General features: G+C 60.0%; 354 protein-coding genes, 13 tRNA genes, 1 other RNA gene and 1 pseudogene (2 of these 369 only partly in view). 251 read left to right on the top strand and 118 right to left on the bottom strand.

Translation table 11 applies throughout. From position 1 onward, the window contains the following. The 4 genes from RM6536_RS05625 to RM6536_RS05640 form a co-directional block, all read left to right on the top strand. Positions 1 to 1,672: the 3' portion of a DEAD/DEAH box helicase gene (locus RM6536_RS05625; RefSeq protein ID WP_060824382.1), read on the top strand. It extends 527 nt beyond the left edge of the window; only the last 1,672 of its 2,199 coding nucleotides appear in the window; the start codon falls outside the window, past its left edge; it ends in the stop codon at positions 1,670 to 1,672. A gap of 285 nt (positions 1,673 to 1,957) precedes the next feature. Then, positions 1,958 to 2,029 (top strand) — tRNA-Thr (locus RM6536_RS05630). Positions 2,030 to 2,067: 38 nt separating this feature from the next. Continuing rightward, positions 2,068 to 2,141: transfer RNA gene (locus tag RM6536_RS05635), tRNA-Met, on the top strand. Position 2,142: 1 nt separating this feature from the next. Next, positions 2,143 to 2,214 (top strand) — tRNA-Thr (locus RM6536_RS05640). Positions 2,215 to 2,371: 157 nt separating this feature from the next. Here RM6536_RS05640 and RM6536_RS05645 read toward each other — a convergent pair. Further along, a complete protein-coding gene (locus tag RM6536_RS05645; protein ID WP_060824383.1) occupies positions 2,372 to 3,373 on the bottom strand; it encodes an LLM class flavin-dependent oxidoreductase in 1,002 nt (333 codons plus the stop codon). A 201-nt stretch (positions 3,374 to 3,574) separates the two neighbouring features. On the opposite strand from RM6536_RS05645, the gene RM6536_RS05650 reads away from it, so the two are divergent. The 3 genes from RM6536_RS05650 to RM6536_RS05660 all read left to right on the top strand — a co-directional run bounded on the left by RM6536_RS05650 (position 3,575) and on the right by RM6536_RS05660 (position 5,812). Continuing rightward, positions 3,575 to 4,027, top strand: coding sequence for a MaoC family dehydratase N-terminal domain-containing protein (locus RM6536_RS05650; RefSeq protein WP_005504824.1), 453 nt, complete (start codon positions 3,575 to 3,577; stop codon positions 4,025 to 4,027). Further along, positions 4,027 to 4,488, top strand: a complete 462-nt coding sequence (locus tag RM6536_RS05655) for a MaoC family dehydratase (protein WP_060824384.1) — start codon at positions 4,027 to 4,029, stop codon at positions 4,486 to 4,488. Before RM6536_RS05650 ends, RM6536_RS05655 begins: the two co-directional genes overlap by 1 nt. 217 nt (positions 4,489 to 4,705) lie before the next feature. Next, positions 4,706 to 5,812 (top strand): UDP-N-acetylmuramate dehydrogenase, encoded by a 1,107-nt coding sequence (locus RM6536_RS05660; RefSeq protein WP_060824385.1) that lies wholly within the window; start codon positions 4,706 to 4,708, stop codon positions 5,810 to 5,812. A 104-nt stretch (positions 5,813 to 5,916) separates the two neighbouring features. Here the strand turns inward: RM6536_RS05660 and RM6536_RS05665 are convergent, their stop codons facing one another. Continuing rightward, positions 5,917 to 6,876: a hypothetical protein gene (locus RM6536_RS05665; RefSeq protein ID WP_060824386.1), complete on the bottom strand. Its 960-nt coding sequence runs from the start codon at positions 6,874 to 6,876 to the stop codon at positions 5,917 to 5,919. A gap of 132 nt (positions 6,877 to 7,008) precedes the next feature. Further along, positions 7,009 to 8,436, bottom strand: a complete 1,428-nt coding sequence (locus tag RM6536_RS05670; RefSeq protein WP_060824387.1) for an MFS transporter — start codon at positions 8,434 to 8,436, stop codon at positions 7,009 to 7,011. A 308-nt stretch (positions 8,437 to 8,744) separates the two neighbouring features. Between RM6536_RS05670 and RM6536_RS05675 the strand changes: the two genes are divergently transcribed. Next, positions 8,745 to 9,041 carry a PGPGW domain-containing protein gene (locus tag RM6536_RS05675; protein ID WP_231917938.1) on the top strand — a complete coding sequence of 99 codons (297 nt, stop codon included), beginning with the start codon at positions 8,745 to 8,747 and terminating at the stop codon, positions 9,039 to 9,041. Between the two features lie 126 nt (positions 9,042 to 9,167). On the opposite strand, the gene asd is transcribed toward RM6536_RS05675, so the two are convergent. The 7 genes from asd to RM6536_RS05710 all read right to left on the bottom strand — a co-directional run bounded on the left by asd (position 9,168) and on the right by RM6536_RS05710 (position 17,630). After that, positions 9,168 to 10,307 (bottom strand): aspartate-semialdehyde dehydrogenase, encoded by a 1,140-nt coding sequence (gene asd / locus RM6536_RS05680; protein ID WP_060824389.1) that lies wholly within the window; start codon positions 10,305 to 10,307, stop codon positions 9,168 to 9,170. Positions 10,308 to 10,402: 95 nt separating this feature from the next. Beyond that, positions 10,403 to 11,053 (bottom strand): dihydrofolate reductase, encoded by a 651-nt coding sequence (locus tag RM6536_RS05685; RefSeq protein ID WP_060824390.1) that lies wholly within the window; start codon positions 11,051 to 11,053, stop codon positions 10,403 to 10,405. Between the two features lie 22 nt (positions 11,054 to 11,075). Beyond that, positions 11,076 to 11,957, bottom strand: coding sequence for a thymidylate synthase (locus tag RM6536_RS05690; RefSeq protein WP_049353805.1), 882 nt, complete (start codon positions 11,955 to 11,957; stop codon positions 11,076 to 11,078). Positions 11,958 to 12,110: 153 nt separating this feature from the next. Beyond that, positions 12,111 to 13,118, bottom strand: coding sequence for an NUDIX hydrolase (locus RM6536_RS05695; protein WP_060824391.1), 1,008 nt, complete (start codon positions 13,116 to 13,118; stop codon positions 12,111 to 12,113). Between the two features lie 250 nt (positions 13,119 to 13,368). Beyond that, the gene (locus RM6536_RS05700) at positions 13,369 to 15,642 is read right to left on the bottom strand and encodes an RNA degradosome polyphosphate kinase (protein WP_081094657.1); all 2,274 of its coding nucleotides are present in this window, start codon (positions 15,640 to 15,642) and stop codon (positions 13,369 to 13,371) included. A 66-nt stretch (positions 15,643 to 15,708) separates the two neighbouring features. Further along, a complete protein-coding gene (mshD, locus tag RM6536_RS05705) occupies positions 15,709 to 16,773 on the bottom strand; it encodes a mycothiol synthase (RefSeq protein ID WP_060824392.1) in 1,065 nt (354 codons plus the stop codon). A 179-nt stretch (positions 16,774 to 16,952) separates the two neighbouring features. Beyond that, positions 16,953 to 17,630, bottom strand: a complete 678-nt coding sequence (locus tag RM6536_RS05710) for a winged helix-turn-helix transcriptional regulator (RefSeq protein WP_081094658.1) — start codon at positions 17,628 to 17,630, stop codon at positions 16,953 to 16,955. Between the two features lie 663 nt (positions 17,631 to 18,293). Between RM6536_RS05710 and RM6536_RS05715 the strand changes: the two genes are divergently transcribed. Together RM6536_RS05715 and RM6536_RS05720 are read left to right on the top strand one after the other, a co-directional pair. After that, a complete protein-coding gene (locus tag RM6536_RS05715) occupies positions 18,294 to 18,983 on the top strand; it encodes an FABP family protein (RefSeq protein ID WP_060824393.1) in 690 nt (229 codons plus the stop codon). 65 nt (positions 18,984 to 19,048) lie between these two features. Further along, positions 19,049 to 20,284 (top strand): YgfZ/GcvT domain-containing protein, encoded by a 1,236-nt coding sequence (locus RM6536_RS05720; protein WP_060824394.1) that lies wholly within the window; start codon positions 19,049 to 19,051, stop codon positions 20,282 to 20,284. Positions 20,285 to 20,403: 119 nt separating this feature from the next. Here RM6536_RS05720 and RM6536_RS05725 read toward each other — a convergent pair whose 3' ends face one another. Both RM6536_RS05725 and RM6536_RS05730 read right to left on the bottom strand, forming a co-directional pair. After that, positions 20,404 to 21,435: a 6-phosphofructokinase gene (locus RM6536_RS05725; RefSeq protein WP_049347329.1), complete on the bottom strand. Its 1,032-nt coding sequence runs from the start codon at positions 21,433 to 21,435 to the stop codon at positions 20,404 to 20,406. A 477-nt stretch (positions 21,436 to 21,912) separates the two neighbouring features. Next, positions 21,913 to 23,115 (bottom strand): pyridoxal phosphate-dependent aminotransferase, encoded by a 1,203-nt coding sequence (locus RM6536_RS05730; RefSeq protein WP_060824395.1) that lies wholly within the window; start codon positions 23,113 to 23,115, stop codon positions 21,913 to 21,915. 355 nt (positions 23,116 to 23,470) lie between these two features. On the opposite strand from RM6536_RS05730, the gene RM6536_RS05735 reads away from it, so the two are divergent. From RM6536_RS05735 to RM6536_RS05790, 12 genes are all read left to right on the top strand, one after another. Next, a tRNA-Trp gene (locus RM6536_RS05735) sits at positions 23,471 to 23,543 on the top strand. A gap of 77 nt (positions 23,544 to 23,620) precedes the next feature. Then, positions 23,621 to 23,899 carry a preprotein translocase subunit SecE gene (gene secE, locus RM6536_RS05740; protein ID WP_049327538.1) on the top strand — a complete coding sequence of 93 codons (279 nt, stop codon included), beginning with the start codon at positions 23,621 to 23,623 and terminating at the stop codon, positions 23,897 to 23,899. A gap of 104 nt (positions 23,900 to 24,003) precedes the next feature. Next, the gene (gene nusG / locus RM6536_RS05745; protein ID WP_049338063.1) at positions 24,004 to 24,750 is read left to right on the top strand and encodes a transcription termination/antitermination protein NusG; all 747 of its coding nucleotides are present in this window, start codon (positions 24,004 to 24,006) and stop codon (positions 24,748 to 24,750) included. A 264-nt stretch (positions 24,751 to 25,014) separates the two neighbouring features. Beyond that, positions 25,015 to 25,443 carry a 50S ribosomal protein L11 gene (gene rplK, locus RM6536_RS05750; RefSeq protein WP_005504870.1) on the top strand — a complete coding sequence of 143 codons (429 nt, stop codon included), beginning with the start codon at positions 25,015 to 25,017 and terminating at the stop codon, positions 25,441 to 25,443. 137 nt (positions 25,444 to 25,580) lie between these two features. Next, positions 25,581 to 26,276, top strand: coding sequence for a 50S ribosomal protein L1 (gene rplA / locus RM6536_RS05755; protein WP_060824396.1), 696 nt, complete (start codon positions 25,581 to 25,583; stop codon positions 26,274 to 26,276). A 265-nt stretch (positions 26,277 to 26,541) separates the two neighbouring features. Further along, entirely contained in the window at positions 26,542 to 27,516 is a 975-nt protein-coding gene (locus tag RM6536_RS05760; RefSeq protein ID WP_060824397.1) for a TDT family transporter, read from the top strand. Between the two features lie 101 nt (positions 27,517 to 27,617). Then, a complete protein-coding gene (locus RM6536_RS05765; RefSeq protein ID WP_060824398.1) occupies positions 27,618 to 28,745 on the top strand; it encodes an ABC transporter ATP-binding protein in 1,128 nt (375 codons plus the stop codon). A gap of 410 nt (positions 28,746 to 29,155) precedes the next feature. Beyond that, the gene (gene rplJ, locus RM6536_RS05770) at positions 29,156 to 29,686 is read left to right on the top strand and encodes a 50S ribosomal protein L10 (protein WP_060824399.1); all 531 of its coding nucleotides are present in this window, start codon (positions 29,156 to 29,158) and stop codon (positions 29,684 to 29,686) included. Between the two features lie 155 nt (positions 29,687 to 29,841). Further along, positions 29,842 to 30,219, top strand: a complete 378-nt coding sequence (gene rplL, locus RM6536_RS05775) for a 50S ribosomal protein L7/L12 (protein WP_060824400.1) — start codon at positions 29,842 to 29,844, stop codon at positions 30,217 to 30,219. Positions 30,220 to 30,546: 327 nt separating this feature from the next. Continuing rightward, a complete protein-coding gene (locus RM6536_RS05780) occupies positions 30,547 to 32,088 on the top strand; it encodes a glycoside hydrolase family 32 protein (RefSeq protein ID WP_060824401.1) in 1,542 nt (513 codons plus the stop codon). A 239-nt stretch (positions 32,089 to 32,327) separates the two neighbouring features. Beyond that, positions 32,328 to 34,295: a PTS beta-glucoside transporter subunit IIBCA gene (locus RM6536_RS05785; protein ID WP_060824402.1), complete on the top strand. Its 1,968-nt coding sequence runs from the start codon at positions 32,328 to 32,330 to the stop codon at positions 34,293 to 34,295. A gap of 274 nt (positions 34,296 to 34,569) precedes the next feature. Then, complete coding sequence (locus RM6536_RS05790) at positions 34,570 to 35,223, top strand: GNAT family N-acetyltransferase (RefSeq protein WP_060824403.1); 654 nt, start codon at positions 34,570 to 34,572, stop codon at positions 35,221 to 35,223. 106 nt (positions 35,224 to 35,329) lie between these two features. On the opposite strand, the gene RM6536_RS05795 is transcribed toward RM6536_RS05790, so the two are convergent. From RM6536_RS05795 to moaA, 5 genes are all read right to left on the bottom strand, one after another. Next, positions 35,330 to 36,406, bottom strand: coding sequence for a LacI family DNA-binding transcriptional regulator (locus RM6536_RS05795; RefSeq protein WP_060824404.1), 1,077 nt, complete (start codon positions 36,404 to 36,406; stop codon positions 35,330 to 35,332). 135 nt (positions 36,407 to 36,541) lie between these two features. After that, positions 36,542 to 37,855, bottom strand: coding sequence for a molybdopterin molybdotransferase MoeA (locus tag RM6536_RS05800; RefSeq protein ID WP_060824405.1), 1,314 nt, complete (start codon positions 37,853 to 37,855; stop codon positions 36,542 to 36,544). A 144-nt stretch (positions 37,856 to 37,999) separates the two neighbouring features. Continuing rightward, the gene (gene mobA, locus RM6536_RS05805) at positions 38,000 to 38,743 is read right to left on the bottom strand and encodes a molybdenum cofactor guanylyltransferase (protein WP_060824406.1); all 744 of its coding nucleotides are present in this window, start codon (positions 38,741 to 38,743) and stop codon (positions 38,000 to 38,002) included. Next, positions 38,743 to 39,009, bottom strand: a complete 267-nt coding sequence (locus RM6536_RS05810; protein WP_060824407.1) for a MoaD/ThiS family protein — start codon at positions 39,007 to 39,009, stop codon at positions 38,743 to 38,745. The genes mobA and RM6536_RS05810 overlap by 1 nt, the downstream gene beginning before the upstream one ends. A gap of 102 nt (positions 39,010 to 39,111) precedes the next feature. Further along, positions 39,112 to 40,323, bottom strand: coding sequence for a GTP 3',8-cyclase MoaA (gene moaA, locus RM6536_RS05815; protein WP_060824408.1), 1,212 nt, complete (start codon positions 40,321 to 40,323; stop codon positions 39,112 to 39,114). Between the two features lie 232 nt (positions 40,324 to 40,555). On the opposite strand from moaA, the gene modA reads away from it, so the two are divergent. The 22 genes from modA (at position 40,556) to tuf (ending at position 76,796) form a co-directional block, all read left to right on the top strand. Beyond that, positions 40,556 to 41,362: a molybdate ABC transporter substrate-binding protein gene (gene modA, locus RM6536_RS05820; protein ID WP_060824409.1), complete on the top strand. Its 807-nt coding sequence runs from the start codon at positions 40,556 to 40,558 to the stop codon at positions 41,360 to 41,362. A gap of 37 nt (positions 41,363 to 41,399) precedes the next feature. After that, entirely contained in the window at positions 41,400 to 42,272 is an 873-nt protein-coding gene (locus RM6536_RS05825; protein ID WP_060824410.1) for an ABC transporter permease, read from the top strand. Between the two features lie 124 nt (positions 42,273 to 42,396). Beyond that, on the top strand, positions 42,397 to 43,776 hold the full coding sequence (locus RM6536_RS05830) for a molybdopterin molybdotransferase MoeA (protein WP_060824411.1): 1,380 nt from the start codon (positions 42,397 to 42,399) through the stop codon (positions 43,774 to 43,776). 107 nt (positions 43,777 to 43,883) lie between these two features. Then, a complete protein-coding gene (moaC, locus tag RM6536_RS05835) occupies positions 43,884 to 44,384 on the top strand; it encodes a cyclic pyranopterin monophosphate synthase MoaC (RefSeq protein WP_044150196.1) in 501 nt (166 codons plus the stop codon). 50 nt (positions 44,385 to 44,434) lie between these two features. Beyond that, the gene (locus RM6536_RS05840) at positions 44,435 to 44,953 is read left to right on the top strand and encodes a MogA/MoaB family molybdenum cofactor biosynthesis protein (protein WP_060824412.1); all 519 of its coding nucleotides are present in this window, start codon (positions 44,435 to 44,437) and stop codon (positions 44,951 to 44,953) included. Beyond that, a complete protein-coding gene (locus RM6536_RS05845; RefSeq protein ID WP_049331883.1) occupies positions 44,943 to 45,449 on the top strand; it encodes a molybdenum cofactor biosynthesis protein MoaE in 507 nt (168 codons plus the stop codon). The genes RM6536_RS05840 and RM6536_RS05845 overlap by 11 nt, the downstream gene beginning before the upstream one ends. A 120-nt stretch (positions 45,450 to 45,569) precedes the next feature. Then, a complete protein-coding gene (locus RM6536_RS05850; protein ID WP_060824413.1) occupies positions 45,570 to 46,763 on the top strand; it encodes a ThiF family adenylyltransferase in 1,194 nt (397 codons plus the stop codon). A 78-nt stretch (positions 46,764 to 46,841) separates the two neighbouring features. After that, positions 46,842 to 50,561, top strand: a complete 3,720-nt coding sequence (locus RM6536_RS05855; protein ID WP_060824414.1) for a nitrate reductase subunit alpha — start codon at positions 46,842 to 46,844, stop codon at positions 50,559 to 50,561. Beyond that, on the top strand, positions 50,561 to 52,174 hold the full coding sequence (narH, locus tag RM6536_RS05860) for a nitrate reductase subunit beta (protein WP_005504921.1): 1,614 nt from the start codon (positions 50,561 to 50,563) through the stop codon (positions 52,172 to 52,174). Before RM6536_RS05855 ends, narH begins: the two co-directional genes overlap by 1 nt. A 3-nt stretch (positions 52,175 to 52,177) precedes the next feature. Next, positions 52,178 to 52,918 carry a nitrate reductase molybdenum cofactor assembly chaperone gene (gene narJ, locus RM6536_RS05865; protein WP_060824415.1) on the top strand — a complete coding sequence of 247 codons (741 nt, stop codon included), beginning with the start codon at positions 52,178 to 52,180 and terminating at the stop codon, positions 52,916 to 52,918. A gap of 26 nt (positions 52,919 to 52,944) precedes the next feature. Beyond that, positions 52,945 to 53,778: a respiratory nitrate reductase subunit gamma gene (narI, locus tag RM6536_RS05870; RefSeq protein WP_060824416.1), complete on the top strand. Its 834-nt coding sequence runs from the start codon at positions 52,945 to 52,947 to the stop codon at positions 53,776 to 53,778. A gap of 30 nt (positions 53,779 to 53,808) precedes the next feature. Next, positions 53,809 to 55,029 (top strand): MFS transporter, encoded by a 1,221-nt coding sequence (locus RM6536_RS05875; RefSeq protein ID WP_060824417.1) that lies wholly within the window; start codon positions 53,809 to 53,811, stop codon positions 55,027 to 55,029. Positions 55,030 to 55,313: 284 nt separating this feature from the next. Beyond that, positions 55,314 to 58,154, top strand: coding sequence for an aminomethyl-transferring glycine dehydrogenase (gene gcvP, locus RM6536_RS05880; RefSeq protein ID WP_060824418.1), 2,841 nt, complete (start codon positions 55,314 to 55,316; stop codon positions 58,152 to 58,154). Between the two features lie 162 nt (positions 58,155 to 58,316). Beyond that, entirely contained in the window at positions 58,317 to 59,435 is a 1,119-nt protein-coding gene (gcvT, locus tag RM6536_RS05885) for a glycine cleavage system aminomethyltransferase GcvT (RefSeq protein WP_060824419.1), read from the top strand. Positions 59,436 to 59,750: 315 nt separating this feature from the next. Continuing rightward, positions 59,751 to 61,247: an L-serine ammonia-lyase gene (locus RM6536_RS05890; RefSeq protein ID WP_053088799.1), complete on the top strand. Its 1,497-nt coding sequence runs from the start codon at positions 59,751 to 59,753 to the stop codon at positions 61,245 to 61,247. Positions 61,248 to 61,596: 349 nt separating this feature from the next. Beyond that, positions 61,597 to 65,103 (top strand): DNA-directed RNA polymerase subunit beta, encoded by a 3,507-nt coding sequence (gene rpoB / locus RM6536_RS05895; protein ID WP_049331898.1) that lies wholly within the window; start codon positions 61,597 to 61,599, stop codon positions 65,101 to 65,103. A gap of 110 nt (positions 65,104 to 65,213) precedes the next feature. Continuing rightward, positions 65,214 to 69,125 (top strand): DNA-directed RNA polymerase subunit beta', encoded by a 3,912-nt coding sequence (locus tag RM6536_RS05900; protein ID WP_060824420.1) that lies wholly within the window; start codon positions 65,214 to 65,216, stop codon positions 69,123 to 69,125. 607 nt (positions 69,126 to 69,732) lie between these two features. Beyond that, the gene (locus RM6536_RS05905; protein ID WP_060824421.1) at positions 69,733 to 71,769 is read left to right on the top strand and encodes a neutral/alkaline non-lysosomal ceramidase N-terminal domain-containing protein; all 2,037 of its coding nucleotides are present in this window, start codon (positions 69,733 to 69,735) and stop codon (positions 71,767 to 71,769) included. A 604-nt stretch (positions 71,770 to 72,373) separates the two neighbouring features. Beyond that, the gene (gene rpsL, locus RM6536_RS05910) at positions 72,374 to 72,748 is read left to right on the top strand and encodes a 30S ribosomal protein S12 (RefSeq protein ID WP_005504939.1); all 375 of its coding nucleotides are present in this window, start codon (positions 72,374 to 72,376) and stop codon (positions 72,746 to 72,748) included. Beyond that, positions 72,748 to 73,218, top strand: a complete 471-nt coding sequence (gene rpsG, locus RM6536_RS05915; protein WP_005504941.1) for a 30S ribosomal protein S7 — start codon at positions 72,748 to 72,750, stop codon at positions 73,216 to 73,218. The genes rpsL and rpsG overlap by 1 nt, the downstream gene beginning before the upstream one ends. A 72-nt stretch (positions 73,219 to 73,290) precedes the next feature. Then, entirely contained in the window at positions 73,291 to 75,405 is a 2,115-nt protein-coding gene (gene fusA / locus RM6536_RS05920) for an elongation factor G (protein ID WP_060824422.1), read from the top strand. A 200-nt stretch (positions 75,406 to 75,605) separates the two neighbouring features. Continuing rightward, complete coding sequence (gene tuf, locus RM6536_RS05925; RefSeq protein WP_005508397.1) at positions 75,606 to 76,796, top strand: elongation factor Tu; 1,191 nt, start codon at positions 75,606 to 75,608, stop codon at positions 76,794 to 76,796. A gap of 533 nt (positions 76,797 to 77,329) precedes the next feature. Here the strand turns inward: tuf and RM6536_RS05930 are convergent. After that, positions 77,330 to 80,764, bottom strand: a complete 3,435-nt coding sequence (locus tag RM6536_RS05930; protein WP_060824423.1) for a hypothetical protein — start codon at positions 80,762 to 80,764, stop codon at positions 77,330 to 77,332. 486 nt (positions 80,765 to 81,250) lie between these two features. On the opposite strand from RM6536_RS05930, the gene rpsJ reads away from it, so the two are divergent. From rpsJ to glmM, 37 genes are all read left to right on the top strand, one after another. Further along, complete coding sequence (gene rpsJ, locus RM6536_RS05935; protein WP_004005287.1) at positions 81,251 to 81,559, top strand: 30S ribosomal protein S10; 309 nt, start codon at positions 81,251 to 81,253, stop codon at positions 81,557 to 81,559. Positions 81,560 to 81,572: 13 nt separating this feature from the next. Then, positions 81,573 to 82,229, top strand: a complete 657-nt coding sequence (gene rplC / locus RM6536_RS05940; protein WP_005504955.1) for a 50S ribosomal protein L3 — start codon at positions 81,573 to 81,575, stop codon at positions 82,227 to 82,229. Between the two features lie 6 nt (positions 82,230 to 82,235). Then, a complete protein-coding gene (gene rplD / locus RM6536_RS05945) occupies positions 82,236 to 82,853 on the top strand; it encodes a 50S ribosomal protein L4 (protein WP_005504957.1) in 618 nt (205 codons plus the stop codon). Further along, complete coding sequence (gene rplW, locus RM6536_RS05950; RefSeq protein WP_005504959.1) at positions 82,853 to 83,155, top strand: 50S ribosomal protein L23; 303 nt, start codon at positions 82,853 to 82,855, stop codon at positions 83,153 to 83,155. The genes rplD and rplW overlap by 1 nt, the downstream gene beginning before the upstream one ends. Before the next feature lie 40 nt (positions 83,156 to 83,195). Further along, a complete protein-coding gene (rplB, locus tag RM6536_RS05955) occupies positions 83,196 to 84,032 on the top strand; it encodes a 50S ribosomal protein L2 (RefSeq protein ID WP_060824424.1) in 837 nt (278 codons plus the stop codon). Positions 84,033 to 84,044: 12 nt separating this feature from the next. Next, complete coding sequence (gene rpsS, locus RM6536_RS05960) at positions 84,045 to 84,326, top strand: 30S ribosomal protein S19 (protein WP_004005282.1); 282 nt, start codon at positions 84,045 to 84,047, stop codon at positions 84,324 to 84,326. Positions 84,327 to 84,386: 60 nt separating this feature from the next. Continuing rightward, the gene (rplV, locus tag RM6536_RS05965; protein WP_005504964.1) at positions 84,387 to 84,752 is read left to right on the top strand and encodes a 50S ribosomal protein L22; all 366 of its coding nucleotides are present in this window, start codon (positions 84,387 to 84,389) and stop codon (positions 84,750 to 84,752) included. Further along, the gene (gene rpsC / locus RM6536_RS05970) at positions 84,753 to 85,550 is read left to right on the top strand and encodes a 30S ribosomal protein S3 (protein WP_049331911.1); all 798 of its coding nucleotides are present in this window, start codon (positions 84,753 to 84,755) and stop codon (positions 85,548 to 85,550) included. It begins immediately after the preceding gene. After that, positions 85,551 to 85,970 (top strand): 50S ribosomal protein L16, encoded by a 420-nt coding sequence (rplP, locus tag RM6536_RS05975; protein ID WP_005504968.1) that lies wholly within the window; start codon positions 85,551 to 85,553, stop codon positions 85,968 to 85,970. It begins immediately after the preceding gene. Between the two features lie 5 nt (positions 85,971 to 85,975). Then, entirely contained in the window at positions 85,976 to 86,215 is a 240-nt protein-coding gene (gene rpmC, locus RM6536_RS05980) for a 50S ribosomal protein L29 (protein WP_005504969.1), read from the top strand. Beyond that, complete coding sequence (rpsQ, locus tag RM6536_RS05985; protein ID WP_060824425.1) at positions 86,212 to 86,484, top strand: 30S ribosomal protein S17; 273 nt, start codon at positions 86,212 to 86,214, stop codon at positions 86,482 to 86,484. The genes rpmC and rpsQ overlap by 4 nt, the downstream gene beginning before the upstream one ends. A gap of 467 nt (positions 86,485 to 86,951) precedes the next feature. Then, positions 86,952 to 89,744, top strand: coding sequence for a YncE family protein (locus tag RM6536_RS05990; protein ID WP_060824426.1), 2,793 nt, complete (start codon positions 86,952 to 86,954; stop codon positions 89,742 to 89,744). Between the two features lie 941 nt (positions 89,745 to 90,685). After that, a complete protein-coding gene (locus tag RM6536_RS05995; RefSeq protein ID WP_060824427.1) occupies positions 90,686 to 91,876 on the top strand; it encodes a YncE family protein in 1,191 nt (396 codons plus the stop codon). 661 nt (positions 91,877 to 92,537) lie between these two features. Then, complete coding sequence (rplN, locus tag RM6536_RS06000; protein ID WP_005504986.1) at positions 92,538 to 92,909, top strand: 50S ribosomal protein L14; 372 nt, start codon at positions 92,538 to 92,540, stop codon at positions 92,907 to 92,909. Between the two features lie 3 nt (positions 92,910 to 92,912). After that, the gene (rplX, locus tag RM6536_RS06005) at positions 92,913 to 93,248 is read left to right on the top strand and encodes a 50S ribosomal protein L24 (RefSeq protein WP_060824428.1); all 336 of its coding nucleotides are present in this window, start codon (positions 92,913 to 92,915) and stop codon (positions 93,246 to 93,248) included. Then, positions 93,248 to 93,808, top strand: coding sequence for a 50S ribosomal protein L5 (rplE, locus tag RM6536_RS06010; RefSeq protein WP_005505001.1), 561 nt, complete (start codon positions 93,248 to 93,250; stop codon positions 93,806 to 93,808). Before rplX ends, rplE begins: the two co-directional genes overlap by 1 nt. A 73-nt stretch (positions 93,809 to 93,881) precedes the next feature. After that, the gene (gene rpsH / locus RM6536_RS06015) at positions 93,882 to 94,280 is read left to right on the top strand and encodes a 30S ribosomal protein S8 (protein WP_049331925.1); all 399 of its coding nucleotides are present in this window, start codon (positions 93,882 to 93,884) and stop codon (positions 94,278 to 94,280) included. Positions 94,281 to 94,307: 27 nt separating this feature from the next. Beyond that, a complete protein-coding gene (gene rplF / locus RM6536_RS06020; RefSeq protein WP_005505004.1) occupies positions 94,308 to 94,844 on the top strand; it encodes a 50S ribosomal protein L6 in 537 nt (178 codons plus the stop codon). 2 nt (positions 94,845 to 94,846) lie between these two features. Continuing rightward, positions 94,847 to 95,206: a 50S ribosomal protein L18 gene (rplR, locus tag RM6536_RS06025; protein WP_005505006.1), complete on the top strand. Its 360-nt coding sequence runs from the start codon at positions 94,847 to 94,849 to the stop codon at positions 95,204 to 95,206. A gap of 29 nt (positions 95,207 to 95,235) precedes the next feature. Further along, positions 95,236 to 95,880, top strand: coding sequence for a 30S ribosomal protein S5 (gene rpsE / locus RM6536_RS06030; protein WP_171840195.1), 645 nt, complete (start codon positions 95,236 to 95,238; stop codon positions 95,878 to 95,880). A 2-nt stretch (positions 95,881 to 95,882) separates the two neighbouring features. Further along, positions 95,883 to 96,089, top strand: a complete 207-nt coding sequence (rpmD, locus tag RM6536_RS06035; protein ID WP_004005265.1) for a 50S ribosomal protein L30 — start codon at positions 95,883 to 95,885, stop codon at positions 96,087 to 96,089. A gap of 2 nt (positions 96,090 to 96,091) precedes the next feature. Beyond that, positions 96,092 to 96,538 (top strand): 50S ribosomal protein L15, encoded by a 447-nt coding sequence (gene rplO / locus RM6536_RS06040; protein WP_005505008.1) that lies wholly within the window; start codon positions 96,092 to 96,094, stop codon positions 96,536 to 96,538. 281 nt (positions 96,539 to 96,819) lie between these two features. After that, positions 96,820 to 98,127 carry a preprotein translocase subunit SecY gene (gene secY / locus RM6536_RS06045; protein WP_060824429.1) on the top strand — a complete coding sequence of 436 codons (1,308 nt, stop codon included), beginning with the start codon at positions 96,820 to 96,822 and terminating at the stop codon, positions 98,125 to 98,127. Then, complete coding sequence (locus RM6536_RS06050; protein ID WP_060824430.1) at positions 98,124 to 98,687, top strand: adenylate kinase; 564 nt, start codon at positions 98,124 to 98,126, stop codon at positions 98,685 to 98,687. Before secY ends, RM6536_RS06050 begins: the two co-directional genes overlap by 4 nt. A gap of 120 nt (positions 98,688 to 98,807) precedes the next feature. Further along, positions 98,808 to 99,647, top strand: a complete 840-nt coding sequence (gene map / locus RM6536_RS06055) for a type I methionyl aminopeptidase (protein ID WP_060824431.1) — start codon at positions 98,808 to 98,810, stop codon at positions 99,645 to 99,647. A 124-nt stretch (positions 99,648 to 99,771) separates the two neighbouring features. Then, entirely contained in the window at positions 99,772 to 100,986 is a 1,215-nt protein-coding gene (rlmN, locus tag RM6536_RS06060) for a 23S rRNA (adenine(2503)-C(2))-methyltransferase RlmN (protein ID WP_060824432.1), read from the top strand. Positions 100,987 to 101,272: 286 nt separating this feature from the next. Beyond that, on the top strand, positions 101,273 to 101,494 hold the full coding sequence (gene infA / locus RM6536_RS06065) for a translation initiation factor IF-1 (RefSeq protein WP_005505018.1): 222 nt from the start codon (positions 101,273 to 101,275) through the stop codon (positions 101,492 to 101,494). 124 nt (positions 101,495 to 101,618) lie between these two features. Beyond that, positions 101,619 to 101,732, top strand: a complete 114-nt coding sequence (rpmJ, locus tag RM6536_RS06070; protein WP_004005257.1) for a 50S ribosomal protein L36 — start codon at positions 101,619 to 101,621, stop codon at positions 101,730 to 101,732. A 179-nt stretch (positions 101,733 to 101,911) separates the two neighbouring features. After that, positions 101,912 to 102,280 carry a 30S ribosomal protein S13 gene (gene rpsM / locus RM6536_RS06075; protein ID WP_005505026.1) on the top strand — a complete coding sequence of 123 codons (369 nt, stop codon included), beginning with the start codon at positions 101,912 to 101,914 and terminating at the stop codon, positions 102,278 to 102,280. A gap of 68 nt (positions 102,281 to 102,348) precedes the next feature. Continuing rightward, positions 102,349 to 102,756 (top strand): 30S ribosomal protein S11, encoded by a 408-nt coding sequence (gene rpsK, locus RM6536_RS06080; RefSeq protein ID WP_005505028.1) that lies wholly within the window; start codon positions 102,349 to 102,351, stop codon positions 102,754 to 102,756. A 138-nt stretch (positions 102,757 to 102,894) separates the two neighbouring features. Continuing rightward, on the top strand, positions 102,895 to 103,887 hold the full coding sequence (locus RM6536_RS06085) for a DNA-directed RNA polymerase subunit alpha (protein ID WP_005505031.1): 993 nt from the start codon (positions 102,895 to 102,897) through the stop codon (positions 103,885 to 103,887). Between the two features lie 105 nt (positions 103,888 to 103,992). Then, a complete protein-coding gene (rplQ, locus tag RM6536_RS06090) occupies positions 103,993 to 104,655 on the top strand; it encodes a 50S ribosomal protein L17 (protein ID WP_060824433.1) in 663 nt (220 codons plus the stop codon). 174 nt (positions 104,656 to 104,829) lie between these two features. After that, a complete protein-coding gene (gene truA, locus RM6536_RS06095; protein ID WP_060824434.1) occupies positions 104,830 to 105,795 on the top strand; it encodes a tRNA pseudouridine(38-40) synthase TruA in 966 nt (321 codons plus the stop codon). 364 nt (positions 105,796 to 106,159) lie between these two features. Further along, on the top strand, positions 106,160 to 106,603 hold the full coding sequence (gene rplM / locus RM6536_RS06100; protein WP_005505035.1) for a 50S ribosomal protein L13: 444 nt from the start codon (positions 106,160 to 106,162) through the stop codon (positions 106,601 to 106,603). A gap of 32 nt (positions 106,604 to 106,635) precedes the next feature. Continuing rightward, the gene (gene rpsI, locus RM6536_RS06105; RefSeq protein WP_060824435.1) at positions 106,636 to 107,127 is read left to right on the top strand and encodes a 30S ribosomal protein S9; all 492 of its coding nucleotides are present in this window, start codon (positions 106,636 to 106,638) and stop codon (positions 107,125 to 107,127) included. A gap of 178 nt (positions 107,128 to 107,305) precedes the next feature. Then, positions 107,306 to 108,373: a polyphosphate kinase 2 gene (ppk2, locus tag RM6536_RS06110; protein ID WP_060824436.1), complete on the top strand. Its 1,068-nt coding sequence runs from the start codon at positions 107,306 to 107,308 to the stop codon at positions 108,371 to 108,373. A 242-nt stretch (positions 108,374 to 108,615) separates the two neighbouring features. Beyond that, entirely contained in the window at positions 108,616 to 109,974 is a 1,359-nt protein-coding gene (gene glmM, locus RM6536_RS06115; RefSeq protein ID WP_060824437.1) for a phosphoglucosamine mutase, read from the top strand. A gap of 167 nt (positions 109,975 to 110,141) precedes the next feature. On the opposite strand, the gene mscL is transcribed toward glmM, so the two are convergent. From mscL to coaA, 3 genes are all read right to left on the bottom strand, one after another. Then, on the bottom strand, positions 110,142 to 110,525 hold the full coding sequence (gene mscL / locus RM6536_RS06120) for a large conductance mechanosensitive channel protein MscL (protein ID WP_060824895.1): 384 nt from the start codon (positions 110,523 to 110,525) through the stop codon (positions 110,142 to 110,144). Positions 110,526 to 110,818: 293 nt separating this feature from the next. Beyond that, positions 110,819 to 111,733 carry a M15 family metallopeptidase gene (locus RM6536_RS06125; protein ID WP_060824438.1) on the bottom strand — a complete coding sequence of 305 codons (915 nt, stop codon included), beginning with the start codon at positions 111,731 to 111,733 and terminating at the stop codon, positions 110,819 to 110,821. Between the two features lie 179 nt (positions 111,734 to 111,912). After that, a complete protein-coding gene (coaA, locus tag RM6536_RS06130) occupies positions 111,913 to 112,869 on the bottom strand; it encodes a type I pantothenate kinase (protein WP_060824439.1) in 957 nt (318 codons plus the stop codon). A gap of 183 nt (positions 112,870 to 113,052) precedes the next feature. Between coaA and glmS the strand changes: the two genes are divergently transcribed. The 3 genes from glmS to RM6536_RS06145 all read left to right on the top strand — a co-directional run bounded on the left by glmS (position 113,053) and on the right by RM6536_RS06145 (position 117,330). After that, positions 113,053 to 114,936: a glutamine--fructose-6-phosphate transaminase (isomerizing) gene (gene glmS, locus RM6536_RS06135; protein ID WP_049338090.1), complete on the top strand. Its 1,884-nt coding sequence runs from the start codon at positions 113,053 to 113,055 to the stop codon at positions 114,934 to 114,936. A 277-nt stretch (positions 114,937 to 115,213) separates the two neighbouring features. Then, on the top strand, positions 115,214 to 115,657 hold the full coding sequence (locus RM6536_RS06140; RefSeq protein ID WP_060824440.1) for a holo-ACP synthase: 444 nt from the start codon (positions 115,214 to 115,216) through the stop codon (positions 115,655 to 115,657). An 86-nt stretch (positions 115,658 to 115,743) separates the two neighbouring features. Beyond that, entirely contained in the window at positions 115,744 to 117,330 is a 1,587-nt protein-coding gene (locus tag RM6536_RS06145; RefSeq protein ID WP_060824441.1) for a bifunctional ADP-dependent NAD(P)H-hydrate dehydratase/NAD(P)H-hydrate epimerase, read from the top strand. Between the two features lie 241 nt (positions 117,331 to 117,571). Here RM6536_RS06145 and RM6536_RS06150 read toward each other — a convergent pair whose 3' ends face one another. From RM6536_RS06150 to RM6536_RS06160, 3 genes are all read right to left on the bottom strand, one after another. After that, a complete protein-coding gene (locus tag RM6536_RS06150) occupies positions 117,572 to 119,053 on the bottom strand; it encodes a sugar transferase (RefSeq protein WP_060824442.1) in 1,482 nt (493 codons plus the stop codon). 502 nt (positions 119,054 to 119,555) lie between these two features. Beyond that, a complete protein-coding gene (locus RM6536_RS06155; protein WP_060824443.1) occupies positions 119,556 to 120,338 on the bottom strand; it encodes a phosphatase in 783 nt (260 codons plus the stop codon). A 27-nt stretch (positions 120,339 to 120,365) separates the two neighbouring features. Continuing rightward, positions 120,366 to 121,628, bottom strand: a complete 1,263-nt coding sequence (locus RM6536_RS06160) for a glycosyltransferase (protein WP_060824444.1) — start codon at positions 121,626 to 121,628, stop codon at positions 120,366 to 120,368. A 144-nt stretch (positions 121,629 to 121,772) separates the two neighbouring features. On the opposite strand from RM6536_RS06160, the gene alr reads away from it, so the two are divergent. The 5 genes from alr to tsaD all read left to right on the top strand — a co-directional run bounded on the left by alr (position 121,773) and on the right by tsaD (position 126,306). Further along, complete coding sequence (gene alr, locus RM6536_RS06165; RefSeq protein ID WP_060824445.1) at positions 121,773 to 123,101, top strand: alanine racemase; 1,329 nt, start codon at positions 121,773 to 121,775, stop codon at positions 123,099 to 123,101. After that, entirely contained in the window at positions 123,101 to 123,706 is a 606-nt protein-coding gene (tsaE, locus tag RM6536_RS06170) for a tRNA (adenosine(37)-N6)-threonylcarbamoyltransferase complex ATPase subunit type 1 TsaE (protein WP_060824446.1), read from the top strand. Before alr ends, tsaE begins: the two co-directional genes overlap by 1 nt. Before the next feature lie 23 nt (positions 123,707 to 123,729). Continuing rightward, complete coding sequence (tsaB, locus tag RM6536_RS06175; RefSeq protein WP_060824447.1) at positions 123,730 to 124,536, top strand: tRNA (adenosine(37)-N6)-threonylcarbamoyltransferase complex dimerization subunit type 1 TsaB; 807 nt, start codon at positions 123,730 to 123,732, stop codon at positions 124,534 to 124,536. Next, the gene (gene rimI, locus RM6536_RS06180) at positions 124,537 to 125,061 is read left to right on the top strand and encodes a ribosomal protein S18-alanine N-acetyltransferase (protein ID WP_060824448.1); all 525 of its coding nucleotides are present in this window, start codon (positions 124,537 to 124,539) and stop codon (positions 125,059 to 125,061) included. A gap of 144 nt (positions 125,062 to 125,205) precedes the next feature. Further along, the gene (gene tsaD / locus RM6536_RS06185) at positions 125,206 to 126,306 is read left to right on the top strand and encodes a tRNA (adenosine(37)-N6)-threonylcarbamoyltransferase complex transferase subunit TsaD (RefSeq protein WP_060824449.1); all 1,101 of its coding nucleotides are present in this window, start codon (positions 125,206 to 125,208) and stop codon (positions 126,304 to 126,306) included. Between the two features lie 156 nt (positions 126,307 to 126,462). Here tsaD and RM6536_RS06190 read toward each other — a convergent pair whose 3' ends face one another. Then, positions 126,463 to 127,611 carry a glutamate--cysteine ligase gene (locus RM6536_RS06190; protein ID WP_060824450.1) on the bottom strand — a complete coding sequence of 383 codons (1,149 nt, stop codon included), beginning with the start codon at positions 127,609 to 127,611 and terminating at the stop codon, positions 126,463 to 126,465. 349 nt (positions 127,612 to 127,960) lie between these two features. Then, the gene (locus RM6536_RS06195; RefSeq protein ID WP_419865833.1) at positions 127,961 to 129,436 is read right to left on the bottom strand and encodes a THUMP-like domain-containing protein; all 1,476 of its coding nucleotides are present in this window, start codon (positions 129,434 to 129,436) and stop codon (positions 127,961 to 127,963) included. A gap of 226 nt (positions 129,437 to 129,662) precedes the next feature. Here RM6536_RS06195 and groES point away from each other — a divergent pair, with 226 nt between their 5' ends. From groES to RM6536_RS09205, 6 genes are all read left to right on the top strand, one after another. Next, complete coding sequence (groES, locus tag RM6536_RS06200; RefSeq protein ID WP_005505066.1) at positions 129,663 to 129,950, top strand: co-chaperone GroES; 288 nt, start codon at positions 129,663 to 129,665, stop codon at positions 129,948 to 129,950. Positions 129,951 to 130,056: 106 nt separating this feature from the next. Continuing rightward, the gene (groL, locus tag RM6536_RS06205) at positions 130,057 to 131,643 is read left to right on the top strand and encodes a chaperonin GroEL (RefSeq protein ID WP_060824452.1); all 1,587 of its coding nucleotides are present in this window, start codon (positions 130,057 to 130,059) and stop codon (positions 131,641 to 131,643) included. Positions 131,644 to 131,952: 309 nt separating this feature from the next. Next, positions 131,953 to 133,470, top strand: a complete 1,518-nt coding sequence (gene guaB, locus RM6536_RS06210; protein ID WP_060824453.1) for an IMP dehydrogenase — start codon at positions 131,953 to 131,955, stop codon at positions 133,468 to 133,470. Between the two features lie 145 nt (positions 133,471 to 133,615). Beyond that, positions 133,616 to 134,746 (top strand): GuaB3 family IMP dehydrogenase-related protein, encoded by a 1,131-nt coding sequence (locus tag RM6536_RS06215; protein WP_049356381.1) that lies wholly within the window; start codon positions 133,616 to 133,618, stop codon positions 134,744 to 134,746. Between the two features lie 219 nt (positions 134,747 to 134,965). Further along, positions 134,966 to 136,558 carry a glutamine-hydrolyzing GMP synthase gene (guaA, locus tag RM6536_RS06220; protein WP_060824454.1) on the top strand — a complete coding sequence of 531 codons (1,593 nt, stop codon included), beginning with the start codon at positions 134,966 to 134,968 and terminating at the stop codon, positions 136,556 to 136,558. Between the two features lie 1,873 nt (positions 136,559 to 138,431). Further along, positions 138,432 to 138,677, top strand: coding sequence for an EspF repeat-containing protein (locus RM6536_RS09205; RefSeq protein ID WP_145974243.1), 246 nt, complete (start codon positions 138,432 to 138,434; stop codon positions 138,675 to 138,677). A gap of 325 nt (positions 138,678 to 139,002) precedes the next feature. Here the strand turns inward: RM6536_RS09205 and RM6536_RS06230 are convergent, their stop codons facing one another. The 3 genes from RM6536_RS06230 to RM6536_RS06240 all read right to left on the bottom strand — a co-directional run bounded on the left by RM6536_RS06230 (position 139,003) and on the right by RM6536_RS06240 (position 143,708). Then, positions 139,003 to 140,808, bottom strand: coding sequence for a glycoside hydrolase family 13 protein (locus RM6536_RS06230; RefSeq protein WP_060824456.1), 1,806 nt, complete (start codon positions 140,806 to 140,808; stop codon positions 139,003 to 139,005). 125 nt (positions 140,809 to 140,933) lie between these two features. Further along, positions 140,934 to 142,748 (bottom strand): glycoside hydrolase family 13 protein, encoded by a 1,815-nt coding sequence (locus RM6536_RS06235; protein ID WP_060824457.1) that lies wholly within the window; start codon positions 142,746 to 142,748, stop codon positions 140,934 to 140,936. Between the two features lie 81 nt (positions 142,749 to 142,829). Further along, positions 142,830 to 143,708: an endonuclease/exonuclease/phosphatase family protein gene (locus tag RM6536_RS06240; protein WP_060824458.1), complete on the bottom strand. Its 879-nt coding sequence runs from the start codon at positions 143,706 to 143,708 to the stop codon at positions 142,830 to 142,832. 431 nt (positions 143,709 to 144,139) lie between these two features. On the opposite strand from RM6536_RS06240, the gene RM6536_RS06245 reads away from it, so the two are divergent. The 5 genes from RM6536_RS06245 (at position 144,140) to RM6536_RS06265 (ending at position 151,798) form a co-directional block, all read left to right on the top strand. After that, positions 144,140 to 145,777, top strand: a complete 1,638-nt coding sequence (locus RM6536_RS06245) for an alpha-glucoside-specific PTS transporter subunit IIBC (protein WP_060824459.1) — start codon at positions 144,140 to 144,142, stop codon at positions 145,775 to 145,777. Between the two features lie 254 nt (positions 145,778 to 146,031). Beyond that, complete coding sequence (locus tag RM6536_RS06250; protein WP_255402013.1) at positions 146,032 to 146,832, top strand: MurR/RpiR family transcriptional regulator; 801 nt, start codon at positions 146,032 to 146,034, stop codon at positions 146,830 to 146,832. A gap of 87 nt (positions 146,833 to 146,919) precedes the next feature. After that, a complete protein-coding gene (locus RM6536_RS06255; protein WP_049341819.1) occupies positions 146,920 to 147,378 on the top strand; it encodes a hypothetical protein in 459 nt (152 codons plus the stop codon). 123 nt (positions 147,379 to 147,501) lie between these two features. Then, positions 147,502 to 151,503: a DEAD/DEAH box helicase gene (locus RM6536_RS06260; protein WP_060824460.1), complete on the top strand. Its 4,002-nt coding sequence runs from the start codon at positions 147,502 to 147,504 to the stop codon at positions 151,501 to 151,503. Continuing rightward, positions 151,496 to 151,798, top strand: a complete 303-nt coding sequence (locus RM6536_RS06265; protein ID WP_141744676.1) for a hypothetical protein — start codon at positions 151,496 to 151,498, stop codon at positions 151,796 to 151,798. The genes RM6536_RS06260 and RM6536_RS06265 overlap by 8 nt, the downstream gene beginning before the upstream one ends. Positions 151,799 to 151,890: 92 nt before the next feature. Here the strand turns inward: RM6536_RS06265 and RM6536_RS06270 are convergent, their stop codons facing one another. Next, positions 151,891 to 152,076, bottom strand: a complete 186-nt coding sequence (locus RM6536_RS06270) for an FmdB family zinc ribbon protein (RefSeq protein WP_005508445.1) — start codon at positions 152,074 to 152,076, stop codon at positions 151,891 to 151,893. Positions 152,077 to 152,306: 230 nt separating this feature from the next. Further along, positions 152,307 to 152,975, bottom strand: coding sequence for a 5-formyltetrahydrofolate cyclo-ligase (locus RM6536_RS06275; protein WP_231917941.1), 669 nt, complete (start codon positions 152,973 to 152,975; stop codon positions 152,307 to 152,309). Positions 152,976 to 153,324: 349 nt separating this feature from the next. Between RM6536_RS06275 and galU the strand changes: the two genes are divergently transcribed. The 7 genes from galU (at position 153,325) to RM6536_RS06310 (ending at position 161,358) form a co-directional block, all read left to right on the top strand. Next, positions 153,325 to 154,233 (top strand): UTP--glucose-1-phosphate uridylyltransferase GalU, encoded by a 909-nt coding sequence (gene galU / locus RM6536_RS06280; RefSeq protein WP_060824461.1) that lies wholly within the window; start codon positions 153,325 to 153,327, stop codon positions 154,231 to 154,233. A 302-nt stretch (positions 154,234 to 154,535) separates the two neighbouring features. Then, the gene (locus RM6536_RS06285) at positions 154,536 to 156,170 is read left to right on the top strand and encodes a hypothetical protein (protein WP_060824462.1); all 1,635 of its coding nucleotides are present in this window, start codon (positions 154,536 to 154,538) and stop codon (positions 156,168 to 156,170) included. A gap of 468 nt (positions 156,171 to 156,638) precedes the next feature. After that, a complete protein-coding gene (locus tag RM6536_RS06290; protein ID WP_060824463.1) occupies positions 156,639 to 157,139 on the top strand; it encodes a DedA family protein in 501 nt (166 codons plus the stop codon). Between the two features lie 96 nt (positions 157,140 to 157,235). Continuing rightward, positions 157,236 to 158,414, top strand: coding sequence for a LysR substrate-binding domain-containing protein (locus tag RM6536_RS06295; protein WP_060824464.1), 1,179 nt, complete (start codon positions 157,236 to 157,238; stop codon positions 158,412 to 158,414). A gap of 26 nt (positions 158,415 to 158,440) precedes the next feature. After that, a complete protein-coding gene (locus RM6536_RS06300; RefSeq protein ID WP_005508451.1) occupies positions 158,441 to 158,950 on the top strand; it encodes an NUDIX domain-containing protein in 510 nt (169 codons plus the stop codon). Further along, entirely contained in the window at positions 158,950 to 160,128 is a 1,179-nt protein-coding gene (locus tag RM6536_RS06305; RefSeq protein WP_060824465.1) for a glycine betaine ABC transporter substrate-binding protein, read from the top strand. Before RM6536_RS06300 ends, RM6536_RS06305 begins: the two co-directional genes overlap by 1 nt. Before the next feature lie 6 nt (positions 160,129 to 160,134). Continuing rightward, complete coding sequence (locus RM6536_RS06310) at positions 160,135 to 161,358, top strand: pyridoxal phosphate-dependent aminotransferase (RefSeq protein WP_060824466.1); 1,224 nt, start codon at positions 160,135 to 160,137, stop codon at positions 161,356 to 161,358. A 150-nt stretch (positions 161,359 to 161,508) separates the two neighbouring features. Here RM6536_RS06310 and RM6536_RS06315 read toward each other — a convergent pair whose 3' ends face one another. Beyond that, positions 161,509 to 161,778: an exodeoxyribonuclease VII small subunit gene (locus tag RM6536_RS06315; RefSeq protein ID WP_060824467.1), complete on the bottom strand. Its 270-nt coding sequence runs from the start codon at positions 161,776 to 161,778 to the stop codon at positions 161,509 to 161,511. 66 nt (positions 161,779 to 161,844) lie between these two features. Further along, positions 161,845 to 163,146: an exodeoxyribonuclease VII large subunit gene (gene xseA, locus RM6536_RS06320; RefSeq protein ID WP_060824468.1), complete on the bottom strand. Its 1,302-nt coding sequence runs from the start codon at positions 163,144 to 163,146 to the stop codon at positions 161,845 to 161,847. Positions 163,147 to 163,301: 155 nt separating this feature from the next. Here xseA and RM6536_RS06325 point away from each other — a divergent pair, with 155 nt between their 5' ends. The 10 genes from RM6536_RS06325 (at position 163,302) to RM6536_RS06370 (ending at position 175,930) form a co-directional block, all read left to right on the top strand. Then, positions 163,302 to 164,525: a hypothetical protein gene (locus tag RM6536_RS06325; protein WP_060824469.1), complete on the top strand. Its 1,224-nt coding sequence runs from the start codon at positions 163,302 to 163,304 to the stop codon at positions 164,523 to 164,525. A gap of 27 nt (positions 164,526 to 164,552) precedes the next feature. Next, on the top strand, positions 164,553 to 165,638 hold the full coding sequence (locus tag RM6536_RS06330) for a 4-hydroxy-3-methylbut-2-enyl diphosphate reductase (protein WP_060824470.1): 1,086 nt from the start codon (positions 164,553 to 164,555) through the stop codon (positions 165,636 to 165,638). 222 nt (positions 165,639 to 165,860) lie between these two features. Continuing rightward, positions 165,861 to 167,006 (top strand): low temperature requirement protein A, encoded by a 1,146-nt coding sequence (locus RM6536_RS06335; protein ID WP_060824471.1) that lies wholly within the window; start codon positions 165,861 to 165,863, stop codon positions 167,004 to 167,006. 836 nt (positions 167,007 to 167,842) lie between these two features. Next, positions 167,843 to 168,796, top strand: coding sequence for an ABC transporter ATP-binding protein (locus RM6536_RS06340; protein ID WP_049356412.1), 954 nt, complete (start codon positions 167,843 to 167,845; stop codon positions 168,794 to 168,796). A 69-nt stretch (positions 168,797 to 168,865) separates the two neighbouring features. Beyond that, positions 168,866 to 169,624: an ABC transporter permease gene (locus RM6536_RS06345; RefSeq protein ID WP_060824472.1), complete on the top strand. Its 759-nt coding sequence runs from the start codon at positions 168,866 to 168,868 to the stop codon at positions 169,622 to 169,624. A 164-nt stretch (positions 169,625 to 169,788) separates the two neighbouring features. Further along, on the top strand, positions 169,789 to 171,057 hold the full coding sequence (locus RM6536_RS06350) for a sensor histidine kinase (protein WP_060824473.1): 1,269 nt from the start codon (positions 169,789 to 169,791) through the stop codon (positions 171,055 to 171,057). A gap of 143 nt (positions 171,058 to 171,200) precedes the next feature. Continuing rightward, positions 171,201 to 171,833 (top strand): response regulator, encoded by a 633-nt coding sequence (locus RM6536_RS06355; RefSeq protein ID WP_060824474.1) that lies wholly within the window; start codon positions 171,201 to 171,203, stop codon positions 171,831 to 171,833. 227 nt (positions 171,834 to 172,060) lie between these two features. After that, positions 172,061 to 173,146 carry a redox-regulated ATPase YchF gene (gene ychF, locus RM6536_RS06360; protein ID WP_060824475.1) on the top strand — a complete coding sequence of 362 codons (1,086 nt, stop codon included), beginning with the start codon at positions 172,061 to 172,063 and terminating at the stop codon, positions 173,144 to 173,146. A 190-nt stretch (positions 173,147 to 173,336) separates the two neighbouring features. Next, a complete protein-coding gene (locus RM6536_RS06365) occupies positions 173,337 to 174,764 on the top strand; it encodes a HEPN domain-containing protein (protein ID WP_060824476.1) in 1,428 nt (475 codons plus the stop codon). Between the two features lie 41 nt (positions 174,765 to 174,805). Then, positions 174,806 to 175,930 (top strand): hypothetical protein, encoded by a 1,125-nt coding sequence (locus RM6536_RS06370; protein WP_231917942.1) that lies wholly within the window; start codon positions 174,806 to 174,808, stop codon positions 175,928 to 175,930. 181 nt (positions 175,931 to 176,111) lie between these two features. Here the strand turns inward: RM6536_RS06370 and RM6536_RS06375 are convergent, their stop codons facing one another. Beyond that, positions 176,112 to 176,324 (bottom strand): TOBE domain-containing protein, encoded by a 213-nt coding sequence (locus RM6536_RS06375; RefSeq protein WP_005505155.1) that lies wholly within the window; start codon positions 176,322 to 176,324, stop codon positions 176,112 to 176,114. 362 nt (positions 176,325 to 176,686) lie between these two features. Between RM6536_RS06375 and RM6536_RS06380 the strand changes: the two genes are divergently transcribed. Continuing rightward, a complete protein-coding gene (locus tag RM6536_RS06380; protein ID WP_060824477.1) occupies positions 176,687 to 177,055 on the top strand; it encodes a zinc ribbon domain-containing protein YjdM in 369 nt (122 codons plus the stop codon). Between the two features lie 147 nt (positions 177,056 to 177,202). Here the strand turns inward: RM6536_RS06380 and RM6536_RS06385 are convergent, their stop codons facing one another. From RM6536_RS06385 to RM6536_RS06400, 4 genes are all read right to left on the bottom strand, one after another. Further along, positions 177,203 to 177,460, bottom strand: a complete 258-nt coding sequence (locus RM6536_RS06385; RefSeq protein ID WP_049358631.1) for a GlsB/YeaQ/YmgE family stress response membrane protein — start codon at positions 177,458 to 177,460, stop codon at positions 177,203 to 177,205. A gap of 199 nt (positions 177,461 to 177,659) precedes the next feature. After that, complete coding sequence (locus tag RM6536_RS06390) at positions 177,660 to 178,052, bottom strand: hypothetical protein (RefSeq protein ID WP_060824478.1); 393 nt, start codon at positions 178,050 to 178,052, stop codon at positions 177,660 to 177,662. A 513-nt stretch (positions 178,053 to 178,565) separates the two neighbouring features. After that, the gene (locus RM6536_RS06395) at positions 178,566 to 179,333 is read right to left on the bottom strand and encodes an LppP/LprE family lipoprotein (protein ID WP_060824479.1); all 768 of its coding nucleotides are present in this window, start codon (positions 179,331 to 179,333) and stop codon (positions 178,566 to 178,568) included. 193 nt (positions 179,334 to 179,526) lie between these two features. Continuing rightward, positions 179,527 to 180,408, bottom strand: a complete 882-nt coding sequence (locus tag RM6536_RS06400; RefSeq protein WP_145974244.1) for a hypothetical protein — start codon at positions 180,406 to 180,408, stop codon at positions 179,527 to 179,529. Positions 180,409 to 180,581: 173 nt separating this feature from the next. Between RM6536_RS06400 and tpx the strand changes: the two genes are divergently transcribed. Continuing rightward, a complete protein-coding gene (gene tpx, locus RM6536_RS06405) occupies positions 180,582 to 181,082 on the top strand; it encodes a thiol peroxidase (RefSeq protein WP_060824481.1) in 501 nt (166 codons plus the stop codon). Positions 181,083 to 181,329: 247 nt separating this feature from the next. Here tpx and RM6536_RS06410 read toward each other — a convergent pair whose 3' ends face one another. From RM6536_RS06410 to RM6536_RS06420, 3 genes are all read right to left on the bottom strand, one after another. After that, a complete protein-coding gene (locus RM6536_RS06410; protein ID WP_060824482.1) occupies positions 181,330 to 182,319 on the bottom strand; it encodes an AzlC family ABC transporter permease in 990 nt (329 codons plus the stop codon). Positions 182,320 to 182,328: 9 nt separating this feature from the next. Next, positions 182,329 to 182,664: a branched-chain amino acid transporter permease gene (locus RM6536_RS06415; protein WP_060824483.1), complete on the bottom strand. Its 336-nt coding sequence runs from the start codon at positions 182,662 to 182,664 to the stop codon at positions 182,329 to 182,331. A 536-nt stretch (positions 182,665 to 183,200) separates the two neighbouring features. Continuing rightward, a complete protein-coding gene (locus RM6536_RS06420) occupies positions 183,201 to 184,058 on the bottom strand; it encodes an AzlC family ABC transporter permease (protein WP_231917943.1) in 858 nt (285 codons plus the stop codon). 225 nt (positions 184,059 to 184,283) lie between these two features. Here RM6536_RS06420 and RM6536_RS06425 point away from each other — a divergent pair, with 225 nt between their 5' ends. Continuing rightward, entirely contained in the window at positions 184,284 to 184,781 is a 498-nt protein-coding gene (locus RM6536_RS06425) for an OsmC family protein (RefSeq protein ID WP_171840179.1), read from the top strand. Between the two features lie 310 nt (positions 184,782 to 185,091). Beyond that, positions 185,092 to 186,585, top strand: a complete 1,494-nt coding sequence (locus RM6536_RS06430) for an amino acid permease (RefSeq protein ID WP_060824484.1) — start codon at positions 185,092 to 185,094, stop codon at positions 186,583 to 186,585. A 138-nt stretch (positions 186,586 to 186,723) separates the two neighbouring features. On the opposite strand, the gene RM6536_RS06435 is transcribed toward RM6536_RS06430, so the two are convergent. Then, complete coding sequence (locus tag RM6536_RS06435; RefSeq protein ID WP_060824485.1) at positions 186,724 to 188,409, bottom strand: hypothetical protein; 1,686 nt, start codon at positions 188,407 to 188,409, stop codon at positions 186,724 to 186,726. A gap of 251 nt (positions 188,410 to 188,660) precedes the next feature. Between RM6536_RS06435 and RM6536_RS06440 the strand changes: the two genes are divergently transcribed. The 3 genes from RM6536_RS06440 (at position 188,661) to RM6536_RS06450 (ending at position 190,710) form a co-directional block, all read left to right on the top strand. Next, positions 188,661 to 189,209 carry an NUDIX hydrolase gene (locus RM6536_RS06440; protein ID WP_081094660.1) on the top strand — a complete coding sequence of 183 codons (549 nt, stop codon included), beginning with the start codon at positions 188,661 to 188,663 and terminating at the stop codon, positions 189,207 to 189,209. A gap of 166 nt (positions 189,210 to 189,375) precedes the next feature. Beyond that, entirely contained in the window at positions 189,376 to 189,963 is a 588-nt protein-coding gene (locus RM6536_RS06445) for a TIGR00730 family Rossman fold protein (protein ID WP_060824486.1), read from the top strand. A 42-nt stretch (positions 189,964 to 190,005) separates the two neighbouring features. Continuing rightward, complete coding sequence (locus RM6536_RS06450; RefSeq protein WP_060824487.1) at positions 190,006 to 190,710, top strand: pyroglutamyl-peptidase I; 705 nt, start codon at positions 190,006 to 190,008, stop codon at positions 190,708 to 190,710. Positions 190,711 to 190,847: 137 nt separating this feature from the next. On the opposite strand, the gene pgi is transcribed toward RM6536_RS06450, so the two are convergent. Beyond that, positions 190,848 to 192,524, bottom strand: coding sequence for a glucose-6-phosphate isomerase (gene pgi / locus RM6536_RS06455; RefSeq protein WP_060824488.1), 1,677 nt, complete (start codon positions 192,522 to 192,524; stop codon positions 190,848 to 190,850). 129 nt (positions 192,525 to 192,653) lie between these two features. Here pgi and RM6536_RS06460 point away from each other — a divergent pair, with 129 nt between their 5' ends. The 5 genes from RM6536_RS06460 (at position 192,654) to dapC (ending at position 199,629) form a co-directional block, all read left to right on the top strand. Continuing rightward, entirely contained in the window at positions 192,654 to 193,586 is a 933-nt protein-coding gene (locus RM6536_RS06460) for an NAD(+) diphosphatase (protein ID WP_060824489.1), read from the top strand. A 209-nt stretch (positions 193,587 to 193,795) separates the two neighbouring features. Further along, entirely contained in the window at positions 193,796 to 195,706 is a 1,911-nt protein-coding gene (gene typA / locus RM6536_RS06465; RefSeq protein WP_060824490.1) for a translational GTPase TypA, read from the top strand. A 372-nt stretch (positions 195,707 to 196,078) separates the two neighbouring features. Next, a complete protein-coding gene (locus RM6536_RS06470; protein WP_060824491.1) occupies positions 196,079 to 197,428 on the top strand; it encodes a PIG-L family deacetylase in 1,350 nt (449 codons plus the stop codon). A 530-nt stretch (positions 197,429 to 197,958) separates the two neighbouring features. Next, on the top strand, positions 197,959 to 198,279 hold the full coding sequence (gene fdxA, locus RM6536_RS06475) for a ferredoxin (RefSeq protein ID WP_060824492.1): 321 nt from the start codon (positions 197,959 to 197,961) through the stop codon (positions 198,277 to 198,279). A gap of 210 nt (positions 198,280 to 198,489) precedes the next feature. Beyond that, on the top strand, positions 198,490 to 199,629 hold the full coding sequence (dapC, locus tag RM6536_RS06480; protein ID WP_060824493.1) for a succinyldiaminopimelate transaminase: 1,140 nt from the start codon (positions 198,490 to 198,492) through the stop codon (positions 199,627 to 199,629). A gap of 119 nt (positions 199,630 to 199,748) precedes the next feature. Here the strand turns inward: dapC and RM6536_RS06485 are convergent, their stop codons facing one another. From RM6536_RS06485 to dapD, 7 genes are all read right to left on the bottom strand, one after another. Next, a complete protein-coding gene (locus tag RM6536_RS06485) occupies positions 199,749 to 200,687 on the bottom strand; it encodes an amino acid ABC transporter permease (RefSeq protein WP_060824494.1) in 939 nt (312 codons plus the stop codon). Next, positions 200,684 to 201,367, bottom strand: coding sequence for an amino acid ABC transporter permease (locus RM6536_RS06490; RefSeq protein ID WP_060824495.1), 684 nt, complete (start codon positions 201,365 to 201,367; stop codon positions 200,684 to 200,686). Before RM6536_RS06490 ends, RM6536_RS06485 begins: the two co-directional genes overlap by 4 nt. A 20-nt stretch (positions 201,368 to 201,387) precedes the next feature. Next, complete coding sequence (locus RM6536_RS06495; RefSeq protein WP_049337285.1) at positions 201,388 to 202,218, bottom strand: glutamate ABC transporter substrate-binding protein; 831 nt, start codon at positions 202,216 to 202,218, stop codon at positions 201,388 to 201,390. Positions 202,219 to 202,233: 15 nt separating this feature from the next. Further along, on the bottom strand, positions 202,234 to 202,998 hold the full coding sequence (locus RM6536_RS06500; RefSeq protein WP_049337287.1) for an amino acid ABC transporter ATP-binding protein: 765 nt from the start codon (positions 202,996 to 202,998) through the stop codon (positions 202,234 to 202,236). A gap of 375 nt (positions 202,999 to 203,373) precedes the next feature. Further along, on the bottom strand, positions 203,374 to 204,387 hold the full coding sequence (galE, locus tag RM6536_RS06505; protein ID WP_049346894.1) for a UDP-glucose 4-epimerase GalE: 1,014 nt from the start codon (positions 204,385 to 204,387) through the stop codon (positions 203,374 to 203,376). Between the two features lie 225 nt (positions 204,388 to 204,612). After that, positions 204,613 to 205,497 (bottom strand): DUF4253 domain-containing protein, encoded by an 885-nt coding sequence (locus RM6536_RS06510; RefSeq protein ID WP_060824496.1) that lies wholly within the window; start codon positions 205,495 to 205,497, stop codon positions 204,613 to 204,615. Between the two features lie 281 nt (positions 205,498 to 205,778). After that, positions 205,779 to 206,744, bottom strand: coding sequence for a 2,3,4,5-tetrahydropyridine-2,6-dicarboxylate N-succinyltransferase (gene dapD, locus RM6536_RS06515; protein ID WP_060824497.1), 966 nt, complete (start codon positions 206,742 to 206,744; stop codon positions 205,779 to 205,781). A 101-nt stretch (positions 206,745 to 206,845) separates the two neighbouring features. On the opposite strand from dapD, the gene dapE reads away from it, so the two are divergent. The 4 genes from dapE (at position 206,846) to RM6536_RS06535 (ending at position 210,556) form a co-directional block, all read left to right on the top strand. Beyond that, on the top strand, positions 206,846 to 208,024 hold the full coding sequence (dapE, locus tag RM6536_RS06520; protein ID WP_060824498.1) for a succinyl-diaminopimelate desuccinylase: 1,179 nt from the start codon (positions 206,846 to 206,848) through the stop codon (positions 208,022 to 208,024). An 89-nt stretch (positions 208,025 to 208,113) separates the two neighbouring features. Next, positions 208,114 to 208,515 carry a hypothetical protein gene (locus tag RM6536_RS06525; protein WP_060824499.1) on the top strand — a complete coding sequence of 134 codons (402 nt, stop codon included), beginning with the start codon at positions 208,114 to 208,116 and terminating at the stop codon, positions 208,513 to 208,515. Between the two features lie 5 nt (positions 208,516 to 208,520). Then, a complete protein-coding gene (locus tag RM6536_RS06530; RefSeq protein WP_060824500.1) occupies positions 208,521 to 209,900 on the top strand; it encodes a hypothetical protein in 1,380 nt (459 codons plus the stop codon). A 278-nt stretch (positions 209,901 to 210,178) separates the two neighbouring features. Further along, positions 210,179 to 210,556, top strand: a complete 378-nt coding sequence (locus RM6536_RS06535; RefSeq protein WP_060824501.1) for a twin-arginine translocase TatA/TatE family subunit — start codon at positions 210,179 to 210,181, stop codon at positions 210,554 to 210,556. A gap of 122 nt (positions 210,557 to 210,678) precedes the next feature. Here the strand turns inward: RM6536_RS06535 and RM6536_RS06540 are convergent, their stop codons facing one another. From RM6536_RS06540 to RM6536_RS06550, 3 genes are read right to left on the bottom strand one after another with little or no spacing between them, the layout of a single operon-like run. After that, a complete protein-coding gene (locus RM6536_RS06540) occupies positions 210,679 to 211,881 on the bottom strand; it encodes a P-loop NTPase (protein ID WP_060824502.1) in 1,203 nt (400 codons plus the stop codon). Then, positions 211,871 to 212,821 carry a DUF1003 domain-containing protein gene (locus RM6536_RS06545; RefSeq protein ID WP_060824503.1) on the bottom strand — a complete coding sequence of 317 codons (951 nt, stop codon included), beginning with the start codon at positions 212,819 to 212,821 and terminating at the stop codon, positions 211,871 to 211,873. Before RM6536_RS06545 ends, RM6536_RS06540 begins: the two co-directional genes overlap by 11 nt. After that, the gene (locus RM6536_RS06550; protein ID WP_060824504.1) at positions 212,814 to 214,142 is read right to left on the bottom strand and encodes a magnesium transporter MgtE N-terminal domain-containing protein; all 1,329 of its coding nucleotides are present in this window, start codon (positions 214,140 to 214,142) and stop codon (positions 212,814 to 212,816) included. Before RM6536_RS06550 ends, RM6536_RS06545 begins: the two co-directional genes overlap by 8 nt. 130 nt (positions 214,143 to 214,272) lie before the next feature. On the opposite strand from RM6536_RS06550, the gene RM6536_RS06555 reads away from it, so the two are divergent. Then, complete coding sequence (locus RM6536_RS06555; RefSeq protein WP_060824505.1) at positions 214,273 to 215,265, top strand: hypothetical protein; 993 nt, start codon at positions 214,273 to 214,275, stop codon at positions 215,263 to 215,265. 165 nt (positions 215,266 to 215,430) lie between these two features. On the opposite strand, the gene RM6536_RS06560 is transcribed toward RM6536_RS06555, so the two are convergent. Beyond that, positions 215,431 to 216,960, bottom strand: a complete 1,530-nt coding sequence (locus tag RM6536_RS06560) for an aminopeptidase P family protein (protein ID WP_060824506.1) — start codon at positions 216,958 to 216,960, stop codon at positions 215,431 to 215,433. A gap of 216 nt (positions 216,961 to 217,176) precedes the next feature. On the opposite strand from RM6536_RS06560, the gene RM6536_RS06565 reads away from it, so the two are divergent. Further along, positions 217,177 to 218,151 carry a PHP domain-containing protein gene (locus tag RM6536_RS06565; protein WP_060824507.1) on the top strand — a complete coding sequence of 325 codons (975 nt, stop codon included), beginning with the start codon at positions 217,177 to 217,179 and terminating at the stop codon, positions 218,149 to 218,151. A gap of 187 nt (positions 218,152 to 218,338) precedes the next feature. Then, positions 218,339 to 219,166, top strand: coding sequence for an S-layer homology domain-containing protein (locus tag RM6536_RS06570; RefSeq protein ID WP_231917944.1), 828 nt, complete (start codon positions 218,339 to 218,341; stop codon positions 219,164 to 219,166). A 53-nt stretch (positions 219,167 to 219,219) separates the two neighbouring features. Here RM6536_RS06570 and RM6536_RS06575 read toward each other — a convergent pair whose 3' ends face one another. Further along, positions 219,220 to 220,884, bottom strand: coding sequence for a hypothetical protein (locus tag RM6536_RS06575; RefSeq protein WP_060824508.1), 1,665 nt, complete (start codon positions 220,882 to 220,884; stop codon positions 219,220 to 219,222). 221 nt (positions 220,885 to 221,105) lie between these two features. Here RM6536_RS06575 and RM6536_RS09030 point away from each other — a divergent pair, with 221 nt between their 5' ends. Beyond that, positions 221,106 to 221,705, top strand: coding sequence for a hypothetical protein (locus tag RM6536_RS09030; protein WP_231917945.1), 600 nt, complete (start codon positions 221,106 to 221,108; stop codon positions 221,703 to 221,705). Between the two features lie 47 nt (positions 221,706 to 221,752). Here RM6536_RS09030 and RM6536_RS06580 read toward each other — a convergent pair whose 3' ends face one another. From RM6536_RS06580 to RM6536_RS06600, 5 genes are all read right to left on the bottom strand, one after another. Continuing rightward, complete coding sequence (locus tag RM6536_RS06580) at positions 221,753 to 222,577, bottom strand: S-layer homology domain-containing protein (protein ID WP_231917946.1); 825 nt, start codon at positions 222,575 to 222,577, stop codon at positions 221,753 to 221,755. A gap of 202 nt (positions 222,578 to 222,779) precedes the next feature. Next, on the bottom strand, positions 222,780 to 224,051 hold the full coding sequence (locus RM6536_RS06585; RefSeq protein WP_060824510.1) for a DNA-methyltransferase: 1,272 nt from the start codon (positions 224,049 to 224,051) through the stop codon (positions 222,780 to 222,782). 8 nt (positions 224,052 to 224,059) lie between these two features. Continuing rightward, positions 224,060 to 225,817 (bottom strand): DEAD/DEAH box helicase, encoded by a 1,758-nt coding sequence (locus RM6536_RS06590; protein WP_060824511.1) that lies wholly within the window; start codon positions 225,815 to 225,817, stop codon positions 224,060 to 224,062. 505 nt (positions 225,818 to 226,322) lie between these two features. Then, a complete protein-coding gene (locus RM6536_RS06595; protein ID WP_060824512.1) occupies positions 226,323 to 226,550 on the bottom strand; it encodes a DUF3107 domain-containing protein in 228 nt (75 codons plus the stop codon). Positions 226,551 to 226,752: 202 nt separating this feature from the next. Beyond that, positions 226,753 to 228,015 (bottom strand): glutamyl-tRNA reductase, encoded by a 1,263-nt coding sequence (locus RM6536_RS06600; protein ID WP_060824513.1) that lies wholly within the window; start codon positions 228,013 to 228,015, stop codon positions 226,753 to 226,755. 378 nt (positions 228,016 to 228,393) lie between these two features. Between RM6536_RS06600 and hemE the strand changes: the two genes are divergently transcribed. The 7 genes from hemE (at position 228,394) to hemB (ending at position 236,912) form a co-directional block, all read left to right on the top strand. Then, positions 228,394 to 229,584 carry a uroporphyrinogen decarboxylase gene (gene hemE, locus RM6536_RS06605; protein WP_060824514.1) on the top strand — a complete coding sequence of 397 codons (1,191 nt, stop codon included), beginning with the start codon at positions 228,394 to 228,396 and terminating at the stop codon, positions 229,582 to 229,584. A gap of 119 nt (positions 229,585 to 229,703) precedes the next feature. After that, complete coding sequence (hemG, locus tag RM6536_RS06610) at positions 229,704 to 231,287, top strand: protoporphyrinogen oxidase (protein ID WP_060824515.1); 1,584 nt, start codon at positions 229,704 to 229,706, stop codon at positions 231,285 to 231,287. Between the two features lie 134 nt (positions 231,288 to 231,421). Continuing rightward, positions 231,422 to 232,246, top strand: coding sequence for a hydrogen peroxide-dependent heme synthase (gene hemQ / locus RM6536_RS06615; protein ID WP_060824516.1), 825 nt, complete (start codon positions 231,422 to 231,424; stop codon positions 232,244 to 232,246). Further along, a complete protein-coding gene (locus RM6536_RS06620; RefSeq protein ID WP_060824517.1) occupies positions 232,243 to 233,697 on the top strand; it encodes a ferrochelatase in 1,455 nt (484 codons plus the stop codon). Before hemQ ends, RM6536_RS06620 begins: the two co-directional genes overlap by 4 nt. A gap of 109 nt (positions 233,698 to 233,806) precedes the next feature. After that, the gene (locus RM6536_RS06625; protein ID WP_060824518.1) at positions 233,807 to 234,958 is read left to right on the top strand and encodes a hydroxymethylbilane synthase; all 1,152 of its coding nucleotides are present in this window, start codon (positions 233,807 to 233,809) and stop codon (positions 234,956 to 234,958) included. 5 nt (positions 234,959 to 234,963) lie between these two features. After that, positions 234,964 to 235,854, top strand: coding sequence for a uroporphyrinogen-III synthase (locus tag RM6536_RS06630; RefSeq protein WP_060824519.1), 891 nt, complete (start codon positions 234,964 to 234,966; stop codon positions 235,852 to 235,854). Positions 235,855 to 235,910: 56 nt separating this feature from the next. Further along, positions 235,911 to 236,912 (top strand): porphobilinogen synthase, encoded by a 1,002-nt coding sequence (gene hemB / locus RM6536_RS06635; protein WP_060824520.1) that lies wholly within the window; start codon positions 235,911 to 235,913, stop codon positions 236,910 to 236,912. Between the two features lie 65 nt (positions 236,913 to 236,977). On the opposite strand, the gene RM6536_RS06640 is transcribed toward hemB, so the two are convergent. The 5 genes from RM6536_RS06640 to RM6536_RS06660 form a co-directional block, all read right to left on the bottom strand. Further along, on the bottom strand, positions 236,978 to 238,063 hold the full coding sequence (locus RM6536_RS06640) for a transcriptional regulator (RefSeq protein ID WP_231917947.1): 1,086 nt from the start codon (positions 238,061 to 238,063) through the stop codon (positions 236,978 to 236,980). Positions 238,064 to 238,305: 242 nt separating this feature from the next. Continuing rightward, a complete protein-coding gene (locus RM6536_RS06645; RefSeq protein ID WP_060824522.1) occupies positions 238,306 to 239,487 on the bottom strand; it encodes a hypothetical protein in 1,182 nt (393 codons plus the stop codon). Positions 239,488 to 239,518: 31 nt separating this feature from the next. Continuing rightward, entirely contained in the window at positions 239,519 to 240,868 is a 1,350-nt protein-coding gene (gene hemL, locus RM6536_RS06650) for a glutamate-1-semialdehyde 2,1-aminomutase (RefSeq protein WP_060824523.1), read from the bottom strand. Positions 240,869 to 241,077: 209 nt separating this feature from the next. After that, positions 241,078 to 242,445 (bottom strand): threonine/serine ThrE exporter family protein, encoded by a 1,368-nt coding sequence (locus RM6536_RS06655; protein WP_060824524.1) that lies wholly within the window; start codon positions 242,443 to 242,445, stop codon positions 241,078 to 241,080. A 163-nt stretch (positions 242,446 to 242,608) separates the two neighbouring features. Then, positions 242,609 to 243,304 carry a 3'-5' exonuclease gene (locus tag RM6536_RS06660; RefSeq protein ID WP_049337874.1) on the bottom strand — a complete coding sequence of 232 codons (696 nt, stop codon included), beginning with the start codon at positions 243,302 to 243,304 and terminating at the stop codon, positions 242,609 to 242,611. A 172-nt stretch (positions 243,305 to 243,476) separates the two neighbouring features. Between RM6536_RS06660 and RM6536_RS06665 the strand changes: the two genes are divergently transcribed. Both RM6536_RS06665 and RM6536_RS06670 read left to right on the top strand, forming a co-directional pair. Then, positions 243,477 to 247,316 (top strand): UrvD/REP family ATP-dependent DNA helicase, encoded by a 3,840-nt coding sequence (locus RM6536_RS06665; RefSeq protein ID WP_060824525.1) that lies wholly within the window; start codon positions 243,477 to 243,479, stop codon positions 247,314 to 247,316. A 79-nt stretch (positions 247,317 to 247,395) separates the two neighbouring features. Beyond that, the gene (locus RM6536_RS06670) at positions 247,396 to 252,150 is read left to right on the top strand and encodes an ATP-dependent DNA helicase (RefSeq protein WP_060824526.1); all 4,755 of its coding nucleotides are present in this window, start codon (positions 247,396 to 247,398) and stop codon (positions 252,148 to 252,150) included. Between the two features lie 1,011 nt (positions 252,151 to 253,161). On the opposite strand, the gene RM6536_RS06675 is transcribed toward RM6536_RS06670, so the two are convergent. Then, the gene (locus tag RM6536_RS06675; protein ID WP_060824527.1) at positions 253,162 to 254,163 is read right to left on the bottom strand and encodes a phosphotransferase; all 1,002 of its coding nucleotides are present in this window, start codon (positions 254,161 to 254,163) and stop codon (positions 253,162 to 253,164) included. A 342-nt stretch (positions 254,164 to 254,505) separates the two neighbouring features. Between RM6536_RS06675 and RM6536_RS06680 the strand changes: the two genes are divergently transcribed. Together RM6536_RS06680 and RM6536_RS06685 are read left to right on the top strand one after the other, a co-directional pair. Continuing rightward, a complete protein-coding gene (locus tag RM6536_RS06680; protein ID WP_060824528.1) occupies positions 254,506 to 256,440 on the top strand; it encodes an ATP-dependent helicase in 1,935 nt (644 codons plus the stop codon). Then, on the top strand, positions 256,424 to 257,062 hold the full coding sequence (locus RM6536_RS06685) for a M48 family metallopeptidase (protein ID WP_060824529.1): 639 nt from the start codon (positions 256,424 to 256,426) through the stop codon (positions 257,060 to 257,062). The genes RM6536_RS06680 and RM6536_RS06685 overlap by 17 nt, the downstream gene beginning before the upstream one ends. Positions 257,063 to 257,178: 116 nt before the next feature. Here the strand turns inward: RM6536_RS06685 and RM6536_RS06690 are convergent, their stop codons facing one another. Further along, entirely contained in the window at positions 257,179 to 258,642 is a 1,464-nt protein-coding gene (locus RM6536_RS06690) for a zinc-dependent metalloprotease (RefSeq protein WP_060824530.1), read from the bottom strand. A 313-nt stretch (positions 258,643 to 258,955) separates the two neighbouring features. Between RM6536_RS06690 and RM6536_RS06695 the strand changes: the two genes are divergently transcribed. The 6 genes from RM6536_RS06695 to RM6536_RS06720 all read left to right on the top strand — a co-directional run bounded on the left by RM6536_RS06695 (position 258,956) and on the right by RM6536_RS06720 (position 271,022). Next, entirely contained in the window at positions 258,956 to 260,179 is a 1,224-nt protein-coding gene (locus RM6536_RS06695) for a PDZ domain-containing protein (protein WP_060824531.1), read from the top strand. 207 nt (positions 260,180 to 260,386) lie between these two features. Further along, positions 260,387 to 263,503 carry a UPF0182 family protein gene (locus RM6536_RS06700; protein ID WP_060824532.1) on the top strand — a complete coding sequence of 1,039 codons (3,117 nt, stop codon included), beginning with the start codon at positions 260,387 to 260,389 and terminating at the stop codon, positions 263,501 to 263,503. A 350-nt stretch (positions 263,504 to 263,853) separates the two neighbouring features. Continuing rightward, a tRNA-Met gene (locus RM6536_RS06705) sits at positions 263,854 to 263,930 on the top strand. Positions 263,931 to 264,578: 648 nt separating this feature from the next. After that, positions 264,579 to 265,814 carry an IS256 family transposase gene (locus RM6536_RS06710; RefSeq protein WP_005505322.1) on the top strand — a complete coding sequence of 412 codons (1,236 nt, stop codon included), beginning with the start codon at positions 264,579 to 264,581 and terminating at the stop codon, positions 265,812 to 265,814. A 98-nt stretch (positions 265,815 to 265,912) separates the two neighbouring features. Continuing rightward, the gene (locus tag RM6536_RS06715) at positions 265,913 to 266,506 is read left to right on the top strand and encodes a protoglobin domain-containing protein (protein ID WP_005505324.1); all 594 of its coding nucleotides are present in this window, start codon (positions 265,913 to 265,915) and stop codon (positions 266,504 to 266,506) included. 2,041 nt (positions 266,507 to 268,547) lie between these two features. Then, positions 268,548 to 271,022, top strand: coding sequence for an S-layer homology domain-containing protein (locus RM6536_RS06720; RefSeq protein ID WP_060824533.1), 2,475 nt, complete (start codon positions 268,548 to 268,550; stop codon positions 271,020 to 271,022). A gap of 105 nt (positions 271,023 to 271,127) precedes the next feature. Here RM6536_RS06720 and RM6536_RS06725 read toward each other — a convergent pair whose 3' ends face one another. From RM6536_RS06725 to RM6536_RS09100, 4 genes are all read right to left on the bottom strand, one after another. Next, entirely contained in the window at positions 271,128 to 271,892 is a 765-nt protein-coding gene (locus RM6536_RS06725) for a PspA/IM30 family protein (protein ID WP_049342210.1), read from the bottom strand. A gap of 282 nt (positions 271,893 to 272,174) precedes the next feature. Further along, on the bottom strand, positions 272,175 to 274,241 hold the full coding sequence (locus RM6536_RS06730) for a TPM domain-containing protein (protein WP_060824534.1): 2,067 nt from the start codon (positions 274,239 to 274,241) through the stop codon (positions 272,175 to 272,177). A gap of 280 nt (positions 274,242 to 274,521) precedes the next feature. Then, a complete protein-coding gene (locus RM6536_RS06735; RefSeq protein WP_060824535.1) occupies positions 274,522 to 276,843 on the bottom strand; it encodes a hypothetical protein in 2,322 nt (773 codons plus the stop codon). Between the two features lie 332 nt (positions 276,844 to 277,175). After that, positions 277,176 to 277,343, bottom strand: coding sequence for a hypothetical protein (locus tag RM6536_RS09100; protein WP_171840180.1), 168 nt, complete (start codon positions 277,341 to 277,343; stop codon positions 277,176 to 277,178). 393 nt (positions 277,344 to 277,736) lie between these two features. On the opposite strand from RM6536_RS09100, the gene RM6536_RS06740 reads away from it, so the two are divergent. After that, positions 277,737 to 279,050, top strand: a complete 1,314-nt coding sequence (locus RM6536_RS06740; protein WP_060824536.1) for a S1C family serine protease — start codon at positions 277,737 to 277,739, stop codon at positions 279,048 to 279,050. Between the two features lie 171 nt (positions 279,051 to 279,221). Here RM6536_RS06740 and RM6536_RS06745 read toward each other — a convergent pair whose 3' ends face one another. Together RM6536_RS06745 and RM6536_RS06750 are read right to left on the bottom strand one after the other, a co-directional pair. Continuing rightward, positions 279,222 to 279,869: a uracil-DNA glycosylase family protein gene (locus RM6536_RS06745; RefSeq protein WP_060824537.1), complete on the bottom strand. Its 648-nt coding sequence runs from the start codon at positions 279,867 to 279,869 to the stop codon at positions 279,222 to 279,224. 1 nt (position 279,870) lies between these two features. Further along, positions 279,871 to 280,338 carry a tRNA (cytidine(34)-2'-O)-methyltransferase gene (locus RM6536_RS06750; protein ID WP_060824538.1) on the bottom strand — a complete coding sequence of 156 codons (468 nt, stop codon included), beginning with the start codon at positions 280,336 to 280,338 and terminating at the stop codon, positions 279,871 to 279,873. Between the two features lie 182 nt (positions 280,339 to 280,520). Between RM6536_RS06750 and RM6536_RS06755 the strand changes: the two genes are divergently transcribed. The 10 genes from RM6536_RS06755 to secA all read left to right on the top strand — a co-directional run bounded on the left by RM6536_RS06755 (position 280,521) and on the right by secA (position 294,451). Further along, entirely contained in the window at positions 280,521 to 281,768 is a 1,248-nt protein-coding gene (locus RM6536_RS06755; RefSeq protein ID WP_060824539.1) for a cysteine desulfurase family protein, read from the top strand. 191 nt (positions 281,769 to 281,959) lie between these two features. Then, positions 281,960 to 283,183, top strand: coding sequence for a tRNA 2-thiouridine(34) synthase MnmA (gene mnmA, locus RM6536_RS06760; protein WP_060824540.1), 1,224 nt, complete (start codon positions 281,960 to 281,962; stop codon positions 283,181 to 283,183). Positions 283,184 to 283,306: 123 nt separating this feature from the next. Beyond that, positions 283,307 to 283,696, top strand: coding sequence for a chorismate mutase (locus tag RM6536_RS06765; RefSeq protein ID WP_060824541.1), 390 nt, complete (start codon positions 283,307 to 283,309; stop codon positions 283,694 to 283,696). 131 nt (positions 283,697 to 283,827) lie between these two features. After that, entirely contained in the window at positions 283,828 to 285,126 is a 1,299-nt protein-coding gene (locus tag RM6536_RS06770; protein ID WP_060824542.1) for a methionine synthase, read from the top strand. Between the two features lie 55 nt (positions 285,127 to 285,181). Next, on the top strand, positions 285,182 to 285,883 hold the full coding sequence (mtrA, locus tag RM6536_RS06775) for an MtrAB system response regulator MtrA (RefSeq protein ID WP_081094662.1): 702 nt from the start codon (positions 285,182 to 285,184) through the stop codon (positions 285,881 to 285,883). Positions 285,884 to 285,917: 34 nt separating this feature from the next. Then, complete coding sequence (mtrB, locus tag RM6536_RS06780) at positions 285,918 to 287,669, top strand: MtrAB system histidine kinase MtrB (RefSeq protein WP_060824543.1); 1,752 nt, start codon at positions 285,918 to 285,920, stop codon at positions 287,667 to 287,669. Positions 287,670 to 287,916: 247 nt separating this feature from the next. Further along, positions 287,917 to 289,623, top strand: coding sequence for an LpqB family beta-propeller domain-containing protein (locus tag RM6536_RS06785; protein ID WP_060824544.1), 1,707 nt, complete (start codon positions 287,917 to 287,919; stop codon positions 289,621 to 289,623). A gap of 41 nt (positions 289,624 to 289,664) precedes the next feature. After that, complete coding sequence (locus tag RM6536_RS06790) at positions 289,665 to 290,600, top strand: ComF family protein (RefSeq protein ID WP_081094663.1); 936 nt, start codon at positions 289,665 to 289,667, stop codon at positions 290,598 to 290,600. A gap of 209 nt (positions 290,601 to 290,809) precedes the next feature. Beyond that, positions 290,810 to 291,451 (top strand): ribosome hibernation-promoting factor, HPF/YfiA family, encoded by a 642-nt coding sequence (gene hpf, locus RM6536_RS06795; protein ID WP_231917948.1) that lies wholly within the window; start codon positions 290,810 to 290,812, stop codon positions 291,449 to 291,451. Positions 291,452 to 291,835: 384 nt separating this feature from the next. After that, positions 291,836 to 294,451 (top strand): preprotein translocase subunit SecA, encoded by a 2,616-nt coding sequence (gene secA, locus RM6536_RS06800; protein ID WP_060824546.1) that lies wholly within the window; start codon positions 291,836 to 291,838, stop codon positions 294,449 to 294,451. A 105-nt stretch (positions 294,452 to 294,556) separates the two neighbouring features. Here secA and RM6536_RS06805 read toward each other — a convergent pair whose 3' ends face one another. Together RM6536_RS06805 and RM6536_RS06810 are read right to left on the bottom strand one after the other, a co-directional pair. Beyond that, positions 294,557 to 295,246, bottom strand: coding sequence for an Rv3235 family protein (locus tag RM6536_RS06805; RefSeq protein WP_060824547.1), 690 nt, complete (start codon positions 295,244 to 295,246; stop codon positions 294,557 to 294,559). A gap of 165 nt (positions 295,247 to 295,411) precedes the next feature. Then, positions 295,412 to 296,452 (bottom strand): LysM peptidoglycan-binding domain-containing protein, encoded by a 1,041-nt coding sequence (locus RM6536_RS06810; RefSeq protein ID WP_060824548.1) that lies wholly within the window; start codon positions 296,450 to 296,452, stop codon positions 295,412 to 295,414. Positions 296,453 to 296,660: 208 nt separating this feature from the next. Here RM6536_RS06810 and RM6536_RS06815 point away from each other — a divergent pair, with 208 nt between their 5' ends. Further along, positions 296,661 to 297,329 carry a hypothetical protein gene (locus RM6536_RS06815; protein ID WP_060824549.1) on the top strand — a complete coding sequence of 223 codons (669 nt, stop codon included), beginning with the start codon at positions 296,661 to 296,663 and terminating at the stop codon, positions 297,327 to 297,329. A 189-nt stretch (positions 297,330 to 297,518) separates the two neighbouring features. Here RM6536_RS06815 and RM6536_RS06820 read toward each other — a convergent pair whose 3' ends face one another. Continuing rightward, positions 297,519 to 297,752, bottom strand: coding sequence for a helix-turn-helix domain-containing protein (locus RM6536_RS06820; RefSeq protein WP_005505378.1), 234 nt, complete (start codon positions 297,750 to 297,752; stop codon positions 297,519 to 297,521). A gap of 360 nt (positions 297,753 to 298,112) precedes the next feature. Between RM6536_RS06820 and RM6536_RS06825 the strand changes: the two genes are divergently transcribed. The 3 genes from RM6536_RS06825 (at position 298,113) to RM6536_RS06835 (ending at position 302,431) form a co-directional block, all read left to right on the top strand. Beyond that, complete coding sequence (locus RM6536_RS06825; protein ID WP_060824904.1) at positions 298,113 to 298,805, top strand: SAF domain-containing protein; 693 nt, start codon at positions 298,113 to 298,115, stop codon at positions 298,803 to 298,805. Then, positions 298,802 to 300,475, top strand: a complete 1,674-nt coding sequence (locus RM6536_RS06830; protein ID WP_060824550.1) for an AAA family ATPase — start codon at positions 298,802 to 298,804, stop codon at positions 300,473 to 300,475. The genes RM6536_RS06825 and RM6536_RS06830 overlap by 4 nt, the downstream gene beginning before the upstream one ends. 381 nt (positions 300,476 to 300,856) lie before the next feature. Beyond that, positions 300,857 to 302,431: a sensor histidine kinase gene (locus tag RM6536_RS06835; RefSeq protein WP_060824551.1), complete on the top strand. Its 1,575-nt coding sequence runs from the start codon at positions 300,857 to 300,859 to the stop codon at positions 302,429 to 302,431. A gap of 155 nt (positions 302,432 to 302,586) precedes the next feature. On the opposite strand, the gene RM6536_RS06840 is transcribed toward RM6536_RS06835, so the two are convergent. Further along, entirely contained in the window at positions 302,587 to 302,835 is a 249-nt protein-coding gene (locus RM6536_RS06840) for a WhiB family transcriptional regulator (RefSeq protein ID WP_005505386.1), read from the bottom strand. A 461-nt stretch (positions 302,836 to 303,296) separates the two neighbouring features. Between RM6536_RS06840 and RM6536_RS06845 the strand changes: the two genes are divergently transcribed. Next, a complete protein-coding gene (locus tag RM6536_RS06845) occupies positions 303,297 to 303,737 on the top strand; it encodes a hypothetical protein (RefSeq protein WP_049362128.1) in 441 nt (146 codons plus the stop codon). A gap of 65 nt (positions 303,738 to 303,802) precedes the next feature. Here RM6536_RS06845 and RM6536_RS06850 read toward each other — a convergent pair whose 3' ends face one another. Then, positions 303,803 to 308,335, bottom strand: coding sequence for an FtsK/SpoIIIE domain-containing protein (locus tag RM6536_RS06850; RefSeq protein WP_231917949.1), 4,533 nt, complete (start codon positions 308,333 to 308,335; stop codon positions 303,803 to 303,805). Between the two features lie 621 nt (positions 308,336 to 308,956). Here RM6536_RS06850 and glf point away from each other — a divergent pair. From glf to RM6536_RS06950, 20 genes and pseudogenes are all read left to right on the top strand, one after another. After that, positions 308,957 to 310,144, top strand: coding sequence for a UDP-galactopyranose mutase (glf, locus tag RM6536_RS06855; RefSeq protein WP_060824553.1), 1,188 nt, complete (start codon positions 308,957 to 308,959; stop codon positions 310,142 to 310,144). Positions 310,145 to 310,146: 2 nt separating this feature from the next. After that, on the top strand, positions 310,147 to 312,153 hold the full coding sequence (locus tag RM6536_RS06860) for a glycosyltransferase (RefSeq protein WP_060824554.1): 2,007 nt from the start codon (positions 310,147 to 310,149) through the stop codon (positions 312,151 to 312,153). Further along, positions 312,150 to 313,031 carry an ABC transporter permease gene (locus RM6536_RS06865; RefSeq protein WP_049352622.1) on the top strand — a complete coding sequence of 294 codons (882 nt, stop codon included), beginning with the start codon at positions 312,150 to 312,152 and terminating at the stop codon, positions 313,029 to 313,031. The genes RM6536_RS06860 and RM6536_RS06865 overlap by 4 nt, the downstream gene beginning before the upstream one ends. A 4-nt stretch (positions 313,032 to 313,035) precedes the next feature. Then, entirely contained in the window at positions 313,036 to 313,809 is a 774-nt protein-coding gene (locus tag RM6536_RS06870; RefSeq protein WP_049337844.1) for an ABC transporter ATP-binding protein, read from the top strand. Between the two features lie 440 nt (positions 313,810 to 314,249). Beyond that, entirely contained in the window at positions 314,250 to 315,512 is a 1,263-nt protein-coding gene (locus RM6536_RS06875; RefSeq protein ID WP_060824555.1) for a CpaF family protein, read from the top strand. Beyond that, positions 315,512 to 316,366, top strand: a complete 855-nt coding sequence (locus tag RM6536_RS06880) for a type II secretion system F family protein (protein ID WP_049345774.1) — start codon at positions 315,512 to 315,514, stop codon at positions 316,364 to 316,366. The genes RM6536_RS06875 and RM6536_RS06880 overlap by 1 nt, the downstream gene beginning before the upstream one ends. Next, complete coding sequence (locus RM6536_RS06885) at positions 316,363 to 317,295, top strand: type II secretion system F family protein (protein ID WP_049345773.1); 933 nt, start codon at positions 316,363 to 316,365, stop codon at positions 317,293 to 317,295. Before RM6536_RS06880 ends, RM6536_RS06885 begins: the two co-directional genes overlap by 4 nt. Positions 317,296 to 317,403: 108 nt before the next feature. Next, on the top strand, positions 317,404 to 317,631 hold the full coding sequence (locus tag RM6536_RS06890; protein ID WP_005505403.1) for a hypothetical protein: 228 nt from the start codon (positions 317,404 to 317,406) through the stop codon (positions 317,629 to 317,631). Then, positions 317,631 to 318,086 (top strand): TadE family protein, encoded by a 456-nt coding sequence (locus RM6536_RS06895; protein WP_049349496.1) that lies wholly within the window; start codon positions 317,631 to 317,633, stop codon positions 318,084 to 318,086. The genes RM6536_RS06890 and RM6536_RS06895 overlap by 1 nt, the downstream gene beginning before the upstream one ends. A gap of 37 nt (positions 318,087 to 318,123) precedes the next feature. Then, positions 318,124 to 318,573, top strand: a complete 450-nt coding sequence (locus RM6536_RS06900; RefSeq protein WP_231917950.1) for a pilus assembly protein TadE — start codon at positions 318,124 to 318,126, stop codon at positions 318,571 to 318,573. Continuing rightward, a complete protein-coding gene (locus tag RM6536_RS06905) occupies positions 318,536 to 319,162 on the top strand; it encodes a pilus assembly protein TadG-related protein (RefSeq protein ID WP_060824556.1) in 627 nt (208 codons plus the stop codon). Before RM6536_RS06900 ends, RM6536_RS06905 begins: the two co-directional genes overlap by 38 nt. A gap of 251 nt (positions 319,163 to 319,413) precedes the next feature. Further along, on the top strand, positions 319,414 to 320,541 hold the full coding sequence (gene prfB / locus RM6536_RS06910) for a peptide chain release factor 2 (RefSeq protein WP_060824557.1): 1,128 nt from the start codon (positions 319,414 to 319,416) through the stop codon (positions 320,539 to 320,541). Between the two features lie 19 nt (positions 320,542 to 320,560). Beyond that, positions 320,561 to 321,055 carry an SsrA-binding protein SmpB gene (gene smpB, locus RM6536_RS06915; RefSeq protein WP_060824558.1) on the top strand — a complete coding sequence of 165 codons (495 nt, stop codon included), beginning with the start codon at positions 320,561 to 320,563 and terminating at the stop codon, positions 321,053 to 321,055. A gap of 130 nt (positions 321,056 to 321,185) precedes the next feature. After that, entirely contained in the window at positions 321,186 to 321,653 is a 468-nt protein-coding gene (locus tag RM6536_RS06920; protein ID WP_060824559.1) for a DUF4190 domain-containing protein, read from the top strand. 238 nt (positions 321,654 to 321,891) lie between these two features. Next, positions 321,892 to 322,788, top strand: coding sequence for a DUF4190 domain-containing protein (locus RM6536_RS06925; protein ID WP_060824560.1), 897 nt, complete (start codon positions 321,892 to 321,894; stop codon positions 322,786 to 322,788). A gap of 290 nt (positions 322,789 to 323,078) precedes the next feature. Continuing rightward, positions 323,079 to 323,451: a transfer-messenger RNA gene (gene ssrA / locus RM6536_RS06930) on the top strand. Between the two features lie 693 nt (positions 323,452 to 324,144). After that, the gene (locus tag RM6536_RS08965; RefSeq protein ID WP_197664995.1) at positions 324,145 to 324,507 is read left to right on the top strand and encodes a hypothetical protein; all 363 of its coding nucleotides are present in this window, start codon (positions 324,145 to 324,147) and stop codon (positions 324,505 to 324,507) included. 167 nt (positions 324,508 to 324,674) lie between these two features. Continuing rightward, the gene (locus tag RM6536_RS06940; protein WP_049333302.1) at positions 324,675 to 325,124 is read left to right on the top strand and encodes an 8-oxo-dGTP diphosphatase; all 450 of its coding nucleotides are present in this window, start codon (positions 324,675 to 324,677) and stop codon (positions 325,122 to 325,124) included. 687 nt (positions 325,125 to 325,811) lie between these two features. Next, positions 325,812 to 325,940: pseudogene (locus RM6536_RS09210) on the top strand (phage portal protein); the annotation flags it as partial. Between the two features lie 307 nt (positions 325,941 to 326,247). Then, entirely contained in the window at positions 326,248 to 326,859 is a 612-nt protein-coding gene (locus RM6536_RS06950; RefSeq protein WP_060824562.1) for a hypothetical protein, read from the top strand. 120 nt (positions 326,860 to 326,979) lie between these two features. On the opposite strand, the gene RM6536_RS06955 is transcribed toward RM6536_RS06950, so the two are convergent. The 8 genes from RM6536_RS06955 to RM6536_RS06985 all read right to left on the bottom strand — a co-directional run bounded on the left by RM6536_RS06955 (position 326,980) and on the right by RM6536_RS06985 (position 336,928). Further along, positions 326,980 to 327,921, bottom strand: a complete 942-nt coding sequence (locus RM6536_RS06955) for an inositol monophosphatase family protein (protein WP_060824563.1) — start codon at positions 327,919 to 327,921, stop codon at positions 326,980 to 326,982. 69 nt (positions 327,922 to 327,990) lie between these two features. Continuing rightward, a complete protein-coding gene (rsgA, locus tag RM6536_RS06960) occupies positions 327,991 to 329,118 on the bottom strand; it encodes a ribosome small subunit-dependent GTPase A (RefSeq protein ID WP_060824564.1) in 1,128 nt (375 codons plus the stop codon). Next, positions 329,119 to 330,615 carry a 3-phosphoshikimate 1-carboxyvinyltransferase gene (gene aroA, locus RM6536_RS06965; protein ID WP_060824565.1) on the bottom strand — a complete coding sequence of 499 codons (1,497 nt, stop codon included), beginning with the start codon at positions 330,613 to 330,615 and terminating at the stop codon, positions 329,119 to 329,121. It abuts the gene before it with no gap. 233 nt (positions 330,616 to 330,848) lie between these two features. After that, on the bottom strand, positions 330,849 to 331,154 hold the full coding sequence (gene rsrA / locus RM6536_RS06970; protein WP_060824566.1) for a mycothiol system anti-sigma-R factor: 306 nt from the start codon (positions 331,152 to 331,154) through the stop codon (positions 330,849 to 330,851). A gap of 91 nt (positions 331,155 to 331,245) precedes the next feature. Continuing rightward, on the bottom strand, positions 331,246 to 331,962 hold the full coding sequence (locus RM6536_RS06975) for a sigma-70 family RNA polymerase sigma factor (protein WP_060824567.1): 717 nt from the start codon (positions 331,960 to 331,962) through the stop codon (positions 331,246 to 331,248). Between the two features lie 157 nt (positions 331,963 to 332,119). Further along, complete coding sequence (locus RM6536_RS09215; protein ID WP_095343185.1) at positions 332,120 to 332,194, bottom strand: 50S ribosomal protein bL37; 75 nt, start codon at positions 332,192 to 332,194, stop codon at positions 332,120 to 332,122. A 230-nt stretch (positions 332,195 to 332,424) separates the two neighbouring features. Continuing rightward, positions 332,425 to 333,024: a GDSL-type esterase/lipase family protein gene (locus RM6536_RS06980; protein WP_005505446.1), complete on the bottom strand. Its 600-nt coding sequence runs from the start codon at positions 333,022 to 333,024 to the stop codon at positions 332,425 to 332,427. Between the two features lie 220 nt (positions 333,025 to 333,244). Continuing rightward, entirely contained in the window at positions 333,245 to 336,928 is a 3,684-nt protein-coding gene (locus tag RM6536_RS06985) for a multifunctional oxoglutarate decarboxylase/oxoglutarate dehydrogenase thiamine pyrophosphate-binding subunit/dihydrolipoyllysine-residue succinyltransferase subunit (RefSeq protein WP_060824906.1), read from the bottom strand. Positions 336,929 to 337,336: 408 nt separating this feature from the next. Here RM6536_RS06985 and RM6536_RS06990 point away from each other — a divergent pair, with 408 nt between their 5' ends. The 6 genes from RM6536_RS06990 (at position 337,337) to RM6536_RS07015 (ending at position 343,128) form a co-directional block, all read left to right on the top strand. Beyond that, positions 337,337 to 337,525 (top strand): hypothetical protein, encoded by a 189-nt coding sequence (locus RM6536_RS06990; RefSeq protein WP_145974245.1) that lies wholly within the window; start codon positions 337,337 to 337,339, stop codon positions 337,523 to 337,525. Next, a complete protein-coding gene (locus RM6536_RS06995) occupies positions 337,516 to 338,850 on the top strand; it encodes a hemolysin family protein (protein ID WP_060824569.1) in 1,335 nt (444 codons plus the stop codon). Before RM6536_RS06990 ends, RM6536_RS06995 begins: the two co-directional genes overlap by 10 nt. Next, entirely contained in the window at positions 338,847 to 339,929 is a 1,083-nt protein-coding gene (locus tag RM6536_RS07000) for a hemolysin family protein (protein ID WP_060824570.1), read from the top strand. The genes RM6536_RS06995 and RM6536_RS07000 overlap by 4 nt, the downstream gene beginning before the upstream one ends. Positions 339,930 to 340,303: 374 nt before the next feature. Next, the gene (locus RM6536_RS07005) at positions 340,304 to 341,311 is read left to right on the top strand and encodes a metal ABC transporter solute-binding protein, Zn/Mn family (RefSeq protein WP_060824571.1); all 1,008 of its coding nucleotides are present in this window, start codon (positions 340,304 to 340,306) and stop codon (positions 341,309 to 341,311) included. Next, positions 341,312 to 342,211 (top strand): metal ABC transporter ATP-binding protein, encoded by a 900-nt coding sequence (locus tag RM6536_RS07010; RefSeq protein WP_049327709.1) that lies wholly within the window; start codon positions 341,312 to 341,314, stop codon positions 342,209 to 342,211. Beyond that, the gene (locus RM6536_RS07015; RefSeq protein ID WP_060824572.1) at positions 342,208 to 343,128 is read left to right on the top strand and encodes a metal ABC transporter permease; all 921 of its coding nucleotides are present in this window, start codon (positions 342,208 to 342,210) and stop codon (positions 343,126 to 343,128) included. The genes RM6536_RS07010 and RM6536_RS07015 overlap by 4 nt, the downstream gene beginning before the upstream one ends. Before the next feature lie 265 nt (positions 343,129 to 343,393). Here RM6536_RS07015 and RM6536_RS07020 read toward each other — a convergent pair whose 3' ends face one another. Next, positions 343,394 to 343,858: a Fur family transcriptional regulator gene (locus RM6536_RS07020; protein WP_060824573.1), complete on the bottom strand. Its 465-nt coding sequence runs from the start codon at positions 343,856 to 343,858 to the stop codon at positions 343,394 to 343,396. 157 nt (positions 343,859 to 344,015) lie between these two features. On the opposite strand from RM6536_RS07020, the gene RM6536_RS07025 reads away from it, so the two are divergent. Beyond that, on the top strand, positions 344,016 to 344,693 hold the full coding sequence (locus RM6536_RS07025; RefSeq protein WP_060824574.1) for an MBL fold metallo-hydrolase: 678 nt from the start codon (positions 344,016 to 344,018) through the stop codon (positions 344,691 to 344,693). A gap of 55 nt (positions 344,694 to 344,748) precedes the next feature. Further along, the gene (locus RM6536_RS07030; RefSeq protein WP_060824575.1) at positions 344,749 to 345,177 is read left to right on the top strand and encodes an HIT family protein; all 429 of its coding nucleotides are present in this window, start codon (positions 344,749 to 344,751) and stop codon (positions 345,175 to 345,177) included. A 126-nt stretch (positions 345,178 to 345,303) separates the two neighbouring features. Here the strand turns inward: RM6536_RS07030 and budA are convergent, their stop codons facing one another. The 5 genes from budA to lipB all read right to left on the bottom strand — a co-directional run bounded on the left by budA (position 345,304) and on the right by lipB (position 351,339). Next, the gene (gene budA, locus RM6536_RS07035; RefSeq protein ID WP_005508614.1) at positions 345,304 to 346,053 is read right to left on the bottom strand and encodes an acetolactate decarboxylase; all 750 of its coding nucleotides are present in this window, start codon (positions 346,051 to 346,053) and stop codon (positions 345,304 to 345,306) included. Between the two features lie 595 nt (positions 346,054 to 346,648). Then, on the bottom strand, positions 346,649 to 348,073 hold the full coding sequence (glnA, locus tag RM6536_RS07040) for a type I glutamate--ammonia ligase (RefSeq protein WP_060824576.1): 1,425 nt from the start codon (positions 348,071 to 348,073) through the stop codon (positions 346,649 to 346,651). Positions 348,074 to 348,422: 349 nt separating this feature from the next. Then, on the bottom strand, positions 348,423 to 349,139 hold the full coding sequence (locus RM6536_RS07045) for a DUF4191 domain-containing protein (protein WP_060824577.1): 717 nt from the start codon (positions 349,137 to 349,139) through the stop codon (positions 348,423 to 348,425). A gap of 209 nt (positions 349,140 to 349,348) precedes the next feature. Then, positions 349,349 to 350,356 (bottom strand): lipoyl synthase, encoded by a 1,008-nt coding sequence (gene lipA / locus RM6536_RS07050; protein WP_005505472.1) that lies wholly within the window; start codon positions 350,354 to 350,356, stop codon positions 349,349 to 349,351. 164 nt (positions 350,357 to 350,520) lie between these two features. Continuing rightward, positions 350,521 to 351,339: a lipoyl(octanoyl) transferase LipB gene (gene lipB / locus RM6536_RS07055; protein WP_331709095.1), complete on the bottom strand. Its 819-nt coding sequence runs from the start codon at positions 351,337 to 351,339 to the stop codon at positions 350,521 to 350,523. Positions 351,340 to 351,418: 79 nt separating this feature from the next. Here lipB and RM6536_RS07060 point away from each other — a divergent pair, with 79 nt between their 5' ends. After that, a complete protein-coding gene (locus tag RM6536_RS07060) occupies positions 351,419 to 353,080 on the top strand; it encodes a hypothetical protein (protein WP_060824579.1) in 1,662 nt (553 codons plus the stop codon). Between the two features lie 210 nt (positions 353,081 to 353,290). Here the strand turns inward: RM6536_RS07060 and sucB are convergent, their stop codons facing one another. The 3 genes from sucB to RM6536_RS07075 all read right to left on the bottom strand — a co-directional run bounded on the left by sucB (position 353,291) and on the right by RM6536_RS07075 (position 358,465). Beyond that, a complete protein-coding gene (sucB, locus tag RM6536_RS07065; protein ID WP_060824580.1) occupies positions 353,291 to 354,949 on the bottom strand; it encodes a 2-oxoglutarate dehydrogenase, E2 component, dihydrolipoamide succinyltransferase in 1,659 nt (552 codons plus the stop codon). A 191-nt stretch (positions 354,950 to 355,140) separates the two neighbouring features. Next, on the bottom strand, positions 355,141 to 356,526 hold the full coding sequence (gene lpdA / locus RM6536_RS07070; RefSeq protein ID WP_060824581.1) for a dihydrolipoyl dehydrogenase: 1,386 nt from the start codon (positions 356,524 to 356,526) through the stop codon (positions 355,141 to 355,143). 442 nt (positions 356,527 to 356,968) lie between these two features. Beyond that, on the bottom strand, positions 356,969 to 358,465 hold the full coding sequence (locus RM6536_RS07075) for a leucyl aminopeptidase (protein WP_060824582.1): 1,497 nt from the start codon (positions 358,463 to 358,465) through the stop codon (positions 356,969 to 356,971). Between the two features lie 432 nt (positions 358,466 to 358,897). Between RM6536_RS07075 and RM6536_RS07080 the strand changes: the two genes are divergently transcribed. The 3 genes from RM6536_RS07080 to RM6536_RS07090 all read left to right on the top strand — a co-directional run bounded on the left by RM6536_RS07080 (position 358,898) and on the right by RM6536_RS07090 (position 363,687). After that, complete coding sequence (locus RM6536_RS07080; RefSeq protein WP_060824583.1) at positions 358,898 to 359,803, top strand: PAC2 family protein; 906 nt, start codon at positions 358,898 to 358,900, stop codon at positions 359,801 to 359,803. Between the two features lie 262 nt (positions 359,804 to 360,065). Further along, positions 360,066 to 361,931: a hypothetical protein gene (locus tag RM6536_RS07085; RefSeq protein WP_060824584.1), complete on the top strand. Its 1,866-nt coding sequence runs from the start codon at positions 360,066 to 360,068 to the stop codon at positions 361,929 to 361,931. 388 nt (positions 361,932 to 362,319) lie between these two features. Further along, a complete protein-coding gene (locus tag RM6536_RS07090; RefSeq protein ID WP_060824585.1) occupies positions 362,320 to 363,687 on the top strand; it encodes an RNA polymerase sigma factor in 1,368 nt (455 codons plus the stop codon). A gap of 445 nt (positions 363,688 to 364,132) precedes the next feature. On the opposite strand, the gene RM6536_RS07095 is transcribed toward RM6536_RS07090, so the two are convergent. After that, entirely contained in the window at positions 364,133 to 365,278 is a 1,146-nt protein-coding gene (locus RM6536_RS07095) for an ADP-ribosylglycohydrolase family protein (protein WP_060824586.1), read from the bottom strand. Positions 365,279 to 365,505: 227 nt separating this feature from the next. Here RM6536_RS07095 and RM6536_RS07100 point away from each other — a divergent pair, with 227 nt between their 5' ends. Genes RM6536_RS07100 through RM6536_RS07110 form a run of 3 tightly spaced genes read left to right on the top strand, consistent with a single transcriptional unit; the run spans position 365,506 to position 371,647 of the window. Continuing rightward, a complete protein-coding gene (locus tag RM6536_RS07100) occupies positions 365,506 to 366,741 on the top strand; it encodes an exonuclease SbcCD subunit D (RefSeq protein WP_231917951.1) in 1,236 nt (411 codons plus the stop codon). After that, positions 366,738 to 369,995: an AAA family ATPase gene (locus RM6536_RS07105; RefSeq protein ID WP_060824588.1), complete on the top strand. Its 3,258-nt coding sequence runs from the start codon at positions 366,738 to 366,740 to the stop codon at positions 369,993 to 369,995. Before RM6536_RS07100 ends, RM6536_RS07105 begins: the two co-directional genes overlap by 4 nt. Before the next feature lie 59 nt (positions 369,996 to 370,054). Then, on the top strand, positions 370,055 to 371,647 hold the full coding sequence (locus RM6536_RS07110; protein ID WP_231917952.1) for an MFS transporter: 1,593 nt from the start codon (positions 370,055 to 370,057) through the stop codon (positions 371,645 to 371,647). A 179-nt stretch (positions 371,648 to 371,826) separates the two neighbouring features. Here the strand turns inward: RM6536_RS07110 and RM6536_RS07115 are convergent, their stop codons facing one another. From RM6536_RS07115 to bcp, 8 genes are all read right to left on the bottom strand, one after another. Continuing rightward, the gene (locus RM6536_RS07115; protein ID WP_049333239.1) at positions 371,827 to 372,474 is read right to left on the bottom strand and encodes an MBL fold metallo-hydrolase; all 648 of its coding nucleotides are present in this window, start codon (positions 372,472 to 372,474) and stop codon (positions 371,827 to 371,829) included. Positions 372,475 to 372,483: 9 nt separating this feature from the next. Continuing rightward, the gene (locus tag RM6536_RS07120; RefSeq protein WP_060824590.1) at positions 372,484 to 373,575 is read right to left on the bottom strand and encodes an S-(hydroxymethyl)mycothiol dehydrogenase; all 1,092 of its coding nucleotides are present in this window, start codon (positions 373,573 to 373,575) and stop codon (positions 372,484 to 372,486) included. Between the two features lie 196 nt (positions 373,576 to 373,771). Next, positions 373,772 to 374,845, bottom strand: coding sequence for an alpha/beta hydrolase (locus tag RM6536_RS07125; RefSeq protein WP_060824591.1), 1,074 nt, complete (start codon positions 374,843 to 374,845; stop codon positions 373,772 to 373,774). 83 nt (positions 374,846 to 374,928) lie between these two features. Next, positions 374,929 to 376,284, bottom strand: coding sequence for a YihY/virulence factor BrkB family protein (locus RM6536_RS07130; RefSeq protein WP_060824592.1), 1,356 nt, complete (start codon positions 376,282 to 376,284; stop codon positions 374,929 to 374,931). Between the two features lie 275 nt (positions 376,285 to 376,559). Next, entirely contained in the window at positions 376,560 to 378,041 is a 1,482-nt protein-coding gene (locus RM6536_RS07135; protein WP_060824593.1) for a malate:quinone oxidoreductase, read from the bottom strand. A 210-nt stretch (positions 378,042 to 378,251) separates the two neighbouring features. Beyond that, positions 378,252 to 380,414, bottom strand: a complete 2,163-nt coding sequence (locus RM6536_RS07140; protein WP_060824594.1) for an ABC transporter substrate-binding protein — start codon at positions 380,412 to 380,414, stop codon at positions 378,252 to 378,254. A 168-nt stretch (positions 380,415 to 380,582) separates the two neighbouring features. After that, positions 380,583 to 380,664 (bottom strand) — tRNA-Leu (locus RM6536_RS07145). A gap of 186 nt (positions 380,665 to 380,850) precedes the next feature. Next, positions 380,851 to 381,327 (bottom strand): thioredoxin-dependent thiol peroxidase, encoded by a 477-nt coding sequence (gene bcp / locus RM6536_RS07150; RefSeq protein ID WP_060824595.1) that lies wholly within the window; start codon positions 381,325 to 381,327, stop codon positions 380,851 to 380,853. Between the two features lie 182 nt (positions 381,328 to 381,509). Between bcp and RM6536_RS07155 the strand changes: the two genes are divergently transcribed. Continuing rightward, positions 381,510 to 381,582, top strand: a tRNA-Lys gene (locus RM6536_RS07155). Between the two features lie 594 nt (positions 381,583 to 382,176). On the opposite strand, the gene RM6536_RS07160 is transcribed toward RM6536_RS07155, so the two are convergent. Next, positions 382,177 to 382,716 carry a hypothetical protein gene (locus tag RM6536_RS07160; protein WP_060824596.1) on the bottom strand — a complete coding sequence of 180 codons (540 nt, stop codon included), beginning with the start codon at positions 382,714 to 382,716 and terminating at the stop codon, positions 382,177 to 382,179. Between the two features lie 461 nt (positions 382,717 to 383,177). Between RM6536_RS07160 and RM6536_RS07165 the strand changes: the two genes are divergently transcribed. The 7 genes from RM6536_RS07165 to RM6536_RS07195 all read left to right on the top strand — a co-directional run bounded on the left by RM6536_RS07165 (position 383,178) and on the right by RM6536_RS07195 (position 393,078). Beyond that, complete coding sequence (locus RM6536_RS07165) at positions 383,178 to 384,980, top strand: acetolactate synthase large subunit (RefSeq protein WP_060824597.1); 1,803 nt, start codon at positions 383,178 to 383,180, stop codon at positions 384,978 to 384,980. Next, on the top strand, positions 384,980 to 385,480 hold the full coding sequence (gene ilvN, locus RM6536_RS07170) for an acetolactate synthase small subunit (RefSeq protein ID WP_060824598.1): 501 nt from the start codon (positions 384,980 to 384,982) through the stop codon (positions 385,478 to 385,480). The genes RM6536_RS07165 and ilvN overlap by 1 nt, the downstream gene beginning before the upstream one ends. Positions 385,481 to 385,719: 239 nt before the next feature. Then, a complete protein-coding gene (gene ilvC / locus RM6536_RS07175; protein ID WP_060824599.1) occupies positions 385,720 to 386,748 on the top strand; it encodes a ketol-acid reductoisomerase in 1,029 nt (342 codons plus the stop codon). A gap of 213 nt (positions 386,749 to 386,961) precedes the next feature. Further along, positions 386,962 to 387,034 (top strand) — tRNA-Lys (locus RM6536_RS07180). 599 nt (positions 387,035 to 387,633) lie between these two features. Beyond that, positions 387,634 to 389,178, top strand: coding sequence for a methionine--tRNA ligase (gene metG / locus RM6536_RS07185; RefSeq protein ID WP_060824600.1), 1,545 nt, complete (start codon positions 387,634 to 387,636; stop codon positions 389,176 to 389,178). A 375-nt stretch (positions 389,179 to 389,553) separates the two neighbouring features. After that, positions 389,554 to 390,321, top strand: coding sequence for an ABC transporter ATP-binding protein (locus RM6536_RS07190; protein WP_012903286.1), 768 nt, complete (start codon positions 389,554 to 389,556; stop codon positions 390,319 to 390,321). A 3-nt stretch (positions 390,322 to 390,324) separates the two neighbouring features. Then, the gene (locus RM6536_RS07195) at positions 390,325 to 393,078 is read left to right on the top strand and encodes an ABC transporter permease (protein ID WP_060824601.1); all 2,754 of its coding nucleotides are present in this window, start codon (positions 390,325 to 390,327) and stop codon (positions 393,076 to 393,078) included. Positions 393,079 to 393,223: 145 nt separating this feature from the next. Here the strand turns inward: RM6536_RS07195 and RM6536_RS07200 are convergent, their stop codons facing one another. Together RM6536_RS07200 and RM6536_RS07205 are read right to left on the bottom strand one after the other, a co-directional pair. Then, positions 393,224 to 394,084 (bottom strand): response regulator, encoded by an 861-nt coding sequence (locus tag RM6536_RS07200; protein WP_081094665.1) that lies wholly within the window; start codon positions 394,082 to 394,084, stop codon positions 393,224 to 393,226. Between the two features lie 58 nt (positions 394,085 to 394,142). Then, positions 394,143 to 395,594, bottom strand: coding sequence for a histidine kinase (locus tag RM6536_RS07205; protein ID WP_171840181.1), 1,452 nt, complete (start codon positions 395,592 to 395,594; stop codon positions 394,143 to 394,145). A gap of 589 nt (positions 395,595 to 396,183) precedes the next feature. On the opposite strand from RM6536_RS07205, the gene RM6536_RS07210 reads away from it, so the two are divergent. The 25 genes from RM6536_RS07210 (at position 396,184) to RM6536_RS07330 (ending at position 427,256) form a co-directional block, all read left to right on the top strand. After that, positions 396,184 to 397,611 (top strand): hypothetical protein, encoded by a 1,428-nt coding sequence (locus tag RM6536_RS07210; protein ID WP_060824602.1) that lies wholly within the window; start codon positions 396,184 to 396,186, stop codon positions 397,609 to 397,611. Positions 397,612 to 397,877: 266 nt separating this feature from the next. Further along, positions 397,878 to 398,933, top strand: a complete 1,056-nt coding sequence (locus RM6536_RS07215) for a 3-isopropylmalate dehydrogenase (protein WP_060824603.1) — start codon at positions 397,878 to 397,880, stop codon at positions 398,931 to 398,933. A gap of 428 nt (positions 398,934 to 399,361) precedes the next feature. Further along, positions 399,362 to 400,459, top strand: coding sequence for a branched-chain amino acid aminotransferase (locus tag RM6536_RS07220; protein ID WP_060824604.1), 1,098 nt, complete (start codon positions 399,362 to 399,364; stop codon positions 400,457 to 400,459). A 222-nt stretch (positions 400,460 to 400,681) separates the two neighbouring features. Then, positions 400,682 to 401,434 carry a fumarylacetoacetate hydrolase family protein gene (locus tag RM6536_RS07225; RefSeq protein WP_005507404.1) on the top strand — a complete coding sequence of 251 codons (753 nt, stop codon included), beginning with the start codon at positions 400,682 to 400,684 and terminating at the stop codon, positions 401,432 to 401,434. A gap of 57 nt (positions 401,435 to 401,491) precedes the next feature. Then, positions 401,492 to 403,003 (top strand): glutamate--tRNA ligase, encoded by a 1,512-nt coding sequence (gltX, locus tag RM6536_RS07230; protein ID WP_060824605.1) that lies wholly within the window; start codon positions 401,492 to 401,494, stop codon positions 403,001 to 403,003. A 2-nt stretch (positions 403,004 to 403,005) separates the two neighbouring features. Next, the gene (locus tag RM6536_RS07235) at positions 403,006 to 403,440 is read left to right on the top strand and encodes a hypothetical protein (protein WP_060824606.1); all 435 of its coding nucleotides are present in this window, start codon (positions 403,006 to 403,008) and stop codon (positions 403,438 to 403,440) included. A 342-nt stretch (positions 403,441 to 403,782) separates the two neighbouring features. Then, positions 403,783 to 403,858: transfer RNA gene (locus RM6536_RS07240), tRNA-Gly, on the top strand. A 550-nt stretch (positions 403,859 to 404,408) separates the two neighbouring features. Next, positions 404,409 to 404,480: transfer RNA gene (locus tag RM6536_RS07245), tRNA-Gln, on the top strand. A gap of 22 nt (positions 404,481 to 404,502) precedes the next feature. Next, positions 404,503 to 404,575 (top strand) — tRNA-Glu (locus tag RM6536_RS07250). Positions 404,576 to 404,773: 198 nt separating this feature from the next. Then, a tRNA-Val gene (locus tag RM6536_RS07255) sits at positions 404,774 to 404,848 on the top strand. A 107-nt stretch (positions 404,849 to 404,955) separates the two neighbouring features. After that, positions 404,956 to 405,804 (top strand): PD-(D/E)XK nuclease family protein, encoded by an 849-nt coding sequence (locus tag RM6536_RS07260; RefSeq protein ID WP_060824607.1) that lies wholly within the window; start codon positions 404,956 to 404,958, stop codon positions 405,802 to 405,804. Between the two features lie 322 nt (positions 405,805 to 406,126). Then, the gene (gene def, locus RM6536_RS07265; protein WP_044150322.1) at positions 406,127 to 406,723 is read left to right on the top strand and encodes a peptide deformylase; all 597 of its coding nucleotides are present in this window, start codon (positions 406,127 to 406,129) and stop codon (positions 406,721 to 406,723) included. Positions 406,724 to 406,729: 6 nt separating this feature from the next. Further along, a complete protein-coding gene (fmt, locus tag RM6536_RS07270; protein ID WP_060824608.1) occupies positions 406,730 to 407,698 on the top strand; it encodes a methionyl-tRNA formyltransferase in 969 nt (322 codons plus the stop codon). Next, a complete protein-coding gene (locus tag RM6536_RS07275) occupies positions 407,695 to 409,722 on the top strand; it encodes an RsmB/NOP family class I SAM-dependent RNA methyltransferase (RefSeq protein WP_060824609.1) in 2,028 nt (675 codons plus the stop codon). Before fmt ends, RM6536_RS07275 begins: the two co-directional genes overlap by 4 nt. Positions 409,723 to 409,785: 63 nt before the next feature. After that, positions 409,786 to 410,481 carry a ribulose-phosphate 3-epimerase gene (rpe, locus tag RM6536_RS07280; protein WP_060824610.1) on the top strand — a complete coding sequence of 232 codons (696 nt, stop codon included), beginning with the start codon at positions 409,786 to 409,788 and terminating at the stop codon, positions 410,479 to 410,481. Positions 410,482 to 410,839: 358 nt separating this feature from the next. Next, complete coding sequence (locus RM6536_RS07285) at positions 410,840 to 411,913, top strand: iron-siderophore ABC transporter substrate-binding protein (RefSeq protein WP_060824611.1); 1,074 nt, start codon at positions 410,840 to 410,842, stop codon at positions 411,911 to 411,913. A gap of 113 nt (positions 411,914 to 412,026) precedes the next feature. Then, entirely contained in the window at positions 412,027 to 414,111 is a 2,085-nt protein-coding gene (locus RM6536_RS07290; RefSeq protein WP_060824612.1) for a hypothetical protein, read from the top strand. A gap of 213 nt (positions 414,112 to 414,324) precedes the next feature. Next, positions 414,325 to 415,353, top strand: coding sequence for a hypothetical protein (locus RM6536_RS07295; RefSeq protein ID WP_060824613.1), 1,029 nt, complete (start codon positions 414,325 to 414,327; stop codon positions 415,351 to 415,353). A gap of 140 nt (positions 415,354 to 415,493) precedes the next feature. Then, positions 415,494 to 416,561 (top strand): FecCD family ABC transporter permease, encoded by a 1,068-nt coding sequence (locus tag RM6536_RS07300; protein WP_081094666.1) that lies wholly within the window; start codon positions 415,494 to 415,496, stop codon positions 416,559 to 416,561. Continuing rightward, positions 416,561 to 417,667, top strand: coding sequence for a FecCD family ABC transporter permease (locus RM6536_RS07305; protein WP_060824614.1), 1,107 nt, complete (start codon positions 416,561 to 416,563; stop codon positions 417,665 to 417,667). Before RM6536_RS07300 ends, RM6536_RS07305 begins: the two co-directional genes overlap by 1 nt. Further along, positions 417,667 to 418,509: an ABC transporter ATP-binding protein gene (locus RM6536_RS07310; RefSeq protein WP_060824615.1), complete on the top strand. Its 843-nt coding sequence runs from the start codon at positions 417,667 to 417,669 to the stop codon at positions 418,507 to 418,509. The genes RM6536_RS07305 and RM6536_RS07310 overlap by 1 nt, the downstream gene beginning before the upstream one ends. Positions 418,510 to 419,037: 528 nt before the next feature. Next, positions 419,038 to 420,426 (top strand): enterochelin esterase domain-containing protein, encoded by a 1,389-nt coding sequence (locus RM6536_RS07315; RefSeq protein ID WP_060824616.1) that lies wholly within the window; start codon positions 419,038 to 419,040, stop codon positions 420,424 to 420,426. Between the two features lie 251 nt (positions 420,427 to 420,677). Next, on the top strand, positions 420,678 to 422,378 hold the full coding sequence (locus RM6536_RS07320) for a (2,3-dihydroxybenzoyl)adenylate synthase (protein ID WP_060824617.1): 1,701 nt from the start codon (positions 420,678 to 420,680) through the stop codon (positions 422,376 to 422,378). Between the two features lie 54 nt (positions 422,379 to 422,432). Further along, positions 422,433 to 422,660, top strand: coding sequence for a phosphopantetheine-binding protein (locus RM6536_RS07325; RefSeq protein ID WP_060824618.1), 228 nt, complete (start codon positions 422,433 to 422,435; stop codon positions 422,658 to 422,660). A 285-nt stretch (positions 422,661 to 422,945) separates the two neighbouring features. Next, on the top strand, positions 422,946 to 427,256 hold the full coding sequence (locus RM6536_RS07330; protein WP_171840182.1) for a non-ribosomal peptide synthetase: 4,311 nt from the start codon (positions 422,946 to 422,948) through the stop codon (positions 427,254 to 427,256). A 73-nt stretch (positions 427,257 to 427,329) separates the two neighbouring features. Here the strand turns inward: RM6536_RS07330 and RM6536_RS07335 are convergent, their stop codons facing one another. Both RM6536_RS07335 and aceE read right to left on the bottom strand, forming a co-directional pair. Next, positions 427,330 to 428,202 carry a hypothetical protein gene (locus tag RM6536_RS07335; protein ID WP_060824619.1) on the bottom strand — a complete coding sequence of 291 codons (873 nt, stop codon included), beginning with the start codon at positions 428,200 to 428,202 and terminating at the stop codon, positions 427,330 to 427,332. 615 nt (positions 428,203 to 428,817) lie between these two features. Next, entirely contained in the window at positions 428,818 to 431,550 is a 2,733-nt protein-coding gene (gene aceE / locus RM6536_RS07340) for a pyruvate dehydrogenase (acetyl-transferring), homodimeric type (protein ID WP_060824620.1), read from the bottom strand. 475 nt (positions 431,551 to 432,025) lie between these two features. On the opposite strand from aceE, the gene RM6536_RS07345 reads away from it, so the two are divergent. Together RM6536_RS07345 and gndA are read left to right on the top strand one after the other, a co-directional pair. After that, positions 432,026 to 432,098 (top strand) — tRNA-Val (locus tag RM6536_RS07345). Between the two features lie 185 nt (positions 432,099 to 432,283). Beyond that, positions 432,284 to 433,756 (top strand): NADP-dependent phosphogluconate dehydrogenase, encoded by a 1,473-nt coding sequence (gndA, locus tag RM6536_RS07350; protein WP_060824621.1) that lies wholly within the window; start codon positions 432,284 to 432,286, stop codon positions 433,754 to 433,756. Between the two features lie 186 nt (positions 433,757 to 433,942). Here the strand turns inward: gndA and epsC are convergent, their stop codons facing one another. The 7 genes from epsC to RM6536_RS07385 all read right to left on the bottom strand — a co-directional run bounded on the left by epsC (position 433,943) and on the right by RM6536_RS07385 (position 441,426). Then, complete coding sequence (gene epsC / locus RM6536_RS07355) at positions 433,943 to 434,527, bottom strand: serine O-acetyltransferase EpsC (RefSeq protein ID WP_060824622.1); 585 nt, start codon at positions 434,525 to 434,527, stop codon at positions 433,943 to 433,945. A gap of 257 nt (positions 434,528 to 434,784) precedes the next feature. Continuing rightward, positions 434,785 to 435,720, bottom strand: a complete 936-nt coding sequence (gene cysK, locus RM6536_RS07360) for a cysteine synthase A (RefSeq protein WP_060824623.1) — start codon at positions 435,718 to 435,720, stop codon at positions 434,785 to 434,787. Positions 435,721 to 436,121: 401 nt separating this feature from the next. Continuing rightward, complete coding sequence (locus RM6536_RS07365; protein WP_060824624.1) at positions 436,122 to 436,898, bottom strand: DUF6318 family protein; 777 nt, start codon at positions 436,896 to 436,898, stop codon at positions 436,122 to 436,124. 117 nt (positions 436,899 to 437,015) lie between these two features. Then, complete coding sequence (locus RM6536_RS07370; protein ID WP_060824625.1) at positions 437,016 to 437,960, bottom strand: DUF6318 family protein; 945 nt, start codon at positions 437,958 to 437,960, stop codon at positions 437,016 to 437,018. A 103-nt stretch (positions 437,961 to 438,063) separates the two neighbouring features. Further along, complete coding sequence (locus tag RM6536_RS07375; RefSeq protein WP_060824626.1) at positions 438,064 to 438,918, bottom strand: DUF6318 family protein; 855 nt, start codon at positions 438,916 to 438,918, stop codon at positions 438,064 to 438,066. 271 nt (positions 438,919 to 439,189) lie between these two features. Continuing rightward, complete coding sequence (locus RM6536_RS07380) at positions 439,190 to 440,332, bottom strand: DUF6318 family protein (RefSeq protein WP_060824627.1); 1,143 nt, start codon at positions 440,330 to 440,332, stop codon at positions 439,190 to 439,192. Positions 440,333 to 440,601: 269 nt separating this feature from the next. Continuing rightward, positions 440,602 to 441,426, bottom strand: a complete 825-nt coding sequence (locus RM6536_RS07385; protein WP_231917953.1) for a DUF6318 family protein — start codon at positions 441,424 to 441,426, stop codon at positions 440,602 to 440,604. Positions 441,427 to 442,068: 642 nt separating this feature from the next. Between RM6536_RS07385 and RM6536_RS07390 the strand changes: the two genes are divergently transcribed. Both RM6536_RS07390 and RM6536_RS07395 read left to right on the top strand, forming a co-directional pair. Then, positions 442,069 to 443,991: a dynamin family protein gene (locus RM6536_RS07390; protein ID WP_060824629.1), complete on the top strand. Its 1,923-nt coding sequence runs from the start codon at positions 442,069 to 442,071 to the stop codon at positions 443,989 to 443,991. A 72-nt stretch (positions 443,992 to 444,063) separates the two neighbouring features. Continuing rightward, positions 444,064 to 445,944: a GTPase gene (locus RM6536_RS07395; protein WP_060824630.1), complete on the top strand. Its 1,881-nt coding sequence runs from the start codon at positions 444,064 to 444,066 to the stop codon at positions 445,942 to 445,944. A gap of 101 nt (positions 445,945 to 446,045) precedes the next feature. On the opposite strand, the gene RM6536_RS07400 is transcribed toward RM6536_RS07395, so the two are convergent. Beyond that, positions 446,046 to 446,942: an IclR family transcriptional regulator gene (locus RM6536_RS07400; protein WP_419865834.1), complete on the bottom strand. Its 897-nt coding sequence runs from the start codon at positions 446,940 to 446,942 to the stop codon at positions 446,046 to 446,048. A 410-nt stretch (positions 446,943 to 447,352) separates the two neighbouring features. Here RM6536_RS07400 and leuC point away from each other — a divergent pair, with 410 nt between their 5' ends. After that, positions 447,353 to 448,795 carry a 3-isopropylmalate dehydratase large subunit gene (gene leuC / locus RM6536_RS07405; protein ID WP_060824632.1) on the top strand — a complete coding sequence of 481 codons (1,443 nt, stop codon included), beginning with the start codon at positions 447,353 to 447,355 and terminating at the stop codon, positions 448,793 to 448,795. Positions 448,796 to 448,821: 26 nt separating this feature from the next. Then, positions 448,822 to 449,415, top strand: a complete 594-nt coding sequence (gene leuD / locus RM6536_RS07410; RefSeq protein WP_060824633.1) for a 3-isopropylmalate dehydratase small subunit — start codon at positions 448,822 to 448,824, stop codon at positions 449,413 to 449,415. A gap of 189 nt (positions 449,416 to 449,604) precedes the next feature. Here leuD and RM6536_RS07415 read toward each other — a convergent pair whose 3' ends face one another. Further along, positions 449,605 to 451,053 (bottom strand): hypothetical protein, encoded by a 1,449-nt coding sequence (locus RM6536_RS07415; RefSeq protein WP_060824634.1) that lies wholly within the window; start codon positions 451,051 to 451,053, stop codon positions 449,605 to 449,607. 699 nt (positions 451,054 to 451,752) lie between these two features. Here RM6536_RS07415 and murA point away from each other — a divergent pair. The 7 genes from murA to RM6536_RS07450 all read left to right on the top strand — a co-directional run. Continuing rightward, positions 451,753 to 453,186: a UDP-N-acetylglucosamine 1-carboxyvinyltransferase gene (murA, locus tag RM6536_RS07420; protein ID WP_060824635.1), complete on the top strand. Its 1,434-nt coding sequence runs from the start codon at positions 451,753 to 451,755 to the stop codon at positions 453,184 to 453,186. Further along, the gene (locus RM6536_RS07425; protein ID WP_060824636.1) at positions 453,186 to 454,043 is read left to right on the top strand and encodes a lysophospholipid acyltransferase family protein; all 858 of its coding nucleotides are present in this window, start codon (positions 453,186 to 453,188) and stop codon (positions 454,041 to 454,043) included. The genes murA and RM6536_RS07425 overlap by 1 nt, the downstream gene beginning before the upstream one ends. A 110-nt stretch (positions 454,044 to 454,153) precedes the next feature. Next, positions 454,154 to 455,272: an NAD(P)H-dependent glycerol-3-phosphate dehydrogenase gene (locus RM6536_RS07430; protein WP_060824637.1), complete on the top strand. Its 1,119-nt coding sequence runs from the start codon at positions 454,154 to 454,156 to the stop codon at positions 455,270 to 455,272. A 226-nt stretch (positions 455,273 to 455,498) separates the two neighbouring features. Then, complete coding sequence (locus RM6536_RS07435) at positions 455,499 to 456,617, top strand: D-alanine--D-alanine ligase family protein (RefSeq protein WP_060824638.1); 1,119 nt, start codon at positions 455,499 to 455,501, stop codon at positions 456,615 to 456,617. 635 nt (positions 456,618 to 457,252) lie between these two features. Then, entirely contained in the window at positions 457,253 to 458,872 is a 1,620-nt protein-coding gene (locus RM6536_RS07440) for a hypothetical protein (RefSeq protein ID WP_269453484.1), read from the top strand. A 78-nt stretch (positions 458,873 to 458,950) separates the two neighbouring features. Next, positions 458,951 to 460,318, top strand: a complete 1,368-nt coding sequence (locus tag RM6536_RS07445; protein ID WP_060824640.1) for a thiamine-phosphate kinase — start codon at positions 458,951 to 458,953, stop codon at positions 460,316 to 460,318. A 248-nt stretch (positions 460,319 to 460,566) separates the two neighbouring features. Continuing rightward, positions 460,567 to 461,373, top strand: the 5' portion of a protein-coding gene (locus tag RM6536_RS07450; protein ID WP_060824641.1) for a Dak phosphatase. Its footprint extends 516 nt past the window's final position; 807 of the gene's 1,323 nt are visible here — the first part of the coding sequence; it begins with the start codon at positions 460,567 to 460,569; its stop codon lies beyond the right edge, outside the window.

The following is a 461,373-nucleotide window of genomic DNA, read 5'->3' on the forward strand; positions in this document are numbered from 1 at the left end:
CTACGGCCCGCAGCTGGCCGGTCTGCGCCGCGGTGCGCAGGTCGTCGTCGGTACCCCCGGCCGCGTGATTGACCACCTGGAAAAGGGCTCTCTGGACCTGTCCAACCTGCAGTATCTGGTACTCGATGAGGCAGACGAAATGCTGCGCATGGGCTTTGCCGAAGACGTGGAAAAGATCCTCGAAGGTACCCCCGACAACAAGCAGGTTGCGCTCTTCTCCGCAACCATGCCCAACTCGATCCGCAAGATCGCTCAGCAGTACCTGAACGACCCCGTTGAGGTCCGTGTCAAGGCTAAGACCACCACCAGCGCAAACATCAGCCAGCGCTACATGCAGGTCATGCACTCCCACAAGCTGGACGCAATGACCCGCGTGCTCGAGGTTGAAAACTACGACGGCATCATCGTCTTCGTGCGCACCAAGAAGGAAACCGAGGAAGTTGCCGACAAGCTGAAGGCACGCGGTTTCGCGGCAGCAGCGATTAACGGTGACATCCCCCAGCAGCTGCGTGAGCGCACCGTTGACGCCCTGCGTGACGGCCGCATCGACATCCTCGTGGCAACCGACGTGGCGGCACGCGGCCTGGACGTTGAGCGCATCTCCCTGGTCGTCAACTACGACATCCCCCACGACACCGAGTCCTACGTGCACCGCATCGGTCGTACCGGCCGTGCAGGTCGCGAAGGTGCCGCAATCCTCTTCGTCACCCCGCGTGAGAAGTACATGCTGCGTCAGATTGAGAAGGCAACCCGCCAGAAGGTCGAGCCGATGCACATGCCCACCGCAGAGGCAGTGAACGAGACCCGTAAGCAGCGCTTCGCACAGCAGATTACCGAGACTATCGAGTCTGAGGACCTGAGCTTCTTCCGCCAGATTATCGAGGACTACGAGAACGAGCACGACACCACCGCTGAGGATATTGCAGCTGCACTGGCTGTTATTGCTCAGCAGGGTCGCCCCTTCTTCCTCGATGAGAGCGAAGATATCGCCAACAAGTCCCGCCCCTTCTCTGACGATGATTCGGATCGCGGCGGCCGCAAGGCAAAGCGCGCGCACAACGACGAGGGTATGGTCAACTACAAGTTGAACGTTGGCCGTTCCTCCCGCGTGACCGCAGGCGCTATTGTGGGTGCACTGGCTAACGAGGGTGGCATTAAGGGCTCCCAGATTGGCTCCATCGACATTCGCCAGCACTTCACCATTGTTGGCCTGCCCGAGGACCTGCCCCGCGACTTCTTCGATCGCCTGCGCGACACCAAGATTGCTGGCGAGTTCATCAACATCCGCAAGGACAATGGTCCCAAGGGTGGCGGCGGTGGCCGCAGCTTCGGCGGTGGCCGTCGTGAGGGCGGTTTCCGCGACTTCGATCGCCGTGAGGGTGGTCGTCGTGAGGGTGGCTACCGCGGTAACCGTGACGGTGGCCGTGACTTCGGCGGTGACCGCGACTTCAAGCGTCGTGACTTCGGTGGCAAGCGCAATGACCGTGACTTTGGCGGCCGCGACTTCGGCGGCCGTGATAACCGCCGCGAGGGTGGCTACCGTGGCAACCGTGACGGTGGCCGTAACTTTGGCGGTCGCGACTTCGGCGGCCGTGATAACCGTCGTGAGGGCGGCTACCGCGGTAACCGTGATGGTGGTCGTGACTTCGGCGGCCGCGGCAAGCGCTACTAAGATTTCGGCTAAGCCCGGATCTGCGGTGCGAGGGGCTTGCTGAGGCTATCGGCTAGCAGCCTTGTCATCCGCAGATGATTCAAAGACCGGCAGGGGAGTGATGAGCTCTCCTGCCGGTCTTTGTGTATCTGTGTGTTGATGTGTTTGCATCAGCTATTGCCGTGGCTCCTGATCAACGCTGGGCTCTCGGGCGGCAGCGTGGAGAACAACCAAGCATAAATGTGGCATATGCCATAGCTTCTCCGCTTGCGAGCATTCGTGAAGACCTGTATAGTTTTACCTGTTGCCCCGATAGCTCAGTGGTAGAGCGCCATCTTGGTAAGATGGAGGTCCCGGGATCGATTCCCGGTCGGGGCTCTCTCATTAATTCATGCGAGAGCACGTATTAATGATGTGGCGGTGTAGCTCAGCTGGTTAGAGCGCACGACTCATAATCGTGAGGTCGACGGATCGAGCCCGTCCACCGCTACGCCCCGATAGCTCAGTGGTAGAGCGCCATCTTGGTAAGATGGAGGTCCCGGGATCGATTCCCGGTCGGGGCTCAGATAAGCCTGTCTCTTCGGAGGCAGGCTTTTTTGTTTGCCTATTGTGTGTGCCTCAAGTCCGGTCTGCAGGTGCCCGGCGCGCGGCTCGACGCCGGGTAGAGCGAAGCCCCCGAGAAAAACTCGGGGGCTTCGTCTTTAGGCTCTAATCAAAGCGTTAGGAGGCGCGGCGCACCACCGGCAGCTGGGACAGCAGCTCGTAGGAGCGCAGGCGGTCCTCGTGCTCCCACGCCTCGGTCATGACGATGAGCTCGTCAGCGCCCGTGCGCGCCACCAGGTCCTCAATACGAGCCTGCGCGGTGGCGGGGGAACCTACGATTGCCTCGGCGGTCATGCGGTCAATGTGCATCTTCTCCGCGTCGGTCCAGACGGCGTCCATATCTTCCACGGGAGGTGCGAACGACAGATTGCCGCGCACCACGCCCAGGAAATGCTGCTGCTGGGTCGTGTACAGGTAACGTGCTCGCTCGTCGGTATCGGCGAGCATTGCGGTCGCACCCACCATGACGTAGGGCTGCTCCAGATGCTCCGAGGGCTTGAAGTTCGCGCGGTAGGTGTCCACCGCCTCCTGCAGCATTGCGGGTGCAAAATGCGAAGCGAACGCGTAGGGAAGACCCAGCTGTGCGGCAAGCTGCGCACCGAACAGGGAAGAACCCAGAATGTACATAGGCACCTTCGAACCCTGACCGGGAGTGGCGTGCACGCGGTGCATGGGGGAGGGATCACCCAGGAAGCGCTGCAGCTGCTGCACCTCGGCGGGGAAGCTCATGGCGGCAGAATCGTCGCGGCGTAGAGCGGCGGCGGTCATCGGGTCAGTGCCGGGCGCACGGCCCACACCCAGGTCAATACGACCGGGATGGAACGCGTTGAGGGTACCGAACTGCTCCGCTACCACGTAAGGTGCGTGGTTGGGGAGCATAATGCCTCCCGAACCCACGCGAATACGCTCGGTTGCGGCGGCAATCTCCGCCATGACCACGACGGTCGCCGAGGACAGCAGGGAACCGGCATTGTGGTGCTCAGCGACCCAGAAACGCTCGTAGCCGTAGGACTCAGCCGCGCGGGCGGCATCGATGGTGTTGAGCATGGTCTGGTGCTGACGCTGATCGGGGCGGTGCGGCATCAGGTCAAGCACCGAAATTTTTACGTTGGAAGACACAACTTTTCCTTCTTGATTGATTGCGGGTACCCATTCAGTCTACGCCTGCTCAGGCTGTAGGGGTAGGGGCGCGCCGGGCGCCTTCGCTAGAAGGTAAACAATGCTAAGAAATACTGCGTGCATCCATGCTGGCTGTTTGCTGATGCGTCCACTCTGCGCGTTCGAGCTGAACACTGTGCATAAGAACGGTAGACTGAAACCATGAGCATTAACCCTGAGATTGTGGGCAGGGTCTACCCGTCCGAGAACACCTACGTTGTCGGCCGTGAAAAGATCCGCGAATTTGCCCGAGCAGTTCACGCAGAAAACCCCCTCCACCACGACGTTGAGGCAGCCCGCGCGGCAGGGTACGCAGATGTGATTGCCCCGCCGACCTTCGCCATTATCCTGGCGCAGGCAGCTGACGCGGCACTCATCAACGACGATTCCGCCGGTATTGATTTCTCCCGCGTGGTGCACGCCGACCAGCGCTTCACCCACCACCGCCCCATCGTTGCCGGTGATGAGCTGCGTACCGAAGTTCACGTGGACTCCGTGCGCGTGATGGGCGCCGGCGCAATGCTGACCACCCGCGAAGAAATCGTTGACGCGCAGGGCGAGCCGGTCACCACCTGCATCTCTTCCCTGCTGGTTCGTGCTGAGGAGGAGAACTAATGGTGCGTTTCGAAGATCTTGAAAAGGGCCGGGACATCGGTTCGCGTACCGTGGAGCTCTCCCGCGCTTCGCTGGTGCGTTACGCTGGCGCATCCGGTGACTTCAACCCGATTCACTGGAACGAGCGTTTCGCTCAGTCTGTGGGTCTGTCCGGCGTGATCGCTCACGGCATGCTGACCATGGGCACCGCCGTGCAGCTCGTGAGCGACTGGGCGGGTGACCCCGGCGCAATCGTGGACTACCAGACTCGATTCACCAAGCCCGTTCCCGTGGCGGATGCGCCCGGCGGCGAAAACCCCGACACCCCCACGAACGCCCTGACCATCAGCGGTAAGGTGGGTGCCCTGAATGAGGAAGAGCGCACCGCCCGCATTGACCTGACCGTCACCGCTCGTGATGAGGAGGGCAAGGAGCAGAAGGTTCTGATGAAGAGCCAGGCTGTGGTTCGTTTCTCGGCATAGATTTTCTGTGTGTAGATAATGTGTGAAAGCCCTGGCGCTACCCGATGCGGTGGTGCCGGGGCTTTTGTGCGCTCGGCTGCATGTGTGGTAGTGGGGCGGTGGCGCTTTTTCTTTGTGGGAGGCGCACCGGAAAATGAAGGCAAAATCACCATAAGGTTTTCGTGACTTTAACGTGTGGTGGGTATTGACCCCGCACAACGACCGGTATTCTTAACCTATGACTGAAAAGCTGTTGAGCGAACTGACCACCGCCCAGGTAGGCGGCCCCGCTAAGACCTACGTCCGCGCCACCTCCGAAGCAGAAATTATCGAAGCAGTCTCCGCTGCAGACGCCGCAGGCGAACCCGTCCTCATCGTGGGCGGCGGCTCCAACCTGCTGGTTTCCGACGAAGGCTTCAACGGAACCGTCGTGCACATCGCCTCCGAAGGCGTAGAGGTTCTGCCCATCCCCGCATGCGGCGGCGCGAACGTGCGCGTGCATGCAGGCACCATCTGGGACGACTTTGTGAAGCTCAGCATCGAGAATGAATGGGTCGGCCCCGCGGCTCTCTCCGGCATTCCCGGCACCGTGGGTGCAACCCCCGTGCAGAACGTCGGCGCATACGGCGTTGAGGTGGGCGAGTTCATCGCCTCCGTACGCACCTGGGACCGCGAAAAGAACACTCAGAAGACCTTCGCGAGCGCAGACCTGCGCTTCGGCTACCGCGACTCGGTACTCAAGCGCGCAACCGTCAACGGCTCGCCCCGCTACGTGGTGCTGACCGTTGATTTCCAGTTCACCCTCGGTAGCCTGTCCTCCCCGATTCGTTACGCTGAGCTGGCGAGGAGCCTGGGTGTTGAGCCCGGTCAGCGCGCCGAATCCGCCCTGGTGCGCCAGAAGGTGCTGGAGCTGCGCGGCTCCAAGGGCATGGTGCTCAACCCCGAGGACCGTGACACTTTCTCTACCGGTTCCTTCTTCACCAACCCGATTGTTCCGCGTTCTACCCTGGAGTCTCTGCCCGAGGGCGCCCCGAACTTCCCGGTGGTCGTGAAGACTTCCCCGTTCACCGCGGGTGTCGAGGACCCCGATCACGTGAAGCTCTCGGCTGCTTGGCTGATTCAGCATGCAGGTTTCGATAAGGGCTTCGGTCTGGAGGGTGAGTCCCGCGAGATCGCTCAGGGTCGTGCGAGCCTGTCGACCAAACACACCCTGGCGATTACGAACCGCGGTGGCGCATCCGCTGAGGATATCTTCGCTATTGCCCGCGCTGTGCGCGACGGCGTGCGTGAACGTTTTGGCGTGACCCTGGTTCCTGAGCCTGTCGTGGTCAACGGCGAAATCTAAGCACCCTCCCAACTGCGAGGGCAGATACAACAAACGCTTCGGGCGGTCTCTTCATCGGGAGACCGCCCGAAGCGTTGTGTTGACCGTTGTATTGACCCGCTGAGCTAGTGGCGAGGCGAGGAGAGGCGCGCCTGCCCCGGCAGGTACGGCCTGCGCTTGGGCGCTGTGCGCGTTGCTGCCAGGGGAGCGGCGGGTAGGTGCTCCATCAACACCTGAACCGCTAGGGGAAGCTTCTGCGGCGGGCTGGGGGCGTGGAAAATCGGCTTATGGCGCGTGGGCCGGTACGGGTAGTATTCCGCGTCCTCGCTGTGGGACCAGACAAGGTTGCCGAACTCGCCGGGAACGGGGGAGAGCACGTTGGCGTAGTAGGCGCGTGCCTGCAGGTCGGTGCGCTCGGAGGCGCCGGTAGATACGCTGCCGGGCACGCGGTCCTGCTCGATGATGAGGGCGCGGACCATGCCGCCTACGGTGCTGACCGCGTTCACATGTAGGGCGAGTAGGTCCCCGTCCTTGTGGTCTACCTGTACCTGCCCGTCCGCGAGGATTCGGGCGCCCATCGTGATACTGCTGGCGATTCCTTCGCAGAGGGCGTGGATAAGCGCCATGCGTGCCGGGTAGAGGTCTGCGATGTCCCAGCCGATGAGGGCGGGCGCGGCGGAATTGCCTGCGTATTCCTCGCAGGATTCGTAGGAGGCGACATCCACGTAGCCGCGGGCGATGGGCTCGCGGTCGTAGGGGCGGCCGTCGCGCTGCTCCCAGAAGCTGAGGGCGGTTGCGGTAAAGACAGCCTGGCCGTCGCGTACGGCGACGCTGAGCGTAAAGTCCTGCGGGTAGCCGTTTTTGGTGCGCGGGCGCAGGGTAATCGCGCGGGTGTATTCGTTGAATTCCTCGGGCCAGTCCAGGTAGTAGCTCATTTTTGCCCCGTCGCCACGGTGCACGGTGAGTTCGCCCGGCAGCAGCATGGCTTCGGGCACGCCGCCGGCGCGTTCGGCAGCGTAGTGTTCGCTCACGGGCCAGGGGCTGAACTCTGTGCGGTAGAGGTTGGAGAGGAAGGAATCGAGCATAGAACGTATCCTCTCATAGTTTGAGGTTGTGGTGCATGGTTAGAGGGCTTAAATGACAAATGAGCTGTCCCTCCTGGTTGCTCAGAAAGAGTGTTCAGAAGGGACAGCTCATTGTGTAGGGTGGGCGGCTCGTTAGAGGGATTCGCCGCGGCGTTCAGGCAACAGGAACACGGTGGTTGCCGCTACCAGGAACGCGGTGGAGAAGAGCGTAAAGAGCAACGGGGTTCCACCGAATGCGACCAGCGGCGGCACAATGAGCGGTGCCGCGATGGAGGCGATACGACCGATACCGGCGGCGGCACCGGTGCCGGTTCCGCGCAGGTGGGTCGGGAAGATCTCCGGGCTCAGGGCGTAGAGAGCACCCCACGCGCCGAGGTTGAAGAAGGAGAGCATGCAGCCAGCGAGGATGATGAACACCTCGGCGTGCGCCATACCGTAGCCGGCAGCCGCCAGTGCAGAGCCGAGCAGGAAGGTCGCCAGAGTTGCGCGTCGACCCCACTTTTCGATGAGGTAGGCGGCGACCGCGTAGCCGGGCAGCTGGGCGAGGGTCATGATGAGCGTGAACGCGAAGGACTTCACGAGGCTGAAGCCCTGGGCGTTCAGCAGCGCCGGAATCCAGATGAACGCGCCGTAGTAGGAGAGGTTAATGCAGAACCAGATGACGCACAGGGCGATGGTCTTGCGGCGCTGACCGGCAGCCCAGATCGAGTGGATCTTCGCGGATTCTGCGTTGTCGGTGCTTTCTGCCGCGCCGTGTGCGGAAGCGTCTTCGGTCTGCTTCTTGTTGGTTCGGGAGAAGAGCGCGGGGGATGCCTCGAAACGTTCAACAATCTGGCGAGCCTGATCGTGCTTGCCGACCGACTCCAGGAAGCGCACCGACTCCGGGGTTCCCATACGGATCACGAGCGAGTAGATGGCGGGAATCAGACCGATGGCAAGCGCCCAGCGCCAGCCGTTCGCCTGCGGAACGATGAAGGTACCGATGAGAGCGGCGAGAATCCAGCCCAGAGCCCAGAAAGCCTCCAGGGCGACCACGACGCGGCCGCGAATAGCGCGCGGTGAGAACTCAGAAATCAGGGTGGATGCCACGGGAAGTTCCGCGCCCAGGCCCAGACCGACCAGGAAACGGAAGACGAGCAGCACTCCCAGGGAGGTTGCCAGGGCGGAGGCGCCGGTCGCCAGACCGTACACCAGCAGGGTGAGGGCGAAGATGTAGCGGCGGCCGAGCTTATCGGCGAGTAGACCGCCGAAGGTTGCGCCGAGCGCCATGCCTACGAATCCGATGGATCCGAGCCAGGAGGCTTCGGTGGGGCTGAGCTGCCATTCCTTGATGAGCGCCGCCATGACGAAGGAGATGAGGCCGACGTCCATGGCGTCCAGCGCCCAGCCGAGACCCGAGATGCCCAGGAGCTTGCCGTGGGCGCGGGTGAAGGGCAGGTTTTCGAGGCGTTCGTTGAGAGTCGATGCGGCGTTGCGTTCAGTAGCGGGCGCAGAGGCGCCAGCGGGTGCAGCAGCGTTGGTGCGGGGTGAGCCCGTTGATACGGGACGTGAGGAGGACACGGTGGTGGGTCGCTTCCTTAGTGTTTAGGCATGATGCCGGGCGAATTGTTCCCTTACAGTGTATAAAGGTACTTTCGACTTGAACACTATTGAAACGAAAAAATTTTGAAGATGACGGAAAAATCTCAACATGAAGAAATCTTTCACAGCCGCCATTCAGCAGTGAATGCTATTCTCTAACCACCGCCGCCCGGTGAAACTCACCTACGGCACGTTTGGAAGGACCACCCCTGAAAACCATTGAAGATGAAGTCAAAGAAAGCGAGACCAGCCGCTTTCACCGCTGGCTCGAAGCCCGCAAGGAGCGCATGCACGCGCATCCGGTCATGCGTCATCTCTACAAGCCCCTCGTCATCGGCGTGGGCGCCTTCTGCTTTATCGCCGGGCTGATTATGCTCGTCACCCCCGGCCCCGGCTGGCTGTTCATCTTTATCGGCCTGGGCATTTGGGGTACCGAATTCACCTGGGCACGCCGCGCCAATATTTTCATGAAGCACGTGGTGCTCACCGCCTGGTACCGCTACCGCGCCTGGCGACAGCAGCGTAAGCAACGCAAAGCCGCGCGCAAGGCAGAACGTAAGGCTGCCGCCGCAAACCAGCGCTAACCCGGATTTCACCAACCTAGCTTGCGCTAACCCTGTCCGCGCAAGCTATGCGCAGACACAAAAAGCCCTCGCTCCCATCCGATAAGAATGGTAGCGAGGGCTTTTGTTATAGCTTGTCAGTGAGCTTTAGAGCTTGCCAATAGCAATCTGCAGCATGCGGCGAATCGGCTCAGCAGCACCCCAGAGCAGCTGGTCACCCACGGTGAACGCGCTAATGTACTCGGGGCCCATCGCGAGCTTACGCACGCGACCAACCGGAATCTCCAGAGAGCCGGAAGCAGCCACGGGGGTCAGCTGCTCCATGGAAGCCTCACGCTCGTTCGGCACGAAGCGAACCCAGGGGTTGTCCTCGGCGATGATGCGCTCAATCTCCTCGAGCGGCAGGTCCTTCTTGAGCTTGATGGTCAGCGCCTGAGAGTGCGAGCGCATCGCAGCGATACGGACGCACAGACCGTCCATGGTGATCTTCTCGTCCTCGGAGCGGCCCAGGATCTTGTTGGTCTCGACCTCAGCCTTCCACTCCTCGCGGGACTGGCCGTTACCCAGGTCAGAGTCAATCCAGGGAATCAGGGAGCCGGAGAGCGGCACACCGAACTGGGTGGAATCCAGCTCACCGGAACGCTGCTTCGCGAGAACCTTGCGGTCGATGTCCAGAATTGCGGATGCGGGGTCGTTCAGCTCCTCGGAGACCTCGTTGCCCAGGTCGCGGAACTGCGCGAGCACCTCGCGCATATGGCGGGCACCGCCGCCGGACGCTGCCTGGTAAGTCATGGAGGTTGCCCACTCGACCAGGTCGTTCTTGAAGAGACCGCCCAGACCCATCAGCAGGCAGGAGACGGTGCAGTTACCGCCGACGAAGTCCTTCACACCGGATGCCAGGCCGCGGTCGATGACGTCGCGGTTGATGGGGTCCAGCACGATGATGGAGTCATCGTTCATGCGCAGGGTGGAAGCTGCGTCAATCCACAGGCCGTCCCAGCCAGCCGCACGCAGCTTCGGGTGCACAGCCTCGGTGTAGCCACCGCCCTGAGCGGTCACAATAATCGAGTGCTTACGCAGCTCGTCAATGTCGTATGCGTCCTTCAGCTCGGACGGCTCAATCACGCCGTCGAAGGTGGGCGCTGCGCCACCAACATTAGAGGTAGTGAAGAAGACGGGGGTAATGCCCTCGAAGTCGCCTTCCTCAACCATGCGCTTCATGAGGACGGAGCCCACCATGCCGCGCCAGCCAACAAAACCTACAGAGTCACCGGGATTAAAGTTCATGGTTCCCAGTGTACTCTCAGGTTGGCGGGTGCGGACTAACACCGTACAAAAAATTTGATATTCGGAACGGCCCGGTACCGGCACGTGTGTGAGAGCTACAGACGCTCGAGCCGCTGGAACGAGAAGTACATGGGGTTCTTCGTGCCTGACTCATCGAGCAGGTAGCCCTTCTCGCTCTTCTCCCAGGCACTCTCGGAGGTGACCCGCCAGTACCCGTTCGGGGAGCTGCCCTCGCAGTTACCCGCAGAATCTGCAAGCTGCAGTTCGGGCGCTCGCGTATCGCCGGTGATTTCGTTGCCTTCCTGGCAGTAGAAGAGGGTACGCTCCACCGTCTCTACCCGACCAAAGGAGGGCAGGTCGGTGCGGGAGAGCGCCTCCGCATACACGGAGCCGCCGCCAATAATCCAAGCATCAACTGCGGCGGTATCTGCGGGGATATCTTCGACCGCTGCACCCGCGGCGTCACGCGCCGCGTACAGCGCCGCATCCAGCGAGGGAACCCACAGCGCGCCATCGTGTTCTTGCGCCTCGGTGACCGAACGGCTAATCACAATATTCGTACGGCCCGGTAGCGGGCGAAAACGCGGCGGGAACGACTCCCAGGTGCGGCGACCCATAATCACCGGAGCACCCAGCGTCGCCTTCTTGAAGTGCGCCAAATCCTCCGGAGCGTACCAGGGCATATCCCCGTTACGACCGATGATGCCGGCATCAGTTTGAGCCCAAATAGCGCCCAGACGATACATTATGCCTCCTTACAACCTGCAGCTAGACCGCAATCGGCGCGGCAATACCGGGGTGGTGTTTATAATCCACCAGCTCAAAGTCTTCATACTCGTAATCGAAAATAGAAGGCTTCTTGGTCTTAATAACCAGCTTCGGGTAGGGGTACGGTTCGCGCGGCGGGTAGGGGTTACCCTCCGGGTCGGTGCCGTAGCCCAGCTGCTTTTTCACCTGCTCCAGGTGGTTCGAGTAGATGTGGCAGTCGCCGCCGGTCCACACGAACTCGCCCGGCTCCATGCCCACCTCCTGCGCAATCAGGTAGGTCAGCAGAGCGTACGAAGCGATGTTGAAGGGCACGCCCAGGAACATGTCCGCGCTACGCTGGTACAGCTGGCAGGACAGCTCCTTCACACCGTCCTGGCGCTCATGTACATAGAACTGGAAGAGCGCGTGGCAGGGCGGAAGCGCCATGTTATCCACCTCGGCCGGGTTCCACGCCGAAACAATGTGGCGGCGCGAGCTCGGGTTGTTCTTCAACGAATCGATAACCTTCGCAATCTGGTCAATCGTGCCACCGTCGGGGGTCGGCCACGAACGCCACTGCACGCCGTACACCGGGCCCAAATCGCCGTTCTCATCAGCCCACTCATCCCAAATGGTCACGCCGCGCTCCTGCAACCAGCGCACATTCGAAGAACCGCGCAAGAACCACAGCAACTCAATGGCAACGGACTTAAAATGCACGCGCTTGGTAGTAATCAGCGGGAACGACTCACGCAGGTCAAAACGCATCTGACGACCAAACACACCGAAGGTGCCGGTGCCGGTACGGTCGGAACGCTGCGCATCCGCCGCGATGGCGTCCTTGTTCTCCTCGAGGATTTCGCGCAGAAGATCTTCGTAAGGGGTGGGGATTGCGTGAGTCATAAGAAAAACCTTGAATCCTGTCAGTAGACGTGAGAGACGGCAAAGAATCAACCGCCCCTCTATTGTAAAACCCTCGAACGGGCGCAGGTAGAGCAAACGCGCTGAGCATAAAGCCCAGCGCGCTCGCCGTTAGAAGATCAAAGTATATGGGTGCTAGTCCAGAGCCGCGCGTACTCGCTCCACCGAGACAATACGCGGGTTATCGCCCTCAGTCACCTGCAGAACCAGGGCATCGCCAGGCTCCAGGTACGGGTCCTCGGTCGGAAGAACCTCCGCGGAATCCTCAAACAGGTACTCACGCAGAACATCCATCACCCGGGGCAGCACCGGGCGGTGAGTGCACAGCAACGAGGAAGAATCCTTATCGAACAGCGAGGCCACGGTGCGGGCAACACGCGCCGGGTGACGCTGAGCGCCAGCCTCAGACAGGGACTTCTTCTCCTTCACCGACACACCATAATCCACCGAGTACGGGGTCACAGTCTGAACGCAACGCAACCACGGGGAAGAAATAATACGGCTCGGAGCCCACGCCGCAAAGAGACGGCTAGAAGCCAGCGCCTGACGCTTGCCGGTCGCCGCGAGCGGACGGTCATCCTCAGCAGCAGCCCAGTTCGAACGCGGCTTAGCCTTCGCGTGGCGGGCAATCAGAATCGGGCGGGTGCGCAGCGCATCCGCCTCCGCCAGAGCCTCCAGAGATTCCAGAGGCGCCAGGTCATCCTGATTGGTCAGCAGCGCGCGAGCCGCGTCAGTGGTTACCCAGCGCAGCTCATCCACTTCACCCTCATCAGCCAGGGCGCGGGCACCATCGGGCAGCTCGGCAGCCCAGTAGAAAACATCCTTCGGGCGGCCCCCCACCGGGTAGGACGTCACCGCCAGGGGCACGCCCAAAACAACCTGCAGGCCGACCTCTTCGCGAATCTCGCGAATAGCGGTCTCCGCCAGGGACTCGCCCGGATCCTGCTTGCCCTTAGGCCAGGACCAGTCATCGTAGCGGGGGCGGTGAATAATCAGAACCTCAAGCGCACCATCGCGCATGCGCCAAATCAGTGCGCCAGAAGCAACAATATCCGCAGTGTTTGTGGGGGCGCGGTCAATGCTGTTGACCGCATCAAAACGTCGTGCCGAGTAGTAGATGGAGGGGGAATCCAGCGGTGCCATATCTCTCTCTGATCCTCTTCGCTAGGCTGCGCACAATGCCAACGGGCACCATGCTCCGCGTCTAATTGTAGGGGAGAGAAGCGTCAAGTTGTAATCTCAACGTAACCTGTTGTTCACTTTTGCGCTAAGTGCACTAGCCCACCGCACGTTTTTGCACGACACGCGGAAAACCCCGCCTGCCCCACGCCATAAAGCGCGGAAACAGACGGGGTCCACCACCAGAAATCACCGGCAGGTCAGCGGCAAATCCTTAGACCTTATCCACCACGTTCTTACGAGAACGCGAGCTCAGGTAGTACGACTGCACATCCTGCAGGGGGTTGCCCTGATCATCGGTGTCGTGGCGGGTCCAGTTACCCTCAGAATCCAGGTGCCAAGTACGCGAAGAATCACTCATGTAGATGGTGAACATGTCACGCAGGTACTTCACGTGGCGCGGATCCTTCACCGGTACCAGAGCCTCAATGCGGCGGTCCAGGTTACGGTGCATCATATCGGCAGAGCCAATGTAGACAATCGGATCGCCACCGTTCTCAAACGCAAACACGCGCGAGTGCTCCAAGAAGCGGCCCAGCACCGAACGGACGCGAATATTCTCGCTCAGACCCTTAACGCCCGGCCGCAGCGCGCAAATACCGCGAACCACCACATCCACCGGCACACCAGCCTGCGAAGCACGGTACAGCGAATCAATGATGGCCTCATCCACCATGGAGTTGCACTTAATCTGAATCTTCGCCGGACGGCCCGCCTTGTGGTTCTCAATCTCCTGATCGATGCACTCAATCAGGCCGCTACGCAGAGTACGCGGCGCCACCAGCAGCGACTGGTAGTTGGTCTTCGGCGCGTAACCGGACAGCTGGTTGAACAGGCGGGAGACATCCTCACAGATCTGCTCATCACAGGTGATAATGCCCAAATCCTCGTAGAAACGAGCGGTCGACGGGTGGTAGTTACCGGTACCAATGTGCGCGTAACGACGCAGGTGGTTACCCTCGCGGCGCACCACCAGAGACAGCTTGCAGTGAGTCTTCAAACCCACGATGCCGTACACCACGTGCACGCCCGCGCGCTCCAGCTTACGAGCCCAGGAGATGTTGGCTTCCTCATCAAAGCGAGCCTTAATCTCGACCAGCGCCACAACCTGCTTGCCAGCCTCCGCCGCCTCAATCAGCGCATCCACGATGGGGGAGTCGCCACTGGTGCGGTACAGGGTCTGCTTAATCGCCTGAACACGCGGGTCGGCGGCAGCCTGAGCCAGGAACGCCTGCACACTGGTCGCGAAGGAATCGTACGGGTGGTGCAGTAGCACGTCGTGGTCGCGGGCGGCAGCGAACACGTCCGCAGCCTTCGCAGTCTCGGTGGCGTTGAGCCAACGAGAAGTGTGCGCAATGTGCTTGGGGTAGTGCAGCGCCGGGCGGTTCGCACGAACAATCGCGCTCATACCGCGCAGATCCAGCGGAGCCGGCAGACGGTACACCTCAGACTCGTTGATGTTCAGCTCAGAAATCAGCAGATCCAGGATGGTCGGGTTGATGGTGTCCTCAACCTCCAGGCGGACGGGCGGACCGAAACGACGGCGCAGAAGCTCCTTCTCCAGAGCCTTCAGCAGGTTCTCGGCGTCGTCTTCTTCCACCTCAAGATCCTCGTTACGAGTCACGCGGAAGACGTGGTGCTCCACAACTTCCATGCCCGGGAAGAGGGTATCCAGGTGCTCAGCAATGATGTCTTCGAGCGCAATGTAGCGGCTCTCGCGGCCCGCAGTGTTGGCGGCACGCGAACCATCCACAGAGACCATACGGTCCAGCTGATCGGGCACCTTCACGCGAGCGAACAGCTCCTTGCCGGTCTGAGGGTTACGCACCAGTACCGCAAGGTTCAACGACAGACCCGAAATGTACGGGAAGGGGTGCGCCGGGTCAACCGCCAGCGGAGTCAGAATCGGGAAGATGTCCTGCATGAACTCCTGACGCAGACGCTGCTTAGCGTCCGTATCCAGGTCGTTCCAACCCACGATACGGATGTTCTGCTCCTCCAGAGCCGGTAGCACCTGGTTGTGGAACACATCAGCGTGACGAGCCTGCAGCTGGTGAGCGCGTTCAGCGATCTCTTCCATCTGCTCCTCGGGGCTCAGACCGGCAGCCGAAGGAACCGCCAGACCGGTCGCAATGCGACGCTTCAGACCCGCCACACGCACCATGAAAAACTCGTCCAGGTTAGAGGCCACAATCGCCAGGAAGTTCAGACGCTCCAGCAGGAACAGGTTCGGGTCCTCCGCGAGCTCCAGCACGCGGGTGTTGAAGTCCAGCCAGCTGCTCTCACGGTCAAAGAAACGCTCCGGACCGAACTCCTCTTCAAGGCTGAAGTAGGAGCGCTTTTCGCCCTTCTCAATGCGGTCACCGCGAGATTCGGCGCGCTCAATCTTCGAAATATCGTGGCCAATGTGAATGACACCGGTCATGGGCGCAGGCTCAGACGGCTTGGGCTTAGGCGCCTTATTCAGGCCATTGGGGGCGGGTACCATACTGTACTTGCCTTTCTGATCGGGGATAAGTCGTGAAGAAGCACGCCGGAGACGGCGCACAGAAAACTAGGCGGCAGGCTCATCCTGCTGCGCGGGAGCGTACATGCGGTCAACCGTCGCCACGCCAAAGCCCAGGGACGTGTAGAGGGCGTAGGCAGCGTCATTATCTGCGTCCACGTACAGGTCGATGGCGCGCAGCGGCTCACCGTTCTCATCCTCAGCGCATGCAAGGTACGCCAGCGCGCGCAGGGTAAGGGTGCGACCCAGGCCGCCTCCCTGAGCCTGCGGGTTCACACCCACCACATAAATCTCGCCGGAGGGGGACAGCTCGCCCTGCTCCTGACCGGTCGGGATCTTCGTCCAAGTGAACGCCGCCATGGCGGAGTCATCATCCACCTCGGAGGCGATGAAGAAACCCTCGGGACGGAACCAGGGGGAGCCGGTGCGCTCGCGCAAATCAGCAAGGGTGAGCTTGCCCTGCTCCGGGTGGTGCGCAAAAGCGGCGGCGTTCACGCGCAGCCAGGGGAATTCGTCCGCGCCGGTGAAGGTGCGCATCCGCAGGTTTTCCGGCAGGGTGCGCGCATCGGAGCGTTCCACGAGCTCTTCGCGGGTCTGCGCATCCAGGGGCAGAATCATCTTGTACAGCACGCGTACCGGCTCAAAACCGTGCAGGGTCGCGAACGCGTGGGCGGGGCTTTCAATGCCGGTGTCGGTGGCGCTGCCGTGAACCCACAGGCGGTATCGTACGGCGTCTTCACCCAGCTGACGGACGGCGTAGTCGAAGAATGCGCTGCCTGCGCCTCGTCCGCGGTATTCGGGGGCGACGGCTGCCTCAATCACGCCGGTATCTTCGTCGTTGGCGGGGGTGAGCGCCACGAACACGGCGGCGAGGGTGCCGTTATCCTCGGCGACAAAGAAACGCGGAGGGGTCAGGGTGCTTTCACGCAATGCCTTGCTCAGCTCGATGCGGGTCTGCTCAGAGAACGCCGAGACGCCGTCATGGCGGGCAACCTTCTGAGCGAAGGAATCGAAGCGTTCCAGCAGCTCTTCGGTGAGCTGCGGTTCCGCGTAAACAAGGAAGCTTTCAGCGGGCAGGGTGGAGGAATCGGGTGTCTGGTTGTGTACCATCATCGCCTTCTTTCGTAGCCTTCTGATTCAACTCTACCGGGGATAGTTGCTCTTTGGAGAGTTTGTTCTCCGTCCTGGGCGAATATGACAAGAACCGGAACATTTACGCATTCTGGTACTCGGCTCATCGGCGAGGCTACTTGAGAACGGGCACACCAAAACAGCGGTTGGTGCCGCAAAATTTAGCGGGTGCTGTTGAAGGAATAGCCCACGTTACGCACGGTCGAAATCATCTGCTCGTATTCGGTGCCGAGCTTGGAACGCAGACGACGCACGTGCACGTCCACGGTGCGGGTGCCGCCGTAATAGGAGTCGTAACCCCACACCTCGGAGAGCAGCTGGGCGCGGGAGAAGACGCGTCCGGGGTGCTGAGCCATGAACTTGAGCAGTTCAAACTCTTTGAAGGTCAGGTTCAGCGCGGTACCGGAAAGATGTGCGGAGTACGCCTGGGTGTCAATCACGAGGTTGCCCGCGCGCACGATGCGCTCTTCGGAGTTCTCTTCTTCTGCACCGGTGTCGCTCTTGATGGCGAGGCGCAGGCGCGCATCCATTTCGGAGGGGGACGCCTGGTCAGAAACAATATCGTCCACCTGCCAGGAGGCGGCAACCGCCGCCATACCGCCTTCGTTCAGGAGCGCGATGAGCGGCAACTGTACGCCGGCGGCGCGCAACAGCTGGGCGCATTGGCGTGCCTGTACGAGTGCGGTGCGGGCGTCGACCATGAGCAGGTCGAAAGCCTCGGATTCGAGTGCGGTGTGGGCGGTGTCGAGGGGAAAAACGTGTACCTTGTGGCTGAGGAGGCTCAGCGAGGGGATTATATCCTGCGCGGCGGTATCGCTCATGAGCGCAATACGGTACACACCCTCTCCTTTCCCGCGTATTTCCCGTGTAAAACTTTTGGGCTCTTTCTAGTGTACTAGCCCGCCTGTGACACAGCGGTGGGAGCCTGCGCAGGCTGGGCGCGAATATCGTATTCCGGACTGCGCATACAGCCTTTTCAGCCGATGACCGCGGGGTTTTGGCATGCTGGCGCGGAACCGGGATTTTGCTCGGCGCTAAGCGGGTTGTGCGCCCGGGAACCGGCTTGGATGTCCACTATGTTTCTGCCGCTGATTCTGCACCCTTTCGGGGTGGGTCTGTGGTAGGTTTAAGGCATGGAAAACAATCTTATGGCTCTTGAAGCTCTCTTCATGTCGCTGATGGCTATTATCTCTGTGTGCATCGGTATCGGTGCATTCGCAGTGTTGCGTGGCCTCTTCAGCGGTCAGAAGTAGTCTTCCCGCACAGAGCAGAAGCATCGCCCACACAGGGCTTTAGGCGGTTGCCTCATACGGTTCGTACCGCCTCGCCAATGACGGCGTGAACCCCCACCCGGTCCCCTCCGGTTGGGGGTTTTCTTTATGCCGCCCACCGCACCGTTCACTTCACTCTGCAGGCGGCGACGCTACCCCGTGCCGTGGACAAACGTGCCGTGGACGAACGAATAGGGCACTGTTTTACCCACGGGTACTAGAATAGAAGGTATGGCTATTGAAATCCCTACCAACCTAACCCCTGAACTTGTTCCCTTCGCATGGCTGCTCGGCACCTGGGAAGGTACCGGAACCATGTGGTACGAAGGCCAGGAAAACACCCCCTTCGGCCAGATTATTACTTTTGAGCAGGACGGTCTGCCCTTCATCGAATACCGCGCTGAGTCTTTCCTGCTCGATGACGAGGGTCAGAAGCTGCGCCCCATCACCGTTGAAACCGGTTTCTGGCAGATTGACCGCCCCCTGACCGACGCCGACGGTGGCTTCGGTATTGTCCCCAAGGATGTTGTACCCGCCTTCCCCGACGCCGAGAGCGTTGAAACCCTGCGCAACGAGGACGACGGCTTCTCCCTGCTGGCGACCATCGCGCACCCCGGCGGCATTAGCGAAAACTACGTGGGCATGGTCAAGGGCCCGGTCATTCGCATGCAGACGGGCAACCTGCTGCGCGACGACATCTCCCACGACTACGCGGGCTCCGTGCGCCTGTGGGGCCTGGTCAACGGTAACCTCATGTGGGACTGGGAGGTTGCGGACGCCGAGGGTAAGCTGCACAAGCACGCTTCCGCTGAGCTGCGTAAGACCTCGTCGATGACCGGTGATTCCCTGGGCACCTCGATGTTCGGTTCTCTGGATGGCGAAGAGCCCACTGGCGAGCCTGGCTCCGAGCCCACCGCCTAATAACTAACGTGTGTCTGCCCCGCTGGTCGGCGGGGCAGACACTTTGTGTGAAAGGTGCACCTTCCGTGACTGAATCTTCGCTTGAAGCGCCTCAGGCTGAGGTACCCCAGCCCGATGCTACCCGCCCGGCGAGCCCCCTGCTGAGCCTGCACGGCGCTTTTGCCGCCTCCGGGCTGGATGCGGGCGTCGCCGCGCACTACGGCAACCCCATGCTGGAGCAGCGCGCCCTCAGCTTTGACCGCTCCGCCGATGCAGGCGAGCCGCTGGTGCTGGTGGACCGCTCCTCCCTGGGCGTGGTGCGTGTTGAGGGGCCGGACCGCCAGAATTGGCTGACCTCCATCGCCTCGCAGATTCTGACCGGCATGACCGCCGGGGAGAGCCGCGAGTTCCTGTTGCTTTCCCCTCAGGGCCGCGTGGAGTACGCACCCGCCGCTATCGAGGACGGCGAGGCACTCTGGCTGATTGTGGAAGGCGACCAGGCTCAGCCCCTGACCGATTACCTGAACCGCATGAAATTCATGATGCGCGTTGAGGTACAGAACCTCAGCGACGAATACGCCGTGCTGGAGAGCACCCGCAACCCGATCCTGCAGGACGGTTCGGTGCATCCGGCGCTCGCTGAGGCTCAGCCGCTGGTCTGGGAGGATCCTTGGCACACTCCGGCACCGGGTAGCTACCGTTACGATGAGGCGGGCGATCATCACCCGGGTGCGGACTACAAGCGTTTCTTGAGCATTGTGCCGCGCTCTGTTCTGCCCTCCCTGGCTGACTCCGAGGACGTTCGCTGGGCAGGTCTGTGGGCTGCGGAGGCTCTGCGTATTGAGGCGTGGCGCCCGCGCTACGGCACCGAGGCTGACGATAAGACCATCCCTCAGGAGCTGGATTACACCCGTACCGCGGTGCATTTCGATAAGGGCTGCTACAAGGGCCAGGAGACGGTGGCTCGCGTGCATAACCTGGGTCGTCCCCCGCGCCGTCTGGTGTTCTTGGATATTGACGGTTCGGAGCACACCCTGCCGGCGGCAGGTAGTGAACTGTTTGTGGAGGGCAAGTCCCGCCCGGTCGGTCGCATTACCTCTGTGGCGTTGCATTATGAGGCAGGCCCGATTGCATTGGCTGTGATCAAGCGCGGCGTTGACCCGCAGGCGCCTTTGCGTGCGGTCGATGGCGGTGACTTCCTGCCCGATGGATCGCCAGCGCCGGCGACCGAGTACGCGGTGGCTCAGACGACGGTGGTTTCGCCGGAATCCGGTGAGGTGGCGCGTCGTTCTTTGGCGGGTCAGGACTTCTTGAAGCGCTAGGGCATTCCCACCATAAGCTACCACCCCAAACTAGAACCGCGGAGACGGGCACCCGTTACGAGTGCCCGCCTCCGAGGTTTTAGTCTGTGCGCCTAGCTCATGTGCTGAGGCTGTGGGGTTTAGCGGCCGAAGAGGACGGCTGCTTCTTCCCAGCGTTCCTGAGGTACGGACTTCAGGCCGTCCAGTGCCTCTTCGAGGGGTACGTACTTGATTTCGGTGCCCTGAACGGAGACCATCTTGCCCCACTGCTTCTGGGCGACCATGTCGACTGCGCCCATGCCCAGGCGGGTTGCGAGCACGCGGTCGTAGCCGGTGGGCGCGCCACCGCGCTGGATGTGGCCCAGGATGGTGTTGCGGGTTTCGACGCCGGTCATCTTCTCGATTTCGTGGGTGATGTACTCGCCAATACCACCGAGGCGGGGGCGACCGTCCTTCTCGGTACCCTTGTTTGCCATGACGTCGTCGAAGCCTTCGGGGATAAAGCCTTCAGCAACAACAACCAGGGGAGAGCGGCCGCGGTCGTGTACTTCCTTGACCCATTCAGCGACCTGTTCCATGGAGACCTTGACCTCGGGGATCAGGATGGCGTGTGCGCCTGCTGCCATGCCGGAGTGCAGAGCGATCCAGCCGACGTGGCGGCCCATGACCTCGGCGACCATGCAGCGGTGGTGAGATTCACCAGTGGTGCGGATGCGGTCCATGGCCTCGGTTGCGATGGACACTGCGGTGTCGAAGCCGAAGGTGTAGTCGGTTGCGCGCAGGTCGTTGTCAATGGTCTTGGGGACACCGATGACGGGCAGGCCTGCGTCTGCCAGACGCTTTGCGCCTGCGAGGGTGCCTTCACCGCCGATAGCGACGATTGCGTCGATGCCGTGGCGTTCCATCATGATTTCGATGTTTTCGGGGCCACCGTTGGGGCCGTCGAAGGGGTTGGTGCGGGAGGTACCGATGATGGTACCGCCCTGGGATGCCAGGCCGCGGACCTTCTGGCGGGGCAGGTCCATGTAGTCACCTTCGACGACGCCGCGCCAGCCATCGCGGAAGCCGACGAACTCGTAGCCGTACTTCTTGACGCCGTTGAGGACAGCGCCGCGGATGACAGCGTTCAGGCCGGGGCAGTCGCCGCCGGAAGTAAGCAGACCGATCTTCATGGTTGGCTCCTAATGTCTGCGCGTTTTAGGTGTTGTGCGCGCGTGTATATAACTATGACCTCCACAAATTCGGCGCGCGGATGTGCGCCGGACGGGAGGTCGTTCTCTTGGTCTCTATTTTAGCGATGTTTGGGTTGTGTGGGTAGTGGTGGAAAGCCGTGGGAACGCCCGTTTTGGTGCTGAAAAGTTCAGGTTTTTGGCACCTGTATGTTTGGGTTTGAAACACAAATAGCCGCCGCTTCCCACCTATGGCACCGAAGAGGCGAATGAGGCTTCCTCACATCGGTAAAGATGCGGGAAGCCTCATTCGTTTTAAAAATATTTTTAAATATTTGTGGGATTCTCGGTTTTTAGAGCAAGAAACGGTCAATAGCCCTGTGATTGATCGTTTTGTACCGGTTCACCCAGCGCCGGTTTACCCAGCGCCTAAACCGTACCTCCCGCCGTGGCGAGAGACGCGGTTCGGAGAGCCGCGAACTAGTCGCGTGCCTGACCGAGGAACTTCTGCAGACGTGCCAGGCCCTCTGCCAGGTCCTCATCGCTCAGCGCGTAGGAGAGGCGCAGGTAGCCGCTGGGGCCGAATGCCTCACCGGGAACCACGGCGACCTCAGCCTTTTCGAGGATGAGTTCAGCCAGCTCTGCGGTGGTCTGCGGGCGTACGCCTGCGATTTCCTTGCCGAGCAGCTCGCGTACGTCCGGGTAGGCGTAGAATGCGCCGGTGGGTACGGGGCAGTGAACGCCTTCAATAGCGTTCAGACCCTCCACAATGGTGCGGCGACGGCGGTCGAAGGCTGCGTGCATGATTTCCACGTCGTCCTGCGGGCCGGTCAGAGCTTCAAGAGCGGCACGCTGGGCGATGTTGTTGACGTTGGAGGTCATGTGGGACTGCAGGTTGGAGGCTGCGGCGATAACGTCGCGCGGGCCAATCATCCAGCCCACACGCCAACCGGTCATGGCGTAGGTCTTTGCCACGCCGTTGAGAATGACGCACAGGTCAGCGAGCTCGGGTACTGCCTTCAGGATGGAGACTGCCTTAACACCGTCATAGGTGAGGTGTTCGTAAATCTCGTCGGTCAGCACGAAAATACCCTTGGACAGTGCCCATTCGCCGATGGCGCGGGTTTCCTCTTCGGTGTAGACGGCACCGGTCGGGTTGGAGGGGGAGACGAAGATAAGTGCCTTGGTGGCGGGGGTGTATGCGGCTTCGAGCTGCTCGACGGTGACCTTGTAGTGCTGGTCGCTACCGGCGAAAACCTCGATGGGGTTGCCACCTGCCAGGCGGATGCATTCGGGGTAGGTGGTCCAGTAGGGGGCGGGCAGCAGGACGTCGTCGCCTTCGTCGATGACGGTTGCAAAGGCCTGGTAGACGGCCTGCTTGCCACCGTTGGTGACGATAACCTGGGAGGGGTCAACCTCTACGCCGGAGTCGCGCAGGGTCTTTTCCGCGATGGCCTTCTTCAGTTCGGGAAGGCCGGAGGCGGGGGAGTAGCGGAAGTTCTTGGGGTCGTTGAGCGCCTCGCGTGCTGCATCAACAATGTGCGCGGGGGTGGGGAAGTCCGGTTCGCCTGCGCCGAAACCGATGACGGGGCGCCCCTGAGCCTTGAGTGCTTTTGCCTTTGCGTCGACGGCAAGGGTTGCGGAGGGTGCGATGGCACCGATGCGGCTTGAAATACGCGCCATGGGGCTCTCTTCTCTTTCTTCGTGTGCGCTGCCGGCGTGAAGTCGACAAGGAAATTAGGTGATGGGAATGCGCGTGCGGGACCAATCCGCGCGTGATGGGCGCGGGTGTGAGCGGCGTTCCTCTTATTAGGATACGGTCCACTAGTAGCGATGCGGAACCCTTCGTCAAGGTATCTCAAGAGGTTTTTCGAAAAATATTACATTCTGAAGTTGCATCGGCCCCAAAAGATGGTTTACAGTTAGTTCTGCACCCGCAAGGGTGTAATTGTTTGCCCCTCTAAAGCCCACGGCTTGCGAGGCAATAGAGGAGTGAACGAGTGAGAAGCAACTCTCACACCTGAAGTGAAAACTTCAAAGGGTGGTGGCTCAATTGGTAGAGCAGCGGTCTCCAAAACCGCAGGTTGCAGGTTCGAGTCCTGTCCGCCCTGCTTTTATTGCCTCAATAAATAATTTGTACGCCCGCACTCCGGGCGTACTTTTTTAGACTCAGAAAGGGGCAGAAGAAATGGCATCGTCTGCTACCGCCGAGAAGGCTGTTCAGCCCGGCGCATCGTCGAAGAACGATAAGAAGCTCGGTTTCTTCGGCCGTATTTTTGCATTCCTCCGTGAAGTTTTTGCGGAGTTGAAGAAGGTTACTACTCCCACCGGACGCGAACTGGTTGGTTACTTCTTCGGAGTTCTGTTCTTCGTCGTGGTGATGCTCCTGCTTATTTCTGGTCTGGATTATCTTTTCGGCCAGGGAGCATTCTGGATTTTCGGTAACGGAACGATTCAGCGTAACTAGTACTGGCTGCATCCTTAATCTGGGTGCCCCATCAGTGATTTCCCTCAACGCATTGGTGAGTGGGAGTCCCCTCTAGATGATTAACGATAGAAAGTAGGAGCGACGTGTCCGAGCAGGAACTGGTATCCGAGATTGAAGAGGTCGAGGTAGCCGCTGCTGAGGCTACTGAGGAGTCTGCGGCTATTGAGCAGCAGGCTGAGGAAGCTACCGAGGCTGTCGAGGTGGCTGAAGCAGCTGCTGAGGCGGCTGAGGAAGTTGACGCTCTGGAAGAATTCAAGTCCAAGCTGCGCCGTCAGATGGGCGACTGGTACGTGGTGCACACCTACTCCGGTTACGAGAACAAGGTGAAGACCGGTATCGAGACCCGTATCCAGAACCTGGAAGCTGAAGATGAGATCTTCGAGGTTCAGGTTCCCATGGAGACTGTGGTTGAGTTCAAGAACACCGTGAAGAAGACCATCCGCCGCGTGCGCGTTCCCGGTTACGTTCTGGTGCGTATGGAACTGACCGACCACTCGTGGGGCGTTGTCCGTCACACCCCCGGTGTGACTGGCTTCGTGGGTCAGGATGCGTACAACCCGGTCCCGCTGCGCATGGACGAGGTCTTCGACATGCTTCTGCCGGTCTTCGAAGAGCAGCAGCAGAGCCAGGGCCTGCCCGTTTCCAAGCCCGTTATCGAGTCCGACTACACTGTGGGCGAGAATGTCCGCGTGAAGTCCGGTGCTTTCGAGGGCATGGACGCTACCGTTTCGGAGATCAAGGGCGAGTCCCAGCAGATTGTCGTGATGATTTCCGTCTTCGGTCGCGACACCCCGGTGACCTTGAGCTTCACCGAGATCGAAAAGATTTAACGTTTTTAGCGTGTGAATATGAGCCTCGCACTGTTGGTGCGGGGCTCATATTTTGTGGTGGCGTTATTAGCGGTGGCTGTGCGGACGAGGTTTAACCTTTCTGCTAGCTGGCGCTGGATTAAGTCGCTGATTAACGCTAGAATGTTGGTTTGTGTATGCGCATGTCACGCTTTCATGCGGATGCACGGGTGACCGCGCCACGGTCACCGTCTTGCCGGCGTACGCTCCTGTGCGTCGGTTCCCAGCTAAGAAAAGGACCCTACATTGGCTCCCAAGAAGAAGGTCACTGGCCTCATCAAGCTGCAGATCCAGGCAGGCGCCGCTAACCCGGCTCCCCCCGTCGGCCCCGCACTGGGCTCGCACGGTGTGAACATCATGGAGTTCTGCAAGGCATACAACGCTGCAACTGAGTCGCAGCGCGGTAACATCATCCCCGTTGAGATTACCGTCTACGAGGATCGCTCCTTCACCTTCATCACCAAGACCCCTCCGGCTTCCCAGCTGATCAAGAAGGCTGCTGGCGTTGCTAAGGGCTCCGCTGTTCCTCACACCACCAAGGTTGGTTCGCTGACCGAGGCTCAGGTGCGCGAGATCGCTGAGACCAAGATGCCCGACCTGAACGCAAACGACCTGGATGCTGCTTCCAAGATCATCGCAGGTACCGCTCGTTCCATGGGTATCACCGTCGAGTAATTTCGGTTCGCCGAATAGCCGAGTAATCGGCACCGTAGATTTTTCTACACAGAACTTGTAAATGCCCGTCGTATGGACGGGATGTGGCAGAGCCGAGCGCGGCTCACGAGACCACAACTGCATAAGGAGAAAAGCAGATGGCAAAGCGCAGCAAGGCGTACAAGGCAGCTGTAGCCAAGATTGAAGAGGGTAAGCTCTACACCCCCGCCGAGGCAGTTGCCCTGGCGAAGGAGACCTCTTCCACCAAGACCGACGCAACCGTTGAGGTTGCACTGCGTCTGTCCGTTGACCCCCGTAAGGCAGACCAGATGGTTCGCGGCACCGTGAACCTGCCCCACGGCACCGGTAAGACCGCTCGCGTGGTTGTTTTCGCAGCAGGCCCCAAGGCTGCTGAGGCTGAGGCAGCTGGCGCTGACTACGTTGGTTCCGACGAGCTGATCGCAAAGGTCGCTGGCGGCTGGACCGACTTCGACGCAGCGGTTGCAACCCCCGACATGATGGGCAAGGTCGGCCGCCTGGGTAAGATCCTGGGTCCCCGTAACCTGATGCCGAACCCCAAGACCGGTACCGTGACCATGGATGTTGCAAAGGCTGTTGCAGACATCAAGGGCGGTAAGATCGACTTCCGCGTTGACCGTAACTCCAACCTGCACTTCATCATCGGTAAGGCTTCCTTCACCGCTGAGCAGCTGGATGAGAACTTCCAGGCAGCTCTGGAAGAGGTTAACCGCCTGAAGCCCTCTTCGGCTAAGGGTCGTTACATCTCCAAGGCAACCGTTGCTACCACCTTCGGCCCCGGCATCCCCGTTGATCCGGCTGCCGTTGCTGCCTAAGGTATGCACCTGTAGCTTCTAGCATGAGCTAGTAATCGCCCCCGACGTTTAGGCGTCGGGGGCGATTTTTTATGCGCGGATTTATATGAAGAAACACGACGTTGCGTGGTGAGCATCGGTTAATGTACGTCATAGACTTCCAGCTTGTATAGAGTTAAAACGTAGAATGAACCCCTGGCTGTGATTGCTTCTTCCGGTATCTGAACCGTTGACGGAAGAAGCCCGTACGCTTCCTTATCACCCCATCCATGACGAGAGAGAGTTTATGTCTTCTTCTACCCAGAATGCGCAGATAGCCCGTCGGGGCCTTAGCGTGCCGGTTAATTATTTTGCGGTGGCGCTGGGTACCGGCGCATTGGGTGCCGCTTGGCGTACCGGTGCGTCGAAGGGAATGGCGCCCGATTGGGTGGGCGAGAGCATCCTGGCTTTTAACGCCGTGGTGTGGTTGCTCCTTGTGGGTTTTCTGGTTCACTCGGTGGTGAAGTACCGTGCGTGGGTGCGTGGTTTTTGGGAGCATCCGGCGCGTACCTGTTTCTTTTCGCTGATTCCGGCGACGACGGCGCAGGTGGGTGCGGCCCTCTACCCGTATGCTGAGGCTCCGGCTCTGACCCTGGTTGTGCTGGGGGCTGTGGGCCAGCTGTATTTTGCGTCTCATCGTATCGCCGGCACATGGCGTGGTGGGTATGCGCCCGAGGCGGCCTCGCCGGTGCTGTATCTGCCCACTGTGGCGACAAATTTTGCGACCGCTACAGCGATGGGTTTTGTGGGATGGCGCGATATGGCGATGCTTTTCTTCGGTGCGGGTCTGATTTCGTGGTTCAGTATCGAGGCTGCGATTCTGAGCCGCCTGCGCACCCTGACCCCGCTGCCTCAGGGGGAGCGTGGCATTATTGGTATCCAGATGGCACCGCCTTTTGTGGGTGGTAACGCGTACTTGGCGGCTAATGGCGGCACGGTTGACTGGTTCTTCCTGGTGCTGACCGGTTACGGCATTTTGCAGCTGATTTTCCTGATGCGTTTGCTCCCGTGGGTGCTTGAGGGCGGTTTCTCGATGAGCATGTGGGGCTTCTCCTTCGGTATGGCTTCCATGGCTGCGAGTGGTATTCGCTTGACGGCTGCTGGCTCGCTGGGGCTGGTGGGGCCTGTCTTGACGGTGGTGGGTACGGCTTTCCTCATCTTCCTATGGGCGGGCACGCTGCATCTGGCGTTGAAGGGGCGTTTGCTGGTGCGCCCGAGCTAGGGCGCTCACATGAGACTCTGATACCAGGCTTGTGCACCGTTTTATGACGGTGCTTATCTTCTGCGCCCGTGCCGGGTGTGAGTTTCGGCGATAATGGGGGAATGACTTCTGCATCCCACTCTTCTGCCGCGGCGGAGCCCTTTGATGGCCTGCGCATTCGAGGCGTCGCTAAGACCTTTTGCGCCGATACGACGGTTCTGAATGAGATTGACCTGGATGTGCACCCCGGCGAGTTGATTTCTCTGGTTGGTTCTTCGGGTACGGGTAAGTCCACTCTGCTGCGCATTATTGCCGGCCTGGAGGAGCCGAGCGCGGGTCGGGTGACCTATGCTGGTCAGCCTCTGGAGCGTGGCTCGGTGGGTGTGGTTTTTCAGCGCCCTATTCTGTACCCGCACCTGAGCGTGAAGGACAATATTCTCTTCCCGACTCGGCTGGGCGCGTTCTCGGGTGGGGTTGATATGGACTACTACCGTGAACTGCTGGAGGCTTTGAAGCTTGAGGGCCTGGAGTCTCGTAAGCCCTCGCAACTGTCGGGTGGTCAGGCTCAGCGTGTGGGTATTGCGCGTGCTTTGATTCGTCGTGCCCCGGTGGTTCTTTTTGATGAGCCGCTGGCGAGCGTCGATGAAGAGATGAGCGCGAGTATCCGTGCCGATATTGTGCGCCTGCATGAGCGTTACGGTTTTACGGGCCTGTACGTGACCCATGATCAGAATGAGGCGCTCATGCTGGGTCAGCGTGTGGCGGTTATGGATGCCGGTTACCTGGTGCAGGTGGATACTCCGGAGCGTCTGCTGGCGCATCCGCATACTCTGCAGGTGGCGAAGCTTTTGGCGGCGCCCGCGCTGAACCTTGTGGCTCTTGAGGATTCTGCGGTTCTACCTGCCGGGTGTGAGCTGGCGATTCGTGCGACTGCTTTGTGCCCCGTGGCGGCTGATGCTGCTCATTCCCTGCCGGTGCAGGTGCTTGGCAGTCGCCACCTGGTGGGTGGAATGCTGTACCGTGCGCGTTTGCTGGAGGCGGTTTCCCTACCTCTGGAATCTCGGCGGGCTTCGGCGGATTCTGAGCTGAGTGCCCGAATGTATGCCCGGGTGCGTGCCGGTCAGGAGCTTGAGTTCTTTATTCCCGATGCGCAGAGCGGCTCCTCCCTAAACGTGGGGGACCGGGTGCACCTTGGTGTGGCGGCGGAGCGTTGCTTCGTGTTCTCGAATGGAAAGCGTTTTTACCTCTAAAACGCGTCTTTGTTGGCTTTTAGTCGGACCTTTCAGATGGGAGAAAGCGCGGGTTAATCGGCTTAAAGAGGGGCTTTAAGTGATTAACCCCGCTTAATCCCATGAATTTCTTGTTTTAACTTGCGGCTAGGGCTTTAACCTGAGATGATGAATGAACCAAAGACCGCCGGTCTAGAACTATGTCCTTTATCGCCACCTCGGTGGAGACGAAGAACAGAGTTCTGATAAGAGCAGATTTCACTAGAAATCGCCGCCCGCGTAGGTAACTCGAAGTGAATAGCCGTTGCCCTCATTCAGGGTGCCGTCTATCGTGCCTCGTACGCCTACGCGTCGGGGCATTTTTTATTGCTTGCAATAAATGCTTCGAGGCTCTACCGGCGACCTTACAAGAATCGGAAGAAGGAACTACCATGGCGACTCAGGAAAAGATCGCTGCAGTATCCGAGCTGAAGGAACTCTTCGAAGCTTCGAACGCAGTCATCCTGACCGAATACCGCGGTCTCACTGTTGCACAGCTCAAGGAGCTGCGTCGCGCACTCGGTGCAGAGACCGAATACGCCGTGGTGAAGAACACGCTGGCTGCTATCGCAGCTAAGGAAGCTGGCATCGACGCATTCGACGGCCACCTCCAGGGTCCCTCCGCACTGGCATTCATCAAGGGTGACCTGATTGATGCTGCTAAGGGCCTGCGTGACTTTGCCAAGGCTAACCCCCAGCTGATTGTGAAGAACGGTTACTACGAAGGTGCCGCTCTTTCCGAGGACGACGTCAAGCGCTACGCTGACCTGGAATCCCGCGAGGTTCTGCTGTCCAAGGTTGCAGGTGGTGCAAAGGCTACCATCGCACGCATCGCACAGGTTGTGGACGCACTGCGCGTCAAGCTGGAGGAGCAGGAAGGCGCAGCTCCCGCTGCTGCCGAGGAGGCTTCGGAAGAGGCATAAGCCCCTTTCGTGCTACTGCACCAGCGCTGAGATACTCAGCAGCGTGAACGCGAACAGCGTGTAACGCACCCTAAATTTGACCGACCCTTTCGGGTAGGTACTGAAGATTTACACCGCGGGCGTCAGCCCGCACCAGATAGTGAAGGAGCCAAACAATGGCTAAGCTGTCCATCGAAGAACTCATTGCAGCATTCAAGGAACTGTCCCTGGTTGAGGTTTCCGAGTTCGTTAAGGCATTCGAGGAAGAGTTCGACGTCACCGCAGCAGCTCCCGTTGCTGTTGTAGCAGGCGGCGCAGCAGGCGGTGACGCTGCTGAAGAGAAGTCCGAGTTCGACGTTGTCCTGGAGTCCGCTGGCGACAAGAAGATCGCAGTGATCAAGGAAGTTCGTGCCCTGACCTCCCTCGGCCTGAAGGAAGCAAAGGACCTGGTTGACAGCGCTCCCAAGGCTCTGCTCGAGGGCGTTTCCAAGGAAGACGCTGAGAAGGCTAAGGAGCAGCTCGAGGCTGCTGGCGCAACCATCACCCTCAAGTAATCGACTTCTTCTCGATTCTTACGCGGGCGGTGCATCCATTGGATGCGCCGCCTCGCGGCTTTTAACGGCACCCGCCGCCTCGCCCCACTATGCTTAGGCGAGGCGGCGGGTTTTGCTGTATCAGCCCTTTTTCTCCTGTAGCAAACGGGATATGTGCCATCTCCTCGGCAGGTGGCGGTATCTGCCGCTGTGACCGCCCTGTGCCTCGGATGAGAGAGGCTGGAGAGCATTGTGGTGCCTCTCTCCTAGAGCCCGGCAGCGGGGGAGAGGTGCCGTATGATGGGATGAGATAACCCAGACATTCCCCATACACGAAAACGGATAGACATGAGCGAGCAGAAGAAAAAGAAGAAGAGCGCAACCGAGCGACCCGCCCGCGACTTGGCTGCTGAAGCGCAGCAGATTTTGGATGCCTTCGGCGCTGGTGTGCGTGAAGACCGCGACTACCCGGCACTGCACCTGGCACCTCCCGTGGGCCGTCTGAACGACCCGAACGGCCTGGTCTTCGACGGCAAGCGTTACCACGCCTTCTACCAGTACTCGCCCCTGCACCCGGAGCGTATGGTCTACTGGCGCCACGCCGTGAGCGAGGACCTGACTCACTGGACCGATGAGGGTACCGCCCTGGTTCCCGACAGCCGCTACGACTCGCACGGCTGCTACTCCGGTTCCGGCATTAAGGTGCCCGGCGGTTTTGAGTTCTTCTACACCGGTAACGTGAAGGATGAAGAAGGCAACCGCGAAACCTACCAGATCCTTGCAACTGCGGGTGAGGATGCGAAGCCGACCCGTCAGCTGCCCCCGCTGATTTCCGGCCCCGAGAAGGGCTACACCGCGCACTACCGCGACCCGCACGTCTTTGAACGTAATGGTGAATGGTGGATGGTCATTGGTGCTCAGCGTGAGGACCTGACCGGCGCCGTGGTCGTGTACACCTCCGCTGACCGCCGCGAGTGGACCTTCCGCGGTGAGCTGGGTATCAAGGATAAGACCCTCAAGGGCACCTACATGTACGAGTGCCCCTCGCTGCTGAGCATGCGTGATGAGCTGACCGGCGAAATCCGCGACGTGCTGATTTTCAGCCCGCAGGGCATGCAGCCCCTCGGTGAGAAGTACAACAACATTTTCCAGAGCGGCTACATTGTTGGTTCGCTGGATAACGAGACCCTCAAGTTCACCGTGGAGACCCCCTTCACCGAGCTGGATGCAGGTTTCGAGTTCTACGCCCCGCAGACCATCTCCGGCACCGGCCTGACCGCCGACCCGAAGGCACCGCACGATGTATGCGGTGACGCCCCGGTAATGATTGCTTGGCTGGGTAATGCTGACCAGGACGACCTGCCCTCGTGGAGCCACCGCTGGGTGCACATGTTCACCTACCCGCGTGAGCTGCACCTGCGTAACGGCAAGATTTTCCAGCGTCCGGTGCCGCAGCTCAACGACGCGATGAAGATGACCCCGCTGTACCGCGAGGAGGAGAAGGGCAAGCTCGTTGAGCTGAAGAATGCCCTGACCTTCCGTCTGCGCGGCCGCGTGAATGTCTCTGATGAGCGCGTGAAGCTGAAGATTAAGGACACCCACGGCGTGGCTCTGAGCATCGTTCTGGATAAGGACTTTGTGCAGATGGACCGTGGCGGTACCCGCTACACCGAGGGCGGTAGCCTGCGCCGCCGCACTCTGAAGCGTTCGAAGATTCGCGAGTTTGACCTGCTCGTGGACGGTTCGGCTACCGAATTGTACGTGGGTGGCAAGCTGGTTGCGTCCATGGGTGCTGAGGTTATGACTGCTCGCACCTTCTTCAAGGGCGATAAGCGCCGTGTCCGCCTGACCGGTGGCGAGGTGCTGTCCCTGGAGTATGGCCGCCTCTAAGCCGTTTTCTAAACCTTGGGAGCCGCCTACACGGGGGCTTTCCGGTAATTTCTGAATATGTCTGAGGGCTCACTCTCCGCGTGGAGGGTGGGCCCTCGCTTTTAAGAACTTTCCCGTGATACCATGTTTTACATCTGATATGTCAAACGTATGACATATGTATGACATGCACACACAGACATATCTCACCTCATTCACAAAGCATCATACGGTGGTGCTCCAAACAAAGGAGAGCGAGCGTGGACCACAAGTCAGTGGCACAGCGCGTGCTGAAGGATGTCGGTGGCGCCGGCAACATCGTTGCAGCCGCACACTGCGCAACCCGCCTTCGCCTCGTCCTGAAGAACCAGGACAAGGTCGACCAGGCAGCAATCGATAACGACGAGGACCTCAAGGGCAGCTTCCTCAACGCTGGCCAGTTCCAGATCATCGTCGGCCCCGGCGACGTCAACGAGGTGCACAAGCACCTCATTGCCGCTGGCGCACCCGAGGCATCCAAGGATGACCTCAAGAGCATCGCCGCGAAGCAGGGCAACATTGTCTCCCGCTTCATCAAGACCATTGCAGACATCTTCGTCCCGCTCATCCCGGTGCTGGTCGGTGGCGGTATGCTGATGGCAATCAACAGCGTGCTGACTTCCAAGGGTATCTTTGGCCCCGAGAGCTTCATTGCGATGCATCCCGAGTGGGCTGACTTTGCGGATATCATCAACCTGCTCTCCGCAGCTCCCTTCGCCTTCCTGCCCGTGCTGGTTGGCTTCTCCGCCACCAAGGTCTTTGGCGGTAACCCCTACCTGGGTATGACCATGGGTGCCGCAATGGTTTCCCCGGCACTGATGAACGGCTACAGCGTCGCAAAGTCGCTGGCTGGTGTTGAGGGTAGCGACCCCATGACCTACTGGAACCTCTTCGGCCTGCAGGTTCAGCAGGCGGGCTACCAGGGTACCGTGCTGCCCATCATGCTGGTTGCCTTCATCCTGTCCCACATTGAGAAGTTCTTCCACAAGGTCCTCAAGGGCACCATCGACTTCATCTTCACCCCGACCCTCACCATCCTCATCACCGGCTTCCTGACCTTCATCCTGGTCGGCCCGCCCATGTTCGCAGCCGGTACCTGGCTGGGTGAAAGCATCAACTGGCTCTACACTGTTGCCGGCCCGCTCGGCGGCCTGATCTTCGGTACCTTCTACGCATTCATCGTGATGACCGGTATGCACCAGGCATTCCCGCCCATCGAGATGAGCCTGTGGGCTACCGGTGGTTCCTTCATCTTCGTTGTTGCCTCCATGTCTAACGTGGCGCAGGGTGCTGCCGCAGCCGGTGTTGCACTGACCACTACGAACAAGAAGATCAAGGGTATTGCTTCAGCTTCTGCGCCCTCCGCGTTCCTGGGTATTACCGAGCCCGCAATGTTCGGTGTGAACCTGGCTCTGCGCTGGCCCTTCTACATTGCAATCGTCTCAGCTGGTATCGGCGCAATGGTTGCTTCCATCCTGAATGTTAAGGCAATTGCTCTGGGTGCCGCTGGTTACATCGGCTTCCCCTCTATCAGTCCCACCACCGGCGCAGGTTGGGCTGGTTTCTTCGGCTGCCTCATCCTGACCACCGTCATCGCTTTCGTTGCTTCCTTCATCTGGGGCAAGAAGGTTGAGGCTGGCAACACTGAGGAAGCTGAGGCACCCGCTGCAGCCGCTCCCGCTGCCGCTGTAGCGGCTGAGGCTGGCGAGAGCGTCGAGATTGGCTCCCACATGGTCGGTTCCGTGGTTCTGCTGGCTGACGTCAAGGACCCCACCTTCTCCTCCGGCGCACTGGGCGCAGGTACCGCAGTGGAGCCCACCGAAGGTAAGCTCTACGCACCGGCTGACGGCAAGATTACCGTTGCATTCCCCACCGGCCACGCATACGGTCTGCGCACCGAGGACGGCCTGGATCTGCTGATGCACATCGGCATGGACACCGTTGAGCTCGACGGCAAGCACTTCGAGCCCAAGGTTGCTAAGGGCGACACTGTCAAGCGCGGCGACGTCATCGCCGAGTTCGATATTCCCGCCATCAAGGCGGCTGGCTACCCGCTGGCAACCCCCATGGTGATCACTAACGCCAAGAAGGCAGCTGCTTCGGTTGAAGATGTCCAGGTTTCGGGCGCATCTGTGACCAGCGCAGATTCGCTTCTGAAGGTTGCACTGAAGGCAAAGGCTAACGCATAGTCTGCACTCTTAGTGAGTAGATAACCTCAACGTGATGTACACCCCGTACCGCTCTTCCTAGAGTTGGTGCGGGGTGTGCAATTTTTCCTGCAAAAACATGTAAAAGTAGTGTGAATAAATATGCATAAAAATTATGCATAATAGTGCAATATAAGTTGGCACATATTCGGTGCATGGCGATGAAAAATGTCTTGATAAGGCACAATTTATTGGCCAGGAGTGAATAATCCAGCTAATATTTATGTATAGTTTCAAGCTTTTGTAAAGGGTGAATATGACCTTAGCTTCCTATACTGTCCGCACCGCCGAGCCTCATGAATATGCTGACGCGCTTGAAGTGCTGATTGCCGCATTCGACGGAGATCCCGCCATGATGGCAGTCATTGCAGGCGGTAGCCGCCGACAGGAACTTGCCAAGCTCCGCGCTATCATGACCCTGCAGGTCTACGGCAACTTCCAGGGCCGCGGACGTATCGACATCGCTATCGATAACTCCACCGGCAAGATCGTGGGTGTCTGCCTCTGGAACACCCCCGAATCTCACGAAGGTTCCTTCGCTAACGAGCTCAAGCAGTTTGGCGCCTACTACAAGGCGCTCGGTTGCAAGACCCTGCTGAAGGCAATCATGATGGAGTTGCACCTGCTCAAGTACCGCCCCGCGTACAAGCACTGGTACCTCTTCAACATTGGTGTTCTCGAAGAGTATCGAGGCCGCGGCATCGGATCCCAGCTACTCGATTACGGTACCGAACGCATCGGTGACTACCCCGCCTACCTCGAAGCATCGACCTACGACAGTGCACGCCTCTACGAGCGCCGCGGATTCTTCTCCCTCGGACCGCTCCACGGTATCTTCTCCAAGGCACACGCCGTCGGTATGGTTTACCCCGGTACCGGCCCCACCGAGATTGTGCAGCGCACCTCCTAAACTTCCGGATGCCAACACAAACCGATAAATACATAAACGAAAGCCGCCCCACCGTGAGCACTCGCACGGTGGGGCGGCTTTTTATGGTCAAAGGATGGGCAGCTTCTTATTGGAGCTCATCCGGGGCAGAGGTATCAGGCTGAATCTGATCCAGATTCGGGATAGAACGCACCGTTGCCCCCAGGTGGAGCTCAACGGGGAGCACATCCTCAGGCTGGCTAATTGGGGGAGTATCTTCCTCAGCAGATTCTCCCTGCTGCAGCTCAATGAGTTCCAGCAGACGCTGCGCGGTACGCTTCGCCATACCCTCAATCGGCTGAACCACGGTTGCAAGCTCCGGCATGAGCAGTTGAACGCTCTGCGTGCCGTCGTAACCAACCACCTGGAAATCCTCGGGAACACGGATGTTTCGAGCACGTGCCCACCCCAGCGCCAATGCGGCGTAATTATCGTTGGACGCAAAGACCGCGTCCACCGGCTCGGGGCTTTCGGCGCGCTCATCCAGGTAGCGGTAGAGCACCTCGCGCTTAATACCCAGCGAGGGGCGGAAGCCCAGCTCCACAAACTCCGGTATGAGTCCCGCCTCAAGCATTGCCTCGCGGTAGCCACGCTGACGCTCATTGTGCTCGCCCAGAGTCGACGTCACGTGGACGATATTCTGCGAACCCGTGGCAATGAGGTGCTCCGTGGCGGCGCGGGCGCCTCCGTAGTTATCGGAGCGGATATTCGGGTAGAAACCGCTTTCGAGGCGGTCTACGGTCACCAGGGGAGCCTGTGCGTGGGGAATATTGACCAGTGCGTCTGAGTGGGCGCCGCTGATGATGCCGTCCACCTGATTGGCAAAGAGCATCTCCAGATAGCGCTTTTCCTGCTCGGGGTGATCGTCGCTATTGCAAAGAATGACCCGGTAGCCCTCTTCGGCGAGGTGGCTTTCGAGGCGGTACACCATCTCCCCGTAGAAGGGGTTCGCGACTGTGGGGAAGATGAGGCCCACCATCTGCGAGCGTTGACCCTGTAGGCTACGGGCGATGGCGTTGGGTCGGTAGCCGAGCTCCCGCATGGCCTCGTGGACCTTGGTGCGGGTGCTTTCGCTCAGGTAGCCGCGGTTATTGAGCACGCGGGAGACGGTGGTGGGGGAGACACCCGCTAGTGCTGCAACGTCGCTGAGTTTGGGCTTTGCCACGGGGGCTCCCTTCGATATGCTAAACGATTGACATATCTTTCTACTATACCCTCTCCGCGGAATCTACCTGAGCCCGAAAAACGAGAAAAGCGCTTTTCGGCTGCCCCCTCTACCGCATCGGCTGACAGCACCGGCCTACAGCACCGGAATAATCGGCACCCGAGCCCCCACCTCGTGGGCAGAACCCCGAACCGAAGAATCATCCAACACGGCACAATGAGTAGCCGCCGCCAACGACGACAACATATGCGACGCCGACTTCGGCAGAGGATACGCCACACCATCACGCACCGACACCGGAAGCAGACGAACTCCCGCCGGCTTACGCAAAGTATCCACCGGCCCGCCCAAAACCGCCGAATCCAAATCAGGCAGTGGCATATTCCGCATACCAGCCAAAAGCGGCGGCAAATACGAATACAAAGCAGTGTACGCCGCCAAAGGATTACCCGGAAGACCCAACACAAAACGCTCACGACCAGAATTCGGGCCCGTCTCCGGAACCGGCAAACGCGCAGCCAGAGCCGGATGACCCGGACGCACATCCACCGACTCAAACAGGTACGTCGCACCCATATCGTTGAGCACCTTACGCACCAAATCAACACCCGAGGTGCTCGACCCACCCGTAAACACCAACACACGAGCCGTCGACGTAGACAAGAACGTGCGGAACTCAGACTCAACATCCGCCAGACGAATCGAAGGGCGCGCCTCGCAGCCAGCAGAAATAATCGCATGCTCCATAAAGCCGCCAAACGCATCACGCACCTGACCCGGCGCAGGCACACCAAACGTAATGACCTCGTTACCCGTAAACGCGCAACGCACCGGAATCGGGGCGTACACCGGCAACTCATCAAAACCATTCGTGCCCAAGAACGCCGCCATACGCGCAGAAATACGGTCACCGTGGCGCGCCAACAACTCGCCACGCTCCAGCTCAGCACCGGCATGGCGAATATCAGCACCCACGGCTGGAGGCTCAAAACCCTCCGCCATATCCAGGTAATGAATGCTCGACGCAGTCTCCAAATGAGCAGCAACACCAGGGCGAGAAGAAGCCTCCGCACCCTCATACAGGCGCGAATGCTCCTCACGCACAATCGCCTCAGTGCCCTCAGGAATCAACCCGCCCGTCAGAATCGGGGTCGCCTCACCCGGAGCAATCGGAACCGTCAGACGGTGAATATTCGCGCGAGAATCCTCCGGGTACGCGGGGGTCACCAGACGCCACGGAGGCGCACCCGCCACAGCGTAACCGTCCATCGCCGAAGAGCTGTAGTGGGGTACCGGCATGACCGAATGAATATCAGCCGCCAAGTAGTGACCAATCGTCGCCAGCAACGGCAAAGACTCCGTCTTCACATGGTGAGCAATATCCAGGCCCTGCTCATGCAGAATCTGGCGGGCCTGGTACCACGAAACAGAAGGAATATGGTGAGACATCGTACCTCGTAAAAGTGTGTGCGGGACGCGCAACAGCGCGCGGGGCTCATAAAAACGCCACATGTACACGGCATCTAGAGCAAAGACTTATCACCTAGGGTACTCGTAGTCAGGCTCTAATATCACACCGCGGTAGCTCGGCTGCTAATAACTCGACCAGAGCGAAGTCGTATAGCCGAGCGCCTGCGCCTGCTCCCAGGTATCAACATCGGCGGTGTCAGCGGCAGACATCTGAACCGCTGCGGGGTTCAAACGACGCAAAAAAGAACGAACAGAAGCGTCGGTGGTACCGGTCGAAAAGACCGAACGGATCGCCTCAAAACGGTAAATACCCACCAGCGGCTGATAGATGCCCTCAGCGACACCCCAAAAACCTGCAGACGATTCAGAACCCTCAGATGCTTCAAAACCGGCGGGCGCTTCAGAATCGGTGGGGGAGAAGTCCGCCGCATGCTCAGCACACGTCTGCTCAACGCCCCGCGCCGCAGCAATCAGCTGCTGAACCGCCGGGGCAATACGCGGAGTATCCACACCCAAAATCAGGCACCATTCAGGCATGGGAGCCTGCGAGCGCTCGCAAGCCGCCGCAATATACTCCAGCCCGGCATGAATCGCCGCGGCAGGACCCGAAAACGGCGGATTCTCACGAGTACGCAACACCTCAGGAGGCAACGGCAAGCTTTCAGGACCCACCACCACACGCGGGGATGCGGCGGCCACCGCCTCCAGGGCACAATCCAGCAGGGTACTCGTGCCATCAGACAGGGACGCCTTCGGCACGTGGTTCAGGCGGCGAGAAGCGCCTCCGGCAACAACGACCGCGGCGCACGAAAAATCGGCAGAGCCTTCCGCGGCAAGCTCAGAACCGGGCATCTTATCCGCCCGCATTATCCACCCGCAAAGGGCGGCAGAATGTCCACACGGTCGGTATCCTGCAGGGGCGCCTGCGCATCAGAGCGGGCACCGTTGACCAGGAACGAGCACTGCTCCATGACCTGCGCGAGAGTCAGACCCGACGGGGTCGTACCCTCCAGGCTCTGACCCAGATGCTCAACCAGCGCGCCAAGAGTCGCAGACGACAGCTGCGCCAGGGGCACCGACAGCTGCGCGGTACCCGCCGCAGAACGCGCGGCAGCGAAAAAATGAACCTGCATAATACTCCTCAATCCTTACGTCAGGGGACAGCCGAAAATCACGGACGCAAGAGCCAGTAAAAAGCCTTATCCGTGCATCTTCGGCTGAGAACAGCGGCTTCCTTAGCCACCAATAGCGCTCATCGAGCGGCTCGCCTTGGCGAACTCCTCAATATCGAAGTCAGCGTCTTCCTTACCGTGGGCGCGCGGCTTAAACCACATGCCCTCACGCCAACGCAGAGCCAGCTGCTTATCGTCAGCGCCAGAACGCAGAAGCTGCATCAAATCAGTCTCGGTGTCAGAGAACAGGCAGGAACGGATCTTGCCGTCCGCGGTCAGACGGGTGCGGGTGCATGCACCGCAGAACGACTCCGTGACCGAGGCGATAATACCCACACGGCCCAGCGACTCGGTACCGTCAACCGGGAAGCCAGCCTCATCCAGGGCAGTACCGAGCGGGTACACCTCCCACAGCTGGGCGGGGGAGTCGCCACGCGCCTCCGACACCGAACCCAGAACATACTCAGCTGACAGCTTCTCGCGAATCTCAGCGGCAGTAATCGTGCCCTCGCGGGTCCAGCGGTTATCGGCATCCAGCGGCATCTGCTCAATGAAACGCAACTGATAGCCGCCCGCCAATGCCCAGCGCAGAAGCTCCGGAGCCTGGTCATCATTCAGACCCGGCATCAGCACAGCATTAATCTTGATGGGCCACAGGCCAGCCTCCGCGGCACCGTCAATACCCTTGAGCACGGCGTCGAGCTTGTCACGGCGGGTCAGTTCGGCAAAGGTTTCGCGGCAAATCGTATCCAGAGAAACATTGATGCGGGTCAGGCCAGCCTCCGCCAGGGCTGCGGCACGCTTCTCCAAACCAATACCGTTCGTCGTAATAGCAAGCGGAACATCCGGATGCGCCTGGTGGATGCGGGAAATAATGTCCACTAGATCGGCGCGCACCAGCGGCTCACCACCGGTAAAGCGGATCTCCTCAACGCCCAGCTCAGTAATCGCAATGTCGGCAAGGCGCGCAATCTCCTCGGCGGAGAGCAGATTTTCCTTCGGGAGCCACTGCAAACCGTCCGCCGGCATGCAATAAATGCAACGAAGATTACATTTATCGGTCAGAGAGATACGCAGGTCCGTTGCCACGCGACCCCAACGGTCCAAGAGCGGACCGCTATTCGTAATATTCGGGAGTTTACGCTGGGCCTTTACGCCACTCTCAGATTTTTGGGGCGTCACAAAAGCAGCCCCGTTATCCTCCGCAGAAGATAAGGTGCTTAACATTGGGCCCGCAATGAGCTCAGAAGAGGCCGAATTCGCCGTGTACGCCATGTAAAACCTATGTGGAAAATTTGCATATTTCAGGTGACAATATGATTATTCCATGTTCCGGCGCCCTGTACATAGTGTGTGCAGGGTAAGTTACAACTGCGCCACCGCAGACCACAGTGACAAAGCAATATTGCGTGCACAAGCTAGGGATGTACACGAAACGTCATACAAAGCCCACACATGGATGCACCTCACCACCGCAAGAGTACGAAACCAACCAAGGAAATACCTCATGAAGACCCCCCTCGCAGCCCTTAGCGCGCTCGCTGCAGCAACTCTCGCACTGACCGGTTGTGGCGCAACGCAGAGCTCCTCTTCTGCCACTGCATCCGCATCGACCAGCAAGGCTGCCTCCGGCAAGATCGAAGTCTTCGCCGCAGCCTCCCTGAACAATGCTGGCGCAGACCTCGAAAAGGCATACGAAGCCGCCAACCCCGGCGTGGACGTCACCTTCGTCTACGAAGGCTCCGCAAAGCTCGTCAACCAGATTGAGCAGGGCGCAACCCCCGACCTGCTCATCACCGCAGACACCAAGAACATGGACAAGGCAAAGAATCTCGACCAGTTCTCCAACTCCGAAACCAACGTTCTGGTCACCAATAAGCTCGTGCTCGTCACCGCCGAGGGCAACCCCGGCAAAATCAACAGCCTCGACGACCTCAAGACCACCGACGGCGTCGTCGCAGTCTGCAAAGAAGACGTCCCCTGCGGCACCATCGCCCACCAGGAACTGAAGAAGCACGACATCACCCTCAAGAACGCAACCACCGAAAGCAAGGTCACCGACGTAGCAACCAAGGTCACCACCGGTAACGCCGATGCAGGCTTCATCTACACCACCGACCTCGCCGCAGCCAAGAAGAAGGGCGTCAACCTCGGCTCGGTCGAGCTGACCGACGTGGAACGCAACGAATACCCCGCAGCGCTGAGCAAGACCGGCTCCTCCTCCGAAACCGCGAAGAAGTTCAACGAATGGCTGAAGAACTCCGACGAGGCGAAGAAGATTCTCACCGAGTACGGCTTCAGCACCGCAAAGTAATTCAACACACTAGGGAACAACCCGCGTCTCACCACCCATGACAGACACTACCGCTACCCGCCGCAACGCCGGAACCTCACGCACACCCGGAAGCAGACTCTTCGCCTCCGTGCCCGTGCTCTTCCTGGTTCCGGCGTCGCTGGGTATTTTCCTCATTGCCGGACCGCTCCTCGGGCTCTTCCTCAACATCCCCTGGAGCCAGCTCGGCAGCATCTTCACCCCGCAGGTGCTCGGGGCGGCGAACCTCTCCCTCAGTACCGCCGCCGCCTCCACCCTCATCTGCGGGCTTCTTGGTGCGCCCCTGGCGCTCGTGCTCTCCAAAGTACTCAACCGCTCGCGGCTGCACCGGTTCGGGTCGGTCCTCTACGCCATCATCTACACCCCGGTGATTCTCTCTCCGGTTGTCTCCGGCCTCGGGCTACTCTTCTTCTGGGGACGCAAAGGCATGATTGGCACCTACCTCTACCAGTCGGGAATCTCTATTCCATTCACCCCCAACGCGGTGATTATCGCCCAGGTATTCGTCGCCCTACCCTTCTTCGTTGCCACTGCGGTCACCACCCTGCAGGCTATTCCCCGCGAATACGAAGAAATTGCCCTCGTCGAAGGCGCTAAACCCGCAGAAATCACCTTCAAAGTGCTACTGCCCCTCGCCGCGCCCGGCCTTGCCACCGCCTTCCTGCTCTCCTTCGCCCGTGCCCTCGGCGAATACGGCGCAACCGTCACCTTCGCCGGCAACGTGCAAGGCAAAACCCAAACCATACCCCTCGCCATCGACCTGGCCATCAACAGCAGCGACATCCCCAGCGCCCTCGGAAGCGCCCTGATACTCATCAGCCTCTACCTAGGAATCTTCGGGGTCCTCGGCCTAATCCGCGCCCTCAAAAAACTACGCGAAAGCACCCGATAAACCACCCCGTCGCTTGCCCCGCACACCACCGGGAGCATACCGGTCCTTAGGCGAAACTGCATTTACCAGCCCACAAAAACACACCTACACTAGTCATAACCGCCGCCGCACGATTGGAACCGCCATGATTTCCCCCGAATTCAACGGAACCCCCAGCACCGAGGAATACCGCGCGTACCTGGCGCTACTGCTGCGCGAAGTCTTCATCGGCACCGCAGAAACGGTTCCCCTCTACCATGCGGCAGGGCGCATCCTCGCCCAAGACGTCACCGCACGCATGGACGTACCCAGCTTCGACAACTCCCAGATGGACGGCTATGCCCTCACCGCCGAAGCTGCAGAACGCGACGACCGCATCTTCACCGTCGGACGCGAAATCCCCGCCGGACGCCCCCTTCAGCGTTCCCGCTCCTCCAACGACCTGACCTACCCCATCATGACCGGTGCACCCATGCCCAAGGGCTACGACGCCGTCATCCCCGTCGAACAGTCCGAACGCATCGAGTACCCCGACCTGCCCGAATCCTTCGGCCGCCCCAGCGAAAAGGTCAAACTCGCCCCCGGCAAGCCTGGACAGTTTGTGCGCCGCCGCGGCGAAGACGTCGTCACCGGCCAGATCCTCGCACGCGCCGGCGAACGCATCACCCCCGCCCTGCTTGGTGCGCTCGCATCCCAGGGCTATGCGCGCCTGACCGTCGCGGCGGGTCCCCGCGTGCTCGTGTGCACCGGCGGCGACGAGATCCTCTCCGGCGTTGAAGAAGACGGAAGCGCAACCACCCAGGAACTCGCCCAGGGCCAGATTTTTGACGCCAACGGCCCCATGCTCACCGCCATGCTCCGCGAAGACGGAGCGGAGGTGCGCCGCATCGCCATCGGCGACGACCCGATCGAGCTACTGCACCGCCTCGAAGCAGAGTACGAGAGCTTCAAACCGGACATCATCATCACCTCCGGCGGTATTAGCCACGGTAAATACGAGGTGGTCCGCAACGCCATCGCCAAGGCACACGAAGCCGATATTCTGGTGCCCGTCTCCTGGTTTGGCCACGTCAGCCAGCAGCCCGGCGGCCCCCAGGGCGTGAACCTGCTCGACTTCAAGGGCCACCGCGTGCCCATGATTTCCTTCCCCGGAAACCCGGTGAGCACGCTCATCTCGTACGCACTGATTCTGCGCCCCTACCTGCGTGCCGGCGGCCCCTACGGCGTGCCCTACGCGATCGCCTCCGAACAGGCAACCTTGAATAACGCACCGCGAGGCGTGCTCGTCACCGAAACCCCGCTCACCGCACCGGCGACTAAACGCCAGTTCCTGCGCGGCACCCTCGCCATGGTCGAGGTGGAACCCGGAACCTACCGGGTGGAGCTCTACCCGGACGTCCTTTCAGGCTCGCACCTGCTGCACCGAGCCGCCCAGGCGGATGTGCTCATTGAGCTGGCGCCCGGAACCACCTACACCGGGGGAGAGGCAGTGCCCTACCACCGCATTCGTCTCACCGATAACTAAGCGAAACGTCCCCCCATTGTTCCTTGCGTGAACGACAAGGAATAATTGAGACTCACACTAGTAACGATTCGCGGCAGAAGAATACCGCGCAGAAGCCAGGAGAAACGATGACCTCTACCTCGCAGCCCAACCAGGAACTGACCCACGTGCGCGCCGACGGCTCGGCACACATGGTGGACGTTACGGAGAAGTCGGTCACTACCCGCACCGCCCTGGCCGAGGCAACCGTGCGCACCCGCGAAGACGTTATCGCCATGATTTTTGACGCTGACCTGCCCAAGGGTGACGCACTTCCGGTCGCACGTGTTGCCGGCATCATGGGCGCTAAGCGCACCCCGGAAATCATTCCCCTCTGCCACCCGCTGCCGCTGGGCAAGATCACGGTGGACTTTGAGCGCGGGACCGACTTCGTGCGTATTGAGGCGTCCGTGAAGACCCGCGGCGTCACCGGCGTAGAGATGGAGGCTCTCACCGCCGTCTCCTCGGCGGCGCTGACCGTTTTCGACATGATTAAGGCAGTCGATAAGCACGCCGTCATTACCGATATCCGTGTCCTGGAGAAGAGCGGCGGCAAGTCCGGCGACTGGTCCGTCCGCGAGGACTCCTAAGCTACGGCGGCACACCCCCGTCACCTGATAGATACAGAAAAGGAAAGCCAATGAGTAGCGAAGACTACACTATGCCGGAGAACCTGACCGGCCTGGTCATTGTCGCCTCCACCCGCGCAGCCCGCGGCGTGTACGAGGATAAGTCCGGTCCCATCGCCGTGGAGTGGTTGCGCTCGCGCGGCTTCGACACCCCGGACGCTGTGGTCATCGAGGACCGCGATATTGTCGAGTACTTCAACACCCTGGTCACCGAGGGCAAGAAGAACGGTAACCTGCCGACGTTCATCCTGACCAGCGGCGGCACCGGCCTAAACTCTGACGACCAGACCGTGGAGGCGGTTCGTCCCCACCTGGATAAGGAAGTGCCCGGCATCATGCACGCCTTCTGGATGAACGGTCTGAAGAATGTTCCCTCGGCGGTGCTTTCACGCGGCATGGCGGGCGTGATTGACCGTACCTTCGTGATGACTCTGCCCGGTTCGCGCGGTGGCGTGAAGGACGGCGTGGCAACCCTCGATCCGCTTGTTGAGCACATTTGCCGTCAGATGGAGGACTACCATGACCACTAAGCCGCAGAAGGAAGAACCCTTGGATCATTCGGGCGCGCACGGTGCTGAGCCGAGCGGCTCGACCGTGGTGTTCACCGATATTACGGAGGCGCCCCTGGAACCGCTGTACGCAGCGGCTAAGGCTGAGGTTATGACTGACGCCATGGGTGCCCTGGTAATTTTTGACGGCATTGTGCGCAACCATGATCACGGTAGCGCGGTGCGCGGGCTGTCTTACAGCGCGCATCCGCAGGCTCGTGAGTATATTGCCGAGGTTGCCGCTGAGGTTGCCGCCGAGCTGGATGGCGTGCGTCTGTGGGCTGTGCACCGCGTGGGTCCGATTGCTATTGGCGAGTCGGCTCTGACCGTGATGGCGGCGGCTGCTCACCGTGGTCGCGCGTTTGATGCCTGCGAGCTGGTGGCTGACCGGGTGAAGGCTCGCGTGCCGATTTGGAAGGAACAGGAACTGCTCGATGGAAGCATCGAGTGGGTTGGCGTGGATACTTCGTCCGTCTAGCCTTCTGAATATTCTGAATATAAGCCTGTCAGGGGGATTTCTCTCGGGCAGGCTTATTCTCCTTGAAGCTTGGACCCCTAAAATTCAAACCATCTCTACTATTTGATGCGAGGAACCCCTATGTCTTCTCACACCTCTCGTAGCGCGAGCGAGCTCTCTGCCGCTGAGCGTGCGTTCTACTCTCGTCAGCTGATTCTGCCCGAAATGGGGTACGAAGCTCAGCTGGCACTCAAGCGTGCGCGAGTGGTGGTGCTTGGCGCTGGCGGTTTGGGTGCTCCCGCGCTGCTGTACCTGGCGGGTGCCGGGGTCGGTCAGATTGTGGTGGTTGATGATGACGTCGTGGATGCTTCGAATCTGCACCGCCAGGTGATTCATACGCACGCCAGGGTGGGTAATTCTAAGGCTGACTCTGCCGCTGAGTCTTTGCGCTCGCTGAATCCTTTTATTGAGGTTGTGCCGGTGCGTGAGCGTTTAACGGAGGCGAATGTTGATGATTTGCTGTCTGGCGCTGATTTGGTGCTGGATGGTAGCGATAATTTTGAGTCGCGTTATATGGTGTCGGCGGCGGCGGCGCGTGCTGGGATTGCGCATGTGTGGGCTGCGATTCTTGGCTTTGATGCGCAGTTGAGTGTGTTTTGGGCGGGACACGGTCCGGTGTATGAGGATTTGTACCCTCATGCTCCTGCTGCCGGTAGTGTGCCTTCGTGTAGTACTGCTGGCGTGGTGGGCGCTATGGCTGGTGTGGTGGGTGCTGCTATGGCTATGGAGGCAGTGAAGCTGTTGACCGGGGTGGGGGAGCCACTCATGGGTGAGGTTGGCCTATATTCGGCGTTAAGCGGGAGGTGGGAATATATACCTCTCGTAGCTAGCGTGCAAGCTGTACCTAAGAAAAGTGTCGTTTTGCCTCAAGAAACGAGCTATAAGCCCAAAAATTATGTAACAATTCGTAATATTTCTCAGGATTTTACTAGCTCTTCTACTGATTCGACGCCTCGTCCCATAAGTGCCCAGGACCTTAAAAAGCTGTCATCGGATGAAAATATTGCCCTTTTGGACGTCCGTGAGCAGGTGGAATTCGAAGCTTTCGCTATTGATGGCGCTATTAATCTTCCTCTGACTGAGTTGCTGGAGGCCGGTCGGAATAGTGTTTTAAAGGCCTTGATTGAGCGTAAAATCCCCGCAAATGCCCAGAAAATCGTTATTTACTGCACTGGATACGCTAGAACGGTTGAGGCGGCTCGCGAAATTGCCCCTTTGGTAGGGCGTTCTGTGTATATGTTGGAGGGCGGAATTTCTGCCTGGCTTACGGTCTAAAACACCCTTATTTCGCATGAATTAGGCAAGGTTTTTATCTCGTATTTTCCATGCCAAATTTCAGATATATTGGGCAGTATGGAACAAGCATCACAGATTAAGGGCCCGGATGGCCCCCTTACCGATCAGCTGATTAAGTTCGGTAAGTTCTTCTCCCGCTGGGATGAGACTGAAGACGGCCGCGCCGTCTTCCGTGAAGGCGGCCGTGAAGGTGACGCCTTCTACCGCGACCGTTGGAGCCACGATAAGGAAGTTCGCTCTACCCACGGCGTGAACTGCACCGGCTCCTGCTCCTGGAAGGTGTATGTCAAGGATGGCATTATCACCTGGGAAGCACAGGAAACCGACTACCCCACGGTTGGTCCCGACCGCCCCGAGTACGAGCCCCGCGGCTGCCCCCGCGGTGCAGCGTTCTCGTGGTACACCTACTCTCCCACTCGCGTTAAGTACCCCTACGTTCGCGGTCTCCTGCTGGAGATGTACCGCGAAGCGAAGGCAATCCACAACGATCCCGTGGACGCCTTCCACTCCATCGTGTCCGACCCCGCCAAGCGTGCACGCTACGTTAACGCACGTGGTAAGGGTGGTCTGGTGCGCTCGACCTGGGCTGAGGCTCTTGAGCTGATGGCTGCTGCTCACGTGCACACCATCAAGTACTACGGTCCCGACCGTAACACCGGCTTCACCCCGATTCCGGCAATGTCCATGACCTCCTTCAGCGCGGGTGTTCGCTACATCCAGCTGACCGGTGGTGTCATGACCAGCTTCTACGACTGGTATGCCGACCTTCCCGTGGCTTCCCCGCAGGTCTTCGGCGACCAGACCGACGTTCCCGAGTCCGGCGACTGGTGGGACGCTGCATACCTCATCATGTGGGGCGCAAACGTTCCGCTGACCCGTACCCCGGATGCTCACTGGGTCTCCGAGGTCCGCTACCGCGGTACCAAGGTTGTCACCGTGAGCCCCGACTACGCCGACAACACCAAGTTTGCTGACGAGTGGCTGCCCGCACAGGCAGGTACCGACGCGGCACTGGCTATGGCAATGGGTCACGTCATCCTCAAGGAGAACTATGTCGACCAGCGTGTCGAGTTCTTCGAGGACTTCTCCCTGACCTACACCGACCTTCCCTTCCTGGTCACCCTGGAAACCCGCGAAGACGGCGTGAAGGTCCCCTCCAAGTTCCTGACCGCTGCAAAGCTTGCTGGTGAGGCTGAGCAGCAGAACGCTGACTTCAAGCCTGTCCTGATGGACCGCGAGACCGGTGAGGTCTTCGTGCCCAACGGCACCATGGGTCACCGTTACGCTCAGGAAGACCAGGGCAAGTGGAACCTGGACCTGCAGGGTCGTAAGCCGATTCTGTCGATTCGCGACCTGCCCCAGGGCCAGACCGCAGCCGTGGAAATCAAGATGCCGACCTTCGATAACCCGAAGGGTCACGGCGACGTCATTACCCGCGGTGTGCCCGTAGCCTACGTTGAAGGCCACGAAGTCACCACTGTCTTCGACATCATGCTGGCACACTACGGTGTGGGCCGCGAGGGCCTGCCCGGTACCTGGGCTAAGGACTACGAGGACTGGAACGTCCAGAACACCCCGGCATGGCAGGAACAGATTACTTCTGTCCCCGCCGAGGCTGTTATTCGCGTTGCCCGCGAGTTCGCTAAGAGCGCCCTGGATTCCGGCGGCCGCTCCATGATTATCTTCGGTGCAGGTATCTGCCAGTGGTACCACGCTGACACCACCTACCGCGCTATCCTCGCCCTGCTGAACCTGACCGGTTGCCAGGGCCGTAACGGTGGCGGTTGGGCTCACTACGTGGGCCAGGAGAAGGCACGTCCGCTGACCGGTCTGACCAACATTGCTAACGCTCTGGACTGGAGCCGCCCGCCGCGTCACATGATTGGTACCGGCTTCTGGTACATGCACACTGACCAGTTCCGTCAGGATGCATACTCCACCGATTACCTGCAGTCCCCGCTGGCTAAGGGTGAGCTGCGCGATGTTCACACTGCTGACGTTGTGGCACGCTCCGTGCGCATGGGCTGGATGCCGTTCTTCCCGCAGTTCCCCGAGAACCCGATGGAACTGGCTGATAAGGCAGAGCAGGCAGTGGCACGCGGCGAGGCTTCCTCGAACGCGGACTACATTGCACAGCGCCTGAACTCCGGTGATCTGGAATTCTCCGTTGAGGACGTCGACAACCCCGTCAACTGGCCTCGTACCCTGACCCTGTGGCGATCGAACCTGTTCGGTTCCTCCGCTAAGGGTGAGAGCTACTTCCTGAAGCACCTGGTCGGTAGCATGGACAACGTCCAGGGCTCCGACGCGGAGAAGCACCCGAACGAAGTGAAGTGGGTCGACGACGCACCTCAGGGCAAGCTGGATTTGCTGGTCACCTCGGACTTCCGTATGACCTCCACGACCCTGCTGTCTGACATCGTTCTGCCGACTGCTACCTGGTACGAGAAGCACGATATCTCCTCGACCGATATGCACCCGTTCCTGCACGCGTTCTCCCCGGCAATTGACCCGCCGTGGGAGGCAAAGACCGACCACGAGACCTTCAAGGCTCTGGCATACGAGTTCACTCGCCTGGCTAAGAAGCACCTCGGCGTCCGTAAGGATATCGTTTCGGTCCCGCTGCTGCACGACACCCCCGGCCAGATTGCTCAGCCCGGCGGTCACGCACCCGACTGGAAGAACACCCCCGGTATGGTGGGCGTGCCCGGCAAGAACATGCCGAACTTCGTCACTGTCGAGCGTGACTACGGCGCACTGTACGACATGTACACCACCGTTGGCCCGCTGTTCGACAAGCTCGGTGCCACCACCAAGTTCATCACTTACGATCTGAAGGACGAAGTCGCGAAGATGGCTAAGGAATTCGGTGTGATGGACTCCGGTAAGGGCGCAGGCCGTCCGGCACTGGATACCGACGTGAAGATGTCTGAAGCAATCCTCATGATTTCCGGTACCGCTAACGGTGAGGTTGCTGTTAAGGGCTTCAAGGAGCTCGAGAAGCAGACCGGTCTGCACCTGATGGACCTGGCAGAAGGTAACGAGGAACGTCGTATTACCTTCCCCATGACCCAGGCCGCACCGCAGCCCGTGATGACTTCCCCCGAGTGGTCCGGTTCGGAGACCGGTGGTCGCCGTTACGCTCCGTTCACCGTCAACATCGAGAAGAAGAAGCCGTTCCACACTCTGACCGGCCGTATGCACTTCTTCCTCGACCACGACTGGATGCACGAAATGGGCGAGGCTCTGCCGATTTACCGTCCGCCGCTGGATATGACCGGCCTGTACAACGAGCCTGAGCTCGGTACTACCGATGGTGTTTCGGTTGCTGTTCGCTACCTGACCCCGCACAACAAGTGGGCAATTCACTCGCAGTACTTCGACAACCACTACATGCTGAGCATGTTCCGTGGTGGTCCGACTGCGTGGATGAGCCCGCAGGACGCTGAGAAGATTGGCGTCAAGGACGGCGAGTGGATTGAGTGTGTGAACACCAACGGTGTCTTCGTGGGCCGTGCGGTTGTTTCGCACCGTATGCCCGAGGGCGTCTGCTACGTTTACCACGCTCAGGAGCGTATGGTTAGCCCGAAGTCTGAAGTCACCGGTAAGCGCGGTGGTATTCACAACTCGGTGACCCGTATTCTTCTGAAGCCCACCCACATGATTGGTGGCTACGCTCACCAGGCGTTCGCCTTCAACTATCTTGGACCGACCGGTAACCAGCGCGACATCGTCTCGTACATCCGTCGCCGTAAGTCCCAGGAGGTAACTTTCTAATGCGCGTTATGGCACAAGTTGCTATGGTGATGGCGCTCGATAAGTGCATCGGCTGCCACACCTGCTCCGTGACCTGTAAGCAGGCATGGACGAACCGAGCCGGTACCGAGTACGTCTGGTTCAACAACGTTGAGACTCGTCCCGGTCAGGGTTACCCCCGCCGTTACGAGGATCAGGAGAAGTGGAAGGGCGGCTGGGTGCTGAACAAGCGCGGTCGTCTGGAGCTCAAGAGCGGTAACCGCTTCCAGAAGCTCTTCACGATTTTCGCTTCCCCGATTCAGCCCGAGCTGAACGACTACTACGAGCCCTGGACCTACGATTACCAGAACCTGACCAGTGCTCCTCTGGGTGATGACTTCCCGGCTGCTAAGCCGGTCTCCCTCATCACCGGTGAGGACACCAAGGTTGAGTGGGGTATGAACTGGGACGACAACCTGGCTGGTGCGACCGAGTACGGTCACCTGGACCCGCTGGTTGAGAAGGTTCGCAAGAAGGCTGAGGACAAGATTAAGTTCGAGTTCGAGCAGACCTTCATGTTCTACCTGCCTCGTATTTGTGAGCACTGCTTGAACCCCTCCTGCATGGCTTCCTGCCCCTCCGGCGCTATCTACAAGCGCGCTGAGGACGGTATCGTGCTGGTTGACCAGGACCGTTGCCGTGGTTGGCGTCAGTGCATCACCGGCTGCCCCTACAAGAAGGTGTACTTCAACCACAAGACGGGTAAGGCTGAGAAGTGTACCTTCTGCTACCCCCGTATTGAGGCTGGTATCCCGACCGTGTGTGCTGAGACCTGTGTTGGTCGTATGCGCTACATCGGCATCTTCCTCTACGATGCAGACCGCGTGACTGAGGCTGCTTCGGTTGAGGATGAGAAGGACCTTTACGAGGCTCAGCTGTCGCTGATGCTTGATCCTTCGGATCCGGCTGTGATTGAGCAGGCTCGTAAGAACGACATCCCCGATGCGTGGATTACTGCAGCTCAGAAGTCGCCCGTGTACAAGCTGGCGAAGGAGTGGAAGGTGGCTCTGCCCCTGCACCCCGAGTACCGCACCATGCCCATGGTTTGGTACGTGCCGCCGCTGTCTCCGATTGTTGATCTGCTCAAGGAGCAGGGCCACGATGCAGAGAACAGCAACAACCTGTTCGGTGCTATTGAGTCTCTCCGTATTCCGGTTGAGTACCTGGCTGAGCTGTTCACCGCAGGCGACACTGAGGTTGTTACTAACGTTCTGCGCCGCCTGGCTGCGATGCGTTCGTACATGCGTGATATCAACCTCGGTGGCGAAGGCAACGAAGAGATTGCTCAGGCTGTTGGTATGACCGGTCAGCAGGTGTACGAGATGTACCGCCTGATGGCTATCGCTAAGTACAACGAGCGTTACGTTATTCCGAAGGCTCACATGGAGGACGCCCACAACCTTGAGGAAATGGGTTGCTCCCTGAGCGTGGATGGCGGACCCGGCATGTACGGCGATGCGTTCAACGACATGGAGGGTCGCCCGACCCCCGTGTCCACCGGTGTCTACGAGGCTAACAACAAGGTCAGCTTGTTCAGCTGGGACGGTTCTTCCCGTCCTGACGGCCTCTTCCCGAACACCACCGGAAAGAAGTAATAAGTGGCTGGATTCTTTTCCAAGCTCATGGGCAAAGCCGGTTCCGAGGCTGCTGTCTCGGAGCCGGCTCAGCCGGAGAACCCGTTCGATATCGATTACGGTCCCGGCGAGGATAAGGACTCGGTAATCTACCAGGTGAGCGGTATGCTCCTGGGCTACCCCGATGAGGAAACTCTGAAGGTTTTGCCCGAACTGGTTGAGATTACCGCTTCCACTCAGGATGAGGCTTTCATTGCTGCCGTAGATGCGGTTCAGCAGTGGCTGACTTCTAAGGACCTGGAGGATGTGCAGTCCGAGTACGTGCAGGAGTATGACCTTTCGCGTCGTCATTCTCTGCATCTGTCCTACTGGACCGATGGCGATACCCGCCGCCGTGGTGAGACTCTTCTGCGTTTCAAGCAGATGTACCGCGACTCCGGTATGTTGACTGTTTTGAACGGTGAGCTTCCGGACTACCTGCCGCTGGTGCTGGAGTTCTGTGCGTTGGTGGATCGCCGTAAGGGCCGTTCCGCTTTGCAGGCGTACCGTCCGTCCCTTGAGCTTCTTCGTCTGTCCATGAAGGACGGAAATCTGCCCCACTACGGGTTGTTGCAGAGCATCTGCGATACCCTTCCTGGCGTCTCTCCGGAGACTCAGGAGGAGGTTCAGAAGATGGCTGGCTACGGCCCTCCCGTCGAGACTGTTGGCCTGAATGGTTACGCTGATCATCAGCTGCTCCAGCAGGCTTCGGCTCGTTCTAACTAGTTTTATCCCTTGTGAGGAGACAACACGTGTACGTACTTGCTTCTGAGAACGCAGGACATGCTGCACAGGCTGTAGCCGATCCGGGTATTGTTGACATCCTGCTGTGGGGCGTTCTGCCCTATGTTGCACTGGTCGTTCTGATTGGTGGCACCATTTGGCGTTACCGTACTGACCAGTTCGGATGGACTACCCGCTCGTCCCAGGTCTATGAGTCGAAGCTGCTGCGCATCGCTTCGCCCCTGTTCCACTACGGTCTTGCGGCCGTGTTCCTTGGCCATGTTGGTGGTCTGCTGGTGCCTAAGGCACTCACTGACCTGGTCATTTCGGAGGACACTTACCACATTGTGGCGCTGGCTGGCGGTTCTGTTGCCGCGGTTGCGACCATTATTGGTATGTTCGTTCTGATTGGTCGTCGTGTTTCGAACTCTCGTGTGCGTTCGGCTACCACTCGTAATGACGTTCTGATGTATGTCGTTTTGGTTCTGGTGATTCTCGCTGGTACTGCGGCTACTCTGCTTTCGGCTGTGAACCCCTCGGGCGGTTTGCCTCCGGTAAATGGTCACGAGGTTCACTTCAACTACCGTGAGACCATTGCTGTTTGGTTCCGTTCGCTGTTCTACTTCCACCCTGAGGTGGCTCTGATGGTGAATATTCCTGTGGCTTTCAAGATTCACATCGTGGTGGCTATGGTTCTGTTCATCATTTGGCCCTTTACCCGCCTGGTGCACGCACTGACTGTGCCCCTGCACTACCTCTTCCGCCCCTACACCGTGTACCGCTCTCGTGGCGGCCAGCGTGTTGGTGCACGTCGAGGTTGGGACCCGGTAGGCACTCTCCCGCGTGAGCGCGCCGACCGCTAATACACACATCCATATTGCAAAAGAGGAAATATGAGCACCCCTGCTGCACCGAGCTACGACCTGAAGAATGGTCAGCTCCGTAACGTTTTGCTTGCAACCTTCGCCTCAACCATTGGTTTCTGGGCGTGGACCGTTGTTGGCCCGCTGGCGAAGATGTATGCAAAGCAGATGCACCTGGACGCTGGTATGACCAGCCTTCTGGTTGCTATGCCGATTTTTATCGGCGCTATTGGCCGTATTCCCGTTGGTGGTCTGACTGACCGCTACGGTGGTCGTATTATGTTCACCGTTGTTCTGGCGATTAGCGCGCCCCTGGTCTTCCTGGTTGGTGTTGCTGGTCAGCTGAACTCGCTGCCCATGCTGCTTGTTGTGGCATTCTTCCTGGGTATTGCGGGTACCGTGTTCGCTGTGGGTATTCCCTTCAGCTCCGCATGGTATGACGCTTCCAAGAAGGGCTTTGCGACCGGTGTGTTCGGTGCCGGCATGGTGGGTACTGCAATTTCTGCATTCGCTACCCCCCGCCTGGTGCAGGGTATTGGTTACTTCCAGACTCACGTTCTAATTGCTGTTATCTGTGCTGTGACCGCTGCTATTTCTTTCTTCTTCCTGAAGGATTCTCCGGCAACTGTAGGCCGTGAGGTTACTCCGCTGATGCCGAAGATTATTCAGGCATTCAAGGTGAAGACCACTTGGCAGCTGTGCTTCCTCTACGCTGTTGTGTTCGGTGCGTTCGTGGCATTCTCGAACTACCTGCCTACTTACCTGAGCAACATCTACAGCTTCAACGCTAACGACGCTGGTATGCGTGCGGCTGGCTTTGCGGCTGCTGCTGTGATCGCTCGTCCCTTCGGTGGTGTCCTGGCGGATAAGTTCGGCCCGAAGGTCATCACCCTCATCTCCCTGGGTGGTGTGGTGATTCTGGCAGTTATTACCGCGTTCCAGCCTGATGCTGAGCACGTGTATGGTGCTGTCTTCATTCTGATGGCTACTCTGCTGGGTCTGGGCCACGGCTCGGTCTTCGGCTGGGTGGGTCGTGTAGCTGACCCGAAGAACGTCGGCGCGGTGTCCGGTGTGATTGCTGCTGCTGGTGCTCTGGGTGGCTTCTTCCCGCCGCTGGTGATGGGTGCAACCTACAACCAGGCTGAGAACAACTACTTCATCGGTCTGATGCTGCTGGCTGTGACTGCGGCTCTGGCTTTCCTGTCGGCATTCCTGGTGCCGAACGGTGGCAAGCCCAACCACGCTAAGTAGGGTCTTCTAGTACATCCTTCTGCGGGATGTATGTGAAGTTTGCTTTGACTGAGTCCGGCTCGTTTTCTCTTCGGAGAGAACGAGCCGGACTTTGTGCGTTTCTGCGGTTTTTCGTCTTGCGGGGAGGGGATTTAGCGGGGCAGAAGAGCTTGATATTCTGGCATGTCGAATGTTGGTAAAGGTGGCAAAACTTTGTGGAGATGTGGGACACTTAAGATGTTCGACTCGTCGCAATAGCGCGACGTGACCCCTCTACGGTTTGCGCCGACCAATAGGAGAATCCTATGTCCTTTATTGAACGTCATCTCGGCCCCCGTTCCGCAGACGCAGAGCAGATGCTCGAAACCCTCGGATATTCTTCCCTGGATGCGCTGATGGACGCTGTTGTCCCCTCTCAGATTCGCCTTGACGGCGATCTGCAGCTGCCTGCTCCGCTGTCGGAGCATGAGGCTCAGGCAAAGATTGCCGGCTATGCAGCGAAGAATAAGGTTCTCGCCCAGATGATTGGTGCCGGATACTACGATGCTGTAACTCCCGCAGTTCTGCGCCGTAACATTCTGGAAAACCCCGGTTTCTATACTTCTTACACCCCGTACCAGGCTGAGATTTCTCAGGGCCGTCTGGAGGCTCTGCTGAACTTCCAGAACACCGTGATGGAACTGACCGGCTTGGAGATTGCAAACTCCTCCCTGCTGGATGAGGCTTCTGCCGTGGCTGAAGCAGCTGTCATGATGCACCGCGCAAACCGCAAGGTCAAGAACGGCTTCTTCGCCATTGACTCCCGTTGCCTGCCTCAGGTTATTTCGGTGACTCGTGGTCGTGCAGAGATGCTCGGCATTCCTTTCGTGATTACTGATTTCTCTGAGGGCCTGCCCGAGGGCGACCTGTACGGTATCGTCCTGGCGTACCCCGGCAACGAGGGCGAGATTCGCGATATTGAGCCGCTGATTAAGGCCGCTAAGGAGCGTAATGCTCTGGTCACTGTCGCTGCTGATCTGCTGGCTCTGACCCTGCTGAAGTCCCCGGGTGAGCTGGGCGCTGATATCGCTGTGGGTAACACTCAGCGTTTCGGTCTGCCCTTCTTCTTCGGTGGCCCCCACGCTGCGTACATGGCTGTTCACAAGGGTATGGAACGCACCATGCCCGGTCGTCTGGTGGGTGTTTCTAAGGACTCTGCCGGTAAGCCCGCGTACCGTCTGGCTCTGCAGACTCGTGAGCAGCACATCCGCCGTGAGAAGGCTACTTCCAATATTTGTACTGCTCAGGCTCTGCTGGCGATTGTTGCTGGCGCTTACGCGATGTACCACGGTCCTGAGGGTCTGCGCGCTATCGCGAACCGTCTGCACACCAACGCCGCTCGTGTTGCTACCGCGCTGAAGGCTGCGGGCTACGGCATTGCTCACGACACTTTCTTCGACACGGTCGTGGTGGAGGCTGCGGGTCGTGCCGATGAGCTGGTTGCGAAGGCTCTGGAAGCTGGCGTGAACATCCGCCGCTTCGACGAGAACCGTGTTGGTATTTCCGTGGGTGAGTCTCACGGCGAGGAACTGCTCAAGAGCCTGGTTGAGGCTCTGGGCGGCACCCTGGGTGAGGCAGATGCACAGTACGATCTGCCCGCTGAGCTGCTGCGTACCGATGACTACATGCAGCACCCGATTTTCCACAAGTACCGTTCTGAGACCGAGATGATGCGCTACCTGCGTCACCTTGCTGATAAGGATCTGGCGCTTGACCGCACCATGATTCCGCTGGGTTCCTGCACTATGAAGCTGAACGCAGCGGCTGAGATGGAGCCCATCTCCTGGCCCGAGTTCGCGAACATTCACCCGCTGGTCCCGGAGGACCAGGCTGAGGGTTGGCACGAGCTGATTAAGGACCTGAGCGAGTGGCTGGTTGCTATTACCGGTTATGATGCTATCTCCCTGCAGCCGAACTCGGGTGCGACCGGTGAGTACGCCGGTCTGCGCGCTATCCGTTCCTTCCACGAGGCTAACGGTGACCACGAGCGCGACACCGTCCTGATTCCGCTGTCTGCTCACGGCACCAACGCAGCATCTGCCGCTCTGGCTGGTCTGAAGGTTGCCGGTGTGGCAACTGCGGCTGACGGTTCGATTGATGTTGACGACCTGAAGGCAAAGATTGAGAAGTACGGCCCCAAGGTTGCCGGCATCATGATTACCTACCCCTCCACCCACGGTGTGTTTGAGGAGCAGGTTGCTGAGGTCTGCCAGCTGGTTCACGAGGCAGGTGGCCAGGTGTACCTGGATGGCGCGAACCTGAACGCTCAGATGGGCTTCGCTCAGCCCGGTAAGTTCGGCGGCGACGTTTCGCACCTGAACCTGCACAAGACCTTCTCCATTCCTCACGGTGGTGGCGGCCCCGGTGTTGGCCCGCTGGCTGTTCGTGAGCACTTGGCGAAGTTCCTGCCCGGTGACGCATACCATGCTGATGCTGAGGGTAAGCTCCCCAACGACGCTGCACTGCCGATTTCGCAGGCGTTCTTCGGTTCTGCCGGCGTTCTGCCGATTAGCTGGATGTACATTGCGATGACTGGTGCACAGGGTCTGAAGGACTCTTCGCAATACGCGGTTCTGAACGCTAACTACATTGCGAAGAAGCTCAACGACAAGTACCCGGTGCTGTACACCGGCCCCGGCGGTCTGGTCGCTCACGAGTGCATCCTGGATCTGCGTCAGCTGACCGATCAGTCTCATGTGACTGCTGAGGATGTCTGCAAGCGTCTGATGGACTTCGGCTTCCACGCTCCGACTCTGGCGTTCCCGGTTCCGGGCACCCTGATGGTTGAGCCGACTGAGTCTGAGCCGAAGGAAGAGCTGGACCGCTTCATTGAGGCAATGGAGACCATCTACGACGAGATTATCGAGGTGGCTGAGGGCAAGGTCGCTGTGGAGGATTCGGTTCTGCGCAACGCACCGCACACCGTTGATGTGGTGAGCGCTGATGAGTGGGATCGCCCCTACAGCCGTACCAAGGCAGCTTTCCCGGTTCCGAGCCTGCGCGTCAACAAGTACTTCACTCCGGTGGGTCGTATTGACGGTGCCGGCGGTGACCGTAACTTCGTGTGCGAATGCCCCCCGATGGAGGCTTTCGACCTGGAAGCATAAGGAGCGTTTGACGCTCTAGGGGTAGCCACTGGGCTCACCCCGCCCCGCCCGTCTCCTCGCGAGACGGGCGGGGTAGGCTCCCTACCTGGTCCTCTGCCGGAGAGGGAGATATAACCACAATGATTGCAATAACAGCACAAAGCTGTGCGTGAGGAGAATCTAATGTCCCCCAAGAAGACCTCCCTGTACCCGGTTCACGAGAAGCTGGGCGCATCCTTCACCGATTTCGGTGGCTGGGATATGCCCCTGAAGTACTCGAACGACGTTGCCGAGCACGAAGCCGTTCGTACCCGCGCGGGTATCTTCGACCTCTCTCACATGGGTGAGTTCCGTGTAACCGGTCCGGACGCCGCAGCATTCCTTGACTACGCTCTGGTCTCGAACATGTCCGTTCTGAAGGTTGGCAAGGCAAAGTACTCCATCCTGGTCAATGACAAGGGTGGCGTTATCGACGATCTGATTACCTACCGCCTGGGCGACGAAGAGTTCATGGTTGTTCCGAACGCTGCGAACATTGACACCGACTTCGCGGCGATGAGCGAGCGCCTGGGTGATTTCAATGTTGAGTTTGTGAATGAGTCGGAGCAGACTTCTCTGGTGGCTGTTCAGGGTCCTCGTGCTGAGGAGATTCTGCTGGCTGCTGGCGTTTCTGATGAAGAGGCTGTCCGTGAGCTGAAGTACTACGCTTCGGTGCCGCTGACTGTTGCAGGCGTTGATGTTTTGCTGGCTCGTACCGGTTACACCGGTGAGGATGGCTTCGAGCTGTTCGTTCCGAATGAGAACGCTGTTGAGCTGTGGGATAAGCTGGCTGCTGCCGGTGAGCCTTTCGGTATGATTCCTGCCGGTCTGGCTTCTCGTGACTCCCTGCGTCTTGAGGCTGGTATGCCGCTGTACGGTCAGGAGCTGGGTCTTGAGATTACTCCGTTTGAGTCCGGTTTGGGTCGCCTGGTTGAGATTGCTCTGGAGAAGAAGGCTGCTAACTTTGTGGGTCGTGAGGCTCTGACTGAGTTGGCTAAGAGTGAGTCGAAGCGTATCCTGGTTGGTTTGAAGGCTCAGGCGAAGCGCCCTGCTCGTGCCGGTTCTAAGCTGGTGGATGCTGAAGGTAATGAGATTGGTGAGGTTACCTCCGGTATTCCTTCCCCGACTCTGGGCTTCCCGATTGCTATGGCACTGGTGAACCGTGAGTTCTCGGAGCTTGGCTCCACCGTTGACGTGGACATTCGCGGTAAGCGCGCACCCTTCGACGTTGTGGCTCTGCCCTTCTACAAGCGCGAAAAGTAACGAAATATACTGCGTGAGGTAACCTCCGCGAGGTGAACGGCGCCGTGTTTCCGAGAGGACACGGCGCCTTTCGCGTGTCGGGGCGGCAACTGCGCCGAAGCGGCAGGGGGGGGGGAGAGGAGGAACCGAGGCGTACCCTCACCTTAGTTTCTGCATCCTCGGAAGTGCGTTAGGATTAGAGCGGTTAGTCAAGGAGGACTGTCCGTTATCACTACCTCATATGAATTAGGTGGAATACCGAGCCGGATAGTTTTCGGTAACCGATATTCCGCGCAACTGCGCCCCGCAGGGCGCAATGACTTCGAAAGACAGAACGTGGCGATTAATCAGAGCACCCCCAGCAGCGCCCAGAAAAAGGCGGAGGCCCTTCCCTACGACATCAGCGTTTTTGAGCTGTTCAGTATTGGTGTTGGTCCCTCCAGTTCCCACACCGTGGGTCCCATGCGTGCGTCGAATCGTTTCGTGGCTGAGCTGATTGATGAAGGTCTGCTGGACCGCGTGACCGGCGTGCATATCGATTTGTACGGTTCGTTGGCGGCAACCGGTGCCGGTCACGGTACGATGAGCGCCGCGTTGAAGGGGCTGTGCGGCTTCGTTCCCGAGACGATTGATATCGCCGCTGCGGAAGCGATGATTGAGCGCAATAGTGTTGACGGTACCCTGCCTCTGGCCGGCTATCCTTCCTCCTCGTACGGAGTGAATGCTCCCGGCGGTGAGGAGAACAAGGTATACGGCCCGGTGGTGCACTACCGTGAGATTGACATGACTCTGCGCCCTCTGACTGTTCTTCCGCGCCATACGAACGGCATGAAGATTGCCGCGTTTGCGGGGGAGGAGCTACTGCTGGAGCGTACCTACTACTCGATTGGTGGTGGCTTTATCGTTGAGGGAGACGAGGAAGCTACCGGCGGTGCCTCGCTCACGAACCCGCCCTACCCCTTTGGGTCGGGTGCCGAGCTCGTCGAGATGGCGAACGAGGCTGGCCTGTCGATTGCACAGCTGAAGATGGCGAATGAGTGTTCGCTACGCACGGAGCAGGAGGTGCGCGCGGGCATCCTGCATATCTATCGCATCATGAAGGAGTGCATCGGCTCCTCTCTGGCTCGTGTGGGGTATCTGCCCGGTCCGCTGAAGGTGCGTTGCCGTGCGGGTGCGTGGCACCGTGACCTGATGGTGGAGGATCCCGGCAAGTCTCCGGAGTTTGCGATTGACTGGGTGAACCTGATTGCTCTGGCTGTAAACGAGGAGAACGCCTTTGGCGGCCGTGTGGTGACGGCCCCGACGAACGGTGCATCCGGCATTATTCCGGCGGTACTGCACTACGCGATGAACTACACCCCGGGTATCCGCCATTGCGGCCAGGCCGCCCGTGAGCAGGCAATCGTGGACTTCTTCCTGGCTTCGGCCGCCGTGGGTGTGCTGTACAAGAAGCGCGCCTCGATTTCTGGCGCCGAGGTTGGTTGTCAGGGCGAGGTGGGTAGCGCCAGCTCGATGGCTGCTGCCGGCTTGGCTCAGGTGCTGGGCGGAACCCCCGAACAGGTGGAGAACGCGGCCGAGATTGCAATGGAACATAACCTTGGCCTGACCTGCGATCCCGTGGGTGGGCTGGTGCAGATTCCGTGTATCGAGCGTAATGCGATGGCCGCGTCGAACGCCGTGACTGCAGCGCGCATGGCCCTGCGCGGAGATGGTATGCACCGTGTGTCGCTGGATCAGGTGATTGAGACGATGCGCCAGACCGGTCTGGATATGTCGCACCGTTACAAGGAAACTTCGATGGGCGGCCTGGCCGTTAACGTGGTGGAGTGCTAGGTTCCTTGCGGTAGCGGGCGGGTTCTCAGGAGGATGAGTCCTTGAGAACCGGCCGGCGACCACTCGTGTATGGTTCTTCTTCAGGGTGGAAAATACATTTCTGTGTTAGGTTTGCACTCGCTCTTTGGGTGTGGTAGACAAAATAGATTTCTTCCTGTATCGTTAGTATTTACGCTTTCCCTAACCTTTGTGCCTTCATATAGCGGTGGGCACGGGCTGAAGGTGACGTTTTCCGTCCGACATCTGTAGCTTCGAGCACCGTTTATGCGGGGGCCGAGGTCGTCATGTCGCCGGTAAAGTCGCCGGGAGGCTGATTGCTAACAGACATGTCTGTGGAAGGATCCCCATTTTGGTCGCTTCGAGCACCTCTAACCATGACGCCGCTAACGGCGCAGAGAACGTCTCGCGCCGAATTTCATTCGCGAAGATTAACGAACCGCTGAAGGTTCCCAACCTGCTTGCTATCCAGACCGATAGCTTCGACCGCCTCGTGGGTAACGAGCGTTGGCTGGAGCGTCTGGAGTCCGCGCAGGCTGCTGGTGACACCTCTGTTCCCGCAAAGTCCGGTCTGGCTGAGATCTTTGAAGAGATTTCCCCGATTCGCGACTTCCAGGAGACCATGCAGCTCTCCTTCTCCGAGCCCGAGTTCGCCGACCCCAAGTACTCCGTCGAGGAGTGCAAGGACCGCGACGCAACCTACTCGGCACCGCTGTATATCAAGGCTGAATTCATGAACCTCGCTACCGGCGAGGTTAAGCAGCAGACCCTGTTCATGGGCGACTTCCCCCTGATGACCGAGGCCGGTACCTTCGTGATTAACGGTACCGAGCGCGTGGTTGTCTCCCAGCTGGTGCGTTCCCCCGGCGCCTACTTCGAGAAGGCTCCGGACCGCACCTCCGATAAGGACATCTACTCGGCCCGCGTGATTCCCTCCCGCGGTGCATGGTTCGAGCTTGAGATTGACAAGCGCGACCAGGTGGGCGTTCGTCTGGACCGCAAGCGTAAGCAGTCCGTGACCGTTCTGCTCAAGGCTCTGGGCTGGACCGAGTCCAAGATTCTGGCTGAGTTCGGTCAGTACGACTCCATCCGCGCAACCCTCGAGAAGGACTCCGTCAAGGACCGCGATGAGGCTCTGCTGGACATCTACCGTAAGCTGCGCCCGGGTGAGCCCCCGACGGTTGAGGCTGCCCAGGCTCTGCTGGACAACATGTACTTCACCCCGCGCCGCTACGACCTGGCCAAGGTCGGCCGTTACAAGCTGAACCGTAAGCTTGGCGTGGACGTTCCCCTGGATTCCCCCGAGGCCTCCGTGCTCAGCCAGGACGACATCGCCCAGATGATCCGTTACCTCTGCGCTCTGCACGCTGGCGAGACCAGCATCCCGGGCGTACGCGACGGCAAGGAAATCTCCCTGAAGGTCGACATCGACGATATCGACCACTTCGGTAACCGCCGTATCCGCACCGTGGGCGAGCTGATTGAGAACCAGATCCGTACCGGTCTGTCCCGTATGGAGCGTGTGGTCCGCGAGCGCATGACCACCCAGGACGTTGAGGCTATCACCCCGCAGTCCCTGGTGAACATCCGCCCCGTCGTGGCAGCTATCAAGGAGTTCTTCGGTACCTCTCAGCTGTCCCAGTTCATGGACCAGAACAACCCGCTGGCAGGTCTGACCCACAAGCGTCGTCTGTCCGCTCTGGGCCCTGGTGGTCTGTCCCGAGACCGCGCAGGCATGGAAGTGCGAGACGTGCACCCCTCGCACTACGGCCGCATGTGCCCCATCGAAACCCCTGAAGGCCCGAACATTGGTCTGATTGGTTCGCTGGCAACCTACGGTCGCATCAACTCCTTCGGTTTCATCGAGACCCCCTACCGCGTGGTGACCGATGGTCGCGTGACCGATGAGGTCCGCTACCTGACCGCTGACGACGAGAAGTCTGTTGTTATCGCGCAGGCAAACGCGCCTCTGAACCCGGACCGCACCTTCGCTGAGAACGAGGTTCTCTGCCGTGCAGGCGATGGTTCTGGCGAAGCTGTTCTGGTTGCTCCCGGCGCCGTTCAGTACATGGACGTCTCCCCGCGCCAGATGGTGTCTGTTGCTACCGCCCTGATTCCTTACCTGGAGCACGACGACGCTAACCGAGCACTGATGGGTGCTAACATGCAGCGTCAGGCTGTGCCCCTGCTGGAGTCTGAGGCTCCCGTGGTTGGTACCGGTATGGAGAAGTACGCAGCACTGGACTCCGGTGACTCCGTGCTCGCGAAGAAGCCCGGTGTGGTTTCCTCCGTGGACGCTAAGACCGTTATCGTCCGTAACGACGACGGCTCTGTCTCCACCTACCCGATCATGAAGTTCTCCCGCTCGAACCCGGGTAACTGCTACAACCAGCGCGTAGTGGTGAAGGAAGGCCAGCGCGTCGAGTACCGCGACGTTATCGCTGATGGCCCCTCCACCGACGGTGGCGAGCTGGCACTGGGTAAGAACCTGCTCGTGGCATACATGCCGTGGGAAGGCCTGAACTACGAGGATGCGATCATCCTCTCCCAGCGCATGGTTTCTGAGGACGTGCTGACCTCGATTCACATCGAGGAGCACGAGATTGACGCCCGCGACACCAAGCTGGGCCCCGAGGAGATTACCCGCGACATCCCGAACGTGTCCGAGGATGTTCTCTCGGCTCTGGACGAGCGCGGCATCATCCACATCGGTGCCGAGGTTGAGGCTGGCGACATCCTCGTCGGTAAGGTCACCCCCAAGGGTGAGACCGAGCTGACCCCCGAGGAGCGCCTGCTGCGCGCAATCTTCGGTGAGAAGTCCCGCGAGGTTCGCGACACCTCTCTGAAGGTTCCTCACGGTGAGTCCGGTACCGTCATCGGCATCCGCATCTTCGACCGCGAGAACAACGACGAAGACGATCTGCCCCCGGGCGTGAACCAGCTGGTCCGCGTTTACGTGGCTCAGAAGCGTAAGATTACCGACGGCGACAAGCTTGCAGGCCGCCACGGTAACAAGGGTGTTATTTCCAAGATCCTGCCGATCGAGGATATGCCCTTCCTGGAAGACGGTACCCCCGTGGACGTCATCCTGAACCCGCTGGGCGTGCCCGGTCGTATGAACATTGGTCAGGTTCTGGAAGTCCACACCGGTTGGCTGGCTAAGCAGGGTTGGAAGATTGAGGGCGAGCCCGAGTGGCTTAAGCACATGCCGAACTTCCCGAAGGAATCCGGCCCGACCCGCCTGGCAACCCCGGTGTTCGACGGTGCCCACGAGGACGAACTGTTCGACCTTATGGACCACTCGAACCCGAACCGCGATGGTGACCGTCTGATCAACCGTTCCGGTAAGGCACGTCTGATTGACGGCCGTTCCGGTGAGCCGTTCCCGGATCCGATTTCGGTTGGTTACCAGTACATCCTGAAGCTGCACCACCTGGTGGATGACAAGATTCACGCTCGTTCCACCGGTCCGTACTCGATGATTACCCAGCAGCCCCTGGGTGGTAAGGCGCAGTTCGGCGGTCAGCGCTTCGGTGAGATGGAAGTGTGGGCGCTGGAAGCATACGGCGCCGCATACACCCTGCAGGAAATCCTGACCGTCAAGTCCGATGACGTGGCGGGCCGTGTGAAGGTTTACGAGGCTATCGTGAAGGGCGAGAACATCCCTGAGCCGGGTATCCCCGAATCCTTCAAGGTTCTTATCAAGGAAATGCAGTCTCTGTGCCTGAACGTCGAGGTGCTCTCCACCGACGGCAAGATTATCGAGATGAGCGACTCGGAGGAAGAAGGCTTCCGGGCAGCAGAAGATATGGGCGTGAGCCTGACCCACGACGAGCCCAGCTCGGTCGACGAGGCATAAGCACCGCCTCCTTCTAGGGTGGAGAACCCCGCATGCGCTCGCATGCGTTGTGGGGTTCCCACCCGCAAACCCAAGTCTTCAGAAACTTACAGAAAGAGATTAGGACCGATATGTCCAACGAATCTTCGCTTGGTTTGATGCGAATTGGCCTCGCCACCGCCGACGACATCCGTCGTTGGTCCTTTGGTGAGGTTAAGAAGCCCGAGACCATCAACTACCGTACCCTGAAGCCCGAGAAGGACGGTCTCTTCGACGAGCGTATCTTCGGCCCCACCAAGGACTGGGAGTGCTACTGCGGTAAGTACAAGCGCGTGCGCTTCAAGGGCATTGTGTGTGAGCGCTGTGGCGTTGAGGTGACCCGTTCCAAGGTGCGTCGCGAGCGCATGGGCCACATTGAGCTGGCCGCTCCCGTGACCCACATTTGGTACTTCAAGGGTGTTCCTTCCCGTCTGGGCTACCTGCTGGATCTGGCTCCGAAGGACCTGGAGAAGGTCATTTACTTCGCTGCGTACATGATTACCAGCGTTGACGAGGATGCTCGTCACGAGGATCTGCCGATGCTGCAGGCTGCTCACGACCGTGAGAAGCAGGAGCTTGAGGCTGCTCTGAACGCCGATGTGAACGCTATTAGCCGTGAGGTTGAGTCCGAACTGGCTCGTATCGAGGCAGAGGGCGGTAAGGCTGCTGAGAAGCGCAAGCTGCGCGATAACGCTGAGCGTCAGCTTGCCTCCGTGCGTAAGCGCTACGAGCGCGAGGTTGCTCACCTGGAGAACGTGTGGGAGCGTTTCAAGTCCCTGAAGGTCGCTGACCTCGAGGGTAACGAAGCTCTGTACCGTTCCATGGTGGACAAGTACGGCATGTACTTTGAGGGTGCCATGGGCGCCGAGGCTATCAAGAAGCGTCTGGAGTCTTTCGACCTGGAAGCTGAGGCCGAGGCTCTCAAGGAGATCATTCAGACCGGTAAGGGCCAGAAGAAGACCCGTGCCCTGAAGCGTCTGAAGGTTGTTAACGCCTTCCTAACCACCAACAACTCCCCGCTGGGTATGGTTCTGGACGTTGTTCCGGTCATCCCGCCGGAGCTGCGCCCGATGGTTCAGCTGGACGGTGGCCGCTTTGCGACCTCCGACCTGAACGACCTGTACCGTCGTGTGATCAACCGTAACAACCGTCTGAAGCGTCTGCTGGAGCTGGGCGCTCCCGAGATCATCGTGAACAACGAGAAGCGTATGCTGCAGGAAGCTGTGGACTCGCTCTTCGACAACGGCCGTCGTGGCCGTCCGGTGACCGGCCCCGGCAACCGTCCCCTGAAGTCTCTGTCGGACATGCTCAAGGGTAAGCAGGGTCGTTTCCGTCAGAACCTGCTGGGTAAGCGCGTGGACTACTCCGGTCGTTCCGTGATTGTGGTTGGTCCGCAGCTGCAGATGCACCAGTGTGGTCTGCCCAAGCAGATGGCGCTGGAGCTCTTCAAGCCCTTCGTCATGAAGCGTCTGGTGGAGCTGAGCCACGCTCAGAACATTAAGAGCGCTAAGCGCATGGTTGAGCGTTTCCGCCCGCAGGTTTGGGACGTTCTGGAAGAGGTTATCGCCGAGCACCCCGTGCTGCTGAACCGTGCACCTACCCTGCACCGCCTCGGTATTCAGGCATTTGAGCCGAAGCTGGTTGAGGGTAAGGCTATCCAGCTGCACCCGCTGGTTTGCTCCGCGTTCAACGCTGACTTCGATGGTGATCAGATGGCAGTTCACCTGCCGTTGTCTCCCGAGGCCCAGGCTGAGGCTCGTATCCTCATGCTGTCCTCGAACAACATCCTGAAGCCGTCGGATGGCCGTCCCGTGGCCGTTCCTTCGCAGGATATGATCATCGGTCTGTACCACCTGACCACTCCTCGCGATGGTCAGAAGAACGAGGGCCACGCTTTCTCATCGGTTTCTGAGGCTCTGATGGCGATGGATCGTCACGAGATTGAGCTGTACACCAAGGTGAAGATCCTGCTGGACGGCGACCAGTTCGTTGCTCCCGAAGGTTGGGAAGCTCCCGAGGGCTACAAGCCCGGCGACCCCGTGTTGCTGGACTGCACCGTTGGCCAGGTCCTGTTCAACCAGGCTCTGCCGAAGGACTACCCCTGGTTCACCGGTGTGGCAGACAAGAAGGGTCTGGGTAGCCTGATTAACGATCTGGCTGAGCGTTACCCGATGGATGTTGTGGCTCGTGCCCTGGATAACCTGAAGAACGCGGGTTTCTACTGGGCATCCCGTTCGGGCGTGACCGTGGCTGTTTCCGATATTGCTACTCCCTCCGAGAAGCCGGCAATCATGGAGCGCTACGAGAAGCAGGCTGCCGCAATTCAGGACGACTTCGAGATCGGTACCATTGACGATGAAGAGCGTCGTCAGGAGCTGATTAAGGTTTGGACCGAGGCTACCGACGTGGTTGCTGAGGCTATGCGTGAGAACCTGAGCTCTCATGGCGGTCTGAACACCATTTACCGCATGGTGACCTCTGGTGCACGTGGTAACTGGATGCAGGTCCGTCAGATTGCGGGTATCCGTGGTCTGGTGTCGAACCCGAAGGGTGAGATTATGCCTCGCCCGATTAAGTCCTCCTACCGTGAGGGCCTGTCGGTTCTGGAGTACTTCATCGCAACCCACGGTGCACGTAAGGGTCTGGCTGATACCGCACTGCGTACCGCTAACTCGGGTTACCTGACCCGTCGTCTGGTGGATGTGTCGCAGGACGTTATCGTGCGTGAGCATGACTGTGGCACTCGCCGCGGTCTGATGCTCCCGCTGGTTGACGCCGACGGCAACCTGCACCCGGACGTTGAGACTTCGATTCACGGTCGTACCCTCGCGGTAGACGTGAAGGACGAGGCTGGCAACGTTTTGGCTGAGGCTGGCGCTGACGTTTCCGATGAGCTCATCGAGAAGCTGTTCAAGGCTGGTGTGAAGGAGTTGCGTGTCCGCTCGGTTCTGACCTGTGAGTCGGCTATCGGCGTGTGCGCACTGTGCTACGGCCGTTCGATGGCTTCGAACGTTCTGGTCGACATTGGTGAGGCTGTTGGTATTATTGCGGCTCAGTCGATTGGTGAGCCCGGTACCCAGCTGACCATGCGTACCTTCCACACCGGTGGTGTGGCGTCGGCAGACGATATTACCCAGGGTCTGCCCCGTATTCAGGAGCTGTTCGAGGCCCGTACCCCCAAGGGTGTCGCCCCGATTTCTGAGGTGTCCGGTCGCGTGGCCATTGAGGATACCGAGAAGTCCTACAAGATTGTGGTGACCCCGGACGACGGTTCTGAGCCCCAGTCCTACACCGTTCTGCGCCGTGCGGCTTCTAAGCTGCAGAATGGCGATTACGTCCATGTCGGTGACCAGCTGGCTAGCGGTTCTGTTGACCCGAAGGAGGTCCTGCGAATTCGCGGTCCTCGTGAGGCTCAGAAGCACCTGGTGAGTGAGGTTCAGGGCGTGTACAAGTCGCAGGGTGTGGAAATCCACGACAAGCACGTTGAGGTTATCGTCCGCCAGATGCTGCGTCGCGTGACCGTGATTGAGTCCGGTGACACCGACCTTCTGCCGGGTGAGCTGGTCGATAACATCGTCTTCCAGACCGCAAACCGCAAGGCTCTGCTCGAGGGCAAGAAGCCTGCTGCCGGTCGTCCCGAGATGATGGGTATTACCAAGGCTTCGCTGGCTACCGAGTCCTGGCTGTCGGCGGCCTCCTTCCAGGAGACCACCCGCGTCCTGACTCAGGCAGCTATGGAGGCTAAGACCGACCCGCTGCTCGGCCTGAAGGAGAACGTGATCATCGGTAAGCTGGTTCCTGCCGGTACCGGTCTGGCACGTTACAACGATATTGAGGTTGAGCCGAGCGCTCAGGCTACCGCTGAGCGTCTGCAGTCTCTGGACACCTTCGGCGGCGGTTACCCGAGTGCTTTCCAGATCGACAGCGAGGTGTACTCCTACGGTAACAACGGCGGTTTCCGTGCCGTTTCGCTGGATGAGTACGGCCGCGGCCTGGAGCTCTAAGCTTCCTGCTGCTCGCTAGGTTTGAAGCCTAAGCATTCATAAAAGCGCGGATACTCGAGATTTCTCTCGGGTATCCGCGCTTTTGCATATTCGCGTGTGGATGGGGTATGAGAGAGAAGGAACCCAGGCTTTTCTAATCACGATGGTTATGGCAGTGGTTGAGGCTTTTGTGAATCCTATCTTTAAGATTTGATATGGGTGCGCGTTGCGTTCGTTGTTTCTCCAAAATATTTTGGGAGAATCTCAGTAGAAACAGAATTTACACAGAGAGAAAAATTCTCTTGATTGCAAATTTTTGCGGTGGGGGAGAGCGGTTAGGTTTGCTGGGTTTACTAGAGTAAACACCCCTTTATAGACCATTCATTCGTTTTTGTTGAGCAATATAAAGAATATATATTCTTGTATATTAGGATGCTTGGGTGATTGGAAAACGCTCTGACTTGGATTTACTCTTGAAGGCATGCATATTACTCCAGTCACTTCCGGATCGGGGAGAAATATCTTCACCCTGCATACTTCCGGTATCACTCCGTGTCCCTCGTTCCAGCAGGTATTTGCGTCCTCGTCCGCAACGAAGGCCAAGAACTCTCTGTTTTCACGACTCGTCATGCCCAAGCGATCTCTGGCACGTGTGGGCGCCGCCTGCCTGATTGCCGCCTCCGCAATTTTGCCTTCCGGCCAGATGGCCGGGGCGGCCCCCGCGGCTCAAGCCTCCCAAGCCACGCCCTACCTCGTGGGTGCCGGCGCAGCCGATATTACCGGTGAACCTGGCGAGGTCGGTTTCATGGGCTACGGCGAGACTTCCCAGAAGGGTAGTGGCGTGCATACCCGTCAGTATGCTCGCGCCTTTATTGCTGTTGACCGTGCCAGCGGTCAGCGTAACCTCATCGTGGTGTTGGATGCTCTCACCGGCTGGCAGTCTCTCCGAGATGAGCTGGTCAAGCGTATCCGCGCCGAGTATGGATCTGAATACTCGGAATCGAACATCATGATTACCGCAACTCATACGCATGCCACCCCGGGCGGCATTACCCATCAGAGCCTGTACAACATCACGACCCTGGGATTCCACCAGGACACCTTTAATGCCCAGGTTGAGGGAACCATGAAGGCCGTGCGTCAGGCAACGAAGGATCTGGCCCCGGGCAACCTGACGGTCTCGACCTCTAAACTCACGGGCGTGGGTGTGAACCGTTCGCGCGAGGCTTATAACCGAGATTCGCAGGAGCTGCGTTCCAAGCTTCCGAACGGTACCGACCCGACTAACATGACCCTGCGTCTGGAGCGTAACGGTAAGACTCGCGCGGTGCTGAATTGGTACGCGTTGCACCCGACCTCTCTGACCTCGAAGAATACCCTGATTTCAAGCGATAACAAGGGCTACGCCGAGTATCTGCTGGAGAACCAGGATCACGGCATTGACCGTAATGTCCCGGGTAGCGGAGATGGTTTTGTGGCTGCTTTTGCCAATGCAAACACCGGTGACGTTTCTCCGAATACTTGGCTCAAGCCGGGTCAGGGGCCCACCAAGGATGACCATCAGAACCTGAAGATTCAGGGGCAGAAGCAGGCAGATGCCGTGCGCGCCCAGCTCAAGAGTGCAGGTAACCCGGTGGGCACCGGCCTGGATTCGCGAATCTCCTACTTCAACTTCTCAGGTATGAACGTTGACGCGAAGTACACCGGAACCGGCCGTAACGAACGCACCTGTCAGGGATTCTTGGGCACCGCTTTTGGTGCCGGCTCGACCGAAGATGGCGGTGGCGGCTGGGATGTGTATAAGGAAGGCTCCGGACGTCCCTCGATTTTGGGATTCCTTGCTTTTACTCCGAGCTCCGCTCAGATTAGCTGTCAGAAACCGAAGGGTATCCTCTTCTCTGCTAAAAATGGAACGATCATTCAGGAGAAGTTTCCCGTCCAGATTATGCGCTTTGGTGACTACTATCTGCTGGGTATGCCCGGTGAGTTCACCGGCGCGGTGGGCGTGCAGTATCGTCAGGACGCCGCTAAGCTCTTCGGCGTGCCCGAGTCGCATATTATTCTGCAGGGGTACACCAACGCCTATGACCACTACGTGACGACCCCCGAGGAATACGATTCGCAGCAGTACGAGGGCGGCGCAACCCTCTTTGGTCGTTATACCTCCAGCGCTTTCCGCCAGACGATTAACGAAGTGGGTACCTCCCTGAAGAACGGTACTTCTCTGAGTATCGGCGATCGTCCGCAGGATCGTCGACCGGTCTCCAGCGCTCAGGGCAAGGTCGTCTATGACAGCCCGATGTTTGGCACGCGATATGGGCAGGTCACTCAGCAGCCGCAGGACGCTATTGCCGGTCGGCAGGAGGTTTCCGTGCGCTTTGTCGGCGCTCACCCGAATAACAATATTCATCACGACGGTAGCTACTTCGTGATTGAGCGTCGAGAGGGTAATACGTGGAAGTACTACACGGGCGATAACAACCCGGATACTTTCTACGAGTGGAAGCGCATGGGTATTGCCGCCTCGCAGGTGACGGTTCGTTGGAAGGTTCCCTCGAATACTCCAAAGGGTCAGTACCGCATTCGTTATTTCGGCACCGCAAAGAAGATTACGGGTGCGAAGACCAACTTTGAAGGTCAGACTCGCCAGTTCCAGGTTGTCTAAATACTGACAGCAACGGGATTGGGCGACGCTTGCGCCTTTGCCGGTACATGAGAAGTCGCCAAGAACTCGGGTTCTTGGCGACTTTTCGTATATTCGTATAACGGGGTGTCGGGGTGATGCCGTGGGAGTCGACAAGGACAGAATTGCAAGCATGTAATTTAAGTGGTGCAAATCACCGGAAACTGCCTTCATATCTGCTTAAAAGTGGAAAATCCGTGCAGCCCCGCTAGATTAAGCCGAGTTTAACCTGTATAGTCTTATGCGAAGTACTTGAGCTCGGTGTACTGGATCCACCCTTGGTGGGTTCCCTCGGGACTTTCCGAGGATACGGGCAAACGAATCAATGGCAGTATGGATACCGTCCTTTGGCGTTGCTTTTTGCTGACGCCTAAATGCCATTTTTACGTGTGCCCAAAAACTTTTTCGTCTTCGGATGAAAAGGAGACAGAACTCGCCGAGAGTTGAGGAACCTATAGAAACCAACCGGAGTGCCCAGCGCACCCAAGCGTTTCTGATAACCGAGAGCACCCATCCACCGCGATGGGGGCCAGTAAGTTTATACGGGCTTCTCCAACGAGAAACCCGATCAAGCAACGGAGAAAACGTGCCTACTATTCAGCAGCTGGTCCGTAAGGGCCGGACTCCCAAGGTCGTTAAGACCAAGGCGCCCGCACTGAAGGGCAACCCCATGAAGCGTGGCGTGTGCACCCGTGTGTACACCACCACCCCGAAGAAGCCGAACTCGGCACTGCGTAAGGTCGCTCGTGTCAAGCTCAACGGCGGCGTCGAGGTTACCGCATACATCCCCGGTGAGGGCCACAACCTGCAGGAGCACTCGATTGTGCTCGTTCGCGGTGGTCGTGTGAAGGACCTCCCCGGTGTTCGCTACAAGATCGTTCGTGGCGCTCTGGATACCCAGGGTGTTAAGGGTCGCGGCCAGGCTCGCTCCCGCTACGGCGCTAAGAAGGAGAAGAAGTAATGCCTCGTAAGGGTCCCGCTCCCAAGCGTCCCCTCGTAAACGATCCTGTTTACGGTTCTGCGCTGGTCACCCAGCTGATCAACAAGGTTCTGCTGGACGGCAAGAAGTCCGTCGCAGAGCGCATCGTCTACGGTGCCCTCGAGGGCGTCGAGAAGAAGACCGGTTCTGACCCGGTCGCAACCCTGAAGAAGGCTATGGACAACATCAAGCCTTCTCTCGAGGTTCGCTCCCGCCGCGTTGGCGGTGCAACCTACCAGGTTCCGGTTGAGGTTCGCCCCGGCCGTTCCACCGCTCTGGCTCTTCGCTGGCTCGTTGGCTTCTCCAAGCAACGCCGCGAGAAGACCATGACTGAGCGTCTGATGAACGAGATCCTGGATGCATCCAATGGTCTCGGTGCCGCTGTGAAGCGTCGCGAGGACACTCACAAGATGGCCGAGTCCAACAAGGCCTTCGCACACTACCGCTGGTAATTCTCCGTTTAGAGCCTGCCGAGTCGATTCGAGTCGGCAGGCTTTCGGAGTATCTCATTTAGGGAGAATAACGTGGCACTTGACGTGTTCACCGACCTTAACAAGGTCCGCAACATCGGTATTATGGCGCACATCGACGCCGGTAAGACCACCACCACTGAGCGCATTCTGTTCTACACCGGTATTAACCACAAGATCGGTGAGACCCACGACGGCGCTTCCACCATGGACTGGATGGCTCAGGAGCAGGAACGAGGTATTACCATTACCTCCGCAGCAACCACCTGCTTCTGGAAGGACAACCAGATCAACATTATCGACACCCCCGGTCACGTCGACTTCACCGTTGAGGTTGAGCGCTCCCTGCGCGTCCTCGACGGCGCAGTTGCTGTGTTCGACGGCAAGGAAGGTGTTGAGCCCCAGTCTGAGACCGTTTGGCGCCAGGCTGACAAGTACGATGTCCCCCGTATCTGCTTCGTCAACAAGATGGACAAGATGGGTGCTGACTTCTACTTCACCGTTCAGACCATCATCGACCGCCTGGGTGCACGCCCGCTGGTTGTCCAGCTCCCCATCGGTGCTGAGAGCGACTTCATCGGTGTCGTTGACCTGCTCGAAATGAAGGCATACGTCTGGCCCGGCGACGCCAAGGGTGACGTGACCATGGGCGCTTCTTACGAGGTTCAGGACATTCCTGCTGACCTGGTTGAGAAGGCTGAGCAGTACCGCGCTGAGCTGGTTGAGGCTGTTGCTGAGGCTAGCGAAGAGCTCATGGAGAAGTACCTCGAAGAGGGCGAGCTGACCATCCCCGAGATTAAGGCTGGTATCCGTCAGCTGGTTATCGCCGGTGAGGCATTCCCCGTTCTCTGTGGTTCTGCATTCAAGAACCGCGGTGTTCAGCCCATGCTGGATGCTGTGATTGAGTACCTGCCCTCCCCGCTGGACGTTCCGGACGTTGTCGGCTCCAACCCCTCCGATGAGGAAGAGAAGCTGACCCGTAAGGCATCCGCAGACGAGCCCTTCGCAGCACTGGCGTTCAAGGTTGCAGCTCACCCGTTCTACGGTCAGCTGACCTACACCCGTGTGTACTCCGGTACCGCAGCTCAGGGCCAGCAGGTTCTGAACTCCACCAAGGGTAAGAAGGAGCGCATCGGTAAGCTCTTCCAGATGCACTCCAACAAGGAGAACCCTGTTGAGGAGATCACCGCAGGTCACATTTACGCTGCGATTGGTCTGAAGGACACCACCACTGGTGACACCCTGTGCGACCCCGCACACCCGATTGTTCTCGAGTCGATGACCTTCCCCGACCCCGTGATCTTCGTGGCTATTGAGCCCAAGACCAAGGGTGACCAGGAGAAGATGTCCACCGCTATCCAGAAGCTTTCCGCTGAGGACCCCACCTTCACCGTTTCGCTGAACGAAGAAACCGGTCAGACCGAAATTGGTGGTATGGGTGAGCTGCACCTGGACATCATCGTTGACCGTATGAAGCGTGAGTTCAAGGTTGAGGCTAACGTTGGTAAGCCTCAGGTTGCTTACCGCGAGACCATCAAGAAGGCAGTCGAGAAGGTCGACTACACCCACAAGAAGCAGACCGGTGGTTCCGGTCAGTTCGCAAAGGTGCAGGTCTCCTTCGAGCCCCTGCCCCTGGATGGCGAAGAGCTGTACATGTTCGAGGACAAGGTCACCGGTGGCCGCGTTCCTCGCGAGTACATCCCCTCGGTCGACGCTGGTATCCAGGACGCTATGAAGTTCGGTGTCCTCGCTGGCTACCCGATGGTGGGCGTGAAGGCAACCCTGATCGACGGTGCTTACCACGACGTCGACTCCTCCGAAATGGCGTTCAAGATCGCTGGTTCGATGGTCTTCAAGGAAGGCGCTAAGCGCGCTAACCCGGTCCTGCTCGAGCCGCTGATGGACGTTGAGGTTCGTACCCCCGAGGAGTACATGGGCGACGTTATCGGCGACCTGAACTCCCGCCGTGGCCAGGTTCGTTCCATGGAGGACGCATCCGGCGTTAAGATCATCAAGGCTATTGTGCCCCTGACCGAAATGTTCGGTTACATTGGCGACCTGCGTGGCAAGACCCAGGGTCGTGCAGTGTTCTCGATGGCATTCGACAGCTACGGCGAGGTTCCCAAGAACGTCGCTGACGAGATCATCCAGAAGAGCCGCGGCGAGTAATTTCCGCGTCTCACCCGTGGGCCACGGGTCAAAAACCTGTGGCCCACGCTAAAATTTTCAATTAAATCCATTATTGAGAGCATGAACAGTTTCATCTCTGCGGCGTAATCCGCTATTGTAGACGCTAGACCGTTTTATAACGGGATGCGCCGGAGCGAAGATCCGCGTGCATGTTTTCAATCGTTCTAGGAGGAACACTCTTGGCTAAGGCTAAGTTCGAGCGCTCCAAGCCTCACGTTAACGTCGGTACCATTGGTCACGTTGACCACGGTAAGACCACCCTGACCGCAGCAATCTCCAAGGTTCTGGCTGACAAGTACCCGGACCTGAACGAGAAGCGCGACTTCGGTATGATCGACTCCGCTCCCGAGGAGCGCCAGCGCGGTATTACCATTAACATTGCTCACATCGAGTACCAGACCGAGAAGCGCCACTACGCACACGTTGACGCTCCCGGCCACGCTGACTACGTCAAGAACATGATTACCGGTGCGGCTCAGATGGACGGCGCAATCCTCGTGGTTGCTGCTACCGACGGCCCCATGGCACAGACCCGCGAGCACGTTCTGCTCGCTCGCCAGGTTGGCGTCCCCACCCTGCTGGTTGCACTGAACAAGGCAGACATGGTTGACGACGAAGAGCTCCTCGACCTCGTCGAGATGGAGGTCCGTGACCTCCTCTCCTCGCAGGAGTTCGACGGCGACAACGCTCCCGTTGTTCGCGTTTCCGCACTGAAGGCTCTCGAAGGCGACCCCGAGTGGGTTGCTAAGGTCGAGGAGCTCATGGACGCAGTCGACACCTACATTCCGGACCCCGTGCGTGAGAAGGACAAGCCCTTCCTCATGCCCATCGAGGACGTCTTCACCATTACCGGTCGTGGCACCGTTGTTACCGGTCGTGCAGAGCGCGGTACCCTGAAGATCAACTCCGAGGTCGAGATTGTCGGTATCCGCCCGATCCAGAAGACCACCGTTACCGGTATCGAGATGTTCCACAAGCAGCTCGACGAAGCATGGGCAGGCGAGAACTGTGGTCTGCTGCTGCGTGGTCTGAAGCGTGACGATGTTGAGCGTGGTCAGGTTGTCGTGGAGCCGGGCTCCATCACCCCCCACACCGAGTTCGAGGCAAACGTCTACATCCTCTCCAAGGATGAGGGTGGCCGTCACAACCCCTTCTACTCCAACTACCGTCCTCAGTTCTACTTCCGTACCACTGACGTGACCGGCGTTATCACCCTCCCCGAGGGCACCGAGATGGTTATGCCCGGTGACAACACCGAGATGACCGTTACCCTGATCCAGCCCATCGCAATGGAAGAGGGCCTCGGCTTCGCTATCCGTGAGGGTGGCCGCACCGTTGGTTCGGGTCGTGTTACCAAGATCATCAAGTAATTGCCGTAAACTTACGACAATTCGCTAAAGGTCTGCCGGAGGGGAAACCCTCCACCAGGTAGCGATACTCAAGGACCCCCGCATCTGCGGGGGTCCTTTTGTTATGCCCTTTGCGGGTTGCTGAAGGCTCCAAAGAAGCAAGTGCTTACTTCCCACTAGAGACCTCGTAAAACACGTTCTGAGCTTCTGCATGATAGAAACCCACGCAAAAGATAGGGGGAATACCGGACCTGCATCGGTGAGGACCCCTACCGTGGCAGCAGTATCGCACGCCTGTGTCTCAGATCTGTAGCAGGGCACAGGGTAGCGTGCATACTGTTATGGCTTGCCTTTCTTGGACGCCCGCACATTTTCAAGGAGCTGGCAAGAGGACGCGAAAAAGACACTGCGGATGCGGATAGGATTTGCGGCCAAAGAAAAACGGTTCCCAGCCCGAAGGCTGGGAACCGCAAATCGAATGACTGCCCCTCGGAAGGGACATAGGTAATCCTACTACAGAATGCTGTAGGAACAGAACCTATACCTGCAGCAGGCTAGATATTTTTTCCGTCACTAGGCTGGTAGCCCTGCGGAGCAACCTGGTGCTGCTGTACCTGAGCGTTAGCCGCCTGGTTCTGAGGGTAGGTACCTTCAGCCTGGGGCTCCTGGGGGTAGCCAACAACCTGAGCGGGATCCTGCTGGGGTGCGGGGGCGACAGCATCCTGCTTGTTCTGTCGTACCAGCAGGCGCCAGATAACGCCGGCAATGAGCAGAATAGAGATGATCAGCAGGGTCAGGGGGTTCAGACCGTTGAGCAAAATCGCTAGGTCGAGGGTGACCAGGGCGGTTGCAATATAGGTCCAGACTCGGTCGAGTAGCAGAGCGCTCAGAAGAGTCAGAGCGATGCCGAGGACCAGCACCACGATATCCGGGCCGTCAGCGGGAACTGCCCATGTTACCAGGGTGAGGAATACCTGCAGACCCAATGCCCAGTACAGAGGAGAATCCGATACCTGTTCATCTACAGGCCTCTTCGCGATGAAGTTCTTGAGGACCTTGGCTGCTACAACCGCAAGCAGGATCAGGAGAGCAACCTCAAGAATGACGCTCAAGGGGTTGGACTTCGAGTAATCAATGACCAGACGGGCGATGAAGAGGCTGAATGCCGTGGTACAAACGGTCGGCAGGTTCTTCGCCTTGGTGACAGACACGAAGGACAGAGCGCCCAGACCCCAGAGAAGTGCGTTGAGTTCTACCTGCTTAGGTTCAAAAACAAACCCAACGAGAGTGTAGAATCCCAGCACCGCCAGAGCGGGAATCATCAGCAGCGTATTGACCGGAGCGTAGATGGCTTGGGTCAGGGGACGGCGAGACCTGAAACGCGCGTAGGGGGCACCCAACGGGCCGTGCATCGGCAGTTCAACCATCGTATTACCGACCGGGACAGCAATGCGCGGACGAACATTTGCGTTCACGCCGAAGATCTCAATCGGGAGCGTAACCTTCAGAACGAACAGGATGATAACTGCGAGCAGGGCATAATAGCCCAGCAGAGTCATCTCAATCGTGCTTTCCCTCGTGTTGAAGAGATTCCATAGAGAACCAAGGCAGAAAGTCGTGATGCTGATGGAGGCACCAATCTGCATGCGGGGGATCCTGAAGATAAGGGCAAGTACCCATACCGCGATGAAGATAATCGGAGCTGCTACCGCGAACAGAAGATTATCAAAGTCGCCAATGAAACGGCCTGCGCTCAGGATAGATCCAAGAGTGAAGAAAATCGCCGCTGCATATGCCTCGTAGCTTCGCTTGGAGTACGCGTAGAGTAGAAGGCTGCACAGTGCCTGAACCGCCAGCAGGGCAAGTACGAGGAAGTCCACGAGCGATTCCTTCATATTGCCGCTGATAGCGAGCAGAATGACAGACCAGCAGATGGGGAAACGCGCAACGGTGAGTAGCTCCGAACGAATCGAAGAGCCAGCCGGCATAAAGAAACCAAGCGCACCGTATACAACGGTCAGGAGTGCAGGCAGTGCTACAGCAATGTACTCCTTCTGCAAGTCATACAGCAGGTAGTGTCGCGAGCCAATCGTCGCGATGACCAAGGTCATGTAGAACGCGATACGGATGAAAGAGACAAGCGTGGAGCGGAAGGACCCAACACTCGAAAGCCTCAATACGCGAGCCAGAATAAGAGCGCTCAAGACACTCAAGAAGAGGACGGCACCCGAGAAGAGGGGGAAACCGACCCAGAACCGACCATGTGCTCCGCCATCAACATGATTAGACACGTACCCAACGAAGAGCGCAAAAACGCCCAAGAAGAGGTAAACCGACATTTCTACAAGACGGTAGCTGGGATCCTGAGCCGCAACGCCCTGAGAGAGGACAAAAGTCAGCAGTGCAATAGCGGCGCAGACCAGTGCAAACATCAAAAGCGACTCAGAAGTCTGCATCTCGGGAATGAGAGCAAGGAAGAGCTGAATCATACCAATGGCATAACCGATGTTGCTCAGTACTGCTCCAGCGGTACGTGCCTCGGGGGCCTTAGCACTGACCAGATAGATGACTACTGCCGCGGCAAAGAACAGATAGAACGTGCCCTGATTACTGGGGGAGGCGTACATACCAATAATAGGAATGAGCGCTACAAAGCTCATCAGCAGCAGAGGCTGAATTGCCTTGCGGTACAGCAAGAAACTCATAATGCAGAGGACACCAATAACCCAGGGGGCGGGGAAGATACCTTGATTGCCTTCTGCATAAGGAAGGAAAGCGCTCCAGCGAGTTGCGTACACAGGGCTATCGGCAACGTGAGCAGTGTAGAAGGCATCCATGAGAGCAAAGAAGGAGAAGAATACGCCGACGCATGCGTCAATGGCAGGCAACCACTCCACCTTGCGAGCGGGATGGTGAGGAGCTTCCTTTGCCCAGGGGATAGACGGTGAGCTCTGTACCTGCTCGTGCTGTTCATTGGAAGCAGGAGCAGAACCAGTAATGGTCTTCTGCAGACGAGGAATAAATACGTACGCAGAAATCAGGTTTACAACCAGAACAGAGACAAAGAAAATACTGGGGAACCACGGGCTGTGATCCGAGTCCATGATGAAGGAGAGAATAGACGCAATCGGGTAGATGCGTGCCTGGGCGTAGTAATCCGCCGTGCCATTCAGCCAGGTGAACAGAATGGCGTGCACGGACATAACTGCAAAAGCAATACCCGCGTCCGTGTAGCTCAGATCGTTGGTGAAGAAGAAAATAGCGATGGCAGTGGCCGGCACAAAAATGCGGGAAGAATCAACAAGACCTTCGCGGATACCCCTCGGGGCAGCGTTCGGGGCAAAATGCAGAATCAAACCCAGAACCGTAGCAACTGCAGTCAGCGAGACAAAATACCAGACGAAAGGTAGAGCCGCCACCTTCGTAGCTGCCAACGAGTCCGAAACAATGAACGAAATCAGCAGATACGCCATCACACGGTTACGCATGAGGGCGCAGGCACCAACAATGGCGGCAGTGCCAATCAGAGAAGTGAGGAGCCAGATGTAGCGTCCTTCAGTCCAAATCTTGAGGACATAGATAGCAACGCCGGTCAGAGGAATAAACGCAAGACCCGTTGCTGCAAAAGAGTAGGAGGCAATACGCAGGCGCTCTACGAAACGGTAGGTGAGCAGACCGGCTCCGTAGAAGACAATTGCTCCAAGCGCCATTGCGAGTACACGGAAGATAGCCGTTTCATCCTGAGAAGAAGTTACCGAGGTGACAAAAAGGCCCGCAGCACCAATGAGCAGGAGCGAACCAATGTACAGAACAATATTGAGGAAGATATCCTCATTGACTCGGCGTCGCTGCGCAGGAGGCTGAGGATACGAGCCCGACAGGGACGGGGGAACGTACAGACCGAGACCTTGCGGCTGGACATGCTGAGGGCTCTGAGATGAAGAGTGAGAGCTAGAGGATGCCTGATGAGGTTGTGTCGGCTGAGACATGGTTTCTCCTTAGGCTGTAGTGATACTTCTACGATACGAGAATCTTTAGACCTAAAAGCATTATTAAGAGCAATAAAGCGCATGGAACTTACTGAAAGTAGATTGAAAGCTCCCTGAGAGTTACATCGCGGGAGTACCCTCAGGTTGACAGAGATAGTTAAGTGTTCTTAAGCACTTAACTCGTGTTTGTATTGCGTAAGCGCTCTATCTCTGAGAGAATTGACGACGTTGTCAAAGCGTCTACCTGCACTAAAGGTAGGCCCACGTATGACCCGGTCCGAAGGATGACGGGACGAGTATGTCTAGAAAATAGGCGACACGCCCGAGTTCGGGGGTCGGTACTCAGGCGGGGTGAGGAACCCGGCAAAGCCGGATTCAGTCCGTTCTGAGTGGCGCACGTGATGAATATATCGCGTTCCTTAAGCGCTATAACAAAGGGGCAAAAGCTCCGATACAGGGAATACATCAAGAAAGAGAGTCCGACAGATGGCGGGACAGAAAATCCGCATCCGTCTGAAGTCCTATGACCACGAGGTCATCGATTCTTCGGCACGGAAAATCGTCGAAACGGTAAAGGGCGCAGGCGCAACTGTAGTTGGCCCCGTGCCGCTGCCGACCGAGAAGAACGTTTACTGTGTTATTCGTTCTCCCCACAAGTACAAGGACAGCCGCGAGCACTTCGAGATGCGTACGCACAAGCGTCTGATCGACGTTGTTGATCCGACCCCCAAGGCTGTTGATGCCCTCATGCGTCTCGACCTGCCGGCAGACGTAAACATCGAGATCAAGCTGTAGAGGATCGCATCTAATGACTAATAAATTCGAGCGCCAGGTGAAGGGCCTGCTGGGCACCAAGCTCGGCATGACCCAGGTCTGGGACGAGGACGGCAAGTTCGTGCCCGTCACCGTCGTCAAGGCTGATTCTAACGTTGTTACCCAGATCCGTAACCAGGAAACTGACGGCTACGAAGCTGTTCAGATCGGTTTCGGTGCAATCGACTCTCGCAAGGTTACCAAGCCCCTGGCTGGTCACTTCGAGAAGGCCGGTGTTACCCCCCGTCGCCACATCGTCGAGCTGCGTACCGCAGATGCTTCTGAGTATTCCCTCGGTCAGGAACTGACCGTTGAGCTCTTCGAAGCAGGCCAGAAGGTCGACGTCGTTGGTAAGACCAAGGGTAAGGGCTTCGCAGGTGTTATGAAGCGTCACGGCTTCAAGGGTGTTGGCGCGTCTCACGGTCAGCACAAGAACCACCGTAAGCCCGGTTCCATCGGTGGCGCATCCTACCCCGCACGCGTGTTCAAGGGTATGCGCATGGCTGGCCGTATGGGCGCAGCACGTCACACTACCTTGAACCTGACTATCCAGGGTGTGGACGCAGAGAACAATGTCCTGCTGATCAAGGGCGCAATCCCCGGTCCCAAGGGCGGCGTTGTTCTGGTTCGTACCGCTGTGAAGGGAGCCTAATACATCATGGCTGTTAAGACCCTTAAGGTAGACCTGCCCGCAGAGATTTTCGACGCGCAGGCATCCGTGCCCCTGCTGCACCAGGTTGTCGTTGCACAGCTCGCTGCTGCACGCCAGGGCACCCACAAGACCAAGAACCGCGGCGAGGTTTCCGGTGCAGGCCGTAAGCCCTTCAAGCAGAAGGGTACCGGTAACGCACGTCAGGGCTCCATCCGTGCACCGCACATGACCGGCGGTGGCGTTGTTCACGGTCCGACCCCGCGTAACTACGCACAGCGCACCCCCAAGAAGATGATCGCCGCTGCACTGCGCGGTGCTCTCTCCGACCGCGCTCGTCACGACCGCGTCCACGTTGTCGAGAACTTCATCTCCGGTGAAACCCCCTCGACCAAGGCTGCAAAGGCTGCATTCGCAGCTATCACCGAGCGCAAGAACATCCTTCTTGTGATTGCTCGTGCAGAGGACGTTGTGGCTCTGTCCGCACGTAACCTGGAGAACGTCCACGTTCTGTACGCAGATCAGCTCAACACCTACGATGTGCTGGTTTCTGACGACGTGGTCTTCACCAAGGCAGCATTCGACGCATTCGTTGCTGCAGCTCAGAAGAAGGAGGGCGCTAAGTAATGAGCGTTTCCACCAAGTCTGTATACGACGTGATCATTGCTCCCGTCGTTTCCGAGAAGAGCTACGGTCAGCTCGACGAAGGTAAGTACACCTTCGAGGTCGCAACCGATTCCAACAAGCTGGAAATCAAGCAGGCCATCGAGAAGATCTTTGACGTCAAGGTTGCTTCCGTCAACACCATCAACCGTCAGGGCAAGCGCAAGCGCACCCGTTTCGGTTGGGGCGCTCGCAAGAACACCAAGCGTGCGATTGTGACCCTCAAGGAAGGCACCATCGACATCTTCGGCGGTCCGCAGGCATAAGCCCCGCGGAGACCACTTTAACGAAGGAAGAAATATCTAAATGGGTATTCGTAAGTACAAGCCGACGACCCCGGGTCGCCGCGGTTCGAGCGTTGCTGATTTCTCCGAGATCACCCGCTCCACCCCGGAAAAGTCCCTGCTTCGTCCGCTTCACAAGACCGGCGGCCGTAACAACACCGGCCGCATCACCACCCGTCACAAGGGTGGCGGCCACAAGCGCCAGTACCGTCTGATCGACTTCCGTCGTCACGACAAGGACGGCGTTAACGCACGCGTTGCACACATCGAGTACGATCCCAACCGTACCGCTCGCATCGCGCTGTTGCACTACGTCGATGGTTCCAAGCGCTACATCATCGCTCCGAACAAGCTCGCTCAGGGCGACATCGTCGAGTCCGGCCCCGCAGCTGACATCAAGCCCGGTAACAACCTGCCCCTGCGCAACATCCCCGTTGGTACCGTGATTCACTGTGTCGAGCTCCGCCCCGGTGGCGGCGCAAAGCTGGCTCGTTCCGCAGGTGCTTCTGTACAGCTGGTTGCTAAGGAAGGCAAGTACGGTCAGCTCCGTCTGCCCTCCGGCGAAATCCGCAACGTGGATGTTCGCTGCCGCGCAACCGTTGGTGAAGTTGGCAACGCTGAGCAGTCCAACATCAACTGGGGTAAGGCAGGCCGTAACCGCTGGAAGGGCATCCGCCCGACCGTCCGTGGTGTGGTCATGAACCCGGTTGACCACCCGCACGGTGGTGGTGAAGGTAAGACCTCCGGTGGTCGTCACCCGGTTAACCCCAACGGTAAGCCCGAGGGTCGTACCCGCCGTCCCAACAAGGAAAGCGACAAGCTCATCGTTCGTCGCCGTCGTACTGGCAAGAAGCGCTAAGGAGCCTGAAACATGCCTCGTAGTTTGAAGAAGGGCCCTTTCGTTGATCAGCACCTCTACCTGAAGGTTGCAGCTCAGAACGAGAAGGGCACCAAGAACGTAATCAAGACTTGGTCGCGTCGCTCGATGATTATCCCCGACATGCTCGGTCACACCATCGCAGTGTACGACGGTCGCAAGCACGTGCCGGTGTTCATCACCGAGTCGATGGTTGGTCACAAGCTCGGTGAGTTTGCTCCGACCCGCACTTTCCGCAGCCACGTGAAGGACGACCGTAAGGGCAAGCGTCGCTAATCGGTTCACACCGATAAGCTAACGTTTCCCTTTCGGCAATAGACGAAAGAGAGATAGGCAATGGAAGCCAAGGCATCAGCGCGTTTCGTTCGCGTTACGCCTATGAAGGCCCGCCGTGTCGTCAACCTGATCCGTGGTAAGCAGGCGGAAGAGGCTCTGGCGATTCTGAAGTTCGCCCCCCAGGCAGCTTCGGAACCGGTATACAAGATCGTTGCTTCGGCAGTAGCTAACGCTCGTCAGAAGGCAACCCAGCAGGGTCTGCCCTTCCGCGAGGAAGAGCTGTTCATCAGCGAAGCATTCGTGAACGAGGGCCCGACCATGAAGCGCATTCAGCCCCGCGCTCAGGGTCGCGCATACCGAATCAACAAGCGCACCAGCCACATCACCGTGGTAGTTGCTACCCCGGAGAAGGAGGAGGACCGCTAAATGGGTCAGAAAATTCACCCGAACGGTTTCCGACTGGGCATCACCACTGACCACGTCTCCAAGTGGTTCGCTGATTCCAACAAGCCCGGCGAGCGTTACGCTGACTTCGTCCGCGAGGACGTAAAGATCCGCGAGCTGCTGGCAAAGAACCTGGATCGCGCAGGCGTTGCAAAGGTCGAGATCGAGCGTACCCGTGACCGCGTGCGTGTGGACATCCACACCGCTCGTCCCGGTATCGTGATTGGCCGCCGTGGCGCAGAAGCAGACCGCATCCGCGGCGAGCTCGAGAAGCTCACCGGCAAGCAGATTCAGCTGAACATCCTCGAGGTTGCTAACCCCGACCTCTCCGCTCAGCTGGTTGCACAGAGCATCGCAGAGCAGCTCGCATCGCGTGTTGCATTCCGCCGTGCAATGAAGAAGGCAATCCAGTCCGCACAGCGTGCAGGCGCAAAGGGTATCCGTATCCAGTGCTCCGGCCGTCTGGGTGGCGCTGAAATGTCCCGTTCCGAGTTCTACCGCGAAGGTCGTGTGCCCCTGCACACCCTGCGTGCGAACATCGACTACGGCTTCTTCGAGGCTAAGACCACCTTCGGTCGCATCGGCGTGAAGGTCTGGATCTACAAGGGCGACCTGACCGACAAGGAGCTGGCAGCTCAGCAGGCAGCAAACAACCGCCGTGGCAACCGCCGCGATGGTGACCGCCGCCGCCAGGGCAACCGTGGTCCTCGTCGCGAGCGCCGCAACGAGAACGCTTCGGCAAAGGTCGAGGCCAAGACTGCAGAGAACGGTGAGGCATAAATGCTTATTCCCCGTCGAGTAAAGTACCGCAAGCAGCACCACCCCAAGCGTAGTGGTCTCGCAAAGGGCGGCACCGAGGTTAGCTTCGGTGAGTGGGGCATTCAGGCCCTGTCGCCCGCATACGTGACCAACCGCCAGATTGAGGCTGCACGTATCGCAATGACCCGTCACATCAAGCGTGGCGGTAAGGTCTGGATCAACATTTATCCCGACCGTCCGCTGACCAAGAAGCCTGCTGAAACCCGTATGGGTTCCGGTAAGGGTTCGCCCGAGTGGTGGGTCGCAAATGTCAAGCCGGGTCGAGTCATGTTTGAACTCTCCGGTGTGTCCGAAGAAGTGGCTCGCGAGGCAATGCGCCTGGCAATCCACAAGCTCCCGATGAAGGCACGTGTTGTGCGTCGCCGCGAAGGTGGTGAATAAGCGAGATGGCAGTAGGATCCAAGGACCTGAGCATCGATAAGCTCGCAGAGCTCTCCAACGAAGAGCTGGCTGCAAAGCTGAGCGAAGCGAAGAAGGAACTCTTCAACATCCGCTTCCAGGAAGTCACCGGTCAGGCTAACGCAGGTCGTCGCCGCACTATCAAGCGCGACATCGCACGTATCTACACCGTGCTGCGTGAGCGCGAGCTCGGTATTCGTCCCGCAACTGAAGGTGAGTCCAAGTGAGTGAAGTAAAGAACGAAGAGCGCGGCTACCGCAAGACCCGCCGCGGCTACGTTGTCTCCGACAAGATGGACAAGACCGTTGTCGTCGAGGTCGAGGACCACGTTAAGCACGCACTGTACGGCAAGGTCGTTCGCCGTAGCTCCAAGATCAAGGCACACGACGAGCAGAACACTGCTGGTATTGGTGACCTCGTTCTGATTGCAGAGACCCGTCCGCTGTCCGCTTCCAAGCGTTGGCGTATCGTGGAGATCCTCGAGAAAGCTAAGTAAGCCCTCTAAGGACTCTCTGCTAGAGCAGTAAAAGAACCCCTCTCCTACTTCGGTAGGAGAGGGGTTCTTTGCGTTTAACCTCCGTCAGAACCCGGGCGGGTGCCCTAGGATATGGGGTTATAACAGGCGCTATGACAATATCTGTCATAAATGTCTTGATATGTCATACGGGAAAGCAATATTTTTCTCTCGATTCGCTGGCATAGCCCATGAGCAGATACTGCTAGGGAAGAAAGCGCATGTGGAGACGGAATTCTAGCGAAAAAATAAAAACTAATACGTGAGTAAGGTGCCTAGAAACTATGACTTTCGATGAACAGCACTTGAAAATAACCTGATAAGGCACTTATTATCAACTTTATAGTTGCTTAGCGTAACCTTGCCTAATAATTGGTGGGGTGGCTCTGCACCTTCCGGAGGTTGCACGACCTTTGGAGAAGTACCACTACACATCATCGAGGATCAGCATGACTTCTTCACCCAAGCCCTCACGTAAGCTGCTCGCCATTGCTGGCGCACTTTCCGTTATTGCAGGCTCTTTTGCTACCGTTCCCGCTACCTTTGCGGCAAACGTCTCCGCATCTGTTCCCGGTGGGAACTCGCAGAACTCTACTGAGGAATGCCGCCACATCGCAGTAAGCGCTACCCAGTACCAGGGTCTGCCCGGCCAGTACCAGCTGGCATACTCGGCAGCAACCTCCTCCCTCTACACTTCCTTCTCCTCCGGACGCCCGCCGATTCTGACCGGTGGCGTTGGCGCCTGGAACGTTGCATCCACCCCGAGCCTTGCCACTGTCTACCAGTTCCCGACCACGGACTTTATTGGACGTGGTGCTACTGCACCGAGCGGTAAGCAGATTGAATCTCCCTACGGTATTGCCTACGACGAAGCAACCGGATACGTATGGGTGACCCAGACCCGCGTCAACAAGGTATCCGTCATCGATCCCGCGACCAACAAGATTGTTTGGAGCAGCGCAGAAGGTGACGTCAACCACCCGCGTGAGGTACGCATCGACCCCTCTAGCGGTAAGATCTTTGTCTCTGGCTCCGGTGGCATTAGCGTCTTCGACACTACCCTGCGCGCACTGGTCAAGAAGATTGAATTCACCGACGCCAAGGGCGAATCTGACATCGCAATGAACATGCACGTAGACTCCGCTGATGGCAAGCTCTACGTGCCCTCCCTGAGCGCCGGCACCCTGAAGGTGATCAACACCAAGAGCTACGAGGTCGAGAAGACCATTCAGCTGCACAAGGAAAACGCTGAAGCTGCTCTGAACCCCTCAGACGTCACTATTGACAAGTCCCTGAAGGAAATCTACGTCAGCTCCCAGGGTGACCGTAAGGGCGCTAACTCCGGTATCACCGTCTACGACCTGGAAACCGGCGCCTACAAGAAGACCATTCCTTTCGGCACCCAGGCCCTCGCCCTCGCCTCCGACGAAGCCCGTGACCTGCTGTACGTGACCGATTACGGCACCGGTAACGTCGGTGTTGTTGATGCACGAACCGGCACCGTTGTTTCTCAGGTGTCTACCGGCGCAACTAGCGGCGCAAATGATGTTCTGGTCACTGCAGACGGTAGCGCATACGCTGTAGCACGCAGCATCGAAGGCGCTTCCGCTATTGAAACTGACTACACCATCGATAAGACCACCGGCGAATACCGCACCTCTAGCACCGAGCCCAAGGGTAAGGACAACGCAGATTCCCCGATCGTTCCCGGCGTCATGGTGAAGATTAACACCACCGTTGAAACCACCGCAAAGCCTGCCGCACAGACTTCTTCTGAAGAACTGGTGAAGACCTACGCCGACGGCGCTAAGCTGTACGCTACGAAGGACTGGACCACCGGCGAAACCCTGAAGCTGCGTGGTGAAGGCTTTAAGACTCAGGACGGTTCAAAGGGTTCCGTACTCGCCGTCAAGCTGAACAAGGGCCGCATCTCCGCGAAGGAAGAGCCGAAGTTCAACGGCGCTGATGGCAACAGCGCAGGCGTCTGGGCTTACATCCAGGCAGATGAGAAGGGTAACTTCACCGCTGAGCTGCCGTACCCGACCACTGAGAACTCCAACCTGAAGGAAAACCTGAAGAGCGGCGATAAGGTATCGGTCTTCCTGCTCTCCGGCTCCATGGTTGAAGGCGATACCGCACGTGGCGGTGAAGCACTCTCCGCAACTGTTGCAGAGAAGAAGGCAGAGACCGCTGAGACCTGCGCACCGGCAGAAACTACCCAGGTTGCTGCTACTCCTTCTGGCGTGACTACCACTTACCCCGCCGGTACTAAGCTGAGCCTGCCTGATAGCAACGAGCCCACCCCGGCTCCGAGTGAGTCTGCTAAGCCTGAGCCGACTACTCCGGCACCGAGTGAGTCTGCTAAGCCCGAGCCGACTACTCCGGCACCGAGCGAGTCTGCTAAGCCCGAGCCGACTACTCCGGCTCCGAGCGAGTCCGCTAAGCCCGAACCCAGCACCCCTGCACCCTCCGAAAGTGCAGAGTCCAATGAAGTTGTACACGAGTACAAGGACGGCGCTAAGGTTTACTTCCCCAAGACCTGGGACGGCCAGAAGCTGACCTTCCGTGGTGAAGGCTTCAAGACTCGGGATGGCAAGGGCTCCATTATCGCCGTCAAGCTGAACAAGGGCGCTATTTCTGCGAAGGAAGAGCCTAAGCTCGAAGGCGTTGAAGGCAATAGTGCAGGCGTCTGGGCTTACATCAAGGCGGACGAAAACGGTAACTTCACTGCAACTATCGACCGCCCCACCGTGGCAAACTCTAACCTGACTGAAGAACTGAAGACCGGCGATAGCGTTGCTATCTACCTGCTCTCCGGTTCTCTGGCAGAGAACGATAATGTACGTGGTGGTGTGGCTGCAGAATACACCTTCAGCATCGAGAACCAGGCACCTGCGCCGAAGGTCTCAGAACCGAAGGCATCCGAGTCGGCTAACGCACCTGTAACTAACCCCTCTGCACCTGCAGATTCCAAGGAACAGGCAAAGGACCAGCCTGCTAAGGATCAGTCCAAGGCTCCCGTGGATTCTCTGAAGTCCGAGACCCAGAAGAAGGACAGCACCGCCCCGAAGACCTCCGGCTCTTCGTCGCAGAATGTCACCTCTTCCAGCAACGGCTCCACCTCTTCGAAGTCTTCACTGGCTAACACCGGTGCTTCGGGCGTCGTAGTTGCAGCCGGAATTGGTGTCCTTGCCCTGGTCGTTGGTGCAACTGTGCTGGTAGCACGTCGCCGCAAGGCATAGTCCGTACCCCACGGCAGCCTACATTACTACTGCTCGGTAGTAGCGAAAGAGGTTGAGCGGGATCTGCTAGATAATCAAGAACCCGATTGACTCTCTGAAACTGCCGATACACGCTGAAAGGGGCGGTACTCATCAAAGCGATGGGTGCCGCCCCTTTCAGTTTGTCCATACGCCTGTTATTTAGGCGGAACCTAGACTAGGGTCAGAGGTAGTAGGGGGGAAGGGAGAAAAGGAGAGAGACGCTCCCTCTGTACTCGCCCGCCCATATTTGACGAGTTATCAGCTCCCAAAGAATGAAATGTAGGGTTCTAGAGCCTCAGATACAAAGAAAACCCGCACCGAAGTGCGGGTTTAGCGGTCAAAGCGAGGTTCGGTCCCTAGACAAACGGATTAGCGAGGAAAAAGGGACCCAAGAAATCTGTCCGATAGGGACCGAACCTCTTATTTGACGCATGCGTCTCTTCTATTATGGTACATCTCGCTGATTTTCGCACCTTGAAGCGCGTTTTTTACTAAAAAACTTGATTTTTGAAAAAGCGACCCTTAGTTTCTAAATTTTTAAGCAGATTTTTTCAGAATACTGCTTTAATAGGGGGTCAGAGGTGACGAAATATTACGGAATTCATGGCTCTAGACACCTCAGGGTAAGCTTATAAATTCTCTAAGCTGTCAACATCTCTAGTTTGATGTCTATTGTGGTTATTATATGTAGAATGCAAAGCCTTCCTTGAGTAAATCCACCCTGCTCAGAGCCTGGGGGAGAGCAATATGTACTGCTGATAGAGGGTGTCTTAATCATGAGCCATGTAGTGCGTGGCCTGCGCTAGAAAAGCCTCAAAATGGAGGGTAAAGCGTAAAATATACAGCAGAAAGCTCCGGAGGCTAAGCTCGCAAAATATGAGACGAGCTAGCCTCCAAACTACATAACTCTGGAGATACCTATGCTTCCCTCGGCTGCTGGAGAAGAACAGAAGAATACGCTGGATACCAAGCGTTTTTCCGTAGATCGTTCTGCGGGACTCGCCGGTCAATATCAGGTGGCATACAACCCTGAAGAGAACGTTCTTTTTGTGAGCGGAAGCTTCAACCATACAAAGACCCACGGCACTCTCTGCGCCACAATTGCTCGTATCAACGCAGATACCCTGCAAATTGAGAAGACGGCTGTTCTGCCTGCTATCCCGGAAAATAAACCCGAGCTAGAAAACCTCTTCCAGATTCAAGCTGCCTATGGTCTAGCTGTAGACAATCAGCGAGGGCTTCTTTGGACCGGAGGAACCCGTACAAACTCGGTAACTGCATACTCCCAAAAAGACCTATCGCTCGTATGGGATTCTCTCACTCTAGGGGTGGAGATGCTGACGCCGCGTGAGCTATACGTTGCACCCAACGGTGCCGTACTCGTTACCGGAATGGGGGGTTACCAGGTAATCTCTGCATCCACCGCGGAGAGGGAACGCACGGTTAGTCCCCTTCAAGGGGAAGGCCCCGCCATGCTGCTAGGACCCGTAGCGGATGAAGCTCGTAGCCGTCTGTACATCCCGAATATTTTGCGAGATGAAATCTGGGTTGTGGATATGAATACCTGGGGTCTCGTGCACAGACTGCCCGTAACTGGTGGGGAAGACGCCAATACTCCAGTTGGCGTTCACGGCGTAGAGATTGATTCGACCCGTGGTGAACTTTATGTCTCTGCACAAGGACGCGAGGGTAAAAATGGTGGTCTATACGTTCTGAGTTTTGAGGGCGAGCACCTCGCTTATCTTCCCTTCGGTAAAATGCCCACCGATATCTTGCTCGATGCAGAACGTCATCTGCTGTACGTCGCTGATTTTGGAGGTAAGGGAGAGTCTGCAGTTGCCGGTGGTGGAACCATTACCGTCATTGACACGCTCAATCGAACCATCATCGAGACCTTGCAGGTAGCCCCGACCCGTATTAATCACCAGGTCCTGCTGGGAGACGGGAGCGTCATTGCTATCGACAAGGCGGGTGACTACCCCGCAGCTGAGGTACCCTACGTGTTGGATGCGCGCTCTGGCGAATACTACGAGGCAGCGGAAGAAAACCGGCCGGGAGAAGATCCTCGTCCTATCGTTCGTGACGGTATCGCGAAAGTATATCTGTCCTAGCTGCTGAGTGAAGAGCAGCTGATATATCAACGTAGCGCGTGCTGTGCTTTTGTGCTGTGTGTACGCTCTCGGGGTGGGGAGTAGGGGCGGGGTGGTCTCTTGCTCATCCCGCGGCAAGTCTGTCGTAGAGGGACATTAAAGCGTAGTAAAATATAAATATCTATCATCCTTGTTTGACACATTGTTTGATAGATTTCTCGAGGCCCCTTCAGTTTCTTATGCGTCAGGAACTACACGAAGGGGCCTCCTGCTTTAAGTGTCAAATAAGGGACCTTCTCAATCGATGGTGATGTGGGATATGAGGTTTTTACTCTCTAAACCCGACTCTTCCCCAGAGATAGGGTAGGGGAGACTGAAATCATAGTCGGCAAACTCTTGCGCTACATACCTGCTTCCTGTACAGTGTTAAGACTGTGTGGCTGTATCCAAATAGCCGCACAACCACGGGCTTCTCGTGCCAGTGCATAATGCCGCTACTTACGGGTGGGATACGCCCGCTTCACGCGGGTCCAAATGCTTCTGGCATGGGTTTGCCCCAGGCGTTTCCGCTAACCCCTTCCGCAGAGATGGGGCCCGGGGCGTCAACCAATCCCGTAAAAATGTTCCGCAAGGCTGGCTCGCGCCTAAAGCGAGTCGGAACCGGCGAGACGACAGGAGAAATATGATTCAGCAGGAGTCGCGACTGAAGGTCGCCGACAACACTGGTGCGAAGGAAATCCTGACCATCCGTGTTCTCGGTGGTTCCTCGCGTCGCTACGCAGGCATTGGCGACATCATTGTCGCAACCGTCAAGGATGCAATCCCCGGCGGTACCGTAAAGAAGGGTGACGTTGTCAAGGCAGTCGTCGTCCGCACCAAGAAGGAAACCCGTCGTCCCGACGGCTCCTACATCAAGTTCGACGAGAACTCCGCAGTGATCCTGAAGAACACTGATGGTGATCCCCGTGGTACCCGTATCTTCGGCCCCGTGGGTCGTGAGCTTCGCGACAAGAAGTTCATGAAGATCGTTTCGCTGGCTCCGGAGGTGCTCTAATTCATGGCTAAGATCAAGTCCGGCGACCTGGTTCAGGTTATTTCCGGTGCAGATAAGGGCAAGCAGGGCAAGGTTCTGAAGGTTCTCCCCAAGGAAAACCGCGTGATTGTTGAGGGCATCAAGGTCGTCACCAAGCACACCAAGGCTAACCCCCTGACCGGCGCAGCAGGCGGCATTCAGAAGGTTGAGGCACCGATCCACGTTTCTAACGTTGCGATTGTTGACCCCGAGACCAAGAAGCCGACCCGTGTTGGTTTCCGCCTCGAGACTGTAGAGCGTGACGGCAAGGAGCGCACCGTTCGCGTGCGCGTTGCTAAGCGTTCGGGTAAGGACATCTAATGACCGAAACCAAGATCACCCCCCGCTTCAAGACCAAGTACGCTGAGGTCGTCGTTCCCGCTCTGCAGGAAGAGTTCAAGTACGAGAACGTCATGCAGACCCCGAAGATCGTTAAGGTCGTCGTAAACATGGGTGTTGGCGAGGCAGCTCGCGACGCAAAGCTCATGGACGGCGCAATCCGCGATCTCACCGCAATCACCGGTCAGAAGCCGATTGTTACCCGCGCTAAGAAGTCCATCGCACAGTTCAAGCTGCGCGAAGGTATGCCCATCGGTGCACACGTCACCCTGCGTGGCGACCGCATGTGGGAATTCCTGGACCGCCTCGTCACCCTGGCACTGCCCCGAATCCGCGACTTCCGCGGCCTCTCGGACCGCCAGTTCGACGGTAACGGTAACTACACCTTCGGTCTGACCGAGCAGTCCATGTTCCACGAAATCGATCAGGACTCGATCGACCGCGTGCGTGGTATGGACATCACCGTGGTGACCTCCGCGAAGACCGACGAAGAAGGCCGTGCAATCCTGAAGGCACTGGGCTTCCCGTTCAAGACCAACTAACGACTACGTTGTAGGTCCAGACCCCGTTACCGCGGGGTAGGGAAACCACAACGAGGAAGGGCTAAAGCCCACAATGACTATGACTGATCCGGTCGCAGATATGCTGACCCGTTTGCGTAACGCAAACTCCGCATACCACGACACCGTATCCATGCCCTACTCCAAGCTGAAGTCTCGCATTGCAGAGATCCTGAAGGCTGAGGGCTACATCGCCGACGTGAAGGTTGAGGATGCAAAGGTCGGCAAGACCCTGACCCTCGTCCTCAAGTACGGTCCGTCCCGCGAGCGTTCCATCGCTGGCGTGCGTCGTATTTCCAAGCCGGGCCTGCGTACCTACGCAAAGTCCACCAACCTGCCCCAGGTTCTGGGTGGCCTCGGCATCGCAATCCTGTCCACCTCTTCGGGTCTGCTCACTGACAAGCAGGCTGCGAAGAAGGGCGTGGGCGGCGAAGTCATCGCTTACATCTGGTAGTCGGTTAGAAGAGAAAGGAAGAGAATAATGTCACGTATTGGACGTCTCCCCATCTCGGTTCCCGCCGGCGTTGAGGTTAAGGTCGATGGCAACCTGGTCACCGTTAAGGGCCCGAAGGGCGAGCTCTCCCACAAGGTAGCTTCCCCCATCACCGTGGCTCTGAACGAAAACGAGATCGTTGTATCTCGTCCGAACGACGAGCGCCTGTCTCGCTCACTGCACGGTCTGACTCGTACCCTGATTCAGAACCTGATTATCGGCGTTACCTCCGGCTACGAGAAGAAGCTGGAAATCGTTGGTACCGGTTACCGTGTGACCCCGAAGGGTAACGACCTGGAGTTCGCTCTGGGCTACTCCCACCCGATCAACATCACCGCTCCCGAGGGTATTACCTTCGCAGTGGAGGGTGCTAACAAGCTGACCGTGTCGGGCATCGACAAGCAGCTCGTTGGTCAGGTTGCAGCAAACATTCGTGGTCTGCGTAAGCCCGATCCCTACAAGGGTAAGGGTGTTCGCTACGCAGGTGAGCACATCCGCCGCAAGGTCGGAAAGGCTGGTAAGTAAACATGGCTATCAAGTCGAAGGCAGCGCAGCGTGCACGTCGTCACGCTCGCATCCGCAAGTACGTTTCGGGTACCGCTGCGCGTCCGCGCCTGTGCGTCACCCGTTCGACCCGTCACATGTTCGTTCAGGTTATCGACGATGTCAAGGGCGTAACCCTGGCATCCGCTTCCACCATGGAAGCAGAGCTGCGTGCAGCTGACCTGGACAAGACCGCTAAGGCAAAGCGCGTTGGTGAGCTCGTTGCAGAGCGCGCCAAGGCAGCTGGTGTTGAGGCAGTCGTGTTCGACCGCGGTGGTAACAAGTACCACGGCCGTGTTGCAGCCGTTGCTGACGGTGCACGCGAGGGAGGTCTTGCACTCTAATGAGCGAGCAGAACGTAAAGGAAACTCAGGTGAGCGAAGCAGTAGTAGCTGAAACCGCTGAGACCTCCAACCAGCGCGAGGAGCGCCGCAACAACCGCGGCGAGCGTCGTGGCCGTGGTGAGCGCCGTAACAACCGCGCTCGCGAGGAGGAGAAGGACAAGTACATCGAGCGCGTTGTGACCATCAACCGCGTTTCCAAGGTCGTCAAGGGTGGTCGTCGCTTCAGCTTCACCGCACTGGTCGTCGTTGGTGACGGTAACGGCCTGGTCGGCGTTGGCTACGGTAAGGCTAAGGAAGTTCCCGCAGCAATCTCCAAGGGTGTCGAGGAAGCAAAGAAGAACTTCTTCCGCGTTCCCCGCATCGAAGGCCGCACCATCCCGCACCGTGTGCAGGGTGAAGCAGCTGCAGGCGTTGTGATGCTCCGTCCGGCAACCGCTGGTACCGGTGTTATCGCAGGTGGCCCCGTGCGTGCAGTACTCGAGTGCGCAGGCATTCACGATGTGCTGTCCAAGTCGCTCGGTTCCTCGAACCAGATCAACATCGTTCACGCAACTGTTGCAGCACTCAAGGAGCTTGAGGAGCCCCTGGCAGTGGCAGCCCGCCGTGGCCTGCCCACCGATGAGGTTATCCCCAGCTACCTGCGCAACACCAAGTCTGAAAAGGCAGGTGCGTAGTAATGGCCAAGCGTATTCAGCCCAGCGACGCAAAGCTGGAAATCACCCAGGTCAAGTCCTATGTTGGTCAGAAGCAGAACATGCGCGACACCCTGCGTTCCCTGGGCCTCAAGCGCCCCGGCAACAAGGTAGTCCGCACTGCTGACCCCGTCACCGTTGGCATGGTTAACACCGTTGCTCACCTGGTGAAGGTTGAGGAGGTCAAGTAAAGATGGCAGAAGCTATCAAGATTCACGATCTGCGCCCGGCACCGGGTGCCCACAAGGCAAAGACCCGCGTTGGCCGCGGTGAAGGCTCCAAGGGTAAGACCGCAGGTCGCGGTACCAAGGGTACCAAGGCACGTTACCAGGTTCGTGCAGGCTTCGAAGGCGGCCAGCTGCCGCTGCACATGCGCCTGCCGAAGCTGCGCGGCTTCAAGAACCCCTTCCGCACCGAGTACCAGGTTGTTAACCTGGACCGCATCCAGGAACTGTTCCCCAACGGTGGCGACGTCACCGTTGAGGCACTGGTTGCTAAGGGCGCCGTTCGCAAGAACGAGCTCGTGAAGGTTCTGGGCAACGGCGAAATCTCCGTCAAGGTGAACGTTGTTGTCGACAAGGCATCGGCTTCCGCTATCGAGAAGATCGAGGCCGCTGGCGGTTCTGTAACCGTTAAGTAGTCTTCAAGACGAGAAAGCCCCCGTCCGTACACTGTACGGCGGGGGCTTTTTGCTGCTCGAAAAGACTCACAACAGGGGAATATTCCTGTATTCGCATATTTGAACGCTTGGTGTGCGCCACATTTAGCGTCCAAAAATCACGCTAAGAGAATATAAAAGCTACATAATCTGCTAGGGAGTTATCGTTACCCGCTCTAAACACGATAGACTGGAAGATGTGTTTACTGCGCCCTAAAACTCTTTGAGAGGGATGGGCGCCCCATAGACTTACAGGAGGACATGTGCTGAGCGCATTCGGGCGAGTCGTCAAGACCGCCGATTTGCGGCGTAAGCTGCTGTTTACCCTGGCAATGATTGTGCTGTACCGCGTGGGCACTTTCATCCCCGCGCCAGGCGTTTCCTACGGAAATGTACAGCAGTGTCTGAAGGCCAATATTACGAGCGGTGGCGTCTACGATATCGTCAACCTCTTCAGCGGTGGCGCACTGCTGCAGCTTTCGATCTTTGCCCTCGGCGTGATGCCGTACATTACCGCGTCCATTATCATCCAGCTGCTGCGCGTGGTTATCCCGCGATTCCAGGAGCTGCACGATGAAGGCGCGCAGGGCCAGGCAAAGCTCACCCAGTACACCCGCTACCTGACCATCGCTCTTGCTCTGCTGAACGCAACCACCATCGTCTCGATGGCGCGCTCCGGTGTTCTGCTGGGTAACTGCCCCGGTATCATCCCTCAGGATGATGTACTGCACATCCTGCTGATTATCGTCACCCTGTGTGCAGGTACCACCGTCATCATGTGGATGGGTGAGCAGATTACCGAGCGTGGCGTCGGCAACGGCATGTCCCTGCTGATCTTCACCTCCATTGCTTCCTCCTTCCCGAGCGCTCTGGGCTCCATCCAGCGCACCCACGGTTGGGGTATCTTCGCAGCTGTCTGCGGTATTGGTCTGCTGGTCATGCTCGCCGTGGTCTACGTGGAACAGTCCGTTCGCCGTATCCCCGTGCAGTATGCAAAGCGCATGATTGGTCGACGCACCATTGGCGGCACCAGCACCTACATTCCGCTCAAGGTCAACATGGCCGGCGTGATCCCGCTGATCTTCGCCTCCTCCCTGCTGACCCTGCCCGGTCTGATTGCTCAGTTCAACACCCCGACCAACGGCTCCACCCCGCCGGACTGGGTTAACTGGATCAACGCATACCTGGTGCGCGGCGACCACCCGCTGTACATTGTTCTCTACTTCTTCATGATTATTGGCTTCGCGTACTTCTACGTGGCGGTCACCTTCGACCCGGTAGAGGTAGCGGACAATATGAAGAAGTACGGTGGCTTCATCCCCGGTATCCGTGCCGGTAAGCCCACCGAGCGTTACCTCAGCTACGTACTCAACCGAATTACGTTGCCTGGCGCACTTTACCTGGGTGTAATTTCCATGATTCCCCTGGTAGCGCTTATCCTATTCAACGCAAACCAGAATTTCCCGTTCGGCGGCGCCTCGCTGCTGATCGTGGTGGGTGTTGGTCTTGATACTCTCAAGCAGATCAACGCTCAGCTCCAACAACGAAACTACGAAGGACTGCTCCGATGAACCGTCTGCTCATCGTCGGCCCTCCCGGTGCCGGTAAGGGCACCCAGGCCGTCAAGATCGCTGAAGCGCTGAAGATTCCCGCGATTTCCACCGGTGATATCTTCCGCAAGAACATCAAGGAAGAGACCGAACTGGGCAAGGAAGCGAAGTCGTACATCGACTCCGGTAACCTGGTTCCCGACTCCGTCACCAACAACATGGTGCGCGCACGCCTGGCGGAAAGCGACGTCGTCAACGGCTTCCTGCTCGACGGCTACCCCCGCAACACTTCCCAGGTGCACGAGCTGGACTCCATCCTCGAAGCCAAGGGCGAGAAGATTGACCGCGTTCTCCTGCTGGTCGCAGACAACGATGAACTCGTCGAGCGTCTGCTCAACCGCGCAGCAGAGCAGGGTCGCACCGATGATAACGAAGAGGTCATCCGCCACCGCCTGAAGGTCTACGAAGAAGAGACCGCACCGCTGATTGCAATCTACCGCGAACGCGGCATCGTCAAGGAAGTTAACGGCCTCGGCGAGATTGCTGAAGTCACCGAGCGCATCCTCGACGCTCTGAAGTAATCTTCTGCTGTACCCCCGCAACTTGAGGTGCATGATGCATCACAAAGACTTGCGGGGGTACAGTGCTGTCTGTAGAGTTCTAAGCTTGGGCGTACCGCCCCACATACCTAAGGAGCCAGAATGGCACGAGTCGAAATTAAAACCAACGCACAGCTTCAGCAGATGGCTCGTGCAGGCGTCATTACCAGCCATGCACTTGATGCGGCAGTGGCGGCAGCGCGCCCCGGCGTAACCACCGCAGAGGTGAACGCCGCCTTTGAACGCACCCTACTGGAACTGGGCGGCACCTCCAACTTCTACGGCTACTACGACTACCCGGCAACCGTATGCACCTCCGTCAACCACGAGGTTGTTCACGGCATCCCCGGCGACTACGTGCTCAAGGACGGCGATATTCTCTCCATCGACGGTGGCGCATACGTCATCGACCCCGCTACCAACCGCCAGTGGCACGGTGACTCGGCGCGCACCGTACTGGTTGGTGACAACATAAGCGAAGCCCGCGCGGAGCTCTCCGCCGTCACCCGCGAGGCGATGTGGCACGGCATTGCCGCTCTGGCAACCGCAAAAAAGGTCGGCGAAATTGGTCTTGCCATCGAAGCGTACGTGACCGAAGAATACGGCGACAAGTACGGCATCATTGAAGACTACGTGGGCCACGGTATCGGTTCCCAGATGCACATGGCGCCGGACGTACTGAATTACGCAGTACGTGACATGGGCCCGAAGATCAAGCCCGGCATGGCTTTCGCTATCGAACCGATGCTCGTCACCGGTTCCATCGAGACCAAGGTACTCTCTGACGACTGGACCGTTGTGACCGTTGACGGTTCCGATGCATGCCAGTGGGAGCACTCCGTTGCTGTGCACAGCGAAGGCATCTGGGTTCTGACCGCAGAAGACGGCGGCGCAAGCGAACTTGCTCGCTTCGGCGTAACCCCGGTTCCGATCCCCGCCTAAGTCCCACCACTGGGGGAAGGGAACCCACCTTTAGCTGCCCCACCTCCACTCGAAGAAACCGGCGAATCCGGTCCGGTGCGTGATAGCGCATCCGAAAGCATCCACATCATAAGGAAGAAGCTCCATGAGCGAAACTCTCAACAGCGGCGAGGCATCCGCACCCGCTGCGACCAAGGTGCCGGTTGAAATCTCGAACGTTCGCCCCGCCCCCGGCCAGATTGCCCTGAAAGCACCGCGCCGTGCGAAGCCGCCCAAACACATCGCTGACTTCGACATGGCTGGTCGCCGCGAATTTCTGAAGGAACTGGGCTACCAGTCGTTCCGTGCGTCGCAGCTGTCAAAGCACTATTTTGAGCGTCTAGTCACTGACCCAGCCGAGATGACTGACCTGCCGGCTAAGGATCGCGAGCAGATGGTTGCTCAGGCGATGCCGCAGCTTCTGACTCCGGTCCGTACCCTCGAGGCTGACGGTGGTGACACCCTGAAGGTTGTGCACCGCCTCTTTGACGGTGCGCTCATTGAGTCCGTCATCATGCGCTATGACAACCGCGTGACCATGTGCATTTCTTCGCAGGCTGGCTGCGGAATGAACTGCCCCTTCTGCGCAACCGGTCAGCAGGGTTTGACCCGTAACCTTTCTACTGCAGAAATTGTGGAGCAGGTCGTAGCTGGTGCCCGCTACCTGAAGCAGATGAAGGGCCTGGAAGAAGCAGAAGGTGGCTCTGAGGATACTCGTCCGCTGCGTGTTTCCAACATTGTCTTCATGGGTATGGGCGAGGCGCTCGCTAACTACAAGGCAACCATGGGTGCTGTGCACCGTCTGATTGATCCTTCCCCCGAGGGCCTGGGTATTTCTGCTCGTGGCCTGACCATGTCAACCGTGGGCCTGGTGCCGGGTATTCGCAAGTTTGAGATGGAGAAGCTGCCCATTACTTTGGCTCTGTCTCTGCACGCTCCGGATGATGAACTGCGTGATGAACTGATTCCGATTAACCAGCGTTGGAAGGTTGATGAGACCCTGGACGCTGCGTACGACTACTACCGTACGACCGGCCGTCGCGTCTCCATCGAGTATGCGCTGATTCGCGATATTAACGATCAGGGCTGGCGTGCGGATCTGCTCGGTAAGAAGCTGGCGCAGCGCGGCCGTGGTTGGGTGCACGTGAACCCGATTCCGCTGAACCCGACCCCGGGTTCGAAGTGGACGGCATCCCGTAAGGGCGTTGAACAGAACTTTGTGGAGCGTCTGCGTGCTCACGGTATTCCGACGACTATTCGTGATACTCGCGGTTCCGATATTGATGGAGCATGCGGTCAGCTTGCCGCTAAGGAAGACTAAGCGGCTGAGCTTTGGTCGATAAACGGTGCCCCTTTCCTGCGGAAGGAAGTCCTTAAGACTTCCTGGAGCGTGGGGGAGGGGCTTCTTCCTTTTAAACCTTAAGTGCCTGATGTCATAAAAATCACGGTTGTTTTTCCACGGTCTTTGCCGTAGAGTTAACAGTTGGTTGTTTGTGCCAGTGTTAAGTGCGCCTTAAAACGCCCTAGCACCTCACCACGGTGAGCTCACAAACAGAAGATACATTTGCCCGCCGCACCTGCGACGGGCACCGACGTTAGCGGAGGATATGGCTAAGAAAGACGGCGTCATCGAGATTGAAGGCTCTGTGGTTGAAGCTCTGCCCAACGCGATGTTCCGTGTTGAGCTGGATAACGGCCACAAGGTTCTCGCACACATCTCGGGCAAGATGCGTCAGCACTACATTCGCATCCTGCCTGAGGACCGAGTAGTAGTGGAACTGAGCCCCTACGACCTTTCCCGAGGTCGTATCGTCTACCGTTACAAGTAAACCCGAGATAAACGTCGCCCCTGGCGGCGTTTAAATCGTGTTCAAAGGGATAACGCAGTTCCCCAACGTAAGTGAGGGAACCTCTTATCTCGCCAGTAATCAAGTTGCAATCAAAAGGAATGCGATGAAGGTCAAGCCGAGCGTTAAGCCGATCTGCGATAAGTGCAAGGTGATCCGCCGTCACGGTGTGGTCATGGTGATCTGCGAAAACCCGCGCCACAAGCAGCGCCAGGGCTAATCCCTAGCAGCTGACTTCATAGCCGCCCTGTAAGAGGGCGGAATTGTCATAGGCACCGCTCCGAAGCAACGCCAACGAGGCGCCTTCGGATACCTCCGGACTCAGAGGCCGGGGACCGGGTCAGAACAACCCGGGCAGTGATGCTATAGACCTCTGGAAAACAACAAGGAGAAGCCAGTATGGCACGTCTCGCTGGAGTTGATATTCCCCGCGAAAAGCGCGTGGAAGTTGCTCTCACTTACATCTACGGCGTGGGCAAGACCCGTGCACACGAAACCCTCGCTGCTACCGGCGTCAACCCTGACACCCGCGTCAAGGACCTGACCGACCAGGAGCTCGTGGCACTTCGTGACTTCATCGAAGGCAACTACAAGGTTGAAGGTGATCTTCGCCGCGAGGTTGCAGCTGACATCCGCCGTAAGGTTGAAATCGGTTCCTACCAGGGCCTGCGCCACCGCCGCGGCCTGCCGGTTCACGGTCAGCGCACCAAGACTAACGCACGTACCCGCAAGGGCCCGAAGCGTACCGTCGCAGGTAAGAAGAAGTAAGCAACGTTGCTCTGTTGGATATCTCTATCCGACCAACGTATTAGAAAACCTTTGTAGGAGAATCAAAAATGCCTCCCAAGACTCGCGCTGCGGCAGCTCGTAAGACCAACCGCCGCAAGGTTAGCAAGAACATCGTTGCTGGTCAGGCTCACATCAAGTCGACCTTCAACAACACCATCGTCTCCATCACCGATCCCACCGGTGCAGTGATCTCCTGGTCCTCCGCTGGCGACATGGGCTTCAAGGGCTCCCGTAAGTCCACCCCCTACGCCGCACAGCTGGCTGCTGAGGCTGCTGCAAACCGCGCCAAGGAGCACGGCGTCCGCAAGGTTGACGTGTTCGTCAAGGGCCCCGGTTCCGGTCGCGAAACCGCAATCCGCTCCCTGCAGGCTGCAGGCCTCGAGGTCGGTTCGATCCAGGACGTTACCCCCGTTGCACACAACGGTTGCCGTCCCCCGAAGCGCCGCCGCGTCTAATTAGGTTCCTGACCTAATCCCTCGACGGGTACGCTCCACGGAGTTGTGCCCGGAGAGTACAGACACCCGTCTGCTTCCTAAGATATGTTTTCCCCAACCTGTGGGCTCATATAGCGGAGCTCACCGAAAGGAAACAAAGTGCTTATTGCACAGCGCCCCACTCTGACTGAAGAGGTCGTAGCGCCCAACCGCTCGCGCTTCACCATCGAGCCTCTGGAGCCCGGTTTCGGCTACACCATGGGTAACTCCCTCCGCCGTACTCTGCTGTCCTCCATCCCCGGCGCCGCTGTTACTAGCGTCCGCATTGATGGTGTGCTGCACGAGTTCAGCACCGTTCCCGGCGTGACCGAGGACGTCACTGAGATCATCTTGAACATCAAGAAGCTCTCCATCTCTTCTGAGAACGACGAGCCCGTCGTGGCCTACCTGCGCAAGCAGGGCGAAGGTGAACTGACCGCAGGCGACATCGAGGTTCCCGCTGGCGTGGAGATCCACAACCCGGAACTGCACCTGGCAACCCTGAACGCCTCGGCAAACTTCAACGCTGAGCTGGTTATCGAGCGCGGTCGCGGCTACGTGACTGCAGCTCAGAACAAGGTCGGCGATGGCGAGATTGGCCGTATCCCGGTTGACTCCATCTACTCCCCGGTTCTGAAGGTTACCTTCAGCGTGAACGCGACCCGTGTTGAGCAGCGCACCGACTTCGACAGCCTGACCCTGGACGTCGAAACCAAGGAAGCCATCGCACCGCGTGACGCCGTTGCTTCTGCAGGCAGCACCCTGGTCGAGCTCTTCGGCCTGGCACGTGAGCTGAACATTGCAGCTGAGGGTATTGAAGTTGGCCCGTCGCCCGCCGACGAGTCCATGGCCGCTGATCTGGCACTGCCGATCGAGGACCTGAACATGTCCGTCCGCTCCTACAACTGCCTCAAGCGCGAGGGTATCCACACCGTGGGTGAGCTCGTGACCCGCAGTGAAGCTGACCTGATGGACATCCGTAACTTCGGTGCTAAGTCCATTGACGAGGTCAAGGCAAAGCTCATCGAGCTCGGCCTGGCCCTGAAGGACTCCCCTCCCGGTTTCGAGCCTGCTGCACGCCCGCTTGATGACGAAGACGGTTCCGGCGAATAATTTCGACCGAATAGTTCACCCGGTTCCACCGGGATCAGTCAAACTTGATTCCCTAAGAGGCTCCGCTGCTGGGGCGTTAGGGAACGCAACTATGGAGATTTAACTATGCCTACTCCCACTAAGGGTCCCCGCCTCGGCGGTTCCCCGACCCACGAGCGCCACATGCTCAACAACCTGTCGGCGCAGCTGTTCCAGCACAAGCGCATCACCACCACCCTGACCAAGGCAAAGCGCCTGCGTCCGGTGGCAGAGCGCTTCATCACCTTCGGTAAGAAGGGCGACCTGGCTGCTCGCCGTCGCGTGCTGCGTTCCATCACCGACAAGTCCGTCGTGCACGAGCTCTTCACCGTTATTGCTCCGGCAATGGCAGAGCGCCCCGGTGGTTACACCCGCATCATCAAGATCGGTAACCGTAAGGGTGACAACGCTCCCATGGCAGTCATCGAGCTCGTCATGGAGCCCGTTGCAACCAAGGGTGCAGTTGCTGAGGCAACCAAGGTTGCTGAGAAGGCAGCTGAGGCTCCCAAGGCTCCCAAGGCTGAAGCAGCTGAGGGCCTGCCCGCAGGTTCTCACGCACCCCTGGAGTCCGGCGAGGCTCCCGAGGGCTTCGAGGTTAAGGGTAACGCCGATTCCATGAAGTACCACGTGCCCGGTTCCCGCTGGTACTCCAGCACCAAGGCTGAAATCTGGTTCGACTCCGCTGAGTCGGCAGAGGCTGCAGGTTACGCCCCCGCAGGTGGCGCAGCAGCACAGAAGGTTTCCGAGTAATACGGATCCCAGCTGATTTAGGCTAAGCCTAAAATATGTCAATCCGCCGTCCACTGTTGTGGGCGGCGGATTGGTGTATCTGCATACTTAACGAGGAGACGGTTCTTTGCGCATTCGCTATACAAGAGCCGGCCCGTATTCTTCAACCGTCCTTTACCGCTGAAAGGTACACCAATGCATAACGCTACTGCTTTAGAGAACCGTGAAGCGCAGCCCTTCACTGCTACGCACCGCGTGCGTATTGATTGTGCCTACGACGGTTCTCTTTTTAGCGGGTGGGCTGCCCAACCGAACCTAGTTACCGTGCAGGGGGTCATTGAGAACGCCCTTGAACTGATTTTGCGGGCGCCTCACCGCGTGGTGGTCGCGGGCCGAACCGATGCCGGTGTGCATGCGGAAGCCCAGACCCTGCATTGCGATTTGAACGATGAGGATTGGACTCGCCTGCAAGGTCGAACGGGGGAGGACGACCCGACGGCTGCCCTGGGGCGCCGCCTCACCGGCGCTCTTCAGCGTTGTCTTTACGATGCGGAAGAGCAGTTGAACTTGCCGAAGAACGTTCGCGGTATTCTGCAGGGTGCTATTCAGATTCACCGCGTGAGCGAAGTTTCTTTTGAATTTGATGCGCGTTTCTCGGCTACCGGTCGCCGCTACGTATATCGCATTGCAGATGGCGCGGCGAACGGTCTTAATCCTCTGCACCGTACCTACACCTGGGCGGTACCTGAGCACCTGGATTGTGCTGATCTTAACCAGTCAGCGCAGCAGCTACTCGGTCTGCGTGATTTTCTCTCCTTCTGCAAGCCGCGTGAAGGCGCGACCACGATTCGTGAGCTGCGAGAACTTAGCTTCACTCGTACTGAAAGTGGCCTTATTGAGGTGCGTGTGGTGGCTGATGCCTTCTGTCATCACATGGTGCGTTCACTTGTGGGTGCGTTGGTGCTCTACGGCACGGGTAAACGTGACGCCGCCTGGTTGCGTGAGCGGATCGAGAACCCGGGACGCGAGGCTTCGCTGACTCTGGCGCCTCCGCATGCTCTGGCACTAGCTGAGATTTACTACCCTGCCCCGGAGTTGTATGGAGCGCAGGCGGAACGTGCTCGAGCAAAGCGCGAGGACCACGAAGCACAGAGCGCTTAACGCCCTGTGTATATTGAGCCCCGTCACGTTGCTCATGCGCCGTGAAGCGTCGCGGGGGAGTGCAACTACCTCAGGTGAATTACACGGATGGAATTTAAAATGTGTTTAAGGCAAAAAAGCCCTATTTTTAAGGCTTTGGCGGTGGATTAAGCACTCGACGTCCTGTATAGTCTTGATATGTTGTGCGTGTTCTACCCGAGCGCGCTCTAAATCGCTGTCTAGTTGCAGGACGTTAAGGCGATATAGAGTACGGGCAGAACGGGCGGCAGCTCGGTCCTCACCCGGGTGTTCGTCATGCACGTAAGTAAAAGGCGCGATACCCAACTAAGCGCCGTATGTACATTTCGAGACAAAGGCCAATATTTTGCGCACTTATACTCCCAAGCCCGGCGAAGTCGAGCGCCAGTGGCACGTCATTGACGCCACCGACGTTGTTCTCGGCCGCCTCGCAAGCCAGACCGCTATCCTGCTGCGCGGTAAGCACAAGCCGACTTTTGCTCCCCACGTTGACACCGGTGACTTCGTTATCATCGTGAACGCTGAGAAGGTCGCCCTGACCGGTGCAAAGCTCGAGCAGAAGCGTGCATACCGCCACTCGGGTTACCCCGGCGGTCTGAAGTCCGTGAACTACGCAGAGCTGCTTGAGACCAACCCCGTTCGCGCGGTTGAGAAGGCTGTCAAGGGCATGCTGCCCAAGAACAAGCTCGCTGCACAGCAGCTCAAGAAGCTGAAGGTCTACGCTGGCCCCGAGCACCCGCACGCGGCACAGCAGCCCAAGACCTACGAATTCAACCAGGTCGCCCAGTAATTCGGGCCTACGAAGAAACAATAGGAGAAATCGTGGCTCAGAACGAAGAGCAGATCGTAGTCGAGGAAGAGCTGACCAGCTACACCTCGGAGTCCGCTGCCCCCGCAGCGGCTAAGGCAGCACGTCCGGCACTGACCGTTGCAGGCGCAGCAGTTGGTCGCCGCAAGGAAGCAGTCGCACGCGTTCGCGTTGTGCCCGGTTCCGGTAACTGGACCATCAACGGTCGTACCCTGGAAGACTACTTCCCCAACAAGCTGCACCAGCAGGACGTCAACCAGCCCTTCAAGCTCCTGGAGCTCGAGGGTGCATACGACGTCATCGCACGCATCAACGGTGGTGGCCCCTCCGGTCAGGCAGGTGCTCTGCGCCTGGGTATCGCTCGTGCACTGAACGAGATCGACCGCGAGAACAACCGCCCCGCACTGAAGAAGGCTGGCTACCTGACCCGTGACGCACGCGTCATCGAGCGTAAGAAGGCTGGTCTTAAGAAGGCACGCAAGGCTTCGCAGTTCTCCAAGCGTTAATCGCTGGTTTTCTCGAAGCGTTACGCCCCGTCTCTCCCTAGGAGAGCGGGGCGTTTTGCGTATCTACTCACCGTGAGCGTTACAAGGTTATAGGGTGCATATAACTGTTACGTTTGTTCATCGAAGAGCACACCGGTAGAGTTAAAGGGTCAAAGCAGACAGGAAGAAAAGAGTACTCATGGCAGAGCAGAATCCCTCCACCCAGCCCGAAGAGAAGGCTGTGGAGGCTCCTCAGACTGAATCCCACCACCACGCCGCTGAAGGCGCACATGCACACACCGGTTCTGAGAAGAAACAAGCCATCAAGGAAGCCCTGAAGCCCCAGGCACGCCGCACCTCCGTTGTCGAAGACTACTCGGCAGAGCTGGACGAAATGGCTTCCCTCACCCGCGCCCTCGGCAAGGACAAGAAGGACGACGAAACCTCGCAGGCATGGAAGAAGGGTTACCCCTACGACACCAAGCTCAGCCGTAAGGCATACGAGAAGGAAAAGCGTGCCCTGCAGATTGAGCTGCTGAAGCTGCAGCTCTGGGCTAAGTCCACCGGTCAGAAGATCCTCATCATCTTCGAAGGCCGTGACGCAGCGGGTAAGGGTGGCTCCATTAAGCGCTTCACCGAGCACCTGAACCCCCGTGGCGCTCGCGTTGTCGCATTGGAGAAGCCGACCGATATCGAGCAGACCCAGTGGTACTTCCAGCGTTACATCAAGCACCTGCCCTCCGGCGGCGAAATCGTTCTGATGGACCGCTCCTGGTACAACCGTGCCGGTGTTGAGCGCGTTATGGGTTACTGCACCCAGGCACAGTACTTCGAGTTCATGCGTGAAGTTCCGGACCTGGAGCGCATGCTGGTGAACTCCGGTATCCACATCATCAAGTTCTGGTTCTCCGTCACCCGCGAAGAGCAGCTCGCACGCTTCACCTCCCGCCGTACCGACCCGGTTCGTCAGTGGAAGCTTTCCCCCACCGACCTGGCCTCCCTGGACAAGTGGGACGACTACACCGCGGCGAAGGAAGCAATGTTCTTCTACACCCACACCGGTGACGCTCCCTGGACCGTTATCAAGTCCAACGACAAGAAGCGCGCACGCCTGGAAGCAATGCGTTACGTGCTCACCCAGTTCGACTACCCCGCCAAGGATGAGGCAGTCGTGGGCGAGCTCGACTCGCTGATCGTCCGCTCCGCATCCGACGTCTTCGAGGACGAGTCCGGTGACTCTCCCGACGGCTTCCCGGTTGTCAAGTAAGCGTCGATAGATAGGGGAGAGTAAAAACTCAACCCTGCGGCGATATGGCTGCCAAACAGCTTGCGCTATGAAGGTGCCTGTCTCTCTTTTCCCAACCCGGGAACGGAGAGCAGGCACCTTAGCGCATTTACACGAACCTTAGTTATGAAGCAGATGTGTAGCCGCTGAAAATCACTTTCTGATTCTGAAGAATTTACGGTGTATGCGCCTAAGCAGAGTTACGCACAACGTAAAATAAAAGGGTGACTGAACGACTTTTTGGAACCGACGGCGTACGCGGTCTGGCAAACGATGTAATTACTCCCGCCCTGGCTATGGAGCTCGCGCAGGCGGCTTCTATTGTTCTGGGCTTTGACACGGTAGAAGAGGGTGTACGCCCCCGTGCCGTGATCGCAAATGACTCCCGCTCCTCTGCAGACTTCATTGTCTCTGCTATGAAGGCTGGCTTCGCTAGCGCAGGTGTTGACGTGCTGGATGCCGGTATCGTCCCCACCCCCGCGGCAGCTTACCTGGTGGCGCACACCGGTGCTGATTTCGGCGTGATGATTTCTGCATCGCACAACCCCGCAGCGGACAACGGTATTAAGTTCCTGGCTCGCGGCGGCCAGAAGCTGGAAGACTCCGTTGAGGACGCTATTGAGCGCGTCTACCGCGAGAAGTCCTTCCGCTACCCGACCGGTGGTGCTGTGGGTACCGTCAAGCCCCTGGAGGACGGTACCAAGGCTTACGTGAAGCACCTGGTCTCCACCCTTCCCGAAGGCAAGCCCCTTGTCGGCATGAAGATTGTTCTGGACTGCGCAAACGGTGCAGCCTACGCGGCATCCCCGGCAACCTTCGAGGCACTGGGTGCAGAGGTCATTGCACTGGCTGTAGAGCCCAACGGCACCAACATCAACGACGGCGTGGGCTCCACCCACCCGGAGAAGCTGCAGGCAGCTGTGGTTGAGCACGGCGCGGACCTCGGTATCGCCCACGACGGCGACTCCGACCGCTGCCAGGCAGTTGACGAAAAGGGCAACCTGGTAGACGGCGACCAGATCATGGCTATCCTGGCTGTTGCGGCTAAGCGCGAAGGTAAGCTCGCAAAGGACACCCTCGTCGCGACCGTGATGAGTAGCTTGGGTCTGGAACTGTACCTGCGCGAGCACGGCATCACCCTCGGCCGCACCGCTGTGGGCGACCGCTACGTCCTCGAGTCCATGCGCGAGCACGGCTACAATCTGGGCGGCGAGCAGTCCGGCCACGTCATCATGAGCGACTACGCAACCACCGGTGACGGCGTTCTGACCGGCATCCAGCTGGCTGCAGAGGTGGCACGAAGCGGCCAGACCCTCTCGGAGCTGGCATCCCGCATGCAGCCCACCCCGCAGCGCCTGATCAACGTCAAGGGCGTTGACCGTGCGGCTGTGAAGACCAACGAGGCGCTCGCTACCGCTGTGAGCGAGGCTGAGGGCGTACTGGGTGAGAGCGGCCGCGTGCTGTTGCGTGCATCCGGTACCGAGCCTCTGGTTCGCGTGATGGTTGAAGCTGCAACCCAGGAGCAGGCTGACGAGGTTGCTCAGCAGCTGGCTGACGTTGTGGCTAAGGAACTGGCACTCTAAACGTATTCTTCCCTAACGGAGGATCGAGAAAGGGCTGGGAAGGTGTAGAGATACCTTCCCAGCCCTTCTACGTTATCTTGAGTGGGCGCAGGGGGGAGAGGATACGGAAAACCCCCGCATCCACAGGGGATACGGGGGTTGAAAGTTAGTGGTAGAGAGCAGAGAAATTACTTCTTTGCCAGAGCGTCGCGAATCTCCTTGAGGAGTGCGATCTCGGTCTCTTCCTCTTCTTCAGCAGCCTCGTCTTCAGCCTTCTTCTTAGCCAGTGCGATTTCAGTCAGCTTCTGAGTGGGGACAACAACTGCGAAGTACACAGCAGCTGCAATCAGGATGAAGTTAACGACGGCAGTCAGGAATACGCCGACCTTGATCTGGTCAAAGACCAGGAACTCGTCGAAGTTGGGGGACTTAACCAGCATCGAGATAGCGGGCATCAGGACGGACTGGACAAGTGCGGTCACCACAGCGGTGAAGGCGGTACCCATGATCAGACCAACTGCGAGGTCGATGACGTTACCGCGGATCAGAAAATCTTTAAAACCCTTAAGCATGAGATATAGAATAGCGCCTTTTAGGTGTTCAAAAAGCAGTATCTTGAGAAAATTTTCGTTGTAAAGCATGTGTTTTTCTTCACGGCAGTTCTATGGTGTCCAATACTTAAGGTCTAGGTCACATAAAGTATGAGTAAGAATCTCTGAAACCTGCGAAAAACCGCGGATTTACGGGGTGTGTACGCGAAAAAATATGCATCTGCTGTGCCTATTTATTTCCGGTGCGGAACCTAGAAATACGACACACATCACCAATTGGCGCACCCGGCAAAGCCGAAAGATTAGCTCAGAGCCTAGTTCGCACTTGCATAATCGGGTGCCGCACCCGTACCGATAAACTCCTCAAAAGTCTTCGCACCCGAAGACACATACTCCTGAGCAATCTGCACACCCACATAGCGGTAATGCCACGGCTCAAAACGATAACCGGTCACCGACTGACGACCATCAGGGAAGCGCAAAATATATCCGTAACGCGGAGCATTCTTCGCCAACCACTGGCCAGCCAGTGTATCGCGGTAACACTCCTCCAAACGGCAACCCTCAGGAGAAGCAAAATCAATCGCCAAACCCGTCTGATGCTCCGAATAGCCGGGACGAGCCGACAACTGGTCCGCCACCTGCTGACCGTTCACCGAAACCCAATACTGATAGGTCTGCTGCTGCACCGCATACGAACGATACGCGCTAGAAACAAGCAGAGTCACGCCATCAGTAGCGGCTGCATCAATCATCGTATCCGCCGCCTTCGCCGCCTCAGCACGCAATTGATGACCGTAGAACTCCACCAGGTCACTCGGCTCCCAATCCTGCTGCGCAAAGGGGCGCATCTTATTCACGAGGCAACGCAACGAGTCCGGCTGAGACTCAACACTGGGCTGAGCAAGAGCCAGCGGGGAAGAAGAGGCGCTCGCAGAAGCCGAAGCACTTGCAGAGGCGCTGGTAGCAGAAACAACAGGGGAGGGCGCGGTAGAAGAAGCCGCCGCAGTGGAAGAGGCACTAGACGAAGCCGCCGAAGCCGCCGCAGACTCAGAAGCAGAAGCGCTCGCTGCAGAAGATGAAGAAGACGCCCCCCGGCCCTGCGAGCCACAAGCTGCCAATAGCGCAGTGCCACCAACACCCAAAGCGGCACCCAAGAGAGTGCGGCGGTTCACCACAGAACTATCAAAAGGCTCCTGAACGGTAGACGTACGGTGCAGAGACTTCACAATAACTCCTCATCACGGTGTAGGTTCATACAAAAGTAGGTGCATACAAAAAGTGCCGGAGACCTAAAACCCACCCCGAAAGGGGAATGGAGCCTCCGGCACCTTCTACTAGAATGCACCACAAACGAGCTACACGGGTGACTGAAAGCCGCACACGAACAATAAAAACCTAAAAGCCTCTAATTCTTACGCAGAAGAACCTGCTCCACGGTATGCTCGGGACCCTTCTGCAGAATCAAATGCGCACGAGCACGAGTCGGCAAAACATTCTGCAACAGATTCGGCTCATTCACACTCTTCCAAATGCCGGTCGCCACCTCAACCGCCTGCTCATCGCTCAACTCCGCATAACGCTTGAAATACGACTCCGGATTCGCAAAAGCCGAAGAACGCAGAGTCAAGAAACGATTCACATACCAGCGCTCAATATCCTCAGTGCGGGCATCCACATAAATAGAGAAATCAAAGAAATCACTCAGCGTCAGATCAGAAGTCTCCGGACCCTCAGCCTGAGAAGGCGCCAAAACATTCAAACCCTCAAGAATCAGCACATCCGGTGCGGTGACCTCAATATGCTCATCCGGCATGATGTCGTAATACAGGTGCGAATACTTCGGTGCGACCACACGCTCGGCACCGGACTTCACCTGCGACACAAAATTCAACAGAGCACGGCGATCATAGGACTCCGGGAAACCCTTACGGTGCATAATGCCGCGACGCTGAAGCTCCGCGTTCGGGTACAAGAAACCATCCGTAGTCACCAGCTGAACATTAGGAGTAGACGGCCAACGACTCAAAAGAGCCTGCAAAATACGCGCCGTCGTCGACTTACCCACCGCAACAGAACCCGCCACACCAATAATGAACGGCACGCGGCGCTGAGACACATGCAGAAAATCATTCGTCATATGGTTCAACGAAGAAGCAGCAGTCACATACAGATTCAGAAGACGAGAAACCGGCAGATAAATACGCTGCACCTCTTCAAGGTCGACAGTCTCACCCAGACCTCGAAGAGACTCAATTTCCTCAGCACTGAGGGGAACAGAAATCTCATCGGCTAGGTGCGACCAACGGGAACGGTCAAGATGCATGAAGCGGTCATCGCCAGAAATATACGGTGCGGTGCTCATTTATCTAAGTGTACGAACTTTCAGCCCGCGGGGAAAATACCCGCCCCACGGTTTGTTTCGAGAAATAAATGTATGAGAAGAAAAGGGTAAAACCTGAAAAAGCTAGGAAAGCCACATTAAACGTGACGTATAACTGTATTTCACCGTGCGCATATTCGGATACTTGTGGGATAAACTTATAGCATGTGTGGAATCGTAGGATATGTAGGTCTGGACACTGCTCCGGACGGTAACAAGTTTGACCACAACGCATACGATGTGGTCCTCGAAGGTCTGCGCCGCCAGGAATACCGCGGCTATGACTCTGCTGGCGTGGCACTCGTATGCCCCGACGGCATCGTATTCCGTAAGAAGGCAGGCAAGCTCCTGAACCTCGAAAACGAGGTCAAGGAACACCCCCTGCCGGACTCTCAGATTGGTATCGGTCACACCCGTTGGGCAACCCACGGTGGACCCACCGACAACAACGCTCACCCCCACGTTGTCGACAACGGCCGCCTCGCCGTCGTACACAACGGTATTATCGAAAACTTCGCAGAACTGCGTGCCGAACTGCTCGCCGAAGGTGTAGAGTTCGCATCTCAGACCGACACCGAGGTAGCTGCAGCAACCATCGCAAGCATTTACAACAAGCTCGGTACCGGTGACCTCACCGAGGCAGTACGCGTTGCATCCAACCGCCTGGAAGGTGCGTTCACCATCCTGGCTATCCATGCCGACCACCCGGACCGCGTTGTGGCAACCCGCCGCAACTCCCCGCTGGTCATCGGCCTGGGCGAGAACGAGAACTTCCTCGGTTCGGACGTTTCCGCGTTCATTGACTACACCAAGGAAGCCGTCGAGATGGGTCAGGACCAGATCGTGACCATCACCGGCACCGACTACTCCATCATCGACTTCGAAGGCAACCCCGCAGAGGGCAAGCCCTTCCACATCGAATGGGACGCAGCGGCAGCTGAAAAGGGCGGCTACAACTCCTTCATGGAGAAGGAAATCCACGAGCAGCCCGCAGCGGTAGAACAGACCCTCATGGGCCGCCTGGATGAGAACGGCAACCTTACCCTCGACGAGCTGAACATCGACGATTCGGTGTTGCGCTCGATCGACAAGATCATCGTCGTCGCATGTGGTACCGCAGCATACGCAGGCCAGGTGGCGCGCTACGCCATCGAGCACTGGTGCCGCATCCCCACCGAGGTTGAGCTCGCACACGAGTTCCGCTACCGCGACCCCATCGTGAACGAGAAGACCCTCATCGTGGCACTCTCGCAGTCCGGTGAAACCATGGACACCCTGATGGCAGTGCGCCACGCACGCGAACAGGGCGCAAAGGTTATCTCCATCTGCAACACCCACGGCTCGACCCTGCCCCGCGAATCCGACGCTGCGCTGTACACCCACGCAGGCCCCGAAATCGCAGTGGCATCCACCAAGGCATTCCTGGCACAGATCACCGCAGCATACCTGCTCGGCCTGTACCTGGCACAGCTACGCGGCAACAAGTACAAGGACGAAATCGCTTCGATCCTCGCCGAGCTGCAGAACATGCCCGCAAAGATTCAGAAGGTCATCGACAACGACACCCAGGTCAAGGAACTGGGCGTCGAAATGAAGGATGCCTCCTCCGTGATCTTCCTCGGCCGCCACGTGGGCTTCCCCGTAGCAATGGAAGGCGCACTCAAGCTCAAGGAAATCACCTACATCCACGCTGAAGGCTTCGCAGCAGGCGAGCTCAAGCACGGCCCCATCGCACTGATCGATGAAGGCCAGCCGGTCATCGTAGTGGTTCCCTCCGCAAACGGTCGCGACTCCCTGCACGGCAAGGTCGTCTCCAACATTCAGGAAGTGCGCGCTCGCGGCGCCTTCACCATCGTCATCGCCGAGGAAGGCGACGAGGCCGTCAAGCCCTACGCAGACCGCCTCATCACCGTCCCGGCATGCCCCTCGCTGTTGCAGCCCCTGCTGGCAACCGTGCCCCTGCAGATTTTCGCATGCGCACTGGCAGAAGCTAAGGGCCTGGACGTTGACCAGCCGCGTAACCTTGCAAAGTCCGTGACCGTGGAGTAAATCTTTGGGGTAATCCTCTAGAGTAATCCTCGGAAATCGCCTCGCGATAACGAAAGGGCGGTGGTTGAGTTCTTAGAGAACTCAACCACCGCCCTTGTCGTTTAACCGGGCGGTTATTCGTGGATTAACCGACAAAAATAGACGCTGTGAAACAGGTATCAACCATGCGTCATATTTGACGCTATCCCACCTAAAAGAAGCGAATCTCGCTAGACTTAAAACAAGAGAAACCGCAAACAGGACGCGGTCACCACCCCTAACGTAAAAGGTGTAGCTCATGATCATGGGAATCGGCGTAGATACCGTCAACATTGAACGATTCGAACGAATCGTCACCGAAACACCCGCCTTCGTCCGCCGCGTCTTCACCCCCAACGAACGCACCCGAAACGTACGCTCCCAAGCCGTACGATTTGCCGCCAAAGAAGCCGTCGCAAAAGTACTTGGAGCACCCGCCGGACTCAACTGGCAAGACTGTGAAGTCGCTACTGCCGAAAGCGGCCAGCCCTACCTCATCATTCAGGGCACCATCGCCCGCCGAGCCAAAGAACTCGGCATCAACCGCATCCACCTCTCGCTGACCCACGACGAACCCATGGCTATCGCCATCGCAACCGCCGAATACCTCAGCGACGCAGAACTGGCGCACCTGCAAAAGTTCAACCCCGAAAGCTACCGACTCAGCGTCATCGCCGGCGACGATACCCCCGACGAAAACTAACGTCACGACGAAAACTAACGCAGAGCCACATCAACACCACAACCGGTCACCATAAGGCCCGCACGGTGCCACCCAAGGAGACAGCAATGAAGCTCATCTACACTGCTTCCCAGGTACGCGAAGCAGAAAAGCCCTACATCGAAGCCGCCGACTACGACGGCTACCTCATGCAACGCGCCGCAGACGCCGTCGCAGCCGAAGCGCAGGAACTGCTCCACGGCAAAGACACAGCAAAAATCCTGCTGCTCATCGGTCCGGGCAACAATGGTGCAGACACCATCTACGCCGGCGCCCGCCTCAGCGCCAAGGGGCACCGCGTTGACGCAGTCATCTTCGACCCCAGCGAAAAGAACCTCGAACTCATCGCCCGCGAAGGCGGCGAAGGCACCCGCGTACTCGACCCCGAACACACCCTCGAACAGCTTGCCGGCTACGACCTGACCATCGACGGCATCCTCGGAACCGGCTCCAGTGGCGCCGTACGCGGTAACGCCGGCGAATACCTGGGCGTACTCCGAGCCGCACAGCTCGATGGTAAGCTCGGCGTAGTCCTCGCCGTCGACACCCCCTCCGGAGTCGACAACAACCGCGGAACCGTGCACGAACCCTCCCTGCGCGCCGACCGCACCGTCACCTTCATCGGTCACAAGCTACCGGCAGGCACCAGCCACAGCGTCCGCTCCGGAGACATCAAACTCTATGACCTGGGCGTGCCCGAAGCCCTCGACGCCCACAAGCCCGCCCTGCGCGTTCTCGAACGCGAAGACTACCGCGAACTCATCGAAATCCCCGACGAGCACTCCCACAAGTACACCCGCGGCGTACTCGGCATGCTCACCGGCAGCCTCGAATACCCCGGCGCGGCTCTCATGAGTGTGCGTGCAGCCCTCAACACCGGCGTTGGCATGGTTCGCTTCGGTGCTAACTCCCACGAGTTGCGCCAGCTCATGATCGCCCACAACCCCGAAACCGTCTACTTCAGCGGCGCACCCGCTCTGCAGAGGGTCACCGTGTGGGCCGGCGGCTCCGGCTCTAGCTACGACTCGCTGGACAAGAACCGCTACCTGCTCCACTCGCCCGAACCCGCCATCCTTGACGCAGGTGCCTGCGACCTGGCGGCAGAATACATGGCAACCGGTAGGCACCTCGGACCCCACAAGATTCTCACCCCGCACGCGGCAGAACTCGAACGATTCCTGCGCATCGTACACGAGCTCGCCCCCGAAACCTGGAAGAAGCACCTGGGCGACGCCATCGTACCCAGCCGCAAGGACATTGACGCAGAGCCCTTCCGCTGGGTGCGTGCCGCCTCCGAACTCTCCGGCGCCACCGTCATGCTCAAGGGCGGTTACACGCTCATCGCGGCACCCAATGGCGCCACCTACAGCGTCGCCGGAGGAAGCCCCTGGCTCGCCACCGCAGGCAGCGGAGACACCCTCACCGGCATCTACGGTGCACTGCTCGCCCAGACCGTAGCCGCCTTCGAAGCCCGCGGAGAAGCCCTGGAAGGCTGCACCTTTGCCTCTATCGGTGCGCTCGCAGTCTACCTGCACGGCGAAGCCGCACGCGCCAGCGCCACCGGAAGCGTCAAGGACGCGCTGCTGGGCCCCGCCCCGGCAACCCGCGTCGCGGAGATGCTCCCCGAAGTCATTGCGCGACTCATCGCCGAATAGGGCAGAGGCGCCCAGTACGCCGCCTCCAGCCTAACGCCCTCCAGAGATTCTAGAGCCTCTCTCAAAGAACCAGGCAGAAGGCACAAAGGAAGGGGCGTGAATCCACCGGAAATGGATTCACGCCCCTTCTGCGCGTTTATATCAATGGATGATGCCAAGCTGCCTGTGCCGGAGCAGCGTCTTCAAAGGAACAGCGTCTTCAAAACGGCATACATACCAGCGGGAGAAACCCCAACTCTTCTTAGTACGCGCCTTCCTTAGCGAAAACAGCACGGACAGTACGCAGAAGAATAATCAGGTCACCGGTAAGCGACCAGTTCTCAACATAGTAGAGATCCAGACGAACCGACTCTTCCCACGAAAGGTCACTACGGCCCGAAACCTGCCACAGACCGGTAATACCCGGCTTCACCAGCAGGCGGCGGTACGCAATGTCCTCGTACTGCTCAACTTCCTCAACCAGCGGAGGACGCGGACCCACCAGCGACATATCGCCAATGAACACGTTCCACAGCTGAGGCAACTCATCAATCGAGTACTTACGGATGAACTTACCAACCGGGGTAATACGCGGGTCATCCTTCATCTTGAAGAGCACACCATTACCCTCGTTCTGCGCCATGAGGCGCTTCTTAACCTCTTCGGCGTCAGTACGCATCGAACGGAACTTCACCATCTTGAACATTTCACCGTTCAGACCCACACGGTTCTGCAGGAAGAAGACCGGACCGCCATCACGCTTGACCAGCAGCGCCACCACCAGGAACAGCGGAGACAGCAGAATCAAACCCAGACCCGAAGACACAACATCCATAGCGCGCTTGAAGAACGCCGACAGACCGGTAATACGCGGAGTCGACACGTGCACCAGCGGCAGACCATTCAGCGGCTGCATGTGCATACGCGGACCAGCAATATCGGTCGTCGCGGGAGCCATAATCAACGAAATATGCGCATCAGCAAGCTTCCAACCCAGCAGGCGAACCTGATCCGGGCTCAAGTGGTGACCATTCGTCACAGCAACCATGTGAATATCGTTCTCGCGGATGGCTTCCATAATGTCAGCCGGAGAAGTGCTGTAACCAAGCACCGGAATCGGTGCGCCAGCAACAGTAGTACCGGGAGTGAAACCGGGCAGGTAGAACGCAGCGGGGGACAGGCCGGAAGCAACCACACCCTCCAGGTTCTTGTACAGGTGCTGACCGGTCGTCACATCAGAAATAATCATGACGCGAGTCAACGCGCGACCACGAGTACGCGAACGCACCAAGCCCTGACGAATCAGCCAACGCTCAACGAGCAGAAGGAACAGACCCAGCGGGTAAGCAATCAGCAGGTACATGCGGGTGACGTCGACCTTAAGGAAGAACGCCACAATAATCAGCAAGCAGAAGAAATAGGTGCTACCGCGAGTAATGAGGCGGTACTCCTCGTTGCCGAAACCCATGATGCGCAGGCTACGGGAGCCGTTCACCTGGAGGATAAACCACCAGCCGACGACCATGCCGGCACCCAGGAAGATGTAATCAATAGCGGGAATACGGCCATCCAGGGCGTTAATAGGCCAAACGTTCACATAGGGCAGGTCAGCATTCTCCCACCCGAAACGAATCAGATGCGCAGCGACGACCGCAATAACAATGGCGAGAAGGTCGCCACAATAAAGGGCGCGCTGAACCTTGGGATGCCAGCTTCGCTTGACGACGAAGTCTGAACCCCACATTTTTTTAAGACGATCTTGTACTTTCAACGGTGTAATCTTCCCCGGAAATTTGTCCTGTGTCGTGGACTGAGAGCGGCGAATAGGCACATTTACCCCTAATTATCGGTGAATAGGGAATCGTGTCCTAGTCATTGTTATGAATGAATGAGTGAACCAATAATCTCGCTGAGTGAATAGTGGCAGAGACTACGGTAAAGGCGCTGGTAAGACGCCTAGTGGAGCGTTAGATGAGCGCACAGCGCGCATAAACGTGTTCCGTAAACTATTCTACGGGGTCGGGGGGTCTTCAGTCTCGAAGAATGAAGACGCAAAGTCGCTCCAGTGTGATGAAATCAATCACAGAAAAAAGAAGAAAAAGGGCCTTCGGGAAGAATGCCTAGTGGAGCTAAGAAACCCCAAAACCATCAGCATGTTTCACGCACTTGCAGGAAAACAATAACCGACAGATAAAAGACAAACCCCGAAGACCCCAAACCCTAAACACAGGGTGCAGAAGGGGACATTAAGGACACTCAAGCCCCGCACGATCCAAAATGAAATCAATCATCGGCTCATAACGACGCGGCGGAACGTTATCGTCCATCGGCACGCACACCGGCAGATCCCCCTGCTCAGCCGCCACAAACAGACCCGGATCATTACAATCCGCAATGCCAATTGTCAGCAACTTACAGGTCGAAGAAGCATAACCAGCCATACCGTGATCCGAAACCACCAGATCCGGAGTCACACCGCGCGCCTTCAACTGATCCAGCGCGATGCGCATCGGGCCAGGGAAATGCGTATGCTGCAGATTACCGTACTGCTCAAACATCACGACATCCATAATCTGGCGGACGTCACCGTCCAGGAAGCGCTCGCCCTCCTCAATCTGAAGAACCTCAGCACCGGCAGCCTTCGCCGCCGCAGCCATCACCGCATACATGGGGAACAGACCCGCCGGGTGGCCGGTTGCAAACAGAATACGAGAACCGGCACGCACCGCCTCGCCAAAGATACGGGCGTACTCCTCCAACGCGCTGATGCACTGCTCGGCACCAATAGTGTCCTGACCGTGAGTATGCGAACGGTCCGGGTTCAGACCCGCGCGGCGGACCATCACCTCAAACACCGAATCGTAATCCCACTCACGGGTCCACTGCACACCAAACTCAAGGTGCTCATTACCATCCAGGAAACCCTGAATATGGTCCAGGTTATTCTCGCGGGGGGTCGCCACCTCACCGGTAATACGCGCCGAATCCAGGTACGCGGCGAACTCATCGCGGCTCATGGAGAAAGACATTAAAACTCCTCACAACGTGAAAATACATTACTGCGAGATACCCTGACGTACCTCGGCATAAGCTTCAAGGGTTCGGCGCGCCGTCTGATCCCAACCCATTGTGCGGGCACGCGCCGCGGCGTTCGCACCCAACGAATGACGCAGATACGGGGCACGCACCAGACGCTCAATAGCCGCAGCCCAACGCTGCGGAGTACGAGGCGCCACCAGCAGACCCGTACGGTGGTTCTCCACCGCATAGCGCAGACCGTCAGCATCCGTAGCGAGCACCGCCGCGCCGCATGCCTGCGCCTCCAGAGCCACCAACCCGAACGTCTCAGATGAGGACGGGGACGCCACAATATCGGCGGCACGGAAAATATTCGCCAGCTCAGACGCCGGAACCGGGGCCTTCAAATGCACCCGATCTGCCACACCCAGCTCAGCTGCACGCTGCAATAGGCGGCGCTCATAATCCGAATCGGAACGACCAATAATATCCACGTCCACCTGCAGGTCGGAGGGGAGCAGTGCGAGCGCCTCCACCAGCAGATGCGGGCCCTTCAACGGCTGAGGCCTACCGGCAAACACAACGCGGCAACGAGTCTCCGAGGTGTCATTGAGCGGATGCACGCCAGGAATCGTATGGAAGATTGACGTATCAACACCCGGCGGGATAATGGCAAGCTTCTGCGCGTCCGTACCGTAGTACTCGCCCATCTGCTGCGCCTCCAGGGGAGTATTCACAATCACCCGGCTCGCGGAGCTACTCATCAGGCGCTCGGCGGCATAGCGCTCCTCGGGTTCGGGCGCCTCACCTTCGCCGCGGCGCGCATCCTTAGCGGCAGCCGTCGTATGCGGAGTGAAAAGAACAGGAACCGGGAAACCAATGCCCTGAGCCGACCACAGGTCGGATGCACGAGCCGCAGCCTGACCAGACAGCCAATAGTGGGCGTGAATAATATCCGGGGTGTACAGCGCCTGCTCCACGCACGCCTGCGCAAAATCATCGGTGACCGTAGCCAACTCGTTCTTCGAAAGACCACGAGCGGACGGAAGATCAAGGCTGTGGCGCACAATGCGCTCGCCGGGCTGAGGAGGCTGACGGAACGGCGAATCAGTCGGAAGCGCCTCGCCGCGGTCCAGCGTGAAAACCTCAACCCGTAGCTCGGGATCCAGCTCCAGCATGGCGTGCACCGACCGAGCAATATAGACGTTCATGCCGCCTGCATCTCCGCTACCGGGCTGCGCAAAGGGGTCGGTGTGCATGGAATACACGTGAACCGTCCGAACCGGCGGCAGAGTGCTCATCGATGCTTTCCTCTCTCAAAGGTGTACCTGACCTAGTGTAGCGCGATAGGACTTTCGCGCACCGGGAGGTCTAGAATTTAGTAGAAGAGAGGCTGCCCAAGCACAGCCTGTAGTACCCGCCCGTCAGAAGGACCGTGAAGGACCATGACTCACCCTCAGCAGCCTGCCGAACCGCTCTACTGCCCGCCGTGTACACCCGGCCAGGTAGAACGAAGCGCCACCATTGACCTTGATGCGCTAGAACATAATGTGCGCCGCCTCAAGGAACTGATTGGCGACCGCGCGCTCATTGCAGTGATTAAGGCGGATGCATACGGTCACGGTGCGTACCCGGTGGCACGTTCGGCTATTGCCGCCGGTGCTGACCTGTTGGGCCTGGTACACGTGAACGAGGCGCTGGAACTGCGTTCTGACGGTATTGATGCGCCGCTCATGGCGTGGCTGCACACCCCCTCCACCGATTTCGAGGCGGCGTTGCGGGAGAAAATCCGTCTGGGCGTTTCCGGTTGGGACCTGGAGGCGGTAGCCGCCGCCGCTGAACGCACCAGCGAGCGCGCTATCGTGCATCTGAAGGCTGATACCGGTCTGGGCCGTAACGGTGCCACCGCTGCGGATTGGCCTGCGTTGGTGGCTCGCGCCGCCTCCCTGGAGGAGTCTGGGCTGATTACGGTTGAGGGTATTTTTAGCCACCTGGCGGTTGCCGATGAGCCGACCCGCTCCGAGACTGCACAGCAGCTCGACACCCTGGATACTTTTGTGGCTCAGGCTCATGATGCCGGTCTGGACCCGAAGATGGTGCATCTGGCGAACTCTCCGGCGACCCTGACCGCCTCGCTGGAGGGTTGGGATGCGGAGGAGCGTCTGCTCGGTGACGGCGTGCGTTGCGGCCTGGCGCTCTACGGTCTTTCCCCGCTGCCGGAGGTCACCGCTGAGGACCTGGGTCTCAAGCCCGTCATGACGGTGGGTAGCTACATTGCCGCCGTGAAGGAAGTTCCTGCAGGTCAGGGTGTTTCCTACGGGCTGCGCTACCATACCGAAAAGCCGACCACCCTGGCGCTGGTGCCGCTCGGCTACGCTGATGGTGTGCCGCGCATTGCGGAGAACGCGCCGGTGCGCATCTACCCGGGCGCGCAGAACGCACAGAACGCGCAGGACGCACAGAACGGCTCCGTGCCCAATAATGCGGAGGGTAAGACCTACCGCGTGGTCGGTCGCATCGCCATGGACCAGATGGTCGTTGACCTGGGCGAACCCGGCCTGAGCGATCCCGCCCTGGGTTACCTGGGTGCCCCCGCCATCCTCTTTGGTGCCGGTGAGAACCCGCCCGTGGAAGAGTGGGCGGATGCCGCGCAGACCATTAACTACGAAATCGTGACCCGCATTTCGCCCCGCGTGGAACGCCTCTACGTTGGCGGCTCCTGGGTTGAAGCTGAACTGAACGAGCTGTGGGGCACCGGTCAGGAGGAGGGCTAATGAGCGCTGAGTACATTTCTGCCGCCCTCGACCTGGATGTGACCGGCCCCGACCATACCCGCCGCCTGGCGCTCACCCTGGCGCAGCATCTGAACGCCGGGGACGTACTATTGCTCTCGGGCGAGCTCGGCGCGGGTAAGACCACGTTCACCCGCTCCCTGGGTGAAGGCCTGGGCGTGCGCGAAGGTGTTATCTCACCGACCTTCGTGCTCTCGCGCGTGCACCCGAACCTGCCGGACGGCCCCCGACCCGGCGGCCCCGACCTGGTACATGTGGACGCCTACCGCCTCTCCAGCGCCGAAGAGCTCGACGACCTGGATCTGGAGTTCTCCCTGCCGCGCTCTGTGACCGTCATCGAGTGGGGTCGCGATAAGGCTGAGCACCTGAGTGATTCCCGCCTGGAGCTGGACTTCACCCGACTGACCGGCGCGGATGCGCGCTTCGCCTACTCGGGTGCCGAAGAGTTCAGCTGGGACGACGAAGACGAAGACGAAAGTGACGAGGATGCGGACACCCCCGAACCTCGCCTGCTGCGGGTGCGCGCTTTCGGCCCCCGCTGGGAGCACGCTTTCGATGCTCTGAAAGAGGCCCTGCAGAGCGCCTAGAGCCCGCGCGTTAGAATGATAGGGTGCTAGTACTTGCCCTTGATTCATCCGCCACCGCATCTGTGGCGCTCGCCCGTGTGCACGGCTCCGAAGCCGGCGCGTCCTTCGAAATCCTCGCCCGCTACGAGAGCGAAGATACCCGCTCCCACGCCGAGGTGATGGGCCCCTACGCGCAGGCTGCCCTGCAGGACGCTGGCGTGCGCGGCGAAGATTTGGATGCGATTCTGACCGGTACCGGCCCGGGACCTTTTACGGGTCTGCGTGCCGGTATCGTTACTGCGCGCGCTCTGGGTTTTGCCTGGTCGGTGCCGGTGTACGGCATGATGAGCCTGACCGCTCTGGCCGAGCGCGCCTACCAAGAACGGATATTCGCTCAAGGCGGGGGAGCCGGGGGAACGGAAGATGCTGAGCTACTGGTCGCCTCCGATGCGCGCCGCCGCGAAGTCTACTCCGCCCGCTATCGCGTGAACGCCGATGGTTACAGCCTGGTGGACGACCCGAACGTATGCCCCGCCTCCGAAATTCTGCCCGGTGAGGCTCCCTCCTACGCCTACGGCTACGGCGCTGGCCTGTACTCCGAAACCCTCGAAGAGCACGGCTGGACCATCGTCGAATCTGCCCGCGAGGTTCACCCCCACGCCGAGTACCTGGTTGCCGCCGCGGCACGCCTGGGCGTAGAGAACCTGAGCGAGGACACCTCCGCCCAGTACCTGCGCGACTCGGATGCAAAGGTCCCCGCCGCAATGCTCGCCCGCCAGCAGAAGCAGGCTGCTACTCAGGGTTCCTCCACGCAGGCTGCCGTGCAGGAAACCGGGCAGAAGGAGAGCTAAATGAGCGCTACCGACAATATCGTGCGAGACGACCTGGCACTGAATAACCTGGCACTGGGCGCCCGCCTGCGCATTGCCGAACTTGCCGATGTGCAGACCATGCACCGCATGGAAACCACCCTGTTCCCCGCCGACGCCTGGCATATCGACATGTTCCTCGAAGAGCTGACCCACCCAACCCGCACCTACTACATGCTCGAATTGCCTGCAGAAGGTTCGGAAGATAACGAGGGTGGCTGGCGCGGTATCGGCTACTGCGGAACCATGGTCGTAGCCGACACCGCCGACGTTCAAACCATCGGCGTACTCCCCGAGTACGAAGGCCACGGCTTCGGTCGCGCCATGCTCGAGCAGATGCACGAGCGCGCCCGCGAGCAGGGTGCCGAGCGCATCCTGCTGGAGGTGCGTGCCGACAACCCGCGCGCCCAGCGCCTCTACGAACGCAATGGCTACCGTGCGATTCACGTACGCCGCGGCTACTACGATGACGGAACCGACGCCATCATTATGGAATGTACGTTCTAAATACTCCGTTGGGCTAAACGGCAATCCCCGCAGTAGGGGCGAGCTTCCGCCACCCTCTATGCCGCGGCAACCCTACACCACGGTATCCCTACATCACTGCACCTAGAAGCACTACGCGCAGACAGCGCAACAGAAAGATAGACTATGAGCACTCGCGAACCCCTCGTTCTGGGCATCGAATCCTCCTGCGATGAGACCGGTATCGGCATTGTGCGCGGTGCACAGCTGCTCAGCAACACCATCTCCTCCTCCATGGAAGAGCACGTGCGCTTTGGTGGCGTGATCCCCGAAATCGCCTCCCGCGCCCACCTGGACGCCATGATTCCCGCCCTTAAGGCGGCACTCGCCGAAGCGGACATCACCCTCGATGAGGTGGACGCTATCGCCGTCACCGCGGGCCCCGGCCTGGCGGGTGCACTCATGGTCGGTGTCTCCGCGGCGAAGGCGCTCGCTATTGCCACCGGCAAGCCCCTCTACGGCATTAACCACCTGGTCGCCCACGTTGGCGTTGGCCTGCTGGAGGATAACGGCACCGAGGACGGCTCCGACCTGCTGGCGAATGCCGGTTCCGGTGGCCTGGGTGCGCTGCTGGTTTCTGGCGGTCATACCGAAATCCTGCAGGTGCGCGACATTACCTCCGATGTGCGTCTGCTCGGCGCAACCCTCGACGATGCTGCAGGCGAGGCCTACGACAAGGTCGCCCGACTGCTCGGCCTGGACTACCCGGGCGGCCCCGCGATTGACCGTGCCGCCTCCGAGGGCAACCGCAACGCCTTCGTGTTCCCGCGCGGCCTGTCGAACCGCAAGTTCATGGGCACCGCCGAGGAGCCCGGTGCGCACCGCTACGATTTCTCCTTCTCCGGTCTGAAGACCGCCGTGGCGCGCGTGATTGAAAGCTTTGAAGCGGCCGGTGAAGAGGTGCCGGTTGCCGATATTGCCGCGTCCTTCCAGGAGGCGGTCGTGGACGTCATCACCAAGAAGGCGATTCTGGCCTGCCGCGAGCAGGGCATGAAGACCCTATTGCTTGGCGGTGGCGTGGCGGCTAACTCGCGTCTGCGTGAGCTGCTTGCCGCCCGATGCGCCTCCGAGGGGGTGCGCCTGATTATCCCGAAGTTCACCCTGTGCACCGATAACGGCGCAATGGTTGCGGCGCTGGGTGCTCGCCTGGTTGCCGCCGGCCGTGAGCCCTCGGGCGTGGACTTCACGACGGACTCCTCGCTGCCCGTGACCACTGTCTGCTTCTAAGCAGACTGCCTCTACAGGGATTACCAGCGCGAGCGCGTTGATGCGGCTCGCCTCGAAGAATACCTACAGAAATGCCTCGGCGCAGTTTCCCAAAAGGACTCTCCTAAAGGACTGCGCCGAGGCATTTTCTGTATTCAAACTTTAGGTGGGGCGGCTCTAACGCAGCGCTCGCGCACGGGACTGCGCGGCAACATCCAGCGCCACCTCACGCAGGGAGCCGGTCTTCTCAAAGACCGCACGCTGACGATCCGCGCCCGTACCCTCAGTGAGGATGCGGCGTACCTGCGCCAGCTCTACTTCGCAGTCAAGGTCGCGTGCCACCGGCTCCAGCTTGGGCAGAAGCAGCTCAAAATCTTCACGCAGGGTGCGCTGCACCGGCTCGTTAGAGACCACGATCTTAGCCTCCAGGCCGTAGCGGGCGACGCGCCACTTGTTCTCCTGCGCGTGCCAGGGGGCGAGCACCTCAATGTTTTCACCCGCCTCAATACGGCGAGAGAAGTACTCCACCAGGCACTGCGTGAACGCCACCAGCGCCGCAACATCCGGCAGGGAGGCGAGGCCATCGCAATAGCGCATCTCAATGGTGCCGTAACGCGGAACCGGGCGAACATCCCAGCGGTCCTCGCTCGGGTCGTTAATCACGTCGGTCGCCACGAGCGAATCCAGGTAGTTGCTGTACTGCTCCCAGGTATCAAAGTGGAAGGGCAGACCGTTCGTCGGAAGCTGCTGATAAAGCTGGGTGCGGTGCGAGGCGTAACCGGTGTCCACACCATCCCAGTAAGGGGAAGAGCACGAAAGCGCCAGCAGGTGCGGACCGTAGTTGGTCAGCGCGTCAATGAGCGGCAGAACCTTATCGCGGGAGTCAACGCCCACGTGCACGTGCACACCGTAAATGACCATGTGGCGGCCCCAATACTGGGCACGCTCGACCACACGCTGGTAGCGTTCCTTCGCCACGACCGGCTGGTTGGCCCAATGGGAGAAGGGGTGAGTGCCGGCGGGGTAGAACTCAATGCCGAGCTCATCGGTAATTTCACGGATGATGTCGGTGAGCTCCTGCAGCTGACGGCACGCCTCAGCGACGGTGCGGCAGATGCCGGTCACCACCTCGATGGTGTTCTCCAGGAATTCGCCGGTTACGTGCGCCCGGTCGGAGGCGGGCTCGAGCAGTTCGGGGCGGCGCTCGCGCAGGATGGACAGCACCTCGCTGGCGCGCTGGGTCAGTTCGCCGCTTTCACGGTCGATAAGTGCAATCTCCCATTCCACGCCGAGAGTGGACTGCGGGGAGGAAGCAAAGTCGATCATATTGCCTTTCCTGCGTCTGGAAATAGGGTCGTGCATGGTGCCGACTGTGGAAGTTATTATCGGTGGGTTCTACCCGGCTGCGCGCTAGCTGGTGAGAGTTGGCCCCGCGGGGGAATAGCTCTACTAGGTAGCGTGTCTTATCGGGCGCCGTATCTTTATCAGACACCGTATCTAGTGTACGGTCTTGCGGTGCCCGGTGCCCTGTCGAGTGCAGAATCCGGAACGGGAAACGTCACGAATCGTCATGAACGGTAACCCGTCCTCGGGGCGGAGTAGTCAGGGGCTGGGTAGCCCGGGGCTGGGCAGTCGGGGTTGAGTAGCCGGGGTTGGGTAGTTAGGGCTGGCGAGGCTAGAGCGGGCGCACATGCCAGCCGACGCGTCGTGAATCCCTGCCCGAACCGATGCGGGTAAAGACCAGCGTTGCCGGACGGTACGAAGATTCCTGAACGCCCTCCTGCGCACCCGAAGAAGAATTAGCGTTCTTTTTCTGTTTCTTCTTGGACGGCTTAGAACCCGCAGAACCCAGTAGACGCGCACGCAATTGCTCCGGAACAATATCCACGCCACGCTTCTTAATCGTCAGTGCCGTAAAGCCCTGCTCACGCACCCAGCGCTTCAACTGCTTCTCCTGCAGGGGAATCTCCTCCAGCACCTCGTAGCAAGCAACCAGCGGATGCTCCACCGGCTCGGCAGAACACAGGTATGCCAGGTGCTCATCCAATAGAAACGCGCCAATACTCTGCGCAAACTCAGCGACCAGATGCGAACGCACAATCGCCGGGGCAGGCTCCAGCAGGTAATCACCGGGCTGCGGTAGGGACACCGGAACGTCAACGCTCTGCTCTGCCTCTTCCGCCGTCAAGGGGCTACGGAAGCTGACCGCCTCATACGGCGGCAGTAGGGCACTGGTTTCGGCAGAACCTTCGGCGGGGCCTTCGTTGCAGTCGGTCTCTTCGGCAGACACTTCACGCACAGAGGTTTCACGCACAGAGGTTGCCGTGCGAGCCACCCCCTCCTGAGCCAGCGCGTTAAACCAGAGCACCAACTCGGCGAGGGAACCCTCCGACTGAATCCACTCCGCCTCAACGCGCGGGTTGGGGTTCGCCTCCGAGGCAATATCTTCGGGTGAGGGGATGCCCTCATGCGGAAAACCGGGGCCCAACTTCACGCCCATCGGCACACCCGTACGCGCCAGATTCAGCACGAATGAGAACGGGGGAGAGAACGCCTCCGGATCAAAAAGGCGCTCCGTCTGAGCCTTCTTCGCACCCCGCAACTCGCGGCGTGCCGGGTCCATCCACACAATACCCACCGGTTCACCGGCGGCGTCCAGAAGTTCACCGTGCACGTAGTCGGTCACATCCCCCGAATACACGCGCGCCTGCGGGCAAAACTCAAGGTTCTTTGCCGCAAAAGAAGCCGTCAGCGGGTCCAGCTCCACCGCAACCACGGCACCGCGCTCTGCCGCATATACGGCAGAATCCGAGGCGATACCGCACCCCAAATCAGCCACCGTGCCGGCAACCGGGCGCAGACGCTGCGCGCGATAATGCGCAATCACCGGGCGGGTCGCCTGCTCCGCCGCCTCCTGAGTGAGCATGAGGGTGCGGGCGCGCTCGCCGAACTTGGCGCGCGCACGGGTGCGAGCCTGCGCCAGCGAAATAATCTGCGCAGACTCCTCGGGGCTGAAACCTCGCGAACGCAAAGAAGTAACGGCGCTGAGCGTATCCGAGCCCAGCGGGTAGAGCTCATCGGCTGCCGCGAGCGCTTCGGCGCTGAACGGAAGCTTAGGGGCGGGAGTAAAAGGGGATGCGGGAATAGGCATGCTCCTCATTTTACGGGGTGCCGATTTTGGCAGGTGGGAAGCCTGATCTGCTCGGCTTTTTGCTCAGCGTTCGCCTTGCGGTGAAACACCCCGGCGCAGGGGCGCTTTTCTTGACCGAAAGCACAGGTGAAACTAGAGTTGAGGTAGCACTCGAGACAGACATCGGGCGCGCCACTGCGCCGCTGTCTCGCATCAAACGTAAATCCACAACCCGGAGGAACCGATTATGGCTATCAAGCCCCTGGAAGACCGCGTCGTTATCAAGATCGAGCAGGCTGAGCAGACCACCGCATCCGGTCTGGTTATCCCCGAAACTGCGAAGGAAAAGCCGCAGGAAGCACGCGTTGTCGCCGTTGGCCCGGGCCGCGTGGATGAGAAGGGCAACCGCATTCCCGTAGACATCAAGGAAGGCGACGTTGTCGTGTTCTCCCGCTACGGTGGCACCGAGGTTAAGTACCAGGGCGAAGAGTACCTGATTCTCTCCGCACGCGACGTTCTGGCAATCGTCGACTAATACTTTCAGATGCTCATGCGCCGTACCGCTCATCCGGTACGGCGCATGAGCTATCATCTGCCCCTTAAAAATTTCCTTTCTGTGACGCACTAGGAGTAGCGAACACATGGCTAAGCAGCTTGAATTCAACGATGCCGCCCGCAAGTCCCTGCAGGCTGGCGTCGATAAGCTGGCAAACGCGGTCAAGGTAACCCTCGGCCCGCGCGGGCGCAACGTTGTGCTCGACAAGCAGTGGGGTGCACCCGTCATCACCAACGACGGCGTGTCCATTGCCCGCGAAATTGAACTGGACGACCCGTACGAAAACCTGGGCGCCCAGCTGGCGAAGGAAGTCGCCACCAAGACCAACGACGTAGCCGGTGACGGTACCACCACCGCAACCGTGCTCGCACAGGCACTGGTCAATGAGGGCCTGCGCAACGTCACCAGCGGCGCGGCACCCGCCGACGTCAAGCGCGGCATTGAGGCTGCTGTGGAGGCTGTCTCGGCACGCCTGCTCGAGAACGCACGCCCCGTGCAGGGCCCCGAGGTGGCGCACGTTGCCGCTATCTCCGCACAGTCCGAGCAGATCGGTGAGTTGCTGGCTCGCGCCTTCGAGAAGGTCGGCCAGGACGGCGTCATCACCATCGAAGACGGCTCCTCCACCGAAATCGAACTGGACATCACCGAAGGTATGCAGTTCGACAAGGGCTACCTCTCGCCTTCCTTCGTCACCGACGCTGAGCGCGGCGAAGCAGTGCTGGAGAACAGCCTCGTGCTGCTCTACCAGGGCAAGATTTCCACCATCGCAGAAATCATGCCCGTGCTCGAGAAGATCGTCCAGGCGAAGAAGCCGCTGACCATCATCGCAGAAGACGTTGACGGTGAGGCGCTCTCCGCACTGGTCGTGAACAAGCTGCGCGGCACCATCAACGTGGTCGCCCTGAAGGCTCCCGGTTTCGGTGACCGCCGCAAGGCCATCATGCAGGATTTGGCAATTCTGACCGGCGGCACCGTCGTAACCGGCGAGCTCGGCATTGACCTGCCGCAGGTCACCCTGGAGCACCTGGGCTCGGCACGCCGCGTGACCGTCACCAAGTCCCACACCACCATCGTTGACGGCGGCGGCGACCCCGAGGCAATCGAAGACCGCGTGCAGCAGCTGCGCCGTGAAATTGAGCGCGTGGATTCCGAATGGGACCGCGAGAAGCTCAAGGAGCGCCTGGCTAAGCTCGCCGGCGGCGTGGGCGTCATCAAGGTCGGTGCCGCAACCGAGGTTGAGGCGAAGGAACGCAAGCACCGCATCGAGGACGCTGTGTCCTCCACCCGTGCAGCTCTGGAAGAGGGCATCGTCTCCGGTGGCGGCTCTGCACTGGTTCACGCGCTGAAGGCGCTGGACGGCATGGACCTGGGCAACCACGACGCAAACGTGGGTGTACAGATTGTTCGCCGTGCCCTGGTTCAGCCGCTGCGCTGGATCGCTGAGAACGCTGGCGAAGACGGCTACGTTGTCGTCTCCAAGGTCTCCGAGCTGCCCGTGGGCCACGGCTACAACGCCAAGACCGGCGAGTACGTGGACCTCATCGAAGCCGGCGTGATTGACCCGGTGAAGGTGACCCGTTCGGCTCTGCAGAACGCCTCCTCCATCGCGGCTCTGGTGCTGACCACCGAGACTCTGGTGGTTGAGAAGCCCGAAGAAACTGAAGAAGCCTAAATAGCGTGTGTGCCCGGTGCCGCCACCTCCATCGTGGAGGCGGTACCGGGCACTCGCTGTCGGTAGGCTCGGATGCGCCCGCGTTCGCGGGGGCGCTAGAACCTGCCGGCTGCCTCCCGCTGAGGAATGCTTACTCTGAGTGCTTCTCAGCAAAGAAACCTTTAGCGGTTTACTATAGAAGGTAAGCTGCTCCCGTTTGCGCTCAAACCACCGTGTGGGGTGCGGGCAGACGGTTCGTACCGCATCTTGACATATGCAACGTATAGGCTGAGCTTCTCACCGATGAAGCCAGCATCCGAAAGGTAGACAATGACCATTCCCACCGCTCTGTCCGAGGATCCGTTCGGCTTCACCGGCCTGACCTACGATGACGTGCTGCTGCTGCCCGGCAACACCGACGTCATCCCCTCCGATGCGGACACCTCCACCCGCCTGTCTAAGCGCATCACCCTGAACACCCCCATCATCTCCGCCGCAATGGACACCGTGACCGACTCCGCTATGGCAATCGCTATGGCACGTCTGGGCGGTATGGGCGTTATCCACCGCAACCTCTCGATCGAGGACCAGGCGGCACACGTGGACCGCGTGAAGCGTTCCGAGTCCGGCATGATCATTAACCCCGTCACCATCGGTGCTGACGCAACCATCGCCGAATACGACGAGGTCTGCGGCTACTACAAGGTCTCCGGCCTGCCCGTCGTCAGCGAAGAGGGCGTGCTGGAAGGTATCATCACCAACCGCGATATCCGCTACATCTCCCGCTCCGATTACGAGGGTATTCGCGTCCGCGACATCATGACCCCCATGCCGCTGGTCACCGCGCACCCCAGCGTCACCAAGGACGAAGCATTCGCGCTGCTGTCCCACAACAAGATTGAGCGTCTGCCCCTGGTCGACGACGCAGGCAAGCTCGCCGGTCTGATTACCCTGAAGGACTTCGTCAAGACTGAGCAGTACCCCAACGCCACCAAGGACGAGGACGGCCGCCTGCGTGCCGGCGCCGCTATCGGCTTCTTCGGCGACGGCTACGAACGCGCAATGACCCTGGTCGAGGCAGGCGTCGACGCACTGTTCGTGGACACCGCAAACGGCCACTCCCAGGGCGTGCTCGACATGATCGCCCGTCTGAAGAAGGACCCCGCCGCAGCACACGTGGACGTCATCGGTGGCCAGGCTGCAACCCGCCTGGGCGCACAGGCAATCATCGACGCCGGCGCTGACGGCGTGAAGGTCGGTGTTGGCCCCGGCTCCATCTGCACCACCCGCATTATCGCCGGTGTTGGTGTTCCCCAGGTGACCGCTATCAACGAGTCCGCTAAGGCAGCAATCCCGGCGGGCGTGCCGCTGATTGCTGACGGCGGTATGCAGCACTCCGGCGAGATCGGCAAGGCACTGGTTGCCGGCGCTGACTCCGTGATGCTCGGCTCCCTGCTGGCTGGTACCACCGAGTCTCCCGGTGAGCTGATCTTCATGAACGGTAAGCAGTACAAGGCATACCGCGGCATGGGTTCGCTCGGCGCGATGCAGACCCGCGGCCGCCACAAGTCCTTCTCCAAGGACCGCTACTTCCAGGCTGACGTCTCCAGCGAAGAGAAGCTGATTCCCGAGGGTATTGAGGGTCAGGTTCCCTTCCGCGGCCCGCTCTCCGCAGTGATTCACCAGCTCGAAGGTGGCCTGCGCCAGACCATGTTCTACGTCGGTTCCCGCACCATCGAGGAGCTCAAGTACAAGGGTCAGTTCGTGCGCATCACCCCCGCAGGTCTGAAGGAATCGCACCCGCACGACATCATGATGACCGTTGAGGCACCGAACTACCGCGGCTAAAACGCCTCACCAACGATGATTCGCCGCATGGTGTGCACACCGTGCGCCGTTGAGCCCGCCCCATACCCGTTCAGGTATTGGGCGGGCATCGGCGCGAATAACGCCCAGCGGCACCCCTCAAACCGAATTCGAAAGGATTCACCCCATGTCTGAAATTCAGATTGGCCTCTCCAAGAACGCCCGCCCCACCTACTCCCTGGACGATGTGGCGCTGATTCCCACCCGCCGTACCCGTGACCGTCGCGACGTTGACACCTCCTGGCAGATTGACGCGTTCAAGTTCGACACCCCCATCATTGGTGCGCCCATGGACTCGGTCATGTCCCCTGCGACCGCCATTGCACTGGGTAAGCTGGGTGGCCTGGGCGTGCTGAACCTCGAGGGCCTGTGGACCCGCTACGAGGACCCGCAGCCGCTGCTCGATGAGATTGTTGAGCTGCCCGAGGCGGACCCCGCCTCCGCGACCACCCGCATGCAGCAGATCTACTCCGAGCCGATTAAGCCGGAACTGATTACTGCGCGTCTGGAAGAGATTCGTGACTCCGGAGTGGTTGTTGCCGGCTCCCTGAGCCCGCAGAACACCCAGGAGCACTACGAGACCGTGGTGAAGGCGGGCGTTGAGCTGTTCGTCATCCGCGGCGCATCCGTCTCCGCTGAGCACATTTCTACCTCGCACGAGCCGCTGAACCTGAAGAAGTTCATCTACGAGCTCGACGTTCCGGTCATCGTCGGTGGCGTGGCTGGCTACTCGCAGGCTAAGCACCTGATGCGTACCGGTGCGGCCGGCGTGCTGGTGGGCTTCGGCGGCGGTTCCGCACAGACCACCCGCCAGGGCCTGGGCATCTCCGCACCGATGGCAACCGCTATCGCCGACGTGGCTGCGGCACGTTCGGACTACCTGGATGAGTCCGGCGGCCGCTACGTGCACGTGATTGCTGACGGCTCCCTGGGCCGCTCCGGCGACATGGTGAAGGCTCTCGCACTGGGCGCTGACGCTGTCATGCTGGGCGCTCCGCTGGCTCGCGCATCCGAGGCTCCCGGCCAGGGCTGGTACTGGGGCAACGAGGCGCACTCGCTGGACTTCCCGCGCGGCGTGCGCACCCCGCTGGGTGTTGTCGGCTCCCTGGAGGAAGTCCTGTACGGTCCTTCGCACCACGTGAACGGCACCAGCAATATTGTCGGTGCGCTCAAGCGCGCAATGGCTAACTGCGGTTACCTGGACCTGAAGAAGTTCCAGAAGGCGGACCTGACCGTGGTCCCCGCGTACCGCGGCTAATGTAGCTTCATGAATCACCGCCTGGCGGTTGGCAGGTTTTGATCTGCCGGTCGCCGGGCGGTGCTTTCTATACGCACGCGCTACCCCCGTTAGGGCATGTAGCGGCACCCCGGGATGGGGGAGCAGCTACGCACCGTCGGCGGCGTACAGCGATAGCGTAAAATAGATATATCCCCGCGCAAGTGCGCGGATTAGTACCAACACGTTGAGGTAATTTTCGTGACCAACTCTGTGAACCTGGACCAGCTCGAAGAGCGTCCCGTCCTGGTGGTAGATTACGGTGCACAGTACGCGCAGCTCATCGCTCGTCGCGTGCGTGAAGCCGGCATCTACTCCGAAATCGTCCCCCACTCCATGAGCACCGAGAAGATGCTCGCCAAGAACCCGGCAGCTATTGTGCTCTCCGGTGGCCCCTCCTCGGTCTATGCCGATGGCGCCCCCAAGGGTGACAAGGCCCTGTTCGAAGCTGGCGTGCCGATCTTCGGTATCTGCTACGGCTTCCAGGTGATGGCCCAGACCCTCGGCGGCACCGTCGCCCAGACCGGTCTGCGCGAATACGGCGCAACCGACGCTGTGGTCTGCGCTGAGAACTCCTCCTTCCTCACCGGCACCCCCACCACCCAGAACGTGTGGATGTCTCACGGTGACTCCGTGACCGAAGCCCCCGAAGGCTTCGAGGTGCTGGCAAAGACCCCCGGCGCATCCGTGGCAGCATTCGTGGACGAGTCCCGCAAGCTCGGCGGCGTGCAGTGGCACCCCGAGGTGAAGCACTCCGACTACGGCCAGGTCGCCCTGGAGAACTTCCTCTACAATGTGGCAGGCCTGAAGCCCACCTGGTCCACCAACAACATCATCGAAGAGCAGGTCGCAAAGATTCGCGAGCAGGTCGGTAACGACCGCGTTATCTGCGCGCTCTCCGGCGGCGTTGACTCCTCCGTGGCAGCAGCACTCGTGCACAAGGCTGTTGGCGACCAGCTCACCTGCTTCTTCATCGACCACGGTCTGCTCCGTGAAGGCGAGCGTGAACAGGTCGAGCAGGACTACGCAGCATCCATGGGTATCAAGGTCATCACCATCGACGAGTCGGAGCGTTTCCTCTCCGCGCTCGAGGGCGTGACCGAGCCCGAGGCAAAGCGTAAGGCTATCGGCCGCGAGTTCATCCGCTCCTTCGAAGAGGCACAGCGCAAGCTGATTGCTGAAGCAGGCGAAGAGGGCGCAGACATCAAGTTCCTGGTCCAGGGCACCCTGTACCCGGACGTTGTCGAGTCCGGCGGCGGCGACGGCACCGCAAACATTAAGAGCCACCACAACGTGGGCGGCCTTCCCGACGACCTGACCTTCGAACTGGTTGAGCCGCTGCGCACCCTGTTCAAGGACGAGGTCCGCGCTATCGGTCGTGAGCTCGGCGTTCCCGAGAAGATCGTGGCACGTCAGCCGTTCCCCGGCCCCGGCCTGGGCATCCGCATTGTCGGCGAGGTTAACCGTGAGAACCTGGACACCCTGCGTGCCGCTGACGCTATCGTGCGTGAAGAGCTGACCGCAGCAGGTCAGGACGAGCACATCTGGCAGTGCCCCGTGGTTCTGCTGGCTGGCGTTCGTTCCGTGGGCGTTCAGGGTGACGGCCGTACTTACGGCCACCCGATCGTTCTGCGTCCGGTCTCTTCGGAAGACGCAATGACCGCTGACTGGTCGCGCCTGCCGTACGACCTGCTGGCTAAGATTTCGAACCGTATTACGAACGAGGTCAAGGACGTTAACCGAGTGGTGCTGGACGTTACCTCCAAGCCCCCGGGAACCATTGAGTGGGAGTAATCCCGCTTTGGGCTACCTAGCTTTGTAGCTGGGAGCCTGTGAAGGAGCCGCCCGGTGCATCCGATTGTGGATGCGCCGGGCGGCTCCTTTTGTGAGTACGTACGTTGCAGATGCCAGGGATGAACGAAATATAATGTGCTTATGCATGCTTCGTCTGACATGCGCAGAGCACTAACCTAATGGCATAAGGAGGGGCTAAAGGTGTTAAAAGCTGATAACGAGCACGATCAAAAGCAAGAGCGTGAATCCTCCGTCTATGAGTTTTTCGTCAGTTTTCCTGCCCTTACAGATGACGCAAACTGTTCTGAAGAAATCCCCCTGGCGGAACGTTCTGCCTCGCAGCGCCCTATCCCAGACTTTTAGCTTAGAAGTAAGCCGCCCGGTGCATCCTGTTTGTGGATGCGCCGGGCGGCTTCTTGTATCAAGTCGTGTAGAAAAGGGGAGAAGCGTTTTGGGATGTATTAAAAAATCCTCATTTATTTTTTAAACGCGGGGTCTAAATAAAAGAAATGCATTCCGAAAATACCGAAAAAAACACGCCGAAAAACTACACCCAGATATAAACCTTTTTAGTGTGGGTGATGCGGGTGACGAATCGAATCACGCCAATGAGCGCTCGAACCCAACCCAAAATGCAGAGCAAAAAACGTACCAAAACAGCAGAAACCAAAAGCGCATGCCATATACACGCCGTAGGTCAGCATCATGAACTCAGAATCGTGACTCACTCCCGACGCGACATTCAACACCAATGAGACGCCCAGAATGACAAGCCACACAGCGCTCGCAGCCGCAATCAGCCACGAGATAACACTCAACACTGGGTGAGGCACCCTAAAGGTCTGCTCAGGGCTCTCCGAGGCGGGTACAGTGGCTACAGAAGCTGTAGCAGGGGTAGTAAGCAGAGCAGAAGAGCGCCGCGGAATATGCGCATCAGCATGCTGGCTAGAAGCCTGCGCAGGACGCTTTGCAGATTGCTGGGGGACGCCACCGGATTCGGGAGGGGAAGAATGATACGGTTGCTGCATTGCGGGCTCCTGCATATTGAGTCTTACGGGAGAAGAAACAGCCTAGTTCCTCATCTCGTAAGAAATGAGTGTCTGTGATAGAACGAAAGAATGTGGTGGAAAATATATTCTCTCTATATTTCAAGATTAGAAGCGAACCGTATAAAAAACGAGAGCATCAGCGAATAAGATGCAATATGACGCGAAAATTTCGAAAAGTACAACGAAAAATCAATAAGCCTCAACCTGAAGGTTCAGTGTAGGGTTATTAGACAGGGACCTTAGCCGTAAAACAACGGCACATACACAGCAACAGCGAAAGGAACGAGCATGGGAATGATCCTCCCACTCCTCTACTTAGGGGTAGGTTTCGGACTCGCAATGTTGCTACCCGAGCACTGGGGCAACCGCCTGAAAGAAAGCGCCTCCGCCCTGCTGACCCGCTGGATTATCCCCACCGTCATCGTTTACATCGTCGCCACCAGCCGTCCCGAACTCTTCTTCATGGCAGCCTCCACCATGGTGCTCATGGCGCTTCTCGTACGCTGCGCCGCCTTCTTCACGAACGACCCGGTACAACGGCTCGCCCTCGTCTACCTCAACGCCGGAATCTTCGGAATCCCCGTAGTCGCCAGCTTCTGGGGCGAGGAAGCCGTACGCCTCTACGTCGGCGCGTACATCGGCAACTCCGTCATGGGTAATATCCTCGGCACCTCACTCATGCGCAGAGAAACCAATACAGACGGACTCACGACTAGCCGAGCCAAGCCCACCCGAAAAGCTGTCACACACAAAGCTGCCGTCGGTGCAGTACTGCGGTCCCTGCTCACGAACCGCCCCATTATCGCCGTAGCAACCGGGCTGATATGCCTGCCAGTCGGACCGTTCCTCAACACCCACGCCGCCGGTATCTACCGGCTCATCACCTGGGTCTTCAGCTTCGTAGGGCTCATGGTGCTCGGCATGTGGCTGAGCACCGCTCGCCTGCACCGAACCGACCTAACACAAGCCCTCCGGTGGGCCGTACTCCGTGTCGTGCTCGTGAGCGTCTACAGCGTCGGCGTACTAACCGCCGCACACTGGATGCACACGCACACCGGGGTGCACCTTGAGCAGCTACTGGCACACCCGCAGGTACTTTTTATCCTCGGAGTGCTACCGCCAGCCGCTAACATCGTCATCCTGGAAACCCACTACCGGCACGAAGGAACAGCCGCACCCATTATCGCCTCCGGAGCAGTCGTCAGTCTGGGAATGATAGCGCTCGCCGTGCCGATCCTGCAGCTCGTGTTCTCCAGCTAAGCAGAGCCAATACCGGGGACAACATAGGGGAGAACAAAGAAGGCAACACAAAAGGAGGGCGGGGCATAAGCCTCACCCTCCTTCTGCTGTCTATCACCTTATCGGCACGCGGTAGCACTCAACGAGCTACAACGCTTAGCGAACGATGTGGTACACCTTCGCCTCGTAGGGGCGCAGGGTCGAACCCGCATCGTCCTTGTAGTTCGAGCTCACCAGCTCAACGCGAGCACCAGCCTCACGAGCCTCATCCAGCACAGCGAAGTCGCGCTCCTGCTCCTTATCGGTGAAGTTCGAAACAACCAGCAAAGACTCGTTCGCGGGGCTACCGTCCGCACCACCGGTACGGGTGTACGCGTACACAGCCTCGTCCTCGTTGTGCGGAACCTGAACCGAATCCACCGGAGCGAAGGACGCGTAAACCATCAGGTCCTTCAGCTTGCCGCGGCGCAGAGCCACCAGCTGCTGGTAGTGGTAGAAGATCGAATCCTCATCAGCCAGAACAGCCTCAGCGTTAATCGACGGGTAGTTCGGGTTCACAGCAATCCACGGGGTCACGCCCTCGGGGCTGAAACCACCGTTAGCGGAGTCATCCCACTGAACCGGGGTACGAGCATTGTCACGGCCCTTAATGTAAATCGCCTGCATTGCCTCTTCGTGGCTCAGACGCTTGTGGTCAACGTGCATGTCCTCGTAGAAGCGAATCGAGTCACCATCGCGGTAATCCTCAATCGAATCAAACTTCACGTTGGTCATGCCAATTTCTTCACCCTGGTAAATGTACGGGGTGCCCTGCATGAAGTGCAGAGTGGTCGCCAGCTGCTTAGCGGACAGGGTGCGGAACTCATCCGAATCGTTACCGAAACGGGAGACAACGCGCGGCTGGTCGTGGTTGTCCCAGTACAGCGAACCCCAGGCGTTACCCTCCAGGGTGGTCTGCCAGTCGTTCAGGATGCGCTTGAGCTCGGTCAGCTTGTACGGCGCGTAGGACCACTTGCCGCCCAGGGAGCCGTTCGGGTCGTTATCCACGCCCATGTGATCGAAGTGGAAAATCATGTTCAGCTCACCGGTGTGGTAGCCAGCCCACAGCTTAGCGTCCTCGGGGCTGGTTGCGCTGGTCTCGCCCACGGTCATCACGTCGTAGCGGCTGAAGGTCTCGCGGGTGAGCTCCTTCATCCACGGGTGCACCATGGTGCCGTTGGAGATGACGAACGGAATCGAGGAGGTGTGCTTCTCAAAGTCGGTGGAGGGATCATCCGGGAAGCCCTCGGGCTTGGAGATGATGTTGATAGCGTCCAGACGGAAGCCGTCAACGCCCTTGTCCAGCCACCAGCGAACCATGGAGTACAGGTCCTCGCGAACCTTCTCGTTCTCCCAATTCAGGTCGGGCTGCTCCTTGAAGAAGATGTGCAGGTAGAACTGGCCGGTCGCCTCATCCCACTCCCACGCCGGGCCACCGAACTCGGACGCCCAGTTGTTCGGAGGAATCGGGTTGCCGTCCTCGTCGAAGCCCTTCGGATCCTTCCAAATGTAGTAATCGCGGTAGGGGTTGTCCTTGGAGGAGCGAGATTCCTTGAACCAGGGGTGCTCATCGGAGGTGTGGTTGGCGACCAGGTCCATCAGGATCTTGATGCCGTGCTTGTGAGCGGTTTCAAGTATCTCGTCGAAGTCTTCCATGGTGCCGAAGTCACTCATGATCGCGAAGTAGTCAGAGATGTCGTAGCCGTTGTCCACGTTCGGCGAATCGAACACGGGGGAGAGCCAGATGACGTTGATGCCCAGCTTAGCCAGGTAGGGCAGCTTCTCGGTGATGCCCTTCAGGTCACCGATGCCGTCGCCGTTCGCGTCGTTGAAGGAGCGGGGGTACACCTGGTACACCACGGCTTCCTTCCACCACTGGCGGCCTTCGTAGGAGGGAACCTCGTATGCCTCGGAGTTGCTCATAATTGCCTTTCTGTACCGGCGGTTACGCCGAAGAGAAAAAAAGAGTCTGTGATTGAAGTATAGCGCGAGGGGGGCCGGAACGTCCGCGTCTGGCCCCCCTCGCGCATTATTATTTCGGAGCGTGCCTACTCGGCGTTACCAAAGAGGTAGACCTTAGCCTCGTAGGGGCGTAGCAGAGTGCCCTCGTCGGTGAACTCGCGGTTCTCATCGCGGTAGTTCGAGCTGATCAGCTGCGGAACGTTCGAGATAGCCTTCAGCTCGGTCGGGGAGAGAGCCTGCGAGTTGGTCAGCACCACCGAGTCCAGGTTGCCGCCCGCGTAGTTCAGCTGAACGGTGTCGTCAGTGAAGTTGGCGACGACCAGCAGGGCGCGCTCGCCGGTTGCGGCGGCGTCCTCATCGGAGTTCACGCGCAGGTAGGCGTAAACCTGGTCATCCTCTTCATCCAGCAGGCGGTACTCGCCGGTCAGGATGATCGGGTACTCGCGGCGCAGGCTAATCAGATCGCGGTAGTGGTAGAACACCGAATCCTGGTCGGCGAGCTCTGCCTCCGCGTTGATTTCGGTGTAGCGCGGGTTCAGCTTCAGCCACGGGGTGCCGGAGGTGAATCCGGCGTTTTCACCGGCGGTCCACTGCATGGGGGTGCGGGCGTTATCGCGGCCGGAGGCGCTAATGTAGCGCAGCATGTCCTCCGCGGAGACACGGCCCGACTCTTCAACGTACTTGCGCCAGGAGTCGTGAATCTCCAGGTCGTTGTAGTCCTTCACATCGTCGAAGAAGACGTTGGTCATGCCCAGCTCTTCGCCCTGGTAGATGTAGGGGGTACCCTGCATCAGGTGCAGTACGGTGCCCAGCATCTTGGCGCTGACGGTGCGGTACTCGGGGGAGTCGTTGCCGAAGCGGGAGACGGTGCGCGGCTGGTCGTGGTTGTTCCAGTACAGGGAGTTCCAGCCGCGGCCGTGCAGGCCCTCCTGCCAGTGGGTGAGGACCTTCTTGAGGTCAACCAGGTTGAAGCGGCGGTCGGACCACTTGCCGGTTACGCCACCTTCGGAGGCGTCTACGTCCATGTGCTCGAACTGGAACACCATCTGTAGCTCGTTGCGGTCGAAACCGGTGTAGAGCGCGGCGTCGTCCACGGTCACGCAGGGGGTTTCGCCCACGGTCATGACCGGGTACTGGCTGAGGACCTCGCGGTTCATCTCCTGCAGGAATTCGTGCACGCGCGGGCCGTTAGCTGCGACAGCCAGGCAGTTGTCGAGGCCGCCGGCGAGGACTGCCGGGTCATCGGGGAAGGAGAGGTCCTTAGAAATCAGGTTGATGACGTCCATACGGAAGCCGTCCACGCCCTTGTCCAGCCAGAAGCGCATGATGTCGTAGACCTCTTCGCGGACCTTCGGGTTCTCCCAGTTCAGGTCGGGCTGCTTGATGGAGAAGTAGTGCAGGTAGAACTGGCCGGTCGCCTCGTCCCATTCCCACACGGAGGGGCTGAAGCAGGAAATCCAGTTGTTCGGCGGAATCGGCTTGCCGTCCTCGTCGAAGCCCTTGGGGTCGCGCCAGATGTAGTAGTCGCGGTAGGGGTTGTCCTTGGAGGAGCGTGCCTGCTTGAACCATTCGTGCTCGTCGGAGGTGTGGTTGACGACCAGGTCCATCATGAGCTTGATGCCGTGCTTGTGCGCGGTTTCGAGCAGCTCATCGAAGTCTTCCATGGTGCCGAACTCGGTCATGATGGCGCGGTAGTCGGAGATATCGTAGCCGTTGTCATCGTTCGGGGAAGCGTAGATGGGCGAGAGCCACAGCACCTGAATACCCAGCTTGGCGAGGTACGGAATCTTCTCGGTAATGCCGGGCAGATCGCCAATGCCGTCGCCATTGGAGTCGTTGAAGGAGCGGGGGTAGATCTGGTAGACCACCGGTTCCTGCCACCACTGGGTTTGGGTCGTCATGATTGTTCCTTTCCTTGGAGATTGTCAGGGGTGTTGGCGCGAGAGGTGCCGTCGTGTTGGGCGGCTAACGTCTGGTGCCCTTTAGCCCTGGTTGGTGAGGGGTGTAAGGAGGCTCTGCGGCGCCCAGCTGGAGGGGTCAATTTCCAGGAGTAGGCCGCTGTGGTCTGAGATGGCCTCGGGGGAGTTGTCGCGGAAAACAACTGAGTGGGAGAGGACCGTGAGCAGTCGGTCGGCGAAAACGAAGTCGATGCGCTTGGCGTCCGTGTTACCTTCCCAACCGGCGATTTCGCGGTGGACGGTGTTTTCGCCGTCGGTGTGCTCCGCCAGCGAGCGGGTATCGACCATACCGCTGGAGGTGACCAAAGCGTAGCCTTTATCGCTCAGATGCGCGGCGGAGTTAAAGTCGCCGCCGAGTAGCACGGGTGCGGTGAGGGCGCATTCTGCGAGTGCCTGCGAGAGGCGGGTGTATTCCTGCGCGAAGAGGGGCTCGCCGTTGAAGTCCCACCAGGACATGTGGGTAGTAGCGCACCAGAAGGTGCCCGTCTCAGTTTCGATGAGGGCTGCCTGCGCGGCGCGGCGCTGTACCTGGTGGTAGTCGTAGTCGGGGGACATCTCGATGGGCTTGATGCCGCGAATCGGCAGGCGCGAGAGGATTGCTACGCATTCGTCGTAGAGGTCCCAGCCGATGTGGGCTTCGGTGAGGGTCCACTCGTAGGTTGCACCCATTTCATTGAGTGCCTGTACGAGGAGCAGGGCGTAGTTATCTTCGCGGACCGGCACGCCTGCGCCGCCGCGGTAGTTCAGGGGTTCCTTCACCACGGGGGTGGAGGTGAGCTGGTTGACTTCCTGCAGTGCAATGACATCCACCTGCTGTTCAATGATGAACTTTGCGAGGGTGCGGATTTTCGAAATCTGGTGGATTTCGCACCAGCTGTGGGTGTTGAGGGTGAGGAAGCGCATAAAACTAAGTCCGGGGTAGTGCGTGATAAAGAAGTTTGAGGGATGCACTCCGTTGTTGACGGTTGGGAGCGTTGTGTGGGCTCTCAACCTACGGGTGCACTGTTTATGCTATCGATTCTGTGGGCTGGGTAATAGAGGAAAAGTCTCATCTGCGGCAAGTATTTTTAACCAGTGCCGGGAGATGTTTCAGGTTCTGAAAAACTCTTTCAAAACTTCTATTTTTGGTATGTGTGGGCAGGTATGACCTGGCATTATTGTTTTTGTCTAAAACACATTCGGCATTTAGCGCACGCAGGTTATGTGGCGCCGCTCTCATACACTTCCATTTGGGGGTATAAAGATACGGCGTTCGAATGCATGAACAGCAGGCTGGCAACGAGCGCCAACCCCTGCGTCCGCTCACTCGACAACCCGAAAGGGCGTATAGCCTCATGATGGAAAAAGTACAGAGGTTCGGCTCTGCCATGCTGGCACCCGTTCTTCTCTTCGCATTTGCTGGCCTCGCGGTCGGTATTGCGATCATTGCACAGAACGGCGACCTGATCCCCCTCGCTGCTGACAAGGAAAGCGCGTGGAACCACTTCTGGTCTGTTTGGGAAGCCGGCGCATGGACCGTCTTCAACCAGATGGAACTGCTCTTCGTGATTGGTCTGCCCATTGCACTGGCAAAGACCGCTAACGCACGTGCAGTGATGGAAGCTGCAATGGTCTACCTGACCTTCAACTACTTCGTCGGCGCCATGCTCAAGGTATGGGGCAAGGGCGGCACCGGTTTCTTCGACCTGGACTACAGCACCGACATCTCTGAGAGTGCTGCAGGTACCGGTCTGAAGATGATCGCCGGCATCAAGACCATGGACACCGGTATCTTCGGTGCCATCATTATCTCCGCAATCGTGGTGTGGGTACACAACCGCTGGTTCGACAAGAAGCTGCCCGACTTCCTCGGTATCTTCCAGGGCTCGCAGTACGTCTACGGCGTCTGCTTCTTCCTGATGATGCCCGTGGCATTCCTGTTCTCCTGGCTGTGGCCCTACGCTCAGCACGGCATCTCCTCCCTGCAGGGCTTCTTCATCGCATCCGGCGCACTCGGTGTGTGGGTTTACACCTTCCTCGAGCGCTTCCTGATTCCGACCGGTCTGCACCACTTCATCTACTCCCCGTTCGTCTTCGGTAACGTTGTTACCCCGAACGGTATCGCTAAGGACTGGCCGAGCCACCTGAGCGAGTTCGCTAAGAGCGACAAGCCCCTGAAGGAACTGTTCCCCGGCGGCGGCTTCGCACTGCACGGTAACTCCAAGGTCTTCGCACCCATCGGTATCGCAGCGGCGTTCTACACCACCGCTCGCCCCGAGAAGCGCAAGGAAGTTCTCGCTCTGATGATCCCCGTCAGCCTCACCGCGATCCTGATTGGTATCACCGAGCCCCTCGAGTTCACCTTCCTGTTCCTGGCACCCCCGCTGTTCCTGGTCCACGCAATCCTGGCAGCATCCATGGCAGCAATCATGTACCAGCTGGGTCTGGTTGGTTACATGGGTGGCGGTCTGCTGGACTTCCTGTTCCAGAACTGGATCCCGCTGTGGGCAAACCACTCCGGTACCTACCTCATGCAGATTGGTGTGGGCCTGTGCTTCACCGTTATCTACTTCCTGGTCTTCCGCTTCATGATTCTGAAGTTCGACTTCAAGACCCCCGGTCGTGAAGAAGACGGTGGCGAGACCAAGCTCTACAGCAAGGCAGAGTACAAGGCTGCCAAGGCTGCTGAGAAGGACGGCGGCGCAGCAGCTCCCGCAGCTGACGGCGACCTCTACGCACCCCGCGCAGCAGGCTTCCTCGAACTGCTTGGTGGCGCAGAGAACATCACCACCGTGAACAACTGCGCAACCCGCCTGCGTGTCTCCGTTGCTGATGAGTCCCTCGTCAGCACCTCGGATGCAGACTTCAAGAATGCAGGTGCTCTGGGCCTCGTCCGCAAGGGCAAGGCATTCCAGGTCATCGTCGGCATGGACGTTCCCCAGGTTCGCGAGCGTTTCGAGACCATGGTGAACGAAGCTAAGACCCTCTCCTAAGAGACTTCAGCTTTCAACCACCTGACGGCATAACGCCTCATAAGGTATAGACTTCGCCGGCGGTATCGGATAACACCGATGCCGCCGGCGAAGCTGTACCCAGGCTCGCACCCGGACTCAAATCTGCACGAGGCACCCACCCAAAGTGAGAGACGACCAACCTCGCCCACCCTGGCCGATGACCCTAGAGCGTGTACTATTTATATATTGCTCACCATCGGATTCAGGAGCTTTGAGTGGATTTACAAGACGTCGTGAATGCGAACCAGCACCGATTCAGTGAAACTGAACGGGAAATTTTGGCATTCATGCTAGAAAACGAAGAGTTCGTTGCAGAGTCAACGATCAACTCTCTGGCACATAAAACCTATACTTCGACCAGCTCAATTATCCGCCTGACGAAGAAGCTGAACTTCTCCGGATTTGCCGAGTTGAAGTACTTCATTAAGTCCTCTCTGAACCGCAGCGAACCTTTCAACCCGCGGTTCATTGAGAGCGGTCGCGAAGATATTCAGCGCACCTACGACTACCTCGAGCACATGGAGCTGAGCGGACTGCTCAAGCGCATCCATGAGGCTCGCACCGTGTACTGCTTCGGTACCGGCTACGCGCAGCGCAACGCCGTGCAGGAATTTACCAAGTCCATGCAGGTGTGCGGTAAGTTCTGCCAGGTCATCCCGGCGCGCAATGAGTTCGAAAGCGCCATGAACAATATGACCCAGGACGACGTGGTCATTATTGTGTCCTTTTCAGGTCAGACCGAGAACATGCGCGAACACATTAAGATGCTGGCGCTGCGCCGCATCCCCATGATTGCGGTGACCGCCATTGGTGTGAACTACATGTCTTCACACGCCGAGTACTCCCTGCACTACCAGACGACCCCCACCCAGATCAGCACCCAGCGCAAGCCCTACTACTCCTTCGTTGCGCTGTCGGTACTGCTGGACTACATCGTGCGCCGCTACATTGAATTCGTTGAGAATGAGCGCCGCGAGTCCCTGCAGGACCAGGTGGATGACGTCCTCAACAGCGGGGGCGAAATCGACGCCTGACAAGGCATTACTGTGCCCACCTGCCCCTTCACTCACTCCTCCTGAATCCGACCGAATCCACCTGAGATCACCTGAAAGAGACACCCAGTGACCGCAATTTTCGCGCTCATCGAAAACACTGAGAAGATGCGTAAGTACCTGTTCTGGTACCTCATGATCATCCCCGCGCTGCTACTGCTGTGGATTGCTCTGGGCGCAGCGAACTCCCAGATGGACTTCCAAGCAGCCCTGAAGATTCCCTTCTTCACCGTGGCATTCCTGAACGCATGCCTCAGCCTGCTGTTGGGCGGCACCCTCAAATTCGCGGGCGCAGAGAACGAACGCACCGAACGAGCCTACGCCCTGTACCTGACCATTCTGCTGGTCATCATCGGTAACCTGCCCGGCGCAATCCTGAGCTTCTTCCTCTTCCGCTCCCTGCGCTTCGGCAACCTGGAAGGCGAACTGGCACCCAAGTACCGTTGGGCGCTTCTGCCCGCCATGGTCTTCTACGTATTGGTCACCGTAGTGCTGCTCGCCGCCAACCTCGCAATGTGGTCGAAGTAAGCACCCGGCGTATTAAGCACATCGGCGCATTAAGCACGCAGGCGCGCACTGACACCCGCCCCGCTTGAAACACAGCATGAGGCACACCGGGCAGAGGACCCCGGAAGAACCACCATCTTCGGTGTGTACGCGCAAACGTACACCGCACTGACCCACAAGGACACTCACGACGTGAACCAGATTCCCGAGCCTACCGACGCGCAACACGCACCCGGCGCCCCGGCTGATACCGCTCAGCCCGCCGCAGCCGCCGCGACCTCAGCAGAGGAAACCCACGAAGTAGCCGACGAAATCAACATCGCCGAGCTGCCCGCACACCTGAACCCCGCCCACGAGGACTTTGACCCCTCGGCGGGGCTTGAGCGCTGGGCGGAACAGATGGACGTCTACACCGGTCCCGACGCGATGCTCGACTTCAACCAGGTCGACTACGTGCACATCGACCTGTCCGAGGCGAACCCCTCCGGCCTGGCACAGCTGCTCGCCGGACGTAAGACCCGCCTCTCCACGATTCTGCGCGACAAGTCGCAGCTGGAGGCGGGCATGCGTTCCGCACGCACCCTGCGCACCAAGATTTACGAACTCGCCACCGACCACGGCCTGGACTCCGGCTACTTCGTGGCGGGTACCGCCTCCTGGCTGTCGCACGACACCCGCGAGGATGCCGCCGCCTACGAGAAGCGCTTCATCGCACCGATCCTCATGGCGCCGCTGAGCATCACCCCGCACCCGAAGGACGACGACTTCGAACTGCGCCTCGCCGGTTCTGCACGCCTGAACCCGGCGATGGTCCGACAGATCAAGCAGGAATACGGCATTGACCTGGGCACCATGGACGTGGCGCAGCTGGCGAACTCCATGTCCCGTCTGGACCCCGAGCCGGTTATTGAGCGTATGCGCGCCTCCGCCGGTCGTATTCCGGGCATGACCATCGAGTCGAAGTACTTCATCTCCACCTTCGCTGATCTGAAGGAAAGCCTGGGCGAGCTGCCGCACACCGCCATCACCCCTCTGGTTCGTGACCTGGCGGCGCTAAAGGTTCCCGGCGTGAAGCCGCGTGAGCTCAACGCACACAATCTGCAGCAGCCTCTGGATCAGCGCGACCCGGCAGAGGAAATGCTCCTGCTGGACGCTGACGCCAACGCTCAGGAGATTATCGACACCGCGGTCAGCGGCTTCTCCTTCACTATCACTGCGGCACCCGGCACCGAGCCGCTGCGCACCGCAGTGAACATTGCTTCTGCGCTGATGGGGCGCGGTAAGTCCGTGCTCGTCGTGGGCGAGAAGCGCTCCACCCTTGCCGAGTTCTCTGCGCTGCTCAAGCGCACCGGCATCGAGAGCCTGCGCTACGACCTGCTTGCCGAGCACGATTCTGAGGCTCAGCGCGCCGAATTCATTCGCGCCATTGTGCGCAATGAGAGCGCCGAAGAGCCGAACTCTGAGGACCTGAACGAAGAGCTCGTCGCGACCCGTGCCGCGCTACTCGACCACACCCGCGCCCTGCTGAACAAGGACGCGAACTGGCAGATTTCCGTCTACTCGGCGCTACAGCGTCTGGCTGAGCTGACCGCCTCCGAGGACGGCCCGGCAACCCGCGTGCGTTTTGACCGCCCCATGCTCGACTCGCTCATGGAGCGTGAGCAGGTGCGCGCCGACCTGGTACGCCTGGGCGAGATTGACGGTTTTGCGGCGGCTTCGCGTACCTCCCCGTGGTACCGTGCCCGCCTGGTCAATGACGAGGAAGCCGCCGAGGCGTACGCCCTGGTCATTACCCTCAAGTCCTCCCTGCTGAACCTGCGCGAGGCGATGAACCGCACCAGCGCCATGCTGGGTCTGCGCCGCGGCCGCACCATCGCCGAGTGGGAGTCGCAGCTGGCGATTCTGATGCGCATCCGTGAGACGCTCAAGCGTTTCCGCGCAGACGTCTACGACCGTCCAGTGACCGACCTGATTGCGGCGACTGCATCCGGTTCGTGGCGCCGTGAGAACGGCATCGAGATGAGCAGTATGCAGCGTTCCCGCCTGCGCCGCGCGGCAAAGGAGTACATCCTGCCCGGCGTGAATATTGGTGACCTGCACGAGCAGCTGAAGATTGTTCAGGCCGAGCGTGCCGAGTGGATTCGCCACATTGAGGCGCCCCGCACCCCGCAGATTCCTGAGAACCTGGATCAGCTGGCTGCCGCCCTGAACTCCCTGGTATCTGAACTGGCGGGCCTAGGCATTGTCCTGGCTGACACCGTTGAGGGCACCGACTTTGTACGCACCGACCTGGATGCCCTGGACGCGCGCCTGGACGCCCTCATGGCGGACCGCGTGCTGCTCATGACCCTGCCGGAGCGTGACGCCCTGACCCAGAAGCTGCGTGAGCGCGGCCTGTCGGAGCTGCTCGATGACCTGTACGCGCGTCAGGTTCCGACCGAGGTTGTTTCCGCTGAACTGGAGCTTGCCTGGTGGCAGTCTGCCTTGGAGTTCTTGCTGCAGCATCACGAGGGTAAACTGCTGGACGGCGACCGCCTGCGCGATATGGAGTCCCGTTTCCGCCGTGCCGACTACGCCCACATGACTAGCGCCCCGGCGCGTCTGCTGGCGAAGGTTGCTCGCGTGTGGACTGAGCGTATTGAGTCTGAGCATGATCAGGCAGCGTACCTGAAGAGCCAGCTGCGCGGCTACGAGTTCGTGCTCGAGGAGCTGCTGACTCACGCCCCGGTGATGGCACGTACCCTGTTGCCGCTGTGGACTGCGAGCCCCTTCGCCCTGGCGCGTAAGGTTCCCGCCTCCATGCGTTTTGATACGGTGCTGCTGCTGGACTCCGAGTCGACCCCGCTGGCAGCGAACCTGCCAGCGATTACCCGCGCCGACCAGGTGATTGCCCTGGGCGACCCGCATTCGGGTTACCCCTCGCCGTTCATCGTGTCCGCCCCGACCTTTGGGGCGCCGGAACCGGCAGGTGAGCAGCTGGACAGCACCTTCGACGTGCTCGCTACCGTACTGCCCAACCGCACCCTGGCGATGCTGCACCGTAGCATGGACCCGGTGATTCTGGACTACCTGAACCGTGAGTTCTACGGTTCGCAGCTGCATGCGGCTCCGGTGAGCCGCGCCTCCGCCCAGCCCGCCGGTTTGCTGACCGTTGAGTACATTGATACTCGCGGTAAAGTGAGCGATAACGCGAACCTGGATTCGCCCGGTGTTGAGGTGGAGCGCGTGACGAACCTGGTACTGGAGCACGCCTACCGTACCCCAGACCGTTCGCTGGCGGTGGTGACGGCTAGCCCGAAGCACGCTCAGCGTGTGGCTGAGTCGGTGCGTCACGCCCTGAGCCTGTACCCGCAGCTGGCGCCGTTCTTCGCCGCCGGTGAGGAGTCTTTCCGCGTGGTCGACCTGACCCGCGCCGAGACCCTTGAACGCGATACCGTGATTTTCTCCCTGGGTGTGGGTCGTGCCCGCCTGGGTCAGGCGTCCTACGATTTGGGTCAGCTGTCTGCTGAGCATGGCCGCCAGGGCTTTGTGGTGGCGTTGACTCGTGCACGCCGTGCCCTGCGCATTGTCTCGTGCATTGACCCCTCCGAGCTGGACCCGCAGAAGCTGCATCATGGCGCGGTGGATTTCTACCACCTGCTGCGTGAACACGCGGAACGTCAGGCGCGTGAAGAGGTGGAAGCGAAGGCACAGCGCGTGCCGGAGACCCTGCCGCGTAACGCGTTCTTGGCCGCCGACGACGCGGACACCCCGGATTTGGGCGACTGGCTGCTGAACGATTTGGTGGCGCGTCTGCAGGCTCGCGGTGTGCGTGTGACCCGCGGTGAGGGCGATATCGCTCTGATTGCGCACGCCCCGGAGAAGCTGGCGGCTGAGCCGGTTCCCGCGCTGGGTGTGGCTCCCGTGGTCTCTTCGAACCCGAGTGTTCCGGCGGCTATGCCGCTGGTGGCGTGCTCCGATGGTGAGCCGAATTATGCGCGTGCTTCGGTGCGTGAGCGTACCCGCCTGCTGCCGGAGCGTCTGAGCCGCACGGGCTGGAACTACATTACGCTGGGCACCCTGGAGGTTTTCGCCGATCCGGACGCTGTGGTGGCGCGCGTGCTGCACTACCTGGATATGGATGAGGGCGCTGAGGTTCGTGGCTAGTTATTCGTCGACGCCGAAGCCTCGCCGCGGTCACCGTCGTGTGAGCGGCGGCGGCTCGGTGAGCGGGGCTGAGCCTCTGCTGGTGGGTGTGACGACGCCTCCGGTTGTGGCTTCGGGTACTTCCTCTGCCGCGGGGGCTTCCCCGAAGAAAGCTGATGCCCAGAAGCAGAACCCCCAGAAGGCGAGTTCTCAGAAGGCGGCTGCTTCTGCGCAGCCGCTGACCCCGGAGGAGCGTGAGCGTCTGGAATGGATGCGTCAGCAGCGTCCTCCGCACTGGGGTAACAATATCGTGTAGCGTCTTCCTGAGGGAGAGCACTTCTTAAAACGCCGAGGGGCGGGGCAACCTGTGTTGCCCCGCCCCTCTTTTGGGCTGGTGTGGGACCCCGTTTAGGAGTTGCCCTTGTCGGTGCTGTAGAAGCCGGAGCCCTTGAAGGTCACTCCGACGGTGTTGTAGCGCTTGCGCAGGGTTTCTTCGCCGCACTGCGGGCAGATGCGCAGTGCATCGTCGCTAAAGGACTGGCGCTGTTCAAAGACGTGGTTGCAATTCTTGCACTGGTAAACGTAGACCGGCATTTTGTCCTTCTGTATCCGTTTTCGCTGGGATGGTTTATTAACGTGGTTTGAGTGTACCGCTTTTGAAAGGTTGGGAGCTATTTGCGTTTTCTTCTCAAATAGCTATTTCTGTTTCTTTTCGTCTTTTTCGTGAGCGCTTTTATTAATGTGTCTCGCATATCTTTACGCTTTTGCCTAAAGATTTGGGGTGTCAATCAAGAGCAAACCGGGGATGGGTGAGTCGGGTTCTTTTAGCCCTGCGGGTGAGTGCGGAAAATACCTTCCTCGGTGAGGATCACCGGCAGAATGGCGTCCCACCGGTCGTAGGGAATAGCTTCATAAATTTCATCGGCGAAGACCACGCCGATGCTCTGCTCCTGTAGCTGCTGTGCGCTGAGCAGGGGGATAAGACGGTCGTAGTAGCCGCCTCCTTGGCCGAGGCGGTGCCCGCCAGCGTCAAAGGCGAGAGCGGGGATGAGGCGCACATCGGCGTTCACGAAGGCTCGCTCGTCTTGTTCTTCGCCCTCGGGTTCGGGGATTCCCATGGGGCTGAGCGGGTGCTCAACGGCGGGGTCCCAGTGCACCCAGGCGAGTTTGCGTCCGGGGCGCACGACGGGCACGAGGATGCGGTGTCCGTCCTTGTGCAGGCGGGTTAGTGCTTCAATGATGGGCGGCTCGGATTTGGTAGGCAGGTATGCCGCAATGGTGCCGGGGGAGTGGAGGCGCTGCGCGATGGCCTCGAGAATGTGGCGGGTGAAAAGGTTAGTCATCCGCTGCTGGCCGTGTTCGCCACGGTGGCTGCGTGCGGTGAGGCGGCGCGGGCGGATTTGGGAGCGGAGAATGTCTTTATCCAGGGAGATGTCGTCTGCGCTGGCTCCTGCGTCGGAGTTGCTGGTGGCGGCTGTGGTGTTGAGAGGCATTGTGTGTCCCATCGTCATTGCGGGTGAGGTCTTATAGGGGGTGGGGGAGAGTGACTCTATGGGCTAGGTGAGCTGGTTTGGGCCATGGCGCCTTCGCGCTGAGGATGTTCGAGGCGGTGCGAAAACATCCTTGTGGGCAGCGAAAAGCGGCCTAATCTGCCGGGGTATAGAATCCACTTTTTAGTATAGGGTTTGTGAAGAATAGCGTTGAGTGGAATGGGGCGTATTCTCTCTGCACCCCTAAGAATGTACCTTCACTGATATGTAGTTAGTCACGTTGAAGATTTTTTCATGTCATAGTCTCGATAAATCGCCTTAAGTACTTTACAACTTAGGGTATTCTTGTGGCATGGCTACTGAAATTAAGTCTGTTACTAAGGCAGTTATTCCTGCTGCTGGTCTGGGCACCCGATTCCTGCCCGCAACGAAGGCAACCCCTAAGGAAATGCTCCCCGTCGTCGATCGCCCCGCGATTCAGTACGTGGTGGAGGAAGCAATTCGTGCCGGTCTGAACGACGTTCTGATGATTACCGGTCGTAACAAGCGTGCTCTCGAGGATCACTTTGACCGCGTTCCCGTTCTGGAGCAGCAGCTCGCCGAGCAGGGTAAGGACGCTCTGCTCGCATCCGTGGTAGCTACCAATGAGATGGGCGGCGACCTGCACTACGTGCGTCAGGGCGACCCCAAGGGTCTGGGCCACGCTGTTCTGCGCGCAAAGCGCCACGTCGGCGATGAGGCATTCGCTGTTCTGCTCGGCGATGACCTGATTGACGAGAAGGAAGATCTGCTCGCTCGCATGGTGGAGGTCCAGGAGCGTACCGGCGGTTCCGTCGTTGCTCTGATGGAGGTTCCCCGCGAGGCTATTTCTGCTTACGGTGCAGCTGCTATTGAGGCTGTTGAGGGCGAGGACGGTTTCGTTAAGATTACTGGTCTGGTTGAGAAGCCTGCTGCTGATGAGGCTCCCTCGAACTACGCTGTGATTGGCCGTTACGTTCTGAGCTCGAAGGTCTTCGAGGTTCTGGAGAACACCGCTCCGGGCCGCGGCGGCGAAATTCAGCTGACCGACGCTCTGCAGACCCTGGCTCAGGGCGAGGGTGAAGGCGAAGGTGTCTACGGCGTGGTCTTCTCTGGCCGCCGTTTCGACACCGGTGACAAGCTGTCCTACCTGAAGGCAAACGTTATTCTTGCTGCTGAGCGTCCCGAGTTCGGTGACGACCTGCGTGCATGGCTGAAGGACTTTGTCGCAGAGAACTGCTAAGCACTCTGCATCCGCTCTCTAGCGAGGGCAACCGATAAATACCAACCACGCTGAGGAAGGCGTTCTTTCCGGTGGGGCGTTAGCTCCGAGGGAGGGCGCCTTCCTTGTTTCGTAGACAGATAGTGCCGAGTGAGAGCTTGGCGATATTTCTGTGGTGAGTATGCTCCGGCATGCTCGGGTGCATATTCCTTCTGGGGTATATGCGCATATCCAGCCCGATTCTTTCCTCTTATGGAAAGCATCGGGAATATAAGGGTATGATTAAAGTCTAGGGATAAAGGGACGATAGAGGGCGACCTGATATGACGCTGTTGAACACCTCCGGTGTGTTGGTAATTCTGACCGTGATTTTGCTGCTGTGGTTTGTGCCCAGGAGCCTCCGTCGCGCGCCCGCAGGTCACGTCATGGAGCCTGAGCGTCCCCTGATTAGTGCCGAGCGTACCGCTGAGGACATTCTCGCCTCCGCCGGTGTGCTACTGAATGAGTCGGAGGCGTACCAGTCTTCCGATCATGCGGTGGCGCCGGGTACCTCCCTGCCCTCTTCTGCTCTTCCGCAGGCTTCTTCCTCTCACGCTGTCGATGACTCCGCTCAGCCTGCCCCGGACACGGCTTCTATTTCGCAGATTCGCGAATCTTCCCCCACTGCGCCCTATACCGATGCAATCCCTGTAGTGGAGGAGGCAAAGCCTTCCGTCCTGTCGTACTTTGATACCTCAAGCCCGAGCGGTATTGCCTTGCTGGTTGCCGCCGGTCTGGGTGTGCTTGCCCTGGTCACCGGCCTTCTGGCACTCTTTGCTGGTTTGGCGTGGGGTTGGGCTGTTCTCTTCCTGATTCTTGCCGGTGGTGCGTGGGCTGTGAGCCGTTTTGGTCTGCTGGAGTCTCTTGCCCATCAGGTGAAGGCGAACCGTGATGAGCGCCGCGCCAAGGCTGAAGCAGAAGGCGCTGAGGGTGATGATGCTGAGGACGAAGCGTACGAAGGCTCCGAGGATGACGAAGCCTACGACGATGCACCCGAATCGGTAGATGGCCCGGGTGCTGAAGGCCCGGATTCTGAAGTTACTGAAGAATCTGAGCCTCAGTCGCGTCCCGCTACCCGCAAGCCCGCTGCCCGCAAGTCTGCCGGCAACCTGAACCGTGAGGCGGCACGCCCGAGCCGTGCGCACATTGCGGTGGAGGCATCTGAGGATGCACCCGGGGCTACTGCTCGCGAGGAGGCGCCCGCGCCTTCTCAGGCTGCTCGTCCCGTTCGCCCGGCACCCGCTCGTTCTGCCCCTACTGGTTCTACCGAGCCGTCTGCGGCTCACCGTCAGGAGCGTCGCCAGCAGCGTCCGAGCCGCTTCCAGCCGATTCGCCGCGGTAGCGTGCTCTTCGATCAGGAGAGCGGTTCCGCCACTCGTGCTTCCTCCGCTGCTGCGCCTCGCACTGCAGGGCAGCCCCGGGTGGCACAGGCGCAGGTTGCACAGCCTCAGCCTGTTCAGAAGGCACCGGCACCTGCTACCCAGCAGGTAGTGCCCCAGCCCGCTCAGGCTGTTCAGCCCGTTCAGCAGGTACCCGCGCAGCCGGTGGCAGCTGCCGCACAGCAGCCGGTAATTCACCCGGATCAGCCGGTGGCTCGTCAGGCTCTGCGTGACGGTTCGCCCGTCCGCCAGGCGCCTGCTACTCCCACGGCTCCTGCCGCTCAGCCGATTCCCGAAGAGATTCCTCTGCCGGATGTCCTGGATGATTCCGAGTTCGACGCACTGGATATCGCCTCGCTGAACGACCCTGCTCACTCTAACGGTGCTATTGCGACCGGTGGTGTTCGTTCGACGAACCGTCACCCCGGTGCTGGCTCCTCCTTTGAGGCTGTGAGCAACACCTGGAACCCGGTTCAGTTGCCCAAGCCGCTGAGCGCCCTGCACCGCCAGGATCAGGGTAAGAATCAGGGTAAGAAGTAGGCCTTGTTCTAGATGCGCATAAACCCCGACAGTTCACGCTGTCGGGGTTTTTGTTTTCCTGACCCTGGAGTCTGGGAATGGATTCTGGGAATGGGTTGAGGAATGGAGTCCGCGAAAGGAATAGTTAAAAAGAAAAGGAACCCCGTCCATGGGGTTCCTTTTCCAGCATCACACACAGGAAGAAAGTCTTCTAGACCGACTAGGAAGACCTTCCCACAAGGCCTGCCCTATTCGGTAATAAAAATATATCCTAATTCCTGTACCTGATACAAGCCGAAAATAGCGACACCCTGTCAATAAACTAAGGTTTGCCTAAGTAAAATCCGCGCCATTGCAGGCGACAAGGGGCAATAACCCCCGGCTGAAAAAAATTTAAAAAACTTTTTAGCCCCCTCCATATGTCGAAGTAAGAAGCCTCAAAGAACCTACAACCAGGCCAATATTGCCCACTCGTGAGAGAATAGCCGGGTGAAAGAATGGTTTGACGCACTCCCGATTGAGGTTGCCCTAGCTTTCATGTGGGTGGTCGGTATCGTCCGCACCAGCATCGTGTACGCTCTTGGTGCGCTCGCTGCTGAAGGTGGCGCGCGCCTCGACCGCATCCGCAAAGCCATGGACAGCCCGCTCTACCGTAAAGCGCGCCGCTTGATTAACCGGTGGGGCGTAATTGCCGTGCCCCTCTGCTTTCTCACCGTGGGTCTGCAAACCGCGGTCATCATCACGACCGGCTTCACGAAAATGCCGCTGCGGCGCTGGGTTCCGGCGATGCTGCTCGGAACCTTCATCTGGGCGTGCATCTACACCACCATCGGCTTCGCAATTCTTGCCGCGCTCGGCCTGGAGCCGTGGATGTTCCCGCTCGCCCTCGCCATTGTCATTACGGTGCTGGTCATTGTGTCTCAGCTGCGCGAACGCCGCATTAACCGCGAAACCGTTGCGAACGCTACGGAGAACATCGTCGAGAACTAGTCCTGTCTCCAGTAGGGGATAGGTGCACTATCTTGCCGGGTTGAGGTCGCTCACCTGCCCCCAATGCCGCCGCCCAAGATGTGCTAGCGTGGAGGGATGAGTTCATCCGCATCCTCCACCGCAGGTACCCCCGAAGAGCAGCCCGTCACCGACCATGCTCTCACCGCAATCGACCCCGAGTTGAGCGCGCCCGAAAACGCTACCGACGAGGTAGAAACCGAAGCGCTCGTCGAGGCTCCCACCCGCGTGTACCTGCACCCCGAGCAGCTGGCAATGATCCAGACTCCGGAGGCTCTGCCCATCCCCGTGCTGCAGCGCTCCGTGCTGCGTGTGAGCTACGTGCCGGCGATTATGCCCGGCAAGTGGTTCAACCGCTGGCATGAGCGTTACGGTGACCGCGTGCAGCTGGCGGAGGTGCCCGTGCGTGAGGCACGTGGCCTGGACTCCCTGCATCAGGACCTGTGCCTAATCAACCCTGCTGAACCCGTTGCAGAAGAGGGAACTGCTGCCTCCGAGGTGCCCGCCGAAGCTACCGAGCACGCCCCCATTGAGTCTAAGCACGTACCCGAGAACCCCTTCGCGCACATGAGCATTGTGCGCCCCGACCGCGAACCGGCAAGCACCGACGGCGAGAAGTACCACAGCATCCGCCTCTACGAGGAGCTGCCCGTGGTCATTCTGCCGGTGGACCACGTGCTCACCGTGCTTGATGAGGTGCCCGTGGAGGAGCTTGCCGAAGAGTTCCTGCTGCAGCCCGCCTCCGATATTCCCGCCTACGAGGAAGTGTCCCGCGCCTGGCGTGAGAGCGCCGGCCGTATCGTGCCCGAAGGCCTGACCGATAAGGAAACCATCGAGCTAGTTGCCGCCGGGGTGGGCCTGTACATTGTGCCCATGTCCATCGCGCGTTTCTACCACCGCAAGGACCTCACCTACCGCCCCGTTGCGGGTCTGGACACCTACCCGGTGCACCTGGTTTGGCCGCGTGCACCCAAAGGTGAGCCGCGCAGCGAAGAGCTTGAGGCGCTCCTGCAGGACTTCATCGGTATTGTGCGCGGCCGCACCGCAACCAGCGACCGCGGTAGCGAAACCCGACAGGCACGCGCCGAACGCATCGCCGCCGAAAAAGCAAAGGAAAAAGCGAAGGCACGAGCCGCCAACGCCCGCCGTGAAGCCCGCGATAAAAAGCGCGCCAACGCCAAGAAAAACGGCAACGCGCGCCAGCACGCTCGACAGTCCGCCAAAGCCGCCAGCGCACGCCGCGGCAAGAAACGATAAAGAACGATAGACGGTAAAATCAAACCATGGCATTAGCAATGGAAACCCGACCCGCAGCCTACGCAGTCATCATTGAGCAGGGCAAGCTGCTCATGACCCGCTGGGTGCCCGAAGACCGCGCGCTCAGCCCCCTCTGGTCCCTGCCCGGTGGCGGCATGGAACCCGGCGAACAGGCGGACGAGACCGCGCTGAGGGAAACCCTCGAAGAGACCGGCTACAGCGTCGCCATTGAAGACATTCTGGGCGTGCACGCCGGACACTTTCCCGTGCGCTCCACCCAGAAAGACCCGCAAGCGCTCCCCTTCTGCGCCCTGCGGGTGGTTTTCCGCGCCCACATTGTCACCGGCGAACTGCGCCACGAAATTAACGGCTCCTCCGACACCGCACGCTGGGTACCCATCGCTGAGCTAGACACCATCCGCTACGGCACCCTCATCGACGAGGTCGCCTCCATGATGGGCTACTCCAACGCCGCCAGCTGGGCACGCGAATACCGCGAATTTCTTGCCGACGAAAACGCACGGAAGCTTCCCTAATGAACCGACTGACCATCACCCGCCGTGCGGCGCTCACCTCCCTGGCACTCATGCCGTTGCTTGCCGCCTGCGGTAGCAACGACACGACCCCGCACGTGGATCCCTCCGCGTCCAGCTACGGCACCCTGCGCATCGGCTACGGTGCCCTGCGTGAGATGCGCGCCGTAGCGCACGTGTACGCGCGTGCCCTGCGACAGGTTGGCTACTCCGTTGAACTTGTTGACACCGACAACAGCCGCGCTACCGCCCTGCGCGGGCTTATGGTCCCTTCGGCTAACTCCGCCACCCCCAGCGCCACCCTGCCCGACGACGAAGAAAGCGGCGTCGCCAACACCGTTGAGGCGCTGGACCTGGTCATCGACTACAGCGGCGACCTGCTGCTCTACCTGACCGACGACGGCAAAATCAGCCCCGCCGCCGCGCAGAACGAACGCATCGCCGCCTCCGTGAGCGCCTCCGCTCAGGCAGCCGGAGTGACCCTGCCCCCGGCAGCTACCCCCACCGCGGAGGAGAGCACCGCCTCCGCGCATGCTACGGACGCAACCGCGAGCCCCACCGCAAGCTCCACCCGCTCCGCAGACCCCATCAACCTGCGTGCCATGAGCACCACCGACATGACCAACGCCATCTCGCGCATCCTGCCCGAAGAGCTCATGCTCCTCAACGGTGCAAACGCCACCAACAAGGATGTACTGGTCACCACCCGCGCCGTGAGCGCCCGCTACAAGTTCAGCTCCCTCGCGAGCCTGCGCGATGTGCAGTCTTCCCTGGCGTTCTCCATCCCGACCGGGTACTCCAGCGGCACCTACGGCGTGGATTCTTTGCGTAGCCTCTACGGCTACCGTGTGCACGACCCGAAGATTCAGGACGACCCCGCCGAGCGAGTTAAAGCCCTGACCTCCGACACCGTGCAGGTGACCCTGCTGCACAGCGTCGACCCGGCAATTGACGATAACCGCCTGGTCACCCTGGAAGATCCCTCAACGGCACTTTTGCAGCAGCAGCTGGTGCCCATTATTCGCCGTACCCTGCCAGATAGCGCCCGGACGGCAATTAACCGCGTATCATCTACATTAGACACGGGTAACCTCTCGTTCCTGTTGCGTCTGACTAGCGGTTCCAACCCCATCGCAGATGACGACGCAGCACAATTCATTTTGGATCACCCTAGAAAGTAAATCATCATGACGAAGTACCGTCAGTCCTCAAAGTTGAGCAACGTCCTGTACGACATCCGCGGCCCCATTCTGGATGAAGCCAATCGCATGGAGGCGATGGGCCACCGCATCCTCAAACTGAACATTGGTAACCCCGCACCCTTCGGCTTTGAGGCGCCGGATGCCATCATGATGGACATCATTCGTCACCTGCCCGAAACCCAGGGCTACTCTGACTCCCGCGGTCTCTACTCGGCACGTACCGCCATTGTGCAGCACTACCAGAACCGCGGCATCATGAACCTCGACACCGACGCCGTCTACCTGGGCAATGGCGTGTCTGAGCTGATCCCGATGACCCTGCAGGCACTGTGCGAGACCGGCGACGAAATCCTGGTCCCCATGCCCGACTACCCGCTGTGGACTGCATCCACCGCGCTGGTGGGCGGCAAGCCCGTGCACTACCTGTGCGACGAGGAAAACAACTGGTACCCGGACATCGAAGACATTAAGTCGAAGATTACCGAGCGCACCAAGGGCATTGTGGTCATTAACCCGAACAACCCGACCGGTGCCGTCTACCCGCGCTCGATTTTGAAGCAGATCGTGGACCTGGCACGCGAGCACGGTCTGGTTGTGTTCTCCGACGAAATCTACGAAAAGATTGTGTACGATGGCGCAGAAGCCATCAACATGGCTTCTCTGACCGGCGATGATGTGCTCTGCTTGACCTTCTCCGGCCTGTCCAAGGCATACCGCGTCTGCGGTTACCGCGCAGGCTGGGTCGCTATTACCGGCCCCAAGAAGGACGCAACGAGCTACCTGGAAGGCATCCACCTGCTTGCATCCATGCGCCTGTGCTCCAACGTTCCGGCACAGCACGCAATCCAGACTGCACTGGGCGGCTACCAGTCCATTAACGAGCTGATTGTCCCCGGCGGTCGCCTGTACGAGCAGCGCACCCTGGCACACAAGATGCTCAACGAGATTGACGGCATCAGCTGCACCAGCGCGGACGGCGCGCTCTACCTGTTCCCGAAGATTGATATTGAGCGCTTCGACATCACCGACGATGAACAGTTCGCCCTGGACCTGCTCAAGAGCCAGAAGATTCTCTTCAGCCACGGCCGCGCGTTCAACTGGAAGGACCCGGACCACTTCCGTCTGGTGTTCCTGCCCGATACGCAGACCCTCACCAGCGCCCTGGAGCGCCTGGGTAACTTCATGGCTGACTACAAGCAGAAGCACTAGCCTTCCCGCCTCTGCTGCATATAGACAGAAATAGCCTGCCCCGCAGTTCTGATGAGCTGCGGGGCAGGCTACTTTTAGCGGCTTCGCGGATGCGCGATGCGCAGATGACGGAGCAACACGCCGGGGGAGGAGGGGAGAGAAAGAGGCGTGCTAGTTCGCCGCAGGCTCCTGACCGCCCTGTGTACCTGCCTGCGTGCCGCGTGCCGCGTTCAGGCGCTCCTGCGCGCCCTGCAGCCACGCCTCGCAGCGGGCGGCAAGCGCCTCGCCACGCTCCCACAGGGCGATGGAGGTCTCCAGATCGCTGGCGCCGGACTCCAGCTGGCGCACGACCTGCTCCAGCTCGGCACGTGCCTGCTCGTAGCCGAGGGTTTCGACGGGTGCGCCGAGTTCGGCGCTGTTGAAGCTAATGTTCTCGCTCATTGAGGAACCTTTCAGGGGTAAAAACTAGAGATAAAACTAGGGGTAAAACGTTAGGGGTATCGAGGTTTAGGAGATGTTCGAGGGGTCCGTAGAAGTCACGGTTGCCTGCGCCGAACCGGTCGCCGCACGCACCGTAATCTGCTCGCCCTCGGTTAGCGCCGAAGCGTCACGCACAATAGCGCCTGCGGCATCCTGAACGATGGAATAGCCGCGGTTGAGCGTCTGCGCGGGAGAGAGCGAACGCACCCGCGCCAACGTGTGCGACAGGGTAGCCGACTCACGCTCCAGACGGTGCTGCACCGAACGGTGAGCGCGCTCGCGTAGCTGGCTCAGCTCCTCCACACGCATGAGCAGGGAAGACTCCGGGTGGGTGAGCACCGGGCGGCTACGCAGCTGCGCAATGTAGTTCATCTGCATGCCCACGTAGCCGAGCACCGCGCGGTCCAGGCGGGCGCGCGCCTCGGTGATGCGGGCGGTCTCCTCCGAAATATCGGGCACAATGCGCTTACCCGCATCGGTGGGGGTGGAGGCGCGCAGATCGGCGACCGCATCGAGGATGGGGGAGTCCGCCTCGTGACCGATCGCTGAGACCACCGGGGTGGTGGCTGCCGCGACGGCGCGGATGAGTGCCTCCTCGGAGAAGGGTAGCAGGTCTTCGAAGGAGCCGCCGCCTCGGGCGATGACGATGACATCCACCTCCGGGTGGGCGTCCAGCTCGGCGAGGGCCGCAATGACCTCAGCCGCCGCGCCCTCACCCTGAACGCGGGTATTGCGCACCTCGAAGACCACGCCGGGCCAGCGCAGGGAGGCGTTGCGGATAACGTCCTTCTCCGCGTCAGAATCGCGACCGGTAATCAGACCCACACGATTCGGTAGCATGGGTAGCGGCTTCTTCCGCGCGTCAGAGAACAGCCCCTCGGCGGCGAGAGCTTCACGCAGACGCTGCAGCTGCTCGTGCAGGTTACCGGTGCCGACCGCGTACACTTCCTTGCCGATGAGGGAGAGCTTGCCGTTCTTCCACAGGCTCGGCTTGGCGCGGGTGACGATGCGAGCGCCTACGGTCACATCAGCCGCCAGGCCGCTACCGGCACGCCCAAAGAGCGCGAGGGTGAAGGAGAAGTCTTCGTTGAGGTCTTTGAGCTCCATGAAGACGTTGCCGCCGCGGCCGTTGAGGGAGGCGACCTGCGCCTCCACCCAGAGCTCGGGAACCTTGTCTACATAGTTTTTGAGGTTCTGCGCGAGCAGGGCGAGGGGCCAGGGGTTGGTGGCGGTGGTTTCCTGAGACTTCCCGGGAAGCTGCCGCTCGTGCACGGGCGGCACCACCAGTGCGGGTGCCGGCTGCGCTGCGGAGGGGTTGTAGAAGTTCATACTCTCTATTGTCCCTGATTGGTCGGTTATGCGCCTGCTTACAGGTCAGCCTGGCGACTCGGGTAGCTTGCACGTAGTGCAGGCAGAACTTAGCTTCTGGCGCATTCTGCGGGTCCGAATCGGCTTTGAACACCGTAAGCGGGTACCCTAGGCTCATGCGCTCACCCGATCAGTCAGCACATCAGAACAACGCCCCCAACACCGCCGCGGCTTCGTCAGCGGCGGGTACCGGCGCGCAAAACTACCCGGCGGACGCGACCCGAGTCGTCGACACCCGGATTACCCGCACGGACGGCTACTACACGGGTGGTTACCCCACAGCGGATGAAGACACCACCCTGCTACAGCCCACGCGCACGCTCGGCCACGCCGCAGCCCCCACCAAGGCTGAGCTACAGGCCGCCCCCGAGCCTCCCTTCGCGGCGGGTTTGCGCAGGTTCCTGACCGTTGTGCTGTGCGCCCTGGCCCTGGTGACCGCTCTGGGTGCAACCACGGGTGCCTGGGTGAACTCCAAGCTCATGTCAGAGCGCGGTTTCTCGCAGATTTCCTCCAGCCTGGCGGAGGACTCGCAGCTTGCCTCGCGCATCGCGGACGGTGCAGTCGAAGACCTCATGAACTCCGAAGCTATGACAACCTTCCTCGACGGCACCAAACAAAGCGGCTTATACTCCATTCTTGTAAAGCCGACACAAGACGGCATACGTTCCCTGCTCAACCGATCCGCGGCTGAGCTGTCAAAAACTGAAGAATATCGAAGCCTCTGGAAGGAAATAGCCGAGGAAACTCGCCGCTACAACCTCGAACACCAGGACGGCCCCGCCGTCATTGTGCTCACCCCCTTCTACCGTGCACTGGATGCGAAGGTCGGCTCTATCGGCTCCTTCGACCCGGACCTGACGAAGCTCGGCCCTGAAACCCTCAACATTGACCGGTTGAAGGACGGCAACAACCAGCAGGAGCAGCAGGAATGGTACCTGCATGCCGGCATCAACCGTGCCGCCGCGCTGGGCAAATCCACCGTGCCGCTGACCATCATCTCGGTGCTGAGCCTGCTGCTGGCTACGTTGCTGGCACCCAGGCACCGCATCCTGGTACCGGTGGTCACGGCTCTGCTCTACGCACTACTGGGCTGGGGCGCCGCAGCCTGGTTTGGCGCCCAAAGCCCTGAAACCTTGGGAATTACCAGCCACAGCACCGCCGGAACGGCACTGATTACCGGGGCATGGAACCAGCTTGCACCGTCACTGACCGGGCACTTGCAGGCGGCGGCAAGCTACGGGCTGGTCATGGCAATCCTCGCCCTGCTGCTCGGTATTCTGATTCGCCTCATCGCCCTGGGTCGTAGCCCTGCGAGCGGTGCCACAGTCATCACACACTAAAAGTCTGAACAACGTAGGATAGTAACCATGTCCACTGAAACTATTGCCCTGGGCCTGCCGCCCGTACCCCGCGAGCGCCGCAGCCGCGCCGAGGTTGAAGCCGCCGCACCCGTCACCGGTGAGAAGAAAGTCCTGCTCGCCACCCCGCGCGGTTACTGCGCAGGCGTTGACCGTGCCGTGATCGCTGTTGAGAAGGCGCTGGAGCACTACGGCGCGCCCGTCTACGTGCGTAAGCAGATTGTTCACAACCGCCACGTGGTGGAGACCCTGGAAAAGCAGGGCGCTATCTTCGTTGATGAAGTGGACGAAGTTCCCGAAGGCTCCGTGACCGTGTTCTCGGCGCACGGCGTGTCCCCGGCGGTGGTTTCCGCAGCCGGCGACCGCTCCCTGAACACTATTGACGCGACCTGCCCGCTGGTGAACAAGGTGCACCGCGAGGCTGTGCGCTTCGCCAAGCAGGACTACGACATCCTGCTCATCGGTCACACCGGCCACGAAGAGGTCGAGGGTACCGCCGGTGAGGCGCCCGAGCACATCCAGATCGTGAACTCGCCCGACGAGGTGGATCAGGTGACCGTCCGCAACCCGGAGAAGGTCGTCTGGATTTCTCAGACCACCCTGTCCGTGGATGAGACCCTGGAAACCGTGGCGCGTCTGCGTGAGCGTTTCCCCTCCCTGCAGGATCCGCCCTCGGACGACATCTGCTACGCAACCTCTAACCGCCAGGGCGCCATCAAGGAGATTGCACCGCGCGCCGACCTGGTGATCGTGGTTGGTTCGGCGAACTCCTCGAACTCCGTGCGTCTGAAGGAAGTGGCACTCGAATACGGTGCTAAGCGTGCCGAGCGTGTGGACTTCGCACACCAGGTGGACGAGTCCTGGTTTGAGGGCGTGGCAACCGTGGGCCTGACCTCCGGCGCGTCCGTGCCCGAGGTTCTGGTTCAGGAGGTGCTGGCTCTGCTCGCCGAGTACGGCTACAACACCATCGAAGAGGTGGAGACCGCGAAGGAAGACATTCTCTTCTCCCTGCCGAAGGAACTGCGTTCCGCCCTGAAGAACGATGAGAACGTGGGCCGCCAGCTCGGTGGCCGCGGCGCTAAGCCCACTCGCTAATACTTTTAGCTGATGACCCCGTGTCCTCTTCCCCTGTGTGGGGAGAAGACACGGGGTCTTTGTATCTGATATGTGGGGAAGCACTGTTTGGGACGGCGGTACGCGCCGGTCTACTTGGTGCGGTGCAGCAGACCGGTGGCCTGCTTAAGGACCTGACGATTCGCGCCACAATGCCATGTTCTGTTATAATAAATTGTATTTCTCGAATAGAAAGGTCTTAAGGTGACAACTCTTATTGAACATAAACGTGTAGAATTTTCAGAACTATTTTATGACCTAGTGTTTGTTTTTGCAATTTCAAAAGCAACTGCTTTAATTCACCCTCTTCATGACGGTGTTGTGGCTTGGGAATCTTTACTTGATTTCTTCATCTCTGTCATGGTTATCATCAATGCCTGGATGATTCAAACCATTTATACCAATCGCTATGGAACAAACTCGTTATTTAATATGGTAATCATGTTTACCAACATGGGACTTATGCTCTTTATATCCAATATGATTGGATACAATTGGCAACAATGGTTCTATTATACCTGTTGGGCTGTTGGTACATTGACCCTTACCTTATTTTTTCAATATTTGGTTGAGTTTTTTAGAGAATCAACCGATAATACTGATCGGGAAAGCATCAAAGGTTTTCTATGGTTAACAGGTCTACAAAGTTTAGGAGTCTATCTGGCAGCTCTTTTCCCTATTTACGTTGGAGTCTATATCTTTATTGCTAGTATTCTGCTAACATTTATTGTGCCAATTTTCTTGATGACTAAAGATGAGCATTTCCAGGTAAATCTTCCCCATTTAATCGAGCGCGTCTCCCTTCTTGTCATCATTACGTTTGGAGAGATGGTTATTGGGCTAGTTAACTTCTTTACAGTTGAGAATTTCTCTATATATTCGGTTCTTAATTTCGTTATCATGCTTTCCCTGTTCTTGTTTTATTTTGGTGAATTTGACCATGCTATTGATGAAGGATCCAATCAAAAGGGAGTATTTATAATTTATAGTCACTATCCTATTTTTATTGGGCTTATGTTGATGACGGTTTCGATGGGTTTTCTTCTGAATCCTGAGGCTAATCTTCTCGTTGCAATCAGCCTCTTTTATATCGGAATTGGCCTCTTCCAAGCTGCTGTCCTAGCAAATGGGCCCTACAACAAAAACTATCTTCGCTATCCGAGAAGTTACTACTGTGTCCAAGCGACACTCTATCTGGCTGCCTTGATTCTCTCTTTGCTTTTCGCTTCTAATGCTATAACAGTGTTGAGTATTGCAACCATTTTTACTCTAGCTATAGCTAGTCATTTTATTTCTTTCTGGGTTACACGTACTAAACAATATTCCGTGCCTTACTGGGGGTTCTTCTAATTAATTTATAAAAACAAAAAAGCCTTGGCTTCCAAGGCTTTTTTGTTTTTATAAACTAAATTTGTCCATCATTTGTTTATCAACTTCCTTTCCAGACATATCTAATCTGATGACACTATCCGCATCATCTCCAATCATATTGAGATACTCTAGATGAGAACGGAAGTTTTCTATCTTCCCTTCCAATAAATAGAGGGCCAGAGTGTCGATGTAGCCGTCTTCATACTGCTCACCTGCATCTACAAAGGACTGATACTTACCGAAACCCTTTTCTATGTCCTCAATAAACTCTTACTAATGAGCTTCAAGTGGTGAGTCTGGTCGTGTGGGCGGCTATCTTCCTGGGCGTTTCTGCCCTGCTGATGCGCCGCGCAACCCGCCGCTAAATGCTTCTTCCCGCCGCAGTCTCAAGAGTTCCGTAGTATCAGGGGCTCCCGAGGCTGCGGCGGAAGCCGTACCCGCTCACACCGCATCTGCTAACACTGCCGCGCCGCGTCCTGGAAACTGGTGCGAGTGGGTTCGTGGTGAAGGATACGGGTTCCCCGTGTGGGGAGAAGACACGGGGTCTTTGTATCTGATGTGCGGGATGCACGGATAGGGACGCTAGCGCAGCTTCACGTTCACGCTACGCGGGGGAATGCCCCCTCTGCGGCGCTGGGGCGCCTTGAGGACGGAGCCCCCGCTTCGCGCGACCGCCTCCGCTACAGCTTCGAGGGCCTATTACCCCGGAAATTACCGCGTCATACCAGCCCCTCCGCGAACTCATGACATTTGTCATGGGCAGGTCATGACACTCTGTACCGCACCGGTGCGAAAACCGGCGGTGTAATAGAAACATGAACACCGCAGCACTTCAGAATAGCAAGCAAAACACCGCAGAAACCGTTATTTCCGCCCGCTCCCTCCGCCAGGTTTTCTCCACCCGCGCGGCAGGCACCGTGGTCGCCGTCAACTCGATTGACCTGACCGTCAAGCGCGGCGAAATCATCGCACTGCTCGGCCCCAACGGCGCCGGCAAGACCACCCTCATCGACATGATTCTTGGTCTGACCCAGCCCAGCGGCGGCGAGTTGAGCGTCTTCGGTCGCAACGCCTCCGAGGCGGCACGCGCCGGTCTACTCGGTGCGGTTCAGCAGACCGGTGGCCTGCTCAAGGACCTGACGATTCGCGCCACGGTTGAGATGATTGCGGCGCTGTACCCCAAGCCTATTGACGTGGATGAGGTACTCGCCGGCGCCGACCTGACCGATATCGCTAAGCGTAAGGTCGGTAAGTGCTCGGGCGGCCAGCAGCAGCGTCTGCGTTACGCCCTGGCGACCATGCACTCGCCGGAACTGCTGATCCTGGACGAGCCGACCGCCGGCATGGACGTGAATGCGCGCCGCACTTTCTGGGAACGTATGGAAGCCATCGCAGAACGTGGAACGACCATTCTTTTTGCGACGCACTACCTGGAAGAAGCACAGAACTTCGCCCAGCGCATCGTGCTCATGGAATCCGGCTCCATCATCGCTGACGGCTCCTCCGACGAGATTCGCGCCCTGACCGGCCACCGCCACCTTTCCTTCCTCGCACCCGCACCCATCACCGACCTGGATGTGCCGGTCGAGGTGACCGAAGAGTCCGGCGGGTACCGCCACCGCATCTCCGTACTGGAGATTGAGCAGGTACTGCGCACTCTGCTGAACAACTACAGCATCAGAGACCTGGAGGTCACCAAGCCCTCCCTGGACGAGTCCTTCACCCTGCTGACTGAGCAGGCCGCCGCCTCCAAAGCATCCGACGCCTAAACATCAGACCGCCTAAACACCACACCATCTAAACGCTACGCCGCCGTTACACACCTCAAGGAAAACATCATGCTCCGCTACGCACTCTACGACATCCGCGCTTCTATCCTCTCGACCGACCGTTTCTTCTTCGGCGTGGCACTGCCGATTGTCTTCTTCCTGCTCTTCGGCGCGATGCAGGACTACTCTTCCCAGCAGATGGGCGACGGCAACGTAGCGGCCTACGTCATGATTGGCATGGCGCTGTACGGTGCCGTACAGAACACCGTGGCGATTAGCGGCAGCACCGTCACCGAGCTCTCCAGCGGCTGGAACCGCCAGCTGGCGCTGACCCCGCTGACCACCGGCAAGTACCTGGGTGCGAAGGCGCTGACCGCCCTGGTGATTTCTGCGCTGCCGGTGATTGCGGTGAACATTGTGGGCATGTTCACCGGTGTTGAGATTCCTGTGAACCAGCAGCTTGCCGCTGGTGCGCTGACGGTGCTGTGCGGTCTGGTGTTCGCCTTCTACGGCATCATGATGGGTCTGCTGATTCGTAACGAGAACGCCGTGTCCATTGCGAACGGTCTGCTGGTGATTATGAGCTTCTTCGGTACCGTGTTCTCCCCGCTGAGCACCGACCTGCTGAAGTACGCCCGCTTCACCCCGCTGTACGGTGCCGCCGAGATTGCCCGCTACCCCTTCAGTGCAGGTCAGACCATTATTTCGGGCGGTGAGGACTGGTTCGTGACCGAGCCGCTCTGGTACGCAGTGGTGAGCCTGGTCGTGTGGGCGGCGATCTTCCTGGGTGTTTCTGCCCTGCTGATGCGCCGCGCAACCCGCCGCTAAATGATTCTTCCCGCCGCAGTCTCAAGGGTTCCGTAGTATCAGGAGCTCCCGAGGCTGCGGCGGAAGCCGTATCCACTCACGCTGCTCCTACTAACACTGCCGCTACTGACACCGCCGCGCCGGTGGTATCTGCACCCGCGGCACCCGCACGTTAGGCTAGAACCATGACCGAAACCCACACCCACACCCATTCCTACGAGAACGAACACCCCCACGCAGAGAACGAGGTGGCACCCACCGCCGCGAAGCGCACCCTGGGCAAGAACCGCTTCCGCTTCCTCCACCGCGAACGCAGCGGCAACGTGAACTGGCTGGCGCTGGGTTTCAGCGCCCCGTGGCTGGTGTTTCTGCTCATGCCGCTGGACAGCTTCCTCACCACCCCGGAGCTGGCGCCGGTGCGCTGGACCGGTGTAGTGCTGGTGGCACTTTTCGCGGTGGTGAACTGCTCGGCGTACGCAGTGCCGTGGCTGGTGCCGGTCGCCTCCACGGTGCGCCGAAGCGTCATCTGGACGCTACTGATGGCACTGCCCGTGGCTGGCCTGACGGCGCTGCGGCTGGAATCGGCGTATGTGGTGTTTTTGTCGTTCAGCATGTACTTTGTGGCGTTCTGGATTTTTGGCACGATCGCCCCGTACCGCCTGCGCTTGGGTGTAGCGGCGACGATTGCCCTGGTCTGCTGGCTAATTTTTATGGCGAGTATCGGCTTTGACGTCACCGCGCGCGGCGGTATCGCCCTCTTTATCGGTGCGCCGATGGTGGGTCTTCTGGGCTTCTCTTACCTGATTGAGCTGGGCGAACGTGCGGACGTAGCACGTGCCTCCCTGGCGCTCTCCGAGGAGCGTGAGGAGATTGCCCGCGACGTGCACGACGTGCTGGGCCACTCCCTGACCGTCATCACCCTCAAGGCTGAGCTGGCGCAGCGTCTGCTGGAGATTGACCCCGCCCGCGCCGGCGCCGAAATGGAGGCAATCGCGCAACTGTCCCGCGCATCCCTGGCGGAGGTTCGCTCAACCGTGACGCGCCTGCGCGTGCCCGACTTCTCGGGTGAGATTGAGGGTGCGGGCCGTGCCCTGCAGACCGCCGGTATTCGCGCCGAACTGCCGGAGGCTCAGAGCGCGCTCGCGGTGGCTGGCGTGAACGCGAAGCTGTTCTCCTGGGTTCTGCGTGAGGCGGTCACGAACATGGTGCGCCACTCGGGTGCGAACGCGGCGCGGGTGCGCCTGAGCGCAACCGGTCTGGACATCCTTGACAACGGCGTGGGCGTGGGCGATGCCCGCGGTAACGGTTTGACGGGCATGGCTCAGCGTGTGGCGGCCTCCGGCGGTAGCGTGGTGATCGAGGTGGCGCCCGAGCAGTGGCTGGCGGAGAACCCTGGCGGTGGGGTGGGCACACGCATCCGTGTGAGCATGGACGGCGACACCTCGGTGCTCTAAAGACGCACGTTTAGCCGCGCTTTAAATGCTGAAAATTGGCGCCCAACCCTGGACGGGTGAGCCGGTAACCCCTGTATCGTGGTGGTAGGTAGCGCCCAGTGCGCCCGCCGTGCCGGTATTCGCTCGTTCCCCGTGAGGTTCCCATGATTCGTGTTCTGCTCGCTGACGATCAGCAGCTCATCCGTGAGGCTCTTGCCGCCCTGCTGGGTCTGGAGGTCGACCTGGAGATTGTGGGGCAGGTCGGTAGCGGTGACGAGGTGCTGGGCGCTGTCGCCCTATTGAAGCCGGACGTGGTTCTCCTGGACGTGCAGATGCCCGGTGCTTTGCTGGCTGATGGTATTGAGGCGGCCGCCGCGATTCGCGACGCGGGCGCGCTGAGCGAGTCGGGTGAGCCGGTGCGTACGCTGATTGTGACGACTTTTGGCCGCCCCGGTTATGTGCGCCGCGCCCTGGAGGCTGGTGCGAGTGGTTTCGTGGTGAAGGATACGGGTGCTCGCCAGTTGGCGGAGGCGATTCGTCGTGTGCATGCGGGGTTGCGTGTGGTGGATCCGTCGTTGGCGGCGGATTCTTTGGTGACGGGTGCTTCTCCGTTGACGGAGCGTGAGGCGCAGGTGCTACGTGAGGCGGCGTCGGGTGGTACGGCTCAGCAGATTGCGGCGGCGTTGTTTTTGTCGGCGGGTACGGTGCGTAATTATTTGTCGGCGGCGATGGCGAAGACGGGCGCGTCGACGCGTCAGGATGCGGTGCGTATCGCCACGGAGAACGGCTGGCTCTAGCCCCTGCTCTCATCAACCAGGACGACAACCAGGGCGGCTCCTGCGCGAACACGGTAGAATGGTAGTGTCTATGCCCGCAGGCGCCCCGCACCCGTTTCTTCCTGAGACTGGCGGTGCCGCGCTTGGATGCGGGCACCATTTTCGCCCTATGCCCACCCGCACCCGCCGCATCACGTACGCGGCGCATCCTGAGTGTGTGGCGGGGTACATGATTCGAAGGAAAACTTGTGGCTCTAACTATCGGCATTGTTGGCCTGCCTAACGTGGGCAAGTCCACCCTGTTCAACGCTCTGACCGGCAACACTGTGCTGGCGGCTAACTACCCGTTCGCGACCATTGACCCGAACGTGGGCGTGGTGAACCTGCCGGATGCGCGTCTGAACCGTCTGGCTGAGATTTTTGGTTCGGAGCGTATTCTGCCTGCGACTGTTTCGTTCGTTGATATTGCGGGTATTGTGAAGGGCGCTTCTGAGGGTGAGGGCCTGGGTAACAAGTTCCTCGCGAATATTCGTGAGGCGCACGCTATCGCCCAGGTGGTGCGTGCGTTTGATGACCCGGACGTCATTCACGTGGACGGCAAGGTTGACCCCGCCTCCGATATGGAGACCATCAACACTGAGCTGATTCTGGCTGACCTGCAGACTTTGGAGAACGCTATTCCGCGTCTGGAGAAGGCTGTGAAGATTAAGAAGGGTGATGCCGCTCAGCTGGAGACCTACAAGGCTGCGCAGAAGATCCTGGAGGATGGTGACACCATCATTTCTCGTGCGAAGGATGAGAAGCTGGAGCTGGCTCACTTGAAGGAGCTGAACTTGCTGACTGCTAAGCCGTTCATTTACGTGTTCAACGCGGATGAGGGCATTCTGGCGTCTGAGGAGAAGCAGCAGGAACTGCGTGACATGGTTGCGCCGGCTGAGGCTGTGTTCTTGGATGCGAAGCTGGAGGCTGATCTGGTGGAGCTGTCTGAGGAGGAGGCTCGCGAGATGCTGGAGATGAACGGTCAGGATGAGTCCGGTCTGGATCAGCTGGCTCGTGTTGGCTTCTCGACTCTGGGTTTGCAGACTTATCTGACTGCTGGCCCGAAGGAGGCTCGCGCTTGGACGATTTATAAGGGTGATACTGCGCCGCAGGCTGCTGGTGTGATTCACTCTGATTTTGAGCGTGGCTTCATTAAGGCTGAGGTTGTGTCTTTCAAGGATCTGGATGAGGCTGGCTCCATGGCGGAGGCGAAGGCTCGCGGTAAGGTCCGTATGGAGGGCAAGGACTACATCATGCAGGACGGCGACGTGGTCGAGTTCCGCTTCAACGTCTAAATCTGACGGGTCGATAGGACTTTGAGAATCCGGTGACGGGGAGGGATGACGAAAATCATCTCACTGTCACCGGATTTTTTGTACCCTTAGATCGTAATGTAAACCGCTAATTGAATTTTATGTAGGGAGCGCAAAAATGTCACCTAGATGAAATTCTGTTTTAGCTTGATTCTTTTATTTGGAGGATGAAATGAATAACTCTCCATTTCCTTTTGCCGAAAAGGGCGAATGGGTTGGTCATTGGTGGCTTCCCGAAAATCCTGATAACAAGGTTGCAGGAACCCTTATTTATGATGGTAAGGGGGGACTGAATCTCAAATTAGATAATTATTTTGATGGGTGTAATCCTGATGAAGTTGGGGAGATAGATGAAGATGAGCATGGGAATCTAGGTCGACTCGTTAGGGATAAAGATTTAATTTCGTATGATGTGATTTATGGTGTCGCTAACGGAGTAGATATTACGATTATGGATGCAAGAGATATGAGCCCCATAAGGCTTTGGAGGCCCAGCGGATTAAGTTATGCAAGTTATTGCAAGATCAAAGCGGAGAAGCTGATTCTAGGGAAACATCTAGAAAATAAGGATAATAAAGTATTTGGTGGTCTTAGGATTTCTGTTGATAATTTAGGTTTTTGGTGTTTATCGGCGGAAGAGAAGAAGGAAATTGATTTTGGGGGTCGGTATATTGAGCTGTGTAATGTGAATGAAATTGAAGCCTCTGACGGGGACGACTTGTTCTGTCGAATTCTTGTAAATGACGGTGTCTCGCTGGAAGAGGGGCTCGAAGAAGCTCGTGTTATTCAGAATTTTGTTTCCTTTGTTACGGACCAAGCTTCAGGTATTGTTTGGCTTCAGTTTGAGGACGCTGAGGATATTTCAAATTCTGATAATAAATGTGTGAGTATTATTTGTTCTCGGATGAAGATTGGAGAAGGACGTGGATGGTCCGGTAGTATTAGCGATGCTCGACTTGTCTCTGAAGCGTTTCCTTTTGTCGACTCTCTTGTGAAATGGTTTGATTTAGTGTCTCGCGCCAGGGCTGCGGTGAATATGGTGATGGCTATACAGCTTGAAGATATGCCTTTCATTGAGAATGATCTCTTAGCAGTGACTGGGGCGGCTGAAGTGTTGCATCGTAACCTTAAGATTAGACCTCATATGCATGATGCCGCAGAGTTTAAAAAGATGAAAAAAGAGATAATAAATGTAGTTCCTGCTTGGTATAAAGAAACTGTAATATCAAATCTTCGTAATGACCCAAGTCTTCGAATCAGACTTATGGATCTTGCAGAACGAGCGAATGAGGATAATGTTTTATACCTTGTTCCTGACGTTGAATACTGGGCGAAGAAAACCGTAAAAGCTAGAAATGATCTTACCCATAAAGGGGTGGCTCCTAAACAAAGTGTTGATGAGCTGCTTGCCATCGTTGATGTCACGAAGGCAATTATTAGGTTGGTCATTCTGAAGCGTCTTGGTGTTTCGAAGGAATATCAAAACGAGATTGTAAAAAATTATAGCCAATACATTAATGCGGCTCGTCGCGCGGGAGAATGGCTCACGCCTCCGCCGGAAGAAATAACTGAGGAAAAGCAAGGCAATACTGAAGCATAATGTCGTGGTGGAGCTCCGCTTCAACGTCTAGGAGGTAAGAAATGATAATCGATTGGTGGAATTCTCTTTTAAACAGGTTGTCGTGGGATGACCCGATGTTTCTCTTGGGTTTAGCATCCTTTGTAGCTACTGCACTCATCCCCATTGTGCTATGGAAGGTAGGAGCGAAACAAGCAAAACGTGATAGCGAGTTGCAAGCCAAAATCCTCGCTAATCTAACGTCGGTTTCTCAGCTCCAGCGACGCGATGCGCTGCTGGGGATTGTTCCTCAAGCCTCAGACCCCACACATCTGGCGCTACTGTGGAAGGAGATTCGTGGGTATGAGGGAGCGGATTGGGATTTCCTCCTCAATCATCTCCGCGCCAACCCTGCTCTTGCGCTTCCGGGAACGTCCACTGGTGTGAAAGTGCAAGATAACCTGACTGATGCTGCTGTGAGTAATTATGTTGACGGGTTCGAGCGTCGCTATGCAGAAAACGACAGGTACCCGCCCTATCCCGGATTGCTCAAATTCATTGCGGAAGTAAAAAGACAGGAAGCAAAGATTGAAGTCTCACGTATCGTTGAACTTGTTACGGGACCGACTGCAGAAAAGCAACGTCCGGGTCACTCCTTCTACCGGGATTTGGTTAATGCTCTTCCCCAGGCGGCGAGTCCTCTTCTTGACGCGGTTGAGAGGATTGATTCTCGGGCTCCCGGTGGTCTTAAGCTGAATGTTCTGACAGGTGCCCTTCTCGCGGTCAAAGACTTGGAAATGGGACGCGGAGGCCCGAGGCTGGATACGGATGAGGTGGCGGAGCTGAAGAGAGACATCGCGGATGCTCTCGCCTATCTGCTACATCGAGATGTCCTTCGCTCGTTTGACCGATGGGAAATTAAAGGCTCGACCGACAGTGTTACTGCTACAGCTGCCTGGCTCATCAGAGCGGTTGGCTGGGTTGCCGATGTCGATAGTCATCTAGCGATGCGGATGATTCAAAACCTAGCTCCCGCAATTGAATCAGTACCTGAATCGGAAGGAAACTGGGGAATTGATGATGTCGATGTCCGTCAGGGTTTCGAATGGATTAGTGAAAAGTGTCCTGATTTGTGGGAAATCTATGGGGAGAGGCTGGAAGCGGCTGTCGCGGAAGTCGGGCAGCGGAAGGGGTGGCTCTCCTCGTAGGGTACTGCTTACCCTGAAACATTGATATACGCCGTGACGTGGTGGAGTTCCGCTTCAACGTCTAAGCGATAAAAACATAACAGCGGAGCCCCGCACTACAGCTCGTAGTGCGGGGCTCCGCCCTATTCACCCTCGCGCGCCACAAAAAGCAGCCCTCGGGTGTAAGTCTTATTGACCGGGATTAGTGGTCAGCACCAACCATCACGTTGGATGCCTTGATGACTGCGTACGCGGTCTCGCCAACCTTCAGGCCCAGTTCCTTGATGGACTCGTTGGTGATGGACGCAGAGATAACAACCTCGGGAGCGATCTCAATCTTAACGATGCCGTTGGTTGCACCCTCGGTGATCTCAACAACCTTACCTGCGAACTGGTTACGTGCAGAAAGCTTCATGAAGTCGTGCCTTTCACTCAATAAACGTACAAATGCCCTAAATACTTTACACGCCCTATCTTCTGCACGATGAGCAAAAACCCGAATTTTCGCAAATATTACGCAAATTTTATATTCTTGGCTTCCCGGTCCCCTCCTCGGCCTCCTCCGCAACCTCAGATGAGCCGCAGATGACATACAGAAAAGTAGGCTTGAGACCCACCAAATGGTATAGTCAGCACGAACGCGAGAATCCTCGCACCCTCCACCGTCGCACCCCGCCCTCGCTGACGCGCGCCCACACGCCGCAGCACCACCGCAGTAATACTGCAGCATCACCGTGGCAGGGGAGCGACACATCCGCACAGATCGAAGAAGGAACCATGAGCGAAAACCTCAACGAAATCGAAGCACCCGCCTGCCCCGAATGCAACGAAAACTACACCTACGAAATGGGCGAACTCTGGGCATGCCCCATGTGCGGCCACGAATGGGAACGCACCGCAGCAGGCGAAACCGAAGAAGCAGCAGGCTCCAAGGTTCTGGACTCCGTCGGTAACGAGCTCGTCGACGGCGACTCCGTCACCATCGTCAAGGGCCTGAAGGTCAAGGGCGGCGCAGACATCAAGGCAGGCACCAAGGTGCGCGGCATCCGCCTGCTCGAATCCCCCGTCAACGGCCACGACATTGAGGCGAAGGTCCCCGGCGCAGGCCAGATGTACCTGAAGTCCTCCGTGGTCAAGAAGGCATAAGCGAAGGCGATATAGCCAAGAAGACGTAAAGCGCTTCGCACAAGACGCAGAAAAGGCGGCACCTCCCGCACTAGCTCACGCTAGGGGAGGTGCCGCCTTTTGCTTTATAAAAATTGCTTAGGTTTTAAAAGAAATTGACGAATATTTCTACTTTTTACCGGTCAGTCCCATGTACAGGGAAATGGTCAGCATTGCGGCAATAATTGAGATAATCCAGCGAATCCAATCAATGCCGCGAGTGTCTGCAACACCCAGCTGAGTCGCTGCCCAGGTACCGATAGCGGCGCCGACAGCACCGCAGATAATGGTCCAAAGAATCGAAATGTTCTGGCGACCTCGCATGAAGAAGCGTGCAAGTGCACCAATAATTGCGCCGGTAATAATGGTGCCAATAAAAGTACCCATTGTAATCTCCTTGGGTTTATATATCTGCCACGTTAGCAGATAGTATGTTGTTTTCAATTATACGTAAATATGATGTAAGAAGAGCTTATATGAGCTTTTATTAAGCTAAAAGCACCTTAACGTTTTATCTCTAAAACACTAAGGTGCTTTTCTCATTAATGAGATGCGTGCCGGACGCATCGAATGATGAATATATTGGCTACTTCGACTTACGCCAAATCTTCAGAGCGCTACAAATCATCGGCAGCTGCAGGGGCAGACGACCGTACGCAATAGCCTTACGCTGAGTGGACTGGTTACGCGCATCCAACGCCATCTGAATATTCGCGGGGAACACCGCAACAAACAGCAGAGCCGCAAGCAGACCACCGGCACGGCGAGTCTTGTCATTAGCCAGCAGGGCGGCGGTGCCCAGCTCAGCTACACCCGACGCGTGAGTGTACGCGTGCGCAGGGCCCGGCAGGTACTTCGGCACAATCGAGTCGAAGGGATCCGGGATGATGAAGTGCAGCGCACCCATCACAGCGAGGGCGCGAGCCATGCGAGTAGCCGAGCGCTGCGCGCTGTACTCTTTCTTCTTAAAAATACTCATGCTCCCATTATGCGCCCGTCAGAGGCGTATTCCTCGGCTCAATGGTGCGCTAACCGTCGCGTGTTTGACTGTCTAGAATGCGGACTCAGCACGCCAAACGGAAATACGTTGTTCAAAAGCAGGTAAGATAGGGAACAACGGCACCACGCGCGGATGACGCCCCGCCTGCCCCTCACCTTTCGGTGAGTTGCCAGATGGGGTGAAACACCGGGTGCCTATCGGAACAATCAAAGGAGTACACCATGAAGAAGATTCTGTTCATCGCTATCCTGGCAGGCGCTGCATACTTCGGCTACAAGAAGTTCGCTGCCTAAACAGTTAGCCCTCGGGCATTCTACATATCCTTAAGCAACGAAAACCCGCCCTCTCACATATGCACCATATGCGAGACGGCGGGTTTCTCGTATGCCCAACGTCTGGGCCCCAAACCCCCTGGTCCCAAACTCTCTGGGTTTCAAACGCTCTGGCTTCAAACGCATAGATTCGGGGCCGCGAGCCTATGAGGCGGGCTGCCTAGTAGCTCGGCGGAACCTCACCGGTCATCACAACCTTGTTCTGCGAAGAGCTCCAGGTAAACTCAGCGGTCGCGCGGCCGCTCGCGTTGTGTACCTTCTCGTCTTCCTTCATGTAACGGTAGGTCACACGAATCGAGCTGTCCGAGGTGCGGGTAATCACCGGGGAGAACGAGTACGGCTCATAGGTTGCGGTACCAATGAACTTGCCGCGGTGGAACAGCAGAATGTGGTGCACCATCGCCGCGGTGCAGCACGAAGACGGGGAAGAACCCGGAACCGCGTCAATCCACGACAGCTCAGCACAGGGGTCGTAACCTTCGTAGCTTTCCGAAACGTTCGTCCACTGATCCCAATTTTTCTTATTCTTCAAATCGCGCAGAGCCTTAGACACCACGGCCGACGCAGAATCAGAAGCGCAGGTGGAGTCCTTCTTCGACTCAGACTTGGAATCCGACTTCGACTCAGAGGTCTTCGACTCGGAGGCGGTCGGCTCAGCATGAACCGTAATCGTCACCACCGACGGCACCGGAGCAGGCGACGAAGCGCTCGCGGATGCGCTCGGGCTCGCCGACGGGGTGGGGAACAGCTCCTGCGTAGAAGTAGCGCTCGCGGAGGCAGAAGCACTACCAGAAGAAGACACCACGGTACCCGAAACAGCAGAATCAGTGCTTGCCGAGCAGGACGTGACAACAAGAGCTAGAGCGGCACCCAGCGCGGGTAGAGCCAAAGCGGTGCGGCCGGTAAAGCGGCGGCGAATAGAAGACATGAATACTCCTGAAGATGCGCGGCAGCGCGCATCGGTGCTGGTCAAGAAGTGAATAGTGAACTCGTCCAGTATAGGGAAAAAGAGGCGGGCACGCAGGGCGCGCGGTCAGCGCCGCTTGTTACCGTGGCATGTCGTTACCGTGGCATGCGCGCTACGTCTGCCCGGCAACAGAACCCTCGGCAATAAAAACCGGCTAGCAGACCTTATCGTCCGTCAGATAATGCACCAGCCAGGCACGCCGCGCGGTCGCAATACGCGCCGTAATTCGCGGAAAAACCCATAGACTAATAGCGCCCTGAGTCCACAAAATCAGCGAAAACAGCAGCGGCCGGAACGCAATATCGCGCGGATCCACGCCGGGGCTGAGAAGGCGCGCGAGCGCATCCGATAGGAACAACGAAGGGAACATCAGCGACATCAGCACCGTACCCAGCACCCAGCCCGGACCGAAACAGAGAAGAACCCAGCGGGCGCTCATCCGCAGGTTCTTACGGTGCGCCCAACGGAACTGCCAGCCGCGCAGACGGTACGGATAAATCACGCCCAGAATCGAGCCCAGGGACACCACAATAGCCGGCACCACAAAGAACGACAGGGACATCATGAGGGTGGGGGTCAGGTGCTTGTCCTGACTGTGCAGAATCAGCGCCAGCAGGGTACCGGAAACACCCGTGATCAGGCCGATTGCAATAGCCTTCGTGCGCACGAACAGGCGCAGGGCGTGCGGGTCGCTACTGCGCAACGCACGCAGCGCATGCTCCTCATCGTGACCCATCAGGTTCGTTGAGGTGACGTCCGCGACCATCCAGCCGACCATCACCAGCGCAAAACCAGCCGGGCCCTTAAACTCGCTAAACAGCCACGAACGCCAGGCTTCCGGGAGTAGGTACCAGCAGATTGCCGCCAGCAGGGCGTTACATATGAGCGTCTGTGTTTCCACGGGGAGGGGGCGTGTGAACATACGGCGCAGCTCGGCACGCACACTCGGCCGGTACGTATTGTGCGGATCAATGAGGGCACGACCCTCCACCCGCTGACGGCGCAGGTCCTGACGGAGTGCCCTGAAATTCGTCACGGGGTGCGCCAGCGGCGCAAGGCGGAAGATACGTGCCTCAATATGCTCACCTGCCCATTGTAGAGGTGCCGCTGAGGCGAAGCGGCACCGCAGAAAATCAGCTATGCGGAAACTCCGCCCGCTAGTGCCTGTGTCCCCTTGCACACCCGCCCTATCCAGGGGACAATGAAGGCATGGCTGAAGTAACTCTACATAACGAACTCGTAATCCACACCAACGGCGACCTGCCCGCAGTCGGCGCAAAGCTGCCCGAATTCTCGGTTCTCGCGGCTGATCTCTCCGAGATCTCCTCCGCAGATTTCGCAGGTAAGAACCTGGTGCTGAACATCTTCCCCTCCGTCGACACCAGTGTGTGCGCAACCAGCGTCCGCACCTTCAACAAGCAGGCTGCAGGCCTGGAGAACACCGTCGTGCTGTGCGTCTCCAACGACCTGCCCTTCGCAATCGGCCGCTTCTGCGCAGCCGAGGGCATTGAGAACGTCGTCACCTCCTCCGCTTTCCGCTCCTCCTTCGGTGAGGACTTCGGCGTGAAGCTGATTGACGGCCCCCTGGCTGGTCTGCTGGCACGCTCCGTGGTCGTCGTGAACCCCGCCGGTGAGGTCATTTACACCGAGCTGGTTCCCGAAACCACCAACGAGCCCAACTACGAAGCAGCCTTGGCAGCTATCAAGTAAGCAGCTATCAAGTAAGCTTAGTACGGGAGCCGGACGCAATCCCGGCACCCGCACATACTTCCGTCAGGGACACCTGGCGGTACCAGCACAGCAGATACTGAACGTCTACAGCGCATGATCTAGGGTTCACCCACACATGCGGCTGGCGACAGCATAACGCCCCGCCCACCCGGTATTTCGGGTGGGCGGGGCGCTTTACTATACCCAGGCGCTAGTGCGCGATTCAGACTTAGTGCGCGAGCTAGGCTTAGTGCGCAGAGGCGCCGGGATTGCCGGGAGCGCCTGAGGTTTCGGAGGTTTCGGCGGCTCCGGCGGGCTCCTCATCCGCGACCAGCATATGCTCCGGCAGAGTGCCGCGGCGCTTAGCCACCACAAAACGCGACACCAACAGCAGAATGTACACCACCATCGAAATCAGCAGCATCGACTGCGGCGCCAACACCAAGCCAACCACCGCAGACACACCCGCAATAGCGGCAGTCGTGCGGTCCTTAGAACTGCGATACGCATCGATAGCGAGCACCGCAAAGAGCGCCGTCATCACAAAATCCACGCCCTTGAGCTCACTCAAGAAACTTGCACCCAGCACATAGCCGAGCGTAGCGCTCGACAAAACGCTCAAATGCAGGCCCGCGTGAATCCACAGGATGCGGGAGGCACGAAGTTTATGACGGTCCGGTCCGGTGTTCAGCGCGTACGCCTCATCGATGAGCGTGTACACGGTGTAGAACTTCGCCAAACCACCACGCACACGCTCAATCGGGTACGACAGACCGTACATGAGGTGGCGCGAATTAATGAGCAGAGTCATCACCGCAATAGAAAACAGCGACGCATGATTCGAGACCATGTCAATCAGCACGAACTCCACCGAACCGGCAAACACCAGCACCGGCAGCAGGGGAGCCACCCAGAACGGCAGACCGTAACTGTGCACCATCACGCCCAGACCAATGCCGACAAAGAACAGACCCAGCATGATGACACCGGCAACGCGGATCGCCTCCGCAAAACCGCTCTCGTGCGGTTGCTGAGAGCCCTGTGCATCGGGGGAGGCGGTCGCCTCCACTACCGGAATCATGCCGGTCAGCGGAAGAGCAGAGGCAATAACCTGCTCAACCTGCTCCTGGCTTGCCTGGTGAGGTGCAGAACCTGAACCCTGAGGCGAAGAAGGCTGAGAGGAAGAAGCCAGAGAAGGCGAAACAGCGTTGTTTTCCTGATCCTTAGAGATGCTCATCGTAACCCCCTAGAAAACCCAGTTAGCCAGTACAACGCAGGTGACGGTACCCGCCACCATACTCAACACCATATTCTTACGCCACAGGTGCACCGCCACGGTCACCACCAGACCCGCCAAGTACGGTGCCGCCGTAGCGAACGAAGAATAATCAATCTTCGCCACCGCATAGATGGCAAGCAGCGCGACTGCGCCGAGCGGAATCCAGTGGCTGAGCGCATCCAAAAGTTCGGAGCCAGCCAGCGCCTTCTTCAAACCGAAAGGTAGCAAACGAAGCAGGAACGTGATACCTGCAGCCACAAGTATTGCGGCAAGAATATAACCGGTGGTCACTTCACTATTCATGAAGATTTTCTCTTTCTGCACATACTCAGCGAAAGAACCCGAAAAGAGCGGAAGAACCCTGAACAAGGCGTGCGGGTGAAGCCCTGAAAAGCGTCCGCGAAACCTGAAAGCATCCGCGAAAAAGGGTGGGGAGAGTCCAGCCGAAGAGAGGCAGGGTGCTAAGTAGTGCGGTAGGTACGTGAGTTGATGAAAGCCGCGAAACGTGGAGGCGGAGGGCCGTTCCTCCTGCACGAGTTTTTCTGCGTAAATTTTCAGCGCAAGTTTTTCTGCGCGGGTAGTTGTGCGCGTCAGTAGTTCTCGTGCGTGACCTCGGGTGATGCCGCTCCCGGTGCGGTGTTACTCCGGGGCGGCACAGCGTTCTGCGTCGCTAGTTTCCTTAGCGGTGTCTTTCATCTGAGTCATGGGGTACCTCAACCTCTGGGAGCCTCCGTGCAGGTTCGCGCGGGAGGCATTATGCGAATCCTAGAAATAGAAAGAGGGGAGAGCGAAGCTCCACTCATCTATCCTAACTGGTTTTGAACACGTATGTAACGTTCTTATCGCTGTGTGGAAGCGGGCGCGTCAGGAGTAGCGGCGGTGGCTGGGCTCTCTGCAGCGCTTTCAGCCTCAGCCGCTACCTCATGCCCAGCACGATGCGGTAGCGTACCGCGGCGCTTCGCCACCGGGAAACGCGCCAGCAGCAGCACCACATACGAACCCAACGCCACCACCAGGAACGAGGACGGCGCAAAAATCAGCGCAACCGCCGCCGAAACCGCCACAAAGAGCGCCGTCACGCGATCCGGGTTGGCGCGGTAGCCGTCCATCGCAAGAACCGTGAAGATGGCCACCATCACGAAGTCCACGCCCTTCAGGCTGCTGAGGAAGCTCGCGCCCAGCACATACCCGAGGACTACGCTCAGAACCCACGACACGTAAATCAGCACGTTCACCCACAGAATGCGCGCCCCCGAACGCTCATTACGATCGGGACCGGAGTTGAGAGCAAACGCCTCATCGCAAAGAGTGTGAATCGCCAGAGCCTTAGCCCAGAAACCCTTCACATTGTGCAACGGGTAGGAAAGACCGTACACCAGATGGCGCGCATTCACCAGGAACACCGTCAACGCAATCGACGCCAGGGGCGTGCCAGCGCTGACCATACCCACCATGAGGAACTCCACCGAACCGGCAAAAACTAGGGCAGAGAGCAGTGGCGCAGTCCAGAGGGGCAGGCCGTGCGCGTTGAGAATAATGCCCAAACCCAAACCCAGCACGGCGATACCGAGCATCACCACGGAAGAATCCGCAACAGCCAAGCGGAAATCATTCTGCACGCCGGTTCCCTTAAGCCGAGTGCCCTGATGCTTAGCGCCCTGATGTTTAGCGCCCTGAAGCTTGGGAGTCTGTGCCATAAGTGGGTTCCTCGTATGCGTTACGTTCTGTGAAATGCCTCATCTGCCTGTGCGCGGGTCAAGATAACGCCCGTCGCGGCTTTCCAGTGTATAGGAGCAAGCGGTTGACCAAGGAGAAAAAGAGTCCGGGAATAAAATATGAGAAACACGCTTATAGTGAATGACACTAAACAACGCGGCGCTGAATAACCTAGCGACCGCGCAGACAACCCGAAAGGAACTTCAATGGCTGAGCAGAATGCCTCCCGGAACACCGCAGAAGAGCAGAAGAAGGTGTACTCGCGCCAGCAGGAACGCCGCGAGCTCGAAAACTACCGCCAGACCAAGATCGAGCGCATCGACCGCCTGCGCTACCGTGCCTACGGTGCCAACGGCGCAACCCTCGACTTCGGTGTGGGTGAGGGCCTGCTGACCCCCGTCGAGCTGCTGCTCGCCGCGATTGCCGGCTGCTCCTCCGTGGACGTGGACGCGGGCACCTCCCGCCGCTCCACCCCCGAGGTGTTCGAGGTGCTCGCCTCGGCGCTGAAGCAGACCGAAGACGGCGCGGTGCGCCTCGACGACGTTGAGGTGGACTTTGATGTGCGATTCCCCGAGGACGAGCAGGGCGCCACTGCGCAGAAGATGGTGGACCGCCTGATTCAGCTCAGCGAGCAGAAGGACTGCACCGTTTCCCGTACCGTGGAGCACCCCACGAAGGTTTCGTTCCACAACCTGGCGAACTAGAAAGGCTAGACGGACTAAACGCCCGGAGAGATAGCCTGACTTGAGGCCCTCCCGTGCCGCTCGTGATGGAGCGGCTCGGGAGGGTTTTTCTGTGTTTTTGTGGGTTTGGGGTGGAAAAGAGCCCGGAAAGCGGGTAGGATTGACCCTCAGATTAGGAAAACTTACGGTACGTAAGAAATCCTTAAGATTGAAGAATTTCTTGACCCAGGCACAAACCTTCGGCGGCACCACCCGCAGCAGGACTAGACTGGACACCAGACTAGACCGCTAGCAAACGCACGAAGCAATAGCCTCAGAAAGAAGACCTGACATGGCACAGCCTACAGAGACTTCCGGCGCTGCATCGGAAGCCACCCCCGCAGAGGGCGAACTGAAGCGAGGCCTCTCCGCCCGCCACATGCAGATGATCGCAATCGGCGGCGCAATCGGCACCGGCCTCTTCGTCGCCTCCGGTAAGACCATCTCCACCGCAGGCCCCGGCGGCGCAATCCTCGCCTACGCCCTCATCGGCATCATGGTGCTCTTCCTCATGCAGTCCCTCGGCGAGATGGCTGCGCACCTGCCCGTCCCCGGCGCATTCCAGACCTACGCGGCACGCTACGTGTCCCCGTCCTTCGGCTTCGCCATGGGCTGGAACTACTGGTTCAACTGGGCGATTACCGTCGCCGCCGAGCTCGTCGCCGTCGGCGAGGTGATGAGGTACTGGTTCCCGGACATCCCATCCTGGGTGTGGGCGGCAGGATTCCTTGTGCTGCTGACCGGCATCAACGCCCTCTCGGCACGCTCCTACGGTGAAAGCGAGTTCTGGCTCGCAACCATCAAGGTCGTTACCGTGGTCGTCTTCCTCATCGCTGGTATCGCCATGATTTTCGGCATCCTGGGCGGTAGCTCCCCGGGCGTCTCCAACTGGACCGTCGGTGAGGCACCCTTCGTCGGCGGCGCACCCGCCGTACTCACCATCTTCATGGTGGCAGGCTTCTCCTTCCAGGGCACCGAAATGATCGGTGTGGCTGCCGGCGAATCTGAGAACCCCCGCCGCGACGTGCCCCGCGCACTGACCAGCGTGTTCTGGCGCATCATGCTCTTCTACATCGGCGCGATGGTCGTCATCGGCTTCCTGATTCCTTACTCCGACCCGAACCTGCTCACCGCAGCGGACGGCAACATCAACATCTCCCCGTTCACCCTCATCTTCGAGCGTGCGGGCATCGCCTTCGCGGCAGCCATCATGAACGCCGTGATCCTCTCCGCAGTGCTCTCTGCAGGTAACTCGGGCCTGTACGTTTCGGCTCGTATGCTCTTCGCACTCGCCCAGGAGGGTAAGGCACCGAAGATGTTCACCCGCATCAACTCCGGCGGCGTGCCCATGAACGCGCTGCTGGCAACCGCAGCTATCGGCGCGGTCGGCTTCATCGCCGCACTGCTCTCGCCGGATGGTGCGTACCTGTGGCTGGTGAACGTGTCCGGTCTGGCTGGCTTCATCACCTGGGTGGGTATCGCCGTGGCTCACTACCGTTTCCGCCGCGCATACCTGAAGCAGGGCAACAGCCTGAAGGACCTGCCCTACGTGGCGCCGTTCTTCCCCGCGGGCCCGATTATCGCCTTCCTCATGTGCCTGGTCGTTATTGGTGGCCAGAACTACGAGGCGTTCCTGAGCGGTGACTGGGCTGGCGTGCTCAGCTCCTACATTGGTCTGCCCGTGATTATCGCGGTCTGGCTGGTGCACCGCGTGGTCACTCGTGACCGCCTGATTCCGTTGGAGCAGATTGACGTGAGCGGCATTGAGGTGAAGGCTTCGAAGTAACGCAAACGATTGCGCCAGCTGATTGAATGAGCTGATACGTGAAGAGCCGCCGGTTCCCCTGATTGAGGGGAGCCGGCGGCTCTTTGCTATCCGCAGTTTATTCCGTACGGGTGAGCTAGGCTGTATGCCCTGCAGCTCTTAGGAGTGGCGGCGCGAGCGCAGAACGCTCAAACCCAGACCCGCACAAATCGCGGCAACGCCAATGCCAACAATCACACCAACGCTGGATGCACCGGTGCTCGCCAGGGTAGCCTTCTTGGGGCTGCTCTCCTTAGCGAGGCTGTCCTGTGCCAGATTGTCCTTTGCGGAGCGGGCAGCGGTCACCGGAGCCTCCTGAGAGGGCTTGCTCTGAGCTGGCTTGCTCTGAGCTGGTTTGCTCTTAGGATGCGCTACGGTTGCGTCCTCCAGCTTGTCAGCGTTGGGGGTCTTATCGGCAACCGGTGCTTCCGGCAGAGCGGGAACCGTCGGTGCGTCAGTGGGGTTCACGCCGACTGTTGCTTCCGGCAGAGCGGGAACCGTCGGCGCGTCGGTCGGGTTTACCCCCACGGTTGCCTCAGGCAAGGGCGCTACGGTGGGTGCATCGGTGGGGTTCACGCCGATGGTTGCCTCGGGCAGGGGTGCCACGGTGGGAGCGTCGGTGGGGTTCACGCCGATGGTTGCCTCGGGCAGGGGTGCCACGGTCGGCGCATCAGTGGGGTTTACACCCACGGTTGCCTCGGGCAGGGGTGCCACGGTGGGAGCATCGGTCGGGTTTACACCCACGGTTGCCTCGGGCAGGGGTGCCACGGTGGGCGCATCGGTGGGGTTCACGCCGATGGTTGCTTCCGGCAGGGGCGCTACGGTCGGCGCGTCGGTCGGGTTTACACCCACGGTTGCCTCGGGCAGGGGTGCCACGGTGGGCGCATCGGTGGGGTTCACGCCGATGGTTGCCTCAGGCAGAGGTGCCACGGTCGGGGCATAGGTCGGAACCGCAGACACCACGGGCTCCTGCGCGAAAAGCTCAAGAGGCTTCTGAGCATCAAACGAGCCGTACTCAGCACCCTGAACGCCAGCCGCCATAGTGCCCGCAATGTACTTGTGAGAGGTATTCAGCGTCGCCGCAACATCCGCCGGGACCTTCACCTCCGTCTCAAAAGCGCCGTTGTGAATCTGCGAAGCAGGTACGGTCACCTCAGCCACGAAACGCATACCCGTCTGAGGAAAACGACCGGGAACCCACACATTCGTATCAGACACCACCACGCGCACACCGTGCGGGGTCGCCTCACCGGTGTAGCCGGTACCGCGCACCTTCAACACGGTCTCACCCTTGGTGTTCAGACGCGGCGAATCCACGTGCAGAACCGGTGCGGCGCTATCCTTCACAACGTCCATGCGCAGAACCTGACCGCCCCCGTAACCATCAACGATGATATTAGCGACGAAGCTGTAGTTCTTCGCCGGGTCAATCAGGCTACCGGGAACGTAATGGGTCGCAGTCGCCGTGCCGTCCTTGAACGGGCCCTCAACGCGCACCGTCTGAATCGGGTTCAGAAACGGGAAACCCCTATGGTTTGCCTCGTGCAATGCCGGGGCGAAAGCGGTAGTTTTCGCGGGCAGTTTCGACGCCTTGAACGTAATCTTGTTCAGACGCAGGGCGGTCTTCAGCTGACGGGTATTGGTCTCAACCTTGTAGTTGTAGACCGTAATAACCGGCGGGTTATCCGGATTCGGGGTATTAGCCGCTGCAACAGAAGGCAGAGCGCCCAGGCTCAAGGATGCGGCAAGAAGAACAGAAGCGCCGGCGCTACCGTAGCGGCGGGCACGAGAAGAGTTAGCCATCATGAAGTTCCTTCTACATGGGTGATTGAGCGATTCGCACTCTTCCTGTATCGCGCCAAGTCGAGTGCGTATACGGTACCGCGACATCGCGGTTAATTACACCGTAACACGCGCCTAAACGCATGAACCGGACATAAGATAACTCGCCGAAATATTACGTAAAACCAACGCCTGCAGGGCGCATAATAGGGCGGATGAATAAGACAAACACGCACAGCGCCGGGTGGAGGATACAGAAATGCTAGGGTAGAAAGATGCCCACGCAGAAGAACCCGCAGAACCGAGTAGAAGCAACCCCGCCCGCCCCGCCCGCTGAACCCAGCGCTACTGAGCACAGCGCTACTGAGCACAGCGCCATCGACAGCACGCACCGCGTCGTGAACGTGTGTGCTGTAGCAATCCGCAACCGGGACGGGCTCGTACTCACCGTGCGCAAACGGGGCAGTGACGGGTTCATGATGCCCGGCGGCAAACCCGAACCGGGGGAGACCCCGCTACAGACCGCCTGCCGCGAAGTGAACGAAGAAATCGGGCTCACCCCCAACCCCGCCCGGATGCACCACCGCGGACTCCTGGAAGCGGCGGCACTGAACGAGGCAGGCTTTACGGTACGCGCCGAAACCTACGAATACGCACCCACTGACGAACAACACGAGCTATTGGCTTCTCTGGTGCCGCAGGCAGAAATCGCTGAGCTGCGCTGGGTCAACCCCGCCATGAGCAGCTCTTTCGATTCTGCATCGCAGGCACCACTGAATACCGAACAGATCTTCCCGCTACTGGCACGCACCCCGCTACCGTAACCACCGCGCTCGTAACCACAGCGCCCAGTACACGCCCCTGAACTGGCGGGTGACACACATGAGGTACACAGGTGCATCCGGTACCCTCAACACAACAACATCTATCGGGGGTAGAACGCATAGAGGCGCTCCACCCCGCCCCCCCCCATACACCCCAAGGAGAACCATGAAGAAGACTGACTACAACCTTGCCGTCTACTGCGGTGCACGCTCCGGCAACGACCCGCTCTTCACCACCCGCGCCCAGGAGCTCGGCACCCTCTGCGCCCAGAACAATATTGGCGTGGTGTACGGTGGCGGCCGCACCGGCCTCATGGGCACCGTCGCGGGCGCAACCCTGGACGCCGGCGGCGTGGTCTACGGCGTGGTCACCCACAAGCTGGTCGGCCTGGAGGGCGTGTACCCCGGCCAGACCACCCTCGAAATTGTGGACACCATGCACCAGCGCAAAATCGCCATGATCGACAAGGCTGACGCGTTCGTCGCCATGCCCGGCGGCCCCGGCACCCTCGAAGAGTTCTTTGAAGTTTTCAGCTGGCAGTTCCTTGATATTCACTCCAAGCCGGTCGCCCTGCTGAACGTCAACGGCTACTGGGACAAGCTCATCGATGCTATGCACTACATGGCGTCCACCGGCCTGCTCAACGAACGCTACCTGGACGAGCTCATCATCGTTACCACCCCCGAAGAGCTGCTGGAGGCGCTCGCCAAGGATCTGGAACGCCGAGCCGCCGAAAAGAACACTGCTGAATAAAACCAACACTGCATAAAACCACCGCAGAAAACGAGATTGACCATGGCAACCACCCCCAATCAAGCACGCACCCTGCTGCTGACCTTCTTCGGACCTTTCCCCGGCGTGCCCGTAAACCCCACCGTGGCGCTCACCAAAGGTGCTCAGCGTCTGCTGGCCCGGATGCGCCCGGATTTGAACGTCATCACCCGCGAGCTGCCCGTCAGCTATGACGGTTCCAGCACCGCCCTGCGCACCGCCCTCCAGGAGGTACAGCCCGACGCGCTCATTAGCCTGGGCGTGGCGGTCGGCCGCGACGTGGTCAGCCTCGAGCAGGTTGCTATCAACCTGGATTCCGCCGGTATTGAAGATAACGACGGCGACCAGCGCTGCGATGAGCCAATCGCCCCCGGAGGTCAGGAGGCGTACTTCTCCTCCCTGCCGGTGCGCGCCAGCTTTGAGCGCCTGCGTGCGGCGGGGGAGCCGGTCGAGATTTCGTACACCGCCGGAACCTACGTCTGCAACCACGTGTTCTACGAGGGCCAGCGCATCAGCCGTGAACTGGGGTTGAGCATCCCCGCCGGATTTGTGCACGTGCCCGCAACCTGCGCCGACGGCGAAGAGCCCACCGAAGGCGCCGGCATGACCGCTCACCGCGACGCCGGTGGCGTAGTACGTGACGAGCAGGGCATCCCGCAGCTACCCGAATCCACCGTGGTCCGCATTATTGCCGAGATCGCCTCCGACACCCTGCCCGCAGTGAACTAACAGCACAGCATTGAGCTAAAACCCATATAACAAAACCGCCGGATAGCCTCCCGACTGGGAGCCTATCCGGCGGTTTGCGTATTTATGTTGACCCCACACAGCCGGGCTATAACACCGGCACATGCAGGCTCACGCTACTACTTGGTGCGGTTCTTCAGGTAGTAGTCAATCAGCGAAGCAGTCGAAGAATCCTGACGAGCCAGAACCTCACGGTCACCCTCAATAGCGGGAACCAGATCCAGCGCCAGCTTCTTACCGAGCTCAACACCCCACTGATCGAAGGAATCAATACCCCAAACAACACCCTGAACGAAGGTGATGTGCTCGTACAGGGCAATCAGGGAGCCCAGAACGCGCGGGGTCAGGCGCGGCGCCATGATAGAGGTGGAGGGGCGGTTACCGCTGAAGATACGTGCGTTGACCACGTGCTCTGCGGTGCCCTCTGCACGAACCTCTTCCTCGGTCTTACCGAAAGCGAGAGCCTGAGACTGTGCGAAGAAGTTAGCCAGGAACAGCTCGTGAACGTCCTGCTCGCCGTCCTTGGTCGGGTGGACCGGGTTAGCGAAGGCAAGGAAGTCCGCGGGAATCAGGCGGGTACCCTGGTGGATTAGCTGGTAGAAAGCGTGCTGGCCGTTGGTGCCGGGCTCACCCCAGAACACTTCACCGGTTGCGTAGTTGACGAAGGAGCCGTCCGCGCGAACAGACTTGCCGTTGGACTCCATGGTCAGCTGCTGCAGGTACGCAGGGAAGCGGTGCAGGTACTGGTCGTAGGGCAGAACCGCGTGGGTCTCTGCGCCCAGGAAGTTCACGTTCCAGATGTTCAGCAGACCCATCAGAACGGGCACGTTCTGAGCCAGGGGAGCGGTGCGGAAGTGCTCATCCATTGCGTGGAAGCCGGCGAGGAATTCAGCGAAAACCTTCGGGCCGAAAACGATAGCCAGGGAGGTGCCGATAGCGGAGTCTACGGAGTAGCGGCCGCCAACCCAGTCCCAGAAGCCGAAAGCGTTCTCGGGGTCAATGCCGAATGCTGCCACCTTATCCAGTGCGGTGGAGACAGCCACGAAGTGCTTAGCCACAGCCTCGGACGCTTCCTTACCTTCCAGAGCGCCAGCCTCAGCCAGTGCGGAAAGCAGCCACTCGCGTGCCACGCGCGCGTTGGTCAGGGTCTCCAGGGTGCCGAAGGTCTTGGATGCGACGATGAACAGGGTGGTCTCGGGGTCCAGGTCGGAAACCTTCTCAGCCACATCGGTCGGGTCAATGTTGGAGATGAAGCGTGCGGAGATACCTGCATCTGCGTAGGGCTTGAGAGCCTCGTACACCATGACCGGGCCCAGATCGGAGCCACCAATACCGATGTTCACAACGGTCTCGATGCGCTTGCCGGTGATGCCGGTCCACTCGCCGTTGCGCACGCGCTCAGCGAATGCGTAAATCTTCTTCAGCACGGCGTGAACGTCTGCGTCTACGTCCTGGCCGTCAACGGTCAGCGCGGGAGTGTAGCCCTCGGGGCGGCGCAGTGCGGTGTGCAGTACGGCGCGGTCCTCGGTGACGTTAATGTGCTCGCCGGAGAACATCGCCTCGCGAGCCTGCTCCAGCTTGACCTCTTCAGCGAGCTTGACCAGCAGCTCAAGGGTTTCGGAGGTAATCAGGTTCTTGGAAAGGTCGACGTGCAGTTCGTCGGCGGTGAAGCTGAGCTTCTGCGCGCGTTCCGGGTCAGCGGCAAACCATTCGCGCAGGTTCGGGGTGAGAGATTTGTGATGAGCGGACAGAGCAGACCACGCGGAGGTGGTCGTAGGGTCAATAGAAGTAGTCATAGTTCCATTCTCTTATTTTCGGGTGCCTCTGTCACCTCTTTCGAGGGTGATATGGGACGATACGGCGAAAAAATCGAAACCCGGCACGCTATTGTGGGCCTTGCAGTGGCAAGATGTAGAGTAAAATCCATGACTTCTTCACCTGAACACACACCCGCTGACACTCACGCACCGCGTTACCTGCTCATTTCCCGTGAAGGGGAAACCCTCCTCAACGATGACGGAACCCTGTACTACCTGACCGGTCACGATGCTGCCGAGCCGCTGACCGAAGAGGCTATCCTTGCGCGCAGCGTGATTCGCCCCGCCGCCTACGGTGCCGACGCCCAGAAGAATAGTGAGGCAGAGGTGCACGTGCTCTACTGCGAGGACGAAACCCTCGCGCAGGTCGCCGCCGACCTGAACAACCCTCGGGTGCGCGCCTCCGCCAGTGGTTTCCGCTACTACCCGGTCCACGATGACCCGGAAGGCCGCGCCCACTACGCCACCGCCCTGGCACGCCGCGACTACCTCATCGACATGCGCTACTCCGCATACAGCGGTGAGGAGGCGCCCCTCGGCTCCAAGAGAATCCGCCGCACCGCCTCCGGCGAGATGGTGTTCCCCCGCATCGAACCCGCCGTCATGGCGCTGGTGACCAGCCGCGACGGCGAGCGCGTGCTGCTGGCGAATAACCGCCAGTGGCACCCCAACCGCTTCGCCCTCATCGCCGGTTTCGTTGACCCCGGCGAAAACCTTGAAGAGGCGATTGCTCGCGAAGTTTACGAAGAGACCGGTCTGCACACCCTGAGCACCGAGTACCGCATGAGTGATGTGTGGCCTTTCCCGCGTTCGCTCATGATTTGCTACCGGGTGCGCGTGGATGAGAACGAAACCATCATCCATCACGATGGTGAGATTCGTGCCGCACGCTGGTTTAGCGCCGCTGAGCTGCGTGAGGCGATAGCGATTTCGGAGGAGCGCGGCAATAGCGACGAGGATGACCCCGCCAAGCTGGAGCTGCCCGGCACGAATGCGGTCGCCCGCCGCATGCTTGATGAGTGGCTCGCAGAAAAGCCCTAGTGATACACTGGTAGCTAAGCCCAACGGAGGGGGGTCCGTTTTGGCGTGCCCGGAAACGCTCTCATTGCAGAGCGGCTCCAGTAGCAAACGTTCGAACCGGCAAACACCCCCAGATACCTATCTGAAGGTACTGCCCCGTGACCCCCGCGCCTTCTAGAGCGCACCCGCTGGCAAGACTATCCCCTAGATTTAAGCGAGAAACTTAACGCATGTCTGAAAACACCGCTTCGCGCCCCGACCTTCGCAATGTGGCCATCGTGGCACACGTTGACCACGGCAAGACCACCATCGTCGACGCGATGCTGCAGCAGACCCACGCCTTCTCTGCCCACGCAGATGTTGAAGACCGAGTCATGGACTCCGGCGACCTCGAAAAGGAAAAGGGCATCACCATTCTGGCGAAGAACACCACCGTGTTCTACAACGGCCCTTCCGCCAACGGCGAGACCATCACCATTAACGTTATTGACACCCCCGGCCACGCCGACTTCGGTGGCGAGGTGGAGCGCGGCCTGTCCATGGTTGACGGCGTTGTGCTGCTCGTGGACGCATCCGAAGGCCCGCTGCCCCAGACCCGCTTCGTGCTGCGTAAGGCACTGGCTGCTAAGCTGCCCGTGATCCTCGTGGTGAACAAGGTTGACCGCCCCGACTCCCGTATCGACGAGGTCGTTGGCGAGTCCATGGACCTGCTGCTTGGCCTGGCATCTGACCTGGCGGACGAGGTTCCCGACCTGGACCTGGACGCTGTGCTGAACGTTCCGGTAGTGTACGCATCCGGTAAGGCTGGCGCTGCATCCCTGAACCAGCCCGCAGACGGCCAGCTGCCCGACAACGACGACCTTGAGCCGCTGTTCAAGACCATCATCGAGCACGTGCCCGCCCCCACCTACGACCCCAACGAGGTTCTGCAGGCACACGTGACCAACCTGGACTCCTCCCCGTTCCTGGGTCGTCTGGCACTGGTCCGTATCTTCAACGGCACCCTGAAGAAGGGCCAGACCGTTGCGTGGGCACGTCACGACGGTGAAATCAAGAACGTCCGCATCTCCGAGCTGCTGGCTACCAAGGCTCTCGAGCGTGTACCCGCAGAGTCCGCTGGCCCCGGCGAAATCGTCGCAGTGGCAGGTATCGAGGACATCACCATTGGTGAAACCCTCACCGACGCTGAGAACCCCAAGCCCCTGCCGCTGATCAAGGTAGACGATCCCGCGATCTCCATGACCATCGGTATTAACACCTCCCCGCTGGCTGGCCGCGTCAAGGGCGCAAAGGTCACCGCACGTCAGGTGAAGGACCGCCTGGACCGCGAGCTGATCGGTAACGTGTCCATCAAGGTTCTGCCCACCCAGCGTCCGGACGCATGGGAAGTTCAGGGCCGTGGCGAGCTCGCCCTGGCTATCCTCGTGGAGCAGATGCGCCGTGAGGGCTTCGAGCTGACCGTGGGTAAGCCCCAGGTGGTTACCAAGACCATCGACGGCAAGGTCTACGAGCCCATGGAGCACATGATCATTGACGTGCCCGAGGAACACCTGGGTGCTGTCACCCAGCTGATGGCTGCACGTAAGGGCCGCATGGAGAACATGTCGAACCACGGTACCGGTTGGGTCCGTATGGAGTTCGCTGTTCCCGCACGTGGTCTGATTGGTTTCCGTACTCAGTTCCTGACTGAGACCCGCGGTGCCGGTATTTCTTCCTCCTACTCGATTGAGCACGAGCCGTGGGCTGGCGACATTGAGTACCGCACCAACGGTTCGCTGATCGCTGACCGTGCCGGCGTGGTGACCCCCTACGCGATGATCAACCTGCAGGAGCGTGGCACCTTCTTCGTGGAGCCCACCTCTGAGGTGTACGAGGGCATGATCGTTGGTATGAACTCCCGTGCAGACGACATGGAAGTTAACATCACCAAGGAAAAGAAGCTGACCAACATGCGTTCTTCGACCGCGGACAACTTCGAAAACCTGACCCCGCCGAAGAAGCTGACCCTGGAAGAGTGCCTGGAATTCGCTCGCGAAGACGAGTGTGTTGAGGTGACCCCCGAGGCGATTCGTATCCGTAAGGTCATCCTGGATTCCAACGAGCGTGTCCGCGAGTTCCGCCGCCGCGCCCGCGCGAACTAGTACAGCGCGAACTGATAGCGCGTTAGCGACTCACCTGCTGTAGCGGGTGCTGTCGTTGCGTAAGAACCGCCGCTGCCTTCTGAAGAGGAGGTAGCGGCGGCTCTGTTTAAATCTCAGGCGCGTTCGGGAAGTACCGGCGGGGTAGGGCGGAGAGAAGAACAAGGAGAGCGGAGCGCTTCTGCTTTCTGCCTAAAACCGCTTCTGAAAAGCCTGAACACCCCGCGTTGTACATGCGAGTGTGTAAGATAAAATAATGCGCCTGCACGGTGGCGGCACCCGTCCGCTACTCAACGTCTGCTGATCAACGATGTAAATTGCCGGCGCGCTTTGACCGTCCAAGAAACCCAACCCTGCGTATGAGAGGGAAAGCCTGTGTCTGAAACCGAGAACACTCAGCCTGATTCTGCGACCCCCAGCTACCCCACGCAGGGTGAGCGCATCGCCCCCGGCTCGCGCCGTGACCTGCTGCCGAATAACTACGATGCGAAGAAGGCGCGCATCCTGTTCGTGCATGCACACCCGGACGACGAAACCTCCTCGACCGGCGCGACCATGGCGTACTATGCGCAGAAGGGCGCGGAGGTGTACCTGCTGACCGCTACCCGCGGTGAGCTGGGTGAGGTCATCCCCGAGGAGCTGCATCACCTGGAGGTCGGTAAGCCCGGCTGCCGTGATAACGGTGAGGCGCTGGGCGAGTACCGTACCGGTGAGCTTGCCGGCGCTATCAAGGCACTGGGCGTGAAGAAGCAGTTCTTCCTGGGCCAGGAACCCGCCGTCGCGGAGGGCACGCTGCCGCTATACCGTGACTCCGGTATGGCGTGGGGTCCGGAGGGTAAGCCCGTCGCCAACCCGGTGGCGGCGGAGGATTCGTTGACCGCGCAGCCGCTGGAACCGCAGGCTCAGGCGCTGGTTGCCGCTATCCGCGCCCTCACCCCGGATGTTCTGGTCACCTACGATTCGGACGGCGGCTACGGCCACCCCGACCACGTGCGCGTGTACGAGATCGTGCACCGTGCCCTGCAGATCCTCGAAAATGACGAGGACCGCCCGATTCTCACCTGGGGTATTGAGGGTGAGTTCGACGCAGCTGATCAGCGCCTGCAGGCCGCCATTTACGGTGACGGCACCGCCAAGCGTAAGGCAATGGAGGCGCACCGCACCCAGATTACGGTGGTGGATGAGAAGACTTTTGAGTACTCGAATAAGGTGCCGCAGAAAATTTCTGCCGTGGAGACTTTCCGTGTGCTCGACGGTGACCCGACCGCGACCGTGCACCCGAAGCCGCAGGAGGCGGGCCTGGTAGCGAGCCTGCTGACCGGCTCGATTCTGGGTATTTTTGCCGGTATCGCCGGGTCGATTTACCACGCCTGGGTCGTGTACGCGGGGGATACCGCCCTGCCCCTCGGCTTGCTGGTGGCGTACCTGACGGTGTTCTTCACTGCCCTGTGGTGTGCCCTGTCGTTGCGTCGCGGCTACGCTGCGGCTGTCGTGGCTGTTGCGGTGTTCGTAACCGTGTACGTGCTCGGTTACGGCCGCCCCGATTCGCCCTTTGTTCTGGTGAATCCGGGCCATTCGGCGATTGGCCTGTACGGTGCCCTGTGGTGGTTCGGCGCCCCGGTCGCGGCGATGCTGGGCATGCTCGTGTACACGCGTGCTCGCGTGAAGGATGCGCAGTATTTCTCGCCGCGTGCGGCGCATCAGCGTGCTCGCACCAAGAAGTAGGCGCCGAGAAGTAGGCGCCAAGAAGTAGTCTGAAGCCTATCACTACGTCATAACATCAGGGAGGGGTGCTCCGATTAGCCGGGGCGCCCCTCCTGCTGTTTTTGGGAATGCTGTTGTGGGTGCTTGCGCCGCTACGGTCTTCTCAGCCCGCAGGATAGAGGGCAATAGGAAAGAAAAAGTATGCGTTATTCGGTAAATTGTGCGGGGTAGAAATAGCGGCGACTTCATCAAAAAATTCATGTGATGAAGATTTCATTTTTGGCTTAATCTATTTTTAAAAGCCCGCCGACTAGCAATAACGCAAAGAAATACCAGGTCAGCCTAGCCTAAAAAATACCCCCACAAACCCGTGAGCGTACTGTCTGATACACCACGAAAATACGGTTAAACAGCCGGTGCGCGATAGACTATACACAGACTTCCCCGCCGGGTACCAACTACTCGGCGGTTTACTCTGTAGATTCTGCCCTGCAGCAGACGACCCGCAGAACGGCGGGCACGGGGCGAACAGCTTGTAGAAAGGCACACCAATGACCTACGTAATCGCGCTTCCCTGCGTGGATGTCAAAGACCGCGCATGCGTTGAAGAATGCCCCGTCGACTGCATCTACGAAGGTGATCGTACCCTCTACATCCACCCGGATGAGTGCGTGGACTGCGGCGCCTGCGAGCCCGTCTGCCCCGTAGAAGCAATCTACTACGAAGACGACGTCCCCGAAGAGTGGAGCGAATACGTCAGCGCCAACGCAGACTTCTTCGACGACCTGGGTTCCCCCGGTGGCGCAGCAAAGCTCGGCCCCACCGGCAAGGACGTGCCCTTCATCGCGGCACTGCCCCCTCGTGGTGAGTAGTAGCCTGCGGCGAGTAACCCAAAGCGGCGAATAGTAGCTACAACCGCATAGACTGATTGCACCCGCTCACGGGTGCCAAGAGCCTCCATCTAGCACCAGGTGCCCACGCACCGTCTAGGCGCTGGAATGGAGGCTCTTGCCATAGGCACGGAAGCGCGCGGACGCTAGACTAAAATGACGAAAACTATTCCCAAGCAACCAGGTGACACAATGACTTACGGCCTGAACCTGCCCGAATACCCCTGGGAGGCGCTCGCCCCCTACCGCGCAACCGCAGCCGCCCACCCGGACGGTCCGGTGGACCTGTCCATCGGCACCCCGGTCGACCCTACCCCGCAGAACATTCGCGAGGCGCTGGCGGCAGCCTCCGACGCACCCGGCTACCCGACCACCCACGGCACCCCCGCCCTGCGTGAGGCTATTGCCGAGTGGTTTGCCCGCCGCCGCGGCGTGACCGGTCTGAACCCTGACGCGATTATGCCCACGGTTGGTTCGAAGGAGCTCGTGGCGTGGCTGCCGTTCCTGCTGGGTCTGGGCCCGGGCGATGTGGTCGTGTACCCGCGCGTTGCGTACCCCACCTACGATATGGGTGCCCGTTTTGCCCGCGCCGAGTCTGTGCCCGCCGACAGCCTGGACGAGCTGGATGCCGACACCCGCAGCCGTGTGAAGCTGATTTGGGTGAACTCCCCGGCGAACCCGAACGGTGTGGTGCGTACCGTGGAGCAGTTGCGTGAGGTTGTGGCGCAGGCGCGTGAAATTGATGCCGTGGTGGCATCCGATGAGTGCTACGCTGAGCTCGGTTGGGGTGCCTGGGATGAGGCGCGCGGCGGTCAGCCGGTGCCGTCCATCCTGGATCCTCGCGTGTGCGATGGCGACTTCACGGGCCTGTTTGCCGTGTATTCGCTGTCGAAGCAGTCGAACCTTGCCGGTTACCGTGCCGCGTTCATTGCTGGTGCCCCCGAGCTGATGCCGAACCTGATTAATAGCCGCAAGCACGCCGGCATGATTGTGCCCGCCCCCGTGCAGGCTGCCATGATGGTGGCGCTGGCTGATGAGGCACACGTGGCGGCGCAGAAGAATCTGTACCGTGCCCGCCGCGAGGTACTGGAAGAGGCGATTACCGCCGCCGGTGGCCGCATTGAGAATTCTGAGGCTGGCCTGTACCTGTGGACCACTTTCGGTGAGTCCACCTGGGAATCGATTGGCCGCCTGGCGGAGCTGGGTATTATTGCTGGCCCCGGCGTGTTCTACGGCGAGGACGGCGAAGGCTACGTGCGTATCGCCCTGACCGCCTCCGATGAGGCGGTGGCGAAGGCTGCTGAGCGTCTGAAGGCATCTGCCGCTAAGTAGTCCCGACGGGTCTAACTAGCCCGCATAGCAGAAAGCCCCCGCATCCTCCCAAAAGGGGAATGCGGGGGCTTTGCCGTATCCGCTGATCATCGTTGGCTGAGGGGCCCGAACGAGAAGGGCTACTTGCGGTCGCCGGGCAGAACGAACATCTGAACGGTCGGCGGGTTCGGGTTATCCAGAGCGTCCGGAATCAGGTTTCGGGTCACCTTCGCGGAGGTGCGCGATGCCAGCCTGTCCGTAATGCCGGTTGCTACAGCCGTGAGAACAAAGTTCACCGTCACGAAGAGTGCCGCCGCCAGAATCAGGGTCTGCAGCACGTTACCGTCACCGGAACCGATACGGCGCGCCGAGGCGAGCAGCTCCGGGTAGGAGATGATGTAACCGAGTGCGGTGTCCTTCAGAATCACCACGAACTGGCTGAGCATCGAGGGCATCATCGCGGTGAACGCCTGCGGAAGCAGGATCCGAATCAGCGTCTGGGTCGGGGTCAGACCAATCGCAAGACCCGCCTCGCCCTGGCCGCGAGGAAGCTGCTTCACACCCGAACGCAGCAGCTCAGCAATCACCGAACCGTTGTACAGGGTCAGACCAATGACCACGGCGATGAAGGGTAGCTGAGCAGGCGGAAGACCGCTGTACTTGCCCAAAAAGAGCCAGAAGAAAATCATCATGATCAGCACCGGCACGGCGCGGAAGAACTCCACCACCACGGTGCCGAACCAGCGGATAACGCGGTACTGCGAGAGTCGAGCAATACCGAAGACCACACCGAACGCAACCGAGGTAACCACCGAAACCGCTGCCGCCGACAGGGTCGAGGCGAGGCCCGGCAGGTAGTAGGAACTCCAGGCGCGGGCGGTGAACAGGTCAGTCCACTTTTCTGCCTCCAGCTGCCCCTTCTGACCCATCACGGTCAGCACATACACCGCAAATAGTACAAAAAGGACTACCGCAGCAATGTTGAAGATGCGGATACGACGCAGCGCAATAGGGCCCGGCTCGTCGAAAAGCACCGAAGAAGCGGCGCGGGTGTCATTACTGATAAAAGGGTTTTTCATCGCTTCACCGCCAGCTTACGGGATGACCAGGTGGTCAACGCACCAATGGGAACAACAATGATGACGAAGCCCATCGCAAACATGATGAAGATAGCGAGCACCATGTTCGCGTCGAACTCAATCATGGATTTCATCAGCCCGGAGGCCTCAGCCACCGACGCTACCGAGGCGACAGTGCTGTTCTTCGTCAACGCAATCAGAGTATTGCCGAGCGGGGTAATGGCACCGCGTAGAGCCTGAGGGAAAATCACCAGACGGGCGGTGTCGAAGAAACCCAGACCGATAGCGCGTGCCGCCTCAGCCTGACCCTTCGGCACGGTGTTCACACCCGAACGGATCGCCTCGCAAATAAACGCCGAATGGTAAATCGACAGGGCAATGACCGCGTACACGAAGAAGTTCGTGTCGAAATCGTGCGAGAAGGAGAGCTGGAACTGCGTCCACACACCCAAAATGGCGAAAGTCATCATGATGGTGAGCGGAGTATTACGGACAGTATGCACATAGGCGGTGCCCACCCAGCGCAGGGACGGGACGGGGCTGATGCGCATGAGCGCCAGCACGGTACCGAGGACGAACGAGCCAATAGCCGCCCAGAGGGTCAGCTCAATATTGGTCATGAAGGCGCCAACCACATCGTACTTGGACAGGAGGGCGCCGAGTTGGTCAAAGAATGACATTCGTGAACCTCTCTAGAGGCCTAGGCGCAGGAGGTGCCCAGGTGCGGCGGGTTGGTTTCGGTGTTGTAGTGGTAGCCGGTGCCTTCGGTGTACTTGGTGATGAGTTTCTCCCAGGTGCCATCGGCAACCATCTCGTTGATGGCGTTGTTCACGGCTTCGCACTTGTCGGTGCCCTTGGGCAGGCCCACGCCGTAGCGTTCGGTCGTGAAGGGGGAGCCGACCACTTTCAGCTTGCCCTTGTTCGCTTTGGTGGCTGCCAGACCGGCGAGGGTTATGTCGTCGGTGGTGACGGCGTCCACCACGCCGCCGTTGAGGGCGACCACGCAGTCGGAGTAGCTGTTCTGCTTGACTAGGTTCACGTTCTTGGCGAACTTGTCCTGCACCTTCTGGGCGCTGGTGGAGCCGGTCACGGAGCAGAGGTTCTTGCCGTTGAGGTCGTCGGGGCCGTGAATATCGGTGTTATCGGCACGCACGAGCAGGTCCTGACCAGCCGTGTAGTAGGGGCCGGCGAAGTCCACGGTCTTCTTGCGGCTTTCAGAGATGGAGTAGGTCGCAAAAATCATGTCTACCTGACCAGTGTTGAGCATGTTTTCGCGGTTAGCGGCGGGGGATTCTACGAACTCAATCTGCTCTTCGGAGTAGCCGAGCTTGCCGGCGACGTAGCGTGCCACCTCCACGTCGAAACCGGTGTAGGTGTTGCCGTCCTGGTAACCGAGGCCGGGCTGGTCTACTTTGATGCCGATGCGGATCTTGTGGTCGCTGTCTGCGCTGGAGCATCCGGCGAGGACGCCGGTCAGAGCGAGGGAAGCTGCTGCGGCGAGTGCCGCGAGCCTACGTGAATATTTTTGCATGTCGGTCCCTCCGCTTTAGTGGTTGATGATCTTGGAGAGGAAGTCCTTGGCGCGCTCGCTCTTCGGGTTGGTGAAGAACTCGTCCGGGTGCGCCTCTTCGATGATTTCGCCGTCGGCAAGGAAGACGATGCGGTCTGCCGCCTTGCGGGCAAAACCCATCTCGTGGGTCACCACGATCATGGTCATGCCTTCCCTCGCGAGGGAGACCATAGTGTCGAGCACCTCGTTGACCATTTCGGGGTCGAGCGCGCTGGTGGGTTCGTCGAAGAGCATGACCTTGGGCTTCATGGCGAGTGCACGGGCGATGGCGACGCGCTGCTGCTGACCGCCGGAAAGCTCTGCGGGCATTTTGTGCACCTGGGAATCCACACCAACCTTCGCGAGCAGGTTCATGGCTTCTGCTTCTGCCTCTGACTTGGACATTTTGCGGATTCGGCGGGGTCCAAGGGTTACGTTATCGAGGATGTTCTTGTGCGCGAAGAGGTTGTATGACTGGAAGACCATGCCGACTTCGGCGCGGAGCTTGGCGAGTGCGCGGCCTTCTTCGGGTAGTTCTTGTCCGTCAATGGTGATGGATCCGCTGGTGATAGTTTCGAGGCGGTTGATGGTTCGGCAGAGGGTGGATTTGCCGGAACCGGAGGGGCCGAGGAGGACGACGACCTCACCTTTTCCCACGGAAAGGTTGATGTTCTTCAGAACGTGGTTGGTGCCGTAGTACTTGTTGACGTTGGCGATTTCGATGAGGTTTTTCTGCGCTTCGGGAGCTGCCTGTGCGGACATTTTGAACCCTTTCACGTGAGGTGCGTCTATGATGCGGGTTGTCTGTATGCTGAGCTTTCAGCTTACGCCTCAGGCGGTTTCCTGTCTGCAAAATATTCACTTTACTGGGTAAGCAATGTGAATTTTTAAGCACGAATGCATAGTTATAGTATTTTTGACGTAAAAATATGGGTAAAAAACACCCCATCTTCACAAAAGGCTTTGACTAGGGAATATATCCTTCTCCTTCTCAACGCACTCACGAGGTGTCAAACGCCTTTGGGGAGGTAGTCACGAATTGGTAAAAATTTCGAAAAAAGCGCAGAAGAGTGCCCGATAGGTGAGATAACACCTATCGGGCACTCTTCAACACCCCTCACAAGGGGCTAAAACAGCTTAGGCTTCGTAACCGTTGGGGTTGTTCTTCTGCCAGTTCCAGTGGTCGCGAACCATGGTCTTAATGTCGCGGCTAGCGCTCCAACCCAGATCCGCCAGAGCAGAGGAAGGATCAGCGTAAGAGACCGCAACGTCACCGGGGCGACGATCCACAATCTTGTACGGCAGCTCCTTACCGCACGCCTCCTCGAACGCGTGCAGAACCTGCAGAACCGAGTAGCCGTTACCGGTACCCAAGTTCCAAGTGTGCAGGCCGCCGTGCTCAGTAATGTAGTTCAGCGCCTTCAGGTGACCGTCAGCCAGGTCAACCACGTGGATGTAGTCGCGCACGCCGGTACCGTCGACGGTCGGGTAGTCGTTACCGAAGACGTTCAGGTGCTCGCGGCGACCCACAGCAACCTGCGCGATGAAGGGCACTAGGTTGTTCGGGATACCCGCCGGGTCCTCACCGATACGGCCGGACTCGTGCGCACCAACGGGGTTGAAGTAACGCAGCAGAGCGATGTTCCACTTGGAGTCGGACGCAGCCAGGTCGACCAGCATGTCCTCGATGTGCTCCTTGGTGCGGCCGTAGCAGGACTGCGCATCCATGTTCATCTTCTCAATCAGAGGCATGGACTCGGGCTCACCGTACACGGTAGCGGAGGAGGAGAACACGATGGAGTGGCAGTCAGCCTCGTCCATTGCGTACAGCAGGTTCAGGGTGCCAGCCACGTTGGTCTGGTAGTACCACAGCGGCTTCTCTGCGGACTCGCCCACAGCCTTCAGGCCCGCAAAGTGAATCACAGCGTCGGGGCGAACCTGCTTGAAGAGAGCCTTCATACCTTCGAGGTCGAGCAGGTCAACCTTGTGGAACTCGGGGGCGCGGCCAGCGAGTTCAGCGACGCGCTTGAGGGACTCCTCGGAAGAGTTCGCGAGGTTATCCATGACGACGACGTCGTGGCCTGCCTTGAGCAGTTCAAGTACAGTGTGGGAGCCGATGTAGCCGGCGCCGCCGGTAACGAGTACCTTCATGATGTCCTTTCGGGCTTTATATATCCGGAAAAAGTGCTCCGGATGGGGGACAAAAGCTGTTGAGCTGTATCTAATGGTACAGCCGCGCACGGGGTGTAAGTACTGCGGGACACTGTGCGCTTGTGCACTCTGGTGTGAGCATGTGGGAGGCGTTATTTAGGTGTGTCGACACTCGCCTTTGCCCAGCGCCTGAATCCGCGTATTAGCTGATTTCTGAGTCGACCTCTAATCCCACCAGAAATACCACTGGCGGCTCTGGTGAATAAACTCCGTCAGCTGCTCAAAATCCTCAAAAACCTGGAACGGAAGATCGGAACAGAATGCGAATTGCTCGACCGCCAGATTCTTCGCCTCGACCGGGTCGGTGACGGGGCGTTCCACCAGAAACTCTAGGCAGTCAGCACCGTCAAGAGCCGCCGGGATGGCACCGTACTTTTCACGCCAATAGTGGGTGAACGCCAGCTGCGTTTCAGCGTCCGGGCAGTCATTCCAGCCGCCGAAGGGCAGGTACGCGGGAATATCGGCGGGGTCATCGGTCGGAATCTGCAGCAGGAGCATCTCGCCTTTCTCCTCTTCATCCAGGAGCTCGTAGCAGAGTAGGGCAGAAAGAGTCGGGGCCTCATCTTCGGGCTCCTCATCGGGCAGAAAATCGGAGCTCATAAACTCGTCGACAAGCTCGTTGAGGTTGAAGTCGTCCGGGTCGTCCTCGCTAGTATCTTCGCCATCGTCGGCAACCCGGCGCAGCTGCTGGGCAATGACTGCGCTGCCGTATTCTTCGGCGGAGGCGCCACCCCGGGCGGTACGGTAACGCTGCAGGACGGCACGAGTGTAGGCGCTCACCTGCTCGGGGGTCAGAGTCTCAACATCGTCAATGATGTCGTGCTCAAGGGACACCGCGATAACCATGCTTTCAAGCACCGTATCGTTCAGGTTTAGGAAGAAGGGGACGAACCCCTCCGCGCGCCCCAGCTTAGCCAACTCATCGTAACGAGCCATGGCATCAGCGGCAGGAGCGCCCATTGGAATACGCTCGTGCGGGTAGGGGAAAAGGCGCGTAAAGTGCCGGTAGGTTTCGCTCATCGTCGACTCTGACTTAGTTGATTCAGGCATCTGAATTCCTCTCTGAACTGTACAAGTGGTCAGTCATGGCGGGTACGCTGTACCCGGTACTACCAGCCTAGCGAAAGCCCGAGCGTCCCGCCCTGAAAACGGTCATCGTAGCCGCCGCGGATTCGCGCCCAGCCTGTAAGAGCGGCGGACGAGGGAACACCGGGCACAGAAAAGGGGCCGGGATGCTTCACACATCCCGACCCCTAAAGTTCACGGGCCGACCCCCAACGTTTGCAAGGGCAACCAGCGCTAGTCCAGGTACAGGCTAGTTCAGGTGCAGACTAGTTCAGGTGTAGCGCCTCGTTCAGCTCCACGGTGTTCTTCGCACGCGGCAGAACCTCAATCGCGCCGCTAATCGAATTGCGGCGGAACAGCAGGTTCGACACACCGGACAGCTCCGCAGCCTTCACCACGCGCGCCTCCTGACCGGGCAGCAGAACACTCACGCGCGAACCGGCGGTCACATACAGGCCAGCCTCAACCACGCAGTCATCGCCCAGGGCAATACCGATACCGGACTCCGCACCCAGCAGGGAACGCTCACCAATAGAGACGCGCTGAGTGCCACCACCGGAAAGAGTACCCATCGTGGAGGCGCCGCCACCCACATCCGAGCCGTCGCCCACCACAACGCCCTGAGAAATACGGCCCTCAACCATGGAAGTGCCCAGGGTACCGGCGTTGAAGTTCACGAAGCCCTCGTGCATCACGGTCGTGCCGGACGCCAGGTGCGCACCCAGGCGCAGACGGTCACCGTCACCAATGCGCACGCCGGCGGGAATCACATAATCCACCAGGCGCGGGAACTTATCAATGTGGCTCACGCTCAGGTGGCCCAGCTTGCGCAGACCAATCGCTAGCTTCTGGAACTCGGCGGCAAGCACCGGGCCGTGGTTGGTCCACGCAACATTCGCCAGGGTGCCGAACAGGCCGTCCAGGTTCAGCTCGTTGGGGCGAACCAGAGTGTGGGAGAGCAGGTGCAGACGCAGGTACGCGTCGACCGCGTCTTCGGGTGCCTCATCCAGGTTGATGGATGCGGTACGCACCTCGGTGCGGGCATTGCGCGCCGGGTGCTCGGCGGCCAGTTCCTCCAGCTCGTCCGCGATGGACAGGTCGGGGGTCTGGGTGAGGGAGGGAGCGGGGAACCAGGCATCCAGGACGGTGCCGGCGTGCTCGCCAGAGACAACAACATTGACCAGTGCAACGCCGGAGGCGTAACGGGGAGTGTTTTCAGACATGCCTCCCATTATAGTTTTGGGGGTGAGAGCCCCTTCAAGACCGTCTCATATGCTCGATATGGGCGTTGTGGGCGCGGGTGTGTGTACCGGGGAACCTGTAAGGTGGAAGGATGAGCGTTTCCCCGAATATTTCTGAGCGTCACCCTGTACCGCAGCCGCCCCTGAACCTGGACGTGTCCATGCCCGAGCTGACGCGTGCCCTGCTGGATTACGAGTCGGTTTCCGGCAATGAGCAGCCAATTGCTGACGCCGTGCACATGGCGCTGTCGTTCTGCCCGCACCTGCAGTTGACCCGTGACGGGGATGCCATTATCGCCCGCACCGAGTTCCCGCCGTTGCCCGGCGTTGAGGGGGAACGCACCCGCATTATTCTTGCCGGTCACCTGGATACCGTGCCCCTGCCCACCGTTGAGGGTTCGCTGGGTACCGTGCCGTCCACGGTGCGTGAAGAGGACGGCCACAGCGTGCTCTACGGTCGCGGCGCCACCGACATGAAGGGCGGCGTTGCGGTTCAGCTGAAGCTTGCCGCCGAACTGACCGCGCAGGACACCGACTACAACCTGACCTACATCTTCTACGACAACGAAGAGGTCGCCAGCGAACTCTCCGGCCTGGCGCGTCTGATCTGCAACCACGGCGAGCTCATCACTGACGCAGACTTCGGTGTGCTGCTTGAACCGACCAACGGCACCATTGAGGGCGGTTGCAACGGCACCATGCGTTTCTTCGTGCGCACCCGCGGCCTTGCCGCCCACTCGGGTCGTGCATGGCGCGGCGAGAACGCAATTCACGCACTGGCACCGGCGTTGGCGGCGCTCGCCTCCTACGAACCGAAGACTATTGCGGTGGAGGGCCTGGACTATCGTGAGGGTCTGAACGCGGTGCAGATTTCTGGTGGTGTTGCCGGTAACGTGATTCCTGATGCGGCGGCAATGCACGTGAACTACCGGTTTGCCCCTGATAAGACCCTGGATGAGGCGGTCGCCCACGTGCGTGAGGTCTTCGCCGGATACGAGCTGGATTTTGTGGATCTTTCCCCGGCGGCTCGCCCCGGCCTGGACACCCCGCTGGCGGCTTCCCTGATTGAGGCGGTGGGACAGGAGCCTCAACCGAAGTACGGTTGGACGGATGTGGCGCGTCTGAGCGAGATCGGTATTCCCGCGGTGAACTTCGGCCCCGGTGACGCTCTGCTGGCTCACACCGATAACGAGCACGTGAGCTTTAGCCAGCTGACCCGCTGCCACGCCGATTTGCGTGCCTGGCTGCTCAGCGACCGCGACGAGGACTAGCCGCGACGCTGATTCTGCCGGTGCTGGCGCTACTATTTGAATTTAGGTGACCGTCAGGGGTTGACGGTCCTGCATGATATGAGATTGACATGAACTTTCTTCTGATTCTGCTTGCCCTGCTGATTTCGGGCATTGCGGTGCTCTCCGTTGTGGCGCTCTCCGGTGAGCGTGCCGTGCCCGGTGCCGCGTTCTTCAGCGGTGTGGGCCGTGATGGTTTGGGCACCTTTGACCGTGTGGAGGATTTCGGCTTTATTGCTCCTCTCGTCGGTGCTCCCGAAGATGACAAGGCACTCGAGAACGCACCCGCTGCGGAGGCTGCCGCTTCGGCTACAGAATCTGCTGATGCTAACGTGGCTGCCGCTGAGCCGGTTCGCCGCGGTGCGGTTCCCCTGTCTGATGATGCGGAGAGCACCTTGAGCGCGCATGACTTTGTGGAGAAGCGAAAGAACCCGCAGGCTGAGGGCGTGCCTTCGGCGGCTGAGGGGAGCTAGCGCCGGTGAGTGTTCCTTCGCAGCACACTAGTCCTGTTCCGCCTGCCCACGCTGACTCTGCCACTGACCCCGCCACTGAATCTGCCGCTGGCACCGCCTCCCCAAAGGAGCAGAGCGAGTCCTTTGACGAGCTGCTGACCTGGGCGTATACCGCCGCCGGTGAGCGTCTGCACCGGGTGGGGGAGCGTCTGCGTGCCCTGCCCGCGTGGCTGTCGGTGCTACTGATTTATGGTCTGTCTCGCGTGTGGGGCTTCATTGTGTTTGCCGTGGTCGGCCAGCAGCAGCTACGCAGCCCGTGGGGTCAGCACCTGGATTATTTGTCGTTCATTAGCATCTGGGATGCCGGCTGGTATGAGCAGATTGCGGTACAGGGCTACCCGAGCCAGCTGCCGGTGGATGCAACGGGTGCGGTTCAGCAGAATCAGTGGGCTTTTTATCCGATTTTTCCGCAGCTTTCCGGTGCTATTAGTCGTGCGACGGGCATCGGGTACTACCCGGTGGCGGCGACGGTCGCTCTGCTTGCCGGTTTCGCGGCGGCGTGGGTGATTTACCTGCTGTTTGAGGCGTCGTTGAAGGCGACCGGTTTTAGGAGTGAGGAGTCGCCTTCTGCGCTGTCCATGTGGGCTGTGGCGTTGGTGTCCTTCTTGCCGGTTGCCCCTGTGCTTCAGGTGCCGTATGCGGAGTCGCTGAACCTGGTGTTCCTCGCCGGTGCCCTGCTGTGCCTGGTTCAGGGACGCTACGGTCTGCTGGTTCCTGTGGCGGCTTTGGCGTGCCTGTCCCGCCCGGTGGGTGTGCCCCTGGGTGCGGCTGCCGGTCTGTGGTGGTTTGCGTGCTGGGTTCGTTCGAGCCGCCAGTCGGGTATGGGTACGGCGTTTGTGCGTCATCTGGGGCAACTGGTGAGCGCCCTGGTGGTGTGTGCGTGTGCGCTGGTGTGGCCTGCGATTGCGTGGTGGGCTACGGGCCGTGTGGATGCGTACACCGCCACGGAGACGGCGTGGCGCGGCACCCATTTGGCGCCGATTGAGCCGTGGCTTTCGCAGGGTTACCTGTACTTTGGGTATGCGGCTCCGGTGCTGCTGACCCTGCTGATTTTGGGCTTTATTGCTCTGTGTTTGAGCCCGTTGGCGCGTAGGGTTTTGGCGGCTCCGCTGAACCTGTGGTGCCTGAGCTATTTTGCGTATTTGATTCTGTTTTTGAATCCGCAGTCGTCGACGTTCCGCCTGCTGTTGCCGTTGTTCCCGCTGGTGATTGTGGTGGCGGCGGCGAGCCGTTCGCGGGCGTATCGTTGGGCGCTACTGGTGGCGGGTGCGTGCACGCAGTGGGGCTGGGTGGGCTGGCTGTGGCATTGGAAGCAGCTGCCCGGCGGCGGAGATTACCCGCCGTAAACCGCTGAAACTATCCAAGGGCTGTTTGAGACCGCCGGTGTGCTGCCGGCGGTCTTTTGCGTTCGGGAGGCGGGCGTGCCTGCGGTTGGAGCCGCAGCGTTTAACCCGGCGGTGGGGATTACCCGCCGTAAACCGCTGCTGTGGTGCTCTTAGCCGTGGGCGCAATGCCCCTCCTCGGTGCTGTAGCATACGCCTTCTGCTTGTCCAGAGCTTAAAGACACGTCCAGAAAGCGCCGCGGGTTCGGCGGTGCTGGCTCGGAACTGATAATCTATATTCTGTGTTTGGTATTAGTGGCACCGAGTTGATTATTTTGGCCATCATCACGTTCGTGGTGATTGGTCCCGAACGCATGCCCGAATACGCCCGACAGATCCGTGAATTCGTCAAGACCGTGCGCCGCATGGCGTTCGACGCGAAGGACGACTTCAAGGAAGCCCTGGGCGAGACGGGTCTGGAAGATATTAACTGGCGCCAGTACGACCCCCGCCAGTACGATCCGCGCGTGATTGTGAAGCAGGCATTCGCTGAGGATGACGCCGAACGTGAGCGTGAGGCAAGGGAACGTGAAGCGGCGCTGCTGAAGGAGAAGGAAAAGTCGGAGAGCCGTGCTCTTCCGCGAGGCGCATACGCCCCCTTCGACGTGGACGCCACCTAAGATTTTGAAACGAAAGAACCCCACACCGTGATGGTGCGGGGTTCTTTCTGTTCTCGGCTGCTTGGCCGTGCTGTTTAGCCGGCAGCTTCTAGATGCTTGGTCCTAGACAGCTACCTACACCTTTAGACGAAGAGCGGCAGGCTCTGACCCGCCCTCGACTCGCCCGAGTGTAGTAGCTGCGAGGCGATGGACTGAATCTCTTCGGCGGTGGGCGAATCCGGGTGGCCCCAGACCACGGGGGTGCCCTCGTCGCCGCCGGTACGCAGGTTCACGTCCAGCGGGACAGAACCGAGCAGCGGTACCGGGTAGGAGAGCGCCTCCGAAAGACGCTCAGCGAGCACCTGACCGCCGCCAGAACCGAACATATCGAGCACGGTACCGTCCGGCAGGGTCATGGCAGCCATGTTCTCGACCACGCCCACGACCTTCTGACCGGTCTGCAGGCTCAGGGTGCCGGCACGTTCCGCCACATCCACCGCGGCGTGTTGCGGGGTGGAAATGAGCACCAGCTCCGCATTCGGCAGCAGCTGGGCCATGGAGATGGCAATATCGCCGGTACCGGGCGGCAAATCGAGCAGTAGCACATCCAGGGCACCGAAGTGCACGTCCATGATGAATTGCTCCAGGGCGCGGTGCAGCATGGGGCCGCGCCACGCCACCGGCTCGTTGCCCTTGAGGAACATGCCGATAGAAATCACGCGAATAAAGCCGCCGCTGACCTTCTGCTCACCCCAACGCTGGGCGGGGGCGGGAACGTCCACGGTCGGCGGAAGAATCAGGTCATCCAGGCGGGTCGGGGCGTCGGTAATACCCAGCAGACCCGGGATGGAGAAGCCGTGCACATCCGCGTCAATAATGCCCACCGCAAGCCCGCGCGAAGCGAACGCGGCGGCAAGATTCGCGGTCATGGAGGACTTACCCACGCCACCCTTACCGGACACCACGCCGAACACGCGGGTCAGCGAACCGGGGGCGGTGAACGGGTTGGAACGCTCCGGCTTGAGCATCGAACGCAGGGCAGAACGCTGCTGCGGGTTCATCGCACCCACCTGCAGCTGCACACGCTCAATGCCCTCAACGGTGGTGGCGGCGTCACGAACCTGCTGTTCGATGGTGTTCTTCAGCGGGCAACCCTCAATGGTGAGCAGAACCTTTACCTCTGCCCAGTGGCGACCGGGAATCGGCTCACCGCGCTCATCCAGTTCAGGATGCACGAGTGCAGTCTCAACCATGCCCAGCTCCGTAATGGGGCGGCGCAGTTCGGGATCCTCGACGCGGGCGAGCGCCGCGTAGAGCGCATCCTGCAGGGGCGAATTAGCGGTCACGGGCGCCTCCCTCACGGGCGCGCTCTGCCTGCTGCTGTGCCTGCTGAGATTCGCGGCTCTGAGGCTGGCTCAGATCACCGCGGTGGGGATCCTCGCTGCGGTGGGAATCCTGTTCGGAGTCTTTCGCGGAGCGTTCAGCCTTGTCAGAGGCCTGCTCGGTACCGTTCTCAGTACCCTCAGAGTTCTGGCCCTCAGAGTTCTGGGCATCAGAGCCCTGCTCCTCAGCGTCCTTCTCCTCACCCTCGGAAGTGTCGATATCGTCGATAGCCTCCTCCAGGTCCTCAATGTCCTCACTGATGTCCTGCAGCTGCTCGGCGTGACGCTCCTGCTCCTGCGCAATGTTCTGCAGTTCCTCAAGAATGTCTCGCAGCTCGCTACGGACGAAGTCACGGGTCGCAACCTCACGCAGAGCAATACGCAGCGAAGCAATCTCGCGGGTCAGGTACTGGGTCTCCTCCAGGTTCTGCTGGTCGCGCTTACGGTCCTCAGACGCCACCACGCGGTCGCGGTCATCCTGACGGTTCTGCGCCAACAGCAGCAGGGGAGCAGCGTAAGAAGCCTGCAGGGACAGCATCAGGGTCAGCAGGGTGAAGTTCAGGCTACGCGGGTCGAACTGCATCTCCTCCGGCGCCAGGGAGTTCCAGGCAAGCCATACGCCACAGAAAATGGTCATCCACATCAAAAACTGCGGGGTACCCATGTAGCGTGCGAACGCCTCAGTCATGCGGCCGAAAGCGTCCGGGTTGGGACTCGTGAACAGCTTCGGCTTGCGGGTGCCGGGGGTGCTCAGCTGCGAGTCGCTACGCTGCGGGCGGGAGTCGCCGCGCTCGCGGTTGCGTTCAGCGTACTTCTTCTCCAGGCGGTCTTTGAGAATGCGCGCCTTATCGATGCGGGGGTTCTCTTCGGTACGGTTTGCGTCGCGGCGGTTCGAATCAGCCAAAGCGTCGTCCTACCTTTCGTACGGGAGTTCCATCATCGTAAGTTCGCCAGTCTTCGGGCAGGAGCGCATCGAGCACGTCGTCGATGGTCACTGCGCCTACCAGGCGGTGCGATTCGTTCACAATGGGAACGATGGTCAGGTCGTAGGTTGCCAGCACGCGTGCCAGCTCTTCCAAACTTGCCTGGTCAGAGACAGGCTCAGTGTCGGTATCGAGGATGTGACCGATCGGCTCGCTCGGCGGCACACGCAGTAGCTTCTGCATGTGCACCAGACCCAAGTACTTGCCGGTCGGCGTTTCCAGGGGCGGGCGGGTCACCATGACGGCAGCCGCCATCGCCGGAGGAATCTCCTCGGCGCGGATGTGCGCGAGCGCCTCCGCGACGGTCGCCTCGGGGGAGAGGATAATCGGCACCGGGTTCATGAGCGAACCGGCGGTACCTTCGTCGTATTCGAGCAGTCGACGCACATCGTCTGCTTCGTCGGGTTCCATGAGTTGGAGCAGCTTTTCACGCTGGGCGTCGTCCAGTTCGATGAGAAGGTCGGCGGCGTCGTCCGGTTCCATTTCTTCGAGGACCTGCGCGGCACGCTCGTCGTCCAGGTGCGACAGAATCTGCACCTGGTCCTCGGCGGGCAGCTCCTGCAGAACGTCTGCAAGGCGCTCATCTTGCAGTTCGGCGGCGATTTCGACCATGCGCTTATCGCTCATCTCGTGGATAGCGTCTGCAAGGTCGGCGGGCTTGGAGTTCTCGTGGTTAGCGACGAACGCGGTTGCCGCCTGCGGTTCCACGTCGGTGGAGAGCAGAGCCTCGTCCCAGTCGACGATGAGGGTCTCCTTGGAGCGGCGGCGCCACGTGCTGGAGGAGGAGCTGACGCGGGAAACGAACAGCTCGGTTACGCCCCAGTCGCCGTTGCGGCGCTGCTCAATGGCGACGTCCTCAATGACGGCGTCACCGCTGCCGTCGAGCAGGCGCACGCGGCGGTCAAAGAGCTCACCGACGATGAGAGTCTCAGAGTTGCGCTGCTCAAAACGGCGCAGGTTCACCAGGCCGGTTGAAATGATCTGTGAAGCGTCGATACTTCGCACACGGGTCATGGGCATGAACACGCGTTTCTTGCCGAGCACCTCAACGATGATGCCGACAACAATGGGTTCGCTGCCCTTGGCGGGGCGGGCGCCCGCAATGGATGCGCCCAGCCCGCGTTTGAGCACGACGACGTCTCGGAGACGGCCGAGGCGGTCACCGAAGGGGTCAAAAACGTCGAGGCCCAAAAGGCGGGCAATGTAAATCTTGCTGGGGGTGCTGAACTTCGAATTGCTCACCTCTCTAGGGTACGCTCCGCCGCAGGGATTCGCACTTTGAGAAGCCTAATTGAACAGGTGTTTGCTACGCCTGTAGAGGAGCTGACTGCCCACCGGGTCCAGGGTTGGGGTGGGCGGTAGAATAGGAGCCATGACTTCTAACCTGCCGAATATTCCCTCGACCCCGCCTTCTTCATATCTGGCGTCGCGCCTGGCGCAGGCTCAGGGCAAGCCCCTGCCCGCCGGTGAGGCAATCGCTTCCTTCGTCCGTCACGATGATGCGCTCGCCGCTTTTGATGTGCTCAGCGAGCAGGATTATCCGGTTACGGCGCTGTACCTGGTCAATGACGGTATCCGCCAGGTGGAGTACCCGGTACAGCCCGGTTATGGTCGTGCCCTGATTTCTTCGGCGATTCAGGGTGCGTCGATGGGCCTGGTGTTTTCGGTGCTGTTGACGCTGACCGGTGACTCTTTTACGTCGGTGGCACTAAAGTACGTGCCGCTGTCGGTGGTGGTGTTTGTGCTGTGGCAGATGTTCATTCTGCGCCGCGGCAGGGGTGTTCGTTACCCGATGCGTACCGAGGCGATTCCCTCGCGCACCGTGATGTACGCCCTGCCGGAGTACGCTCAGGATGCGCGCCGCGTGCTGGGTGCCCACCCTCGCTTCTCGGCGGCGGTTGCGGCTGCGCGTGCGGCGGCTGCCCCGGAAGCTTCGCAGGCTCGTGCAGCTCAGAGCACCGTCTCGATGAATGGCGCACCGGTTCCGACTGGCGCACCTAAGGCTCCCTCGTACCGTGCGCAGGCGGGTAGCCAGCCGGCGCCGAACCAGAACCTACCCGAGCGTGATACGACCGCGCAGAACGCGGTGGCTCAGAGCGCGGCGCAGAACATGCCGGCACCGGTTGCCCCCGCTCAGCCCGCTCAGCCCGCTCAGCCTGCTGAACAGGAACCGACCAGCACTGAACAGGCAAGTACCGGCCAGGCGACCGCTCAGAAGTCAGATACGCAGAAGCGCCCGGCTCAGCGGTACGGTCTGCGCGTGGATGACCCGGAAGAATACGCGAAGCTGATTCAGCCCAAGCCGCAGCGTCCGACTCCGCGCCCGCAGGGCCTGCACGATAAGTCCTCGCAGGACTCCGAATAACCGAACCCACAACGGCGGTAGCCACCCACAACAGCGGGAAACAGGCATAGAAGATACGCAGCGTAGAAGATACGCGAAGGCCCCTCACCGAACGAATCGGTGAGGGGCCTTCGCTATGCACATACAACCGGCACTAACCGGTGTTAGTGGCGTGAAGAGTCAGGCTTACTTCGCCAGCTTCGCCATCCACTCCTCGATGCCCTCAACGGTGCGCGGCAGCGCAGCGGAGAGGTTCACGTTGCCGTCCTCGGTGCAGAGCACGTCGTCCTCAAGGCGGATACCGATACCGCGGTATTCCTCGGGGATAGACATGTCCTCTTCCTTGAAGTACAGTGCCGGCTCAATGGTGAAGACCATGCCCGGCTCCAGTTCAGCCCACATGTACAGTTCAGCCTTCGCCTGCGCGCAGTCGTGCACGTCCAGGCCCAGGTGGTGGCTGGTGCCGTGCGGCATCCAGCGGCGGTGCTGACCGCCCTCAATGGTGAGGGAAACCTCGGCAGAAACCGGCAGCAAGCCCCACTCTTCCAGACGGTGAGCCAGAACCTCCATCGCGGCGTCGTGCAGTTCGTGGAACTTACGGCCCGGCTTAGCCACAGCGAATGCGGCGTCAGCAGCCTCCAGCACAGCGTTGTAGACCTTCGCCTGAACCTCGGTGAACTTACCGTTCACGGGGAAGGTGCGGGTCACGTCTGCGGTGTACAGGGTGTCGTCCTCAACGCCTGCGTCCAGCAGCAGCAGCTTGCCGTCATCGACGGTGCCGTTGTTGCGGATCCAGTGCAGGATGGTTGCGTTGTTACCGCACGCTGCGATGGTGTCGTAGCCCAGGTCGTTACCGTCGGTACGTGCCACGGAGAAGAACGCAGTCTCAACGACGCGCTCACCGCGGTGGTGTGCAACAGCCTTCGGCAGGGAGCGAATGACCTCTTCGAAGCCCTTGACGGTCAGGTCAACGGAACGCTGCAGGTTCTCAATCTCGATAGCGTCCTTAATCAGGCGAGCCTCGGAGAGAGCCACAGCCAGTTCGGAGTCCAGCTTGTCAGCCTGCTCCAGCTCCACGCCGGTGTTGTAGCGGGAAGTGTCAACCAGAGCGTCAACAGCCGGGTCAACGTTGCGGACCAGGCGGATATTCACGCCGCCCAGGCCCTGGTTGCCGGCGTTCTTGGTGATAGCAACCTCAAGCTCGGACAGGTCGCGGGTACGCAGACCGTAACGCTCGGAGAACTCCTTCAGGGTGGGGCGGGGGCCAACCCAGAACTCGCCGTAGCGTGCATCCGCGTAGAACTCTGCGGTGTCGCGGCCAGCCAGCGGACGGAAGTACAGGGTGACCTCGTGGTTGGAGCCGTTGTCGCCGGTACCCTCTTCGACGGGCTCGAAGATCAGCACAGCGTCAGGCTCGTGGTCGATGCCCAGGCCGGTCTGGTGCGCAAACGCCGAGTGGGGGCGGAAGCGGTAGTCGCAGTCGTTGGAGCGGACCTTCAGCGGGCCTGCGGGCAGGACGAGGCGCTCGCCGGGGAATGCCTTGGAGATCTTGGCGCGGCGCTCAGCGGCGTAGTCTGCTACGGGCTCGCGGGTGTAGCCGTCATCTTCGGCAGGTGCCCAGTTTGCGGCAATGAATTCGGTGAACGCAGACGCCTTAGGGGTGCTGCGGTGGTCAGTCTTCTGAGCTTCGGTGCTCTTCTCATTGTTCTCAGTCATGGGTTAATCATAGCCTCTTCATTACAGGTGGGCAGGTGTTTTAGCGCTTTTGACCATAAGAGCGGGCGCGGTGGGGCAGAATATATCTTTGACCTGCGACCGGGTACCCGATATTGCGCCGCCGATATTGGTAGGGTTGAATCAGAAGAGTAGATGATATGCCTTAAAACCCCGCTGAGGTGGCGACGAACTAGCAGGGGCGGGGAAGGAGAGAAGATGACGCAGACAGAACACCGAAATAGTGCACCGCAAAATACTGCGCAGCAGGTACCGCAGCCCGCTGAATCGGGCGCGCCTGAAAACCTGAACCCTGCCGGGCGCTACGATCTGCATATTCACTCCGCTATTTCTGACGGCACGCAGAGCCTGACCGAGCTGGTGCCGCTGATTGCTCGCGCCGGGTTGGCGGGTTTCGCGCTCACTGATCACGATACGACGGCCGGGTGGGCGCAGGCGGCTCAGCTGGCGGATGAGCACGGTCTGGATTTTCTGCCGGGTGCCGAGTTCTCCTGCCGTTACCGGTACACCGACGGTGAGGGCCGTGCGCGCACGAAGACTATTCATCTGCTCGCTTATGGTTTTGACCCGGTGGGTTCGGAGTTGGCGCGCCGTGTGGAGGCGATTCGTGCCAGCCGTGAGGGCCGTGCGCAGGCTATTGTGGGCCGTCTTGCCGCTGACTACCCGCTGACCTGGGATGACGTGTTGGCTCAGGTGGGGGAGGGGAACACGGCGGTGGGCCGCCCCCATATTGCTGATGCGCTGGTTGCTGCCGGCGTGGTTGCTGACCGTTCTGAGGCTTTTGCGAAGCTGCTGTACACGGGCAGCCCCTACTATGTGCCGCAGCAGGCACTGGATCCGTTGGAGGCGGTGCGTCTGGTGCGTGAGGCTGGGGGTGTGCCGGTGATTGCGCATCCGATGAGTACGATGCGTGGGCCCGCGTTGAGCCTGGAGTACCTGGGCTTGATGGTGGACGCTGGCCTGGCGGGCGTGGAGGTGTATCACCGTGAGAACTCCCCGGAGGACCGGGCGCGTCTGCTGGAGTTCATTGAGCGTCAGCGCGCGGCGGGCCGTGAGATGCTGGTGACGGGTTCGAGTGATTATCACGGTGCGGGTAAGCCGAACCTGCTGGGTGAGAATACGACGGATGCGGCGACGGTGGCGCGTATCCGCGAGCTACTGGCAACTCAGTAGTAAGACCCAGTAGTAAGACGAAAGAGTGCGGGGCGGGTTCCTAACTAAGGAACCCGCCCCATTCTTTTGTTTTCACCTCATTGCATATTCTTTAAATCTCTACCTGAAGGTTAGGATTTTTGATACGCTGAGAACGTTCCACTCATGAGGGTGCACAAAGATTGTGCCCCCCTATTTTGAAGGAGCTATGATGCTTCGACAATTATTCGCCCGTCCTACGAAGCGGGCTATCCAGGCTGGCGGCGCTGTACTCTTGGCTGGTGCCATGGTGTGCGGCAGTGTTCCGGCGTATGCCACCGGGCATTTGAAGCCTCACGAGGTGACCCCTATTGTGCAACCGGATGAACCGGCAGTGACCTGTAACGACCGCGCAGAGTATGAGTATTATCGGCAAGATGGCGAGTTGGGGCGTCGCGTTATCTTTAGTTGGGCACAGTGTGTTGGTCTGATTTCTGAGCGTCAGAAGTACCAAATGGTCAAGAAAGATAGTGTTATTTCTCGCGGCCAGTTTGTGGAGTATCTATACCGTCTGTCAGGTTCTCCCGAGGTGAAGAATCTTCCGACTCAGTCTCCGTATGGTGATATCAAGACTGATGATCCGCGTTTTCCTGTGGTGATGTGGGCTCGTCAGCGGGGCATTACCTGGGGTTGGAGTGATGGGAATTTCCATTACGATACCCCTGCTAGTGAGGCTGCTACTGCCTTGATGGTGTATCGATTGGCGGGTAGTCCAAACGTAACGGTAGAAGTAGACGATCCTAATGCCTATTTCCTATATACTCCTTGGAAGGAAAAATGGCCGAATATGCCCTATAATTCGGAGCTTCATAAGGCATACACCTGGTTATACTATGGTCTTCAGAATCCAAATAATAAAGATTCTGTCGAGAACGTATCGTATCGACAGCATGGTATCGTATCACCTAATGATGAATTTGAGTGGTTGACTTACGCTACGTATGAGCAGGCCTTTGAAGTGATTCGTCTGGCAGATAAATCTTTCAAATTTAAATAAGAAACGTATCCCCGCTTATGTATCAATACATAAGCGGGGATATGTTTATGAATTTATTCCACAACTATATATTCTTTTTTATTGGAAGTTCCCACTGGAGTCTCAGTAGATTTATAGACATACTGATTAATTTCAATCTTGTAGGGTGGGTTCAGGGAATTTTTAATAGAAAACTTCCATTTATCGTTCAGAACCTTGGGTTTAGGTTTGTTATTGTCTTCGTAGTCCATGTGGCATTCGTCGTATGCGTTTGCTCCAATAATATTCAAACGCCTAACACTACCTTCAAGATAGAAGCCCCACAGTGAAGCGAGGATTCTTTCTAGGGGTACTTCTTGGCTTGGCCCGTAGGGGTTGTCTGAGCGTACTCCTGTAAAGGTGCAGTCGCTAGCCCATGAGCTGATATACCAGTTTGCTGCCTCGTGGTTATGTGCTGGCTTTGAGACTGCGTCGTGCCAGCTGGAGGACTCACCGATACAGCCTACATAGTTATTCCGCGGCATGAGGGCGAACCATCCGTGGCCGCCATTCTCTTGAGCCGTGCATCCTTGAAAGAGGTTACGCGTTCCGGCGACATACCATCCAGCACCGGCCTTGGCAGTATATTGATCGTCGGACTGGTCCTTTTTCCGCGTTACGTAGATAGAATTTTTTTGTATAGAGCGACGGTTGTACCAGCTGGTTGACCCAAAAAATTTGCATTGGGAGGCGTAGATTTCAATTCCGGCGTAGTTTTTCCCTGAAAGGTTGGCATCAGAGATATCTACTGTAAGGAATTTATTGTCTGCGCCACCAGGATTATTGTCATCTATCCTGCGCAACGGATGACCGACAGGTTTGCCAACCAGCAAGCCTTGACGCAAAGACTTGCGGACACGGATTTTATCAACTTTCATACCGCGGTCATGAAGCCCCAAAATCGCAACACCCATATCTACATCCCAAATTTCTAGGTTAGAGAGGGAAGGAACAGCCTCAGGGTCATTAGGCTTACCCCTAAACTCAGTATGCAGAATAACCCCTGCCACATGGGCTAGCGGTGCCCTAGTATGCGTATTATCCCTAAGTTGATCTACGTTGATATGCCCTTTTTGAGGGCTCGTGCGAATCCACATATCACGCACTCCGAAACGCATCGGACGGTTATCTGTCACCTTCATAGATGTCCGCTCCTGATAAGTTCCCGTATGGAAAACACCGAAACATTCATCTCGATTTTCACGAACTGCTTCATCAAGCTTATCTGTGGGCGTCGCAATAATTCGGGTGGACATTCCATGACCGAAAAACTCCACCTTATCGAGCAAGTGAATGAAGGGGTGCGACACCTTGTAAATACCGGCAGGTAGCTCAATTGACCCTCCACCGAGCCAATAGAGCCGCTCCGCCAGCATATTCAGCTGATCGGTGCAGTCTTCTACACCCGTGGGGTCTACGCAGTAATCCAGAACATTAACGTGAAGGCCGTTCTTCGCAAGATTATGGACTGTGCGTGCCCTCGCTTCGGTAGTGTACGTGAGGTATTGCAGACGCGTACGGAACTCGTCTAGCCGCTTCGTTGGATTCTCTACCCATTCCGGGGCAGGAGTCATAAACTCCTCGGGCTTATTTGCTTGCTCCGCATGGGCTGGGGAGAAAGCTGAGACTCCTGCAGTGGTTGCGGCAAGAGCTCCTCCTACCAAAAGGGCGCGCCGCGATGGCGCATGATATTCAGACATCGATGTCTCCTAGAGGTGAGTGAATTATTTGCCCTTCATCACGACGAAGTGATGTTAGTGGACGGATACCTTCTGCACGTAGCACCGTGCTGCGCTGCAGAAGATGCCTCTAGTGTGTATCGCTTTTTCTTCCCTTTGCAAGAAATTTTATGATTTTTACATAAATTCGTTTCAAGTTTCATGTAAATATTTCAATTTTCTTCAATATATTGATAAAGCCTATGAAATCTATTACTTTAAAGATTTTTAACATTGCACTGAAGCTGAAGGAGAGAATGAAACTGTGTCGGTTTGCTCTGTATCTTGGCGACAGAAAGGGGCGTGCTACTCAAGAGAATGGTGGCCACGGATGGTTTGCCCTCATGCCGCGGAATAACTATGTGGGCTGTATCGGTGAGTCCTCCAGTTGGCATGACGCAGTCTCAAAGCCAGCACATAACCATGAGGCAGCAAACTGGTATATCAGCTCATGGGCTAGCGACTGCACTTTCACGGGAGTACGTTCTGATAATCCCTACGAAGATAGTGACAATCCAGAGGATAAATTTTCGCTTGATACGGCTCTCGCAGCACGATGGGGGTTCTATATTGAAGGAGGAGCCGGACGCCTTAACATCATCGGGGCAAATGCTTTCGACACCTGTCATCAATCTAGTAAGCAACGTACTAGTGACCAGATAAAATTGCTGACAAATAACTGGATCCTACGCGTTGATAAACCGCTATATAAGTATGCCAGAATTGAAGTTAATCACTACTCATATAATCTTGGAATTAAAGAGGAAGAAACTCCTGAGAAGAAGCTCTCTATAACCGTATAAGAGCGAAAAGTAGCTGTGCCCCGCATTTATTCTGCGGGGCACTATGATTACTTGTCGAATGCTCCCAGAGAGTCAGCGACTCGCAAAGCTGAAAAAGCTAAATCGTATTCTGCGAAGGTGAACCAACTATTTTTCCCTGATTGTGCATTGAAATTCATTCCGAATCGAACATTATAATATTCGTTGATGTATCCTTCTTTCTCTAAAGAAATCTTTTGGGTAATCCACAAATAAGCCTTATGCAGCTCTGAACCGTAAGGCATATTGGGCCATTCTTTATCCCAGGGGTCGCTCCATGCTTCCCTGTGATATTCAGGGACATTCACGTCCGGCTTACCAGCCAAACGGTACAGCATGAGTGCAATCGTGGAATCGCTGGCGGGGGTATCGTAATGGAAATTCCCATCACTCCAACCCCACGTAATACCCCGCTCACGAGCCCACATCACCACAGGAAAACGCGGATCATCAGTCTTAATATCACCATACGGAGACTGCCCCGGAAGATTCTTCACCTCGGGAGAACCCGACAGACGATACAAATACTCCACAAACTGCCCGCGAGAGATAACTGGAGATTTAATAAATAGCTGGTGTTTTTGATATTCGGTAATTAGACCAGCACACTCAGCCCAGTCGAATACAAGTTCCTTTGCTAGAGCTGTATTTGCCATATAACGGAAAAGAGCCCTATCAGTGCAGGTTACTGCGGGTTCGTTTGGTTGTGCGATAGGTGTAGCCTGACGGGGCTTAACCGACCCAATGGCATACGCCGGCACGCTACCGCACACCATGGCGCCTGCCAGCAGCACGGCACCACCGGTCTGGATAGCCCGCTTCGTGGGGCGGGTGAATAATTGTCGAAGCATCATAGCTCCTTCACAAACAGGGGGTGCACAATCTTTGTGCACCCTCATGAGTAGGACGTTCTCAGCGTATCAAAAATCCTAACCTTCAGGTAGAGATTTAAGGAATATGCAATGGGGTGAAAACAAAAGAATGGGGCGGGTTCCTAATCGGGAACCCGCCCCACACTCTTAACGCGTGCTCTCACGAATGCGCAGAAAAGACAGCCTAGACGCTCTCACGCGAGGCATGATGCTGCAACACCGCACCCGCAGCAACCGCATCCCGCTGAGCAGCCGCCCGCGCCGCACGAGCCTTAGCCCGCGCCTGATGCTGACGCTGACGACGCAACTCATCACGACCATCAATACGCATCTTCTTATCCACCGCATCCATCGAACGGTGACGCACAAACCGGCACGACGCACCCTCAACCGGCTGCGTAGTCTCCGTGAGCGTATCCAACACAGCCTTCAACGCATGACGGCTCGCCGCCGTCAACGCATCACGACTCGTACCGCCACGAACACCCACCGTACGCTTCGGCGTGAACAGCACACTCGCCCCACGCGGCACACCACGGTACGCCTCAAAAGACACCGAATCCACGCCCAGACGCTTAGCCATCACCTCAATAGCCGGCGGATTCTGATCCACACACACGAACTTACGGCCCAACTGAGCCGCCGCCGCACCCGTAGAACCAGAACCAGCGAAGAAATCCAACACCCAATCACCCGGGCGGGAACTCGCCGCAATCATACGACGCAACAGGCCCGTAGGCTTCTGCGTGGGATACCCCGTCTTCTCCTTACCCGTCGGCGACACAATAGTATGCCACCACACATCCGTAGGGAGCTTACCGCGAGAAGCCTTCTCCTCAGTCACCAAACCGGGAGCCATATACGGTTCACGATCAACCTCCGCAGTGTTGAAATAGTAGCTGCGGTGATCCTTCGCGTACACCAAAATATTATCGTGCTTCGTCGGCCAGCGGCGCGTAGACTTCGCACCGTAGTCATAAGCCCAAATCAGCTCATTAATGAAGTTCTCACGACCAAAAATCATGTCGCACATAATCTTCACATAATGAACCTCACGCCAATCCAGGTGCAGGTACAGGGTGCCGTCCTGCGCGAGCAGACGATGCGCCTGCTCAATACGCGGCGCTAGGAACGCCCAATAATCCTCGAACGAGTCGTTATAGCTCGCCAGAGTCTGCAGGGTGCTTGAATAGCTCTTGCCCTTAAAACCGGTGCGGTCACCCTTCTCAGAAGCCTCCGCGCTCAAAGTGCGGCGCGTCTGCTTCTTACCCGTATTGAACGGTGGGTCAATGTAAATCACGGTGAACGCACCATCGGGCAGCTCACGCAGATACTCCAGGTTATCTGCCTGCACCAGCAGCGACGGGCCCTGCGGATCGAAAACAGCCGAATCCGCGGGGTGCGCCTCAGCGGCAGGGGAGGGCGCGGCAGGCGTCGGGGATGCTGAAATACCCAACCCCGACCCTAGCCTTCAGAACCAGCACGGTCAGCGCCACGGCCCTTACCGCGAGAACCCTCAGCGCGAGAACCCTCAGTGCGAGAGCCTTCAGAGCGGCGGCGGGTGCGGCGGCGACCCTCACCCTCCACCGGCTGACCCTCAACACGGCGGGTACGGCGACGCTGACGAGGCGCACGCTCAGAACGCTCAGAAGAACGTTCGGTACGCTCGGATGCGCCCTGCTCGTTACGCTCTGCACGCTCAGCAGAACGCTCTGCACGCTCGGAACGGTCGGAACGCTCAGTGCGCTTGCGGCCCTCGGAGCGGCTACGGCGCTCGCCGCGGCCCTCACCGGAACGGCCCTCACGGCCACCGTCACGGGAACCGCGGGAACGGCGCGAACCCTTCTCACCGTCACGACCGCCAGAACGGCCACCGTCGCGGCCACCGCGAGAACGAGCCGGACGGCCATCACGAGAATCGCGGGCGCTCTCAAAGAACTCATCGCCCATGCCCTCAGCCACACGCTCCTCGCGCGGCAGGCGGCCCTTGGTGCCAAGCGGAATGTTCAGGTCGTAGAACAGGTGCTCAGAGGAAGAGTAGGTTTCAACCGGCTCGGGAACACCCAGCTCCAGGGCGTCGTTAATGACCTTCCATCGCGGCAGGTCATCCCAGTCAACCAGGGTCACGGCGGTACCCTCATTGCCCGCACGACCGGTACGGCCGGTACGGTGCAGGTAGGTCTTCTCATCCTCAGGCACGCGGTGGTTAATCACGTGGGTCACGTCTTCAACGTCAATACCGCGAGCCGCCACGTCGGTCGCAACCAGAATATCGACCTTGCCGGTGCGGAACGCCTTCAGCGCCTGCTCACGCGCGACCTGGTTCAGGTCACCGTGCAGGGGAGCGGCAGCGAAGCCACGGTTCACCAGCTCCTCCGCCACGCGGGCAGCATCACGCTTGGTCTTGGTGAAGATGACGGTACGGCCGCGGCCGGTAGCACGCAGAATGCGGCCAATCATCTCGTCCTTGTCCAGGTGGTGCGCACGGTAGACGACCTGGCGGATCGACGCCTTAGTCTTCGAGGCGTCCTCGGGGTCAGCGGCGCTAATGCGCATGGGTTTGGTCATGTACTGGCGTGCCATCGCAATGACCGGGCCGGGCATGGTTGCGGAGAACAGCATGGTCTGGCGGTCCTCGGGCAGGTAGCTGAGGATCTTCTCAACCGACGGCTGGAAACCCAAATCCAGCATCTCGTCAGCCTCATCGAGGACCACGATCTTGACCTGCTTCAGGTTCAGGAAGCCCTGCTGGTACAGGTCGATAATGCGGCCGGGGGTACCCACCGCAACCTCCAGGCCGCGGCGCAGCAGCTCAGCTTGAGGCTCAATCGGCACACCGCCGTACAGGGTGGCGACGCGGGCGTTGCGCAGCTTCGCAGCAATCGCCAGGTCCTCACCCACCTGAATAGCAAGCTCACGGGTCGGAACCAGGATCAGCGCCTGAGGTGCACCGGGGTACTCCAAATCAGCCCAACCCTCATCGTCGCGGCCGACCACACGCTGAATGGTGGGCAGACCAAAGCCGAGGGTCTTACCGGTACCGGTCTTTGCCTGACCGATGATGTCCTGGCCAGACAGAGCCACGGGAAGAGTCAGCTCCTGGATGGGGAAGGGGGAGGTAATGCCAACCGCCGCGAGGGCGTCGCTAATATCCTGGCGAACGCCGAAGTCGGCGAAGGACTTTGCAGTCTGAGTGGTTTCCTGCGTGTTCGTTTCAGTCACTGGACCGTATCTTTCTACCCCTGCTCGGGGTGTGTTTCTCCCCAGAATTGGGGGTGCACCAGCCAGCGCCCCTGCGGTGGAGGCGGTGACGGGCGGGCGTCGAAAGCCGGCCGCGGGAAATTCTTACACGGGAAATTCTTACCGAGACGCCGCCTGCACACATGGTTATTACTCATGGTTCATTCATGATGAGAAGGCGGTGCAGCCTCGGGGTCTTGAAAGGGGTACGACCGGTCATTCACTTAACCCCTCAATATTAACCCGGATTTGCTTCCGGCGCACCCCCGATCGGTTGTGGTGTGCGCCCGTGATGGGCGATATACCGCCCCAAAACCGGGTGCCGCGAGGTTTTCGCACGGGCGGTTTAAAACGCAAACCCCCGCATCCGGCACGGCGTAACCGTACGGCGCATACAGCGCACGCACATAGCGCATATAGCGCGGTTACGCATCATTGCGGATGCGGGGGAGAGCTAAAGCTAAGGGGGGAGTAGCTACCGAAGTAATTAGGCGCCGATACCGAAGCCCACGTGACGCTTCGCGTCGGAACCCAGCTCAACGTAGCCAATCTGAGCACCGGGAATCAGAGTGGTGTTGCCCTTATCGTCCATAATCTGCAGCAGCGAGCCATCCTCAATAGCCTTCGAGACCTTCTCCATGAGGATTTCCTTAGCCTCACTGGTCTCAACAATAATTTCACGAGCAATGTGGCGAACGCCAATCTTGATTTCCATGAGTCTCCTCGCAGAATAGTCCGGCGCCGCTATGCGTGCGCACGGAAAGAAACTTACCTTACTTAGCTTCTACTCTAGCGCGCATGAACTAGCCGACGCCATGAACAGGCACCGCTTCGCCGGGGGCTAATAAAATACTCCACCGACGAACACCAACAGCAAACGCAAAACACAGAAAAACGTGGCGGGGAAGAGGAGGCTCTTAAGAGTCCTCCACCTGAATACCGTAGAGGGTCTCCAGCGCCTGCACGTAATCCTCCGTGCGGCCCTCTGCCGCAAGCTTCTTGGCGCGCACCGTCGGGGTGTGCAGCAGGGACTTCACCATGCGGCGCATCGCCAGCTCAAACTGCTCCGTCGCCGCACCGCAACCAAACTGGCTACGCACCTTCTCCAGCTCGGAATCCAGCACAGCCATAGTGTGCGAGCGCAACGCAACAATCGCGGAGTCAATCGTGCGGGAACGCTGACGAGACAGGAACGCCGTAAGCTCAGACTCCACGATGCGGGTAGCCGTCGCCACGGACTCCTCGGTTTCCTCGGGGGCGGCAAGACGCACCGATTCGAGGGTAATCAGCTCAACGTTCGGCAGGTCAGCGACCGAGGGATCAAAGTCACGCGAAAGAGCCAGGTCGAGGATCGTGTGGTGACCGGCCGGAATCTGCTCGGGAAGCAACGGATCGGAACCGCCGGAGCAGCCAATAATGACGTCGGCAGAAGCCATCGCCTGCTCCATGCCGTCCACCGGCACCGCAGAAACCTCGCGCTTTGCCGCGAACTCGGCGGCACGACCCGAACGGGAATTGACCCAAATATCGGTGCAACCGCGCTCGCGCAGCGCCGCAATGGTTGCGCCCGCGTAAGCACCCGTACCAAAAATCAGGGCGCGGCGGGTTGCCCAATCCTTTTCGGCAACCTCATCCGCAAGATCGAGGGCAACAGATACGATGGAGCGGCCCTGAGCGCCAAGTGCCGTATGCTGACCCACCTGACGAGCGGTATGCGCCGCATGTTCAAATAGCTGAACCAGCTCACCGGGAAGGGGCACGCCGTCCTCTTGAGCCTTCGCCTGCGCGGCAGCCAGGGCGCGGCGCACCTGACCGGCGATTTCACGTTCGCCGACCACGGCAGATTCCAGGCCGGAGGCGACCGTCAGCAGGTGGCGTGCGGCCTCGTCATCGGCGTACACATCGAAGCTGGAATTGACCAGTTCTTTGTCCAGCCCGGAGGTGCGCGCAATAGAGTCGACAATCAGCTCACGAACCATGGGCACATGGGCGGATACGTGTAGCTGAACATACATTTCAAGACGGTTACAGGTGGCAAGAACGACTGCACCCTTCACGCCCAGCTGACGCGCCATATCGCTCGCCAGAACATCGGGTACGCCGGAGGCACCGGCGCTCAACGCAGCGACGGTGGTCAGATCAACGGTGTGGTGCGATGCCACAAATGCATAAGTACTCACTAGAGATTAATCATAACCACGCCGACTAAGCCCCTGTAAAGCTCACAGAACCTAAGTTCATGGCTCCACGTGGCTTAGTGGGCGCCACATAGTGGACAGGAGGCGGGGGTATCCGCCGGGGCGTTGGCGGGGTGCTGGCGGCAATTCAAAAGCGCCGGCAGGGGAGAACGTGCCGGAATGTGAAGGGGCGTATTCGGTGCTTTACCTGCGTATTCGCCGCGCAAATCTCCGCGCAAACGGGCGCAAACAGATGGCAAGCAGAAGCCTAACAGGTGTGAACTAAGGTGTCCCTCACCACTAAGGAAGCCACCTTTAGGTAAAAGTCGCCATGACATAGTGTCGCAAAAACGCCCTCATAAACCTGTCACACTAGACACTATGAGCGAAAACCAGCACACCACCCTCGCATCGGATAAGGGCACCGCATCGGCTGCCGCACAGGCACCCGCCCTGCCCGCACACCCCACCGACGCCCAGCGACCCCTGCTCACCGACGAGCAGCTCGCACACCTCCCCGCCAACCACCCCCTGCGCGCAGGCACCGCCGCCGACTCGCCCATGCTCCGCGCCCTCACCGGCCGCCCCTCCAGCCACCGACCCGTCTGGTTCATGCGCCAGGCAGGCCGCTCCCTGCCCGAATACCGCCAAGCGCGCGAAGGCATCCCCATGCTGGACGCATGCCTTACCCCCGACCTTGCCGCAGAAATCACCGTGCAGCCCGTCCGCCGCCACAAGGTCGACGCCGGCATCTTCTTCTCCGACATCGTCATCCCCATGAAGCTTGCGGGCGTCAACGTCGACATCGTGCCCGGTAGGGGCCCCGTACTCGACCAGCCCGTACGCACCCTCGACGAGGTGCGCGCCCTGCCCGAACTCAAAGACAGCGACCTCGACCCCATCCGCGAAGCCGTCGCCGCCACCGTAGAAATGCTCGGCGACACCCCGCTCATCGGCTTTGCCGGAGCCCCCTTCACCGTCGCCGCCTACATGGTCGAAGGCGGCCCCTCCCGCGACCACCTGCGCCCGCGCACCATGATGCACGCCGACCCCGCCGCCTGGCACGAACTCGCCGCCTGGGCAGCCCGCACCGCAGGCCAGTTCCTGCGCGCACAAATCGAGGCGGGCGCATCCGCCGTGCAGCTCTTCGACTCCTGGGCAGGCTCCCTCGGCGAAGGCGACTACCGCCGCTACGTGCAGGCACACTCCGCAACCGCCCTCGACATGGTGCGTGAATACGGTGTGCCGCGCATCCACTTCGGCACCGGCACCACCGCCCTGCTGCCCGCCATGCACGAAGCCGGCGCAGACGTCATCGGCGTGGACTATCGCCTGCCGCTGTCCGCAGCGAACACCCTGCTCAACGGCGCCGTACCCCTGCAGGGCAACATCGACCCGGCACTGCTCGCCGCAGGTAGCGAAAACCTCTACGCACACGTAGACGAAGTGCTCGCCGAAGGTAGTGCCGCCCCCTCGCACGTGGTCAACCTCGGCCACGGCGTACCCCCGACCACCGACCCGCAGGTGCTCACCGACCTCGTGGCGTATATCCACGAGAAAACGGCACGCTAAGGCAACGGACCCGCGGGGCTAACACATATCAGCGCCGCGGGCCCCCCAACAACCACCGCGCCCGCTGATAAAGCCAACACCACAGGGCAGACCCGCAGACAGACCAAAGGAGAACCACCATGGGCCAGCACACCAACCAGGCACCGCACCGGACCACGCAGGCCAGCTCCTCCACCGCGCCCTCCTCCGCTGCACCCTCCTCCATCGCGCCCCAGACCGCACGAGCATTCACCCGCAACGAGAAGGTGCCCACCGCCATCGTGATCGGTGGCGGCCCCTCCGGCCTCATCTCGGCACGCCGCCTCGCCGCGGCCGGCATGCGCGTTACCCTGCTCGAGCAGAAGCACCACCTCGGCGGTGCCGTCGGTGCCCACGAAGTTGGCGGCCTGCTCCTAGACTCCGGCGCCGAATCCTTCGCAACCCGCAGCCCCATCGTCAGCGATCTTGTCAAAGAACTCGGCCTGGGCGACCAGATCGTCACCCCCAACTCCTACGGCTCCTGGCTGTACCTGCCGCAAGGCGCCCGCCGCACCCCCAGCACCGGCATCATGGGCATCCCCGGCAACGTCAACGACAAGTCCCTCATTCCCGTCATCGGCAAGAGCGGCCTGCGCCGCGCCCAGGTGGACAAGTTCCTGCCCGTATCCGCTAGCGAAAACGCGAAGACCCTCGGCGAGCTCGTGCGCATCCGCATGGGTCAGAAAGTGCTTGACAACCTCGTCGCCCCCGTCGTCTCCGGCGTGTACTCCACCCACCCCGACAAGCTCGACGTGGATGCCACCATCCCCGGCCTGCGCGCGGCACTGCGTAAGCACCGCTCCCTCTCCGCAGCAGCGGCAGCCTTCCGCTCCGCAGCACCGGCGGGCTCTCAGGTGGCAGGTATCATCGGCGGCATGAACCAGCTCTCCGAACGCCTCGTCGAGGAGCTCTACGCCGCCGGTGTTCGCATCGTCACCGGATTCGACGTCATCGCCGTAGACCGCGATGAATCCACCGGCCAGTGGTTCATCATCCAGCGCCACACCACCGATGGCGAAAACACCCCCCTCTACGCCGACTACCTGGTAGTCGCCACCGACGGCCCGACCGTAGCCCGACTCATTGGCCCGCACGTCTCCACCGCGCTACCCGCCCTGGAACCCGGCCCCGAAGTCGCCCTCGTCACCCTCGTCGTTGACGCACCCGATTTGAACAAGCACCCGCGCGGCACCGGTCTGCTCGTCTCCGAAGAAGCAACCGCCGTCCGCGCCAAGGCCCTCACCCACGCCACCGCCAAGTGGCAGTGGGTCGCCGACGCAGCAGGACCCGGCCGCCACGTCGTACGCCTCTCCTACGGCCGCGGCGGCGAAGACTCCCGCTTCTCCGAAGTCGCACTCGCCGACGAGCAGCTCATCACCCTCGCCCTGCGCGACGCCACCCGCATGATGGATGTTGCCCTCACCCACCGCAATCTCGTCGACGCGGACGTCGTACGGTGGCGCGGCGTACTGCCCGCTTCCACCCCCGGCCACCGCAAGCGCGTGCAGGATTTCCGCGACCGCGCCAGCGAACTGGGCACCCTCAGCACCGTCGGCTCCTGGGCCGCCGGATCCGGCCTAGTCCTCACCGTCAAAGACACCTACGAGCAGATGGACCAGCTGATCTACCACGCCGCGCAGAACTGGGAAGGCGTCACCTCCCCGAAGGTTGCAACCGCGAAGTAGACGGCACCGCAACGGCAGAAGCTCAGCCAACAACTCAGCTCAGCCAACAACAAAGCCAAAAAATTGAGAAAACGCGCAGCTACGGAAGCCGCGCCTCCAGCACAGCGAACCCTCGCTGAAGAAAGGAACACACAATGTCTCACGATCACGCAGCACACGGCCACGGCGGCGCACACGGTGCACACGGTCAGGGCGGCTACACCCACCCCGGCCACGGCTACGGCGGCGCACCCAAGGGCTACGCAGTCCAGCACTCCGCAGCTGACGAAAACCGCCGCGGCCGCGAAGAAGGCGAAACCCTGCACTACGCCCTCTACACCGTGTTCGCACGCTCCGGCGCACGCCCCGCAGAGTCCAACACCGACGAGGCACGCGCAGAATTCGAGAAGGTCGCCGAGCAGCTCGCAGCCGACGGCGTGACCCTGCGCGGCATCTACGACGTCTCCGCAATGCGCGACAACGCAGACATCATGATCTGGACCCACGGCGAGAGCCCCGAAAAGCTGCAGGCAGCAGTCCGCAAGATCCGCCGCACCGCACTCTTCGCAGGCACCACCATCGTCTGGTCCACCATGGGTGTACACCGCGAAGCAGAATTCACCCGCAACCACGCACCCGCCTACGCACGCGGCAAGGCACCCGAAGCATGGGTCTGTGTCTACCCCTTCGTACGCTCCTACGACTGGTACTACATGAACCCCGAACGCCGCGCAGAAATGCTCAAGAACCACGGCATGAAGGCAATCGACTTCCCGCAGATTCTGGCGAACACTGTCGCAACCTTCGGCATGAACGACTACGAGTGGGTCCTCGCCCTCGAAGCACCCCAGCTCGTTGACCTGGTCGACATGATGCGCCACTTCCGCAACACCGAAGCACGCCTGCACGTGCGCGAAGAAACCCCCTTCTACACCGGCCGCCGCATCGGCGCAGACGAAGTGGCAGAGGTCCTGGCGTGAGCCATCAGCCGAACAACGGCGTAACCCTCAACGGCACGCTCCTGCCGGACGATGTGGTACCCAACCGCACCGACCCGGCGAACACCGCCTCCAACGGCCCCGCCGCGCTCAACGAGCAGACCCTCGGCGACTACCGAAGCGAACGCAGCATCACCCGTGAACGTGCCGAAGAGGCACGCCCCTACGACCTGGTGATTCTCTCCTCCTTCGGCGGCCCCGAGGGGCAGGAGGACGTCATCCCGTTCCTGCGCAACGTAACCGCTGGCCGCGGCATCCCGGACGAGCGCCTCGAAGAGGTCGCCACCCACTACCGCGCCAACGGCGGCGTCTCGCCCATTAACGAGCAGAACCGTGCCCTGCTCGCCGCACTGCAGCAGGCGCTCGCCGAACGCGGCCCGCACGTCCCGATCACCTGGGCGAACCGCAACTGGAAGCCCTACGTGAAGGACGTGCTCGCCGAAGCCTACGAAAACGGCCACCGCAACGTGCTCGTGCTGGCGACCAGCGCCTACCCCGGCTACTCGAGCTGCCGCCAGTACCGTGAAGACTACGGTGTGGCGATTGAGCAGCTCGGCCTGGAAGGTCGCGTGCACGTGGGTAAGATCCGTCAGTTCTTTGATGTGCCTGGCTTCTCCCGCGCTTTCGCTGACGGGCTGAAGGACGGGCTCGCCACGGTGCGTGAGCAACTCGCCGCACGCGATAGCGGTTCGCCGAACCCGCGCCTGCGGATTATGTTCTGCACCCACTCGGTGCCGACCTCCGCGGCGAACGAGGCAGGCCCGCGCGGCGTGAACTACGAGGGCGGCTCCGCCTACGTGGAGAAGCACCTGCAGGTTGCCCGCGCCGTGCTTTCGCTGGTTCGCGACGAGGCTCCGGAGCTTCTGCAGAACGTCGAGTGGGAGCTGGTGTACCAGTCCCGTTCCGGCCCGCCGTCCATGCCGTGGCTCGAACCGGACGTCAACGACGCCCTGGAGGCGCTACCCACCCCCGCCAACCCGTCGGAGGACGGCGAAGCCCCCGTGGAAGGCGTCGTGCTGGTGCCCCTCGGCTTCGTCTCCGACCACATGGAAGTCAAGTGGGACCTGGACACCGAGGCGCTGGACACCTGCGAGCGCCTGGGCGTGGTCGCTGTGCGCACCCCCACCCCCGGCACGCATCCGGCGTACGTGGAGTCGCTGCGCCGCCTGATTGAGGAGCGCGTGGAGAACAGTGTTTCAGCCGACCTGCGCCCCGCACGTGAGAGCGTCCTCGCCCCGAGTGCGAGCGGTCAGTACGGCTGGTTCGACGAGTGCGAACCCGACTGCTGCAAGCCCGGTCGCGGTGCGCCGAAGCCGGTGGTTGCAGAATATGCGCCCGCCGTTTCGGAGGACGCCACCTCTGCCGCAACCGCTGCTGAAACCTCTGCCCGCCGCTCCGGTGGCTGCGGCTCCGGCGGATGCTACTCCCACTAACACCACCCCTGTAGCTCCGGCTCGCCCCAACACCCCAGACGAGGGTGCGCGGGCGGGTCGGAGCGCACGTGCCTACGGGCTATCACACACATCACTGATAAGGAGAGATATGAGCCATCACGAGTACATCTTGGGCACCCGCGGGTCTGCTCTCGCCCTGACCCAAAGCCGTATCGCTGCTGAAACCGTCACCTCCCTCTACACCGAACACCAGGCACACCACGGCGCTGCAGATGCTGACGGCGCCGCAGATGCCGAGGTCGTAGACTTCACCCTGCGCACCGTCAAAACCGAAGGCGACATGCTCACCGGACCCCTGGCGACCCTCGGCGGCACCGGCGTATTCGCGGCGGCACTGCGCCAGCGTCTGCTCGACGGTGAGAACGCCTCCGAAGAAAACCGCGTGGACATGGCAGTACACTCCCTCAAGGACCTGCCCTCTGCACCCTGCCCCGGCCTGGTCATTGCCGCAACCCTCAAACGTGAAGACCCCCGCGACGCCCTCGTAGCACGCGACGGCCTGACCCTCGACACCCTGCCCACCGGCTCCCGCGTGGGCACTGGCTCACCCCGCCGCGCCGCCCAGCTACGTGCACTGCGCCCCGACCTTGAAATCGTGGACATTCGCGGTAACGTGGGCACCCGCATCGGCCGCGTGAAGGGTCTTGAAGAGCACGCCGGCAAACAGGTCGTGCTCCGCCAGAACACCGAAACTTCCGAACGAGCCGACCACGGTGTAGGCACCGAACGCAGCGGTGACTGCGACGCCGTGGTGCTCGCAGTCTCCGGGCTCAAGCGCCTGGGCAAGGAAGAACTCATCACCGAGTACATGGACCCCACCCGCATGCTGCCCGCCCCCGGCCAGGGTGCGCTCGCCCTGGAAGTGCGTGAAAGCGAGTTTGAGAACCCGGACCCCGCCGCGCTCACCGACCCCGAGATGGCACGCCCGGTCCGTGCCCTGGGTCGTGCTCTGCTCGCCGCAAACCACTACGAAACCCGCCTCGCCGTCAGCGCCGAACGTGCCCTGCTACGCCGCCTCGAAGCCGGATGCGCCGCCCCCATCGGCGCCTACGCGCAGGTGGTTGAGGGCGACCTGGTGCTCAACGTTGTGGTGGCATCCCCGGACGGCACCGACATGCTGCGCCACACCTCGGCAACCGCCGAACTGGATGTGCCCGGCGCCGAACGCCTGGGCGTGCGTGTAGCAGAAGACCTGCTGCAGATGGGCGCCGCCGCACTGGCCGGATTGGATTTGAAGTAGGCATCATGTCTGCCTCGTGTTCTGAATCCCCACAGGCTGAATCCCCGCGCACGGTTCTGCTGACCCGCTCCGCCATCCAGGGCGCTGCCTTTGCCCGCGCCCTCGCCGAGGAATGCGCACAGAATGGGTTGGGGGAGTGCCGGGTACTCTTCGCCCCACTACAGCAGGCACGCACCGTCGAGCCGGGCGAAGACCACACCGCCGCGCTGGAAGCGCTCGCCTCCGGTCAGTACGCGTGGGTGAGCTTCACGAGCGCCAACACGGTTCGCGCCTGCGCTGAGCTGTGGGGTGACGACTTCGCCCGCGCCTGCGCGAGTGGGGGAGTGCGCATCGCCTGCGTGGGTGCGGCAACCGCCTGCGCCGTGCACACCCAGCTGGGGCTGGGCACGGATTTTCAGCCGCAGGTGCAGAGCGCCGCCGGTATGCTCGCGGAGTTCGAACAGCCTGTAGCCGGTGCCGCCGCCGTGCTGGTTCTGGAAGGCTCCAACGCCCGCCCGACCCTGCGCGAAGGCCTCAAAAACCTGGGCTGGGACAGCCGCCGCTGCGTGCTCTACGACATGGTGCCCGCCGAGCAGGTGGCGCCCGGCGAGCTGAGCCTCAGCGCCGCCCGCGCGCTCGTGCAGGGGAACACCATAGATGCACCCGCGCCGGAAAGCCCCGCGCCGGATGTGCTGGTGGTGACCGCCCCCTCCCGCCTGCACGCCCTGCTGGACGGCGCACCCGCGCTAGCGCCCGAATCGGTGCCGCCCGAGCCCGTGCCGCCTGAATCGGTGCCGCCGGTGGTGGCGATTGGGGCGAGTACCGCCTCCGCATGCCGCGCCCTGAACCTGCGTTATGTGCAGGCCGATTCGCCCTCCCCGCAGGATTTGGCGCGCGCCGCCGTATCCCTGATTTAGGCGCATCCTTCATCTAAGATTTCACATTATTTCGAAAGAACTTTTCAGGAGAGATCATGAACCTCACCCGCCGCCCGCGCCGCCTGCGCACCACCGCAGCCATGCGCTCCCTCGTCGCTGAGACCACTCTGCGCCCCGCGCAGCTGATTCAGGTGTTCTTCGTTCGCGACGGCATCGACGAACCGCAGCCGATTCGTTCGATGCCCGGTCAGTACCAGCACACCCTGGAGAGCATCATCCCCGCCGTGCGTGAGGCGTACGAGGCGGGCATCCGCTGCATTGACCTGTTCGGTATTCCCCGCGATGAGGATAAGGACGAGGTCGGCTCGACCGCCTGGGATCCGCAGGGCATCCTGAACCGTGCGATTGCGGTGTGCCGTGAGGAGTTTGGCGATGACCTGGTGGTTATGGCTGATACCTGCCTGGATGAGTTCACGAGCCACGGCCACTGCGGTGTGCTGGTTGATAACGGCCACGGTACGCCCGTGGTGGATAATGACGAGACTGTGGAGCTGTACTGCAAGATGGCGGTTTCGCAGGCGCGTGCGGGTGCGCACACCGTTTCGCCCTCGGGCATGATGGACGGCCAGATTGCGGCGATGCGCGCAGCCCTGGACGAGGCTGGCTTTGAGGATGTGTCGATTCTGGCGTATTCGGCGAAGTACGCTTCGGCGTTCTTTGGCCCGTTCCGTGACGCGGTGGAGTCCAGCTTCACGGGTGACCGTAAGACGTATCAGCAGGATCCGGCGAACCGCCGCGAGTCGCTGCTGGAGGTGCGCGCTGACCTGGAGGAGGGCGCGGATATGGTGATGGTGAAGCCTGCCGGCAGCTACCTGGATATTGTGCGCGAGGTGGCGGAGTTTTCGCCGGTGCCGGTGGCGGCGTATCAGGTGTCGGGCGAGTACGCGATGATTGAGGCGGCTGCGGCGAACGGCTGGATTGACCGTAAGGCTGTGGTGTTGGAGTCGCTGCGTTCGATTCACCGCGCCGGTGCGGACGTTATTCTGACCTATTACGGTACGGAGGCGGCAGGCTGGCTCCGCGAGCTGGACGCATAACCCCCTCCCACTTTTAATGCCGAGAAGCCACATGCTGTTCGTACAGCATGTGGCTTCTCGCCGTTTTATTCTTGTTCTTCGCTGACTGGCTTGTACCCGAGGGAGGTGCACACAACGTTGCCGTTGGTGAAGTATTCTGCGAGTTTCTCCCGGTCGGCGGGGGAGCGCAGGTCTGCCCAGCGTTCCTGCTCAAGGTAGAACGCAATCTGGGAGGTCAGGCAGACGACCCGCTCATCGTGCACCGCCACAATGTGCCTGCGCAGCCACGGCATGCGCTGAGCGAGGTTCGGCGGGATCTTGGACGGCACCTTGATCTCTATCTGCCATTGCGACGGTTCGTAGAAGGTCGGTTTGATCTGTTCGGGGTTCTTCGGGAAGACGCAGAACTCTTCAATGTCGGGGTAACTGTACTTCTTCGCGGGCAGGAAAAGCCGCCCGACGTAGAACGAATCGGGGTTAAACAGCAAGTAGACCTTCAAATAATGCCAACGCAACGCTAGCGCCGCTGCGGCTGTAACCGCCAGCATAATTGAGGCACCACCGATAGGCATTGGCGGGGTGTACAAAAGCGTCCAGCCTACCAGCGAGTAGAAGAAAACGATGAGAGCCACAACCAACACAAAGTGGGTTTCAACGTAGAAATCATTCTTTGCTCGAACCGGTTTAGCTTGAGGATGAGCCCCATTCGGCACAGCAAAAATGTTTAGACGCATCAATGCTGCGCTATAGATTTGAGGCAATCCGGCTGTGACGTCATCCGTATCGATGCTGCGGGCTTTGCGCCAGGTGCGGCGCCCCGAACGTGCACCCACGAACACCATGTAGAACGGCAACAACAGCGCCGGTAGCAGAATGCCATTATGGGCAATATCTGTGTACAGACGAAAGATGGATCGTGCGACAAGGCATGCCCACACATACATGAGCACGTGGAACCACGCCTCAATCGAGGAGATACCGTATACGCTATCGATTTCTTTGCGGGCGCGGGTGAGGTTAGAGCGCAGTTTATGTTTTGGTAGCGGGTTACCCTCCAGGGAGCGACGTTCGGCATACCTCATTGCATTGTTGACGGGAGAGCCGTAACGGGCGATGTAGAGCTCTTTTGCTTTCTCCGTGGTGATGGTTGCCGGATGGGTGATAGCGGGCACTACGCATAACCCTATGTAAACGATAAAGGCGATGAGCCATATGTAGCGTACTGGCTCTAGGGGCATCCCCAAAGCGCTTAGCTCCATGAATTGTCCTCTCTACGTTGTCGGTGATGGTGTGTTCGTGATGGTGTGTCTACGGTGCTGAGAAGCCACATGTGTTTCGAAAAGCAACATAAAACGTGGCTTCTCGAAACACATGTGGCTTCTCGCGGTATAAGAGCGGTATGTAGGCTGCAGGTTTACTTGTACTGCGCCTTCTGGAAGGACGCGCGGCGTGCCGCCTCCTCCGCATGCTTACCGGCAGGCTTGTAACCCATGGTCGTGCAGATAACTCGGCCGTCCACGAAGTACTTCGCCAACATTTCACGGTCCGCCGGCGAGTCCAGCTGCGCCCAGCGTCCCTGCTCAATGTTGAACGCAATCTGCGCCACCAAACAATCAATCTGGTGATCATTCAGCGAATAGTTGTGCTTGCGGCCGCCCGGAAGCAGAATCTCCAGCCTCCACTGGCTCGCATCCTTCGGGTTCAGATTAATCGCGTCCGGGTTCTTCGGGTACACGCGGAACGCGCGAACATCCGAGTAGGGGCGGGACTTCGCCGGAAGGAGCAGACGCCCAGCCTGGAACGAATCCGGGTTGAACAGCACGTAATCGCGGTTATACATCAGCAACATAATCATCAGCGGAATGTACGCCGCCGCCAAGAACCAAGAAGCATGACCGATATAAATCGCTTCCCAATCCTCGTCGATGCTCCAGCCCGCCAGCGAAGTCAGGAAGACCGCGGCGAGCAGGAACGCAATGCCGTTGAGTACCCAGTAGACGGTGCGGTCGTCACGAATCGGCTCCACACCCGGCACGGTGCTACGCACACGGAACGGGGCGCTCAGCTTACCCAGCGTCGCCGAGTAGATGCGCGGCATGCCCAGCGCACGGTCGTTTTCACTGTAGCCGCGCGCGGTACGCCAGTGACGGCGACCAAAGCGCGCACCCAGGTACACCATGAGGAACGGCAGAAGCAGCGCCGGCAGCACAACGCCGTCGTACACGATATCCCAGTACAGGGTGAAAATTGAGACCGCCACAATCCAGCCCCACAGGTACATGACCACGTGGAACCAGCCGCTAAACACGCCGGCGCCCTCAATGGAATCCAGCTTCTTCTTCGCCTTCTTCGTGGCGCTACCCTTGCGGGAGGAGCTCAGCGGCGCACCCATCGCGGTGCGTTCCGCGGTGGCGCGGCGCGCCTCATCAACGGGCGAGCCGGACACCTCAAGGTACAGTTCGGCAGCCTTCTCCTTCTTGATGGGCACCGGGTAGGCGATATCCACCAGCAGGCACAAGCCCACGTACACCATGAAGGCAATCAGCCACACGTCGCGTAGCTGCTCCATGGGCAGTCCCAGAGCGCTCAAATCCATGAGCCGCTCACCTCCTTACTTCTCCCGGACTCTACGCGGAGGCAGCCGTGGCGGCTGCAGCCGGAAGAGCCGAGATGATACGGTCCATCGCCTCATCGTCGTGGGCGGCAGAAACGAACCACGCCTCGAATGCGCTCGGCGGCAGGTACACGCCGGATTCGAGCATGGAGTGGAAGAACGCGTTGTAGCGGCTGGTTGCCGAGGCCTTGATGTCGGCGTAGTTGTGCACGCCCGCCTCGGAGGTACCAAACGCCACCGAGAAGAGGTTACAGGCGCTCTGGATGGAGTGGTCCACACCGGCGGCGTTGAACGCCTCGGTCAGAGCCTGCTGCAGCTGGGCGCTGCGCGAATCCAGGTGCGCATAGACGGCGGCATCAGCCAGGGTCAGGGTCGTAATACCCGCCGCGACGGACAGCGGGTTACCGGAGAGGGTACCAGCCTGGTAGACGGGGCCGACCGGCGCCAGGTGCTCCATGACCTCACGCTTACCGGCCAGCGCCGCGATGGGCATACCGCCACCAATGACCTTGCCGAACGTGAAAATATCGGGAACCCAGCCGCCATCCTCGGGAGCAGCGTAACCCCAGTAACCAGCCGAAGACACACGGAAACCGGTCAGCACCTCATCAAAAATGACGAGCGCACCGTTCGCGTGAGCAATCTCGTGCAGGCCACGGTTGAAACCGGGCTCGGGGGTCACCACACCCATGTTGCATGGCGCCGCCTCAGTAATAATTGCGGCAATCTGACCCTCATGGTTCGCGAACGCCTCACGCACAGCGTCCAGGTCGTTATAGGGCAGAACAATGGTCTCAGCGGCGGTTGCGGCAGTCACGCCAGCAGAACCCGGCAGCGCCAGGGTCGCCACACCCGAACCAGCCTCGGAAAGCAGCGCATCCACGTGACCGTGGTAGCAGCCCGCGAACTTAATAATCTTGTCGCGACCGGTCACACCACGCGCCAGACGGATTGCAGTCATGGTCGCCTCAGTACCGGTGGACACCATACGCACCTGATCAATCGCACCGGGAATCGCCGCGTTAATACGGTTGACCACCAGCTCAGCCAGCTCAGCCTCCGGCGCGCTCGCCGCACCAAAGGACAGGCCGCGCTCAGCCGCCTGCTGAACCGCCTCAACCACCTGCGGATGCGCGTGACCCAGAATCGACGGGCCCCACGAGCAGACCAGGTCAACGTACTCGTTGCCGTCCGCATCGTACAGGTACGCGCCCTTAGCCTTCGCCGCAAACGCAGGGGTGCCGCCCACAGAATTGAAAGCACGCACCGGGGAATTCACGCCGCCGGGAATCACCGCGCGAGAACGCTCAAACAGCTTCTCGCTGGCTTCGTGGTGCAGCGGGTGGGTAGAGGAAGGAGTCATCGTATCGGTGCCTTTCAACAGAGACGGCGAACTAAAGAATTACAGGGGACGATGCGCACCAGGCAACGGAGCCTGCACGCTATGAGCGTCCCGTACCTAACCATCATAGGCGCTACAGATGAACCGCAGGTGACAAGCACCTGAACGTACCGAAAGGTGACGATAAAACACAACAGACAAGTTAGGTAACAGAAAGAAGAATAAGGCGGCTAACGCAGGTGCCGGTCGGTATCCAGACGGTTCAACACCTGAGTGTCCTGATCGAACAGCCAGTTCTTATCAAAGAGCAGACGCACAAACGCCAGGCCCATACCCAACGCCATGAAAATCAGTAGGGACTGCACAAAACCGGTCGCCGCCGAATACATGTCACCGCTCGCAAAATGCGACATGGAACGGTAGAACAGCACACCCGGAACCATCGTCACCACCGCCGGAACCGACAGGGAAATACGCGTGTACTTACGCTGATGCAGCGGCGCCACAATCTCAGCCAAAATACCCACACCAAACACGGCAATCGTCGCCGCCATATGCGCGGGCATACCCGCCTCCACCATGTGAATACGGGCGGGGTTCGCCACCGCAGCAATCACGCCACCCCACACGCACGCCACCGGGGAGGCGGCAAAAAGCATCGCGAAGCCAGCCGCCGCAACACCCGAAGAAAGCACCTGCAACACCAAATACAGGGTCGGGTCAAGGTTAAGAGGAGCCGGGGAAGCCAATGGCAGGTGGAACAGCGAACCCAACAGCCACACCGCAAACGACGCGCTAATCAGCAGCAAACCCACATACGTCAGACGTGAAATACCCGCCAAAAAGTCCATACGAGAAATATCGAGCATGCCCGTCACCATCGGGAAACCCGGCACCAAGAACAGCACCGACGAAATAAAACCAATCATATGGTTCGGGCTAACCCAACCCGCTGCAACCAGCACATTAACAACCGCAATGTACAGACCCGCCGCCAGGAAACCACACGCCATCCACGTCGCCATGTGGCTCACCCCGCGCTTGAGCAGAGTCGAACGCAAATACTGACCGGCACCCGCCGCCAAGAACACGACCGAGCACTCCACCAGACCGCCACGGTTCAGAAACGCGAACCCGGCACACGCAACAGCCGACGCCAACGCCAGCATCCACGGGGTGTACAGAGGCTTCGCCGAATCGATACGGTCCAGCTCGGCGTTTGCCTCAGCCGGGGTGATCTTCTCGGGAAGCTCAGAAATGAACTTACCCAACTGATCCAGCTTATGAGCGTTAATGCCCATCGTGCGCTGCTCAGCGACCTCAGTACGGAAATTACCCTCCGTGTACGAAGAAGTCGAAATCTCGGTGAAGGTCACCTGCGCGTGATGCTCCTTCAACCCCACAGCCTTCGCTAGGCGCGCCATCGACGCCTTAATACGGTAGGCGCTCGCACCCGACTTCATCAGGATGCGGCCCAGGCGGAGCACCACCTGAGACTGCGCCACCAAATGCTCATGCGCCAGGCGGGTAGAACCCAAATAAATACTGCGCGTATTAGTGTCAGGGTACGGCTCGGTAGTGCGGGGCTGATCATCCATGAGAGGCCTTCCGGGTCGTGCTATTCACATGCTATTCGTTGCAGGTGCGGTCACCTTCTAGCATAGGGGAGAAGCCCCGGAGGGGATAGCGTCAGCCCGTCAGTAAAGGCGAGATATGTTGGGTAGCTGGGGGAAGAGTGAGAGTGAGTTTAGCGGCGCAGTTTTAGCGGCGTACCGGCCAGCGGCCGTCAATGACCTCAGATTCCTTACCCGGCTGCGTACGCAACCACGCCTGGAAGCTCGCCGCCTGCTCCGCCGCCCACTGAATCTGCTGCTCGTGCAGCTGGCGCGCATCCACGTTGAGAACTTGCGGGAACTGCTCGGTCAGCTTCACCAGCAGACGCTCCGCCGCCAGGGCATCATCAGCGGAAGTATGCGCATTCTCCAGGGAGACACCGTACTCGGCGGCAAGAACCTCCAGGGTACGCTTGCCGCGCTTGCGCGGAATCACGTGCTTATGCAGAACATACGGGTCGAGCACCACACCCGGCGGCAGCTCACCGTTGGCAATATTGTGGCGCAGCATCTCGTGGTGCAGCACCGAAAAATCGTAGGCGGCATTGAACGCAATAATCGGCACGCCGTCAAGGTTCAGCGCACCAATCGCGCCGGCAAGCTCCCACACGACCTCGCGGGCGGGACGACCGTGCTCACGCGCGTACTCAGTCGTAATACCGTGCACGGCGGCGGCACCGGCAGGGATCTCAACGCCGGGGTCGGCAAGCCACTCGCCACGGCGCACCACATTACCCTGAGGATCCAGCAGAATCAGGGAAGCAGTCACGATGCGGGCGGTGGTGACGTCCACACCGGTGGTTTCAAGGTCAAAAGTGGCGCGCAGGCCGTTCATCCAGGTCATGCTATAAGACTAACCCAGCGGGGCAACGGGCGCGCGCCCGCAGGTCATGCAGCTGTGGATAAGCCCCCCGACAGGGCAGCATATTAAGCCCCGGGAGAGGCATATCAACAGCCGACGAGCCCGAATAACAGCCGACAAGGTACAAGCGCGCTCCAGCCGATAGACTGAAACCATGACAACCCAACTTCTCACCGGCATCCCCGGAACCGGTAAAACCCACCACCTCACCGAACGCGCCCTGCGCTACCTCGCCGACGGCAACGACCCCGCCCGCCTGCTCATCCTCGCACCCACCCGCACCGCCGCAACCCGCATGCGAGACACCATCGCCGCATCCAGCGACCGAAGCCTCTCCGTAGCACCCACCCGCGCCTGGGCAGCATACGCCTTCGACCTGCTCAAACGAGCCCAAACCCGCGGGCTACTCAGCGGCGTAGAAGGCAACCTCAAACTCCTCTCCGGCCCCGAACAAGACGTCATCATCGGCGAACTACTCGCCAACCACGCCGAAGGCATCGCACCCGGCCCCGCCTGGCCCGACGTACTCCGCGACGCCCTCGCAACCCGCGGATTCCGCCACGAAATCCGCGACTTCTTCGACCGCATGGCAGAATACGACCTCACCGCCGAAGACGTACACGCCCTCGCCACCGAACACAACCAGCCCGCCTGGCACGCCCTCGCCCAACTGCACACCGAATACCGTGCCGTGCGAGCCCTCCGCGCCAAAAACGCCTACGACCCGGCAGTACTCATCAACGACGCCTGCCGGCTACTGCTGCGCGCTCCCGAATTCCTCGCCGAAGAACGCCGCCGCTACGATCTGATCCTCATCGACGACGTGCAGGAACTCAGCCCCTCCATCTACCGGCTGCTGCGGCTCATCGCCGCAGAAGTCGCCCCCGCAGACGCTAAGCACCTGACCGAAACCCACCCCGACCTCTTCGCAGAAGGTCCCCAGGTTGTCATGACCTACAGCGACGAAGCCGTGGTCCAGGGCTTCCGAGGCGCCCGCCCCGACCTCGTCACCACCCTGCAGGCAAGCTTCCCGAGCATGCGCACCCGCACGCTCACCACCTCCTACCGTCTGCCCGCACTCATGATGCCGCTCGTGGCGGACATTCGCCGCCGCCTGCCGCGCTACACCCGGTTCGTGCCGCTCACCGCCGAACAGGAAGGGGTCAAGAACGGCGCGAAGGAGGGGGTAAAGAATGGTGCACCCGCAACCTTTGGACGTATCAACACCACCCCCGCCGACGAAGCCCTCACCTGGGGTGCCGCCGACGAACCGCTGCTGCATTTGGGCGCCGACGGCAAAATCCTCGACCCCGCGCACTACCGCACCGCACCCGCCGGCGTGTATAAGTATGCGCTTTCCAGCTCTCAGGACGAGGCGAACCTCATCGCCCAAATGCTGCTCGAAGAACGCATCTACGGCAACCACCCCTACCGCGAGTCCGCCATCATCGTGCGTAGCAGCGCGGACGTGGCGCGCATCCGCCGCGTGCTCTCCTCGAACGGCATTCCCTCGCGTACCTCCGCGGCGCTCGTGCCGGTGCGTGACGAGCCCGCCGTACGCCCCTTCCTCGACGCGCTCAGCCTGCTCGTCTACGCCCGCAAGCGCGGCGAGAAGGCACTGAACCCCGCCGTGCACATGCCCGCTGCAGAAGGTGTGGAGTCGGGGGAGCGTGGCGGCTACGAGGCCCTCAGCGCAACCGAAGCTGAAGAACTCATGCGCCGAAGCCTCGATGACGTCATCGCCGAAGAAAGCCGCGCCAACCCCCTCGGCGGCGCGCAGAGCGCCATCACCCTGCTCACCTCCCGACTCGGTGGCGCATCCAGCATGGACGTGCGACGACTCCGCCAGCAGCTGCGATCCATCGAACTGCAAAGCGGCGGCCACCGCCCCAGCGACGACCTGCTCCTCGGCGCCCTGCTACACCCCGAAACCCTCCCCGAAGAGGGCGTAGGACGCGCCGTGCACCGCATCGCAGCCGTGCTCTCCGCCGGACGTAAAGCACTCGCGCGCCCCGAATCTACTAGCACCGAAGTGCTCTGGGCGCTCTGGGAAGCCAGCGGCCTCGAAAAAACCTGGATCGCCCAGACACGCAACGCAGGCCCCGACGCGGACGCCGCCCACCGCAACCTCGACGCCATGATCGGACTCTTCGAAGCCGCCGACCGTTTCGACGAGCAGATGCGCGGCGCCGGTGCCGAACAATTCCTCGACTTCATCGACGCGCAGGACCTGCCCATGGATACCCTCGCTGCCCGCGGCGTACGCCAAGATGCGGTCGAGATTCTCACCCCCGCGCTCGCTGCCGGTCAGTCCTGGCGCACCGTATATGTATGCGGTCTGCAGGAAGGCACCTGGCCCAACACCACCGTGCGCGGCTCCCTGCTGAGCACCGGCGACCTTACGGACCTGTGCGACGCGCGCATCCGCCAGCGCGCCCAGCAGGCAGAACAGCAGGCGGGGGAGGGCAAGCAGCCTGTGCCGCCCGCCCGCATCCGCAGCTACCCCGAACGCGTGCGCGACACCCGCCACGACGAGCTACGCATGTTCGCCGTCGCCGCCACCCGCGCCAGCACCCGCCTCGTGCTCACCGCCGTGCGCAACGACGACCAGGCACCCGGCGAGTTCTTCGACTTCGTGCTGCCCACCGACGCGGTCGGTGACTCCACGGACGTACCCATCACCCGCGTGCGCCGCCCCGCCACCCTGCGTTCCCTGGTGGCGGAGCTTCGCCGCACCCTCGTTGAGGAGTCGCTGAACGCGATGCGCGCCGAAGACGCTCAGGGCGGCGCGCAGATGCACAACGCACCGGAGGAGGACGCGCTCACCCCGGAGGCTTCCGCGTACCGACTCGATGCCGTCTCCCGCACTCTGGCGCGCCTGGCGAATGCGCAGGCACCCGGTGCCGCACCCGACGAGTGGTGGGGTCTTCTGCCGCTTTCTAGCGCGGAGCTGCTCTTTGCGCACCGCCCGGCAGGCCACGCTGAGGACGAAAACCACAGCGAAGAGTCTGCTGAAGAACAGGCTGAAAAGCCGAGCCGCCGCACCATTGCGCTCTCGCCCTCACGCCTGGAAACCATCCACAGCTCCCCGCTGGACTGGCTGGTTTCCGCCGCCCGCGCGGAAGCCCAAACCGACCTGTCCCGCTCCCTCGGCACGCTCATTCACGCCATCGCCGAGGAGTACCCGACCGGCACCCTTGAAGAGCTCCAAACTGCCCTCGACGAGCGCATTAGCTCCCTCGGCGTGCCCGCCCGCAAGGACGATGAGACCGACGAAGAGTACCGCGAGCGCGTGCCCTGGGAATCCTACGCCCTCTACGAGCGCGCCAAGCGCATGATTCTGCGCCTGAGCTACTACTACCGTCAGCACATGGGCGACGCCGGCTGGCAGAACCTCGGTGTTGAAGGCTCCTTCTCGGTGCGTGTGCCCGTGCCCTTCGACCCCGCCGGTGAAGTCGGCGAGCTGGATGCGCTGCTCACCGGCCGCGTGGACCGCCTCGAGGGTACCGCCCCGGCGGAGGACGGCACCCGCCGCTACGCCATTGTTGACCTGAAAACCGGCAAGTCTAAGCCGACCGGGTCGGAGATGGAGACACATCCGCAGCTTGCCGCCTACCAGATTGCGGTGGAGGCTGGCGCGGGTGAGCAGCTGGAGGAGCGTTACCGCGCCGAAGCCGCCGCCCTACAGACGGGCGAACCGCTACCGGATGCCCGCCCCCGGGAGCTGGAGTACACCGGCTATACGGGTCGTTCCGGAGGCGCGGCGCTCGTGCAGCTGGGCGCCTCGGGCGTGAACGATGAGAGCAAGACTCGCCTGCAGGTTCAGCCCGCTCTGACGGAGCACGATTCGTGGGCGGCTGAGCTGGTGCAGCACGCAGCGGAGCTGATTGCTGGCTCGCAGGTGCAGGCTCGTCACCGTGAGGGCGGCTACGGGTGCCGCCTGCCGGAGATTTGCCCGATTTGTACGCGCGGCCGCCAGGTGACGCAGCCCTAGTAGTCGCGTACCCTACGTTTACTTTCGATATCACTCACCCCGAACCTCCCATGAGAATGATCCATGAGGAAGAGGAATTATGACTGACTCTGGCGCATACGGCGCTACTCACCCCGGCGTTACCCCCGGCGCTCACCCCGTTTCTGGCGCCGGCATGCTCACCCCCGCCCAGTGGTGTGAGCACAATAGCTGGCAGCTGCCCAACGGCATGCTCTTCTCTGCTGAAGCCGCCGCGAACGACCCGGCGCTGAAGCCTGCCAACTACCGCAGTGCCCTTGATATTGCCGAGATGCTCAACGGGGCTGACGGCAAGAAGCCGACCCCCGAGCAGGTGCGCATGATTGAGGCGGGCCCCGCCCCGACCCTCGTCATTGCCGGTGCCGGTTCGGGCAAGACCGCGACCATGGTTGACCGCGTGATTTGGCTGGTCGACAACGGTTTTGTGCGCCCTGAAGAGGTGCTGGGCGTGACCTTCACCCGCAAGGCAGCAACCGAGTTGCGCAGCCGTATGCGTGCCGGTCTGAACACGCTGCGCCGTAGCCGCCGCGTCGCCCCGACCGATGAGGAACTGCGCGAGGGCATCGCTGACCCGACCGTGCTCACCTACCACTCCTACGCGAATAACCTCGTGAAGGAGTACGGTCTGCGCCTGGGCGTGGAGCAGGACGCGCAGATGCTTGGCGATGCGCAGAAGTGGCAGCTTGCCGCGCAGATTGTGCAGTACTGGGAGGGGGAGCTTCCCCTCGACCACGACGGCGTGCCGGTGTCTGCGGCGACCATGATTAACCAGATGCTGCAGCTCTCGGACGAGTGCGCGGAGCATCTGGTGGAGCCGCAGGAGGTCATTGACTTCTGCACCGAGCAGTTGGCGGCGTATGCGGCGGTGCCTGATCCGCGCCGCGCGACGAAGACTGAGAAGGAGATCCTGAAGGTTCAGCGTCTGCTACGTAACCGCCGAGTGTACGCGCGCATGGCGATGAGCTACGCCCGCGTGAAGGCGCGCATGCAGGTGCTGGATTTTGGTGACCTGATGCGTTTTGCCGCCCGCATTGCGGAGGCTGACCCGGCGATTCGTGAGGGTGAGCGTGCCCGCTTCAAGGTGGTTCTGCTGGATGAGTTCCAGGACACTTCGCACGCGCAGATGCGCTTGTTCTCCTCGATTTACGGCGCCGATGAGGAGGCGGGTATCCCGGCGCATCCGGTGATGGCTGTGGGCGACCCGAAGCAGTCGATTTACGGTTTCCGTGGTGCTTCGGACGGTCAGATGTTCAGCTTCTACCGTCATTTCCCGACCGAGCATGTGCAGCCGCTGTTCCTGTCCATTGCGTGGCGTAACGACATTTCGGTGCTGAACGCGGCAAACCACGTGGCGGAGAAGCTGAAGGAGGTTCCCGAGTGGGTGCGTGCCGCCGACGGCGATATTACCGCCGCTCAGGTTCCCGACCTGCGTCCGCGCTGCGCCCTGGTGGGGGAGCCTGGTTCGCCCGCTTTTGAGCAGGCTGCCGCGGGCATGGTGGGGCGTGTTGATTTGACGTACCACGACTCTGACCGTGAGGAAGCTGTGGCTATTGCCGAGCGTATTGCGGCGATGCGCGCGCAGGCGGTGCGCGAGTATGAGCGCGCCTACGCGGCGCATCGTTCCGGTGATGGTTCGGTGCGTCCGCGCCTGAAGATGCCCGAGATTGCGGTGTTGGCGCGTGTGCACGGTCAGCTGGACCCGATTCGTGTGGAGTGCGAGCGTCTGGGCATTCCGGTGCAGCAGGTGGGTTTGGGCGGTTTGCTCTCCCAACCGGAGGTTGTGGATTTGGTGTCGGCGTTGCGTGTGCTGGCGGATCCGAACCGTTCGGATGCCCTGGCGCGCCTGCTGACGGGTGCGCGTTGGCGTTTGGGTGCGGCGGATATGTTGGCGCTGGGTGATTGGGCGCAGTCGCTGGTGCGTGAGCGTGAGCGTGCCCTGCGTGAGCAGATGGCGTTGCGTATGCTCGCGGAGGCTGAAGACGCCGACGACGCAGCCGCTATCATCCTGCAGGCGGAGCATCTGCATGCCGCCCAGGAACGCCTGGACGAAACCCTCAAGGGCGCGGTGGAGGATTCCTCCGGCTACGCCTCCCTCATTGAGGCGGTGGAGAACCTGCCGCAGGATGGCGCGGACGGCGAACCCCTCTACGGTGAGCAGTACCGCGGCCGCCGCTTCTCCCCGGCGGCGCTGGAGCGTCTGCGTGCTTTCGCTGAGCAGATGCGCGTGCTGCGTGCCGGTTTGAGCGAGGATTTGGGCACGCTGCTGTACGAGATTGAACGGACCATGCTGCTCGATATTGAGCTGGCGGTCCGCCCGGGTACCGACCCGCTGGGTTCGCGCGCGAACCTGGACGCTTTCCACGAGGTTGCCGCCGCCTACGGCATGTCGGCGCCGCGTATTAACGCGATGATTTACGCCGGTTCTGACGGCGTGAGCGCGGAGGAGGGCGATCCGGGTGCGCGCCGCTTCCTGCTGTCTTCGGGCGGCGTGAGCTACGTGATGGGCTTTCTCGCCTGGCTTGAGCGTGCCGATGATGAGGAGAAGGGCCTGGCGCTGGGTGCGGTGGAACCTGACCCGAACGCGGTGCAGCTGATGACCATGCACGCGGCGAAGGGCTTGGAGTGGGATCATGTGCTTCTGCCGGGTCTGTGCGGTAGCGCGACCGGCGGGCAGACCCCGAACCTGTGGCAGATGTCGGCTAATGCGGCTCTGCCCTGGCCGCTGCGTGGCGACCGCGAGTACCTCCCGTCGATCCTTGAGACCATGGAGGAGATTACCGCCTTCGAGAAAGCGAAGGACCTGGAAGACTACCTGGCCGAGCATAAAGATGATGCCGCCGAGCACGCCGGCATGGAGGACCGCCGCCTCATGTACGTGGCGATGACCCGTGCCCGTAACCTGCTGGCGATGAGCGCCTACCGCTGGAAGAGTGCTTCTGTGGCACCTCAGCCGGTGCAACCCTTCTGGGAGGAGCTGATGGAGATGCTTTTCAAGTCGCTCTTCGACATGGGCACGCCCACGGTAGATGCGCCCTCTGTGCGCTTCGAGGAGACGATGGATACCCCCTGGGCGGCGCCGCAGCTGGTGGGTATGGGCCTGTCGTACACAATGCCGAACCCCGCCGATAAGCGCAAAAAGGTGCACCTGAACCATGTGCGCCGCTGGGTTGAGCAGCTGGCCGAGTCGAAGTACCGCCTGACCGAACCGGTGACCCTGGTGCACGGTACGGTCGTGGACCCCTCGAACCTGCCGCCCGCCTCCGATGAGACGGCTCTGCTGGAGGACCTCGAACTCTACCCCGTAGACCCTGACGAGCTCACCCCCGTACAGGCGGAGGCGCGCACGAACGCCCGGGCAACCTACGCCGAGCAGGTGCAACGCTACGCCTGGGCGCTGGTTGAGGTCATGGCTCCCGCCCTCGCGCAGGATTGGCAGCTGGCGGCTCCTTCCGTACGAGCACGCACGGTGGCGGAGAACTGCACCCGCCTGAACCTGCCGGTGCCCGAATGGATCATCGAAGCCACCGAGCGGGAGAAATGGCGTGAGACGCAACCGCCTCAGCCCGGTTTCTCGCCCACGGTGGCGGCGGCGCTGCCGATTGAGGTGCGCGGCCAATTCGCTCAGAAGAACTACGAGGACAGGAACCCGAACCTGGGTGCGGTGCTGACCGCCATGTGGCCTTTTGATCCGCTGGAGCGCCCCGTAATTTGGCGTTGGGCGTCTGATGACGCTCTCACGCAGGGTACAAAGGAGATGCTTCGCCGCGGCCAGCATGAGCACCTGGAACGTGAGATTGCGATTAACTCCTCGAGCCGTCGCGAGGCGGTGGAGCGTGCCGCCCTGGCGGTGGAACTCGCCGTCGGCGCGGGTGACGATGACCTGCACCAGAGCGGGGAGGGTGTAGCGGGGGAGAGCGCAAACCACCCCGCACCCGCCATTCCCGAATCCCTGCGCCAGCAGGCGGTGGACTGGGAACGCGAAGCCGACCTGCTACTGCTCATGATGGGCCAGACCGACCCTGTGCCCAGCAACCAGCTGTCGGGGCACCTGTCCGCATCCACGTTCATTCGCCTGAGCGAGGACCCGCAGGGCACGGTGCATCAGCTGATGCGCCCGGTGCCTCAGCGTCCCTCGCGTGCGGCAACGATTGGTACGGCGGTGCACGCGCTGATTGAGGAGCACTTCGGGGTGGCGCCGAGCGCCGACCCGCTGGAGGCGCCCGACGCGGAGGACACGGTGGGCGTTGACCTGCCGGGTTCCGCTGCCTCCACCGCGCTCGCTGAGTCTACAGAAGACCCCGCAGACCCCTCTGAATCTGCAAGTCCGGCTGACCTGCAGGAGCAGGACGAGTTCACCTTCGAGGACGCCTACGAGGAGTCCGAGAGCGAACTGGAAGCCTCCGTTCAGCGCCTCTGGGAGCGCTTCGCCAACAGCGAGTGGGGCAGCGATGAGTGGAAGGAACGCATCTGGGCGGTCGAGTACCCGGTCGAAACCCATATCGAGGGTCTAAGCCTGCGCGGCCGTATCGACGCGGTGTTCCGCACCGAGGACGAGGACGGCGAACGCTGGGTTCTGGTGGACTGGAAGAGCGGTTCCCGCCCGAAGATGGCGACCATGCAGTCTCGACGCTTCCAGCTGGGCCTGTACCGTATCGCGTTCTCCCGCATTATGGGCGTGGACCCGGAGCGTATCAGCACCGTGTTCGTGTACCTGGGCGGCAAGGGCGTTGCGGAGGTGTGGGATCACCAGATCCGCGGAGGCCTGCCCACGGAGGCGCAGCTGGCGAAGGTGATTCGTGAGGCGCGCAAGGGCTAGGTGGCAGGTCTAGACAACATAGGTAGGCGGCGCTCGCGTGCTAGCGCTTGCTACAACCGAATAGAGAAAAGCAGCTCACGAGGCGTAATGCCTGGTGAGCTGCTTTCCTGCGTGGACTTTTCTGCGCGGACTTTTACGGTTAATGGCAGAGGACGCCTCTTCACCCCACTGCATTAGGGTGATGAGGCGTCCTCAGCCGCTGAAGAACTATGGAGGTACTTCGTGCCCTCGCACGCTCCGGGAAAGAATCGCGCCGAACGACTGCCGCTCTCGCGGCCTCACTCGCGCCGCCGGCGCCCCGTGGGGTTTGCGTGCGTCTTTACTCTCAAACACAACCTCGAAAGTAACTCTATAGATTTCTGCCATCGGTGATTGGTTGCGCGGTGCATGAATCCGGCTCGGGTCTGACATGACCGGTCAGGGTCCCGTCCAATCTGTCTCCCCACTTTATCGCTGCCACGATATCAGCGCTGGTCAGTGCGCTATGGGGAGTGTGTCCGCTGGTTTTCTCGCGGCACAGCAAAAGTATTCCAGGAGTTTTTGAAAAAATCTACAGGGTAAGTTTTTACCCTAAAATGCACTATTTTGAGCATAGTTCAAGGTGAAGTTGATGCTCTGTGGACTCTTGAAATCAAAAGTTGGTTTATGTGGGTTTGTGGCGTATTTGCGTCCGGGAAATATTGTGAATGGCACCTTTAGCGCACCTTCAAGTCTCAGCCTTAATCTGAGTCATTCATGCACAAAAATGCAAAACTGGTGCTCAAAAGGTGAGGGGAAACACTTAAAGAAATTTTGTCAAAAAGGCCACTAAAGCCCTTCCACTAACCCTTATGGGCATAATTTCGTCGGTTTGACAGACACTCGGGGAACTGGTTTCACCGGGCACAGGCAAGCGGATATACCCCCCCGTAAACCCCGGTAGATACAGTTCAGCCCCGCAGCGCAGTACTGCGGGGCTGAACCGAAAACCTATGCGGTAGGTAGAAACCTAACGGCTACCCGAGCCAATAGCTACTCGGCGGGGCCGACCAGCGGGCCGACCTCCTCCTGTCCGAGCAGTTCGCCGGAGGCGCGCAGGTCGTCCTGAATGTCCAGGAGCATGGACACAGCGTGGGTTGCGCCGTCGCGGTCGCCGACCTCCACGGTGTGGGTGAGCCACTGGGCGATCGCGAACTCCGCGTAGAAGTTCGCGCGCTGTGCCAGGTAGGCGTCGGGCAGTTGAGGCATCTGCTGGCGGTAGACCTCGATGGCCTCGTCGGTGAAGTCGATGTCCTGGCAGGAGTACAGCCACGCGAAGTCCTGCGCGGGGTCGCCCACGTGCACATCGGACCAGCCGGTGACCTCCACGATGCGCGCCGTCGAGGGCGTGACATGCAGTACGAGGTTCTCGGCACCCATGTCACCGTGGACCACGCGCGGGCGGAACTGCCACATGGGTCCGGGGGAGAGCACGGTACGCCAGTGCGCGAGCAGGTCGGCGGGCACCTTGCCGGTTGCGGCGGCACGCTCGAGCTCGGCGTTCTTGCGCAGACGAATCTGCTCCGAAGAGTAGGAGGGCAGGTCGGCTTCGTAAATAATGTCTTCGGGCATCACGTGCAGGGTCGCGATGTCCTTGGCGATGATGGACGCCAGGGAGGGGCGGCCCGCCGCAACTTCGCGGCGGCTCAGTTCGGCGAGCTGGTCCACGTCGTAGATGGCGCCGGGGATGTGCGTGTACACGAATACGTTGCCGCCCGCGTAGGGTACGGTGCCGGCAACGGTGGGTACGGCGAAGGGCAGTCGTGCGCGCAGGCCGGGGCTGAACGACTGCAGGATGAGGTGTTCAGCTTCAAGACGCATGCTGGCGTCGGGGCGGCGCGGGGCGCGCACTCGCCAGCGGCGACCGGTGGAGTCGGCGATGATTGCCGAGTCGAAGTCGTCGCTGTCTTCGCGGACCGGTTCGGCGCCGACGGGGTAAATCCCGGGCACTCCGGCGGAGACAATGGCTGCTAGCTGAAGGGGAGATAAAGTCACGGGTTAAGGTTACCAAACCAATGTGTGCCGTTTAGTAGTTTTTAGGATCTTTATGCCAAGTGGTGAAGATACTTGTGGACAAGCCTAAACGTGCTCGCTTGCGCTGCCTGTTGAGCTTCTACTTGCCCACTCCAAAAGAGGCGGGTTCCTCACGCCCTGAATGAAAGCAACAGCTAAGAAGCCGCGGCGGGTCTGGAGAACACCGTCTGGGAGAACACGGTCTGGGAGAATACAATGGAAGACCGGCTATCAGCGCCTCGTGCACCCGCATGCCCGTATATCCGCATGCCCGCGCGAGCGTAAGCCCTCTGCCCGTACCGCCCGCCTCACTGATGGAGCATTATGACCGCCACACCTCAGCAGCCTCAGCATATGATCTCCGCAGACGATATTCTTGCCGGGCTTGACCCGGATCAGCGTGCGGTCGCCACCGAGCTGGACGGCCCCATGCGCGTGCTGGCGGGTGCCGGTACCGGTAAGACCCGCGCGATTACGCACCGCATCGCCTACGGTATTGCGATTGGTCGCTACCAGGGCCCGCGCGTGCTCGCCTTGACCTTTACCCTGCGTGCGGCGGAGGAGATGCGCACCCGCCTGCACCAGCTGGGTGCGCACGGCGTGCAGGCGCGTACTTTCCACTCGGCGGCGCTGCGTCAGCTGGTGTATTTCTGGCCGCAGGTGGTGGGCGGTACGTTCCCGTCCATTGTGCAGAACAAAGCCTCGCTGATTACGGAGGCGGCGAACCGTCTGCGCATCAGTACGGACCGTTCCCTGCTGCGTGATTTGGCGTCGCTGATTGAGTGGGCGAAGGTTCAGCTGCTCACCCCGGACACCATCATGCAGCGTCTGAGCGAGAAACAGCTGCCCTCGGCGATTACCCCGCAGAATATGCAGCGTATTTTCCAGGCGTATGAGGATTTGAAGGATGAGCGTAACCTCATCGACTTTGAGGACGTGCTGCTGCTGACCATCGCCATGCTGGAGGAGGACGAGAAGCTCGCCGCGACCGTCCGCAACCAGTACCGCCATTTTGTGGTGGACGAGTACCAGGACGTGTCCCCGCTGCAGCAGCGTCTGCTGGATGTGTGGCTGGGCGGCCGCGACGATATTTGCGTGGTGGGCGACGCCTCCCAGACGATTTATTCTTTTACCGGCGCGACCAGCCGTTACCTGCTGGATTTTCCGCGCCGGTACCGTGGCGCGCATACGGTGAAGTTGACCCGCGACTACCGCTCCCACTCGCAGGTGGTGGAGCTGGCGAACCGTCTGCTGGCGGCGCGTCGTCCGCATCCGGATTCGAGCCCGCATTCGTGGGCGCCGCCGCTGGAGCTGATGTCTCAGCGCGGCCCCGGCGTGGATGTGGAGTGGTTCGGCTACGCGGATGATGAGCAGGAGGCCGCCGGCATTGCCGAGGATATCCGCGACCTGATTGAGAAGGACGGCGTGCCGCCTTCGGAGATTGCGGTGCTGTTCCGCACGAACGCGCAGTCGGCGGCGATTGAGTCTGCGCTGGCTACCGCCCATATTCCGTACCAGCTGCGTGGCGCTGAGCGTTTCTTTGAGCGCCCCGAGGTCAAGCAGGCGATGCTTGCCCTGCGCGGTTCGGCGAAGTCCACGGACGGTACCGAAGATGTCACTCGCTACACCCGTGACGTGCTTGGCGGCCTGGGTTTTAAGGAGGAAGGCCCGCTCACTGGCGGTGCTGCCCGCCAGAAGTGGGAGTCCCTCGCCGCCCTGGTGCACATGGTGGACATGATGGCGCAGAACCGCCAGGAGCAACTTCGGGAGCACCGCGCGAACCCGCGCCCGGGCGTACCCGAGCCGCTACCTTTGACCATGCACGAGGTGGTGGCGACCCTGAACCACCGCAGCGAATTCAATGACGCCCCGCAGGTCAATGGTGTAACCCTCGCCTCCCTGCACGCGGCTAAGGGCTTGGAGTGGGACGCCGTGTTCCTGTGCGGTCTGAACGAGGGCCTCATGCCGATTACTTTTGCGACCACCCCGGATGAGGTGGATGAGGAGCGCCGCCTGCTGTACGTGGGCATTACGCGCGCCCGCAAGTACCTGTGGCTGACCTGGACGATGACCCGCACCGTGGGCGGTCGCGGTCAGCGTAAGCGTTCGCGTTTCCTGGACGATATTGATCCGGCGAAGCGCCGCCGCAGGGCTGAGAGTGCCGGCTCGTTGTATAGCCAGGCTCGCCCGGCTCAGCCCCGTGCCACGCAGCCCCGCCGTTCGTCGAAGGGAAGAGGAGATTATGGCTCAGCGTTTTAAGCGTGAAATTCTGCCCGCCACCGATGACCGCCCGCAGATTGAGCTGGTCCGCTCGGCGCGCCGCACCCGCACCATCAGCATGCAACGCGACGGTGAGGATGCGCACGGCAACCCCGCCTACCGCCTGCTCATTCCCGCCGCGAGCACGAGCGAAGAGATTGACGAGCATATTGCCCGCCTGCTGCCGCGCATTCAGCGTCGTGCCGCGCGCCGTGAGCGTGCCACGCAGCTGACGGTCACGGACGAGTACCTGCGCTCCCGCGCCCTGCACCTGGCGCAGAAGCATCTGCCGGAGCTGGTTGCCTCGGGCAGGGTGGAGAAGCTGTCGATTCGTTGGGTGAGCAATCAGCGTCAGCGCTGGGGTTCGGCAACCTACGCGAACACGCAGATCCGCATCTCCTCGGAGCTGCAGGGCGTACCCGAGTACGTGCTGGATTCGGTGATTCACCACGAGCTCTGCCACCTCATCCAGCCGAATCATTCGGCGGCGTTCCGCACTCTGGAGGCGCGCTACCCGCAGCTGCTGCGGGCGCAGGCCTACCTGGAGGGGTACGCGCTGGGGCGCTCGCGTGCCGAGGGCGAACGTGCCGAGGGTGAGCGCGGCGAAAACAGCGCCAACTAAAGCACCGCTGAAAACCTATCAACCAAAACACTCCAGCCAAAACACTTGAGCGGGGGTGGCTTGTACATTCACAAGCCACCCCCGCTCGAGGTATCAGTTATTTACTTCGCTCAGCTTTACTTTTCTTCGGGCGCATCGCCGAAGCCGCCGTCCAGCAGCTTCTGCAGTTCCGAGTCGAAGTCCACGTCGTCCAGGCTGATTTTGTTCATGCGCGCATCGTATGCGGTGAAGTCTTCCAGCTCGGCGGGGGTGGGCAGGGTCTCCGGGGTGTCCCAGAGGCCGTCGCGCGCCTCAATGCCGTGGGATTCTTCGTACCAGCGCCAGAACTGCTGTGCTTCACGCACCAGGCGCGGGCGCAGTTCCAGACCGACCAGGTTCTCAAAGACCTGCTCGCTGGGGCCACCGTCGATGCGGCGGCGCGCCATGATTTCGGTCAGCTGCGGTGCCTTGGGCAGGTTGCGGGTCGCGTCCTCGGTGACGACGGATACCCAGCCTTCGATGAGGGCGAGCAGACCCTCCAGACGCTGCACCGCCAGTTCCTGGTCTTCGGTGCGCTGGGGGCTGAACATGCCGCCTTCGAAGGCTTCCTGTACGGCGTCGGGGTTGCTCATGTCCACCTGGGATGCGGCGTCCTGCATGCGGTTCATGTCCACGCGAATGCCGCGGGCGTAGCGCGCCACGAGCTGAACCAGGTCTTCACGCAGCCAGGGGTTTGCCTTGTGCAGGCGGATCAGCGCGGATTCACGCACGGCAAGGTAGAGCAGAACCTCCTGCGGGGGCACCTCAATGTTCTCGGCGAGCTGCTGGTAGCCGTTGGGCAGCAGTGCGGAGGAACCGGGCGCGAGGGGGAAGCCCACGTCGGTGGAGGAGTAGACCTCACCGGCGAGCTGCGCGAGCGCCTGCGCCATCTGCGCGCCAAAAATCACGGAACCAATGTTGTTCAAGAAGCCGCTGTTGAGAATCTGAGAGATCTCTTCGGGCACGTCGTCGGGTGCGCCGGGCATGACCATGGACTGGGTGACTTCGGCTGCGACCGGCTCGACCATTTCGCGCCAGGAGTCGAAGGAATGCTCAACCCATTCCGCCTTGGACCACGCCTGTACCGGGTGGTTGTGGCGCTCAATGGTGGTCACTGCGTCCAGCCAGAGGTCTGCGAGGTTCGCCGCGTCTTCTACGGCACGCTTGAGGTTTTCGGGTACGGAGGGGTCTTCACCCATGGAGGCGAGCATCTGGCGGGTCTGGTTCTTCACGTTATCCCAGTTCACACCGCTGGGGCTGTCGGATGCGCCCGCACCGGAGAACATCGCCTGTACCTGCGCGAACATGCTCTGCATCATGGCGGGGTCGAAGCTCATGCCCATGTTCTTCAGGTCTTCGGGGTCGATGCTGATGCCGAAGGGGTTCTGGCCGCCTTCGCCGAAGAGCGCGCCGAAGGGATTCTGTGCGTTGTTGGAGGTGCCCTTGCCGCCCTGGCCGGTTGCCCCTGCGGAGGGGTCGAAGCCCTGCTCCTGCATCTTCTTAAGGAATTCTTCGAGGGGGTCGCGCTCGTTGGAGGCGCCGCCGGTGGGGTTCTCAGACATGTGAAGCCTTTCGTAATCCGGGGGTGGGCGCAGCTGGCCCGCTCGCTGTCCAGCCTACCGATTTTTGCTGAGAATTTCCCGCGCTATTGCTGTGGAGGCGGGTTAATCAGCTGAGGGCTCACAAGCTTGTCTTTGGGCACGGTTTTTGGGAGCTTTTTCGTGCCGCTGACACAGCGCGGCGCGGGTCAGGTACGGGTCAGGCGCGGGTCAGGTACGGGTCAGAGCGTGAACGCCTCCTGGGGCTCTATTTTTAGCGGGGTCCCGGTGCCCGCCCACGTGTTGAAAAGCAGGTTTATCCGGTACTGTAGAAACCATGACTAAGTCCACCCCCGATGCTGAGCAGCAGCCGAACGCCGCCTCCGCGAGCGTGAAGAGTAATGAGAAGGCGACCAAGCGCCGTTCGCGTTTTGCGCCGCGCCGCGTGAACCTGCGTTCGGTGAGCGCTGTGGCGACGTGCGCCCTGCTGGCTGGTGCTTTTGTTCTGCCCAGTTCCTACGTGAAGGAGGGCCCCGGCCCGCTCTTTGACGTGCTTGGAACCTACCAGGAGAAGGACGTCATTGAGATCTCTGGCGCGCCCAGCTATAAGACGTACGGCAAGATGAACATGACCACGGTGTCGGTTTCGGGTGGCCCGTACACGGAGCTGTCCGGCGCGGAGGCGTTCTACGGCTGGTTGGCGTTTGACGGTAACCGCAGCCTCGTGGTGCCGACCGATGCCCTGTACCCGCACGTGAGCCATGAGCAGGCGACGGCGGCGACCGGCGCGCAGATGGCTGATTCGCAGACTCAGGCGAAGGTCGCGGCGATGCGCCAGCTGAAGATGGCGGTGACCGAGAAGGTTCAGGTGCTTTCCACGGTGGAGGGTTCCCCGGCGGCGAGCGCGCTGAAGGCTGATGACCGTATCGTGAAGGTGGGGGAGAAGCAGATTGAGACTCTCACCGATGTTCCGAAGGCGGTAAACGCCTCGAACGGTTCGCCGATTGACGTGACCGTGGAACGTGACGGCACGCAGCAGACGTTTAAGCTGACCCCGGTTCGTTCCAGCGACAATAGCCGCTGGATTCTGGGAGCGGGTTTGAAGCAGAGCTATGACCTGCCGGCGCACGTGCAGTACAATCTGGACGGTGTGGGCGGCCCGAGCGCGGGTCTGATGCTGGCGCTGGGCACAGTCGATAAGCTGAGTGAGGGTACTCTGCTCGCCGATGAGGATGCCGGAGGCGACCCGTACCGCAGCTACATTTCGGGTACCGGCACGATTGATGCGAACGGTAAGGTCGGCGCAATTGGCGGCATCAAGTACAAGATTCTTGCGACGGGCCGTTACGGTGCGCGCTACTTCTTGGCGCCTAAGGAGAACTGCGATTCGATTGTGAAGATGCAGGCTGAGGACCCGGCACTGTTCAACTACTACCACGCAGGCCAGGTCAAGGGCGAGATGGTGGTAATCCCTGTCTCAACCCTGGAGGAGGCGGTGAAGACGGTGGAGGCGATTAAGTCCGGCACCCCGGATGATTCCCTGCCCCGCTGCGGTTCCTAACGTAACGTTTCTCTCCGCGAGGTTCTCACCCGTATAGCGTAGAAGTCAGCCCCGGTACTTTACGGTACCGGGGCTGTTCTGCGCCCTCCTTACCTCTTTTATCTGCTGTATTTCGCCCCGAGCTTCTACGAGGTTCTGCCCTTCCGCGTTACCTCTGAGATACTTAAAGGCAGTTATTTTCTCTGAACGTATGATGAGCGAGGAATTGTGTCTGAGTCGACCAATAGCACCGCGCATCCCAAGCCGAAGAAGTCAACGCCCAAGCGCCGTAGCCCCCTGAGGGCAACGATTGCTGTGGTGGCGGTGCTCATTGCTGCTTTTGTGGGTGCGTCCCAGGTGTACACGGACTGGCTGTGGTTTGATCAGCTGGGTTATAGCTCCGTGTTCACTACCCAGATTTTGTTGAAGGCTGCCGTGTTTGTGGTGGCTGCCGTGGTGATTGCTGTGCCGCTGTGGGCTTCGATGTCGTACGCGGTCCGTCATGCTGATGTGGCGCCGGCGTCCGAGAAGAAGCCGCAGGAGGCGCCGAACCCGAATCAGAGCGTGCCGACGAGCGGTACGGATGCTGCCGAGCAGATGTTGCGCGACGTGTTTGGTCAGCAGCGTGCTGAGGAGAGCATGCGCCGCTACCGCGAGAGCGTGGATAAGGCGCGTAAGGTTCTGCTGGTTGCGGTTCCGCTGCTGCTGGGTCTGTTCATTGCTTCGGCGACGATGACTCAGTGGAGTACCGTCGCGCTGTTCTTCAACCAGCAGTCCTTCGGTAAGACTGACCCGGAGTTCGGCCTGGATTACGGGTTCTTCCTGTTTGCATTGCCGTTCTTCCGCATGGTGGTGACTTTGGTGACCTCCGCTGTGGTGCTGTCGGCGCTCGCGGGCGTGTTCATGCACTACTTCTACGGCGGTATTAAGGTTCAGCCCGGTGGTGTGAGCACTACGGTGGCGTTCCGTCGTCATGCTGCGATTGTGGTGGCTGCGTTCTTGCTGACTCGTGCGGTGAGCTTCTGGCTGGATCGTTATTCGTCGACTCAGCAGCAGGTGGGCCGCTGGGCTGGCGCAATGTACACGGACGTGAACTCGTCAATCCCGGTGAACGCTATTTTGGCGATTTCTGCGTTGCTGGTGGCTGTTATGTTCGTGGTGGCAGCTTCGATGAATCGTTGGCGTCTGCCGCTGATTAGTACCGCGATGCTGGTGATTGTTGCTCTGGTTGCTGGTGGCCTGTACCCGTGGATTGTTCAGCGTTTCCAGGTGGTTCCGAATGAGCAGGGTGCCCAGTCGAAGTTCATTCAGCGCAATATTGATGCGACCCGTTACGCGTACGGTCTGGACAAGATTGAGACCACCCCGTATGACGCGACGATTGATACCCGTGCCGGTGCGTTGAGCTCTTCGAGTGCGACCATTGCGAATATTCGTCTGTTGGATCCGAATGTTGTGTCCTCGGCGTTTGCGCAGATGCAGCAGTTCCGCCCGTACTACCGTTTTGATTCGCAGCTGTCGGTGGACCGCTATGCGGTGGGTAACACCACGCAGGATACGGTGTTGGCGGCTCGTGAGCTGAACCCGGCGCAGACGAACGGTGATTCTTGGTATAACCGCCACGTGGTGTACACCCACGGTTACGGTGTGATTGCCGCGTACGGTAACCAGGTGGATTCTGCGGGTAACCCGAAGTTCTTGCAGTCCGGCATTAAGGCGACCGGTACTCTGAGCGAGGATTATGAGCCGCGTATTTACTTTGGCATGAGCTCGCCGGAGTATTCGATTGTGGGCGGTAAGGGCGACACCCTGGAGCTGGACCGTCCGCTTTCTGCTGAGGAGACCAACTCCTCCGACGCGAAGTACACTTTCGCCGGTTATGGTGGTCCTCGCGTTGATTCGATGCTGGCCCGTATCTCGTATGCGATTAAGTTCCAGTCCTCTGACATTCTGCTTTCGGATGCGGTGCGTGAGGGTTCGCAGATTCTGTATGAACGCAACCCGCTGGACCGTGTGCGTAAGGTGGCGCCGTACCTGAGCGTGGATTCTAAGCCGTACCCGGCGATTGTGAATAACCGCGTGCAGTGGATTGTGGATGCTTACACTACGAGCGATCAGTTCCCCTACGCGCAGGGTAGCTCCCAGGACGCGGCAACCGCTGCGGGTGCTCAGCGTTCTAACTCGGTGAATTACATCCGTAATTCGGTGAAGGCTACGGTGGACGCGTATGACGGTTCGGTGACCCTGTACGCGTGGGATGAGGAGGATCCGGTGCTGAAGGCGTGGCAGGGCGTTTTCCCCGGCACGGTGAAGAGCTACCGTGAGATGAACGCTTCGCTGATGAGCCACGTGCGTTACCCGACTGACATGTTCAATATTCAGCGCACCATGCTGAACAAGTACCACGTGACGAACGCGAATAGCTTCTACGCCGGTGACGATGTTTGGTCGATTCCGAACGACCCGACGAATGATCGTAACCAGCCGATTTCGCCCTACTACCTGTCCCTGCAGATGCCTGGGGATTCTCGTGCGCACTTCTCGTTGACGACTACGTTCATTCCTCAGCAGAGCGATTCGAACTCTCGTAACGTGATGTATGGCTTCCTTGCGGCTAATGGTGATGCCGGTACCGGTAAGGACGGCGAGCGTAGCCCCGATTACGGCAAGTTGCGTCTGCTGGAGTTGCCGCGTTCTTCGGTGGTTCCTGGTCCGGGTCAGGCTCAGAATATTTTCAACTCTGATGCTGAGGTGTCGAACCAGCTGAACCTGCTGCGCCGTGGTTCCTCTGAGGTTATTAACGGCAATATGCTGACTCTGCCGGTGGGCGGCGGCATGCTGTACGTTCAGCCGGTGTACGTGCAGTCGAGCGGTGACGCTAAGTACCCGCGTCTGCAGCGTGTGCTGGTGAGCTTCGGCGATAAGGTCGGTTTCGCTCCGACTCTGGAGGAGGCGCTGAACCAGGTGTTTGGTGGCTCTTCGGGCGCGAAGCTGGACGGCTCGGCGCCGGCTAGCCCGTCTGCGTCTGCCTCTGGCTCCTCGGGTACTTCGGGCGCTTCGACCGGCGGTTCGTCGGCTTCGCAGTCTTCGGAGCTGAAGCAGGCTCTGACGGATGCCTCGAAGGCGATGACCGATGCTGATGCGGCAATGAAGAAGGGTGACTGGGCTGCCTACGGTGAGGCTCAGAAGCGTCTGGAAGCAGCCGTGAAGAAGGCTCTGGAGGCTGAGGAGGCGCAGAGCGCGGCTTCCGCTAAGGCTTCTGCATCGGCAGCGCCCAGCGCCTCGGCGGCTCCGAGCGCAGCGGCTAGCGCTAAGCCCAGCGCGAGCCTTTCGACTTCTCACTAGGATGCCTGAGGCGGCGGGGGAGTAGCGCATACCGGATGCTCACGGATCGGATGTCCACGGGTCTAGCGTCCTCGCTCTAGAACCGGGGCCTGCACTGGATACGGCTCCTACTGACTACCTCTAGCGGTCTCTGACGGAACGGGGTGGAAGTGTATCGCTTCCACCCCGTTCCTGTATGTTCTACCCCTGGCACTGCCCCGTAGCCCCTATTCCTACCCAACTGCTTTCTACCCAACTGCTTTCTACCCAACTGCTTTCTACCCAACAGCCCCTATTTTTGTGTGCTTGGTTACAAATCGCGTTTTTGGCTTGCATGCCCGGTTTGGGGTCTGTATAGTTGTATGAGTCGCCGCGGGGTGGAGCAGTTCGGTAGCTCGCCGGGCTCATAACCCGGAGGTCGCAGGTTCAAATCCTGTCCCCGCAACCAGAAAAACCCGGTATCTCAACGAAAAGTCGCTGAGATACCGGGTTTTGTTTTGCCCTGACGAGACCGAATCCCTATGTTATTCCCTACCTTTCAGCCAAACTCAGGCCCGTCGTCGAGGTGGGGGGAGGGGGGACTATCACCCAACATCGAGGACTATCATCCAACGCCCCTTCGGGGCGTATGACTATCTTCGCTCGTGCATGATCTCGTGGGAGGGAGGTTGCAGAGGAGGATTTTCACCGCCTAATCGGCGTTGATACCGGCTGTTTACCGCCTGAAAATGCAAAAGCGGTATAGCATTTTCCCTCGTATCTCAACCGAATCCCAACCCTTTACCGCCTTCACCGCCTAAAACCGAAAACTTTTATATATACACACGCATATGTAGGAAGATGAACACTCGCGTGTACACTTTTTAGAAATTAGGCGGTAGAGGCGGCAACACACCATGTTTTGACTGATATACCAACGTTTTCGATATACCGCTTAGCCTCAAACAGGCGGTAACTAAGCGGTGAAAGAGTAGCGTCCCGCATAGTGGTGTAACCGTGTGGTGATTGGCCCGTTGCTTGTGATGGGTGCGGTCACCGTGTGATCCTTCGAGAAAGCTCTTCTACTTCTGACTCGAAATGATTTGGAGGCACAACGATGACCGCTCCTCATATTATCGACCCTGCTGGCATGCTTGGCGAGGCGTTGTCCCAGGCATCCCCAGATTTGATGCGTTCCTTGCTCCAGCACGTCATTAACGCGTTGCTATCAGCGGACGCTGATGCGGTGTGCGGGGCCCAGTGGGGTCAACAAGATCCGCAGCGTCACACCAGGCGCAACGGGTATCGCTACCGGCCCCTGGACACCAGGGTCGGCACCATCGACGTGGCGATCCCCAAGCTGCGCTCAGGCACCTACTTCCCAGAATGGTTACTGCAACGGCGCAAACGCTGTGAAACCGCGTTGATCACAGTGGTCGCTGACTGCTACCTGGCAGGAGTATCCACGCGCCGTATGGACAAGCTCGTCAAAACCCTGGGGATCACAGGACTGTCCAAGTCCCAGGTCTCACGGATGGCAACAGACCTCGACGAACACGTGGACCAGTTCCGCAACCGGCCCCTCCACGATGCCGGGCCTTTCACCTTCGTCGCCGCTGACGCACTGACCATGAAAGTACGCGAAGGAGGACGCGTCGTCTCGTGCGCGGTTCTGGTTGCCACCGGAGTCAACAATGACGGACACCGCGAAGTGCTGGGGGTGCGCGTGTCCACCAGCGAGACCGCTCCAGCCTGGAAGGAGTTCTTCGCCGACCTGGTCGCCCGAGGCCTGACCGGCGTGCGCCTGGTCACCAGTGATGCCCATCTGGGCCTGGTTGAGGCCATCGCCGCCAACCTACCCGGAGCCACCTGGCAACGATGCCGTACCCACTACGCCGCTAATCTCATGTCCGTCACCCCCAAAGCACTATGGCCCGCTGTCAAAGCGATGCTGCACTCGGTGTATGACCAGCCCGACGCGGCATCGGTCAACGCTCAATACGACCGGCTCTTGGACTACGTCCACGACAAGCTCCCCGCCGTGTGTGATCACCTCGATCAAGCCAGGGCAGACGTCCTCGCGTTCGCGTCCTTCCCCACCGGGGTGTGGACCCAGATCTGGTCCAACAACCCCAACGAACGCCTCAACCGCGAAATCCGCCGCCGCACCGACACCGTGGGAATCTTCCCCAACCGACAAGCAATCATCCGCCTAGTCGGAGCCGTCCTCGCCGAACAAAACGACGAATGGGCCGAAGGCCGACGCTACCTCAGCCTCGACATCCTCACCAAATCACGACTCACACCACAACCCACCGGGCAGGAGGACACCCCACTCCAACTCAGCGCATAACCCAACCCGAAGGACACAAAACGATTACACCACTCCACAGGACTTGACCTGAGCAAGAGCACGTTCTACAATTGACGCATAAGTTCAAGGGGGTTCGCATGACCGCTTACGACCACTCGTCGGGGTACACCTACGGCACCGATGCCGTCCCCACGTCTCCGCTCACACTCGAGGATCTACGCCAGATTGAGGCCGCCGCGCACGTCCAGCCCGGTGACGCAGAGCTGCTCGCGCGAGCAGAACCCATCCTGGCGCCGCATGCCATGGAAATGGTCGACACGTGGCGCGGGATTTTGGCTCAAAAGACCTACCTGGCAGCACATTCCGCGCATCCGGATGGACAGCCGAACCCCGAGTACGCGCAGGCGTCAAAGCCCCGATTCGCCCAGTGGATCATCGACATGTGCACGCGCGAGCGGGATCAGGCGTGGTTGGACTACCAGTACCTGATTGGAGCTCGACACATGACCGCGGCGAAGAACGCGGCGGATGGGGCGGACTCGACGCCATTCGTGCCTCTGCGCTACGTGCTCGCCTTCATCGCGCCGACTGTGGAGGTCGGGCACCGTCTCCTGGCGGAGGGCTTCGAGGGCGCAGAACTGGACGCTGTCCGTGACGCGTGGACTCGCGCTGTGACTGTCGCCGTGACAGTGTGGGCGTATGCCTACCGCGATCACCCCGAGCAATTCTGATCCGGCGCTCGCCACCTACGACTCCCCCATCGGCCGCCTCACGCTTGATAGCGGTGTATTCGTCTTTCGCACTCTCTGACTGCTCTCCCTGGAAGCCTCAGTGGCTTCCAGGGAGAGCTTTCTTTCTGGGTTATAGGACACTACGTGTTGCTGGTTGGGTGACTTTTCGGCTTTCTGGTGCGGGAAAGTCACTCTTTCAGTTGGTCGTGTTTGCCTCGTTCCTGTGAATACTGCATCGTGCTCTGTGTGTGGCTGCCCCATGATCCGTCACGGTAAGAAGTCAACAGGAGGTCCTTTGAAGATCGCGGTGGTAGAAGTCCGCTCATCATCAAGGACCTCGACCTCTACCCACAACCCCCGACCAATACCTGGTCACCCACACTCAACTCGGAAGAGCCGGAAATAGCCTTCGTGATAGCGGAATAAAACGAAGGTGTGGAACTTGCAAGGACCGATCTCAAACTGGGATTCGATAGAACAGTTTAGCAAACGCTGACTTCGCTTTGCCGTCACTTGGAAACCTATCCGTTGGAAGTGCAGCTATCCTCACATACGCTTTTCCAAGTGAAGTATAGCTATGCACGTTTCACCGACGTTAGTAAAAACCCCGAACTTATCGCAGCCAACAGAAACCCGGTAGAAAATATATAGGAGCCAAAGGTGGCGCCTTTTAAAATCCAAGTCGTGGGAACGACAGCAAACAAGATCGGTGAGGTCGCAGGTTCAAATCCTGTCCCCGCAACGGATAACTCCCGATAGCTTAGCTATCGGGAGTTTTTTTATTCCCTAAAACCCGTACTCCCGCCGACCTGTCTCCTTCTGCTGTCCTCCCGTCACCTTCCGACCGCCGGTCTGCCTTCTTTCGCCACCTTCCTGCACCTTTCCTGTCGGCGACCTGTCTTCATTTGCCGCCTACTTTTCTTCTTCTTGTGCTACCTTTCTGCCGCCTGCTGGGCGGCTTTCTTTATATCTCCTGCCTCTCCGTATCTCCTGCCTTCTGTAATCTGCGGAGGGGGTCTTCTGAACCTTGTCGGGGCGGTGCTTCGGGGAGACTGATGGGGGGGGGGCAGCCTGCTGCCCCTTCCGGGGTGCTTGAGGTGGATCTTTCGGCCTCTCGAAACCCCTCTTGAAACCTCCTCACGGAATTTCATAGAACCGTCGTGAAAGTACCCTGGACTGGTTTCGGAACGTCTCCCGATGCGTCTTTCGAGGTATTCCTCAGTCCGTCTATCGGGGCTTCAAGCGGGTGTGCCCATGGGGGTGGTGGAGTCACTTCCGAGCGGTTGCTGGAGGGTGGTTACGCCTTCTTGAGACGCTGCTTTTGAGCTCCTTGAAAGGGGATCTGAAAGGGGTCCTGAAGGGGGCTCTGGGGCGGGTCTCAAGAGCGTGATGAGGGGTCCGATAGGATGCCTGGGTGGGGGAGTGGCGAGGGGGCTGTTTTTGCCTCAAAGTGCATTCTCAAAGTGGAATATGCGAAAGGTGCCTATATTCCGGGCTTGGAAATCACCCGTTTTGCCCCGGAATTCCGCGGTTTTTGGCAAAAATTGGGCTTCGAGTGCAACAATTCACTCTGAAAGTGATTGTAATCACATACGAAACATTCAAGTTAATTGTAGAGTTTTTTGAAACTCTTTCAAAAAACGCTCAAAAACCCCGGAAAATCAAGGAAAAATAGCCCATTCAACCTCTACTTGAGGGTGATTCAAGTTAAACTAGAAGCTTAGAAAAAGCTCTTGTTAAGATTGAATCTTGTTCGATACCCAAAAATAGCCCCAAAAAACCGCTGGAAAAGGCTTTTTGACCTGGTAGCTTTGAGTACGTGGTCACCGCGGTCCGCCGCGTAGCTCTCCGAAATGAATACTGCACCCCTCCATCACACGAGGAAACCCCCGCAACACACACGGGACGGTTACTGGACTTGCTCCATGCGGCATCACATTCGCAGGCCGACCGCCTATAGGCTTCTCACCTATAGACCACCTATCACTCAACCACTCTCGGGCGTCCGCGCCCCACGAAACACCAACAACGAGGACAACCCATGGCACTTCGCCCCCGCACCGTTAAGGCTGGCTCTCTCGCAGCCATCGCCGTACCCTCCGTGCTCGGTAGCACCCTGGTAGCACCCGCTTCCGCTTTTGCACCCGTCGTTCAGGACATCCCCGGCGCAGCTACCGCAACCCAGGCTCCGAAGTCTCTGTTCACCTCCACCGTGCAGCCGACCCTCTCTCAGGTTGCTGTGCAGATCCGTCAGCAGGCTGAACAGGTAAAGCAGGCGCAGCAGGCTCCCGCAACGACCGCGGTTCAGCCCATCCAGAAGACCTACACTGCTCAGGCAACCCCCTCGGCTACCTTCCAGTCCGCACAGGCTGTTCAGGCATCCGCGCAGGCTACCCAGGCGGCTCAGCCTTCCGCTCAGCCCACCCTGGCACAGGTTGCCCAGACCCCTGTAGCTACCCAGGCTCCCGCAGCTACCCCCGCCGCTCAGCCCGCGCAGACCGTACAGGCTACCCAGGCGGCATCCGGTGTGGCGGCAACCCGCACCAACCAGACCTTCCTGTCGTACACCTCCCCGGCTGGTACCACCTCGCAGTACCACGTCTACGCTGAGGGTGTGGACTTCTCCAAGCCCGTTGGTGTTGTCTTCTATTTCGACGGCGACTACTGGCGTAATGACCAGTCCAAGGTCTACGACCCCTCCGGTGAACTGGCTCAGATGGCAGCATCCGCAGCGGCACAGAACATGCTGTTCGTGCCCGTCATCTCCCCGGACGCCAACCGTTACGATGCTGGCGTGAGCTGGTGGGAAGACATGGAGCGTAACGGCGAGTTCTTCCGTTCCTTCGCTTCCTCCTTCATCGCGGCTAACGGCGTGGACTCCTCCAACGTGTGGACCATGGGCTACTCCGGTGGCGCTGAGTTCATCACCTACGAGCTGAACACCAAGCCCCAGACCTGGCGCAATGGCGGCGGCTCCATTATGGTCGCTGGCGGCGGCCTGGACGAGGGTACCCCCTCGGCTGCGCTGAAGTCCCAGCCCATGTTCTGGTACGCAAACTCGAACGACGGTACCGGTGAGACCTACCCGCAGACCTGGAGTGCACGAGGCGCCGTTGAGGGAGGCTACAACGCCTACCGCAACGCCGGCTACACCAACGCTTCCGCGACCGTTCTGAACGGTTCGGGCCACTTCGACTACAACTTCTCGCAGATTCTGAGCAACTCGCTCTCCAAGGGCAAGGCAACCGCCGCTCCCAGGGTCGAGCAGAAGACCGAACAGAAGGCTGAGCAGAAGCAGCAGAACACTCAGCGTGCCCGCACCATGAGCTCCGCAACCTACCAGAGCTACACCTCCCCGGCGGGCACCACCTCCCAGTACCACGTGTACGCGAACAACCTGGACTACTCCAAGCCCGTTGGCGTGGTCTTCTACTTCGACGGTGACTACTGGCAGCGTGACGAGTCCAAGGTCTACACCCCCGACGAGGGCATGCTCGCGGCGATGGGCAAGATCGCTAATGCCCGCAACATGGTCTTCGTGCCTATTATCTCCCCGGACACCAACGCATCCGGCAACGGCATCACCTGGTGGGAAGACATGAACACCAACGGTGAGTTCTTCCGCTCCTTCGCTTCCTCCTTCATCGGCCAGAACAACCTGGACGCTTCCCAGGTGTGGACCATGGGCTACTCCGGTGGCGCTGAATTCATCACCTACGAGCTGACCGACCACAACACCGCATGGCGTAACGGCGGCGGCTCCATCATGGTTGCAGGCGGCGACTCGGACGGCTCTGTGGACGCTGATGCAACCACCAAGGGTCTGCCCATGTACTGGTGGGTTGGCGCGAACGACACCTCCGGTAACACCTACCCCGTCACCTGGAGCGCACGTGGCGCAGTCGAGTCCGGCTACAACGCATACCTGGGCGCTGGCTTCTCCGACGCCCGCGTGAAGCTGATTGACGGCTTCAGCCACCACGACTACGACCTGCCGCACATCCTGGCGTCCTCCCTGGACTTCGCCGGTAAGACCCCCGCGCTGGGCTACCGCGACCTGTCCGACTCGGACCCGAACTACAACGAGATCAGCTGGAACTCTGATCGCCGCATCATGCTCGGCTTCGCGGACGGCACCTTCCGCCCGAACGCATCGGTCAACCGTGCACAGCTGGCAACCTACCTGTACCGCGTGGCTGGTCGCCCCGCCGTGAACGCACCGGCTGTTTCACCGTTCAGCGACGTTCCGGTCAACCACCCCGCGTACAAGGAGATTTTCTGGCTGAGCCAGCAGGGCATCAGCGGTAGCGACTTCCGCCCCCTGGAGGCCGTCACTGAGTCCACCATGGCTGAGTTCATGTACCGTGCAGCTGGCTCCCCGGCACAGGCTCAGGGCGGCTACGCGTCCCAGGCTCTGGCGTGGGCAGCCTCCAACGGTATTGGTACCGGTTCCACCTCCAACGCTGCGGTTACCCGCTCCGCGATGGCAGGCTACCTGTACATCTACGCGAACTAAGGCTCGCATCCCCTAACGCACAAAGATCCGCCCCGTTCCTGATGAGTTAAGGAACGGGGCGGATCTTTATAGGTTTAGCTCAAGAAGCTATGCGCTAGACCGGGCTTAGAGGGTCTGGGTGGGAGCTTCCACAGCCAGGGGAGCCGGAGCAGCCGGAGCGTTCTTTGCCTTCAGAGCAGCCAGGCGAGCGTCCAGCTCGGTCTCGCGCTCCATCTGGTCCAGGGTGTTGAACTGTGCGTCCAGGGAGGAAGCTGCCAGTTCCTGCTGACCGATGACGCGTGCCTCTTCGCGGCGAACCTTCTCTTCGAAGCGGCTCATCTCGCTGGTCGGGTCCAGAACGTCGAACGCCTTCAGAGCGTCGTTCACCTGGGTCTGAGCTGCTGCGGTCTTCTGACGTGCGGTCAGCTCATCGCGCTTGTACTTGACCTCTTCAAGCTTGGAGCGCATCTTCTCCAGGCCGTCCTTGAGCTGGTTGACAACCTGAGTCTGGGAAGCCAGCTGAGGCTCAACAGCCTGTGCAGCCTTCTCAGCCAGCAGCTGCTTGTTCAGAGCGATCTTAGCGAGGTTGTCGAACTTGTCAGCGTTGGCAACGTCGCCAGCTGCGCGGAATTCATCAGCCTTGTTAGAAGCTGCCAGAGCCTTGGTGCCCCATTCCTGAGCGGCCTTGACGTCCTCTGCGTGGTCCTTCTCGAGCAGACGCAGGTTGCCGATGGTCTGTGCTACTGCAGCTTCCGCCTCGCGGATGTTGTTGGTGTAGTCACGAACCATCTGGTCCAGCATCTTCTCCGGGTCCTCAGCTGCATCAATCAGAGCGTTGATGTTTGCCTTAGTGAGCTGTGCAATACGGCCGAAGATGGTCTGCTTAGCCATAATCTCCTACTTTCTGTTCACGGGCTGCGGGGGAGCACTACGCTCCTCGTGAGCCGTGCCCGTACAACTAATTATGTGGCAGATTTCTGGGTGCATGCTGTGAAAATGATGCACGCCTGATTTCTGTTACCTAAACTTTTGGTAAATTGCCTCGGGTGTTTTCCGACTGGGGAAAAAACCGGTGAGGTAAGCTACGTGCCCTGCCGGTCAGACTGTAGAAAAATCTGCAGAAACCGACCGGCAGGATCGCCAGCACCGGCAGGACTGCCAGTGTGGAGGCGGTTAGAAGCTGCCGCCGTCACCGCCGCCGCTGCCCCAATCGCCGCCTCCGCTGAAGCCGCCGCCCCAGCTGCCTCCGCTACTACCGCCACTGCTGTGGCCGCCGCTGCTACCCCAGCTACTGGTGCCGGAGTTCATTGCGGTCATCAGAGCGCCCAGCAGCAGACCCTTCGCCAGGTCACCGCCGAAGCTACCGCCGCCGCGGTCGTTCTGGTTGTTGTAGTAGTTGCCGACCTCGCTCTGAGCGCGGTTCTGTGCGTCGGTTGCCTTCTGGATAGCCATATTGGCTTCCTTCATGGCGTTCAGCGGATCCGAAGAAGCCAGGCGCTGAGCCTGACCCAGGTGACGCTCCGCCTCAGAAACAGCGGTCAGGGTCATCGGGCCCACCGCAGCGCGGCGGTTATTGATGTAGCTACGCGCACCGTTCACCGCAGCGTAGGCAGAACGCATCGTACGATCCAGGTTCTGCGAAGCCGCACGAGAACGCTCGCGGGTAGCACGCATATTCGTCATGGCCTTATCCAGCTCAGCGGAGAGCTGATGTAGCTGGTTCGCCAGAGTCAGCGGGTCATTCGGGCGAGCCGAAGCACTCTGGTTGACCTGGTTGAGCACCGCCTCCATACCGGCGGCGACCGCACCCAAATCATCGCGACGCTGAGAAGCAGCGAGGCTCTTCGCCTCAGCCACGTCACGCTGAATGCTCAGCAGGTCGGTGCTCAGACCCAACTGAGCCTGCTCCAGCTCCTGTGAGCGGGTATTCACAGCCGCACCCAGCGCCTGAATTTGCGAGGCGGCTTCCTCCGCGGTGCGCAGGTGAGCAACCGCCTCCGAACGTGCCGTAGCAATGGTCGCCTGAGCCTTCTCAACCTCAGCAGCGCACAGCACCATGTTCGACTCCAACAGGGCAGGAGTCTTCGAAATGGGCTCCAGTGCGCTGGGCAGGTAACGTTCCCTCATCGCGTGGTACTGGGCGGTAATCTCTTCCACCGAAGCACGCAGCTGCGGCAGACGCTGAGCCAGAGCCTCAATAGCTTGGGGTGCCTCCTGCTCCAAGTTGCGCAACTGAGCCAGCTTAGCGTCCTGTTCCTGAGCGATACGGGTAACTTCTTGAGAGTTATCAATAATCTCAGTCAACCAGGCACGCTGCTCGGCCTCAGTGTCGGGAATGCTATCGGTCAGGAGCTGCTGACGCTGGAAGGACTTACGCATCAAATCCTCAGCGCGCGCAATCTCCTGAGCGAACTCGGTGACCTGCTGATCGGTGTACTGGGCGCGCGCGAACTCGAGCTCCTGCTTCGCATGGCTCATCGTCGTATCAGCCTGCAACAGGGCGCTACCGGCGCGAGTGCGCAGCTCCTCCAGCGGAACCTCCGGGATGGGGGAGTAGTTACGAGGCGCACCGTAGGAACGCTGAGGCTGCTGCTGAGCGTTCTTCTTCTTGCGGCGACGGTACATCGCGTAACCACCAGCACCAACAGCTGCCGCCGCGCCCACACCGAGCACGCCGGTTACCACACCGGAAGAGCTACCGCCCTTCTGAGCCTCAATACCCTCAACCGCAGCAAGAGCTGCACCCGCATAGTCGCTGTTCTGCAGCTTCGGCTTAATGTAGTTCTGGTACACCTTCGTCTGCTGATCGCTCGAAAGAGTCTTGGTGCTACCTGCCAAGAAATACGCCTGGCGGGACTCGGTCGCAATTACCAGCACCACATCGGCAGAACCCCAATTGTTCTTCGTGGCAAGCGCCTTCGTCCAGCTCGAAGAAGTAGACGGGTTCTCGAACTTATCAATGGTCACCACGTGCAAATCCACGTTGTACTTCTTCGACAGATTCGAAATCTTAGATTTCAGGGTAGCGGTATCACCCAAAGAGTTCGTGGAATCGTACACGGTGGTGCCCGTAATCTGCATCGGGTCAGCAGCCTGTGCCGACGTGCTCAAAAATGCAGAACCAGCCGGCAGAACCGCCGGGGCACAAGAAAGACCTGCCGCCAGCACTGTGGCACCCAGAATAGTGCGCAGGCGAGGGCGTGCGGGACGAATCTGACGCGCAAAGGCGTGCTCGGTCATGGTCTTTCCTCCGTTGTCGTGAAGTATGAACGGACCTGCACTTCACGGCGTGCTTGAACATCGCACACCTTAGTGCTGGTCACATTATTAGTGTAGCGGTGGCTCAGCCACGCAAACACACAGATACGAGAATGTTGCGCCGCTGTTTGCCACCCGTTTACCGACTTCCCAGGCTTTATACAGGAAAGCCGGTATATAGGAAGCCGGTGTACCGGAAAACCGGTGTGTAGGAAAGCCAGGGCCTAGCCTCATACTAGACCCCGGCTCACCGGATATTCAGTTAACGCCGACGCGCAATCTCCAGATTGCTCATCAGGTGACCCACTACCTCCGCGGCATTAACATCGTGGATACTCTGTACCATGCCATCCACCACCTGAACCTGCGAAGACGAGGCGTACATCCAGCCCAAGAACTGCACATGATTCAGCAGCCTAGAACTGCGATCAGCCTGCTTGCGCATCTGCACCCACAGGAAGGGCGTAACCGGCACCCCACGGCCCTTATACACCTGAGAGTTAGAACGGGCGTCCAGAAGATCAGCGAGCGCCTCAATATTTTCGGTCAGCTCCTTCAAATCCTCATCAGCGGCAGAGGGACCAACGAAATGGCGATCAACCAGGGACCAAGGCATGTAGCCGCTACAGCTACTCACCCACGCCAGCTTCAACCGTAGATTCTGCAGGCGAAGCACCTGCTGCAGAAGCCGCGAATGGGTGCGCAACACCGACAGCGGCATGGAAGACAACTTCTTCTCTTCCGAGAGCAGACCCTCGGAGAGGCCCTCACCGGAAAACGCCTTATACGGGTCTGCGACGCCCGTCAGAAGCACCGGCCCCTCGTAGTGAACGAACGCCAGAACCTCAGGCACGCTCGAGAGGGAACGGATGCGCTCGCCAATGGTCGGTAGGTCCTCCCCGTCGGGGGCGTACTGTTCGCGGCTGAACATCAACGTCTGGATGGGCTGCTCGGCAAGGTCGGGCGAGTGGTGAGCTAGCGCCCGCAAATCGGTCACAATCTCCGCCAGAACGCCGTCCTGCTCGATCTGAAGAAGCTCCTCCAGAAGCTCAATGACAGCGCGCGCCTGCAGGGTCAGAACAGCGGCGCAGAACTCCGCATCCTGAAGCTCAAGACGCACCTTCTCCAGGCGCTCCTCGAGTGTGGACTGCACGCCCTTGAGCTCAAACTCGCTCAGCTGCTCCGGGTTGAGTATACGGTGCGTACCATCCTCGCCGGCACGGTAGAAAAGCTCGCTAAACTCCAGCGTAGACTGAACGCCCTTCAACGCCCGCTCTCGCAACTCGGGCAGAACGTCAAAGGCAACTTCCGTCATCTCATTCCAGACCTTGACCTCATCGATCTTCGAGTCCTTACGAGCAGTCTTCTTCCAGGTCTCGGCAAGCTGCATGGCGCGGTCAAATTCGCTCAGCTCCACAAAAGCCGCCAGCTTCTGCGCGCTCTCACGCAGATAACGCACCGCGTAGAGGCGGTCGTTCAAAGAATCCGGGAGAGTATCCTCCAGCAGACGCCAACGGAAGGTACGCTCAAAGCACTGCTCCGTCAGGCTAATGACGGTGGCACTCAGGGAGAACGCATGATCACGAGCAAAAGTGAAAGAGCCCGGCGCCTCCGCCAGACGGGGCAGGGACGTATAGAACTCCAACGCCCCGCTCAGCTTCAGCCGAGATACCCGGATGGTTTCTTCCAGCTCGGCGGCAAGCACCGTGCGGTCAGCCTGGGCGGTCTCCTTGAAACTGTGCAGCGGGGAAACCTGCGCACGCTCCAGCGTCTGCAGGTTCATGACGGCACGCATGAGGTAGTTCTCTAGAATTTCGATCTGCTGCCAGCGCTGACGCTGATTCAGCGGAACATGACTCTCTTGCGTGCCCACCAACAGATGCTGCGGCACACCGCTAATCGACGGCAGCGCAAAAACTTCATCCTCAGATGTACTGACAGAAAGCACCATGGGGTAGCGGCTGCGCTGGGCGTTCTCGAGCGGGAAAATGAGCTTGTGGTTGGTACTCAAAGAGAAACGATCGGAGGGCTTGCTCTCAGGCGCCTGCTGAGGAGCCTCCTGCTTCGGGGGCTCTTCAGGCTGCGCTCGCTCCTCACCCTGTACCGAGGTGTTCTGGGACGTACTCTGCTGCACTTGGTTCTCTGCTGAATGGTTCTGGGCTGTAGAAGAACTAGGCTCGCCACCTACCTGCATTGGCTCCAACGGGGAAGGCGCCGCCACCGGCTGAGCAGGCTGAGGCGAAGGCGCCTGAGCCTGCTGAGCTTGCTGAGGCTGCTGAGCCTGCTTCGGCTGGTAGTGCATCGGGTAGCTCACCGCGCCCTGTACCTGCTGCGAAGGAACCTGCTGAGGGGGAACCTGCTGATTCATCGCCTGGTTCTGCTGCTGTTGCAGCACCTGCCGCCTAATCTCACGCGCACGACGGCGTGAGGGGCTCAACGACGCAAAAAATGCTACCGCCGCGCAGATCAGAACAAATATAAGCAGTGCGTACAGGCGGGTTGCGCCGTCCAAAGAAGACGCCACCGCTGCAGGTAGGGTCGGTAGCACGCCAAGAAGAGCGAAAGCAGCAGAAATAATCCTCATAGCTTCACCATAACCCAGCTAAATCCCGGGTGCCCGCAACGCCGTCGCCTTACCGCATACTAAAAGGGAAGTAGCCGGGGTGCCCGGTGCTTTCCGCCAGCTCTTTCGGCCCATGCCTCCCGCGCCCGCATCACGGTTAAAAGACGATGCGGCTAAAAGACGATGCGGCGTAAGCCCTCATACAGGGGCTCACGCCGCATCGATCATCACTCACTCACTATCACACCCGGGCCGGTCCTCACACCGACCCTTTGGGACATACTGGGGATTCTCGCCCCTTCCGGGCGCAGGGCTCTCATCTCCCGCCCCGGAAAACTATCAAACTTTATGCTTTACCTACCGGCGGTCAATGCATGGGTAGCCAGCGGCTGCGCCAACTCGGTATTTTTCTCCGCACGATGACGGCGGTACACCATTCCCGAGCAACACGCCACAATACCTGCACCGATGCCGATGGAGCTTGCCAAGATCGCACAGAAAATCAGGGTTCCGATCATCATGGGTTTCTCCTTTGCCTTTGTCCTCATTTCTATGTGCCTTCAACATTACGGAGCGACCCTGTGCTGAAGCTGTGTATGCGGACGCGTCAGGCTGTGTAAACCGTGGAGAAAGTAAACCGTGGAGAAAAACTGAGCGCTGTAAAAGAGCTGTAAAAGAGAAGCCTGAGAGCGACGAAAAATAGCGGACAAAGCATAGGAAATAAAGCTAACTTTCGCGGAACGACAGGGCGCCCCACACCAGCCAATCTGCACTGAATGAAAAAATGTGAGAAATTCCCAGGGAACTCCCCGATAACCAACAGCAAAAAGATATAGAACACCATAAAACACCCTCTACAGTAGAAAGATAGCGTGCGCCCAGGGCGACGCACACGCGCGACTCTAGGAGAACTTATGACTCAGAACAACGGATGGTCTTACGGTGGCAACGACGGCGTCACGGATGCAACCCGTCCCCTGCAGAACGTGAACGGACAGGCAAACTACCAGCAGGGTCAGAACGCATACCCGCAGGCATACGCTTCGCCCGGATACACCTACCCCCAGGCGGCTACCGCCCAGGCTACTTCGGCACAGCCTGCACCCCAGACCACCGATAACAACAAGCGCTACGGCGCCGGTGTTGTGCTCACCGCAGCCCTGCTCGCAGCCCTCGTCGGCGGTGGCGTCGGTGCGGGCGTCGGAGGCGGCATCGCAGCATCGAACAACAGCTCCTCCAGCGCTTCCTCGCGTGGCTCCGTCAGCTCCAACATCAGTAACTCCTCCACTGTGGCAGGCGTAGCAGAAACCGCGAAGAAGGTCCTGCCCTCCACCGTGACCATCATGGCGTCAAACGGCTCCAGCACCGGCGGCGGTAGTGGCGTTATCCTCGATAAGGATGGCCACATCCTCACCAACAACCACGTGGTCACCCTTGCATCTTCGAACGCTGCATCCACCATTGAGGTGCGCCTGAGCGACGGCACCGTGCGCACCGCATCCGTAGTGGGCCTGGACTCTGCCGCTGACCTGGCGGTTCTGAAGATCAGCCCCTCCGGCCTGGACCTGCAGCCCATCACCTGGGGCGACTCCTCCAAGCTGGTCTCCGGCGAGGCTGTGGTTGCCCTCGGTGCACCGTATCGTCGTAGCGAATCGGTGACCGCCGGCGTAGTCTCGAACGTCAACCGCGTGCAGCCTGCTGACGCGAAGGGCCAGAACTACATCCCCATGATTCAGGTTGATGTGCCCATCAACCACGGTAACTCCGGCGGCCCGCTGGTGAACCTCAAGGGCGAATTGGTCGGCATTAACGCGCAGGGTCAGGCAAGCCAGGACGGCGGCACCGCCGACGGTATGGCGTTCTCCATTACCTCCAACTACGCCAAGCGCATCTCCTCCGAGATCATTGCCATGGGCAAGGCAACCCACGGCTACCTGGGTGCGAGCGTGAAGAACAGCCCTGCGGACACCGGTTCGGGCTCGTCCAAACTTATCCCCGGTGGCGTTGAAATTACCTCGGTAGAATCCAACAGCCCCGCCGCCAAGGCTGGCCTGCGCGTCGGCGACGTAGTGATTGAAGCCGACGGCCACGCCGTGAACAAGAGCGAAGAGCTCAACGGTACCGTACGTGCCGCAGCGGCAGGTTCCGACCTGAAGCTGAAGGTCAAGCGCGGATCCTCTACCCTGGACATCACCGTGACCCTGGGCAACGCCGACAGCCAGAAGTAACCCCTTAATCCTGAAGTAGCAGTGCGGCGCAGCTGAGAAGCATCCGCTCAGACGAGACTGCTCGGTCAGTCTAAACAACGCGCACAATAAAGATGCTCCCACCCCATACGCGGGGTGGGAGCATCTTGCATTAGCGAGGTAAAACTATAGCGATACTGCAGAACGGGCGGGCTAAGCGTCCTTGAGAACCTCTCCCACACGCTTCTGCAAAGCCGGGATGACCTCCTGCTCGAACCACGGGTTCTTTGCCCGCCACCTAAAATTCAGCGGTGAAGGATGCACCAGCGGCAGGAACTTCGGAAGATAAGACTCCCACGCACGAACCGTCTCCGTCAGATTCTTCTGCGCCTTCGGGGCATGCACACCATCCAGATAGTGCTTCTGCGAGTATGCGCCCACCAGCAGAATCAGCTGAACATTCGGCATGAGCTCAAGCAGCTGCGGATGCCACCTGGGCGCGAAATCCTTACGCGGCGGGTTATCGCCGTGCGCACCCTTGCCGGGGTAGTAAAAGTCCATCGGTAGCAGCGAAATCAGCTCGGGGTTGTAGAACTGCTCGTCGGTGACGCCCATCCACTTCCGCAGATTCTCACCGCTCGGGTCATTCCACGGGATGCGGCTCTCCTGAGCGGCACGCCCAGGCGCCTGACCAATCACCACGATGCGCGCCTTGGGCGAGGCCGAATAGACCGGCTCCCAGCCCTGCTCCGTGAACTCCCTATTTTGCGGATCCAGGCGAATCTGCTCAGCCAGGGGAGGGGTTGTCTCCAGAATCTGCTGAACCAGAGACCCTGACAGATTATGGTGTGCTGTAGCCATGCTAGATGGCGCCTCCCTCAAAACCGTTCTGACGCCACGCCTCAAACACCGTAATGGATGCAGAGTTGGCAAGGTTCAGCGAACGACGGCCCGGCTTCATCGGAATCTTCACACGCTCAGTTACGTGCGGGTCCTGCTGAACCTCAGCGGGCAGACCCACCGACTCCGGGCCAAACATGAACACGTCACCGGGACGGTACTCAATATCCGCGTATGAGGTCGATGCAGTCGTCGTAAACGCAAAAACACGCTCCGGAGCCAGAGCCTCCCACGCATCCTCAAGGGTCTCATGCACCGTCACCACCGCCAGGTCGTGATAGTCCAGACCCGCGCGGCGCAGATGCGCATCATCAAAGTTAAAACCCAGCGGCTTCACCAGGTGCAGCTCAGCGCCAGTAATCGCCGCCAAACGGATAGCGTTGCCGGTATTGCCGGGAATCTCAGGGGTATAGAAAAGAATCTTGAACACGCTCCTAAGTGTACCGCGCAGCCTACAAGCAACCCCCGAACAGCCCCTGAACAGCTCCCGAGCGTCCCGGGGGAGTAGCGCTCGCCGACCCAGCCGCAGGTGAACACGCCTAGAAGAGCGCGGATAGAGCGCGATAAAATAAGTGAGGCGGAAAACCGCCCAACAACCCAGCAGGAGGAACCATGAGCGCAGAAACCAACCGTCAGAACGGCCGCGTCTACCTCGACCACGCCGCCACCACCGACGTACTGCCCGCCGCCATCGACGCCATGGTCGAACAGATGCGCAACGGCGGCAACCCCTCCTCCCTGCACGCCGTAGGACGCGACGCCCGCGCCACCGTCGAATACGCCCGCGAACGCATCGCCCGCGCCATCGGAGCCGACCCCGCCGAGGTTATCTTCACCTCCGGCGGCACCGAATCGGACAACCTCGCCGTCAAAGGCATCTACTGGAAGCGCCGCGAAGAAGACCCGCAGCGCACCCGAATTCTCGTCTCCTCCATCGAGCACCACGCCGTGGAAGAAACCTGCGAATGGCTCGAAAAGGCAGAAGGCGCGCAGCTCGAATGGATCCCCGTAGACGAGCACGGCAGCGTCAGCCCGCAGACCGTCCGCGAACTCATCGAAAAGAACCCCGAAGACGTCGCGCTCGTCACCGTCATGTGGGCGAACAACGAGGTCGGTACCGTGCAGCCGATTCCCGAGATTGCCGCTATCGCCACAGAATACGGTATTCCCGTGCACTCGGATGCGGTGCAGGCATTTGGTGCGGTCCCCATTGACTTCCACGCCAGCGGGGTAGCGACCCTCGCAATCTCCGGCCACAAAATCGGTGGACCCATGGGCATCGGCGCGCTGGTTGCAACCCGCGCCGTGCAGATGACCCCCGTCCTACACGGAGGCGGCCAGGAACGCTCCGTACGCTCCGGCACCATCGACGCACCCGCCATCGCAGGTTTCGCAGAGGCCGCCGTGCACTCGGTACAGCACCTCGAAGAAGAATCCGCCCGCATCGCCGCGCTACGCAACGAACTCGTTGCGGCAATTAGCGCGCTCATCCCGCAGGCGCACCTGAGCGGCGAAAACCCGCTCACCGAAGAATACCCCGGCCAGAAGCGACTGCCCGGCAACGCCCACTTCACCTTCGAAAACGCAGAAGGCGACACCCTGCTCTTCCTGCTGGACATGCAAGGCATCAGTAGCTCCACTGGCTCCGCCTGCAACGCCGGGGTGACCCGCCCCTCCCACGTGCTCATGGCAATGGGAATGGACGAAGACACCGCCCGCAGCGCCCAGCGCTTCACCCTCGGCCACTCCACCACCGGAGCCGATATTGCGCGCCTCATCGCGGCACTACCCGCCGCCTACGAACAAGCAGCAAAGGCGGGGCTGTCCTCGCAGCTGCCGGACGCCTCCCGCTGGCACTAGAAAACCAGAGGAGAAGATACTGAACTGCTCTCAGCCCGCCATCTCAGCGTTCGCTGAGGGCTGGCTGAGGGTGCACTGCCCAGTATCCCGACGAGCCCCTGCGTACAATGGGTAGCTACAGTAACGGAAAGTCCGCCCGCACCAACAGGGCGTACTTTTCTGGAAGGCTCAACACAACAGAAGGATAGGCAGTGAAAATTCTTGCAGCTATGAGTGGCGGCGTTGACTCCGCAGTCGCCGCAGCCCGCGCCGTAGAAGCAGGACACGAAGTAGTCGGCGTTCACCTCGCTCTATCCCGCATGCCCGGCACCCTGCGTACCGGATCCCGCGGCTGTTGCACCCTCGAAGACTCCATGGACGCCCGCCGCGTCTGCTCCCAGCTGGGCATCCCCTTCTTCGTCTGGGACTTCTCCGAACGCTTCAAGGAAGACGTCGTCGACGACTTCATCTCCGAATACGAAGCCGGACGAACCCCCAACCCCTGCATGCGCTGCAACGAAAAGATCAAGTTCGCCGCGCTCCTCGAACGCGCCCTCGCACTCGGCTTCGACGCCGTGGTGACCGGCCACTACGCCCGCGTCATCACCACCGAAGACGGCAACCGCGAACTGCACCGCGCCGCCGACTGGGCCAAGGACCAGTCCTACGTGCTCGGTGTGCTCACCCACGAACAGCTCAAGCACGCCTGGTTCCCCCTGGCGGACACCCCCTCCAAGGCACAGGTACGCGCGGAGGCGGCAGAACGCGGCTTCTCCGTGGCGAAGAAGCCGGACTCCTACGACATCTGCTTCATCCCCGAAGGTGACACCCGCGCCTGGCTGGGCGACCACATCACAATGCGCCCCGGCCTCATCAAGGACACGCACGGCGAGGTGCTCGGCGAGCACCCCGGCGCGCAGGCATACACCGTAGGCCAGCGCAAGGGCCTGGCACTGGGCCGCCCCGCCCCCGACGGCAAGCCCCGCTTCGTGCTGGAAGTGCGCCCCAAGGAAAACGAAGTCATCGTCGGCTCCCGCGAGCTGCTTGCAGTGCACGAAATCCGCGGTATCCGCGCCACCTGGGCGGGCGTACCCGTAGATCAGGCGGCACGCTTCCTCGAAGAGCCCGCACAGCTGGGCGCTCGCAGCGAAGAGTTCGAGGTGACCGCGCAGGTGCGCGCGCACGCTGACCCGGTCCGTGCCAAGGCATACATGACCTGGGCACCCGACCCCGAAGCTGAAGAAGAAGGCGCGCTGCGTCTGGAAACCGTAGTGCGCCTGCTGGATCCGCTCTCCGGCGTGGCACCGGGACAGACCATGGTGCTCTACCAGGGCACCCGCGTGCTGGGCCAGTCCACCATCGCCCGCGCCTACTCGCTGGACCGCGAAGACATTCAGGAAACCCTGTCTGCTGGCGCCTCCACCAGCGCCGACTAGCCGCACCGAATAGCTGCACGGAATAACCGCGCACCTCGCTATCCCCAACTGTTGCGACTATTGCCGCAATAGCCTGCTTGAACGCAACGCACAGAAGACCACAACCGAACTGAGGAGAGACCGATGACTGCCGAACACACGTCCTGCGAATTTGATCCCCACGCCACCTCCATGGGCGATGAAGTCGCACCGGAGGTCTACGAGGAGCTCTTCGCCATGCGCCGCTCCATCGACAACTTCGATGCAGCGCTGGTGCACATCCTCGCGGAGCGTTTTCAGGCAACTAAGCGCGTGGGCATCCTGAAGGCTGAGCACAACCTGCCCGCCGGCGACCCCGGCCGTGAAGAGGCGCAGATTGCTCGCCTGCGTGCCATGGCGAAGGAATCCAGCCTGGACCCGGAGTTCGCGGAGAAGTTCCTGAACTTCATCATCTCTGAGGTGATTCGCCACCACGTGCGTATCGCGAACGAGCACGCTGACCAGGACGAAGAGACTGAACAATCTGAAAGCTAAGAGCCTGAAAACTTCTGCCTCTCCCAAAGCCCCGCTCTTAGCTGTGCTGAGCTTCCACCGTGCTGAGCTTCCATCGGCAGAGCTTCGATCTGCCCGTACTTTTCCCTAACCTGCCTTAACCTCACCCGTTTATGCTCCCTCAATCTTCTTCCCGCCAGAATGCCCGCACCGAGCCGGTGCCGGAGCGCCTGCTACTGCTCGGTGAGTACCGCGCCCCCGAAGGGGACGAACTGACCGAACAGGACCTCGCCGCGCTCGCTACTGAGCGTCCGCTAGTGCGTGCCAGCGGCCGGGGCGATTTTCCCGGCGACGATTTGGGCGAGGCGATGTCCCGCGTGGAAGGTGAACTGGGCGCCCCGCACCTGCCGTTCCTACCGCATCTGCCGGCGCTGGGCTGGAGGAGTACCCCGCTGGCACGCACCCTGGCAGTGTGCGAGGGGCTTGCATTTGACGGTGCCTCGTTTGGCTGGCGCATGGTGCATAGCGGCGGCAGGGGAGCGCGCGAGTCTGCCCTGGCGCAGGACCGTCTGCTTTCGGACATCAACCTTCTAGCTGATCGCGTGGGCGCGCAGAAGAAACGTTTCGGCTCAGGACAGGCCCCGGTGTATAAGATTCAGCTGGTCGGACCGCTGACTCTTGCCGCGGGCATCTACCTACCCGGTGGCGAGCGCGTTATCAGTGATGCAGGGGCGAGCCGTGACCTGCTGGAATCGTTCCTGGAAGGCCTGGAGCGTTGGGTGGAGTCTCTACGTGAGGCTCTGCAGGCTCCCCGGGCGCTGATTGCCGTGCAACTGGACGAATCGGAGTTTCAGCGTCTGCTGGAGGGCTCCATTCCTACCGTAAGTGGTTTCCGTTCCCTGTCGGCGTTGCAACCTCACTACTATCAGCAGGTGTACCGTCGAGTGGCGGAGCGTTTTGCTGAACTCAATCTGCAGCTCATCCTGGATGTTGACGGCACCGCGCTCAAACCGGTGCAGGAGCTGAAGCTTCTGACCCAGCCCCGTCCCGCCCTTGACGCTGTGGCGCTGTTGAAAGCTATGCAGGTTGAGGGCGCCGCTCCCTGTGCTTTGCTGCTGCATCCTGACCGTGCTCGCCTCAAGGGGCCGGGCATGCTGCAGGTTCCGCCGCTGAGCGACCCTCGTTCCTGGGAACCTGTAGCGCAGCTTCTGGAGGCGAATGCTCAGCTGTGGCTGCCGGTGGTGACTTCTGCGTGGGTTCCCGATCAGGCGCGCCGCCTGTACAGCCTGTGGCGTGAGGTTGGTCTTAAACCGACGAAGTTGAGTGCGGTGGGTTTGATGGCCGATGAGCGCCCGCAAACGGGTTCGGCACCTTCTGCATCCACCCCGGGTACGGTGAGTGTGCTAGATGCCACGGCTTCGCTGGCGCGGGTGACAGAGTGTGCCCGTGCATTGGCTGAGTGCGCGGTATGATTAGAGAATCAGCATTTTTAAATATGTATTTACGACAATTCTTTAGGGAGGTACTGTGAGCGCAAGCGACGCACACACCATTTTGGTGGTTGATGACGATGATGCTCTGGCGGAAATGATTGGCCTCGTACTCGCGCAAGAGGGCTTTAACGCTGTTTTCTGCGAAAATGGTAGCCGCGCTTTTGAAACTTTTATGCGCTCCACTCCCGATTTGGTGCTTTTGGATTTGATGCTTCCTGGCATGAACGGTATCGAGGTGTGCCAGCAAATTCGCCGCTCTTCCAATGTGCCGATTATTATGTTGACCGCTAAAAGCGACACTGAAGATGTTGTTAAGGGTCTTGAGGCTGGCGCTGATGATTACATTGCTAAGCCTTTTAAGCACGCTGAATTGTTGGCGCGTATCCGTACCCGTTTGCGTCCGCGTGAGAGCCGTCAGCTGGTGGTGTCCATTGGCGATATTGTCATGGATATGGATGGTCGTACCGTCAAGTACCACAGCACTGAGGTTCCGATGACTCCTCTGGAGTTTGACCTGCTGGCTGCGCTGGTGCGTCACCCGGGTCAGGCATTGAGCCGTCAGGAACTGCTGGACATGGTCTGGGGTTACACTGATGTGAGTGATTCGCTGGTAAACGTGCATGTCCAGCGTTTGCGCGCTAAGTTTGATGAGCTGGGTGCGGATCGTTTCATTCAGACGGTCCGTGGTGTTGGCTACAAGATTCCGGCTGAGCTGGTGGGATCTTCCGGTAGCTAATCGGAACCTATTCATAGGCGAAGGGATAACCTGATTGTCTGTTGCGAAGTCGAGCCACGAGCACGGCGCTTTGACGGCGGAGGCGGTAGCCTCCGCCTCTTCGCGTACCCGCACTTCCAAGCCGCGTAAGGCGCAGAAGCCGCGTAGGAGCCTGATGCAGCGCGCTCAGCGTCTGTGGAAGGAATCTCTGCAGTTCCGTGCTTTGGCTACTGCGGGCATCATGATGTTCCTGAGCTTCTTGATGGTGGGTTGGTCCTTGTCGAGCCAGATTGCGTCGAGTCTTTTTGAGAATCAGAAGTCTCAGGCGCTGGCGGAATCGGAGAGTGGTTTCCGTAACGTTCAGAGTGTGCTGGACTCCTCTGAGGCTCGTAGTGACAGCGAGATTCGCCGTAATGTGAGCCGTACCCTGACCGTCTTGGATGCGGGTAGTTCGGGTAAGCGCAATTGGATTCTTGTGCCTTTGGAAGGTCAAGGTAAGCAGGGCTTTATTCCCGAGCAGAGTAGTAATAATTCTTTGAATTCTTCGAGTATTCCGAATGATTTCAAAACAACTGTTCGCGATAAAGACGGTATTTTCTGGCAGACGTCTACGGTGACGACTATCGAAAATAATCGTGAGCGTACCTATCCGGTGCTTATTGTTGGTACACATATTTCTATTGCACAGAACCCTAATTACGGTTTGTTCCTTGTGTACGATATGACGGATTCTTCCGCCACGATTGCGCATATTAACTTTGTTCTTTTTGGTGGTTTCTGTGCGCTGCTTACTGTGGTGCTTTCTGTGGTGTGGATTGTGACTCGTTTTGTGGTCCGCCCGATTACGCAGACCGCTATTACGGCGGAGAAGCTGGCTGCCGGTGACCTGGATCAGCGTGTGTCGGTGAATGGTGAGCATCAGGCGGCGCGTCTGGGTTATTCGTTCAACCTGATGGCTGATTCGTTGCAGGAGAAGATTGTTCAGCTGGAGCGCCTGTCGACTTTGCAGCAGCGCTTTGTGTCTGACGTGTCGCATGAGTTGCGTACTCCGCTGGCGACGGTGCGTTTGGGTACTGAGCTTCTGTACGATTCGCGTGGGGATATGGACCGGCCGCTGGGTCGCACTGTGGAGCTTCTGCACGATCAGGTGGATCGTTTCCAGTCGATGCTTGCTGACCTGCTGGAAATTTCTCGTTTCGATGCCGGTAGCGCAATGCTGACCATCGATACTGAAGACTTCATGCGTGTGCTGTCGAATATTCTGCAGGAGGCTCTGCCGCACCTGGAGCGTACGAACACGAAGCTGAACGTGCATACGAGCCATGAGAGCATCATGGTGGATATGGACCGTGTGCGTATTGAGCGTGTGCTGCGTAACCTGCTGTACAACGCGATTGAGCACGGCGAGTCCCGACCGATTGACGTGTACGTGGGTGCGAACGCCACGAACCTGGGCGTTGCGGTGCGTGACCACGGTATCGGTCTGTCTGAGGATGAGGCCGTTCAGGTGTTCAACCGTTTCTGGCGTGCTGATACTTCGCGTAAGCGCACCCTGGGCGGTACTGGTCTGGGTCTGTCGATTGCTGCTGAGGATGTGCGTCTGCACGGCGGCACGATTGAGGCGTGGGGCGAGAAGGGCCGCGGTGCCTGCTTCACGATGAACCTGCCGCTGGTACACGGTGCGCCTTTGGGCAAGTCGCCGGTTCTTGTGACGGGTGAGCCTGAGGTAACTTCGCATCATTCGGCAACCGCGAAGGATACATTGCCCAATATCGCTCCCCGCACGAACATTGGGGATAACCTCTAACGGTCGGTAGGAGAGAGGCTCCGATTTCTGCCGTAGAGCGGGGGATTGGGGTCGGTGCGATTGTATTTGCGCTTATCCTTACGCATATCCTTGCGTATTTGCACTGTTAACCCAGTACAATCAATGCAAGTGTATTTTCACAGCGTTGTTATTTCGCTGTGGTTATCTTTTCACCGCGCTGCGACGGCCTGTAGCCTTAGCTGGTGATTGTTTGTCTTTGTTCGTAGAGGAAGGTTAAGAGACCTCCATGTCTCATAGGGCTATTGTTTCTCGACGCGCCGCGCTGTCTTGGGGTGCGGTGTCTTTGGCGACGCTCGTGAGCTCTTGCGCGGGTCTTCCCACGAACGACCGAGTGACTCAGCACAGTAGCGGTCTGGATGTGAAGAGCGTTAATACTTCTCCGGCGCGTGCGCCGGGTCCGCTGGCCGGTGCTACCCCCGAGGCAATTATTGAGGGTTTTGTGCGTGCCGGTGTGGATAGCATCGAGAACTATGCGGTGGCGCGCCAGTATTTGAGCTCTTCCTTTGCGGGCCGTTGGAATCCTATGGGTACGACTCGTGTGTACCGTAATACGGTGCAGGCGCGTAGTGACGATAGCGGCCATGCTGAGGGCATGTATCATGTGCGTTTCCAGCAGACGGCGACTGTGAATAGTCAGGGTATTACGAGCACCTTCCCGGAGGCTCAGACTGAGACTCATGATTTCACGATGGTCATGGAGGATAACCAGTGGCGCATTAACTCGTGCCCGGATGGGTTGTGGCTGGACGGCACTGAGTTTGAGCGTGTGTTTAGCCCGTGCCGCCTGTATTTCTATGATCGTGCGTTCCGTTATGCTGTGCCTGATATTCGTTGGTTCCCGCATACAGACCGCTATTTTGAGATGTTGGTGCGTACCCTCATGATTGGTCCGGCGTCCTACCTGAAGGACGTCGCGTTCTCGGCGTTGAACGAGTCGATGAGCCTTGAGACCGCGAGCATGAGCGATAACCAGGATGTGCTGGTTCGCCTGTCGGGTGAGCGCCTGGACGATAACCGTTTGGCGCGTGTGCGTGAGCAGATTATGCACGGTCTGGAGAACTTCTCCGGCCTGGGCAAGACCGAGGTGTTCTACAACGGCACTTTGATTCCTGAGAATGCACCGAGCGGTTTTTCTGCGGTGAAGCTGAACCCGGGTGTTCCCGCCCGCACGGTTGCTATTAATTCGAACGGCCAGATGGTGGCGCGCGATGACTATATGAGCAATGCGGGTGAGCAGTTGCTTCTGCGTGGCGTGAGCCAGTTGAGCTCCCCGGCGATGGGCTATTCGGCTGATGTCTACGCCTGCTTGGCGAATGATGCTGCGAGCCTGTACACGGTGTATCAGGGTACTGCCCGCCGCGTGTGGCAGAGTACCGCGCTGACTGCCCCCAGCTTTGATGCGTACGGCTGGGTGTGGGCTGCTGATGGTGGGGGCATTGTTCGTGCCTTCAAGCCGGATTCCGAGGACGCGAATGAGCGTGAGCGCGGCGTGGATATTGGCCTGTCCTGGCAACGTAATTTGAGCTTTACGAGCGTGAACGTTTCTCACGATGGTGCCCGCATAGCGATTGTGGCCTCTACTGAGGGTGCGTCGGCTGTGATTATTTCCGGTATTGTGCGTGATGATGCCGGCAAGCCTCTGCGTCTGACGGAGATGGTGCGCCTGAGCTCTTCCGTGACTCCGCGTAATGCCCGTTGGGCTGGCGACCAGAGCGTCGTGGTGGTGAACGTGAAGAATGGTGAGTCTGAGGTGATTTCCCTCAGCGGTGAAGAGACGAAGCTGGACCGTCTGGATGGTGTGATGACCATTTCGACGGCGGATAATACGTCGAATATTATTGCTCACCGTTCTGACGGTTCGTGCTACCTGATGGAGGAGCGCGGCTGGATCCGTCTGGATACGACTCTGCACGAAATTAGTTACGCCGGTTAGCCTGGGGGCACCGGGTATAGCGCGCGGAAAGGTTGCTTTCGGTGAGTTCAGGACAGCGTGGTTTGAACAAGCCCGTGAACGGGTCCCTCACCCGGCTTGCTGGCGCTCTCAGGAGCGCTGGCGGGTCTTTGGGCGAGGTTCTGATGCCGCGTACCTGCCCGTGCTGTGCGGTGCCGGTTGCCTATGGTTCCGGTACGCCGCTGTGTGAGGCGTGCCTGCCGCAGCTGCAATCGGCGTTGGCGCGTGTGGAGCGAGTACACGTTCTGCAGCCCCTATCTTCTGGCGACAGCGTTGCTGGTCATGTTCCTGAGGTGCGTGCGGCATCCCGTTATGAGGGGATTATGCCGCGTGCCCTGTTGGCGTTGAAGAACGCGGGACGCACTGACTTGCTGCCCCTACTGGGTGAGGGGTTGGCGCGTAGCGTGTATGAGCTTCTTCGGGCGCATCGGGCTGAGCTTCAGGCAGGGACTGTTCAGGCAAGGACTATTCAGACAGGGACTGGATTTTCTGATTCGGTTGAGGTTCTGCTGGTTCCGGCGCCGTCCTCGGCGCAGAGTGTGCGCCGCCGCGGCTATGCGCCGGCGAATCTTCTGGTGCAGGAGGCGGCGCGTCAGCTCAATCAGCGGCTACCCGCATCGGTGCGGGTGCGTGCCGTGGATGTCATTGGTTATGCGCCTCGCACGCAACGGGGGAGCGGCGCCTCCTCATCTTCTCGTATGGTGTCTTCTCTCCTCGGTGCTGCTGAGGCAAAGAACGAGCAGAAGAGCCTGGGAGCTGTGGGCCGCGCCGAGCGGATGCACGGTGCCTTGCGCGTCATGGAACCTGCCCTGTGCGCGGGTCGGGTGAGCATTATTTGCGATGATGTGGTGACCACCGGCGCGACCGCCTCTGAGATGGTGCGCGTGCTGCAGGAGTCAGGTTCGCGGGTGCTGGGCGTGTGCGCCGTGGCGGCGGTACCGAAAAAAGCTCAGACATAGCGTTTCTTGTAGTTAGTTGCAAGAGATACACGATTTTTGGCGAATAAAGTTCGCAGACGAACGAATAGCTATTATTTGAGCTAAATATTTGTCATATCTAGTGATATAAACCATGTTCCGTACTAGAATATATACAAGGGAACGGCATTGGAGTCGAACCCCCGTACCGGGTCCAGCCGGACGCGGTATAAGCCCCCAACCTGGAGGGAATGATCGTGGAAGTCAACATCTACGGCCGCAATATCAAGGTCACCGAACGCCTGGAAGAGTACGTGAGCGACAAGGTTCAGAAGTTCGCTCAGCTCGGCGATAACGTGAAGGACATTGACGTCAAGTTCAGCAAGGACGGTCATCTGGGTGGCGAGTCCATCCGCGTTGAGATTACCGTTGTTGGTACCGGCCCTGTCCTCCGTTCCGAAGCCCAGGGTCACGACAAGTTCGCGGTCTTCGATGAAACCTACGGCAAGCTCCTGGAGCGTCTGCGCCGTGCACGTGACCGCCGCAAGCTGTACAAGCGCGGTGGCAAGCACCCCGTCTCTGTTGCGGACGCTACCGGCTCGATTCCCGTGGTCACCGAAGCAATTACCGAGATTCTGTTGCCGGATGTTCCGGTGGAAGAAGCAGCATTCGATAACAGCGAGGTCACCCTCGCCGATGAAGCAGCATCTCCCATCGAGATTCGCCACAAGAGCTTCAAGGGCGAGCGTCTGACTCCCGCAGAAGCTGTTGACCGTATGGAACTGGTCGGCCACGACTTCTACCTGTACATTGACAGCGAGACCGGCGCACCGGCTGCGGCATACCGTCGTAAGGGCTGGAGCTACGGCATCATTACTCTGGACAACGAGTAAAACTAACGTACCTGCTGATTGCTGAGGCGCATGACTCTCTCAGGCGGCATGCTCAGTGAGCAGGCTCAAGGCCCGGGTGCCTCCGACAGTACTCTGCGTACTGTTGAGGTACCCGGGTTTTCTGTGCCTTCTACCACGCCTTCTACGTGCCCGTTCCTGCAACCTACATGCTCGTTCCTTCAGCCGGATGGCGCGGCTCGGCTTCAAGCGGAAGGTGAAAGATTCGAGCGTCACCAAATGTCACCTCGTGGGCGCACAGCGTAAAAAAGAGCTCGGACGGGCGAATTAGGCGGCTCTGCCATACAATATGTAGGAAGGCCTCACCGCGCGCACTTTCGCGCGCCCTTGGTGAGGGTACCGAAACAAGCAAGGAGTAGAAGCTCAGTGGCATCTTTCTTGGAGAAAATCCTCCGAACCGGCGATAAGAGGGTTCTGCGACAGCTCGAAGCGTACACTAAGGCGGTGAACTCGCTCGAGGACAGCTTCGCATCTATGACCGATGAGGAACTGCGAGCAGAGACCGACAAGTTCCGCGAGCGCGTCAAGGACGGCGAATCCCTCGATATTCTGCTGCCGGAGGCCTTCGCGGTAGTCCGCGAAGCGTCCAAGCGTACCCTGGGCAAGCGCCACTACGACGTGCAGGTGATGGGTGGCGCTGCGCTGCACCTGGGCAACATTGCCGAAATGAAGACCGGTGAGGGTAAGACCCTCGTCGCGACCCTGCCCGCATACCTGAACGCGCTGAGCGGCAAGGGCGTTCACATTGTGACTGTGAACGACTACCTGGCTGAGTACCAGGCAAACCTCATGGGTCGCGTGTTCCGCTTCCTCGGTATGGAGTGCGGCGTGATTCTCTCCTCCATGGAGCCGGACGAGCGTCGTAAGCAGTACGCCGCAGACATCACCTACGGTACGAACAACGAGTTCGGCTTCGACTACCTGCGTGACAACATGGCATGGACCGTGGAGGAGCAGGTTCAGCGCGGCCACAACTTCGCCATTATCGATGAGGTGGACTCCATCCTGATCGATGAGGCGCGTACCCCTCTAATCATTTCCGGACCCGCCGCTGGCGAGGCAAACCGCTGGTACGCAGAGTTCGCGCGCATCGCCGCAACGATGCTCAAGCGCGATGAAGACTACGAGGTGGACGAGAAGAAGCGCACCGTCGGCATCCTCGAATCCGGCATTGACAAGGTGGAAGACCACCTGGGTGTGAAGAACCTCTACGAATCCAAGAACACCCCGCTCATTGGCTTCCTGAACAACTCCATTAAGGCAAAGGAGCTGTTCACTAACAACAAGGACTACGTGGTCATTGACGGCGAAGTCCTGATTGTTGACGAGCACACCGGTCGTATCCTGCCGGGCCGCCGCTACAACGACGGCATCCACCAGGCGATTGAGGCGAAGGAAGGCGTCGAAATCAAGCCTGAGAACCAGACCATGGCGACCGTGACCCTGCAGAACTACTTCCGCATGTACGACAAGCTGGCTGGCATGACCGGTACCGCGGAAACCGAAGCGGCAGAGTTCATGAACACCTACGAGCTCGGCGTGGTGCCCATCCCCACCAACAAGGGTGTGCAGCGCATCGACAACCCCGATAAGGTGTACCGCGACGAAATCGCCAAGTTCAAGGCGGTCGTCAAGGACATTAAGGAACGCCACGAAAAGGGCCAGCCGATTCTGGTCGGTACCGCAAGCGTGGAGAACTCCGAGTACCTTTCCCGCCAGCTGGCGAAGGCAGGCGTGCGCCACGAGGTGCTGAACGCAAAGAACAACGAGCGTGAGGCAGCTATTGTCGCCCAGGCGGGCCGTAAGGGCGCCGTCACCGTGGCAACCAACATGGCTGGTCGCGGTACCGACATTATGCTCGGCGGTAACCCCGAATTTGAGGCCGTCGAGAAGATGCGCGAGCTCGGCCTGGACCCGAACACCAACTCCGAAGAGTACGAGGCACGCTGGCCCGAGGTCCTGAAGGCCTGCGAAGACGCCGCTAAGGAAGAGCACGAGGAAGTCACCAAGCTCGGTGGCCTGTACGTGCTCGGCACTGAGCGTCACGAGTCCCGCCGCATCGACAACCAGCTGCGCGGTCGTTCCGGCCGTCAGGGCGACCCGGGTGAGTCCCGCTTCTACCTGTCTCTGACCGACGAACTGATGCGCCTATTCAACACCGGCATGGCAACCCGCCTCATGGCGGCAGCCCCCGAGGACTCCGCACTGGACTCCAAGATCGTTAGCCGCGCTATTGCTACCGCACAGGCAAACGTTGAGGGTCGTAACGCTGAGCAGCGTAAGAACGTGCTCAAGTATGACGATGTGCTCAACCGCCAGCGCGAAGCGATCTACAAGGACCGCGGCCGCATCCTGCACGGTGACGACCTGAAGGAACAGATTTCCGGCTTCGTGGACGAGGTGCTGACCACCATCATTGACGCCCGCGTCTCCGAGGGCCACGCCGAGGACTGGGACTTCGACGAGCTCTGGGACGCACTCAAGCAGGTGTACCCCATCTCCATCACCGTGGACGACCTGGCAGAAGACGCCGGCGACCGCACCAAGATTACTCGCGACCAGATCGTGAAGGAAGTTTTGGCGGACGCACACCTCATCTACGATGAGCGTGAAAAGAGCGTCGGCGAAGAGAGCATGCGCGAAATTGAACGCCGCGTCATGCTGTCCGTCATTGGCGAGCGCTGGCCCGAGCACCTGTACGAGATGGAATACCTCAAGGAAGGTATCGGTCTGCGTGCGATGGCTCAGCGTGACCCGCTGGTTGAGTACCAGCGTGAAGGCTACGACATGTACCAGGCGATGCTCGGCGCGATTCGTGAAGAGACCGTGACCTACCTGTTCAACCTGGACCTGTCCAAGCAGCGCACTCAGGCTTCTGCCGTGCGCCTGGCTGAGCCTTCGCGCCCGAAGTTCCTGCAGTACTCCGCCCCGGATGAGGACGGCCACGAGCAGGTTCATGTGGAGCGTTCGAAGGAAAAGTAGTCTCAGCCTAAAAACTGAAACGCTATAGACGCGCAGAGAGGGTACGAATCCAATACCGGATTCGCACCCTCTCTGAGTGTCTGCGTCTGTTTTGTGCCGGAAACCTTAGTCTTCGTCCACGCGGCTCTGCGGCTGCTCGATGGAAGTAATCAGCCAGGTGCCGTAAATCAGGCGCATCTGCATGGTCACCACGCGAACCTTATCCGCACAACGCAGCAGCGCCACCACCTCGTAGAGCTCCTCGTGCACCCTCTGCGCTCGCACCCGCAGCAGAACCGGCGGAAGAGTCAGCAGCATCTCCTTGCGCACCTGACGCGGGTTCTTCGGGAAGAACGGTAGCAGGCGGTGGAAGCAATCCGCTGACACCCACTGCGCCAGCTGCTGACGCGAACGACGAGCCGACATGATCTCCAGGTAAGCAATTGCCACACCCGCGCAACGACCCTCCAGCTGGCGAGCCAGCGCATCCGCAGGACGCAACGGGCGGCCCCTTTTCGCCACCGGCGGGCGCTGCGCCGTATGCTGCTCATAACGCGGCAGTGGCAACAGCGAATAGACCGACGGGCTGTTCCTCCTCTGCACCAGAGCCATCGTGCCCTGCCCTTGCTCCGGTAGCGGAGCGACCTGCTCGGCAGTCACAGGCTGAGCCTGGGAGGTGCCTGCCGCCTGACGCTTTGAATACGGGCTGACGGGCTGATCGTTACGGGAGGCGGGCTGCGCAGGCTGAGAATGTTGGGTAGCCGGAGGATGCTGCGGCGTCCATGGGGCGCGGGGGAGAAGGTTGGCGAAGCTCATGACGGCTCCTTTCGGTGCAGAAAGATGTGTGAGGTGGGTTGAGCGAATGAGACTGAGCGAATGAAATTGAGTGAATGAAAAGCTATCGGGCGAGGTAGAAGAACCGAGGCCGCGGAATTGAGATGGCGGAATTGAGATGGCGAATTGAGGTAGTGAGGGGGGGGGCTAATGAATGGGCTGATCGGGAATCTGCAGAACCTGCCCCTCGTAAAGCAGCTCGGCGTTCTGGCCCAGAGCGTCCTTATTCGCCTCGTAAATATCGAGAGTGTAGTTGTAAATGGTGGAGGCATCGGTGCCTTCACCCAGCTGCTCGGCGGCAATGGACCAGAGCGTATCGCCCGCCTGGACCGTGTAAGAGTAGGTGCCCGCCTCAGCGCGGGGAGGGGAGAAGAACGGGCTGCGATCCTGCAGAGAGCCTGCCGCCTCCGTGGGTTGAGGAGCCAACGGAATATCGGGAATCTCAGCAGAGAGCGTCGGGGGAGCGGAGGGTTCTTCCGGGGTGGTGCTGTCCGTGGTGGTACTGGCGGGATCCGCATCTGAGACGGTGGCTGGACTGGTATCTGCCGCCGCGGTGCTCGTTGAAGCTACGGTGCTCGTTGAAGCTACGGTGCTCGTTGAAGGTACAGCGCCCATTGAATCTGTGGTCATGACCGCCGAAATAGTCGTCTGCGGCATGCCCTCCGTGCCGTTTACCCCGGCACTACTGGGTGTAACCACCGTAGCCTGCGCGGGAGCCAAAACCGCACCCACTCCAAGAGCCGTGCCGCCGAGCGTCAGAACGATGCGGCGCATAAAACGCGGACGGAAAAACGCCGGAACCTTCAGCACCGCACGGTCAGCATTATTGCTCGAAACGCGCAAAGACCAAGCGTAGAAGAGTGCGTAGATAAAACTGATGAACCACCAGACGGTAATGAGGATTGCCGCCGCGCCAGCGCAGAGCAACGAGGCATCTGTCAGCGGGTGCGCCGAAGGGATGCGGTGCAGGTTCACGCTCAACGCGCCCAAGACCGCCGCGGAAAGCAGAGGAGGGGCAATGAAGAGCAGCGCGTCCTGGTAGTTTGCCCTAGCGCCGGACTCGGTTGCAGAGCTGGTTACGGCGGCTACCCCGGTGCTGGCTACCCCTGCACCGACAGTACGAGGCGCGGTGGCTCGGCGTGAAGCGAAGGCTTCGGGGGCTGAGCCCGGAGTGGGAAGATGGTCCACGATGACCTCCAAACAGTGTGTTTGATAGCTTTTGGTGTTGCTTCATTTATACAGGAGGTCGCGCCAAAAATGAAGCAAAACGCATCAAAATATATGAAAAACATGTAATTTGGTGGAATTTGCTTCAAAAATCAGGCTTGAGAGTCACCGTCTGACCAGAAAAAGGCCCCGGTTCGTATCCGCACCCATCCTCGGGTAGGGTCATAGCATGAGCATGGAAAAGTTCCTACGAGACATTGAGGCGCGCCTCGCCTCCGAACGCGCCTGGGATATGGAACAGGACGCCCGCCAAGTCGCCCGCGTCCAGTACTCCACCATCACCCTCGACGACCGCCTCCTCGCACAGGTTGGCGGCCCCATCCGCATCTGCGCCACCGACATGCAAACCTACGAAGGCAAGCTCGAAATGGTCGGCGAAGAATGGGTCAGCATCGAAGCGCGCGGCGAGAATATCATCATCCCCCTGCGCGGAATGCTCTGGTGGGAGGGCGGCATCGCTCCCGGGCGCGCTGATATTCGCCCCGAACGCTACCGCATGAAAATCCAGCTCGCCCTGCGCTCCCTCGCCATGGCGCGTGAACCCGTCCGCCTCTCCCTCGAAGGTGGCACCGTCAGCTACGACGGCGTGATCGAGCGAGTCGGCGCCGACTTCCTTGAACTGCGCCTGCTCAACGGCGGCCAGTACCCGCGCGTCTACGAGCGCGACCAGTACGCGCGTGCAGCCTACGGTGCACAGGGAACCTATGGGCAGAGCGGTTATGGGCAGGCTGGTTACGGTCAGGGTGCCTTCGGCTACTCCCGCGCACCTCGCGGTGCTGGCGTGCGCACCATCCCGCTGGCTCGTATTAGCGCAGTAATCGCCCGCATTTCACGCTAGAGCACAGGGGTAAGAGTGGGCAACACTGTTCGTTGGAACACCAGTAAAAACGCCTCGACAACTATAAACACCCCTTATAAAAGCAGCGATAAACACAAAAAGGTCCGCCCCTCTCATTGAAATCTCAACGAGAGAAGCGGACCTTTTAAAGCACTCGGGCATTACGCCCGCGAGGTGCATGTTGAAATACTAATCAACCTTAGCCTTTGCGGTGAGCTTGCCGGAAGCAATCGCCTCCAGAGTCTGCTCGTGGCGCTCGGTAATGTACTCTTCAAAACGAGAACGCTCAATACGCCACTGGTTACGTCCACCAATCTGAATGGCGGGAAGTTCGCCGCTACGCACCAGAGCACGCACCTGCGAAAGTGAAACCTGCAACTCCTCGGCAACGTCGCTCAGAGTGAGGAAACGAGGTGCAGTCATCGATTTGTTCCTTTCCGTGAGTGAAATCCTGGGCCCCTAGCTACCGTTAGCAGCCTTTGAAATAGAGTTCGTAGTGAACATCTATTGAGTACTTTCAGTATATGTCATCACCGTGGAATTTGCTTGCAAAAAGTCTTATATGAGCCGAAAAGTTATCTAATCACCCCTTCAAAAGGGGCAAGACTCAAAAATATTTCATAAACACGACTCTTGTTGAGAGAGAGTACTAAATGAAATATGCTGTTAGGGTTAGTGTCAGACTCAACCAAAGCACTATCGAAAACACACCACTCGCTCATCGGTCAGTTGAACAACACCGGAATCACCGCCGGCTTCCGCACCGAAAGGCACAACCACATCATGCGCATACGACAGAACGCGACGAAGCGTTCCACCCTCACCGAGCCCCACGCCAAACGCCTCAAAAGGCCCACCATCAAAGACTGGCGATTCATCCTCGGTGTACTTCTCGTGCTCGTCTCCATTACCGGCGTGCAGCTCTACGTGCAAGCCAACAACAGCAAAACCGAGTACTACACCGCCAAAAGCGAAATCCGCCTGGGCGAGAAGATTACCGAAGACAAACTCACCCGAGTCGAAGCGAACATCGACTCCGCCAAAGACAAGTACTTCACCCGCGCCGAAGCCGCACAGATGAACGGCAAAATCGCCACCCAGCGCATCCCCGCCGGTAACCTCATCAGCAAGGAATCCGTAGGCACCGAAACCTCCCCGGGCCGCCGTCTCGCCACCGTCAGCATTGACCGTGCGGCAGCCTCCTCGCTGAAGGCGGGCGAGCGCGTGGACGTGTGGACCTCCGGCCCGCGCAACCCCGACACCAAGAGCGATAACCGCACTGAAAACGGCGCCCGCGCCATCGTCACCAACGCTGAAATCGTTGCTGTAACGGTCGACGAAGGCGTGCTTGGCGCCAACGGCAAGGCAACCGTGCAGCTGTGGGTCAAGGAAGAAGCCCTCGCCGCCCTCGTCAAGGAAAGCAATAGCGACTCCAAGATCAGCCTCATCCCCGGCACCTACGGGGAGGGCCAGTGAACATCCCCGTCATCCTCTACGGCGATGACGGCTCGCTCCTGACCCGCATCGAATCTCAGCGCGGCCGCGTCTCCGTGGCGCGCACCGTGCAGGACTTCAGTGAAGCCGTGGGCATGGCACATACAGGCATCGCCCGCGTACTGCTCTGTGCCCACGTGCCCGCCGAAATAAGCGCCTCCACCGTGGACGCGCTCGCCGCCTCCGAAGTGCTCTTGGCGGTTATCGCCCCGGACAACCTGCCGCTGCCTACGCAGGCGCACCGCATCCGCCCCGAAGCTGCCCTCGACGAGATTCTGGGCTCGCTCGAACAAGCGGTGGATGCGGCGCTCGCCCGACCCGCCGCCGGCTACGGCATTCCCGCACAGACCCCGAATCAGGCTCCCGCGCAGGCGGTGCATCAGCCGGAGGCGCACGCCGCCTACGGTCAGGACGCAGGCTACGGATACGATGCAGGGTACGGCTACGACAGCGCGTACGGTGGCTACGGTTACGATAACGGAGCTGCTGGCCATGGGGCGGGCGGCTACGGCTATGATCCCGCCGCGGGTGCTGCTACAAATGCTGGTGCACACTACGGCGCCGACTACGGAGGCTACGGAATCGACCCCGCAGCACCGGCCGCCCCGGCACCCGGTGCGCCTGAGCCGGCGGAAGCCTCCTCGACCGCCCCCAGCAACGAGGAATCCGTGCTCAGTCAGGCCGCCGCCATCGTTGACTCTTTCGCGCCCGGCAGCGACTACGCCCTGCACGTGCAGAACGAGAATAACGACGGCACCCTGCCGCAGCACCCTGACATCAACCAGGACCCCGCCGCGCCTTCCCGCTACCAGCCGGGCCACCGCCTCGGCACAATTGTGACCGTCTGGGGCACTCACGGCGCGCCCGGTCGAAGCACCATCGCCTTCAACCTTGCCGCCCTCGCGGCGCAGCAGGGGCAGCAGGTCTGCCTCATCGATGCAGACACCTACGCGCCCAGCCTGGATGCGCTCATGGCGCTCGAGGACACCGGCTCCGGTCTGGCAATTCTCTGCTCGGACGCCGACCGCGCCCAGCTCGACGAGAAGAAAGCCGGAGCCATCATGGAGCGCGTGCCCCTCAAAAACGGCACCTTCGACTTCTTGAGCGGCATCACTTCCTCCTCGCGTTGGCCCGAGGTGCGCGCCCGCGCCTTCGCCGAAGTACTCGAATGGCTCAAACACCGCTACGACCTGGTCATCTGCGATGTTGCCGCCCCCATCGAGGTCGACGAGGAACTGACCTTTGACGGCCCGGCACCGCGCCGTAACGCCGCGACCCTCACCGCGCTCGCCTGCGCCGACCGCGTAATTGCGCTCGGTGAAGCGGACGTCATCGGCCTGCCGCGCCTGATTAACCTTGCCCGCGAGGTGCAGTCGCGACCGGATCTTTTCGCCCCCGAAACGGATGTGCAGTACTGGCTCAACCGCAGCCGCCGCGAAGCCGCCGGATTCAACCCCGAGGCGAAGATGCGCGATAACTGGGCACGCTACCTGTCGGTTCCGCTCACAGGCGTGATCCCGTACGAGCGTAAGGTCATGGACCGTTTGCGCCGTAACGGTGAAGCGCTGCTGGAGGTCGCACCCCGCCACGCGGTCGTGCAGTCCTTGGAAGCGATGCTTGAAGGTATGTACGCGGTACGCGCCGGCGCATAGCGTCAACCTCAGCGCCCGACATCAAGCCGGGTGCATAGCGTCAAGCCCGGCGCGTAGCGTGAGGCCAGAGCGCTAACATTATTGTCTGCCAGAAATGGACACAAGAAGACCCGACCTGCCGGTATACGGTCCCGACATTGGGAGCGCCGGCAGGTCGGGTTTTCTGCACCTCAAGCATAGTGAGGGCGGGGGAGTAGCACGAATATTTCATCTCAAAATTGAGGGTTTCATCTCATCTCACAGCGTCATATTTGGGAATAAAAGCCTGCTTCAAGAAATGCTCTGTAAACTATTCCACGTATTGCCGTTTGAATGGGAATTGCGGCGAGCAAACCGTAAAATAGTTGAACCTACCCGAACTCATGGGAAGCACGCAAACATATGTCTTTTACTGAAGCGACTCTGAGCGCCTACGACTTCGGTCCTGGCGATACTGAACGTATTCACCTCATCAAGGGTGAATGGCAGATCATCTCCGATATTGCCCAGAGCGACCTGGTTTTATGGTTCCCCACCGACTACATTGTTGCCGACGGCAGCTCCCCGGATGCCGTATCCGGCCCCAGCGCAACCAGTAGTTTCCGTGCCATCGCTCACGTGCGCCCTTCCAACGTTCGAACCCTCTTCCACCGCGACATCATTCAGCGCGAGATGGACGAGGGAATCCGCGACGAGGCATACCGCGTCTGGATTGACCAGAACATCAGCACCTACACCGATGAGGGAAGCGGTGAAGGCGTCGGTGCTCGACCGCGTGTACACGTGACTTTTGTGCCCATTGTGCGCAATAACCGCACCATCGCACTGCTGACCAGCCACAAGATTGCCACCCCCAATGGTTACCCCTCCATCAGCGACGAGGTCTACGAATTCGCCGCTGACACCATGCTCTCCATGGTGCACTCCGGCCTGTGGCCCGACCCCCTCGCTCAGGGCAACAACACCCAGGGCAACCCCCGCGTGATTGATGGCATTATTGTGCTCGACCGCTCCGGCCGTGTGGTCGTCGCTTCCCCGAACGCGAACTCCATGTACAACCGCATGGGCATGACCGGCTACCTCGAAAAGCAAAACCTTGCCGACGTCACCCGTGCGATGCTTCCTGCCGGTGAACAGGCAGACGAAACCCTGCAGCTGGTCCTTGCCGGTCGTAGCGACCTGCGCACCGAATTGGTTATTGCCCGTGCTCGCGTGACCATGCGATCCATCCCGCTGCTGGTGCAGAGGCGCGCCCGCATCGAGCGTGAGGGCGCCGTGATTCTCTGCCGTGACGTGACCGAGTTGCGCCGCCGCGAGCTGGAGCTCATGACCAAGGACGCGACCATCCGCGAAATTCACCACCGCGTGAAGAACAACCTGCAGACCGTGTCCGCTCTACTGCGCCTGCAGTCACGCCGTATGACCACTGATGAGGCACGTCAGGGCCTGGAGCAGGCGATGCGTCGCGTGGCAACGATTGCTACCGTGCACGAGGCGCTTTCGCAGGGTCTGACTCAGAACGTCGACTTTGACGAGCTAATTGAGCGTCAGTTCCACCTTGCCGCTGAGCTTGCTTCCCCCGGTCAGCACGTGTCTACCAAGCTGATTGGTTCCTTTGGATCTTTGCCGAGCCAGTTCGCCACCCCTCTGGCACTGGTTATCAACGAGGTTGTCGCGAACGCTGTGGAGCACGGCCTGGACGGCGAGACCGGCACCGTGACCCTTGAGGGTATTCGCGGCATCAACGATGAGGGTGAGAACATCCTCACCGTCGTGATTACTGATGACGGTAAGGGCATGGGCGATAAGAAGATTGAAGAGTCCGGCCCGAACGCCTACCGCCCGGTGACCGGTAAGGAAGGCCTGGGCATGCAGATTGTGCGTACCCTGGTGGCAAGCGAGCTGAACGGCTCAATCCGCTGGGAGGCTAACGAACCGACCGGTACCCGCGTGGTCATCACCGCGGTGCTCGTCTAAGCCCCTTCTCGTATGACATATAGAACTGCCGCCGCCCCGAGTACGGGGTGGTGGCAGTTTGCTGTCTAGATAGGTTCTGTATATGACAAAAGCGTGGTGCAGTGACTTTATATCACTGCACCACGCTTTTGATGCCCTATTGAATACTCCGGAAGTTAGGATGCACGGCGGGCACGAGCTGCGCGACGCTTCATCGCACGACGCTCGTCTTCACTGGTGCCACCCCATACGCCGGAGTCCTGGCCGGTCTCGATGGCCCACTTCAGGCAGACGTCTACAACCTCGCAAGAGCGGCAGACAGTCTTAGCCTCTTCAATTTGCAACAGGGCAGGTCCGGTGTTTCCTACGGGGAAGAACAGCTCCGGATCCTTGTCCAAACAAGCTGCACGACTACGCCAATCCACGGTGGACCTCCTTCATGATTTACGGTCTCACGCGGTGGCAAGACACATCTATTTTCCTGTGCGCGTGTCAAATACATCCGCTGACGGGATGCTCACCCAGCGTTAGGGTGAAAATTGACTTATCAACTTTCGCATGTTGGAGCGGATGTGACAAGTACTTTTCTCTAAAAACTTCAGTATTACACTGAGGCATCTATCACTTAGGCAAACCTTTGTCTAATTGAGAGGGTGGGGAATCGCATGCTGACACACATAGTCTGCACCCCGTCTCATGGGCGAGACGTGGGCGGTTGGGTGAGCGGCACCTCAGGCATAATATAAAGCGGTACCTACCCCTGAAATACCGCACCGACGACGAGGCGGTGAACCCAAAACAGGGGAGCGCCCACCCGCTAACGCACCAGCGCATCAGGCCGAATACACCCCGGTCTGCCGCCGACACTACCCATGAGGAGCCCACCGTGACGTCACGCCCGTTCAACGTCATCTACGCATTCGTTCTGACCGAAACCTTCGCGGCATACATTCTGATTCGCGGTATCCTTTACCCCTTTATCGTCAGCGGAATGTCCACCGCTCAGGCGATTGTGGGCGGTGTGCTCCAGGTGCTCATTGCCGCGGGCATGACCTACTTTGGCCTGCGTTTCTACCGCGGCCGCTTCGGTTCGCGCCTGCCCATGATTCTGATTACCCTCTGCACCCTGTGGGTCACCGCAAGCACCCTCGTCATGAACGTGAGTGCTTACGGCCTGAATATCGGCCAGTCCATCACGATTGCGGGTGTTATTGGTGCGGCGACTGCCTTCATCTTCGTGCTCATGCCCAGCAGCCGCCGCTATATTGAGGCGGTCACTGAGGAGTCGGGCGAAGAAGCGGAGAAGTACAGCCGCCGACGCCGCTAAACCCCTAGAGCGTAAACCCCTAACGCCGCTAAACCCTAGATAGCTCGGCGCTAGAGTGCTCAGCTTTAGACCGCTACCGGCACCTTCTGCGTAGCTGTTACAGCCTGTGCAGCCGTGCTCAGCGCCAGGGGAACCTGCGCCGCGCACACGGAGGCGCCATCGACCACCACGATGCGACCGGCGGGCTGCTCGCCCTGCGTGAATCGATCCAGCGGCAGCGCGGTCACCGTGCACATGTCAGCATCCGCTAGGGATGCGGGTGCGAGCAGAAGCGCACGCGAGCATCCCATGAGCGCAGCCAGCAGCGGTGAGGAGGCGCGCCTCGGCCACGGCGTGTAGGCGACCAGCATCGCGCGGAACTCACCGCGACGCTCCAGAAGTAGCTGCTGAACGGCGGGTTGCAGGTACTGCAGGTCGTCAATGAGCACGAGCGTGCGCGCGGGGTTCTTCACCGAGTCCAGGAGCGCACGGGTACGCTCCACGCTCGGCGGCTCACCCGACGCTCCGCCATCACCCGAGGTGCCGCCAGAACCCTCAAGGATGAGGGTTTCGAGCTGCGGGTTGAGCTGAGCAATACTCTCCAGCAGGGTGCTTTTACCCGCCGACCGGGAACCCTGCACCGGAACTACCGCGCCAGCCGGGGCGCTCAACCACACCGGCATCTGCCGGCGATCAAACGCGACCAAGATCTTAGCGCCCTGCGGATTGCACGCGGCGTGGGCGGCGGTCACGTACTCGGTCGAGGGCATGCGATAGTACTCGGGGAACTGCCGCAGAAGAGTGCCGGGGTGAGTGCCTGACCCGTTAGAAGCGCTCGTGGCGTTACCCTGCAGAACCTGAACCAGCTCCTGGAAACCCGCAACGCAGGGCGAAAGAATCGACGCGCTCAGCGGCTGATCCCCAATCAACTCCTCGTTAATGGCACCCTCCACGCAGTAGTGGCTCTGTGCCGGGGTCGGGTAGTCCTTGCTCGTTGAACGCATCAGGTCAGCGTCCAGGAAGCGGCGGCTCAACAGAGTGGAATGCGCCGCAGCGGCGAAACGACCGCGCGGGTTCAACGCGGAGGTGAACACCACCGAATAGCCGCGACGGCACCCCTGCGAGAGCAGATCGTAGAGCAGGTTCTCCGTATCGGGTTGGCGAACCAGTGCCTCCAGCCAACTGTCCAGACCGTCCACGACAATGAGCGGGCGGGTGGAAGCCTCGGTACCCCACAGGTTCGGGGTGCGCAGCTCCTCCAAGCAGAACCGCAGATGCGAAAGCTCCTGTGCACCCACGAGCGACTCAAAGGCACCGGCGTAGGGTTCCAGGTCGCGGTAGAGCGCACCGTCAGAGGTCAGCAGAACAACCGGCGTGCGGGCGGCGAATGCCTGAGCTAAAAGCCCGTAAAGCATCGGGGCTCGTTCGGCGCTCTGCGCCAGCAATGCCAGCGTCTGCTGACCCGACCAGCTGATCGGGCGGCGCACACCGTAGCGGGCAATCTCCAGCTCACCCAATAGATACCCTTCGGAGGCAACGCCAGAGTCTGCAGGCTCCTGCGGGGTAGCCGCCGGGTCAGTGCCGTACGCTACCGGTTTGCTAACCGGCGCCTCCACCACGGGCAGCGGGGTGTTCTCGGGAAGCTCCGGCGGAATCGGGCAGTACTCATCCTGAACCGTTGCATTCTTCTGAAGACTCCTCGGCGCGTACTCGCGTTCATAGAGCGCACGAATCTGCTGCGCCGAACGAATCAGCAGCTCATCCTCATTACCGCCGCCCTTCTGAACGGCAGAAGCGGCAGTCAGCTCACGCCAGCCGCCCTCCTCAAGACCCAACACCTGCACCGGACGGGCATCGCTGCTCGAGGGGACCGCATCCACCAGCGGGGCGCGGAACGGCAGGGAACGACCATCCGGCAGGCGCACATACCCGGCACCCGGATGCGCCGCCGAAATATACGCCGCAGACTCATGCTCCAGCAGGTTATAGGAATCCTGAGCGCTCGCCACGCGCAGGCAAATGCTCGTGGCAATATTGGCGCGAATATCCTGCGAAATAGCACCCTGCGGACGCTGAGTCGCCAACACCAGATGCAGACCCAGCGAGCGACCAATCGTGGCGATGCGCATCAGCTCAGCCATAGCATCCGGCATGGAATCGATGAGCATGCGGAACTCATCCACCACAATCAGCAGCTCGGGGTAGCGCGGAGTCGTGCCCGCCGCCTGGCAGGAAGCCAGGTAGTCGCGGTAGGAGTTCACGCCGAGTGCCTGCAGATCCACCTCGCGGCGGTGAATATCGGCGCGCAAAAATTCGAGCGCACGCTCCACCGCCGACACATCAAAATTACTCAACACGCTGAGTGCATGCGGCAGCTGAGCCAGAGGACCCAAACCAGCAGAGCCCTTGAAATCCACCAGAATCAGGCCCAGACGCTCGGGCGGGTAACGTAGCGCAGCGCTGAGTACCAGCGAACGCAGCAGCTGCGATTTGCCAGCACCGGTCGTGCCACCGAGCAACCAGTGCGGACCGTGCTCAGATAAACCAATATTCAGCGAACCGCCCGAAGAAACACCCAGGTAGCAGCGAATATCGGAGGCGTAACGCTGAGCGGACCAGCGCTGCAGAACAGACTCCACCGCCATGTCATCGGCGCGGTTCTGCTGCTGAAGAGATGAGAACAGATGCGCCGACTGGTGCACCTGCCCCTCACTGAGCGCGCCCTGCTCCTGCTCGCACCCGGCGCGGTACAGGTTCTCAAGAGCGGTACAGAACGCCTCGAGGCTGAGCCCATCGGCGTGCTGGCACAGACCCTCACACGCCAGAGGATGCACCTGGTAGACACCCTCGGTGGGCTGCACCGGAGGCATCGCATAGCCCTGCGCGCGGTAACGGATGCTTTGACGGTGGCTACCCTCACTCGCGCACTCAACCCAGGCGGCACCAAAAAGCGCACCGGGTGCATGTGCGGAATTATCACCCTCAGCACTGCCCAGCACGCAGAGCGCAGGGGCGTTCATCTTCTGCTCACGCGGGGAGGAGAGCGCGCGGGATTGCGAACCCTCAGCGATAGCACCGGAGGTTAGTGCGGTCAGCAGGGGAGCGTAAACCGCGCTCGCATGCTGCGGCATGAGAATCAGCGGCGGAACCGAGGAAGAAAGCTCCGACTGCAAGCTGCTCTGCAGAGCCTGCAGATACTTCTCCTGCTGCGTACCCGGCAGACAATGCACACTCACGCCCGGCACCACAGCCAGAGTTTGTAGCAGGGCGTTCATACGTTTCTGCGCACTATTGTGAGCTTCGGCCAGCAGAACGTGCACCGAACCCGGATAGCCCGCCACCAGCTGCACCAGGTAGGCGCGCAGATGCGCCTCCTCCAACTTAAGGTAGTGACCGAGAACCGGGGTGGGCAGCGGTAGATAGTGGGGTGCATCCTGCTTCTCCAGAGCGCCCAGCGGGAGGTTGCGGCCGCGCAGGTAAGGTTGGCGGGGACCGCACCCGAGCACGATAGCCGGGTAGTCATGCAGGGCAGAGGGACCCGAAATCGCCAGGTCGCCCGCAGTCGGCAGGGTGAGGGCACGTTCCTTTTCCTGCTCAGCCGCCTGATGAGTTTGCTGCGATGCGGCACGGTTCTCCGCCCGACCGCCAAAGAAATGCAGAAGCATCAGCAACGAAGACGCCGCAGACATCAGCAGAAGGAACCACATGCCGGTCACCAGCGCAATAATCAGGCCCACCACAATCGGAAGGCACACGCTCAACAGAATCTGCTTGAGCTTACGCGGCGCGGGAGGGTTCACCACCACCGGCTCAAAGGGGTTGCCGGCGTCGCCCAGGGGAGCAAGCGTCTGCGCGGGTTCGCCACTGGAAGAGCCAGAAGAAGAACCGAGAGAAGAACCGGGGGGAGCGGTGGCGCTCGCCTTCTTAGTGGTGTGTTCGCGGTCGGCGCTGGGTGAGGTGAGCATGCAGAGTGAGGAGCCGAGGCGGAAAGGCTCGTCCCAGCGCAGGATGCGCGGCTCGGCGCCCTGCGCCTTCATACTGCCATGTGCCTTCTCGCTGCCCTCGCTTGCGGCGGGGCGTTTCTCGATCCAGCGGATGCCGGAGCTATCGGCGTAGAAGCTGCCGTGCACCGGCTTGAGGAAGGGGTCCTGCAGGTGAATGTGGTGCGGCTGTTCTCCTCCACGGGCAGGTAGTGCCGCCCTGCCGAGGCTGGTGCGGCCGCGGCTGATGGGGAAGGTTGCGCCCGCTTCGGGTCCGCGCAGAATGTGCAGGAGGCTGACGGCGGGCGCGTTCAGCGATTGAGAATCTTGGGGCTGAGAATTTAGGGGCTGAGATTCGTTCGGAATGTGGATATTTAGCGCATCCGAGGTGTTGAGGGGGTCCTTATCGTGCGCGGGGCGTAGCTGGAACGTTGTATCCCGCGCCTGAGCGTGCGCGCCGGGTGTAGAGCGTTGCAGAGCGTGGTTGAGTGCCTGCTCTAGAGCCTGCTGGTTTGTGCTACCTGTGCTACCGGGGTGCAGCTGTATTCCGTTGGGTGCCGCCTCGCCGTCGAGTCGGAGTACGCGGGGGTAGGGGAGCGCGTTGGTGGTGTTGTGGTGGTCGAGAAAGAAGAGAGTCATACCCTCAGAAAACATTAAAAAGCATTAAAGCTCAATGAATTACCTGTATATAAACTAAGACGTTCGTATTTTTTGAATTTTTCGCCCCATTTTTCAAAAAGCTGTGGATAAACCGCCCCAATCACCTCTCGCGTGCACCGGCGCGCATCCCCAAATATGCCGGCAGGGGTGCTTTCTTGTAGCGCGTGAGAGCACTTAAAATGCCCGCTTCGACCTGTCCCTTGTATCTGCGGCTCTATGCGACGGCTAATTATCGCAGTAAATAGAGCGGGGTGAATATTTACCCGTAAATAAAATTCCTTCACCGTGAGCGGGCCGTAAAAATACACAGAAGAAAGAACTGTCTCAGACCCGCTTGACCTCGGGGTTCGCGAAGAATATTCACTCGGAGAAAGAGTGCGCGAACAATAGTCCAAAAGCCCCTAAAAGCACGTCATAAGTATGCGTGACGCATGATAAACGGGTATCTTAGATTATGACTATATCCATCACGGGTGACGCTTTTTGCCTCCACCCGTGCGGATTGCGGCGCGACTGAGAACACTCGGATGTGTCCAATCTGGTAGGTGAATACCGCCCTCGCAGAAGCGGCGGTGCGCCGTGATAATACAGGAGAAAACATTGACCGCTGACCTCGTAGTAGTCGGTTCGGGCCTCTTTGGTCTGACCATCGCAGAACAGGCTGCCACTGAGCTGGGCCTGAAGGTTGCCCTGCTGGACCGCCGTTCCCACATCGGTGGTAACGCATACAGCGAGAAGGAGAAGCAGACCGGTATTGAGGTGCACCGCTACGGTGCGCACCTGTTCCACACCTCCAACGAGCGTGTCTGGGAGTACGTGAACCGTTTCACCGAGTTCACCAACTATGTGCACCGCGTGTACACCCGCCACAACGGCATCGTCTACCCCATGCCGATTAACCTGGGTACCATCAACCAGTTCTTCAACGCAGCTTACTCTCCCGCAGAGGCAAAGGCGCTTATCGCTGAGCAGGCTGGCGAGCTGGCTGGCACCGACCCGCAGAACCTGAACGATAAGGGTATCTCCCTGATTGGTCGCCCCCTGTACGAGGCGTTCATCAAGCACTACACCGCTAAGCAGTGGCAGACCCCGCCGGAAGAGCTGCCCGCATCCATCATTTCCCGCCTGCCGGTTCGCTACAACTACGACAACCGCTACTTCAACGACAAGTACGAGGGTCTGCCCGTTGACGGCTACGCAGCATGGCTGGAGCGTATGGCGGCGCACCCGAACATTGAGGTGCACCTGAACACTGACTTCTTCGAGCCCGGTCACCAGTACTCTCGCGAGAACGTCCTGGGTCAGATTCCCGTGGTCTACACCGGCCCGGTTGACCGCTACTTCGACTACGCTGAGGGCGACCTGTCCTGGCGTACCATCGACCTGGAAGAAGAAGTCCTGCCGATTGAGGACTTCCAGGGTTGCTCCGTGATGAACTACCCCGATGCTGATGTTCCCTTCACTCGCATCCACGAGTTCCGTCACTTCCACCCCGAGCGTGACTACACCAAGGACGCAACCGTCATCATGCGCGAGTACTCTCGCTTCGCGAACAAGGGTGACGAGCCGTACTACCCGGTCAACACCTCCGTGGACCGTGAGAAGCTGCTGGCGTACCGCGACCTGGCTAAGGGCGAGAACAACGTGCTGTTCGGTGGCCGCCTGGGTACCTACAAGTACCTGGATATGCACATGGCTATCGGCGCTGCACTGTCCATGTTCGACAACAAGATCCGCCCGCACTTCGCTAACGGTGCGAAGCTCGAGTCCGGTGGTGTTGACGCATAACCATGGCTGATAAGACTTTGAAGAACCTGCAGCGGGTTATTTTCCCGAGCGCGGTTGAGACTGACGTCGTGCCCCTGTACGTGGACGCGAGTGTCGCAACCGGCGTTCAGCTGCCGACCCGTATTGACGGCGATGCTTCGACCTCTATTGCGGAGGCGATGAACACCTCCGGTCAGTCTGTGTCGAACGCTAGCGCGAACCGTGATGCCGCGAACAGCCTGAACAGCCGCCGCTCCATCACCGTGAACGCGGGCCAGAGCCTGTCTTTCGGCACCTACTTCAACGCGTTCCCCGCTTCGTACTGGCGTCGCTGGACTGACCTGCAGAAGGTCGTGCTGAGCGTTCAGACTCGCGGCGAGGGCATGGTCATTGTGTACAAGTCCAACGGCCGTGGCGTGATTCAGCGCGTGGATGCGAAGCTGCTCTCCGGCGAGGAGACCAACACCTTCACCCTGCCCCTGGCACCGTTCGGTGACGGCGGCTGGTACTGGTTCGACCTGGCTGGCACCGGCGACCTTGAGCTGGTTGAGGCGAACTGGCTGGGCGATATTGAGCCCCGCGCAGACGTGAAGGCCGGTCAGGCGACTGTGCAGATTACCACCATGAACAAGGTGGAGTACTGCATTAACAACATTCGTGCTCTGGGTGAGAGCCCCGAGATTTTCGATGCCGTGCACGAGTTCCTGATTGTGGACCAGGGCACCCAGAAGGTGCAGGACCACGAGGACTTCGAAGAGGTCGTTAAGCCCCTCTCCGGTAAGTTCCGTATTATCAACCAGGGCAACCTGGGTGGTTCCGGTGGCTTCTCGCGCGGTATGTTCGAGGCTGTCAACAACGGTTCCGATTACGTGCTGCTGCTCGATGATGACGTTATCGTTGAGCCCGAGTCGATTCTGCGTATGGTGACCTTCGCGAACTACTGCAAGGAACCCACCATCGTGGGTGCGCACATGTTCGACATGTTCGACCGCTCGGTCCTGCACGCGTTCGGTGAGGTTGTTGACCCGTGGCGTAACTTCTACGCTAAGCCGCACGAAGACATGGCTATGGGTCACAACCTGGGCCACCACAACCTGCGTAACACCCCGTGGCTGCACCGCCGCGTGGACGTGGACTACAACGGCTGGTGGATGTGCCTCATCCCGACCGCCGTCATCAAGGAAATCGGTCTGTCCCTGCCCCTGTTCCTGAAGTGGGATGACGCTGAGTACGGTCTGCGCGCTAAGGCTGCAGGCTTCGCTACCGTGTCCTTCCCCGGCGCGGGCGTGTGGCACGTTTCCTGGACCGATAAGGATGACTCGGTCGGCTGGCAGGCGTACTACCACGAGCGCAACCGCCTCATTACGGCGCTGCTGCATTCGCCCTTCGATAAGGGTGGCCGCGTGCTGCTGGAGTCCCTGTTCTTGGACGTCAAGCACACCCTGTCCATGCAGTACTACACCGAGGCCGGCCGCCTGATGGCGCTGGAGGATCTGCTCTCCGGCCCCGATCACCTGCACCCCTCGCTCTCGCAGCGTCTGCCGGTGATTCGTGCGATGGCTAAGGAGTACCCGGAGTCTCAGGTGAAGCCGAACGTGGATGACTTCCCGGCTATTCAGACGAAGAAGCCTCCGTTCCGTGGCCGCCGTTCCTTCGCGTCCCCCGGTTACAAGAAGCTTGCTTCCTGGACCGCGAAGACTGTTGCTCGTCAGCTGTTCAAGCCGGTGAGCGAAGAGGCGAAGGCTCACCCGCAGATTCAGCTGAACTACGGTGAGACCAACTGGTGGACCCTGTCGAAGTTCGATTCGGCTCTGGCGACTAACGCTGAGGGTACCGGCCTGTTCTGGTACCGCCGCGACCCCGAGCAGTTGAAGTCGAAGCTGGCTCAGGCAGCTAAGCTGCACGTCCAGCTGGTGACCGGCTGGGAGCAGCTGCGTGAGCAGTACCGTTCGAAGGCTGCAGAGGTTGCATCCTACGATGCGTGGGCTAAGACCTTTGCTGAGCATACGGATTCTGAGCTGACCCGATGAGCGATTTGAAGTCTGTTCCCCTGAAGGCGCCCGGTCGCGGCCGCGGCATTCTGGATGCGATGAAGAATCGCTACCTGCTTCGACTTCTGGTTGATAAGGAAATCCAGGTTCGCTACCGCGGCTCGGTGCTGGGTATTCTGTGGTCCTACATTAAGCCGGGTGTGCAGTTCCTGGTGTTCTACATTGCCATGGGTCTTTTCCTTGGTCTGGAACGCGGTATGCACAACTACGCTGTGTATCTTTTCTCGGGCATGATTGCTATTAACTTCTTCTCGGAGGGTTTTGGTAATGGTGCTCGCGCCATGGTGGTTAACAGCGCTCTGATTCGCAAGATTTATCTGCCGCGTGAGCTGTTCTCGCTGTCGACGGTGTGGGTGGCTCTGGTGCATTTTGTGCCGCAGATTGTGGTCATGCTCCTGGCATGCTTTGCGGTGGGCTGGCATCCGTCCTTGTTGGCTTTTGAGTCGATTCTGGCGGGCATGCTCATCGTGATGCTGCTGTCCTACGGTCTGGGTCTGATTTTCGGTGTGGCTAACGTGTTCTTCCGCGATTCGGAGAACATTGTGGACATGCTGCTGATGGTGGCTACCTGGTTTGCTCCGGTGCTGTACTCCTGGACCATGGTGCGTGACACTCTCTACCCGTGGGTGTTCAACGTGTTCATGATGAACCCGCTGACTGTCGCGGTGGAGCTGTTCCACTATGGCTTCTGGCATCCGACCCTCCGTCCTGAGGATTTGGCGCTTCCTGCTTCGCAGGTGGTTCCGCATCTCTTCAGCTTCTGGACTCCGATTGCCATTGGTATTTCTCTGCTGACCGTTTTGATTGGTGATTTGCTCTTCCGTAAATTTGAGGGCAACTTCGCCCAGGAGCTCTGATTCTGTGGATATTAAGAAGCTTGAGTTCCCTCCGGTGAGCCCGGACGCTCCCGTGGTGATTCACGTGGAGAACCTGGTGAAGCGCTTCGTTCTGCGCCACACCCGTTCGATGAAGGAAGCTTTTGTTTGGCTGATTAAGGGCCGCAAGGGTGATCTTTCGGAGAAGTTCAATGCGCTCAACGGCGTGAGCCTGGATATTCGTCAGGGTGAGCGTGTGGCTCTGCTGGGTCTGAACGGCTCGGGTAAGTCTACGCTGCTGAAGATGATTTCTGGCGTGATGCGCGCTGATGAGGGTGAGGTTCTCACTCGCGGCAATATTGCGGGTCTGATTGAGGTGGGCGCTGGTTTCCACCCGGATCTGACTGGCCGCGATAACGTGTACCTCAACGGCGCTATCTTGGGTATGACCAAGGAAGAGATTGAGGCTTCCTTCGATTCGATTGTGGATTTCGCTGAGATTCACGACTTTATCGATACTGAGGTGAAGTTCTACTCTTCGGGTATGTACCTGCGCCTGGCGTTCTCGGTTGCGGTTCACACGAACCCGGATATCTTCCTGGTGGATGAGATCCTTGCGGTGGGCGATGAGCCTTTCCAGAAGAAGTGTATTGCGAAGATTCAGGAGCTGTGCTCTGCCGGTAAGACTCTTGCCGTGGTGAGCCACGACCTGGATTTGGTTTCTAAGATTTGTGACCGCGGCGTGGTGCTGGAGCACGGTAACCTGCGTTTTGACGGTCCGATTAAGGAAGCTGTGAAGGTGATTCGCGGCGGTGACTAATCGCTAGATGATTGCTTGTGATGGGGCGTGTATTCTCGATGGGGGAGTGCACGCCCCTTTGCTGTGCCCGAATGTTGTTGGTGCTGGATAGGGGTCTAGCGTTTCAGGAGGGGCGGCTGCGAGTGTTTAAGACGAAATGTTACGTGTGCACCAAGTGCAATATAGTCGCGGTCAGGGGTGGGTGGTTTGAGATGCGCGCAGGCAGCTGTTCTGTGAGTCACAGCTGACTAGGTGTTTTGAATTTTGATGCACTTTAGGTAACGATATGTGTGATTCTACGCATCAAAAATACTCAAATACTATACTCGTAAATATTAAGGGGCGTTTTATTACATTTTGATAAATTTGATGCTTTGACGCTAGGGTGATGGTGGCATTGATGTATCAATGCTTCACCGTATTCCACACAACCACACCACACACAGCATCGGATCACTTCAATGGAGAACACCGTACTGGATACCCGGGCGGAGCATCTAACTCTGCTCGAAGAAAATATCCGCGAGGCAATGCGCCACCGCAGCCTGGACCCGCACGAGGACCAGCATGCGGTGCGCGGGCTCATTGACGAGCACCTGACCGATTACGAACAGCGGCGCACCCGCATTTCCCTGCCGGATTTGGGTGACCGCGAATCCGTGATTCAGCGCCTGCACGATGAAATCTGCGGCTTCGGCGTGATTCAGCCGTTCCTCGATGATGAGAGCGTTGAAGAAATCTGGATCAACTCTCCCGACGAAATCTTTATCGCCCGTAACGGCGAAAGCGAATTGACCGGTCTGCACCTGAGCGCCGAGGCGATCAATAGCTTGCTGGAGCGCATGCTCAAGCCTTCGGGTCGTCGTGTGGACCTTTCTTCCCCGTTTGTTGATGCATCCCTGCCGGATGGCTCCCGCCTGCATGCGGTGATTCCGGATATTACTCGCAGGCACACGAGCATCAATATCCGTAAGTTCGTGGTGCGTGCCCGCCGACTGCCCGACCTGGTGCGTATGAACTCGCTGAGTGCCGGCGCGGCGTCTCTGCTGCACGCGGCGGTGGAGAGCGGCATGAACATCCTCGTTTCGGGTGCAACCCAGGCGGGTAAGACCACGATGCTGAACTGCCTATCGGCATCCATTCCGCCGCGTGAGCGCGTGATTACGTGCGAAGAAATCTTTGAGCTCGCGGTTCCGCTACGCGATGTGGTGGGCCTGCAGTGCCGCCAGCCGAACCTTGAGGGCACCGGCGCGATTGAGCTGCGCCGCCTGGTCAAGGAGGCTCTGCGTATGCGCCCGGACCGCATCCTCATTGGTGAGGTGCGTGAGGCGGAGTCCCTGGATATGCTCATTGCGCTCAACGCGGGTCTGCCGGGTATGTGCACAATTCACGCGAACTCGGCGCGTGATGCGGTGACCAAGATTTGTACCCTGCCGCTGTTGGCGGGTGAGAATATTTCCTCGGCGTTCGTGGTGCCGACCGTGGCGTCCTGCTTTGACATTGTGGTGCATTGCGGCCGCGATTCGCGCGGTCAGCGTCAGGTCGAAGAGATCAGTATGCTGGGCGGCCGCGTTGAGGACGGCGTGATTGAGATGTCCCCGCTGTTTGTGCGCCGTGACGGTCAGATGGTGTGCGTGGCGTTGGAGCTGCCGAACCCGGACCGTTGGATTCGTGCCGGTCACCGCCCCGAGCAGGTGCTGGCTGCGGCGAAGGCGGGGCAGTAATGCCCCTGTTTCTGAGCCTGATTTTGGGGTTGGGCGTCTGCCTGATTTACCTTTCCTGCTTTCCCGATAACGGCAAGCCTCCGAAGCCGAGTAACGACCCGGCGCTGGTTGTGGCGTTGCGTAAGGCGGGTATGCATTCGCTGACTCCTCGCACGTTCATGTGGGTGAGCGTTGCCAGCGGTGTGAGCGCGTCGGTTCTGTTGCTGATGCTTACTCAGCTTTTGCCGCTGGGTCTGCTGGGCCTGATTGGTGGTTTTGCGGCACCTCGCGTGATTGTGAATCATCGTGCCCGCGCGGCGGATGCCCGTATTTGGCAGTTGTGGCCAGATGCGGTGGACCACCTGCGTTCGGCGATTCGTGCGGGTCTGTCCCTGCCGGAGGCGTTGATTCAGCTCTCGTACCGCGGCCCGGAAGAGCTGCGTGATGCCTTCGCCCATTTCTCACGTGATTACCGTGCGTCGGGTGAGTTTGTGCCGTCGCTGAACCGTTTGAAGGAGTACCTTTCTGACCCGGTGGCGGACACCATCATTGAGGCTTTGAAGATTGCCCGCGAGGTGGGCGGTTCGGACCTGGGCAAGCTGCTGGGCACGCTCAGCGATTTTCTGCGCGATAATGCCCGCACCCGCTCGGAGCTTCTGGCCCGCCAATCCTGGACAGTGAATGCGGCTCGCCTTTCCTGTGTGGCGCCCTGGTTTGTGCTGTGTCTGATGGCGACTCAGCCTGCCGCGCGCATGGTTTATAACTCGTTTGCCGGTGCGATGCTGATGATTGCCGGTGCCGCTATTTCTTTGGCGGCGTACCGTCTGATGCTGCGTATTGGTGAGTTGCCGCGTGAACGGAGGGTTTTCGGGTGAATCTGCCTCTGATTTTTGGTCTGCTGTTGGCGACCGGCGTGGGTCTGATTCTTTCGTCGGTGCTGAATACTCGCAGTATTTCGTTTTCTGATCGTGTGGCCTCGCAGCTGCGCGGTGAGACTCTGCGTGAGTCGCTTTTGAAGGAGCAGGAGCGCCGTGAGCCGAGCCTGCTGGAGGCGATTTCGGCGTTCTGCGCGCCGCTTCTGCGTTCGCTGTCTTCGTCGTTGAGCGGCTCGTCGCTGAGCGATAGTTCCGTGCAGGAGCGTCTGCGTCGTGCTGGCTCTTCGCAGAGTGTGAGCGCGTTTCGTGCTGAGCAGCTGCTGTGGGCTCTTGCCGGTGTGACCGTCATGAGTGCCCTGACCGTCATTGGCGTGGTGCAGGAGCGTTTCTCCATCCTGGTGGCTCTTGTGCTGGTGTTGGTGAGCGGTTTGAGCGGCTTTCTGGCGCGTGACTGGTGGCTGGGTGAGGCGGTGACTAAGCGTGAGAAGCAGCTGGTTGCTGAGTTCCCGGCGCTGGCGGAGATGATGGCTCTGTCGGTGACGGCGGGCGAGTCGGCGCTGGCAGCTTTGGAGCGTATCTGTTTGACCTCTCGCGGCGAGTTGGCTCGTGAGTTTTCTGAGATTTTGGCGCAGACCCGCACCGGTGTTTCGCTGCTGAGTGCGTTGCAGGAGTTTGCGGAGCGTACTCGCGTTCCGGCGTTGAGCCGCTTCGTTGAGGGTATTGCTGTTGCGATTGAGCGCGGTACCCCTCTGGCTGATGTGTTGCGTGCGCAGGCTCAGGATGTGCGCGATAACGCTAAGCGTGAGCTGATGGAAACAGCCGGTAAGAAGGAGATTGCGATGCTCGCCCCGGTGGTGTTTTTCATCCTGCCGCTGACGGTGATTTTTGCGGTCTTCCCGGGCTTGTCGCTCATGCGTTTGAACTTTTAGATTTTGCGGCGGGTACACACCGTACCGGCTGCACAGCGGTGGGCTGGGCTGATTGCCCGGCGCGCCGCACCAACCACACACTACACCCTTTGATAGAAGGAGAAAATCATGTTCCGTCGTTTCCGCACCACCCTCACCGTGCTGATCGCCCTGGCTATCGCATCCGTGCTGGCTCTGCGCCTGAAGAACAAGCAGGATGACCCCGAGCGCGGCGACGTGCCCGGCTGGGTCATGATCACCATGATGAGCGCCGTGCTGGTTGCCGCTATCTTGGCGATTGCTCAGCCCGCTCTGACCAAGATGTTCAACGACGCGATTGCTCTGGTTCACCAGTAATGCGTAAGCCCCGCATCGCTTCTGAGCTGACTGCCGCTGAGCTATCCTCCGCGGAATATTCTGCGGAGGAGAGCGAGCGCGGTGACGCCAGCACGGAATTCGTCATGGTCGGTGCGCTGCTGGTGTTGCTGACCATGGCGATTCTGCAGGTTTCTTTCGCCCTGTATGCACGAACCATGTTGGTGGATGCTGCGGCGGCTGGGGCACGTTACGGTACGATGCGTGACCGCACTCCGCAGGAGGGCATGGAGCGTACCCGTCAGATGATTGAGGGGGTTCTTCCGTCTTCGTATGCTGAGAATATTTCGTACCGTCAGAGTAGTGATTCTACGGGCGTGCGCACTTTGGAGGTGACGGTGAAGTCTCCGTTACCGGTGCTGGGCCCGTGGGGTTTTCCGGATTCTATTGAGGTGAAGGGGCATGCGATTTATGCGGAGCATCGTTCCGGTGATTAGTGGCTTTTCGCTTCGGCAGCGGGTGAAGGAACGCCTGATGAGCCGCTCTGACCGGCCTCTTTCTAACCAGCACAATCCTGAAGAGGGTAGCGCCATTGTGGAGTTCCTGGGTTTGGGTATTACTCTGCTCATCCCGGTGCTCTACGGCATTCTGACGATTTTTAGCCTGCAGTCTTCGGTGATGGCGGCTCATGCGGCGAGCGCCCAGGTGGTGCTGTATGTGCAGGAGCAGCCGCAGGATTCGTCGGTGGGCCCGGATTTGGCTCAGCGTCTGGCGGCGCATGCTGCCGCGGATTACGGGGTTGAGCCTTCCGATGTGAGCGTGTCGTTGAGCTGTTCGTCGGGGGAGTGCGTCTCGGGTACGAAGGCGTACGCCACGGTGACGGTTCAGGCGCGTCTGCCGCTGCTGCCTTCGTTTATGGGTGGCGGCGTGATTCCGGTGAGTTCTCATGCGACGAGTTGGGGGTCTGGTCATGCTGATTCCTAATGGTTCGTCGGCTTGCCTGCTTTCCTCTGTGCGGGAGTGCTACACTAACGCACACCGTCGGGCTCGTGCCCACATGCAGGCTCGTGCCCGCGTACAGAGCCGGGCGCTCGCCTCAGGCCGCCTCGACTCTGACCCGCTCGCATCAGGCCGCCTCGCCGCTGACCCGCTCGCATCAGGTCCGGAAGAGGGCAGTATTGCCCCGCTGATTGTGGGCATGCTGGCGTTGCTTCTGCTCATCGGTTCGGTGACGGTGGCGATTACGGGTGCGTATCTGCAGACTCAGTATCTGCAGGATGTGGCGGACGCTCAGGCGAACTCGATTACCCGCACGATGCGCACTCCGGATGAGGCGAGTGGTTCGGCGGCGTGGGAGTATGCGAGTGCGTACCTGGCTGAGGTTCAGCCGGGGCAGGATTTTCAGGCGTTGCGTCTGGAGAATGTGTCCGTGGATTCTGATCACAGTGTGCACGTGTACCTGTCGGCTCGTATTCGTCCGCCGCTGCTGTCGATTCTGGTGCCTGATGGTATTGAGGTGACCGCTCATGGTTCGTCGCGTTTGAAGACGAGCCAGGGTCCGTCCACCGATTAGTGCGTCCATCAACGGCGCACGGGCATATCGGCGACGGGCTTATCGGCTCACTCGCTTATTGGCGTGTTGTGAGCCCCATAGACTGCGAGGGTGCATCCGCAAGGTAGTGTAACGGCTAGCGGATGCGCCCTCGTTTTATGCCTTCTTTTACGTCTTCGTTGCCCTCTACCTGCCCCTTCCTTCTGCGCTGTGGGCTGTTGCGGGCTGTAACGGCGGGACTTTCTGGCAGTTTCGCGATAGTGTTAAAAGCTATGGCATCCTTCGACTTTTCTGCTGAGATTAAAGAGCATCGCGCGATCTTCGACTCTATTGCTGCTGTGAGCGATATTGAGGGGATTGAGCGCGCCATTGAGGACCTGTCTGCGCAGGCTGCCGCACCCGATTTGTGGGATGACGTGGAGAACGCGCAGAAGGTGACGAGCGCACTGTCGTATAAGCAGTCGGAGCTGAATCGTCTGCGTTCGCTGTCTTCTCGCATTGATGATGTTGAGGTGATGGTGGAGCTTGCCGAAGCGGAGGATGAGGAGACTGCCGCCGAGCTGCTCGCTGATGCTGAACGCGAGTGCGCTGAAATCCGCGCCAAGCTGGAAGAGCTTGAGGTGCTGGTGTTGCTCTCGGGTGAGTACGATCAGCGTGAGGCTGTGGTGACGATCCGTTCGGGCGCCGGCGGCGTGGATGCTGCTGATTTCGCGGAGATGCTGCTGCGCATGTACCTGCGGTGGGCGGAGAAGAACGGCTACCCGACGAAGGTTCTGGACACCTCCTACGCTGAGGAGGCGGGCCTGAAGTCGGTGACCTTTGAGGTGAACGCGCCGTACGCTTTTGGCCGCCTGTCGGTGGAGGCGGGTACTCACCGCCTGGTGCGTATTTCGCCGTTCGATAATCAGGGCCGCCGCCAGACGTCGTTCGCGGCGGTTGAGGTGATTCCTCTGATTGAGCAGACGGACGCTATTGAGATTCCCGAGTCTGAGATTAAGGTGGATGTGTTCCGCTCGTCGGGCCCGGGTGGTCAGTCGGTGAATACGACGGATTCTGCGGTGCGTATGACTCACTTGCCGACCGGCATTGTGGTCTCGATGCAGAATGAGAAGTCGCAGTTGCAGAACCGTGCGGCGGCTTTGCGCGTGCTGCAGTCTCGCCTGTTGCTGCTGCGTAAGGAGCAGGAGGACGCGAAGAAGAAGGAGCTTGCTGGTGACATTAAGGCAAGCTGGGGTGATCAGATGCGCTCCTATGTTCTGCATCCGTACCAGATGGTGAAGGATCTGCGTACCGGCTATGAGGAGGGTAATACCTCTAATGTTTTGGATGGCGGTTTGAACGCCTTTATTGATGCTGGTATTCGCTGGCGCGCTTCGGGGCGCGCGGTTGAAGAGAGCTAAGACATATAAGGATTGAGTGATGGCTCAGAAAAAGAAGAAAGACGCGAAGAAGGACCCGAATAACGCGATTATTGCCCAGAATAAGAAGGCTCGCCACAACTACAACATTGTGGATACCTATGAGGCGGGCATTGTTCTGCTGGGTACTGAGGTGAAGGCTCTGCGTGAGGGTGGGGCGTCCATTGTGGATGGTTTCTGCCAGGTGACCGATAACGAGTTGTGGCTCGAGGGTATTCATATTGCGGAGTATGGTTACGGTACGTGGACGAACCATGCGGCTCGTCGTCGCCGTAAGTTGCTACTGCATCGTTCTGAGATTAATAAGTTGGCGCAGAAGCTGAAGGAGACCGGTTACACGGTGGTTCCGTTGAAGCTGTACTTCTCGAATGGTCGTGTGAAAGTTGAGATTGCTTTGGCGACCGGTAAACGTGAGTACGATAAGCGTCAGGCTTTGCGTGAGCGTCAGGATGACCTGGAGGCGCGCCGCGCGATGCGTTACCGCAACCTCGGCTAGAGCTGAGGCAACGGCCGGGGTGCACGGTTGCTCTAGGAACTTGCCGGTAGGGGCGGGGCGCGGTTCCTCACGTATAATGGTTAAAAATTCGTGGCGTACCGCGAGCACCATTCATTCTTTGAGGAGACATATGTCTGAGAACCCGAACTACCAGCAGAACCCGGGCGAGTTCATTCCCGCACCGCAGCAGGCACCCGCATACAACATGCAGGGCGGCTACCCCGGCTACCAGCCGAAACCGGGCTCGGGGCTGGCTATCGCCTCCTTGGTCTGCGGTATTTTGGGTGTTCTGACCGGTATTTTTATCTTTAGTGGACTTTCTCTTGGCCTGGCGGGTATCGTGCTGGGTATTGTTGCGCTGGTGAAGGTGAAGAACGGTACCGCTTCCGGTAAGGGCATGGCGATTGGTGGCATTGTCACCGGTGCGCTGGGCATGATTGTTGCTGTTGTCGTGCTGGTTCTGGGCATGATTGGCCTTAGCATGCTCGGCGACTGCGCTGAGCAGGCCGTGCAGGATTCGAACGGCAACTACGTGTGCACCATCGAGGGTAAAACCATGACGATGAGCCCCGATGAGTACAAGGTGTACCGCCGTTAAATCGCGTTGAGTCTTTGAAGCGTTGAGGGACCGAATAGTGTTGAACTATTCGGTCCCTTGCTCTTTTTCGGCGCTGAATCTGCCCGATTGGTGGATTCTGGGGGATGATTCTGGAATCTTGGACTTCATAGATGACCCCAATGACGGCTTATTTATATAATGGAACCGAACTCAGCGCGCAATGGTGCGTTGGGCGAGTATAAATTGTTCGCTGCAACTGTGAAGGAAAGAACGACGGATGTCTGAGAATAACTACGGAAATAACCAGGGGAACGCACAGAACCCCTACGCTGCTCAGCAGCCTAATTCTTCCGCCCAGAGCTCGTACGGTCAGGATTACGGCCAGGCTCCTTCGGCACAGAATACCTACGGCCAGGATTACGGTCAGAGCGCATCCGCTCAGAACACCTACGGTCAGGCTCAGCAGCAGAACGCTACTCCGCAGAACTCGACCCAGCAGAACCAGTACGGTCAGTTCGGTGCGCAGTCTTCTTCGCAGAATGCTTACGGCCAGAACGTTGCTCAGGGTACCTCTGCCCAGGGCGTTGCGGCTCAGGGTGCTTCGGCTCAGAACACCTACGGCCAGCAGCAGTACGGCTACGGTCAGGACGCTTCCTACCAGGCGCAGCCCGCTCAGCAGAATCAGTACGGTTACGGCCAGGACGCCTCCTACCAGGCGCAGCCCGCTGACTACAACTACCAGCAGAACTCTTACCAGCAGCAGCCTCAGCAGGATGCTTACGGTTACGGTCAGCCCGCAGGTTACCCGTATGCGGCTCCCGTGACGAAGAAGGCTCCCGGCATGGCGCTGGCGGCGATGATTCTCGGTATTGCGGCTGTGCTGACCGGTTTCTTCGTGTTTGGCGCTCTGCTGGGTATTGCCGCAATCATTCTGGGTGTGCTGTCCCTGAAGAAGGTCAAGGAAGCTGGTGCAGGTAAGGCATTCGCGCTGACCGGTATTATCACCGGTGCGGTGTCTGTCCTGATTTCGATTTGCATGCTTTTCGTATTCATTTCTTTCTATCAGACCACTCAGAAGTGCCTTGAGGTTGGTACCGAGGACGGTCACGGTAACGTGGTCTGCCAGATTGGTGACAACCCGAACAACCGTATGACTGTTCCGGCTCACCGCTAAGGCTTGACCACCTAATTTTGACTGCCTAATTTTGGCTACCCGGTGCGGTACGCGAACGGGGTGAGGCTCCCAGATAATCTGGGGCGCCTCACCCCGTTCGCTGTGCCCGTGATTTTCTGCACCGATTTTCTGCGCCCGCCGTTGATTCGGGTGTGTGTGGGGTGGGGGACTTGCACGCCGTTAAACATCTTAGATATACTGAATCTCTACCGTGTTTGAATGGCACCGCGGCGTCAAGGTATGTCGAGGAAAACTTTCAGAAGACGGTGGGCTTTTTGATAAAAGCATAGGGGGATGATCGGTTTCGACGATGTGAGTTGAGATGGGTGAAGCGTGCCGAGGATGCAGGGTTATCTCGTTAACGCCCTCTGCAAAAAATTAAGTGCAGAATCTAAGCGCACTGACTTCGCACTCGCTGCCTAAGCGCGAGTTGCCGTCTGTCGGCCTGAGCATGCCTTTGGCTCAGTTACCGGCATCGACTTAAAAGGCCACTGCTGCTAGCCCTTGTTGCGGGGGTTAGCGGGACTTTTACGTGACTAGGTTCGTCGGTATATGTGTTTATGCAAGTACCGGAGCCGAAAAGTAGCGTTCGCATAAACTGCGCACGGAGAAGCCCCGTTGACGCCACATCGGACCGGGGTTCGATTCCCCGCATCTCCACGATCTCCCAACCGCCTGCTCACCTTCACGGGTGCGCGGCGGTGATAATCGGTTCCAATCCAGAGGATGAACCGCGGTAGGTTTCTACCACCCGGCAGGACGCCCCACGGCGTCACCTGCCGGGTATTTTTATACCCAATTGTCAGTCTGTATTGCTGGTTCGTTCTGGGGTGTACCGGTGTGCCCGAGGGTGCTCATGTGACCGCATTGTAATGAGAACGCCATCAGAGAATGACGACTCATATGTCGTTGACTTCGAGGGCCTGTCTATCTCTCCTCATCCGTTCGAGGGACGATATCGGGGTAGCTGGTCCTCATTCAGAGACTACCTCACTGACGAAAATAAGGATGAGTGGCACAGCTGACTCGACAAAGATGTGTGCTATTTCGATGGGGCTGTCTATGAGCGAAATGCACGCTTTGAGTACAGCACCATCAATGTCTCGGATAGGAAGGTTTTCAGCTTTGCCTTGCTATGAGCCTCAGCCCGATATCCGTCGCCCACATGGTAATTTGGGTCTTGCCTCCCCGCTAGAAGTATTTGATATCGATAATGTTGTCAATGATGATACACTCAGGTGGTCAGACACCGATTATGGGACAGATTCTGAGGCTTACTGAACCCAGCAGCCTACATTGTTCCTAGGGGTTCAGAATCGACCGATTTATTGTGACATGGGTAGCAAAGGAGCGGCGATGGCGGAGGACCTTACCGAAGATCAGGTGCGCCACAAGGCCAGGGGAATCCTCGACTTCGAGGACAGGCCGGGGGTCGTCTCTGGCGTCGGACAGCTCATGACGTTCAACCGGGTGGGCTTCAAGGGTGTGGCGGACAAGCCGGACGGGTGGTATCTGCCCGACAACGTGAACGACCCCGCCGTCGTGCTGGAAACCAAGGCCAGCCGCATCGTGCTCAAAAAAGACCAAGTCGATGAACTGCTCAAGAACATACGCATCCTCATAGGCTCAAGGATATGGGCTATCAGATGTTTCATACGGCGATTCATTCGGTTCTGTCGAAATGGCTTGAGAGTGCCGCAACCAAAACACGAAGATTGACATCCTGCTGGAGGAGTATTCCAACATCAAGATGAACACGACGGACAATCAGAAGGCAATCAATGATTTCATTGATTGGGTGATTGAGATTAAAGAGTTTCTCTGTGAATTGCTGGAAGCGATGTACGAAGAACTTCCTGTTCCGAAAAAGAAGAAGTGAGAATAATATGAGCAGAACGGAAAATGTTGAATTGACGGTATTGTGTCTCATCACGGATGGGGACAGAATGCTCCTTCAGAACAGAGTAAAAAATGACTGGCAGGGATATACGCTTCCAGGCGGTCATGTGGAACCGGGAGAATCTTTCGTTAATGCGGTTATCCGTGAAATGAAAGAGGAAACGGGGCTGGATATAAAGAATCCACGGCTTGTGGGTGTGAAGCAATTTCCAATCAAGGACGGACGCTATGTTGTTATTTTGTTCAGGACTAACGAATATAGCGGGACGGTCATGTCTTCTGACGAGGGTCAGATGGAATGGGTGGAAAGCAATCGCCTATCAGAGATAAACACGGTCGATGATTTTGAGGATTTGATGCGAGTAATAAACGATCCGGCTCTGACGGAATTTCAGTACCTGGTCGATGGGGATACATGGACAGTCTCTATAAAATAGTATGAGTACACGAGGTTGAAAAATGAGCAGACCTATAACAACTTTATTTATGCTTATGTCGGTAGACGGCAAAATCAGCACAGGCTCCTCGGACGAATTGGATGTAGATAAGGATTATCCTACTATAACTGGCGTGTCGGAAGGTTTGCATCAATCACTATGATTTTGCTCCTGAGAATGGGAGCCCAAGACTGAGCTGGAAACAGTAGAGTCGTAGATACCGACAAAATATCCGGCATCCTCCGTTGTCTCACAGAAAGCAATGGTGGCCTCCGTAATACCAGCCTTGGAAGAGGTCCAATGCGTGCGAAGAATATATTTACACTAGGATTTTTTCTCACTATTGTTCCGGTGTTCTGGGTGATTATCTCATTTGCCAGAGACGGGGAGTTCTTTAATCCAGTATCAATTCTAAGTGCAATTTTAGGAGGTCTTTTGGTTACTTTTGCAGCCAGAAAGACGCTTGAGAGTGATTCAAAGTTCCCTAAGGGACCTCCTAAGGGATCTAGTAAGTAAAACATCGCTTAGAAGTTTCTACGTGGTCAACGAGATGTGGTAGCAGTTTTAAAACTGCTGCCACATCTTGCTGTATATGTAAATGTAATATATGAGTCTTTTATCTTGGTTTGGTCGTAAATCGCCTGCTCCATCAGCACCACAGAACACCTGTCTTTGACGAACACCGAGTTCTTCGCTTCTCCCACGACGTCGGGTAAGACGGTGACGGAACGCTTTGCGATGCAGATGACCGCCGTCTACGCCTGCGTCCGCATCCTGGCCGATGCCGTCGCCTCGCTGCCGCTCCACCTCTACCAAGAGAGGGCGGGTACTACGGTATGCCCAATTGTCGGTCTGTACTGTCGGTCAGTTCTGGGGTGTACCGGCGTGCCCGAGGGTGCTCAGGTGACCGCATTGTAATGAGAACGCCATCAGAGAAGACGAAAACGCACCCTATGCCGTAGTATCGAAGGGTAGATATCGTTGTTCGGCGTTGATTGTTCATTCAATCTCACCGGCAATATTCGAGAGCAACCACAGAGCCACAGATTAGCCGGTCATAGGGACGCCACCGCTACGATGCGGTAGCCACACAGCCGCTATGACGACCACTCAAGGACACACCATGGAAAACCAGATTCCCGCCCCCTCCTTCCCGGAGCAGAGCAACGCAAACTCCCAGCAGCCTGTAGGCGCCCCCGTGGGTGTAGCACCCGGCGCTCCCATCGGTGCAGCACCCGCCGGCCCCGCCCTCGGCGTGGCACCCGCTAACGTGCGCGACCGCGACGACAGCTACCAGCGCATCCCGGACGCCTACCAGGTGCCGGCTGAATACCGCCGCCCCTACGGTGAGACCACCGGCGACTTCCGCGGCCCCGGCTACTTCTACTCCATCGGCGCGTTCGGCGCCTCCCTGGGTGCACTGGCGCTGACCCTCTACGCGTGGATTCAGGTCGCGGCACTCCACTCTGAAGCAACGCTCAACTCCCGCGGCTATAGCTCCTCTGAATATAGCTCCAGTCTGAGCCTGAGCCCCAACATCATGGTGATTGCCCTGCTGCTCGTGGGTCTGATCCCGGTCGGCGTTTCCATTTGGCTTGCCATCTACTCGGCGAAGGTGAACGCCGGTCACGTCACCAAGTACACCTCGAAGATGACGACCTTCAACATTCTGGCGTACATCATCTCGGGTCTGAGCCTGCTGGGTCTGCTCGGCACCCTCACCATGCTGTCCTAAAACTGACAACGCTTGCTCTCATAGCGATACATAGTGAGGCGGCGGCTTTCCACGATTGGAAAGCCGCCGCCTCGCTATATTTCTACCGCCATCGGGGGAGGGGCTAAGGGCAGAGAGAATCTAGGAACGGGGTGCGAGCGCCTCCAGCACCTGCTGCTGGACCGCCGCCGTATTACTTGCTACCAGGGACACCGGATGCACGCCGGAGACCGAAACACCCGCGTGCTCGGGCAAGTCACCCTCCAGGGTGGAGGCGACGCCGCCAGCCTCACGAATCAGCGGCAGAAGCGCCGCCACCTCGTAGAAAGACAGAGACGGATCAACCACGGTATCCACGGCACCCTCAGCGAGCATACACGCCGCCCAGAACGAACCGTACGCGCGGGAACGACCAACGGACCCCAGAAGCTGTACAAGCTCGCCAGAGCGGTCCACAGCGCCTTCAGAAGACGCCTTCCAGGAGGCGAGGTCGGTGTACGCGGCGGACAGCTGATCCAGCTGAGTCAGCGAGGACACCTCAAGACGAGTAGCCTGGGCCAAGGACTTACCCGTGTACGCGCCCGAACCGCGAGCAGCCCACCAGCGGCGGCCCAGCGCGGGCGCAGACACCACACCCACCACCGGCTCACCCTGATCCAGTAGCGCAATCAGAGTCGCCCACACCGGCACGCCGCGGCGAAAATTATCCAGCTCAGCAATCGGCGCAATCACCCACTGGCGCGCCGCCTGACCGTTATAGCCAGCATGCTCACCGGCAATACCGTCACGAGTACGCACACGCGATAGCTGCGCGCGCAGAAGCTCCTCAAGCTCCTCAGCCACACCCGAGGCGTAATCGGCAGGCTCCTGCACCGGTTCCTGCGGTTCTACGGGCTGCTGAGTAGCCTGTTGCCACGGCGCCAACGGTGCCGCAGCGGGTGCCGCTTCGGCGGGCTCTACCGCCTCGGATGCGGGGGAGAAGACCGGGCGGTCACGAAAACGCATGGCGCTCACACGATCGACGCTATCGGCAAGAATATGCGCTAGACGCAAATCGTCGGTGTACTGCTGGGGACGGCTCATAGTAATGCTCTTCTTCATGAATCGGTGATGTAGTCAGCAAAAATGTGTGTGTAGTGCAGGGGAGAGAAGCTAGACGAGAGCGCCCAGTTCCTTCTCCGAATCGCCCTCTTCAGGAGTCAACAGCAGCAACTTACGCAAGGACTCCAGGCGGGCGGGACCGCTCTCACCGGCATGACCGGCGGCAACGTACGCCTCCAGACCGCACTCGGGAGCCTGCGCCGCGTGAGTACACCCCTTCGGGCAATCCGCCGCACCGGGCGCCAAATCCACGAACGCCTCCACGACGGTCTCTGGCGGCACATGCGCCAGACCGAAAGAACGAATACCCGGAGTGTCAATAATCCAGGTGCCCGGCTCCATCGGCTCACCATTCGCATTCACCGGACGCAACGCCAACGCCGACGAGGAAGTGTGGCGGCCGCGGCCCGTCACCGCGTTCACATGGCCGGTCGCACGCTCGGAGCCGGTCAGCGCGTTCACCAGGGTCGACTTACCCACACCCGAATGGCCCAGAAGCACCGACACCTGACCCAGCAGTTCCTGCAGAAGCTCCTGAACCGGTGCCGACTCCAAACCGGCAGCACCCTCCTGGCTCGGCGCCAAACCATCTGAAGAAGCGGACAGCACAATCTTCAAACCGCTCGCCGCATAGTAATCCAGCAGGTTCTGCGGGTACCGCACATCGGTCTTGGTAATGCACAGAATCGGCTCAATACCGGCATCAAACGCCGCCACCACGGCACGATCAATGAAGCCGGTACGCGGCTCCGGGTTCGCCGCAGCAACCACAATCACCAGCTGCTGAGCATTCGCCACGACCACGCGCTCCGACGGGTCGGTGTCATCGGCACTACGGCGCAGAATCGAGGTGCGCTCACCCAGACGCACAATGCGCGCCAGGGTATCCTTCGCGCCGGAGGTGTCACCCACCAGGTCCACAAAGTCGCCGGTCACAATCGCGGTGCGGCGCAACTCCTTAGCGCGCGCCGCAACGAGGGTACGTTCCTTCTCGGTACCCTCATCAACTACGACCGACCAGCGGCCGCGGTCCACCGTAATGACCCTGCCACGAATCGCTTCTTTGAAGGTCGGGCGGTCCTTCGTGCGGGGTCGGGAGCCCTTCTTGTTCGGGCGCACGCGCACATCCGACTCATCCCATTCGGAGAAATCGCGCACGTTCATGCGGGAAGAACCCATTTAGAAGACCTCCTGGTCGGCGGTAACGATGGAAGCGCCGGCCTGCCATTGCGCCAGCATATCCTCCCACATTGCGGTAAATTCGGGCATGGTCTTAGCCACGGTGGCAACATTCTGCACCACCACATTGGGACGGCGCAGACCAATAATCGTCGCGAAGGTTGCCATACGGTGATCGTCGTAGGTGCGTGCCAGAACCGGCTGAGCCTCAGCGGTAGCGGGGATGGGCGCCTCAATCACCAGCGAATCGGCGGTGTCGTGGGCGCTGCCTCCCAGACGGTTAATCTCAGCGGCGAGCGCGGCGAGGCGGTCCGTCTCATGACCGCGCAGATGCGCAATACCGGTCAGCTCCACCCGGCCCTTTACGAAAGCGCAGGCGGCCGCCATGGTCGGCGCCAACTCGCCACCGGCAGACAGGTCAAAGGAAAAATCGCCCTCGGGAAGCTGCGCCGGACCGGTCACGGTCAATTGTCCCTCAGCGTAGCTCACCCGGGCACCCAGCGCGGGCAGAAGCTCACGCCACATATCGCCCACCTGGGTCGTACCTGCCGACGAGTCAGCCGCGGGTGCCGGCCAGTGAGGAATAGTCACCGACTCGCCGGTGACCACGGCGGCGGCAAGGAACGGGCCAGCATTCGACAGGTCAGGCTCAATGGTCATCTCAAAGCCGGGGAAGGAACCGGGGTGAACCGTCCAACGGTACTCGCCACCCTCTGCTGTGTTGTCGTGGCTCGGGTAGTGCTCCTGCACCCGGATACCCATCTGGCGCAGCGCCTCCACGGTCATCTGAATGTGCGGGATGGACGGCACCGAAGAGCCCTCGTGCACCAGCACCATGCCCTGCGGCAGGCGAGGGGCCATCAGCAGCAGCGCCGAAACGAACTGGGAGGACGTCGAAGCATCAATACGAACCACGGGCGCCTCAGAGACACCTTCCGCGCTCGCCAGACCGGGGGAGCGCAGCACGAAGGGCAGAGCGTTCTCGCCCTGCTCACAATCCACCCGCACACCCAGCTGACGCAGACCCTCCAGAACCGGACCCATCGGACGCTGACGGGCGTGCGGGTCACCGTCAAAAGCGAACTCACCCGGCAGCAGAGCCGCCAGGGCGGGCACAAAACGCATCACGGTACCGGCAAGACCGCACTCAATCGACACCGCCTGCGAAACGGACTGTGCCTGAGCGGAATCTGCCTGCGCAAAGTTGAGGGGAGTAACCTTTACATCCGGGCCGAACGGCGAATCGGTCGGCACCAGCTCAATACCCGCACCCAGCTGACGCAGCGCCTCAATCATCAGCGCCGAATCGCGCGAATGCAGGGGCGCACGCAAATACGAGGGGGAATCAGCCAGAGCAGCAAGCAGAAGATAGCGGTTCGTGAGCGACTTAGAACCCGGAATATGCACCAGCGCGTTCTTGCCAGCTGCTTCGCTGGAGGCGGGTGCCAGGGGAGCGGGCCAATCACCGGGGGAAAGCTGCACTGCTGCGTCGCTCATACATCCTCTTCTGGTTCAAATCATGGGGAAGGCGCAGAATCAGAGAGGCTGCGCCGGTTGACGTCTACCCCTATTCTACCGGTTGAGGGTTTGCGAGCCGCTGAGGGCTGCTGCGCTGAGACAGACAGCGCGAACCAACCAATACGCGGGAAGGCGGCGCACCGTTATTGGTGCACCGCCTTCACTCATCGTCAGTTTTCTGCCCCCTCAGCGAGGCAACAGCTTGGGGCAGCTTAGAGCTTTGCCTCGGCGCAGAACTTCTGCACATCCTGCAGCAGGCGAGCCTTCAACTGCTCGGGTGCCTGCTGAGCACACGAAGAACGCATCTTCTCACGCACCATCAGCTCAAAATCCTTCACATCCGCGCACTCGGGGCAGGCATTCAGATGCGCTTGAATCGTGCGCAGCTGCTCGGGGCTCAGCTCCCTATCGAGGAATTCGTAGAGGTGCTTGAGGGTCGAGGAGCAGGGCTGGCCGCCGCAATCCTCCAGCGGCTCGGAGGCTGCGGGGACGGAAGAATTCTTGTCTGTGCTTGACATCGGGGTTCCTTTCACACGGAAGGTATAAAGCGTTAGGGGAGTCTAGCCTCAACCTCATGGGGGGGGCTAGCTCACGTGGAGAAAAGCGGAACTAAGAATCCGCAGGCGCCTTAGAATGAGAGCCCGCCGGCGGGGACTTTACGCTCTTTGCCTTGGTAGCCTTAGCCGGCTGTGCCTTAGCGCTCGCCTTCGCGGCAGCCTTCGCTTCTACCTTTGCGATCGTTGACGGGCGCAGACCGTTCTCACGCGCATAATCGAGCAGCTTCTCACGCAGAATACGGCGGCCACGATGCAAGCGAGACATCACCGTGCCCAGAGGGATATCCAGAATCTCCGCAATATCCTTGTACGCGAACCCCTCCACATCGGAGTAGTACACCACCATGCGGAAATCCTCAGACAGCTCATTCAGAGCCTCACGAACCTCCGTATTCGGCAGGGCACTCAGCGCCTCCGCCTCAGCAGAACGCAGACCCACCGCATCATGCTCACCCGCCTGAGCCAGTTGCCAATCCTCCACCGTCTCACCCTGAGACTGCTGCGGCTCACGCTGACGCTTACGGTACAAATTGATGTACGTATTCGTCAGGATGCGGTACAGCCATGCCTTCAGGTTCGTACCCTCGGTGAACTGGTGGTACGAAGCAAAAGCCTTCATGTAGGTTTCCTGCACCAAGTCTTCAGCATCGGCAGAGTTGCGGCTCATCCGCAGGGCTGCAGCGTAGAGCTGATCCACATACTGCATAGCGTCCGCGGTAAAGCGTTCGCGCAGCTCGCGGGTATCCGCCGCGGTGTTGGTTTCAGCCATGTTTCTCCTCTACAAGAACGCGCCAGGCGTTCACTTCCATAACATAGAATTCTTCTCTTTATTCCGCAGAACGTGCACAAACACCTGCGGGTAAAGCAAAACCCCGGGTCCGAATAATATCCGAAACGCCGGGGTTTTAAAGTGTATGCAAGATACCTTATGCGTTGGGGCGCTTACCGTGGTTTGCGCCGCCCTTACGACGGTCCTTGCGCTTACGACCGCGCTTGCTCATCAGAGCCTCCTTATAGTGTTCATGGATGCACGCCCCACCTTCGCGGTGCGCGCTCCCTATTACCTGCCCTAGCAGAGGCGGTCACCGAAACCGGTGCTCCACGCGATAAGGGCAACGCCGTCTATTTTTTCATAGAAACGGCATGATTGCATCTTGGAACCGGGATATGAGCTAAAAAACACGAACTTTCTTCGCATCAACTCACAGTCCCGCCCCGGGGGAGCGGGCTCTTAGCCGTGCTCAGGAATGTTCAGCCAGTTGTACCAGCCGCGGTGCAGAACCAGCCACGCCATCAGACCGTAACCGGACTGACCCGGACGACCATCATTCGCAGCAAGATCGTTGCGCCACTGCTCGTGGTGAAGCAGCGGGTTGAACGTATCCACGTACACGTGGTTACGGCGGGTCACCACATCCGCATACGCCGCCGACAGGTCAGCGATACGGCGGTTACGCTCAGCGTCCAGGGTCGGCGGCGGGCCAACAACCAGAACCTTAATGTTGTTCTGCGACGCCATGTCCACAATGTTCGCCAGGTTCAAACGCGAACGAGCGCTAGTCAGACCCAAATCAATGTCAAAGGTCGACGGAGCAATAATGAGGCGGTTATCAGCACCGGGAACGAAGCGGCGGCGCGCCTCCTCGAACCAGCGTGCATTCAGCTGCTCGCTACCTTCATTGGGGGCGGCAAGGTTATATGCCGCAATGGATGCGGTAGTCTGCGGGGTGCGCGCCATAACGCGGCCAAACCAGCCGAGGGTACGGGGGTCGCCAACACCGGCGAGCAGGTCATCGCCGACTGCCACAATTCGAATATTGCGTTGCTCCACGGAATTCTTTCTTCAGCAGGATGCGCCCGCCGTGAGAGGCGGCAAGGCACGTGAGTAATAGTCTTTATATCTAGGATAAGCGCTTACCGGCCTCTTTTCGAACTTAATACCCTATCCGGTAAGTATCCGAGACTAAAAAACCCGTCTTCCCGCCAGAAACATCTGACGGGAAGACGGGTTTTGAAGAGCTAAATCATGAGCCGATCAGCTGTAGAAGACCTTAGCCTTCGAAGACCTGCTTGAGCAGAGCCTCAGCCTCAGCTGCGTGCAGCTTACCGGTACCGGCAGCCGGGGAAGCAGCTGCGGAGCGGGAAGCAAGACGCATACGGCGGTCGATCAGCGGCTGCAGGTTGAGAGCCATGAACGGCCACTGACCCTGGTTAGCAGGCTCGTCCTGAGCCCACACAACGTCGGTAGCGTTCGAGTACAGAGCCAGCTGCTCCTTGATCTCCTGCTCGGGCAACGGGTACAGCTGCTCCACCGAGACAATAGCGGTCTTGGTGTCGCCGCGGCGCTCGCGCTCCGCCTCCAGATCGTAGTAGAGACGGCCGGACACGAAGACCAGACGCTCAACCTGGGCCGGGTTGATACCCGAACGATCGCCAATCACCGGCTGGAACGAACCCTCGGTGAAGTCCTCGATGGAGGAGGCAGCAGCCTTCAGACGCAGCAGCTGCTTGGGGCTGATTACCACGAGCGGCTTGTACGGACGGTGCTGAGAGTGGCGACGCAGCAGGTGGAAGTGCGAAGCCGGAGTCGAGGGGCAAGCCACGGTCATGTTGTTCTCAGCGCACAGCTGCAGGTAACGCTCAACACGAGCCGAGGAGTGGTCAGGGCCCTGACCCTCGTAGCCGTGCGGCAGCAGCATAACCAGCGAGGAGCGCTGGCCCCACTTCTGCTCGGAGGAAGACACGAACTCGTCAATGATGGTCTGAGCACCGTTCGCGAAGTCACCGAACTGAGCCTCCCACACCACGAGCGAGTCGGGGCGCTCCACCGAGTAGCCGTACTCAAAGCCGAGAACGCCGTACTCAGAGAGGAAGGAGTTGTAGATACGGAACTTGCCCTGGTTCTCAGAGAGGTGCTCCAGCGGCGACCACTCTTCATCAGTGAGGTGATCGTGCAGCACAGCGTGACGCTGAACGAAGGTACCGCGCTGAACGTCCTGACCGCTCATACGAACGTCGGTGCCCTCCATCAGCAACGAACCGAAGGCGAGCAGTTCGCCCATACCCCAGTTGATGTTGCCGGTGCGGCCCATCTCAACGCGCTGCTCCATGAGCTTCTTCAGCTTCTTGTGGATGGTGAAGCCCTCAGGAGCCTTACCGAACGCATCAGCAATGCGCTGCAGGGTCTCGCGGGAGATCGCAGTCTTGCCGGAGTGAACGACCTCGGTGTTCTGCTGAGCAGCGGGCAGTTCCAGACCGGAAACGTGCGCGCCAGCAGGAGCCGGTGCCGAAGACTGAGTCTCGACGAAGATAGCGTCCAGCTTCGAGTGGTACGAATCCAGAACCTCGTCTGCCTCCTCCTGGGAGACGTCGCCACGGCCCACCAAATCCTGTGCGTACAGGGTGCGGGTCGAGGGCAGAGCGTCGATGTCCTGGTACATCTTCGGCTGGGTCATCGACGGATCATCAGCCTCGTTGTGACCGCGGCGGCGGTAGCAAATCAGGTCAACGACAACGTCGCGGCCAAAGCGCTCGCGGTACTCGAATGCCAGGCGTGCGGCACGAACCACTGCGTCCGGGTCATCAGCGTTGACGTGGAAGACCGGAGCCTTAGTCATACGCGCAATGTCGGAGGCGTGGGTTGCGGTGCGGCCGTCGTTCGGCAGGGTGGTGAAGCCAATCTGGTTGTTCACCACAATGTGCACGGTACCGCCGGTGGTGTAGGCCTTCAGGCCGGCCATCTGCAGGGTCTCCATGACGATGCCCTGGCCAGCGAACGCTGCGTCACCGTGAATCAGGATCGGCAGAACCGGGTAGCCCTCAATGCCCTGCTCGCGGTAGACATCCTGCTTAGCGCGGACGATACCCTCGAGCACGGTGTTTGCAGCCTCAAGGTGCGAGGGGTTAGCAGCCACGTAAACCTGGGTCTGCTTACCGGAATCGGAGGTGAAGACACCCTCGGTACCGAGGTGGTACTTCACGTCACCGGAGCCGCCCTCGTAGGGTGCTGCGGTGCCGGAGAACTCACGGAAAATCTGAGCGTAGGACTTACCGGCAATGTTGGTCAGCACGTTCAGGCGACCGCGGTGTGCCATACCAATGGCAACGCCCTTCAGGTCGTTGTTAGCGGCCTTGTCCAGAACAGCATCCAGCAGCGGAATCAGGGACTCGCCGCCCTCCAGGGAGAAGCGCTTCTGGCCCAGGTACTTGGTCTGCAGGAAGTTCTCGAATGCCTCAGCCTCAACCAACTTGGACAGAACACGCAGCTGCTCCTCGCGGGTCGGCTTAGCAACGCCGCGCTCCAGACGCTCCTGGAACCATGCGCGAACCTCGGGGTCCTCGGAGTACATGTACTCAACGGACAGGGAACCGGAGTATGCCTCGTGCAGACGCTCCAGGATGGTGCGCAGCGGCAGACGCTCGGCACCACCGAAGCCACCGGTCGGGTAGACACGGTCCAAATCCCACAGGGTCAGGCCGTAGTTCTCCAGCTTCAGGTCCGGGTGCGAACGCATCTTGTAACCAACGGGGTTGGTCGCTGCGGTCAGGTGGCCGTGCACGCGGTAAGCGTGAATCAGCTGCTGGATACGTGCAACCTTGGAAATCTCGTGAGCGTCATCGACGTGGTTGTCGCGTGCCCAACGAACCGGCTCGAAAGGAACCTTCAGGTCGCGGAAGATTGCGTCGTAGAAGTCGTCGCCGCCGAGCAGGTAGTGCTCAACCAGCTTCAGGAACTCACCGGAACCTGCACCCTGAATGACGCGGTGGTCGTAGGTGCTGGTCAGGGTGATGATCTTGGACAGGCCCTGCTGGGTGATGAGCTTCTCGGACAGGCCGCGGAACTCAGCCGGGTACTCCAGAGCACCCACACCGATGATGGCTGCCTGGCCCTTGGAGAGGCGGGGCACCGAGTGGACGGTACCGATACCACCGGGGTTGGTCAGCGAAACAGTGGTGCCGCGGAAGTCCTCAATGGTCAGCGCGCCGTTACGGCCACGCTTAACGATGTCGTTGTATGCCTCCCAGAACTCGCGGAAGCTCAGCTGCTCAGCGCCCTTGAGGTTCGGAACGACCAGGTTACGGGAACCATCGGGGCGGGGCAGGTCAATAGCCAGACCAAAGTTCACGTGCGCGTTGTGGATTGCAACGGGCTTGCCCTTCTCATCCACACCGTAGGTCACGTTCATCGAAGGCATAGCAGCCACAGCGCGAATCACTGCGTAACCGATGATGTGGGTGAAGGAGACCTTGCCGCCGCGGGTGCTTGCCAGGTACTTGTTGATGGCCGCACGGTTCTCAATGAGCAGCTTTGCGGGGACCGCACGAACGGTGGTTGCGGTGGGGACAGTCAGCGACTCTTCCATGGTCGTGACGACTGCCTTAGCAGGGCCGCGGAGGGGGACAATCTTGTCTTCAGCAGGTTCCACAGGTTCAGCCTTCTTGGTAGCAGCGGGAGGGGTGGTGGGGGCAGCAGGTGCAGCCGCAGGCTTCGGTGCCGCGGGAGCGGGAGTTGCTGCAGGCGCTACAGGTGCAGCAGCCGGTGCGGCAGGTGCCGCAGCAGGTGCTGCACTCGCGGTACCGGCGCCTCCCAGCGCCTTGTCGATGGTCTCAAAAATGGGCCACCACGATTGGTCCACAAGGTTCTTGTCCTTCTGGTAACGCTCGTACTGTTCTTCAACGAACCATTCGTTACCGGCAAATTCCTCAGGTACCAGATGTTCTGGCAGATTTGGCACGTTAAACGCCTCTTCCAATTAGTGTGAATTTATCCGTCGCGTCCGGGACTCACCCGGCATAGACGACCCGCGTCTTTGAGGGGCGAATCATCACGCTGAGCATGTGCGCATCGCCTTTGGTGGCTGTTGCGTGCGGGGTGTGCACCGTACCAACCTGCCTAGCGTGCCGTGAACGTCGGGGTTCATCCGCTTACCTGGCGGCACACTCATGCTCCTATGTATAAGTGTAAAGAGAAGCACGGTGAACTTTCCAGCTCATCGCGCCATATCCACAATGCAATTTTTCACTCTTACTGATTCGTGCTGACCCGCGTGTGCACCCAGCACGGTCTTACATGTGTGAGCAGGCACTCTAAGGCACCTGGAAGAGGCGAAACCTTCGCTAAAATATGGGGTATGGATGACCCTTTGAGTAAGACTCTGACCATTAGCCAACACAAGATGCCGCCCGTGCACAGCGCGCGCTACGGCACCGCCGCACCCGAAAGGACCGCCTCCTCGGGTGCTCAGCATCTGGACAGTCTGCCTGTTGAATCTCTACACCAGAACCAGCACAGCGCAAACCACCCCGCGGAGGCGGTGACCGCGTGGATCTGATACTCCTGTTCATCGGTCTACTCCTCATCCTAGGTACCGGATTCTTCGTCGCCGTAGAGTTCTCACTCGTGGCGCTCGAAACTGCCACCGTGCAGCAGGCAAAAGACTCCGGTGATAAAGCCGCCGACGCCGTCCTGCGCTGCCTCAAAACCCTCTCTACTCAGCTTTCCAGTTGCCAGATCGGCATCACCATCACCACGCTGCTGACGGGTTACACCCTCGACGCCGCCATTAAGGCGCTCACCACCGGTGTAATCAACAGCATGGGGCTGCCCAGTAGCGTGACCGATGTGCTCACCCTGCTGCTGGCAATGCTCATCGCAACCCTGCTGTCCATGGTTGTTGGTGAACTACTGCCCAAGGGCCTCGCCATCGCCGAACCCTATGACGTGGCACGCCGAGTTGCTCCCGCACAGCTGGCCTTCACCCGCATCATGTCCCCGCTCGTGCGCCTCATGAACGGCTCCGCCAACTGGATCCTCGGACGCTTCGGCATGGAAGCCAAAGAAGAACTCTCCGCCGCACGCACCCCCGAAGAGCTCTCCTCCATGGTGCGCCGCTCCGCAGAAGAAGGCACCCTCGACTCCGACGCGGCACGCTTCGTGGACCGCACCCTGCGCTTCTCCGAGCTGACCGCCTCCGAAGTGATGACCCCGCGCGGCCAGGTCGCCATGCTCGAAGACACCGCACCCGTTGCCGAAGTCATCAAACTGGCACGCTCCACCGGCCACTCCCGATTCCCCCTCTACAAGGGCGACCACGACAACATCGTGGGCGTCGTGCACGTGAAGAAGGCAGTCGGCGTGCCCCCGGAGGTTCGCGAAACCCTCGAAGCTGGTGCCCTCGCAGAAGACGTGCTGCAGGTCCCCGAAACCCTGCACCTGGACGCGCTACTCACCCAGCTACGCCAAGGCGCCCTGCAGCTCGCCGTGGTTCTCGACGAATACGGCGGAACCGCGGGCATCGCAACCCTCGAAGACCTCGTCGAAGAAATCGTCGGCGAAGTCTCCGACGAACACGACCGCGGCCGCACCGAACGCCCCCTGCGCTACGGCAACGGCGACTGGGTGTTCTCCGGCCTGCGCCGCCCCGACGAAATCAATGCCCTCATCCCCGGGCTCGAGGTTGAGGAAAGCCCCGAATACGAAACCGTCGGCGGCTTCATGATGGAACGGCTCGGCCGCATCCCCGAAGTAGGCGACAGCGTCCCCGTGCCCGGCGGCACCCTGCGCGTGGACACCCTCGAAGGCCGCCGCGTGGACCGCATCCGATTCACCCCCGCACCTAGCGCACAGGAACAGACCGAGAAGGGAGGCAACGCATGAACGACTGGGTAGCCATCGCACTGCTCGTCATCCTGCTCGCCGGAAACGCCTTCTTCGTCGCCGGTGAATTCGCCATCATGTCCACCCGACGAGCACAAATCGAGCCGCTCGCCGAAGAAGGCAATAAGCGAGCGCAGACCGTCATCTACGCGCTAGAGAACGTCTCGCTCATGCTCGCCACCTGCCAGCTGGGCATCACCATCTGCTCCCTGCTGATCCTGAACGTCTCAGAACCGGCGCTGCACCATATGCTGGAGGTGCCCCTGCACCTGGTCGGCCTGCCCCACGCTATCGTGGACGTCATCGCCTTCGGCGTCACCCTGATTCTGGTCACCTACCTGCACGTGATTTTCGGTGAGATGGTTCCCAAGAATGCCGCCGTGACCCTTGCCGCCCGTGGTGTGGCTCTCTGGATTGTGCCGACCCTGGTGACCTTCTCCAAGATCTTCGCCCCCGTGGTCGCCCTGCTGAACAACCTGTCCAATAAGCTGCTGGCGCTTATGAAGGTCGAAGCGAAGGATGAGGTCGCCTCCACCTTCACCCTGGGCGAGCTGCAGACCATCGTTGCAACCTCGACCGCTGAAGGCACCGTGGAAGACGATGCCGGCGTGATTGAAAGCGCCCTCGAATTCACCGAGAAGGACGTCTACGAAATCATGGTGCCCGGCGATAAGCTCGTCACCCTGCCCTTCGGCAGCACCCCCGCCGAACTGGAACGCGCCGTGGCACGCAGCGGCTACTCCCGCTTCGTCATTACCGACAGCGACGGAACCTACATGGGCTACCTGCACGTGAAGGACGCCCTCGCCATCGCCCCCGAGCGGTTTGAGGAGCCCTTCCCCTGGTACAAGCTGCGTTCCCTGGACACGCTCACCCCGACCACCGATATTGACGACGCGCTCGCCTCCATGCAGCGCAGCCGAACCCATATCGCGCAGGTCATGGACGAGCACGGTACTACCCTCGGTGTGGTCTTCCTCGAAGACGTGCTGGAGGAGCTTGTCGGCGAAATCAACGACACCACCCAGGATGCGGTGCGTGAGCGTGTACGCCGACAGCAGGCGCGTGAAGCCCAGTAGCCGCATCGTGAGATACCCCGAATAAAACACCCGAGTAAAACGGGTAAAACACCGGAGTAAAACATCCGAGTACAACGGGGGAATCTTAAATACACAGCCCGCCTGGCACTCTCGTGAAGGAGAGCGCGGGGCGGGCTGTTGTACGGACAGAACGGTTGATGGGCGCACGTAAGGGGTAGGCTCATGTGGCGGTATGAAGCGGCGGCAGGGGAGCGGAATAGGCATAGCTAAACATCCCTGCACCATAAGCTATTAACAGAGAAAAGGGTAGCCTAACATCACTCAAATGAGACCAATAAAGAGTTGTTTATACGGGTGTTCGCATGATGTAGTTAATAAACCTACAGACTAGAACGAACCGAAAGAGAGCCCTCATGTCGCACCCGAAGATCACCCGCAAGCACTTCCTCACCGCAATGGGCTCACTCGCTGCGTCATCCCTGCTGCTGGCAGGTTGCGCAACCGAGAACAGCACCTCCTCCGGTTCGTCCTCCTCGGCTGGCTCCAACAACGGCAAGGTGAAGGTCGTCGCCTCCACCGACGTCTACGCAGACATCGCCAAGCAGGTCGGCGGCGACTACGTTGAGGTCACCGCGCTGATCGCCTCCACCAGCACCGACCCCCACTCCTACGAAGCCACCAGCGCCGACCGCCTCAAGGCGAAGGACGCATCCCTGATCGTCATCAACGGCGCAGGCTACGACCTGTTCCTCGAAGACCTTGCCGGCAAGGACAACACCTCCCAGAAGATCGTGAACGCGGTCAAGGTCAGCGGCAAGCTCACCGACGCCGAATACACCCACCTGGTCGAGGACCACCGCGGCGGCGAACACCAGGAAGACGGCGGCGACCACGCCCACGCACACGAGTTCAACGAACACCTCTGGTACGACTTCGACACCATGAAGAAGGTCGCCCAGAAGATTGCTGAAGAGCTCGCAGGCCTCGACTCCGCACACGCTGAGGCGTTCCGCACCAACGCATCCACCTTCTCCAAGGAACTGGAGGCACTGGACACCACCGCCAAAGCAATCGCCGGTGAAGGCAAGAAGTACCTGTCCACCGAGCCCGTGCCGGACTACCTGATTTCCTCCACCGGCGCAGAGAACGCAACCCCCAGCGAATTCGCTGAGGCAGCCGAAGCCGGCAACGACGTCCCCGCACTCGTCCTGAAGGAAACCAAGGACATGGTCACCGAGAAGAAGGTCCAGCTGCTCGCCTACAACGAGCAGACCTCCACCTCTCAGACCAACGAGGTGCTGCAGGCAGCTAAGGACGCCTCGGTGAACTACGTATCCTTCACCGAAACCCTGCCGGAGAACACCAACTACCTGGCATGGATGAAGACCAACGTCAGCAACCTCGAAAAGGCGCTCTCCTAAGTGACTGACAACAATAACGGTGCCGCCCCCGCGATTTCCATTCGCGGGGGTAGCCTCGCTTTCGGGGCCCGCACCCTCTGGAAAGATCTAACCCTCGACATCGGCGCAGGCGAATACTTCGCCGTGCTTGGACCCAACGGCTCCGGCAAGTCCACCTTCCTCAAAGTCGTTCTCGGCCTGACCGGACTCAACGCCGGCGAAATCTCCGTGCTCGGCAAACCCGCACGCCTGGGCAACGCCGGCGTCGGCTACGTACCGCAGCAGAAGTCCATCCCCACCTCCACCCCGATGCGCGCCCGCGACCTCGTGGGACTTGGTGTGGACGGGCACCGCTGGGGCATCCGCCTGCACGGCCGCAAATACCGCGCCAAGGTTGACGAGCTCCTCGAAGCCGTCGGTGCGACCGAGTACGCGAACGTGCCGGTGGGTCTGCTCTCCGGCGGTGAGCAGCAGCGCCTGCGTATCGCCCAGGCGCTTGCGAACGACCCGAAGATTCTGCTGGCTGATGAGGCGCTACTCTCCCTGGACCTCAACCACCAGTACGCGGTGGCTGAGCTGATTCACCGGTTCAACCGTGAACGCGGCGTGGCGGTGGTGTTCGTGACCCACGAAATCAACCCCATCATTGAGCATGTGGATCGCGTGCTCTACCTGGCGAACGGCCGTTTCACGGTCGGGTCGGTGGAAGAGGTCATGACCAGTGAGACTCTCACCTCCCTGTACGGAACCCCGGTGAGCGTTCTCAAGTCTAATGGCCGTTACGTGGTGGTGGGTGAGACTCACGCCAGCGACCACTGCCATATTGAGGGCACCGACCAGAACATTCACGGCTCCCACCTGAAGTCTGGTCTTTCTGAACCGCAGCGCACCCTACACATTCCGGGAGGAACCACTCGATGACCATTCTTGCTTCCTTCCCCGCTCTGGCTCCGGTTGCCGCCGCGCAGAATGATTTGCTCTCCCGTATCTTCGTTTTTGACCGCTACGGCGAGCTGTTGCAGATGCTACAGAACTCCATTTTTGCTGGCGCTGTGCTGGGCCTTATCGGTGGTTTCGTCGGTATTTTTGTGATGATGCGCGACCATGCCTTTGCGGTGCACGGCGTCTCTGAAATGTCTTTCGCGGGTGCCGCCCTTGCCCTGTTGCTCGGCTATGACGTGGTGACCGGCTCTATGGTCGGTTCGATTGCCTCGGCTCTGCTGATTGCCTTTCTGGGCTCTAAGGCGAGCAACTCGAACTCGGTCATTGGTGCGCTCATGCCGTTCGGCCTGGGCTTGGGTATTCTCTTCCTCTCCCTGTACCAGGGCCGTAGCGCGAATAAGTTTGGTCTGCTGACCGGTCAGATTGTGTCCGTGGATGCCGACCAGCTGCACACCATGATTATTGGTGCGGTGGTTATTATTTCCCTGCTGGTGATGGTATGGCGTCCGCTGAGCTTCTCCTCCCTGGACCCGGAGGTCGCCCGCGCTAAGGGCGTGCCGATGCGCTTCCTGTCCCTGGTGTTCATGGTGATTCTGGGTATTGCTGTGGCGCTGTCGGTGCAGGTGGTCGGTTCGCTGCTGGTGCTGGCGCTGCTGATTACTCCGGCGGCTGCGGCGATGCAGGTAACGGCATCTCCGGTACGCACCCTGATTCTGTCGGTGCTGTTTGCGGAGGCGTCTATTGTGGGCGGTATTCTGCTGGCTCTTGCCGGTTCGCTGCCGATTAGCCCCTACGTGACCAGCATTTCCTTCCTGATTTACGTGGTGTGCCGTGTGATTGGTGGCGTGAAGCGCCGCCATAGCGCGTCGGGCCGCCAGCTGGCTGAGAAGGCATAAGACCTGTAGAAAGAGCCCCACCTCGGGAATGAGGTGGGGCTCTTTCGTTGTCGTGCTGTGTTAGCGCTACGGGTCATGTACCCGGTGCGCAATGCGGGCTCAACCTGTGTGGCGTTGTGTTGCCCTGTCCAGATGCCCTGTGTGTCGTGCTGTAGTGGCGTCGAAGATTTTTGAAGGCGCCGTATCCTTCGAGCAGAAGGGATTCCCCGGTGGGGGAGAGCTCCTCAGAATGAGGGGCTTAGAGGTTGCGGCTTAGCCTGCAACGTTAGCGTGCAGTGCCGCCCTGCGATTCTTCCTCGCGACGTGCCAAAGTGCAGTCCGGGCAGTAACCGGTCACTTCAACCACGTGCTCCAGCTCCGAGAAGCCGTGCTGCTTACCCATAGCCAGTGCCCAGTCCTCAAGAGCGGGTGCTTCCAGCTCAATGGCGGTGCCGCATCGGCGGCAGAGCAGGTGGTGGTGATGGTCCTTTACCTGGCAGTGGCGGTACAGGGTCTCACCCTCAACGCCCTTGACCGAGTCGAGCTCACCGGCGTTAGCCAGCGACTGCAGCACACGGTAGGTGGTTGCGAGAGAGACCTGTTCCTTGCGGTTCGCGAGGGTCAGGTGCAGATCCTGTGCTGAGATGAAATCGCCGAGCTCTTCCATGGTCGCCTTGATGATGCGACGCTGGCGGGTATTTCGGGCTTCGGCGGGCTTCGTAATTCTCCGTACGGGAATATGAGTGTCCATTGCTGAACCTTTCGGGGCGGAAATCCGCCCCATTGTGTGGTCGATCTTGTCTTACGACTTTACACTAGAGGCGTTCAAAAGGTGGTTGATTTGCGCTTTATCTCAAAAATTGAAGTCATCAACAGGCACGAATGAGGGTTAACGGTAGACTAAAACTATGAAAATGACGAAGTACACCCACTCATGTATCCGCCTTGAGAATGAGGGGCGCACCCTCGTTCTTGACCCCGGCAATTTTGCCGCAGAAGGCGAACACGCTACCGCGCTGGAAGACGCCGATTACCTGTTCGTGACCCACGCGCATCCGGACCATTTTGATGGCCCGTCGGTGCTACCGCTGATTGCTGAGCGTGCCGAGTCGCAGACCCCGTTGAAGATTTGGGCTCCCGAGACTGTCGCCCAGGTCATCAAGGAGGCTGTGCCCGCTGCCGAGGTTACCGTTGTTTCCTCTGATTCTGAGTTCAGCATCCCCGGTTTTGAGGTGAAGACCTACGGCGGTCAGCACGCCCTGATTCACCCGCTGATTCAGACCATCGCTAATGTCGGTTACCTGATTAACGGTGCCGTGTACCACCCGGGTGACTCGTTGGTGGTTCCGCACCGCGTGCGTGCGAATACCGTTCTGGTGCCGATTCACGCGCCCTGGTCGAAGGTTCAGGAAGTCATTGATTTTGTGATTGCGACCGGCGCTCAGCGTGTGGTTCCGATTCACAACGGCATGATTAACGCCAACGGCACCGGCATTATTGAGGGCTTGGTGACGAACTTCGGCGCGAAGTACGGCACTGAGCTGAAGCACCTGAACCCCGGCGAGAGCATTGAGGTTGAGGCGTAAGCCTGACCGTTGAGCTTCAAACGCGCCGACGACGGCGCATGAAGGAGATTATATTGTGAGCACGATTTTTACCAAGATTATTGAGGGCGAGATTCCCGGCCGCTTCGTCTGGAAGGACGAGCACTGCGTCGCCTTCCTGGACATCATGCCCCTGTCGGAAGGTCACCTGCTGCTCGTTCCCCGCGCTGAGGTCGACCGTTGGCCCGACCTGCCGGATGAGCTGGCTGCGCACCTGTTCGCTGTGGCGCACAAGATTTCTGGTGCCCTGGATCAGGCGTTTGATAAGGACCGTGTGGCTCTGATGATTGCGGGCTTCGACGTTCCGCACACCCACATCCACCTGTTCCCGGCTGACGGCATGGCTGACTACGATCCCGCCAACGCGAAGAAGGACGCTACCGCAGAAGAGCTGGATGCGGCCGCCGAGAAGGTGCGTGCTGCCCTGCGCGAGCGCGGTCACGGCGAGTTCGTGCCGGAGGCGTAAGCGCCCTTTACAGCGCGTATAAACACGACAACGCGTATAACCACGAAGGAGCCGCCCTCTACAGAACAGTAGAGGGCGGCTCCTTCGTTAATATAGCCCGTTGCTATATCCCGGGGGGAAAGAAACTTAGTGCTTTTCAGCCTTGGAGATCTGGTCAGCCAGGTCCTCGGGGGAGAGGTTAGCGGAGGAGAACTCGGGGGTTAGCGGCAGGTGCAGCTGCAGGCCGGTACCGGGGCAAATCTCGACCTTTGCGGAGCGTAGCTTGAAGTCGACCACGTGGCCGCCCTGAACGTGCTCATCATCGATAAAGTGGGCGTGGCAGCCGGGCACCGAGATGCCCTGCTCGTAGATCGGGGTGCGGAAGCCAACAATCGTGCCGGTCACGTTATCGAACTGGACAATGTCCTCGTTCTCGGTGGCCGCAACCATCTTCGGGTAGGGCTTCTCCTGCTTGATGACGGTGCGGGTGCGGACCCATTCGAACTCGCCGTAAATCTTGATGGCGTACATGTAGTTCTTGGAGACGGTGAAGTCATCCAGAATCTGGGAGGCAGACTTACGGAGTAGGTTCTGCGGTAGTTCGCGCTTAATCATGGGCACGAAGTTGGTGACCACGGCGTAGGGGGTCTGCTGGCGCAGGTCGGGCAGGGATACGGAGCCGTCGTGGCGTACCTGGTAGCAGACGCCGTCGAGGACGACCATTTCGCCGTCGAGGCCGTTGAAGGTACCCACACCGAAGTTGCCGTGGCTCAGGAGCTCACCGATGGTCATCTCGCCATCGTAGATGCCGTCCAGCAGCTGGGACATGAGGCCGGTCTGAAAAACTTCGTTACGGAAAACAGTTTCACCGTTTAGGATGGTCGGCTGATATGCCATGAGATTTCTCCTCGTTACAGTGGATGCGGCGTCAGACGGGTCGGTCGGTCATCGGCGATACTCGCCCTAACTGATGCTAAAAAGGGGAAGGGCGTCGGGGAGAACACGGCGTGTGATGTCGTTTCTCTAGGAATTCGTAGGTGACGCAGGCCGGGCGCACGCACTTTCATTGTACGCCCGTCTCTGAACATATACCTACCGGTCAGCGTGCCAGCATCTTATGATGTGACCCTTGCACGGATTACCCAGGCGTGAATTACCCAAGCGCGGCTGACTTAGCTCGGCTGATATACCGCAAGTGACGTGAGGGCATAAAAATAGACTGGCGTTCCCTCCGGTTGCACGACAAAAAGGGAGGGAACGCCAGCACCAACAGCTTAGCCCTTAGAGCAACTCTAAGCGCAACTAAGATACACGAGGCTCACCGAGGCAGAGAAATATTAGACACGAACCGTCACCAAACGTAGCCCGGCGAGCCTGCACCCTGCAGAAACCCGCGAAACCCCTACCGCAGACCCCGCAGAAACCCCTCAGAGCACACAACAACGGCCTACACGCTCCCAAAAGAACGTATAGGCCGTTGCCTGTTTTCAGATTAGACGCCGTAGTACAGCTGGTACTCAAGCGGGTGCGGAACCAGCGAGAGCGGCTCCAGCTCGTTCTTACGCTTGTAGTCAATCCAAGCCTGAATCAGGTCCTCGGTGAAGACGCCGCCCTCGAGCAGGAAGTCGTGGTCAGCCTCCAGAGCCGCCAGAGCTTCCTCCAGGTTAGCCGGAGCCTTCTTGATGTCCTTAGCCTCTTCGGCGGGCAGCTCGTACAGGTCCTTATCGATCGGTGCCGGCGGCTCGATGCGGTTACGGATACCGTCCAGACCAGCCATCAGCTGAGCAGCGAACGCGAAGTAGGGGTTAGCGGAGGGGTCCGGTGCACGGAACTCCAGACGCTTAGCCTTCGGGTTGGTGCCGGTAATCGGGATGCGGATACCGGCGGAACGGTTACCCTGCGAGTACACCATGTTGATGGGAGCCTCGTAGCCGGGAACCAGACGCTTGTAAGAGTTCACGGTCGGGTTGGTGAACGCCAGAACAGCGGAGGAGTGCTCAATCAGACCGCCAATGTACCAGCGTGCGGTGTCAGAGAGGTTAGCGTAGCCGCGCTCGTCGTAGAAGAGGGGCTCGCCGTCCTGCCACAGCGACTGGTGGCAGTGCATACCGGAGCCGTTGTCACCGAACACGGGCTTGGGCATGAAGGTCACGGACTTGCCCCATGCGTCTGCGGTGCCCTTGATGACGTACTTGAACTTCAGCAGGTCGTCAGCAGCCTTGGTGAGGGTGTCGAACTTGTAGTTGATTTCTGCCTGGCCGGCTGCGCCCACCTCGTGGTGGCTACGCTCAACCTCAAGGCCGACCTCGTCCATTGCTACGCACATTGCGTCACGCAGGTCAGCCTGCTTGTCGACGGGGGAGACGGGGAAGTAGCCGCCCTTGACGGGGGTCTTGTTGCCCAGGTTGCCGCCCTCTTCCTTGCGGCCGGTGTTCCAGGGAGCCTCATCGGAGTCGATCTTGAAGAATACGGAGTTCGGCTCGACCTGGTAGCGGACGTCCTCGAAGACGAAGAATTCAGCCTCGGATGCGAAGAACGCGGTGTCTGCAATGCCGGTGGATTGCAGGTATGCTTCGGCACGCTCAGCGACGCCGCGGGGGTCACGGTGGTAGGGCTCGCCGGTGCGGGGGTTCACGATGGAGCAGATGATGACCAGGGTCTTCTCAATGCGGAAGGGGTCAACGTACGCGGACTGAACGTCGGGGATCAGCTGCATGTCGGACTCTGCAATGCCCTGGAAGCCGCGAATGGAGGAGCCGTCAAAAAGCTGGCCGTTGACGAAGAAATCGTCATCAATCGCCTTAGCGGGCAGGTTGAAGTGCTGCTGCACGCCGGGCATGTCGGTGAATCGGATATCAACGAAGACTACTTCTTCGTTCTTGATAAAGTCGAGAACTTCCTGGGGGCTGGTAAACATGAGGACTGCTCCTTGTTCGACTGACGGTGCAGGAGGGTGCTTTCCCTCATCACATTCAGTCTTTGGTTTAGTTTTTGGCCGCGGGCAAAACCCTGTGACATATCAAGCATAGTGGTTATTTTTTGCGCGTGCGTGACTATCGTGTTTCGGTAATGTTACAAATCCTGGAAAGGAGTTACATCTACGTTGCCTCACGAAACACAGTAGAGATGCTAACGCCCTCAGTAGAGCCAGTAGCAAAGCCAATATCAATGCCAGCAACAGCGCAATAACCGGGCGTAACAAAAGGCCCCGACCCTCCCCACACGGGAAGAGCCGGAGCCTTCAAAACCTCATATCAGCGTCTCGCTTAGCGGCCGCGCATCGCACGACGGTCGGGGCGTGCACGCATCGGGTCAACACCCTTCGGCAGACCATTCATCGGGTTACGCATAGTGTTCAGAGTGCTCAGGCGACCAGAAACAACCTGCATCTCCTGCTGAGTCAGAGCCTTCGGAAGCTTGTTCATAGTCTTCACAACGTCCTTGAGCTCAACCTGACCCTCTTCGTGACCGGTCTCAATCACGTGAACCGGAACGCCGGGAGCCACACGGTTCAGGTGCTTCTTCTCGGCGTTCACCAGGGAATTCACACGGCTGTGAGGGCCCTCGGTCACCAGCACAATACCGGGACGGCCCAGCGCACGGAACACCAGATCCTGGTGGCGGTTCGCAGCAACGGGCTGCTCCTCAACGATCCAGCCGCGGCGCACCGAGTTCATCGCCGCACCACTACGACCGGGCTGGTTCTCAATCTGAGCAAAAGCCGCAGTCTGCGCGCGGCGACCCAGCAGAAGCATGGCCACAATAGCGGCAACGCCCAGGCCCAGAATCAGGAAAGTAATCCAGTTATTCAGTGCAATACCGATGAGGAGGAAAACCAAAAGGGTACCCAGAGCCGACAGACTCAGAATCCAACCGATATTCGGGTCGGACTTCTTGGTCATCTGGTAGACCTGCTTCATCTGGGCGAAAGTGCCCGGAGTGCGTTCCTTCTTCTTTTTCTTCTCTTCGCGCTTATCTGCCACGATTCTTCCTCGGCTGGTTCTTCCGCGGCCCCGAGAAGCGCCTCAAACGCTCACGGAACCATAGTGACGTAACGATGCAGTGTATGCCTGCAATTTTTCTAGTTTACCCTACCCACACAAGGGACGGGGCATAAGGGGAGGCTCCCCGAACACCGGACGAACACCGGGTTCGAGGAGCCTCAACGCTCTCAGAAAGATTCTGAAAAGGCTTAGTAGCCTGCCGCCACCAGGGAGGAGGCTTCCTGCAGGGCTGCACCCTCACCCTCAATGTGGGCAAGGTTCTCAGGAATCGGGTAGCCGTTCTTACGCATTGCACGAGCCCACAGGCGACCTGCACGGTACGAAGAACGAACCATCGGGCCCGCCATAACGCCAGCGAAACCAATCTCCTCAGCCATGTTCGCAAAATCCACGAACTGCTGCGGCTTCACCCAACGCTCAATCGGGTGGAAGAGAGGGCCGGGGCGCAGGTACTGGGTGAGGGTAATGATGTCACAACCAGCATCGTGCAGATCGCACAGCGCCTCGTAAATCTCGTCATCGGTCTCGCCCATACCCAGAATCAGGTTGGACTTGGTGACCATGCCGCCTTCCTTAGCCTGGGTAATAACATCCAGGGAACGCTCGTAACGGAACGCCGGGCGAATCTGACGGAAGATGCGGGGGACGGTCTCCAGGTTGTGCGCGAACACCTCAGGCTTAGCGTCAATCACCTTCTGAACATGCTCGGGAACACCCTTGAAGTCGGGGACGAGCATCTCAACGCCGGTGTTCGGGCACATCTTGTGAATCTGGCGGGTGGTCTCTGCGTACAGCCACGCACCACCGTCTTCCAGATCGTCACGAGCAACACCGGTCACAGTTGCGTAACGCAGACCCATGACCTTCACGTTCTTAGCAACCTTGAACGGCTCAGCGTAATCAACAGCAACGGGCTTACCGGTCGCAATATTGCAGAAGTCGCAACGGCGGGTGCACTCGGAACCACCAATCAGGTAGGTTGCCTCGCGGTCTTCCCAGCACTCGTAAATATTGGGGCAGCCAGCCTCTTCACACACGGTGTGCAGGCCCTGACCGCGAGCCAGCTCGCGCATCTCGTTGTATTCGGGGCCAACAATAGCCTTGGTCTTAATCCAGTGAGGCTTCTTCTCAATGGGAACCTCAGCGTTGCGGGCCTCCACACGCAGTAGCTTGCGTCCTTCAGGTGCGGTGCTCAAAAGTTTTCTCCTTGGTCTCGGTGTGCCCTCTGTGCAGGTGGGCCACCTTCTATATTACGCCCGCTTAGGCGTAGGTGAAACTGGTTTTCGTATATGACGAACAAAGCCAGACGCGTTACGTGTACGGTCCGTTCGATGCTTCTTGACTGCGTCTAACCCTGCGTTTAGTCCTGCGCCGCAATGGGCTCGAAAGACTCCGCCAGACGGTCCTGGTACTTCAGAAGCTCCGCCTCCAGCGGCTCCAAAATATCGGCGGGGGTGACGGTGCGACCCAGCTGGTCCGAAATCGTGGTAACGCCGGCATCGCTAATACCGCAGGGAATGAACTGCTGGAAAGGTGCGGTGTCGTTGCAGCAGTTAATCGCGAAGCCGTGCATGGTGGTGTTACGCGAAACGCGCATGCCCAGCGCCGCGATCTTCTTGTCCTGGGTGATGCCGTCGCCCAGAATCCACACGCCGCTACGGCCTTCAACACGCTCACCCTTAATGCCCAGGCCAGCCAGGACGTTAATGATGATTTCCTCGATGATGCGCACATACGCCACCACGTCAATGGGCTCGGGCAGACGCAGAATCGGGTAGCCGGTCAGCTGGCCGGGGCCGTGCCAGGTCAGCTTGCCGCCGCGGTCAATCTTGACGACGGGGGTGGACTTGTCTGCGGGGTACTCGTGGTCTTCGGTGCGTTTACCGGCGGTAATCACTGCCTCGTGCTCAAGCAGAAGAATCGTATTCTGGCGGGTGCGGTTAGCCACCTCATCGTGGATGCGGTACTGCTTGTCCAGGCACTCAACATAGTTCACATAGTTCGGGGCGAAGCCCACGCGTTCAATCGTCACAGACATACTTTCTACCTTAGTACTGCTAGTGGAGGGAAGAAAATTAGGGCGCCCTGAATCACGTGATGAGCGAACACGTCGAAATGTTACGTGAGGGCGTGCTCGGGGGCAGGAGGGTTGAAGGGATAGATAAATGTATGAATTTATCCGTGGGACTCATTGGGGTGTTTGAAGTATTTTAGTGTGCTTAAAGATATTATTTGATGTAATTTGATAACATAGTGGTATGAGAAGCAAAGAAGCACACGTTCTGGAAAGCATCGCCAACCCGGCTCTACCCACCCTGCAGATTGTCGAGTACCGGGGAGAGGCCACCGAGAGCACGCCCACCGTAACCTCCGTACACCCCGGACCCGCTGCGTACCCTGGACGCTACACCCTGCGCACCATTCCCCAGTCCGCTCCCTCTACACCGCCAGCTTCTACCGCGCCCACCCTGCGGGCGGCAGCCAACGGGTACGGATTCGAGGAAAACACGGATGCATCCGCTCAGCGGCACGCCCAGACCCCGCAGGTAGCCGCCGCCCTACGCAACGCGCCCGGACTCGCCAAGCTCCACGCTGTTACTGATGAAAGCGCCGATCAGCTGTGCCTCTGGTACGAGCCCCTTGACGCGGGCACCCTCGACAAGCTCCTGCACGCTCGCACCCTGACCCCCGCCGAAATCATGACCCTGGCGCGAACCCTACATCGGGCGCTCGGCAGCCTCAAAAAGGTGGGGGAAGGGCGCGCCGAACTCAGCGCCGAATATATTGCTCTGAGCGCCGCCGGAGTGCCCAAGCTCCTGCTACCTGATGCCGTCTACCGTGAACCGGCTGCCCTAGACACGGAACAGCTCACCGTTGCCCAGGGCGCCTATGCACGCTCCGCAGCCGCCCTACTCTGGCAAGCCGCCTGCGGGCACGCACCGGAACCCTCCGCCGCCCGCGTACCCCTCTCACTGCGCATGGTCGCATCACGCATGGGAGCCACCGGCATCGCAACCGACGGGGCACCCAGCAGCGAGTGGATTGAGTGCCTCGGCAGAGCCCTCGAATACCTGCTGGACGCACCCGTCCAGGAGGCGGCGCTCGCCGGACTGGGCTCCGTGGTCGCCCTGGCGGAGGAGGTGCCGCCTCGCCCGCTCAACGTGTACCTGAGCTGTTCAGAAAGAGCCCGCGCCCTAATTCCCGCAGCAGTGGACCCCGCGCCGGTACAGAAGCTCTCAAAGGCGCAGAAGGCGCAACACTACCTAGCGGAACGTTTGCCTCGCGGGAAGAAGTCGGGCGTGAAGAAAGCGGGGCGCGTAGCTACGACCGGTTCTAAGCCGTTGAGCTCTGCAACGAGCCCCGCAAAGACTGCGCCCGCCCCAAAGAACGCAGACGCGACGGGTACATCCCGCCTGACGGTGCTACGCGGCGCGTTCACCCGTCCCTCCGCCCGCCTGGGACTCGCCGCGCTCGCGCTGGGGGCTATTGCACTGCCTCTCGGGTTCACCCTCTACGGGCAGAACGCCTCGGCAACGGCACAGCCCGTATCCGCTCAAGCCGTAAACGCAGCGGGGGAGCAGGCACCCGACGGCACGGCAACACAGGATCAGAGCGTACAGGATAAGGCATCGCAGGGCGAGCAGATTCTGCGAGCCCTCATCGACCAGCGGAACCATGAACGGCGCATGCGAGGTGGCGCCGAGCTCACCCTAGACACCGCCGAAGAACTCAGCCGCGACAGCGAGAACATCCGCGTGATGGCGGTGGTCTCCGCACCCGGCTACCGCGCCGATAAAACCGAGCAGGAAGCCCGCAAACTCAGCGAAGAAAACGGCGTCATCCGCCAGAAAGTCATCTTCGACCTGCACCGCGGGGAGAAAGGCTGGGAGATAGCCCGCGCCGAACCCGTCCCGGCATAGCTGACACCGTACAGCTGACAGTGTAGAAATGCGAACACAATAAAAACGGACACAACAAAAAAACGCGGGCACAACAAAAGCGGCGGCCTCACCCACCGAAGTGGATGGAGCCGCCGCTTTTTGCTCACCGTCCGGGAAAACCCGGAGAGCTACGCTCGGTTACCCATCAGGGCGCCGCCACAAGGAAACTTCCTTGAATCTTTGCAGGTCTTAGAGGCCCAGCTCAGACTCGAAGTTTGCCTCCTCCAGGCGGGTCTTGAGGGTGTGCAGGAAGCGACCAGCGTCTGCACCGTCGACCACGCGGTGGTCGTAGGTGAGGGACAGGTAGCACATGGAGCGGATAGCGATAACGTCGTTACCGTCAACATCCTTAACAACCATGGGGCGCTTCACGATGGAACCGGTACCGAGGATTGCAACGTTCGGCTGGTTGATGATCGGGGTGTCGAACAGTGCACCGAAGGAACCAATGTTGGTGATGGTGAAGGTCGAACCCGACAGCTCCTCGGGGGAGATGTCGCCGGTACGTGCGCGGCCACCCAGGTCGGCAATAGCCTTTGCCAGGCCAGCAATGCCCAGGTCAGAAGCGTTCTTGATGACCGGAACCAGCAGACCCTTGGGGGTGTCCACAGCAATAGCGATGTTCTCGGAGCCGTGGTAAGTGATCTGCTTGTAGTCTTCGGTCATGGAAGCGTTCAGAGCGGGGTGCTGCTGCAGAGCCTCAGCGGAAGCCTGGACGAAGAAGGGCAGGAAGGTCAGCTTAGCGCCCTCACGAGCAGCGAAGCCGTCCTTAGCCTTTGCACGCAGCTGAACGATGCGGGTCACGTCAACCTCGGTGACCTGGGTCAGCTGGGTGGAGATGTCCAGGGACTCACGCATACGCTTTGCAATAACCTGGCGGATACGTGCGGTCTTCTCGACGGTGCCACGCTTGGGGGAAACCTCGAAGGTGTGCGGTGCCTTTGCGGAACCAGCAGCCGGAGCAGCAGCTGCAGCGGGTGCAGCAGCGGCGGGAGCAGCGGAACCCTTAGCAGCGATAGCAGCCTGAACATCCTGCTTGCGGATGCGGCCACCAACACCGGTGCCCTTGACGGTGGACAGGTCGATGCCGTTGTCCTTAGCGAGCTTACGGACCAGCGGGGTCACGTATGCTTCGCCCTCAGCAGCTGCAGGAGCGGCAGGTGCAGCGGGAGCTGCGGGTGCAGCCGGAGCGGGAGCTGCGGGAGCCTCAGCAACCGGAGCCGGAGCAGCGGGTGCAACAGCAGCGGAAGCGTCGCCGATGATAGCCAGAACCTGGCCAACCTCTGCGTCCTCATCCTCGGGGATGCGGATCTCGAGCAGGGTACCTGCTACGGGGGAGGGAACCTCGGTGTCAACCTTGTCGGTGGAAACCTCAACCAGGGGCTCGTCAACCTCAACCTGCTCGCCAACTTCCTTCAGCCAGCGGGTAACGGTGCCCTCGGTGACGGACTCGCCCAGTGCGGGCAGTACGACCTCGATGCCTGCAGCAGCAGCTGCGGGAGCAGCCGGAGCAGCGGCGGGTGCTGCGGGAGCAGCAGGAGCCTCAGCAACCGGAGCGGGAGCTGCGGGAGCCTCAGCAGCTGCGGGAGCAGCCGGTGCAGCAGCGCCGGAACCGTCGCCAATGATAGCCAGAGCAGCGCCGACCTCGACGTCCTCGTCCTCGGGGACGAGAATCTGCTCAACAACGCCTGCTACGGGGGAGGGAACCTCGGTGTCAACCTTGTCGGTGGAAACCTCAACCAGGGGTGCGTCAACCTCAATGGTGTCGCCGACCTCAACGAGCCAGCGGGTAACGGTACCCTCGGTCACGGACTCGCCCAGTGCGGGCAGTACTACGGTGTGGGACATAATCTTTCCCGTTCTCCTTGTGAATGCTTGAACTAGAAAAATGTGAGCGGTGACCCGGATGCGCGCCGTATGCGTTGAAGCACGTCGACGCGCATCCGGATAGGGGCGTTGTTCAGCGGATACGCCCGGCAACCGCTAACGACCAACGGTCGTCAATACTAAGCTGACGCGCTAACGCCAGTCAGCAAAAATTATGCGCTGTGCAGCGGGGTGCCGTTCAGGACCATTGCAGCCTCACCCAGGGACTCGTTCTGAGTCGGGTGTGCGTGGATGAACTTAGCGACGTCCTCGGGGAATGCTTCCCAAGCAACCCACATCTGAGCCTCACCAATCTGCTCACCCATGCGCTTACCAATAGCGTGAACGCCAACGATGGGGCCGTCCTTCTGGCGGACAACCTTCACGATACCGGTAGCACCGAGGATAGCGGACTTACCGTTACCAGCCAGGTTGTACTCAGCGGTCTCAACGTTCTCAGCGCCGAACTTCTCCTTAGCCTTGGGCTCGGAGTAACCAACGGAAGCGATCTCCGGGTCGCAGAAGGTGACCTTGGGGATGTTCACGTCTTCAACGATGGTGGGGTTCAGGCCAGCGATTTCCTCAGCAACGAAGATACCCTGCTGGTAACCGCGGTGAGCCAGCTGAACGCCGGGGACGATGTCGCCAACAGCGTAGATGTTGCCAACGCCGGTGTGCAGGCGCTCGTTAGCCAGGACGAAGCCGCGATCCATGGGGATGCCCTGCTCCTCGTAGCCCATATTTGCGGTGTTCGGGCCACGACCAACAGCGACCAGAACGATTTCTGCCTCGAAGACCTTGCCGTCAGCCAGGGTGACCTTAGCACCGTTAGCGTCCTGCTCAACCTTCTCGAAGAGGGTGCCGGTGTTGAACTTGATGCCGCGCTTCTTGAACGCACGCTCCAGAACCTTGATGATTGCCGGGTCCTCGTTGGGAACCAGGTTCGGCAGGCCCTCGATGATGGTGACGTCAACGCCCATAGCGTTCCACATGGATGCGAACTCGCAACCAATCACGCCGCCACCGAGCACGATAGCGCTCTTGGGCAGGTAGTCCATCTCCAGTGCCTCAGTGGAGGTCAGAACGCGACCCTCAATGGGCAGACCGAAGGTCTTGGAGACCGAGCCGGATGCCAGGATAATGTTCTTACCCTTGTACTCCACACCGTTTACGGTGATGGTGTCCTGAGCGGTCAGCTTACCCTCGCCGGGGATAACCTCCACGCCCTTCATCTTCAGCAGGCCTGCAAGACCCTTGAACTTACCGGAGACGATGCCGTCCTTGTAATCGCGAACCTTGCCCATTTCGATGGACTGCAGAACAGCGTTAACGCCAACCTTGGACGCCTCGCGTGCCTCTTCAGCCAGCTCAGCAGCGTGCAGGTACGCCTTGGTGGGGATACAGCCGGTGTGCAGGCAGGTGCCGCCGACCTTTTCCTTCTCGATCAGGCCGACGGTGAAGCCTAGCTGGCGTGCGCGAATAGCTGCAGAGTAGCCAGCGGAACCGCCGCCGAGGATGAGGATGTCGAATTCTTGAGCCACGATATTGCTCCCTTGCATAGTTGTGGGGGCTAAAGACCCCTGCAATGAGTTCTTTACCAATTTATTGGTAGGTTTCCCTAGCATGCGCGAAAGGCCCGCGACTCACAAAAATCGCGCGCCCCTCCGCGTACGCAGAAAAACACTTAATACAACAATACCCCCGTTGAGGGTCGTTTAAGTTCACTCAGGGCGGTTTTAGCCGATTAATCACCCAAACAGCGCAAATTTTTCACCACTCAAGAAAAGCGGTGCGTCATTGAACGGCGTGGTGACAGGACCACTAGGGCGGTCGCACAGAACGCAACCAAGAAAAGACACCAAGAAAAGATGCCAAAGAAAGACGCCGCCAAGAAAAGACGCAGAGGAGGGCTTCCCGGCAGAAATACCGGAAAACCCTCCTCTGATTAGCTCTATGCTGAACGGCTACGCACCAGCTAGGACGCGCGCCCAGCCATGCAGACTACTTGGCGTAGGACTGGATGAAGTTCACCAGGGTAGCGGTACCGAAGCCGGTACCCTCCTTCGGAGTGAAGCCGTAGGGTGCCTCCTCGTTGAACGCGGGGCCCGCAATATCCAGGTGAGCCCAGGGGATGCCCTCGCCCACGAATTCCTTCAGGAACAGGCCCGCAGTCAGTGCACCACCGTAGCGGGAACCAATGTTCTTGATGTCAGCAACGGGGGACTCCAGGCTCTTACGCAGGTAGGACTCCAGCGGCATCGGCCAGTACGCCTCACCCGCTGCGGCACCGGCTGCAATCACGCGGCCGCGAATCTCCTCGTCACCGAGCAGAGCCGCAGTGCGCAGACCCAGAGCAGCCATAGCGGCACCGGTCAGGGTAGCGATATCCAGGATGACGTCCGGGTTCGACTCGGAAGCCAGGGCGATACCGTCAGCCATGACCAGGCGGCCCTCAGCGTCAGTGTTCAGCACCTCAACGGTACGGCCATCACGCATGGTGATGATGTCCTCCGGGCGCAGTGCGTGACCGCCGGGCATGTTCTCAGCCAGGCACAGGTAACCGGTCACCGCAACCGGAACATCCAGCTCAGCGGAAGCAACCACAGCGTTCAGCACGGCAGCAGCACCCGCCATATCGCACTTCATGGTCATCATCGAAGCGGCAGGCTTCAGCGAGTTACCACCGGTATCGAAGGTAATGCCCTTACCAACCAGAGCAATGTGAGCCTTCGGGTTCTCCGGGGTGTACTTCACAACGGCAAGAACCGGCTTGCGGGGCGAACCCTGACCAACACCGGAAATGCCGCCGAAGCCCTCCTCAGCCAGGCGGTCGTGGTGGAACAGCTCAATCTCAATGTTCGAGTAATCCTCAGCGACCTCAGCAGCGAACTCAGCGAAAGTCTCCGGGTACAGGTGCGACGGAGGCAGGTTCACCAGACGGCGAGCATCCTTAGCGGTCTCACCCAGAACCAGGGCGTGCACCAGAGCCTCTTCAGCCTCTTCCTGATCAATCGATGAAACAATCAGAATGGACTCGATTTCTTCCTGGACCGAATCCTTGGTCTTGAAACGCAGGCCCTCCTCAACGAAGTTACCCAGCACAGCGCCGTGAGCAATAGCCTCAATTTCCTCTACCGAAGAAACACCGAAGTCGAAAGCAATCTCCTCAGCGGAACCAACCAGCTGACGAGCCGCAGAACCGGCAGCGTAACGCAGAGCGTCCAGACGCTCCTGACCCTCAGCAGTATCAGAGCCCAGACCCGCCAGCGCCACAATGCCGGCACCGGTGTCCTCAAGGCCGGGCAGGCGCAGCAGCTGATCGGGTGCACCCGAGGCGCCCAGCGCCTCCAGCAGCTCGTTAATACCCTCAATAGAGTCCTCAGACAGGGAGCTCGGCGCCAGGTACGCGCCGTCCGAACCCTTCAGAACGCCCAGAACCAGAACGTCAGCTTCGAGCGCTTCAAGGTCGGTGCTGTGAATAGACAGAGACAGAGACATCGTTACTCCTTTGCGTATGTCTTCTCAAAATAGTCGGGGCACATCCTCGCGCCCGAAAAACTCAACTGTAGGCCCTCGAAGAGTGAGGATGAATACCGCCGCGCAAAGCCGCGCGGACTACTGCTTCTACTCTACACGGATATGCAGGAGGGCGTGAGGTTCAGCTCTCACCCCGACAGCCGACAGCACGGAAAAACGCACAAGAAGCCGAGCTGCAGCCTCTTAAGAACCTCGATGGGACGCCAAACAAGTTCACCTACTGCGAGAAAAGCCCGAACACTGTCGAGACAGGGCAGTAGTGGCATAAAATGAAAGACTACGGAAAGCGTCAGATAACAGAAGACGCCCCTTCGCCCCAACACCTCGGGTACCGGCAGAAAACGCTAAGCCCACCCGAACGCGGCGCGAACCAGACAGAAGTGAGGAGGCGTAATGCTCAACCCCGAAGACCTCTACTTAGCCAACACCAAAATATTGGACGACCCCAGGATGCACGGGCTAACCCTCGTCATCGCCCTCTCCAGCCCGCAAGACGCAGGCTCCACCGCCGGCCAGCTCGGACAGGTGCTACTCAGCGAACTCAAAAACATTGAAATCGTCGAGTTCGACAGCGACCAGCTGCACAACTACCGTGCCCGCCGCCCCTACATTCGCTACGAAAAAGACCATTTCGAAACGCCGCAATACCCGCAGCTGAAGCTCTACGCCGTAGAAGATAGCCTCGACAAGCCGTTCCTGCTGCTCACCGGTGCCGAACCGGATCTGCAGTGGCAGCGCTTCGAAAAGGCGGTGCTGACCATCGCCCAGCGGGTCAAGCCATCCCTGGTCGTGCTGGTCTCCGCATTCCCCATGCCGGTGCCGCACACCCGCCCCTTCCCGATTACCGCGCACGGTTCCCGCAAGGACCTGATTCACGGCATCTCCCCGTGGAAGCCCAGCGCGGACGTGCACGCGACCATCACCAACCTGTTGGAAGTGCTCTTCACCGAAAACGGAATCGACACCGTCGGCTTCGGCGTGAACATTCCCCAGTACATTTCGGAGGCGGACCTGCCGCAGGGCACCCTCACCGCCCTCGAACACGTGGGCATGGCGGCGCACCTCTCCCTACCCACCGAGAACCTGCGCGAAGCCGCACGCCACGTGCACAGCCAGATCAACGATCAGGTCAAGCAGAACCCCGAAATCGGTCGCATGATCACGGCCATGGAAGAGAACTACGACGAGAACTTCCGCACCTCCGATATTGCGATTCCCCTCTCGCGACGCGATGCGCACAACGTGCCCAGCCGCGACGAGATTGGTGAGCTCTTCGAACGGTTCCTCGACGAACAATAGGTGCGCGCAGTAGGGGATGCTGCGGGGGAGTGCGAGTCATAGGGGCGCGAGCATAGGGCAGCGTCGTAGGGGAGCGGAGAGTTGCCCGTCGGGTAGTGCGTGACAGATTATGACGCGCCACCCCGCGCCGCTGTGGACAAACCCCCGCGCACAAACGAACAATACGAATAAATCTGTGGAACCTTCGAACACATGAACCGAAGTATCCACAGATTTATTTGTATAACCTGCGCACCCGCGCAAACCATGCCACCGTGAAGGCATGAACGCAAACAATATTTCTAACGGCAATACCCCCAACAGCGGCCACTTCCAGGGCGACCATCTCCACAGCAGCTACGACACGCCCCCGCCCATCCGCAACGAATACGACGTGCTCAGCTGTGCCCTCCACCAGCACGGCTACTGGCCCGACCACTCACTCATTATCCTCACCGCAACCGACACCACGCTCGGCCCCAGCCTGCGCGTCAACCTACCCGACGAACCCTGCACCCACACCGAACGCGCCGACTTCCTGCACGAAACCTTCGCCAAACTGCCCACCTGCCACAACGGCGAAACCCTCACCCGCTTCTACGCCATCATCATCGACGGCGACAACACCGTACGCCAACGCCAACTGCACCCCAACACCGCGCAACTGGCCGCCATCGAAGAAATCCAACGGGACGTCGACACCCAAATCCCCATCAACGCATGGCTGCACCTGCTCCACGACCCGCGCATCGTCAGCGAACTACGCTGCGAAGACGTCATCTACGCAGGCGGCGCCAGCATCTGGGCACTCGACCCCGAACAGCAGGCGCTCACCCTCCTCGCACCCATCGAAGAAATCCGCCACAGCAGCTACTACACCTGGCTCACCCGCCACGGCGACACCATCGCCGACACCGCCCAACACAACTACGCCCACAGCCCCTGGGACACCGACCCCACAACCAGCCCCGAAACACGCCACGACTGGGAAAACGCCGTAGAACTCTGGGACCACACCCACATCACCCGCCACGAAGAAGCCCGCAAAGGCGTCCGCACCATCTACCGTCAAGCCCAAATCGACCTCTGCTACTGGGACGCCGCCATCAACGCCGCCGCGCACCTGCTCACAACCCACCCGGTTGATGATGCCGATGCACCCACCATTGGCGACACACTCCGCGAACTCATCCCCGCCGAAGTTGCCGGGCACCTACGCGCCTCCATCGCACCGGCAGCCCTCAACCCCATCACCGCCGAAATGCTCACCTACCTCGCCGGCTACGGACTCAACCACGCCCAAAAAGCGCTCGCCTACCTGCACTACTCCGCCCAATACACCTACCACGCCTTCGGAGGCGAATACCCCAGCACCAACCTCGCACCGCTCGAACCACCCCACTACGGCACCCGCATCACGCGCAAAACCTACATCCCCGCCAGCTTCACCCACGCGTTCAGCACCGCACCCGGCACCGAACAGAGCCACGTGCGCGCCGTGCCCGAAAAATGCGTGCAATGGCAAGACTGGATTCGCCGCACTCACCGCACTATTCAAGAGAGCCGCAGCATTCAACAGAACCGCAACAGTCAGCACGCCAACCTCAACGGCTGGGCATTCGAAAACCTCACCCCCGCCGACCTCGCCAGCGCCGCCGAACTCAACACCATCAGCCGCGAGGTGCTCTCGCGCCTCGCCGGACACCCCGAAGACCACAACGCCCACAACACATTCGAGAACCTCAAACAACGAATCGACGAAAGCTGCACCACCAGCGAATACCTCACCGAACGCCACGCCGTCTACACCCACTACCTCAACGCCCTCAAAGGAAAACTAGACAGCCCCCACTGGGCACGCCTCAACGCCCTCGAACTACTCACCAGCCTGCTCACACCCCACAGCACCGACGGAGAATACGCCGCACTACGCAACACCCAAGCCTGGGCCAACTGGTACAAGGGCTACAGCACCTACGCCCGCCTGCTCCGCCAAGAAGCCCGCCGCCACACATTCGGAAAGGACCTCAACATCCTCGACGTACACCTCAACGCAGGCAACCTACCTGCCTGGATCAAACACACCATCTGCGGCGAACCCGGAACACACCGCCGACCCATCAGCACCCTCAAACCCCGAAAACCCTAAAGGCGAGGTATAAAACGAGGGAGGGGCGCGCCACCCCCGGCACGCCCCTCCCACATGCGCCCACTCCCGCGCACAATCGCACCCACCCAAAAACACCCCCAAGCCCACCCCGACCAGCGCGTCAAGTTGAAAGCAACCAAAAATCTGCAATACTTATATATTGACCCCGTACAGTCAATGCGCTACAACGCGCCCTCAAACCGCTCCACACAACGAGCAACGGAACCCTGCAAACCACCACCCAACGCACGCGGAATAAAACCCGCCACCACAGCGTTAAACCGGACAAACGCAGCAAACACCCCGACCGAGGACGCCAGCACAGACTTGACAGGGTCTTAGGTGTTTTGCAAACAAAACACCCCACCACAAGCCAGAAAGGGTTCTAGTGGCACCTGCAACCAGCAAGAAGACCGCGACCGGCGACGCAACCGAAGAAACCGTCGCAAAAACCACCACCAAGACCACCCGCACCAAGAAGGCAACCACCAAAGCCGCAGCGGCAACCGAAGACACCACCGGCGCAACCGCCGAAACCGGTGCAGAGACCACTGCCGAAACCGAGGCAGACAAGCCCAAGCGCACCCGCAAAACCACCACCACCGCAACCAAGCGCAAGACCGGTGGCCGCCGCAAAAAGAACGACGACGACGAATTCGACCTCGTACTCGACGAAGAACTCGAAATCACCGACGGCGAAGACGAAATTGACGAAGAAGACGAAGAAATTGTAGCCAAAAAAGAAGAAAAGAAGGCCGCAGAAGCAGTAGCAGCCAAGGGCTCCGGCTTCGTCCTCACCGCAAACGACGACGACGACGCACCCGCACAGCGCGTCGTCACCCCCGGCGCAACCGCCGACCCCGTCAAGGACTACCTCAAGCAAATCGGCAAAGTCTCCCTGCTCAACGCACAGCAGGAAGTAGACCTCGCCAAGCGCATCGAAGCAGGCCTCTACGCCGAACACAAACTCGCCGAAAACCCCGACATGGACAAAGACCTCAAAAAAGCCCTGCGCTGGGTCGTCCACGACGGCAAGCGAGCCAAAAACCACCTGCTCGAAGCCAACCTGCGACTCGTCGTCTCCCTCGCCAAGCGCTACACCGGCCGCGGCATGCTCTTCCTCGACCTCATCCAGGAAGGCAACCTCGGCCTCATCCGCGCCGTCGAAAAGTTCGACTACTCCAAGGGCTTCAAGTTCTCCACCTACGCAACCTGGTGGATCCGCCAGGCCATCACCCGCGCAATGGCAGACCAGGCCCGCACCATCCGCATCCCCGTGCACATGGTAGAAGTCATCAACAAGCTCGCCCGCGTGCAGCGCCAGATGCTCCAGGACCTCGGCCGCGAACCCACCCCCGAAGAACTCGGCAAGGAACTCGACATGACCCCCGAAAAGGTCATCGAAGTCCAGAAGTACGGCCGCGAACCCATCTCCCTGCACACCCCCCTCGGTGAAGACGGCGACTCCGAATTCGGCGACCTCATCGAAGACTCCGAAGCAGTCGTCCCCGCAGACGCAGTGTCCTTCACCCTTCTGCAGGAACAGCTCCACTCCGTGCTCGACACCCTCTCCGAGCGTGAAGCCGGCGTGGTCGCAATGCGCTTCGGCATGACCGACGGCCAGCCCAAGACCCTCGACGAAATCGGCAAGGTCTACGGCGTGACCCGCGAACGAATCCGACAGATCGAGTCCAAGACCATGTCTAAGCTCCGTCACCCGTCGCGTTCGCAGGTACTGCGCGACTACCTGGACTAAAAGTTCCTGACTAGCAGTTCTAATTGCGTGCGGATGCTCGCGGTAAGTTCTGCGCAGCAGGCTCGCGGACGATGCTCGCGGTACAGTTCCGCATGACCGGCACACGGACGATGCTCGCGGGGGAGTGCCCCCTCTTCAGCGCCTGGGGGCGCTTCGAGGACGGAGCCCCCGCTACGCATGTCCGTTGCGCCGTTTACGCTTGACCGGCTACACCGTAAAGTTTAGGTTCGCTAGTTCTAGTACATACAGAAAAGGCTCTCCGATATACCGGAGAGCCTTTTCTGTGCCTATATGCAGTTTGTATATACGGCATGCGGACGATGCTCGCGACACCATTCCGCACAGCCGGCACGCGGACGATGCTCGCGGGGGAGTGCCCCCTCTGCGGCGCGGGGCGCCTTGAGGACGGAGCCCCCGCTGCGCATGTCCGCTACGCCGGGTACCGTTACAGACCCAGCTGGCGCAGATAGCGTTCCGCCACCCCCTCCACCTGATCCAAACCACGCACACGACCCAGCGCCTCCGACCAAGCATCAGCCTCATCGCCACCCACCGGGAAACCAGCCGCCGCCCACAACGCCGCCGTCATCGCACCCACCGAATCCGAATCCGAATCCACCGACACCGCACGGCACAACCCCTCAAACAAGGCGCCACGCACCATCGCATCATCAGCATCAGTCGGCAGGCTCTTCACCGCATCCGCCGCGCACCAGAGCGCCACACCCAACAGCTCAGGCGCCGTCCAACCCGTACCAAAATGCTCCGCCACAGCCACCGGAACCGGCACCGTACCGCCCTCCAGCAGCTTGATGGCACGACTCAGCGCCGCCGCCGTACGCGACGCATCACCCGGAATCGAATCATCCGCTGCCACCGAACCACACCACGACACCACACGACGCGCCGCCTCCAACAACGCACCAAAGGAGCCCGACGGGGACGCCAACAAGTCACGCACCAGCAACGCATACGCAGCCGCCGAAGCCAACGCCTCCGGATGCCCATGCGTCAACGCCGCCGCACGCACCGCCAACAAAACCACCGTACGCTCCTGCGCCACCGGCAAAACACCCAACGCCGCCGAACGCACCAACGCACCACTACCCAAAGCCTCAGGATTCAACGACTTCGACACCAACTGCATCTCACCCGAACCCAACGCCCGCAACGTCGCCGCACCCGGACCACGACGAGCCGTCAACTCCGAAGCCCCATCAATCTCACGATCCAACGAAAACGGCGCAGACTCCGGCAGAACCTCACCAATACCGCGGAACCACCGCAAATACGCCAACCACAGACACGCCAACTCATCCGCCGCCGCGCCCTCATTATTCCACTCCAAAACCTCCGTCAAAGCGTCCAGCGTGAAACACGTCAGCTGCGTATCATCACTGACCAGCAACTCACCAAACGCCGAATCCCACGGCTTAGGGTTGCACTCCGTAATCTGCTCAGCCGACAGAAGCTCCAACGGATAACCCAGCGCATCACCCAACGCAGACGCACGCAACAAGCCGCGCACCCTGCCCGCAAACTCAGCCGAAACCTCAGGTGCACGCGTGAACTCAACAGAAGAAAAACTCATAGGGCGATTATCCCACGGGCGTTTAGGATGCGGGGGTAGGGTTACAAGCGGCTTTGCGCTCATGCTCGCGGGGGAGTGGATGCGCCAGGCGGCTTCGTGCTCACGCTCGCGGGGGAGTGCCCCCTCTGCGGCGCTGGGGCGCCTTGAGGACGGAGCCCCCGCTCCGCACGAGCACCTACGCCGCGGTGGGTTCCGAACCGCGAATGACGAACTGTGAGGCGCAAAACATGACGCAATGCCATACTGAAACCATGAAGATTCTGCACACCTCCGACTGGCACCTCGGCCGCACCTTCCACCGCAGCCCCCTCACCCGCGAACACCAGCAGTTCATCGACGAACTGCTCGACTACGTTCGGGCCGAAGGCGTTGACGCCCTCCTCATTAGCGGGGACGTCTACGACAGCACCATCCCCACCGCCGAAAGCACCGCCCTGCTCGACCAGGCCCTCACCCGCCTTATGCGCGCCGGCGTGCAAGTCATCCTCAGCTCCGGCAACCACGACTCCTTCCGCCGCCTCAGCTACGGCACCGCCTTCTTCGAAGCCTCCGGCGTGCACCTGCGCACCAGCCTCGAAGACGCCACCCGCCCCGTCGAACTCACCGATGGCACCTTGCGCGTACACGTCTACGCCATCCCCTACCTCGCGCCGCGCCTCCACGCCACCGCCCTCGGCGTAGAGCCCACCCACCAGGCGGTCCTCGGCGCCGTCACCGACACCATCCGTGCCGACGCCGCAGAACGTCACGCCCGCGGCGAAGGCGCCGACCGCATCATCGTCATGAGCCACGCAACCGTCAGCGACACCACAGTCAGCGACACCACCGGCAGTGACAACGCCGGCAACGCAGACACCACACCCCGCAGCGGCTCCGAACGCGACATCAGCGTCGGCGGCATCGACTGGGTACCCGCCTCCCTCTTCGACGGCTTCGACTACGTAGCCCTCGGCCACATCCACAAGCGCTACCCCGTCACCCACACCATCCGGTACAGCGGCTCCCCGCTCGGCTTCTCATTCAGCGAAGAACACAACCGCAACGGCGCCTACCTCATCGAACTCAACCCCGGCGAAGCACCCACCATCAGCAGCCACGAATGGGCAACCCGCGTACACATGAAAACCCTACGCGGCACCATGGACGAGCTACTCAACAACCCGGAATACGCCCCCTACGAACATGGCTACTACTGCCGCATCGAACTCACCGACGAAACCCTACCCGTCGGCGCCGTCGACCGCCTGCGCAGCCGCTACGAAACCATCTCCCACTTCAGCTACCGCAGCACCCAACCCGCCGCCGACAAACCCGCCGCCGCACCCCCCACCCGCGACGCCGACCCCGTCGAAACCTTCGACCAATTCCACCAATACGTACGCAACCGCCCCCTCACCAGCGAAGAACGCGACGTTATCACCACCCTCAGCGACCACATCAAAAGCCACAAGGACAACGCATGATCCTGCACAACCTCGAATTCGAAGCCTTCATGGCATACCCCAAGCGCCAAGAAATCAACTTCGACACCCTCAACAACGCCGGCGTATTCCTGCTCAACGGCCCCACCGGCGCCGGTAAAACCACCATCCTCGACGCCATCTGCTACGCCCTCTACGGCGAAACCAGCAGCGACCGCGAATCCGCCAAACTGCACTCCACCTACGCGGCACACAGCGGCACCAAACCGCGCGTACTGCTCGATGTCACCCTCCACGGCAAGCGCCTGCGCATCGACCGCACCCCCGCCTACAACAAGCCCATCACCCGCGGCGCCCGCAAAGGCCAAATGCGCGAAGAAAGCGCCAAAGCAACCCTCGCCGAACTCGCGCCCGGCGCCGACCCCGCCGACGAAAAAGCCTGGACCCCCATCTCCAGCAGCGTCGCCGAAGTCAACCGCACCATCGCCGAACGCACCCACCTGACCAAAGAACAATTCCTCAAAGTCGTACTTCTTCCGCAGGGTCAGTTCGCGCAATTCCTCAAGTCCAAGCCCAAAGAACGCAAAGAACTGCTCAAAAAGATGTTCCCCGTCGAACACTACGAACAGCTCTTCGCCGCACTCACCGAGGAAGCGAAAACCGCCCAGCAGGAAGTCGCCCAGGACGAAAACACCCAGCGCGGTTACCTTGAACGTGCCCGCGTAGAAATGCTCGCCCTGCAGGCGCTGCTGGACGCTGCGGATCCGGACGCTGAAGAGGCTGCGGAGGAGGGGAACGAGACTTCCGAACAGCTCACCGCTGAGAGCGTCACCGCCGAAACCCTCGACGCATGGGTCGCCGGCGGGGTAGAACGCGCCCGCGAAACCTCCGCGCGCGAAAAGCAGGAACAGCAGCGCCTCACCAAGGAAGCCGACCGGCACACCCGCCTGCTCGCCGAACGCGCCCAGCTACAGGCCGACTGGCGCGAATACGAGCAGCTCTGCGAGCGCCGCACCCGCCTGAGCGAACGCACCGACGAACACAAGGCACAGCGTAAAGAGCTAGCGCAGGCACGTGCCGCCGCGCCCCTGCACGCACAGTACGCGCAGGTCCACGCCGAATCGCAGGCGCTCGCCGCCCGCCAGCAGGAGCAGGCTGCCTGTGCTTCCGCACTGGATGAGAACGGCCGCGCCCTGCTTGCGGCACTCCGCGACGAGAACATTTCGCCGGAGGTTACCTTCCCCGAGGAAACGACCTTCGCCGCACTCGTATCCCTCGAGCCCGCCGACCAGGAAAACCAGCTCGAGGCGCTCCTCGACACCCTGCGCGCCCTGCAGAAGAAGGATGCGCAGCTTACCGAAGAGGAAGCCGCCGCGGCCGCCCTGCTGAAGCATGCTAACTCCCTCGAACAGGACAAGTCGCGTGCCGAAAAGACGCTGAGCGACCTCACCGCCCAGGCCGAGCAGCTTGCCGAAGAACTCGCCGGCTACAGCACCGCCGACGAGGAGCGCACCCTCGCCGCGCACCTGGTCACCGAGGCGCAGCAGAAGCACGACGCCGCCCAGCAGATGCAGCAGAAGCTGGATGCCGCCTCCGCCGCGGTCGCTGAGGCCCAGAAGCAGAGCAAGCGCACCGCCACCGCCGAGCAGAAGGCGCAGGAAAAGTGGCAGGCTTCGGCTCAGCAGGCGCTCGCCGCGACGGAGGAGTTCAAGAACCTGCAGGTGTTGCGCCTCGCCCAGGCGTCTTCCTTGCTGGCGCGTGAGCTTAAGGACGGCGAACCCTGCGCGGTCTGCGGCTCGATCGAACACCCCGCCCCCGCGCAGATTGCCGAGGGTGAGCAGCTGGTGGAGCGTGCCGACCTGGATGCCGCCAAGGAGCGTGAAGACAAGGCCCATAAGCAGGCGCGCACCCACGAACTGGCTAAGGACCGGGCGGCCAAGGCGCACCAGGAAGCCTCCGAGGCGCTTGCCGCCGCCCGCACCCAGTACGAGACCCTGGTGGCCCAGGGCGAGTGCGATGTTGAGCAGACTGCCGCCCAGTTGCAGCAGACGCAGACCCGCCTCGAGCGGGCTCAGTCCCGTGTGACCGCTCGTGACGGCGTGCTGGTGAAGGTTGAGCGGGTGCGGGGGCAGCAGCAGAAGGCTCAGGAGGCGCTACGCACCATCGAGGGCGCGGCGGTTGAGGCTCAGACTCGTCACCGTGACGCTGCGGCGCGCTGTGCGGCGGCTACGGCCGAGTTGGCGCCTGCTCGTGCGGCGGTGGGTTTTGCGCAGCGTGTTGAGGCTGTGGAGGGCTACCGCGCGGCGCATCAGCGTCTGGCTCGTGCGGTGTTGCTGCTGGGGCAGGCGCGTGAGCGTCATGCTTTGGCGGCGGAGCAGGCTGAGCGTCTGCTGGCTGAGTCTTCGTTTGAGAGCGCTGAGCTGGTGCAGGCGGCGGTGCGCACCCCCGAGCGTGTTGACGCCTTGGAGCAGGCTATTGCCGCGTATGAGTTGGAGCATGCCCGCCTCCTAGAGGGCTTTGGTCGTGAGGCAATTATTGCGGTGGCGGCTCGTGTTGCCGCCGGTGAGCAGGCGCCGGATGATCTGCAGGGTGTGCGTGAGCAGGTTGAGCAGCTGCGTGCGGCGGCGCACCGTTTGACTCTTCGTGAGGGCGAGCGGGAGAGCGTGCTGCGTTCTTTGCAGGGCCTGCGTGCCGAGTATGCGGCGTTCCGTGCGCAGACGGCGCAGCGTTATGACCGCGCGCAGATGCTGGCTAACCTGGCGGCGGCTGCCCGCGGTGACACTCTGGGCGGTTATGAGCATCAGGTTGACCTGGTCAGCTACGTGCTGGGTGCCGAGTTTGAGCGTATTCTGCGGTCGGCGTCGCTGCATCTGGACCGGATGAGTGAGGGCCGCTACGGCATGGTGTTCAGCGATCACCGTGCGAAGGGTAGCCGTTCCGGTGGCGGCCTGAACCTTGAGATTACTGACACGTGGACGGGCGAGCCGCGTGAGGCGTCCTCGTTGTCCGGCGGTGAGTCGTTCTTGGCGTCGCTGTCGTTGGCGTTGGGTTTGGCTGAGGTTGTTCAGGCGAATAACGGCGGTATCGAGTTGGATACCCTCTTCATTGATGAGGGTTTTGGCACGTTGGATGCCGAGACCCTGGACATGGTGATGGGCACGATTGAGTCGCTACGTGATAGCGGCCGCACTATTGGCCTGATTTCGCATGTGGAGGAGATGAAGAACCGTATTCCCGCCCAGATTGTGGTTGAAAAGGGTCAGAACGGCTCGTCGGTGAGGGTAAACTCCTATTAGGCATAAATTCGCTTCCGGGCCTCTGTTGTACCATGTCCGGCGGCTTATTCGTGAAAGAGATGATGACCTCGACACCTCAGGATAGGGACCCGAACTCAACGTATCGTGTGGAGCCTTCGGCTGATGCGCGCGCTAGCGCATCCGCGCCGGAGGTTCCTCCGCGCACCACGAAGGTGAGCCCCGCTTCCGACGCCCTGAATAAAATGCGTGCTTCGGGCACGGGTATTCCGACGGTTCCGGGCACCTCCCTGACGGATGTGGTGCGCAACAACGAGCACGTGTTGCAGGAGCTGCCGCCTCGCCCGATTCCGGCTGCGGATGAGATTAATACGAACGCTTCACTGCCGGATATTTTGCGTCAGCATTGGGCGTTGTTCCAGCGCAACAGTAAGGAGCAGCGTCGTCACCTGTATGCGGTGCTTCGTGCTGAGGGTTTTGCCCGTAGCGTGTTGACGATTCTGTTCCACATTCCGGCGGCTTCTTCGGCGTTTGCGCTGTATATTCTGTTGGCGAGCCATCTGGGTAGTGTGCATGATGGCGGCTACGCGGTGGCGGCGTTTACCGGCGCGTATTCGGTGCAGATTATGCTCGGCCCGATGCTGGTGCGTGCTCTGGGTTTGCGGTCGTTGCTGGCGATTACGTCGATACTGAATATTGCTGCGGTGTTGAATATGCTGGTGATTGGTTGGCGTTTGACGGTTGACCCGAATAACGTGAGTACGACCTACCATGCGCTCTCTTGTGTGGCGATGGGCTTTACGACTCCGCCGTGGACTCCGTTCGCTCTTGAGTCGTTGTATCGCCGTAACTACCAGTACAGTGATGTTCGCTTGTCGACTGCGGTGTCGTGGGGTACGACGGCGAATATGTCGATGTACCCGCTGGCTGCTCTGCTGGTGTGGCTGGGCGATGCGTACATCACCCCGAATCATGAGTATGCGGGCTTCTGGATCACGATGATTCTGGATGCGCTGCTGTTCATTGTGGTGCTGGTGGCACCGAGGGTTCTGCCGGATATTTCGCGTATTCGTATGGCTCCGCCTCAGAATCTGGTGCGTCCGAGCCGTCAGACGGTGGTGCTGATTCTTGGCCTGGTGCTGCTGGGCGCGTGCATGGGTTCGGTTGGTTCTGGTCTGCTGGGCTTCTCGCTGATTCACGGTTCGATGAACCTGTTTATGGCGATGGTTGCGACCGGTACCGGCGCGCTAGTGGTGGTGGCTTTCCCGGTGGTTTTGGGTGGCCGTTCAGTGAACCCGTGGCACGGCTGGCTGGTGAGCGGTATTCTGCTGATTATGGCGGCGCTGTATTTGCCGGCGAGCGATGATACGTCCACGATTTTCTATGCGTTGGCGTTCTGCGGCGCGGTGCTGGGTGTTGCGTTTGGCGGCCATGAGCTGTGGTTGAACCGTTCGCTCAAGCATATTCCTGATTCGCAGGCGAGCTTCTTTACTCGTTCGATGCTGGGCATTGGTCTTGCGATGGGTTGCATGTGGGGCGGCTATATGGGCGACGCACCGTATTACCGTAATGCGTTTATGATTCCGGTGATTATTGCGACGATGTATTTTGCGTTGGGCCATTTGTACGGTTACCTGTGGCGTGAGGAGCATGAGGAGCAGCTGGCTCCTTTGGCTGAGACGGAACGCGGCTAGGTTAGCTCGCAGCTGGTTCCTTGCGGGCAGCTTGAGCGTGACGAGCGCATGCTAAAAGGCGGATGCCCCGCCACCTTCTGTAGGTGGTGGGGCATCCGCCTTTTGTGTACCGTGCTCGGTTTGTGGTGAGCCTCAGTATAAGAGCCTACGTGCGAGAACCTCAGCGTGAGGCTACCGGTTTAGTGACCGCGCTTAATCCATGCCGGAAGCTCGGGCGCCTCCAGGCCGATGCCGGTGCTGTCGCCGTGGCCGGTAAGAACCGCGGTGGACTCGGGCAGGGTCAGCAGGCGGGTGGAAATCGACTCGATGATGGTGTCGAAATCGCTGTAGGAGCGTCCGGTTGCACCGGGGCCGCCGTTGAAGAGGGTGTCGCCGGAGAAGACGACGCCTTCGCTGTTCTCCCAGCTGAGGGTGGGTGCGTAGAAGCACACGGAGCCGGGGGAGTGGCCGGGGGTGGCGAGGACCTTCAGCTCGGTGTCGCCGATGCGCACTACATCGCCGTCAGCCAGTTCGTGGTCGAAGTCCCAGGAGGGGTACACCATTTCCCAGAGCACACGGTCTGCGGGGTTCAGGTAGACGGGTGCGCCGAAGCGTTCTGCCGCCTCCTTTGCGCTGCGGATGTGGTCGTCGTGGGCGTGGGTCAGCAGAATCTTCTCCACGGTGCGGCCTGCGACGGTGCGGGAGATCTTGTCGACGTCGTGGGCGGGGTCAATGATGATCACGGAGGAGTCATTGCCGATAATCCAGACGTTGTTGTCGACGTCCCAGCAGCCGCCGTCGAGCGAGAAGGTGCCGGAGGTGACGACTCGTTCAATACGTTCGCTCACGCTACGTTCCTAGAGTTCCACGACCGAGCGCAGCACGCGGCCGGTCTTCATGGTTTCGAATGCTTCGTTGACGTCTTCGAGGCGGATGCGCTCGGAGACGAAGCCGTCCAGGTCGAGGCGGCCGAGCAGGTACTGGTCCACGAATTCGGGGAAGTCGCGGGAGGGCAGGGTGTCGCCGTACCATGCGCTCTTGATGGAGCCGCCGCGGCCGAAGACCTCATCCAGCGGGACGTCCCAGGTGGTGCCGGGGGCGGGCACGCCGACGAGGACGACGCGGCCAGCCAGGTCGCGTGCCTCGAATGCCTGCTTGAAGGTGGGGGCGATGCCGACAGCGTCGATGACGAGGTCTGCGCCGAAGCCGCCGGTGAGTTCCTTGACTGCCTCGACGGGGTCGACCTTGGAGGAGTTCACAGTGTGGGTTGCGCCGTGCTCGCGTGCGCGTGCCAGCTTCTCTTCGTCGATGTCGACGGCGATGATGGTGGTTGCGCCACCGAGCTGTGCGCCTGCGATTGCTGCGGTGCCGACGCCGCCGCAACCGATGACAGCGACGGACTCGCCGCGCTTGAGTTCACCGGTGTTCAGTACAGCGCCCAGACCTGCGGTGACGCCGCAGCCGAGCAGACCGATTGCTGCGTACTGTTCGGGGCTGATGTCAGCGGTGATCTTGGTGCACTGACCTGCTGCGACGAGGGTCTTCTCCGCGAAGGAGCCGATACCCAGCGCGGGGGTGAGCTCGGTGCCGTCCTCGAGGGTCATCTTCTGGGTTGCGTTGTGGGTTGCGAAGCAGTACTGCGGCTGGCCCTTGCGGCATGCGCGGCATTCGCCGCAGACGGCACGCCAGTTGAGGATGACCAGGTCGCCGGGGGCGATGTTGGTGACGTCATCGCCGACAGCCTCGACGATACCTGCGGACTCGTGGCCGAGCAGGTAGGGGAAGTCCTGGCCGACGCCGCCGGTGACGTAGTGGTGATCGGTCTGGCAGACACCGCAGGTGAGGACCTTGACGAGTGCTTCGCCCTTGCCGGGGTCGGGTACGTTGATGGTGGTGACGGTGACGGGTGCGTCCTGGGAGAGGGCTACGACAGCCTTAACCTTGTGCATGGTGCTCCTTTGTTGAGGTGCGGTTGAGGTCCAACCGCAGATAAAGGTTTTTTGATACGTTCCCATTCTACGAGCATTGGCGCACCTGGTGCACGATAAAGCTGATAGTGAAGCCACCACGCGAATTTGACGTTTTATGACGTTGTCGCTTACTTCGCCCGGAATCTGGAACCTGGACGCCGTAGCCTGCGGCTGCTTACTCTGCCGTTTCTACCTCTGCCGCCTCCACCTCAGCGGCGAAGGCGAGCGCGCCGCGTCGGAACGCGCCCGAGGTCAGTGCGTTCACGTGGTCGCGGCCGGGCAGGGAGATGAAACGGTTGAGCGGGTTGTTGTCGCGCACCATATCGTAGAGTTCCGCACCGTCGGCGGCGATGGTGTCCGCGTCACCGAGTACCACCGCAACGGGTACGCGCGGATGCGCGCCCGGGTGGCCCGCCGGCAAATCCGGGGATCCGGCGCGCAGGGCGGGCACGTCGAAGAACGGGCCGAAGGGAATCCGAACGAACTTCAGTAGCGCGTCGGGCTGGATGGGGGAGCCGTCAATAATCGAGGTGAAGGAGGCGATCGCCTCGGCGGTGGAGTCCGCCGCGGGGGTTTCTGCGCTCGCGGAGGCGCTGGTCCCCTCGTGCGCTTCGAGCATGGCGCGCAGGGTGATGAGGTGGTCGTGCAGGGGCAGTCCGCCCAAGGTGAGGGATGCGACCGCCTCCGGGTGGGTGAGGGCGAGTTCCCATCCGACGCGGGCGCCGAAGGAGAAACCGATAACGTGTGCGCGCGGCTGTAGCTCCACGTCGAGGTTGTTCTCCGTGGCGACGGCTCGCAGCAGCTGGGCAAGTGCGTTGGTGAGCAGGTGAATGGGGGTGAGGCGCTGACCCGTCGTATTGACAGAGGGCACCGAATCGAACGGGATTTCACTGCTCATAACCTGCGTATGGGCAGGCAGTTTGCAGTCAACCGTGAACTGTGGGTCTTTGAGGTATGTGTTCGTGTGGTAGGGCAGATTGACAGCTAGTACAGGGTATCCGGCGCGCAGATATTGGCGAATCCAGCCGGTGCCCCCGTAGAGCTGGTCACCGCGGGTGGCGAAGCCGTGAATCATGAGGGCGGGGATACGGCTTTTGAGCTGCTGCGGCTGGTAGAGGGTGTACTCGAGGTCAGGGAGAGCAACGGCGGGCGCGGCGGCATTGGGCGCTTCAACACTGGGTGCATCAACACTGGACGCAGCGGCGTTGGGTACAGCAAAGGGCGCGGGAGAGAAATCTGCACTGGTCATATGTCTATCTTAGTGACCAGCGCGGGATTTCTGTCCCACGCCCTTGAAAGGTTGAGGCGATACGCGCTCAGCTGAGCTGCCGCTTAGTTCTTCTGTGCCGCACCGGTGGACTTATCGGTGCCCGGGTCGAAGAGCGTCTGCTGCTGAGAGTCAGTCTTCGCCTTAGATTCGGCGGCTTCCGCCGTGGCGTCTGCCTTCGCCTGTTGCGTCTTGGCGTTGTCGAGGCGCTCCTTACCATCGGCAATGAGCGTGCGAATCATGGCGGTGTTGGTGTCCACCGCCTTCTGTACGCGAGCCGCAATGGAGGGGCCCTTCGGCTTGGGGAGCATGCCCTGGCCTGCCGCCTGCTGCTGCAGTTCGCGTCCTGCAGACATGAGCCGCTCCTGACGTGCCTCCAGCGCACGGGATGCGGAGGTGCTGCGCGGCTGAACCTTCAGGAGTCCGCGGTCGTCTTCGCCGGCAATGATTTGGCGCATGAGCATGATTTCTGCGTCCAGGTGCGCGCCGAAGAGCAGCATATTGTTCATAATCCAGATGAACAGCAGCATCACGATCACACCACCGATCAGGCCGTAGGTGGCGTTGTATTTGCTGAAGTTATTGGCGTAGAGGGTGAAGCCGAAACCGCCCAGACCCATACCGAAGAGTGCCAGCGCCGCGCCGGGGGAGAGCTTCCACGGCTTGAAGCGGCGCACGTTCGGGGTGGTGGAGTAAAGCAGGGTAATCAGGGCGATCGCCATGAATAGAATCAGCACCCAGCGGCCGTTGAGCCAGAGGAGCTTGATGAGCTCCATGTCCACAGTTTTGGGTACATACTGACCGACCATGTCCAAGACAGTTACGCCCAGTAGCAGCATGAGCATCATGAGTACCACGAGGATGATGATCACGGTGGTGACGAGGACGTTCAGCGGCTTGAGAATCCAGCCGGGGCGGCCTTCACGCACCCCGTAGACGGTGTTGAGTGCTCGGCCGAAGGATCCGGTGTACCCGGAGGCGGACCAGATCGCACTGAGGATACCGGTCAACAGCACCAGGCCTGCGCCATGGTCGCCGGTAATCTGCTTGATGGGGTCTTCCATAATGGCGTACATCTGGGCGGGTGCGTTGTCCTTGAGGAAGGCGAGGATGACCGCGGCGCTTTCCTCACCGTGCCCAAACACACCCAGTAGCGAGACGATTGCCAGCAGGGCGGGGAAGATGGACAGCACGGTGAAGTAGGTGAGTGCTGCCGCCATGTCGCTTGCGCCGTTTACGCCGAACTTGAAGATGGCACGGCGCAGGATGTAGAGGATGCTGCCCTTGGGGAAGTCGCGTAGTTTCACGCTGGCGTACTTGGGGGCTGCGGGCTTCTTCTTACGGGAGAAGAGTCCGCGTCGAGCTCCGGCGGACACCGTGGTTGAGGAGGTGTCCGTGGAAGAGCCGGTGTGTGCAGCCAATGGGGCTCCTTGAATGAGTGGGATGTACACAGTGGTGCGCCTATTAGCTTCAGCGTGCGGGCTTCAGCTGCGGGTTTTAGCGTGTGGGCGCACAGAAGGGGCGGAGAGAACAATGAGCTGTCCTTCCCGCCCCTGCGGTGACATTATAGGGTTTTCTGACCCTCCCGCATTTTTCTGCGAGTGCAGATACTTGACCTGTTGGTCAATTAGAGAGGGTCGCCGCCCCAAAAAGCTTAAAAAAGCCTTGTCGGATACTGTTATCGACTAGCTGAAAACTAGTTGTGAATACCCAAAACCTTAGCGGTGTGAGCCATAACCTCATCAGCCAGGTCGTGGTTGTCGTTGAGCTTCACGCCGTAACCGGGGATGAGTTCCTTCAGGCGAGGCTCCCAGCCAGCCATCTTTGCGGGGAAGCACTGCTTGAGCAGGTTCAGCATAATCGGAGCCGCGGTAGAAGCACCGGGGGATGCACCCAGCAGCGCCGCAATGGAGCCGTCAGCTGCAGAAACAACCTCGGTACCGAACTGCAGGATGCCGCCCTTCTTCGCGTCCTTCTTCATAATCTGGACGCGCTGGCCGGCCTCGATGAGCTCCCACTCGCCGCCGTCAGCCTCGGGGTAGTACTGGTGCAGGGTCTCCAGGCGAGCGTTCTTGTTCTTGACCAGCTCGGAGAGCAGGTACTTGACCAGGGAGAAGTTGTCCAGACCTGCACGGGTCATGGGGTACAGGTTGTGCAGGCGCAGGGACAGCGGCAGATCCAGTACGGAACCCTGCTTCAAGAAGTTCGTCTTGAAACCGGCGTAGGGGCCGAAGAGCAGGGCGCGCTTGCCGTCCACGTAGCGGGTGTCCAGGTGGGGCACAGACATGGGAGGCGCACCCACCGAAGCCTGACCGTACACCTTAGCGTTGTGCTGGTTTGCGGTAGCCTCGTGGGTGTTGCGCAGGAACAGACCGGAGACGGGGAAGCCGCCGTAGCCCTTACCCTCTTCAATGCCGGACTTCTGCAACAGGTGCAGGGCGCCACCACCGGCGCCGAGGAACACGAACTTCGCGTTGATGCTCAGGGGCTCATCCTTGTTGATGCGGTTGATGGCGTCAACGGTCCAGGAGCCGTTGGATTCGCGGTTCAGGTTGGTGACCTGGTAGCCGTAGCGAACCTCAACACCCTTGGTCTGCAGGTAATCGACCAGCTGCTCGGTGAGGAAACCGAAGTTCACGTCGGTACCTTCGGGGGACCAGGTTGCGGCCATCTGCTCGTTACCCTTACGGCCCTTGACGGTCAGCGGTGCCCACTCAGCGATCTTGTCGCGGTCAGCGGAGAACTGCATGCGCTCGAAGAGCTTCTCCTTGCGGAAGGAATCGTAGCGTGCAGCCAGGTACTTGGAGTGGTCCTCACCGAAGACCAGAGACATGTGGGGTACCGGGTTGATGAAGCTGGTGTCAGTCAGAATATTCTTCTCAACCAGGGATGCCCAGAACTGGCGCGAAACCTGGAACTGCTCGTTAATGTTCAGAGCCTTGGCAGCGGAGACAGTGCCGTCGGGACCAGCGGGGGCGTAGTTGAGTTCGCACAGTGCCGAGTGGCCGGTACCTGCGTTATTCCAGGGGTTGGAGGATTCCTGAGCAACCTTGTCGAGGCGTTCGAGCAGGATAATATTCCAGGTCGGTTCGAGCTCCTTGAGGAACACGCCGAGGGTGGCGCTCATGATGCCGCCGCCGACCAGGACGACGTCGGTTCGTTCAGTACGTGCTACCACTGAATTCTCCCTTGGGGTGAGGGTGCCCGGCCTTGGGCACAATGACTGTGGGGTACATCATCTAGACTACCCCTTTTAGTGGGGGAGGCATAGCTAGAATCAGCAAATAACAGGAGAGTGTTGCAGTTCACACTCTAGCTTCCCTGGAAGGTAAAAACCCTCTAAGGCACGCCAAACACACATGCAACGCAATACTCAAACCTGAACTGTCTACAACTTACGCAGCTTACTGAACAGCTCAATCGCATTCTGCTCCGTTTGATAACCCTGAACCTCACGGCTCACAGCCACCTTAGACGTCACATTCAGCAGCGGAACCGCCGGCATGAACTGACCCAGCTGAGACAGAACCTTCGCGTACAACTCACGCTGCGAATCCACCGAATCGGCAGAATCTGCGGTACGAATCGCCTCCAGAATCTCCGTAAAACGAGGCGACGGCGCCACAGCCGCAGCAGTAGGCGACGGCGAAGGAGTTGCCGACGGGCTCGGCGATGCAGAAGCCGAAGCCTCCTCCTCAGGAGTCAACGGATCCGGCGAATAGCTCGGGTGCGGGCTCGGAGTCGCAGAAATCCGTACATTCGAATCTGAACCGCCCGACGAGGGCACATCAGAACTCTTCTTCGTCAAACCAGTCGTCATATCCGATGGCGCATTCGTAATCAACGAACGCACCTGATGCTCAGCAATCAGCGGCGCCAACACCGGACCAAAGAACGCATACGGGTCACGGTACATGCCGTAGAAACCAGCCAGCGTAATACCGCGCTCAGAAGAAACCTCACGGCTCTTCGGCAGATACTCAGCCCACGGCAGAGGCACCGGCTTAATATTCAGGCCCACCTCAATCAGCGAAGCCACCATCTCCGAATACACCTTCTGCGGAGTATCCATCCACGGCAGAGACACATCGGCAGGGTAGTAGCACTCAATCACCTGATTGTCGTACCCTGCCGCCGCCAACAGTGAGCGCGCCATATCCTGATTGCGGTCCGTGTAATCCTTCGCGTCATCAGCCTTAATGCGGAACGACGGCGAAATCAGCGTCTGCGCATCCGAGGTGCCCTGCGGATAATACTGACGTAGTGCGCCACGGTCCACCGCATGCGAAATAGCGCGACGCACCGAAATATTCTTCAACACCGGATGCGCTGTATTCAAACCCAAATACACCAGCGAGAACGGGTCACGACCCGGAGTCTGATAACCATCACGCGCCAACTGACCCAGATCAGTTGAATTCACCTGATCACACGCATCAATATGACCCTCCATCAGCGCAAAATAACGCTTATCCGACGAAGTGAGGGTCGAAATCTGAATCTCATCCAGCTCAGGTGCCTGACCCTCAAAATGGGTATTCTTCAGCAGACGCACCGTGCCGTCCTTGAACGACTCCACACGGAACGCACCCGTACCCACCGGGTGCCCCGTCAACTTCAGGTCAGCACCAAAAAGCGAAGGCTCAATAATGCCGAACGCCTGCTGCGTCAAAATACGCGGGAACGCCAACGAAGGACGCGACAGCGTCACCACCACAGAGTTACCATTCGCCACCACCGACGAAACCAACGGCATAAAAGGCTGCACCGCATACAGCACAGAAGCATTCTGCGCGGGCTTCTTATCACTCGGACGCGCAGCATCAGAAGCGCTCGCAGAAGCAGAAACCGACGGGGATGCGCTCGGGGTAGCAGTCTCAGAAGCAGTAGCGGAGGCGCTCGCAGAAGCAGTCGGAGTAGCGGCACCAGATGGAGACGCCTGAACAGGCGTAGGCTCCACCGCCGAAGGATCAACAGAACCCGGCTTCGGCACACCAAAACCCCACGCAAACAACGGCTGAGCAGGCACTGCCAAAGTAGCAGTACCCTCACCCGTAGCCAACGCCTGCCACCTCTGGAAATTCTGCACCACAGCATCCGCAGTCAACGCAACGCCATTACTAAAATGCACCTCACGCAACACAAACGTATGCGTCAAACGGTCATCAGAAACCTTCCAGTCACTACACAACGAATCCTGAACCTCAGGATCACCCGTGTAATGATTCGCCACCAACAACGTCTGCAAAACCTGCGCCGTCACCTGATACGTACTCGCCACAGGAAACAACGCCGGATCCAAACCCAACGGCGCCGCACCCTGCGCAAAACGAAACACACGACGAGTATCAGCAGAGGACGCACTCGCCGAAGAATCAGCAGATGAACCAGCAGACGACTGATCGGAACACGCAGAAAGCGCCAAACCAGCACTAAAAAGCGCGCCAAAACGCAAAACGGCGCGTCGACTCAAGCCACTCGAGCCGGCAGCGGCTCGCAGCAGCGCATCAGAATTGCCAACAGCTGACGATGCATAAGGCTGATGCTGCACGGGAGGGTCCTCTCTTCCGTCGCGGATGCTTACCTCTCAGGATAACGGTTCAACACCAAACCGGGCGAGACACACCCACCCCGGCAAGGCACATACAAGGGCAAGGCACATACAAGAGAACCCGCCGCCACGAAAACCGTGACGGCGGGCCCAATGTAAATGTGTGTGTGCGCGAGGGGGGACTTGAACCCCCACGCCATAAGGCACAGGAACCTAAATCCTGCGTGTCTGCCAATTTCACCACTCGCGCGCAGTGTCACCCCACATCAAAAGATGCATGCGTCTGAGGCAACAAAAAATTAGTGTACACCAGGAACCAAGGTTCTCCAAGCCTTAAAATCAGTCCCCATAGGGCAAAAAAACCCGCAAACACGCCAAACAGTAACCCTCGTGTAGAGCCGCCGCCCCTCACGCTACACACACAGAAAGCACGACCCTACTTCGGATCAATACCCAAATCACGACGCAACTTCGCCACATGACCCGTCGCACGCACATTGTACTGAGCCACAGAAATAACACCCTGCTCATCAATCACAAACGTCGAACGAATCAGGCCCTCATACACCCTGCCGTAATTCTTCTTCTCACCCCACGCACCATACGCCTCAGCCACCGCATGATCAGCATCAGACAGCAGCGGGAACGTCAACGACTCCTTCTCCACAAAACGCGCAATAGCCGCCGGCGAATCCGGAGAAACACCCAACACCACATAACCCAACGACTTCAACGACGCCAAATTATCGCGGAAATCGCACGCCTCCTTAGTACAACCCGGAGTCGACGCCTTCGGATAAAAATACAAAATCACCTTGCTGCCCGCATAATCACTCAGACTATGCTCCACACCCGACGCATCAGCAAGGGTAAAAGCAGGCGCCGGAACACCCGGCTCAAGACGAACACTCATCAAAACTCCTAAAACAACAAACAGGGGAGGGGACAGAAGCGCCCCACACAGTACACACACTAGTGTCCCACACACCCCACCCAAACAATGTGTCCAGGCTCACCATGAATCAACTTGCGCACACCACAAAAACTCGCGTATAGTATTTTTTTGTTGCAAGGGAAACCTTGAAAAACAAATAAGCGCCTCTAGCTCAATTGGCAGAGCAATTGACTCTTAATCAATGGGTTCTGGGTTCGAGTCCCAGGGGGCGCACTTCACAAGAAATCCCGCTGATTCTTCGGAATCGGCGGGATTTTTGCGTTCCCCTTGAAATACAGTCTTTATGGGTTGAGGAGTCTGTGTTCGGCTTTGTTTCTGATGGTGCGCGCCGCATGTTTCCTCCGCGCCTACGCAGGGGCACCCGTCACCCGGACGCTCCGCCCTTCCTCGCTTCGCTGCGGAAGAGCGTCCGTGTGACACCCTGAGGGCGCTTTCGGAAAACGCGGCGCGCTACCGACGTGCCGCCCGGCTCCTCTGCGTATCTGTGGTTCAGTGGTTCGCGAAATCCCGCCGGGGTGCGGTAGATGCGCGGTGGTTCAGCGTGTGCGCCCCGCGCCTAGCGAACTGGGGCGGGGGAGGGCTGTCGCCTTTTAGCATTTGGCTTGTTGGTAAATCTGGTGCGCGCAGAGGCGTCGGTGCCGTCCGTAGCGACATCAGGGTGCCCGAAGCGAAGCGAGGGCGGGTGCCCCTGTAGGAGCGAGGACGTGCACCGCCCCTCAAGCGGTCAACGTAGCGGGGTGTAGGCATGCGAAAGCCCGCCGCAACCCCAAGGGGTCGCAGCGGGCCTTCAACAAGATAAAGTTGCGGCTACAAGACCGGCCAAATCCGCGTCACAAACTCACGGAAATCCTCAACATCCCGACCCTGCTCCAAAAGTCCAGTGCCAAAGCGGGTTGCAACCTCAGCATTATCCTCAAACGACAAATAAAACGAGCTGCCATTCACCGACTCAATCGTCACCGCATCATCACCCACACGATACGCATGCAACGCATTCGTATTATCAATCGTCGTAGCCGTACCCGCAGGCGTCAACGCCGGCAAATTCACCGGAGCAATAATCACCTCATCAGGCGCATCCTGATACCCAACAATAAAATGCTGCTGATCAGGATACTGATGCAACGCCAAATCAGGATTACGGTAAACAGCACGACCCGTCGCATACACCAAATTGTATGCACCGTAATTAATAATCTGCTCGTCAAAAACCGGGTGCAGAACCCGAATGAGTTCCTCACCCGTCAAAAACTCGCTACTCTCAACAGAGTTACGGGGGTCAACAACCTCTGCGTACTTACTTGCTTCGGTCAGCTCATCAGCGACCGGGATGATCGGTTCGGTCATAGCTTCAGTCTACCGGGGTAACCAACGAAGGTCACGAGTATTTCGCACATATTACGCGCCATGACGCCCAAAAATGCGAGTTTTTCTCACCTGTTCAAAAACCTGCGCTAGAATCCACGCACACGCGCAATGTGTCCACATCATGAAAGAAGAAGGTTGACTTGGGGGTTTCCGTGCAAAAACCACCACGACACCCCATAGAGATTTGACTCACCCTCTTTCGAAGCGCACCATAGAAGGGTGAAGACAGCAATGTTCCAGCGAATTCTAAACCTTGTCGACGTCGCCTAGGGCGAGTGGCAGGGTCTATTCACTGCGACTGAGCGCCCCTACCGCTACCACCAACAGCGAGGGGCATTTTTTATAGCTTGGTACCCCCGGGCATAGGATGCGTGAGGACCACACAAACCCCACGCAGAACATTGAGTACAACGAAGAACCAAAAGACACGAGGCATTTCCATGACCATGGGATTTTCCACTTCTGATGACGCGGCAAACGCTCCCGCAGAACGCATGACCGGTTCTCAGGCAATCGTCCGCACCCTCGAAGACCTGGGTGTGACTGACGTATTCGGCCTGCCTGGTGGAGCTATTCTGCCGACCTATGACCCCCTGTACGACTCCAAGAAGGTCCGCCACATCCTGGTCCGCCACGAGCAGGGCGCAGGCCACGCAGCTCAGGGCTATGCCGTGTCCAGCGGCAAGACCGGTGTGTGCATCGCAACCTCCGGCCCCGGCGCAACCAACCTGCTGACCGCAATCGCCGACGCAAACATGGACTCCGTCCCCCTCGTCGCAATCACCGGCCAGGTGTCCACCGCACTGCTCGGTACCGACGCATTCCAGGAAGCTGACATCGTCGGCATGGCAATGCCCATCTCCAAGCACTCCTTCATGATTACCGACGCGCAGGACATCCCCCGCGCGCTCGCAGCAGCATTCCACATCGCATCCACCGGCCGCCCCGGCCCCGTGCTCGTGGACGTCACTAAGGACGCGCAGGTCGGCATGATGGAATACCGCGGCATTCCCGAAGACCTCGAACTGCGCGGCTACACCCCCGTCACCCGCGGCCACTCCAAGCAGATTCACGAAGCAGCCAAGTTCATCACCGAATCCAAGCGCCCCGTCTTCTACGTCGGTGGTGGCCTGGTCCGTGCAGGTGCCTCCGAAGAGTTCTACAAGCTGGCTAAGCTCATCGGCGCACCCGTCGTCACCACCCTGAACGCTATCGGTGCATTCCCGGATTCCGACCCCCAGAACCTCGGCATGCCCGGCATGCACGGCACCGTCCCCGCCGTCGCCGCAATGCAGAAGTCTGACCTGCTCATCACCCTCGGCGCACGCTTCGACGACCGCGTCACCGGCAAGGTTGACTCCTTCGCACCCGAAGCTAAGGTCATCCACATTGACGTTGACCCGGCAGAAATCTCGAAGATCCGCTTCGCAGACGTGCCGATTGTCGGCGACCTCAAGTACGTCCTGCCCGAGCTGACCGACCTGCTCTCCACCGAGTTCGCAGACCAGCTGCCGAACCTCACCGACTGGTGGAACGAGCTCAACGCAATCCGCAAGGACTACCCGCTCGGCTACGAAAAGCCCAGCGACGGTCTCGGCTCGCCCGAGTACGTCCTCGAGCGCATCAGCGCCCTCACCGGCCCCGACGCATACTACGTCACCGGCGTTGGCCAGCACCAGATGTGGGGCGCACACTACATCAAGCAGGAAAGCCCCCGCCACTTCGTCAGCTCCGCAGGCCTGGGCACCATGGGCTACGGCGTTCCCGCCGGCATGGGCGCAAAGGTCGCGCACCCCGAATCCACCGTGTGGATCATCGACGGTGACGGCTGCTTCCAGATGACCAACCAGGAACTGGTCACCTGCGCACAGAACAACATCCCCGTCAAGGTTGCCATCATCAACAATTCCTCCCTCGGCATGGTGCGCCAGTGGCAGACTCTGTTCTACAACGAGCGCTACTCCAACACCGACCTGAAGGACGGCCACGGCACCGTACGCATCCCCGACTTCGTCAAGCTCGGCGAAGCATACGGTTGCGCAACCTTCCGCTGCGAACGCGACGAAGACGTGGACGCAACCATCAAGGCTGCCCTCGAAATCAACGACCGCCCCGTGGTCATTGACTTCACCGTCAGCCCCCACGCCCTCGTCTGGCCCATGGTCCCGGCAGGCGTATCTAATGACAAGATTTGGGTCGCGAAGAACACTTCGCCCGAGTTCGATCGTGAGGGAGAGAACTAATGTCTCAGCACACTCTGTCCGTTCTGGTAGAAGATAAGCCGGGCGTTCTCACCCGCGTCTCCGGTCTGTTCTCCCGCCGACTGTTCAACATCCTCTCCCTGGCTGTGGGCCCCACCGAAAACCCCGGTGTCTCCCGCATCACCGTCGTGACCGAAGGCGACGCCCACACCATCGAGCAGATCACCAAGCAGCTGAACAAGCTCGTTCACGTGCTGAAGGTCGTCGAGCTTCCCGCCGACTCCTCCACCCGCCGCGGCCACATCCTGATCAAGGTCAAGGCAGACGCAGTAGCACGCCTGCAGATTGTTCAGGCAGCAGACCTGTTCCGTGCATCCGTGATTGACGTTTCCCCTGAGTCTGTTGTCATCGAGGCAACCGGTTCTGAGGAGAAGCTCAACGCACTGCTGGATGTTCTGGAGCCTTACGGTGTTCGCGAAATCGTTCGCGCCGGCACCATCGGCCTGGCACGTGGCCCCCGCGCTATGAGCGAGCGCATCTAACACCCACCAGGGTGCCACGCCAACCCCGCACCAGTGGGGAATAGCAACGGGTATCGCACCGCCTCAACCGGGAAACCGGCGGGCGATGCGATACCCGCCCCTATGGGCTCACAGACCTTCCGGATACTTCAGATACTGAGAAGTACTCTCGACAGCCCGCAGCTAAACAGCTATCAAGTAGAATAGTCAATGTTGAGCCCAGCCTGGGCCGCATATCAAACTTACTGAGGAGAAGAAAAATGGCAGCAACCATTTTCTACAACGACGACGCAGACCTCTCCCTGATCCAGGGCCGCACCGTAGCAGTTATCGGTTACGGCTCCCAGGGCCACGCACACGCACTGAACCTGCGTGACTCCGGTGTGAAGGTCATCGTCGGTCTGTCCGAGGGCTCCAAGTCCCGTGCCAAGGCTGAGGCAGAAGGCCTGCGCGTCGCAACCGTTGCAGAAGCAGCAGCAGAAGCAGACGTCATCATGATCCTGACCCCGGACCAGGTCCAGGCAAAGGTCTACGCAGAGAGCATCGAGCCGAACCTGAAGCCCGGCAACGCACTGTTCTTCGCACACGGCTTCAACATCCGCTTCGGCTACATCACCGCACCCGAGGGTGTCGACGTGGCAATGGTCGCCCCCAAGGGCCCCGGCCACACCGTCCGCCGCGAATTCGAAGCAGGCCGCGGCGTTCCCGCCCTGGTCGCAGTTGAGAAGGACGCATCCGGCGAAGCACTCGCACTGGCACTGTCCTACGCAAAGGCACTGGGCGCAACCCGTGCAGGCGTCATCAAGACCACCTTCACCGAAGAGACCGAGTCCGACCTGTTCGGCGAGCAGGCAGTCCTCTGCGGCTCCACCTCCCAGCTCGTCCAGTACGGCTTCGAGGTCCTGACCGAAGCTGGCTACCAGCCCGAAATCGCATACTTCGAGGTCCTGCACGAGCTCAAGCTCATCGTTGACCTGATGATTGAAGGCGGCATCGCTAAGCAGCGTTGGTCCATCTCCGACACCGCAGAGTACGGCGACTACGTCTCCGGCCCCCGCGTGATCTCCCCCGAGGTCAAGGAAAACATGAAGGCTGTCCTGGCAGACATCCAGAACGGCAACTTCGCAAAGCGCTTCATGGAAGACCAGGCTGCAGGCGCACCCGAGTTCAAGGCACTGCGCGCAAAGGGCGAGGCACACCCCATCGAGGCAACCGGCCGCAAGCTGCGCGAGCTGTTCTCCTGGAACTCCGTTGACGACGACTACACCGAAGGTTCCGTCGCTCGCTAAGCGGTAGCTCAGCAATAGCTTTCTAAGAATCCGGCGCTCCACCCGCACCCCGCCACGGGGGAGGGGGTGGGGCGCCGGATTCTTTGCTGGTTCAGGCTAAATAGCACCACCCGCCAAATATGTGATGCAGTTCATGCTTGCTCGAGTTGCGGGCACCCACAGAATGCCGTATAGTATTTACTTGTTGCAGGGGAAACCCCGAAAAACAAATAAGCGCCTCTAGCTCAATTGGCAGAGCAATTGACTCTTAATCAATGGGTTCTGGGTTCGAGTCCCAGGGGGCGCACTTGAAAGAAAATCCCGCTGATTCTTCGGAATCGGCGGGATTTTTGCGTTCTCTCTGAAAATGCAGTTTTCATGGGTTGAGGAATCGGTGTTCGTCCTCGTTCCTACAGGGGACCTGTCCTCGCAGAGCTCGGACACCCTGATGTCACTACGGACGACACCGATTCCTCGGATGGTTTCTGCGGGTTCGGCAGGGGCGCGTTATCCCGCCGGTTCGTTGGGGTGCGCGGTGGTTCCGTGTGTGCGCCCCGTGCCTAGCGAACTGGGGCGGGGGAGGGCTGTCGCCTGTTTGGTCTGTTGCCTGGTTATTGGATGTTTTGCGTGTGGGGCGGGGAGGGCTGTCGCGGTTTAGCGTGTTGCTTGGCGGCTGGAAGTTTAGGCTGGTGCGCCGTGTTTTCCGGAAGCGCCCTCAGGGTGTCACACGGACGCTCTCCGCAGCGAAGCGAGGAAGGGCGGAGCGTCCGGGTGACGGGTGCCCCTGCGTAGGCGCGGAGGAAACATGCGGCGTGGCAGCCTCCACCCCCGCAAACAAAGAGCCACCGCGTATCAGAGTGTAACCCCGGTGAGAGCCTCGCCTAATACTGCGGTAAACTGAAAGTTATGACTGCAACTCCGTTCTACATCACCACCGCCATCTCCTACCCCAATGGCAACCCGCACATCGGCCACGCCTACGAAACCATCGCAGCCGACGTGCTAGCCCGCTTCAAGCGCCTCGACGGCTTCGACGTGCGCTTCATGACCGGCACCGACGAGCACGGCCAGAAGATGCAGACCACCGCCGAGAAGCTCGGTAAGACCGCCAAGGAACTCGCCGACGAGAACTCCGCACGCTTCAAAGCAATGAACGACGCGCTGAACATCAGCTACGACCGCTTCATCCGCACCACCGACCCCGACCACTACGTCGCATCCCAGGCCATCTGGAAGCGCATGGAAGAAAACGGCGACATCTACCTCGACAAGTACGCCGGCTGGTACTCCGTACGCGACGAAGCCTACTACGCAGAAGACGAAACCGAAGTACGCGACGGCCAGCGCTACGCCATCGCCACCGGTACCGAAGTCGAATGGACCGAAGAAGAGTCCTACTTCTTCCGCCTCTCCAAGTACGGCGACAAGCTCCTCGAACTCTACGCCAACGAAGGCTACGTCTACCCCGAATCGCGCCGTAACGAACTGATCTCCTTCGTCAAGGGCGGCCTCAACGACCTGTCCATCTCCCGCACCACCTTCGACTGGGGCGTACCCGTACCCGGCAACGACAAGCACGTCATGTACGTGTGGGTCGACGCCCTCACCAACTACCTGACCAGCCTCGGCTACCCCGACACCGACAACGAACTGTTCACCAAGTACTGGCCCGCCGACCTGCACCTCATCGGCAAGGACATCACCCGATTCCACTCCATCTACTGGCCCGCATTCCTGTGGTCCGCCGGAATCGAACTGCCCAAGCGCGTCTTCGGCCACGGCTTCCTGCTCGTCAACGGCGAAAAGATGTCCAAGTCCGTCGGTAACGTCGTCGACCCCGCAAACCTCGTCGACGCATTCGGTCTGGACGCCGTCCGCTTCTTCCTCATGCGTGAGGTGTCCTTCGGGCAGGACGGCTCCTACTCCGAAGAGTCCATCATCAACCGCATCAACTCCGACCTGGCAAACAACCTCGGCAACCTCGCCCAGCGTTCGCTGTCCATGGTAGCCAAGAACTGCGGCGGTGCCGTGCCCACCCACGGCGAATTCACCGAAGCCGACCGCAAGATCCTCGACGAGGCGGCAGCCCTCTACGAGCCGGTCCGTGCAGACTTCGACGAGCAGGCATTCCACCGCGCACTCGACCGCATCTGGACCGTTCTCGCAGACACCAACGCCTACTTCGCAGAGCAGGAACCCTGGACCCTGCGCAAGAACGGCGAACTCGACCGCATGAACACCGTCCTGTACGTAACCCTCGAGGTCGTACGCCAGGTTGCCCTGCTGTTGCAGCCCGTCATGCCCGACTCAACCGCCAAGCTGCTGACCCTGCTCGGCGTACCCGAAGGCGACGCACGCCAGTTCGCAGCCCTCGGCACCGCACTCGTGCCCGGCACCGAACTGCCCGCACCCGCACCGGTGTTCCCCCGCTACGAAGCGCCCAAGGCATAACAGCTGCCATTAGCGGACAGCGTCTGAGATAGCGCTGTAACGGATAGCCTCAGAAAGCCCCCGGCATCCTACCCCCAGATGGGGGAGGAGCCGTGGGCTTTTCGCATGCATATATAGGTGTAGGCGCGAGGCAGAGAAGCGGGGGGGGGGAGAGAAAAAAGAGAGAGAACGCTGATTGAGCCGCCACTCATCCTTAAGGATGAGGTCAGAGCCCCGCCCAGCCCGCCACAGGCTCACCTCAGCCCGCGGAAGCACCGGGAAACCCTGCATCCCTCTGCATCTCTAGGCAAAGACCCGGTGAACACCCGCCAAAATCAACCTGGAGGATGAGAAAAACCCTCTAGTCAGCGCCACGTTGCGTGAAATAATTGAACTATGACTACGACAACTCCTCACGCACAGACGGCACAGCCTGCCGTCTCCGCACGAAACCTTTCCAAAACCTACGGCATGGGTGAAGCTACCGTCCACGCCCTCAACAACGTCTCCGTTGACTTTGAGCAGGGCAAGTTCACCGCCATTATGGGCCCCTCCGGCTCGGGTAAGTCCACGCTGATGCAGACCATCGCAACCCTGGACACCCCCGACCCGAACCCGGCAACCTCGATTCGTATTGGCGGTACCGAGCTCTTCGGCCTGAAGGACAACGCCCTCACCGAGTTCCGCCGCGAACACATCGGCTTCATCTTCCAGGCGTTCAACCTGGTGCCCACCCTCACCGCGGGCCAGAACATTGACCTGCCGCTGGGCCTTGCCGGTAAGAAGCCCGACCCGCAGTGGCGCGACTACCTGGTCAAGACCCTCGGCCTGGAAACCCGCCTCGACCACCGCCCCGAACAGCTCTCCGGCGGTCAGCAGCAGCGCGTCGCCATCGTGCGCGCACTGCTTGCACGCCCCGAAGTGGTCTTCGCCGACGAACCGACCGGTAACCTCGACTCCAACTCCGGCGCCGAGGTGCTGCGCCTGCTGCGTGCCGCCGCAACCGACCACGCACAGACCATCCTCATGGTCACCCACGACGCAAACGCCGCCTCCTACGCAGACCGCGTGGTCTTCATCAAGGACGGCATGGTCGCCGGCGAAATGATCGAACCCACCTACGACGCCGTCCTCGGCGCAATGGCACAGCTGGAAGGTCGATAAGCCGTGGCAACCACACTGAACACGGTGGCGCGCTCCAACCTGCGCGCCTCCAAAGGAAAATACATCCTCACGGGTATAGGCATCGCGATTTCGTCCTTCTTTATCGCAGCCATCATGATGCTCACCAACTCGCTGCAGGCGACCGTCAACTCCTCCGTCAGTGACGTGCTCTCCCGCGCCGAGGCGGTCGTCGCCTCCGCCGCTACAACCAGCGACGGTAAAGACAGCACCGCCATCTTCCTGACCCGCGACCAGATTAAGAAGGTGGAACAGAGCAACCTGCTCTCCGGCTACTGGGTGCAGTACGCCGTTGCAGGTACGATCGGCACCGGCGATCAGAAAGCCCAGGTGCAGTACAACCAGCTGCCCGCCGACTCGAGCCTCTTCCCGTACAAGGTGCAGGGCAAAATCCCCAGTAGCGACCACGAAATCATGGTCTCTACCTACTTTGCGAAGAAGCACAACCTCTCGCTGAACGGCAAGGTCACCAGCACCGACGTTGTAGAATCCGTCAGCGCCCCCGGTACTGACAAGACCGCCGAATATACCGTCGTCGGTCTGTTCGACCCCGGGTTTGAAGGCTCCACTACCAATCAGGCTGTCTTCATTGGCGGCACCAGCCTCGGCGAAGCCACCCTGCAAGCAGCCGAGACAGAAAATAAGAGCTCCGCGGCAGGCTACCGCAGCATGGCTGGCGCGAACCTCATCTACCTCAAGTTCAAGGACGGCGTAACCGACGCCAAACTCAAGAGCCTGCAGGATACCCTCAGCAGCGGCGACACGAAGAACGACCCGCGCGTCATGACCGGTCAGAAGCTGCTGGAAGACTACCAGAAGAGTATCTCCACGGTCTTCACCTCCATTAGCGTGGTCCTGGGCGCCTTCGCGGCACTGGCTCTGCTGGTTTCCTCCTTCGTCATCTCCAACACCTTCGCGGTGCTGGTCGGCCAGCGCATCCGTGAGCTCGCCCTGCTGCGCACCCTCGGTGCCCGCGGCGGCTCCCTCGTGCGGATGCTGCTCGTCGAATCCATTACCGTGGGCGTGGTGTTCTCCCTCATCGGTGCACTGCTGACCTTCCCGGTCGGCATGCTGGTTGGTGCGAACCTCACCAGCATCATGATTTCGTACTCGATTACCCCGGTAATCATCAGTACCCTGATCTGCACCATCGTCACGGTTCTGGCGTCGCTCTCCCCGGCACGAAGCGCCCTGAGCATCTCGCCCATTAGCGCGATGAGCGAACACACCAACCTTGAGGTGCGCAAGCCCGGCAAGGTCGGCCCGATCCTGGGTCTGGTCTTCGGTGTCGCAGGTATCGGCCTGGTTATGCTGGCTCAGAACCAGGGTTCCGGTGAGGGTGCCGGCAATAAGGCTATCCTCTTCATGATGGGGGCCGCGCTGCTGCTCGGTATTGCAGTCTTCCTCATCACCCCGCTGGTACTGCCGCCGCTGGTACGCGCCCTCGGCGCGGTCACCCGCACCCAGACCGGCAAGCTCGCGCTCGCCAACGCGCTGCGTTCGCCCAAGCGCACCGTCTCCACCGGTCGTGCCGTGCTGGTGGGTACCCTGGTCGTGTCGACTGTGCTGACCGGTTACTCGGTGTTGAGCGCCTCGCTGACCAAGGCCCTGGATCAGCAGTACCCGATTTCTGCGCAGGCAAGGTACAGCTCTTATGACCAGTCTGAGGCGGCCTCCACCGTGACCAAGGCGGAAGGTATCGCCTCCAAGGTCAAGGGTATTAAGAACGTTCAGGCATCCGCCGTCGGTTACGCAGCCGGTGTGGTTGACTACACCGTCGAGTACGAGGGTCAGACCGCCAACCAGAACGCTGACCTGGTGGCGTTGAGCTCCTCCGATTTGAAGGCAATCCTGCCGGACGAAAACTCGAACCTTGCTGACGACACCGTGCTCGTACCCCAGGGACTCTGGAAGTCCGCTGGATTGAATGAGTCCAGCCGCCTGAAGGCGCACGGCCCGCTCGGCGAACTGGAGCTTAAGCCCGTCAAGTCCGAAACCAAGCAGACCCTGCTGATTGTTAACCCTGCCACCGCCGCTAAGTTGCAGGACTCCAAGAACCCGCAGGCAGTTGCCAACCCCGCCGCTGAGGAAGCTCAGAAGCGCATGGAAGAAGCCATCGCGAGCGGCGATCAGGAAGCGCAGACCAAGGCGGCACATCTGACCGTCACCAGCCAGGCACGCGGTAATGACACCTTCGTTCTGGTGCGTGCGGCATCCCCGCTGACCAGTAGCGAGAACGTGACCCTGCAGGCTGACCTGAACCGAGCCAGCCCGGACAGCTCCTTCACCGGTGGCTTGCAGGAACGTCAAACCTACGACCAGCTGCTGACCGTCATGCTGACCTTCACCCTGGTGATGCTCATGCTCGCAGTGGTCATCTCCATCATTGGTGTGGCGAACACGATGACCCTGTCGGTCAACGAACGCCGCCGTGAGAACGCGATGCTCCGCTCGCTGGGCCTGTCCCGCAAGCAGCTGCGCCGCATGATTTCCATTGAGGCGATCCTGATTACGCTCGCCGCAGTGGTGCTCGGTATGGTTTCCGGTGCGGTGATTGGTAGCCTCTCGGCACAGATTATTATGTCTTCCATGAGCGCTTCCGCCCCGCTGGTGCTTGACCTGCCGTACGTCTGGTACGTGGTCATCCTGATTGTAGGTGTGCTCGCCGCGATGCTCGCTTCGGCTCTGCCGGCGGCTCGTTCGGCTCGCATGTCCCCGGTTGAGGGTATGCGCGGCTAACCCGGCATAGCCACAGTATTCGGTATATCCCCGGATACTCGGTGTGAGATAGTGATGCCCCGGCGGGTGCCCCCGATATGGAGGTGCCCGCCGGGGCATCACTGTGCTCTCTACTCTACTGTGCCCTTATACATAAGGGTGGGCGCTAGTGGGCGATACCCGCCTCATACGCCATAATGACCGCCTGCACACGATCACGCGCACCCAACTTCGCCAACACATGCGACACATGCGTCTTCACCGTCGCCTCCGACAGCACCAACTCCCGCGTAATCTCCGCATTCGACAAGCCACGCGCAATCAGACCCAACACCTCAAACTCACGCGGCGACAACTGCTCAATCAACTCACGGTGCGGATAATCCTCAACAGGCGCGAGGCTCGCAGAATCAGCCGGAATAAACGTCGCCTTAGGAAGCTCAGAACCCGCTGCCGGGGGAGCAACCTGCACAGACTCGGCGGCAGGAGCGGCAGGAGCAACAGGAGCGGCAGGAGCGGGGGAGTCCAGCACCGGAATCATCTGCTCCAACAGGCGGCGAGTCGCAGACGGCGCAATCACCGCATCCCCACGATGCACCGTACGAATCGCCTCCAGCAGCTGCTCCGGCGGAGTGTCCTTCAACAAGAAACCGCTCGCACCGGCACGCACCGCCGAATACACGTACTCATCAATATCGAAGGTGGTGAGCATGATAATGCGCACCCGCTCATCCGCCTCACAATCACTTTCCGCACGCTGAGCGTCACGCTCCAGAATACGGCGTGCCGCCTCCAGGCCGTCGCAGTGCGGCATGCGCACATCCATGAGGATGACCTGCGGCGCCTGCCCCTCAGAGACCATGCGGTCAAAAACATCAATCGCCGCCAGGCCGTCATCAGCTTCCATGACGACCTTCAGGTCCGGCTGGGAGTTCACGAGCATGCTCAGACCGCCGCGCACTAGGCGCTGGTCGTCAACGAGCATCACGCGGATTGGCTGGGTGTTCTGTGGTGCGGAAGAGTACATAGTTTCAATCCTAGGTCACAGTGGTGGGTATAAGAGGAGCGAACAGGGTATAGAGGTATTAGAGGTCGCGGTAGGGGAGCGTCGCCTCAACGAGCCAGCCGCCGTCGGGCTGCAGACCGTAGGTGAGGGTGCCGTGGTAGAGGGCGATGCGCTCGCTCATGCCGCGCAGACCGTTACCGCTACCGGGTACCGGGCTGCTGGCGCGCTGATTCGAGGCTGAGGTCGAGGCAGGGGAAACAGCGGAAACCGGGCCGTTCTGAACCCGCAAGTGCAGACCGTCCTCGCCCCAGTGAATGGTGACGGTGGTTGCTGCGCCGGGGGAGTGCTTGAGCGCGTTGGTGAGCGCCTCCTGCACGGTGCGGTACGCCGCCAGTTCGGCGCCCTGCGGCAGGGTGCGTGCCATAGTGCCGGTGATTCCGGTGAAGGTGACGGGTAGTCCGGCGCGGCGGCTCTGCTCCACGAGGGCGGGCACGTCGCTGAGGGTGGGCACGGGCGCGTAGGTGGTTGTCTCGTCGGTGCGGAGTAGCCCGAGTAGGGAACGCATCTGGGTGAGGGAGTCACGTGCCGTCTCTGCGATGAGTTCGAGGGTCTGCTCGGCAATATCCGGTGTGCTCTGCTGCTGAACCTGACCCGACTGCTCAGCCTGACCCGACTGCTCTGCCTGTTGTGTTTGCTGTGCGCGTGCGGTGCGGGCGCTCGCGGCGGCGTAGCGTGCCCCATCCGCCTGAGAAATAATGCTGGAGAGCGAGTGCGCCACAATATCGTGCATTTCACGGGCGATGCGTGTGCGTTCGTCCTGCGCGGCGAGGCGGCGTTCCTGTTCCTGCTCGTATTCGAGGCGGCGGGCGCGTTCTTCGAACTCTTCGCTGCGCAGTTCGCGCATGCGGCGGGAGTCGCCGAGGAACCAGAAGACAGTGAAGATAGATCCGCAGAGCACGCCGAGCATCAGGGAGATGAAGATGCGGGCGGGTATGTCGTCCCAGTGGTAGAGGAATGAGAGTGAGGCCTGCACGGTGACGGCGAGTGCGCCGACCCAGCCGAGAATGAGGCCGCGGAAGCGGGCGCGGCGGGTCCAGTGCCTGCCGATATGGTAGGCGGCGAGGGTGACCGGCGGGTAGCAGGTGACTGCGAGTGAGTCGGGGAAGGGAGACAGGAGGGTGAGGCAGAGCGCCGCGATGACCACGTAGATGCTGCCGTAGGGGAAGCGGTAGCGGAAGTAGAGCGCGGTGGTGCTGCAGAGCGCGGAGATGAGCGGGATCCAGCCGTAGCCATTGATGAAGGCAACGGAGAGTACGCAGCAGAAGAACTGCATGTGCGCGACGACGATAATGTTCATCCAGCCGCGGTTGTCTCTGAGGTAGCTTTGCACGCGGCTGGAGGCGGTGATTGCATCGGCGGGCAGGTCGATGCTTTCTGAGATGCCGCGGGTATGCGTTACGGCGTAGCCTGATCCGGCCGTCTCTGTGCTGTGCTGTGGGTTCTTCTGGGGTTCGGTGTGCTTGAGGGGCATGGTTCTAGTGTATCGGGGGTGTTTGTGAGGGATTGTGAGCCTCTTTTTTGCTCTCACGTGCAGGAATATTCTGTGGGTTTGTGTGTGGGGGTGTGTGCTTGGGTGGGTGCGACACGCTAAAAATAGCTATTTTTAGTGACCTTAATTACTTTTTTGTGGATTATTTATTCAACTAAGACTTGAGGGTTTGGGGTTGTATGGGCTTTGAATTTGGGTTTAAGAGACCTGAAACTCCCTTAAGTAACCTATTTGGGTTGAAAAACCTTCAAGTAATGCGGAGAGTTTAAGGGAAACCCCCTCATCAAACCATTTTTGGAACCATTGCGGTACAGGTCCTTGATGGGTATAGTTTTAGCCGTACCCGAAATCTATGCCGATGGCCCAAGGCCTCGCAGAGCGAACACCAAGCGCTCTGAAGTGCACCTCCCTATATATGGGGAGCGGGATACAGCATTATGTCGTTATCACCAGAGGTTAGGCGCAAGCCTACTTCACTCACTCGAATCTCATCAGGTGACGTTCTTCGCCGCGCACGACGGCGGGTGATAACTTTTATTCCTCAAAATGACATCACTCTCGAAGGACATACATGTCTACTAACATTTCTCGCCGCAAGGTTGTCGCTGGCGCAGCATGGGCTGCTCCGGTTGTCGCAGCATCTGCTGCAGTTCCCGCTTTCGCATCTTCCACTGAGTGTGACTGGAACTCCACCGAAAACTACAGCATCTCCGGTCAGCCCTCTGGTGCACGCGACACCCTGAAGTTTACTATTCCCGCTAAGGTCGACAAGCTCCGCTTCGAGGTCGCTGGTGGTGCAGGTGGCGGTTCCAACCAGGTTGCTGGTGGTTCCGGTGCTCTCGTGACCGGTGAAATCCCCGTCAAGGCAGGCCAGGTCATCGAGCTGGTCGCAGCTGCCGGTGGTGTGGCTTACCTGGCACCCGAGCCCGGTGTTGACAGCCCCTCGCTGTGGCAGACCCGCCCCGCAACCGGTGGTAAGGGCTACGGTAACGGTGGCGACGTGAACGCTCAGCCCGTTCCCGCAGACGCTAAGGCTCGTGTTGACGCTAACTGGCCCGGCGCTTCCGATATGAAGCGTTACCTCTACGGTGGTTCCGGCGGCGGCTCCTCCGCTCTGATCATCGACGGCACCCCGATTGCTGTTGCAGGTGGCGGTGGCGGTGCGGGTATCCGTACCCAGCCCGGTACCAACAACATGCCCTCGGGTAAGTACTACAACCCCAAGGCAGTCGACGCTTCCACCACCCGCCTGAGCGACCCTGACGTTAAGTCCGTTCTGCCCGCAGGTGCAAGCGCATCCGCAGCAGTCGGTGACAGCGCTGAGACCTCCATCTCTCACTACACCGTTCTGAAGCCGTTCGCCTCCGATCGTACCGCTATGAAGGTTGCCGGTGGTAACGGTGGCGGCAACGGTCAGGGTGGTGCAGGTGGCGAGCAGCCCATGCTGTACAACGACAAGGCTAACGTCCGTGGTGTCCTGGGCTTCACCAGCCAGAACAAGCAGGAGCTCTTCAGCTCCGCTACCGCTGGTGACAAGGGTGGCTCCGGCTTCGACGGTAAGGGTGCAGACGGCGTCTTCGCATACTCCTACCAGATCGATAACAACGACATCTCCAAGCTGGAAATCGTTCACGCAACCAACCCTGTTAACCTCAAGGATACGACCAGCCTGGCGAAGGACTCCACCCTGAAGTCCTTCAACGGTTACCAGACCGTTGTCTCCGCAGGTGGTGGCGCAGGCTACGGTGGCGGTGGCTCCGGTGCTGCTCGCGGCCTCTCCTCCATCATCACCTCCCAGAAGTGGAACGCTAACGAAGAGCCGACCCGTTACCGCCAGAACGTTAGCGCACTGCTGCAGGCAGGCGCAGGTGGCGCAGGTGGCTCCTACGTTTCCCCCACCGTTCCCAATGGTGAGATTTCCTCCGCTAACAACGCTGCAAAGCAGTCCGGTGTCCGTAACCCCGGTTACGTGAAGATTACCCTCTGCGCACGCTCCTAATAGCGTCTAAGTTCTTACCCTGTGAGAACTCGTAGATAAACAATATTCCCCGGCTGAATTATCAGCCGGGGAATATTGTTTTAACCGGTAGGAGCTGAACACCACAGAATCCGGAACCCCAGAAGCCAGGGAGCGTCGGGTCGAACCAGAGGGTCAGGGGAGTAGCGGGGCAGAAGCTACGGCTACTCAGAGGCCGTCTAGCCCAGAGTCTGAGAACCCGCCCGCACGCTCTACCGCCCACCCGCGGCGCGTATTACGGTAGAGGCATGACTGAAGCACGTAGCATCGACCTCGCCGTCATCCCCGGCGACGGCATCGGCCCCGAAATCATTACCGAAGCCCAGCGCATCCTCACCCGCGCCTGCGAGCTCGAAAACATCACCGTAACCCCCACCCACTACAAGCTCGGCGCCGAGCACTGGCTGGAAACCGGTGAAACCCTGCCCGACTCCACCATGGACGCCCTCAAGCAGCACGACGCGATCCTCTTCGGCGCCATCGGTGCAGACCCGCGCAGCGGCAAGATTCCCTCCGGTCTCATCGAACGCGAAATGCTCCTGAAGCTGCGCTTCGCTTTCGACCACTACATCAACCTGCGCCCCTCCCGCCTGTACCCCGGCGCAGTCTCCCCGCTTGCCAACCCTGGCAACATCGACTTCGTCGTCGTGCGTGAAGGTACCGAAGGCCCCTACATCGGCAACGGCGGCGTCATCCGCAGCGGCACCCCCCACGAAATCGCCACCGAAGTCTCCCTCAACACCGCACACGGCGTGGAGCGCCTGGTACGCTACGCCTTCGAGCTGGCGTCCACCCGCCGCAAGAAGGTCACCCTCGTGCACAAGACCAACGTGCTCACCCACGCAGGTCGCCTCTACAACCGCTACTTCACCGAAATCGCGGCTGAATTCCCCGAGGTTGAGACCGACTACCTGCACATTGACGCGACCACCATCTTCATGGTCACCGACCCTGCCCGCTTCGACGTGATCGTCACCGACAACCTCTTCGGCGACATCATCACCGACCTCGCCGGTGCAGTCACCGGCGGTATCGGCTACGCGGCAAGCGGCAACATCAACGCCGTCGGCGAGTTCCCCTCCATGTTCGAGCCCGTACACGGCTCCGCACCGGACATCGCCCGCCAGAACAAGGCAAACCCCACCGCCGCAATCCTCGCCGGCGCAATGCTGCTGCGCCACCTCGGCCACGACGCCGCCGCAGCCCGCATTGAGGACGCCGTTGAGGCAGATATGCGCGAGAACGGCGCGAGCGTGCGCGGAACCGATCAGGTCGGCGCGGACGTGCTCGCACGCCTCGGTTAATACTTGCCCGGCTAAAACTGGCTCGGCTAAAACCTGAACTACGCTAGTGAAGCCCGGAAGGAACACACCTTCCGGGCTTCACCTGTACCTAGCTACAAAAGATGGGGGAGGAGATCTCCGATGCCTAACCTCCAACAAGCCCGCACGAATCCCACTTGTTCACATCTTGAATGGCAGAAAAGGTGCGCATGCGGCAAACTCATCTTTCCGGTACTCTAAAACAGGTCAGGCACACCCGCCCGGCACCTCGGCGGTGGACACCATCCACCACTAGCTTTGATGCATCCGACTAGCACAGACCGCTAGATGCACCATCTGCCCCGCACGACAACGCGCCCGGCGGCACACACCGGTCCCTCGCCCCGCCGCGAGAACCGCCACTCAAAGAACGCCCACAGAGGCAACTAGACGAAGAGGAACGCAGAACGATGGCCATCGAATTCAGCCACGAAGCAAACCAGTCACCCGCCACCGCCGAACGCCGCGCCGAAATCCTCGCAAACCCCGGATTCGGCGACTACTTCAGCGACCACATGGTCACCATCGACTGGGAAGGCGACTACAAGACCGGCGGCACCTGGTACGACGCACGAGTTCACCCCTACGGCCCGCTCGTCCTCGACCCCGCAGCATCCGTCTTCCACTACGGCCAGGAAATCTTCGAAGGCGTCAAGGGCTACCGCCACGCCGACGGCTCCGTATGGACCTTCCGCCCCGAAAAGAACGCGGCACGTTTCGCGAACTCTGCACACCGTCTCTCCCTGCCCGAACTGCCCGCAGAGACCTTCATCGAATCCCTGCGCGAACTCGTGAAGATGGACGAACAGTGGGTACCCACCGGCGACGGTGAAGCCTTCTACTTCCGCCCCTTCATGATCGCAACCGAGGCGTTCCTGGGCGTTCGCCCCGCACGCCACGTGCAGTACCACGTCATCGGCTCGCCCGCAGGTAACTACTTCGGCACCCCCGAACCCGTGGACATCTGGCTCTCCACCACCTACGCCCGCGCAGGCGAAGGCGGCACCGGTGCGGCAAAGTGCGGCGGTAACTACGCAGCGTCCATGATTGCCCAGACCGAAGGTGAAAAGCACGGCTGCAAGCAGGTCATCTTCAAGGACCCGCACCGCGGCGACGCCATCGAAGAGCTCGGCGGCATGAACGTGTTCTTCGTCTTCGGCAAGGAAAACAAGATTGTTACCCCCGAACTGACCGGCACCATCCTCGAAGGCGTGACCCGCTCCTCGCTGATTCAGCTCGCCAAAGACCGCGGCATGACCGTCGAAGAGCGCGCCATCACCCTCACCGAATGGCGTGAAGGCGTGGCAAACGGCGACATCACCGAAATCTTCGCCTGCGGCACCGCAGCAGTGGTCGCACCCATCGGCAAGCTCAAGGCAGAAGACTTCGAAATCCCGGCACCCACCGAGCACTTCGGCGAAATCTCCAAGAGCCTGCGCGAAGAGCTCGTCGGCATTCAGCTGGGCACTGTTGAGGACCGCCACGGCTGGATGACCCGCCTCATCTAAAACGTGAATCTAACGTAACCCGCGAAATCCCCGCAGGATGCCCCGCCCGACCCGCACGTCGCGCGGCGAGCAGCCCGCGGGGATTCGCTGCACCCGGTAAGTGCTGCGCCGGGTGAATGCTGTGCTCGGTCAATCATGTGCCCGGAGAAGATAGGGGAGTGCATAGGGGAGGGGAGGCGCACCCCGCCGCCGCAACCCTCGAAGGCTGGTACCCTAGAAAGTATGCGTATTGCACGATTTACCGTAAATAATGAGCTCCACTTCGGGCTGGTAGAAGGTGACGCAGGCGAAGAAACCCTGCGCGTACTCGCCGGCGACCCCTTCTACTCGGGTATCGAACCGACCGGCACCACCTACCCCATCGACCAGGTGCGCCTGCTCGCCCCGATTATCCCCCGCTCCAAGGTGATTGGAGCGATCGCAAACTGGGCAGGAACCGAGGCGCCCGCCTCCCCGCAGTTCTTCCTCAAGCCCAACACCACCGTCATTGGCCCCGGCGACCCCGTGACCCTGCCCGAGTACTCCGAAGCCGTCAGCGCAGAAGGTGAACTCGCCGTCATTATCGGTCGTATCGCCAAGTCCGTGCCTCTCGAGCGCGTGCACGAAGTCATCTTCGGCTACACCGTAGCCAACGACCTCACCGCCCGCGACCTGCTCGAAGACCGCCAGTGGACCCGCGCCAAGGGCTTCGACGGCTCCACCCCGCTCGGCCCCTGGATCGAAACCGACCTGGACACCGACTCGCTGAACATCACCACCTGGGTTGACGGCGACGTCGTGCAGGAAGGCAACACCTCCGAAATGCACTACTCCGTAGCCGAACAGGTTGCCGCAGCCTCCGAAATCTTCACCCTGCTGCCCGGCGACGTACTGCTCACCGGCACCCCCGCCGGCATCAGCGTACTGCGCGACGGCAACGAAGTAGAGGTCGAAGTCGAAGGCATCGGCTCCCTCGTCACCCGCGTGCGCGACTAAGCCGCCCGCGCCCCAAAACGTAACGTATATCCTGAAACACACCGTCAAGGAGACATCATGACCGAATACCACGGTCCCGTACTCAACAGCCCCGCAGACACCCGCGTCCGCTTCTGCCCCTCGCCCACCGGCACCCCGCACGTGGGCATGGTCCGTACCGCCCTCTTCAACTGGGCGTACGCACGCCACACCGGCGGCAAGCTGATCTTCCGCATCGAAGACACCGACGCGGCACGCGACTCCGAAGAGTCGTTCAACCAGGTGCTCGAATCCCTGCACTGGCTCGGCATCAACTGGGACGAAGGCGTCGGCGTCGGCGGCCCCCACGAGCCCTACCGCCAGTCCGAGCGTAAGGCCGCAGGCATCTACAACGAGGTCTTCGCAAAGCTCGTTGAAGGCGGCTACGTGTACGAAGACTTCTCCACCCCCGACGAGGTGAAGGAACGCCGCAAGGCAGCCGGTCAGGACCCGCAGCTCGGCTACGACAACTACGACCGCAACCTCACCGAAGAGCAGAAGGAAGCCTACCGCGCCGAGGGTCGCAAGCCCGTGTGGCGTCTGCGCATGCCCGACGAAGACATCACCTTCAACGACCTCGTTCGCGGTGAAATCACCTTCAAGGCAGGCACCGTACCCGACTACGTGGTCGTCCGCTCCAACGGCGACCCGCTGTACACCTTCGTGAACCCCGTCGACGACGCACTCATGGGCATCACCCACGTGCTGCGCGGCGAAGACCTGCTCTCCTCCACCCCGCGCCAGATCGCGCTCTACCGCGCACTCATCGACACCGGCGTGACCAGCTTCATCCCCGAATTTGGCCACCTGCCCTACGTCATGGGCCAGGGCAACAAGAAGCTCTCCAAGCGCGACCCCGAGTCGAACCTGTTCCTGCTGCGCGACTCCGGCTTCATCAAGGAAGGCCTGCTGAACTACCTGTCCCTGCTGGGCTGGTCCCTCTCCGCAGATCAGGACGTCTTCAGCATCGACGAGCTCGTCGAGCACTTCGACGTACACGACGTTGTTGCTAACCCCGCACGCTTCGACGTGAAGAAGGCAGAGTCCATCAACGGCGACCACATCCGTGCGCTCGACCCCAAGGACTTCCGCGACCGCCTCATCCCGTACCTGCAGGCTGCAGGCGTACTCGGCGAAACCCTCACCGAGCGTGAAGAGCAGATCCTCACCGAAGCTGCACCCCTCGTTCAGGAGCGCATGCAGCTGCTCGGCGAAGCACCCGGCCTGCTCGCATTCCTCTTCAAGGCTGACGAAGAGATCAGCACCGCAGAGGACGCACGCAAGCAGCTCAAGGAATCCGCACCGCAGGTCCTCGCCGCAGCAATCGAGGCTCTGGAGCCCCTCGAGGACTTCACCGCAGCCAACATTGAGGCAGCCCTGCGTGCAGCAATCGTCGACGGTCTGGAAATCAAGCCGCGCCTCGCATTCGGCCCCGTGCGTATCGCTGTGTCCGGTGAGCGCATCTCCCCGCCGCTGTTCGAATCCATGGAAATCCTGGGCAAGGACTCCTCCCTCGCACGCCTGCGCAAGCTCGCCGCTGAACTGAGCTAACCATGAAGCAGTCGATTATGGGGCAGGCGCTGCTGAAGGGCACCCTCATGGCGCTCACCAACGCCTGCATTATCTGGCTGTTCGCCTACATCGCCGGCTTTGACCGCTCCGTGTGGATGGTCATCATCATTATTGCTGGCGCGGTACTCGCCTACGTGACCGCATTCCTGGAGGCACGCGCCATGCAGAACGCGGCTCGCGGCGGCGACGTGAGCACCTCCTCGTCTGTCGTGGATTCCTCGGACTCTTCGGATTCTTCTGGCTCTTCGGACGAAGAAGAGGAAGAGGACGACTTCGTGGACCCGGGCCCCGACCCGGACGCGGGCGACTTCGACGCCGGAAGCTCCAGCAGCTCCGACTACAGCAGCTACAGTAGCTCCGACTACTCTGGCGGCGGCGATTCCGGTGGAGGCGACTCCGGCGGTAGCAGCGACTAAGCTCTAGCTAGTTTTGGTGCGCTCGCAGGCACCTGCGATGTGTACTTTGAGAGCCCAGTGAGAGCCCGGCGAGAATTTATGTTCAAGAGAATCCCCTTATCCAGCGGGAATCAGACGAACAAAAAGTCTGAAAAACCCGGCGGATAAGGGGATTTTTTATAAATTTGAGAATAATTTTTGTGATGGGTATTTCCTGTAAAACTACTAGTCAGTATCTTTTATGGGGGTGAATCTGGTTATATTTGGGGGAGTGTGGCAAGAATTTGGTTTGCGTGCCCCAGTAAAGACTCGTATAGTAGTACCTGTTGTTGCGACGAACTGAAAAGTTCAAAGCGAAAACATGCGGTTGTAGCTCAGTTGGTAGAGCACCACCTTGCCAAGGTGGATGTCGCGAGTTCAAGTCTCGTCAACCGCTCCACTAAAGCCCCGAGGTTCGCCTCGGGGCTTTTTCGTTGTCTCCAAAAGTTTTGGTAAGTCTTTAGCTTTTGAAGGTGCAGGTCTTAGCTTTTGGAGGCGTGGGGTGGGAGTAGTGGGGCGGGAGTTTTGCGATTTTTCTCGAGGCGACTGCTTGGTGAGCTAGCTGCCTGACTACTTGACTGCCTGGCTACCTGACTGTCTGGCCATCTGGCTATTTGGCTATCTGACTGCCGGGAAGGTGGGAAGAAAAAATCTTCAAAAAACTTTGGGGTGCAAAGCATACAGGGAGGGGGTAAAGCTACTCTCCGAGCCCCCTCGAAGCTTCTTTGAGGGGCGAAAATCGGCCCCAAAACCCTCTTTTTGAAGAAATTTAAAAAACTTTTTCGCCCCAAAAACCCCGGAAATAAGCGGAAGTAGCGGGTATAAAGCCGTGAGTGTGAGGCGGCTCTCCAGATTTCGGCTTGCACGCCTCCAGAAAGACCCGTATAGTTATTACTCGTTCCGGTGATAAGCCGAAAGGCGAAAAGCGGAACGGTAACTCAATAGAGTAATGGGATATGGTGTAATTGGCAACACGAAGGTTTCTGGTTCCTTTGTTCTAGGTTCGAGTCCTGGTATCCCAGCTAACCTCCTAACGGAGGTTGCGGCCCCATCGTATAGCGGCCTAGTACTCCGCCCTCTCACGGCGGCAACACCGGTTCAAATCCGGTTGGGGTCACACTAGGAAAAAGCCTGGTTTCTTCGGAAGCCAGGCTTTTTTGTTTATCCAGCGAAAAGCCACAAGTGTTTCGAGAAGCCACCACTTATGTGGCTTTTCGAAACACAAGTGGCTTCTCGGCGGGGATAAAACAGGAATAAAAAAGGGGCGCGCAAAATTTGACCTTCACGCCAAGCCTCGGTATAGTCTTATCCGTAAGCGTGATTGGCGCAGTGGTAGCGCGCTTCGTTCACACCGAAGAGGTCACTGGTTCGAACCCAGTATCACGCACCAAATAACCCCCGTTTCAAGGAACGGGGGTTTTATTATGCCCACCGGTATTTGTGCCCACCAGCAGTACAACACAGCCGCGGACACAACCACCCGAGAATGAGGTACCCGTGACAACACCCGAACTCGCCACCGCCACCGACTACGGACGCATGTACGCGCGCGTCCGCGGAGGAGAACCCCTCGTCCCCTCCATCACCACCGTCATCGGGCAGCACGCCAGCGACCTCAGCGGCTGGCACGGGTACATGGCAGCCAAAGCCGCCCTCGAAGACCAGCGCGCCTACCGCGCCACCGGATCCCACGGCCTCAAATTCGCCATCATCCGCGACGCAGCCAGCGCCTCCGAACGATACCGCGACGCAGCCGCCGCCCGAGGCGACCGCGTCCACAACTACGCCGAAGCCGTCGCCCTACGCGCCATGGGACGCGAACACAACCTCGACGAAAGCCGCGAACAGCTCATCATCAACGGCGAACAAGCCTACGCCGACCGCTTCGACGAATGGTGGGAAGCCTTCAAACCCCGCCCCCTCGCCGCCGAAGTCACCATCTGGAACGACACCGTCGGCTACGCGGGCACCCTCGACCTCGTCGCAGAAATCGCGGGCCGAACCTGCATCATCGACTACAAAACCAAAGGCACCGACAAACGCGGCCGCGTCAAAGCACTCGACGAGAAGGTCGTCATGCAGCTCGTCGCCGGACTCAAAGCCGAAGAATCCATCGTTGACCCCGACGAAGGCACCTGGGAACCCTGGAAATACGGTGACGCGCCCGTCCTCATGGGCGTAGCCCTCGGCGAAACGCAGGTGCTGCCGCAGCAGGCAAACCCCGCCGTGCTCGAACGTAACTGGTACAAGTTCTGCGCCCTGCGCCGCGTTTGGGAATTCGACCGCCAGGTCCAAGAATTTGAAGACCCCGCGCTCATGCCCGTAGTACCCCCGCCCGCGGCATAAACCAGTACCCCCGCCCGCGGCATAGGGAAGTAACGGGCGTAGGGGAGAGGCTCAAACCCCCTGAGGAGGTGAGCACGGGGAGATGAGCCCAGGGAAGCGAGGCTCAGCCCTCACCCTGCCGCCTCCACCCCCAGCGCCTCGATTCGTTCTAGATTCGCGCTACTGAATCGGCGACAATAGAACAATAGGCAGAACGGCGCACCTGCTGTGAAGAATGCGCCCGCTGTGAAGAACCCGCTACTGAGAAAACCGCCAGCGCAGTTCTGCCGCCATATTGAAATCCGTAAGCACATTCCCGGCACCCCGCCGGCAAAGGAGAACCATGACCATCCTGAGCATCCGCACCGTAGGCGACCCGGTGCTGCGCAGCGTCTGCGACCCAATCACCGTCTTCGACGACGACCTGGCACGACTCATCGACGACATGCTAGAAACCATGTACGACGTGGGCGGCGTGGGCCTTGCCGGCCCGCAGGTTGGCATCTCCAAGCAGATCTTCACCTTTGGCGGCATTGACGACCGCGAAGGCTACATCATCAACCCCGTGCTTGAGGTTGGCGAAGAAGACCAGGAAGGCGGCGAAGGCTGCCTGTCCGTGCCCGGCCAGAAGTCCGCGACCCCGCGCAAGAACTGGGCGCGCGTGACCGGCGTGGACCGCCACGGCGAACCCCTCGTGCTGGAGGGTGAGGGCCTGTTCGCGCGCATGCTGCAGCACGAAACCGACCACCTGCACGGCAAGCTGTTCATCGACCGCCTCGTGGGTGAAGACCGCCAGCGCGTGATGCGTGCCCTGCGCGCCGCAGACTACAACAATGTCGCCGCGAAGACCGTGACCGAGCGTGCAACCCGCGTGGGCGGCGCCTTTGGCGGCGGCGGTGCGTTCGGTGCCGGTTCCTCCTTTGGTAGCTTCGGAAAGTAGGCTCACATGCTCAACATCATTTACGCAGGCACCCCCGACGTTGCCGTGCCCCCGCTCGACTACCTGGCGAACTCCGATAAGGTTCGCGTGGTTGGCGTGCTTACCCGCGAAGACGCCCCCGTGGGCCGCAAGCGCGTGCTCACTCCCTCCCCGGTCGCGCAGCGTGCCGAAGAGCTCGGCCTGCCCATCGTGAAGGCAAACCGCTGGAACGACGCAGCCGCCGCAGCCATTGCTGAACTGAACGCTGACGCAGCCGCCGTGGTCGCCTACGGCGCCCTGCTGCCGCTACCCGCGCTCGAATCCCTGCGTTACGGCTGGGTCAACCTGCACTTCTCCAAGCTGCCCGCATGGCGCGGCGCCGCCCCCGTGCAGCGCGCCCTCATCGCCGGTGAGCAGGAAATTTTCTCCACCACCTTCCTGCTCGAAGAAGGCCTGGACACCGGCCCCACCTTCGAACAGGAATCCACCCCCGTAGCCGCCGACGACACCGCAGGCACCGTGCTGATGCGCCTCGCAACCAGCGGCGGCGCACTGCTTGAACGCACCTTCGAACGCCTCGAAGCGGGCGAGAGCGGCACCGTGCAGGTCGAGGACGAATCGGTCAGCTACGCCTCCAAGATGAGCATTGCCGACGGCCGCCTCACCTGGACCGAACCCGCCGAGCAGATCCTGGCGCGCTTCCGCGGCGTGACCCCCGAACCCGGCGCATGGTGCGAACTGGGGGAAAACCGCTTCAAGATCGGTGGTCTGGCAGTTGCCGACGAGCGCCTGGCGCAGTCCCTGATCGAGGCGAACGGTGGTCCCCTCGCACCCGGTGCGGTGCGTCTGCACGCGAAGAAGGTACTGGTCGGCACCGGTACCGAACCGCTGATGCTGCTGCAGGTTCAGCCTGCCGGTAAGAAAATGATGGATGCGCCCGCGTGGGCTCGCGGCGCTGGCAAGGACATGGCGGAAGGCCTGGTGGTACTCGCATGAGCAACGAAAAGCGCCCCTACAAGGGAGGATACGGCAAGCCCGGTCACGCTGGCAACGGCAAGTTCAGCCAGGGCAAGTCTCATCAGGGCAAGTCTTATCAGGGCGGCGACCAGGGTGAGGGCGGTGCGAAACGTAAGCGTCGCCGCCGCTCTGGTGCTGGCACCGGCTCGGGCGTGAACGAGCAGAACCGCCAGCAGTCTCAGAATTCTCAGCGTTCCCAGAACCAGCGTTCGCAGAGTCAGCGCTCACAGAATCAGCGTTCGCAGAATAGCCGCACTCAGGGCCGCCCGCAGAAGTGGGATGACAACTCCCGCAGTGAATCCCGCAACGAATCGCGCACCGGCCGCCGCTTCGACGGCCTGACCAGCGTCGAACGCGCCGCACGCCGCGCCAAGACCGAACACGACGACACCAAACGCGGTGGCGGCGGCACCTCCCGACGCAATAAGAGCGGCCACGAACGCAACCGTCGTTCCATGTCCGCCCGCGAATTCTCAGCGGCGGCACCCTCCGCACGCTCGCGCACCGCAGACACCGCACGTGCAACCGTCTTCGACGTACTGCGCTCCGTGGCGGAATCTGACGCCTACGCGAACCTCGTGCTACCCAAGGCGATCCGTAGCCACCGCCTCGACCACCGCGACGCAGGCTTCGCAACCGAGCTGACCTACGGCACGCTACGCCACCAGGGCACCTACGACGCAATCCTCAGCCGCTGCGTAGACCGCCCCCTCGAGAAGGTCGGCACTACCACCCTCATCGTGTTGCGCATGGGCGTGCACCAGCTGCTGAACATGCGCGTTCCCGCCCACGCGGCGCTGAACCAGAGCGTGTCCCTTGCGCGCGAAAAGATCGGTGCAGGCCCGGCAAGCTTCATCAACGCGGTGCTGCGCCGCGTCTCCGAGCGCACCCCCGAAGAGTGGTACGAACTCATCATCGAGGACGCGAAGGACGACACCGAGCGCATGGCGCTGCTCGCCTCGCACCCCGGCTGGATTGTGCGTTCCATGCGCCAGGCACTCGTCGCGCACGGCCGCCCCGCCTCCGAAATTGAGCAGCTGCTCGAAGCGGACAACCTCGCCCCCGTGGTGAACCTGGTTGCGCTGCCCGGTCTGGGTAGCCTCGACGAGGCACGCGAACAGGGCGCCGTCGACGGCGAGCTGGTCGAGGGTTCGGCGCTGTACGCTTCCGGCGACTTGGCGCGCCTGGAATCCGTACGTGAAGGCACCGTCCGCGCCCAGGATGCCGGCTCCCAGCTGGTGGCACGCGCGCTCGCCGCAGCGCCCCTGGACGGCACCGATACCGCCTGGCTCGACCTGTGCGCAGGCCCCGGCGGTAAGGCGGCGCTGCTCGGCGCGCTCGGTATTCAGCGCGGCGCATCCCTGATCGCCAACGAGGCAGCACCGCACCGCGCGCAGCTCGTGGAATCCTCCATGCGCCCCCTGCCCGAGGACAGCTACACGGTACTCGCCGGCGACGGCCGCCAGATCCGCGAGACCCTGCGCAAGAACGCCTCCGACCTGCCCGGCTCCATTGAGCCCGGTCAGCTTTTTGACCGCGTCATGGTGGATGTGCCCTGCTCCGGTCTGGGTGCCCTGCGCCGCCGCCCCGAGGCGCGTTGGCGCAAGTCCCCGCGCGATATTGCGGAGCTACTGCCCCTGCAGCGTCAGCTCCTGGAGGCAGCCATTGAGGCGACCCGCCCCGGCGGCGTCATCGCCTACGTGACCTGCTCCCCGCACGCGGCAGAAACCCAGAACATTGTGGCTGAGGTGCTCGAAAGCGGTGCGGTCAGCCTGCTCGACTCCGCCGCCGCGCTGCGTGAAGTTGCCCTGCGCACCGAAGGGGCAAACGGCGAACCCGTGAGCGTGCTGGCGGAGGAGAAGGACCCCGGCCACACCCCCGAGATCAAGGTCAAGAAGGGCGCCCCGGCCGTGAAGGCTTCTCAGAACCCGACCACCGCTCAGCTGTGGCCGCACGTGCACGGAACCGACGCAATGTTCCTCGCCCTGCTGCGTAAGAACTAGCATCAGCGCTAACCCACAGCATTAGCCCGCCCGTCGCTACGGCACAGATTTGAAAGGAACCCCATGGGTATTGCCATTAACCCGTCGATTCTCTCGGCGGATTTCGCGAACCTGCAGCGCGAGCTGGAGCGTATCAGCACCGCAGACGCCGCGCATATTGACGTGATGGACAACCACTTCGTCCCCAACCTCACCTGGGGCCCACCGGTGGTTAAGCGTCTGCGTGAAATCTCCCCGGTGCCGTTCGACGTGCACCTGATGATTGAGGACGCCGACCGCTGGGCACCCGAATACGCCAGCATGGGTTGCGAATCGGTGACTTTCCACGCGGAGGCGGCTATCGCCCCCATCAAGCTGGCGCGCACCCTGCGTGCTGAGGGTGCGAAGGCAGGTATGGCGCTGCGCCCGGCAACCGCCGTGGAACCCTACCTGGACATGCTCAGCGAACTGGACATGCTGCTGATCATGACCGTGGAACCCGGCTTCGGCGGCCAGGCGTTCCTGGACGTGACCCTGCCGAAGATTGCCCGCGCCGCCAAGGCGATTGAGGGCGCGAACCTGCCGGTGACCGTGCAGGTGGACGGCGGCATCACCGAAGAGACCATCCTGCGTGCCGCGGAGGCGGGCGCAACCTGCTTCGTTGCCGGCAGCTCGGTCTACGGTGTGGACGAGGCACTCGGCGGCCCAGAGGCGGCCATCGCCTCCCTGCGTGCGGCGGCTGCATCGGTCAAGCGTTCCGGTTGCGGTTGCGGCTGTTAGCGGTGCCCGCCAGTAATGGTGCCTGCTGGTAGCGGTGCTCTGTAGAACATCAAAACGCCCCGTCGCGGTTCTTCGCGGCGGGGCGTTGTGCATGCCCTGCTTTCTCACCCCTTTCTCACCCCTTTCTCAGCGTCTCAACCGCCGCAGATGTGTAGCGAGACACGGCAGGGGAGAGGCACCCCGTTTAAACGACAAGGTGTCAGCAAGACTATGACAAAACGCGAAATATGTTAACCCGCGGAATTCCGCGGTAAAACCGGGCATTCTGACGGTGTGAGAAGACAAACAGAACGCGTCTTGATGTAACACTCAGATATCTGTAAGGTTAGGTATAGTTTAGTCATATCTAGGGGGAACTATGTCTTTCAACCGAACCGAGCTGACCGACACCGAAAACCAGGGCGCACCGGGTGTTAACCGCCGTGCCTTCTTTGGCCTGGCGCTCGCCTCATCGGCTGCTCTCGCCCTCGCGGCATGCAGCAGCGAGACCACCACGACCACCACTTCCGGCGGTTCCACCTCCGGCGGCAACAGCGGCACCCGAACCATCAAGGACATTGACGACGAGAATGTAGAAGTTCCCGCCAACCCGCAGAAGGTTATCGTCCTCTCCGAACCCACCCTCGACGGCCTGCTCGCCCTCGGCGTGACCCCTGTCGGTTCCGTCTCCGGTCGCGGCCAGTCCGGCGTGCCCAACTACCTCGCCGACCGCGCCAAGGGCGTGCAGATCATCGGCACCGTCGCCCAGGTCAACTACGAGCAGATCGGCAACCTTGACCCCGACCTGATCCTCGTCGACTCCACCGGCGTGGACAAGCGCTCCGACGCCTACGAAACCCTCAAGAAGATCGCCCCCGTGGTCTACTGCGGCTACGCGGGCGGCGACTGGCGCATCAACTTCCGCAACGTCGCCAACGCCATGAACATGGTTGACAAGGGTGAAGAAGTCATCAAGGCATACGAGGCAAGCGCCGTAGCGCTGAAGGAGCAGCTCGCCCCCAAGTACGGCGACAAGACCTTCTCCATCGTCCGCTGGGCAGGCAACGGCCCCGCACTGATTCTCAAGGAACTGCCCGCCGGCCAGGTACTCAACGACCTGGGCCTCAAGCGCCCCGAGGCGCAGGACCGCAACGGCCAGGGCCACTCCGAGCCCGTCTCCCTGGAGAACCTGGCAAGCATCGACGCGGACTACATGTTCCTGGGCACCCTCGGCGGCGCAAGCCAGCAGAACCCGAACGCGCAGGGCTCCGCAGGCCTGCAGGGCGCCGAAGAAGCACTGAATAAGGCGAAGGAAACCTCCGGCTTCACCAACCTGAAGGCAGTCAAGGAGGACCACGTGATTCTCGTGGACGGCTCCAAGTGGACCTCCACCGGCGGCCCGCTGCTGCTCGAAGGCATTGTTGAAGACGTCAAGAAGGCGCTTCCGCTCTAAATACCCCGTGAAGCAATCACCCGCTGAAGCTTCCTGAACCCCCTTCCCGCCGCACCCTAGACCCGCGGCGGGAAGGGGATGCACGACCCACCACACCATCCTCAAGGACCACAATGACCGAAACTCGACCCGCACGCACCGCAGCCCGCTATGGTGCCGTCGTGGCTCTCGCTGGCGCGCTCATCACCCCCGGAGCCGCTCTGACCGGTACCACCATCGCTTACGCGGAGACCCCCGCAGCCACCCAGCAGGCGGATAAGGCTACCGTCACCATCTCCACCGAGAAGTGGCGCGAAGGTAAGCTCGTGCTGCGCGGAACCGGCTTCACTAGCACCGCTCCCGGCCGCGGCGCAGTGTTTGCTGTGAAGTTCCTCGACGCCCTGCCGGATGAGGTTCACCAGGCACGTAACCCGCTCACCAATGAGGGCGGCAACTCGCCCGCAAACTTCATGGGAACCGCTAAAGAGGACGGCACCTTCGAGGTTGAGGTATCCCTGCCGACCCCCGAAAACACCGGTCTGACCGCTGAGCAGCTGAAGAGCAAGGGCTGGACCGTGGAGGGTACCAGCCACCGTATCCAGGTGCTTTCCGGCTCCCTGGGCGGTATGGATGCGGACGGTAACACCTACGACCGTCGTGCATCTGTGGCGCAGAATATTACGCTGAGAGACCCGGCTCCGAGCCCGGCACCGACCGCAGAGCCCAGCGCAACCGCTGAGCCTTCTGCGACTGCCGAGCCTAGCGCTGAGCCTACTGTTAAGCCCAGCGCAACTGCCGAGCCCACCGCGGAACCGAGCGCTACCGCTGAGCCTTCTGCAACCTCAGAGCCCAGCGCAACCGCTGCGCCTTCTGCGACTGCTGAGCCCACTGCGGAGCCGACCCCCGAGCCGAGCGCAACCGCAGACCCTACCCCCGCACCCAGCGAAGACTCGAAAACCTGCGCCCCCGCTGACGACTCCTTCACCCCGCGCCTGACCATCGAGAACCCCAAAGCGGTTCAGGGTGGCAAGTTGCACCTGACCGGTGACGGCTGGTGCAACCCCGAAGACAAGAAGGCATCCGTTATCGGCCTGAAGATTGACGATGGCAAGGTATCCCGTAACGACGCCACCGCGGTCAACGATAACCGCACCATCTGGGCTGTCATCACCCCCGATGAAAACGGCCATATCGACACCTGGATTGACCTGCCCACCCGCGCAAACGCAGCCTTCAAAAATGATGAAGACGCCGCCAAGTACGCCTCCGGTGAGCACACTCTGCGACTGCTGACCGGTAGCCTGCGTGAGGGTGACCGATCCGGAACCTACGGCGGCGCCAACAGCCAGGGCGGCATCAACACGACCTTCACCATTGGCGAGTACGCCCCCGGTGACGCACCCGAGCCGGTCAACGCCTCCGATCTGACCGATGGTCACGGCGTGCAGGTGAGTCGTGACGGTTCCACCGTGACTGTGACCGTGCCGAACGCTGAACCGGGCACCTGGGTGTATGCCGCGACCTACCTCGGTAACTCCCCGCAGACCCTCTACGGCTCCGGCTGGAAGCGCCTGGACGGCAACCGCAGCTTCAGCTATGAAACCAGCGTGAGCATGCCCGCCGCCACCTACCGTGTGGTCGTGCACAACGGTAACCAGGGCGCTGACAATGCGGTGCTCGGTTTCGCAGACATGATCGTGGAACGTGCTGTTACCCCTCGTCAGGAAGTTTCCCGCGATGAGCAGGACGCCTCCGACCAGCTGGTTGAAGAGCTGAACGAGAACCCCGCAACCGCAACCTCCACGGCACCTGTGCCCATGCGTAACGCGGGCGGTCGCATCAGCACCCGCGCTACCGACGTGGATGCATCCCTCGCCGCCCTGTCGCAGAGCACCGCTCCGGTTGTGAACCGCGTGCAGGCTAAGGCGAAGGTTCAGAGCGCGCAGAAGTCCCTGGGTACCAGCCTGCAGAAGACTGACGGCGCCGCGAAGAAGGCTGCGAAGGCCGCCGCCGGTTCGAAGAACTCGCAGAACACTCAGGGCTCGCAGGGAACTCAGAACTCCGTAGCAGGCACCAAGGCGCAGGGCCCGGTCATTGAGGGTACCGAGCTGACCGGTCTGACCAAGTGGCTGGTCAACAACGCCAATAACCTGCTGCTCTCGGCGGCTGGCCTGGTGGTTTTGGCTGCGGCTCTGATCCTGCGTACCTCCAAGAAGTAAGCTCTCTCAAAAAGTAAGCTCTGACCACACATTCATATCGGCACCGGCTCACGCCCCGCACTCTTGACTCCGCACCCTTGAACAGGGGCGTGGACCGGGTGCCTCACTAACCACTCGGGTCGCAACCCGCTGAACTGCACTGACCTACTGAACTGTACTGACACGAACCCGGTAGCGTTCAGTGTCGACCCCGGTAATTTTGAAAGGACCACCATGCGTGCACCTTTTTCGGGAGCCCCGAAGGCATCCCTGACCTCTAAGGCGCTGACCGCCTGCGCCGCAGCAACCCTGGCGCTTGGCTTGGGCGTTGGCACCGCATCCGCTCTGCCTCCGGGCGGTGCGAAGGCGTCTACCCCCGGCACCTCCTCGACCGTTTCCTCCTCGGTGAGCGAGCACGGCGTGATTTCCTTTAGCGTGAGCGGCTTCCCCGCGAACACCGTGGTGTCCGTGAAGGTGGACGACGGCGACCTGTGCCCCTCCGATGCGGCTCAGGGCGCGTGCGTGGTGCACCAGCAGAAGACCGATAGCAACGGCAACGTCTCCGGTTCCTTCGTTCTGCCGGATGTAGGCGCTGGCACCCACACCCTGCGTTTCCTTGCGACCGGCGAGAAGCGTGACAAGGACGGCAAGTACCTGGGTACCGAGGCGTACACTAACCGCAGCCCCGAGTTCACCGTGGTGGGCGAAGGCGGTTCGGATAATTCCTCCTCGAACTCTTCGGGTTCTTCCTCGAACCGTGGCTCTTCTGGCTCGAAGGGCAACGGTGGTTCCTCGAACGGCGGATCGAACTCTAATAGCTCCGACTCTGCAGATGAGGCTCAGGGCTCTAACGATTCTAACGAGTCCTCGTCCAATGGCGGCTCGAACGGTTCCTCGAATGGTTCGGCAGGCGGTGCGGCTGAGGCTGAGACCGTGTACACCGACGCTGAGGGTAACACCATCACCAAGGAGGAGTACGACCGCCTGAACGCGGAAGCTGGCTCTTCCGGTACCTCCGCCTCCTCCGCTCCCGCTGCTTCGGCTTCGGCAAATGCCCAGAAGAAGGCGACCGCTTCGGCGAGCGCGTCCTCTTCGGCTGTTGCGCGCGGTACTGCGTCGAGCCCGAGCGCTTCGGCTTCGGCTAACACCGCGTCCACCGTGCAGACTGTGACCTACGGTGCTGCGTTCCCGTGGGTTGGCGTGGTGGTTTTGGGCGTGAGCGTGGTGGCTGCCGCTGCGCTGCTGCTGGCCCGCAAGCGCTAAGACTTAACGTCGGATGCGGGTGGGGGGAGTACCCTGCCCGCTCCGGCGTTTCTCTCATTATCTACCGGTGTGCCGGGTGCCCCTCCTGTGGGGTGCCGGGTGTGCCTCCCTGTTTTCTTGTATCGAGCATAAGGAGCATAGTGGCCCGCACGAGCTCATTGTCCCGAGGTGTTCAGCAGGAGAGTACGTCCCGTCAGGGTTCTGTGATTCAGGGGCAGAAGTTGGGTAAGCGCCTGGCTTTTCTGTTCTTGTTTGCGGTGCTTTTGGTGGGTGCTGTGGCTGCTTCTTTGCTGTTCGGATCGAATAATCTTCCGCCGGATCAGGTTCTGGCTGTTTTCAATGGCACTGCTTCTGAGCAGGCGCAGACGATTGTGCTGGAGCAGCGTATTCCGCGTACCCTGGTGGGTCTTGCGGCGGGTGCCGCGTTGGCGGTTGCCGGTTCGTTGATGCAGTCGTTGACTCGTAACCCGCTGGCTGAGCCCGGCCTGATGGGTGTGAATGCCGGTGCTGCGGTGGCTGTGATTGCTTCCGTGGTGGTTTTTGGTGTGATGGGTATTTGGCAGTACATGGTTGCTGCGACGATTGGTGGCGCGTTGGCTGCGGTGCTGGTGTATACGCTGGGTCGTGGCCGTGACGGGTCAATCGTGAAGCTTGCGTTGGCGGGTGTGGCGATTTCTGCTGCACTGTCGGCGATTGCGCAGGGCTTGATTTTGGCTGATCAGGATGCGTATAACGAGTTCCGTATCTGGGTTGCCGGTTCGCTGGAGGGCCGCGGTATGGATATTGCGTCGACGGTGGGTCCGGTGATTGTGCTGGGTATGCTGGTGGCGTTCTTTGTGGCTCCTGCGATTAATGCTCTGAGTATGGGCGAGGAGGCGGCGACCAGCCTCGGCGTGAGTGTTCGTACGACCCAGAATTTGACGTTGCTGGCGGTGACGGTGCTTGCCGGTGCTGCGACTGCTGCGGTGGGTCCGATTGGTTTTGTGGGTTTGGCGGTACCGTTTGTGGTGCGTGCTCTGCTCGGTAATGATGTGCGCTGGGTGAATTATGGTTCGGCGCTGTTGGGTCCGGTGTGGCTGCTGTGTGCTGACGTGTTGGCGCGTGTGCTGGTGGCTCCGCAGGAGACTCAGGTGGGTATTGTGGCGACTCTTGCCGGTGCCCCGGTGTTCTTGTTCTTGATGACTCGTCGTAAGGTGGAGGCTCTCTAATGTCGAATTCTTCCGCTCTTTCGATGGCGACCGCTACCACCCCAGCTAATCGTTCGGCGCGTCGTCACGGCCGCGATTTGGGTGGCCGCCCGGTGCTGACGGTGCGCGGTCCTGTGAGTGCTCAGGTGCCGTGGCGCGTACTGATCCTGAATGTGGCGTTGGTGGTGCTGATTGCGGCACTGGCGTTTTGGGGCATGTTGCAGGGTGACTACAAGATCGCCCCGGAGAAGATGATCCCGGCGCTACTGGGTGAGGGCAAGCAGATTACGGTGGCTTTCGCTCAGCAGCGTGCGGCGCGTATTGTGGCGGCGCTTCTGGTGGGTGCGGCACTTGGTCTCTCAGGTGCGATTTTCCAGGTGATTTCGGGTAATGCCCTGGGATCGCCGGATATTATCGGTTTCACGAATGGCGCCGCGACCGGTGCGCTGTTGCAGATTATTGTGTTCAATTCCGGCCCCGTTGAGGTTGCCCTGGGCGCTGTGGTTGGTGGCTTGGCGACCTCGGTGCTGGTGTGGTTGTTGACGCGCCGCACGGGTCTGCACGGTTTCCGTCTGGTGTTGGTCGGTATTGGCGTGGGGTCGACCCTGGCTGCCTTCAATGCGCTGCTGGTGGTGCGTGCTTCGCTGACTCAGGCGCAGACCGCGGCGTCCTGGCTTGCCGGTTCGCTCAACGACATCACCTGGGAGCGCACCTACGCGCTGCTGGGTCTGCTGCTCGTGGTGACTCCGCTGCTGCTGATGCTGGTCCGCCCGCTGGGCGCGATTCGTTTTGGTGACCAGGTGGCATCCGGTTTGGGTGTGAGCGTGAATGCGTACCGTGTGGCGGCTCTGTTCATCGGTGTGCTTCTGGTTTCGCTGGCGACCGCGACGACCGGCCCGATTGCCTTCGTCGCCCTGGCGGCACCGCACATCGCGAAGACTCTCGCCCGCAGTGGCGGGGTGGGCTTCACCTCCGCGGCACTCATGGGCGCGCTCATGGTGCTCGGCTCCGACCTGATTGGCCGTTTCGCTGTTCCCGGACGCATCATTCAGGTGGGTGTGGTGACCGGTGCGATTGGTGGCCTGTACCTGATTTACCTGATTTACCTCGAAAGGAAGAAGAGCTAGTGAACACTAGTGTGACGACCCGCCTTGAAGGCGAGAACATGGTGGTTGCCTACGGTGAGCATACGGTGCTCAACGGGGTAGATTTTCAGGTGCCGGAGGGGGAGCTGACCGTCATCCTGGGCCCGAACGCTTGCGGCAAGTCGACCACCTTGAAGGCTCTTGCTCGCGTGAACCCGCTCAAGAAGGGTGAGGTTCGCCTGGATGGCACCCCGCTGCCGCAGATGAAGTCCCGCGCCATCGCTAAGATTCTGGCGATGTTGCCGCAGACCCCGGAGGCGCCGAGCGGCGTGACCGTGGCGGATGTGGTGGCGCGCGGCCGCTACCCGCACCAGTCGCTGCTGCGTTCCTGGTCCGATGAGGATGAGCGCGCCTGCGTGGAGGCGATGCAGGCGGCGAACGTGCTGGAGCTTGCGGAGCGTCCCATTGAGGCGCTCTCGGGCGGTCAGCGTCAGCGCGTGTGGATCGCCATGACCTTGGCGCAGCAGACCCCGCTGATTCTGCTCGATGAGCCGACCACCTACCTGGATATCACGCACCAGATTGAGGTGCTGAACCTGACGAAGAAATTGCATTCCGAAGGCCGGACTGTAGCCGTGGTGTTGCATGACCTGAACCTTGCTTTCAGGTATGCTACTCATGTTGTGTTAATGAAGCAGGGCCGGATTATCGCTCAGGGTGATCCGCGTGCAATAATTACACCGGAACTTATTCAGGAAGTTTTTGACCTGCAATCGGTCATTATTCCTGATCCGTGCACTGGTACCCCTTTGGTGATTCCGAAGGAGAACCAAACGATTCATATTGCCGCTGACGCTATTTCGGCGGCCCGCGAAAGCGAGTAGTTTTCGCCCCTAAGCCGCGTGGGAGTTTGCACCAACCGTCTCAGTACGGGTGGAAAAGCTAGGCATTGCGCCAAGCAGCGAACGTTAGGATCTGAGGGACCCAGGATCCCCTGCGCGTAGGGCGCCTACCCGGTGCTCGCCCGTCTTTGACGCATGAACGGATCCGAGCACTGGGTAGGTTCCATTTTGGGAACCCGTAGATGAGGCACCGAGACTGCCGCATGAGACTTTGAAAGTTGTAACTTGAGAGGTTTGATGCACGGTCTCGGTGCCTCATCTCATTTAACTTCTGAACTGGCTTGGGAGGGGGGGCTGGTCTGGAGGGGTGAGGGTGGCGGCTTCGTGTTTGGGTTTGAGGAGCGTGTGCTCGCTGTCATTCTTGTCATTTTTTGGTTCTTTCGCTTTTTCCTTTGGCTGGAGTTTGGGTAAGGGATACCATAGAGTGAGGTAGTGGAGGCTAACTAACGATAATGCGCCTCCTCACCGATTCTCACCGATTGAGTGTTTCCACAGACCAAGGAGGAACCGTTGGGCGAGCACGAACCCACCGCGACCGCTCCCGCGCAGAACACTTCTGCACAGGCTGCTTCTGCGCAGCCTCGTACCGTTGCGCCGGCTGTGCGCCCGACCCCTCCCAAGACCCCGCGCCCCGTACCGGCACCGCGCGTGGACAGCCCGCTCATCAGCGCCCTCATTGCCGAGGCTGTCAGCCCCGAAGAGCTGAACGCCCGCATCGTTGAGGTCGTCTCCGAAGGCACTCCCATCATCGAGCCGGTGCACCTTGACGACGGCACCATCAGCGAGAACGAGCGCATCGTCACCTTCCTGTACCACAACGAGCAGGCGGAGCAGGTGCTCATGTTCATCAACCGCCTGACCGATGAGAAGAACCTGGACCGTTCCCTCATGGCCCGCATCAAGGGCACCGGCTGGTGGCAGCTGAGCATGCAGATGGAAACCACCTGGCGTGCCTCCTACAACTTCTTGCCGGCGCTGCCCGGCGAGCGCCCCGCCTGGCTGGGCGATGACGACCAGGTGCGCCTGCGCGCCGCCCTGGACTCCGGCGAGGGTGACCCGCTGAACCCCGAGACCGTGTGCAACCGCATCGGTCGTTGCATGGGTGTGGTGCAGCTTGAGCACGCGCCGGTGCAGGAGTTTATCCTGACTCAGGAAGAGATTGACGCACTGCCCGCCCCCGAGTGGATGCAGACCTCTGACGGCCACCAGTACGTACTCGGTCGCGTGGGTAACCCCGCCCCGGATGCGCCGCTGTTCATCCAGTTCGACGGTGAGATGTGGTTCAGCCAGGGCATGGAGCAGACCCTCAACCGCGCCCATGAGGCGGGCCGTATTCCGGCGATGCACGTGTTCTTCCTGCACTCTGGCGGTCGTGAGAACCGCTGGAAGGAACTGAACGGTGACAACCCGATTGCCGACTACCTGGTGGAGATTGCGTTCCCGCACTTGGAGGCGGTGCACGGCATTAAGACCGACCCGCAGAACATCGTGATTAACGGTCAGTCCCTGGGCGGCTTGTCCTCCCTGTTGGCGGTGTTGAGCCGCCCGGAGGCGTTTGGCGGCGCAATCGCACAGTCTTCGTCGCTGTGGCAGCCGCAGGTCATGGACCGCCTGGACGAGCTGGAGGCGGCGGGCGAGATTGACCGTCTGCGCCACCTGTACCTTGAGATTGAGGTGGGGGAGCAGGAGTGGGTTTTGGTTCCTCATCACCGTGAGCTGAAAGCGCGTCTGGAAAAGCTGGGCCTGGAGAGGGCACACTGCACGACCTTCAACGGCGGTCACGATTATGCGTGCTGGCGCGGTGCGATTGTGCCGGCGTTGGAACGTATTATTGCTGCCAGCCGGGAGGCTGAACGCACTGAGCCAGGCTCTGAAGAGGACCAGCGAGAGGTAGCCTAGGGCTCCGCCCGGGTAGAGCACACCCCGTATGGTGGGCGTGCGGGGTTCCCGTTAGGGTAAACACCGCCGCGCCCGTATCCTAGAGAAGTACAGCCTAAGAAGAGTGCAACACTACCGCGCCGCGAGGGGTACCGAAAGGTACCCGGCGTAGGTTGTGCACCCGCTCTCATTGACGAGATGGCATCACGCTGCGAACGCACGCAGCACGTGAGCGCTATAGAAACCGCAAACGACACAGAAATCGAGAGAAGATGACCGTAGAACGTAGCCCCCTGGCCCCCACACCGCTCATCCCCGAGTCTTTTGCCGCGAAGTACCGCGAAGCTGGCTACTGGATTGACCAGACCATCCCCGAGTTCCTGCTGGATGCCTGCCGCGCGAAGCCGCACTTCCCGGCGCTGGTGGCGATTTCGCACGCGCAGCTCGATGAGGACGGCAAGCCCCAGCAGATTCGCCTCTCCTACGGTGAGCTGGAGGCGGCAGGTCGTGCCGCTGCGGCGCGCCTCATTCAGGCTGGCGTGCAGCCCGGTGACCGCGTGCTGCTGCAGCTGGGTAACACCGCCGAGTACCTGGTGTACCTGCTGGGTATTTTCTGGGCGGCAGCTCTGCCGGTGTTCTGCCTGCCGCAGCACCGCACCACCGAGCTCGTGCACTTTGCGACCCGCACCGACGCGGCGGCGCACGTGTTCTCTTCGCTGACCCCCGGCGCAGATTTCGCCGCCCTGCACGAGGACGTTGCCGCCGAGTTGCGCAAGAACTCCCTGGAGCCGCCGGTTGCTATTGACGTTGCGGAGCCGCTGACCCCGCTGACCGAAGAGGAGCTCGCTGAAGAGTTTGTGCCCGGCGTCGTTCAGAACACCGAGAACCTGCGTGCGAGCGAGCAGGTGGCGTTCCTGCAACTCTCCGGCGGTACGACCGGCATTTCGAAGCTGATTCCTCGCACCCACGCCGCCTACCTGTACTCGGTGCGCGGCTCGGTCGATATTTGCAAGCTGAACAACAACACGACCATGCTCGTGGTGCTGCCCGCCGCCCACAACTTCACGATGAGCTCGCCCGGTATTCTGGGCGTCATGTGCGCCTCCGGCAAGCTGGTGTTTGCGGCGGATCCGTCCCCGCAGACTGCGTTCCACCTCATTGAGATGGAGGGTGTGACCACCTCCGCGCTGGTGCCGCCGCTGGCTCAGGCGTGGGTCGCCTCCGCGGAGAAGCGCGATGTGTCCCTGCCCTCCCTGCAGACCCTGCAGGTGGGCGGCTCGAAGCTGGCTCCGGCGGTTGCAGGCAAGATTGAGTCCGTGCTCGGCTGCACCGTTCAGCAGGTGTTCGGCATGGCTGAGGGACTGGTGAACTACACCCGTTCCACCGACCCGATTGAGATGCGTCTGAGGACTCAGGGCTACCCGATTAGCCCCGACGACGAAATTCTGATTGTTGATGATCAGGACCAGCCGGTTCAGCGCGGCGAGAGCGGCCACCTGCTCACCCGCGGCCCGTACACGATTCGCGGCTACTACCTGGAGGAGAACGCGAACCGCTACGGCTTCACCGAGGACGGCTTCTACCGCACCGGCGACATTGTGCGCCTGGTCGCCGGCAAGTACCTTGAGGTGACCGGCCGCGCGAAGGACCAGATCAACCGCAACGGCGAGAAGATTGCCGTGGACGAAATTGAAGAGCTGGCGCTGACCCACCCCGACGTTTTTGACGCCGTGGTTCTGGGCATCCCGGATGAGACTGTGGGCGAGCGCGTCGGCCTGGTCATTGTGCCGCAGGAAGGCGCCGACCTGGGCGAAAACCCGCGCCGCACGATGCACGAGTTCTTCACCTCGAAGAAGCTTGCCGACTTCAAGATCCCGGAGCGCGTGCAGGTTCTGCAGGAGTTGCCCACCACGAACGTGGGTAAGATTTCTCGCCGCGAACTGCGCGCCAAGCTTGCCGAAATTTTCGGCTAAACCCTTATCGGTTAAACCCTACGCCCGTATTCCTACCCCTACTTGAGGAGAAAAATGTCCGCACTTGAGACCCTGCACCCCATCATGGAGAAGTACATCGTCGAGCCCGACTCCCTGCAGACCGCTTTTGACGAGCCGACCACCGACCTGTTCTCGCTGGGCCTGGACTCGATGGGTTCCTTCGCGCTGCTCGATGATCTTGCCGCCGAAGGCGCCGTGATTGAGTTTACTGAGCTGGTGGAGAACCCGACCGTGGAGTTCATCGCCTCCCGCCTGGGCTAAGCGTTACCGCACCCCGAGTGCCCGCCTGCCGCGCATGCAGACGGGCGCCCGGGGTGTTTGCTACTCGCCTCGCTCGCCCCGCTTAATCTGTGCCGTCTCGCGCCGTATTTTGTGGCGGAGCTCTTGGCCGCGTTCATGCCGGAGACTTGGCTGGGGTTGCCACTGTCGGTTTACCCTAGTCAGCGCACTTCTGCCAGCGCGAAACGGCGGGGCAGTAGCCTACCTTTCACACACCGCATATCATCCCTAATCCAGACCCTTACTCCAGACCTTTGAGAGGCCACCATGGGCGTAGCTGATACTACCGCACCCGATAGCTTCGGGACTGCTTCCGACCTTCGCACCGCCGCGACTGACCCCGCATCGCACAGTGCTGACAGTCCCTGGCTGCCGCTGACCACGAACGCGCGCGGCATCTACTTTGCCGCCGCGATTGACCCGTCGAACCCCTGCTACAACACCGCGGAGGTTCTGCAATGCCCCGCGGACACCGACCTCGATCTGCTGCGTGAGGCGCTGGTGCAGCTCTACCGCGAGAACGAGGGCTTCCGCGTGCGCACCCGCATTGCCGATGGTGGCGCCTCCCAGCAGATTCTGCCGCTTAAGGCATTCCTCGCGGGCATTGACCTGCTCGTGGACGAGGGCGAACTGGAGGAGGGGGAGCTGAACGGCACCGCGGAGGCGGGGGAGGAGAACTCCTCTGACCTGCCCGGTTCATCCTTGCCCGCGCCGGTGCGCGCCTGGGCGCAGCGCCTGCTCGCCCAGCCCCTCACTACCGATGAGGGCGTGACCGTGCGCAGCGCGGTGGTGCGTTACGGCGGGTTCCTCTGGGTGTACCATTCCTTCTCCCACGTGGTCGCCGACGGTTTCGCCGCGTTCAACGGCCTCTCCCGCGTGGCGGCGATATACCGCGCCCTGTCCGCCGGTCAGCCGGTCCCGGAAACCCGCCGCATGAGCCTGCAACAGCTGCTCGATGCCGACGAAGCCGCCTCCACCGCACGTGACGAAGACGTCGCCTTCTGGGAGGCGAGCGGCGCCCTGGAACAGGAAGACACCTCCCTGGCGGGTCGTACCGCCTCCCCGTCGGCGCGGTCTGTACGCCTGGCATTCAGCATTGACGTGCCCACCCAGCAGGCTCTGCTGGATGCGGCAAAGCAACACGCCGTCTCCTGGCCGGTGCTGGCGACCGCCGCCGTGGGCTCGTACCTGGCGCGTGTGGGCGGCTACCCGCAGGCTTCGTTCGGCGTGCCGCAGATGAACCGCATGTTCGCCCGCACCCTGCCGGAGGCGACCCGCGCCCTGGGCGCGGCGAGCGCGCAGACCGGCTGTACCGCGGTGAACGTGCTGCCGGTGCAGGTTGCGGCGACCGGCCCCATTGCGGAGTCCCTGCACTCGGTGAAGGAACAGTACGCCCGTAACGCTGAGCATCCGCTGGCTCGTCAGGAAGACCTCGAACGTACCGCACGTAACGCCCAGTCCAGGCTGTTTGGTGCGCAGATTAACGTGGTGCCCTTCGACGCGGTGCTGCCGCTGGCGGCACCCTCCAAGGATGAGTCCGGATCCGCGGTACCGACCGCGCGCATCCACAATATCTCTGCCGGTCCCGTTGCTGACGCGACCTTCACCTTGCGCGGCATGCCCGGCCGCGGCAACAGCATCTCCTGCGAGATTGATATGAACCCGGCGCTCTACACCGCCAAGGAGCTGGAACGCCACGCCGCCCGCCTGAGCGAGTGGCTGCCCGCCTACGCCGCGGAGGCTCAGCGCGAGGGCGCCTCCCTGAACAACCTGGGTTTGGCGACCGAGGCGGAGCTTGCGACCCTGTGCGAGCTGACCGCCCCGGCGCTGACCGAGCATCCGCTGGAGTACAAGACCCTGCTGGGTCGCTTCCGTGATGCGGTGGCGGCGCATCCGCAGGCGCTCGCGGTGCTGGATTCTGCCCCCGCGCCCGGTGAGGTGCTCACCCCCGAGTCGGAGCGCGCCTACGCTTTTGACCGCGCCCTCACCTACGCCGAGCTGGATGAGCGCGCCCGTGCGCTTGCCGCGCAGCTGCTGGACTGGGGCGTTCGCCCTTCCGATGCGGTGGGTCTGCGTGTGCACCGCGGCGCCGAGCAGTACGTGGCGCTGTACGCCCTGCTGTACGCTGGAGCGACCTACGTGCCGGTGCTGCCGGATCTGCCTGCCGAGCGTGTGGGCGTGATGATGGAGGACGCCGAATGTTCCCTGCTGCTGCACGGGCCCGGTCTGCATCCGCTGAGTGCGCAGGAGCTGAACCCGCAGGATCCGCAGCGTCACGCGAACCTGCCCCAGCACACCCTACCGCAGCTGAGCATCGAGGAACCTGTACAGGCACCCGCCGCAGAAGAGCTTCCGGGCACGAAAACCGGTCTGGACGAGGACGCTTACGTGCTCTTCACCTCCGGCTCCACGGGCAGGCCTAAGGGCGTTGCCATCAGCCACCGCGCGATTGATAACCGCCTGCGCTGGCAGCAGCACCAGATTCCGGTGGGGGAGGGCGACCGCGTTCTGCACAAGACCCCCATCTCCTTTGACGTGCACGTGTGGGAGCTGTACTGGCCGCTTGCCGAGGGTGCCGCCGTGGTCATTGCCGCCCCGGATGGGCACCGCGACCCCGCCTACCTGGCGCGCGTGATTGTCGAGCAGTCCGTCACGGCGGTGCACTTTGTGCCGACCATGCTTTCGGCGCTGACCTCTTCGCCGGCGGCGCGCCGCATCCTCTCTGATGCCGGCTTCGGTCAGGATCGGGAGCAGCCCCTGCGCTACGTGGTCTGCTCGGGCGAGGCTCTGCAGAAGGACCAGGTGCAGGCTGCGGGCGAGGTTCTGGGCGTGTACCCGCTGAACCTGTACGGCCCGACCGAGGCGGCGGTGGACGTGACCTTCTGGGAAACCTCCGCCGACCCGCAGCGCGAGAGCGTGCCCATTGGCGAGCCGGTCTGGAACACCGGCACCCTGATCCTTGACCCGACCGGCCACCCCGTGCCGGTGGGCGTGACGGGTGAACTGCACCTATCGGGCGTGCAGCTGGCGCGCGGCTACAAGAACAACCCGCAGGCGACTGCGGCGGCTTTTGTGGAGCAGGCTCCTGCCGGTGCACTCGCGCTGCTGAACGGTGAGAGCCAGCGCCTGTACCGTACGGGCGACCTGGCGTGCTGGGAGATTCTTCCCGACGGCCGCGCCGTTATCGGTTACCGTGGCCGCACGGATTATCAGATTAAGGTGCGCGGTCAGCGCCTGGAGCTGGGCGATATTGAGATGGCTCTTGCCGCGGTTGAGGGCGTGAGCGCTTCGGTGGCTCTGCTGTACCGCGGTCTGCGTGAGCCTGCCCTGGCGGCGGTGCTGGAGGTGGGCGACGTGCCCGCCGAGCGTGCTGAGCAGCTGGTGGAGGCGGCGCGCGAGCATTGCGCGCAGGTTCTGCCGGACTACATGGTTCCGACCCTGTGGCATACCCTGCCTGCTCTGCCGGTGAGCCCCTCCGGTAAGGCTGATCGCAAGCTGTTGGCGTCCCTCGACCTGACCCCGCAGACTTCTGACGCTGAGGGTCCGCACGGTCTGCTGGAGCAACAGCTGTGTTCGATTATTGCGGGTGTGCTGGGTCGTGAGCGTTTCGGCGTGGATGAGGATTTCTTCGCTTCGGGCGGTCATTCGCTGGCGGCTCTTGAGGTGATTGCCGCGGTTGAGGAGCAGCTGGGTCTGAGCGTGAGCATCGGTGCGCTTTTTGCGCATCCGACCGTGCAGGATTTGGCGGCGTCCATTGCGGGCGAGCGCGGCGAGGGTGCGGAGTTCGCGCCTGTTCTTCCACTGCGTGAGCAGCCCGTTGTCCCCGATACTACCGATGCCCCCGCGCCGCTGTTTATTCTGCCGCCTGCGGGTGGTTTGGGCTGGTGCTATGCGGGGTACCTCTCGCATCTTCCGGCTCAGCAGGGTGTGTACGCTTTGCAGGCTGAGGCGTTCTCTGACCCGAATGCCGGGTTTGCGTCGAGCCTGCAGGAGCTGGCTGAGCGCTACTTGGAGCTGATTGAGAAGACTCTGGCGGAGCGTTCGCTGCCGCGTCGTTTTGCGTTGATGGGCTGGTCTGTGGGCGGTACTGCCGCGGTGCAGGTGGCGGCCCTGGCGCAGGCTGCGGGTGCGCTGGTTGAGCGTGTCATCCTGTTGGATGCGTATCCTTCGGAGCAGTGGCAGGGTGTGCCTGCGCCGGATGAGCAGGAGAGCTTCCGTGCGCTGCTGCGTATGGGCGGTTTGCCGGAGCCTGCCGCTGATGAGCAGCTTGACCTGCCGGGTACGTTGGAGCGTCTGCAGAAGGCGGGTTCGGCGATGGGTTACCTGCCGGAGGAGAAGTTGGGCGTGTGTCTGGGTAGTATGCGTGCTTCGGCGGCGTTGATGCGTGGTGCTGAGCAGGCGTTCTTTGATGGTGATGTGCTGCTGGTGGGTGTGCCGCATGAGGATCAGCCGTATTTGGATGCGGAGGGTTGGGCGGCGCATGCGTCGTCGTTCCGTGCGGTGCTGCTGGAGGGTACGCACCCTGATCTGGTGAATCCGGCGCGTTTGGCGGAGGTGACCGGCCACTTCGCCGATTAGCCCTCTCTATCTGCAGAGTAGTTAATAAATTAAATGTCCCCGATTGATGAATCATCAATCGGGGACCTTCTATTTATTGGTTTTTGAGAACCCACTCTTTATATCGGAGATAAACTTCTGATAGCTGCCGTCGCTGTTCTTCTAGTTTTGTTTCGTTATCTCGAATGAGCGGTTTTTGATATGAAGCTACAAGATTGGCAAGACCTTGAGCCATTCCTGTATCTTTACTGCATTGTGCTTCAATGACACTGATTCGAATTTCTTCTTCCGATGCCGGGGCATTATTATCACCACTAGCGCGGGTTGCATTTGATAGTTCTTGTGTTTCCCATTCATAGTCGCCTTTTCGTGGCGTTAGACCTTTATCCGATAGGCATTTCCACCATGCTTCACGGTATTTTTTCCATTCGGGATGATTCATGGCAGCTGCATAGGATTGGCCGTGGATTCGACGATAGGCTTCTCTGAGGCCACTTTGCTCTTCGAGGCTGATGCCGGCAATCTCTTTCAACGTGGCTAAGATTTCAGGCATGCACTGTTCCATGATTTTTGTGTCATAGCCCCCGGATGATGGTGCATTCCCGGGTCGCTTGTAGTTTCCATATTTGGCGGAGTATTCGGGGTTCCAGAGGCCAAACTCGCGACCGGACGAAAAGAATTTCCTATCTTCTACATCATCCGGGATATATATTTCGTAGGATTGGCCGTGTTTTGCGAAACAGCGCTGCCTGAGAATTTCCAAGGCTTGATTGTAATACTGGGAATTTTCATCGAAACTGTCATTGTATTCTTCGAGTGGAGTAATGATTCGGTTGTTTTTATAGTCTAGAGTTGCTTGGGCTGTTTCATCACGTTCTAGTTGCGGGCCTGTAGAACAGGATGTGCAGGCTAGCGTGAATGCAAACGTTAAAGCCATTGCGGGCTGAAAGAATTTCTTGAGGTTCATAATTCTCCCTCCTTAATTGGATAAAGAATATGCGGCAGTAAAGAAAGCGGGGCTGTTTTTTGCTGATTGTTGCAAAGCATATGCCTCGGTGAATACGGGTGTCGAGAGAATCTGGAATCTATGTGAATCCCAGAGCGATAAGCAGAATCTCGGGGGAGTGCCTGCTAGCTGGGGAGCGCACCCATAGCGAAAGGCCAAGACGCTATGGCAGACCACGCACAAGGGTGTTTCTGCAGCGTCGTTACTGCTGGGAGAGTGTTCTAGAGCTTCATCATGAACCCCTAAGAGTTATGGAGGGCAAATGCCCGTAGATGAGTGAGTCGTGCCCTCCGTAATGTTGACCGGGCACCCTGAATATCCACCAATGCTGTGGTGAATATCATAGTTAAGGGTAGTTAAAGGCTACCACCGGCTAGGTAGACACGGCAACCAAAACTCCGGTCACGTCTGATTTATTACATAAGAAATGCGTAGTCAACGAGAATATCAACAGGAAGCAGCTTGGGTACCCTGCGCCTCCTCACAGTTAAAACACGAATGCCCCCGGTTGATGAATCATCAACCGGGGGCATCGTTTAGCGTCTAACGCAGAACCGGGGTTCTACCGCTAAATGCTTAGTGCTGCTCCAGCTCGGAGTTAGCGTTCACGTTCAGCAGGTCGTACTTAGCGAATGCCTTCGCGGGAACGTCTGCTGCAACCTCGCCGCGCTTTGCCAGCATCTGCAGGGTGCGGACAACAACCGACTCTGCATCGATGTGGAAGAAGCGACGTGCACCCGGGCGGGTGTCTGCGAAGCCGAAGCCGTCAGCACCCAGGGTTGCGAAGTCGTTCGGAACGAACTGGCGGATCTGGTCGGGAACCTCCGAAGCGAAGTCGGTGGTCGCGATGATCGGGCCAGCAGCGCCTGCCAGCTTCTGGGTCACGTAAGGAACGCGAGCGGGCTGGTTCGGGTTCAGCAGAGCCTCTTCCTCAGCGGCAATGCCGTCGCGGCGCAGCTCAGTCCACGAGGTGACGGACCAGACGTCTGCGGAGACGCCCCAGTCCTCAGCCAGCAGCTTCTGAGCCTTCTCAGCCCACGGAACAGCAACGCCGGATGCCAGCAGCTGTGCCTTGGGGCCGGAGGTCAGCGGGGACTCGCTGATCTTGTGGATACCCTTGATGATGCCCTCAACGTCAACGTTTGCCGGCTCAGCAGGCTGGTGAATCGGCTCGTTGTACACGGTCAGGTAGTACATGACGTTGTGGTCTTCGTCCTTGGTGCCGTACATCTGCTCGATGCCGCGCTCCACAATGTGAGCAATCTCGTAGCCGTATGCCGGGTCGTAGATCTTGAACGCCGGGTTGGTGGACGCCAGGATCGGGGAGTGACCGTCGTTGTGCTGCAGACCCTCACCGGACAGGGTGGTACGACCTGCGGTTGCACCAATGACGAAGCCGCGGCACAGCTGGTCGGATGCTGCCCAGAAGCCGTCGCCGGTGCGCTGGAAACCGAACATCGAGTAGAAGATGTAAATCGGGATCATCGGCTCGCCGTGGGTGTCGTAGGAGGTACCGATAGCGGTGAACGCTGCGGTTGCGCCTGCCTCGTTAATACCCACGTGAACGATCTGGCCCTCGGGGGACTCGGTGTAGGTCAGCATCAGCTGGTGGTCAACGGGCACGTAGTTCTGGCCGTTGGGGTTGTACAGCTTAGCGGACGGGAAGAAGGAGTCCATACCGAAGGTACGTGCCTCATCGGGGGTGATGGGAACGATACGGTGACCGAAGCCCTTCACACGCATGAGGTCCTTCATCAGGCGGACGAACGCCATGGTGGTAGCAGCGGTCTGCTTGCCGGAGCCCTTCTTGGTCTGTGCGTAGACCTTGGACTCGGGCAGGGTAATCTCGGGCTGTGCGTTTGCGCGACCCGGGATGTAACCGCCGAGTTCCTTACGGCGTGCGTGCATGTACTGCAGTGCCGGGTGGTTTGCCTCGGGCAGGTAGTACGGCGGGTTGTACAGATCCTTCTCCAGCTCCTCGTCGGAGATGGGGATGTTCAGGTGGTCACGGAAGCCCTTCAGTGCTTCCATGGTGAACTTCTTGATCTGGTGGGTGGAGTTACGTGCCTCGAAGTAGGGGCCGAGCTCCGCACCCTTAATGGACTGTGCCAGGATGACGGTGGGCTTGCCCTTGGTCTCCATAGCTTCCTTGTAGGCTGCGTAGAGCTTCTTGTCGTCGTGGCCACCCAGGCGCAGGTTGAAGATCTGCTCGTCGGTCAGGTCTGCAACCAGTTCCTTGGTCTCGGGGTACTTGCCAAAGAAGTGCTCGCGGATGTAGCCGCCGTCTTCACCGCGGAAGGTCTGGTAGTCACCGTCGAGGGTCTCGTTCATCAGCTGGATGAGCTTGCCGCTCTTGTCCTTCTTGAGCAGCTCGTCGTAGTCGGAGCCCCACAGGACCTTGATGACGTGCCAGCCTGCGCCGCGGAAGAATGCCTCAAGCTCCTGAACGATCTTGCCGTTACCGCGAACGGGGCCGTCCAGACGCTGCAGGTTGCAGTTGACGACGAAGGTCAGGTTGTCCAGGTGCTCGTTTGCAGCCAGCTGCAGTGCGCCACGCGACTCGGGCTCGTCCATCTCGCCGTCGCCCAGGAATGCCCAGACGTGCTGCTCGGAGGTGTCCTTGATCTTGTGGTTGTGCAGGTACTTGTTGAAGGATGCCTGGTGGATAGCGTTCAGGGGGCCCAGACCCATGGAAACGGTCGGGAACTGCCAGAACTCGGGCATGCAACGGGGGTGCGGGTACGAAGGAATACCGTTTGCGCCCTTGGTCTTCTCCTGGCGGAAGCCGTCCATCTGCTCTTCGCTCAGGACGCCCTCAACGAATGCGCGGGAGTAGACACCGGGGGAGGAGTGACCCTGGAAGAAGACCTGGTCGCCGCCACCGGGGTGGTTACGGCCGCGGAAGAAGTGGTTCTGGCCCATTTCGTAGAGGTCAGCGACACCTGCGAAGGTGGAGATGTGACCGCCAACGCCGATGCCCTTCTTCTGGGCACGCTGAACCATGATTGCTGCGTTCCAACGGATCCATGCGCGGTACTGGCGCTCGAGTTCCTCATCGCCGGGGTACTCGGGCTGCTGGTCTGCGGGGATGGTGTTGATGTAGTCGGTCTTGACCAGAGTGGGGACCTTTACGCCCTTTGCGCCAGCCTCCTTGAGCAGCGCGCGAAGGATGTACTCTGCACGCTCGGTGCCGTGAGTCTTGATAAGGTCCTCGAGGGACTCAGCCCATTCCTGGGTCTCTTCTACGTCGATGTCCTTGAGGCCATCAAGAAGGGTGCTCAGGGAGTGCTCGTTCGGTACGTTAGCCAAACTAATCCAACCTCTCTTCTGTGCGGTTGTGTAGATTGTTCGCCGCGATGTTGCATTGTCGAACAATCTCTGCGTTTAAGCGCTATAGATCCGTGGGGTCTACTTCGCTACTTATCTCTACTATCTTAGACCTAAATGTGGGCTTCTTGGCATCAAACGAAGGTTTTTGTGATGTGGGTTTCGTGGCTTAGCTCTCTGAGCGAAAAATATGCGCATCAAAAGTGCTAGTTAGGGTCTTTTTGTATCTAAATAGTGCGGAATGGTGGGGGTGGCGGAATGGCGCGGAATGATGGGGCATGACCTACCTATAAGGCCGAGGGTCAACATGGCTTGATGTGGCTTGCTGTGGGGTGAGTTGCGAAAAAGAAAAAAATATTGAGACATAGAACACGTATCTCGGATTTGCGTGGCGCCTCAAAAGCCCGTATAGTTTTCTCTTGTGTTCGCCACTGGAACAAAAAACAGTGAGAACTACGGGTCTTTAGCTCAGCTGGTAGAGCGCCACGTTTACACCGTGGATGTCATCGGTTCGATCCCGGTAGGACCCACCGCTAACCCCGGTACCGCAAGGTGCCGGGGTTTTTGTGTACCCGGTTTGTTTACCCATTGAGCTGCCGCGAGGGTACCCGGCGGGAAGCTCACGAAGATAATCCAGCAGGAACCGTGATTCCTTCGGGCATAAAACTGTACTCCACCTATATATAGCCTGCCCTAAGCGCGTATCCTTATATACATGACTGAAAACAAGAAGGCACAGATTGGTGTCACCGGCCTTGCTGTCATGGGCGCAAACCTCGCCCGCAACCTGGCACGTAACGGCTACACCGTGGCACTGCACAACCGTTCCGTAGAGAAGACCGACGCACTGCTGGCTGAGCACGGTGCAGACGGCGATTTCATCCGTACCGAGTCCCTGCAGGAACTCGTTGACTCCCTCGAGTCTCCCCGCCGCATCCTGATTATGGTCAAGGCGGGCGCACCCGTCGACGCAGTGATCGAGCAACTCACCCCCATGCTCGATGAGGGCGACATCATTATCGACGGCGGTAACTCCCACTTCCCCGACACCATCCGTCGTGAGCGCGCCCTGGCTGAAAAGGGCCTGCACTTCGTAGGCGTTGGCGTCTCCGGCGGTGAAGAGGGCGCTCTCTGGGGCCCCTCCATGATGCCCGGCGGCTCCGCAGAGTCCTACAAGCACCTGGGCCCGCTGCTCGAAAAGATCGCAGCGAAGGCACCTCAGGACGGCGCGCCCTGCTGCGCATGGATCTCCACCGACGGTGCGGGCCACTTCGTGAAGATGGTCCACAACGGCATCGAGTACGCCGACATGCAGGTCATCGGTGAAGCCTACGACATTCTGCGCTCCATCGCAGGCATTGAGCCGGCACAGCAGGCAGAAATCTTCAAGACCTGGAACGAAGGCGACCTGAGCTCCTACCTAATCGAAATCACCGCTGAGGTGCTCGCACAGGTCGATGCAAAGACCGGCAAGCCCCTGGTCGACGTTATTGTTGACGCAGCGGGCCAGAAGGGTACCGGCCTGTGGACCGCTAAGGCCGGCCTGGACCTCGGTTCCCCCGTCTCCGCTATCGCAGAGTCCGTGTTCGCACGCGCCCTCTCCTCCTCCGAGCGTGAGCAGCGCGAGCAGGCACAGCGCGAACTGCCCGCAGGCCTCATCGCAACCACCGGCGTTGGTGCAGGCGACCCCGAGTTCGTTGAGGATGTGCGCCGCGCACTCTTCGCCTCCAAGCTCGTTGCGTACGCACAGGGCATGGACCTGCTCACCCGCGCAGGCAAGGAATACGGCTGGGACCTGAAGCTGGACACCATCGCATCGCTGTGGCGTGCAGGCTGCATCATCCGCGCCGAGCTGCTGGGCGACATCATGGCTGCCTACGCTGATGAGGCTCCCGCGAACATGCTTCTGGCACCCGCTTTCAAGAACCTCATGGAGGAGCTCGTTCCTTCCTGGCGTCGCGTGGTGGCTAAGGCAACCGCACTGGGCATCCCCGTGCCGGTGTTCGCTTCCGCACTGTCCTACTACGACGGTCTGCGCCGCGACCGCCTGCCCGCATCCCTGATTCAGGGTCAGCGTGACTTCTTCGGTGCACACACCTACGGTCGTATTGACGAAGAGGGTGCCTTCCACACCATGTGGAGCGGTGACCGTTCCGAGGTGAACGCGGCGGACATTCACGTTCACTAAGCTCCCGTAGCTGAATACATAAAGCCCGCCTTCGGCTGGATGAGAATCCGGTCGAAGGCGGGCTTTCGTTATGTCTTATATGGGGCGCCCCGAGGTGTATTCAGGGGTATAGCAGGGGAGAAGGCCTGCAGAGCCTCGCCAGGAGCCTCCAGGCGCGCCTCTACCGCATCAAAACGCTCACAAGCGCTAAATCCACATGGCGGGGTCAATGTACTCCACAGCGTCCACCAGGGGCTTCTTCTTCTCCGGGGTGCGCGGGCGGTGCTTCGCCGGAATGCCGGTAATAATCGAATCGGCGGGGTGATCGTTGACCACCACGGCGTTCGCGCCAATAGCGCTATCGGAACCAATCTCCACCGGACCCAGCACCTTAGCACCGGCACCAATGGTCACGCGGTCACCGATGGTGGGGTGACGCTTCACCTTCTCCAGGGAGCGACCGCCCAGGGTCACGCCGTGGTACAGCATCACGTCGTCACCGACCTCAGCGGTTTCACCAATGACAATGCCCATGCCGTGATCGATGAAGAAACGGCGGCCAATGGTCGCGCCGGGGTGAATCTCCACACCGGTCAGAAAACGAGCAAACTGCGAGAGAGTACGAGCCAGAGCCTTCGTCTCATCCTTCTGCCAGAGCTTATGGGTCAGACGGTGAACCCAAATGGCGTGCATACCCGAATAGTTCAGCGCAATCTCGACAGCGCCGCGCGCAGCAGGGTCGTGCTGGCGGACGTTCTCAATATCTTCACGCAGACGCGCAATAAAACTCATGGGTTCCCTTTCCCTCATCGGTCGTTCTCTGCATATGCGACCTTTCCAAAGGTACCAACAATGATGCCCATTCGCCTATTCCCGGCCGGCTACATGTCATAGTAGACACGCTTACCAAAAACTCAGTCATACAAACGCGCGGAACGTAATATTTCTGCCGGTCAAAAGACGCAAAAGCCCCGCCTGCCGTGTATGCAATCGGCAGACGGGGCGTAGTACTATATGCCCTTCCCGATAACGGGGGTACAGAAGTTCAACTAGCCGCGGATATCCTCGTACAGGGCGGTAGAGATGTAACGCTCACCGAAGTCGGGAACAATAGCCACGATCAGCTTGTCCTTGTTCTCAGACTTCTTAGCCTCCTCCAGAGCAGCCCAGACAGCCGCACCGGAAGAAATACCGCCCAGAATACCTTCCTGGGTAGCCAGCAGGCGGGAGGTGCGCATAGCGTCCTCAGCGCTGACCGGAGTCACCGAATCGTAGACGCCACGGTCCAGGGTTTCCGGAACGAAGTTAGCGCCCAGGCCCTGAATCTTGTGGGGACCAACGCGACCCTCGGAAAGCAGCGGGGAGTCCTTAGGCTCAACCGCAACAACCTTCACGTCCGGGTTCTGCTCCTTCAGATACTTACCCGAACCGGAAATGGTGCCGCCGGTGCCAATACCCGCCACGAAAATGTCGACCTTACCGTCGGTTGCTTCCCAAATCTCAGGGCCGGTGGTGTTGTAATGAATGGCGGGGTTTGCCTCGTTGGTGAACTGGGACGCCAGAATAGCGTTCTCGGTGGTCGCAACGATTTCCTTAGCCTTCTCCACAGCGCCGCGCATACCCTCGGTACCCGGGGTCAGCACAATCTGAGCACCATAAGCGCGCAGCAGCACGCGACGCTCAGCAGACATGGTCTCCGGCATGGTCAGGATGACGCGGTAACCGCGAGCAGCACCCACCATAGCCAGCGCAATACCGGTGTTACCGGAAGTACCCTCAACAATGGTGCCGCCGGGCTTCAGCGCACCCGACTTCTCAGCAGCGTCAATGATGGCGCGACCGATACGGTCCTTAACCGAACCTGCGGGGTTGTAGAACTCAAGCTTGACCGCTACGTTACCGGGAAGGCCCTCGTCCAGTCGGTTCAGCTTAACCAGGGGGGTCTGGCCGGTTGCTTCAACAATGCTGTTGAGAATCTTTGCCATGGGGTGCTCCTTACATGAGCTTGGGGGAGGCCAGCCGTGACGGGGTCTCCGCAATGAATAATCGGTTACGTGGCAACTCTACTACTCGCCGGCGGCAGGTTTAAACCTGCGGTCACAGTTCGTAATAATGCCAGAGAAAAACTTCAAGAAACGAGGTTCAGGAAGAGGATACAGAAAAGCGCCGCACAAACCCTTTCTCGATAAAGGATGATGAATGTGCGGCGCTCTCTAGAAACATTATGTAGCCCAAAAGACAACCTCTGTATATAAGAGTAGTGGTGAACTCTGTTCACCGCAAGCTGGAGCCACAAATTTTATTGCCATCAATAGAAAAAACAGTGAAAAACTGCATCCTGAGATGGCATAACGCTAAAAGCGGGGGAGCGAACCAGCCCAGAGGACTAGTTGATGTCCATGTGCAGGTCCCACTTGTTGTTCAAGTAGCGGCCAACAGCCTCACCGAACATCTTCACGTGACGCTTATCAGCAGCCACGGTCTGCTCCTTACCGTCCTTGAACAGCTTCTCACCCAGATCCACGTTCAAAGTCACGGTCCAGTTGTACGCACCCTGCGCCAGAACCGGCTGCTTAGTGCCAATGGTCAAGGTAGCGGTCGGGTTCACGTACCAGGTCTTCTTCTCGTCAATACCAGCCTTGGTGGAGTCCGCGTACTTCTTCATCGCCGCCAAGGTCTCCTGGTCGGTGCTGACCTCGTTCATGTAGTGCATATCGCCGGTACGCAGCAGGTACTCGAACGCCGCACCGAAGTACGCCAGAGCCGCCGCGAAGCCAGCCACCGAATTCTGGTGCATAGCCTCCGGAACGATCGGGGAAGGAACATTCTGCGGCGGGTGCTCAGCGTTACCCGGCTGGTACTCGCCGTGCTCCTCCATCTTCTCCAGCTTCGCTACGCCGCTGTAATCCTTATTGTCGTTAGGCAGCGGAGAGTTCGCTGCGGTAGCCGAAGCAGACGCAGAAGCCGAAGGGGAAGTAGACGCCGAAGCCGAAGCGCTCGGCGACGCGGTAGCAGACTCAGAAGCAGCCGCAGAAGCGCTCTCAGAGCCAGAAGCGGAAGCAGACGCCTCAGAAGTAGCCTTAGAGCCACAAGCCGCCAGCAACGCCATGGAGCTGACGCCCAGCACACCCAGCGCCGCGCGGCGGGTCAGGTTCTCGGACATAGTGATACCTTTCAGTCAGTCGGTGATTGCAACCAGTTTAGCCGCAAACCCAACAGGATACAGAGTTGAGCAAGCGAAGCGTGAGAAGCGCCTCACGCACAAAAGCGTTATGGCGAACTATGACGCCTCAGCAGAAGCGGCGGCAGAAGAGGGTGCGGAAGCCGAACCGGATGCCGCCGCGCTCGCGGTGCCACCGGTAGCACCACCCTGCAAGGTCGCGCCGTACGCCACGCTCAGCTCCCACACCTTAGAATCAGCGTGGTAGCGGCCGCGGAAATCGCACTCCTGAACCGTCACCTGAGAAACCGGACCCGCCGCAGTCGCAGAAGCAGTAGCGGAAGCGCTGGGGGACGCCGACTCAGACACCAGCGCATCCTCGGACGGCTCAGTAGGCTCAGCAGACGCCGAAGCGCTCGCGGAGGCGACCACCGGCTGGATCTTGCCCTCAGCCACCGCCTCCGTACCGAAATCCAGAGTGTACTTGCCCTTAAACAGCAGGTTGCCATCACTCATAATCGACGGCTGCGCACTCGACAGCGCATAGGAAGCCGACGGGTTCACATACCAGGAACCCTTCTGCACACCCGCAAGAATAGAAGCCGACAGGGCATCCACCTCAGAGCGAGTCTTCGAGGACAGCTGAATGCCGGTTGAGAATGCATCCGTGCTACCGGTCTTCACCAGATAATCCATAGCCGCCGCAAAATAAGCAATCGCCTCATGGAAACCCGTCACCGTATTGACCGACAGAGCATCAGTCACCTTCGGCTTCGGAGCATTACGCGGCGGATGCTCCACCGTACCCTGCTCATAATTCACCGCGCCCTCATAGTGGGTGTACTCCACCAGACCCGAATAGTTCTGGCCATCATCACTGTACCCATTCGGGTTAGCGCTCGACTTCGCGCCGTTCAGGCTACCGCCCTGAGAACCAGACTGCTGGCTAGAGCCACCCGAACCGCACGCGCTCAACAGCGCCGTAGAACCGGCAACAGCAGAAACGCCCACGCCCAGGCGCAACAGGGAGCGGCGAGAGAAAGAAGACTGAGAAAAAGAAGACATACAAAAACCTTGAATCCGGGAAAGTACGTTACTACCAGAGTAAAACAGATCATGCCCTAACCCGAGTGCGAGTTAGGGCATGATGCCTCATCCATCTGAGGGCTTAAAGGTTGTCACCATTAGAATTGCCGCCATTACCGGAGTTGCCGGAGTTACCGGAATCACCAGCATTACCGCCGTTAGCGGCACCACCGGAACCGCCACCATTCTTAGGCTGAGCCGAAGCCTGCGCCTCATACTCATCCTGAATAGTCAAAGTCCAATCATTATCGTGGCGCACACCGGTAACCACCAGGCCACGCTCAGTGCGGCGAACCTTCTCAGACATCTCCGCAGGAGCGCCATCAACCACAACGGTTGGACCCAAATCAATCACCAGGTCGAAAGTCCACTGCACGCTCTTCTTCACCAGAGTCGGAACAGCAGTGAACGCAGACATCGTCACCTTCGGCGAAACAAACCAGTCACGCGCCTGAGAGCTCTCATTCGACTCATCCATGAACGAAGAGAACGAGGCAATGAACTTCTCGTCAGCCTTCGACTCACGCAGCGGAGCCGCATCACCGGTCAACACCAGGTAGTTAATCGCCGCATACACGAACGCAATCGAATCGTACAGGCCCTGCACCGAGTTCTCCGAAGCGCTCGCCGGGCGCTTGGGCACCGGCACGTTCTGCGCGGGAGCAGAGTCGGTCGCCGGAACGAAAGTGCCCTTCTTCTCATAGTTATCGAAGGTGACCTCGCCGCTAAAGTCAGTGCGCGCAGAAGCCGAGGGAGACATCTGAGGGGTATCCGCATCAGCATTCTCGGTGGTGGACGAAGAACCACCGCAGGCAACCAGCAGGGCGCTCAACGACACGCCTGCAACGCCCGCACCGGCGTAACGCAGAGCAGAACGGCGGCTGATGCCGGTAGCGGAACCATTAGAAAGCCCAGAGGTCAAAGGGAAAAGCGCCACGGAGTACCTTTCGAGTGAGAATCTCAGGTGAGAGACGAGTGAGAGTGCGCCTCGACGAGCGGATATCACACACGGATACCCCTCTAGAGACAGTCCTAAGTATAACGCGCCCCCGCCTTCACACCCGTGCGTACCACCGCTCAAATGAGCGTGATATGCCGCCCATCAGCGAACTTACCGCAACCAGCGGCAACAGCGCACCGAGGGGCGCAGGGCATAGCGAAGGAGAGGACGCGTTCATCGTCTATAGGGATTGTCTATAGGGGAGGGGCTACTGGGCACCCCCGGCAGGAGTAGCATCTCCACCGGCGGCACCGGGATCAGGAGCACCGGGATCAGGAGCGCCGGGAGCTACGCTCGGCTGAGCCGTCGCAGCGGCAGGCTGAGTCGCCACAGGCTGCGCGGTAGCTGCAGGCGCCTGGGTAGCGGCAGGCTGAGGAGCCTGTGCGCCACCATTCTGGGAGCCAGTGTACTGTCGTGCGCCGCCGTTTTGGGTACCACCATTTTGGGCGCCACCGTTCTGTGCCGCACCATTATTTGCAGTACCCTGCGCGGCACCGTTACCCGAAGTATTCGCGCCGGTGTTCGCGCCGCCATTAGCCGCCACGGTGCTGTCATCAGTCACCGTCGGAGTGTAAGTCGACGAAGGATGCGCGCGCGGAGTCTGCGTCGGCTTCGGAGTCAACGCGGGATCATACTGCTGAGGCGAAATCACGACCCAGCGCTTCGCCTCCTCATCGTACTCAGCGTACAGAGCCTTAATCTCCGGGGCCTCAGTGTCCTCCAGCGGCTTGGTGGTGTTCGTCGCCTTCTCAACCTGCAGGCCGTGCGCCTGCGTTACGGTGCACGCCCACGAATACTTAGTACCGCGGGTCGTCGGCTGCTTATCGGTCAGGCGGAACGTCCACTCGCCACCCACTAGCCAGTTCGTGCCAGTCGCATAGAACGCACGCAACTTCTCCAACGCCGCACGGTCGGTAGAGTTCTGCGCCTGAACCACCTGCAAAGCCGGACCGGGATCACCGGTCATGCGGGCGTAATTCACCGCCGCCGCAAAATACGCGAAAGTGGCGCGCAGGCTACGGGCGTTCTTCTCGTACATGCTCTCATCCTCAACGGGGATGGGTACGGCGCTCGCCTTAGAATCCACGCTTGCCGGGCCGGCGGTCGGCTCAATCGTGTAGACCTGACCGGTCTCCGGGTCGGTGCTACTCATCGGGGCTGCGCCATGACCGGGAACGTACTTGGTCCACTTCAGCTCGCCCGACAGGTTATCGTAGGCACCCGCAATCGAAGCGGAAGCAGTGGGGGAGGCGGTCGCCTCCTCAGTCTTTTTGGAACCGCAAGCGGCAAGCATCGCACCCAGGGCGGCAGTGCCCGTGAGCGCAATAAAGTGGCGGCGGCTGTGAATCATAGTGATCCCCTTGAATGTGCTGTGATGCGGAAGTATCGGTGATAAGTGAAGAGCTCACACCCTAATCCTCAGCCTAACATCACGCCCCTCACAGGAGGGCGCGAAGCAGTCACCCGCGGGGCGGGTAGACACGCATTGAGGCGAAAATGGGCGGACCTCATCTAGCCCTAGCCTATAGATTTCGCGCGTGGCACACAAATAAAAGCCCTCATCCGTGCCTCATATCACCCAATATGACGGGATCTTTGAGGCACGGATGCAAAGAAGCTTTAGGCTGAACCTCGAATATAACGAGCCGCCTTAGAAGAGGTACTCGCATTCGGGGTCGGCTGCGCGCTCGGAGTATTCGTGGACGGTTCAGGGTTAGCCGCAGGGGTGGCGGTAGCACTCGGGGAAGACTTCGGATCCTCCAGCATCTGCCAGCCCTCTGCGCCAAAGTAGACGTAAGCGTCCGCCTTCTGATTACTGCCGTAGATACCGGTGAGCTGCTCACGCTGACGGGTCTCATGGTTGAACAGGAACGCGTTCTCATCCACCTTCAGGGTTGCCTTCCAGCAGTAGACGTCCTGCTCGGTGGCGGGCACCGGCTGCGGGGAGCTCAGGTTAATGCACATGGGGTGGTTGTTCTTAGAGACCAGCCAGCCGATGTTGTAGCGGTAGATATCGCGGTACATCTGCGCCATGTTGCTGAAGTGCTCCTGGCCGGGCAGATTCATGAAGGGGTCGGTGTCGCCGGTGAGGAGCATATAGTTCTGCGCCGCACCCCAGTACTGCAGGAAAGCGTGCAGGCCCTCAACGGTGCGCTCTTTAGCTTCCGGGGGCATGGTGGGGCGGGGGACATTAATGGCTCGGTGGCTCAGGGTGCCGTTCGAAAAATCGCCGGAACGCTCAAAGAACTGATCCGGCAGAATAGCCGGTCCGCGACCATCCAGAGCCGACGCAGGCAGAGGCTCGGCCTGCGTAATACTGCGCGTGGTGGTTGCAGCTTTGGTCTGGGTGCTCTGAGGCGCCGGTGCGGCGTCAGCCGGAGAAGATTCGGAGAGCGGTTGAGGGCGAGAAACGACGGGGCTGCAGGCGCTTGCGAGTGCACTCAATGCTGCTCCGGAAGAAAGAGCAAGAAGATGGCGACGTGACAGCGAACCGAACATACGCAACCTTTCGCAAGAGTAAAGACGGGCAGGCAATAACGGGTAGCTCGGATGCAGTGAACCCCAACGGCAATAAATTTTGCATGCAGTTGCGTGAGGGGTCGGTGAGCGTTCCCGATGTGTGGCATACCGCGGTGAGTACGGATGCAATAGAAAGGGCAGGCCAGAAGCCTCCTGAAGGAATCGGTGTGGTTATGACCTGCCTGGTTGTCGTGCTCAACGATTCTAAGCGTACTTTTAGGTTCGAAAAGACCATATCTACCCCTGAGCGTAAAAAGTTATCAAATCTTAATATTTGCCCGTTTTATGCGGGTTATAAAACGTACCAATGTGTTTGGGATAACCGCATTAAAATCTGATGTTTCCCCTAGAAACTTAGGGATTTTTCAATCTTTTCTTGAGTGAATCAAACTCATATTGGAGTTATCGCACCACAACTCAAAGGTACTAAAACAACCCCTCAGAGTTGTTCGAACAACCCTCAAAAATACCCCAGTGCGAGCCCCCAAACTCCCCGCAGTCGCAACGTGCCCACCACAACGCCCACACATGGCATGAAGCGGCTTCACCCTATGGGACAATAGCGCTGTGACTACCACCGACTATGCGCAGCTCAAAGCAGCTCGCGAACTGCTCACTCGAATCCCCCTCCCGCTCGACGTAGAACCCGGCGAAACCCCCGGCACCCCCTACACCGTCACCCACGACGGCACCGCCTCCGCGCGCACCCTGCTCGCCGCCATGGCACGCCAACTCGACGACTACATCCTGCCGCGCAGCGCCAGCGTCGACAACCCCCTCACCATCGTGGTCGGAGGCTCCACCGGCGCCGGCAAATCCACCCTCGTCAACACCCTGCTCGGTGAACCGCTCACCCAGTCCGGCGCGATTCGACCCACCACCCGCCACCCCGTACTACTGCACCGTGCAGAAGATGAGGCGGCACTGTCACCCGAACGCTTCCTACCCACCCTGCCGCGCACCCGCACCTCCGGCATGAACGCCGGATCGCAGGCACTACCCGGCCTCGACCCGAAGATTGCGCGCGCCCTCATCCCTATTACTACCTCGGCGCTACCGCAGGGCATTGCGCTCATTGACGCACCCGATATCGACTCCGTCTCCGAGGAAAACCGCACCCTCGCCAAGGAGCTACTCTCCGCCGCCGACCTGTGGCTCTTCGTCACCACCGCCAACCGCTACGCCGATGCCGTGCCCTGGGAACTGCTCCACGAAGCAGCTGCACGCTCCATCGCCATCGCCGTGGTGCTCAACCGCGTACCCGAAGGCGACGAAGAGGCCATCGAAAACGACCTGCGACGCATGCTCGACGAGGCCGGAATCCACGCCATACTGATTCACACCGTCACCGAACAGCCGCGCGACGAAAACGGCATGCTCGCACCCGTCAGCCTCGCCCCGCTGACCCTGTGGATCCGCGAACTCGGCGCCGACGCACCTGCCCGCGCCGCCATCGCCCGGCAGACCCTCGCCGGTGCCGTCGAAACCCTCGCCGGTAACCTGCAGGTGCTCGCCGCAGAACAGGCACGCCAGCAGGCGGCGCACCAGTCGCTCGCCAGCATCGCCGCCGAAGAGTACGAGGAGGCGCTGACCACCATCGACGGCGCCCTCTCCGACGGCTCCTTGCTGCGCGGCGAAGTGCTCTCGCGCTGGCACGACTTCGTGGGAACCGGCGACTTCTTCCGCTCCCTCGACAGCACCATCGGTCGCCTGCGCGACCGCGTCGGCTCCGCACTGCGCGGTCAGCCCGCTGCCGCCCAGAAGGTAGAAGACGCCCTCGAAAGCGGCATCCACGCCGTCGTGCTGGATGCAGCCGCCCGCGCCTCCGAAAACACCCGCACCCGCTGGCGTGCCAGCCGCGCCGGACGCTCCCTGCTGGCGCGCCTTGATGCGCCGCAGGCTGTCCCTGCCGCGCCGCAGGCTGTCTCAGCTGCGGTCGAACAGATTACAGACGGCGAAGCGAAGGGCGAGGTGCAGTCCGCCGAGGATATCTTCTCCGCAGCTGTTGCTGAGCAGATTCGCCTCTGGCAGGGTTCCGTGCTCGAAATGATCCGAGAAGAAGGCGCCGACAAGCGCAAACGCGCCCGCTTCCTCTCCCTGGGCGTGAACGCCGCCGCCGTGATGCTCATGGTCGCCGCGTTCAGCCTCACCGGCGGCATTACCGGTATTGAGGCGGGTATTGCGGGCGGTAGCGGCGTGGTCGGCACCAAGCTGCTCGAGTCCATCTTCGGTGAGGATGCGGTGCGCCGCATGGCAACCCGCGCCCGCACCGACCTGCTCGAGCGCATGGCGAATCTGCTCACCGAGCACGCTCAGCCCTTCACCGCCGTACTGGAAGAAACCGACCCGCAGGCTGACGCCGAGGACATTCACCGCGCCGCCGAGCAGGTGCAGAAAATCGCCGCAGAAATGAGTGCTCAGAGCCAGGCTGCCCAGGCAAAGAGCGCACAGACACAGGGCGCACAGACCCCCTGGTCGGCTACGGCATAGTTAAGGGCAGCGCGCTCAACCGCCTGTCAGCAGATAACCCACACCGCGCACCACAGACGAAGAAAACGCACTATGACTACCCCCGAGAACAAACCTGAGAACAAAGCCGCTGAGCGCCATACCGAACGAGGCGCCGCCCCGGGCACCACCCCCGCCGTGGCGACCTCGCCCTTCGCGCGCTCCGTCGCATCCCTGAAGGAAGCCATCAGCTACGGTGAAGGACGAGTCCCCGAAACCGTCCTGCTCGACGCCGCCGAAACCCTCGAACGCCTTAGCCAGCGCCGCGAACTCTCCACCGAACACACCGTCATCGGTTTCTTCGGCGCGACCGGCAGCGGCAAATCCACCCTCTTCAACGCCATCGCCGGGCAGAATATTGCCCTCTCCGCACCCACGCGCCCGACCACCTCCACCGTGCAGGCGGCAATCTGGGAGGCAGAAGGCAGCGAAGAGCTACTCGACTGGCTCGGCATTGACAAGCGCGTCTACCCGCAAACTCAGGCGCTCACCGCCGAAGGAGAAGCAACCGAGGGTAACGGGGCTGGCGGGGGAGTAGCGGCACCCAACGCCGTCACCGAACCCGCACCTGGACTCTTCAACCGCATCCGCCGAGCCGTCGGCGGACGCGGCGAAATGCGCACCCGCACCGGCGGACTCATCCTGCTGGACATGCCCGACTTCGACTCGGTCACCACCACCAACCGCGACCTCGCCGCCCGCATGATGCGCTACGTGGACGTGCTCGTCTGGGTCGTCGACCCCCAAAAATACGCCGACGCCGTCATCCACCGCGACTTCATGGTGCCGCTTGCCGCCTCCGGTGCGCAGGCGCTCTGCGTGCTCAACCAAGCGGACAAGCTCGCACCCGCCGAAGTACCCGCCGTGCTCGCCTCCCTCACCCGCCTGCTCCAGGCTGAGGGTACTGATGCGCACCTGCTCGCCGCACCCATCGCCGTTTCCGCCCGAACCGGTGAGGGTATCGAGGTGCTCCGAGACCTGCTCGCCCAGGTAGCCGCCGCCAAGAGCCTGTCCTTGCAACGAACCGACGCGCAGTTGCACGCCACCGCCTCCCAGCTGCGCACCTACGCCGGGGGAGAGGGCACAGTGCTCGCCGGAGCCTACGCCCTCGAGGCGGAACGGAAGCTCGTGCAGGCATGCTACACCTCCAGCCATGCCGAGCAGGTTTTGCAGGCGGCAACCGCCTCCTACCGCCGCGCGGCGGGTCAGCACACCGGCTGGATTCTCACCCGCTGGATGAGCCGACTGAAGGCCGACCCCCTGCGCCGCCTGCACCTGGGACAGCAGGACGAGAAGAAGAGCGAATCCAAGGCTGAGAAGTTCGAGGGAATGCTCGGCCCCGATAGCGAGAATGCACCCGAGCTGGTGGCATCCTCACTACCTCCGCTGAGCGCCGCACAGAAGGCGGGCATGGCAAACGCCGTGCGCCAGTACAGCAAGCAGATGGCGAACCGCATCGACGAACCCTGGAAGCGCAGCATGAAGGAAGCCGCCCTCTCCCGCGAGGCAGAGCTACCCGACCTGCTCGAACGCGATATGGTGCGCATCGACTACGGTCTGGGCCGCACCCGCGCCCCCTGGGTCATCTTCAACGCCCTACAGTGGATTGCGCTACTCAGCGCCCTGGTGGGTGTCGCCTGGCTGACCCTGATCTCCGGCATGGCGTACCTGCAGATTCAGCTACCGCCCGCCCCGACCCCCGAAGGCTCCCCGGTACCCCTGCCGACCCTGCTTCTGCTGCTGGGCGTATTGCTTGGTATCGCCTCGGCGGGCGTGGGCAGGCTACTCACCGCGATGGGCTCACGCTACTACGCACGCAAACTGCGGGGCCGTCTGCAGACCGGCGTGGAGAAGGCAGTACAGACCTGCGTGGTCGCACCGATACAGCAGGAGGCAAAGCGCCTGAACGCATACCGCAAGGCGCTGGACATCTAGCCGAACCGTCCGGCAGACTCAAAGCGCGCACAGAAGAATCCCTCCCCACCTCAATCGAGGCGGGGAGGGATTCTTCCATTAAATCTATACGCTACTGAAGCTTAGTCTTCGTCAGAAGCCTCAGCGCACGGCGCCTGCTGAGACGCCGCAAGCTCACGCAGACCGTCCGTAATCGCCTGAGCAGCCTTAACGACCAGCTCGGGGTAGTTGCGGTTCGGCTGGCGGGTCATGCGGTCAATCGGGCCCGAAATGGACACAGCCGCAATGACCTTGCCGCCGGGGGCACGCACCGGAGCAGAAACCGAGGCGGTACCGCGCTCGCGCTCACCCACGGACTGCGCCCAGCCGATGCGGCGCACAGCCGCGAGCATGGCGGCGCTGAAGTGCGCATCGCGCAGACCTTCAACAATGCGATTTTGGTCTTCCCACGCGAGCAGAACCTGGGCGGCGGAACCAGCCTGCATGGACAGCTGGGTACCGACCGGAATAGATTCGTGCATGCCGGAGGGGCGCGGAGCGGTCGCAACGCACACGCGCCAGTCGCCCTGGCGGCGGTACAGCTGGGTGGACTCGTCAGCTTCGAGGCTGAGCTTCTGCAGAATCGGGTCTGCCACGGTGATGAGCTCGTCAGCAATGGTTGCGGATGCGAGTTCGGTCAGACGGGGGCCGAGCATGAAGCGTCCCTGCACGTCGCGGGCTACGAGGCGGTGGTGTGCCAGTGCCACGGCGAGGCGGTGCGCGGTGGGGCGCGCCAGACCGGTTGCCTTGACGAGGTCGCCCAGGGATACGGGTCCTGCCTCGAGGCAATCAAGGATGAGGGTCGCCTTGTCGAGCACGCCAACGCCGGAGGAGCCGTGGGAGTGTACCTCTACCATCTGCTCGTCGGCGGCCATGTGTTCGGGCGGCTTGACGGGGTCGACAATCGGTGCGTTGTGGTGTGTGGATGCGTTGGGGTGACGCATTCCGTGTGCGTTAAAACGTGAGGCGGAAGGAGTCATTCTTATATTCTATCTCAGAATATGAAAGATACCCCGGACTTCATGGACTCTTTTGGGTGCAGAGCTGAAGATGGAATCACCCCCTACGGGATAAATTATGAACTTTTCATAATAAGTGTTTATGTGGGTTTATGGGTGAAAATATGCGAAAAGTCGCAGAAAAATGCGGGTAATCCCGCAAAAATACCCTGGAGTCATAGAATAAACCCACACAAAAACACTCGCTGGTTCGGGGTGTTTCTAGGCCGTCTCACAGGCTAAGAATCCGTGAAAAAATGTGCGACACGCCGCAGGGAAATACCGGTTTGAGGGTCCCATCGGGTACATAATCCGCCTCTCAATCCCCAAAACCAGCGGCACGCACCACCCCGAACGCATCCACCGTAGGAACGCATCAAGCAGGAGAAAGCATGACTAGCGAACAGAACGCAACCACCGCGGGCACCCGTCCGCGCACCCTGGCAGAAAAAGTCTGGGACGCACACGTCGTCGTCCCCGGTGAAAACGGCAAGCCCGACCTGCTCTACATCGACCTGCAGCTACTGCACGAAGTGACCTCGCCCCAGGCATTCGAAGGTCTGCGCATCGAGAACCGCCCCCTGCGCCGCCTCGACCTGACCATCGCCACCGAGGACCACAACACCCCCACCGACAACATCTTCGGCACCATCGCCGACCTGACCAGCCGCACCCAGATCGAGACCCTGCGCCGCAACGCCAAGGAATTCGGCGTGCGCATCCACTCCCTCGGCGACGAGGAACAGGGCATCGTGCACGTGGTCGGCCCGCAGCTCGGTCTGACCATGCCCGGCATGACCATCGTCTGCGGCGACTCCCACACCTCCACCCACGGTGCGTTCGGCGCTCTCGCGTTCGGTATTGGCACCTCCGAGGTGGAGCACGTCATGGCAACCCAGACCCTGCCCCTGGCACGCTTCAAGACCATGGCAATCAACGTTGAAGGCACCCTCAAGCCCGGCGTGACCGCCAAGGACATCATCCTCGCCGTCATCGCGCAGATTGGCACCGGCGGCGGTCAGGGCTACGTGCTTGAATACCGCGGCTCCGCAATCCGCTCCCTCTCCATGGAGGGCCGCATGACCATGTGCAACATGTCCATTGAGGCGGGCGCACGCGCCGGCATGGTCGCCCCCGACGAGACCACCTTCGAGTACATCAAGGGTCGCCAGCACGCACCCAAGGGCGAAGAATGGGACAAGGCGGTCGAGTACTGGAAGAGCCTGCCCACCGACGAAGGCGCCGTCTTCGACAAGGAAATCTTCATCAACGCCGACGAGCTCGAACCCTTCGTCACCTGGGGTACCAACCCCGGTCAGGGTATTCCGCTGAGTCACGCCGTTCCCTCCCCGGACGACTTCGAGGACGAGAACGACAAGGTCGCAGCAGAACGCGCCCTCGAATACATGGGCCTGGAGGCGGGCACCCCCATGAAGGAAATCCCCGTGGACGTCGTCTTCCTGGGTTCCTGCACCAACTCCCGCATCGAGGATCTGCGCGCCGCCGCAGACATTGTGCGTGGCCGCACCATCGCTGAGAACGTACGCATGATGGTCGTGCCCGGCTCCCAGAAGGTCCGCGCACAGGCAGAAGCAGAAGGCCTGGACAAGGTCTTCAAGGAATTCGGTGCCGACTGGCGCTTCGCCGGCTGCTCCATGTGCCTGGGCATGAACCCCGACCAGCTGGTACCCGGTGAGCGTTGCGCCTCCACCTCGAACCGTAACTTTGAGGGCCGCCAGGGCAAGGGTGGCCGCACCCACCTTGTCTCCCCGGTGGTTGCCGCCGCAACCGCTGTGCGCGGTACCCTGTCCGCCCCGTCCGACGTCGTGGCCTAGCACGCCGCTATAGCTAAGGAGCCATTATGGAACCCATTATTAAGCACACCGGCATTGGCGTGCCGCTGCGTTCTTCGAATGTTGACACCGACCAGATCATTCCCGCCGTCTACCTCAAGCGAGTGACCAAGACCGGCTTCGACGATGCCCTCTTCGCTAACTGGCGTAAGGACCCCGAGTTCGTCCTGAACCAGGAGCCCTACAAGCACGGCAGCGTGCTGGTGGCGGGTCCGGACTTCGGTACCGGTTCTTCCCGTGAGCACGCCGTGTGGGCGCTGCGCGACTACGGTTTCAAGGTCGTTATTTCTGCTCGTTTTGCCGATATTTTCCGCGGCAACTCCGGTAAGCAGGGCCTGGTCACCGCACAGGTTGCACAGGACGATATTGAGCTGATTTGGAATGCGCTGGAGCACGAGCCCGGCACCGAAATCACCGTTGACCTGGAATCCAAGACCGTAACCGTGGGCGCGCTGGTCGTTCCCTTCGAAATTGACGACTACGTGCGCTGGCGCCTCATGGAGGGCCTGGACGACATTGGTCTGACCCTGCAGAACCTCGAGGCTATTGAGGCGTACGAGGCGAAGCGCCCCTCCTGGATGCCCCGCACCCAGGAACTCTAAATAGGGGAGCTCTCAGCCGAGCGCTCTAAAACCTAGAGGTATAAAGCTCGAAGGCGGCGACTAAATCAGTCGCCGCCTTCGAGCTTTTCTGCATCCGAACCTTTACGTACCAAAACCTCGGCACACATATAAAAGCGCCTCCCCGGAGCATCAGCTTCCGGGGAGGCGCATTTATTCAATACCTAGAGCTTAGGCGCCCTCAGTGATGGGGGTGTTCAGGGTTGCGTTCTCGGTGCAGCTGTACAGCGCCGCCGAACCGGGGGAGCGCACGTCCGCGGTCGGGTTGGCGTTCTGCGCGGTGGCAAGAGCGAAGTCAGAAACCACCTCGTGGTTAATGTAGCTGCCGCCTGCACCGCCGCCGCTGCTCAGAGAGCTGAGCGAGTAGATGTTTCCTTCGCTCTCGAACTGCACCTGACGGCCGAAAACGCTCTCGTAGTACGCGCCGACGGTCCAGATGTTCAGGCCTGCGCCGCCGCCGCCGTAGCCGGCGCCTCCGCCGGATGCTACGGAAGTGAGGGAGAGCTTGCCGTAGGTGTGGGAGAGCAACGCGCCGGAGCCGCCCTTACCGCGGTAGGAGCCGGTAGCGTCCGCACCGCCGGTGCCCTTCTCCTTCTCACTCACGGAGTCGCCCTCGTAGCGGTAGTAGCGCGGGAAATCGTAGGAATCGAACCAGGGCTCGGACATGGGCAGGAGCTTCAGCTCGTTGTTCTCGTCGAGGACGCCGATCAATGCCTCACCGAGGGTACCCGCGACGCCGGAGCGACCAGCGGTACCGCCGGTGACCATGAGGCGCATGTCGAGGGTCTTGTCGTCCTCGTCGAGGGGCATGAATTCCTGGTAGGGGCTTGCCATGAGCATGCCGCCCTGACCGGTGTTGTCGGTGCCCAGGTCGCCGCCTGCGCTGCCGCCTGCGGTGGTGGATGCGTCGCGGCTGTCCAGTGCCACGCGCAGTGCCGGGTTCAGCTGATCCTTGGGCTGGGTATCGAAGAAGCTCTGGTGGGTGGTGAGGGTTCCCAGCTGTGCGCCGCCGCCACCTGCACCCGCAACGGCTACGACGGTGACTGCGCCGTCGCGGACGAGCTCGACCGCGGAGGAACCGCCGCCGGATGCACCGTACACGTAGCCGCTGTTAGTACCCACTACCTGCGCTGTGCCGGTTGCGGTGCTGGAGCCGGTGGAGTCGCCGCCCGCTGCGTAGCCTTCGCCGCCGAGTGCGGGCTTCGCGCCGGACGCCGAGCCGACGCCGCCGTTACCCGCCCAGACGCGCAGGATATCGCCGGGCTTGACCGCCAGAACGCCGCTGAGCTGCGCGCCGGCACCGCCGCCAGCTAGGGATGCGTTCGTGACGTCGGTCAGGTAGCTGGGGGTGAAGGAAGATGCGGCACCGCCGGCACCTCCCACGAGGTCGAATCGTACTCGTCCAACGCCTTCAGGGACGAGCCATTCGGTGTATGCACCAGCCTTGTCGTCGAAGCCGGTTGCGGTCGGCTTGAGGGTCAGGGCGGGGGAACAGGTGGGCTCGCCGCTTGCCGCCCATGCAGGGACGGTTGTGCTGGCGATGATAACGGGGGCGCTCCATGCCGCACCCTGTACGAGGCGGCGGCGTGAAATGCGTGATGCAGTGTTGTGATGTGTCATATTGGGTCCTCCGGTTGTTTCGCGGATGCAGCCGCGAAATAACCTGTGGTTGGTTGCGATGTGCCCTGGTTTTTAGTTGACTTTCGAATATTTACGGTGATGTTGAGGTGAATTTTTGAAGTTGAAGTGAGTCAGGAAGCCGAACCGTTGTGGTTGGGCGCCATCGCAGGGTTTATGCAGTGAATACACGCCCGTTCCCTGCCGTGAGGCTCCGTACTGCATGGAGCAACGGCAATGCCGGCGCAGATGCCGCAGCTGAGAGCCGATTGGCTCCTCGGTGAGAGTGGAGGCGCCGTTCAGCGGGTAAGAGTGTGCACGTTATTGTAGGGGGGAGGTTACTCTCAAGTTCAAATTCGTGCGTCAAAAAGACGAAACTGGCGTCAAATTTCGGTGAAGAACCAGAAAATGTTTGCATTGTTGTGAATATTTGTGTATCTTTTTGTTTTTTCCGGCACTGAATCTGGAGGGGTCAGAGCGGTTTATCACACACACAACGGAGCAAAATCCCAGTCACGAGTTCCAAAGGCTCTTCAGTGTTTGGAGCACCTTTACGCAGGGCTTAGAATAATGATGAATATATGCGCCCGTTTCACCCTGCTACCGGCAGAGGGCACGGCACGTATGAGCGTATGAGAACGCGGCGTATCGGCACACTGTTAAAGTTCGGCCTAAACCAGCCGACTCCACAAAGGATTTTTAATGACTGAGAACATCAGCAAGCTTCGCATTGAAGGTGGCACTCCGCTCGTTGGTGAGGTCCACGTTCGAGGCGCCAAGAACCTGGTGCCCAAGGCGATGGTCGCAGCACTGCACGGTTCGACCCCCTCGACCCTGCGTAACGTCCCCGACCTGAGCGATGTCGAAATCGTTACCACCCTCGTGGAGCTGCACGGCGCAAAGGTCGACTACGACCGCGAAGCTGGTGTTCTGACCCTCAACCCCGCACAGGATGCAACCACCGCTGCAAAGAACGCAGAGGAGATTCAGCTCTTCGGCGGTAACTCCCGCATCCCGATTCTGATGGTGGGCCCGCTGCTGCACACCCTCGGTACCGCACGCATCCCCAACCTGGGTGGTTGCAAGATCGGTGACCGCCCCATCGACTACCATATGTCTGCACTGCGCAAGTTCGGCGCGGTCGTTGAGAAGGACGATGAAACCGGCACCACCCTGATCGTTCCCGAAGAGGGCCTGAAGGGTGCAGAGATTGTGCTGAACTACCCCTCCGTGGGCGCTACCGAGCAGGTTCTGCTCACCGGTGTGCGCGCTAAGGGTAAGACCGTCCTGCGCAACGCAGCGATTGAGCCCGAAATTATTGACCTGATTGCTGTTCTGCAGAAGATGGGTGCCATCATCTTCATTAACGAGGACCGCACCATCGTCATTGAGGGCGTGGACGAGCTGACCGGCTACGATCACGCGTCCCTGCCCGACCGCAACGAGTCCGCTTCCTGGGCTTCTGCGGCTCTGGCTACCGGCGGCGATATTTTCGTGCGCGGCGCAGCTCAGAAGGATATGACTGCGTTCCTGAACCAGTTCCGCAAGATGGGCGGCCTGTACGAGGTGACCGCCGAGGGTATCCGCTTCACCCACCCGGCTCAGCGCACCCCCGGTGCCCAGCTGAAGCCCATCGTCTTTGAGACCAATGTGCACCCCGGCTTCATGACCGACTGGCAGCAGCCCCTCGTTGTGGCGCTGACCCAGGCTAAGGGCGCGTCCATTGTGCACGAGACCGTGTACGAGGAGCGTTTCGGCTTCACCAACGCCCTGAAGCAGATGGGTGCAGATATTGTCGTCATGCGTGACTGCGTGGGCGGTGCACCCTGCCGTTTCGAGGGTAAGGGCTACGGCCACTCCGCTATTATTTCTGGCCCCACCCCGCTGACCGGTGCCGACATTGAGGTTCCGGACCTGCGCGGCGGCTTCTCCCACATCATTGCTGCTCTGGCGGCTAAGGGCACCTCTCACGTGAGCGGTGTTGAGCTGATTGCTCGCGGCTACGAGAACTTTGAGGAGAAGCTCAAGGGCCTGGGTGCCAACTTTGAGGTGCTGGCACGCAAGGCGTCGAAGGCTCCCAAGCCCGATGCGGCAATCGTCGTTGTTGAGCCCGAGGAAGTTGAGGTTCAGGACTAGTGAGCGGACAGCAGGGAAAGCAGGCTCTGCCTGAGATTGAGCCCACCGCCTCCGGTGATGCTCTGTACAAGGTGCTCGGTAACGCTGCGCGCGGGCTGTACAAGCTCATCGCACGCGTTGAGATTACCGGCCGTGAGAACCTGCCCAAGAGCGGCGGGTACATTATCGTGGCTAACCACACCACCGAGCTTGACCCGGTGACCGTGGCTTTCCCTGCTTTCGTTGAGGGCGCCCTGCCGCGCTTCTTGGCGAAGGATTCGCTGTTCCGCGCTCCCGTGCTCGGCTACATTATGCGCAAGCTCGCGCATATTCCTGTGGTTCGCGGTTCGGTGGATGCGCGTAAGTCCCTGATTACCGCCCGCAAGATTGTTGAGGCTGGCGGTGCCGTCGTGATTTTCCCGGAGGGCACCACCACCCACGATCCGCAGTTGTGGCCCATGCAGGCGCGTACCGGCGCGGCTCGTTTGGCGCTTGCGACCGGTGCGCCCGTCTTCCCGGTGGCGCACTGGGGTGATGAGCAGATTCTCGGTTACGTGGATGAGCCCGGCGAGGACGGCCGCATCAAGGAGAAGCGTAAGATTTCGCTGTTCCCGCGCAAGACCGTCCGCGTGAAGGTTGGTAAGGCACTGGACATCGCCTCCCTCGTTGAGGACGCCAGCCCCGAGGCTAAGCACACCCGCACCGAACTGGGCGTGGTCACCGACGCGATGCTGGACGCTATTACCGCCGAGCTGGAGAAAATCCGCGGCGAGAAAGCTCCTGAGGGTCGTTGGAACCCGCGCACGAAGCGTCGTGAAGCTCCCGGCACCCCCTCCGGTCCGGTCGGTGGCGCGCTCGGCGAACCGGACGAAAAGTAGTATTCCCGCTGGGAACCATTGAGAGCCCCGATAGGTACCCGACCGGGCACCTATCAGGGGGTTCACCCAAGGACCTCATCCAAGGACCTCACAAGGAAGATGGTGTTTTCGTGACCTTCTTTGGACGCACCCCCGCAGCAAGCCCTGAATTTACCCCTCCGGCAACCGTACAGTCTATTGCGGTGCTCGGCGCCGGTAGCTGGGGCACCGCTTTCGCTAAGATCGCGGCGGATGCTGCCCGCGAGCGCGGCGATAACACCCGCGTGACCCTCATCGGTCGTGATGAGCAGGTGATGGCTGAGTGCGAACGCACCCGCGAGAATGCCCGCTATTTTCCGGGAATGAAGCTGCCGGATAACATGCACTTCACGGCGGATGCCCCCGCGGCGCTGACCGGCGCCGATATTGTGGTTCTTGCCTTGCCCGCGCAGGTTCTGCGTTCGCAGTTGCAGAGCTTCGCCCGCTATATTGAGTCGAACGCCATGCTGGTGTCTTTGGCGAAGGGCCTGGAGACCGGTACGGGTCTGCGCATGTCGCAGGTCATTACCGAGGAGCTGGAAGAATCCATGGCTCTGCGCGGTGCTGATCTGCGCGCGATTGGCCATATTCCGCACCGCGTATGCGTGCTCTCGGGCCCGAACCTGGCGAAGGAAATCATGGGGGAGGAGCCTACCGCCTCCGTGGTTGCGGCTCGTACCCTGCCGGTGGCTGAGTCTGTTGCTCACGCGATTGCGTGCGCGTACTTCCGCCCGTACACCAACACGGATGTGGTGGGTACCGAAATTGGTGGCCTGGTGAAGAATGTGATTGCCCTTTGCGTGGGTATTTGCGAGGGCCGCAATTACGGCGATAACTCGAAGGCGTCCATTATGACGCGCGGTCTGGCGGAGATTACCCGCCTGGCGGTGGCGTTGGGCGGCGAGGCTGCGACGATGAGCGGTCTTGCCGGTATGGGTGACTTGATTGCGACCTGCTCTTCACCGCTGTCTCGTAACCACACGGCGGGCCGCCTGCTGGCTCAGGGTGTTACCCCTGACCGCCTGCACGAGCATATGAGCCAGACCGCTGAGTCGATTAAGTCGGCGCCGGTGGTGGCTGAGTTGGCTCGTCGTCACGGCGTGGAGATGCCCATTGTTGAGGCTGTGGTGGCTGTGCTTTCGGGCCGTATTGGCATTGAGGAGTTGGCGCCTCAGTTGTTGGGTCGCCGCCTCAAGCATGAGAGCCACTAGGTTTTGAAGCTTTCTGGTGTGCGGGCACCCCTTGATTCGGGTTGTGTGCCAGGACATACTAGAAGAAGATTGAATGTAAACATCCAAGGACGGATACCGTTGCGGAAAACCGGTGCGTGAGAAACGCATCAGTGACCGCGACGGTATTCGTGCGTTAGGATTATTGACGCATTGCCGTTCCACCTTCCGGACCTAAGGGTAGGGGAACATTGACTAGGAGAAATATATGACCGAGAAGAAGACCGTCGCCCTGCTGTGCGGTGGCCGCTCCTCCGAGCACCCGATTTCGCTCATTACTGCTGCCGGCGTTCTGGGCGCTATTGACCGCACCGCCTACGACGTCATCACTATCGGTATTACCCGTGACGGCCGCTGGTACCTGACCGATGAGCAGCAGCTTGCCGAGCTGACTGCTGGCACACGCGGTACCGCAGAGTTCCCCGAGGGTACCCAGCAGGTGTTCCTGCCGATGGGCGCCGGCGATTCCCGCCTGACCCTGGTGGATGCTGAGGGTAACGTTACCCGCACCGCGCCGGTGGACGTTGTGTTCCCGCTGCTGCACGGCCCCTTCGGCGAGGACGGCACCGTGCAGGGTCTGCTGGAAATGGCTGACCTGCACTACGTGGGTTGCGGCGTGACCGCATCCGCTGTGGGGATGGATAAGCACTTCATGAAGGTTGCTTTCGAGTCCGCTGGCCTGGAGGTCGGCCCCTACGAGGTCATCACCAACCGCCAGTGGGAGCACGAGGACCGCGAGCAGATTCTGGAGCGTGTGCTGAAGCTGGGCTTCCCCATGTTTGTGAAGCCGACCCGCGCGGGTTCTTCCTTCGGTATTACCAAGGTGGATTCTGTGGAGGAGCTTGTGCCCGCGATTGAAGAGGCACGCCGCCACGACCCGAAGATCATTATTGAGGCCGGTATTGTGGGCCGCGAAATTGAGTGCGCTGTGCTCGACGGCCACCACGGCGAGATGCCCCGCGCGTCCTACCCCGGCGAGATTGAGGTTGTGGACGAGGACCACGGCTTCTACGACTTTGAAGCGAAGTACGTTTCTGAGTCGTCCGCTGTGACCGTGTGCCCGGCAAACCTGCCGCAGGATGTGCAGGACCGTCTGCGCGAGCTGGCTGTGAAGGCGTTCCTGGCGTTGGATGGCGAGGGTCTGTCGCGTGCGGACTTCTTCTACACCGAGGATGGCCGCCTGGTCATTAACGAGGTGAATACCATGCCCGGCTTCACCCCGATTTCGATGTACAAGACCATGTGGGAGAACACCGGTATTTCCTACACTGATCTGATTAGCGAGCTGCTGACCCTGGCGATGGAACGCCCCCTGGGTCTGCGATAGTTTTGCGCTAGTTTTAGAGAGTGCTTAAGTTTTGAGCGGGCTAAGTTCTTGAGCTGACGCTCAGCGTATGAATATTTAACGGTGGGGGAGTACCCCTGCTGTAAGGCGCCTCGGTGCGGATTCTTGAGAGTCTGTACCGGGGTGCTTTTTTGCGCGGCTGGTAAGTTGATCGCTGGGGAAAACGGGGAATTGGTACGTATTTTCCGCAGATATGCTGATGAGAATCGCTCTAGATTCACTCATGAGAAAAATCACTTGCACCTGCCTTAGAGCTACTTGAATGGGGGAGTGCAAGTTTTAAAGCGGTGTTGATAAGGTGAAACGTAATTCTGCTCGTAAGTGCATGAAATGATGCTTCTGAGTGATGAAAAGGTGTTGTTGATAGTCTTTGCACATCTTGAAGCTCAAAGATTGGTATGAAAGCGCTAAAATGAGTAATGAAGAAAAAGCCGATTCGGTAGAATAGACGAAGGCATATCCAATCTGCCCTAGCGATTGGGTATCTATTCACTCACAACGTATCAGAAAGTCAAGGACAACCTTTGGGAAAACGAAACCGTAAGGTGGTCTCTGCGAGTCTGGCGACAGCACTGGTTGCTTCCGGAAGCCCATACGTAGCCTCATTTGCTCAAGATGTGCAGGAGGCAGCGTCACAGCTTCCGCCGAACCCTGTCGGCACCGCAGGCCAAACCCTGGACCCCGCCGCGACCGCGGCATCTTCCTCTCAGACGGCAGTACCTACGCTTGCAACCGTGAGCGCATGGCCCACCGCTCAGGGAGACAATAAGACTGACAATGCGCAGGCAGAGCCCACCGCTCAGCCTAGCGCTTCTTCGAGTGCTCAGCCCACCGCCAGTGCTGAACCTTCTGCGAGTGCTACTCCCACTCCGGACGCGACGCCTACTCCGGATGTTACTGCGCAGCCCACTGCTGAGCCTTCCGCTTCTGCGAGTGCTACCGCTACGGCGAGTCCTAGCGTAGAGCCTTCGAAGGAAGCAACTGCTGAGCCTAGCGCTACGCCGACTGTAGCTCCCAGTGCAAGTGCTGAACCGAGTGTTGCTCCTACCGCAACCCCGACTGCTGAGCCTACCGCTGAGCCGACCGTTGCACCTACTGCGGAGCCCACCGCGGAACCCAGCAAGGACGCGACCCCTCAGCCCACTCAGGACCCGACTCCCGAGCCTACGGTAGAGCCGACTCAGGAACCTACCCCTGAACCGACCCCGGAGCCTACTCCTGAACCGACCCCGGAGCCCACGCCTGATCCGACGGTAGAGCCGACTCCGGAACCGGAACCTACTCCTGAACCGACCCCGGAGCCCACTCCTGAGCCGAATCCTGAGCCCACCCCGGAACCGGAGCCTACTCCGGAACCCACTCCTGAGCCGACTAAGGACGTAACCCCGGAACCGAATCCGGAACCCACTCCCGAGCCGACCAAGGACGTAACTCCCGAGCCGACTCAGGAACCGAGCAAGGAACCGAGCGAAGCACCCTCCGAGGAGCCGACTCAGGCTCCGGTAGTGCCCGCGCCGACTCAGGAACCCTCCAAGGAACCCACTAAGGATGCAGAAATCCCCGTGATTCCGGTAGTTCCCGTAGCTCCGGTAGAGGACACCAAGGACAGCTCAGACGCCAAGACCCTTACCCCGATTGAGACTGAGCCTGTTGCCCCGATTCCTCCGGCGAACAACCCGGTGACCGTCCCTGGAAACCGTCAGGAAACCTCGGGGGAAGATGTCGTCATCTCCATCGAGCTTCCGCGACCGGGCAAATCCTCCGAATCCTCAAGCTCCTCATCGGGATCTTCAAGCTCTTCACCGAGCACCAAGGCACCGAATGACAGGCTTGATGACAACGAGGACGATCCGTTGCGTTCTGGCGGCACCACCCTCGGACGAATCGCAGCCAATAACGGCTCGAATGACTCCATCCCGGGCGCGGCAGACTGGGTTGCTGGATACCTCTCGCGCAATAAGACCGAAGAGGACCACTCCCAGGAGGTAAGCCCCTCGAGCTCCTTAAGCTCGGTATCGGCTTCGAAGTCGCCCAGCTCCTCCACCTCGGCTAGCGCCAGCCGCTCCGCAAAGAGTGTGACAAAGGCTGATGGTGCGAACGCCGCTCAGGAACAGGCCGTGAAGAATGCGGATGCGGACGATTCCGGACTTTCCGGCATTGCACCGCTGATTCTCTTCTCGCTCATCGGTCTGGTGCTGATTGCTCTGGCGATCCGCTACTTCAGCCGCGGAGCATAAGGCGAACATAACGCGTAAGAATACGCGATAATAGAGGATGTGAATCCTCAGACTTTTAGCGAAACGCGGGACAACCCCATGCGAGAGACACCTCTCTCAAAGCTGGGGGAGTCCCGCGTTCTGCGCGCCTTCATGCCGATTATCAACGCCCACAATGAGCAGGTTGCCGCTACGGCACGTCAGGCGGGGCACATTGAGCCCCTCGATGTGGGTCCCGGTGACGACTGTGCCGTCCTCGCCGCGCCCGCGCCCGGTCAGCGTACCGTGGTCACCACCGACACTCTCGTTGAGGACCAGGACTTCATGAACCTGTGGCCCGGCGGTATCGCACGTGCGGGTGAGGCCGGCGAGTTCATTCTGGAACCCGCCCGCAGTAGCGGCTACGATGTGGGGCGCAAAGCCGCGACCCAGAACCTTGCCGACGTTGCCGCCATGGGCGCACGCCCGGTGAGCCTCTTCATCTCCTTGAGCCTGCCCGGTAGCACTCCTTACGGCTGGATCGATGGCTTCGCCCACGGCATTGTAGACGGAATCAACGCCTGCGGAGCTACCGAATGCGTGATTGGCGGCGGCGATATTGGCGACTCCACCGAAATGTCGGTGACCGTCACCGCCCTCGGCTACACGGACCGCGCCGTGTTACGCTCCGGCGCACGCCCCGGTGACACTATTGCCCTGGCGGGACGTACCGCCTGGTCCGATGCCGGTCTGCGCCTGCTGCTCAACCCGCTCTCCCTGCCCGCCATGGCACTGCTGCGTGCCATTGCCGCAGGTCAAGATGCTGAGGCGGCGCTGGAGGCGGTGAGCCGGGCGTGGGCTCAAAAGCATACTGAGAAGCAGGCTGAAGGTACTGGCGCTCTTCCTGGTGGCGTTCTTCCCGAGGGTCTTATCGAGCTTGCCCGCACCCTCAGCCCCGAAGACGCCGCGCACATGATTGCGGTCTGCGAGCGCGCCGTCGACTCGCAACACCACCCGGTCAGTCCCATCCCCGCCGGCGAGGTGGCACGCCAGCATCAGGCAAGCTCCATGCTGGATCTTTCCGACGGACTCGTCAAGGACGCTGGACGAGTCGCCGCTGCCTCCGGGGTGCAGATGCGCCTCGACCGCGCCGCCGTGGATGCGTTCGCCGAGCCGCTACTACCGCTGGCGCGCCTGCTGCTGGCGATTGGTGAGCGCAACGAGGCGGGGGAGAGCCCCGCATCCCTGGCGCGCACCTTCGTGCTGGTCGGCGGAGAAGACCACGGCCTGCTGGCGACCTTCCCCGGTGAGGTACCCGAAGAGTTCGTGCCCCTGGGAACCTGCGTGGCGGACGCCCCGGAGCGTGGTCTGAGCGCCGAACTCTACGGTGCCGAACGCCGCCACAATGCGGTGACCGGCGCGGCGGTCGTGATGGACGGCCGCTCCCTGGACGGCATGGGCTGGGAACACTACGGGGCTTCCGCGTAGAAGCTTGACCCAGTACCGCAAGTCACCGGGCGCCGCGAGGTGCGGGCGGTTTGTGTTCCGTCTGTGCTTTCATCCCGCGGGATGGGCGGCGGGCAATACCGTACATTTAACCGAAATTGCTTAGAATAGAAGTACGAAATAGGCTGGATTCTGCCCGTACCATGGGCGCTGAGAAATCGGTCGGGAAATGACCGGGAAATCAGTCAGGAACTAGCCGAGAACCACGCAAAGCTGATAAGGAGGGTAGCGTGAACGCAGAACAGAACCAGCGCACCGAAGAGCGCGAGATCTACCGCCGCGCCTGCGTGCGCGCCTACCGCTTCGGCGTAGCGTGGTCCACCGCCGCCCGCACCACCATCGAACGCTACCGTGAGGCGCTCAACGAACTCAACGGGTTCCCCGTGCCCGATAAGGACACCGGCTCCAATATCGCCCACACCCTGCTGACCCTGACCGAAGAGTTCGAGCGGGGCATGGAGCAGGTTCTGCCCGGTGATGCTTTGCCCGGCGAGATTTTGCCCAGCGAGGTTCTTCCCGCTGACGAAAATCCTGGTGGGGAGGGCACGTACGCGCCTGAGGCGGCGGGCGCCTCCGAAGAGGAAACCCTCGCCCACCTGTGGATTCAGCTGGGCGGCATCTACGAGCACGCGATTATGCGCGCATCCCGCGTGGCGCGCGGCAACTCCGGTACCCTGCTCTGCGCCTGGGCGCTGGAGGCAGTGCGCAGCTACTGGTTCCTGACCGGAAACCTCGCTCGGGAGCTCGGCGACGCAGCCGATGAGCTGCCGCTCGTGCGCGCCCTGGAGACAGACTACGAGCGCGTTATTGCTCGCGGATCCCTGCCGAAGCATCGCGAAGTGAAGCTGGAGTACGCCCACGCGGAGGCGCGCGCGATGGCGTTCGCGGCTGAGCGTATTCGCGCCAGCGTGGGGGAGCAGATGGTGCCCTCCACGATGCTGTCGGTCATGGTGGAGCTTGCCCGCCTGGACGCACACTACGATGCATCGCAGGACGCAGAAGCCGCTGATGGGGCGCTGAAAGAGCGTCGACGTGCG

The organism is Rothia mucilaginosa (genome assembly GCF_001548235.1).
In the GTDB taxonomy this organism is placed as follows: Bacteria; Actinomycetota; Actinomycetes; order Actinomycetales; family Micrococcaceae; genus Rothia; species Rothia mucilaginosa_B.

Excerpts from the sequence above, each read along its gene's own strand:
- RM6536_RS05650 (WP_005504824.1), top strand. The coding sequence starts at position 3,575 with ATGAGCATTAACCCTGAGATTGTGGGCAGGGTCTACCCGTCCGAGAAC.
- RM6536_RS05655 (WP_060824384.1), top strand. The coding sequence starts at position 4,027 with ATGGTGCGTTTCGAAGATCTTGAAAAGGGCCGGGACATCGGTTCGCGT.
- RM6536_RS05660 (WP_060824385.1), top strand. The coding sequence starts at position 4,706 with ATGACTGAAAAGCTGTTGAGCGAACTGACCACCGCCCAGGTAGGCGGC.
- RM6536_RS05665 (WP_060824386.1), bottom strand. The coding sequence starts at position 6,876 with ATGCTCGATTCCTTCCTCTCCAACCTCTACCGCACAGAGTTCAGCCCC.
- RM6536_RS05675 (WP_231917938.1), top strand. The coding sequence starts at position 8,745 with ATGCACGCGCATCCGGTCATGCGTCATCTCTACAAGCCCCTCGTCATC.
- asd (WP_060824389.1), bottom strand. The coding sequence starts at position 10,307 with ATGAACTTTAATCCCGGTGACTCTGTAGGTTTTGTTGGCTGGCGCGGC.
- RM6536_RS05685 (WP_060824390.1), bottom strand. The coding sequence starts at position 11,053 with ATGTATCGTCTGGGCGCTATTTGGGCTCAAACTGATGCCGGCATCATC.
- RM6536_RS05690 (WP_049353805.1), bottom strand. The coding sequence starts at position 11,957 with ATGACTCACGCAATCCCCACCCCTTACGAAGATCTTCTGCGCGAAATC.
- RM6536_RS05695 (WP_060824391.1), bottom strand. The coding sequence starts at position 13,118 with ATGGCACCGCTGGATTCCCCCTCCATCTACTACTCGGCACGACGTTTT.
- RM6536_RS05700 (WP_081094657.1), bottom strand. The coding sequence starts at position 15,642 with ATGGTACCCGCCCCCAATGGCCTGAATAAGGCGCCTAAGCCCAAGCCG.
- mshD (WP_060824392.1), bottom strand. The coding sequence starts at position 16,773 with ATGATGGTACACAACCAGACACCCGATTCCTCCACCCTGCCCGCTGAA.
- RM6536_RS05715 (WP_060824393.1), top strand. The coding sequence starts at position 18,294 with ATGGCTATTGAAATCCCTACCAACCTAACCCCTGAACTTGTTCCCTTC.
- RM6536_RS05725 (WP_049347329.1), bottom strand. The coding sequence starts at position 21,435 with ATGAAGATCGGTCTGCTTACTTCCGGCGGCGACTGCCCCGGCCTGAAC.
- RM6536_RS05730 (WP_060824395.1), bottom strand. The coding sequence starts at position 23,115 with ATGGCGCGTATTTCAAGCCGCATCGGTGCCATCGCACCCTCCGCAACC.
- secE (WP_049327538.1), top strand. The coding sequence starts at position 23,621 with ATGGCATCGTCTGCTACCGCCGAGAAGGCTGTTCAGCCCGGCGCATCG.
- rplA (WP_060824396.1), top strand. The coding sequence starts at position 25,581 with ATGGCAAAGCGCAGCAAGGCGTACAAGGCAGCTGTAGCCAAGATTGAA.
- RM6536_RS05760 (WP_060824397.1), top strand. The coding sequence starts at position 26,542 with ATGTCTTCTTCTACCCAGAATGCGCAGATAGCCCGTCGGGGCCTTAGC.
- RM6536_RS05765 (WP_060824398.1), top strand. The coding sequence starts at position 27,618 with ATGACTTCTGCATCCCACTCTTCTGCCGCGGCGGAGCCCTTTGATGGC.
- rplJ (WP_060824399.1), top strand. The coding sequence starts at position 29,156 with ATGGCGACTCAGGAAAAGATCGCTGCAGTATCCGAGCTGAAGGAACTC.
- rplL (WP_060824400.1), top strand. The coding sequence starts at position 29,842 with ATGGCTAAGCTGTCCATCGAAGAACTCATTGCAGCATTCAAGGAACTG.
- RM6536_RS05780 (WP_060824401.1), top strand. The coding sequence starts at position 30,547 with ATGAGCGAGCAGAAGAAAAAGAAGAAGAGCGCAACCGAGCGACCCGCC.
- RM6536_RS05790 (WP_060824403.1), top strand. The coding sequence starts at position 34,570 with ATGACCTTAGCTTCCTATACTGTCCGCACCGCCGAGCCTCATGAATAT.
- RM6536_RS05800 (WP_060824405.1), bottom strand. The coding sequence starts at position 37,855 with ATGTCTCACCATATTCCTTCTGTTTCGTGGTACCAGGCCCGCCAGATT.
- mobA (WP_060824406.1), bottom strand. The coding sequence starts at position 38,743 with ATGCGGGCGGATAAGATGCCCGGTTCTGAGCTTGCCGCGGAAGGCTCT.
- RM6536_RS05810 (WP_060824407.1), bottom strand. The coding sequence starts at position 39,009 with ATGCAGGTTCATTTTTTCGCTGCCGCGCGTTCTGCGGCGGGTACCGCG.
- moaA (WP_060824408.1), bottom strand. The coding sequence starts at position 40,323 with ATGGCGTACACGGCGAATTCGGCCTCTTCTGAGCTCATTGCGGGCCCA.
- modA (WP_060824409.1), top strand. The coding sequence starts at position 40,556 with ATGAAGACCCCCCTCGCAGCCCTTAGCGCGCTCGCTGCAGCAACTCTC.
- RM6536_RS05825 (WP_060824410.1), top strand. The coding sequence starts at position 41,400 with ATGACAGACACTACCGCTACCCGCCGCAACGCCGGAACCTCACGCACA.
- RM6536_RS05830 (WP_060824411.1), top strand. The coding sequence starts at position 42,397 with ATGATTTCCCCCGAATTCAACGGAACCCCCAGCACCGAGGAATACCGC.
- moaC (WP_044150196.1), top strand. The coding sequence starts at position 43,884 with ATGACCTCTACCTCGCAGCCCAACCAGGAACTGACCCACGTGCGCGCC.
- RM6536_RS05840 (WP_060824412.1), top strand. The coding sequence starts at position 44,435 with ATGAGTAGCGAAGACTACACTATGCCGGAGAACCTGACCGGCCTGGTC.
- RM6536_RS05845 (WP_049331883.1), top strand. The coding sequence starts at position 44,943 with ATGACCACTAAGCCGCAGAAGGAAGAACCCTTGGATCATTCGGGCGCG.
- RM6536_RS05850 (WP_060824413.1), top strand. The coding sequence starts at position 45,570 with ATGTCTTCTCACACCTCTCGTAGCGCGAGCGAGCTCTCTGCCGCTGAG.
- RM6536_RS05855 (WP_060824414.1), top strand. The coding sequence starts at position 46,842 with ATGGAACAAGCATCACAGATTAAGGGCCCGGATGGCCCCCTTACCGAT.
- narH (WP_005504921.1), top strand. The coding sequence starts at position 50,561 with ATGCGCGTTATGGCACAAGTTGCTATGGTGATGGCGCTCGATAAGTGC.
- RM6536_RS05875 (WP_060824417.1), top strand. The coding sequence starts at position 53,809 with ATGAGCACCCCTGCTGCACCGAGCTACGACCTGAAGAATGGTCAGCTC.
- gcvP (WP_060824418.1), top strand. The coding sequence starts at position 55,314 with ATGTCCTTTATTGAACGTCATCTCGGCCCCCGTTCCGCAGACGCAGAG.
- gcvT (WP_060824419.1), top strand. The coding sequence starts at position 58,317 with ATGTCCCCCAAGAAGACCTCCCTGTACCCGGTTCACGAGAAGCTGGGC.
- RM6536_RS05900 (WP_060824420.1), top strand. The coding sequence starts at position 65,214 with ATGTCCAACGAATCTTCGCTTGGTTTGATGCGAATTGGCCTCGCCACC.
- RM6536_RS05905 (WP_060824421.1), top strand. The coding sequence starts at position 69,733 with ATGCCCAAGCGATCTCTGGCACGTGTGGGCGCCGCCTGCCTGATTGCC.
- rpsG (WP_005504941.1), top strand. The coding sequence starts at position 72,748 with ATGCCTCGTAAGGGTCCCGCTCCCAAGCGTCCCCTCGTAAACGATCCT.
- RM6536_RS05930 (WP_060824423.1), bottom strand. The coding sequence starts at position 80,764 with ATGTCTCAGCCGACACAACCTCATCAGGCATCCTCTAGCTCTCACTCT.
- rpsJ (WP_004005287.1), top strand. The coding sequence starts at position 81,251 with ATGGCGGGACAGAAAATCCGCATCCGTCTGAAGTCCTATGACCACGAG.
- rplC (WP_005504955.1), top strand. The coding sequence starts at position 81,573 with ATGACTAATAAATTCGAGCGCCAGGTGAAGGGCCTGCTGGGCACCAAG.
- rplD (WP_005504957.1), top strand. The coding sequence starts at position 82,236 with ATGGCTGTTAAGACCCTTAAGGTAGACCTGCCCGCAGAGATTTTCGAC.
- rplW (WP_005504959.1), top strand. The coding sequence starts at position 82,853 with ATGAGCGTTTCCACCAAGTCTGTATACGACGTGATCATTGCTCCCGTC.
- rplB (WP_060824424.1), top strand. The coding sequence starts at position 83,196 with ATGGGTATTCGTAAGTACAAGCCGACGACCCCGGGTCGCCGCGGTTCG.
- rpsS (WP_004005282.1), top strand. The coding sequence starts at position 84,045 with ATGCCTCGTAGTTTGAAGAAGGGCCCTTTCGTTGATCAGCACCTCTAC.
- rplV (WP_005504964.1), top strand. The coding sequence starts at position 84,387 with ATGGAAGCCAAGGCATCAGCGCGTTTCGTTCGCGTTACGCCTATGAAG.
- rpsC (WP_049331911.1), top strand. The coding sequence starts at position 84,753 with ATGGGTCAGAAAATTCACCCGAACGGTTTCCGACTGGGCATCACCACT.
- rplP (WP_005504968.1), top strand. The coding sequence starts at position 85,551 with ATGCTTATTCCCCGTCGAGTAAAGTACCGCAAGCAGCACCACCCCAAG.
- rpmC (WP_005504969.1), top strand. The coding sequence starts at position 85,976 with ATGGCAGTAGGATCCAAGGACCTGAGCATCGATAAGCTCGCAGAGCTC.
- RM6536_RS05990 (WP_060824426.1), top strand. The coding sequence starts at position 86,952 with ATGACTTCTTCACCCAAGCCCTCACGTAAGCTGCTCGCCATTGCTGGC.
- RM6536_RS05995 (WP_060824427.1), top strand. The coding sequence starts at position 90,686 with ATGCTTCCCTCGGCTGCTGGAGAAGAACAGAAGAATACGCTGGATACC.
- rplN (WP_005504986.1), top strand. The coding sequence starts at position 92,538 with ATGATTCAGCAGGAGTCGCGACTGAAGGTCGCCGACAACACTGGTGCG.
- rplX (WP_060824428.1), top strand. The coding sequence starts at position 92,913 with ATGGCTAAGATCAAGTCCGGCGACCTGGTTCAGGTTATTTCCGGTGCA.
- rplE (WP_005505001.1), top strand. The coding sequence starts at position 93,248 with ATGACCGAAACCAAGATCACCCCCCGCTTCAAGACCAAGTACGCTGAG.
- rpsH (WP_049331925.1), top strand. The coding sequence starts at position 93,882 with ATGACTATGACTGATCCGGTCGCAGATATGCTGACCCGTTTGCGTAAC.
- rplF (WP_005505004.1), top strand. The coding sequence starts at position 94,308 with ATGTCACGTATTGGACGTCTCCCCATCTCGGTTCCCGCCGGCGTTGAG.
- rplR (WP_005505006.1), top strand. The coding sequence starts at position 94,847 with ATGGCTATCAAGTCGAAGGCAGCGCAGCGTGCACGTCGTCACGCTCGC.
- rpmD (WP_004005265.1), top strand. The coding sequence starts at position 95,883 with ATGGCCAAGCGTATTCAGCCCAGCGACGCAAAGCTGGAAATCACCCAG.
- rplO (WP_005505008.1), top strand. The coding sequence starts at position 96,092 with ATGGCAGAAGCTATCAAGATTCACGATCTGCGCCCGGCACCGGGTGCC.
- RM6536_RS06050 (WP_060824430.1), top strand. The coding sequence starts at position 98,124 with ATGAACCGTCTGCTCATCGTCGGCCCTCCCGGTGCCGGTAAGGGCACC.
- map (WP_060824431.1), top strand. The coding sequence starts at position 98,808 with ATGGCACGAGTCGAAATTAAAACCAACGCACAGCTTCAGCAGATGGCT.
- rlmN (WP_060824432.1), top strand. The coding sequence starts at position 99,772 with ATGAGCGAAACTCTCAACAGCGGCGAGGCATCCGCACCCGCTGCGACC.
- infA (WP_005505018.1), top strand. The coding sequence starts at position 101,273 with ATGGCTAAGAAAGACGGCGTCATCGAGATTGAAGGCTCTGTGGTTGAA.
- rpmJ (WP_004005257.1), top strand. The coding sequence starts at position 101,619 with ATGAAGGTCAAGCCGAGCGTTAAGCCGATCTGCGATAAGTGCAAGGTG.
- rpsM (WP_005505026.1), top strand. The coding sequence starts at position 101,912 with ATGGCACGTCTCGCTGGAGTTGATATTCCCCGCGAAAAGCGCGTGGAA.
- rpsK (WP_005505028.1), top strand. The coding sequence starts at position 102,349 with ATGCCTCCCAAGACTCGCGCTGCGGCAGCTCGTAAGACCAACCGCCGC.
- rplQ (WP_060824433.1), top strand. The coding sequence starts at position 103,993 with ATGCCTACTCCCACTAAGGGTCCCCGCCTCGGCGGTTCCCCGACCCAC.
- truA (WP_060824434.1), top strand. The coding sequence starts at position 104,830 with ATGCATAACGCTACTGCTTTAGAGAACCGTGAAGCGCAGCCCTTCACT.
- ppk2 (WP_060824436.1), top strand. The coding sequence starts at position 107,306 with ATGGCAGAGCAGAATCCCTCCACCCAGCCCGAAGAGAAGGCTGTGGAG.
- mscL (WP_060824895.1), bottom strand. The coding sequence starts at position 110,525 with ATGCTTAAGGGTTTTAAAGATTTTCTGATCCGCGGTAACGTCATCGAC.
- coaA (WP_060824439.1), bottom strand. The coding sequence starts at position 112,869 with ATGAGCACCGCACCGTATATTTCTGGCGATGACCGCTTCATGCATCTT.
- glmS (WP_049338090.1), top strand. The coding sequence starts at position 113,053 with ATGTGTGGAATCGTAGGATATGTAGGTCTGGACACTGCTCCGGACGGT.
- RM6536_RS06140 (WP_060824440.1), top strand. The coding sequence starts at position 115,214 with ATGATCATGGGAATCGGCGTAGATACCGTCAACATTGAACGATTCGAA.
- RM6536_RS06145 (WP_060824441.1), top strand. The coding sequence starts at position 115,744 with ATGAAGCTCATCTACACTGCTTCCCAGGTACGCGAAGCAGAAAAGCCC.
- RM6536_RS06150 (WP_060824442.1), bottom strand. The coding sequence starts at position 119,053 with ATGTGGGGTTCAGACTTCGTCGTCAAGCGAAGCTGGCATCCCAAGGTT.
- RM6536_RS06155 (WP_060824443.1), bottom strand. The coding sequence starts at position 120,338 with ATGTCTTTCTCCATGAGCCGCGATGAGTTCGCCGCGTACCTGGATTCG.
- RM6536_RS06160 (WP_060824444.1), bottom strand. The coding sequence starts at position 121,628 with ATGAGCACTCTGCCGCCGGTTCGGACGGTTCACGTGTATTCCATGCAC.
- alr (WP_060824445.1), top strand. The coding sequence starts at position 121,773 with ATGACTCACCCTCAGCAGCCTGCCGAACCGCTCTACTGCCCGCCGTGT.
- tsaE (WP_060824446.1), top strand. The coding sequence starts at position 123,101 with ATGAGCGCTGAGTACATTTCTGCCGCCCTCGACCTGGATGTGACCGGC.
- rimI (WP_060824448.1), top strand. The coding sequence starts at position 124,537 with ATGAGCGCTACCGACAATATCGTGCGAGACGACCTGGCACTGAATAAC.
- tsaD (WP_060824449.1), top strand. The coding sequence starts at position 125,206 with ATGAGCACTCGCGAACCCCTCGTTCTGGGCATCGAATCCTCCTGCGAT.
- RM6536_RS06190 (WP_060824450.1), bottom strand. The coding sequence starts at position 127,611 with ATGATCGACTTTGCTTCCTCCCCGCAGTCCACTCTCGGCGTGGAATGG.
- RM6536_RS06195 (WP_419865833.1), bottom strand. The coding sequence starts at position 129,436 with ATGCCTATTCCCGCATCCCCTTTTACTCCCGCCCCTAAGCTTCCGTTC.
- groES (WP_005505066.1), top strand. The coding sequence starts at position 129,663 with ATGGCTATCAAGCCCCTGGAAGACCGCGTCGTTATCAAGATCGAGCAG.
- groL (WP_060824452.1), top strand. The coding sequence starts at position 130,057 with ATGGCTAAGCAGCTTGAATTCAACGATGCCGCCCGCAAGTCCCTGCAG.
- guaB (WP_060824453.1), top strand. The coding sequence starts at position 131,953 with ATGACCATTCCCACCGCTCTGTCCGAGGATCCGTTCGGCTTCACCGGC.
- RM6536_RS06215 (WP_049356381.1), top strand. The coding sequence starts at position 133,616 with ATGTCTGAAATTCAGATTGGCCTCTCCAAGAACGCCCGCCCCACCTAC.
- RM6536_RS09205 (WP_145974243.1), top strand. The coding sequence starts at position 138,432 with ATGCCTGCCAGTCGGACCGTTCCTCAACACCCACGCCGCCGGTATCTA.
- RM6536_RS06230 (WP_060824456.1), bottom strand. The coding sequence starts at position 140,808 with ATGAGCAACTCCGAGGCATACGAGGTTCCCTCCTACGAAGGCCGCCAG.
- RM6536_RS06235 (WP_060824457.1), bottom strand. The coding sequence starts at position 142,748 with ATGACGACCCAAACCCAGTGGTGGCAGGAACCGGTGGTCTACCAGATC.
- RM6536_RS06240 (WP_060824458.1), bottom strand. The coding sequence starts at position 143,708 with ATGCGCTTCCTCACCCTCAACACCCACAGCTGGTGCGAAATCCACCAG.
- RM6536_RS06245 (WP_060824459.1), top strand. The coding sequence starts at position 144,140 with ATGATGGAAAAAGTACAGAGGTTCGGCTCTGCCATGCTGGCACCCGTT.
- RM6536_RS06270 (WP_005508445.1), bottom strand. The coding sequence starts at position 152,076 with ATGCCGGTCTACGTTTACCAGTGCAAGAATTGCAACCACGTCTTTGAA.
- RM6536_RS06275 (WP_231917941.1), bottom strand. The coding sequence starts at position 152,975 with ATGCCTCTCAACACCACAGCCGCCACCAGCAACTCCGACGCAGGAGCC.
- galU (WP_060824461.1), top strand. The coding sequence starts at position 153,325 with ATGGCTACTGAAATTAAGTCTGTTACTAAGGCAGTTATTCCTGCTGCT.
- RM6536_RS06285 (WP_060824462.1), top strand. The coding sequence starts at position 154,536 with ATGACGCTGTTGAACACCTCCGGTGTGTTGGTAATTCTGACCGTGATT.
- RM6536_RS06295 (WP_060824464.1), top strand. The coding sequence starts at position 157,236 with ATGAGTTCATCCGCATCCTCCACCGCAGGTACCCCCGAAGAGCAGCCC.
- RM6536_RS06300 (WP_005508451.1), top strand. The coding sequence starts at position 158,441 with ATGGCATTAGCAATGGAAACCCGACCCGCAGCCTACGCAGTCATCATT.
- RM6536_RS06305 (WP_060824465.1), top strand. The coding sequence starts at position 158,950 with ATGAACCGACTGACCATCACCCGCCGTGCGGCGCTCACCTCCCTGGCA.
- RM6536_RS06310 (WP_060824466.1), top strand. The coding sequence starts at position 160,135 with ATGACGAAGTACCGTCAGTCCTCAAAGTTGAGCAACGTCCTGTACGAC.
- RM6536_RS06315 (WP_060824467.1), bottom strand. The coding sequence starts at position 161,778 with ATGAGCGAGAACATTAGCTTCAACAGCGCCGAACTCGGCGCACCCGTC.
- xseA (WP_060824468.1), bottom strand. The coding sequence starts at position 163,146 with ATGAACTTCTACAACCCCTCCGCAGCGCAGCCGGCACCCGCACTGGTG.
- RM6536_RS06325 (WP_060824469.1), top strand. The coding sequence starts at position 163,302 with ATGCGCTCACCCGATCAGTCAGCACATCAGAACAACGCCCCCAACACC.
- RM6536_RS06330 (WP_060824470.1), top strand. The coding sequence starts at position 164,553 with ATGTCCACTGAAACTATTGCCCTGGGCCTGCCGCCCGTACCCCGCGAG.
- RM6536_RS06340 (WP_049356412.1), top strand. The coding sequence starts at position 167,843 with ATGAACACCGCAGCACTTCAGAATAGCAAGCAAAACACCGCAGAAACC.
- RM6536_RS06345 (WP_060824472.1), top strand. The coding sequence starts at position 168,866 with ATGCTCCGCTACGCACTCTACGACATCCGCGCTTCTATCCTCTCGACC.
- RM6536_RS06350 (WP_060824473.1), top strand. The coding sequence starts at position 169,789 with ATGACCGAAACCCACACCCACACCCATTCCTACGAGAACGAACACCCC.
- RM6536_RS06355 (WP_060824474.1), top strand. The coding sequence starts at position 171,201 with ATGATTCGTGTTCTGCTCGCTGACGATCAGCAGCTCATCCGTGAGGCT.
- RM6536_RS06365 (WP_060824476.1), top strand. The coding sequence starts at position 173,337 with ATGAATAACTCTCCATTTCCTTTTGCCGAAAAGGGCGAATGGGTTGGT.
- RM6536_RS06370 (WP_231917942.1), top strand. The coding sequence starts at position 174,806 with ATGATAATCGATTGGTGGAATTCTCTTTTAAACAGGTTGTCGTGGGAT.
- RM6536_RS06375 (WP_005505155.1), bottom strand. The coding sequence starts at position 176,324 with ATGAAGCTTTCTGCACGTAACCAGTTCGCAGGTAAGGTTGTTGAGATC.
- RM6536_RS06380 (WP_060824477.1), top strand. The coding sequence starts at position 176,687 with ATGAGCGAAAACCTCAACGAAATCGAAGCACCCGCCTGCCCCGAATGC.
- RM6536_RS06385 (WP_049358631.1), bottom strand. The coding sequence starts at position 177,460 with ATGGGTACTTTTATTGGCACCATTATTACCGGCGCAATTATTGGTGCA.
- RM6536_RS06390 (WP_060824478.1), bottom strand. The coding sequence starts at position 178,052 with ATGAGTATTTTTAAGAAGAAAGAGTACAGCGCGCAGCGCTCGGCTACT.
- RM6536_RS06395 (WP_060824479.1), bottom strand. The coding sequence starts at position 179,333 with ATGTCTTCTATTCGCCGCCGCTTTACCGGCCGCACCGCTTTGGCTCTA.
- tpx (WP_060824481.1), top strand. The coding sequence starts at position 180,582 with ATGGCTGAAGTAACTCTACATAACGAACTCGTAATCCACACCAACGGC.
- RM6536_RS06410 (WP_060824482.1), bottom strand. The coding sequence starts at position 182,319 with ATGAGCATCTCTAAGGATCAGGAAAACAACGCTGTTTCGCCTTCTCTG.
- RM6536_RS06415 (WP_060824483.1), bottom strand. The coding sequence starts at position 182,664 with ATGAATAGTGAAGTGACCACCGGTTATATTCTTGCCGCAATACTTGTG.
- RM6536_RS06420 (WP_231917943.1), bottom strand. The coding sequence starts at position 184,058 with ATGGCACAGACTCCCAAGCTTCAGGGCGCTAAACATCAGGGCGCTAAG.
- RM6536_RS06425 (WP_171840179.1), top strand. The coding sequence starts at position 184,284 with ATGGCTGAGCAGAATGCCTCCCGGAACACCGCAGAAGAGCAGAAGAAG.
- RM6536_RS06430 (WP_060824484.1), top strand. The coding sequence starts at position 185,092 with ATGGCACAGCCTACAGAGACTTCCGGCGCTGCATCGGAAGCCACCCCC.
- RM6536_RS06435 (WP_060824485.1), bottom strand. The coding sequence starts at position 188,409 with ATGATGGCTAACTCTTCTCGTGCCCGCCGCTACGGTAGCGCCGGCGCT.
- RM6536_RS06440 (WP_081094660.1), top strand. The coding sequence starts at position 188,661 with ATGCCCACGCAGAAGAACCCGCAGAACCGAGTAGAAGCAACCCCGCCC.
- RM6536_RS06445 (WP_060824486.1), top strand. The coding sequence starts at position 189,376 with ATGAAGAAGACTGACTACAACCTTGCCGTCTACTGCGGTGCACGCTCC.
- RM6536_RS06450 (WP_060824487.1), top strand. The coding sequence starts at position 190,006 with ATGGCAACCACCCCCAATCAAGCACGCACCCTGCTGCTGACCTTCTTC.
- pgi (WP_060824488.1), bottom strand. The coding sequence starts at position 192,524 with ATGACTACTTCTATTGACCCTACGACCACCTCCGCGTGGTCTGCTCTG.
- RM6536_RS06460 (WP_060824489.1), top strand. The coding sequence starts at position 192,654 with ATGACTTCTTCACCTGAACACACACCCGCTGACACTCACGCACCGCGT.
- typA (WP_060824490.1), top strand. The coding sequence starts at position 193,796 with ATGTCTGAAAACACCGCTTCGCGCCCCGACCTTCGCAATGTGGCCATC.
- fdxA (WP_060824492.1), top strand. The coding sequence starts at position 197,959 with ATGACCTACGTAATCGCGCTTCCCTGCGTGGATGTCAAAGACCGCGCA.
- dapC (WP_060824493.1), top strand. The coding sequence starts at position 198,490 with ATGACTTACGGCCTGAACCTGCCCGAATACCCCTGGGAGGCGCTCGCC.
- RM6536_RS06485 (WP_060824494.1), bottom strand. The coding sequence starts at position 200,687 with ATGAAAAACCCTTTTATCAGTAATGACACCCGCGCCGCTTCTTCGGTG.
- RM6536_RS06490 (WP_060824495.1), bottom strand. The coding sequence starts at position 201,367 with ATGTCATTCTTTGACCAACTCGGCGCCCTCCTGTCCAAGTACGATGTG.
- RM6536_RS06495 (WP_049337285.1), bottom strand. The coding sequence starts at position 202,218 with ATGCAAAAATATTCACGTAGGCTCGCGGCACTCGCCGCAGCAGCTTCC.
- RM6536_RS06500 (WP_049337287.1), bottom strand. The coding sequence starts at position 202,998 with ATGTCCGCACAGGCAGCTCCCGAAGCGCAGAAAAACCTCATCGAAATC.
- galE (WP_049346894.1), bottom strand. The coding sequence starts at position 204,387 with ATGAAGGTACTCGTTACCGGCGGCGCCGGCTACATCGGCTCCCACACT.
- RM6536_RS06510 (WP_060824496.1), bottom strand. The coding sequence starts at position 205,497 with ATGCCTGAATCAACTAAGTCAGAGTCGACGATGAGCGAAACCTACCGG.
- dapD (WP_060824497.1), bottom strand. The coding sequence starts at position 206,744 with ATGGGAGGCATGTCTGAAAACACTCCCCGTTACGCCTCCGGCGTTGCA.
- dapE (WP_060824498.1), top strand. The coding sequence starts at position 206,846 with ATGAGCGTTTCCCCGAATATTTCTGAGCGTCACCCTGTACCGCAGCCG.
- RM6536_RS06525 (WP_060824499.1), top strand. The coding sequence starts at position 208,114 with ATGAACTTTCTTCTGATTCTGCTTGCCCTGCTGATTTCGGGCATTGCG.
- RM6536_RS06555 (WP_060824505.1), top strand. The coding sequence starts at position 214,273 with ATGACTTCTAACCTGCCGAATATTCCCTCGACCCCGCCTTCTTCATAT.
- RM6536_RS06560 (WP_060824506.1), bottom strand. The coding sequence starts at position 216,960 with ATGACTGAGAACAATGAGAAGAGCACCGAAGCTCAGAAGACTGACCAC.
- RM6536_RS06565 (WP_060824507.1), top strand. The coding sequence starts at position 217,177 with ATGACGCAGACAGAACACCGAAATAGTGCACCGCAAAATACTGCGCAG.
- RM6536_RS06570 (WP_231917944.1), top strand. The coding sequence starts at position 218,339 with ATGATGCTTCGACAATTATTCGCCCGTCCTACGAAGCGGGCTATCCAG.
- RM6536_RS06575 (WP_060824508.1), bottom strand. The coding sequence starts at position 220,884 with ATGTCTGAATATCATGCGCCATCGCGGCGCGCCCTTTTGGTAGGAGGA.
- RM6536_RS09030 (WP_231917945.1), top strand. The coding sequence starts at position 221,106 with ATGAAATCTATTACTTTAAAGATTTTTAACATTGCACTGAAGCTGAAG.
- RM6536_RS06580 (WP_231917946.1), bottom strand. The coding sequence starts at position 222,577 with ATGATGCTTCGACAATTATTCACCCGCCCCACGAAGCGGGCTATCCAG.
- RM6536_RS06595 (WP_060824512.1), bottom strand. The coding sequence starts at position 226,550 with ATGGAAATCAAGATTGGCGTTCGCCACATTGCTCGTGAAATTATTGTT.
- hemE (WP_060824514.1), top strand. The coding sequence starts at position 228,394 with ATGAGCGAAAACCAGCACACCACCCTCGCATCGGATAAGGGCACCGCA.
- hemG (WP_060824515.1), top strand. The coding sequence starts at position 229,704 with ATGGGCCAGCACACCAACCAGGCACCGCACCGGACCACGCAGGCCAGC.
- hemQ (WP_060824516.1), top strand. The coding sequence starts at position 231,422 with ATGTCTCACGATCACGCAGCACACGGCCACGGCGGCGCACACGGTGCA.
- RM6536_RS06625 (WP_060824518.1), top strand. The coding sequence starts at position 233,807 with ATGAGCCATCACGAGTACATCTTGGGCACCCGCGGGTCTGCTCTCGCC.
- RM6536_RS06630 (WP_060824519.1), top strand. The coding sequence starts at position 234,964 with ATGTCTGCCTCGTGTTCTGAATCCCCACAGGCTGAATCCCCGCGCACG.
- hemB (WP_060824520.1), top strand. The coding sequence starts at position 235,911 with ATGAACCTCACCCGCCGCCCGCGCCGCCTGCGCACCACCGCAGCCATG.
- RM6536_RS06645 (WP_060824522.1), bottom strand. The coding sequence starts at position 239,487 with ATGGATTTGAGCGCTCTGGGACTGCCCATGGAGCAGCTACGCGACGTG.
- hemL (WP_060824523.1), bottom strand. The coding sequence starts at position 240,868 with ATGACTCCTTCCTCTACCCACCCGCTGCACCACGAAGCCAGCGAGAAG.
- RM6536_RS06655 (WP_060824524.1), bottom strand. The coding sequence starts at position 242,445 with ATGGATGATCAGCCCCGCACTACCGAGCCGTACCCTGACACTAATACG.
- RM6536_RS06660 (WP_049337874.1), bottom strand. The coding sequence starts at position 243,304 with ATGACCTGGATGAACGGCCTGCGCGCCACTTTTGACCTTGAAACCACC.
- RM6536_RS06665 (WP_060824525.1), top strand. The coding sequence starts at position 243,477 with ATGACAACCCAACTTCTCACCGGCATCCCCGGAACCGGTAAAACCCAC.
- RM6536_RS06670 (WP_060824526.1), top strand. The coding sequence starts at position 247,396 with ATGACTGACTCTGGCGCATACGGCGCTACTCACCCCGGCGTTACCCCC.
- RM6536_RS06680 (WP_060824528.1), top strand. The coding sequence starts at position 254,506 with ATGACCGCCACACCTCAGCAGCCTCAGCATATGATCTCCGCAGACGAT.
- RM6536_RS06685 (WP_060824529.1), top strand. The coding sequence starts at position 256,424 with ATGGCTCAGCGTTTTAAGCGTGAAATTCTGCCCGCCACCGATGACCGC.
- RM6536_RS06690 (WP_060824530.1), bottom strand. The coding sequence starts at position 258,642 with ATGTCTGAGAACCCCACCGGCGGCGCCTCCAACGAGCGCGACCCCCTC.
- RM6536_RS06695 (WP_060824531.1), top strand. The coding sequence starts at position 258,956 with ATGACTAAGTCCACCCCCGATGCTGAGCAGCAGCCGAACGCCGCCTCC.
- RM6536_RS06710 (WP_005505322.1), top strand. The coding sequence starts at position 264,579 with ATGACCGCTCCTCATATTATCGACCCTGCTGGCATGCTTGGCGAGGCG.
- RM6536_RS06715 (WP_005505324.1), top strand. The coding sequence starts at position 265,913 with ATGACCGCTTACGACCACTCGTCGGGGTACACCTACGGCACCGATGCC.
- RM6536_RS06720 (WP_060824533.1), top strand. The coding sequence starts at position 268,548 with ATGGCACTTCGCCCCCGCACCGTTAAGGCTGGCTCTCTCGCAGCCATC.
- RM6536_RS06725 (WP_049342210.1), bottom strand. The coding sequence starts at position 271,892 with ATGGCTAAGCAGACCATCTTCGGCCGTATTGCACAGCTCACTAAGGCA.
- RM6536_RS06730 (WP_060824534.1), bottom strand. The coding sequence starts at position 274,241 with ATGACCGAGCACGCCTTTGCGCGTCAGATTCGTCCCGCACGCCCTCGC.
- RM6536_RS06735 (WP_060824535.1), bottom strand. The coding sequence starts at position 276,843 with ATGAGGATTATTTCTGCTGCTTTCGCTCTTCTTGGCGTGCTACCGACC.
- RM6536_RS09100 (WP_171840180.1), bottom strand. The coding sequence starts at position 277,343 with ATGATGATCGGAACCCTGATTTTCTGTGCGATCTTGGCAAGCTCCATC.
- RM6536_RS06740 (WP_060824536.1), top strand. The coding sequence starts at position 277,737 with ATGACTCAGAACAACGGATGGTCTTACGGTGGCAACGACGGCGTCACG.
- RM6536_RS06745 (WP_060824537.1), bottom strand. The coding sequence starts at position 279,869 with ATGGCTACAGCACACCATAATCTGTCAGGGTCTCTGGTTCAGCAGATT.
- RM6536_RS06755 (WP_060824539.1), top strand. The coding sequence starts at position 280,521 with ATGAGCGCAGAAACCAACCGTCAGAACGGCCGCGTCTACCTCGACCAC.
- RM6536_RS06765 (WP_060824541.1), top strand. The coding sequence starts at position 283,307 with ATGACTGCCGAACACACGTCCTGCGAATTTGATCCCCACGCCACCTCC.
- RM6536_RS06770 (WP_060824542.1), top strand. The coding sequence starts at position 283,828 with ATGCTCCCTCAATCTTCTTCCCGCCAGAATGCCCGCACCGAGCCGGTG.
- RM6536_RS06785 (WP_060824544.1), top strand. The coding sequence starts at position 287,917 with ATGTCTCATAGGGCTATTGTTTCTCGACGCGCCGCGCTGTCTTGGGGT.
- hpf (WP_231917948.1), top strand. The coding sequence starts at position 290,810 with ATGATCGTGGAAGTCAACATCTACGGCCGCAATATCAAGGTCACCGAA.
- RM6536_RS06805 (WP_060824547.1), bottom strand. The coding sequence starts at position 295,246 with ATGAGCTTCGCCAACCTTCTCCCCCGCGCCCCATGGACGCCGCAGCAT.
- RM6536_RS06815 (WP_060824549.1), top strand. The coding sequence starts at position 296,661 with ATGAGCATGGAAAAGTTCCTACGAGACATTGAGGCGCGCCTCGCCTCC.
- RM6536_RS06820 (WP_005505378.1), bottom strand. The coding sequence starts at position 297,752 with ATGACTGCACCTCGTTTCCTCACTCTGAGCGACGTTGCCGAGGAGTTG.
- RM6536_RS06825 (WP_060824904.1), top strand. The coding sequence starts at position 298,113 with ATGCGCATACGACAGAACGCGACGAAGCGTTCCACCCTCACCGAGCCC.
- RM6536_RS06835 (WP_060824551.1), top strand. The coding sequence starts at position 300,857 with ATGTCTTTTACTGAAGCGACTCTGAGCGCCTACGACTTCGGTCCTGGC.
- RM6536_RS06850 (WP_231917949.1), bottom strand. The coding sequence starts at position 308,335 with ATGACTCTCTTCTTTCTCGACCACCACAACACCACCAACGCGCTCCCC.
- RM6536_RS06860 (WP_060824554.1), top strand. The coding sequence starts at position 310,147 with ATGGCTGATAAGACTTTGAAGAACCTGCAGCGGGTTATTTTCCCGAGC.
- RM6536_RS06865 (WP_049352622.1), top strand. The coding sequence starts at position 312,150 with ATGAGCGATTTGAAGTCTGTTCCCCTGAAGGCGCCCGGTCGCGGCCGC.
- RM6536_RS06875 (WP_060824555.1), top strand. The coding sequence starts at position 314,250 with ATGGAGAACACCGTACTGGATACCCGGGCGGAGCATCTAACTCTGCTC.
- RM6536_RS06880 (WP_049345774.1), top strand. The coding sequence starts at position 315,512 with ATGCCCCTGTTTCTGAGCCTGATTTTGGGGTTGGGCGTCTGCCTGATT.
- RM6536_RS06890 (WP_005505403.1), top strand. The coding sequence starts at position 317,404 with ATGTTCCGTCGTTTCCGCACCACCCTCACCGTGCTGATCGCCCTGGCT.
- RM6536_RS06895 (WP_049349496.1), top strand. The coding sequence starts at position 317,631 with ATGCGTAAGCCCCGCATCGCTTCTGAGCTGACTGCCGCTGAGCTATCC.
- RM6536_RS06900 (WP_231917950.1), top strand. The coding sequence starts at position 318,124 with ATGAGCCGCTCTGACCGGCCTCTTTCTAACCAGCACAATCCTGAAGAG.
- RM6536_RS06905 (WP_060824556.1), top strand. The coding sequence starts at position 318,536 with ATGCGACGAGTTGGGGGTCTGGTCATGCTGATTCCTAATGGTTCGTCG.
- prfB (WP_060824557.1), top strand. The coding sequence starts at position 319,414 with ATGGCATCCTTCGACTTTTCTGCTGAGATTAAAGAGCATCGCGCGATC.
- smpB (WP_060824558.1), top strand. The coding sequence starts at position 320,561 with ATGGCTCAGAAAAAGAAGAAAGACGCGAAGAAGGACCCGAATAACGCG.
- RM6536_RS06920 (WP_060824559.1), top strand. The coding sequence starts at position 321,186 with ATGTCTGAGAACCCGAACTACCAGCAGAACCCGGGCGAGTTCATTCCC.
- RM6536_RS06925 (WP_060824560.1), top strand. The coding sequence starts at position 321,892 with ATGTCTGAGAATAACTACGGAAATAACCAGGGGAACGCACAGAACCCC.
- RM6536_RS08965 (WP_197664995.1), top strand. The coding sequence starts at position 324,145 with ATGGCGGAGGACCTTACCGAAGATCAGGTGCGCCACAAGGCCAGGGGA.
- RM6536_RS06940 (WP_049333302.1), top strand. The coding sequence starts at position 324,675 with ATGAGCAGAACGGAAAATGTTGAATTGACGGTATTGTGTCTCATCACG.
- RM6536_RS06950 (WP_060824562.1), top strand. The coding sequence starts at position 326,248 with ATGGAAAACCAGATTCCCGCCCCCTCCTTCCCGGAGCAGAGCAACGCA.
- RM6536_RS06955 (WP_060824563.1), bottom strand. The coding sequence starts at position 327,921 with ATGAGCCGTCCCCAGCAGTACACCGACGATTTGCGTCTAGCGCATATT.
- rsgA (WP_060824564.1), bottom strand. The coding sequence starts at position 329,118 with ATGGGTTCTTCCCGCATGAACGTGCGCGATTTCTCCGAATGGGATGAG.
- aroA (WP_060824565.1), bottom strand. The coding sequence starts at position 330,615 with ATGAGCGACGCAGCAGTGCAGCTTTCCCCCGGTGATTGGCCCGCTCCC.
- rsrA (WP_060824566.1), bottom strand. The coding sequence starts at position 331,154 with ATGTCAAGCACAGACAAGAATTCTTCCGTCCCCGCAGCCTCCGAGCCG.
- RM6536_RS06975 (WP_060824567.1), bottom strand. The coding sequence starts at position 331,962 with ATGGCTGAAACCAACACCGCGGCGGATACCCGCGAGCTGCGCGAACGC.
- RM6536_RS07000 (WP_060824570.1), top strand. The coding sequence starts at position 338,847 with ATGAACGACTGGGTAGCCATCGCACTGCTCGTCATCCTGCTCGCCGGA.
- RM6536_RS07005 (WP_060824571.1), top strand. The coding sequence starts at position 340,304 with ATGTCGCACCCGAAGATCACCCGCAAGCACTTCCTCACCGCAATGGGC.
- RM6536_RS07015 (WP_060824572.1), top strand. The coding sequence starts at position 342,208 with ATGACCATTCTTGCTTCCTTCCCCGCTCTGGCTCCGGTTGCCGCCGCG.
- RM6536_RS07020 (WP_060824573.1), bottom strand. The coding sequence starts at position 343,858 with ATGGACACTCATATTCCCGTACGGAGAATTACGAAGCCCGCCGAAGCC.
- RM6536_RS07025 (WP_060824574.1), top strand. The coding sequence starts at position 344,016 with ATGAAAATGACGAAGTACACCCACTCATGTATCCGCCTTGAGAATGAG.
- budA (WP_005508614.1), bottom strand. The coding sequence starts at position 346,053 with ATGGCATATCAGCCGACCATCCTAAACGGTGAAACTGTTTTCCGTAAC.
- glnA (WP_060824576.1), bottom strand. The coding sequence starts at position 348,073 with ATGTTTACCAGCCCCCAGGAAGTTCTCGACTTTATCAAGAACGAAGAA.
- RM6536_RS07060 (WP_060824579.1), top strand. The coding sequence starts at position 351,419 with ATGAGAAGCAAAGAAGCACACGTTCTGGAAAGCATCGCCAACCCGGCT.
- sucB (WP_060824580.1), bottom strand. The coding sequence starts at position 354,949 with ATGTCCCACACCGTAGTACTGCCCGCACTGGGCGAGTCCGTGACCGAG.
- lpdA (WP_060824581.1), bottom strand. The coding sequence starts at position 356,526 with ATGCAAGGGAGCAATATCGTGGCTCAAGAATTCGACATCCTCATCCTC.
- RM6536_RS07075 (WP_060824582.1), bottom strand. The coding sequence starts at position 358,465 with ATGTCTCTGTCTCTGTCTATTCACAGCACCGACCTTGAAGCGCTCGAA.
- RM6536_RS07080 (WP_060824583.1), top strand. The coding sequence starts at position 358,898 with ATGCTCAACCCCGAAGACCTCTACTTAGCCAACACCAAAATATTGGAC.
- RM6536_RS07085 (WP_060824584.1), top strand. The coding sequence starts at position 360,066 with ATGAACGCAAACAATATTTCTAACGGCAATACCCCCAACAGCGGCCAC.
- RM6536_RS07095 (WP_060824586.1), bottom strand. The coding sequence starts at position 365,278 with ATGAGTTTTTCTTCTGTTGAGTTCACGCGTGCACCTGAGGTTTCGGCT.
- RM6536_RS07100 (WP_231917951.1), top strand. The coding sequence starts at position 365,506 with ATGACGCAATGCCATACTGAAACCATGAAGATTCTGCACACCTCCGAC.
- RM6536_RS07105 (WP_060824588.1), top strand. The coding sequence starts at position 366,738 with ATGATCCTGCACAACCTCGAATTCGAAGCCTTCATGGCATACCCCAAG.
- RM6536_RS07110 (WP_231917952.1), top strand. The coding sequence starts at position 370,055 with ATGATGACCTCGACACCTCAGGATAGGGACCCGAACTCAACGTATCGT.
- RM6536_RS07120 (WP_060824590.1), bottom strand. The coding sequence starts at position 373,575 with ATGCACAAGGTTAAGGCTGTCGTAGCCCTCTCCCAGGACGCACCCGTC.
- RM6536_RS07125 (WP_060824591.1), bottom strand. The coding sequence starts at position 374,845 with ATGACCAGTGCAGATTTCTCTCCCGCGCCCTTTGCTGTACCCAACGCC.
- bcp (WP_060824595.1), bottom strand. The coding sequence starts at position 381,327 with ATGAGTGTTCGTCTTGAGCCGGGTGTTCCGGCGCCTGCTTTTACCCTT.
- RM6536_RS07160 (WP_060824596.1), bottom strand. The coding sequence starts at position 382,716 with ATGACCGAACCGATCATCCCGGTCGCTGATGAGCTGACCGAAGCAAGT.
- RM6536_RS07165 (WP_060824597.1), top strand. The coding sequence starts at position 383,178 with ATGACCATGGGATTTTCCACTTCTGATGACGCGGCAAACGCTCCCGCA.
- ilvN (WP_060824598.1), top strand. The coding sequence starts at position 384,980 with ATGTCTCAGCACACTCTGTCCGTTCTGGTAGAAGATAAGCCGGGCGTT.
- ilvC (WP_060824599.1), top strand. The coding sequence starts at position 385,720 with ATGGCAGCAACCATTTTCTACAACGACGACGCAGACCTCTCCCTGATC.
- metG (WP_060824600.1), top strand. The coding sequence starts at position 387,634 with ATGACTGCAACTCCGTTCTACATCACCACCGCCATCTCCTACCCCAAT.
- RM6536_RS07190 (WP_012903286.1), top strand. The coding sequence starts at position 389,554 with ATGACTACGACAACTCCTCACGCACAGACGGCACAGCCTGCCGTCTCC.
- RM6536_RS07200 (WP_081094665.1), bottom strand. The coding sequence starts at position 394,084 with ATGTACTCTTCCGCACCACAGAACACCCAGCCAATCCGCGTGATGCTC.
- RM6536_RS07205 (WP_171840181.1), bottom strand. The coding sequence starts at position 395,594 with ATGCCCCTCAAGCACACCGAACCCCAGAAGAACCCACAGCACAGCACA.
- RM6536_RS07210 (WP_060824602.1), top strand. The coding sequence starts at position 396,184 with ATGTCTACTAACATTTCTCGCCGCAAGGTTGTCGCTGGCGCAGCATGG.
- RM6536_RS07215 (WP_060824603.1), top strand. The coding sequence starts at position 397,878 with ATGACTGAAGCACGTAGCATCGACCTCGCCGTCATCCCCGGCGACGGC.
- RM6536_RS07220 (WP_060824604.1), top strand. The coding sequence starts at position 399,362 with ATGGCCATCGAATTCAGCCACGAAGCAAACCAGTCACCCGCCACCGCC.
- RM6536_RS07225 (WP_005507404.1), top strand. The coding sequence starts at position 400,682 with ATGCGTATTGCACGATTTACCGTAAATAATGAGCTCCACTTCGGGCTG.
- gltX (WP_060824605.1), top strand. The coding sequence starts at position 401,492 with ATGACCGAATACCACGGTCCCGTACTCAACAGCCCCGCAGACACCCGC.
- RM6536_RS07235 (WP_060824606.1), top strand. The coding sequence starts at position 403,006 with ATGAAGCAGTCGATTATGGGGCAGGCGCTGCTGAAGGGCACCCTCATG.
- def (WP_044150322.1), top strand. The coding sequence starts at position 406,127 with ATGACCATCCTGAGCATCCGCACCGTAGGCGACCCGGTGCTGCGCAGC.
- fmt (WP_060824608.1), top strand. The coding sequence starts at position 406,730 with ATGCTCAACATCATTTACGCAGGCACCCCCGACGTTGCCGTGCCCCCG.
- RM6536_RS07275 (WP_060824609.1), top strand. The coding sequence starts at position 407,695 with ATGAGCAACGAAAAGCGCCCCTACAAGGGAGGATACGGCAAGCCCGGT.
- rpe (WP_060824610.1), top strand. The coding sequence starts at position 409,786 with ATGGGTATTGCCATTAACCCGTCGATTCTCTCGGCGGATTTCGCGAAC.
- RM6536_RS07285 (WP_060824611.1), top strand. The coding sequence starts at position 410,840 with ATGTCTTTCAACCGAACCGAGCTGACCGACACCGAAAACCAGGGCGCA.
- RM6536_RS07290 (WP_060824612.1), top strand. The coding sequence starts at position 412,027 with ATGACCGAAACTCGACCCGCACGCACCGCAGCCCGCTATGGTGCCGTC.
- RM6536_RS07295 (WP_060824613.1), top strand. The coding sequence starts at position 414,325 with ATGCGTGCACCTTTTTCGGGAGCCCCGAAGGCATCCCTGACCTCTAAG.
- RM6536_RS07305 (WP_060824614.1), top strand. The coding sequence starts at position 416,561 with ATGTCGAATTCTTCCGCTCTTTCGATGGCGACCGCTACCACCCCAGCT.
- RM6536_RS07320 (WP_060824617.1), top strand. The coding sequence starts at position 420,678 with ATGACCGTAGAACGTAGCCCCCTGGCCCCCACACCGCTCATCCCCGAG.
- RM6536_RS07325 (WP_060824618.1), top strand. The coding sequence starts at position 422,433 with ATGTCCGCACTTGAGACCCTGCACCCCATCATGGAGAAGTACATCGTC.
- RM6536_RS07330 (WP_171840182.1), top strand. The coding sequence starts at position 422,946 with ATGGGCGTAGCTGATACTACCGCACCCGATAGCTTCGGGACTGCTTCC.
- RM6536_RS07335 (WP_060824619.1), bottom strand. The coding sequence starts at position 428,202 with ATGAACCTCAAGAAATTCTTTCAGCCCGCAATGGCTTTAACGTTTGCA.
- gndA (WP_060824621.1), top strand. The coding sequence starts at position 432,284 with ATGACTGAAAACAAGAAGGCACAGATTGGTGTCACCGGCCTTGCTGTC.
- epsC (WP_060824622.1), bottom strand. The coding sequence starts at position 434,527 with ATGAGTTTTATTGCGCGTCTGCGTGAAGATATTGAGAACGTCCGCCAG.
- cysK (WP_060824623.1), bottom strand. The coding sequence starts at position 435,720 with ATGGCAAAGATTCTCAACAGCATTGTTGAAGCAACCGGCCAGACCCCC.
- RM6536_RS07365 (WP_060824624.1), bottom strand. The coding sequence starts at position 436,898 with ATGTCCGAGAACCTGACCCGCCGCGCGGCGCTGGGTGTGCTGGGCGTC.
- RM6536_RS07370 (WP_060824625.1), bottom strand. The coding sequence starts at position 437,960 with ATGTCTTCTTTTTCTCAGTCTTCTTTCTCTCGCCGCTCCCTGTTGCGC.
- RM6536_RS07380 (WP_060824627.1), bottom strand. The coding sequence starts at position 440,332 with ATGATTCACAGCCGCCGCCACTTTATTGCGCTCACGGGCACTGCCGCC.
- RM6536_RS07395 (WP_060824630.1), top strand. The coding sequence starts at position 444,064 with ATGACTACCCCCGAGAACAAACCTGAGAACAAAGCCGCTGAGCGCCAT.
- RM6536_RS07400 (WP_419865834.1), bottom strand. The coding sequence starts at position 446,942 with ATGACTCCTTCCGCCTCACGTTTTAACGCACACGGAATGCGTCACCCC.
- leuC (WP_060824632.1), top strand. The coding sequence starts at position 447,353 with ATGACTAGCGAACAGAACGCAACCACCGCGGGCACCCGTCCGCGCACC.
- leuD (WP_060824633.1), top strand. The coding sequence starts at position 448,822 with ATGGAACCCATTATTAAGCACACCGGCATTGGCGTGCCGCTGCGTTCT.
- RM6536_RS07415 (WP_060824634.1), bottom strand. The coding sequence starts at position 451,053 with ATGACACATCACAACACTGCATCACGCATTTCACGCCGCCGCCTCGTA.
- murA (WP_060824635.1), top strand. The coding sequence starts at position 451,753 with ATGACTGAGAACATCAGCAAGCTTCGCATTGAAGGTGGCACTCCGCTC.
- RM6536_RS07435 (WP_060824638.1), top strand. The coding sequence starts at position 455,499 with ATGACCGAGAAGAAGACCGTCGCCCTGCTGTGCGGTGGCCGCTCCTCC.
- RM6536_RS07445 (WP_060824640.1), top strand. The coding sequence starts at position 458,951 with ATGCGAGAGACACCTCTCTCAAAGCTGGGGGAGTCCCGCGTTCTGCGC.